The sequence below is a fragment of the Apibacter sp. B2966 genome, assembly GCF_011082485.1.
Classification (GTDB): Bacteria; Bacteroidota; Bacteroidia; order Flavobacteriales; family Weeksellaceae; genus Apibacter.
The window spans coordinates 749731-1211103 of record NZ_CP049714.1 but is presented as its reverse complement, the minus strand read 5'-3'; the positions used below and the strand labels follow the sequence as shown (position 1 = coordinate 1211103).

The window sequence follows — 461373 nt, the reverse complement described above, 5'->3', positions numbered from 1 at the left end:
AATTTATGAAATCCATCACTTAATCCCGATATTTCAAAAAAACCGGTTTGATTGTCGATCTCAGAAATTTTTTCACCGTCAATGTAGAAAGTTGCTTTTTTTATCGGTTTGTCTTCTACATCAAATAAATATCCTTTGATCCCTGATGTGTATTGCGCTAATAGAAGCTGCCCTAAACATAAAAGAACAAAAGCTATGTATGTTTTTTTCATAATAATTTTTATTTTTAGGCAAATATAATTTTAATTTAGACCAATTACAAATAAAAAGGTTGTTTTATATTATCTTTTTTTATAAACAATTGAAATATAATAAGATATGTGTTTTTTGAACGGTTTTTTTAATATGAATAAAATAAGGACTAATTAGGTGATGTTTACAGGTTTAAATAGAGATCAACTCTAAAAAATATATTAACTTTGCAATCTAAATTAGAAAGTATAATAAATTAGAAAGGATGAGTTTACCTATAGATTATGTTCCGGTACTTATACAGGTTGCAGTTGCTTTGGGTTTCAGTGTGATAGCACTGGTCGGTTCAGCAATGTTAGGTTCGAGAGTACACGGTAAAGTTAAGGATGATACCTTTGAATGCGGGATTGCTTATGAAGGTGATGCCCGTTCGCCTTTTTCAGTTAAATATTTTTTAACAGCAATATTATTTGTACTATTTGATATTGAGATTATTTTCTTTTATCCTTATGCGTTGAATATCAGAGATTTTGGAGTTGAAGGCTTTTTAGCAGTATTAACCTTTATCTCGGTTTTTCTTTTAGGATTCGTATATGTAGTTAAAAAAGGAGCGTTAGATTGGGAAAAATAGGAATAAAATATCTATTTTAAATATTTTTTAAAAAAGACATGGCAGAAAAAAAAGTTAAGATTGTTGATGCTCCTGAAGGAGTAAGTGGGCCCGGATATTTTGCCGGAAGTTTTGATAAAATTATAGGATTGGCAAGGTCATATTCTTTATGGCCGTTACCGTTTGCTACCTCTTGTTGTGGAATTGAGTTTATGGCTATACAAGCTGCCAATTATGATTTATCGCGTTTTGGAGCAGAAAACATGTGTTTTTCGCCAAGACAGGCAGACCTTTTAATGGTTTGCGGAACGATATCCAAAAAATTAGCTCCGGTTTTAAAACGAGTATACACTCAAATGGCAGAACCTAAATGGGTAATGGCTGTTGGAGCTTGTGCTTCCAGCGGTGGAATTTTTGATACCTATTCTGTATTGCAAGGAATAGATAAAGTTATACCTGTTGATGTATACGTACCCGGTTGTCCTCCAAGACCCGAACAAATTATAGAAGGTTTTATGCAGATACAAGAAATAGCTAGAAATGAAAGCTTACGAAGAAGAGAATCTGCTGAATATAAAGAGTTGTTAAAATCCTATGAAATATCGTAATCATGGAAGGAAAAATTATAGATAATCAATTGGTATTACAACTCATATCTGATGAGTTTGGTGATGGTATTATAAGAGCATATGAGCCGGATGGGATTTTAACCATTGAAATAAAAAAAGATATTGTACTTTCCTTACTAACATTTATTAAAAATCATGAGATAAAAATTGATTTTTTAACTGATGTGTGCGGAATACATTATCCCAATAATAAAGGATCGGAATTAGGGGTTATTTACCATCTACATAGTTTCATAAACAACTTTAGAATACGAATTAAAGCATTCTTTTCTATTGAGAATCCTGAAATTGATTCGGTTACCTCAATTTATTCTGCAGCTAACTGGCAGGAAAGAGAAACTTTTGATTTTTACGGAATAGTATTTAAAGGTCATCCTAATTTAACAAGGATTTTAAACAGGGATGATATGGACTATCATCCGCTTTTAAAACAATATACGCTGGAAGATACTACCCGTACGGATAAGAATGATGCCATGTTCGGCAGATAATTAGTAAATTAAAAAAGTTAGAATTAAAAAATGTCTAAACAAAAAAATATAAGTGATTTGGTCGATTTATCCAATACGGTGGACAAATACATTGTGAAGGAACAAGTCGATGGAGAATTACAAAAAATAAATTTAGGACCAACACACCCATCTACCCATGGTATTTTTGAAAATAAAATATTAATGGATGGGGAAAGGATTGTTTCAGCAAAATCAACCGTTGGATATATTCACCGTGCATTTGAAAAAATCTCTGAAAGAAGAACATATTCTCAAATAACCACCTTAACCGATAGACTTAATTATTGCTCTTCTCCCATAAATAATATGGGATGGCATATGACCATGGAAAAATTTTTGGGCGTGAAAGTATCCAAAAAGATTGATTATATGCGTATCATTATTATGGAGTTGGCAAGAATTGCAGACCATTTGGTTTGCGATTCAGTAATGGGAGTTGATACAGGTGCCTTAACCGGATTTACTTATGTATTTCAGGATAGAGAAAAGATATATGACCTCTATGAACAGGTTTGCGGAGCTCGAATGACTACCAATATTGGAAGAATTGGAGGGTTTGAGCGTGATTTTAGTCCAAAATTCCATCAATTAATAAAAGAATTTATTGCAGAATTTCCAAAAAGATTGGAAGAATTCGCTAAATTATTGGAAAGAAATCGAATCTTTATGGACCGTACGATCGGGGTAGGAGGTATTTCCGCTGAAAGAGCTTTAAATTATGGATTTACCGGTCCGAACTTACGTGCAGCAGGGGTAGACTATGATGTGAGAGTCATGAGCCCTTATTCTTCTTATGATGACTTTGATTTTATTATTCCTATTGGGACATCTGGAGATGCTTACGATCGATTTATGGTTCGTTTGCAAGAAATGAGGGAAAGTTTCAAATTGGTTAAAAATGCTTATGAAAATTTACCTGAAGGAAATTATCATGTAGAAGTTCCCGAATATTATCTACCGGATAAGCCGGATGTTTATACCAGTATGGAGGCTCTTATCTATCATTTTAAAATTATCATGGGAGAAACAGATATTCCTACCGGTGAAGTTTTCCATTCAGTTGAAGGAGGTAATGGTGAATTAGGATTTTATATGGTTAGTGACGGAGGGAGAAGTCCTTATAGATTGCATTTTAGAAGACCTTGCTTTATTTACTATCAAGCCTATCCGGAATTGATCAAAGACCAAATGCTGTCTGATGCTATTATTACGTTAGGAAGTTTAAACGTAATTGCGGGTGAACTGGATGCATAAAAATTACTCAATACAAAATTGAATTAATATAAATAAAAAAACTCTCAAAAATGAGAGTTTTTTTATTTTGAAATAATTGACATTGTAATTTAATGTTTTATAATTATAATTTTAATAATTGCTCGAAGATACTTTGTTAATAAAAAATAATAACATTATGTGTAATAATATTTATTGAATTATAGCTTAATAGATATTAAATGTTTGTTTTTATGGGTTAATAGTAATTTAATTTTTACTAATATTTTATTATAATATAAATACTAATTAATTTTTATATATATTTCAATATGGGACAAATTTATTTATTTTTAGTTTAAATTTAATAATTTTGCGGGGTATATAGCGTGTAAGCATAATTTATGAAATCAACCTTCCCCTACAAATTTTTTAATTGGAGTATTATAATATTATTTTTAGCAACTTTATTTCCCTTATTACTTTTAAGTTTTTATTCAGAACCGATCCTTGATGATTATGTATATGCCATTAAACTTTTATCGAGATCTTTTTTTGACGTACAAGTTTATGAATATATGTATTGGGGTAGTAGGTATACAGCGACCGGAATATTAATTACTAATCCAATCTATTTTGGATGGTTTGGGGGATATCATGTACTTTCATTCTTAATGATATTTTTATTTGTCTTGGGATCATATTTTATGTTTTATCAGATTTCAAGAAATAAAAAAATCACAGTGGTTTTAATGGCTACATTTTGCTTTACCTATTTTTTTATGTTACCAGATATAACCTCGGCTTTTTACTGGTTGGCGGGTTCAGCTACTTATAATTTAGGTAACATTCTTTCTTTATTTTTTATAGGAAGCATAATAAAGGCAAAAAAATGCGATAATTATTTTTATAAGATCATTGTTTTTGTATTAGTATTTTTAATTATTGGATGCAATGAAATATCCATGATCTATATAGATGTTTTTATTTTCCTATTGTTCGTCTATTCATATTTTAATAATAAGAAAATCGATGTATTATATTTGTCATTGTTTATTTTTGCGGGGGCATTAACATTGCTCATTTTTGCATCGCCCGGAAACCAACTTAGGTCTTCATCAACAATTGCTCATCATTTGTCTCTGTCTCAATGTATTTTAAAAACTATAAAAAAGTCTATGACGATCATAGTAAGGTATTTCATATTAGTTTTTATAATTCAACTTTTAGTATTGTTTAATATAAGGGAATGGCTAAAAAAAAGAAATTTTCCATATTTAAAACATTCAATAGCATTTTTTATATTTCTTTTACTAGCTGTTTTATTTTTAGGTTCTTTTCCAAGTTTATGGTCCGTAGGTTTTTTTCCGCCTTTGCGAACGGTAAATGTGATTTTCTTTGAAATGTTAATCTTCTCCATGATTATAGCACATAAAATAGTTATAATGCCGTATTTCGATACTATTAAAATTTCACCCTATTTTTTAGTAGTAATCTTATTTGTAACTATTTTTAGTTATGTATTTGCTGTTCAAGATAAGAAAGTTTATGATTTAACAAATAATCTATATCATTCTTATAAAGACATAGTAAGCGGTGATATGATAAAATATAAAAAAGAAATGGAGGAAAGGTATGTATTTATACGCAATTCTAAAGAAGATACAATCTACGTTAAGCCTATTAAGATTAAACCAGAAACTATTTTTAGAAGTGATTTAAAGGAAACTAATGACCATTTTTATAACAAAAATATGGCAAATTTCTTTGGTAAAAGTGCAATAATACTTAGAAAATGAAAATTCTTAAAATAGTGGATAATCAAAAATGAATTTTCATGTAATTTATAAACAGCGTTCGATATAATTCATTATTTTCATCAAGAGGTACAAACTTATAAATAATCATATGTTCAGAATCTAATTTATATAAATAAAAGCTATCTTGAATCGGGTTATATTGAGAATTTATACATTTTTTTAAAAATTTATCCGTTTTATTTTTCGGAAAAGTTATTTCGGATGGTTCAGAAACAGATTCAGTAGTTAGAATTCCACTTTTTTTATTTAAGTTAAAACATCCTGTATATGTACTTGTAGAAGATACAGGCTTTTTTATAAATAAATGAGTAAAATAGTTGAACTCTAATGTTTCATTAATTTCATATTTTTCCCATTCTTCGAAATTTTTTCCCGAAAAATCCGAAACAGATTTTAAAATCCAGGCTCCGTGTAAATCTTTTATTTTAAATTTTTTCTGAGTTCTTTTTTTAAAATATTGTAAAACATCTTCACGTACCTCATAATTAAATTGATCGGGATTAGCTTCCATTTCAAAGACTGTCCCTGAAGTAAGATCCTTAAAACTTCTTTTAATATATTTTCCGCTGGTATCTTTTTTTATTTCAAACAGTACAGTAACATTTTCTTGATCTATTTCCATTTGGGAATAACTATAAACGCTCCATAAAAGAAAAAATAGTAAAATAACCTTCATAAATAATAGGATTTTAAATAATAACTGCAGTGCCACAGATCGAAACCATCAACATGCTGCCTTTAGCTCCTAAGGCTTCATAATCAATATGAATACCGATTACAGCATTAGCTCCTAAAAGAATTGCTTTTTCTTCCAATTCTTTCAATGCGGTTTGTTTAGCTTCAACCAATACTTTTTCATAAGCGTTAGATCGGCCACCGAAAAAATCTGTAAGATTAGCCTTAAAATCCTTAATAAAATTAGCACCAATTATAGTTTCTCCGGTTACAATTCCTTTGTACTCTTTGATTGAAGATCCTTCAATAGAGTTAGTTGTAGTTAAAATCATTGATTATTAAATTTAAATGATAAAAAAGTAAATATAAATATATTCTTATAATTTGAATGCATAGTCACATAAATTAACAATTTATACGTATGAAGTTTAGAAAAAATTTCTAGCCAAATGAGATAAGTTGATTGTTAAATTAATGACAATTAGTTATGAATACAATAGATATATTTCAATTAAAAAAACGCTTTTAAATAAAAAGACTAATATAATTGATTTTCTATAGTATTACCCTTATTTTTGATGTTTATATAAATAAAGTATCTATGAAGGCACCGGTAGCAAAAAAAATTCCTAAAAAATTAATTACTCATAACGATATTCGAATTGATAATTATTATTGGCTTAATGATAGAGAAAACCCTGAAGTAATAAAATATTTGGAGGAAGAAAATGCTTATACAAAAGAGCAGATGAAATCTACCGATTTATTGCAAAAAAAATTATTTGAGGAAATGAAGTCCAGGATAAAAGAAGATGATGAGTCCGTTCCCTATAAATTTAATCAATATTGGTATACCACCAAATACATAAAAGGAGGAGAATATCCTCTCTATATAAGAAAAAAGGACTCTTTAGAAGCCAAAGAAGAAATCATGTTTGATGTCAATGAGATGGCCAAAGGACATAAATTTTACCAAATTGGAAGTGTTAGCGTTAGTCCGGATAATACCATGGCTTGTTATTCAGTTGATACAGTGAGTCGAAGAATATATACCATTCAAATAAAAAATTTGGTAACCGGCGAAATACTTTCCGATGAATTAAAAGATACCACAGGAAATGTAGTGTGGGCCAATGATAACCGAACCATTTTTTATTCCGTACAAGATTCTAAAACTTTACGTTCATCTAAAATATATAAACATATTTTAGGAACTTCTCAAAAGGAAGACCTATTGGTCTTTGAAGAACATGACGAAACATTTAATGTCTATGTCACCAAAACTAAATCCTTACAATATATTGTAATAGCCTCCGGAAGTACCTTAACAGATGAATATAGATTTATTCCTGCCGATAATCCCGAAGCTGAATGGAAAATATTTCAAGAAAGGATTAGGGGATTGGAATATTCCTTTGATCATTATGAAGGATTTTTTTATATACTTACGAACAAAGACGGGGCAACTAATTTCAAATTAATGAAGACCCCTATATCGGATACTTCAATTGATAATTGGATTGAAGTAATACCACACAATAAGGAAATTTTATTGGAGGGGTTTGAACTATTCAAAAATTATTTAGTAACCGAAGAAAGAGAAAAAGGGTTGACTCATATAAAAATTAAGAGTTGGGATAATTCAATTAATTATGAGATACCTTTCGAAGAAGAAGTTTATACAGTAGGAACTTCTGTAAACAGAGATTTCAATACGGATATTATCAGATATCGTTATACTTCAATGACCACCCCATGGAGCGATATTGATTTTAATATGCGCACCAAAGAAAAAAAGGTTTTAAAAGAGCAAGAAGTATTGGGTAATTTTAATAAAGATAACTATGTTACTAAAAGAATTTGGGCTCAAGCACGAGACGGAGTACAAATCCCTTTATCTTTAGTAATGAAGAAAGACACTCAGCCATCTAAAAATACCTCTTTGTTATTGTATGCTTATGGATCCTATGGATATTCAATGGATGCAACATTTAGCTCCATACGGTTATCCTTGTTAGATCGAGGCTTTATTTATGTAATTGCCCACGTGAGAGGAGGAGAAGATTTAGGAAGGCCTTGGTATGAAAATGGAAAAATGTTAAAAAAGAAAAACACATTTTACGATTTTATAGACTGTGCTGAATATTTAATCAAAAAAGAATATACATCGTCTAATCATTTATATGCCAATGGAGGTAGTGCCGGTGGATTATTAATAGGAGCAGTTATTAACTATGCCCCCAAACTATTTCATGGAGTAGTGGCAGATGTACCGTTTGTAGATGTAGTTACAACTATGTTAGATGACAGTATTCCTTTAACGACGGGAGAATACGATGAATGGGGTAATCCGAATCAACTAGAATACTATAATTATATGAAATCGTATTCACCCTATGATAATGTTGAAAATAAAGAATATCCCAATATGTTGGTAACAACCGGCTTACATGATTCTCAGGTACAATACTGGGAACCGGCCAAATGGGTGGCTAAACTCAGGGATATGAAAACAGATTCTAACCTTTTATTACTTCAAACTAATATGGATGCAGGGCATGGAGGATCTAGCGGACGTTTTGAATCCTTAAAAGAAGTAGCCTTAGAATATGCCTTTTATTTATATTTAGAAAATAAATTAAACTAGTAAATGACTTTAGGAAATTTGAAAAATGATTTAATTATTTTTTAAATTTCCTTACCTTAATACCAATATAATTTTTTATAGATATTTATATATAGGCGAGTGGTAAATATAAGTTTACTTATAGGTAAAAAATAAATAATAAATAATTTTTTGGATTTTACTAGTATGAAAATAATTGCAAATTGTAGAAATAAGTTGAGGTAATTTAGTGTTTTCTTTCAATAACGTATTTAAGCATCAATTCCAACGAATCTCTATTTTCATTTTTTGGAAAATTAACTAAAATATCGAGCGCTTTTTGCTTATATTCATTCATCTTATCAATCGTATAATTAATCCCCCCGTTTTCCTTTACAAATTTGATTATTTCAGCAACTCTTTTTTTATCTTTATTGTGATTTTTAATGGAATTTATCAACCATTTTTTATTCTCTTTACTTGCGTTGTTAAGCACATAAATTAATGGAAGCGTCATTTTTCTTTCTTGAATATCAATACCGACCGGTTTCCCGATTATATTAGTACTTGTATAATCAAACAAATCATCTTTTATTTGAAACGCTATTCCGGTATATTCACCAAAAAGGCGAAGTTTTTCAGCATTTTCATCTGAAGCATAGGTAGAACGTGCCCCGGATTCACAACACGCAGATATTAATACAGCTGTTTTTTGACGTATAATTTCGAAATAGACCTCTTCCGTAATATCAAGTTTTCTACTTTTTTCCAATTGCAGCAGTTCTCCCTCAGACATTTCTCGTATAGTTCTGGAAATAATAGATAATAAATCAAAATCTTGATTATCAGTAGCTAATAATACACTTTTAGATAGAAGATAATCGCCTACCAAAACAGCAATTTTATTTTTCCATAAAGCATTTATTGAAAAAAAACCTCGTCTCATGTAGCTTTCATCTACTACATCGTCATGAACAAGTGTGGCTGTATGGATAAGTTCGATCAATGAAGCTGCTCGATATGTTTTATCCGTTACAGTACCGGTAAGCTTAGCAGTTAAAAAAACAAACATAGGGCGCATTTGCTTACCTTTTCTTCTAACTATAAATTGGGTGATTCTATCCAATAAGGGAACTTTACTTTTCATGGATTCATAGAACCTTTTTTCGAAAAGCTTCATTTCATCAGCTATTGGAATTTTAATTTGTTCAGTAACTTTGGACATTAGGTTTCAAAAATAATCAAATTTTACATATTTTAATTTGAAATTTCCATTTTATTTTATAAAGAAGGGGTAAAAAGATAATTAAAATAAAGGTTATATACTAAAAATAAGTTAATAACAAAATAAAGAGTATAAACATAAAAAGAATTATTATCTTTGTTGCTTGAGAAGATACATAATATTGCAGAGGATAATGCAACAAAATGACTTTATTTCACGTTTAAAGCAATTATGCAATTACGTGAAATAATATTAAATTAAAATGAAAAAAGTTTTCTTACTGGTTATTCTGATTTGTACTTGTTGTTTAATGCATATAAAAGCTCAACGTAATGAAGTAGGGATATCTATTGGAAGAGCCAATATAATTGGTGATATAGGTAAAACCGATTATATTGAAATATTTCCTATGGATAGGTATAGAATTCCAATTTCTCTAGGAGTGCTTTATAGGTATAATTTAGATAATAGACAAAGTTTACGTTTAAATTTAATTTATAACAGAGTCTATTTTGACGATGAGAAAGCAAGTGAAGATTATAGATTTAAAAGAAAAATATCAGGAAGTAATACCATTTTTGAAACCTCAGTTTTATTTGAATATTATTTCTTTGATATCAATGATATAAAATATTCAGGTTCTTCTCCATATATATTTGCCGGAGTAGGCGGATATGGGTTTTATGACAGGAAATATACAATCAATCATACGAGAGCTAAAAATTATGATGGTTCTTACAGGGATCCTTTAAATTTTCAGGATTTTGTAACAGAAGAAAATTATAAGAAATCTATGAAATTCGATTTTAATATTCCTTTTGGCGTGGGATATAAATTTAAAATTAAATACGATTGGTTATTATCTCTTGAAATAGGAGCAAGATATACATTCCAGGATAATCTTGATTATAGTTCTATAAAAAACAAAAATATAACTATAAACATAGATCCTCAATTAAACAATATAAGTACTGTAGACCCTAAACTTAAAGATGAGATAAACAGAAGAAATGCTAAAATCATAGGAAAACATCAAACAGGTAATACATATAAAAGTAACGATTGGTATTTAATATGGGGGATAAATCTTACTTACACATTTGGAAGACCTCCATGTTATTGTTATTAAATTATAATTATTAATGTCTAAAAAAGATATATTTATAGAAGAAAATAAAATGCCTAAACACGTTGCCATTATTATGGATGGTAATGGAAGATGGGCTAAAAAAAGAGGTATGATTCGTAGTCTTGGCCATCAAAATGCTATTAAAGCAGTTCGAGAGGCGATTGAATTTTGTGATGATGCAAATATTCCCTATCTTACCTTATATGCTTTTTCAACAGAAAATTGGAATAGACCTATTTTAGAAGTGAATTCTTTGATGAGTCTATTGATTAACACTATAAAAAAAGAAACAAAAAAATTAAAAGAAAAAGGTATTAGAGTTAAAGTTATCGGCAATATTGATAAATTTCCAACTAACGTCCGAGAGGAATTAATCCTGCTTACCAAAGATACATGCAATAATCAAAGGGGCACATTGACATTGGCATTAAGTTATGGTGCTAAAAATGAAATTCTCGATGCTGCCAAAAAAATTGCTCTGGATTATTCAAATAACGAAATATCTTTGGAACAATTAAATGAAGTTACCTTTAATCAATATTTATATACAAACGATCTACCGGATGTAGATCTTCTCATTAGAACGAGTGGAGAGCAAAGAATAAGTAATTTTTTACTTTGGCAAATAGCATATGCGGAATTATATTTTACAGATACATTATGGCCTGATTTTAATAAAGAAGAATTTTTAAAAGCATTAGATTTTTATCAGAGCAGAGAAAGAAGATTCGGGAAAATAAGTGAACAATTAAAAGTAAAGTAAAAGAAGTAAAAAGTGTACATGAAGAAATTATTAGCGGCCGTTTTATTCTCAGTAAACATATTTATATTTGGTCAGGTTGCAGACAGTGTTCAAATATCACCACAAGAACCAAAGGCTGATGTTCAAAAAGATATAGACCCTATTAAAAAAGACGATTCTGCTTTACGTATTAAAGAAATCAAAATTACCGGAACCGATAAATATTCTAAGAATCAAATCATGAGGTATACGGGGTTGTATGAAGGAGATTTTGTGGAAATACCGGGAATGCAAATTAACACGGCAGTCAAAAAACTTTGGGATTCTAAGCTTTTCGCTAACGTAGAAATTTTTTTAACTAAAGTAATCAACAATGAGGTGTACCTTCGTATAAATTTGGTAGCACTTCCGGATTTAGGTACTGTAAAATTTCATGGAATCAGTAAATCTAAAGGCGAAAAGTTAATAAAAGACAATGGTCTTAAAACAAAGGCTAAAATTACCGATGATCTGCGTTCTAAACTTCAAAACTCCATAAGAAATGAATATACAGATAAAGGATTTCCGGATGCCAAAGCAATAATTAAAGAATCGACCAATCCAACAGATCCTAACTTAGTCAATTGGAATGTAACCATAGATAAAGGTCCTAGAGTTAAAGTTAAAACAATTAAAATAGAAGGAACTAAAGTATTAAAAGCTTCAACCGTCAGATCACGAGCTTTCAAAAATACTAAACAAAAAAGATTTTATCGCTTTTGGAAGAAATCAAAATATGTTCCTGAAAAATACCTGGAAGATTTAAATAGAGTTGTTGAAACTTTTCAATCGTATGGTTTTAGAGATGCAAAAATAACTTCAGATACTGTACTCAGAGCCAATAAAAAGAATTTTGATATAGATGTTCATGTATCAGAAGGAAAAAGATATTATCTGGGAAATGTAACTTTCTCAGGAAATTCTGCATATTCTAGTGAGACACTTTCAAAAGTTATCGGATATAAAAAAGGAGAACCCTATGATGCAGTAGGTTTCAATAAAAAAGTATCAGGATCAGAAAAAAACGATGATATTTCAACACTATATTATAATAACGGGTATGTTTTTGCCAATGTAGTTCCCATTGAAAAAGCAGTTAGAAATGATACGATAGATATAGAAATTAAAATAAGAGAAGGAGAACAGGCTTATTGGGACAAAGTTACTTTCTCAGGAAATACCAAAACTCACGATCATGTGATCCAACGCTCATTGAGCACAAGACCCGGAGATCTTTTCTCAAAAGAAGATATACAAAGAACCATTATGGAATTAGCCCAAATGGGATACTTTGAAGCACAGACTTTGCGTCCTGATATTACACCGAATGTTGAAACTCGTACGGTAGACGTTAATTATAAATTAGAAGAAAAGGGAACAAACAGTCAAATAGAATTACAAGGAGGTTATGGAGGAAATCGTTTTATTGGAACTTTAGGTTTAACTTTTGGTAATTTCTCATTTAATGATTTTTTCAAGAAAAAAGCTTGGAAACCTATTCCATCCGGCGATGGACAAAGTATATCTTTAAGAGCCCAAGCAGGAAGTAATTATCAGAATTACAGCATTTCATTCACAGAGCCATGGATTACAGGTAAAAGGCCTACTTCCATGACTGTTTCTCTTTACAGCACGATATTGAATTACAATAACTATTATGCAGAAGGAAGAAACAAACTAAATATATATGGAGGTCAAGTGGGATTAACCACTCGTTTGAATTGGCCGGATAATTATTTCAGGCTTTCCTATGGTATCAATTATCAATTATACTCTTTTAGAAATTATCCGTTTAATATAGCAGATGAAAATGCCTTAGGATATACAACATGGGATAATGGAGAAAGTAACAATTTCAGTTTTTATGCAAGTTTAGGTAGATATTCAGCAGGATTTGATCCTATATTTCCGACAATGGGTTCTGAATTTGAGCTTTCAGTGAAATTTACTCCCCCATATTCCGCATTTAACAATGAAGATTACAGCAAAAAAACCGATAAGGAAAAATACAAATGGCTGGAATATTATAAAATAAAGATGAAAGCCTATTGGTATCAGGAATTAGTAGGTAAATTTGTTTTAAAAGCAGGAGGAGAATTCGGATTTTTAAGTAATTATAATTCTAAAGTAGGAATTCCTCCTTTTGAAAGATTCTATTTAGGAGGAACCGGGCTATATGGAAATAGATTTGATGGTAGAGAAATTATCCCTTTACGTGGGTATAGAGATGCTACATCCTTCGGAGGAGTTTCGGGTGAAGACATTACCCCATTAGGAGGGGGTACCTCATATTCAAGGTTTATGTTGGAATTGCGTTATCCGGTATTATTAGGAGGAGCTACGAAAATTTACGCGTTAACATTTGCGGAAGGAGGAAATACTTGGAGCAATAATAAATCATTTAATCCGTTTGAGCTAAAAAGATCTGCCGGTTTTGGTATTAGAATTTTTATGCCACAATTCGGAATGTTAGGTTTTGATTTTGCTAAAGGATTTGATTCAACCATTAATTCAAACAGTGCCAACGGATGGGAAACCCATTTCATATTTGGTCAACAATTTTAGATGATTTTTGCTTATATTGAATTATAATAATATATTTATAGCAAAATAAAGTTTATAAAAACTTGGTATGATTTTAGAAAAGCCTTATATATAGTTACCATGAAGAAAACATTGACATATGCTCTGCTCTTGCTTTTTAGTTTTGGCATTGCTCAAAAAATGGCTTACGTAGATACGCAGTATATTTTAAAACAATTGCCGCAATATCAACAATCAGAACAAAGACTTGACCATGAAGTTAAAAAATGGCAGGAAGAGATTGTTAATAGACAATCCATGTTAGAAAAACTTCGTATTGAGTATGAGAATGAAAAAGTTTTATTAACAGAGGATCAGCAAAAGTCAAGGTTGATGTCAATTGATAGTACAGATAAGGCGCTCCATGAATTTATTGAAAAAAAATTCGGATCAAAAGGAGAATCAGTCAATCTAAGAATTAATTTGGTTAAACCTATACAAGATCAAATTTGGAATGCAATAAATGCCATAGCTATAAAAGATAAGTATAATTTAATTTTAGACAAATCGTCAGATTTAATTATGGTTTATACAGATTCCAAATATGACATCACAGATAAAGTGTTGAAACAATTAGGAATTGCAACCAAAAAGAAAGAGGATAAAAATGGTAAATCATCTTCTATGATATCCAATTCAGATGAAGTTGATGACAAAGAAGTTAAAATTAAAAATGCTAAGAATTCTGATGCAACTGCAATAGATAAAAAAGATAAAGAATCTACTAAAAAGCAACAAAAATCAGGATGGGGAAGAAAGTATGTTCCTAAAAACAAACAAACTAAAAAGGAACAAATTCAAAAAGAGGAAGTAAATGAAGTTTCTTCTGAAAAAGTAGATGAAGTTTCAGAGGAAAAAAATATAAATAACGTAAAAAGTATAGATTATCCTAAGGAGAAAGATGTACATGAAATAACTGCACCGGCTCCTAAGAATAAAGAAAGTAAAACAGTAAATAATAAAGAATCTAAAACTACCATTAAATCGCAACCAAAATCAGGATATGGTAGTAAATATATACCTAAGAAAAAAACTCAAAATAATAATCAAACTAATGATAAAACAAGTAAATAATAAAATTAGAATAAAAATGAAGAAAATCACATTAGTATTCCTCTTAACTGCATTTGTTGGAGCTTTTCAATTAGTTAAAGCTCAAAATATAGCTCATGTTAATTCAATGGAATTATTAAGCCTGATGCCTGAAAAAAAAGCAGCTGATGATCAATTAAAAACATTAGCAGACCAAAAAAAGGCAGAAATTAAAAAACAAGAAGACAGTTTTTCTGCTAAGTATGAAAAAATTCAAAAAGATTTGCAAGGAAAATCACAAGCTGATCTTGAAAAAATGAAAGATCAACTTCAAAAATACGAAGAAGATTTCCAAAAAGATCAACAAAGTCTAGTAGCTTTACGAGAAGAAGCAGCGAAAGCCTTAGATAAAAAACAAGCAGATTTATATGAGCCTATCATGAAAAAAGCACAAGATGCAATTGATAGTGTTGCTAAAGCTAAAGGTTACCTTTATGTTTTTGATACTTCTCAACCATCTCTTTTATATGCTGAAGGACCAAATATTCTAAATGATGTTAAAGCTAAATTAGGAATAAAATAAGAATTAAGATAGAACAAAATAAAAGAGGCTATTAAGCCTCTTTTTTTATATATAAAAACAAAAAATTAGATTAAAACTTTAACATTTATGGTAAAGAATTTATGATGTAATAAACACCTTATATGATAATAATTTACCCAAGAAATTACTCCTAAATAATTTTAAGGTAAAAAATCGATTAGTCTTTCTAAAGCCATGGCGCGAGAACCTTTCAATAAAATATTTTGCGTTGGTAGGATATGGTTTTTAAGATATTCTCTCATATCATTAGTTGTATGAAATTTTTGAACCCTAGTCATCGTTGTCTTGGTAGAATAAAAATTTTCACCAACTAAATAAATAAAATCAAAATTTAACTTTTCTGCAAGATTTACAATCTTTTGATGTTCTAAAACCGATTCGCTGCCCAATTCATACATATCTCCAATAATTATAGATTTAGTTCCTTTGAAATGAGAAAAATTTTCTAAGGAGACTTCCATACTGCTCGGGTTAGCATTATAGGTGTCTAATACTAAAACTACGTTTTCCTTTTCCACAACTTGTGAACGTTGATTTTGAGGAGTATAATTTTCTATTCCTTTTTTAATCGTATTCGTATCTATGCCAAAATAAAGCCCTAAGGAAAAAGCAGCGCAAATATTTGTAAAATTGTATTGACCGGTAAGTTGAGAATTAATTACAAGGTCTTTATATTGTATACTAACCCGATGGTTATTTTCTAATAGAGAGAATGTATATGAGCCATGAGAACCGAAAGTTATTTTTTCTATTCCTTGACTCAAGGAAACTTGTAAAGGATCATCGGTATTTATCAGAGCCGTTTTTTTATACTCTCTCAAGAAAGCATAAAGTTCTGATTTTCCTTTAATTACTCCTTCTTTGCCTCCAAAGCCTTCTAAATGAGCTTTACCAAAATTTGTTATATAGCCGATAGTTGGTTGTGAAATACCGCTTAATAATTCAATTTCTTTAAGATGATTGGCCCCCATTTCAATGATAGCAATTTCATGCTCGGGATTTAAAGATAAGATGGTAAGCGGCACTCCAATATGGTTATTTAGATTACCCTGTGTGTATAAAACATTAAATTTTTCACTTAAAACGGAAGCTATTAGTTCTTTAGAAGTAGTTTTACCATTACTTCCAGTTAGACCAATAACAGGAATGTTTATTTGATTTCTGTGATATCTTGCTAAATTTTGTAAAGCAACTAAAGAATTTTCAAAATAGAAAATGCCTTTTTCAGGATTTGATACATCAATATCATGTACAACGGCAGCTAAAGCGCCATTCTTTATTGCTTGTTCAGCAAATCTATTTCCATCAAAATTATTTCCTTTTAAAGCAAAAAATAAATTGCCTTTTTCAATTTTTCTGGTGTCCGTTGCAATTCCTGAAGATTGCAAAAAAATGGAATATAATTCAATAATTGTCATATATAATCTTCCTGGTTTACTTTGAAATTTACTATACAAAAATAAATAATTGTTAGCTACATAGATCAATAATCAATCTTTAATAATTCAATCATATAAATATAGTCAGAACAAATAAAAGTCGTTTTTGATATATGTTTTATTTAAAAAAATCAAAAAATTCAAATAAATAAATTTATGAAGTTAAAGAACGGTTAATTAGATTGAAATTATTTCTTCTGATTTGTAGCAGAGAATCTGATTATAATATAGATGTTAAATTTATATGATAAAAAAAACAGCTTACTAATAAGCTGTTTCAAATTTATTTAGTTTTTACAACTTTATAGAACCTTCATTTCGTATAAAACATTATTCATATTCCTTACCGCATCAGCTGAAGCTTTAAATTTAGCTTTTTCAGTGTCATTGAGTTCCAGTTCAACAATTTTTTCAATACCGTTTTTACCTAAAACTACAGGTACTCCAATACAAATATCGGTTTCACCATATTCACCGTCTAGGTAAACGGAACAAGGAATTACTTTTTTCTCGTCTCTAATAATAGATTCAACCACTGCAGCTCCGGCAGCTCCGGGAGCATACCATGCTGAAGTTCCTAATAGTTTAGTTAATGTAGCACCACCAACCATTGTATCGGAAGCAACTTTTTCTAATTTATCTGCAGATAATATTTTTGAAAAAGGTACCCCTTGGCAAGAAGCAAAACGAATTAAAGGAATCATCGTTGTATCTCCGTGTCCTCCTATAACAGTAGCTTGAATATCGTTTTGAGAAGCTCCACTAGCTAAAGATAAGTAGGTTTTGAATCGAGATGAATCCAATGCTCCTCCCATACCAATAACTCTAGATTTAGGTAATCCTAAAGATTTAAGAGCTAAATAGGTCATAGTATCCATAGGATTCGAAATAATTACCAATATAGCTTCCGGAGAATATTTTAATATGTTAGTTGCAACGTCTTTAACAATTCCAGCATTAGTACCAATAAGATCTTCACGACTCATTCCCGGTTTTCTGGGAATACCTGAAGTAATCACGGCAACGTGAGATCCGGCAGTTTTAGAATAATCGTTAGTACTTCCCGTAATAGTAGTGTCAAATCCTAAAAGTGATGTGGTTTGTGTTAAATCTAAAGCTTTACCTTCGGCAAAACCTTCTTTTATATCAACGATTACTAGTTCGTCAACTATTTCTTTCCTTGCAATGTTATCAGCACAAGTAGCCCCTACGGCTCCGGCGCCTACTACAGTTACTTTCATATTTTTATACTTAATTTATTGTTAATAATCTTCTCAAAGGTATAATAAGTTTAATTATAATAAAATGTCGTTTATCATCTTTTAAAACATAACTCTCCAATTTTAAATTCACTATTTTTTTAATAAATTTGATAATTATTTTACATCCCACATACATGGAATATGAATTAACGGTAATTATACCGGTTTTTAATGAAGAAGATAATCTTGAACGAGTTAAAGAAGAAATGTTTGCATTTCTACATGCTGCTAAGAAAAAGTCAAAAGTACTTTTTGTTAACGATGGTTCTAAAGATTCAAGTCTTTCGGTAATTCAAAAAATTTGCAACGAAAATCAAGAATTCTTTTATATATCATTCGATAAAAATTATGGGTTAAGTGCCGCAATAAAGGCCGGATTTGATTATGCCGATACACAATGGGTCGGATATATTGATGCAGATCTTCAAACATCTCCGATGGATTTCAACATTCTTTTAGATTATGCGGATCAATACCAATTGGTTACAGGAGTTCGATCCAACAGGAAAGACAGTAAAGTTAAAAATCTTTCATCGAAAATTGCGAATGGAATCCGACGTGCTTTTACTCATGACGGGATGGATGATACGGGGTGTCCATTAAAAATTATTCAAACTGAATATGCGAAAAAAATTCCGATGTTTAAAGGATTGCATCGTTTTCTACCGGCAATGATATTACTTCAAAACGGAAAAATTAAACAACTTCCGGTTCAGCACTTCGAAAGAATAGCCGGTAAATCCAAATTTCATTTATGGAATCGTCTGATTGGGCCTCTAAGTGATTGCTTTGCTTACATTTGGATGAAAAATAAATATATCAATTATAAAGTAGCTGAGAGAAAAATATGAAAAATATCTTAGCTGAGAATCTTTTTTTTAATGATCTATTTGCAAAGTATTTTACCTTAAGTTTAGGTTTTCTTGCACAAATACTTTTTTCAAGTAGAATGATAATTCAATGGATTTCAGCAGAAAAAAATAAAAAGGTTACTTCTGATCTTATCTTTTGGCAGGTAAGTCTAGTTGCTTCATTCTTTTTATTCGTTTACGGATATTTGAGACATGATTTTTCAATCATGTTAGGGCAATTGATAACTTATTACATATACATTAGGAATATTCAGCTTCATGATGCCTGGATGAAATATCATGTAGTTTTTAGATATATCTTATATTTATTTCCTGTAGTGGCAATTATATTTAGCCTTTGGAACAGTGCTTTTGATTTACATAAACTTTTTAGCAGGGAAAATATACCCTTATGGTTACTTATATGGGGTAGCCTCGGACAAGTTTTGTTTACTATGCGATTTATCTATCAATGGATTTATTCGGAAAAAATTAAGAAATCGGAATTACCTATGGGCTTTTGGATTTTAAGCCTTACCGGATCATTGATGATCTTTATTTATTCAATTATCAGAAAAGACCCTGTATTATTTGCCGGGCATATTATAGGAATTATTGTTTATACAAGAAACATAATTATCCTGAAGAAAAGTGATAGTTAAATAAAAGATAGTTTATAAAATATATTTGACTATTTTTCGATTATATAGTAATGAAAATTTTTTATTTAAAAATATCATTTTAAATAAAATAAAATATGCATGAAAAATAATAACACTAAGCATATAACAATATTGTTTTGCACTTCTCTGATTATATTAGGGATAAACTTAGGAGTCATGCCTGTTAATATAATGGAGGCACGAAACTTTATCACTGCAAGAGAAATGGTACAAGACGGGCATTGGTTTTTAACTACATTAAACGGAGAACCAAGGTATGAAAAACCACCTCTTCCAACTTGGATGACTGCTTTTTTTGGGTATTTGTTCGGATTTCATTCGGTGGCAATTTTACGTATATCCGTAGTTCTTGTGACCATGCTCCTCGTATTTTATATCTATAAATTTTCACTGAAATTAGGGCTTACGGGACAAACCGGTTTTCAAAACGGATTAATTCTATTAACTTCTTTTTACGTTTATTTTGCAGGTAGAGATAACCAATGGGATATTTACTGTCACAGCTTTATGATTGTTTCAATATTTTATCTATGGAATTTATTACGTTTGAAAAACGGTGCAATAAAAAATTCAATACCGGGAGGAATTTTTCTTGCCTTTTCTATGCTTAGTAAAGGTCCTGTTTCATTATATGCATTGCTGCTACCGTTTTTAATTTCTTATGGGTTTATTTATAAATTTAATTTTAAAAATAAAAAGATTTTAAAACCACTATGTATTTATATACTTATTGGTCTTATAGGAGGCCTTTCTTGGTCGGCTTATGTACATTGGATGGATCCTGAACATTTGAATTCAATGGCAAAAAAAGAAACAGCCCGATGGATTAATGACTATAACTCCAAATCCTTTTTTTATTATTGGAGCTTTTTTACTCAATCCGGAGTATGGACGATATCTTCCTTAGTAGCTCTCTTTTATCCTTATATGAAAAATAAGGTTTCCAACCTTAAAGCCTATCAATTTACCTTACTGTGGACACTATTTTCCTTGCTTTTACTCAGTGTAATTCCGGAAAAAAAAGTACGGTATATTTTACCCACCTTAATTCCTCTTGCTTTGAATACAGGATTCTATATAGAATTCATTCTTAAGGGAATTAAAAATAAAAAAGATTCTGCGTTGATTAAGATAAACTTTGGGTTATTAGGTTTAGTAGGTATAGTTTATCCTTTGGTACTATATTTATTTTTTAAAGAAAAAATTACGCGACAATCCGATTGGGCTTTATACTCATCCCTGGTTTTATTTATAGTAGGAATTAGTATTATGTATTTCCTTATTAAAAAATCTTGGCACCGTGTATTTAATTCAATTATACTATTACAATGTGTGGTTATCATTTTTGTTTTCCCTCTAGCCAAGAGTTTTTTATATAATCCTAATTATAAGTCTGTAAAAGATTTGCATAGATTTACTGCAAATAAAATGACCTTGTATGATTATAAATACATGTCACCCGAAATTGTTTGGGATTACGAAGATAAGATTCCATCTATTGACAAGGTAGGTATTAGAGATCAATTGGTATTAAAAAATAAAAATTATGTCGGAGTCCTTTGCTTTCAAAAAGATACGGAAAATTTAATAAAAGAATTAAGCTCAATTTATAACGTTAAAAAAGTTTCTTATGTTGATTTAAATACTGTGGCTCCTTCCGGCAAATCATACAAAGAAAGATTAGCTCGTGACTTCCTAATTATTTATAAAAAATCAAATCCTAATCAAGAATAAATAATAACTATTTAAATATTTTTTTTAAAAAACGTTTAAATTTTGCTTTGGATTCAATTTTACGATTAAATTCTTTCTGATAATGAGCAATTTTAGATTTTACTTCATGTAAAGGATATCCGGAAACTTTAGAATATTCTTCAATTAATAAGTCTAAATAGGGTTGCTCCTTAATATTATTTGATAAACTTTTCATCTTAATATCAAAAGATAACTCTTCATGAAATTCCATTCTGTTTAAATCTACCAAATACATTTCGTAATCATTATTTTTACGGATAATAAGAGTATTTCCGGGTGTATTATCTTTAATATAAACCCCTTTAGTATGAACATAGTAGGAAAACCGAGCAAAGGCTTTCACACATTCAAAACCATCCGGTTGATCGTATAATTCACGCAAGGTAAAATCATAAGAAACATATTTTGATATGTAATAACTGGAAGTTAAACCCATGATATCAAAATTTTCAATATAAGCCAAAGGTTCAGGATTTAATATATCTAATTCCAAAAGTTTTGTTCCGTGTTCAAAAGATCTTCTAGCTTTGGATTTTCTAAAATATCGGTATACAAATTTATTTATTAAGTGAGGTTTTTTAAAACTTTTAATCGTAATATAATCTCCCTTAAAAGGAACTTTTTTTATAACATTTCTTTCCGGGTTTCCAAGAATTTCATCATAACTATCAAAATTATTGATAATGTTTAATAATTCATCTTTGCTTTCCTGATATTTTTTGTTTAGAATGTATTTGCGCATTTAATATAAAAATTATAATTATTTTTAATAACAAATTTAGCTTATATTTAAGGTTTTATAAGATAAGAGATAATAAGTGAAATAGTAGGCATTTAAAAACAACAAATTTAATAAATTTTCGTTTTTTTATTAGCTTTGTCAATTATAAGAAATAAATGAAGAAAATTATATATTCAATTCTGATTTTAAGCCTTTTGGGAGGCTGTTCAACCAAAAAAAACGGGATAACTCATCGTACATATCATCGGATTACCACATGGAACAATACTTTATTCAACGGCCAAGAAGCATTAAATGAAGAATTGAAATCAAGAAACTCAAGATACAGGGATAATTTTTCTGCCATTTTACCGGTAGAACCGGGTAATCCTTTTGTGGAGGAAAAAGAAAATTCTCTTGATAATTTCTTAGCAAGTTCAGATAATAACACTGCAAATCTATCAGGAGAACTAAAAGATAATTTAAAAAATTTAGATGCCCAAGGAGCCATAAATTCCTTATCTGACGCTTTTGGGAAGATGTTAGGTGCGGGTAATGATTCAAAAGCGCAAGGTTATGACAAAGCTATAGAAAAAGGAAAGAAAGCCATTGAAAAACATTCAATGCTTATAAAAGGAAAAGAATATAATTCCATGATGAGTGAGGCTTATCTTTTATTAGCCAGAGCTTATTATTATAAAAGAGATCCGTTTGAATCTCTTAACTATTTGAATTATATGAATTCAACCTTAGTAAAAAATACTAAAAAAGCTCAAGTTGAAGGTTATATGGCTTTAGCACAAGCACAATCAGGAAATTCTTTTCAAGCGAATGAGATTTATGAAAAACTCATCAATCAAAAATTAAAAAAAAGAGATGCAAAATTTATCTCTAAAATATATTCTCAATTTTTAATTGATGAAAAAAGATATTCAGAAGCTGTAAAAGCTTTAGACGTTGCAAAAAAATATAATAAATGCAGTACAACCCAAGCTCGTTTTAGTTTTATTCAAGGTCAATTATCAGAAAAATTGAACGAAAAGGATTTGGCAAGAAACTATTATAATTTAGCTTTTAAGAAAAAATCTACTCCTGAATTGGAGATCAAATCACAAATAGCTTTATCTAGATTGTATAAAAAAGAGGATAGCTTAGCCTATGCTAATAGAATTAAATTTTTAAAAGGGTTAACCAAAAAAGGATTGTACCAATCCAGAAAAAATGAAATATACTATGCAATGGGTCTAACTTCCCTAAAAGAAGAAAGAAATAAAGATGCGATGAACTATTTTTTTGCCTCTTTAAAAGAGGAAGAGAGTGATCCTCAAATACGAGCATTAGTTTATCAAGAAATAGGAGATAATTATTTTTCAAAACCTGACTATGTCTATGCAAGTGCCTATTATGATAGCGCAATTTCAAGATTTGTTGATCCGGCAATGAAAAGAAAATTAACAGCTAAAAATAAAGTTTTAGGAGAAGTAACCAAAAAATATTACTTAGTAAAAAAGAATGATAGTATTATAACGGTTGCTAAAATGTTACCTGAGCAAAGAAATAATTATTATCAAAAATATATAAATCAACTAAAAGAAAAAGAAGAAAAAGAAAGATTACAACAAGAAAAGAATCAAAGAAGAGAAAATAATACCGAGTTTGCTACCGAATCTTTTGAAAATACAACATCTGCATTTACGATGATTACACCCAATACCAAAGGAAAATGGTATTTTTATAATAATAACCTGAAGCAAGTAGGTCAATCAGAATTTAGAAAACAATGGGGGGATAGAATGTTGGAGGATAACTGGCGAATAAGCAATAAGATTTCAAATTTAGATGATGTTAAAACGCAATTATCCGGTCAATCGGATTCTAAGAATCCTAGACGATTTGAGGTTGAATATTATACAGAAAATTTACCTAAAAGTCAATCAGAAATAGATGTTTTAAAAAATCAGAGAGATTCTGTGGAATTATCATTAGGAATTTTATATTACGATCAGTTACATGATGTAAAATCAGCTACCTCCACTTTAGAACATTTATTATCAACTCAACCTTACAATGAGGAAATAAAAGTTTTGGCAATGTATAACTTGTATCGATTTAATCAAGGAGAAAATCAAGTATTAGCAAAAAAATACTCAGATATAATAACTACCCAATATCCTGATACTAAATATGCTTACGCTATTTTGCATCCTCAAGTTAATGAGTTAAAATCTAATTCATCAGAGGCAATCTTGTTTTATGAAAATGCCTATCAAAAATATAAAAACGGTAACTATTCAGAAGTAAAAGACATGGCAAGTCAGGCACTTTCCAAATATCCCAAAGATGAGATAATAGCTAAATTTGCCTTACTTTCCGCTTTTTGTGATGCAAAATTAGGAAATAAAGAAGAGTTTGAACAATCGTTAGAACATATTGCTGTCTTATATAAAGATAAAGAAGAGGGAAAGAAAGCTGCAGATTTATTAAAATTCTTTAAAGATAAAGAAAAGGAAAGCAACAAAAAATCTGTAAAAGCCAATGATCATGAAATCAAAGCTAATGTCCCGGTATCAGAAACAAATTCAATGAATTTGCCTACACTGGAAAATTGGCAAAACAATGATGTGGATATTGATAGTAAAGATTAAATGGGTTCGCTTAACTTAGTAAGTATAATTTTTAAAAAGTTGAATTTAGCTAACTAAATGCTATCTATTAGATTATATGATTTAAATCATATAATTATTTAAAATCATTCTAAATAAAAAACATAACTTTGAATTGATAAATGAAAAATTTACTTTATATAAATAAAGTAAAGGAGTAATTTTCACTGTGTGTTCTCACAAAATTGGTTTTATTTTATTTAGTTTATAAAGCAAAATTTTTGGTTACAAAAATTTTGCTTTTTATTTTTTACTAGGGATATTATAAGAATTGATTTATTCTTTGGTTATTTTTAAGTTTAATTCCTCTAATTGTTGCTCATGAATATAGGAAGGAGCATCTATCATAACATCTCTTCCCGAATTATTTTTTGGAAAAGCAATATAATCTCGGATTACTTCTTGTCCTCCTAAAATAGCTACAAAACGATCAAAGCCAAAAGCAATACCGCCATGAGGAGGAGCACCAAATTTAAAAGCATTCATTAAAAAACCAAATTGAGCTTCGGCCTCTTCTTGAGAAAATCCTAATAAAGAAAGCATTTTTCCTTGTAATTCTTTATTATAGATACGAACAGAACCTCCTCCAATTTCATTACCGTTTAAAACGAGGTCATAAGCATTGGCTCTAACTTCTCCTGGGTTGGTATCCAAAAGAGGAATATCTTCAGGTTTTGGAGAGGTAAACGGATGATGCATGGCAACATACCTGTTTTCTTCCTCTTCCCATTCAAGTAACGGAAAATCGACAACCCATAAAGGAGCATAAACCTCAGGATTTCGTAAGCCTAAACGTTCAGCCAATTCCATACGTAGCGCGCTTAATTGAGGGCGTACTTTGTGAGCAGACCCCGATAAAATTAAGATCAAATCACCGGGTTGAGCATTTGCTTTTTGTATGACTGCTTTTAGTTTTTCTTCAGAATAAAACTTATCTACAGAAGATTTAATACTTCCGTCTTGATTGTAACGTATATAAACCAATCCCGATGCACCTATTTGAGGTCTTTTTACCCAATCGGTCAATTCGTCCAGTTGTTTTCTAGTATAAACAGCACATTTTTCAACATTAATACCAACCACTAATTCCGCTTCATCAAATACTTTAAAACCGCTGTTCTGTAATTCTTCATTGAATTCAATAAATTTCATTCCAAATCGAATGTCCGGCTTATCATTACCGTATTTCTTCATTGCTTCCGCATAAGTCATTCTAGGGAATTTATCAAAAGAAAGATTTTTCAGCTCTTTTAAAAGATGTTTGGTCAGACCTTCAAATGTTCTGAGAATATCTTCTTGTTCAACAAAAGACATTTCGCAATCAATTTGAGTGAATTCGGGTTGGCGGTCAGCACGTAAATCTTCATCACGAAAACACTTAACTAATTGAAAATATTTATCTAGGCCTCCAACCATAAGTAATTGTTTAAAAGTTTGAGGCGATTGGGGTAAGGCATAAAATTGTCCGGGATTCATACGAGACGGAACCACGAAGTCTCTTGCTCCTTCAGGTGTAGACTTTATTAAGACAGGGGTTTCCACTTCAATAAAACCTTCTTGAGATAAATAATTTCTTACCAGTTGAGCAACCTTACTTCTGAAAATTAATTTTTCTTTCACCGGATTACGTCTTATATCCAAATATCTGTATTTCATACGTAATTCTTCGCCTCCGTCCGTCTCATCTTCAATTGTAAATGGTGGAACCAACGATGGATTAAGTATGGATAATTCTTCAACTAAAATTTCAATAGCACCTGTAGGCAAATTAGGATTTTTGCTGGATCTTTCAATTACTGTTCCTGAGGCTTGAATAACAAATTCACGACCTAATTTTTTTGCTTTATCAATTAAATCCTTATCGGTTCGTTGTTCATCAAAAACAAGTTGAGTGATTCCATATCGATCGCGTAAATCTATCCAGGTAAGGAATCCTTTATCACGAATAGTTTGGATCCATCCGGCAAGAATTACTTTTTGTCCTATATTTGATTCATTAAGTTCTCCGCAGGTGTTGGTTCTATACATGTTGACAATTTTTATACAAAAATAATTATAATCTATTGAATAGGAATTAGAAATTTTACGTTAATGTAAATTTTAAAAGGTACTAGATTTATCAACAATTATTTTTTGATTCAGTAGTTTTTTCAATTTTTTACTATAAAAATAATTAGTTTAGATTTAACCTATAGAAAATTAAAAGAATAACTAATCATAGTTAATAGTTATTTGAGTCGTCAGCATTAAAAATCCTCTTGTATTATTTTATCTTATAGATAAAAAAATATTTAAAAACCTTAAATGATTATAAAAAAAGAGTTAAAAGTAAAATTTCACGAATTGAAAATTGTTTTGAGATCGTAGTATTTAAGTCAAATTAATTGAAATTTTTTGAAAAAGTTTTAAAGCCATTTTTTTTTCTTCAACCAATAATAAATAATCAGAGTAATAATAAACATAATCATTAATATGATCGGATACCCCAATTTAAATTCCAGTTCAGGCATATAATGAAAATTCATCCCGTAAATACCCGCAATAAATGTCAAGGGCATAAAGAATATTGAGAAAATGGTAAGAGTTTTCATTATCTCATTGGTCTTTTGTGAAGATAGAGAAATATATAAATTGAGTAAATTATTGAGGTCGTCTATAACTTGCTCATAAAGAGTTGTTAACTTTAGATATAAATCCTTAGCATCTTGATGGGCAGCCTTTTCTTGCTTAGAGGGTTTAATAGAATTAATCACCTCATCCGAAAGAATTAAAAGTTTAGTACAAAGATTGGTTTTTCTTTTTAAAGAATAAATGCTTTGCAAAACTTTGGAAGAGGGATCTTTTAAAAAAAGTTTATTTTCATAAGATTCCAATCTATTAATAATGTGTAATATGGAATCATTATAAGTTTGTAATACGCTTTTTAAAATTTTTATAATCACCATATTTGTTGAGAAAGTCTGTCCCATACTTTGACATTTGTTGGCAATATCATCAATAAAGGGCATTTCAATACGGTGTATAGTAATGAGTAAAGAATCATTAAAAAAAACGGCAATTTTGTTGGAAAGACTTTCAATATTGGTGTCTTTTTTATCGCCTTTATGTACTACTCTTAATATTAGGAAGTTAATGCCATTTTCAGTTTCAAATTTTGGTAAATGATTAGGCTCTAAACTATCTGCAAGATTATAGAAATTAAGATTGCATTTTTCCGCAATTTTTTGCATTTCTTCTTTCGTAGGATTGAGTAGGTCTATCCATTCATAATTGGACTGATTAATTATTTTTACTGCCATTAAATACCTTTTTTGTAAAAGTACTACTTTTAGAAATAAGAATATTCAAAAAATAAATTAAATCATTGCAATTTTAAAAGAATTTTATAAAATAAATTACTAAATAGATAAAACTAAAATACATTATTTACATTTATCTTAATTTTTGGTAATTTGAAAAACAGATTTATATGAAATTTATTACGTATTTGTGGACAATAGATTTGTTTTAATAAATCATAGGTCTAGTAAACCACTTGCGTAGCAAATCGTATTAAATAATTTCCAATTCATATTTTTGTGCATGCGTAAGGAATGCTTCTTCAGATCTTGCAGAAAAATAAATATCCTCGATTCTTATATTCTCTTTATTGTAAACATACCAAAGTAAACAATCCGGTTTCCAATAAATTTGTAAACCGTTATACCTTACAACATCTTCCCATTCCGTATGGATGAAAATTTCAAAATCTTCTTCTGAAATGTTGGAAATTCCTAAATATTCATAACCACCTTGAGCGCATTGATAATACAACATTACTTTTAAAAATTCAATCAGCGGAATTTGTTCCTCATACCATTCATTTTCATTTAACAATTGATATACTTTTGGATTAGTATTTTCCGGATCAATTTCAAATCCCCAATAGCATATATTTTGATTTTCTTCTAAAAAAACTATTTTATTATCATCTCTTTGAAGTTGCGTAGGTAAAGCAAAACGATTGAATGATTCCATCAACATTCCATTTTTTCCGGTCATCAAATAAAGATCACGTATAATATCAGGCAGTGCGAAACCCAATTTACTTTCAACTTTATCGAGTTCCGAGGACTTAACTCCGTCACTTTTAGTTAATTTTCTACCCAATAATCGCTCTGCCAAAGAATTAATAGTATTCATTTAAATAATTTTTTTCAAAATTATATATAAAATTAAATTGATAAAATGATATTTGTAACCAACAGTAATAAAAATTTAACGAATTGAAATAACCATCTTCTACTTCAAATTTATTTATTCAATTCATAAAATGGAATTTGAGTTAATTTCTAGTTATATTTGACTTTAAAATGTAACAATTTATTACTTGAATTATAACATTAGTTATAGCTAATAACGTTTTCATAATGATTAATTTTATGTGATAAATAAAGAAAAATTATTTATTTTAATAATGATTGATAATAGTAAAAAAATGAAGCTTTTATTACTCAGTAATTCCACTAATGTTGGAGAAAAATATCTTGAATTTTCAAAAAAACAAGTACAATCATTCCTGGGTACTGAAAAAATAACTATTATATTTATACCTTTTGCAGCAGTAACCTTCTCGTATGAAGAATACGAAAATAAAGTTAATGAAGCCTGGAAAGAAATAGGTATAGAAGTGAAAAGTATACATCATTTTTCAGATCCTAAAGAAGCGATAAAAAGGGCAGACGCAATTGTCGTAGGAGGGGGAAATACCTGGAATTTGGTAAAAAAATTACAACAAGAAAAATTACTTTCGCTTATCCAAGATAGAGTTAAAGAAGGAATACCCTATATAGGTTGGAGTGCAGGATCCAATATTGCATGCCCCAGCTTGAGAACAACTAATGATATGCCAATAGTTGAACCGGAAAATTTCCAAACCTTAAATTTGATCCCTTTTCAAATTAATCCTCATTATATAGATACACATCCTGACGATTTTGGTGGAGAAACCCGTGAACAAAGAATTAGAGAGTTTATAACCTTAAATCATAATTTATATGTAGTAGGATTAAGAGAAGGTACTATGTTGCATTATGAAAATGAAAAGTTAAAGTTGATAGGAGAAAAAACGGCAAGAATTTTTAAATACAATCAACCCATTAAAGAACTGGGCTCTGAAGAAGATTTTGACTTTCTATTTACATTAAGTTAAATTAAAAATAAGATAAATACAATTTTAAAATTGTATTTTTGCATATAAATTAACATAAGTATGTCACTATATCCATTGGTATTTCAACCTTCCTACCATTACAGAATATGGGGGGGAAATAAACTAAAACAATTCGGTAAAGAAAGTAAGGAAGAAAAACTGGGAGAAAGCTGGGAAATTTCAACAGTTCCGGGATATGTTAGTATAGTAAGCAACGGAAGCCTAAAGGGTAAAAATTTAGACAATTTAATTAAAGAGTATAAAGACCGTTTAGTAGGGAAAAAAGTATATCAGAAATATGGTGATAAATTTCCCTTACTCATTAAATTCTTAGATGCAGCTCAACCCTTATCTGTTCAAGTTCATCCCAATGATGAGTATGCAGCAGTTCACCATCATTCTTTCGGGAAAACGGAAATGTGGTATGTATTGGATTCAGAGCCCAATTCAGAGATTATACTAGGATTTGAAAAAGGAACAAATAAGACTATTTTCACGGAAAATATTGAAAAAAATACTTTAGATACAATCCTCAGAAAAATACACCCTGACAAAGGAAGTGTTATATATATACCGTCCGGTAGAGTTCATGCCATGGGAAAAGGAATTTCAGTAGTTGAAATCCAACAAAATTCAGATGTGACGTATAGAATCTATGATTATGATCGAATTGATAAAGACGGAAAAAAAAGAGAATTACATCTTGATCAAGCTAAAGAGGTAATGGATTATTCTTTTGTTGAAGATCCATTTTCACATTATGATAAAGATGCAAGAGAGACAACACTATTAGCATCTCCATATTTTACGGTTTCATCGATGGAAATTACAGAAAATAAAATTTTAAATAACTTGTCCAATTCATTTCGTATACTGATTTGCTTAGAAGGAGAATGCACCCTATTGAATAAGACCTTACCCGTAACCCTTAAAAAAGGGGATACGGTGTTGCTTCCTGCGGAAGTTGAGAATGTTGAAGTAAAACCCTTTGTACAAACAAAACTCTTAGAAGTTCATATAGATTAAATATGAAATATCTTAGGACTGTAGCTACCATACTTTGGAGAATCTGGTTTTATATTTTAGCTGCCCTTTGCACACTTACCATTGGTGTGGTAATTTATCTGATGACTTATCAGAAAAATAATAAGCTAACCTACTTCTTTATGCGAATGTGGGGATGGGTGCTTTTCTATGGATCGGGATTTACCTATTCATTACTATCGGAAGTAAATTTAGATCCTAAAGAAAATTACATATTTATTGCCAATCACACTTCCTTAATAGACGTGGTCTTAATGTATGTACTTCACCCTCATCATCCGATCATATTTGTAGGAAAAAAAGAGTTGGAAAAATATCCCGTATTCGGAAGAATTTATAAAAAAGTATCCATCCTGGTAGATAGATCCAGTAGACAAAGCAAACAAGCAGTTTTTTCTGCCGTAAAAAAAGAATTAACCCAACAAAATAAAAATGTGGTTATCTTTCCTGAAGGAGGGGTTCCCAAGAGAAAAATAAAATTGGAAAAATTTAAAGATGGAGCATTTATAGCTTCAATTTATTGTAATAGTCCTATTGTTGTATATGCATTTCATAATCTAAAAAATATGTTTCCATTTGTATTTAATTTAGGATATCCGGGTAAAGTTAAAGTAGAGCGTGTAAAAATATTGTATCCGAATGGAGAAACGAAAGAATCACTCAAAGAAAAAGCCTATCACTTAATTTATGAAAGGATAAAAGATGATAAGATAGATTTTATAAATGTAAAATAAGTAATTTTATATGTTAGACGGATTAGTTGACTATGGATATATAGGATTATTTATTGCTTCTTATCTCGCAGCAACCATTTTACCCTTTAGCTCCGAAGCAGTTCTTACAGGAATACTCATTATGGGCGGGAATCCATGGTTAAGTATTCTGATAGCTACCATTGGAAACTGGTTAGGAGGAATGACCGGTTACTACCTGGGAAGGCTGGGTAAAATTGAATGGATTGAAAAATATTTAAAAATAAATAAAACAAAAATTGATAAAGCCACTCAAAAATTAAATAAAAAAGGAGCATATATTTCCTTTTTTTCTTTTTTACCCATTATTGGAGATATCATACCTGTAGCCTTAGGATATATGAGATCCAATGTCTATATCGTATCCCTGTCCATGTTAGCCGGTAAACTATTTCGTTACCTTTTAATTATGTATGCTTATAAAGGTTTTGCAAATTTCATTAAATAGAAAAATCCCTTTTAGAATCTTTCCACTCCTGAAAATTATTAAGCTTATTTATATAGGAATAAATTTGCTGTGATAAAAGATTAATTTCCCGAAGCTGGTAAGAAATTAATGATTGATCGTCCGCCAAAATATTTAATTCTTCCTCTTTTTCTTGACATTCCGTATCGCAATCAAAGGAAGACCCTTTGATATTTAGTAAACATTTATTTAAAGTATTTTCAATAGATGAGATCAACTGTTTATCTATATCAGATGCTTTACTGTTTTCATTAATATAGGATCTAAGGGATGATATTCTTGTAGAAAGTAGGTTTATAAAAGTTTGAATATTATATATATCGGATTTGTAATTTTTTGAAATTTTAGGTTCTGATACAATTCTTTGAAAAGTACTTGATAAATTGGAAGTTCCCAACAAAACATCCTTTCTGGACAGTTTTATATCGGTATCAGAAAGCTTTTCAACATTCAATAAATTATAAGTTATTTTTGTAAAATAATCTAAATTATATTTCAATAACTTTTCAATCAATACAGGAAGATTTTTATATTCCCAAGTAGGAAGAAAAGAAAAACTTAAAATAAAACTGATCACAACGGCAATTGTTGTTCCTCCCAAACGATGATAAATATTTGTCCAACCATCACTTCCGCTGTGTTCCAGAAAAATCAGGAGTATAACAAATATGGTAACAAAAGCAACCCCCGTTCTATAACTGATTGGTATAAAACTATAAGCGCCCACAATACAAATAAAAGTTACTATTGAAATCACATAAATGTTATGCGTAACAAGAAGGAGACCCAACGTTAATACTCCCCCGATTAGAGTACCTTGCAACCTTTGAATAGAAGAGTTTTTCGTATTTCCATAAAAAGGTTTTAAAATTAAAATGATGGTTAAATAAACCCAAGCAAAATACTCAATTTTAAGTAAAGTACAAATTATATAAGAAACCGATATGGCTACACTTACTCGTAAAGCATGTTTAAAAATGTTGGATTTAAGATTTAAATTAGCTTTAAATGTAGAAAAGCTATAATTATATTGTCTGGTGAACTTTTCCAAATCCAAATCCTCATATTGTTTTCTCTCCGATCTAAACTCTCCGTTGATAAGTGATTTAATAAAACCGGTTTGTTTATAAAATGATTTAAAAATAAAACGAACATGTTTTAAAGCATTGATATCAATAACGGATTTCTCATTATTTTTTTCCTTTTCTTCAATCGAAAGTATTTTATCTTTAAAACGATCCAGTGGAGCGGTATCAATAGTTACAGTGACCTTTTTATGGAAGTTTATAGACCAACTTAATTCATAGAGGATTTTTTCCATATTGGATAAATGATACTCAAAATCCCTTTTTAGCCCACTTTTAACCAGAGATTGAATCAACTTGTCATCTTGACAATTTAATGATAAAAGTTGTTCATACAGATCGATTAATGCGCTGAAAATTAAAGTCATTTTTCTGCCCTTTGCAGAAAAACTTTTTGCATTAATCCGCAGTTTAAAAAGATTTTCTCGGATATCCTCGTGAGTACTGTGTATTTTTGTTTGTTTTTCAAAAAGCTTATTTAAAATCTCTGTTTGTTTTTGACTATTAGCAGGATTTTTAATTTTTAACAAAAAGTACTCATGTATTAGCTCAGTATACTCATTTAAAAGTTTAATATTTTCACTAATTTTTTGTTCAATCACCCTATACGGTTGAATTCTCCATAAAACCAATGAAATAAATCCATACCATACAATACCCATCATCATTCCCAACGTATTAGTTATAATGTGATTAGCTTCAAAACTACATGCATAGACCACACATAATAAAGAAGAGGTGCTAACACTAACCGCACGAGAGCCGTAAATAAAAAACATGGAAAAGAAAAAGCCGCACAAAGTAATCCAAATACCGAAAATAATTTCATGTGATATCAACAACTGACACACAAAAACCACTAAAAAGTAAAATAAAGCGGCAATAGATTGAGTATAAAATTTAACACGAATAGATCCGGGATTATCTCCCAGTCCGGCTACAAGAGCTCCGGAAGAAGCAACTATACCGATATCGGGTCTCTTAAAAAACCATCCGGCGAGTAGGGGGATTACAATAGCAAGAGCAATACGTAAGCCACGACTAAAATAAAAACCAAAAATAAAAAAGGTACTTTCGGAGACTATATGTTTAATTTTTTGCTGCATGAAAATCTGTAAGCAGTGATTAGTAAATTAGAATTTCCGGTTAGTTTTTATCCTTCCAAACCAAAAATCATATTTGATAAGATAATAGCTAAAACAATACAGGTAATAACAATATACATTCGATCTTTTTCAATAGCAAAAGCCACTATTGAAAAAGCAACCCGTAGAATAGGAGTGGCGATCAAAACGGCAACTCCCAGCTGTATAATTGCTAACCCGTCCAATTTTAAAACAGCGGGTAATAAAGTAGATAATTCCCTCAAATAATTTGGGGCCCCTACAAATGTTTTAAAATTGAGTTGTTGATCCGGATGTTGAGATATATAAATTACTCCGCCGGTAATAGTAATAATAGAAGAAAGAATAACTCCGTAACGAAGCAACTTACCAATATAAAGCTCTACATCACGTTCTTCCCAAAATTTTCTCGAAAATAAATTACTCATAACACACTCAGCTTAAAGTTTAGGAAAATTGATATCTGGAAACCATTTAATCAATGAAGGTTCCAATCCTCTATAGATCATTTGAATTGCAAGAATAGCAATAACCAAACTGAAAATTTTACGTAACAGCTGAACGTTTATAGCCATCAATATTTTTGAACCTAGAAAAGCTCCAAACAAAACCCCTACCACTATAGGCATGGCAAGAAAGGGATCAATTTGACCTCTTTGAAAGTAAATAACTGCACTGGCGGCTGCAGTAACCCCTACCATAAAATTAGAAGTAGTAGTCGAAACTTTAAAAGGTATTTTCATAGCCGTGTCCATAGCTAATACTTTAAGCGCTCCCGATCCAATACCTAAGATACCGGAAAGCACACCGGCAATAGTCATTAGAGAAAAACCCGCACCAATATTTCGAACATTATATTTTTTAATTCCGTCAGGAGTAGGATACGTTCCGTTTAATTTCAATGTAGTAGCTAATTTACTCCCCGGAGCAGTATAATCTATAGATGCATTTTTCTTTCTTAAAGTCATGACAGATGAAAAGATAAGAGTGAAACCTAAAATTATATAAATTGCGGAAGTAGGTAGAAAAACAGCAAGTAAGGCACCTAAAACTGCTCCCAGGGTGGTAGCAATCTCAAGAAACATTCCAATACGCACATTAGTCATTCCTTCTTTAATATAAGCAGCTGCAGCCCCCGAAGAAGTAGCTATCGAAGTAACCAATGCGGTTCCAACAGCATATTTAATATCAACACCAAAACCCAGAGTTAATAGAGGAATTATGACTACTCCGCCGCCAAGTCCGGTAAGAGAACCCAGAGTACCCGCTGCAATTGCTCCAAAAAATAGAATAATTGTAAAAGTTATTATAGTCAAAATGAATTAAAATTAAGAAATTAAGTAACAAATTTAAAGATTCCTACTTTAATCTGTTACTATTAATTTAAATTTAATTCTATAGTCCAATAATTGAAAAATTAAGGTAAAAAAACAACCCTTTACATAGAGTTTTATAATACTGATGAACAAAGGGTTAATTGCAAAATATAAATACTTTCATTTATAATAGGTAACTATCCTTTAAAAGGAAATCATACCATACCTATCCGTTTAATTGAGAAAACATGTTCTCCCACTCATGAGTAAATCGGGTAAGCTTTTCCTTTAATTCAGAATACTCCTTAATATCTTCCTCTTTTGGATTTTCCTTACTAAATAAATCTTCAAAAGCAGAAATTTTTTGTTCTGTTTTTTCAATGTCATTTTCAAGTTTAGACAATTTATTTTCTAACGATTTTTGTTCTTTCGATTTAAATTGCTTTTCCTGAGAAGCTTTAGTAGGTGTATTTTCTGAAGTCACTTTACGGGTAGTTGATTTTTCGATATCAACTTCTCTCATATTTTCTTTTTTACGATACTCTAAATATTCATTGATATTACCTAAAAATTCTTTTACTTCTCCATTTCTGAATTCAAAAATCTTGTCGGCTAAGTCATCTAAGAATTCACGATCATGAGATACTAAAATCAGTGTCCCCGTAAAATTCTTTAAGGCGTGTTTTAATATCGCTTTAGATTGTATATCCAAGTGATTCGTAGGCTCGTCCATTATCAACGTATTGAAAGGTCGAAGAAGTAATTTACATAAAGCCAATCGATTTCTTTCCCCTCCGGAAAGTACAGACACTTTTTTATGTACATCATCTCCTTGAAAAAGAAATGACCCTAACAAGTCTCGAACTTTAGGACGAGATTCTTCTGTAGCAGAATCTTCAGCTTCTTCTAAGATAGTTTTAGAAGCATTTAGCTCTTCGGATTGGTTTTGAGCAAAATATCCAATTTGAACGTTGTGGCCTATTTCAAGTTTACCCTGATAAGATAATAAGCCATCCATAATTCTAGCCATAGTAGTTTTTCCCTGACCGTTTTGACCGATGAAAGCTATTTTCTCTCCACGTTCGATATAAAAATTGGCATTTTCGAAAATAGTATGTGTATCGAAAGATTTACCTAAATTTTCAGCTTTAAAAATTATTTTTCCGGGAGTGATACTCGGTTCGAAACGAATATTAAAACGAGTTATGTCTTCATCTTCCACCTCAATGCGTTCTACCTTATCTAATTTCTTCATAAGAGATTGAGCAAAAGAAGCTTTACTAGCTTTTGCACGGAACTTATTGATTAATTGTTCTGTACGCTTAATCTCTTGTTCTTGATTTTTTTGTTGCTGAAGAAGTTTTTCCTTTCTTTCTTGTCTTAAAATAAGGTATTTGGTATAATTAGCCTTATAGTCTTGAATGGATTTATTGGAAATTTCAATGGTTCGATTGGTAACATTGGTTAAAAATTGTTTATCGTGTGATACCAGCACCACCGCTCCGCTATAAGTAATTAAAAAACTTTCCAACCAAATGATGGATTCAATATCTAAATGGTTGGTAGGCTCGTCAAGAAGAAGCACATCATTTTCTTCCAATAAGAGTTTAGCTAACTCAATTCTCATTCTCCATCCTCCTGAAAAATCATCAGTAAGCCTATTAAAATCGGATTCTTTAAAACCTAAACCTTTTAAAATTTTTTCAATTTCTCCATCAATATTGTAGCCGCCTAAATGAGAAAATCGATCGGTTAGATCGGTTAAATCATGAATAAGCTTGTGATATTCCTCAGATTCATAGTCGGTCCTTGTAGCAAGAGCATGATTGATTGTATCAATTTTTTCATTGATTATATTTAATTCTTTGAAAGCCAGTTTTGCCTCATCCCATACGGTTCTTCCTTTCTCAAAATCTAAATCTTGTTTTAAGAATCCAATGCGAACTTCTCCTTCTTTTTCAACATTTCCTTCAGTTGAAGGTTGCTCACCGGACAAAATTTTTAATAAAGTTGATTTACCTGCACCATTTTTACCCGCTAATCCAATACGATCATTTTTATTAATTCTAAAATTTACATTTTCAAATAGATAAGATCCTGCAAAATGTAAACCTAGATTCTGGACTAATATCATTTTCTTGTTAAATTTTGAACATGCAAAGATACGATTTTAAACTTAATTCCTTCATTTTTGTCTTTGTTATAAGAAAAATATGTAAATTAGTTTTTTAATATAATTTTATGAAAAAAATAGTATCAATAGTAGTACTAACATTATGCTTTACTGTATTTTTAACTAGTTGCAGTGACGATGATGACAAAGGAAGTGTTGTAGTTAACACGGATACAATTTCAAGAGTATTTGAAATTGAAAGTTCTTTTAGATTTGACAGTCAATTGGGTTGGGTGATCAACGGAGAGCTTAGACCGGCCATTATAAACGGTGATCATTTATTAATATATAGGCTTTCTGCTGAAAATGCTTCCGGTAAAGATGTATGGCAACTTATACCTCGAACTTTTTATGTTGATTTGAATAATGATGGGATTACTGAAAGCGAATTTTCTTATGATTATGATTTTAGTATTGAAGATTTTAATATTTATGCCGGTGGAAGTTATGATTTGACTTTAACTCCTGGATTAATTAATAAACAAGTTTTTAGAATTGTTATTATCCCGGGAAGCTCTTCCGGTAATGCATTTAGTAGTAAAATGCCTATTGATTACAAAGATTATAACGCTGTAATTAAATACTATCATATTAATGATGACCAAGTAATTAAATTACAACCGAAACTGAAATAAAAGTATTTCTATAAAAAAGAGGCTTTAAAATAAGCCTCTTTTTTTTATAGAATTTTATTAACCAATTATTTTTCAAAACGTTTCATAACTCTTTCACTAACTCCAACATTGGAGAAACCTCCATCATGGAAAAGATTTTGAAGAGTTACTTTTCTGGTTAGGTCGGAAAATAACGTAATACAATAATTTGCACATTCCTCAGCGGTAGCATTACCAAGCGGAGAAATTTCTTCAGCAAATTCAATAAATCCACCAAAACCTTTTACCCCGTTTCCTGCAGTAGTAGGAGTAGGCGATTGAGAAATTGTATTAACTCTAACTTTGTTACGGATTCCCCATTCGTAACCGAAACTTCTTGCAATACTTTCCAAATAAGCTTTATTATCAGCCATATCATTATAGCCAGGAAAAGTTCTTTGAGCGGCAATATAAGAAAGAGCTAAAATACTACCCCATTCATTCATAGCGTCTTTATCCCAAGCAGTTTTCATAACTTTATGGAAAGAAACGGCAGAAATATCCCAGCCTTTAGTTAACCATTCGTAATTTATATCAGTATAATCTTTATTTTTTCTGACATTAATAGACATTCCTATAGAATGTAAAATAAAATCAAGCTTTCCGAATTTTTCAAGAGCATGATCGAAAAGTTTATTCAAATCTTCCATTGAAGTGGCATCAGCAGGAACCGTATCAGAGCCGGTTTTTTCAGCCAATGCGTTAAGTTCCCCTTTTCTAAGAGCGACTGGGGAATTAGTAAGGATAAATTCAGCTCCTTCTGCATGAGCTTGTTCTGCAACTTTCCATGCAATGGAGTTAGAATCTAACGCCCCGAAAATAATTCCCTTTTTCCCCTTTAATAATCCGTGAGACATAGTATTTATTTAAAAATGTTAACAGAACAAATTTATGTAAATATTTTTATATGTAACCGAAAAGTTTAGTATCTAACCCGATTAATAAATCAATTCATAAAAACTAAAGAAATTATACGATGTATTTTGCATAATCCCTTATAAATGAAAATTGAGCATGATTTGTGTATTTTGGTATAATTTAATCTAAAATGCATCGATTTTTTATAAAAATATAGATAAAAAATACTTAGTATACTAAATAGTATCCATTAGTATTTAACATATCAACCATTGTTTATAAATTTGAATAAATATTCTAAATATGAGTAATACTAAAGACAGAATTGAATTTTTAAGGAAGGAACTAACGGATTTAAATTACAAATACTATGTATTAGATCAATCTGATGTTTCGGATTATGAGTTTGATCAGATGATGAATGAGCTGAAGCAATTAGAAAAAGAAAATCCGGAATTAGACAGTCCCGGTTCACCTACCCATAGAGTAGGAGGGCAAATAACTAAGATTTTTCCTACCGTAAGACATGAAAGAAGGATGTATTCACTCGATAATAGTTACTCATTTGACGATATCAAAGATTGGGCAACAAGAGTAGCCAAATCTATAGATGAAAAAGTAGAATATGTATGTGAATTAAAATACGACGGATTATCCATCAGTATATTATATGAAAACGGACAGCTAGTTCAAGCAGTTACCCGAGGTGACGGCTTTCAAGGGGATGATGTTACCCATAATGTGAGAACTATACGATCTGTTCCGCTTCATCTCAGAGGTAAATATCCGCAACGTTTTTATATAAGAGGAGAGATTATCATGCCCAAAAAATCTTTGGATAAACTCAATGAAGAAAGAAAAAAAGAAGGATTAGAACCCTATGCCAATCCAAGAAATACGGCTAGTGGAAGTTTAAAGCTTCAGGATAGCGAGGCGGTAGCAAAAAGGGGCCTTGATTGCTATTTATATTATGTACTTACTGATGAAAGAGGATACAGTACCCAATGGGATTCTTTGCAACATGCTAAAGACATGGGATTTAAAGTAGGAAATTATGCCCGATTGTGTACCAATCTAGAAGAGGTAACGGCATTTATTGAACATTGGAATACGGAAAGATATCATCTTCCCTTTGAGATTGACGGAGTCGTAATAAAAGTAAATTCCATTTCAGAACAAGAAGAACTAGGTTATACGGCTAAATCTCCTCGATGGGCCATTGCTTATAAATTCAAGGCCGAAAAAGTAGAAACACAATTATTAAGTGTTGACTATCAAGTAGGAAGAACGGGAGCAATAACTCCGGTAGCCAATTTGAAACCGGTGTTAGTTGCAGGAACCACAGTAAAAAGAGCCTCTCTTCACAATCAAGATTTTATCGCTAATATGGATTTACGAATCAATGATATGGTTTTTGTAGAAAAAGGAGGAGAAATTATCCCCAAGATTGTGGATGTGAATTATGATAAAAGAGAACCGGGCACGATTAAGCTGGAATTTATTAAGAATTGTCCGGCTTGTGGTACACCTTTAGTTCGGGAACCGGGAGAAGCTGCTCATTTTTGTCCTAATGAAAAGTCTTGTCCGCCACAAGTGATGGGAAGAATGGAACATTTTGTTTCCAGAAAGGCCATGAACATAGACAGCGTAGGAGCAGAGACGGTTTCAATGCTTTATGAAAATGGATTGATCAAAGATATCTCGGATTTCTATACCTTAAAAAAAGAACAATTAATCGGACTTGATAGAATGGCTGATAAATCGGCTCAAAATATAATTGACGGTATCGAAAATTCAAAACAAATCCCTTTTGAGAAGGTTTTATATGCGTTGGGAATTCGTCATATAGGAGAAACCATGGCTAAGAAACTGGCTAAAAGATTTAAATCAATTGAGGGGTTACAAAATGCAACGTTAGAAGAACTGGAAAATACGGCTGATGTAGGAAATAAAATAGCCATAAGCATACAAGAATATTTTGCCAAACCCGAACATTTGGCACTCATTGACAGATTAAAAAAAGCAGGTTTACATTTCGAAACAGAAGATTCTCAGGAAGAAATCTCCCATATTTTAGAAGGAAAAACTTTTTTATTTACAGGGAAATTAACCGCTTTCACAAGAGAACATGCCGAAGAATTGGTAGAAAAAAATGGAGGAAAAAATATTTCATCCGTGAGTAAAAATTTAGATTATTTGGTAGTAGGAGAAAAAGCCGGATCGAAACTTAAAAAGGCTGAACAATTGGGAACAGTACATATATTAGATGAATATCAATTTCTAGACTTATTTGAAAAGAAGGCATAAACCCGAAAGAAAATGAGTCAACTCGTTAGAACAAATGGATAAAATTAGAGTATGAACTGCAATTTTTGATTGCAGTTCCTATATTTAATGGTTTCGATCAAATAATACTTTTTCAATATCTTCCAATTGAAAACCCTTTGCTTTCAAAAGGATAAGGTAATGGTATAGCAGATCTGCTGCTTCATTCTTAAACAAAACATCATCCGTATCCTTTGCCTCAATAACAACTTCAACAGCCTCTTCACCTACCTTTTGTGCTACTTTGTTAATTCCTTTTTGATAAAGTTGATAAGTATACGACCCGTTTACTTTTTCGTCAATTCGTTGACTGATTATATTTTGTAATTTATATACAAATCCTTTTGCATTTTGTTCCTCAAAACAAGAATAACTTCCCGTATGACAGGTAGGTCCTTCTGGAGAAACTTTAATTAAAAGAGTATCGTGATCACAATCTATATCAATTTTTTTTACCCATAAATAATTATGGGAGGTTTCACCTTTCGTCCATAATCGATTTTTGGAGCGGCTGAAAAAAGTCACTTTTCCTTCCCTTTTTGTTTTTTCAAAGGCTTCTTCATTCATATAACCCAGCATGAGTATTTGCAGGGTAAGTTCATCCTGAATAATTACAGGAATCAATCCGTTACTTTTATCAAAATCTAATTTCATCGTATAGGAATATTTTTAGTTTTTAAAAATCTTTTTAATTCGGGGATGGGAATCTCATTAAAATGAAATACACTGGCAGCCAGAGCCGCCGATGCTTTAGTGTTTAAAAATACATCCGAAAAATGCTCTTTAGTACCGGCTCCTCCTGAAGCAATAACGGGAATATTTACGCTAGATGCAACATCATGCGTAATATCAAGAGAAAATCCGTTTTTTGTGCCGTCACTATTCATGGAAGTAAGTAAAATTTCACCAGCTCCCAGTTGTTCCGCCTTTTTTACCCAATCTAATGTTAAAATCGTAGTCGGGGTTCTTCCCCCGTGAGTATACACTTTCCAACCTGTATTTTCTTTTTTGGTATCCACAGCAACTACCACGCATTGACTTCCGAAACGGGAAGCAATTTCTGAAATCAATTCAGGTCTTCTTACAGCTGAAGAATTTATGCTAACTTTATCTGCACCTGCTTGAGTTAAAGAAAATACATCTTCCACAGAATTTATTCCTCCTCCTACCGTAAATGGAATGTTAATTTCATTAGCAATTTTTTCTACTAAGTGAAGTAAGGTGGAACGGTTTTCAATAGTTGCGGTTATATCCAGGAAAACTAATTCATCCGCTCCTTGTTGCACATAAGCTTTAGCCAATTCTACCGGATCACCGGCATCGGTGAGACTCACAAAATTTACTCCTTTAACAGTTCTGCCGTTTTTTATATCCAAACAAGGAATTATACGTTTTTTTAGCACTTCTTTTTATATTTTTTTTAAAAAATTAAAATTTGCATGGAAAGTCTAAAGCGATAGTTTAGTTATTATACAAAGTTTCTATAAAATTGCTTTACCCGTTTTATAAAAATTGCTTAAGTTCCTTCAATTTGATTCTTCCTTCATAAATAGCCTTTCCGATAATAGCGCCTTCACAACCTAGTTCCTTTAGTTTAAGCAAATCTTCCAGCGAAGACACCCCCCCACTGGCTATTAAATGTATGGAAGTCGATTGAAGGATTTCTTCATACAATTGATTTGATGGGCCTTCTAAAGTTCCGTCTTTGGAAATATCTGTGCAAATTACATAACGAATGCCTTTTTTCTCATATTCTTTAATAAAATCAACTACATCTAAAGAGGAAGATTCTGTCCAACCTTGGGTGGCTATCATTCGATGATTACAATCTGCCCCTAAAATAATTTTATCATTTCCAAAAGTTGAAAGCCAAGAAAGAAATAATTCAGGATTTTTTACGGCAATACTTCCGCCCGTAATTTGTGAAGCTCCATTTTCAAATGCAATTTTCAAATCATCATCGCTTTTTAAGCCCCCTCCAAAATCAATTTTTAAATTTGTTTGGGAAGCTATTTTATAGAGTGTTTTATAATTGATGATTCGGTTGGATTTTGCGCCGTCTAAATCAACCACATGCAAATATTGAATTCCGATATCCTCATATTCTTTAGCGGCATCCAAAGGATCTTCCCGATAAATTTTTTCCGTAGAATAATCTCCTTTAGTTAAACGTACACATTTTCCGTTAATAATATCTATGGCGGGTATAATTCTCATTTTTTTATTTCAGCTTTATTATTTTTTGTTAAAGTTACGAGGGTTTTCTCGTAACATACCGTTGATTGAATGATAACTTTTTATCTAAGCAGAAGCTTACAGCTCAATAAAACTTTTTAATATTTGATCTCCCACATCTGCCGATTTTTCGGGATGAAATTGAGTAGCAAAAAAATTGTCTTTTTGTAAAGCAGCACTAAACGGTAAAATATAAGTACAGGTAGCAGAAGTTTCTGCACATAAATCCGCATAGTAACTATGCAAAAAGTATACATCATCATGGTCAGTATTTTTTTTTAAAATTTCTCCCTTTAAATCATAGATTGTATTCCAACCCATATGAGGCACAATATCGGTAGAAGGAAATTTTCGAACGTTAACATCGAAAATATTCAGACAATGAGTGTTGCCTTCTTCCGAATGAGAACACATTAACTGCTGTCCTAAACAAATCCCCAAAAAAGGACGTGTAATCGATTTTATTAAAATATCCATACCTCTTTCCTGCAAATATGACATAGCACTTCCGGCTTCGCCTACTCCCGGAAAAATTACTTTATCGGCATGTATTATCGTGTTGGGATCATCGGTCACAACAGATTCAACCCCCAAGCGTGTTAGTGCGTTTTGTACTGATTTAATATTACCTGCATTGTATTTTATAATTGCTATCATTTTTCACAAGCCTTTTTTATAATTTTTGAAAGTATGAATTTTTCATAAGTTTTTGAATTACTTTATTATTTAAAACTTTAGAAATAAACGGTAAAAAGTAAAAAATAAGTTTTTGTATTATAAACTGCCTTTTGTGCTTGGAATGGCAAAATTATCATCGGTTTGTTTAACAGCCATTTTGATAGCTTTTGCAAAGGCCTTAAAAATAGCTTCTATTTTATGATGTTCATTACTTCCTTCCGCTTTTATATTTAAGTTAGATTTCGAATTATCGCTAAAAGATTTAAAAAAATGATAAAACATTTCGGTTGGCATTTCTCCGATCTTTTCTCTTTTAAATTCTGCCTCCCAAACGATCCACGGACGCCCCCCGAAATCGATGCCTACTTGAGCCAAGCAATCATCCATCGGTAATAGAAATCCATATCTTTCAATTCCTTTTTTACTTCCAAGCGCTTGTAAAATAGCTTCACCTAAAACAATTCCCGTATCTTCTATAGTGTGATGTTCATCTACATTCAAATCTCCGTCTACTTTAATATATAAATCCATTGAACCATGTTTAGCTATTTGTTCCAACATATGATCAAAAAAGCCCAAGCCTGTGGATATGGAACTTTTTCCCGAACCGTCCAAATTTATTTCCACGGAAATTTTGGTTTCTTTAGTATTACGAATCACTTTAGCTTTTCGGGGTTGCTTTTTTAAATAGTGATAAATTTCTTCCCAACTTTGCGTTTGTAATTCTGCACCGGAATTTTCTTCCGTTCCCATATATATAGAGCGACAGCCTAAATTTTTTGCTAATTGTACATCGGTTAATCGATCGCCAATTACATACGAATGGGAGAGATCATACTTTCCTTTTACATAATGAGTTAACATTCCCGTTCCGGGTTTTCGTGTAGGGAGATTTTCATGTTCAAAACTTCTGTCTATCAGAATTTCAGAAAACGTTATTCCTTCATTTTCAAAAGCTTTGATGATTTTATTTTGTGAAGGCCAAAAAGTTTCTTCAGGAAAGGATTCGGTACCCAATCCATCTTGATTGGTTACCATAACCAATTCGTAATCCATTTCACGGGATATTTTGGAAAGGCTTTGGAAAACCAGGGGATAAAATTCCAATTTTTCCAAGCTGTCCAATTGGTAATCTATCGGAGGCTCTTTAACTAAAGTGCCGTCACGGTCTATAAATAATACTTTTTTCATAAGGTATCGTTTAGCCTAGATAATGAATTAATTAATTTTAAATTTTCTTCCGGAGATCCAACCGTAATACGAAGACTGTTGTTAATTTTGGAGGATTGATCTCGTACAATGATACCTTCTTGCATTAATTGGTGGAAAACTTGATTGGAATCGGAGAATTCAACGAGCAAGAAGTTCGTATCTGAAGGGTAAATTTTCGTTACTAGCGATAGCTTTTCCAAAGCAGAACGCAATTTTTCTTTTTCTTCAAGAATAATTTTTTTTCTTTTTTCAAATTCACTGCTTTGATTCAGCGCTTCCAAAGCTGCCTTTTGATTCAATTCGCTGATGTTATATGGATGCTTTACTTTGTTAAGTAAATGAATAATTTCAGGTTGAGCATAGGCCATACCAATACGTACTCCCGCAATACCCCAAGCCTTACTGAGCGTTTGGAACAGTACAAGATTTGGGTATTGATCCATTTTTTCCATATAGGAAGGTTGGTTGGTAAATTCTATATATGCTTCATCGATTGCAACAATTCCATTAAAATTTTTTAGTATAAAATCAATATCTTTTGGATTAATCGCATTGCCGGTCGGATTGTTGGGAGTACAAATAACAATTACTTTTAAATTATCATCGTTGAAATATTTTTGAGCTTCTTCGATATTGATTTGAAAATCGGATGTTAGAGGAATATCAACAATCGTAACATCGTTCAACTCTGCTGCTACCTGGTACATTCCGAAAGTTGGACTGAAAAACATAACTTTGTCTTTACCGGGATTGCAAAATACCCGATAAATATGATCTATTATTTCATCACTTCCGTTCCCAATAAAAATTTTTTCCGTGGCAATATTTTTAATTTCACTTAATTTTTGTTTTAAATCTTTTTGGTAGGGATCCGGATAACGGTTATTGTTTCCAAAAGGGTTTTCGTTGGCGTCTAAAAAAATACCTTCTATTCCTCCGGATTCATCTCTTGCGGAAGAATACGGATGCATGGCAAGCACATTGGGACGGGCCAGTTGATTTATATTTTTCATGGTTATTATTTTTATTGAATTAAAAGCGTTCATTCTACCCTATTTATTTTTAAATAAAATATATAAATTAGTTTAATTGGATCGTAAACGTATGCTCACCGCATTTTTATGAGCTTGCAGCTCTTCAGCTTCAGCCATTAATTCTATAGTATTTCCGATCTTTTGCAATCCCTCTTTGGTTAGTTCTTGAAAAGTGATTTTTTTGTAAAAACTATCCAGAGAAACCCCGCTGTAATTTCGTGCATAGCCATTAGTAGGCAATGTGTGGTTCGTTCCGCTTGCATAATCTCCGGCACTTTCACAGCTGTAATTGCCTAGAAATACAGATCCTGCATTTTCAATAGAGTGTGTATAGTTTTTAGCATGATCAATAGCCAAGATCAGATGTTCCGGAGCATAAAGATTACTCAATTGAAAACATTCTTCTAAGGAATTCAATAAAACACCTAGACTATTACGTAAAGCTTTTTTAGCAATTTCTTTTCGAGGAAGACTTTCAAGTTGAGTATTGATCTCGGCTAGGGTCTGATTTAAAATTTCTGAATCCGTGGTTAGGAAAACAACTTGACTGTCAGGGCCATGCTCTGCTTGTGAGAGCAAATCGGAAGCAACATACGCAGGATTAGCGGACGAATCGGCCACTACTAATACCTCACTGGGCCCTGCAGGTAAATCTATGCTGACTTTAAATTCTTGGGCGTATTGTTTAGCCGCGGTTACATATTGGTTTCCCGGACCGAAAATTTTATAGACAGGTGAAATGGATTCTGTACCTACAGTCATCGCTGCGATGGCTTGAACACCTCCTACCTTGTATATATTTTTGATACCTATCGTTTTTGCTGCATATAAAATGGCCGGATGTATTTTGCCTTCTTTATTGGGAGGGGTGCATAATACAATTTCTTTACATTCTGCAATTCTAGCGGGTACTCCCAACATTAAAACGGTCGAAAAAAGCGGTGCAGACCCTCCGGGAATATATAATCCAACTTTTTCTATAGCTCTGGATTCCCTCCAACATTCGATACCGGGTTGTATTTCAATAATTTTCTTCTTTTCTTTTTGAGAAAGATGGAATTTTTCAATGTTGGATTTAGCTTGTAAGATGGCTTGTTTCAATTCATCGGAAACTAATGATTCCGCCTCAAAAAGTTCTTGTTTGGAAACAGTAAAGCTAGTTAAAGACACATCATCAAATTGAAGAGTATATTTTTTTAAGGCTGCGTCGCCTTCATTTTTTACATCGGTAAATACATTTTTTACGGTTTCATACAATGAAACTTTTTCATTTTCAGGTCTTTTGACTAAATGGTGCCAATCATTTACAGGAGGATATTTTATAATGTTCATTTTTGAGCTCTATTAATAGATAAAATGGTTGATTGTTAAGTAAACTGAATGGGTTATTCCTTTTATTATAAAAATTTAAAGAATCATTTTTTGAATAGGAATGACTAAAATTCCTTGCGCTCCAAATTCTTTTAATTGTTCAATGATGTCCCAAAACTTATCTTCTTTAATTACAGAATGTATGCTGCTCCATCCTTCTTTTGCCAGGGGTAAAATAGTAGGACTTTTGACTCCGGGTAATAAAGAAATAATATCTTTCAGGTTTTCATTAGGAGCATTCAACAAGATGTATTTATTTTCTCGTGAATATAGTACCGATTGTATCCTGAACAATAATTTATCTAGAATTTCTTGTTTGTCCTGAGAGAGTTTTTTTGATTTTATAAGGGCTGCTTCACTTTTAGTAACGGTTTCCACTTCTTTTAGTCCGTTCATGAGAAGTGTACTTCCGGTGCTGACAATATCGAAAATGCAATTAGCCAAACCTATTCCCGGTGCTATTTCAACGCTTCCGCCGATTTCTTCAATTTCAACCTTTACATTGTTTTTTTTGCAAAATTTCTTTAAAATTTTAGGATAACTAGTTGCAATTCTTTTATTGTTAAAATAAGCAATTCCGGTATATGTTTCTTCTTTCGGTATAGCTAAACACATTCGGCAATTCCCGAAACCTAATTTCTTTATGATTTCTACATTTCGGTCTTTTTCCCAAACTTCGTTTTCACCTAAGATTCCAATATCGGCTACATTTTGTTCTACATATTGTGGGATATCATCATCTCTAAGAAATAAGATTTCAATAGGAAAATTGGTAGATACAGTTTTCAATTTTTGATTACCATTTGGAATTTTTATTCCGCATTCACTCAATAATTCCAGTGATTTTTGACTTAGCCGTCCGTTTTTTTGGATAGCAATTTTCAGTTTACTCATTAGCCATAGTTTTTAAATTTTTTTCTATTGAAGTGATCCTAAAAAAAAACCGCCCGAAAACTCAGGCGGCTATTATTTATTTTGACATTTTGCATAACAAAATTACTTACCTCACCTGATTGTAAGTGTGTAAATAATGATGATGATGTATATATGTTTGAATCATTTTTGTTTATATTGATTGGTACAAATTTATAAAAAATATAATAAAGCACTAATAATAAATTACAATTATATTATCCTATATAAATGAAGGGTTTACTATATAAATTAATAACATAATCTTATATGTCTAGTAAATTTGTTTTATGACATCAATATCTAACTCATCATATTTGCCATCAATGAATTTTATAAAATCTTTAAATAGCTTGGTATTATTATGGATATTAATAGCCTCTTGGGATTTCCATACTTCAATTATAGAAAGTTTTGAAGGATCTTTTATGCTTTCGTGTAAATCGTAAGATATATTACCTTCTTCTTTGCGGGAGCCATCTGCTAAGGAATACACTATTTTTTTAACATCATCAAGATAGTCAGGTTTTACTTGTATGGTTGCAATTATTTTTAATTCTGACATGGTATAAATAATTTAATATGTCAAAAGTAATTAATATAATTAAAACCCTATATATGTTGTTTAAATAAATTTTAATAGTATGTAATGAATATGTTTTGATTAATGAAGTATTTTATATAACATTTCCATTAAGATATCTTTAGAAGTTGCATGAGATGAAACATCCACTCCCTTGGATTTCATGTCTGCATCTCGCAAATAAGCAATACATGCAGTAGTTTTTTTTAAAGAATAATTTTTAATGGCGGTTAAATACTCATTAGCAAAGAAAGGATTAATACGAAGTTCTTTAGCTATATTTTGAGGAGTTTTTATCGGTAAAGTGTGTACGATAAGAATATTGGAAAATAAACTTATTAATGTTCCAAAAGTCAAAACAATAGGATTTGCTTTTGGGTTTTTTTCAAAATAGTCTATTATTTTATAAGCCTGTTTCGTATTTTTCTCAACGATGGCCTTTCTTAATTCGAAATTGTTGTACTCTTTGCTGATTCCAATATTTCGTTCAATGATTTCAGGAGTTATCTTTTTGGAATTACCTACAATTAATTTAAGTTTTTGAATTTCATTATCAATACGGGAAAGTTCAGTGCCTAAAAATTCGGCAAGTAAAATCCTGGATTTTTCGTCAATTTCCAAACCGTTTGATTGACATAATGAACCGATCCAAGTGGGTACTTGGTTGTCATATAGCTTTTCGCTTGTAAAAATATATCCTTGTTTACTGAGTAATTTAGTCACCGACTTTCTTTTATCTAAAGATTTGTATTTATAATTGATGACTAATATAGTTGAAGGCTGAGGATTTTTTATATAATTATCAAAGGCTTCGGATTTGTCAAAAGGCAATCCCTTTGCTTCTTTAATTATTATAAGCTGTTTATCGGCTCCCATTGGAAATTGCTTTGCCAAAGATATAATTTGATCCAAATCAGATTCTGTACCGTAAATAATATTTTGGTTAAAAGCCTTTTCTTCTTCCTTTAGGACATTTTCTTCCAGTAATTCGGTAAGTTTATCGATGTAAAAAGGCTCATCACCCTGTAAAAAATATACAGGAAGAAACTTTTTATTTTTAATATCTTTGACTAAATTATTATATTCTTTCATAATTAGAATAATGGAGCTTCCGGTTTTAAATTTCCCCAAAAAATATAATTTTCAAATAAAGGAGGAAAAATCTCTTTGGTATATTTTTGACGAAGTTAGAAAAAAATGGTTAATTCTAACACCTGAAGAATGGGTAAGGCAACATATTATTTTTTATTTAAAAACCGAAAAAAAAATTCCTCAATCAGCATTTATAATCGAAAAAAAAATAAACCTCAATCAACAATCCAAACGTTTGGATATCTTACTGTATAAAAAATCAGAACCCAGATTATTGGTTGAATGTAAAGCTCCTGAAATACCTATTACTCAAACTACCTTTGAACAGGCCGCTCGATATAATACGCAAATTAAATCCAAATATATTTTATTAACCAATGGATTTAAACACTTGTATTTCAGTTACGACCCTGTTTATAATCAGTATAAAATTGTTGCCGATTTTGATTGGTCCTAATAATTTTAACAACTTTAAAACAAAAAAAATAATTAAATTAAAAAATTAGGAGCTTATTTATTTCTTTTCTTAGTTTCGGGTAGAAAAGATGCTACCAATCCCAATAAAGGCAAAAAGGAGCAAAGATAGTATACGTATTGAATACCCGTCTTATCGGCAATTTTACCTAGAATAGCAGAAGCTATTCCGGCTATTCCAAAAGCCAAACCAAAAAAAAGTCCACTTATAAGTCCCACCTTTCCGGGTACTAATTCTTGAGCATAGATGAGAATGGCCGAAAAGGCTGATGACAAAATCAATCCTATGAAAATACTTAAAATGCATGTCCAAGTAAGATTTGCATAAGGCATTAAGAGAGCAAAAGGAGCAGTTCCGAGAATGGAAATCCAAATTACATATTTTCGACCTATTCGATCACCTACAGGGCCGCCAATAATTGTACCTGCTGCAATAGCAAATAAAAAAGCGAAAAGATAGATTTGAGCTTCATCAATACTAACACCAAATTTATTAATAAGATAAAAAGTATAATAACTGGTAAGACTTGCCATATAAACATATTTTGAAAAAACCAGTAGTAATAAAATACCTATAGCTAAAACTACCTTAGGTCGAGGCAATGAAATATTATTTATGGAATTTTGATCTCCGATATTTTTTTCGGATTCTTTTTTGGTTTTTAAAAGAACTAAATTTTTTTTGTACCATTTGCTGATTACAAGCATTATTCCAATACCCAATAAAGCGATGATGGCTAGCCATCCCACATTTTTTTGTCCATAAGGAGTTATGATCCATAACGCAATTAAAGGACCTATGGAACTCCCGAAATTTCCGCCCACTTGAAAGATGGATTGAGCCAGACCGTGCTTACCTCCCGAAGCCAGATAGGCAAGACGAGAAGCTTCCGGATGAAATATGGACGATCCTAATCCTGTAAAAAAACAGCTACTAGCACATGAGTGAAATTAGTGGCAAGGGCCAGAGATATAACGCCCATCATGCTGAAAGTCATTCCAACGGGTAAAGAATAGGGTTGAGGGTGCTTGTCGGTAAAAATTCCGATTATGGGTTGGAATAAGGAGGAGGACATTTGATAAACAAGGGTTATCAAACCTATTTGAGTAAACGTTAGAGCCAATGAATTTTTTAAAAGCGGATATATGGCAGGTATAACCGATTGCAATGTGTCATTAAACATATGAGATAGTGCTAATAACGACAACAAGGTGAATGCAGTACCGGTTGGTTGAGATGATTTTTCCATAGTTACAGGTATGGTGAAAAAAATAACTGCAAATATATTACCAATTGTACGAATTGGAATAAATTTGGATTATAAAAAGTTGATAAACTAATTTTTACGATGATTATAAGTATCGAACTATGGTAATTCACTTAATGGGACAAAAATGAAAATGAAAACAATTAATTCAGAAAAATACATAAGTTCGATATGGAAAATAAATCAGGTTCATGGAAAAAAACAATAATAATCCTATTCTTAATTATCAGCGTTTTAGGGGTTGCAATATTTTATGTGTATTATTATGTACCTTATGGAGACAGCAGTGTAAAGTCCGGGCAATTAAATTATATCATGCATAAAGGGATTATTTTTAAAACTTATGAAGGAAAATTAATTCAAACCGGATTTAAATCAAGAACCACCGGAGGTATGCAATCCAATGAATTTGAATTTTCTGTGGATAATGAAGAATTGGCACATCAATTAATGAAGCTTACCGGAAAGGATGTTATCTTGCACTATAAAGAATATTTCGGAGCATTACCTTGGAGAGGATATACTAAATATATTGTTGACAGTATAATTTCTTCACAAAACCATGCGGAAACCATACCGTAAAAGTTGTGTTTAAATCTGTTTTTTCAAATAATCACATTATTTTTCGGATAAACCTTCAAAATGATTTAAGATTTTTTTAATTTAAATCCGGTATTTTTGCAGACTTAAATAATAAAATAATGCGATTTTATTCCTTACATGTACAAAAAGTGATACCGCTTACTTCTGGAAGTGTTCGATTAGATCTGTCAATTCCTGAAGAATTAAAATCTATATTCCGTTGGAAAGCGGGACAGTTTATTCGCTTTCAATTTGAGATCAATGGAGAAATCTTTGAAAGAGAATATTCGATATGCACTGCACCGTATGAAGGATATCTGTCTTTTGCTGTAAAAAAGGCTAAAAATGCATTTGTATCTGAATTTGTGCAAAACCATGTGAAGGAAGGAGATCTTGTATCGATTTCTGCTCCGATGGGAACTTTTGGAATTCCCTCGCGACCCAATGAAAAAAGAACTTTGGCAGCATTTGCCTCCGGTAGCGGTATAGCCCCGATTGTAAGCATTATCAAAGATACCTTATATCATGAGCCTAACGTTCAATTCTATCTTTTTTATGGTAATACAAATGAAAATGAAGCAATTTTTAAAGATGAATTGACTGAATTACAAAAACAAAATCCTACTAATTTTTTTCCTTATTTTTTTTATACCCGACAAGAAATGCAAGATAAATTTTTTGAGGGAAAATTGGATGCTCACAAAATTAAATTAATCATCAATCAAATTATGGATTGGGATGAATTGGACGAAGCGCTAATTTGCGGTCCAAAAGATATGATCGTTACCCTGGCTAATGCTATTTATGAGCAAGGTATCCCTAAAAAAAATATACATTACGAATTGTATGAGCCGGTTGAAAAAGTTTTTTTTGATGATAAAGTCAAACGTTCTACAGTAAAAGAAGTAAAAGTTACCTATACATTTCGGAAAATCACAAAAACGATGAATTGGATAAATAACGGTTCTTCCTTACTTACTGCTTTACTGGATAGTGGAGTAGAGGCTCCTTATTCTTGTAAAGGAGGAGTTTGTGGAGCATGTATTTGTACTAAAACTGAAGGGGAAGTATATTTAGATGAAAACTTAGTCTTAACAGAAAATGATCTAAACAAAGGTAAAATACTAACCTGTATGGCTCATCCTAAAACAAAAACATTAACCATTAATTTAGACGAAGCATAAAAATTTTTTAAAACATTCTTGTGTGTACTATATTAATTTTCATCTTTCTTAAACGATAGGAATAGAAGCAAAATACTATATGTTAAAGTAAAAATAAGTATATTTACCACAAGTCAACAGTAAAAAATTAAAGATTAAAAATATACTACCATTAAAAAATGAAAGAACTAGTTATTGTTTCTGCTGCGAGAACACCCATAGGAAGTTTTTTAGGCAGTCTATCAAGCCTTTCAGCGGTGCAATTAGGATCAGCAGCCATTGAAGGGGCACTGAATAAAATTAAATTGGAAAAAACTTTAATCAATGAGGTTTTTATGGGTAATGTTTTACAGGCCAATGTAGGACAGGCACCGGCTAAACAAGCTTCATTGGGAGCCGGAATACCGAATAACGTCCCTTGTACTACCATAAACAAAGTATGTGCTTCAGGAATGAAAGCGGTAATTATTGGCGCACAATCCATTCAAGCAGGAGATAATGAAATAGTAGTGGCAGGAGGAATGGAATCCATGTCGCAAGTACCTTATTATCTAACAAAAGGAAGAATTGGAAACAAGTTGGGAGATCAAAAGTTAGTTGATGGTTTACTAAAAGACGGGTTGATAAATGTATACGATCGCAATCACATGGGAATATGCGCAGATGCTTGTGCAGAAGAGTATAATATTTCCAGAGAAGAGCAAGATGCTTTCGCCATACAATCGTATACACGTTCGGAATTAGCATGGAAATCCGGTAAATTTAAAGATGAAGTTGTGCCTGTGACTGTTCCTCAGAGAAAAAAAGATCCCATAATCATTTCAGAAGATGAAGAATTTAAAAATGTAAATTTCGATAAGCTGAAACAATTATCCCCTGTTTTCCAGAAAGAAGGAACTGTAACTGCAGCCAATGCGTCCACTTTAAATGATGGAGCATCAGCACTAATACTAATGACAGCTGAGAAAGCTAAAGAATTAGGTTTACAACCGTTAGTAAAAATTATTTCCTATGCAGATGCTGCTTGTGAGCCTGAAAAATTCACCATAGCACCTTCCTTAGCTCTTCCCAAAGCCCTAAAAAAAGCAAATTTATCTTTAGATGATATTGATTTTTTTGAGTTCAATGAAGCATTTTCCGTAGTTGGATTAGCGAATGCTAAAATACTAAACATAGATAGTTCAAAAGTAAATCTAAATGGTGGCGCTGTTTCTTTAGGGCATCCTTTAGGTAATAGCGGTTCGAGAATTATAGTTACTTTAATCCATGTGTTAAAACAAAATAATGCAAAGTATGGAGCGGCAGCAATCTGTAATGGAGGAGGAGGAGCCAGTGCAATTATACTTGAAAATATATAAACTTTTATAAAATATAATAAAAAAGGCAGATTTGAAAAATCTGCCTTTTTTATTATCAATTCAATTAATAAGTTTGAAGAGTCTGTAAACTATTTAATATAATATAAATTTAAATTATATTAATATTCTAATAATATTTGGTTGATTTATATATATTTGTTATATAAACAAAAATTATATTTTGAATTAAATAATATTATAAATCATGAAGAATACATTAAATATTATCTTGCTTTCGTCTGCCTTTAACGGATTAACTCAAAGAGTCTGGCTTTCATTGAAAGAAGCAGGATATCAGGTTAGTTTTTTACTTTTTACCACAGAACAAGAGGTTATAGATTCAATCGAAACTGCCCATCCGGACCTTGTTATTTGTCCTTTTTTGAAAGATAGAGTGCCTGAGGTTCTTTGGAAAAATGAGACAAGACCTATCATAATTATCCATCCGGGTATTAGAGGAGATAGAGGAGCCTCTTCTTTAGACTGGGCAATTTTAAAAAATCTTGACACATGGGGAGTAACTGCATTACAAGCCGTAGAAGAAATGGACGCCGGACCTATTTGGGCAAGTTATGAATTTAAAAAACCTGCTTTAATAAGAAAATCAGAGCTTTATAACAATTTTGTAAGTGATGCCGCTATAAAATGTATTTTTGAGGTTATTGATAAATTTATAAATAAAGAAAAACCCATCCCGTTAGATTATAATAGCGAAAATGTAAAGGGAAGGCTAGAACCTAATATGAAACAATCGGATCGTCATTTTGAATGGACTAGTTCGGCAAAAGATATTTTAAATATAGTAAATTCAGCAGAAGGAATACCCGGTGTATTAGCAGAAATAGAAGGTGAAAAATTTTATATATATGATGCATATTTGGATCATCGTGAAGGTGAAGCGGGAAAACTTTTAGCCCGCCGTGAAGATGCAGTTTTAATTGGAACAGGAGAAAAAAGCCTATGGATTGGTTCGTTAAAAAGAGCAGCTAAAGACCAATTGCCCTTTAAACTACCGGCTGTACAAGTTTTAAAAGAAAAAGCAGAAAGTCTAAAAAATTTAACACTTTCATTGTACGATACGGTTTTATCTAAAGAGGAGTACAGTACAATACATTATTCCCAAAAAGGAAAAATAGGAGAGTTAACCTTTAATTTTTATAATGGTGCCATGAGTACCCAACAATGTGAAAGGATGATAAAAGCTATTCAATTTGCTAAAGAACAGGAAACGAATGTGTTGATAATTAAAGGAGGATACAATGCTTTTTCCAATGGTGTACACCTTAATACGATAGAAGCAGCAGAAAATCCGGCAGAAGAGGCCTGGAAAAATATACATGCTATAGACGATGTATGTTTAGAACTTTTAGATACGAAACAATGGGTAATTGCCGGTGTGACAGGTAGTGCCGGAGCGGGAGGAGTAATGTTAGCTTTAACAGCTGATTTTGTAGCTGCCAGAGATGGAATAATACTTAATCCTCATTATGCCACGATGGGATTATACGGTTCAGAATATTGGACATATACTTTGCCTAAACGGGTGGGAGAGCAACAAGCTAGAAAATTAACCGAAGAATGTTTACCCGTAAGTGTAACCCGGGCATTGGAAATCGGATTAATTGATTCTATAGGTCCCAGAGAAATAATCAATTTCAATGAATGGTTATGGGTAGAAGCTAAAAAAGCAGAAGAAGTAAATAAAAAAGCCTCGAAAAAACCTTTTAATCCGGAAAAAGCAGCCGAATGTAGAAAGAAAGAATTAGAAGAGATGAAAGAAGATATGCTTTACGACCGAAATTCTTTTTCTGTAAAAAGAAATTGTTTTGTACTTAAAAAAAGAGCTTGTAAGACTCCGGATCGATTGATCGCCAATTGGGCAAGAGTTAAACAAAATAAGGAATAATAAAAAAACCATCTCATTTGAGATGGTTTTTATTGAGGCTTCGAGCGGATTCGAACCGCTGTACAAGGTTTTGCAGACCTCTGCCTAGCCACTCGGCCACGAAGCCGTTTTGTTGGATTGCAAATCTACAATTTTTTTTGAATTAAAATTAAAATCTAATAAAATTTCTTTTTAAAAGTTACTTTTACCTGATCTAAATTTACATGTACAGGCGGGTTTACCTTTGCAACAGAGACTTTTACAGCTTTTACCTTTTTACATTGAAATTTTATTTCTCTTATAATTCGATAGGCAACATGTTCTAAAAGATTGGAGCGAACAGCCATCTGATCTTTAACTATTTGTGCAACAATTCCGTAATTAACAGTATCATTAAGCTCATCAGATCTTCCTGATTTTTCTAAGTTTAACCGTATTGTCACATTAACTATATAAAAGGAACCAATTTTAGCTTCTTCTTCTAAGCATCCATGATAGGCGTAAATTTTTATATTTTTTAATTTTATTTTTTGCATTTAAAATAGTTGTTTAGCAATTTTTCTTATATTTTCAGATCTTCCCATTGAATAAAAGTGAAGTACGGGTACTCCTTGCTTCATTAATTCCTTGCATTGATTAACCGTCCATTCTATACCCACCTCATACACTGCTTTGTTATCCTTACATTTTTCTACGGCCATAACTAATTCTTGAGGCATATCTATGTGAAAAATGTTTGGAAGAATAGTCAGATGTTTTTTTATAGATACAGGCTTTATGCCGGGTATGATCGGTACAGTAATTCCGATATTCCTACACTTCTTTACAAACTCAAAATATTTAGTATTATCATAAAACAGTTGAGTAACAATGTAATCAGCTCCGGCATCAATTTTTTGCTTTAAATAATTTAAATCCGTATCTAAATTAGGGCTTTCAAAATGTTTTTCAGGATATCCGGCTATGCCAATACAAAAATCAGTAGCTCCATGAGCGTATTCTTCATGAAGATATTTACCTGAATTCATGTTTTGAACTTGAGACACCAGTTCATTAGCATATGAATGTCCTTGAGAGTGTGGTTTAAATATACCCTCACTTTTAATGGGGTCTCCTCGTAGAACTAAAATATTATCAATACCTAGAAAATTAAAATCGATAAGAATATTTTCAGTTTCTTCTTTATTAAACCCACCACATATTAAATGAGGCACTGCGTCAACTTTATACTTTTGTTGAATTGCAGCACATATACCCACTGTACCGGGACGTTTTCTTGTAACAATTTTTTGTATCAATCCATTAGGTAACTCTCTATATTCGTATTCTTCTCTATGATAGGTTACATCAATGAAAGGAGGATTAAATTCCATTAAAGGATCAATATTGGAAAATATATTTTGTAAATCTTCTCCTTTTTTAGGCGGGAGTATTTCGAAGGAAAATAAAGTTTTTCCCTTTGCATTGGAAATATGTTCTGTAACTTTCATATTAATTATTTTTGTTCAAAACAGGCCATTTTATTGGGAGATGAAAAATATTTTTAGTTGTTATTATTATCATTTATAGTTTATTCATTATAATTATAAAGCACTTTCATTAAAAGAAAAGGGTAGTAAATCAGCACATTGGTTAAATTTAATTACTTTTCCTTTCAAACCGGTAAAAAGAAATTCAATAGGCATTTTTTGTCTGAATTCATATTCAATAAGTACTTGTCTACAGGCTCCGCAAGGAGAGACAGGAATGGAACTGTTATCATCTTTTCCGGCAACTACAGCCATTTTTATTATTTTAGCAGACGGATAATTTGCTATAGTATAAAAAATAGCGGTCCTTTCTGCACATAAACCACTGGGATAAGCGGCATTCTCTTGATTGTTACCTGTTAAGATTTTACCATTATCTAATAATAAGGCGGCTCCAACTTTAAAATTAGAATAATTGGCATAAGCAGAATTACGGGCTTCTTTAGCCTTATTAATTACTACTAAGTCTTGGTCGGAAAGATCTTCCCATTGGGAATACTCTTCATATTTTAGATCTAAGACTTTAATCATATTTAATACTTATTATATGCACCTAAGTTACTAATAAATTATAAAAATGGGTAAAATAATTACCATGTATAAAGTATTTGCTAAAACAAAAAACCTATAAAACAGATTTTTATAAGAAAGAAAAGATTTCTCTTTCTGCAAAATGAAAATGAGTTTCAATCGCTGCATTTTCGTCGCTGTCTGATCCATGAATAGCATTTCGTTGTGTGCTTTCCGCATATTTTTTTCGGATAGTACCTTCTTCTGCCTGATCGGGATTGGTAGCACCGATTAACTTTCTAAAATTTTCCACAGCATTTTCCTTTTTTAAAACAGCTGCAATTATAGGTCCGGAGGTCATAAAATTCACTAAGTCCTCAAAAAAAGGTTTGCCTTGATGTACTGAATAGAATCTTTGGGCATCTGCTAAGGTGAGGGAGGTTAGTTTTAAAGCAATGATACTAAAACCGGCTTCAGTAATATCTTTTAAAATAGTTCCCGTTAGACCTTTAGAAACAGCATCGGGTTTTATCATAGTAAGAGTAAAATTGGACATAAAAATATATATTTAAAAAAGTTAAGCTAAGTAATAATAAAATAAAGTTAAAAAAAAACACTCAATTCTTTACAGAATTGAGTGTTTTTTAATTAAATATTTTAATCTCTTAAGCCAATAATGATACCGGATTTTCAAGATACATTTTAAGAGTTTGTAAAAACTGAGCTCCGGTAGCACCATCTACTACACGGTGATCACATGCCAATGATATTTGCATTGTGTTACCAACCACAATTTGTCCGTTTTTCACTACCGGTTTTTGTATGATAGCTCCCACGGATAAAATACATGAATTCGGTTGATTAATAATTGAATTGAAAGATTCCACTCCAAACATTCCTAAGTTAGAAATAGTGAAAGTAGATCCGTCCATTTCATTAGCTTTTAATTTTTTATCTCTAGCTCTTCCGGCTAAGTCTTTTACTGCTGATGAAATTTGAGTTAAAGATAAGTAATCGGTGTTTTTAATTACCGGAACTACTAATCCATCTTCAACTGCTACTGCAACTCCTACATTAATGTTTCCGCGGTGGATAATTTTAGTATCGGACCAAGTACTGTTAATTTGCGGATGTTTTCTTAAAGCAATTGCAACGGCTTTAATTACAATATCGTTAAAAGATACTTTGGTATCAGGAAGGCTATTGATAGCTTTTCTAGCTTCCATAGCATTATCCATATTGATTTCAAATACCAAATTGTAATGAGGAGCAGTAAATAAACTGTGGCTAAGACTTTTAGCAATAGCATTTCTCATGGAAGAATTTGGTGTTTCAGTGTCTACACCCGGAGTTATTTGCGGAGCAACCGGCGTAGATTTAGCTGAAGAGGCAGAAGCTGTAGTTGTGGAAGCTGATGGAACAAAATTTTCAACATCTTTTCTAGTAATTCTTCCATTGTCTCCACTTCCTTTAATTTGATCTAGGCTAATTCCTTTTTCTTTAGCAATTTTCTTTGCTAAAGGAGAAGCAAATATTTTACCGTTGCCGGATGAAACTGTATTAGCTTCAGAAGAAGGTTTAGAGTCATTGGATGCGACAGCTGTCGGCTCAGAAGCAGCAGGTTTAGAAGTTGCAGTAGAAGCAGCAGTGCCTCCGGCAATAATTCCGCTAACATCCGTACCTGCAGGTCCTACGATAGCCAATAAAGATTCAATTGGAGCAGAATCTCCTTCTTTTACTCCTTGGTATAATAAAACTCCGCCGTTACCATCGTATTCAAAATCTTGAACCGCTTTATCTGTTTCTATTTCAGCAATAACATCGCCTTCTTTAATGGTATCACCAACCTTAACATTCCATTTAGAAACTTTACCTTCAGTCATGGTATCACTAAGTCTGGGAACTTTGATAATTTCCACATCTTTAGGGATTTCTACAGAAGCAGAAGGGGTAGAAGTTGTATTCGTATTGCTAGAGTCGTTATTAGTTGTTGGTTCAGAAGATGAAGAATTGCTGTTAGCACCTCCAATTAATGCGCTGATGTCTTCCCCTGCTTTTCCGACAATAGCTAACAGAGAATCCACCGGTGCAGCATCACCTTCTTTAACTCCTTGATATAAAAGGATACCATCATCACCATCATAATCAAAATCCTGAACAGCTTTATCTGTTTCAATTTCTGCTAAGATATCGCCTTCTTTTACAGGATCTCCTACTTTTAGGTTCCATTTAGATACTTTTCCCTCAGTCATGGTATCACTCAGACGAGGCATTTTTATAACTTCAGCCATAATTTGGTTTTGATTCGTGTTTTTATTGGTTTTCTAATTTATCTAAAAAAGGATAATTTGGCTCTGAGTATATATATTTATATAATACGTCATCATCAGCGTAAGGAGCATCTTCTGCAAACTTACCAACTTCATTCATTTCATCCTTTATTCTTTTATCTATTTCATCTAATTCTTCGATGCTTGCCCAATTATTAGATAAAATTTTATGTTTTACGAATAGAATCGGGTCTTCTTTTTTGTGTTCTTCCACCTCTTCTTTCGTTCTGTAAGGCTCAGCATCAGACATAGAGTGTCCTCTAAAACGATACGTTCTTGCTTCAAGGAACGTAGGACCATCTCCTCTTCTTGCTCTTTCAATAGCTTCGTAAGCTGCTTCTGCAACTGTCTCAGGATTCATTGCATCCACCGGAGCGCATGGCATTTCATACCCTAGTCCTAATTGGTAAATATCCAAATTATTAGTAGTTCTTTCAACTGATGTACCCATAGCATATTGATTGTTTTCACAAACAAATACTACCGGTAATTTCCAGTTCATAGCCATGTTGAAAGTTTCATGTAGAGTACCTTGTCTTACTGCACCGTCACCCATGTAGCAAATAGTAACCGCGTCGCGTTCAAAATATTTATCTGCGAAGGCTATACCGGCACCTAACGGGATATGACCACCTACAATACCATGTCCACCGTATACATTGTGCTCACGGCTGAAAAGGTGCATAGATCCACCCAATCCTTGAGATGAACCGGTGGCTTTACCGCATAATTCAGACATGGCTACTTTAGGATCCAGCCCCATGGCTAATGCATGAGCATGACAACGATAAGAGGTTATAATCTTGTCTTTGGTTATATCCATTGCATGAGTAAAACCTGCTGCAATTGCCTCTTGGCCATTATATAAATGCAAAAAACCTCTGATTTTATCTTTTAAATATAGAGAACGAGCTTTGTCCTCAAATCTTCTCCACATAGTCATATCCTCAAACCACTTGAGGTATACTTCTTTACTAAATTCTTTCATCCTTGTACAATTTGACACGCAAATTTACATCAAATACTATGAACTAACAAAATTTAGATTTTATAAGTTTAAATACTTATATCATGATTATTTATATTAAATTATTTATATAAGTAATTATTTATTTTTATTTAATGTTGATTTAATAATCGAGTATAATAATTTACTCATATTATTGTTTGTTTTATTTTTATTTGGTAGAAATATTATTTGTCTAATTTTTCAATTCATTAAATTTCATTTCGATATATATCTGATCATCTAAAAGAATTATTATAGAAGTTATAGTTATGAAAAAACTATTCATTAAATAAAATTTAATCATTTGATTAAATCAAAAATTTAAATATATTTGCATTAAAATATATTTAGTGGTATAAAAAATGCAATACGATTGCAATGAATAAGTTATAAAATTGGAAATGAAAATCAGGATATGGTCAGAGATGTGTCAACAGAGCAAAAAATTAAGGAGGCTGCAAAGCGCGTTTTTCAAAAAAAAGGTTTTGGTTTAACTCGTACCCGAGATATAGCAAAAGAGGCGGGTATCAATTTGGCTCTGCTAAATTATTATTACAGAAGTAAAGAAAATTTATTTGAAATAGTGATGCAGGAGAGCATAGAAGAAATGTTTTCTTATCTGGAACATATAATGAATAATAAGCAAACAACCTTGACCGAGAAAATAGATGCAGGAGTCTTAAGATATATAGAAGGAATGTCCAAAAATTCAAATTTGCCTCTTTTTTTATTCAGTGAATTACAGGCTAATCCTCAACATCTTTTTGATAGGGTTAAAATTCCCGAAGGTTTTATCCAAGATACTTATATGTTCAAACAGATCAATGAGCAAATAAATAAAGAAAAGTTGAATTTTACAGCTATACATTTTTTTATAAATCTAGTTTCCATGTCTATTTTTCCGATAATAGGGCAACCCTTTATAAAATATGTAACTAAAATGGATGAAAAAAGTTTTACAGATTTCATCGAACAACGAAAAACTTTAGTTCCAATCTGGTTAAAGTCAATGTTAAAGCTAGTATAATAATGAGATTATGAAAACTAAAACGTATATTTTTTTACAATTATGTTTACTTCCTTGTCTATTGTTTTCACAGTTATCGGTAATAAGCCTGGAAGAATGTCAGGAAAAAGCAAGAGAAAATTATCCGTTAATTAAACAGTACGATTTAATTTCTCTAGCCGAAGACTATACTTTGGATAATTTGGCAAAAAATTACTTACCGCAAATTTCTCTCGGTGGACAGGCTTCTTATCAAACTCAAGTAACTAAAATACCCATAAAAATTCCGGGTTACAATATTCCCGAAATGGACAAAGATCAATACAAAATAACTTTAGATGTTACACAATTGCTATGGGATGGAGGAGCAACGCGATCTCAAAAAAAAATTACCCAAGCGAATTCAGATTTTGAAAAGCAAAAGCTTGAAGTAAACTTATATACTGTAAGGGAAAAAATTAATCAATTGTATTTTGGAATTCTAACGATTGACAAGCAATTGAATCAATTGGATATTTTAAACTCCGATTTACAAACCAATTATAACCTGGTTAGTGCCATGCTAAAAAATGGCGTTGCCATGGTATCTGATTTAGATTTGGTTAAAGTGGAATTATTAAACACCGATCAAAAAAAAATTGAACTTACCACTTTACGAATGGCTTATATAAAAATGCTTTCTTTATTTATACATGAAGAAATAAGTCAAGGAGTTGAACTGAAACTTCCGGACAATAGTATCAATTTTGATCAAGAGATTTCTCGTCCCGAATTAAGGATGTATGATAAGCAAAATTTAGTATATGAAGCTAAAGAAAGTACAATAAAAGCTAAAAATATGCCTAAATTTTCACTTTTTGCTCAAGGAGGATATGGAAAACCCGGTTTAAATATGTTGAACTCAGATTTTAAAACGTACGCTATTGGCGGGGTGCGTTTAAGTTGGAATTTTGGAAACTTATACACAAAGAAAAACGAATATCGATTACTAAAAAACGATAGGAATTCACTTCAATCTCAAAAAGAAACCTTTTTATTTAACACCCATGTTCAGCTTACCCAAATTCAGAATGAAATAAATAAATATGAACAATTGATGGTAAAAGATGATGAAATTATTCGGTTGAGGAATAGTGTTAAAAAGGCCGGAGAGAGTAAGTATAAAAATGGAATTTACAATATGAATGATTTAATCGGAGATATTAATGCAGAAAATCAGGCACGAGTAACACAGTCTATACATGAAATGCAATATTTACAAAGTATCTATAATTATAAATATACACAAGGAAATTAGAACTATGAGACAGTTAATAATATTTACCCTGGGAACGTTTATGTTCCTGTTATCTTGTAATCGAAATAAATTTGAGCATGATGCGTCGGGAACGTTTGAAGCAACTGAAGTAATTGTTTCATCGGAAGCTAACGGTAAATTGGAATCTTTTCAATTAACGGAAGGAGATCAATTGGCCAAAGGACAATACGTTGGATATGTTGACAGCATTCAGCTGTATTTAAAGAAAAGACAATTATTAGCTACCAATAAAGCCATACAGGTTAAAAAACCGGACATATCCGTCCAAGTTTCTTCCATAAAAGAACAAATTGCGAAAGCTGAATTTGAAAAAAGAAGAATTCAAAGATTATTGGCAGATAATGCAGCTACTCAAAAACAACTGGATGATGCAAATTCACAAATTGAAGTTCTTAAAAAATCTTTAAATGCGCAAGTAAATTCACTTTCAACATCGGTTAACAGTCTCAATGAAGAAAGTAACACCAATACAGTTCAAGTATCCCAAATAGAAGATCAATTAAAAAAATGTAAAATTATTAATCCAATTCAGGGTACTGTTTTAAACAAATTTGTAGAAGAAAAAGAAGTTGTTACTCAAGGTAAAGCACTCTATAAAATTGCAGATACTAAAAATTTATTTTTACGAGCCTATATAGTTTCAGAACAATTAGAAAAAATTAAAATAGGACAGAAAGTAAAAGTGTTTATAAATATTTCTGAGGATAAACAAAAATCCTATCCGGGCACTATTACATGGATATCCGATAAAGCCGAGTTCACTCCAAAAACTATTCAGACCCAAGATGAGCGTCAAAATTTAGTGTATGCGGTAAAAATCGCAGTAACAAATACTGACGGGCTTATTAAAATAGGTATGTATGGTGATGTGGATTTCTGATAAGTTCTAAATTCATTTTCTAACAGTAAACAAGACTAAATTTTAGTGAAGATATAATAAAGATAATGAGTGTTATTTCCATACAAAATATTTCAAAAACCTATACGGGCAAAGTTCCGGTTGAAGCTTTACAAGATATATCTATTGAAATTAATAAAGGAGAATTATTTGGATTAATAGGTCCCGATGGAGCAGGAAAGACCACTCTATTTAGAATATTAACCACTTTGTTGGTGGCGGATAAAGGAGAGGCATTTGTAGATGGGTTTGATGTAAAGAAAAACTTTTTACAAATACGGGAAAGAGTCGGGTATATGCCCGGTAAATTTTCGCTTTATCAAGATTTAAGTATTGAAGAAAATCTTAATTTTTTTGCTCGAGTATTCAATACAACGGTAGAAAAAAATTATGATTTAATTAAAGATATATATGTTCAAATCGAACCCTTCAAGAAGAGAAGAGCAGGTAAACTTTCGGGAGGAATGAAACAAAAACTAGCCCTATGTTGTGCCTTAATACATAAGCCTTCGGTTTTATTTTTAGATGAGCCGACCACAGGAGTAGATCCCGTATCCAGGAAAGAATTTTGGGATATGTTAACCCGACTTAAACAACAGGGAATTACTATAATGGTTTCTACACCTTATATGGATGAAGCAAGTTTATGTGATAAGATTGCGCTAATTCAAGAAGGGAACATACTTTCTGTCAATACTCCTAAGCAGATTACGCAAGAATATCCGTATAAATTATATTCGGTGCGATCTGATAATAATTATAAACTTCTTCAGCAATTACGCAAACAAAAAGAAATAAACAGCTGTTATATATTCGGAGAATATTTGCACGTGACATTTAAAAATGAAAAGGTTACGATAGAGGGAGCTGAAGTAAAAGAAATTGAACCGGGAATCGAAGATTGTTTTATTTATTTAATGAATAAAAATGAAAACCATAGTAACGAAAGGGTTAACTAAAAAATTTGGCGATTTTATTGCAGTCAATCATATAAGCTTTGAAGTATCCAAAGGTGAAATTTTTGGTTTTTTGGGAGCAAACGGTGCTGGAAAAACAACAGCCATACGAATGCTATGTGGATTGTTATCTCCCACCTCAGGGGAAGGAATTGTTGCAGGATACGATATTTACAAAGAGTCGGATAAGATTAAAAAAAATATCGGATATATGAGCCAAAAATTTTCGTTATATGAAGATTTAACCATTAAAGAAAATATGCGATTATTTGGTGGTATTTATGGAATGAGCACTAAGGATATTAAAGTAAAAACGGAACAATGTTTAGAGGAACTTTCCTTAGAAACAGAAAGGGATGTTTTGGTTAAATCCTTACCCTTAGGAATTAAGCAAAAAGTTTCTTTTGCAGTGTCGACCTTTCATTCTCCTGAAATTGTTTTTTTGGATGAACCCACCGGAGGAGTAGACCCCATAGCAAGACGTACTTTTTGGGAAATGATTTATCAGGCTTCCAATAACGGGATAACCATTTTTGTTACAACTCATTATATGGATGAAGCAGAATATTGTAATCGGGTTTCAATTATGGTGGATGGTAAAATTGAAGCATTGGATACGCCTGCGGGACTTCGTCATAAATATCATGCGGAAACTATGGATGAAGTTTTTCAAATATTGGCAAGAGGAGCAAAAAGAGAATAGATTTTAACTAAATAAAGGAAAAAATAAGAATAGGGCATGAATCAATTTTTTAGTTTTATAAAGAAAGAAATCTTTCACATCACCCGTGATTTTAGAACTATGCTTATGCTTTTAATTATGCCTATAGCACTTCTTATGATATTTGGGTTTGCTATTACGACAGAAATTAAAAATACCTCTTTCATTGTATTAGATAATTCTAAAACCATCCAATCCATACAACTTATAGAACAAATAAATGCCAGTAAATATTTTGACCTTACAGGCTACCTGGACAAATTAGAACAGGTTGAACAACGTTTTCGCCTAGGAAAAGCTAAATTGGCGGTGGTTATTCCTCAAGGATTTGATAAAGACTTGTATCACCAAGGAACTAGTGAAGTTCAACTTATTGTAGATGCATCAGATCCTAATGAAGCATCTACCATAGTTAGCTACTTGCAACAAATTATATCGGAATATCAAAAACAACAAATGAATAAAGCGAGTTCAGGATCTTATGTAATTAAAAGTCAGGTTAAAATGCTTTATAATCCACAATTAAAAAGTGCGTATAATTTTGTGCCGGGAATTATGGGATTGGTTCTTATGTTAATTTGTTCAATGATGACATCTATTTCCATTGTAAAAGAAAAAGAACAAGGAACTATGGAGATATTATTAGTTTCTCCGCTAAAACCCATAAGCATTGTATTAGCGAAAGTGGTTCCTTATTTCCTGATCTCCATTATTGACGTTTTTTCTATATTAATTATATCTGTTACCATCTTGGAAGTGCCTATCGAAGGAAATTTACTTTTACTTCTTTTTCTATGTACAATTTTCATTCTATCCACCTTATCGTTAGGGATTTTAATTTCATCCATAACGGAAACCCAACAAGCTGCCATGTTAATTTCGGGTATGGGATTATTGCTTCCCACATTGTTGCTTTCAGGGTTAATATTTCCCGTAGAAAATATGCCCTTGCCGCTTAGAATAATATCAACCATTTTACCCGCTACCTGGTTTATTACTGCCGTTAAAGATGTAATGATTAAAGGGCTTGGTTTTTTTGCTATCTGGCAAGAGTGTCTGATACTTATTGGTATGACTCTTTTCTTATTAGTGGTAAGTATTAAAATGTTTAAAAACAGGTTATGAGAACATTAAAATTTTTATTAGAAAAAGAATTTCTTCAGATATTCAGGAATAAAACTATTTTGAGATTGGTATTTTTTATGCCTGTTTTTCAATTATTAGTATTGCCATGGGCAGCCACTTTTGAACAGAAAAATATCTTATTAAGCATAATAGATAACGATCACAGTTCGGCTTCCAGAGAATTGATACAAAAAGTAATTTCATCCGGATATTTTAAATTGGCCAATTATTCAACGTCTTATTCAGACGCATTAAAGGTCGTCGAAAAAAATGAAGCAGACTTGATTTTAGAAATTCCCCATAATTTTGAAAATAACTTTATAAGAGAAAAATCAACCGATGTTATGCTATCGGTAAATGCCATAAACGGACAAAAAGCAGGATTGGGATCTTCATATTTAGGACAAATCTTAGCAGCTTACAATCGGGAACTGGTTAGTCAGTCTCAAAGTTCGGGACAAATTATTGTTAAGCCCTATTATATGTATAATACAGAAATGAATTATCGAAATTTTATGGTGCCGGGTATTTTGGTTATGCTACTCAGTATTATAGGCGGGGCGCTTTCTTCCTTGAATATTGTTAAAGAAAAAGAAGCAGGAACCATTGAGCAAATCAATGTTACACCTATTCCAAAATATATTTTTATTATAGGAAAATTGATTCCTTTTTGGGTTATGGGAATGTTTATACTAACTGTTGGTATGCTAATAGCCTGGTTGGTATATGGGTTAGTTCCGGCCGGTCATGCCCTAATAATTTATATATTTTGTTTTTTCTACCTTATTGCATTTACCGGATTTGGGTTAATAATTTCAAATTTTTCATCTACGCAACAACAGGCCATGTTTGTGTTGTTTTTTATAATAATTATATTTTTCTTATTGGGCGGACTTTATACTCCGATAAGCAGTATGCCCAGATGGGCGCAAATCGTTACCATGTTTAATCCGGTACGTTATTTTATTGAAGTGATGAGGCTGGTTTATATGAAAGGAAGTACCTTGGCTGATATCTCTCATCAATTATATATAATTATTATCTTTGCTGTAGTGTTGAATGTAGGTGCAATTGTAAGCTACAAAAAAACAAATTGAGAGTCTGAAAGAGTTATTTAAAGGCATAGAACATGTTCTTTATAAGTTTCTTAAGCATTATTTTTGACATTAATAAATTAATGAAACAACATATACTTTAAACTAAAAGTAATGAAATCTAAAATCATAAATTCTTTTTTTTGGGGAAATTCGGTTGCTCTTTCCTGGTTGTGGGGATTAGGACTGTTTTTTTCCGTGCAAATAACTTATTTATTCGGTTTAACAGGTCTATTGGGTTTTGCTTTGTTAAACTCAATCGGATTATTTTTATTTGGTTACGGTACTCAAAAGATTGCCAATCGGGATAAAGGACAAGAATCATTAGAACGTTTTTATAAAAAATGGTATAAGCCGTTTCGCCTCAGTTTATATTTATATCAGTTATTGGCAATTACTTTAACCGTTTTTGCTACTGTAAAATATTTGTTTATTCCTTTGCTTACTTCTTATTGGCCGGGCTGGGATGATGGGGGAAGTATATTACAAATTTTTTCTTTATTACTTGTGGTTTCATTGGTTATTTCTGCTTCCTGTTTACTGGGTGAAGAATTTTCGATTAAATCTATTAAATACTGGCATCTATTAATTGGAGCAGTTTTATTAGTCATAATTGTTTCCTTATTATCTTATTTACAACCTAAAGAAATATACAATTATCAAGCATGGGTAAAAAGTGAAACTCAAAAACCTATTTTCATAGGCTATATGGTTGCCATTTTTGTTGGTTTTTTTGTAGGGCCTTGGCTGGATTTACAACAATGGCAGCGAGCTATACAAATGAGAAAAGAAGAAACCAATATATGTACCGGATATTTTTTCGGATCCGTTATATTTTTTTTCCTGCTTATTTTTCATGGATTAATGGCAAGTTTTGTTTTTAACAGTAATTGGTTTAATCCGAGTATGACATCGGTTGGATTGGGAGGTATAAAATACGGTCATGAGCAAATTGTAAATTATATGATCCACTTTCAATCTACACTTCCCGAATGGGTTCCGCTGTCCTATTATTTATTTATAGTATTCGCAGTATTAACAACTTTAGATAGCGGATATGTTTCTACTCGGTGGTTTGTGAAAGAAGTTTCCAAATCCAGTAATAGTCCTGTTTTGTCCATAATACCTAAAGGAATTGCAGATTCTCCCATCCCTACCTATATTTTGGCGGGTTTAATTACGATATTCTCTGTATTGGCAAATTTTGAATTGGAATATTTTATGGTATTTTATGCCACTTTTTTTGTGGCTTATGCCTCATTAGGTATAGCGCGTTGTTTTGTACCCAATTCACAGCATTCTTTACCTCAAGTGAAACTTTTTTCGATTGGAGCACTTTCATTAGTGGTATTTGCAGGAGGTTATTTTATGCAAATGGCCGTATTGATGATCATAGGCTCAATACTTCCAATACTCTATGTGTTTTGGTTGGTTTTAAATACTGATTTACTACGAGTCGTGAAAGAGAAAGTTGAAGAAGTGATAGATGCTGCGTCAGAAATTCCTGTATTAAAAAATTTATCTAAAGCAACTCATACAGCTATTAATGGGAAAACCTTGGAAGTTAGCACGGGAAGTCATTTTGAAGGTAAATGGTTTGTGCATTCCTTTATGGCAACCTATGCAGATACCAACTCAGTTGGAAATGTTTATTTTGGAGTTTATGCTCTTTGGGTTGGAAAGACGCGCGAATTATTTTTTAATTATGTATTACCCGATTTTAATTTAAAAGATACTACCTATTTAATATTAACACGATCTTTTGAACACAAATACATTACTGAAACTAGAGAATTCGAACGGATAAGCGTAAAAATACGAGCTTCGGAATATAATCGAAAGATTGCCACTTTGGAACATCAAGTTTTCGATTCCGCCGGAAATTTATTGGGTAAAGGAAAACAACAATTAATATTTGTTTCTCCTAAAGATTACCGTTTATTGGATATTCCTCCCGAAGTCATAAAAGCTTTTATGCCTTATATGTAATTTAATACTTCCAAGAATTTCTTAATTATTATAAGGTTGTGAATTATTTTAGTTCAAGCTTTAAAAGAATATAAAATTGATTACTTAAAAACAGTAGGACCTAAAAAAGCTGTAATAAAAAATGATTAATTAATATTTAAAAAAATTCACTCATTTTTATGCCGATCATACTTTTTTCGGTATTAACAATAATTTATCCTACATTCATTGAAAATGGATAATAATATTCAATATATTATAAATAATGAGACATTAATCGGTTGATTGTCAAAAACTAAATTTATATATTTAACGTTTTTGATAAATTTAAATAAAAAATAATAGGTTATAGCTTACTTATAACTTAGGCTTTCTGAACATTTTCTTCTTCCAACAACTTTTTTTCTGCTCCTTCAGGATCAAACTCTCCTTCCCATCGGGCAATTACAGCAGTAGCTAAACAATTTCCAATAACATTTACCGTAGCACGAGCCATATCCATTAACGTATCAATTCCTAATATCATTAAAATGGGCCATTCTTGCAGATTAAAAGTACTTGCCGTACCCATTAAGATAACTAAAGAAGCACGAGGTACTCCGGCTACACCTTTGCTGGTTACGATTAAGGTAAGTATCATAATTAATTGGGTAGTAAAGGATACATGAACCCCCGTTGCTTGTGCTACAAATATAATAGCTAAAGATAAATATAAAGTAGTTCCATCTAAATTAAAGCTATACCCGGTCGGCATTACAAAAGCAATCACTTTTCGAGGAACGCCGAGTCTTTCCATCGCAATCATGGCTTTGGGTAGAGCAGCTTCAGAACTAGCCGTTGAAAAAGCTAAAAATGCCACATCTTTGATTTCTTTAATGAATCGTTTTATAGGCATTTTTATAAGTAAAGCTATCGGAAGGAATACGATGAGAACAAATACGATGAGAGCACCATATAGAGTTAATAACAACTTAATAAGTGGGATTAAGGCATCCAGTCCCATATGTGCAATAGTATAAGCCATAGCGCCCAAGACACCGAAAGGAGCAAAATACATGATGATATTAGTAAATTTAAACATCGTATCGGCAAGACTGTCTGTAAAATTTACTAAATACATTCGCTTTTCTTTGGTTACCATTATAAGGGCTACTCCAAATAAGATACTAAATATGACGATTTGTAATACTTGCCCTTCTGCGACAGACTTTGCTATATTTTCAGGGAAAATATGCAGTATAATATCCTCCCAAGATTGAGATGCTACTTGTGGTAATTGTTCATGGGCTATATTTATTTTTTTCGTTCCTACTCCTGCTTGAGTGAGGTTGATGGCTGCTAATCCGATAAAAAGCGCAAAGGTAGTAACGATCTCAAAATAAACCAGAGATTTCCAACCCATTCTACCTACTTGTTTAATATCTGAATGACTGGCTATACCATGAACTAGGGTTGCAAATATCAAAGGCGCAATAATAGTTTTAATCAGCTTAAGAAATACTTTACTTAATATATCGAGTTTTCCGCTAACTCCCGGAAAATCATACCCTAAACAAGCACCAACTAGTAACGCTACAAAAATCCATATGGTTAAATTTTTCTTTTTAAATGCAAAGATGATTATTGAAATCATAAATAACCAACGACAAGCGAAAAAAAGATTTTCCGGAATAACTCCAAAAAAGTAGTTGATCAGGTACAGTGCGCCTGTAATAGTAATAAAAATAAAAGGGAGTATATTAAAAAAACGAGATATATTCATGTAAGTTTATGATTTTTTATAAAATTTTACGAAATTATTACCCATTTATAGATAATAATTTAACAAATATATTAAAATAAAATTTTTTATAAAAACTCTTACATGAATATTAGCATTTTATTTATCCTTTTTAACAATAAATTTATTACGTAAAATTTCTAAAATGGCAGGCAAAATAGATACTACAATAATTAAAATCATTAATAGAGGTAAATTATTTTTAACCCATCCAATGTTGCCTACAAAATATCCCAAGAATAAGAAAATAAACACCCATACAACGCCTCCTATAATATTATAGGAAATAAAGTATTTATAACTCATACGTCCCATTCCGGCAACAAAAGGAGCAAAGGTTCTAACAATAGGAACAAAACGAGCTAATATAATGGTTTTGCCTCCGTGTTTTTCATAAAATTCATGAGTCTTTTGAAGATAGCTTTGCTTAAATATTTTAGAATTGGGATTACTGAATAGTTTATGTCCAAAATATTTTCCTATCTCAAAATTAACCGTATCTCCAATAATAGCTCCAACCACAAATAATAGGGCTAATAAAAAGATGCTAAATTCATCACTGGAAGCAGCAAGAGCTCCAGCGGAAAATAATAAAGAATCACCGGGTAAGAAAGGAGTAATTACTAGTCCGGTTTCACAAAAAATGATTAAAAAAAGAATGGCATAAACCCAATTTCCGTAGTTGCGCATTAATTCATCTAAATGAACATTTATATGAAGAATAAAATCAACTAAATAGTGTAAAGTTTCCATGAATAATATTGATACTGGTTATTTTAATAAAAACTAATAAAAAATAGTAAAATTTTTAAATTAAGATTGCAAATATAGTAAAAACGATCAGGGAAGTTAAATGAAATAAAAAATAAAACACTTTACCATAATTCTTTTTTCGTAATGACAAAATGTCGTTAAAAAATATTATTTAATTCAAAAATAAGACAAAATGACATTATTTAAAAATTTGCTTTTTATCTAAAAGGTTTTGTTTTAATAAATTACAATTTTTTTTAAGTATTTGGTCTGTAATTTGAAAATCATAAAACATAAAAAATCTTAAAAAAATAAATAAAAGTTATGGCAGATTTAATTAAAAGCAACAACAAAAGTTTCGGAAATTTATTAGATGAATTTTTCTCAAATGCTCCTGCATGGAATAGAGCAGAAGTAAAATTTCCACCTGTAAATATTTCTGAAGATAAAGCCAATTTTGAAGTGGATTTATACGCTCCGGGATTGAAAAAAGAAGATTTTAAAGTTAATTTAGAAAAAGGATTACTAACGATTAGTTATGATAAAAAAGCTGAAACGCATAATAAAAAATCTCACAGAACTGAATATTACCAATCCAGTTTTAAACGTAGTTTTACTTTAGATGACAGTAATATAGATGCAGCCAAAATACATGCTACCTATCATGATGGAGTTTTAAAATTGGTTTTACCTAAGAAAGAACAAACAGAAATTGCACCTAAACAAATTGAAGTAAAATAAAATTTTACTTATATATTTACCTATCAATATTTATAGTTAGTTAAAGGGGTTAAAGTTTTTATGCTTTAGCTCCTTTTTTATGGGTTGTAGCGCGGAAATAAATCTATATAAACAAAACTCATAAAAACCCATTATTTGGTAAGAGGTATTATTCGAGGTGTATAGTTTGAAGCCAATTCACTAAAAAGCTTAATATGTTCAGGAGTCGTTCCACAACATCCACCCAAAATATTCACCAGCTGATTTTCCAAATATAATTGAACTTTTTCAGCCATCATTTCCGGCGTTTCATCATATCCGCCTAAAGGATTGGGTAATCCGGCATTAGGATAGGCGCTAAGGTAAAAAGGTGCTTTATTAGCCAATATTTCCAAATATTGAAAAAGTTGTTCAGCACCCAAAGCACAGTTTAATCCAATGGACAATAAAGGTAAATGTGATAAAGAAACTAAAAAGGCTTCCGTCGTTTGTCCGGATAATGTCCTTCCCGCCGCATCAGTAATTGTGCCTGAAGCCATTAGGGGAAGTTTTTTACCGGTTTTATCGAAAGCTTCCTCAATACCAAAAAAAGCAGCCTTAGCATTTAAAGTATCAAAGATAGTTTCAACTAAAAGAATATCCGCTCCGGCTTGAATAAGAGATACTGCTTGTTCTTTATAAATTTCCGCTAAATAATCAAAATCTACCTCACGGTAAGCAGGGTCATTAACATCAGGAGAAATAGAAGCGGTTTTTGAGGTCGGGCCCATGGAACCGGCAATAAAAAGAGGTTTTGTGCCATTTTTGTTCCAATATTCCTCTCGGGCCTGTTTAGCCACTTGAACAGAAGCAAAATTAAGCTCATGTACCCAATCCTGCATATCATAGTCAGTCATGGAAATTCGGTTCGAATTAAATGTATTCGTTTCGATAATATCAGCTCCTGCCTCAAAATATTCCAAATGAATATTTTTAATAATATCCGGTTGTGTAATGGACAACAAATCATTATTTCCCTTTAAATCTGTTTTCCAATCCCTAAATCTAGTGCCTCTATAATCTTCTTCATTTAATTTATAACGTTGAATCATGGTTCCCATGGCTCCGTCTAAGATTAGAATCTTATGTTTAATGAGTTCTTCTATTTTCATGTTACAAGTTACCTGCATACAAAAGTACATAAAACATTATAAGTTTCTTAAAATTAGAATTCTTATAAACGCTTTGTGTATACACTTGTAATTAAACAGATAAATACAATTGAATAAATAAAAAGGATCGAAATAAGAATATCAAGAGTAGTATATGAGCAAAAAAAACAGACTGAATTTAAATTCAGTCTGTTTTTTACTATTATATTTATTGAGCGATAAACTCTAAATTTATTTGCAATTTAACTTCATTGCTCACTACCAAACCTCCGGCTTCAGTCATTTGACTCCAGTTTAAACCGAAATCTTTACGATTTAATTTTCCTGTAAATTCAAATCCGGCTCGTTGATTATTCCATGGATCTTTGATGATTCCTCCAAAATCTGCATCTAAAGTAATTTCTTTACTTACGTCTCTGATAGTAAGGATGCCCGTGATTTTATTGTCTTTAACACCCGAATTACTTGTAAAAGTCAATTTAGGGTAGTGAGAAACGTCAAAGAAATCTTCTGATTTTAAATGTGTATCTCTATCAGCAATTTTTGTATTGATAGAATCTACATCGATGGAAAAATCAAATTTTGCATTTGAGAAATCATCACTTTCAGATTCTATGGAACCTTGAAATTTGGTAAATTCTCCGGTTACGGTTGATATTACCATGTGCTTTACTTTAAAGAAGATCTCGGAGTGAGCGGGATCAGTTAACCATTTTGTTTTCATGTTACCTTTTTTTATTAGTAATGAATAATCTTTTAACTATTGATACTTATAGATCAGATATATTTAAAACATATACTGTACCATATATAAATAAATGATAAGGATAATGGTTATTATTTTTTAATCGATTTCTTGAAAAGAAATTAGTAGAAATTTTTTATCATTTTTCCAAAGTAGTTGTTTAGGATGTAATAAATAAATAATTTAAGATTCCGAAAACATTTACAATGATAATAAGTGATTAGACCTTATTTTCTCTTTTGATTTTTTTTAAATTTTTCGGGGATGGGCACTATTTATTACTGATATTTTTTAAAAATAAGTAGGAGATCAAAGTAAAGAAAAATATTTTCCGGGTAGGGTTTCAATGATGTTTTTAAGTTCTAATTGTAACAAAATCGGCATGAGTTGAAACGTAGGTAAACTTAATTCTAAAGATAAGGCATCAATTTGCAATTTTCCTTTACGTTTTAACAATTCAATAATTTTTAATTCTTGATCTGTGAGATCAATCCATAATTCTTGTTGTAAATTTTTTATAGGAGCTTCTCCAAATAAGGATACCACATCTTCAGGTCGGGTGAGTATTTGTGCTTCTAAGTTTCTGATAAGCTGGTTGCATCCCTGGCTGCAAGCATCAGTAACTTTTCCGGGCAAAGCAAATACCTCACGATGATACGAATTAGCAAATTTTACAGTGGAAATGGCTCCGCCTCCGTATCCTGATTCTATAATGACCGTTACAGAAGACAACCCGGCAATGATACGGTTACGCTGTATAAAATTAGCTCTTTCGGGTTTAGTATTAGGTGCAAATTCACTAAGGATTCCTCCGTTTTGTACCATTCTTTCCGCTAATCCTTTGTGCTGTGGTGGATAAAGAGTAGATAGGCCGTGAGCAAGTACTCCCAGAGTGGGAATGGCAAGTTCATTAGCTTTCTTATGAGCGCATCCATCCACTCCTAAAGCCAATCCGCTGACAATATTGATTTTTTTGTTTTGAAAGCTTTCTACTAATTTTTTTGTAAAATTTTCGCCGTAAGAGGTCATTTTACGAGTCCCTACTATGCTTACTGCGGGTAGCTTCCAATTTATAACACCTTTATAATAGAGCATTACAGGAGCGTCCGAACATTCCTTTAATAAAGTAGGGTAGGAATCATCCCATAAATGCACTATTTGAATATTATTAGTAATGCAATATTCAAACTCTTTATAAGCTTGATCTAAAAGCGATTGATTACCTAAATGTTGAATGGTTTTATGACCTATATGATACACAGAAAGCAATTCTTGAGAAGTTGCAGACCAAACATTTTGTGCGCTTCCGAAATGGCTTATTAATTTCTTAATCGTCATATCGCCGATAAGAGGACATATTCGTAAGGCAATAAGATGTACAATTTCCTGATTCATTAGTAGATAGCTTTATCAATAGTCTTGATAAAGATAAAGAAAAAATATCGATGTAAAAGAATTTATGGAAAATGTGACGGCTATATTTTTATAAATTAAATTAAAAATTCAACCTTATCATCAGATTTTAGTAATAATAAAAATTTACACAATCAGGTAAACCATCAATTCAAATAGGAATTAAATTGCTTGATCAGCAAGGAGGTCGTCAAATATTTGGTTCAATTCTTCTAATGTTAGAGCTGAAAGCAATTGAGTTTTATAGATTTTAAAATTAGGAATTCCCCTAAAATAATTAGAATAATGTTGACGCATTTCTAAAAGGCCGGTGCGTTCACCTTTCCATTCCACTGACCATGTAGCATGATTTTTAACAGCTTCAATACGTTGTTGCAAATCGGGCGGTGGAAGCTCTTCTCCGTTTTTCAGATAATGTTTAATTTGGCTGAATATCCAAGGATTTCCAATAGCAGCTCTTCCAATCATGATACCGTCAACTCCATAGGTCTCTTTATATTCCTTCGCTTTTTTAGCAGAGTTGATATCACCATTGCCAAAAATAGGAATTTTAATTCTTGGATTATTTTTAACCCGCGCAATATGAGACCAATCGGAGTGCCCTTTATACATTTGAGATCGTGTTCGTGCATGAATAGTCAGTGCTTGTATTCCTTCGTCTTGCAAACGTTCAGCAATTTCATCAATAGTAATGGAAGATTCATCCCAACCTAAACGGGTTTTTACGGTTACCGGAAGATGAGTACTTCGTACAACAGCTCGAGTTAAACGAACCATCAAATCAATGTCTTTCAGCACTCCCGCACCTGCTCCTTTGCAGGCAACTTTTTTAACCGGACACCCAAAATTAATGTCAACTAAATCAGGTTGTACAGTTTCAACTATTTTGGAAGATAGAGACATAGCCTCTTCGTCTCCGCCAAATATTTGTATTCCTATAGGACGTTCGTAATCGAATATATCAAGCTTTTTCTTACTTTTTATGGCATCTCGTATCAGACCCTCTGAGGAAATAAATTCGGAATACATGAGATCTGCTCCATGCATTTTACACAAACGACGGAAGGGTGGGTCGCTAACATCTTCCATAGGTGCCAAAATAAAGGGAAAGTCTGGTAATTCTATGTTTCCTATTTTAACCAATTATTTAAAATTTTTGCAAAGATATAATCTGCCATTTAAAATACCTAAGGTCTGTAAAAAATACAAGGGTATGAAAAGATTATCGGGTTGAAAATTAAAAATTTATATCCCAAATACCTACAGTTCTTTCCAATCTTACTAGTGCAGAACAGAAATTATATAAGGTTTGATAATAATTTTCCTGTACATCATTATACGTTCTTTGTGCGTCTAAGACTTCAAGAAGAGACGTATTACCTCTTTTATAGGAGTAAATTTTACCTTCAAGAATGGCCTTGGACTCGGAAAGCAAACCATTGGAAAACTGCTGCATTTGTTTTTTGGTATTTACATAATTTTGATACGCCTGAGTAACTTCTGTTTGAATTTGAAGTTCTACTTGCTTATATTCTAAATCTGCTTGTTGAATGGTATAATGTGCTGTTTGCACTTCCCCTTTTCGGTTGTTTAAAAAACGAAGAGGTATGGAAAGTCCGGCTGTTACACCCGTATGATACGGAGAAGGCGCTTCTTCATTGGTAGCTTTTCCGTTAAATTGCATTCCGGCATTAATTCCTAAATCCATTACCCGATTGGCTTTCGCTAACTTCAGCATTTTTTGTGAAACTTCTTTATTTTGTAAAGCAGCTTGTAGATCGGCACGATTATTTTGTGCGGTTGTTATCAAATCAGCTAAATCAAAATCTCTGTTAAAGTCGGTAAAATTGCTGTTAGCCGTATATAAAGTATCTTTTTGAGATTTACCCATTACTAAATTTAAGGCATATAAAGAGTTTTTCCATTCCGACTCGGCTTTAAAGACTTCATTGAGCATAAATTGAGCTTCCAACTTACTTTGTTTAGAATCTGTTAGAGTAATATCTCCTAATTTATATCGAATGCTGTCGGATGCGGCTAAATTGGATAACGTTTTATAAGAATTGAGTTGTACATCCAACAGGTTTTTATTTTGAATACATTCCAAAAACTGCAAAGAAGCATCCGCATATAAATTTCGCAAATAATCTTGTAACAAATAGCGATTTAAATCAACTTGACTTTTAGCTAAGTCGATACGGGCTTTTCGTTTTCCTCCCAGCTCTATAGTCCATCCTAAGCCGGTTTCCAAATTGTTACCCATATGTTTTTGGTTGCTGTTTCCTTCTATGTTCCATTCCACATCAGGAATAATTTTCGCATTTTCAACCTCTGCTTCAGCGAGATTTACCGTATATTTTTGTGCAGCATATTCCAAATTGTTATTCTTAACCTGCTGAATAAAATCAATATAGTTCAGTTGTTTTTTAGCAAAGGTGGTATCGACAACTTGAGCCGGTACTATTAACGGTATAAACAGGAGGCAGATGAATATCGATAGAATCGTATACTTTGATTTCATAAATTTCAGATTTTAAATTTCTTCTGTTTGTTCATCTTTTCCCCATTTGTTTTCAATAATATAATATAGAGCCGGTAAGGCAAACAGGGTAATAACAGTTGAAAATAATAGTCCATAAACAATTACGGTAGCCAAAGGTCGTTGTACATCCGAACCAATACCCGTAGCTAAAGAAGCCGGGAGCAAACCTAAAATAGCCACTGTTGCGGTCATTAGTACCGGTCTGAATCGATCTTTTGCACCCAATAGTACCGCCCGGAGAAGTGTTTGTCCTTGTTTTCGTAAAAAGTTTATATGCGAAATCATAATTACGCCATTTTGTATAGCTACTCCCGATAAAGCAATAAATCCAACTGCTGAAGAAACATTTAAAGTCATGCCCCTTACATTTAATGCTAACATTCCGCCAAATAAAGCCAAAGGAACAATGCTCATCAGCAAACCGGCTTGTCTGAAATTTCCGAAGGCACTATATAATAAGATAAACATAATTCCCAAAGACAAAGGAATGATAAAGGCCAAACGAGCATAAGCCCTGTTTTGGTTCTCAAATTGCCCTCCCCATTTGATATGGTATTTTTCGTGATTATATTTTACTTCTTTTTCTATTTTATGTTGTGCTTCTACTAAGAATTTACCTAAGTCTCGATCTCGCAAATTAATTTTTACCGTTAAATGCCTTTTATTCATTTCTCTCGTAATGGTACTTTCTCCGGTACTTAACTTGATATCGCAAACTTGTGATAGTGGTATTTTGGCTCCTGTTTCAGAAGTAAGCATCAAATTTGAAATTTTATCAGGCGTATTTCTGCTGTTTTCATCGTAACGACAGATAATATCGTAAACTTTATTTCCTATAAAAATTTGAGAAATGGCTTTCCCGCCAATGGCTACTTCAATAAGTTCTGCAACATCTGCTACATTTAAACCATATTGAGCAATTTTGTCCCTGTTTGCAATTATTTGAAGTTGAGGTAGGGGCGGTTCTTGATCGATAGCTAAATCTACTGCTCCTTTAACAGTTTTTAAAGTTTTCATAACATCCTCGGCAATTCTTCGGGTTTCCCCGAAATCATCTCCGTAAATTTTTACTACCAGCTCACTATGAGCTCCGGATATTTTATCCATTACCCCATCAATCATAGGTTGAGAAAACCCGACGGTAAAACCGGGAAGTTTTGAATATTCTTTTTCAAGTTCAGCAATAAGGTCGTATTTGGTTTTTCCTTTTTTCCATTCCTTGTAAGGCTTTAATCCAATAGAAACCTCAAAATGAGATGCCGTCCATGGGTCGGTACCGTCGTCATTTCTACCGGCTTGTACCGTGATATAAGTTACTTCATCATATTTCATGGTACGTGCGCGTAGCGTGTCACTTAATTCTTTAGACTTTTCAACGGAAATACCGGGCGGCAGTTGAACTTGAAGCCATATAGACCCCTCATCCAAAGGAGGCAGAAAATCTTTTCCAACATAAAAAGCCAGTAGAAAAGTAACTCCCAGTAAAATACCTAAAGGAAGAAATATTTTTTTCGGAGCTTTCATAATCCTTTGTATGTTTATAAAATAGCGATCGGTCAGCTTTTCCAGCCATTTATTATGATAGAGTTTTTGGGGTTTTTTGTATATAAAATAGGCCAATCCGGGAATCAATAATAAGGCAACGAGCAGGGCACCAAATAAAGCATAGCTGACTGTAAAAGCCATCGGAGTAAATAATTTTTTTTCAACTCTTTCGAAGGCAAAAAGAGGCAGATAAGCAGTTATAATGATGATGGTAGAAAATAAAATAGGTTTTGCAACCTCGGCAGCCCTTTGTGCAATCGTTTTTTCTTGCAATTCTTCATTAGGTTCTTCTTCTCGTTTCCGCAATATGGTTTCCATCATAACGATGGCACCGTCTACAATGATGCCGAAATCTATAGCTCCCAAAGAAAGCAAATTTGCCGGAATATGTGTGAAGTACATCAAGATGAAAGCAATAAGAAGGGAAAGAGGAATGGTTACGGCAACCAATAAAGCACCTCTCCAACTTCCTAAAAAAACAATTAGTACGACAATAACCAATGACATCCCTTCAAACAGGGTGTGCGAAACAGTATTCAAGGTGGTGTTCACCAATTCGGTTCTGTCTAAAAACGGATGTATTTTTACGCCTTCCGGTAAGATTTGAGTATTCAAATCGTTTACTGCTTCATGAACTCCTTCTAAAACCTTAGATGGATTTTGTCCTTTTAATAAAAGTACGATTCCTTCAATACTCTCAGAATAGTTTCTTTTTTTATCTGTATAACCTAAAATTCCTTTTCGTTCAATGTTTCCGTATTTAAGCTTTCCTATGTCATTTAATAAAATAGGAACTCCATTTTCCGATTTGACTACTATTTTACCGATATCTTCCAGGTTTTTAACTAATCCGATTCCACGAATAACATATCCTAAATCTCCATGAGGCAAAATACTTCCACCTGCATTAACATTGTTATTTTCAATGGTTTTAATGACTTCTCCTAACGATAATTGATACTGATCGAGTTTTTTGGGATCCAGCTCAATTTGAAACTGGGTAGTAATTCCGCCGAAATTTGTTACATCGGCAACTCCTGCTACTTGCTTAATTCGTGGAATAATTACGAAATTTTGCAGATCGGTCAATTCGCGTAAATCGTGCGTTTTACTTTCAATAATGTATCGATAAATTTCTCCAATAGGTGAAGTTAATGGGTCTAATTCGGGAGTTGCTTCATAAGGTAATTCTACATCATTTAATCGTTCTTGTATTCTCATCCTCGCCCAATAATCATCTACACCGTCTTCAAAAACGATGGTAATAATGGAAAGTCCGAAGGTGCTTTTACTGCGCATTACATGCATTCCCGGAAGACCGTTTAGGGCCCGTTCCACCGGAATAGTTATTTGTTGTTCTATTTCTTCCGCCGCTAATCCGGGAACTTGGGTAACCACTTGAGACGTTACATCGGCAATATCCGGATAGGCTTCAATGGAAAGGTGCTTCCAGGAATAATACCCGAATAGGGCAAGCATAACAAAAAGGGCAACCAGTACCCAACGTTTGTGTATAGTTGTTTGAATAAGTTTATTCATGTTTTTCTTTTTGTTTTATTGGGCTTCCAGTAAATATATTCCTCCTTCGGTCACTATATTTTCTCCTGCTTTAATTCCCTTTTTTATTTCGGTTTTGTCTTTTGAAATATCTTTGGTTTCAACCTTTTTCTTGATGAATTTATTTTTATCTACTTGTACAAATACAAATTGATCATCGTTTACTTGATAGATTGCTCGGGTAGGAACTGTTAAAGTTTCTTCCGGTTCATTTTTAAAATGAACGTTTACATACATTCCCGGTTTCAGGGCTCTGTCCGAATTGTCGCATTCAACCAAAACTTCAACACTTCGGGTGTCTTCATCCACCATTTCATTGACGTGGAATATTTTGCCGGTTATATTTTTATCGGGAAAAGCGTCTGCCTGTATGGTAACTTCTTTTAGTTTATTAATGAATCCTAAGTCTTTTTCTTTTATTTGTCCGGCAATCCATACTTTATTTAATTCTGCTATGGTGGCTATAGGTTCAGCTTCTTCTTTGATATATTGACCGATAACTATTTTGCTGGTAATAATTTCCCCTTTGATTGGAGAGGTAACAACTAAGGGTTGACCTAATTTTAAACTGCCGGGATTTATATTAAAAACTTTTAAAGCAGCTTTTGCATTTTCAAGTGCGGATCTTTTGGTTTCGTAATCGGTTTTAGCTTCTTCTACCACTCGTTGTATTCCTACTCCATGCTCTAATAGGTCTTTTTGTCTTTTAAGATTTAAATTTGATAAGGAATATTCTTGTTGCGCTTCAAAATAATCTTTTTGAGCGTTGAAATATTCGGGAGAGCTGATGGCGAAAAGAGGAGAACCCACCTCTACCTTTTGTCCCAGCTTTACAAAGGATTGAGTAATTCTGCCTGCAAACGGAGGTACTATTTCCGCATAACCGGTTGGTATGGCTCTGACGACTCCTACGGTTGCTAAGTCGGGGCTTAACCATTCACTTTTTACGGGTTCTATTTTTAAGTGATTATTTATGTTAGAATTATCCGGTAAAATAATTGTGTTTCCACTAACAGTAAATTCCGGTCTTTCTTCTTCTGTATTTTGTTTATGGCATGAAAAAGTTATAAAGCATAATCCTAAAATTAGTAAGTTGATGTTTCGGATTTTTATAGTTTTCATATTTTCCGCCTTTTTTAAAAATTCTTAATTTTTTTTGTATACAAAAATAAGGTAACTAATTGTTAATGAATATTAAAAAAGATTTAAAAAAAAATTAGAATTTTATTAGAAAAGAATGCAATACAAAGGTTATAATAGAATGATAAGGGTAGTACCTTGATGCAATTGACTGGTTACGTTGATAGTTCCGGAATGCAGTTCAATAATTTTTTTAGTAAGAGAAAGGCCGATTCCGTTTCCGTAGGTAAAGCTTTTATTTTTTCCTCTGTAAAAAGGAGTGAAAATTTTGGTGATATCTTCCGTTGGAATTCCAATACCACGGTCTGAAAATTTCAGTTGAAGTTTTGAATTACTAGTTGAAATGGATATATGGCACAGGTGATCTTCGGAAAACTTACATCCGTTTTCAATAAGATTGATAAAGGCTACTTTTAACAAATATTCGTTGCCCATTAGTACTGTTTCATTATCGAGAATGAAATCATCTTCAAAAGATAATTTTGTTTGATAGGCAGCATTTGCTTGTTGTATTTGACTGCAGGCATCTATAAGGATTTCATCGATCCTTGTTGGCTTAAATGTTATTTTAGAGGGATCATAACTGGCTTTTGCCAGATCAAGCAAATTATTAGATAATTTAGTGATTTTTTTAGCATCTGATAAGGCGTTTTTCAAAATCCTTTGATATTCTTCCGATGTTTTTTGATGATGTAAAGAAAGTTCCAGTTCAGCAATAATGGCTGCTAACGGGGTTCGTAATTCATGGGAAATATTGGAAACAAAATGTTTTTGCGTTTCAAAAGAATTTTCCAACCGATTCAGCATTTGATTAAATGTAATTGCCAATTCGGAAAGCTCATCCTTTTCAGGTTTGGTTTTCAATCTAACCGTTAAATGATTGGCTGATATTTTTTTCATTTCCGTGGTTAGATTTTTAATCGGTTGGAATACTTTTTTAGAAAAATAATATCCGACAAGGATGATAAAAAGTATGGAAAATATAAAGATAATACATGAATTTCTCAATAAGGACTTGAGTTCATTGTATCCGTATTGGTCATAGGCAGCCGCAGTGATTATGTATTTATTGTTATTATAGGAATAGATAAGTCCTATTACTTGCCAGTCGCCCTGATGAAATTTGATCTCTCCTTTGGAATAAATTTCATGAATCATTTCAGGAGTTTCTTTCACAAAATCAATATCTACCGCATCATGATAGAGAAGATGAAATTCTTTATCATATACAGCTACTTCAACTTCTTGAATTGTTTGATAATTGTTATGATAAATTTGTTGAAGGGTTTGTGAGGGTACTTTCGCTTTAAAATAAAGATTTGCTTTGGTTATGGCTTCTTTTTTTAATAAAGAATAAAATTCATTGTCTCTGTTTTGTTTGGCTGAAATATAAATAATAGTGGCAAATATCAGCAATATGGATGCTGTAATCAAAGAAAATAATAGGGTGATCTGAGTACGAATTTTCATGTATCGGATTTTAATATAAATCCCATACCGGAGCGAGTATGAATAAGTTTTTTTTCAAAATCTTTATCTACTTTTTTTCGTAAGTAGTTAATATACACATCTATAAAATTAGTTCCCGTATCAAAATGAGTGTTCCATACTTTTTCGGCAATTTCCGTTCTGGAAATAATTCTGCCTTGATTTTGCAATAAAAATTCCAGGAGTTTAAATTCTTTTAGGGTAAGATTTAATTCTTTATTGCTTCTTTTCACAATTTTCGTCTGCAAATTCATTTCCAGATCACAAAATTTTAAGATAAATCCTAATTTATTTTTGGATGATCTTTTTAACAGAGCTTTTATTCTTGCTTTCAATTCTCTCATTTCAAAAGGCTTGACTAGATAATCGTCTGCTCCGGCATCAAAACCGTCAATTTTATCGTCGGTAGTTCCCAATGCGGTTAACATGATAACGGGAAGTTCCGGTTTTAACATTCTTATTTCTTTACAAAGAGCTATTCCATTAATTTCAGGCAATATAATATCCGTAATTATCAGGTCAAAATCATGGCTGAGAAACAAATCTTTTGCCGATAAACCGTCATAAGCTAAGGTTGCAGTAAATCCTTGTTCCTTAAGACCCTTTTTTATCAGTTCCGAAACTCTTAAATCGTCTTCAACTAATAGAATATTCATAATTGCAAATGTACCTTTTCTTTTTATATTAGATAAGGAATTATTGGCTTAGTAATGTTCTCTATAAAGAAAAGTAGTATCTTAGTTTAGCTTTTATAAATATTTAATTTATTCCTTTTAAAAACAAGAATAAAAGTGAGATAGTAAGATTCTTAGGCTAAATTAGGTTTAAGCCAATATTGTGCGTCTTCAAGTTTTATTTCTTTACGTTTAGCATAATCTTTAACTTGTTCTTGCGTAATTTTCCCTAATCCGAAATAGTTAGATTGTGGATTTGCAAAATAATATCCCGAAATTGAAGAAGCCGGATACATTGCAAGACTCTCAGTCAATTGTACTCCAATATGATCCGTAACATCCAACAATTCCCAAATAGTGAGCTTTTCTAAATGATCCGGACAAGCAGGATAACCGGGAGCGGGACGTATGCCTTGATATTTTTCTTTAAATAGTGATTGATTATCCAAGATTTCATCGGGAGCATATCCCCAAATTTCTTTTCTTACCTTATGATGCATGTATTCAGCCAAGGCTTCCACAAATCTATCCGAAACAGCTTTTATCATAATAGCCGAATAATCGTCATGGTTTGTTTCGTAATGTTTGGCCAAGGCTTCTGCTCCAAAAATAGAAACAGCGAAACATCCTATATAGTCGTGTAAATTTTCTTTGTTTTTAGGTAAAATAAAGTCGGATAGGGCTAAGTTTGGTTTTCCTTCTGACTTTACAGATTGCTGCCGTAAGGTTCGAAATGTATGAATTAGTTTATTGTCATTCGAGTAAATTTCAATATCGTCTTGTTCATTGGAATTGGCTTTAAATAATCCAATTACGGCTTTGGGTTGCAATAGTTTTTCAGCAATTACTTTTTCAATCATTTGTAACGCATCATGATATAATTTTGTGGCTTCTTCGCCGGTTACTTCATCTGAAAGCAAGTCGGGATATTTTCCTGTCAGTTGCCAAGTTCTAAAGAAAGGTTGCCAATCGATATATTCCGTTAGATCTTCCAGGTGTATGGAAGAAAATACCTGTACACCTAGCTGTTTGGGTTTACAGGGAATGTATTGATTCCAATCAATAGTTAGTTTATTTTTACGAGCTTGTTCTAGCGTAAGATATTCTTTTTCAGTACTTCTATTTAAATAGCCTTCTCTTAAATGGGCATATTCTTCTGATATTTTTTTCTTAAAATCCTCGCTTTGTGAAGAGAGTAAAGAAGATGCAACGGTAACAGATTTAGAGGCATCTAAGACATGAACAACCGTATGACTATATTTAGGGGCAATTTTTAAGGCGGTATGGATTTTTGAAGTAGTAGCTCCTCCAATCATGACCGGAAATGAAAGATTTCTTCTTTCGAGTTCTTCAACCACGTGGATCATTTCATCTAAAGAAGGAGTAATTAAACCACTAAGTCCAATCAAATCCACCTTCTCACGGATGGCGGTTTCGATAATTGTTTCCTTAGGAACCATAACTCCTAAATCTATAATTTCATAGTTATTACAAGCCAATACGACTCCGACTATATTTTTACCGATATCATGAACATCACCTTTAACGGTAGCCATTAGTATTTTACCGTTAGATTGAGATTCTCCGTTTTTTTCTGCTTCAATGAAAGGTTGCAAGTATGCAACGGCCTTTTTCATTACTCGAGCAGTTTTAACCACTTGAGGAAGAAACATTTTACCCGCTCCAAATAACTCGCCAACCGTATTCATTCCATCCATTAAAGGGCCTTCAATTACATCCAAAGGTTTATTGGCTTGTAAACGGGCTTCTTCAACATCTTGTTCAATGTAGTCCGCATTGCCCTTTATCAAAGCAAATTCCAATCTTTTTTCAATCGGCCACGACCTCCATTCTTCTATTTTTTGCTCTTTTGTATCCTTATTTTCAACAATAGTTTCTGCATATTCTATAAGCCTTTCGGTAGCTTCTTTATCTCTATCAAATAAGACGTCTTCAATTTTTTTAAGCAATTGCGGTTCAATATCTTGATATATGGCCAGTTGGGTGGGATTGACAATTCCCATATCCAATCCGTATTGGATGGCATGATATAGAAATGCAGCATTAATCGATTCCCGAACTTTATTATTTCCTCTAAACGAAAAGGATACATTACTTACTCCTCCCGAAACGAAACACCCCGGAAGATTTTCTTTCACCCATTGAGTTCCTTCAAAAAAATCTAGTGCATTTCTTCGGTGTTCTTTCATTCCGGTACCTACCGGGAAAATATTGAGGTCGAAGATGATATCAGAAGGGTTAATTTTTAATTGATGAACCAAAATATCATAGGAGCGTTGGGATATAATTTTTCGTTTTTCCAAATTATCGGCTTGTCCTTCTTCATCAAATGCCATAACAATCATAGCCGCTCCGTATCGTTTGATAATTTTGGCTTTTTTTATAAATTCTTCTTCTCCTTCTTTTAGGCTGATGGAATTAACTATTCCTTTTCCTTGAATGTTTTTTAATCCGGCTTCAATGACTTCCCAATTTGAAGAATCGATAACGATAGGAACTCGTGCTATATCGGGTTCAGAAGCAATCAAACGTAAAAAGGTAGTCATAGCTTTCACGCCGTCAATTAAGCCTTCATCCATGCAAATATCAATGATCTGAGCTCCTCCTTCCACTTGATCTCGGGCAATTGAAAGAGCTTCATCGAATTTTTCATTTTTTATCAGATTTAAAAATTTACGCGATCCGGTAACATTGGTCCTTTCACCGATGTTTATAAAATTGCTTCCAGGGTAAACAGTAAAAACTTCTAATCCTGATAATTTTAATGTATTCTGCATGGGGTAATTCAAAGAATTAACAAAGTTACGATTTTTGTAACTTATCTTGTTGAATGTTTTATGCTATTCGTTATTACTTATTTTATGAAGAAAACATTGTTTAATTTAATGTATGTTATTCTTGTAAATCTTATTTTTTATTAAAAAATCAATAAAGTTTCTTTAAGTCCACTGAATGTGAGTTTCCATAGAAAATTAAAAAATGATTTGTCTTTACTTCTTTCTACTTTTTTAATTTTCGACATTTTTAGGGAGTCTTTTGAATTTTTTATTAAGGCAAGATTTGCAAGAGAAGAAAGGAATTTTTTTTCTCTTTCACCATCCTTTTTATATAGGGTAATTTTTAAATTTTTATAATTCATACCGAATGTACCGTTTCCAACTGTATTATCGCCATCAAAATTAAATGAAACTTTTTGGATGTTTCCATTTGCCGATATATGTAAATAAGGTTTTATAAATGGATTCAATTTTTCGGCAGGAAGTCCGTATAAATTTCCTTTAACGGTAAAATTATCCGATTTATTTAATGTATTAAATTTCCAACTGGCAGATAGTTTTCCGGATTTCATGAAAGTACTTTTAAAATCTATGACTACATCGGGTAAATGAGAAACATCATATCCACCGGAAATATTTTTAATTTTTGCATTGATATTGGTAAAGAAAATTTTTCCAATATTGTTAGTAAGGGATTCTTCTTCATACGTTAAGGAAGAATTATAAAAATGGACTTCTTTAATATTTAACTTAAATTTTAATTTTCTAAGTTTTTCGCTGAAAAAAGGTTTGTAAACTGGTTTGTAAACATTGTCAGGAATGTCGTATTGATGGATAGTGGTTTGCATATTTTCAACGATGACTTTAGGAGCAATAAAATCTATTTGATTATCTAATGAACCCCAATTTAATTTGGGTATTGCAATTTTGGAAAGATTCACCGTATAAGCATCAATACCCTTTTTTTTCATAAAATTCAATTGACTTTTTTTGGGCCGTATATTTATAGTGTTTGCATATAGGGAAGTATGGGAAAGTAACAGATGGTTCATTTGTAACGTATGAGATCCCATATCATGGTAAATATTTTTACCTGTTATATTGAATTTTGAAAAAGAAAAAGGGAAACCGAAGGTATGGGTATCGGATGAGTCTTTTACCTTAATGTCGTATAGTGAAAGCTTTAAATCTTTTATTGATGTAGTGAGTGTTGTATTAGCCGCATTATATTGATGGATGGAGGATTTGCCGATTAAAAATGTATCTAAACGAATTTCTGTATCCAGGTCATACGTGTTGAAATGTATATTTTTTGATTTGACTTTAACTTTTGGATTTTGAAATATTGAAGCTTTCATTTCATTTATAATCAGAGAAGAAGCTTGTAAACTGAATTTATTGTTATTCAAATCCCACTTTATCTTCGGGAGTAGTATATGATCCATATGGATTTTATAGAGGTTCTTGTTTACTTTTTGTGCTGCAAATTTTTGTGGAGATATAGTAGGAATAATGTTTAAATTCTTTGCTTCAAATTTATTATCAGATAAAATCATTTTATCTATTTTGAAATTATAAAATTTAAATCCTGTATAAAATATATGGTTTGCTTCCAATTGAAAATTTGAGTAGGAGAAAGGAATATATTTTTTTGTATTAGTAAATATCGTATTGATATTAATATCATGAATCGAATAATTAATGTTTCCCATTTCCAATAATGAGTTATTAGCCGGATTGAAGTATTGAATATGTGAATTAGCTATGATAAAATTTTTTATTTCAAGAACATCGTCGAATAAATAGGTAAATTTACCTGAATTGTTTTTAGCTGATTTAGTTTCATAAGGTTGTTTTATAATTAAAGAATTATCATATAATTTTAAACGTTCCAGGGTGATTTTATCATTAACCTTGTTGATTATTTTTAGAATTTCGATATTAACATTATTGCTTGTTAAATGATTATTGAAATTTAATTTCGATTTAATTATTTGGATGGTATCAATACTCAAATTAAAAGGAATTATTCGGTCTATATGCTCCGTAATGTTTTTAGGTTTTGAATTTTTTTCAATGATTGCAATATTAGTAGAATCAACTTCAATTTTAGAGGTTTTAAGATAAAAGTAACCGTTTTTATCATATCCCCAATCTAAATTTTTGACCTTTGCGGTTGGGACCTCTATAGAAAGTAAGGTTTTTTGAAAATAATTTCCGGTTTTAAAATTCTCTTCGGATATATTCGGATATAAAAGTATTTGATTGGTTTCAAGAAATCCGTTGGTAAACTTAAACTTTTTTAATTGTAAATGATGAATTTCATCGAGCTGATAAAATATATCTGACACATCCAATTTTACTTTATCGTAAGTAAGCGGTATACGTTTTTCATTATCCACCATATCCCATAATACCCCGGAAAGGTGAAGGTTTAGATTTCGTAAAGAAGCTCTTTTAGCTCCGTATGCCTTGTCGTAAAGAGCTAAATTTCCTTTATTAATTTCAAATTTTCCAATTTGAATTGAATTTCCCAGCTTGTATTTTACTAAATCATTTTTGTGATTTAATGAATCGGCATATTGTTTACAAATGATATCCGGTTGGTCAATTTCGATAAGATCTGCAGCTAAATCTTTAAATAATAAAAATCGTATAAATTTTACCCCGTGTATTACTATTTTTTTTACTTTGATGGTATAAATGCCCTTTTTGTTGGACTTGGGAGCAATATTGATATCACTTATGTTCATTTCTCCCTGGAGGAGCGAATACGTAACATCAGAATAATTAAATTTATATGGTGTATCATTTCTTTTAGAAATGAAATCAGGTAAACTGTTTTTAATCCAACTATTAATTCCGAAGTTAAATACACCCCCCAGAATAAAGAGAAAAATTAATCCTAATGAAATTTTTTTCCATTTCATACAATTGGATTCTTTTTTATCAAATATATATAAAAAATAAATCCAAGAATAATAAAATAAAAATAAAAGTGAATTATTGGGTTGGAAAAGTAAATGATAAGAGAATTTTAATTTTGAAAAAATTTAAATCCTAGATAATATTTTATCCAATATTACTATCTTTAACCCATTAATAATTAAAAAGATGATCTATGAAAAAAATTTTATTAGTTTTATGGGTAAGTGTTCTTACTTTACAAAATTTTAATGCGCAAAATTCAAAAGCAGTTTGGGAGAAAAAATTAGATGAGGGAAATCTTTGTTATCCTGGCATTAATGATATGGCCAAAACCCGATCTAGGGGAGTTGCGCTAATTGGAGATTGTTCATTAAGATTAGGGATATTATCTAAAATATTTTTTCTAAACCCAAACGGTGAATTAATCAAGGAAAATTTCTTAGATACTGATTTAAATGGTGGAATCAGAATAGCTAATAAGATAATTCCCAATTCTGACGGTTATGTTATTTTTGGTATAGATGAAAAGAAATTTTCAGATAAATCAAAAAATAAATTGGATAATTTATGGATGATGCAGACCGATTGCAATGGTGGTGTAATAGAAACAAAAATTATTTGGAGTAAGAAATCTTTTGATAAGAATAATAGTGGATATGGAACGATTGAAATTCTATCCGTTAAAACAATTAGTGACGGCTACTTACTTACAGCAAAAATATACGATAAAAACAATCAATTTGTTAAAGTTGTTTACAAACTTGATAAGAATGGTCAAGTTTTATGGGAAGTTAATTTTGATGAAAAGTTAAGTTTTGAAAATCTTGAGGTTTTAAAAGAAACAGTTCATAACGAGTACTGTATAATAGGGTATATTAAAGAAAGTTATAGATCATCCAATAAAAATTTTTATGTCAAGTTAGACAAGGAAGGAAAGATTTTGACTCAACATGAAATAGTTGAGTTGGGTGATTTTAAAATGAAACCCATCACAAATAATAAAAATAAGCTCTTATTTTCAGTTAAAAATGAAGAAAATAAATTTATGGTAGTTGAGCTAAATGAAGATGGAAAAGTGATATCTAAGATTATCTATGATATGGTTATGGAAAATGATTCCACTTGGATGGAAACTGATGATGATTGCTATCTTATTGGAGGAAATGAATTTGTTAAAATAAATAAAAAAGGAGAAATCTTATGGAAAGAAAAAGTAAATAATAATTACGGTTATAATAATCTATTTAATTTAGGAAATAATGAATATATAGCTTTTAATAATTTTAATATTTTAAAACTTAAGGATCAGCAGCCATTCTTAGGAATAGATGATGTTTCTGAAAAAAGAGAGAACGTATTTTTATATCCTAATCCGGTTGAGAGCTATTTATATATAAATGTTCCAAAAGGAGAAAAAATCAAAAAAATATTGGTAACCGATATTAGTGGGAAAAAGGTGTTTGAACACAATACATATCAGGATAAATTAGATGTTTCAATGTGTCTGCCTGGTGTATACTTTTTAAAAATTGAAACCGAATATAAAGTATATGTTCAAAAAATACTTAAAAAGTAAAAAATTATTTTTTATTTAATAATTCACCAAATAATAGAGACAATGAAAAATATAATTATACTACTAAGCATACTATTTTTTACAGTTATATATGCGCAAAACCCTAAGATTAATACCTTAAATACTTTTGAAGGTTCGAATCAAGTAAAAACTATTATAAAGAATACGAAAGGCAATTATGTGCTGTTAGAAAATACATGGTATTTTGAGCCTGAATTTGAAGATGTTTATTCCATAATAATAAAGGAATTAACTGATGAAGGCAAGGTTATATGGTCAAGAAAATTAGAAAAGGTAAATACAAGTGAAAAAGGTATTTTTTTAATAGAGAATGATAAAGGGTATTCAATTTTTACTGAGGATGGTCAATTGATCAAAATTGATAATTCAGGAATTATTTATTTTAGAAAGAAAACAGGTATTATAATGCCTCGAAATATATTGGCATCAAGTAAAGGAGGTTTTTTTCTTTCAAACACTTTTAATAAAAAAGAGGATATATGGATATATAAGTTAAATTCAGAAGGTGAAATAGAATGGGAAATAACTAAAGATCAGTATAAGGCAGTATATGTTTCAATAAGACAAAAATCTTTAAACGGAAATTATTTGGCGTTAGTAAAAAAGAAAGATAAATCAGATGCTTCAAATTTCTATATAATGGAATTTACTGATTATGGTGAAATAATATCAGAAAAACAAATACCTAATCATATCATTTATCAATCTAATAAAAATCTAGATTTTTATCAAGACAGGTCCGGTAATTATTTAGTTTTCAGTACAGAAGATACTTCTGATCATGAAGTCAAATATAATTTAAGTTCAGAAGATATCAGATTAGTGAAATTAGATAAAGATTTTAATGTAATATTTAATAAATTATATGGTTTTGCAATAGGTAATGACTTTTATTCAACCTATTTAGGAAAAATTATTGAATCGGAAGAAGGAGGATATCTTTTTATCTGTGAGGAGAAATTTAATACAACAACTTATTTTGATAGTAGTATATTTAAGATTGATGAGAATGGAAATGTACAATGGTATGAATCTTTTCATCTTAATAAGGCTAATTTTATTGATTCTTTAATTCCAATGGGTAAAAATACCTATATGGTATCTATATACTCAGAGTTTAATCCAATGAATTATTTTTCAGAAACAAATATTTTTAAAATTACAGATAATTTAAATTCTAAATTTAATCCGTTGTTGTGTCCGGCAGAAGATTAAAGATTAAAAAAAGTGATTTAAAATTTTATTAATTATAAAGCTAGATTATTTGAAAAATAATCTAGTTTTTTTATGAAATATAAAAATTAAAGAAAAATTTATTATTCCAAACAACATAGTTTCCATTTGTTCATAGTCGGATAATACTTTTTTATAATAAATATTAAAATCCCGTAGAGTATTTTATCCAAGATTACTACTTTTATGCACTAAAAAATAAAAGTGATTTATGAAAAAAATTTTACTAGTTCTATGGGCAAGTGTTCTTACCTTGCAAGAAAGCAATGCGCAAAGTGCAGAGGTACTTTGGGAAAATAATTTAAACTATTCTATTGCTGATGTCGCTAAAACATTATCCGGGTATGCTTTAGCTGTTAATGAAGAAATATACTTTTATGGAAGGAATAGAACAAGTTCAAAGTTAATTTTTACTGATATAGATGGAAAAGTTGGTAAAGAAATGCATTTAAGTGAAGATATTTATGGAGTAGACAGAGAAGTATATCGGTTAATGGGAGAAAAAGACGGTTATATTATTTTTGGAATAGACAAATATGATTATTTTGATTTTCCTAAAAAAGGAGAAAATGGTGTATGGATAATGAAAACCGATTGTAACGGATATGAGATTTCAACAAAATTTATAGATTTTAATCAGAGATTGGATAGAAGAAATAAATTAATTTCTTACAGTTTCAAAGATTTGCAAATTATGTCTGTACTACCAGTTAGTGATGGTTATCTTATTACGGTAAAAAAAACAGACCCACACATAGATAAATATGAAGGAATAATAATTAAAGTTAATAAATCCGGAGAAGAACAATGGCGTACTATTTTAGATAAATCATTGGGTGGGTATTGTATAGCTATTAGGGAAGATCTCGATCAAAACTATATTTTTATAACACAATATGAGGAATATATGTCAGGCAAATTCGGTAGTTCCTATTTATTGAAGGTAAATAAAGACGGCATTAACATTGAAAATAAAGAAATCAAGGAAATGTATAATGCTTTATCTGAAATAAATTATGTAAGAAATAAAAGTAAAAAATTATTATATTCCTATAAAATTGCAAATAATAAGTTGAATATAATTGAAATAAATGAAGAGGGGGAAAAGATTTCTAATTTAACTTTTATTGGTGAAAATAACGATAAATCGATTTTAAATTCACTTGAAACAGCAGACGGTTTTTATTTATTGTCGGAAAACACAACTTTAACTAAAATTAATAAGCAAAAGAAAATTATTTGGAAAAAAACTTTTACTAATGATGATAATAATACAATTTCATTCATCAAAGATTTGGGAAGTAATGAATATATATTAGTAAATAAATATAAAATTAGTAAAATAAAAGATAGTAAATTTTTAGGAATTGAAAATCAGACTAATAAAGAAGAGCAAATTATTTTATATCCAAATCCGGTAGATGCTTATCTAAATATAAAAATACCTACTGATCAAAAAGTAAAGAAAATATTTATTACAGATATCACAGGAAAAATTATTTTACAAGAATACAAATATCTGGATAAAATAGATATGTCTATGTTTATACCGGGAATTTATATACTAAAAATAGAGAGTGAGTCAGAAGTATATGTTCAAAAAATACTTAAAAACTAAGTAAAAATATTTTTAGTTAATTAATTCATAAACATAATAAATAGATAATGAAAAATATAATTATATTAATAGGAATTTTGATTTATGCAACCCTGTCTGCACAAGATCCAACTGTGGAATTGAAAAAAACTTTAAATACTTATCAAATGTCATCTATGATAAAAACTAAGGATGGAAATTTTATGTTTACAGGCTATTCTAAAGATTTATATCTGAAAGATTCTTTGACTGGGGTTATTTTCATGCCATGTAAAGCAGTTTATATAACGAAATTAGATAAAGAAGGTGATCTTTTATGGACAAAATTTTTATCAGATGGAAAGTCTGAACAATCCGGACAATTCATTGCGGAAGGTGAATCAGGTTTTTTAATTCTGATCAATGGATCCCAATTGATTAAAGTTGACTATTTTGGAAACAAAATTTGGGAAAAAAATGTGGGTGAAGTATCAAAATTAATATCATCAGACGATGGAGGTTATATAGTCAGTGGAAGTTTTGAAGGGGGTAAAGTATGGCTTTATAAATTGTCAGATGCAGGAGAAATCCAATGGAAGATTTCTCAAGATCAATATAAAATAAAAAATATAACTAATCTCATAAGGACAATTGATAATCAATTTATTTTGTTAGATAACAGAAAAGATGATAAGGGAAATAATAAATTTTACCTCGTTAAATTTAAAGATGGAGGTAGTATAACATGGGAAAAAGAACTATCTCCCGAGATTTTTTCAAAGTCAAGATATAATCAGATACTTATTCAGGATAAATTTGGAAATTATATTATAGCAAGTGATGAAACATATGAAACAAGTTCTGATTATAGAATAACTAAATGGGATGAACAAGGGAATTTAGTTTTTAGTAAGATATATGGATTAATGAAAGGAGATTACTATTCTAAATCAATAAAGTTGTATGAAATAGTAAATACACTTATTGAAGCAGAAAATGGAGGATATATTATTGGAGGAAAATTTTTTAAAATCGGAACTAGAGGTTTAAGCTATGGATACTTATTTAGAATTGATGATCAAGGTAGATTTTTATGGAGTACGCAATTAGACATAGATAAATTTACAAGTTTAGATATATTAAAACCTATTGAAAAAAATAAATTTTTAATAGGAATAAATAATAATCATTCAAAAAGTCAAGAGAATATATCAATACTTACGATAACAGATAATTTTGATGCTAAATACGATCCAATGCTTTGTCCATTAGTCGAATAATTATTTAATCGGCATTTGATAGTCTAAAAAAATTAAAACATATGTAAACTAGATTATTTTTTGAATAATCTAGTTTTTTTTGTGAAATATAAGAAATACATTTGCAGCAAATTTTGCACTAAAAATGAGGGCAGCAAGGTATATATTATTACGCTTACCAAGAAAGTCAAAAGCACTGGTTGGAAAATATGGAAAAGGATCCTTTTTTAAAGGATCATTGAGCGCAATTATTTCATCCATGACCTATGGATTAATTCCTTTATTTAGCATTCCTTTAATGAAAAAAGGATTGAATTTTGATACGGTGTTGTTTTATCGATTTTTATTGGCATGTATTGCTGTCGCAATACTGATGAAAATAAAAAAAGTACATTTTTCAGTTTCCTTGAAAGAATTTAAAGCATTAACAGTTCTAAGTTTACTTTGCAATACTTGTTCACTCTTTTTCTTTCTATCCTATACGTATTTAGGAGGAGGAGTTACCACTACCGTCCATTTTTTATATCCTGTTTTTGTTACCATCATTATGGGAATCTTTTTTCGTGAAAAAATTTCCGTTAAAGGTTTTATATCAATACTATTGGCTGTTGTTGGTGTTGCCCTTTTATCTTTGGGGGAAGGAATAGGTCACATCAATTTCAAAGGAATTGTGTTTGCTCTTTCAGCAGCAATATTTTATGCATTTTTTCTGGTATTATCCGTTAAATCAACCGTAAAAGATATGCCGGTGCTTAGATATACCTTTTATATTCAAGTTATTGGCGTGGTTTATCTTCTTATATTCTGTTTATTGACTGGTTCTTTTCAATGGTTTCCGGTAAAAGATACTTCATGTGTTCTAAATATAACATTATTAGCTTTAATTCCCACCATAGTATCAATTATAACTTTAGTTGAGGCGGTTAGAAGAATAGGATCTACTCTTACCTCAGTTTTAGGCGCATTTGAGCCCATTACCGCTGTTATTATAGGAGTAGTAGTGTTTTCAGAACCCTTTTCCTCAATGATGTTAGTTGGTATTCTCCTCATAATAATGGGTGTTTTTGGGATTATAGTATCTCAAAAAAAGTAATGATATGATTTAATTTATTCTTACTATATTAAACAATACAAGTAGCAGCATCAATTTAATTTATCACTTATCTGTTAAATTTAATAAAAAATCTATTTTCTGTAATCATCATATAAAAGAATCCAATCGGAATGTTTAAAATAATCCCAGCTTACATCTGCTAAATCAATTTTTGGGTCAATAAACCTCTTATAGGGATGAGCATTTACGGATACTTGAGTATCGGCATAAATTTCTACATCTTTATGACGCAATTTGAAATCCTCTTTTATATATTGAGCCGCTTGCCATATAAAGTCAGGGTAACAATTGATTCTAAGTATTTGTTTATCAGTAAATATATCCTGCATACGAAACGGCAGAATTTTTTTAGTTTTTTTATCAATAACAGTAAAATGTGTTGACCCATTACGCTGTCTCAGCATCATTCTCCAACTTAACCGATGCCCCTCTTCAGTCCAAAATACATTTCCTTTAATGAAATAATGACGTATAGGTAAAATCAGTTGAATAGTGAAATAAATTACTAAGAGAAAATACACCGTTTTTTTATTAGAGTAATCATATTTATTTTCTTCGAAAGAAAGATTTGGGCGCTTTTTGAAAAATATTTTACGGATGGTTTCCGGAGGATAGAAAAAAATGGTAAAGCTTAAGGCAAAATAGGGGAAAATTCCTACGTTCAGAATAAACGAATTAGCAAGATGAAAAATTAAACAGGCAATAAAAGCTAACGTTCGGGTTTTTTTCCAAAGCATTAAAGGAACAACCAATCCGTCAAATAAAATTCCAAGATAAGCTATAGAAATATAAAACCATTTTTGGGTGAAAAATGTGCCGATCAAAGGGATATTAGTTTTATTGGAATATAATAAACGCGTAAAAGTTCCATCTAACCAATCAGGATAAAGTTTAGCAACACACGCAAAAAAATATAAAATGGATATTTGAAATAATAAAACGAATGAGCACCATTGAGGCATGGTCAAAGATCTTATATTTTTATTTCTTCTTGAGTCCAAAGAATAATAAGCATTCGCAGGTAAAAAGAGCATAATAATACATATTAGAATTAAAAAATAATAATGATTATTATAAGCTGTTTTTTGCATTAAATATTGAGCCGTCCATAATATAGTAAAACATAAAAGACTTAAACGATATCTATAACCTACCATAACCAAAAGTCCCAATATACCTAAACAAATAAAATAAAGATACATACCATATCCCGGTAGAGGGTGGAGCCATGTAAAACCAATAAACGGGAAAAAGACTTTAGGAGTAATTAAATTGATGTTTACCCAACCTGTTAAAATTGCTCCCCAAGTTTCCGCCAATAGCAAAAATCCAAATAGTATACGGAATACAATCAATGGTGAATTATCTATTTTGCGAAATAAACTTTGTCTTGATAGTACCATGCTATATTTATTTGTTATACAATAAAGATAATAAATAAAAAATAATTCAAAATAAATGATTTCGGGTAAATTGAATAATGATATAAGTTCTATTGCTGAATGGATTCTTAAAATAAGAAAAACATATTTAGGATTAATTCCCTTTGAATTTCCAAATATTGATGATCAAGTAAGACTATTAGTACAAAGAAAAAATTTAACTTTTACCATTGATGACCTGGTAAGGAAATTTAATTTTGATTAGATCTTATTATAATACACATAATTTATTACAATTGAGTACAGCATTAAACTTTTTAAAAATTTAAAGCGGCCATACAATGACCGCTTTATTTGTTTTCACAGCATAGAAAGAATATCTATCTGTGAATGCTCAAAATTATAATTATAAGATAAAATAAATATTAATGCAAATATAGTAAATTTATTTTAATATGCTATTATAAATATTTATTTATATATTTAATTATTATAATTAATAGAATAAATAAATATATTTATTTAAATATTCTATGGTTAAAGTACGTTAAACAAGCGGTTAAACAATAAATGTAAATTATATATTTATTTTATAAAATTTTAATTATCAATCATAATGATATAAAATAATAAAATTGAATTTTTTACTTTAAAATTGTTTGTCTTTTAAAAAAGTATCATTAACAATTAAGCTTGTTCTTGATTATATGTAAGAGATAGTAAGGCTATAGAATGATAAATGTTTAATAACGAAGATATCTATTATGATAGAAAAAAATTGAATGTAGTAAATACTACTGAAAATTAGTTCTTTTTGCGTTTTTTTAGTTGTACGAGTTTTTTTCTAAAAATTTGGACATCCTTATATTCAATTTTTAATGTCAGGTATAAGAAAATAAAAAATAAGATATTACCAACTCCAATTCTCACGGCAATTCGATTGCTGCAATAATAGGCAATAAAGCTTAACAAAGAACTTCCGCCTATATAAAAAATCAGTTTTCGGTAATTGTAGGGTATAGGATATTCTTTTTGTCCCCAAAAATAGGATATAAGCATCATGGTTAAATATGACACAAAAGTTGCAATCGCACACGCCCAATAGCCAAGGTCTGTATATTTCAATCCAATAAAATTTAAAACAACAGTTATGAATGCGCCAATTCCTGATATAATAGCACCATAATGAGTATTGTCAGATAATTTATACCAAATGGATAAATTGAGATATATTCCCAGAAACGTAGAGCCTATTAATAAAACAGGCACAACCTGGAAGCCGCTCCAGTAGTCGGTGTTTCTAATATAAAGACGACCGATCCAATCTAAGTTGGCTACTAAGAATAATAAAATGAAGGCACTAAATATAGCATAATACTTCATTAAAGTAGCATACGTTTTTCCTGAATTTTTGTCGTCAGCGTGAGAAAAAAAGAAAGGCTCAACCCCCAACAGGTAAGCAGTCTTAAACAACGTTATAAAAGTAGCAATTTTGTATACAGCGCTGTAAATACCCATTTGAACTTCGGCAATACCTTCCGGAAGGAGATATTTAATAAATTGTCGATCCATGGTTTCATTAACAATCCCGGCTAGACCGGCAATGGTAATTGGCCACGCATATTTTAACATCTTTTTCCATAAAGAAAATTCAAAAGCATATTTGCCATCAAGCATGGTAGGAATTAAAGCAAGGAATGTAATAATACTTGCAAATAAGTTTGCAGCAAAAGCATAACCTATTCCATAATCAAAATTGTAAATCTTACTAAAAAAAACAGCGCCAATTCCACCATTTTCAATTTGTTTAGGAATCCAAAATATTAATATAATTGTGGAAAAAAACATGGTTACTGAATTCAGTATTTTTAAAGAAGCAAAATATAAAGATCTGTTTTGAATCCTGAGTTTTGCAAAAGGAACAGCTGAAATAGCATCAGCAGCAAGAATAAATAGAAACCATACTAAAAAAATTACCTCATCAGGGTGTTTAAATGCTGAGGCTAACGGGTGTCTGGCAAGTATGCCAAACACTAAGAATAAGAGAGAAACAATGCAAACAGAGGAAAATGAAGTAAAATAAACTGCATTTTGTCTTTTTTCGTTGTCTTTAAATTTTTGAAAAAAACGAAAGAAAGTAGTTTCCATTCCGTGGGTAAGTAAAACAGAAAGTATACCCGCGGCTGAATAAAAATCAGCATATATTGAATATTTAGACGGACCGAAAGCTCGCACTAACATTGGAGTAAGGATAAATGGAAATACTCGGACTAAAACATTGCTTAATCCATATATTAATGTCTGACTAAATAACTTCTTATACAATGAGTTCTTTTTAAATAATTTCTGTTTCAGTTACGATAAATGTAATAATATAATTTTTAATTTTATATTATTGACAAATTTAATAAATTTGATTAGGTTTACAGATGTCAATTTTAAAATAGGGTAAAAGCTTAATGAAATTTATAATGAACTAACAGAGAGGTTTATAAGATTATTAAGTTCGCAATTGATACTGCATAGGCCTATATAAATATAATTATCTAAATAGCTACTAGACAAGCTAAATTTACAAATGAAAAAAATATATTTTCTTCACGGATATCAAACTTCAGGAAAAAAATTCAATTGCTTACAAAATTTTTATCGCAATAGTAAAGAATTTAGCCTTATATATTGGGAATGGGATGAATTTATGGACATTCCCAAATTTTTAGAAGAAAAAGCTAAAATTTTCGAGGAAGATAAAGGAGATAAAATTATTATGGCAGACAGTATGGGGGCAAATCTTGCTTGGAATTTGGTAAATTTCTTTAAAGATATTCATTATGTTATGACTAATCCTGTTTTCTCTTCGGAACAAATTAAAGATCAAAAACGAATTCCTCCCGAAATGAAAGAAAAAATATTTTCGGCTACTTCTGAAAATATTTTAAACAAAAATATACATCTTATTATCTCTAAAAATGATGAAGTTCTTTATCCGGAATATTATAAAAAAGTATTTGGTGAGTCATTAAAGGTGTTGGAGTTGGATGATTTACATGCCATTTCTCATATGGCTGAGTATATGCCTTTAATTCATCAAGTAATTTGTGAAGCATTTGAAAAATCCAAACAGTAAAAATTAATATTTATACTAGCTTCATAGAATTTTATTAAAAATAAATATTTGCATTATCGTCCAATAAAGATCTTGTTTAAAATTTATCAATATTAGTATACTATTTAATTGAAAATACACATATAAATGTTAACTGTCTTTTATAAAAGTATACATATGATTAGTTAATCTTACTTATGAAGTAGTTAACAAAAGATAATTATTTAAAATCTATAAAAATATCTCTATAAGTTTTGTAAATCTTTTAGCATGATTACTAAAAGTTTCTAAAACGGATTTATAAACTACATTATGTTTATAATAGATATGTGTTTTAAAATTATTTCTTACTAGAATTCATAGAACTGTTTATTAATAAAGAACAACACTTTAAAATTATAAAAAACAATACCCGGCTATACAATAATTTACATTTTGTATAGTTAAAAATTAGCAAAATAAAATTTTAAGAATGTATTATAATACATTCTGAATAAACAAGATATTAAAATTTTATGATTCTTATAGCAATGAAATTTGAAATGGTAAGAACTTAAAATTAATATCAGTTAGTTTTTAATTAAATTTAATTAAGCATGTACCGCAAGAATAGCCGCCTCCAAAAACGGAAAGACATACAAGATCACCTTCTTTAAAAATATCATAATTCTGAGCAAAAACCAAAGGGGCACTTGCACACCCTGTATTGCCTAATTCTTCCACATTTGTAAGCGATTTATTTTCAGCTAACCCTAATTCATGACATACATTATTTAAAATTCTTTTATTTGCTTGATGACCGATAAAATAAGTTAGATCAGATATCGTATAACCATTTTTCTTGATTATAGCATCTGTTAGCTTTGTTAAATATATACACGCTTGAGTAAATACATCTTTACCATAAGGCATATGTAAACCATTTTTAGGCTCCATAGTAACCGCTTTAGGTCCATAGCCTATATTACCAAGACCAAGTGTATTAATATCTAAAACTTCAGCTTCATTTGGACGCATAGGTTCTGAGGAAAAAAATAGAGCAACGGCAGCATCCCCCCATAGATGTCCGGATTGAATGTCTTTGTCATCTGAATAGCTGGAGTTTCTATCAGCACTTATTAATAATGCTTTTGAAGATATTTTGCTTTTAAAAAAAGAATTAATAATTTCCATACCATTGATGGCAGAAGAACAAGCAGAAGATATATAAAAAGCTTTGGCATTGTTTATGTTAAACTCTTTTTGAATAATATGAGCAGTAGTCCCCACCGTATCATTGGGTGTATAAGAAGCAAATACAATTAAATCTACTTCACTAATGTCGTAAGGCAAATTTTTAACACCATCTTCAACGGCTTTAATGCTCATGTAGTCTATAGTTTCTTCTTCTGAAGCTCTGGCTCGGGTCAAAATCCCGGTCCTCTTAAAATACCAATCTTCTGATAAATCATTAAGTTTTGCAAAATAACTATTAGTAACTCTCTTAGTAGGTATATAACATCCTTTAGAATTTATAAACATTTTAAAATATTTAATTATTAAAATTTTTGCAAATATAGTCTTCTAATAAGTTATTTTTTAATTTATTTAGCTGAGTTTTATTAAAAGAACGCATATATTAACATATTATTAAGGGTAATTTAACATCAAATTTTATGCCATTGCAAATTATTTGTAAAATTAATTCAAAAAAAATGATTATAATTTAACTAATTGGTTAAATTTATATTTATAATGTATTTTTTGTTTTTAAGAAAATATTGAATCATATGCGAATATTTTTTTTAATAATAAGATTAAATTATCTTTATTATTGCGAAAAAATATGGGTTTATATCCTATATATATTCGGAAAAATTATTATAATTGTAGCCTAAAATACCTAATAATAGTATAATTATTTGTGAGTCAATACCTAACTACAAATTTTAACATATAAATGAAATATTTAGACTTGTTTAATTATTTAAAGAAAATTGAAAATTATACAGCGGATGAAATTGAAATAGACGAGAATTTGGTTATTAGAAACTTTTCATTTAAATCAAATTATCGATTTATACTTCCAGGTGGTTTAGGTAATAATGATGATTATGAGTTCTTAAGTAATCCAATTAACGATCTTGATCCGGATGTCATACAAAAGATGCTTAATAAAAAAGATGCAGATATATCCGAGAATATTGAGTTTCGTTATCATATAATAATGCCTAAAAAAGAAAAAAAGGCAAAAGAAATAATTATTCTATTTCATGGGTTTAATGAAAAGTATTGGAGTAAGTATTTACCCTGGGCAACCTATTTAGCAGAAAAAACCGGAAAAGCTATTGTTTTATTTCCAATGGCATTTCATATGAATAGGGCTCCCTTGTTGTGGAGTAATTCCAGAGAAATGTATCGGGTAAGTGAGGAACGAAAAAAAAGAATTCCCATACTTATATGTTCCAGCCTTTCAAATGTAGCAATAAGTACACGTATAAATAATAAACCTCAACGGTTTATTTGGTCGGGTTTACAATCCTATTACGATGTTATAGATTTTGTTGAAGATATTAAAGAAGATCTACATCCGGCAATTGATAAAGATGCTAAAATTGACTTTTTTGCCTATTCCATTGGTGCTTTTTTAGCTGAAGTTTTAAAAATGAGCAACAGAAACGGTTATTTTTCAGATACCAAATGTGCCATTTTTTGTGGAGGTGCCGTATTTAACCGATTAACACCCGTCTCCAAATTTATTTTGGATAGTGAAGCCGGAGTTGGGTTATATTCCTTTATTGTTGAACATATGGAAAGTCATATGAAAAGAGACGAGATTCTTCGACACTATATGTATACTGAACCGGAGGGGCCTAATTTCAGGAGTATGCTTTGTTATAAAAACCTAATTAAAGAAAGGGAAGAAACATTTAGAAAAATCAGCGATCAGTTTTATGTAATCACTTTGGCTAAAGATGAAGTGATCCCTTCATACGAAATTATGAATACATTGCAAGGAACGGCTAGAGATATTCCTGTAAAAATTGAATTAATGGATTATCCATACACATATATTCACGAAGACCCATTTCCTTGTGGAAAAGAAATCTCAGATGAAGTTGATGAATGTTTTACCTATACATTTGATAAAATTTGTAATTTCTTAATGGAAAAATAAATTATTGTTCTTCCATCTGTTTAAAAATATCCTTTTTACTTGGTATAAAAAATACAAACTATTTTAAATTTAGTAGCAGTTTATCCGGGTTTAGCTTGATGTATACTAAATTAGAATTAGAATTTTTTATATTAAATCATATAATGCTTAAAAAAAACATAATATATTCTGCAAATTGAAATCAATAGATGATAAGTTTTAAAAAATTTCCGACTAAATCTAATAGGTATATTATATAGAGTAGATTTAAAAAAATTCATCGATTTTAAATAATCGATAAATAGTCTATTGATTATTAATTACACATTTTTGTTCTTTTTTGTTCTTTATAAATTTTAATTACATAAATTATTTTATGGTTCTTATTTAAATATTTAACGTTTTAGCTATCAAGAAGTAAAGGGTAAAAATTTTTACGAACCTAATTAATAATTTATAATTTTTATATAAGAATTTTAATAAATCTTCAAAATTTTATGTATAAAAGGCTAATTAATTGTGAAAAATTTTATAATTTTAAAAAATACAATTAATAATAATACTATAACTACTAAAATTTGATTATGAGCAAGCCTAACTATTTGATTATTTTCTTATTATTTATTTACACACTTAATGCGCAAGTAGGAATTGGAAATGAATTTCCGGATCCACAAACGATGTTAGATATCTCTTCCCCTGAAAATAACAAGGGAATTTTAATACCAAGACTAAGTCAGAAACAAAGAGATTCTATTGAAACCGCTGTTAGCAAAAATGGTTTGTTGATATTTAATACAACTGAAAACTGCTTTAATTACTGGAATAAGATCGAAGCGAGATGGATTAGTATTTGCGGTAATAAGTTAAGTGCTGATTTCAGCATAGATTGTTCCACTATTAAAGTATTAGGAAATTATGTTAACGATGAAGCTCTTACCTCGGAAAATAAAATCGCTGTAACGGTGCATGTTACTAAACCGGGGCCCTATACAATTAATGCTGTTTCTTCTCCGGATAACAGGTATTTTTTTTCTAAATCAGGAGAATTTCTTTCAACAGGGACTTACACAATTGAAATTCCGGGATATGGTACTCCTATAGATTTTACCCCTGAAAATAATTCAGGAGATGAATTTACTTTAACAACTCAGGAAATAAATGAAGTTAATTCATGTAAATTTAATGTCGTTGTAAAACAGCGGGTAATGAAATCGGCATATAATTTAGATTGTTCTTCTATATCCGTTAAGGGATCTTATACAAGTGGATCTCAATTATCGCCAAATAATTATATTGAAGTAACTATAAGTTTTAATCCGATTAACATTGGAGCTCCATTATCTTTATATACAAATATTGTTGATGGTATTGGTTTTAAGACTGAAAATTTAACATTAGAAGGAGATCAGCAGAACAATAATAATATAATAACTCAAACGGTAAAGCTGCAAGGATATGGAATTCCGGAAGGTTATTCACCCAAAGAGTTAACTATATATTCTAACAGTGAATTATCAACCAGTTGTTCAGCATCGGTACCCATGACTTATTATTATGATTATGTGAAATTATATGCTACCGGTGCGGGAGTATATAATGCTTTGTCAACCGGTCCATATGGTGGTAATTTATCTTTAATGGTAAACAGTTCCGAAAATTTTGGTCCTTCACCAAACAGTATAGTTAAATTTAAAGGATGGATTGATAATAAAAATATATTAGATTCTCCCAAAGAAACAGAGTTAGAAAATTTGTTGCTGGGGGATAATCCACCGGATATACTTATTACCGGGCAAACATCTGAAATCACGCTTAAATCAGCTCCAATTTATGTAGAGTATCTTAAAAGAAAAGGGATTGTGCTTCTTTTTATAGAAGATCAAAATCGTGTAGAACGTTTTTTTAAAGCTTTATATCCTGATTTGCCGATCAAAGGCTCATTGTATACTGATCAAAAAGGAAATGGTATTGTATGGGATTTTACAGATGCGGATAGTTCTGTTTTAAATGGTCCTTTTGGAGACATACGAGGAAAAAAATGGGGAGATGATACTAGTCAAACAGCAGTTTTAGAATCATTGCCTATAGAAGATCTTGAAATATTTTCAGGAACTGAAGATGGAAGAATTTCTGCATTTAAACATAAAAAATATAATTTAATCTTTGTTGGAGATGGAGGATTTAATTCGTCACTTACTAATTATCCTAATAAAATGAATGGAAATGATGCAAGTTCTTATAAATATCCTATGTTAATAGATAAAGTTACAATTAACGATTATACATATCCTTATTATCCAATACCCAAGCCTAATTATGGAAATGTTAATATAGGAGGGCCTATTCATACTATATATAATTCAATTTTTACCGCAAATGCAATTGCTTGGGCTATTGAAACAGCTCAAACCAACGGAATTAATTCTCAGTCGAGAAAATAAATTGTTTGAAACCATGTAAAACATTATAGTTTTTTAAGTTTCCGTTTGATTAACTAAAATAATATTTTTAGTAAAAGGTTACTGAATTATTGTAATAGTTTTATGTATTCAAACTTAATAAAAAATTAAAATTTAGAAAGAAATTCTGATTTAAAAGAAAATTAATATAATTCTTAAATTAGATAATTACTCTTTAGGGTACTTTTACTTTTGATTCTAAGTTTGCAATTTCAACAATTTTAAGAGTAGTTTTTAATCACATCTGATGTTTCCATAGATGTTCACTAGGAATCGTGCGATAATGTGTGATATTAATAATATTAACATATGTTAGATCAATATTTATATTTATTATTTAATAAATTTCACTTGATGATAATAATTAATTATTTATTCAGTTAATTAAAAGTAATTATAATTACACATTTTATTTTATTTGTAATTTTGAGTAAGTTTATAGGTTAAGATTAAGCTGTTAGCTTTTTATTTTGTTATCTGAATTCTACCAAATTTAAATATATATGATAATAAGTAGAAACGATGGCAAATATCCAATGGAGGAAAAATACTTGTTCATTTATTTTAGGTTCTTTCAGATTGCAATTAAGAGACTACAAACTCACAGCTTATTTTTATTAAAAAAATTGACTTTTGAGTTTGAAGTCCTTAAATAACTATAATCATGAAAAAATTATTAATTATTACATCTTTTACTTTAACAGCTGTGAGCTTTCTAACTTCATTTACAAATTCAGAAAAGGTATCACAAGAAAGAAATTGCCAGTACGGTCAATGTATTAAAATAAAAAAAGACGGGTACCAATGCCGAAATTGTGCACAACAAGGAAGCTATTATTGTTGGTCACACCGTTAAGATATTTACATTGGAAAAATAAGAAATCAATAGATTAATAAGAAAATTTTTATTGTGATATTTCCAAATCTAAAATTATAAAAAAGGTACTTGATTTTTAAATCTCAATATTTTTATATTTTAAAATTTGAATTAAATAAGTTTAGATATAAATGTATTGAGATTTTTTAAATTAAATAATTATCAATTCAAAGAAAATAAAATGAATGATAAATATATATTCGATTTATACATTTATTTAAATGGTCCCCAAAAAGGTTACGATTTAAAAAGATTTAGGAAAGAAATCTCAACTGATCCGGAGTATAATAAACGTGTTTATAAATATATTGGAGGTAAAAAAGCAGGAATTGATTACGATGCCTTTGCTGCTGCTACCGGGCTAACCAATTATTTGAAAAGAAAAAAAAATAAATTCAAAGAAAGTTATCAACCCGATGATCCGAATGACTCCGCTGATCAAATTTATGAGGCAGATTATGCATATGTCGAAAAAAGTAAACCAATAAAAGAAACTAAAGTTAAACAGGTTAATTCACAACGAGGGGAACATATACAATATGTATTCTCAAATTATGGAATAATTATATCTATAATAGTTATTGTAATAGGTTTTACATGTAAAAGACTACTGTTGAATAAGAAAATAAATAAGAAAAATCAAGAATAAACATATCAATAGTATATATTTTTAATTTCATTTAAAATTAATGTAACGATTGTTTTATGATGGAATAATCTTATGCATTAAAATAATTTATTTAAAAATATATTTTATTGTAAAATAAACCCGTAAAATTTAGATAATAATATACTTTTGGTTGAAAATCTTACTAGTATAAAGCTAATATATTTAAGGATTTATGACTGACTTTAATAGTGTTACTAAATGGATAGAAATAGTTTTTAGCGCTTTAAAAGGAAAATATAACTCTGTAAATGCCATTTATTGTAACTAATATGAGTTAAATCTATTTTATATTCAAAAAGTATCAAAAGATTTGATACTTTCTTTAAAAAGGTATCAAAAAATTGGTAAAATATGGCAGAATATGGCACAGGTAAAAAAACGTAAAAAAGGGCTATAAACCGCGTAAATACAAGAAAACCCGCTATATAAGCGGGTTTATTAGCGGAGAGAGAGGGATTCGAACCCCCGGACCTGTTACAGTCAACGGTTTTCAAGACCGCCGCAATCGACCACTCTGCCATCTCTCCGGCTACCTTATAGGTAGGTTATTTTTAACGGTTGCAAATATACAAACCTTTTTTCTTTTTCCAAATTTTTTAAAAAGAAATTTCCTCCGTAGTAGTTAATAAATCGTCTAAATTTTCTCTTCGTCTGATTAAGTGAGGTTTACCGTTTATTAATAAAACCTCAGCAGGTTTCAATCTTGAGTTATAATTGGAGGACATGGAGAAACAATAAGCCCCTGCATTTTGGAAACAAAGCAAATCACCTTCGTGTATTTCGCTTATCTTTCGATTCGTTCCAAAAGTATCGGTTTCACAAATATAGCCTACCACAGTATAAAATCGGTGTCTTCCTTCAGGATTGGAAAGATTAGTTATGGTATGGTGAGCATTATAAAACATAGGGCGTATCAAATGATTAAACCCGCTGTCAACTTCAGCAAAAACAGTTGAAGTGGTTTGCTTGATTACATTTACAGAAACAATAAAAAAACCGGATTGACTAACTAAAAATTTACCCGGCTCAAACATAAGGGTCAATTCATGCGGATATGTTTTTTGAAACTCATTAAAACGCTCTCCCAATTTTTTACCCAAATAATTAATATCGGTTTCATGATCTCCTTCCTTATAAGCAACTTTAAATCCGCTTCCGAAATCAATATAATCTAGATCATGAAATTCCTTAGCTACATTAAAAAGTATTTCAGCTCCTTTAAGGAAAACTTCCACATCAAGAATATCGGAACCTGTGTGCATGTGTACTCCTTCCACTTTGATTCCCGTATTATTTACGATTCGCAAAACATGAGGAAGCTGATGAATGGAAATTCCAAATTTCGAATCAATATGGCCAGTTGAAATTTTAGTGTTGCCGCCTGCCATGATGTGAGGATTAATTCGAATGCAAACAGGATAATTTTTTATTTCATGACCAAAAGTTTCTAAAATTGAAAGATTATCAATATTGATACGAACGCCTAACTGAACGGCTTGTTTAATCTCTTGAAAAGAAACCCCGTTGGGAGTGTAAATAATTTCTTTTGGTTCGAATCCGGCTCTTAAACCCAACTGAACTTCTTGTATGGATACAGTGTCCAATCCGGAACCAATACTTTTAATGAATTTTAAAATATTAAGATTGGTATTAGCTTTACACGCATAATTTAACTTGACTTTTTTAACGCTTTTAAATGCTTTAACTAGCCTGTTATATTGATTTTTAATTATATCGGCATCATAAACATAAAGAGGAGTGCCAAATTCTTTGGCTAAATTTTCAAGTTGTTGTATTCTTGCTAATTCCATAGTTTTATAAATATAAACAGTTTGTAAAGTTATAAAAAAGTAGATAGCTAAATAAATTAATAAGAATTTATTTTAAGCGCGTGTATGTATTCCTTTTTTCAACAAAGTATTGAAATATAATGTATTTTTTGTTATAATATTTTTTAATTCCGGCTTTACGTTTTTTTAAAAATTTAGGCAACATTCGATAAACAGCAAAATGAGCCCGAACGATGGCCCAACAATGTTTCCAACCATTTGAAAAAAGAAATCTAATTCCGGCCAATCCATCTAATAACAAGCGGAATAAAATAATCCATACTACTTGATCGGACGGTAAATTCTTAATAAGCATCAAAAGATTATTCCTGAAATTAAGATAAGTCTTTTCAGGATTGTAAACATCCAAAGTGCCACCACCCACATGATATACCGTAGACTCAGAACAATAATAAATAATTTTACCTTTATTTTTTAATCTCCAGCAAATATCAATCTCTTCCATATGAGCAAAAAAATCGGAATCGAATCCTTCATTTTCCCAAAAATCCACCTTTCTTATAAATAAACAAGCTCCGGTTGCCCAAAATATTTCGCAGTTGTCATTATATTGTCCCGTATCTTTTTCGAGACTGAAAAAAACTCTACCGCGACAAAACAGATAACCTAAATTATCTATAAAACCACCTGCAGCTCCTGCAAATTCAAAATAATCTTTTTCCTTATAACTTCTAATTTTAGGCTGAATAGCTGAAATATTCGAATTGTCTTGAAATAATTTTAAAATGGGTACTGTCCAGTTTTCAGTAACTTGCACATCAGAATTTAATAAACAATAAATATCTTCCGAAATAAATTTTAAACCTTCATTATATCCACCCGCATAACCATAATTTTTATTGTTTTGTATGATTTTTACCGACGGAAAATTTTTTTGCAAGTAATATATAGAATCATCCGTTGAGGCATTATCAATTACATATATAGATGAGCCCGGACTGTAATCGATTACCTTTTGTAAAAATTTCTCAAACCAGCCAATTCCGTTATAGTTAAGTATAGCAATTGCTAAAGTTGATAATCTATTCCGCTTGTGTATTTCCATCTTTTATGAGACCAAAGCCAAAGACTTGGATTGGATTTTATATTTTGTTCTAATTCAGAGTAAAATTTTTCGACAATTTCGTTTTCCCTGAATTGGTCGCCATCAGGAAGAATACGTTTCAAATGAGCTTCATATTTTCCTCTTTTCACCTTAACCATATCAACATACACAATCGCATAATCTTTTTTTCGAGCAATTTTATCATATCCATTAAAAGCGGGAGTTATTCGATTAAAAAAATTTAATTCATAATGAATTCTACTTTTAAATGGGCTTTGATCCGCAACAAACAAAAATACATGAGAACCGTCATTAGGCAATTTAATCATGGATCTTACCACCTCTTTAACCGAAAGAGGAACAGTTCCAAACCTGGCGCGAGATTCATGTACTTCCTGATCAAAAAAATTATTTGCCACTTTTTTATATACAGCATACGAATGCTTCTGACTTAAATCCATGGAAATTCCTGTTAACCACTCCCAATTGAACATATGTCCGATAAGCATAATGATATCTTTTTTTTCTTTATGGCATTGTTGCGAAACTTCCAAATTTACAAATTTGATTCTCTCATCATAATCTTCCTCCTTCATCGAAAATGTTTTAATCAGTTCAACCATAAAATCCATAAAATTTCTGTAAAACTGTTTTTGAATTTTCAATCTTTCTTCCTTGGTTTTATCAGGAAAAGCAATTAAGAGATTATTTCTGACAATTTTTTTTCTATAACCAATGATATAATAAATGATAAAATATAAAAATGTTGAGATACCATATAGAACGGGAAAAGATACTTTGGATATCTGAAGTAATATATTCTTAATTAACCTTTTCAAAACAATTGAATATTAAAACAAAAGTAGTAAAGAATTTTATAATTTAAATTTTCTATTGGATAAACCATTGATTAAGATTGATATAAAAAACTGTTAATTTTTTCTTGTAACCAATTAATCCAATTCTCATCTTCATTCAGGCATTTTATATAATGAAATTCTTTGCCACCGCAATCCATAAATAATTTTTTATCCGTTATCGCAAGTTCTTCCAAAGTTTCAAGACAATCGGATACAAAAGCAGGTGCCACAACCGCTATTTTAGATACCCCTTCAGAAGGAAGAGATTCCAAAGTTTTATCAGTATAAGGTTTTAGCCAGGGATCTCTGCCTAATCTGGATTGAAAAGTTTGCCTGATTTTAGATGTATCTAAACCTAATTTTTGGCGAACTTTTTCGGTAACGTAATAGCATTGATGTCGGTAGCAGTAGGGATGAGATGCCAATCCTTTTTCGAAACAACAAGTATCGTCAATTCGGCACTGCTTAGTCGGATCGGTTTTGTAAATATGACGTTCTGGAAGTCCGTGATAACTGAATAAAATCAAATCGTAGGATTCGGGCAGCTGTTTTTTTATAGAATTGCTTAAAACCTCTAAATATTCTTCATCATTATAAAAAGGAGGTAGAAAGCTTATTGATATATCCGGGTAATACTTTTTTTGAATTTCTTTAGTCTTTTCTACTACAGTTTCAGTTGTGCTCATTGCATATTGAGGGTATAATGGAATAACCAAAACTTCTGAAACTCCTTGATTTTTTAATTCGAGCAGACCATTTTGAATGGAGGGTTCTTGATATCTCATCGCTAATGCGATAGGATGTTTTAATTTTTTTTGCAATAGTTGAGTAATTCTTTTTGAAATTACAACTAAAGGAGAGCCTTCCTTCCACCAAATATTTTGATAGGCATGAGCAGATTCTTTAGGTCTTTTAGGTAAGATCATGCATTCCACAATGAATTTACGAATTAACCACGGCGCATCAATTACCCGTTTGTCCATTAGGAACTCACGCAAATAAACTCGAACATCTTGTTCTGATGGAGTTTTTGGTGATCCCAGATTGACCAAAAGTATCCCTTTCATCTTTTTTTAGTATATATAATTACAAAAATAAGAATCTATTGGTAAAAAATTTCTTTTTCTCATAATAAGAACTGATTATATTATAAAATAATTAATTAATTCGTAATACACAATAGAAAAATAGAATGATATACTTTTTAAAAAAAATGTTTAAATTGAATTTAACTGAAAAGGTTGGGTTCTGAAATAATAATTTTTTGTAACTTATTTGAAATGAAAAATTTATTACGTATTTGAAGTAAAATTTCAACATTTATGGTGGATGGAACCATTATTTTTTTTATCTGTTCTACATTTTTTATTTGTGTGTGCAGGGAATAAAAACCGTATCCTTTAAAATGACCGTTTTCAAAAAACAAAAAAGATTTTTCACCGAATGTTCTTCCCTTATCTGTTAATAAAATATACGTATCTTCTTGAAAATTTATTTCTGAAAGTATATTTACACCATTGTCTATTTTTTTTTGTAAAGAAAGTAATGCATCTTCAGCTTTATCTAAGGTTTCAAAAGCGAATAAAGCATATTTTTTATTTTTAGAATTGATAAAATCAATGCTTAAAGTGGGTGGCGTAAAGAAAATACCGAATATAGTAGTATAATTTTCTTTAGTAGGCTTATAAAGGGGGCGATTAATTTTAATTTCATTTAAAGCCTTTATGTTCGCAATAATTTCATTTCCGGTAAGCTCAAAACTGATTTCTTTGGTTTTAACTTGTAAAATTCTTGACCTTTTACTTTTTGAAGTTAAAATCTGTCTGGCTTTAGTAGAAATATCTAAACCTTTATCGATGTATATAATTTTGTCATTTTCATCATGAAAATAAAAAACTCCGGTTTCAAGGGGAAGCTTTTCTAAAAAAGAAAGTATTTTTTTATTTAAAGATTGGTAGTTGCTATGTTTTATGGATGATCCAATAATATTTTTATGTAAATCTTTAGCTAATAAAAGCTGAAACAATTTAACGGTAGCGCGAGCATCTCCATGAGCTCTATGTCTATCACTTACAGGAATTCCCAACGAATCACAAAGTTTACCTAAAGAATAGGAGGTCATACCCGGAATTAGATTTCGGCTTAATGTGATAGTATCCAGGGTGGGTCGTTGATAGTCATATCCTAAACGAGAAAATTCACTGCGTATTACACGATAATCGAAACTAATATTATGTCCAACAAGAATGGCATCATCCGTGATTTCAACAATTCGCTTTGCCAATTCATAAAATTTGGGTGAAGTTTTTACCATTTTTTGCGTAATGCCCGTGAGCTTTTGAACATAAAAATGTATTTCCTTTTCAGGGTTGACTAAAGAGCTAAAAGAATCTGTAATTTTTTCTCCATCGAATCTATATATGGCGATTTCAATTAAACTTTCTTCATTAAATTTACCACCGCTGGTTTCCACATCTAAAATTGCATAGTCCATATAAAAATATCTATACTCGTCAAAAATTAATTTTTTCTTCTTGTATTTTTTTTAACCCCTAAAGCTCCGAAAAACATTTTTGATCCTTCTCGTACAAATGTTTTTCCAATATCTCTAACAAATGGTGAATTCATTATTTTTTCAAATAAAGAGGGTTCGGATTTTTGAGTAGTTGTGTTTCCTTTTTTGTTCGTTTGAGTTTCTGTAGTTGTAGAATTTTTATCATCAGAAACGGCATTCATTCTTTCACTAAGAATTTCATAAGCACTTTCTTTATTAATATCTTCCGCATATTTTTTAACCAAGTCTGAATTATTTACAATCTCATCAATTTCATCGGAAGTAAGTACATCCATACGAGAACTCGGTGAGATCATGAATGTATCTGCCAAAGGAGTAGGGATTCCTTTTTCATCTAATGAAGTTACAAATGCTTCTCCTATACCTAATTGTTGTATCAGGTCATTAGCCTTATAATAGGTAGAAGTCGGATAATTTTCAACCGCTTTGTTTATCTCTTTTTTGTCCTTTGCGGTAAAGCCTCGCAATGCATGTTGTATCTTTAATCCTAACTGACTTAAAACACCTTCGGGAACATCTCCCGGAACCTGGGTACAGAAATATAATCCTATACCTTTGGAACGTATAAGCTTAACCATAGTTTCAATCTGATTAAGTAAAGCTTTAGAAGCCTCATTAAATATAAGATGGGCCTCATCTATAAAAATGGCAAGTTTAGGTTTGTCAAGATCACCTACCTCAGGAAAGGTCTGATATATTTCAGACAATAAGCTCAACATAAAAGTTGAAAAAAATTGGGGTTGATTTTGAATATCTGTTAAACGAATAATACTCACAACTCCCAACCCGTTTCTAACTTCCAATAAATCATCTGTATTAAAGCTGGGTTCTCCAAAAAAACGACCGGCGCCTTGTTGTTCCAAAGAAACAATCTTTCTTAAAATTGAACCTAAAGAGCTGGGAGCAATTGAACCGTAGTTTTGAGCCAATTCCGATTTGCCTTGATCATTGTCGGTTACAAATTGTAAAACTTTTCGTAAATCGTCAAGATCAAGTAAGGGAAGTTTTTTATCATCACAATATTTAAAAAGTATTGACATGATACTGGTTTGAACATCATTAAGTTCAAGGATTTTACTTAATAATATAGGTCCAAATTCAGTAATCGTAGCTCTGAGTCTGACTCCCTTTTCTTGTGAAATAGTTAATAATTCCACCGGGAATCCTTGTGTATGGTAAGATAAACCTAATTTTTTATAACGTTCCAGTATTTTTGGGTTATTTGGATCACCGGCTTTTGCAATTCCACTTAAATCACCCTTAATATCCATTAATAAGGTTGGAACACCTTTAAGAGAAAGTTGCTCGGCCAATACCTGAAGTGTTTTGGTTTTTCCGGTACCCGTAGCACCCGCAATTAAACCATGTCTGTTTATCATTTTTAAAGGAACCGATATTTCAACTTCCGGTACTATTTGGCCATCTAACATGGCTTTTCCAAGCATTATTTTTTCTCCCTTATAATTATATCGAGAAGTAAGGTCTTTAATAAACAGGTTATCCATTAAATATGATTAATAATTTAAAAACAAATATAATATTAAATATTAGTTAGTAAGCTATATTTATATCTTAAAAACAATATTTTTAAATTTTAATTTTGGTATTTAACCTTCTAAAAATAAACAGCTTATAATTAATCATGGGCTAAATTTTTTCAAATAGTTTAAAGTTTATTGTAAAATCAAAATAATAAAAACAAAGTATTTTATTTCAATAAGATAAATTGTCGTTTTTTTATATATTTGTTTAGCAAATTATAATTTTAATATATATATGTTTAAAAAAATACTATTACTTTTATTATCTTTTGTTTTTTATTTTATTATTTTGGGGGAAATATGCTATTCTATAGTTGAATCGCTGGGAAAATTCACTTACCCATTAGATGATACTTATATTCATATGGCGATTTCCAAAAATTTAGTAAAATACGGTACATGGGGGATTAATCCTCATGAATTTAGTTCTGCTTCATCTTCTCCATTATTTACTTTACTTTTAGCACTATACTTTTTTTTATTTGGAGTTAATGAACTAGCCCCTTTAATTATTAATATTATTATTTCACTATTTTTAATGTACTTTGTTTGGGATTTTTTTAAGAATAAAATTTCAAATCTAACAGTATTCTTTTTATTATCCTCTATTATAATATTTACACCTTTACCCAATATGAGTATAATTGCAATGGAACATATATTGCATGCTCTTTTATCTCTATTGTATATTTTTATTTTATGGAAAATTACTTCCGGTGAATGTGAGAAAAAAAATATAATCAGTTATGTAATTATTTCTTTTTTTCTGCCCATTTCAAGATATGAGGGGCTTTTTCTTATAATAGCAGGAGGGATAATTCTTCTGTTTAAACATAAATACAAATTAAGTCTTTTAGGTTTTATAGCTGCGGGTTTATCTGTTTCCATCTTTGGAATTTATTTCATTTATAATGGAGGGACTTTTTTTCCATATTCCGTAATAGTTAAATCAAATTTGGCAGAACAAAACTTTTGGGCGAAAATTATTCCTTTTAAATCAATTTTAGAAAATTTTATATGGAAAAAAGGATCGAGAATTTATCTGATATGTTTTATTATTTTGATTGCATTTTCTCTTTTTACACAATTTATAATAATGTTTAAAAAGAAAAAAATTGATGGAGTAATTTATGTAATTTTTGCTTTTTTTATAAATCTTCTTCTCTATATATCATTTGCTAAATTCGGATGGATATATCGATATGAGGCTTTTTTATTTCCCATGGTGTTGTCATTATTTTTTTACTCAGCTTATCAATTATATCCATTCTTAACTAAAAAAATAACTCTTAAAAAGATCATTCTGTCTTCATTTATAGGTTTATTTTTACTATATCCTTTAATTAACCTTACAAAAAGATCAGTTTTTAATTATATTTGCATAAAAAGAGGTGCTGAAGAAATTTATTATCAACAGTATCAAACAGCGAAGTTTATAAAGAAATATTATGAAAATCAGAGCGTAGGAATCAATGATATTGGGTATCCTTCGTTTTTATCTAATTCTTATATTGTTGATATGTTTGGTTTAGGAAATAAGAATATTGCACTAAGTAAGAAAGTAAGTGAAGAATATCTTGCTAAAGTAATAAGAACAGAATTAGAGAAAAAAAATGTAAATGTTATTTTTATTTATAAACATTGGTTTGACCCAAATGTATACAAAGATTACATAGAAATAGGCTCTTGGAAATTAAATAATTGTTGTTCAGTAGTGGCCAATTCTGAAGTTTCAGTATATTGTATAAGTAATGATCCAAAAGATTTACAATATTTAATAAGATCATTAAAAGAATTTAATAAAAGAGATCTGCCAAGTAGAGTTAATTTTATCTGGAATAAATCCTATGATAATTTATACTAATAAATTATTTATTTAAAAATATACCATTGCAAATGAAAATTAAAATTATAAATAAATCAAAGCATGAGCTGCCCGAATACAAAACTGCCTTTTCCGCAGGAATGGATCTAAGAGCAAACTTGGAAGCTTCTGTATTATTAAAGCCTTTGGAAAGAAAAATAATACCTACAGGACTATACATTGAAATACCTCCCGGATATGAAGGGCAAATCCGTCCAAGAAGTGGATTAGCCATTAAACACGGAATTGGTTGTCCTAATTCTCCCGGAACTATAGATGCTGACTATAGAGGTGAATTAGGGGTAATTTTAGTAAATCTTTCTAAAGAAGATTTTACTATAAATGATGGAGAGAGGATAGCGCAATTAGTGATAGCAAAACATGAAACAATAGTTTGGGAAGAAGTGGAAGAATTGAGTGAAACGGTGAGAGGTGCAGGGGGATATGGAAGTTCAGGAATCAAATAAAATTAGTAATACTAAAAAAACTTTTTAAGAACATTTTAATTAGATAAATTATGAGAATTATTGTTCCAATGGCCGGTAAAGGGTCAAGGTTGAGGCCGCATACATTGACTATTCCAAAACCGTTGATACCTATTGCAGGAAAACCCATCGTTCAAAGATTAGTTGAAGACATCGCTAAAGTAGTGGATGATAAAATAGAAGAAATAGCATTTATAATAGGCGATTTTGGACAAGAAACGGAAAATCAATTGATAGATATTGCTGAAAAATTAGGAGCTAAAGGTACTATCTATCATCAATTATGTCCCTTAGGAACGGCACATGCCATTCATTGTGCGAAAGAAAGTATGAAAGGACCCATTATAATTGCATTTGCGGATACTTTATTTAAAGCAGATTTTCAATTAGATAAAAATTCAGATGGAGTAATATGGGTTAAAAAAGTGGAAGATCCGAGTGCTTTTGGAGTGGTGAAATTAGATGAATACGGTATTATAAAAGGAATCGTTGAAAAACCCAAAGAGTTTGTCTCCGATTTAGCAATTATAGGTATTTATTATTTCAAGGATGCAGATAAATTAATGAATGAAATAAATTATCTGATTGATAACGATATTAAAGTAGCTAATGAATATCAGCTGACCAATGCTTTAGATATTCTAAGAGATAAAGGTGCTAAATTTACACTTGGAAAAGTAGATGACTGGATGGATTGTGGAAACAAGGATGTAACGGTAGAAACTAATTCTAAAATTTTAAATTATGAAAAAGATGAATTAGCTTTATATCCTGAAAGTGCTAAAATTGAAAACAGTTTAATTATTCCACCGTGTTTCATCGGTGAAAATGTAGAAATAATTAACTCAAAAATAGGTCCCAATGTTTCTTTAGGCAATGGAACTAAAATTAATAAAAGTAATATAGAAAATTCGTTGATACAAGAAAACACTCAAATCAGTCACGGAAATCTTACCAATTCAATGATTGGTAATTCGGCTAAGTATATTGGGGTCTCTCGATCATTAAGCTTAGGTGACTTTAGTGTATTGGAAACTAAATAAAAGATATGAAAAAATTACTGATTCTATTCTTGGCTTCTGCATTGATATTTTCATGTAAAACCCAAAAAGGAATATCCATCAATGAAAAAGAAATTAAGTATGAAAATGCAAGTGTTGAAAATTTAGTTAAAACTATTGCTCAACCTGTCGATTTTACTACTTTAAAGATAAAAGCCAATGCAGATATAGAATCGGAGAATTCATATCCTTCGGTAGCCTTAACCCTATATATCGATAAAGGAAATCAAATTTGGGCTAACGCATCTTTAATTCTTCCTTTAGCAAGAGCTTCCATTTATCCGGGAGGATTTAAGATGTATGAAAGATTAGGAAAAACATATGTTGATTCAAATTTTGATTATCTAAATAATCTTTTAAAAGTAGATTTTTTAACCTATAAAAATATTGAAGATTTATTGATAGGTAAATTATTTTTTCCTTTAGATATCAACGATTTTAATTTTTCAATTGAGAATAATTACTACATACTTACTTCCAAAAAAACTATGAAAGTAGGCAGCGGTAAAGATGCAAGAAATTTTTCAAGAAGACTTACCTTCGATTCCAATTTTAATTTGAGACAGATACGTATGGATGATCCATCAAAAAATACGTATTTACAGATAGATTATGATGATTATATAAATATTGAGAATAAAATTTTGCCAAGAAATATTAAAATTTTCATAAAAGGAGAAAAAGAGATTAAAATTACATTGAATTATAATAAATTTGAGTTCGTTAATATGGAAACGCCTTTTGAAATTCCAAAGGGATATTCGCAAAGAAAAATTAATTAATGGCTATTAATAAAAAAATATATACATTTTTCTTTCTTTTACTAACTATATTTATCTATAGTCAGTTACCCTATAAGAAAGAAGACCTTCAAAAACAGAGTGCTCAGTTAAAACAAGAGATTGCCGAACTAAACAAGGCTTTGATTTCAAGTAAAAATGAATCGAAAACATCTATTACATATATTGCGAATCTTAATAAAAAAATCAGCGTACGGGCAAAATTGATCAACACCACACGGAAAGAAGCCAGAGTATTAGATGAAGAAATATATTTAAATCAATTAGCGGTTAATAAATTACGAAGAGAATTAAAAAAGCTGAGAGAAGATTATGCAGATGTATTGATACGATCCTATAAAAATAAATCCGTTCAAAATAAGATTTTATTCATATTATCGTCAGAAAACATATCCCAAGCTTTTCGACGTATAAAATATTTACAGAAATATTCGGAATTTCAAGATGAAAAAGTTGCTGAAATTAATGAAAAACAACAGCAAATTTTGCATACCATCGAATTAAGAGAAGCCGCAAAAAAAGAAAAATTAGAGGTTTTGGCTCAACAACAAGCCCAAATCAATCAACTAAACACAGAAAAGAAAGAAAAAGAAATTTTAGTTGAGCGATATATGAAGGAGCAAGGTGATTTAGCCGAAAAAATAAAGCAAAAGCAATCACAAAGAAAGGCTTTGGAAAGACAGGTTCAAGCGATTATTGCAGAAGAGCTTAGAGTTGTTAAGGCAAAAGAGGCTGAAGAAAGAAGAAAGGCAGAAGAAGCGGAAAGATTACGAAAAAAAACAATAGAAGAAGAACGAGCTAAAAAAGCAATGGAGGCTCATATGGCGGCAGAAAAAATGGCTGCGCAAAAAGCGGCTGCAGCTAAAAAAGCAGCAGAACAAGCTTTAGCCGCTAAATTAGCCGCTGAAAAAGAGGCTAATGATAAAGCAGCCGCAAAAAGGGCGGACGACGCTAGAAAAGCTGCTGAAAAGGCAGCTGCTGAAAAGTCGGCAGCCGAAAAATTAGCATCCCAAAAAGCACAAGATGCAAAAATTGCAGAAGAAAAAGCAGTTGCAAAGAAAAAGTCCTTAGATATTCCTAACATAAATACGAGTGCTTCAGAAACACTGTCTAGAAATTTTGAAGCCAATAAAAACTCACTACCTTGGCCGGTTGCAGGAACAGTGGTTTCCGGATTTGGTAGAACGCCACATCCGGTAGTACCGAATATTTATGTAGAGCATCAAGGCGTTGAGATAGCTGCTGCACCGGGTAGTTTAGCTAAATCCGTATTTAACGGATCGGTAAGTAGAATTTTAATAGTTCCCGGCGGAGGTAAGGCAGTATTGATCAGTCATGGAAATTATTTTACCTTATATTCAAACCTTTCAACTGTTATTGTTTCCGTAGGAGACAAAGTAAAAACAGGTCAAGCGTTAGGTAAAATTTACACAGACGATACGAATACCACCCTTTTAGGGTTCCAGGTATGGAAAGGTACTGTTCCTCAAAATCCATCCAACTGGTTATCCGGTATGTAAGTTATTTATAGAAAATGTATTATTGAAGTTAAGAATTTTCAAAAATTCATTAACTTTGAAACAAATCAAAAAAATTATGAGATTATTTGAACATCCTATGTCTATAGTAATAATATTGATTGTAGTATTATTATTGTTTGGTGGGAAAAAAATTCCTGAATTGATGAGAGGTTTGGGAACAGGTTTGAAGGAGTTTAAAGATGCTACTAAGTCAGATGATGAAAAGAAAAAAGATTCTCAATCATCATCCAATTCTAAAGACGAAAACTAATCACAAATTAATTATTAGTAAAATAATAAATAACAACATGAAATTTACAGAAAAAGCCTGGGAAATATTTAACCAAAGTATTCAGGATTATCATGTAAAAGATGATGTAAACCAGAAAATTAACAACCCATATCCTCAAGATAGCCTTGAACATTTATTGTATTTAAAAAATTGGATTGATACCGTTCAATGGCATTTGGAAGACCTAATTAGAGATGAAAATATTGATCCGATTGAAGCCTTACGATTAAAAAGGTGGATTGATAAATCTAATCAAGAAAGGACTGATCGGGTAGAAAATTTGGACAGCTGGTTTTTAAATAAATATAAAGACGTTCAAATTCTTCCCGATGCAAAAATAAATACGGAAAGTCCGGCTTGGGCGATAGATCGTTTATCGATTTTATCTTTAAAGATATATCATATGAAAGCTGAGGTTGAACGTCCGGATGCGGGCCAAGAACACAAAGAAAGCTGTCAGAAAAAATTAGATGTTTTACAACAACAGTATGTGGATTTGTCTACTGCAATAGAAGAACTTTTAGAAGACTACTCAGCCGGGAAAAAGTATATGAAAGTATATAAACAAATGAAGATGTACAATGATGACGAATTAAATCCGGTTCTTTATAAAAGCAAAAAATAAAATTTATCTTTTAGTTAATATAAATTAGTTACATCATATATAGCTGAATAATAACAACAGCTATATATGATATTGCTCTTATAGTTATTTTTATTTTTTTTGCATTCATGTTCATTTTGATTTTACCTCACTATAAAACACTCTCCATTAATATTTCTATGGAATATTTTGCGACCAATAAATACTTAAAAATTCTCATTTTTTAAAAAATAATTAGTAAGGTAATCAACAATACGCATATTTAATTTTGAATTTAGATAATATACGAATATATTCGTATATTATTTATTTCATTAAACAAGAAACTTACATAATACAAAAAAAACAATATCAATTCAATCCTTTAATTGATAAATAAAAGTAAACTAATGCGTAAATTGAATACTTGCTATATTTAACTTTTTTTAAAACCAATAAATCGATCAAGAATGATGAAGAAAATTTTATTATTTTTATTTGTATCCATCCTTTCACATTTTATTTATGCTCAACAATTAGGTACAGAAAATCCTGTTACAGATACGGTAACTGTTCCCAAAAAAACTAAAAATTGGAAAATTAGTGGAGACCATTCACTTATAGTAAATCAAAGTTCATTTTCACATTGGATAGCCGGAGGAACAAATTCTTTTGGAGGATCAGCAAGAATAAAATATTCCTTAGATTACAAAAAAGGAAAAAATATTTTTAAAAATACAATAACTATCGGTTATGGTCAAGTTAACAACAAAAACGATAAGATGAGAAAAACAGATGATATTTTGTTACTTGAGTCGATGTATGGAAGGAGCATATCAAAGAATTGGTATGCAAGTATAGATATGTCTTTTAAAACACAAATGTTTAACGGATATGATTATTCTGCCCATCCGGATTACACTTCCAAAGACAGAATTTCCTCTTTTATGTCTCCGGGCTATTTAACGTTGGGGGTTGGTTTTGAATATAAGCCGGATGGAAATTTTCAATTATCATTATTACCCATAACCTCTAAAAATACATTTGTTCTGGACAGAAAGTTGCAGAAAAAAGATAATTACGGATTAAAACATGACGGAGACTGTATGTTTATGGAACTTGGGGCAATGGTTACCGCTAAATATAAAGTTGAAATCATGAAAAATGTTGTTTGGGATAATGCTTTGTCTTTATTTACCAATTACTTATCTCATACCGAAAGGGTTGATGTGAATTTTGGAAGTGTTATAGATATGAAAGTCAATAACCACATATCCACGAAACTAACCTTTGACTTAATTTATGATCACGATCAAATAGAAAGAGTTCAAACAAGACAAACATTTGGTATAGGCTTATCCTACGGATTTAAGTCAAAAAATAAATAGCCGTAAGGAGAATAGAATTAGTTGTCGAAAATAAAAATCAACCTGAATGAATTTAAACATATATTTAATAAATATTGAAGTATAGGTATTTAAGTAAAAAATTTTTTATAAAACAGGATATATTTTTCGGTAAAACTTTTCTTATCTTTTACAATAGGTTTATCTTTGTAGACACACAATTTTAATTAAAATAAATGAAATTACTAGCAGTGGGTACCGTAGCATACGATGCCATAGAAACCCCATTTGGGAAAACTGATAAAATTTTAGGCGGAGCTGCCACTTATATAGGTTTGGCTGCTTCCAAGCTGGGAGCAGAAGTTAACCTTGTTTCTGTAATTGGCGGTGATTTTAAACCTGAATATATAGAGGTATTTCATAAAAATTCCATAGGTATTGAAGGAGTAAAAAAAATAGAAGACGGAAAAACTTTTTTTTGGTCAGGAAAATATCATATAGATATGAATAATCGAGATACATTAATCACCGAATTAAATGTGTTGGAAAATTTTGAGCCCAAAATACCCGAATCTCAGAAAAATTCTGAAATTGTAATGTTAGGAAATTTACATCCCGCCATACAATTATCTGTTTTAGAACAAACGACTGATAAACCAAAATTGGTAATCTTAGATACTATGGATTTCTGGATGAATACCGCTTGGGATTCATTACTTCAAATTATTTCCAAAGTAGATGTATTAACAGTAAACGATGCAGAAGCCCGACAATTATCGGGGGAATACAGCTTAGTTAAAGCAGCAAAAAAAATTCAAAGCATGGGTCCTAAGGTAGTGATTATAAAAAAAGGTGAACATGGTGCCTTATTATTTAATGAAAATAAAATATTTTTTGCTCCCGCTCTGCCTTTAGAAGATGTTTTTGATCCAACGGGTGCCGGAGATACTTTTGCAGGGGGATTTGCAGGCTATATAACCCAAACGGCAGATTTATCCTATGAAAACATGAAAAAAGCCATTATCGTGGGAAGTGCATTAGCTTCTTTCACGGTTGAAAAATTCGGTACAGAGAAATTGCAAGAGTTATCTTCCATGGAATATGAAAATAGACTAAATGAATTCAAAAATTTGACCGAATATAATTACAGCTTTTAATATTTTTAACATCCATAATTTTATCTAACCTTTAATTTGTTAATTAAAGGTTTTTTTTAATTTTATAATTATTAATTAGTTTTTATGATAAAACCAAAAATAATTACGTTAAGTTTAGTCTCATGCTTAACCGTAAATGCACAACACATGAAATATCCTAGTACAGAAAAACAATCGGTGTTTGACGAATATTTTGGAGAAAAAGTTCCGGCTCCTTATAGATGGTTGGAAGATGATCAATCTCCTAAAACTCAACAATGGATAAAAACTCAAAATGAGTTGACATTTGAATATTTACATAACATACCGTTTAGAAATCAACTAAAAGACCAGCTTAAAAAGCTGTGGAATTACGAAAGAATTTCAGCACCTTTTGAGGAAGGAAATTATACCTATTATTATAAAAATAATGGATTGCAGCCTCAGTCGGTGCTTTATAGAAAATTAACTTCCGGAGGAAAAGAAGAGGTATTTTTAGATCCCAATACCTTTTCTAAAGACGGTACATCTTCTTTGGGTGGTATTGATTTCAGTAAAGACGGAAGCCTAGCCGCTTATCAAATATCCGAAGGTGGTTCAGATTGGAGGAAAGTAGTAGTAATTGAAACCCAAACTAAAAAACAGATTGGAGATACTTTAACTCACGTTAAATTTTCAAACATAGCTTGGAAAGCCAATGAAGGATTTTATTATTCGAGTTATCAAAAGCCGAAAGAAGGAAGTCAATTATCGGGGAAAACAGAACATCATATCTTGTATTTTCATTCCTTAAAGGAATCTCAATCCAAAGACCCGATAATTTTCGGGGGAGAAAAAACACCAAGAAGATATATCAATGCAAAGGTTTCCGAAGATCAACGATATGTAATTATTACGGCAGCAAATTCAACATCGGGTAATGAACTCTATATTTTGGACACCCAAAATAAGAATAAAATACAACCCATCGTAACCGGTTTTACCAATAATTACGAAGTAATCACTACCGAAGGAGATTGGTTATATATTGAAACCAATGAACAGGCAGCCAATAAAAAATTGGTAAGATTGAATGTAACACAATTAGGGCAGAAAGAGCCGAAATGGGAAACGATCATACCGGAGTCTGAATCAGTCTTACATGTGACCGGTGCTAATAAATATTTTTTTGCTAACTATATTGTTGATGTACATTCTGAAGTGAAGCAATTCGATTTAAATGGTAACTTAATACGAACCTTACCATTACCCGGATTAGGTCAGGCAACAGGCTTTACAGGAAAATCTCATCAAAAAGAAATATATTATTCCTTTACCAGCTACATATATCCATCAACCGTTTTTAAGTTAGATACGGAAAACGGAAAATCAGAGCTGTACAAAAAACCTGAGATAAACTTTGATCCAAATCAATTTGAGAGTAAACAAATTTTTTATACTTCATCAGACGGAACGAAAATACCGATGACAATTACTTATAAAAAAGGGACACAGTTCAATGGGAAAAATCCAACCCTTTTATATGGATATGGTGGATTCGAAATTAGTCTGCTTCCCGTATTTTCTGTAGCGACTGCCGTGTGGTTACAAAATGGAGGAGTCTATGCAGTTGCTAACCTTAGAGGAGGAGGGGAATACGGTAGAAAGTGGCATGACGCAGGAACTCAATTAAAGAAAAAAAATGTATTTGAAGATTTTATAGCCGCCGGTGAATATTTAATATCAAACAAATATACATCTACAGAATACTTAGCCTTATCGGGAGGATCCAATGGAGGATTGTTAGTAGGAGCAGTAATGACCATGCGGCCAAATTTAGCCAAAGTTGCCTTACCGGCTGTGGGTGTTCTTGATATGTTACGATATCATACGTTTACCGCCGGAGCCGGGTGGGCGTATGATTATGGAACAGCAGAAGATAATAAAGAAATGTTTACTTATCTTAAATCCTATTCTCCGGTACATAATGTTAAAAAAGGAATTTGCTATCCTGCAACATTAATTACAACCGGAGATCATGATGACCGAGTAGTTCCTTCTCATTCCTATAAATTTGCTGCAGAATTGCAAGAAAAACAAAATTGCAAAAATCCGGTTTTAATAAGAATTGAAACCAGGGCCGGACATGGAGCCGGAAAACCTATTGATTTACTTATTGAAGAAACTGCAGATAAATTTGCTTTTGCTTTTAAAAATTTCGGAATTAAAGAGTTAAAATAAATACAAAAAACCAAAAATAACCCCGAGGGATTGCTTTATTTTATAGCAATCCCTTATTTTTTATAGAAAGATTATTATAAGTAATATATATAGTAAAATCAATAGAGTTTTAAAAAAAATTTTATAATTAAATGATTTAAAAAATAGAAAAATTACATTCAATCAAATTATGCAAAATATAGATTAATTTAAATTAAAAGAATTGGAGCTTACCTAATATTGAGAAAAAAAGGAATTACGTGATATGTGAAAAACTTAAAAACACAATAAAGTTATAAGTATTTTGTTCTGAATTAATTTACCAAAAATTGGATGGAATAATGATAAATTTTAAATTAAAATTTTAATCAAGTTAAATTCATTAAAATCAAAATAAAAACTAATTATAAAAAATTTTGAATCAGAATGTTAAATTGTGAAAAAAATTTTTTAATTTTGCAGTCCGAAAAAATATATAAATAGAACAAATGTCAGGTATTATTGGAAAAAAAATTGGCATGACCAGCTTGTTTGACGAGGAAGGTAAAAACATTCCTTGTACTGTTATAGAAGCGGGTCCATGTACAGTTTTACAGGTCAGAACCGAAGAAAAGGACGGCTATTATGCAGTTCAGCTAGGTTTCGATGACAGAAGTGAAAAAAATGTCGGCAAAGCCCTTTTAGGTCACTTCAAAAAAGCAGGTTCAACACCAAAAAGAAAAATGGTGGAGTTTCGTCATGGGTTTGACGGATTGAAAATTGGAGAAGAAGTAAAAGTTGATTTATTTTCAGAAGGAGAATATGTTGACGTTACTGGAACTTCAAAAGGTAAAGGATTCCAAGGGGTGGTTAAAAGACACGGCTTTGGAGGGGTTATGCAAGCAACACACGGTCAGCATAACAGATTAAGAGCTCCGGGTTCTATTGGAGCAGGATCAGATCCATCCAGAGTATTTAAAGGAATGAGAATGGCTGGAAGAATGGGTGGAAATCAGGTGACAGTGCAAAATTTACAGGTTATAAAAGTGGACAATGAAAAAAATCTTTTAATTGTAAAAGGTGCAGTTCCGGGTCCTAAAAATTCATATGTAATTGTAAGAAGATGGAATTAGTAGTACTAGATAGAAGCGGAAAAGAAACCGGAAGAAAGGTTACTTTAGACGAAACAATATTTGGAGTTGAACCAAATACACATGCTGTTTACTTAGAAGTAAAGCAATATTTGGCATCACAGAGACAAGGAACCCATAAATCTAAAGAAAGATCTGAATTAAGTGGATCAACTCGTAAACTTCATCGTCAAAAAGGAACAGGAGGTTCCCGAAAAGGAGATATCAATAACCCTTTGTTCAGAGGTGGAGCAAGAGTATTTGGACCTAGACCAAGAGATTACAGGTTCAAATTAAATAAATCATTAAAAAGAATAGCAAAAAAATCAGTTTTTAGCCAAAAATTAAAAGAAAACAACTTAAAAGTAGTTGAAGACTTAAATTTTGAAGCACCTAAAACAAAAGATTTTACTAAAGTTTTACAAGATTTAGGACTAGCTAACAAAAAAGCTTTGTTTATTTTAGGGCAGTCTAATAAAAATGTATACTTGTCATCACGAAATTTACAAGACGCTAAAGTATTAGGATATAACGAGATAAGTAGTTATGATATCTTAAAAGCGAATGAAGTGGTTTTGTTTGAAAGCTCAGTAGAAAAAATACAAGAAAATTTAAGAAAATAGAATTATGTCTGTACTCATAAAACCTATTATATCAGAAAAAGCTAACGAAATCGCTGAAAAAAGAAATCGTTATACTTTTTTAGTAAATACTAAAGCAAATAAGTCAGAGATTAAATATGCTGTAGAACAAGCTTACGGAGTTAATGTAGTTGCAGTAAGAACATTAATTTCTGCACCTGTTGTTAAATCAAAATATACAAAAACAGGTCTTCAAGTTGGAAAAACTAATAAATTGAAAAAAGCAATGGTTGACATAAAAGAAGGTCAAACCATTGATGTATTTGGAAATATATAATTTATAAAGAATCATGTCGGTAAGAAAATTAAAACCTATCACCCCCGGACAAAGATTCAGAATTGTTAACAATTTTGAAGAAATCACTACTTCAAAACCAGAAAAATCCTTACTAAGAGGAATTTCTAAATCAGGAGGTAGAAATAATTCCGGAAAAATGACCATGCGTTATACCGGAGGTGGACACAAGAAACGATACAGAGAGATCGATTTCAAGAGAAATAAGTTTGGCATTCCGGCTACTGTAAAATCAGTAGAATATGATCCAAACAGAACTGCATTTATCGCATTATTGGTTTATGCAGACGGTGAAAAACGCTACATTGTGTCTCCTCACGGTATTAAGGTAGGACAAAAAGTCGTTTCAGGAGAGAGTGTTGCTCCTGAAATTGGAAACGCAATGAAATTAAAAAGCATACCTTTAGGTACTGTTATTTCATGTATTGAGTTACGTCCCGGACAAGGAGCAAAAATGGCAAGAAGTGCCGGAACCAGCGCACAACTTATAGCCAGAGACGGTAAATATGCTGTTCTTAAAATGCCTTCCGGAGAAACTCGTATGATTTTAGTTGAATGTATGGCAACAATTGGTTCAGTTTCCAATTCAGATCATCAGCTAATCGTATCTGGTAAAGCAGGTAGAAGCAGATGGTTAGGAAGAAGACCAAGAACAAGGCCGGTAGCAATGAACCCTGTAGATCACCCAATGGGAGGTGGTGAAGGTAGATCAACCGGAGGACATCCAAGATCTAGAAAAGGTATGCCTGCAAAAGGATACAAGACTCGTTCAAAGAAGAAAGAATCGAATCGTTATATTTTACAAAAAAGAAAATAATCTAGTATGGCACGTTCGTTAAAAAAAGGACCTTATATTCACTATAAATTAAACAAGAAAGTTCAAGCAAATATAGAGTCAGGAAAAAAAGTCGTGATTAAAACATGGTCTAGAGCATCAATGATATCTCCGGATTTCGTTGGTCAAACGTTTGCAGTACATAACGGAAAACAATTTGTACCGGTATATGTAACTGAAAATATGGTTGGACATAAGCTAGGAGAATTTTCACCTACTCGTGTGTTTAGAGGTCATGCAGGAAATAAAAATAAAGGTAACAGATAATAAGCAATGGGTAACAGAAAACAAAATAGTGCAACAGCACGTAAAGAAGCTAAGAAAAATTTAGCAATTGCTCGCTTGAATAATTGTCCTACCTCGCCTAGAAAGATGAGATTAGTAGCAGATATCATTAGAGGCGTTGATGTTGATAAAGCATTATACATATTAAAATATTCAAAAAAAGAAGCTTCAATCAGATTAGAAAAACTTTTATTAAGTGCTATAGCTAATTGGCAAGTTAAAAATGAAGGTAAAGACATCGAAGAAGCTAAACTTTATGTAAAAGAAATTTTTGTTGACGGTGGATCTATGTTAAAAAGATTACGTCCTGCTCCTCAAGGGAGAGGATATAGGATTAGAAAAAGATCTAATCATGTAACAATTATTCTAGGAAACAAAAACGAAGTAAATTAAGTATGGGACAGAAAACAAATCCAATAGGTAATAGATTAGGAATCATTCGAGGATGGGATTCTAATTGGTATGGTGGAAAAAACTTTGGAGATAAAATAGCAGAAGATTACAAAATCAGAAGATATTTAGAAGCAAGATTATCCAAAGCAGGTGTTTCCAGAATTTACATCGAAAGAACTTTGAAATTAGTTACTATTACCATCACCACAGCAAGACCTGGAATTATCATAGGAAAAGGTGGTCAGGAAGTAGATAAATTAAAAGAAGAGTTAAAAAAGATTACTAAAAAGGAAATTCAAATAAATATTTTTGAAATTAAAAGACCTGAACTGGATGCAAAATTAGTTGCAGAAAGTGTAGCTCGTCAAATTGAAAGCCGTATCTCATATAGAAGAGCTGTTAAAATGGCTATCGCATCTACAATGAGAATGAACGCTGAAGGAATTAAAATTATGATTTCCGGACGTTTAAACGGTGCTGAAATGGCAAGATCAGAATCTTTTAAAGAAGGAAGAATTCCTTTGTCAACTTTCCGTGCTGATATCGATTATTATATTGCTGAAGCTCATACAACTTATGGTCGCTTAGGGGTAAAAGTATGGATTATGAAAGGCGAAGTGTATGGTAAAAGAGAGTTATCTCCGTTAGTAGGTCTTCAGAAAAAGACTCAGAAAAGAAAAGTTAAAGAAAGAAGATAAAAAAATATCTTAGGTAATTATGTTACAACCAAAAAGAACAAAATTCCGTAAACAGCAAAAAGGACGTATGAAAGGTCTTTCTTACAGAGGAAGTAAATTAGCATACGGTACTTTTGGAATTAAAGCGTTAGATTCAGTATTTATTACTGCAAGACAGATAGAAGCTGCACGTATTGCTGCCACTCGATATATGAAAAGAGAAGGACAATTATGGATTAAAATATTCCCGGATAAACCTATTACCAAAAAACCTGCTGAGGTTCGTATGGGTAAAGGAAAAGGTGCTGTGGAATATTGGGTAGCAAGAGTATCACCGGGAAGAATTTTATTTGAAATAGGGGGAGTTCCTTATGATGTTGCAAAAGAAGCATTACGACTTGCAGCTCAAAAATTACCGGTGAAAACTAAATTTGTTGTTGCTAACGATTTTGTGCAATCATAAATAATAAAATCGATGAAAGCAGTTGATATAAGAAATTTAAGTCAAGAAGAAGTTAAAGCAAAATTAGCTGAAACAAAAGCTGAGTATGCTAAACTAAGATTATCACATAAAGTGTCTCCAATTGGAAATCCGATTCAATTAAGAGAGATGAGAAAAACAATAGCAAGGTTGTTAACAGCCTTAAAGTAATTTAAAATCCGAAAAAGAATTTAATTTCAATTATGGAAAGAAATTTAAGAAAAGAAAGAATCGGAGTAGTATCTAGCAATAAGATGGATAAAACTATCGTTGTTAGTGAGACAAGCAGAATGAAACATCCCATGTATGGGAAATTCGTTTTAAAAACTAAAAAATATACTGCTCACGATGAGAAAAACGAATGCAATGAAGGAGATACCGTTCGCATTATGGAAACTCGTCCACTGAGTAAGAGTAAAAGATGGAGATTAGTAGAAATATTAGAAAGAGCTAAATAATTTAGAGATGCTACAAACAGAATCAAGATTAAAAGTTGCAGATAATACTGGAGCAAAAGAGGCTTTAGTTATCAGAGTGTTAGGAGGTTCAAAAAGAAGATATGCATCTGTAGGTGATAAAATAGTTGTTACTATTAAAGATGCTACTCCATCAGGAAACGCTAAAAAAGGTCAAGTATCCAAAGCAGTAGTGGTTAGAACTAAAAAACCTGTAAGAAGGAAAGATGGTTCTTATATTAGTTTTGAAGATAATGCATGTGTATTGTTAAATGCAGCAGGAGAAATGAGAGGAACTCGTGTTTTTGGACCGGTAGCCAGAGAATTACGTGATAAAGAGTATATGAAAATTATATCATTAGCTCCTGAGGTATTATAAGGTAAATTAAAAAAAATGGCAAAAGTTAAAATAAAAAAAGGAGATAAAGTTCAAGTTCTTGCCGGATCTTACAGAGGAAAGCAAGGACAAGTTTTAGTAATTTATCCTGAAAAAAACAGAGCGATAGTTGAAGGTGTTAATATAGTTAAAAAACATAGAAAACCTTCAGCAGAAAATCCTCAAGGAAGTATTATTGAAAAAGAAGCTTCTATACATATTTCTAACTTAGCTCTATTGGATCCAAAATCCGGAAAACCAACAAGAGTAAGTTATAAAATGGATGGTGAGAAAAAAGTTAGAGTTGCAACCAAATCAGGAGAAGTGATTTAATTAAATTTGAAAGATTATGCAATACATAGCAAGACCGAAACAATTATATAAAGATAAAATCATCTCTGCTCTAAAAGAGGAATTTGGTTATACATCTGTAATGCAAGTTCCAAAACTAGAAAAGATTGTGATAAGCCAAGGATTAGGGGCAGCAACAGCAGATAAAAAAATTGTTGATTATGCAGTTGAAGAAATTTCTTTAATTGCAGGACAAAAAGCAATACCATGCCTATCTAAAAAAGATGAAGCCGGTTTCAAACTAAGAAAAGGAATGCCAATCGGCGCAATGGTTACCTTACGTGGTGATAGAATGTATGAGTTTTTAGATAGATTAATTACTGCTGCTTTACCTCGTGTTAGAGATTTTAATGGAATAAAATCAGATGGTTTTGACGGTAGAGGTAACTATACATTAGGAATTACTGAACAAATCATATTTCCAGAAATAAATATTGATAAAGTGAAGAAAATTCAAGGTATGGATATTACCTTTGTAACTAATGCAAAAACCGATAAGGAAGCAAAAGCATTATTAACCCACTTTGGATTACCATTTAAAAAGAATTAATTAATAGTATGGCTAAAGAATCAATGAAAGCGCGTGAGCGCAAAAGAGAAGCACTTTCAGCTAAATATGCCGCTAAAAGAAAAGCTTTAAAAGAAGCCGGAGACTACGAAGCACTTCAAAAGCTTCCTAAAAACTCTTCTCCGGTAAGATTACACAATAGATGTAAGCTTACAGGAAGACCAAGAGGATATATGAGAGTTTTTGGAATTTCCAGAGTAACTTTTAGAGAAATGGCTAACGAAGGATTAATACCGGGAGTTAAAAAAGCTAGTTGGTAAAAATTAAAAAATAACAGATTTTAAAAGTAGAATTTAAATTCTATACTCTAAAATTAAATAAATATGGTTACAGACCCAATTGCAGATTACTTAACAAGAGTAAGAAATGCCATGAGAGCAGGACACAAAGTTGTTGAAATTCCTGCATCAAAAATTAAAAAAGAGATTACTAAAATTCTCTTCGATCAAGGATATATCCTTAACTACAAATTTGAAGAAGGTAGTGTACAAGGAGTTATTAAAATTGCTTTAAAATACGATAAAGCAACTAATCTTCCGGCTATCAAAAAAATTCAAAGAGCATCTAAACCGGGCTTAAGAAAATATTCCGGTTGTAAAGAACTTCCAAGAGTTTTAAATGGATTAGGTATCGCTATTATCTCAACTTCAAAAGGAGTAATGACAGATAAGAAAGCTAGACAAGAAAATGTTGGTGGAGAGGTAATTTGTTATGTTTATTAAAAAATTGAAGAAATGTCAAGAATAGGAAAAGCAATAATAAATATTCCAACAGGTACTACCATTGATTATAAAGATAATGTAGTTACAGTTAAAGGAAAAAACGGTGAGTTAAAACAAGAACTTACCGGAGGAATAACTATAAATATTGAAAATTCTGAATTAGCAGTTCAACGTCCATCCGACAGTAAAGAACATAAATCTTTGCATGGATTATACAGAGCCCTTATTAATAACATGATAGTTGGTGTATCTGAAGGATTCACCAAAAAATTGGAATTAGCGGGGGTAGGTTATAGAGCATCTAATCAAGGCCAAAAATTAGAATTGGCTTTAGGATTTTCGCATTTAGTAGTTATAGAGTTACCTCAGGAAGTAAAAGTGGAAACTTTAACTGAAAAAGGTAAAAATCCAATAATTACTTTATCTTCGTTTGATAAACATTTATTAGGGATGGTTTGTGCAAAAATAAGATCACTTCGTAAACCTGAACCTTATAAAGGTAAAGGAGTTAAATTTGTAGGAGAACAAATCAGAAGAAAAGCAGGTAAATCTGCATAAAAAATTAAGTTATGGCATTAACTAAAAGAGAAAAAAGAATAAGAGTTAAAAGGAGAGTACGTAAAAATATATTCGGTACAGCTGAAAAACCTCGTTTGTCAGTTTTTAGAAGTAATAAAGAAATTTACGCTCAACTTATAGATGATAATTCTGGCAAAACTTTAGCTTACGCATCTTCGCGTCAAAAAGAAATTGCCGGAGAAAAAGGAACTAAAACTGAAATTTCTGCTTTAGTAGGTAAGAAATTAGCTGAAAATGCTAAAGTAGCCGGTATTGAAACTGTAGTTTTTGATAGAAATGGCTTCATATATCACGGAAGAGTGAAAGCCTTAGCTGATGGTGCTAGAGAAGGAGGTTTAAAATTTTAATACATTAAAAAATTATGTTAGGAATAAATAATATTGAAAGAGTAAAACCAGGTGGGTTAGAACTTGTAGATCGTTTAGTAGGTGTACAAAGAGTAACAAAAGTAACCAAAGGTGGTAGAGCATTCGGATTTTCAGCTATTGTGGTTGTAGGTGATGAAAAAGGAGTTGTAGGATTTGGTTTAGGTAAATCAAAAGAAGTGGCTAGCGCTATTTCAAAAGCTGTAGAAGATGCTAAGAAAAATTTAGTTAGAGTACCGATATTAAACGGTTCACTTCCACATGAACAATCTGCAAAATATGGCGGTGCTGATGTATTTATACGTCCGGCATCTCATGGTACAGGTTTGATTGCTGGGGGAGCAGTTCGTGCCGTATTGGAATCTGCAGGAGTTAAAGATGTACTTTCAAAATCTAAAGGATCTTCAAATCCACATAACGTAGTAAAAGCAACAGTAAAAGCACTATTAAACTTAAGAAGTGCTGAAACTATTGCACAACAAAGAGGAGTTTCACTTTCTAAAGTATTTAAAGGATAAGAACATGGCAACGATAAAAATAACTTTAAAAAGAAGTTCAATTAAAAGACCGAAAAATCAAAAGCTTACTTTAGAAGCATTAGGTTTAACTAAATTGAATAAGACCGTTGAACATGAAGCAACCCCACAAATATTAGGTATGGTTGCAGTAGTAAAACATTTAGTAACTGTTGAAGAATAATAAGATATGAATTTACATACTTTAAAACCTGCACAAGGTTCAACACATAATAGCAAGAGACTAGGTAGAGGTCAAGGAAGTGGTAAAGGAGGTACTTCTACTAAAGGTCACAAAGGAGATAAATCTCGTTCAGGACATAAAGATAAAGTAGGATTTGAAGGAGGTCAAATGCCTTTACAAAGAAGGATTCCTAAATTTGGCTTTAAGAATATCAATAGAAAAGAATATGTGGGTATTAATTTAGACACAATTCAAGGTTTAATTGATAGTAATAAAATTTCTACTGAAATCACCAAAGAAACTTTAATCCAAAACGGATTAATTTCTAAAAATGATTTAGTTAAAATTCTTGGTAGAGGAGAATTAAAATCAACCGTTAATATAACTGTTGATAAATATACTAAATCAGCAAAAGAGGCTATAGAAAAAGCCGGAGGGAAAGCTAACATCTTATAAAATAGCATGAAAGGATTTATACAGACATTAAAGAATATCTGGAGTATAAAAGAGTTAAGAGATAAACTTATTTTCACTTTTGTTCTAGTGTTGGTATACAGATTTGGTACGCATGTTTCACTTCCTGCTATCAATATGGTAGAAGTAGATAATATTCTTGAAATCTACAAAAACAATGGTGGAAACCAACAGGCTACCGGCCTGTTAGGGTTATTATCTTCATTTACGGGAGGTGCATTCAGTAAAGCATCAATTTTTGCTTTAGGTATTATGCCGTATATATCTGCTTCTATTGTGGTGCAATTAATGGGATTAGCTATACCTTATATACAAAAACTACAAAAAGAGGGAGAAAGCGGTCGTAAGACGGTTAATCAGATTACTAGGTGGTTGACAATTTTAATATGTTTAATACAAGCTCCTGCTTATTTGACATCTATTACACAAGTCTTTCTACCTATTGAGCAATTTAGAACAGCCTATTTAGTAGATCCCAATAATATTTTCTTATTTTGGGTGCCAAGTATTATAATCTTAATTTCAGGCACAATTTTTGCTATGTGGATGGGGGAAAAGATAACTGACAAAGGAATCGGTAATGGGATATCTATTTTAATTATGGTTGGTATTTTAGCAGGTTTTCCAACAGCATTTGTTCAAGAAGTTGGTGTACAAATGGGAGATACCGGAAAAGGACTTATCATGATGTTTATAGAAGTAATTGCTTGGTTGTTAGTTATCATATTATGTATTATGTTGACTGTAGCCGTAAGAAAAGTTCCTGTACAATACGTGAGTAGAACAAAATCTGGATCATTACGTTCCATAACAAATGCGGCTAGGCAATATATACCATTAAAAGTTAATGCAGCCGGTGTAATGCCTATCATTTTTGCACAAGCACTAATGTTCATACCGGGTTTATTGGTACGTTCTGAAACAACTACTAATACTTTTTGGGCAGGATTTAGTCAAGTGTTTAGTTGGCAATATAATTTATTATTTGCCCTATTAATAATTGTCTTTACCTTTTTCTACACAGCTATTACAATTCCTATAAATCAAATGGCTGATGATTTAAAAAGAAATGGAGGATTAATTCCACGTGTAAAACCAGGTAAAGAAACAGCTGATTATTTAGATGATGTTTTATCTAAAATTACACTACCTGGAGCTATATATTTAGCTCTTATAGCAGTTCTTCCTGCAATAGTTAAAATTATCGGTCTCACCGCAACCGATAAATTTGCTTTATTTTTTGGTGGAACTTCTTTATTAATTATGGTAGGTGTATTATTAGATACTGTACAACAAATTAATACTTATTTATTAAACCACCATTATGATGGTTTAATGCAGTCAAGATTAAGTAGAAATCCGAATTAATATATGGCAAAACAAAAACATATAGAACAAGACGGAACTATTATTGAAGCATTGTCTAATGCAATGTTCAGAGTAGAATTAGAAAATGGCCACATTTTAACCGCACATATTTCTGGTAAAATGAGGATGCATTATATTAAACTATTACCTGGAGATAAAGTACGGTTAGAAATGTCACCCTATGATTTATCAAAAGGAAGAATAACTTTCAGATATTAAAATAGAAAGAAAAATGAAAATTAGAGCATCACTTAAAAAAAGAAGTTCAGATGATATTGTTGTAAGACGTAAAGGTCGTCTATACATTATAAACAAAAAAAATCCTAAATTTAAACAAAGACAAGGTTAATACTATGGCTAGAATTTCCGGTGTAGATTTACCAAAAAATAAAAGAGGAGTTATAGGCCTTACCTATATTTACGGTGTTGGTAAAAGTACTGCAGCTAAAGTTTTAAAAGATGCAGGAATTAGTGAGGATAAAAAAGTTTCTGAATGGAATGACGATGAAGTTAATGCTATCAGAAAATTCATTTCCGAAAACGTTAAAGTAGAAGGAGAATTACGTTCTGAAATTCAATTAAATATTAAACGTTTAATGGATATTGGATGTCAGAGAGGTATCAGACATCGTCTAGGTTTACCACTTAGAGGTCAAAGAACCAAAAATAATTCTCGTACAAGAAAAGGTAAAAGAAAAACTGTAGCTAATAAGAAAAAAGCCACTAAATAATAAATAGAAACATGGCAAAAACAGCATCAAAAACAGCTAAAAAAAGAAAAGTTAAAATTGAAGCAGTAGGAGAAGCTCATATCCAAGCCTCATTTAATAATATTATTATCTCTTTAACTAATAAAAACGGAGAAGTAATATCATGGGCATCTGCTGGAAAAATGGGTTTTAAAGGCTCTAAAAAAAATACCCCTTATGCAGCACAAATGGCAGCTGAAAATTGTGCGCAAGTTGCGTATGAATTAGGATTAAGAAGGGTAAAAGTTTTTGTGAAAGGTCCGGGAGCTGGAAGAGAATCCGCTATTCGAACTATTCATAATGCTGGTATTGAAGTTAGTGAAATCATTGATGTAACTCCTATACCACATAATGGATGTAGACCACCAAAAAGAAGAAGAGTTTAATACTATTAATATCATTCAAATTTTATAATGGCAAGATATATTGGTCCAAAAACGAAAATAGCTAGAAAATTCGGACAAGCTATTTATGGGGAAGATAAGTATTTTGAAAGAAGAAAATACCCTCCAGGACAACACGGTCCGAACAAGAGAAGAGGTGCTAAAAAATCTGAATATGCAGTTCAGTTGGCTGAAAAACAAAAAGCAAAATATACTTATGGTATATTAGAAAGACAATTTGCAAATTTGTTTGACAAGGCACAAAGAAGTAAAGGGATTACCGGTGAAGTATTATTACAATTATGTGAATCAAGACTAGATAACGTAGTTTATAGATTCGGTTTGTCTAATACTAGAGCAGGATCTCGTCAATTAGTATCACACAAACATATCACAGTTAATGGAGAGATTGTAAATATACCTTCTTATCTTTTAAAACCGGGTGATGTGATTGGAGTTAGAGAAAAATCTAAATCATTACAAGTAATTAAAGATGCTTTAGCTAATAATTCTCATAAAACTTATGAATGGTTAGTATGGAATGATGAAAAACTATCAGGAGATTTTAAAGTAGTTCCTGAAAGAATTCAAATTCCTGAAGATATCAAAGAACAATTGATAGTCGAATTATATTCTAAATAAAACAAAAAATTAGCTAAGATTTATATGGCAATTTTAAACTTTATAAAACCTGATAAGGTAATTTTAGTTGAATCAGATGATTTTAAAGGTCAATTTGAATTCAGACCCTTAGAGCCTGGATTTGGATTAACCGTTGGAAATGCTTTAAGAAGAGTTTTATTATCTTCGTTGGAAGGGTATGCTATTACATCAATAAGAATTGAAGGAGTTGAACATGAATTTTCAACTATTCCGGGTGTAATAGAAGATGTGACTGAAATCATATTGAATCTTAAAAAAGTTAGATTTAAAAATCAAATCAATAAAGGTGGAAATGAAATTGTAACAGCTCAAATATCCGGAAAATCAGAATTGACAGCCGGAGATTTAGGTAAATTTATTTCTTCTTATCAAGTTTTAAATCCTGATTTAGTGATTTGTCATATGGATAAATCAGTTAAATTTAATATAACTTTTAATATAGATAAAGGAAGAGGGTACGTACCTGCAGAACAAAATAAATCTAATCACGCTCCAATAGGAACTATAGCAATTGACTCTATTTATACTCCAATTAGAAATGTTAGTTATAGCATTGAAGATTATCGTGTAGAACAGAGAACTGATTATGAAAAGCTTATTTTAGATATTCAAACAGATGGTTCAATAACTCCTCAAGAAGCTTTAACAGAAGCAGCTAAAATATTAATTCATCATTTTATGTTATTTTCTGATGAGAGAATAACATTAGAAGCAGATGTTGTTTCATCCGCAGACACTTATGACGAAGAAGCTCTTCATATGAGACAGTTATTAAAAACTAAACTAGTTGATATGGATTTATCTGTTAGAGCTCTTAATTGTCTTAAGGCTGCAGAAGTTGAAACTTTGGGAGAATTAGTTTCCTTTACAAAATCAGATTTAATGAAGTTTAGGAATTTTGGTAAAAAATCTCTGACCGAATTGGAAGATTTAGTTTATTCTAAGAATCTGACTTTTGGTTTGGATGTTTCAAAGTATAAATTAGAAGCAGAATAATAAGAAATCATGAGACACGGAAAAAAGTTTAATCATTTAGGGAGAACTGCATCACATCGTAAAGCTATGCTTTCCAATATGGCTACTTCCCTTATTCTTCATAAAAGAATTAACACAACTGTTGCTAAAGCTAAAGCATTAAGAACGTATATAGAACCATTATTAACTAAATCTAAAGAAGACACTACTCATAATAGAAGAACGGTTTTTAGTTATCTTCAGAGTAAAGAGGCGGTTACTGAATTATTTAGAACAGTAGCAACCAAAATTTCTTCTAGAAATGGTGGGTATTGTAGAATAATTAAAACTGGTTTTAGGCTAGGAGATGGTGCAGATACAGCTCTTATTGAATTAGTGGATTTTAATGAAACCTATAATTCAGGAGAATCTAATAAAAAAGTAACTAGAAGAAGTCGTCGTTCAACTAAAAAGGCGGATTCTGCAGAATCAACATCTGAAGCTGTAGTTAATGAAACTAGTGAAGTTGAATCTGAGAATAAATCAGATGAAACAAAAGAATAAAAAATAAATTCAATTTAAAAAAAAGCAGGTTTTTAAACCTGCTTTTTTATTTTATACTTATCGCTTTTTACTTACATAGATTTACAAATCGACTAATTATAGATCAACATATTAGTATCTATTCATTAAAGACTTATATATAATAGATAAAATAATTAATTGAAACTATATTATTATTTATAAACGTTTAAATATGACAGTATTTCAATAAAATAGATTAAAAGGTCTTTTACATTAATAATAAATTAAATTTTATTAAAATAAAATACTCTATGCAGGTCCAAACTGAATGTTTAATGTAATATTTTTATTTATTTAAATAGTTTCACTTATAAATAATAAAATCATGCTTTATATGTGGTTTTTAAAGTTTTAAAAATTGTTTTAAATACTTAAAAACAACTAATTATTTTATATAAATAGTAAATCAAATATAACTTTGAAGTGGTACGTTTTAAATATTATTAAATAAAAAAAGCCTCTTATATAAGAGGCTTTTTTTATATCATTAGTTTTTTTATTCTGCAGAATCAAGTAATTTGAAAACCACTCTTCTGTTTTCTTTATTTTTCCATTCAGGACATTTAGAAGCAGGTTTACATTCAGGATATTTAGGGTTAGTGAATCCCATACCTTTACCTGTTAATTGATAAGGAGGCACACCTTTAGAAACTAAATATTTAATCACAGAAGTTACTCTTCTTTTTGATAGATTAAGATTGTAAGCATCTGTTCCTCTAGCATCAGTGTGTCCTTCAACTAAAAATCTTGTACCTTGACCGTATTTAATTATAATATCAGCTACTTGATCTAAAATAGGTTGCGATTCCAAAAGAATTTTGTCTGAATCAAGATTAAATTGGATACCTCCCATAGTAGCAATTAGTGGATTAATAGCATCCTCAGCAAGTTTTTGCGGTTCAGGACATCCATCGTTTGATGCAGGACCAGGGAAAGTAGGACATTTATCATATAAGTCTATAATGCCATCCATATCTACGTCTAATGCTCTACCGGAACCATCAACACGAGCACCTTTAGGAGTGTCTAATTCTCTATCCCAATCATCACAAACACCGTCATCATCTTTATCACCAAATACGCAAACTTCTAATTGTTGTTGACTTGCTACATCATTGATTTTTGTAAACATTTCACGTAATGGATCAACCCAACCTAAATATTCATTATGTTTTCCTATTTTATAGGTAACACCTAAAGATGTTGTTAAAAAATTATCGGATTTACCACCTTTATGCAATTCGGCATAGTGTCCGTTATTACCGGACCCATCAAATAGTTCATCACCGGTGATTACATACATAGCTCTTAAAGATGCATCCCATCTTTTATTAATTTTATATGTTAATCCGGTACCTACCTGAGCAAATATAGACTTAAGTCCCATATCTTCATCAGCCATAGTTTCATAAACGGTTGAACCTTTTTCAATAAATTTAGTTTTAGCTTTATATTGTATTGTTCCTAAACCGGCATATGTATGTAGAGCCCATCTGTAAGGAGATCTGTTATCAATTCTTCTAAATAAAGAAGAAACGTTTAAATCTCCTAAAACGCTTAATGCGAAATAATTAGTTTTAGCATCTACTTTATTTGAACCATATCCTTGCTTAGTTTCACCAAACTGACCTAATAAACTTAATCCAAAGACATGTGAAATTTGTTTATTTATCGAAGCTTGAAAATCATATCCAACTCTCCATTTGCTAGATGCCCCGTTATCTATAGAGGTAAAGTCAGATGTAATTAACCACGGAACACCTCCATATATAGATACAGACCAGTCATTAAATTGCTTTTGATCATTAGTAAATTTTACATAATCATCAGTGAAATTACTACTATCTACATTTTGAGCTTGTACATTTAAGCATGTACAAATAACTGCAAGTAAAAATAGAATACATTTTTTATTCATAACTATAATTAATTAGTAAGTATATTAAGTCTTCTCCTATACAAAATGATTGAAGGTTGTAAAATTATCAAAATTTTTTAAATAAAAAAATATATTAAACCAGTTCATATAAAATTTTTTTAGAAAAATTTCTTTTTGAAATATGATTAATATGAGGTATATTTAAGGAGACGGAGTAATATGTTATAGAATTAAAATATATTATATCAATATCTATAGTTCTATCCTCATATTTTCCGCTAAAATAACTGTCATTAATTCTACCTAATGATCTTTCAATTTCTTTAATAGATTTTAAAAGTTTAATAGGGGACAAATCGGTACTAACGATAATTCCAATATTTAGATAAGTATTTGACGAATAATAATCTTCAGGTTCAGATTCAATTAATTTGGTTTTTTTCAAAATTGAACCAATTTTGGAATCTATTAAATTTATAGCTGATGATATATTATTTTTTTTATTTCCTAAATTGCTGCCTAGTAACAAAGTAACCTTATTCATCTACTAATTAATTATTTGTTAATAGAAAGAAATGAAAAAATTTATCATTCAAGTATTGGCAACCGTTGTTGGTATTGTGTTGTTAACCAGTATAGTTGTATTTAGCTTGATTTTAATAAATATTATAGCATTTATTCCATCTAAATTTGTTGTTAAAGATAAATCAATTTTAGAAATAAATCTAAACAATTCCATTTTGGAATCCTCAAATGATCGAGAAGTACCAATTTCACTATTAAATAATGTTAAGCATGTTTATTTAAAAGATATTTTAGATGTAATAAATCATGCTAAAACAGATGATAAAATAGAAGGAATAAGTCTTAAATTATCCAATATAAATGCCGGATACTCACAAATAGCAGAAATTCGTCAAGCCTTGCTAAATTTTAAAGAAAGTAAAAAATTTATATACTCATATAGTAATGAATGTGATCAAAGATCATATTATTTATCTTCTGTGGCCGATTCTCTATACGTTAATCCAAATGCAAGTATAGAGTTGGCAGGTTTATCTGCAGAAGTTTTATTTTATAAAAATTTAGGACAAAAGTTTGGAGTAAATTTTGAAGTTATAAGACACGGTAAATATAAATCAGCCGTTGAACCGTATCTTAGAGATAATCTTTCAGAAGAAAATAGATATCAGTTAAAAAATTTGTTACAGAATTTTTGGAATAAAATATCATCTGATATAATCTCTTCAAGAAAAATTACTAACGAGAGTTTAAATAATTCTGTAGATAGTTTATATGGTTTTATTCCAGAATTAGCTTATAAAAATAGATTAGTAGATAGGTTGATCTATGAATCCCAATATGATAATTTAATTAAGAAGAGATTAGGTTTGTCAGATGAAGATTCCATTAATAAAATATCTTTGGAACAATATAAAGAATTTACTGAAGATGTTTCATTTATTAATGATAAAATAGCCATATTATATGCATCAGGGCAAATATATACAGGTAAAGGAGACACAGAGGTTTACTCCAAAACGTTTATCAACCTTATTAATGAAATAAAAAATGATGATAATATTAAAGCAGTGGTTTTACGAGTAAATTCACCTGGTGGAAGCGCTAATGCTTCTGCTGAAATTTTGTATGAATTATATGAGCTAAAAAAGAAAAAACCTTTAATAGTATCATTTAGTGATATAGCAGCCTCCGGAGGATATTATATTTCTATGGCTGCTGATAAAATTTATGCCCAAGATAACACACTAACAGGATCCATAGGCGTTTTAGGCATGATCCCGGATGTTAAAAAATTAGCCAATACTATTGGCATTACTTCAGACTATGTTTCAACAAATACAAACTCAAAATATTACTCAATTACTCAGGGAACATCTCAAGGATTTAAAGAAATAATGAATAAGGGGATTAATATAACATATAATAAATTTGTTAATGAAGTAATGAAGGGTAGACATATGACCTATGCTCAAGTAGATTCGGTGGGACAAGGTAGAATATGGAGCGGAAGGGATGCATTAGAAAAGGGTTTGGTAGATGAAATTGGCGGATTCAATGAGGCAATTGAATATGCTGCAAAAAAAGCAGGGGTAACATCCTATAATTTAGTTTCCTATCCCGAAGAAAAAACCAATTGGGATCTTATAGTAAATATGTTTACCTCTGATGACAATGATTTGAATCAATCGGGTATAATAGAAAACCTTATTAAATATGAATTAGGTAAGGATCATTATAAATTATATCAAAAAATAAAAAATATAGAAAGTAATCAAGGAATAATGTACTTAATGCCGTATGATGTAGAAATTAAATAACGGATAAAAAGTCTTGAATAAAAATATTCTAACTAATATATCATTTTCAATAAAGTTGTTATATCTTTGCAAAACTTAAAAGTTTGAGAAAAGTATTTTTATAATTTTTTCGAGAATTTATTCAACCAAATAGTACAATTATTTAAAAGTTAAATGGGATTATTTGATTTTCTTACACAAGAAATAGCAATTGATTTGGGTACAGCAAATACCCTAATCATTCATAATAATAAAGTAGTAGTAGACAGTCCTTCTATAGTAGCTATAGATAGAAGGACCATGAAGCCTATTGCAGTCGGAGAGATAGCTAAGCAAATGCAGGGGAAAACGCATGATGATATAAAAACTATTAGACCTCTAAAAGATGGTGTAATAGCTGATTTTGGCGCGTCCGAGCATATGATCAGGGAATTTATAAAACAAATTCCGGGAATAAAAGGAAAAATTTTTAATCCTTCATTGAGGATGGTTATTTGTATTCCTTCAGGTATTACAGAAGTTGAAAAAAGAGCAGTAAAAGATTCTGCAGCTAAAGTAAATGCTAAGGATGTAAAATTAATTTATGAGCCTATGGCTGCAGCCATAGGGGTTGGTATTGATGTTACACAGCCTAAAGGTAATATGATTATAGACATAGGGGGAGGAACTACTGAAATAGCAGTTATAGCTTTGGGAGGAATTGTTTGTGATAACTCTATTAAAATTGCAGGAGACGTATTTAATAATGATATCTTATATTATTTAAGAACTCATCATAATTTGTTTATCGGAGAAAAAACAGCAGAACACATTAAAATGGAGGTTGGTTCAGGACTTGAAGAACTGGATAATCCGCCTGAAGATCTACCAGTTCAAGGTAGAGATTTAATTACCGGTAAACCTAAAGAAATTATGGTTAATTATAAAGAAATGGCCAGAGCTCTAGATAAATCTATTTTAAGAATCGAAGATGCTATCATGGAAACTTTATCAAGAACACCTCCTGAATTGTCTGCAGATATCTATAATACCGGTATATATTTAGCAGGAGGAGGGGCTTTACTTAGAGGTCTCGATCAAAGAATAGGAAGGAAAACAGGATTACCTGTTTTCATAGCTGACGATCCATTGAGAGCAGTTGTGAGAGGTACTGGAATTGCACTAAAAAATATTGAAAAATTTGAGAATTTTTTAATCAAATAATAAATTATTCTTAAGATAAAACTTATTAATGTCTGTATTGATAAATTTTCTATCAAAAAATAGTAGATTTCTGCTATTTCTATTTTTGCAGATATTAGCTCTTTTTTTTACGTTTAACAGAAATGTTTATCATAATTCGATACTAGAAGAAAAAATAATTTCATTCACCGGTTATGTAGATTCTAAAATATCTTATTTAACGTACTATATAAATCTCAAAAAGGAAAATGAACGTCTAATAGAAGAGAATAAAGAATATAGAAATAAATTTCTAGGAAAAACGGGAAAAATTAAGCCTGAGTTTTTTGCTATGTTAGATTCTACAAAATATAAGCAAAAATATTATTATACAACTGCTGATATAATATCAAACTCAATTACAAGGTCAAATAATTATTTAATTATAGATCGAGGGACGGATCAAGGTGTGAGTCCGGAAATGGGCGTTGTTACCTCAACCGGAGTTGTAGGAATGATTATCAATTGTACGAAAAATTATTCCAAAGTTATTTCCATTCTTAATAGGAATACCAGGATAAATGCCAGATTAAAATCAAGTAAATATTACGGTACATTATTATGGCAGGGAGAAGATCCCAGAATCATGCATTTATCAGATATACCTAAATATGTAGGTGTAAAGATAGGAGATACTATTGAAACGGATGGAAAATCTAAAATATATCCTGAAGGTATATTAATTGGAAGAGTGAGCAGTAAATCCATAGATGAGGAGACCGGTAATTGGAATATTTCAGTTGAATTATTTCAAGATATGGGAAATATACAAAAAGTATATGTAGTGGATAAACTGGATAGAGAAGAAATTAAAAGTTTGAAAGATTCTATAAATTAATAATGCTTAACAGATACACATTAATAAATCTCATCTTAATTCCCATCTTACTATTATTGCAAGTTTTTGTATTTAATAACATCTATTTTTTCCATAAATATAATCCTATCATATATATTATTTGGATCATTTTTTATCCATATGACAAATCTTTTAATTATCTGTTTCTAATTTTTTCATTCCTTTTGGGATTTGGAATTGATTGTTTTATGGACACCGGAGGCGTTAATGCTTTCTCATCCGTATTAATTTCTTATATAAGAAATACAGTACTTCGATATATCTCAGATTTAGATCGGGAAATGAAAATATTAAACTTTTCAGATTTAAATTTCCTTCAATTACTACCGTATATAATAATAATTATATTAATTCATCATTTAAGTCTTTTTATTTTAGAAAGTTTTAAAATATCTATGATATTAGATGTAGTAGAAGACGCTCTTATAACATCAGTATTTTCATTTTTATTTATCATTATAATTTACGCTTTCTTTAAAAATAAGATTGGATAGTGAAAAAATTTCAGATTATAATAGGGGTGTTGATTTTCTTAGCGTTACTGTTTATCGCGCGTATATCCTACCTACAATTATTTACAGAAAAATATAAGCTTAACGCAGCAAATACTTCAATAAAAGCAGAATATCAAATTCCATTACGGGGATATATAATGGACAGAAACAGTAAAATATTAGTAGGAAATACTCCTTCCTATGAGTTGACTTTTACCCAATCCCAGATGGAAAAAAATTTTGATACCTTAGGTTTTTGCAAATTAGTTAATATTTCGAAAGCTGATTTTATAAAAAAAATCAAAAGTATTAAATCAAATAAGAAAATTTACAATAACCTGGTTCCTATGACCTTTATGAAAGGTCTGACTAGTGAAGATTTAGCCAGAATACAAGAAAAACTTTTTAAATATAATGCATTTTCAATTGTTCGAACCCCAGAAAGAAATTACTTGGTCCATTCTGCAGGAAACATATTGGGTTATATTAATGAAGTTAATGAAAAGTATATAAAATCTGATTCGTCCTATTACATGCCCGGTAATTTAGCTGGTATGACAGGAGTAGAAAAATCGTATGAAAAATATTTACGAGGAATAAAAGGAATTAAATATATACAAAAAGACAGAAGATTAAGAAGTATAGGCTCATATAAGGATGGAGAGTATGACCAGCAAATGCATAGTGGTAAAGATATAACACTCTCAATTGACTATGATTTACAAAATCTGGCAGAAAAATTGTTAGTTAATAAAAGAGGCGGTATCGTAGCTTTAGATCCCAATAATGGAGAAATATTGGTTATGGCCTCAGCTCCTGTTATTGATCCGTCAGTATTTGTAGGAAGAGATAAGAATAAACATATATATGCTCTTCAAATGGATTCAATGAATAAGCCAATGTTTGATCGAGCGGCTCAAGCAGCATATCCTCCAGGATCTACTTTTAAATTGATAAATGGTTTAGCTGCTTTACAAATGGGAGTAATAGATGAAAAAACAACCTTTATATGTAAACATGGTTTTCATTATGGAAACAGGAAGATAGGTTGCCACTGTGGGTATTTTTACACTCCTATTGCTATGGATAAAGCTATTCAAAAATCATGTAATAATTTCTTTGCAGAGGCTTACGTAAGAATACTTAACAAGTATCCGGGTAACATTGAAAAAAGTATTGATGAATGGAGTGATATAGTTAAAAGTTTTGCCGTCGGCGAATTTATGCATAATGATTTAGCAGTGGGAAGTAGAGGAAACATTCCGGATGCAAATTATTATAATAGGCGTTACGGAAAGGATAAATGGAATATCTATACTATAATTTCTAATTCAATAGGGCAAGGTGAAGTTTTGGCAACTCCTTTACAAATCGCAAATTATACGGCTGTTATTGCCAACAGAGGATTTTTTTACACCCCTCATATTGTAAAAGCTATAGATGGAAAACCGATAACAGATCCTCAATTTACTGTACCCAAACAAGTAAAAGTTGAGAAAAAATATTTTGATATTGTTAATAAGGGAATGAGTATGGTAATTTTGTCGGGTACGGGTCATAGGATTTTTACCAATACATTTAGTCAGGAAGGAAAAACAGGTACCTCGCAAAATCCTCATGGAAAAGATCATTCCATATTTGTTTTAATAGCTCCCGTAGATAAACCAAAAATAGCAATTGCTGTAGTCGTTGAAAATGGAGGTTTTGGAGCAACTTATGCCGGACCCATGGCCTCTCTACTTGCTGAAAAATATCTTACCGGAACCATTGAAAGAAAATCAATGGAGGAAAGCATCATAAAATCTGATTTCAGTAATGAATATTTGAGACAATGGAACGATTATTTAAAAAGAACAGGAAAATATGTTCCAAATAATTTACCTCAAGCTTTAAAAGATAGTATAAATAAGATTAATTCGAATAAAAAACTATCCTTAAAAGAAAAGCAACGATTAATACAACATATAATTAATCAGGGAGAAGCAGCAAAAAAATTAGATAATTTTATTGGTGATTAAAAATGAATAAAATTTTTAGGGGAGTAGATGGTTTAATGTTATTTTTATATTTGCTTATAGCCTTATTTGGTATCGCAAATATATACAGCGTTGATAGTTCTAGTGGTACTAAACAATTCATCTGGCTGTTAATATCTTTAACAGTAGGAACTTCAACCTTTCTTGTTCGTCCTAAATTTTTTGAGAATTTTGCGGGCTTATTTTACTTATTTGGCTTATGTCTACTTACCGGTGTTTTATTGTTTGGAAGCTATGTTAACGGAGCTAAAGCCTGGTATCGAATTGGAGGTTTCAGTTTACAACCGGTAGAATTAGCTAAAATTTCCACAGCATTAATGTTAGCTAATTACGTAGATTCTCCTAATTTTAATATTAAAAATAATCAATCATTAGGAATTGCATTTCTAATTATATTTATTCCCATAGTATTAATTTTGCTGCAACCCGATGTTGGATCCATTTTAGTGTTTACTGCTTATTTTATCGCATTATATAGAGAAGGAATGACGGGATGGTTGTTTATCATTGGTTTTTATTTTGCGATTTTATTTCTGACTTCCATCTGGGTTCCATCATGGATCGTTATTTTAATATTAACACTTTTACTGTTTCTATTATTATTCTTGCTTAGAAAGAAAATTAAATGGAATCAACACTTTAACATTTTATTTATCATAGTATTTGTTCTAATATCAAGTGTTATAAGTTTATCCTCACCGTTTATATTCGAGCATTTACCAAAGCATCAAAAAGAAAGAATATTAGTACTATACGAAGGAGAAAAAAAGTACAGAGATACCGCAGGATATAATTTACTTTATTCTAAAACAGCCATAGGATCGGGAGGTTTCTGGGGTAAAGGATATAAACAAGGTAGTGTTACAGCAGGTAAATTCGTACCGGAGCAACAGACTGACTATATATTTTGTACAGTGGGCGAAGAATGGGGATTTGTAGGATGTACCCTATTGATCGGGCTATATACTTGTTTAATAGCAAGAATATATTATTTGGCAGAAACACAGAAAAGCGCATTTTCCAGAGTTATGGGATATTCATTAGCTTCCATATTATTTATGCATTTTTTAATTAATATAGGAATGGTCATAGGATTGTTTCCAACCGTAGGGATTCCATTACCTTTCTTTAGTTATGGTGGTAGTTCACTATTAGGATTTTCTTTATTTATTTTTATATTTTTGCGCTTGAATTATTCTGACAAAAATAGTCTTATCTAGATACCGTTTAGTATTAACTAATTTTTGACCATTTAATTTTATTCTTATGATATTTTAAGAAGAATTTTCTTATAGCTTGATTTTTTTCCTTGGTAAGATCAGGATCATCTTGTAATAAATGATCTACACAGGATTTAGATAATGATACTATTACCTTATCATGAATCAAATCTGTTTTTTTAAAATCAATGGTACCGCTTTGCTGAGTTCCTAAAATATTACCGGGCCCTCTTAATTCCAAATCCACTTCAGATATTCTAAATCCGTCGTTTGTTTCACACATTGTTTTAATCCTTTTCTGTGCATCATTCGATAACTCTGATTTGGTCATCAAAATACAATATGATTGTTCAGCACCTCTACCCACTCTTCCTCTTAATTGATGCAATTGAGATAATCCGAATTTCTCTGCACTTTCAATAACCATGACACTTGCATTCGGAACATTTACGCCCACCTCAATAACAGTAGTGGCAATCATAATTTGCGTCTGATTATTGACAAATCGTTGCATTTCATATTCTTTATCCGCTGCTTTCATTTTCCCGTGTACGATGCTTATTTGATAATCAGGCATTGGGAAATCTCTGACTATACTTTCATATCCATCCATAAGATCTTTATAATCAAGACTTTCACTTTCTTCTATAAGGGGATATACAATATATACTTGTCTGCCTTTTTTAATTTCATTTTTAAGAAAACCAAAAACGGATAGCCTGTTTGAATCTGTTCTATGATAGGTTTTAATTTCTTTCCTGCCACTTGGTAATTCATCAATTATAGATACATCCAAATCACTATAATAACTCATGGCCAATGTTCTCGGTATAGGAGTAGCTGTCATCACTAATATATGAGGAGGTATCGAATTTTTTCCCCACAATCGAGAGCGTTGTTCAACTCCAAACCGATGTTGTTCATCAATTATAGCTAAACCTAAATTTTTAAATTGTACTTTTTCTTCAAGTAAAGCATGTGTACCCACCAATATATTTATTTTTCCCGACAGTAATTCTTGATGAATTAGTTTTCTTTCCGAGGTCGAAGTTGATCCCGTTAATAGATGGACAGAAATATTCATTTCATCAACCAATTCACAAATGCTTTTATAATGTTGAACGGCTAAAATTTCGGTGGGAGCAATCATACAAGCTTGAAAACCATTATCAATAGCTAAAAGCATGGATAAGAGAGCGACCATCGTCTTTCCACTGCCTACATCGCCTTGCAATAATCTATTCATTTGAATATTTCGGCTAAGGTCTTTACGAATTTCTTTAATTACTTTTTTTTGAGCATTTGTTAATTGGAACGGAAGATGAAAATTATAGAATTTATTAAAGTGATGTCCGACATTAGAAAAAGGATTTCCTAAATTTATACGTTGTCTATGAATTTTTTGTAATCCAAAACCAAGTTGAAAAAAAAACATTTCTTCAAATTTAAACCTGTATTCGGCCTGTTGTAATTCAACGTAAGAATTTGGAAAATGAATTTGTTGATAAGCTTTTTTACGAGAAATTAACTTATAATTTACTAAAATTTCTTGCGATAAATTTTCCTCTATTTGATCATCAATAGCGACTAAAATTTCCCTAATTGATTTTTTAAAAAAACGTTGATTGATCCCTCTTTTTTGTAATTTTTCCGAGTTTGAATAAATTGGTTCTAAAACTATAGGAGCTAGTTTTGCATCATTCATTTTTTCAATTTCCGGATGCGCAAGGGTTAATTTTCCATTAAAAGCATTTACTTTACCAAATATTAAAACTTCTTCATGTAAGGGAATGCTTTTTACTAACCAATTCGTTACATTGAACCATATAAGTTCTAATTTTCCGGTACTATCTTCAAATATAGCGGTTAATCTGCTTTTCTTGTTAAAAGTAGTTTCTTTTAAAGATATTATTTTACCTCTTAATTGAATTTCTGCTGAAGAAGAGCCTAGTTGATTTACTTTATAAATTTTACTTTTATCCACATATCTAAAAGGAAAATAATTAAGTAAATCCTCACATGAGTGTATATTAAGCTGCTTTTTTAATAAGTTCGCTTTTTCAGTTCCTATACCTTTAACATATTCAATAGAAGATTGAAGATATAATGCACTCATATTACAAAATTAAGAAACTGATCTAACTATAACTAGCAATAGAGATATAAATTAATTGAAATTTACTATTTAAAGAAAACACATAAGAAGGGAATTATTCCCTTCTTATGTGAAAGTATATATTTGGGTATCTTATTTAATTAAATTATTGATATCAGATATTTTTGAAGTAATTTTTAAAATTTTATTTTTTTGATCTACTAAAATTAGAGTAGGGGTACCGGTTATATTTAGTTCTTTTACAAATTTACTATCCCAGTATATCAAATCTGAATCGTTTAACCATGAAGTTTCTTTAATAGCATTTTGCCAATCCTCTTTGTTATAATCAACAGAAAGGGCTATAATTTCTCCACCCGATTTTTTAAAATTTTCGTAAAACTGTTTAACATATGGCATTTCTTGTTGGCAATGACTACACCAAGAAGCCCATACCATAATTAATTTATATTTAGTTTTAATGTCATATAAATACGTATACTTATCGTTTAATTTATGCGTAAATTTTATGTTTGGAATTATTTTTCCTTCCTTTATAGAATTATTGTCTTGAATTGTTTTTTTAAGTTCCGCACTTATTTCGCATGTTAGAGATTCAGCTCTTTTCATATATTTATCAGTAAGATTTACTAAACCATATCCATTTAGAAAATTTATAGTTGCGGATAATATCTCTTGTCCCCTGCTTGTTTCTTCACCAACTTCATCCAATAAAACTTCAATAGCTTTATCAATTTTATTTTCCCAATCTTTTTGAGAAGTGGCTCCCATTGCAGACAGTTTAAAATAATTATATAAAAGAGATTTACCAACACCGGAAGTTTCAAATTGTTGTCCGGCATTTTTAAAATGATCTAAAATTAAATTTTTATTAGAAATAGCATCGCCGTTTCCTATTTCAGTGTTTTTAATTAGATCTGAAGTTTTTAAATAATAGGATAAAAATGGAAATTCTGAAATATCAGGTTCATTCATTTCAGATATTCTTTGAATTTCATTTTTTAAGGGTAAATAAAAATCATCTTTAGAATTATAATAAAAATTTATATTTTGTAATTGAGGAAGAATAGAATTTTTTTTAATGTCATAGTTTAAATAATTTTGATAACGTTCATTAATTTGATTACCCGGTATATTTATAATAAATTCATCATTTGTAGTAATTGATGCGCTAAAATCTATATCGGTATTATCAGAAATGAATATGTAATTCTTCTTGGCATCCAGTAATGAAATTTCAATTATACCGGAATAGTTATCTTTAACAGGAATTGAAAAAGATCCATTTGAATTTGTAGTTATGTTTCCTATTAAAATATCATCAAATGCTCTATCTATTTTTACTAATATTCTTTTATTAGAATAATTGGCAATAGTACCTTTAAAAGTAAATTGAGCTTGAGCTATTAAGCTTATTAGAACTAATAAGAATGTAATTGAAATTTTTTTCATAAAAAAAGCCTTGTTATTTATTTAACAAGGCTAATTTATGAAATTTAAATCTTTATATAGATTTAATTCTTTTCTTTTTAAAGATATAAAACATTATAAAAATAGCACTTATTAATAAAAAAGGCACTATAAAATTAATTGGAGTTGAGTTTGGTTCCATTATACCTATCCCACCACCATAAGCGACTACCTCACCTTCGGCGTTTGGAATCGGAGGTACTTCTTCCGTTTCAACTACAACTTGCAAAATATTGTAAGCAAAAGATTGACTATAAACTAAAGCTATAAATATTATGGAAAACAATTTTTTCATTTCAATTTTACTTTATTATTTAACTATTTTTTTAGTTACTTTCTCACCAGTAATTTGATTAGTCACTACTATAACGTACAAAGATGACGATGTAGTATGAATAGGTAGCAAATAATCATTTTGGGTATCGATGTTTGTTTCTGTGGAAATTAACTGACCTAAAACGTTAAATATAGTTACTTCTGCTTTTTTCCAATTTTGATCAAAGTGAATTTTATATTCATTTCCGGTCTTATAAATAGTTGTTAAACTATTTAAAGTAGTAATGTCTTCATTTCCTAAAGTTCCAGGCTCTTTCCAGAAAATTTCAAATCTGTCGTTAGTTGATTCATTAAGAGTTACAGAATAGGAAAAATTAGAATCAATTTCTTTAATAACTTTTAATTGTTTATCATGAAAATAAAATTTTGCATTAGGATTATCAAAGTTATTTTTTCCTTCTTCTTTTATAGGGTTCATGTTATACTTAAGTTCTGATTTAAAGGTAAATTCTTTTCCTTTATCCATAGTATTTACAGTTACTCCTACTGGAACAGCAACTTTAGAAGAATTATCCGAGTTAATTACATTAATATATAATTCAGTATCTTCATATCCGGGGTATTTTCCGCCATTTATAGATTCCGGTATGGTATAGATATTGGTAGTTACATCATTATCATTTTCTGTATTGGATTTGATTTTGGCTTCAAATTCATTTAATTCTCCGGTGATCAAATTTGGACCGGCGGCAAGATATGTATTACCATAGAAAGTTTTACCGGAAACTAATTCAAGATTTAATTGATATAGATCTTGTGAATTAGATTTTGATCGTGTACCCCATACTTTCCCCTTATTAAATTCATATTTGGATTGTTCAAATGTTTGAGGTTTACTATCTTTATATAAATCAACTTTTACGTAGTCACTTTTAGCTTTGATGAAAAAATTAGTCATTGGAGGGATAATTCTTATATCATCACCAATTAATTTTCCATCATTATCAAATGTAAACATTTGTGTTTTTCCTTCATATCGGGTAGTTCCATCCACAATTTTATTAGTGATTGGTCCATCACTTGCGCCTCCTATTATATTTGGAATTTGATCTTTAAGTAATATAGTTAAGTCAATATTCGAAGTATAAGGATTTACCATACGTAACATCCTATCCCAATATCGGTTTGAATTTAACACTTCATTGGTAGTAGTTTTAGTAAATTTAATAGTAGCAGCAAATGGATCATCCAAATAAGTCCAGTAATATAATCCATAACCATTTTTAGCATTATTCCCAATATTATAGCCTGAAGCAACTCTACTAGCTACAGGTATAGATAAGTCTGCTGCAGAAGCTGTACTTCCGTCAGTAGGTTTAGTGCCCGCAACATAAGGAGTTCCTTGAAATGAAATTATACCATCAAAATTTGATCCGGTATTATACATTTCTTTTCTGAAAGAGTAATATTTTCCGGGAACAAAATTTTCATTTTTTTGAAATGGATCGTATCTAAATCGATCTTCTCTCCATGTAAATAATGGATGACGATTCCATCTAGAGCTATTTCTACAATTATTACCTTCTGAAAATAGAGTACAAATAAGCTCTGGTCTTAGTCTATTGCTAGTTAAATCACCTGAGAAATTATCATAAGTATATTTGATAAAAGGTACACCAAAAAGAACCTCTCCGGAACCATAATCATATAGATGTTTTTGCATAGTAACACCTCCAACAGTACTTTTATTGTTTACGATTATTAATTGACCATAGTTTTTTTCATCGTCATAAGTTATAACAAACTTATTTGGACTTCCATTATTTTTTAGAGTACCTTCTGATATTTTAACATTACCTTTATTAGTAAATACATCAGAACTGTTGTCTATGGTTATATCTCCAGTACTAAATAAAGTCGTACCTGGACTCACAAAGAACTTAGCACCGTTAGTGGTGGTTATTTGTGAATTGCTTGCAATACAACCCAGTACAAAAAGCAAGGGTATAAATTTCATTTTCATTTATTAAGCATTTATTAGTTAAATTTATTTATTAAATATAATATATACTAGTAGTGCAAATATAAATAAAAATATTATTCGCAAGTCTTTTTTTTTTATTTTATTGATTTGTGTTTCGTTAACGCAACAAATTTATCCATATCTATAAGTAAATCTCCGTTATAATTGTCAATATCATAACTAATTTTAGAAAATAGGTTTTCAGAGATACTTCGCAACCCTCTTGCCCCTAAACCTAAAATTCTGGTTTCTTTTACAATTTCTTTTAATACATCATCGGTAATAGAAAGGTTGATTCCATCTAATTTAAATAGTGCCTGATATTGTTTAATTATTGCATTTTTAGGCTTAGTAAGAATTTGTAACATAGCCTCATCATCCAATGGCTCTAAATTAGTTATTACAGGAAATCTTCCTAATAGTTCGGGAATAAGTCCGAAAGTTTTTAAATCGGTAGCATTTACCTGAGATAAAATGTGTTCTTCTTCAAGTGTCTTTTCATCTGTTTTACTGAAACCTATCGTGTTTTTATTTAGTCTGTTTGAAATAATTTTATCAATACCTGAAAAAGCTCCTCCTGCAATAAATAAAATATTTTGTGTATTTACTTGAATGTATTTTTGATCGGGGTGTTTTCTGCCTCCTTGAGGAGGAACATTAATAATACTGCCTTCCAAAAGTTTTAATAAAGCTTGTTGCACTCCTTCCCCGGAAACGTCGCGGGTTATACTGGGATTATCACTTTTTCGACTAATTTTATCTATTTCATCTATAAAGACTATACCTTGTTCAGCCTTTTCAACGTTATAATCAGCAGCTTGTAATAATCGACTTAATATACTTTCAACATCTTCACCCACGTATCCGGCTTCTGTTAAAACAGTTGCATCAACTATAGTAAAAGGAACATCCAAAAGTTTAGCAATTGATTTGGCTATTAAAGTTTTTCCGGTTCCTGTTTCACCAACCATCAATATATTGGATTTTTCAATTTCAACCTCCCTGTCAACTTCTAAAGAATGTGCTAACCTTTTATAATGATTGTAAACAGCAACAGATAACGTTTTTTTTGCGTTTTCTTGACCTATTACGTATTGATCTAAAAATTCTTTTATTTCTTTAGGTTTTTTTACTTGCAATTCAAAATGGCTGTCGTCTTTAAAATTTTCTTCCTGTACAACAATGTTATGTGCTTGTTCAATACAATCATTGCATATATGTCCGTGAAGTCCGGCAATTAATAGTTGAACTTCAGATTTTTTTCTTCCGCAAAAAGTACATTTTTGTTCCATAAGCTTTAATAAAGCTGATATTAATTTAAAATTCAGGTTTCAAAATTAATTTATTAATTAAAATTGAAACCTGAAAAAATATTTTTTAGTTTATATTATTAAAGAAAATAACTACGATTACTTTTTATATAAAGTATTTTTAACTGCGGTTATTACTTGGTTCACATTCGGATACCATTTAGAAAATAAAGAAGAAGAATAAGGGGCTGAAGTATCAGCAGTTGTAATTCTTTTTATAGGTGCATCCAAATAATCAAAAGCTTTTTGTTGTACCATATAAGCAATTTCACTAGCAACAGATGCAAAAGGCCATTCTTCAATTAATAATACCAAACGATTGGTTTTCTTAACAGAATTAATAACGGTGTCATAATCTAAAGGTCGAACAGTTCTTAAATCTATAACTTCTGCATTAATGCCCTCTTTTTCAAGTTCAGCAGCAGCTTGTAAAGCAACTTTCATTATTTTACCAAAAGAGACAATAGTAACATCGGATCCTGGTTTCTTGATGTCTGCAACACCTATAGGGATAAGATATTCATCTTCAGGAATCTCCATTTTGTCGCCATACATTTGCTCAGATTCCATGAAAATAACAGGGTCATTATCTCTAATAGCGGATTTCAATAATCCTTTGGCATCATAAGGATTAGAGGGTACGATAACCTTTAATCCGGGACAATTGGCAAACCAACTTTCAAAAGCTTGAGAGTGAGTAGCTCCTAATTGTCCGGCTGAAGCGGTTGGACCACGAAATACGATTGGTACATTCCATTGACCACCGGTCATTTGATAAATTTTAGCTGCATTATTTATGATTTGGTCGATTGCAACCAAGGAAAAATTAAATGTCATAAATTCTACAATAGGACGGCATCCATTCATGGCTGCGCCAACACTAATTCCGGTAAAACCACTTTCTGCAATAGGGGAATCAATGACTCTTTTGGCACCGAATTCGTCTACCATTCCTTTGGAAGCTTTATAAGCTCCATTATAATTAGCAACTTCTTCGCCAATCAGATAAATGGAAGGATCTCTTCTCATTTCTTCGCTCATAGCTTCACAAATTGCTTGTCTAAATTGAACTTCCTTCATTGTACTTAAAATTATTACGGCAAAAGTACAAATTTTTTGAACAATCAAATTCTTTTATGTTTAAAAAGAAAAGAAAATTTGTATAAAAATTAAGAAATAATTTTATATAAAATAAATTGACTATAGGTTTTGGTAGTATTTTATATTGTTAATATGTTAATTTATCGAACGTTATCAATTTTTGATATACTGTAAGTTTTTAATCTAAGTAATTAGAGTTGTTGTTATTATGAAATAATTTTAGGTATATAGACAGTAAAAAAATACTAATTATAAAATAGTTTGACTTTTTATTTTATTTAAGATATAGGAACATTCCAAATTTCTTGTACATGCCCAATCATTTCTATAACAAGGTTTATTTCCAAAAATCGAGCAAGGTCGGCAAGAAAGATCATTTATTTGTATCACATCATTTAATTGTTGACCATAACCTAAAAAACCGGCAAAAGGGTGAGTAGCTCCCCAAATGGAAATAACTTTGGTTCCCACTAAAGAAGATATGTGCATATTGGCAGAATCCATAGTTATCATTAAAGGCAATTGGCTAATTAAATTCATTTGTTCCTTTAAGGTAATTTGCCCTGATAAAGAATGAATATTTGGATGCATTTTCTGCCAAGAATCAAGAATTTCAGTTTCTTCCTTTCCGCCTCCAAATAAATATATTTGGAAATCATCTTTTGCAAGATGTATGCAAATATCTTTCATTTTATCTAAAGGTAACATTTTTTCCTTGTAATTTGCAAAAGGTGCAACGCCTATGGAGTTTTTCTTCTTTATAGGGTTTGATGATAATTTATGAGATAATTTTAAATCAAATCCCAATCTTCTGAAAACATCGGCGTAATATTCGGATACAGGGCGAAGTGGATAAAGTTTTTTATTTTTTCTTCGAGTTAATAATTTTTTTTCTTTACGATTTTTATCAAGGGTAGCAATTTTTTTTACATGTTTAGATAAAAATAATTTTAAAATTTTAGTTCTTAAGACATTGTGTAAATCAGCTACCATAGTAGGTTCGTAAACCTTTAATTCATCGGCAAGTTTTTTTAAACCTAAAATTCCATTATAGTTTTCGATATCTACACCTATAAAAGTTATATTAGGAATTGATTGAAAAAAGGGAGCAAAAAAATGGCGGGTAACTATCAGCAACTCAACATCTTTATTTTGCTCGATAAATTCTCTTATAACGGGTACAGTCATTGCGACATCTCCCATTGCAGAAAAACGAAAGACTAAAATTTTTTCTTTGATCTTACTCACTTTTTTTACTAATTATTTTTTTGCAGAGTAAGCAATTGCGTAGTATTTAATTTGTTTAATCATTGCCAATAACCCATTAGCTCGAGTAGGAGTTAAAAATTCTTGAAGACCTATTTCTTCAATAAAATTTTCATCCGATTTTAAAATGTCTTCAATGGGTTGTCCTGAATAGATGCGTACTAACATGGCAGCTATTCCTCTCGGTAAAATGGCGTCAGAATCTGCTTCAAAAAATAATTTACCATTTTCCGAACGAGTAGTTAGCCAAACCTGTGACTGACATCCTTTGATTAATTTATCTTGAGTTTTGTCTTTTTCAGGCATTTCGGGCAGTGATTTACCTAATTCTATAACATATTCATACCGTTGTTCCCAAGAGTCAAATAAATTAAATTCATTTATAAGTCCTTGTTGTATTTCAGAAATTGTCATGGAAAAAATATTTAATTAATTAAGTCGAAACCGGTATAAGGAACTAATACATTCGGAATTTTAATTCCTTCTTCCGATTGGTGATTTTCAAGTAAAGCGGCTAAAACTCTAGGTAATGCAAGAGATGAACCATTAAGTGTATGGCAAAGCTGATTTTTTCCTTCTGATCTATATCGTAATTTTAATCGATTAGCTTGAAAGGTTTCAAAATTTGATACTGAGCTAACTTCCAACCATCTTTCTTGAGCAGCCGACCAAACTTCAAAATCATAAGTAATTGCTGAGGTAAAGCCTAAATCCCCGCCACATAGTCGTAGTATTCGGTAAGTGAGTTGTAGTGACTCCAATAAAGATTTTACATGTTCAACCATTTCATCCAATGCCTCATAAGAATTTTCTGATTTTTCAATTCGAACGATTTCAACTTTTTCAAATTGATGTAATCTGTTAAGCCCTCTAACATCTTTACCATAAGAACCGGCTTCTCTTCTAAAACAAGGAGAATAAGCAGTTAATTTAATTGGTAGTTGATTTTCGTTTAGCAATACATCCCTGTACATATTGGTTACAGGAACTTCTGAGGTAGGAATCAAATATAATTTGTCTTCATTAATATAATACATTTGACCTTCTTTGTCAGGAAGTTGTCCGGTGCCGTATCCGGAAGCTTCATTTACTACAAATGGCGGAACAATTTCCATATAACCGGCTTCAGTATTTTTGTCTAGAAAATATTGAACCAAAGAGCGTTGCAATCGAGCTCCTTTTCCTTTATAAACGGGAAAACCGGCACCGGTTATTTTTACTCCTAATTCAAAATCTATTAAATCGTATTTTTTAGTAAGCTCCCAATGAGGTAAAGCATTGTTTATAATATTTTCATGTGCAGTATGCTTAAATACCTCTAGATTATCCTCTTCATTTGTTCCTACAGGAACTAAATCGTTTGGAATATTGGGTACTTCATATAAAGTTAATTTTAACTTTTCCTCTGTTTCAGATAAATTTTGTTGCAATTTTTTAGTGGATTCTTTTAAAGAAAGAGTTTGTGATTTAGCTTTTTCGGCTTCATCTTTTTTACCTTCTTTCATTAGAACTCCGATATCTTTTGAAATTTTATTCATTTCCGAAAGCTGGGAATCCAAATCAAATTGTATCTTTTTTCTGGATTCATCCAGTGAAATAATTTCATCGATAAGCTCTAATTTGCCGAAATTTCTTTTTTTTAATCCGGCTAAGACCTTTTCTTTATTATCTTTAATATATGCAACCTGTAACATATGAATGTAAACTTTAAATGGCAAATTTAGTGTAAAAAAATAAATATCTAATAAGGAATAGAAAAGCTCAGTTAAATATACGTTCAGACATTAAAAAAATATCTGATTAATAAAAATCATTTAAAGAATTAATAAGATGGAAAAAGTACGAAAAAGCTTTTCAAATAAGAAACGATCGATTTATTTAAAATCTAAAGTGACTCATCAAGGATATACTGTTTAGGTGTTTTTCCAAACATTTTTTTGAAGGAGGTTATAAAATGAGAAGTGCTTTTATAACCTGTTGCCAGTGCAATTTCGTTTATTGGGTAATGGTTATTCAACATTTGAAGTGCCTTTTTCATCCGTAATTGTATAATATAATAATGAATAGTACAACTATAAGCCTGTTTAAATCCCGTTTTTAATTTTAGTTCATTTAAATGAATAATTTTAGATAGCCGGTTAATGGTAGGCGGTTCTTCGTAATGGGTAGTTAGATAGGCATTAGCTAGTTCAATTTTTTTGAAATCTTCCTCTTTTATAGACTTTATTTCTTTCTTGTTGGTTGATAATTTTATAAAGATTTTTAAAAATAACTCTTTTAACTTAATTTGATAATAACTGTGACCAAATACTCCCGTATCTTTAATTTCAATTAATTCATTTATAACGGTAAGCATATTGAAATCTATCGGTAAAACTATTTTGTTGAAATCAGAATAAGTATTCCTTTGAATATCTTTACAAAAAATACTATCCAAAAACCATTTTTCATTTTTTAAGACAGAAAAAATAAAAGGTTTAGATATGAAAATACTAATAGAATAAAATATCTTTTCATAAGAATCTATCTTAATTTTTATATTATTTTTATTTTGATAAGTCATTTGTAAAATACCGGGCTTAATACCATAAATGGTTTTATTTTTAGAAGATTCAATAGTTGCTTTTCCTTGTAATAATAATGATACTTGAATGTAATCCTTTTCAATATTTAATGTTTGAATACAATTATGCGCTACAGTAAATTTTTGAATAAGAATACATAAGCCACCGGTATATATACTTTTTTGAATACCACTGGCAAAATGTCTTTTAAAAAGGTTTTTCTTAGTAATTATAGGTGAATTAATATTTAATCTGTCTTCCAATTCAATAGTCAGTAAAAGATCTTGATTTATTTCCGAATAAATATTCATGATACTGTTTATATTATTTTTTATACCAAATATGATATTATTATATGGTTCTAAAATTATACTTTCGCAAATAATATTTATTTAGTCTAAACAAAAATAAGAAATAAAAAATTATTGAGGTCTTAAACTTACTGCTCCATGAAAGTAATTATTAATATTCTAATTATATGCTCATTTTCAACCTGTTTATACTCTCAAATGGCAGTAGTAGAAGGAATAGTTGCCTCTAAAACCCAAGTGTTGGAAAATTGTTCTGTTCAGGTAGACAATATAGATTATATAACTAAAACCGATCAAAAAGGATATTATAAGATAATTCTTCCTGAGGGAAACTATGGGTTAACGTTTTCAAATCCTAAATTTGAAACCCAACGTATTCCTGTTTATTTAAAAAAAGGAGAAAAGAAAAATATATCCATTAAACTTAAACCTATCACCTATACCGATATCGATAACGTTGTAATTATCGGAAAATCAGCCTTACAAAAAACAAAAGAAACCCCGTATAATGTAACAGTTTTAGATGCTAAATCATTTTATAATAGCTCATTAGATTTAGCTCATATGCTTGAGAAAGCACCCGGAGTAAAAATAAGAGAAGCCGGAGGAGTAGGTTCGGATCTGTCAATTTCTTTAAATGGTTTTACGGGAAAACATGTTAAAATATTCATGGATGGTGTTCCTATGCAGGGTTTCGGTTCTGCTTTTCAATTAAACAATATTCCGGTAAATATAGCGGATCGGATCGAGATATATAAAGGAGTGGTGCCTATTGAATTTGGCACTGATGCAATAGGTGGAGTGATCAACATTGTGACGGCTCAAAGTACTAAAACCTATATGGATTTATCGTATTCTTCCGGCTCATTTAATACCTACCGAACCGATTTAAATATGGGCCATACCTCAAAATCAGGATTTACGATTCAACTTAATGCTTTTCAAAATTATTCAGATAATAATTACAAAGTAAAGACTTCTATATTGGATTTGAAAACAAATGTCTTTTCATCCGAAAAATTTTGGGTCAAAAGATTTCATGGAAAATATCATAATGAAACAGGTATTTTAAAATTAGGCTTTATTAAGAAACGATGGGCAGACAAATTTCTAATAGGGATTACATTAGGACAAGAATTTTCCGATATACAAAATGCCAATTTAATGGAAATTGTTTACGGAATGAAAAAAAGAATGGGTACAACTGTTATGCCTTCTTTAGTTTACGGAAAAAATAATTTTTTGATCAATAAATTAAATCTTAAACTTACAGCAAATTATAATAGAAATTATAATAAAAATACGGACACGGCAGCCAGACAATACAATTGGTTAGGAGACTATGTACCCAAAAAAACCAGAGGAGAAGGCATTTATTCTCTTTCAAAATTTTATAATGATAACTATTCCTCAACAGCAAATTTAACTTATCGATGGAATGATATGCATTCCTTTGCTATAAATGATGTTCTTTCCGGCTACAAAAGAAAGAAATCCGATCGGGTTTCTATAGTGGAAATCGGTTCCGTGCGCGATACTATGAGAAGAACCAATTTGAAAAATATTTTAGGAGGTTCTTATAGTTTTAATTATAAAAATATATGGAATGCGAATGTTTTTGGTAAATATTACTATCAAAAAGTGAAAGGTCCTAAAAATATTTCAACCATAACCAATAGTACAAAATATATTGAGAACACGGAAAAATTTAACACCAACGGGTATGGCTTAGCCGTCACTTATTTTTTGAAAGATTTTCAGTTTAAGGGATCATTAGAAAAGGCATACCGTCTGCCCACAGATAATGAACTCTTTGGAGATGAAGTATTAGAATTGGGAAATTCAGTTTTAAAAGCTGAAAATTCCATGAATTACAATTTAGGAATCCTTTTAAATAAACAATTTAAAAATAATAATGTTATCTACTTTGATGTCAGTGGTTATATAAGAGATACTAAAGATTATATCCGAAGAATTATTGAACAACATTATGGAACAGCAACATATGTCAACCACGGAAAAGTAAAAAATATTGGAATAGATGCTGAAATAAAATTCTATTACAGAAATAAATTTTCGTTAGGAGGAAATGTAACTTACCAAAATTTAAGGAATAAAGAGCGATATTCTTCCGTAAGTGGAAACAGGAAAGATATTACCTATAATGACAGGATACCCAATGTACCTTATTTTTTCGGCGCAATTGATGCAGCATATTTTATTAACGATCTGGTAAAAAGAAGAAATAATTTAAGTATTGGTTATACATTCAACTTTATTGAAAAATTTTATCTTAATTGGGAAAGTTTGGGAAATAAAAAATCGAAATACACTTTACCCCGACAACTATCACATGATCTAATTATAAATTACACCCTCTACGAAAGTGCATTGAGTGTTTCATTGGAACTTAAAAATATCACCAATGAATTTCTTTATGACAACTACAGTTTACAAAAGCCCGGTAGGGCTTACTATATCAAGCTAAGATATTCATTTTCAAAATCACATAAAAAGTAAATTAAATCAATAATATGAGAAATAGATCATTTAAAAGAAAATTCCTTTTAATAGCAGCACTATCAGTTTTCATAGTGGGATGTGGAAGCGATGACAATGATAACCTATCAGAAAATCCGGGAACAGATTCTTCTACACAAAAATTTGTTATTGCTGCAACTATGGGCAGTTCCAGCTATATGTTAACTTCCGATAATCTGGATATAGGCAGAACCTCGCTATCGGGAAATGGCGTGGAAGTAGGAAGAGTATTTACACATTTTATAAATAACCACTATAAATCATTAGTAGGGCTGGTATACGGACAAGGAGGGGCATACGTTGGATATTGTTTCATTTTGGCTCCAAACGGCAAAATTCAAAAATTAAAAGGAGATCAGGATATGGGATTTCAAGTAAACAGTTATAATACCGTTGGAAATTTCGGAAATTATATGATTTCTGCACGAGGATCACAGGCTTTAGCAGACGGAACGACAGGAGCCATCTTCAGTTTTATAGAACAAGAAGGAACAAATATGTCTATAACCCAAAAAACATTACATACCGATAATATAGTTGGAAACGGTTATAATCCAACGATTAGCGGAATTGTTGATACCGAAAATGGAGAATTTCTTACCTCAGCCGTTAGTCCCAATGATCCCGATAAAGTGCATGTGTTAGCTTTAGACGCAAATTTAAATATTAAACGAATTTATTCGGATGATAGAATCAGTTATTCTGCAGGAAGATGGCGATCAGCCATGTATTCTCAAATAGGAAAAGATGATAACGGAAATACCTATGTATTTTCAGGTTCATACGAAAGCGCTACCACAAAACCAGCGGGTGCGTTATGTATAAAAAAAGGAAGTACTGCCTTCGATAAAGATTACTATTTTAATATTGAACAAGCATCAGGGGGCTACCGATTTCGTAAAGTATTTCATATAACGGAAGACTATTTTCTGTTAGAATTTTATAACGAATTGGACTATAACATTATAAGCCCTGCCTCTCAATATGCAATTCTAAAAATGAGCACCAAAAATTTTAATTGGTTAAGAGATGGTTTCCCATCTAAAGAACAAATTACGGCAACGGGATGGCCATTAAGTTATGACGGTAAAATATATCTGCCGGTTACCACATCCAATGAGCAGCCTACCGTATACGTGATCGATCCTAAAACTACTTCAGCTAAAGCAGGATTAGTGGTTGAAGCAGATGGCATTACGGGATTATCCCTATTAAAAAAACAATAAATTTCAATAAACTCTTAAATAAAATATAGTATGAAAAAAACAAATTTTATCCAAAAAGTATTAGTAAGCTTTTTGGCCGGATGCATGACTATATCATGTAGTAGCGATGATGATAATACGGTAGCCACACAACCCATTCCTACTAAAGCAGATAAGTTTGTAATAGCTGCTGCTCCCGGGAGTGGAAAATTAGGTACAGGAACTTATTTTTTGACTGTCAATCATTTAGATAGCGGTAAAGATAGTATTTCAGGAAATTCTAATTCAGTGAAAACAACCAGTTCTTTTACACAGATCGTAGTAAACAATGCAAGCACCTTGGTTGGATTTATTTATCCCAACGGATCAGATTTAGGGCAAGGAAAATCGGGATGCAGAGCATTTAAATATGACACAGATGATAAAATGAAAGAATTACAAGGAAGTCCGATAATTATTGGTAGATTTTCAGTTACAGGAAATTTTGGAAAATATATTTATGCCATATCCAATAAAGACAACAGCTTCCTGTATGAAAGAAATGGAGATAATATATCAATGATAGATAAACCGATCGACCTTTCTTCACATATGATAGAAGATAAGAAGCCCACCATTACAGGAATTGCAGACAGAGGAAATAACGAAATAGCTGCTGCATTTAAATATACAAATTCAGATAATGTTTATGTAGCCTTGATGGATTATAACATGACTATTAAATCAGTCATTAGCGATTCGCGTCTAAGCTTTTCAGGAGGCCAATGGAAAGGTGCTGTATATTCTCAAATTTGGTCGGATGGTTCAGGCAACGTATACGTATTTTCAGGAGCTGGATCCGGAAATACCACTGCTAAAAAAGCAGGAGCTTTAAAAATTAATAAAGGTTCTCAAACATTCGATTCAAATTATTATTTTGATATTGAAACTGCTTCAGGAGGATATAAATTCAGAAAAGTTTTTCCGATTACTAAAGATTACTATTTACTTGAATTTTACAATGAAACAACAAGTTCCGGAAACGGTTCCAAAGCAACACGTTTTGCAGTCGTTAAAATGGAATCTAAATCTTTTAAATGGGTAGAAGGAATTCCGGACTATACCCAAGTGTCAAGTAACGGATGGCCGTTAGCACATAAAGGTAAAATATATTTACCATTAAATCCGGTTAGCGGAAATTCAGCCATATATGCCATAGATCCGGTAACGGCAACAGCCAATAAAGGATTTGAACTTTCCAATGATAAGGAGCATATTAGAGCGGTCACTTTCTTGAAAAATTAATTAATTTTACTCAGATAATTTTTTAATAAAAGCAGTTGATTTATTCAGCTGCTTTAAACTATTTTGTTTTTATTTAGTCTATATAAGTATTATTGAAAAAAAATTACTATTATAGTACTCTCATTTAAAATATAAAAAAAATGAAAAGAAGTTTCATAACTCTCCTTTGCATGGCATCCATTTGGATGAATGCTCAAATAAATAATACCTTGTTAGATAATAACTTTTGGAAAAATAAACCCGATTTACAAGCAGTTGAAACAGAAATTAAAAAAGGTAACAGTCCGAATGAGTTTAATGATAACAAATTTGACGCTGTTACAGTTGCCATACTAAATGAAGCCCCTTTAGAAACTATTAAATACCTGTTAAAACAAAAAGGAAATGACATAAATAAATTAACTCATGATAACAGAATTTATTTACATTGGGCAGCTTTAAAAGGAAATACAGAATTAATAAAATATTTAATCGATAAAAAGAGCAATATCAATTTAGAAGATTCCCACGGGCTCACTCCTTTAGTATTTGCAGCAAATGCAGGACAAACCGATGTTGAAATCTATCGCTTGTTTTTTGATGCCGGATTAAATCCTAAGCAAAAATATAAAAACGGGGCAACCATCTTGCTTTTAGCTATTCCCTATGATTCTGATCTTCACCTTTCCGATTATTTACAATCCAAAGGTCTTTCTTTATTGGACACAGACGATAAAGGAAGCACAGCATTTGATTATGCGGCCAGAAAAGGCGATATAGAATTACTAAAAAAATTGAAAACAAGAGGGGTAAAAAGCACCAACAATGCTCTTTTACTGGCAGCAGAAGCTACACGGAGAACAGCCAATACCTTAGATGTTTTTAAATATTTGGTAGAAGATATAAAATTAAATCCTTTAGTCGTTAATGACGATCTACAAACCGTACTTCATATAGTTGCAACAAAACCTGATCAGGCAGAAATTATCAACTATTTTATTTCTAAAAAGGTTGATCCACAAAAAAAAGATAAAGAAGGAAATACAGCATTTATAAAAAGTGCTTCAGGAAAAGATATTAAAAATACACAAGTATTTTTACCTTTAGTTAAAAATATCAATGAAGTTAACAATAAGGGAGAAAGTGCTCTAATGTTAGCAGTAAAATCTAGTACACCGGAAATGATTGCTTTGTTACTTGCTAATGGAGCTAATATAATTCAGAAAGATAACAAAGGAAACAGTTTGGTTTATTATCTTATCCAATCCTATCATCCTAGAAATAAAGATTTTGATGCAAATTTAGAATTACTAAAAGATAAAGGAGTAGATTTTAATGCAAAACAAGAAGAAGGCAATACCCTCTATCATTTAGCAGTCGGTAAAAATGATATCAATTTGATTAAAAAAATTTCGGGATTAAAAGTAGATGTTAATACAGCTAATAACGAGGGGATAACTCCTTTACAAAGAGCCGCAATGATTGCTAAAGACGATACTATTTTGAAATATCTGCTATCTTTAGGTGCAAAAAAAGACCTAAAAACAGAGTTTGGAGAAACAGCCTATGATTTAGCAAAAGAAAACAAAATCTTAACTCAAAATAAAGTATCCGTTGATTTCTTAAAATAATCTATTATGAAGATGAATATTAAAATAGCAGCTTACAGTTTACTTCTAATGTTGTTGCCTTTTATGGGCCATGCACAGACTCATAAATATAAATGTCTACTTCAAATGAATAATTATATAGGAGAAGGTGCCTACATAGTAGTATCATTAATTTCTCCGCAAGGTCAATATGAAAAGACATTATATATAATGGGAGAAGATAAAAGATGGTATAATACCTTAAAAGAATGGCATAAATACAATTCAAAAAAGAAAACTATAGATGCTAAAACCGGAGCATCCGTAACCGGCGGAGACCGTAGCATAACCACGTTGGAAATTGAAGATTCTAAAATTGATAAGGGATATAAACTCCGATTTGAAACCGCTGTTGAAGATCAAAATTATTATGTAAAAGATCTGGAAATTCCTTTAAATTCTCAAGCCTTTACGGGTAAAATATCCGGAACGGGATATATAAATTATGTGAGACTAAGTAAGATTCAATAATTCAATGACGCTTTCCATTTGGAGATATGCTCACTTAACTTTAGCATTAGTTTCTTTCATATTTTTGAGTATGGCTTCCATAACGGGATCCATACTTGCTTTTTATGCCATTGAAGAAAATACGTCACCATATTGCATTCATGATTTAAATCGTATTAGTATCGCGCAGACTCTTTCAGCATTACAATCTACTGTTCAGGAAATTTCTGAATTGGAAATTAATGAAAAATCGTTTGTAAAATTACAAGGTACCGATACGAATGGGGAGGAGGTAGTAGGATACATAAACCCTAAAACGGGAACTATCATAGGAAAACCTCAAAAAAACAATTCTTTTATCTTGTGGGTTACCTCATTACATAGATCCCTGTTTATGCATGAAACCGGACGCATACTTGTGGGTATCAATTCATTTTTACTTTTTTTAATAGCAACTTCGGGAAGCATACTTATAATAAAAAGACAGAAAAAATTCAGCAACTTTTTTTCAAAAATAAAAAAAGCATCTTTTTCTCAATATTACCATACTTTGTTTGGACGTTTACTGCTTATACCTATTGGTATAATTTCATTAACCGGAAGTTATCTATGTTTAGAAAGGTTTCATTTTTTTTCCAAAGAAGGTGAGAAAATTATTTATCGTTCCCCTCAAGATCAAACTACAACAAAGAAACTATTATATAAAGATATCCCTCTTTTTTCACGAATTAAACTTTCAGAAGTTCGTAAAATAGAATTTCCGTTTTCCTATGATCCCGACGAATATTTTATTATAAAATTAAAAGATAAAGAATTAACCATCAGTCCTTTAACAGGTGAGGTTGTCTCTCAAGTTAATGATCCGATTTCAAAAAAATTAGCAACTCTAAGTTTAGACCTTCATACCGGCAGAACTCATGTAGTTTGGGCTGTCATTCTTTTTATAGCCGGTGTATATATATTGTTTTTTATAGTTTCAGGATTTACAATAACTTGGAAAAGAGGAAAACGTAATTTTAAAAATAAATACCTACCTGAAGATAGTCAAATTATACTTTTGGTAGGATCAGAAAATGGAAGTACGTTCAACATGGCTCATTCAATTCATCAACAAATGGTTTCGCAAAATTATCGATCCTATCTAACAGAGCTTAATAAGTACCAAGTATTTCCAAAAGCGGAATATATACTAATTTTAACTTCAACCTATGGACTGGGAGATGCTCCTTCAAATGCGCGTAAATTCGAAACACTTCTAAAAGAAAATCCACAAAACCAAAACGTTAAGTTCAGTGTAGTTGGGTTTGGATCAAAATCCTATGAAGATTACTGTTTGTTTGCTAAAACTGTAGACGAACAAATCAAAAAAGAGGCATGGAGCGAACCGATAGTAGATTTACACACAGTAAACGACCAATCAATAGATGAGTTTACAACATGGATAAAAGAATGGAATAATAAAACGGGTATCAAACTATATGCTGATGCCAAATTTTATACAAGTAAACCCAAAAATCGTATAAAAATGAAGATAGAGGAGGTTTACATACCTAATGATTCTAAAGAAACTTTTATAGTACAAATACATCCCGGTAAACAAAAATTTACTTCAGGAGATATCCTTGCTGTTTATCCCTGTAAAGACAATAAGGAAAGATATTATTCCATAGCTAAAGTCAATCATAACATACAGTTATCAATAAAATATTATCCGAGCGGCTTGGCGTCAGAATATTTAATAAATCGGAAAAAAGGAGATACCATATACGGGAAAATCTTAACTAACACTTCTTTTCATTTTCCCGAAAAAGCAAATAAAGTAGTTATGATTGCCAATGGAACAGGAATAGGTCCCTTTTTAGGAATGATCGATCAAAATTTAAGCAAAGTTAAAACTTATTTGTATTGCGGATTCAGACAGCGAAGTGAAATGGTAGATCAATATATTTGTTTTTTGAAGGAACAAATGAATAAAGGATATTTAGAACAATATAATTTTTCGTATTCATCAGATACAGAAAATAAATATGTGATGGATTTAATTCAAAATGACAGAAATTTTTTTGTTAATTTATTGGAAGAGGGAGGAGTAATCATGATTTGTGGAGCTTTGCAAATGCAACTGGAGGTAGAAAAAGTCTTGGATGAGGTAGTTTTTGTAGATAGCCTAAAAAAATGTAATGATTACAAAAGAAAAGGTCAAATTGTAACCGATTGTTATTAATGAATTTCAAGAAAAATAGTAAATATATGAGAGGGAAGTATGTACTATTGGCAGCATTATTTGTATTATCTTACATAAACATTAATTCGCAAGTACAACGAAACCGCACAGCAACTTTAATGGGTTGTAAGTTTGATTTTTCAATACTAGCAGAAGATTCCCTACAAGCAGAAAAATACATAGATAAGGCTATCGATGAAATAGTACGGATTGAAAATTTAATATCGGATTGGAAGCCTGATTCGCAAGTTTCAAAGGTTAACCAAAATGCAGGTATACAACCCGTAAAAGTAGATCGAGAAGTATTGGAACTTACCCGGAGAGCAATTAAAATTTCAGAGATTACAGAAGGAGCATTTGATATAAGTTTTGCAGCTATGGATAAAATTTGGAAATTTGACGGTTCAATGAAAAAAGTGCCCTCAGAGGAGCAAATCAAAGAATCCATAAAAAAAATAGGCTATAAAAATATCATTATAGATACTTTACACTCTACTCTCTTTTTAAAGCTTCCCGGAATGAAAATCGGATTTGGATCCATAGGAAAAGGATATGCAGCTGATAAAGCAAAAGAACTAATGGTGAAGAATAATGTAAAAGCGGGGATAATCAATGCTTCAGGAGATATAAGTGTTTGGGGGCATAAAATTAATGGAGAATATTGGAACATTGGAATAATTAATCCCTTTGAGCCTTCGGATATTACAGGTTTTTTTACACTTAAAGATGAATGCGTCACAACATCCGGTTCTTATGAAAAATATGTCGAATTAGAAGGAAAAAAATATTCTCATATTATCGATCCTCGCACGGGATATCCCGTAAAAGGAATTAAAAGTGTTAGTGTGATAGGTCCGAATGCAGAAACGGCCAATGGATTCAGTACCTCAATAATGGTACTGGGAGTAAAAGCCGGACGCAAACTCATTAACCAATATCCGGATTATATTTGCCTCATTATTACAGATAAGGGGAAAATCCGTAAATCAAAGTATTTTAAAACAAAAGTCGAATTTTATAATAAAAAAATAAAGTCTGCAACCCGACTTTAACTTTCTACTAAACGTTGAAACAAATTCATCCATTTTTGCATGATTATATCCTGTGAATAACGCAGAATATTTTCAGAAGCCGCTTTTCCCATTTGTTTTCTAATAGTTTCATTTTCTATTAAGTAGGAGAGTTTTTGAGCAAAAATTTCTTTATCATTAAAAGGAACTAATAATCCGTCTACTTCATCATGGATAATTTCTTTAGGTCCGCATTTGCAGGTATAGGAAACAGGAGGGACTCCATGAACCATAGATTCAATTAATGTTAATGGAAATCCTTCATATTTAGAGGTCATAGCATAAATGGAACTATTTAGCAAAACTGAACTTATATCTGAAGTCGCCGGATGTAATTCAATGTTGGAATTTAAATTTAATCGATCAATCATTTCTTCTAGCTCTCTTTTTTTCTCACCATTACCATATAGTAACAATTTCCAATCCGGATGTTTTTGAACAATAGTGTTCCATATTTCAATAAGATGATCAAACTGTTTTTGCTGGTTTAATCGGCCTAAGCTAATTACTATTTTATTTTCAAGAGATGCATGAGTTTTAGGTAATATAGTAAGTGGATTTTCAATTACTTCAAGGTTGGGAAGAGTATTTCCCCAGGATTCTCTATCCTCATTCGTTAAAACTATAAATCGGTCAAAATTCTTACCAATATCATAATCTGTTTTACGGTATAAATACGTTATGATTCTTCCTAGAAAATAATTATCCAATTTTGAATAATATTGCGCACGTTTGTATTTAGCGAAATGTCGTTCAATAATTTTTTTACTTCCATCATTTAACTCAAAAATATATTTCGAATACTTACAAAAAGTGGAAATAGCTATATCGGGCTTAATTTCCTGAAAAAGATTTCCGATTGTTTGAAGAAAAATTTTTTTATTTTTTTTAAAATTAATATGTTTTTTCAATCCCCTATCTTTTTCAAAATCCAAATTCAAATAATGAAATTTAATACGGGAATCAAAGTTGAAAAAAGGCTTTTGAGAAGATGGATATATAACCACAATATGAACTTCATAGTCTTTGTCAACCAAATAATTGGCCTTAATTGAAATCACACGTTCTATTCCTCCGGAATTATGAATGTTACCTATACAGTATGCAATTTTCATTTAGGAATTGGTTTTTAATTACGATAACGTCTAAAAAATTTTTACAATATTATGTAAATATTTTTTAGCTGTAATTAGTTGAATTTTAACTTAGGAAAGTTTACTCTTACATTTACATTAAGTATATCCTTTTTGTCTATAGAGTAAATTTAAGGTTATAAGAAATAGTATTTATAAAAAAGAATTAATAAATATTTCAATATGTTTAATTAAAATCCAAAAAAATTGATATACTTTTTAGAGTTTAAATGAATCGTTCTTTAAAAAATGAGTTATATGATAGTTGGATTATTTGATTCCCTTTTTAGCAAAATATTCTAAAAAATGATCGGGATGAGCGCCGGTTCGATCATTGGAATCTAAAGAATCTATTTTTTTTACATCTTCATCGCTTAAATGAAAATCGAAAACATCAGCATTGGAAATAATTCTTTCTTTTTTTGTACTTTTTGGAATAGTAACTACCCCTTTTTGCAAATCCCATCGAATAATAATTTGTGCTACATTTTTATTATACTTATGAGTTAATTCTAAAAGTAAAGGATCGTTAAACAAAGCCCCTCTTTTTAAAGGAGACCAAGCTTCGTATTGAATTTGATTTTTTTTGCAAAAATCCAATAAATCCTGTTGCACTAAATTGGGGTGGAATTCCATTTGATTAACCATAGGAACGGTTTGTCCCAAATCTATGATTTTTTGGATATGATGCTGCAAAGAATTACATAAACCTATTGCACGTATTCTACCCGCCTTATATAATTCTTCCATTGCTTTCCATGCTTCCAAATAGAAATCCGGATGAGGCCAATGGATTAAATATAGATCAAGATAATCAAGACTAAGTTTTTCCATAGATTCATCAAATGCTTTAAAAGTGTCCTCATATCTTTGTCTGCTGAACCATATTTTGGTAGTTACAAAAATTTCTTCACGAGGAATTGAAGCAGATTGGATGGCTTTTCCAACTCCTTCTTCATTATAATAATAAGCAGCCGTATCAATATGACGATATCCTGCATCTAAGGCATCATGTATAGCAGTGATTACTTCTTGTCCTCCGTCAGCTTTATACACGCCTAAACCCAAATAAGGCATTTTTACACCGTTGGAAAGAGTAGTTGTTCCTGAAATATCTGTTATATTCATGATTCCTGTATTATAATTTAATCAAATATACGATAAATATTTTTTTGCCGGAAACTGCGGAATAAGGAATAATTTCCTATAATTTTGTTTAGTAAAAAGGCAGTTAAAAAATATGAAAAAATCTACCATAGCGTTAGCTTTAGGTACTTTAGGATTAGGAATGTCTGAATTTGGCATGATGGGCATACTTCCGGATATTGCAAGAGATATGTCTATAAGCATACCAAAAGCAGGGCATTTTATATCGGCATATGCTCTCGGGGTAGCTATCGGAGCCCCCTTATTGGTTTTAATATCCGGTAAACTTCCCTTAAAAAGAATATTGTTAATTCTTATTTTAATCTTCATATTAGGTAATTTATTTTTTTCTTTGATTTCGTATTATGAATTGAATGTATTGTTCAGATTTATTTCAGGTCTTCCACATGGCGCTTATTTTGGTGTCGGTTCCATTGTTGCCAGTAAACTGGCACCTAAGGGAAAAGGAACTTCTGTCGTTTCGGGAATGATTTCAGGAATGACGATTGCTAACCTCTTAGGGGTTCCCTTGGGTACATTCATAAGCCATCATTTTTCGTGGAAAATTACATACTTTCTTATAGCTTTATTAGGAATCATAATTTTCATATCCATTAAAAAATTTGTTCCTGAATTGAAACCGCTTCCCTATACAAGATTTAAAGATCAATTTCATTTTTTGAAGAACTTGAATCCGTGGCTGATTGTCGTAACAACCATTGTAGGAAACGGAGGTATATTTTGTTGGTATAGTTATATAAATCCAATTATGACCCATTCGGTTGGCTTTTCAGAAGAATCTATGACAGGAGTAATGATGTTTGCAGGTTTGGGAATGGTAGTTGGAAATCTGTTGAGTGGAAAATTATCGGATAAATATTCTCCGCAAAAGGTAGCTACAGTTACCCAAGGGTTGGCAATGCTATCTTTATTATTTTTCTTTTTTTTCAGCAAATCTCAAATCCTTTCGTTACTACTTATGTTCCTTTGCACAGGTTGTCTTTTTGCCGTATCAGCTCCTCAACAAATTTTATTGTTGCATAACTCAAGAGGAGGAGAGATGTTAGGTTCTGCAATGGCACAGGTAGCTTTTAACATAGGAAATGCTTTAGGCGCTTATTTAGGAGGTATTCCTATCAGTAAAAATTATCCCTATGAATATAGTGCTTTGCCGGGTGTTGTATTAACATTCATTGGGTTTCTAGTGTTTATATATTACACCCATTTCAGAGCCAAGCTGAGTAACTGAGTAATTGTACTATTATCTAATTGATTCAAAAATCAACTTAAAAACTTCAAATTTTACTTATAGACTGTCGGTTTTAAAATTTCAAAACGAAAAGTAGTAACGTTGAAAAATATCGTTACGTTCAAATATAATTTTTATAAATATTTTAATAAATGATTGATTAATAGTGGATAATGGATCTATTTTTTTTCTAAACGTGATAAAGCTGATTTGATTTTATAGATGATTTCCTCCATTTCTTCTGTGGTAAAACTTCCAAATCCCAATCTCATAGCAGATAAATTGTGCGTTTGATAAAGCAAGGACTTAGGAATGAGCAAATCTTCCTTTAGACAATACTCTCGTAATTTCATCAAATTTACCGATGAATTCCATTGTGTCCAAAAAGCTAATCCACCGGTTGGCAAAGAAAAATTTAAATAATCCTTCAAATGAGTGTTTAATAAAGATGCCAGAAAATTTCTTCTTTCTTTATAAATAGCAGAGGTTCGTCTCAGGTGTCTGTTAAATTCGCCTTCTTCAATAAGTTCGCCCAAAGCATATTCCATAAAAATATCTCCTTGCCTGTCAAGCATGTTTGATAATTTTTGCATTTCTAAAATTAAATTCTCAGGAGCGATCACAAAGCCTTTACGGAATCCCGGGGCTAAAGATCTTCCAAACGAACCGATATAAACGACCATTCCCGAGGTATCTGCACTAGCAAGAGGCAGAATCCGATTGTTTTCGTAATGAAAATCATAATCATAATCATCCTCTAAAATAATGAATCCATACTGTTGAGATAATTCCAACAATTCCATACGACGTTTTACACTTAAAGAAACCGTTGTTGGATAATGATGGTGCGGAGTTATATATAACATACGAATCTTTCTTTTTTGACAAATTTTTTTAACAGCATCCGGAGATATACCTTCATCATCAACAGGAATGGTTATTATATCTGCACCAACTTTTTGCAGAATCATATTGATCAAAAAATAACTAGGTTCTCCGACCAATACAATATCTTTTGGGGTAATAAGTAATTCTGCCGCGATATAACCTCCCATTTCGATGCTTCGCGTGATAAGTAGATTTTTTGGTGAAATATGTAATCCCCGAGATAGATTTAAAAAATTAGATAAGTTTTTTTTTAGATATTCACTTTTTTCAGGAACTTCATTATTTCCTTTGGTAAAATGTCTTTTTCTTTTAAGGTTTGATGAATAGAGGCTTGATAAGGTATTCATTTGTAAAAGTCGAGTATCGGGTCCACCATCGTTTAACATCCATGAGCAAGTTGAAGATTCAAAAGGGTTATCCAATAAATTGGAAGTTCTATATGAAAATCCCGTTTTAGAAGGATAATGAGTCAGAGAATCTTTAGATATGGATTTAATTTTTTTATTAGTCACATTGTCTTTTTGAATGATAAAACTGCCCTTATTGGGATGAACTTCAATCCATCCTTGTGCATGCAATTCATCATATACTTTAACGATCGTGTTGCGATTTACTTGAATAAGATTACTTAAAATACGCGTTCCGGGAAGTTTCGTACCGATACTTAAATAACCTCTTTGAATAGCATTGATGATCTGAGTGGTAATTTGAAGATATACAGAAACTTTAGCGTTTCGGTCGATATGTATCAAGCTATAATAAGGTAGTAAATCCGGACTAGTCATAATAATAAAACTGGTATAGTTTAATCATCCGGAAAGTTACTACTTTTGTATAAACTAACTAGTATAAAAATAAATTTTAACTAATTACTGCGAAAATTTGCTGTGAACAATAGAATATGAAACTATTTTATTCAATTATTGCCTTGTTTATATGTTTAGTACTGGTTGCGCAGGAGAGTAAGGAACTTGAAGGAGTTGTAATTCAAGGGAAAACACTTTCCTTACCTTTTAACAAAACTTCACAAAATGTTCAGATAATTACGAAAGAACAAATCAAAGCTATGCCTGCCTCCAGTATTGAAGAAGTTCTTTCTTATTATTCAGGAATAGATATAAGACAAAGAGGAGCGCATGGAGTACAAGCCGATGTAAGTATAAGAGGAAGTTCTTTTGAACAAGTATTAATTCTTATCAATGGAATACGCATGAATGATAGCCAAACCGGACATAATACCATGAATCTTCCGTTAGATTTAGCATCCATTGAACGAATTGAAATAATTAAAGGTCCTGCAGCTCGTCGTTTTGGACAAAATGCATATGCCGGTGCTATTAATATTGTTACTCGTCCGTCTACCAAGAATGATTTAACAATTTCAGGATCTTTAGGTGATTTTAATACGACATCTTTAGGTGCATCATTAAATGTTTCAGGAAAAAAGTTTTCTCAGTTTATTCAAGCGGAAACTTCACAATCTGATGGATATCGTTATAATACAGACTATCAAGTTAAAAATGTATGGTATCAGAATCAGTATAAATTAAACGGGGGAGAACTTCGTTTACAAGGAGGATTTATTGATAAAAAATTTGGAGCTAACGGATTTTATTCCTCCCCTTTAGCAAAAGATCAATACGAAGCAATTCAAACTTCTTTGGTTAGCATTGGTTGGAATCAAAAATCAGGTAAATTCAAATGGGAATCCAATGCATATTGGAGAAGGTCTCAAGACGAATATATTTTCGAAAGACATAATCCCTCAAAATATAGAAACCTTCATATAGGTAATAATGCAGGAATCGAAGCCAATACAAACTATTCATCTTCTTTAGGAATCACCGGCGTTGGGTTGGACTTTAGAAAGGAATATTTATCTTCAAATAATTTAGGAAAAAATCATCGGACAGTTTATTTTGCATTTTTGGAACATCGATTTATGTTTTTTAAAAACAGATTGGATATTACTCCGGGAATTAGCTTTTCCGACTATTCGGATTTTGGGAATTTTTGGTATCCGGGAATTGATATTGGATACAGTATAAACCAACAAAATAAATTATTTGCTAATTTAGGAAAAACCTATAGAGTTCCTACGTATACAGATCTTAATTATACAGATCCGGTCACCGAAGGAAATACTAATTTAAAACCGGAGAATGCTTTGTCATATGAATTGGGATATCGATTGAATCATAAAAACATAAAAACTACCATCAGCCTTTTTAGAAGAGAATCAAAAAAAAGTATAGATTGGACAAAAGATAGTGAAGAAGGTAAATGGAAACCCGAAAATATTTCAAGAATAAATACGGATGGTGTAGAAGTTGATTTTAATTATTCTTTTACGGCACTCTTCATAAAATCAATTAATTTAGGTTATACCTATTTGGATAAAAATTTAAAATATTCTGACCGAGCGTACTCTAGATATTCATTAGATAATTTAAGACATCAGTTAGTAGTAAAAGTAGAGCATAAACTTCTCAAGAATATATCCAATCAAATAATTTATAGATACAATGACAGAGTAAACTTAGATGATTACCATTTATTGGATGATCGTCTTATGTATCAAACCAATCACTTACAGTTATACATCCAAATGACCAATATTTTCAATACTAAATATACAGAATCAAATTTGGTACCCATGCCGGGAAGATGGATACAAGGAGGAGTAGTTTTTAAGAATTTTTTATAAAGTTTGTACATATATGTTAATAGCCATACATTTTTAAGATGTATGGCTATTATATTTTCATTGCTAAATTTAATTTTTAAATAACAGAAAATTTTTATTTATTCATAGAATTTAAGCCTGTTTTTAAGTTCGGTCATCTCAAGTTGGAGTTTACGTATTTTAAAAAGTAAATTTTTTACAGCATCAATTCCTGCAAGGTTTATATCCATATCATAAAACATTCTGGAATAAGATTCCAAATCGGAAAGAATATCAAAAGGAATGTATTTTATTTCCTCCTTTTGAACGGTATGGATAATACCCAAATTTTCTAAATCCTCAATAAATGATACATCTACATTATAATGTATGGAATATTCTTCTATAGTTATCAAATCATTTTTCATGTATCAGATAATTTTATGATTCTGCTAATTGTTTAAATAAATTTTTTTGCTTTTCAGAAAGATGAGTAGGTATTTTTACTTGGTAAATCACGAATAAATCTCCATGTTCTCCTTCTTTTTTATACACAGGAAATCCTTTACCTTTCAATCGCACTTTAGTTCCATTTTGTGTACCCGGACTCACTTTGAGTTTAACTTTACCATCCAGAGTATCAACGGTTATTTCTCCCCCTAAAACAGCTGTATAAAGGTCTACTTCTGCAGTAGTGGTTAAATCATTATGTAATCTTTTAAATTTAGGATCTTCCAAAAGATTGAAAGTAATATATAAATCACCGTTGGGACCTCCGTTTGCACCCGGGCCCCCTTGACCTTTCAATTTTATTTGCTGACCATTAGAGATGCCTGCAGGAATGGTAATACGTATTTGTTTACCGTTGACGTTAAGAGTCTGTTTATGTGTGTTGGCTGCGTCTCGCAAGGAAAGACGTAATTCTGTCGTATAATCTTGCCCTTTAAATTGAGAACTTCTTCGATGGGTTCTACCGGTTCTTCCACCAAAAAGATCACTAAAAAAATCAGAAAAACCTTCCGTACCAAAACCTTGGGAAAAACCTTCAAAAGGGTTACCGGAATTGTCATAATAGTATTGACCGCCACCGCCTCCTTGTTGTTGACGTGCTTGTTCAAATTGTTCTGCATGTTTCCAATTTTCGCCGTATTGATCATACTTCTTACGTTTTTCGGGATCGCCCAAAACTTCATTAGCTTCATTAATCTGCTGAAATTTTACATTAGCTTCTTTATCATTAGGATTTAAATCCGGATGGTACTTTCGGGCTAATTTTCGGTATGCCTTTTTGATATCATCCTGAGAAGCATTTTTACTTAATCCTAAAACTTTATAATAATCAATATATGCCATATAGTGTAAGTCAAATTTTTTATATTCGTGGATATTTCGTGTATAATGTATCGGTACAAATTCTAAACCAAAGTACACTTTGTCATATATTTATCTGATATATGCAGTTTAACTTCACTATTGAAAACTTTTACTAAACTTATTATAAATCTAACAGAATAAAAAATATTGTTAACTAAAACGGAGTCCCGCATTTGAAAAGATAAATAAGAGGTAAGAGGAAATGATCGATTAATGATATAAATTTTTGAATGTATGATTTTTCCTTTTTAATAAAGCTTAGCATATTTAAAAAAAATAAAACCATCTATACGAAGATAGATGGTTCCATTTTATAAAATAATTGATATTATAAGATAAAAAACCTCAAATTAGCTTAATCTTGAAGATTTACCACTCTTTATAACAGAGTCAATCAAATTGTCATTTGATTTAGTATCCTTGGTAGCTACAACAGAGTCGATAGATAGGGCATATAATGCGTCAATGGTTGATAAAGTACCTAAAGCTGAATTTTTTCTACCGTTAAAAGGAAGCGTATCAGGTCCACGTTGACATTGAGCATTAATATTGATTCTACCTACTTGACAACATAGGGCATCAACAAGATAAGATACAGTATCTTCATCATTACTGAAGATGGCTGCTTGTTGTCCTTTAGTTGAATTGGTAATATAGCTAATCGGAGATTCAAGATCGTCAAAAGGAACTATCGGAATGATAGGAGCAAATTGCTCATTATTATATAATAGATTCATTTTCTCATTAGCCGGATAAATTACAGTTGGGCTAACTAATGAATTTAAAATTTGTCCTCCTCCATTTTCTTTATTGATAATTTCACCGTTGTTTTCTAAAGCTTCATCAATACATTTTTGAACATATTGAGGTTTGTCCGGTTCAGCTAACGGAGTAATGGTTACATTATCTTCCCATGGCATTCCCACTTTCAATTTAGATATTTCCTCAGTGAATTTTTTATTGAATTCATCAGCAATTGAAGAATGTACAAATAGTATTTTTAAAGCCGTACATCTTTGTCCGTTGAAAGAAAAAGTACCCAAAATAGCTTCTTTAACTGCCAAATCGATATCAGCAGTTTTGTCGATAATAGCCGCATTTTTGGCGTCTAATCCTAATACGGAATGAAGACTGTTTGCATTAGGATGTTCTTTAATCATTCCATTTACTACCTTACTGGATCCGATAAATGCTAATACATTAATTTTACCTGATTGCATTAAAGTAGGTATAACATCTTTACCTCTACCGTATAAAGTATTGATAACCCCTGCAGGAAAACATTCTTTAAATGCATTTAATAAAGGTTCAAACAATAATGTCCCACGACGCGGTGGTTTGAACAATACGGTGTTACCCATTAATAAAGCAGGTATCAAAGTCGCAAAAGTCTCATTTAAAGGATAATTGTAAGGGCCCATACAAAGGACAACTCCGTAAGGAGATTTTTTAACCTGAGCAACCACCCCTTCATCTGTTTTTGTACGAGATGAATTTATATCTAATTCTTTCAGAGCTTCAATAGAACATTTTATCGCATCAACCGTTCTGTCGAATTCTTTTTCGGAGTCTTTATAGCTTTTACAAATTTCCCAAACTAGTAATTTTACTACTTTTTCTCTTTGCTCAACCATTTTAACGATGAAATTTTCCATCGCAGAGATTCTTTGAGAAACAGACATAGACGGCCATTCTCCTCTTCCTCCGTTAAAAGCTTTTAAAGCAGCCTGTAAGGCTTTTTCAGCTTCTTTAGAAGTACAGATTGGATAGCTCCCTAATTTAGTTTGTACTAACTCATCTGTAGAGTTTGAACGGGTATAAATAGGAGAATAAACTTCTTGAAATGGACCTTCCCATTCAATAAATTCTCCATCGATCAATACTCTTTTCTGAGAGATTTCGTTTTGAAGTCGAAAATGTTCAGGAATTTCATTTTCTTTTGGAAAAAAATTTATTAAGTTCTGATTCATAATACTTAATTATATTTATTGAGCAAGAAAAAATTTACTTTCAAGCTAATTAGCGTTTGCAAAGATAATAAGTTTATTTTTTTTCGTCATGATTATTTTTAGATTCATATGAAAGAAATAAAATAAATATTGAAATTAAAAGAAACTTTATTTTCTAAAGTATTGATGGATAATTATATATAGTTAATTGTAACAAAAATATCTTTTAGCATATTTTAATTGTTTGTATCCAAAATTTATATTGGAAAGACGCAAAATTTTATGAAAGTGAAAATATTTAAGATTAATGTAATTTATTTAATACAAAATTATTTGAAGATAAAATTACTATAGTATAAATAATTTAAAATAATTAATGATTATGAGAAGTTTGAATTAATTTTTCGAGTTTACTGTTTTTCCTTCCATATAAGAAGTAAATTGATAATCCGATCAATAGCCATAATATAAACATTCCCCAATTAGACCATCCTAATTCCGTCATTAAATATAAATTAAACAAAATACCGAGAATAGGTATTAGCGAAAATTTATATTTGAATGCACCTAAAGATAAACCGAACCAGATAATCCAAAAAATAGCTAATAAAGGTTTATCTGCAAGGATTTCCTTATAATTGGTTTGGGTTAAGAACAAAATGATAGCCATACAAAAAGACAAAGGAATTAAATATTGACCGTTGATATAAATTAATTTAAATTTGGCTTGATGAGAAAGACCTTTGTTATCTAAATATAAAACTCCGGAACAAACTAAAATAAAAGCAAAAAAAGTTCCCACACTTGTCAAATCCACAACCAACTGCATATCCAGGAACATAGCAGGTATTCCCACAAAGAAACCGGCAATAATAGTTGCAAATCCGGGGGTATGATATTTTTTATGAATAGTACCAAAAGGCTTCCATAATAAACCGTCTCGACTCATGGTCATCCATATTCTCGGTTGTCCGATCTGGTAAACAAGAATGGCTCCTGTCATGGCGATTACTGCACTCACGGAAATGATTCCGGCTATAAAATTTATTCCTATTTTATTGAAAACATACGCCAACGGGTCATCAACACGTAATTCTTTATAATTAACCATACCGGTCAATATTAATGCAATTGAAGCATATAAAACGGTACAAATTATAATACAATATAGCATGGCGCGAGGCAAATCCCTTTGTGGATTTTTAGCTTCTTCAGCTGTAGTCGATATAGAATCAAACCCGATAAAAGAAAAAAATACGGCAGCCACTCCTCCCATAACTCCTCCTAAACCATTAGGAAAGAAAGGCGACCAATTATCCGGTTTTATATAAAATACACCAATTAAAATAATGCCTATGATTACAGATAATTTAATCCAAACTAAAGCATTACTTACACGGGTAGATTCTTTAATTCCTACGTACGCCAGGGTGGTAACTAATAAGGTAATTAATCCCGCCGGTAAATTAAATATTATTTTTATGTTGGCAATTTCCGGAGCAGATTGATATATTTCCGATAATCTAAGATCATTTTGGGATAGACTTTGAGGATGTGCAAGATATTCAAGATAAGCTCTGTGAGCATTCCAATAATCAATGGAAAGCCAATCAGGCCAATGAATGCCAAAACCTTGCAACATAGAGACAAAATATCCCGACCAAGAGATTGCGATCACCATGTTTGATACAGCATATTCAAGTATTAAAGCCCACCCGATAGTCCAAGCAAATATTTCACCTAAAGAAACATAAGCATAAGTATAAGCGCTGCCGCTCACCGGAATCATAGAAGCAAATTGCGCATAACATAATGCGGTAAAAATACAAGCAACAGCCACTAAGATAAAGAGTAATGAAATGGCGGGTCCTCCTTCATAAGAAGCTCTTCCGATGGTACTGAAAATGCCGGCGCCTATAATCGCAGCAATTCCAAAAAAAGTTAAATCCTTTACAGTTAATACTCTGTTTAATTCAGATTTTTGTGTTGTATCCTGTAAATCAGAAATATTTTTTTTACGAAAAAATGTGTTAAAATTCATTCCGGCTTTTTTGAATTTTTAAATAAGGGAAATGATATCAAGTGCAAAAGTATAAATATCTTTTAATTCTTGTTTAAATATTGAAAAGTTTTTACAAATGTTCATAAAAAAATAATGATTTAGCTAGTTTAAAATTATCTCATTTATTATTAAAATAAATAGTAAATGAAACACATAGTAAATCCTCAGAAGTGTATTTTTTTTAAAGTTATTATGAACAAATAATGAGTCGATACTTTGGAAGAAGTTTTACAATTGTTACCGTAAAGCATCAATATTGTACTAAATTTTGAGGCAAAAAGAGTAGCGTTCTTACTTATAGTAAGAAGTTTTCATATCCCTATTGACTTAGATAAACCCTTTTTTTTATTCATCATGTCACCTTGGCAGATAGGGTAAATATTTAAAAACTTGAAAGAGTAAAGACTTTTTGGGAAATTTATATGGGTACTTAATTTCTTACAAAAGTTTTATGGATTAAATTACCAAAAAGTCTCATTAATAAATTTAGAGGAAAAATTTTTTTGCATCAGATTTAAGAAGATGATCTCGTTTAGCAATGGATGTTAATATCTGGATAAAGATCTCAAAAAACATAAATTATTAGTAAAAAAAAGTTTAGATTAGATAAATTAAAACCTCAAAATTTAAATTTTGAGGCTTTAGATGTATTTATTTTTTTTAATAATATGAGTTATTTTTCTTTTTAGGCGGATAATAATTAAATATTTTTTGAATAGCTTTATTTATTTGTTCCTCTTTATTTTTGATATTACCAACATCAAAACCATCAACCATACCCTCCCAAACTAGAATATTTTTTTTAGAATCCACTAAATGAAACGTTAGTTTTCCTTCACGAGTTTCATAAACTGTGCTGGAAGGAGCCCAATAATATCCCCATCCCCACGGGCCGTTCCAATATGGATCATTATCAACATTAATTACTTTTTTTGATGAAGCAAGAACATTTACGATCAAATCTCCGTCGGCACTTTCGGTTAATCCCTTGCTTTTTAATTGATCCTCTAAAGCACGGATGATACGACTTTTGTCAATATCATTCAATTTTAATTTATCGATACCCTGTTGATAAATGGTAAAAGATTTATAATTTGAAAAATCAACCGTTTTGTCAAAATCATAGGAAGTAGTTAATGCACAACTGGAAAGTAAGATGCAAAAAGCAGTCATAACTAAAAGTTTTAATTTCATAGACCTTTATTTTTTTAATTAATATTTCAGAACTAAAAATTTTCTCATCTAATATTATACCAAAAATTATAAAAATTATAACCGAATTTGATATAAATGATTTCTTAAATTATTTCAGGCTAATATCCAAGTGGATAACAAAAAATTTATTGATTAAAAACTTGTAAATTTGGAAAATTAATGACAATTTAGAACACTAATTTGAACACTAAACTTAAAAGAGTAAACAGAACTAACTTGTAGTATAATTATATGAATAATAAGATAATAGCTATTGATTTTGATGGGACAATTGTAGAAGATAAATATCCGGAAATTGGTAAACCGATGATTTTTGCTTTTGAAACTATGAAAAGACTTCAGAGCAGAGGTTTTCGTTTAATCCTTTGGACTTATAGACATGGTAAGAGATTAGAAGAAGCCGTAGAATTTTGTTATAAAAACGGAATTGAATTTTATGCAGTGAATTCAAGTTTTGAAGGGGAAATATTTGATAGAGAGACCCAAAGTAGAAAAATAAATGCCGATTATTTCATTGATGACAGGAATTTAGGTGGATTTCCCGGATGGGGAGAAGTTTATGAAATTATAAAGGAAAAGATAGAATTTGGCGTAGAGGGGAGACAAGTGTTGGCTTATTCAAAAAGAAAACATAAAAATAAGAGAGGTTTTTTTTCAAGAATTTTTAAATTATGATACAATTAAAAACAAAAGAAGAAATTGAATTGATGTACGAAAGCGCTCAATTGGTTTCTAAAACTTTGGGAGTACTGGCTAAAGAAGTTAAACCCGGAGTGACTACCTTACATTTAGATAAAATTGCTGAAGAATATATACGAGATCACGGTGCTATTCCCGGTTTTTTAGGATTGTATGACTTTCCTAATACTTTATGTATGTCTCCTAATGAACAAGTGGTTCACGGTATACCTAATAATAAACCGCTCGAAGATGGAGATATAATTTCCATTGATTGTGGAGCATTAAAAAATGGATTTTACGGAGATCAAGCGTATACATTCTCTGTAGGAAGCATTGATCCTGAAGTTGATAAAATGATGCGAATTACTAAACAAAGTTTATATGCAGGAATAAAAAAATGCAAAGCAGGAAATAGAATAGGGGACATAAGTTTTGCGATACAATTAATTTGTGAAAATGCAGGATATGGAGTAGTACGCGAATTAGTAGGTCATGGTTTGGGTAAAGAAATGCATGAAGATCCGCAAGTTCCTAATTATGGAAGAAAAGGCAATGGTCCGAAAATAGAAGAAGGGTTAGTAATAGCAATTGAACCGATGGTCAATTTAGGTACATATAAAGTTAAATTCCATAACGACGGATGGACTGTAACCACGCGGGATAACAAACCCTCTTGTCATTTTGAACATGATGTTGCAGTAGTAAATGGAGAGCCAAAACTACTTTCTACTTATAAATACATATATGATGCTTTAGGCATTACTTCCAATGAAGAAGATGAATTTTTATACCAACCCGCGCAGGATTAATTTAGTTAATGAAGCAAGTATTTAAGTTTTTTTTGAATTTAATACCCAGACCGATTCTTATTAAATTCAGCTATTTCTTTGCTCCTTTTTTTGCGTGGTTTTACAAAGGAGATCAATTTGTAGACCCAATAGACGGTAAAAAATACCGAAAATTTTTGCCGTACGGTTACGGTAAACCTAGAAATAATGCTTTAGCACCGGGGACATTATCTCTTGAAAGACATAGGTTAATGTGGTTGTATTTGCTAAAAGATACTGATTTTTTTTCAGCTAATTTAAAAGTTTTAAGTATTGCTCCCGAGCAATGCTTCCTAAAAAGGTTTAAAAAATTAAAAAATTTAGACTATACAACAGCTGATCTTTATTCTCCTATTGTAGATGTTAAAGCGGATATTTTGAACCTGCCTTTTAAAGATAACGAATTTGATGTTATTTTTTGCAATCATGTTTTGGAACATATAGAAGATGATCGTAAAGCAATGTCAGAATTATACAGGGTGATGAAACCTGGAGGATGGGGAATTTTTCAAGTGCCTATGAGATATGGATCTAACAAAACATACGAAGATTTCTCCATCACAGACAAAGAAGAAAGAAAAAAACATTTCGGACAATATGATCATGTGAGATGGTATGGGTTGGATTATTTTGAACGTTTAGAAAACGCAGGGTTTCAAGTAGAGCAAGTAAAGTATTATGAAACTTTACCCGAAAGTGAAATGAAAAAATACGCATTATCGAAAAATGAAATTTTACCGGTAGTAAGGAAAAGGTAAAAAAATATATGTTATTTCTAAAAATCAATTAACATTACTGAAAATATGCAGCAACAGGAAAGAGTAGAGAAATTAAAATTAGAATCGTTAAACAGAAAATCCCTTGAAGATTATAAAGAAAGTGAGAAAATTCCCGTGATAGTATTGCTGGATCAAGTTCGTTCCATGCATAATGTAGGATCAGTTTTCAGAACCTCAGATGCTTTTGCTATAGAAAAAATTTATTTATGCGGAATTACGCCGTGCCCTCCTCATCGTGAAATCCAAAAAACAGCCTTGGGAGCTACGGAAAGCGTTGAATGGGAGCATCAGGAAAATATAAGTGAATTAATAACTAACTTAAAAAACGAAGGGTATAGTATTGTAGGAGTTGAACAAGTGAAAGGAAGCATTTTATTACAAGATTATCCAATAAACAAGGAACAAAAGTATGTTTTAATTTTCGGAAATGAAGTTGAAGGGATCAGTGATTCTATTCTCCATTTAATTGATATTTTTATTGAGATCCCTCAATCAGGAACAAAACACTCTTTAAATGTAAGCGTTTGTGCCGGAATAGTTCTTTGGGAATGGTATCGTAATCTTTTAAGATAATATAAAAAAAAGTTCGGAATTTTAGTTCCGAACTTTTTTATAGTGTAAATTAATAATTTTATCTTACTACATTTCTAGAATATAAGCAAAAACTAACGGAGCTACAATAGTTGCATCACTCTCAATAATAAATTTAGGAGTATCAATATCTAATTTACCCCAGGTTATTTTTTCATTGGGAACAGCCCCCGAATAAGAGCCATAACTGGTGGTTGAGTCGGATATCTGACAGAAATAGCTCCAGAACGGAACATCTTCCCACTCTAAATCTTGATACATCATAGGAACTACACAAATAGGAAAATCTCCGGATATTCCTCCGGCTATTTGGAAAAATCCTACACCTTTACCTTCCGAATTGTTTCGGTACCATTCGGTTAAATATATCATATATTCAATACCGCTTTTCATGGTTGAAGCTTTCAAATTTCCTTTAATAACATTAGCAGCAAAAATATTACCCATAGTACTGTCTTCCCAACCCGGAACTACAATAGGTAAATTTTTTTCAGCAGCGGCCAACATCCAACTGTCTTTAGGGTCTATTTCGTAATATTGTTCCAATACTCCCGAACGAAGCATTTGATACATATATTCATGAGGGAAATATCTTTCACCTTTATCGTCTGCATCTTTCCATATTTTTTCAATATGTTGTTGGATACGTCGAAAAGCTTCTTCTTCCGGAATACACGTATCTGTAACGCGATTTAAATGATTTTCAAGTAATTCCCATTCTTGTTGAGGAGTTAGGTCGCGATATTCAGGAATTCTCTTGTAGTGGGAATGAGCCACCAAATTCATGATGTCTTCCTCTAAATTAGCTCCCGTACAAGAAATAATGGATACCTTATCTTGGCGAATCATCTCAGCCAAAATTTTTCCTAATTCAGCGGTACTCATGGCACCTCCCATAGTAATCATCATCTTACCCCCATCTTTAAGATGAGCTACATAACCTTTAGCAGCATCTACTAAGGTTGCAGAATTGAAATGTAAAAAATATTTTTCAATAAATTCCGAAATAGGTTTATTCATTGTAAATTCTAATTTTTATTTTAAATTATTAAACATTTTTTTCTTTTTTTTCAGGAAAAGTTAATGAAAGCAATACTGAAATTACAAGTACTCCTGCCACAACTCCTAAAGAAACTATGGATGAAATATGTATAAAAGGAGCTACCAACATTTTAACTCCTATAAAACTTAAGATCACAGCCAATCCATATTTTAATTTACTGAACATATACATAAAATTAGCCAGTAAAAAGTAAAGAGATCGCAAACCTAAAATGGCAAATATATTAGAAGTATATAAAATAAACGGGTCATTAGGTGCAATAGCGAAGATAGCAGGTATGGAGTCCACGGCAAAAATTAAATCAGTAAATTCAATGATAACTAGAGCAGTAAATAAAGGGGTTGCCATTTTAATCCCATTTTTAACTGTAAAAAATTTACTTCCGTCTAATTCATCAGATACTTTAAAAAATCGTTTTACAAAACGAGCACCGAAACTCTCATTTAGATTTTTTTTGTCGGAGTTGTCATCATCTTTGGATTTCCAAGAATGGATACCGGCATAAATAAGGAAGAATCCAAAAATAGTTAAAATTATATTAGGCCTGAAAAACAGCATTTGACTATAATCGGCATGTTCCGCACTTTGTTGGTCTAAAATAAAATGAAAATTTCCGATGGAAAAAGGAGGAAGATAGGTTTTATTAATCATTTCTACACCTAAGAAAATAAATACGGCGCGGAAAGCCAAGGCACCAATAATACCCCAAAATAAAATTTTATGTTGATATTCTTTTGGAATTTTAAAAAATCCAAAAACCATTATAAATACAAAAAGATTGTCAACGGATAGTGCTTTTTCTATCCAATAAGCAGATTGAAATTGAGAAAATTTTTCAAGAGCGAATTTTGATCCATCAGCTCCCTTAAAAACAAAATAAATAATTCCACTGAAAATCATGGCTAATGATATCCAAACTACCGACCATATCGCAGCTTCCTTATTAGAAACAGCATGAGATTTTTTATTGAGAATTCCTAAGTCAAGAAGTAGCATAATAATAATCGAAACCGCGAATATGGTAATTAATCCGGGATGATTAAGCATATTGTCCTGCATGTACAGCTATTTAAAATTATTAATCCCAAAGGTACTTATTTTTAAATACAAGGACAAAAAGTAAAAATAATTTAAATCTTGTAGAAATTGTTAAAAATATAAAAGATAAAATATAAAATTGTATAATATTAATTTAGTATTTGTAATTTTACCGAAAAATGAGAATATCAGATATACATACAGTAGAATTAGACGGTATCGATAAAATCATTTTAAAAGCATTAATGGAGAATTCGAAAATACCGGTTTCAACAATAGCAAAACAGGTAGGAGTTTCATCCACAGCAATTCATCAACGAATTAAGAAACTGGAAGCAGCAAAAATCATAGAAGATCCGGTTACCCCTTTAAATTATAAATTATTAGGATATAAAACTACCGCTTATGTCGGTATTTTTCTTGAAAAATCGGCCCAATACAAAGAAGCCATTAAAAGCATGATGCAAATTCCTGAAATTATCGAAGCACATTTTACAACAGGAAATTATGCTATTTTCATCAAAATATTATGTAAAGATAATGATCATCTCATGTCGGTTTTAAGAAATGAGATACAAAATATAAAGGGAATAGAAAGGACTGAAACCATTATTTCTTTAGAACAAAGTATTTCACGACAAATTATACCCTAAAAACACAATTAAAAATTATAAGATAAATGGATATAACAAAGTATTTAGATTCAACTTACCTTAAGCTACCTTCTCAAAGTGGATTAACCGAAGAACAAACTTGGGAAGAAGTTAAAAAACTTACTGAAGAAGCAATTGAAAATCATTTTTATTTAGTAATGATTCGTCCCGAATACATTAAAAAAGTGAAAGAAATGATTCAAAAAGTTGATTCTGAGGTAAAAGTAGGAACCGTCATTGGGTTTCATGAAGGTACCTATTCATTAACTGAAAAAATTGCAGAGGCACAGAAAGCTATTGAAGATGGAGTGGATGAGTTGGATTATGTAATCAACTATGAGGCTTTTAAAAAGGGAGATATCGATTTAATTAAACAAGAATTTATTACCGGAACGTCATTAGGTTTAAAAGCATCTAAAGTGGTTAAATGGATTATTGAGATTGCGGCATTAACTGACGAACAAATCCAATCCATTTGCTCTTATTTTTCCACCTGGGCTCAAGAAAACTTTGAAAAGAATGAATTTGGTAACATTTTTGTGAAATCTTCCACCGGTTTTTACCAAGCAGAAGAGGGAAAACCAAATGGAGCGACGTTCCATGCAATGGAAATTATGCTTAAATATTCTCAACCCTTGCCGGTAAAAGCAGCTGGTGGAGTTAGAACCTACGATGAAGCAGTGAAAATGATTGAAATGGGAGTAAAAAGAATAGGAACTTCTTCGGCAAAAGCCTTATCTCAAAAAGGTAATACAAATGATTCATACTAATGAAAAAACTAATTAATATAGCGCTAAAAGCTGCTATAGAAGCTTCTCAAGAAGTCCATAAAATATATGAGGATGGCTTTTCAGTTTCCTTAAAAAAAGACCAATCACCCGTAACAACGGGTGATCTTAAGTCAAATGAAATTATTACCACTTATTTAAAACAAACATCAATTCCTATTTTAAGTGAAGAAACCGAGCACGAATCGGAAAAGGTAATGGAAAGTTGGGAAAAATATTGGTGTGTAGATCCAATTGACGGAACTAAAGAATATGTGAATAAAACCGGAGAATATTGTATTTCAATTGGCTTACTGACTCCCGAAACTTCTTTGCTCGGAGTTTTAGCTGCTCCCTCTATGGGATTGTTTTATTTTGCTGCGGAAGGATTAGGTAGTTATAAATGGAATGGAAAGTATGAAGATTTATATGCGTTACTGAATGAAGATGATCTTACGGACAAACTACTGGAACAATCCGTTACATTACCTTTTAAACCCGATTTAAAAAAATATACCGTTTTAACAAGTCGTTCCCATTATAGTCATGTGGATGAAGAGTATATAAAAAACTTAAAATTACAACATTCAGAAATTGTTGTTATACAGATGGGCAGCGCCATTAAAATTGGCCTGGTAGCAGAAGGAAAAGCAAACGAATATGCACGATTAAGTCCCATTAATTTTTGGGATATTGCCGGTGGACACGCCATTGCTAAATATGCCGGATTGAATATCATAGATTATGAAACCAAAGCACTAATTACTTATAAAAATCTTTCATCATTAAAAATATCGGGTTATATCGTTAAAAATAATTAATGTATTTTTACCTGTGACAAACATACTTTTATGAGAAAAATATTTTTGATAGGGCTCACCTTTATTTTCTTATGTTCTTCTTGTGAAAAAGAATATAAGGTAATTGACGGGACATCAAAGGAAACCTTTACTAAAAGTGTAAAATCTATATCGTCCAAATTGACTATCCTACAACAGGATAAAATTCAAGAAGCGGTTAAACTGATTTATAAGTTTAAAACAGAAGGATCCGATGAAAATAAGAGATGGGAACAACTCTATACATTACTTAATGGTAAAAATGCCGAACAAATTTTCGATATTGCAGAGGATATAGCAAAGAAAAACAAGATTCCTTGGTCCAGCACTTCCATGAACTCAGTAGATCCTTCTGTTTTCGATAATGATTTAAAGCCATTAACTGAAGCTGAGCAAAAACTTAAACAAATAGAAAAAGCAACACGGATCAATATTCGTTATTCTCCGATTAGCAAAGATGAAACCATCAATGATGGATTTTATTTATACCCCGAATTAATTGATGATTCAGGATCAGAAATTTTTTATGCTGATTTACCATTGACTTTATCCATATCATTTATAAACAATGGTACCATAGTATATGTAATCCAAAGAGAAATTAATTCTTCGGCAGTGGGAGATCCCTCATTAAATAAAGGTATTAAAATTCCTTTTTTCATGTTTGATAACAAAAAATTGGCGACATCCTCCCTGGATGTTGAAATAAAGATTAATGCCGAAGATAAATACCTATACGGTAAACTGTCAGGTATTCCTATAGATTTATCCAAAACAAGAGATGCATCCACTCCTATAGAGGATGAAATAAATAAACAAGTTGCGTTGGACAATGTTAAAAAATTTATACAATTAATTGGTGATAAGCAATATTCCGAAGCTTATAATTTAGCACAGAATCCTAAATGGACTTCTTTAGATCAATTTTCGTCTACTACCAATGGATTTGGAACTATTGCTGCTACTAACTTAATAAACGCACAATTAGAAGAAAAGAATGATGATAAACAAACTGTTAATGTACAATATCAGATCAAAGACATTAATGGAAAAATAAAAACTTTAAATCAAAATTTTATACTAAAAAAAGTTAAAGATAATTGGTTAATAACAAATACAGAAACTAAAGAAATAAAAGAAGATACTTGGAAATAAGATATTTTAAGTAAAATTAAAAATGAATTGAATGAAAGAATTAAGTTTAAGCCAAGAAATAGATTTACATATTGATAGAGTTCAAGATTTTCCAAAAGAAGGCATTCAATATAAAGATATTTCTCCCATATTTTTAAATGCAGATTTGTGTACCAAAATTGTAAAAGCTTTTGCTGATTTAAGTAGAGGTAAAATTGATGCAGTTTGTGGTATTGAGAGTAGGGGGTATTTATTTGGAGTTCAAATTGCCAGAGAGCTTGGTTTGCCGTTTATATTGGTACGTAAAGCAGGAAAATTGCCTCCTCCGATAATTTCCCAAGAATATGATTTAGAATATGGTTCAGCAATTATTGAAGTTAAAAAAGGACACATTAAGCCGGGACAAAGAATTTTAATTCATGATGACGTTCTAGCAACAGGAGGAACAGCTACTGCATGTGCTAAATTAGTACAAAATTGTGATGCAGTAGTCTCTCAATTTAGCTTTATATTGGGACTTTCCTTTTTAGGAGGTCTAGACGAGTTAAAAAAGTATACACAGGATATTCAATTATTGGTAGAATATTAAATTTTAAAAATTGCTTTATAAATATAACAACGCTCTGTTTATAATTAAACAGAGCGTTATTTATATATGAAATTTTAACTAAGTATCAATTTACATCCCAAACTAATTTTGTTTTCATATCATCAGGTCCTCCCAATCCTTTAACAGCTTCATAATAATTTTTTGAATTCTGTGTAGAAAGATGAGAAGGATAAGGAATACGAGTCGGTAGATCAGTCATATTATTGACTAAAGGCATAAAAGTATACGTAGTTCCTTCGGGAGTTTTATTATACGCCGGAAGAGTATGCGATTGATTAGGTAATAATAAAGTTTTAGGAAACCCTGTTCTTCTATATTCTGCCCATGCCTCATGAGGTTGCATATAAAGTGCAATATATTTCTGTGTTAGTACATTTTCTTCATTTGCCGGCGGCAAAGTGCTTAAAAAGGCTGTTTGTTCTGCAGCAGATACATTCCACTTATCAAACGAAGCTTTTACACCACTTTCATAATGTGCTTGATCCCAATTATTTAATTCGGATAATATAAATTCAACTTCAGCGTATTCCATAAGTACTTCACCTCTGTTAATATGTAAAACGTCATAACTAGGGAAAGAAATAGTGCTGGAGGTGAACACTTCAGATGCCATTTCGCTTTTAACACCATAAGGCATCCCCTCATAATCATCTAAATTAGTGGATGATATATACGTATTATTTTTTACATCGTCAATACTTGCTTTTTTAGGAGAAGAGAATTTATAAAGTCTTGGATCAGAAGAAAAATTACCTGTTTTTCCTTTTAATAATTCAATAAAAGTATTGGTTACTGCAAAATCAGTTCTATTTTTAACAAAATAAGCCATCCACATTGGATTAGCATCTGATGTAGTATTTCCATACGCAAATACTGCATTATCATCATTAGATGTAAATACACCCATTGAAATCGCATCATTAGCTTCGGCTAATGCTTCAGGTAAAACGCTTTTTAAACGATTAGCTAATCTTAGACGTAAAGAATTGGCAAATTTTTTCCATTTTATCGCATTACCTTCATACATGTGATCTCCTGTAGTGACTTTTTCAGAAAGATCAAGTTGGCCGGAAGCTTCTTTTAATTCTTTTAAAATGTCTTTATATATGGTTATTTGTGAAGCAAATTTTGGAGTTTTATATTTTTCAACCTGTAAAGCCTGAAAATCCGGATTGGATTGCCCTCCGTAAGACCAATAAGGAACATTTCCGTAGGTATCTGTAAGTTGCATAAATAAATAACTTAACATTATTCTTGCGACAGCTATTTGATTACTTATAGCACCAAATTGCACATTGCTTATCGGATCGGCTTCTACTAATTCAATGGAGGTTTTAAGATTTTCTGCAGCGCGATAATAATCTTTCCATAAGTTTTGATTAGCTCCGTCTCTATACTGATATCGATCTTCTTCCGTATAATTTACCTGACACCAATACTGTATCCAAGGAAGAACCATTCTTCCGGATCCCCATTCATCTCGAGTGTTATCAATAAAATATCGGCTACCGTATCTAAAAGTAGTATAACCGGGAACCTTCTCCGGATTGTTGGGATTGGTATTGATGTTTTCAAAATCATTGTCGCAAGAAACGGTGGCAGATAGAAAAATTAGAGAAGCTATATAAATGGTTATTTTTTTCATATTGAATATTTTAATTTAGAACTTAACTTGCACATTAACTCCAAATGATCTGGTAGTAGGCATCGATCCCCCTTCAATTCCTGAAGCATTTCCACTACCATAATTAGCAACCTCAGGATCCATGGATTTCCAATCTAATCCCCATACAAATAAATTTCTTGTAAAGGCAGAAAATGTTATGGAATTAATAAAATCTCCTAAATATTGAGAGGGAAGAGAATAAGCTATTGACAATTCGCGCAGTTTGATGTAATCCGCGTCGAATACATTTTGTGCACTAGGTCCACTAAAAAAATGCTTAGAATATTCTGTTGCCGAAACTCTAATATCATTAGGTTTTCCATTTTCTTTAACGCCGTCTACGATAATACCGTTTTCTCTAATTCCATTTGCAGCAGTTTCAGGTAATATTCCGGAGCTCATACCCCACATATGAGTAGTTGAAAAATATTTACCGCCTTTTTGCCAATCAATTTGAAATCCTAAATTCCAATTTTTGTAAGTGAAGGAATTTCTAAAGCTCATGTTAAAATCGGGAAGTATTGATCCTAAGGGTACGTTTTTATCGGTTTTCAGATATAACCCATTACTACCCACTACTTTTTTTCCATCTTTATAAACAAAGTCTGTCCCGTAAATTTGTCCGTATCTATACCCGGGTAGTGCAACGACAAAAGCATTAAATGGAGCTTTAGCTATGGTTAGTGAACTTAAATCCTCACTCAAAGATTTGATTTCATTATCAGATTTTGAAAAATTATAATTAAAATCCCATCTAAAATTCTCTTGTCTAATTGGAACTATATTCAATGAAACTTCTATTCCTTTATTAACTAATTTTCCGGCATTCATCATTGCATATTTGAAACCAGCAGAACCGTCTAAAGGTACTTTAGTTATTAAGTCTTTGGTGGTAGTTTGATATAATGAAATATCCCCATTTAATCTTCTTTGGAACATTTGAAACTCAACCCCTAATTCAAAAGATTCCAATTTTTCGGGTTTTAATTTATCTGTTTTAGCAACAGTTGTTAACCAAAACCAAGGATCTTTTAAATACAAGCTGCCATAATTCGGATCCTCATCCTCATCTATATTGTAAAATGTATTGATGAGTTGATAAGGATCAGTATCATTTCTAACTTCAGAATATCCCCCTCTAATTTTTAAAAATTCCAACCAATTGCTGGTAAGATATCTAGTAACTACAAAACTGGTTGCTACTGATGGATAGAAAAAAGAATTGTTTTTAGAAGGTAATGAAGAAGACCAGTCATTTCTACCGGTAGTTTCTAAGAATACAAAATTGTCATATCCTAAGCTAAATGAATAAAACAAACTGTTTACTCTTTTCTTCTCTTTTTCATTCATAACTAAAGACGGCTCTAATGAATTATTTAGATTATACCAGTCTCTTATAATTAGCCCTCCTTTAGTTTTTCCATTCATTCTTCTATATGTATATTCCCTTCGGTTAGTTCCGGCAAAAGAGTTAAGTGAAAAGTTCCCTATATTTTTGTCATAATGTAAAGTTGCTTCATAATTTAGATCAGTATATTTTCTCTCTGAAATTTTAAATTGAGAAAGAGCATGTGATCCAACAGCTGTTCTGTTTTCTGTATGAAGAGTATAGGTATCAAGCATTACCTTTCCATTAACATACATATCTTTTGTTATGTTATAAATTAATCCGGCAGTACCATATAAACGATCTCTATTGTCTTTATTGGTATTTTTGTTTATTGTCCAATAGGGATTATCTGAATAAGCGGGTTTTGGATTATCCCAAGATTCTCTATTCCAAGTTCTTTGAGTACCGTCTGCTAACTCATATTTTTGTAGATCATTATAGTCTAATGAGGTTTGACCAAAATGAAACATTTTTTGAATAATGTTGTTATTGTCATATCCCACTTCAGGTCTGTTGAAACCTCTTGTAGAAGTATAAGCTGCAGAAGCATTTATTTTTAAATCATCAGATAATTTAGAATTCAGATTCATGGATAATGAATTTTTGGTTAAGTCTGAATTTGGGGTTATTCCGGATGATTTAGTATTATTATATCCCACTCTGATATTAGTATTTTCAACACTTCTGCTAAAAGAAATACCATTATTGTATGTTACAGCGGTTTTGAAAAATTTCTTGTAATCATTTTTAGGATATATCCACGGTTTTGCAACTAAATAATCATTTGGAAATTCTGGATCGAATGCATTCCAATGTAAGACTTTAACATTCGGATCGTATTTTGGCCCCCAAGATTCATCGGTTCTATAGTCAACCACCAGATAATCCACACCATTAATATTTTTTGTTGCAAATGTTTTGCTTCCGCCACCACCATATAATTTTTGCTGATGAGGCATTTTATAAACTTTGTCAAATACAACACCTGAATTAAAGACAATCTCAGTTTTACCTCTTTTTGCTTTTTTTGTGGTAATCATTATAGCTCCATTCATGGCTCTGGATCCGTATAATGCCGCGGCAGTAGCTCCTTTAAGTACGGAAATATTTGCTATATCGTCGGGATTAATGTCACCGAATGAATCACCATAATCAATACCACCGGCTCCTCGTTCAGTGTTTTTATCATTGATATTTTGATCAATTAAAGGAATACCGTCTACAACAATAAGAGGTTTGTTGGATTGAGATAGAGACCTCATTCCTCTTAATCTGATTTGTGTTGAACCTCCCATGGTCCCACTATTATTAACGATTTGCAATCCCGATACTTTTCCCGAAAGTGAATTAATTGGATTACTTTCCCTGGTAACGGAAAGATCGTCGCCATTTACTGATTGAGTCGCATAACCCAACGACTTTTTTTCTCTTGTGATACCTAAAGCAGTTACTACGACTCCTTCAATTACTGTTTCCTTTTTTTCAGCAGGTTCTTTGCTTTCTGTAACTGGAGACTGTAGAACCACATCATAGAAACTTTGATCATTAACAATAAAACTTGCAGTTTCGTCATCAAATGATAAAATTTCGATGGTTTGTCCGGGTTCAGCATCAATTGAAAAATTTCCTGAGTCGTCAGTATACGTTTTTTTGGTAGATCCTTGTATCGTAACAGAAACATCAGCTTGTGGCTGACCGTCACTCCCAAGAACTTTCCCGCTAATCGTTTTCATCTGAGCCCAGGCAAAAGCCGAACCCAAGAAGATAAACGAAAATCCTAAGAAAATTCGGTTTACTCTCATATCTAATACATTAATTTATCGTTTCAAATATATAATATATTTTTTAATTATCGTAAAATAATTGTTAAATAATTACATAATTCACAAATTAATTCCTTTATTTAGTTGTCTATATTATAAAAATATCGGCCTTTTATGATGTAAACTATTAAACCATTAATAAAAAAAGCCGAGGGTTTACCTCGGCTTCATTATTATTATAAATAATTTGTTGACTTTTAGACTATTTAAGCTTGACCTTTAGGACCAAAATTTAAATGGTAGGTATCATCTTTAACTGCACCAAATTGTTGTTCGAATTTTTGAATATTATCAGTTAAAGCTGTTAATAATCGTTTCGCATGTTCAGGAGTTAAAATGATTCTTGATTTAACTTTAGCCTTAGGGACCCCCGGCATTATTTGTATAAAATCTACTACGAACTCAGTCGGAGAATGATTTATTAATGCCAAATTTGAAAATACCCCGGAAGCTACTTCATCCGTCAATTCAATATTTAAGTCTTGTTGATTCTGATTTTGATTTTCCATTTCGAATTAGTTTTTAGTTAAATTTTTTCGGTTATCATTTCCTCAAATTCCTTATTCGAACCTACAACTACGTGTTGATATTCAGTTAAACCGGTACCGGCAGGGATTCTGTGTCCTACGATAACATTTTCTTTCAATCCGTTTAGATAATCAACTTTACCGGCAACAGCAGCTTCATTTAAAACTTTAGTTGTTTCTTGGAAAGATGCTGCAGAGATAAATGATTTGGTTTGTAAAGAGGCTCTTGTAATACCTTGTAGTACAGGACTGGCAGTAGCCGGAAGCGCTTCTCTAGCTTCAACCAATTTCTTATCTTCACGTTTCAATTTAGAATTTTCATCTCGAAGTTCCCTTGAAGTAATAATTTGTCCGGCTTTTAATTCCAAACTGTCTCCGGGATCAGTAATAACTTTCATTCCGAAAATACGATCATTTTCCTCAATAAAGTCAATTTTATGTTCAAGATTACCTTCTAAGAATTTAGTATCACCGCAATCAACAATTTCTACTTTAGTCATCATTTGACGAACAATAATTTCGAAATGTTTATCATCGATTTTTACCCCTTGTAATCGGTATACTTCTTGAATTTCATTTACTAAATATTCCTGAACGGCAGTAGGCCCTTTGATGTTAAGAATATCGTTAGGAGTTATAGCACCGTCAGATAAGGCATCTCCAGCATGAACGAAGTCATTTTCCTGTACAAGAATCTGATTAGATAATTTAACCAAATATCTTTTAATTTCACCGGTTTTAGACTCTATAACTATTTCTCGATTACCTCTCTTAATTTTACCGTAACTAACTACACCGTCAATTTCTGAAACAACAGCCGGATTGGAAGGATTTCGTGCTTCAAACAGCTCGGTAACACGTGGTAAACCACCTGTAATATCCCCGGCTTTAGCTGATCTTCTTGGTATCTTTACTAAGATTCTACCTGCCTTAATTTTTTCACCATCATTTACGATAAGGTGTGCACCAACCGGTAAGTTAATTGATTTTAACTCATTCCCTTTAGTATCTAATATTTTTAAGGTAGGAATTAATTTTTTATTTCTAGATTCTGAAATTACTTTTTCTTCAAATCCGGTTTGTTCGTCTATTTCTAGTTGATAAGTGGAACCTTGCTCAATTTGTTCGTATTCGATCTTACCGGCAGTTTCAGAAAGTATAATTGCATTATACGGATCCCATTTACAAATGATATCTCCTTTCTTAACTTCATCACCAGATTCAACTAATAAAGTAGAACCATACGGAATGTTGGTAAGCATTTGAATGTTTCCTTCCGCATTTAATAATTTAAATTCTGTAGAACGAGAAACAACGATTGAAACTTTATTTCCGTTTTCGTCTTCACTTTCAACAGTTCTAATATCATCAAATTCAACTTTTCCGTCTCTTTTAGCAACAATGCTGCTAACTTCTGCAACGTTTCCTGCAGTACCTCCCACGTGGAAAGTTCTTAAGGTAAGCTGTGTACCCGGTTCACCGATAGATTGAGCTGCAATAACTCCAACCGCTTCTCCTTTGTTGATTAACTTATTGGTTGAAAGGTTTACACCATAACATTTAGCACAAATACCTTTTTTAGATTCACAAGTTAAAGGCGAACGAACTTCTACAGATTCAATTCCGGATTGTTGAATTAATTTAGCTATTTCGGAAGTTATCATTTGATCTGCTTCAATTAATAGCTCATCTGTATCAGGATGGTATACATCATGAAGAGATACACGTCCTAAAATTCTTTCAGATAATGGTTCAACAATTTCGTCATTTTTCTTCAACGGAGAAATTTCGATACCTCTTAAAGTTCCACAATCTTGCTCATTAATAATAACATCTTGAGCCACATCCACTAAACGACGAGTCAAATAACCTGCGTCAGCGGTTTTTAATGCAGTATCTGCAAGACCTTTACGAGCCCCGTGAGTAGAAATAAAGTACTCAAGGATGGAAAGTCCTTCACGGAAATTAGAGATAATAGGGTTTTCAATAATTTCACCTCCGGAAGATCCTGCTTTTTGAGGTTTTGCCATCAATCCACGCATACCTGCTAACTGACGAATCTGTTCTTTAGAACCCCGTGCACCGGAGTCAAGCATCATATATACAGAGTTGAATCCACCTTTATCGGTTTTCATTCGTTGCATGATTAAATCTGTTAATCGTGCATTGGTATTAGTCCAAACATCAATTACCTGATTATATCTTTCATTATTGGTAATTAATCCCATATTATAGTTAGCTCTGATCCCATCCACTTGTTCATTCGCTTCCTGAATCATGATTTTCTTTTCTTCAGGAGTTTTAATATCACCTAAGCTAAATGATAATCCACCTTTAAATGCAGTAGCATATCCTAAAGTTTTCATATCATCCAAAAACTTAGCTGTAGTAGGGAAATCGGTTCTTTGTAATATGGTACCGATAATGTTACGTAATGATTTTTTAGTCAATACTTCATTGATGAAACCTACTTTTTTAGGTACGATTTTGTTAAATAACACACGTCCTACAGTAGTTTCAATCATTTTTTCAACTAATTCTTCACCTTCTACAACTGTTGCTTTTACTTTAATGATAGCATTTAAATCTACTGCTTTTTCATTATAAGCAATGTCTACCTCTTCAGAAGAATAGAAAATAGATCCGTGTCCTTTAACTTTAATTTCGTCCGTAGGTGTTAATGGTTTAGTCATATAATATAATCCTAAAACCATGTCTTGTGAAGGTACTTGAATAGGAGATCCGTTAGCCGGATTTAAAATGTTTTGAGAAGCCAACATCAATAATTGAGCTTCCAAAATAGCTTCCGGTCCTAAAGGTAAATGCACCGCCATTTGGTCACCGTCAAAGTCTGCATTAAACGCAGTACAAACTAACGGGTGAAGACGAATAGCTTTTCCTTCAATCATTCTAGGTTGAAATGCTTGAATACCTAAACGGTGAAGAGTAGGGGCACGGTTCAACAATACCGGATGTCCTTTCATTACATTTTCCAGGATATCGTAAACTACCGGCTCTTTTCTTTCAATAATTCTCTTGGCGGATTTTACAGTTTTTACAATTCCTCTTTCAATTAATTTACGAATGATAAAAGGTTTATAAAGCTCTGCAGCCATATCTTTAGGAAGTCCGCACTCATGAAGTTGAAGGGAAGGACCTACAACAATTACTGAACGAGCAGAATAATCCACACGTTTACCTAATAAGTTTTGACGGAAACGTCCTTGTTTTCCTTTTAAGGAATCAGACAGAGATTTTAAAGGTCTGTTAGATTCAGATTTAACCGCAGATGATTTTCTGGTATTATCAAATAAAGAATCAACAGCTTCCTGAAGCATACGCTTCTCATTACGTAAAATTACTTCAGGGGCTTTAATTTCAATTAATCGTTTTAAACGATTGTTTCTGATAATAACCCTACGATATAAATCATTTAAGTCAGAAGTAGCAAAACGCCCTCCATCTAAGGGAACTAACGGACGTAAGTCCGGTGGAATTACAGGTATCACTCTCATGATCATCCATTCCGGTCTGTTAATGCGACCATTGGAATTAGCATCTCTGAAAGATTCAACTACTTGTAATCGTTTTAACGCTTCTGTTCTTCTTTGTTTGGAAGATTCATTATTGGCTTTATGTCTTAATTCATAAGATAAAGCATCTAAATCTGTTCTCTTTAAAAGTTCTTCCAAACATTCTGCTCCCATTTTGGCAACAAATTTATTCGGATCAGAATCATCTAAATATTGATTTTCAATAGGAAGAGTTTCTAATATATCTAAATATTCTTCTTCCGTTAAAAATTCAAGATGTTCTAATTCTTCACCATTTAATTTTTTAGCTATTCCGGCTTGAATTACTACAAAACGTTCGTTGTAGATAATCATATCCAGTTTTTTGGATGGAATACCTAATAAATATCCAATTTTATTGGGTAAAGAACGGAAATACCAGATATGTGCCACAGGCACTACCAAGTTGATATGTCCGATTCTTTCACGTCTAACTTTTTTTTCCGTTACTTCAACTCCACATCGATCACAAACAATTCCTTTGTAACGTATTCTTTTATATTTTCCACAAGCACATTCGTAGTCCTTTACCGGACCGAATATTCTTTCACAAAACAAACCGTCTCGTTCAGGTTTATGAGTCCGATAATTGATTGTTTCAGGTTTTAAAACCTCTCCTCTAGATTGTTGTAATATACTTTCCGGAGAAGCTAATCCGATTATAATTTTACTAAATTTGCTAGTTCTTTGTTTAACTGCCATTATTTTGTAATCAATTAAATTGAAAAAAATTTAAATTTATTAAGAGTTAAGAAAGAAATATTTATTCTTCCAATCTTACATCCAACCCTAAACCTTGTAATTCATGTAAGAATACATTAAATGATTCAGGTATACCCGGTTCAGGCATTGGTTCACCTTTAACAATTGATTCATAGGCTTTAGCTCTACCTATTACATCATCAGATTTAATTGTTATAATTTCTCTTAGAATGTTTGATGCTCCGAAAGCTTCTAAAGCCCAAACCTCCATTTCTCCGAATCTCTGACCTCCAAATTGAGCTTTACCTCCTAATGGTTGCTGAGTAATTAATGAGTATGGTCCGATTGAACGTGCGTGCATTTTGTCATCAACCATATGTCCTAATTTCAACATATAGATAACTCCCACAGTTGCTTTTTGCTCAAAACGTTCTCCGGTTCCTCCATCATATAAATAAGTAGTTCCCCATTGTGGTACTCCTGCTTCTTTTGTAAGTTCATCGATTTGCTCGGAAGTAGCTCCATCGAAGATAGGAGTTGCGAATTTTTTACCTAATTTTTTACCGCACCATCCTAAGATAGTTTCATAAATCTGTCCAATGTTCATACGGGAAGGTACCCCTAATGGGTTAAGGACAATATCTACCGGTGTTCCGTCTTCTAGGAATGGCATATCTTCATCACGTACAATTCTAGCAACAATACCTTTGTTACCGTGACGACCTGCCATTTTATCTCCAACATTTAGTTTACGTTTTTTAGCAATATAAACTTTTGCCAATTTAACGATACCGGCCGGTAATTCATCTCCAACAGAAATAGTATGTCTTTCTCTATTTAGAGAACCTAGTAAATCGTTATGTTTTATTTTATAGTTGTGAAGCAATTCTTTAATAGAATTGTTTTTGTTATCATCTAAAGTCCAATTTTCTCCGGCTAAATTAAAATAGTCATCAATACTAGATAAAAGCTTTTGAGTGAATTTTACTCCTTTTGGTATTACTTCTTCATTTAAATCATTATAGATTCCTTGAGAAGTTTTACCATTTAGAAGGACATATAATTTCTCTAATAGTTGATTTTTTAAATCATTAAGCTTTACTTTAAATTCAGCTTCTAATTGTTCAATTTTTAATTTTTCGTCTCCTCTTTTACGTTTGTCTTTAATGTTACGTGTAAATAATTTTTTATTAATTACCACACCTTTTAAAGAAGGTTCTGCTTTTAGAGAAGCATCTTTTACATCTCCGGCTTTATCCCCGAATATGGCACGAAGTAATTTTTCTTCTGAAGTTGGGTCAGATTCTCCTTTAGGAGTAATTTTTCCTACTAAAATATCTCCGGGTTTAACTTCTGCTCCAATACGGATCATCCCGTTTTCATCAAGGTCTTTAGTAGCTTCTTCACTTACGTTTGGAATATCCGGTGTAAGTTCTTCCATACCTAATTTGGTATCACGAACTTCTAAAGAATATTCGTCTACGTGAATAGAAGTAAACCAGTCTTCGCTAACTGCTCTTTGATTAATAACAATCGCATCCTCAAAGTTATATCCTTTCCAAGGCATGAAAGCTACTAGAAGGTTTCTACCTAAAGCAAGTTCTCCATCTTCGGTAGCATAACCTTCAGTTAAAACTTGACCTTTAGAAACTCTATCACCTGCTTTAACGATTGGTTTAAGCGTTATAGAAGTACTTTGATTGGTTTTTCTGAATTTCGTTAATTTATATGTTTTACTTGCAGAATCAAAGCTAACTAATTCTTCTTCTTCGGTTCTGTCGTATTTAATAGTAATAATGTTAGCATCCACATATTCTACTACTCCTTCACCTTCTGCATTAATTAAGATACGCGAATCTTTGGCAACTTGAAATTCTAAACCGGTTCCTACAATTGGAGCTTGAGGTTTCAATAAGGGTACTGCTTGACGCATCATGTTTGAACCCATCAAAGCACGGTTCGCATCATCGTGCTCAAGGAAAGGAATTAATGAAGCGGAAATACCTGTAATTTGATTAGGTGCAACGTCCATCAAATCCACCTTATCAGGCTCAACAACCGGATAATCAGCTTCCTCTCTGGCAACGATTCTCTCATCAAGAATTTTACCGTCGCTGTCCATATTGATGTTCGCTTGAGCAATAATTTTTCCTTCTTCCTCTTCCGCAGTTAAATATTGAGGCTCGGATTCTAAATCTACTTTACCGTCAACAACTTTTCTGTATGGAGTTTCCATAAATCCTAAGTCATTGATTCTAGCGTAACAGCCTAAAGAAGATATCAAACCGATGTTCGGTCCTTCCGGAGTTTCGATAGGACAAATTCTACCGTAGTGAGTGTAGTGTACGTCTCGCACTTCAAATCCGGCTCTTTCTCTTGATAAACCACCTGGACCTAATGCAGACATACGTCTTTTATGCGTAACCTCAGATAATGGATTGGTTTGATCCATGAATTGAGATAACTGATTAGTTCCAAAGAAAGAGTTGATAACTGAAGTTAAGGTTTTAGCATTGATCAAGTCAATAGGAGTGAACACTTCGTTATCACGAACGTTCATTCTTTCTTTAATGGTTCGAGCCATACGAGCTAAACCTACACCAAATTGACCGGCTAATTGTTCACCAACAGTTTTAACACGACGGTTTGATAAGTGATCGATATCATCAACTTCAGCTTTTGAGTTGATTAATTCAATTAAATATTTAACAATTGCGATAATATCGTCTTTTGTTAAAACTTGAATATCTTCTGATATATTTAATCCTAACTTTTTATTAATACGATAACGACCTACTTCACCTAAAGAATATCGAGCATCAGAGAAGAATAATTTATCGATAATTCCTCTAGCCGTTTCTTCATCAGGTGGTTCAGCATTACGTAATTGACGATAGATATATTCTACAGCTTCTTTTTCGGAATTGGTAGAGTCTTTTTGTAATGTGTTGTGAATTATTGAGAATTCATTACTGTTTTCTTTATGAACTAAAATAGTTTTAATTCCGGAATCTATGATTAAATCAAGATGTTCCTTTTCTAAAACAGTTTCACGGTCAAGGATAATTTCATTTCTTTCAATAGAAACCACCTCACCGGTGTCTTCATCAACAAAGTCCTCGAACCAAGTATTTAAAACCCTTGCAGCTAGAGTCCTTCCTAACATCTTTTTTAGGTTGGATTTATTTACTTTTACTTCTTCTGCAAGATCAAATATTTCTAATATATCTTTATCACTTTGATAACCGATTGCACGAAGCAAGGTTGTCATCGGAAGTTTTTTCTTTCTGTCAATGTAAGCATACATCACGCCATTGATATCGGTAGCAAATTCCATCCAAGATCCTTTAAATGGAATAATTCTGGAAGAATATAATTTAGCACCGTTGGCATGATAAGATTGTCCAAAAAATACACCAGGTGAACGATGTAATTGGGATACCATAACTCTTTCAGCACCGTTTATAATAAACGAACCGCTTGGTGTCATATAAGGAATAGGCCCTAAATATACATCTTGAACTACTGTTTCAAAATCTTCATGTTCGGGGTCGGTACAATATAATTTAAGACGTGCTTTAAGTGGTACACTATAAGTTAATCCTCTTTCAATGCATTCTTCAATAGAGTATTTTGGAGGATCAACAAAATAATCTAAAAATTCTAAAACGAACTGATTCCTAGTATCGGAAATAGGGAAATTTTCAGTAAACGTTTTAAAAAGTCCTTCGTTTTTTCTTTGATCAGGACGGGTTTCTAATTGAAAAAAATCCTGAAATGATTTAACCTGTATATCCAGGAAATCAGGAAATTCAATTTGTCCTTTAGAGTGAGAGAAACTAAATCTCTTAGGGTTTTGAGTTTTTGACGCCAATGATTTACTCATATGATATATTAAAATCTTTAAAACACAAATAGGCTTAGACCTTACCAATGTTAAATTGGAGGCCTAAACCTTTATTTTTAGGTAGAATGAATTATTTCAATTCAACTTCAGCTCCAGCTTCTTCAAGCTGTTTTTTAAGACTTTCTGCTTCGTCTTTAGCTACTCCTTCTTTAATTGGAGTAGGAGCTCCATCTACAGCATCTTTAGCTTCTTTTAGACCTTTACCTGTAAGATCTTTAACTAATTTAACAACAGCTAATTTGTTAGCTCCTGCAGCTTTAAGAATAACATCGAATTCTGTTTTTTCTTCAGCAGCACCAGCATCAGCACCAGCAACAGGTGCAGCCATAGCTACAGCAGCAGCAGCAGGTTCAATACCGTATTCTTCTTTTAATATTTCAGCTAATTCATTAACTTCTTTTACTGTTAAATTTACTAGAGTTTCAGCTAATTGTTTTAAATCTGCCATTTTTAATTTTGTTTTAATTTTTGTTTAACAACTATTTATTATGAGTGTGAAATTATTCTTCTTTTTCAGATAAGGTTTTAACCAAACCGGCAATGGTATTCCCACCGGATTTAAGGGCAGAAACAACATTTTTAATTGGAGATTGAAGTAATCCAATAATTTCTCCAATAAGCTCTTCTCTGGATTTAAGATTTGCCAATGTTTCTAATTGAGCATCTCCTACAAACACTGCAGAATCAATCCAAGCAGCTTTTAATAATGGTTTTTCGGTTTTCTTTCTGAAATTTTGTATTAATTTAGCCGGAGCATTTCCTTTTTCTGAAATGAAAATAGTAGAGTTTCCTTTTAGACTTTCAAAAACACCTGAAAAATCTTTATCTTCTACATTTTCCATTGCTTTTCTAAGAAGGGTGTTTTTAACAACTTTCATTGAAATTTCACCTTTGAAACAAGCTCTTCTTAGTTCTGAAGTTTGTTGTGCATTTAATCCATCAGTATCAGCTATATATAATACATTTGTACTTTCAAGTACTTCCTGTAATTCTTTAATTACCTCTGTTTTTTCTTGTTTTGTCATGTTTTGGTAAAATTAAAATTAGTTAATACCTTTAGGATCAATAGCAATACCCGGACTCATAGTAGAGGATAGGTATATACTTTTCACATAAACTCCTTTTGCTGCCTGAGGTTTTAATTTTATTAAAGTAGAAATAATTTCTTGTGCATTCTCTTGAATATTTTTTGCATCGAAAGATACTTTACCTATTGCAGCATGTACAATTCCGTATTTATCTACTTTAAAATCTATTTTACCTGCTTTCACTTCTGAAATTGCTTTTCCTATTTCAGTGGTAACTGTTCCGGTTTTAGGATTGGGCATTAATCCACGTGGACCTAAAACTCTTCCTAAAGGACCTAATTTACCCATTACTTGAGGTTGAGTAACAATTACATCAACATCTGTCCATCCATCTTTTATTTTTTGTAGATAATCATCCAAACCTACATAATCAGCACCTGCGTTTTTAGCTTCTTCTTCCTTATCGGGAGTAACTAAAGCTAAAACACGAGTTTCTTTACCTGTACCATGAGGTAAAGATACAACTCCACGCACCATTTGATTAGCCTTACGTGGATCTACTCCTAAACGTACAGCTATATCAACGGATGCATCAAATTTAGTATAATTAACTTCTTTAACTAAATTGGAAGCTTCCTCTAATGTATAAAGTTTTGATTTATCTACTTTAGCAACTACTGCTTTTTGTTTTTTCGTTAAAACTGCCATGATTCCTACAATTAATTATTAAAGGGATTTTGCCCAGTTACTCTAATACCCATAGATCTTGCTGTACCTGCAACCATACTAACTGCTGATTCTATAGTAAAGCAATTTAAATCTACCATTTTATCTTCAGCAATTTGTTGTACTTGACTCCAAGTAACGGATGCTACCTTATCTCTGTTTGGTTCGCCGGAACCTTTTTTAGCTTTAGAAGCTGCTAAAAGTTGAACGGTTACAGGAGGAGTTTTAACTACAAAATCAAAAGATTTATCCTCATAAACAGTAATGATAACCGGTAATACTTGTCCTTGCTTTTCTTGTGTTCGGGCATTAAATTGTTTACAAAACTCCATAATGTTAACCCCGGCAGCACCTAATGCAGGTCCTACTGGTGGTGAAGGATTTGCTTGACCTCCTTTCACCTGGAGTTTTACCATTTTAAAAATTTTTTTTGCCATTTTAATTTTTACTTAAAAATGTTTTATTTATATCTGTGGAAGCAGCCTATATTTTTTCTACTTGAGAGAAACTTAATTCAATGGGGGTTTTTCTTCCGAAAATCAACACCATCACATCTAATTTTCTTTTCTCTTCATTTATTTTTTCGATGGTTCCATTAAAACCATTAAATGGTCCATCAATAACTTTCACGGTTTCACCAAATACAAAAGGAATGTTTACGGTATCTTCAGATTCTGATAATTCATCCATTTTACCGAACATTCTACTCACTTCGCTTCGTCTCATTGGAAGTGGATCTCCTCCTTTAGTAGCACTTAAAAAACTAATTACACCGGGAATATTCTTTATAGTATGTGGTAATTCACCAATTAAATTAGCTTCAACCATAACATAGCCGGGATAATAAACTTTTTCTTTACGAATTTTTTTTCCGTTTCTAATTTGTACTACTTTTTCCATAGGTACCACTACTTGGCCAAGATTTTTTTTAAGATGTTCGTATCTTAAAACTTCATTTTCAATATACATTTTCACCTTAGATTCTTGCCCACTGATCGTTTTCAGTACATACCATTTCATTTCATCCATCGCTTCCTAATATTAAGATTTTAATCCTATTAATATAGAATAAATATTCTGAAGCGCTTTAGCAAAAATCCAATCTACACCAAAGCAGAACATAGCCAAAATGATCGATGTAATCGCTACAACAGTTGTTGAGGATTGCAGATCGGACCATTTAGGCCACTCGACGTGATCTTTAAATTCTTCTATTGCGCCCTTTAAATACTTAATGAGTCCGTTCATTTATTATTATTTTGCGCGGGCGGAAAGATTCGAACTCACGACCTTTGGTTTTGGAGACCACTGCTCTACCAGCTGAGCTACACCCGCTTAAAAAAGAAAGAACTTTAAGTTCTTTCTTTTGTTATGATTTTATTTAAATTAATCTAAAATCTCAGTTACCTGACCTGCACCAACAGTTCTACCACCTTCACGGATAGCGAATCTTAAACCGTTGTTAAGTGCGATTGGTTGGTGTAATTCAACTGTAATAGTCAAGTTATCACCAGGCATTACCATTTCAGTTCCTTCCGGTAAAGTAATTGTACCGGTTACGTCAGTAGTTCTAACGTAGAATTGAGGACGGTAGTTATTGTGGAATGGAGTGTGACGTCCACCTTCTTCTTTAGTTAAGATATAAACCTCTGCTTTGAATTTTTTGTGAGGAGTGATTGAACCCGGTTTAGCGATAACCATACCACGACGGATATCAGTTTTTTCAATACCTCTTAATAATAATCCAACATTATCTCCGGCTTCACCTCTGTCTAATATTTTTCTAAACATTTCAACTCCGGTTACAGTAGATGTTAATTTTTCATCTCCCATACCAACGATATCTACAGCTTCACCTGAGTTAATAACTCCGGCTTCAATACGTCCTGTAGCTACAGTTCCACGACCTGTAATAGAGAAAACGTCTTCGATTGGCATTAAGAATGGTTTATCTTGGTCACGTACCGGTAAATCAATCCAGTTATCAACTGCGGCCATTAATTCATCAACAGTAGCAACCCATTTTGGATCTCCGTTAAGTGCACCTAAAGCAGAACCTTGGATAACAGGAGTGTTATCTCCGTCATAATCGTAAGAAGATAATAATTCTCTTACTTCCATTTCAACTAAGTCTAATAATTCAGGATCGTCAACCATATCCACTTTGTTCATGAATACAACGATTTTAGGTACGTTTACCTGACGACATAACAAGATGTGCTCTCTTGTTTGAGGCATAGGTCCATCTGTTGCAGCAACTACTAGAATAGCTCCGTCCATTTGAGCAGCACCGGTAACCATGTTTTTTACATAGTCAGCATGCCCCGGACAGTCAACGTGTGCATAGTGACGGTTTTCTGTTTGATATTCTACGTGTGCAGTATTGATTGTGATCCCTCTTTCTTTTTCTTCAGGAGCTGCATCAATTTGAGAGAAATCTCTTTTTTCTGCTAACCCTTTTTCTGCTAATACTTTTGTAATAGCAGCTGTTAAAGTCGTTTTTCCGTGGTCTACGTGACCGATTGTACCTATATTAAGATGTGGTTTGGTACGCTGAAAAGTTTCTTTTGCCATGATAAATATGTTTGTTTATATTTCCAAAAATGAGTGCAAATATACTCAATTTTTTTTAAATAACAATAGCTTATAAAAAATAAATACTTTTTTATAAACAACTGTTTTGTAAAATATGTCTTTAAGAAAGTTTAGGCTTATTAATAAAATTTGTGATTGTATGTTTGGATAATTGAGAGCCAATGACGGGAATTGAACCCGTGACCTCGTCCTTACCAAGGAAGCGCTCTACCCCTGAGCTACATCGGCTGTTAAAAAAATGAGCGGAAGACGAGGGTCGAACTCGCGACATTCAGCTTGGAAGGCTGACGCTCTACCAACTGAGCTACTTCCGCTTATTTTTTGATTACCTTTGTAATTCGGTTGCAAAGGTAGAAATTTTTTTTGAATTACAAAATTTTTTTTTAATTTTTTTGTGGGGAGAGGAGGATTCGAACCTCCGAAGGTAAAAACCAACAGATTTACAGTCTGTCCTCGTTGGCCGCTTGAGTATCTCCCCTTCAAAAACGAGCCGGTAGAGGGATTCGAACCCACGACCCCGAGATTACAAATCACGTGCTCTGGCCAACTGAGCTATACCGGCGTTAAATTTTTTATTTCAAAGAAAATATTTCGTTATTTTTCTAAGATCATTATCTTCGTCTAACGGATTGCAAAGGTAGATAAATTTTTAATATTTCCAAATTTTTATGAAAAAAAAATATGATTTTTTACCTACATTTTTTCTTTCCTTTTGAGTATCATCTTTTTAGCGGCTTCACAGGCTAAATCAATACTTTCTTCAAATGTTGGGGACGTTTTTTTAGCTACTAATTCATCACCGGGAACTTCTAAAACGATTTCCGTAGTCTTATTTTCTTTATTTCCAACGTTTTCCAATTTTAGGAATATATTAGCATTGATAATTTTGTCGTAATATTGATCTAATTTTAAAACTTTTTTATTTAAAAATGCCAATAGGGTGTCTTGTGCATTAAAATTTACTGCTTGTACGTTAATTTTCATCTTTTTTATTTTTAAGCCCAAAAGGATGGGACCGGTTGAATACTTTTTTTAAATCTTCTATTGTATTATGTGTATAAACCTGTGTAGCTGCTAAACTACTGTGACCCAATAATTCTTTTATGGAATTGATTTCAGCTCCGTTGTGTAAGAGATGACTTGCAAAGGTATGACGGAGCATATGAGGACTTTTTTTATCCTTAGTAGTTACCATGCTAACATATCTATGAATCAGGTTATATACATACTTTTCACTTAAAATTTTACCGTTTTTATTGGTAAATAAATATTCATAAGGTATACCAAAATTGATTTTATAGGCTAGAAATGTATTTATTTGCTCTGATAATTTTTGAGTTATAGGAATTAATCTTTCTTTATTTCTTTTTCCTGTAACTCTAATCGTGTGATTTTTTAAATCGATTTTTGAAGTTTTAAGTTGCAGAAGTTCCATTCTTCTGATACCTGTTTGATAAAATATCTCAAAAATGAGATGGTTTCTAAGAGTTTCATAGGAATCCGAGTTATCTTTTCCTGCCTCACAAGAATTTATATAAGTTTCGATGGAATAAATTTCATCTTCAGTGTAAGGGAGTAGAACTTTTCTCTTTTGTTTAAGATTTTTTAAGTGTATGGTTGGATTTATATCCAAATAACCAATTTTAAGCAAAAATTTAAAAAAGCTTCTTATAGAAGAAATTTTTCTATTGATGGATTTTTCCGATAAATTTTTATTGGATAGATAAATAATGAAATTCCTTAGTTGTTTGGCAGTAGCATGTTCTGCATCAGAAATGCTTTCAGATTCTAAAAGAAAGCTTTGAAGATCCAGCAAATCTCTTTCATAACTTTGTATGGTAAGAGGAGAATAATGTTTCTCTAAGGTAAGGTATTCAAGAAATTTTTGTAACATATAAAAAGCCTACTTTTCAAAATTAAAAATAATTTCGAAAAATAGGCTAATATTTTATAGAAAAAGTTTCTTATGCTTCTTCTTGACTTTGCAATCTTTGTTTGTAAGCTGCTCTAATAACCTGTTGTCTTTTAGTGACAGAAGGTTTAATAAATTGTTGTCTTTTTCTTAATTCTTTAACAACACCGGTTTTATCGTATTTTCTTTTATATTTTTTTAGAGCTTTATCAATAGACTCTCCATCTTTTACTGGAATAATTAACATAATAACATCTCTTTTTTGTTCTTCATTTATTTTCGAAGTGCAAATATATGAAGATAATTTGCAAACGCAAATTTATTTTTAATATCAACGAAAGATTCGGTTGAATTATTGGATATATTTTGTTTTCCCTGATAGAGGTATATAACAGTTATAGGGTAATATCTCATTTTTTATAGTAAATTTGAACGTTGAATATAAATATCTAACCAAGTATATATATGAAATCTCAAGAAGATGTTTTAAAAAAGGTAGTTGCCCATGCCAAGGAATATGGGTTTGTTTTTCCTTCCAGTGAAGTTTATGACGGATTATCAGCCATTTACGATTACGGTCAAAATGGTGTTGAATTAAAAAACAATATTAAACAGTATTGGTGGAAAGCAATGGTGCAGTTGAATGAAAATATTTTGGGATTGGATTCTGCTATATTTATGCATCCTACTATTTGGAAGGCTTCCGGGCATGTTGATGCGTTTAATGATCCGTTAATTGACAATAAAGACAGTAAAAAGAGATTTCGTGCGGATGTTTTAGTGGAAGATTTTGCGGAGAAGTTTGAAGATAAAGCAAAAAAAGAAATTGAAAAGGCAAGAAAACGATTTGGAGAAGCTTTTGATTTGGAACAGTTTGAGACTACTAATCCTAAAGTTTTAGAATATAGAAAGCAAAAAGCAGATATCTTACAAAGATTAGCTAAATCTTTGGAAACTAATTTAGCAGATACTAAAGCTTTAATCGAAGAACTGGAAATTGGTGATCCCGAAACAGGTTCCAAAAACTGGACAGAAGTTCGTCAGTTTAATTTAATGTTTGGGACAAAATTAGGCTCTACTGCTGATTCTGCTACCGATTTATATTTAAGACCTGAAACGGCACAAGGAATTTTTGTAAATTACCTAAATGTTCAAAAGACAGGAAGAAAAAAATTACCTTTTGGAATTGCACAAATTGGTAAAGCGTTTAGAAATGAAATTGTGGCAAGACAATTCATTTTTAGGATGAGAGAGTTTGAACAGATGGAAATGCAATTTTTTGTTCCTCCGGGCACAGAATTGTCTTATTTTAAAGAATGGAAAGAAAAACGTTTAAATTGGCATTTAGCTTTAGGATTGGGAAAAGATAACTATAGATTTCACGATCATGAAAAGTTAGCGCATTACGCAAACGCTGCCACCGATATTGAATTTAATTTTCCATTCGGATTTAAAGAATTGGAAGGAATCCATTCCAGAACCGATTTTGATTTATCGGCACACGAAAAATATTCCGGTAAAAAACTTCAATATTTCGATCCGGAACAAAATAAAAGTTATGTTCCTTATGTAGTGGAAACATCTATTGGATTAGACCGAATGTTTTTAGCTCTTTTATCTAAATGTTTAAAAGACGAAACATTGGAAGATGGCTCATCAAGAGTCGTTTTAAGTTTGCCTCCGGCTTTAGCACCTAATAAAGTTGCTATATTTCCATTACTTAAAAAAGATGGATTGCCGGAATATGCAGAAAAGATTTTCAATGATTTGAAATTTGATTATAATGTAATGTATGAAGATAAAGATGCCATTGGTAAACGATATAGAAGACAAGATGCTATCGGTACTCCTTACTGTATTACCATAGACCATGACACGCTTTCCGATCATACGGTTACTATAAGAAACAGAGATACTATGAAACAGGAAAGAGTTTCAGTAGATTCCTTACGCACTATTTTAGGAGAGAATGTTGAATTAAAATCTCTTTTAAAGAAAATATAACCAAAATATGCTTCTGTTACTAACGGGGCATATACTTATTCCTATCTTTACTAGTTACAATTATAAATTAATTTTATAATATAGGGAGATAGGAATATTTATTTATCACATATCTAATTCTTACTTATTAAATCACTAACATAAATTCGACGGATTTCATACATTTACAATTATGAAAGATTATACATATACTTATAAAATTTCAGCAGATGATTATCTTACTCATCAGCTTTTTAGTGCTTCGATGAATGAAATAGTAAAACAACAAAGGAAAAAAGGGCTACTTTTATGGACTTCTGCCTTTTTTGTACTTGCTGTAATTTTTGTTTTTTTAAAGAACTATGCATTAGCCGCTTATTTTGGAGTATTTGGAATTGGGTTTATATTTGTTTATCCGATTTATTCCCGCTGGATATATAAAAGATTTTATAAACGTTTTGTTTATCGAAATTTTAATAAAACGCAATTAGAGACCATTGGACTTACTTTTTCAACGGATGATATAATCCTTTCCAACGGTGAAAATGAAGGAAAAATTCCTATTTCCAATATAGAACTAATCTATGAAATTCCCTCGCATTTTTTTATAAAATTAGATAGGGGAAGAAATATTATTATTCCAAAATCTCAAATAGAGGCTAAAGACTCACTTACTAAAAATCTTACTGATTTAGCAGAATCAAAATCGATTCCGTATAAAAGAATGTTGGATTGGAAATGGAAATAATTTCGATTAAGACCTTTTACTGTTTAACTATGGTTAATACATTATGTAAAGGTATAGGCTAAGTAATTTTAAATTTATAAAATTGTTTAGGTGAGATGTATAAATTGAACGTATATTTTTTATCTTTGAATTCCAACCTAGTAGAAAAATAAATCATGAGTAATTTCGATATAGTAATCATTGGATCGGGGCCCGGGGGGTATGTCTCAGCCATTCGTTGTGCACAATTAGGATTTAAAACCGCATTGGTAGAAAAATATTCCCATTTAGGAGGCACCTGTTTACATGTGGGATGTATTCCTTCCAAATCCTTGTTAGATGCTTCCGAGCTTTATGATAAAGCTTTACACCAATTTAAAGACTTCGGAATTGAAATTACTAAGCCAACGATTGATTTTAGCAGAATGATTCAACGGAAAAATGAAGTCGTTGAACAAACAGGTAAAGGAATCGATTATTTAATGGATAAAAATAAGATTACGGTTTTTCATGGTATGGGTACTTTTAAGTCTTCCAATCAATTGGAAGTTAAAGATGAGAAAGGAAATATAAAAAACCTGGAAGCTCGATATTTCATTATAGCCACCGGTTCTAAACCTGCAAACCTTCCGTTTGCTCCCGCAGATAAAGAACGTTTGATCACTTCAACAGAGGCATTAAATCTAAAAGAAATACCTAAACATTTATTGGTTATCGGGGGAGGAGTTATCGGGTTAGAACTAGGATCTGTATACAAAAGGTTGGGAGCAGAAGTGACCGTCATAGAATTTTTAGACCGGTTAATTCCTACTATGGATGGAGGTTTATCTAAGGAATTACTTAAAGTGTTAAAAAAACAAGGAATGAAATTTTCTTTATCCACTCAAGTTACCAAGATAGAACGTAAGGGAGATAAAATATTTGTTCAAGCAGTGGAAAAGAACGGTAAGGAAATCAGGTTTGAGGGTGATTATTGTTTAGTCGCTGTCGGAAGAAAACCCTATACTGAAAATCTTGGATTGGAAAAGGCAGGTATTGAATTGGATGATCAAGGAAGAATAAAAGTAAATGAACATTTGCAAACGAATATTCCGAATATTTATGCTATAGGAGATGTGGTTCGTGGACCTATGTTGGCACACAAGGCGGAAGAAGAAGGAGTTTTAGTTGCCGAACAGTTAGCAGGACAAAAACCTCATATAGATTATAATCTTATACCCGCTGTGGTATATACCTGGCCGGAAGTTGCAGGAGTAGGAAAAACTGAAGATCAATTATTAGAGGAGGGGCGTAGTTACAAAATAGGACAATTTCCCATTCGTGCTTTAGGAAGGGCTCGAGCCAGTGGCGATACGGACGGATTTGTAAAAATATTGGCTGATGAGGCAACCGATGAAGTATTGGGAATTCATATGATAGCCGCTCGTGCCGCCGATTTAATTGCGGATGCCGTGACTTTATTAGAATATCGAGCATCTGCTGAAGATATAGCTAGAATGAGCCATGCACATCCTACGTATGCTGAAGCCATAAAAGAGGCTGCCTTAGAAGCTACCGAAAAAAGAGCAATTCACAGTTAAAATAGTTATAACATTAGATTAAAAAAAACACTTTCAATATTTGAGAGTGTTTTTTTATTTTTAATCAATTCAGTTAAATAAAACATATGATTTGAAAAAAATCAGTAAAATAAAAAAAGAGATTTTAACACTAAAACCTCTTTAAACTATTATCTAAATTGAAATCCGTTATTTATTCAATAACTTTTCCAATAATTCATCTTTTTCTTTCAGCATGCGCTCATATAAAGCCTCCTTTTCATTATAGAGCTCTACAATTTTATCAATAGGATTGAAAGTACAATTTATTGGATTATTTAAAAATGAACTTTCTACTATATCATTAAAAGTGTTGATATAATTAAAAGTTGCTTCATCATTCATGTTTTTAATAGCATCAATCGGAACATTAAGAGTTTTGGCTACTTTTTTTAGTGTAGAATCATCGATAAATTCTTTTTGCTCAAGTTCAGAAACGGATTGTTGGGTAATATCCAAATCAATAGCGATCGCCTCTTGTTTTATTCCTAACATTTCGCGCAATCGTTTGATATTTCTACCATGATGTGTTTTTTGAGGAGCAATATCTAATTTCATTCTTTGTTACTATTTATTTATGTATACAAAAATACTAAAAATACGGCTAAAAATAATGTATTTGTGAAATACATCTCAATAATTGTATTATACAAGTAAGTACTTGTAAAATACCATCTCAATAATGAGCTAATTTTGACAATATAATAACAAATGAGAATGACAAATACTAAAGATTTTTGGCTTGATAAAGCACGTCATTATTTACAATCTGCTCCGGCAACAGAGGATCTTGGATCGGGAGTTGCGTTTGAAAATTATGTGCAGTTGGGAGCTTTGCTTTACTCCATTATTCATATTTCACAAAAATCGTTGTTTTTTAGAGAAGAAAAATTAGAAGAAGAGGTGCGTACAGATATATATAATCTATTGGATATAGCTAAAAAATTAATTCCACGTTCTGAATTGGAATTTTTGGATGAAATTAGAAAGGAAATAGCGTAATATCTAGTTATTGTTAGTTTTAAAAAACCGGAATGATTTTTAAAAATCATTCCGGTTTGATATATGTAACATTTCAAAATGAAAAATTATTTATTTTTATAAAAGTTATATACTACCTGAGAAATATCGGCAATCATTCGAGCATTGGTTTTGTCGTCTTCTTTGGAATCTTTAATAAATACTGCAATAGAATATTGTTTCCCATTGGGTAAATAAACAAAACCGATGTCGTTATCGGCGGCTTTTAAACCTTCCAAATTTCGGGAAGAACTGCCGGATTTATGTCCAATTAAAACTTTTTTAGGTAAAAGAGCTTTTAACTTATCCGAACCTGTTTCAGATTCTGTCATTGCTTGGAATAAGAAATCTTTATAGTTTTTACAAAAGATATCTTTATTTATAAAAATATCCAATAAACGGGCAGCTTCTAACGGAGTCGTCCAATTTATATATTGGTTATTAAAATCTTTGCTCATTTCCTCTTCGGTTGCTTGAATGGAAAAATTTTTACTTCCTAGTGTACGTAAATACAGATCTGTCATTTTAGTACCACTCATATAATAATATAAAGCATCAGAGGCGTTGTTGTCACTTTTGGAAACCGTATAATTTAACAAATCGCCAATAGGAATAGTAAAATTACCTTCCGGGTACTCTTTTGCTAAAGGACTGTAAGTATCTTTTTTTATGTCTGATTTTTTCAGATATAAATTAGATTCCAAAGAAAGTAAATTTTTGTTCATGTAGTCCAACAAAGCAAGTGCTTGATGAAATTTAAAAACGCTCATCGCCGGATACTCCATATCGTTATTGACTGTTAAGGTATCTTTTCCGTCGAAAATTACGGCCACTCCCACAGTGGCTTTCTTATTCTTAGTAATGGAATGAATTTTTTTTTCTAAACTTTGCATTTGCGCTTGTAGAACACAAAAAGGCATTGAAAGAAAAAATAGTAATTTAAAATATTTCATAAGATAAAGTTAAATGCAATTTTTTAAATAAAGAAATTATTTTTTATTTCATTAATAAAATTTATTTCTTAATTGCTTTCTTTTCTCTAACTAATGCATTTTTTTTATCTTTATATGTTCTTTCAAGTTCGTTTTTTTGAATTTTTATTTCATTTTTGCTTAATTGACGGTTATTTTCAATTCTTTCTTTATCTCTTTTATATCTTTCTTCTAATTGATCAATTTTAGCGTCTAATTCTTTTTTCTTTTTGTCGGCAAGCTCTGAGTGGTGATCGTATGCATGGTCATGAGAGTTCGAGTAATTTAAATTATCTTGTTTTTGTTGAAGTGAAAGTTCACGTTTTTTTTGTGCTTTTTCATATCCGGATAAATTTTGATTTTTGCCTATCTCTTTATATTGTCTGCCGTATTCTTTATTCATTTCTTTTCTTCCGGATTGAGCAAAGGCAGATGTGGACAGCATTACTAGAAATGCTAAAGTTAAAAACTTGTTCATTATTATTTTGGTTTTATTAAATTAATTAACAAAGAAAAACCAATCTAAAAATATGCCAATTTTAAAAGCTTTTATGTGATTAATTACTAGTTAAATAACTGTAATTTCGCGAATCATTTGAGATAAAATCCATTAAAGTTAAGATAAAAATTCTTCAATTTCATCAATAGATAAATTTTTCTGATCGCCTGTTTTTATATTTTTAAGTGTTACTGTATTCGTATTAATTTCATCTTCTCCATAAAAGGCTACAAAAGATATTTCCTTTTTTTCTGCGTAGGTAAATTGTTTTTGAAGTTTAGATTTTTCAGGATATAAATCACAAGCAATGTTTTTACTTCTAAGTTCTTTAATTAGTTTCAATGCTTGAAGACATTCATTTTCACCGAAATTGAAAAAGAGAATTTGTTTTTGATGTAATGTAGCCTCAGGGAAAAGATTAAGTTCTTCCATAACCAAATATATTCGGTCTAATCCGAAAGAAATACCTACTCCCGGCATGTTTTTAACGCCGAATATTTCGGTGAGGTTGTCATATCGTCCACCTCCGCCAATTGATCCCATGGAGATATTTTTAGCTTTCACTTCATAAATAGTTCCGGTATAATAATCCAAACCTCGCGCTAGGGTCAAGTTGAAAACCAATTCCGCAGAGGTAAGACCAATTTCTTTTACCCGATTGTAAATAAATTCCATCTCTTGAATACCTTCTTGCCCTATTTCAATATCTGTGAGTATATCTTTTAGTTGCGAAATTTTTTCTTCAAAAGTTCCTGAAAGTTCAATAATCGGAATAAGTTTTTGTAAAGAATCTTGTCCAATACCTTTAGTTGACATTTCTTCTAAAACTTTATCTAAACCAATTTTGTCCAATTTATCCAAAGCAACGGTAAAATCGATTAATTGATTTTCGATAGATGCATATTGAGCAATAGCTGCCAATAACTTTCGGTTGTTTACATGAATTTCAATAGGGATATGTAAATCCGAAAAAGCCGAATCGTATAATAAAGTAAGATTTACTTCATGCCATAAACTGGCTGAACCAACGATATCGGCATCGCATTGATAAAATTCACGATATCGTCCTTTTTGAGGTCGATCTGCTCTCCACACCGGTTGAATTTGATATCGTTTGAAAGGTAGGGGAAGTTGCCCGTGATTCATAGCGACGTAACGCGCAAAAGGTACGGTAAGATCATACCGCAAAGCTTTTTCCGAAATGGAACCGATTATATTTTTGGAACTCCATTGAGACATATCCGGATTCTTTTTTTTCGCTTCAGCTAGAAAATCACCGCTGTTTAATATTTTAAAAATTAAACGATCTCCTTCTTCTCCATATTTACCGGTTAATGTATCTAAATTTTCAAAAGAAGGAGTTTCCAACGGTTGAAAGCAAAATTTTTCAAAATTGGATTGTAACTTAGTAATTATGTATCTTCTCTTTTGTAATTCTTTAGCGGTAAAATCTCTGGTGCCTTTAGGAATTCCGGGTTTCATTTCTTTATGTCTTATTTTTAAAACAAAGGTATAGAAATGTTTTGATTTTTTTTTAGGTAAATAAGGCAAAAAAAAGAGCATAAAAATATGCTCCTTTTTACATGTATATTGAAATATAAAATTTTTACCTGAAAGGAGAGGTAAGAGGGATTTCAGAATCCGGTTGTTTCGTAATTCGGTTTCGTAAATCTCTACGCGTAATTTCAATTATCCAGGTCCAGAACGCATGTCCGAAAAATTCAGAGAAATGTTCTGCAAAAGGCTGATCCCACGGGGCAGGTACCGTTCCCAGTATTGGCATTATAATAATATGGAACATTATGAAAATAAATATTCCATAGGCAGTTCCCTGCCATAATTTAATTTTAGGATAATATTCTGCAACTAAGCAATAGAATATTGCACAGATAATTGAGAAGGAAAAATGAATAATAAAGCTCATGATCGGTCGCGGATTATCATTAAAATAATACATGAGATGGGAGAGGTCATGAGACATTCCCAGTTGTTCCAGGAGGTGTTGTGGTGGATTGGTCATATCTCTTTCGGGAGTACGGGGAGGAAAAGGAACTTCCCAACCGAATTTGATAAAACCTGAAATGATTCCTGAAATGATTCCTACCCATACGGCAACATTTTTCTTAGGATGTAAAGTATTTTTCATAAACAGAATTATATAAATGATTAATTAATTGAAATAATAACACAATTTTTTGATACTAATGTATGCTATCTAAATACATTTGTTTAAAGTTATTTTCAAAAAAAATGCCTAAAATTTTACATTTATTCAGTATAATACTAATTTTATTTATGAAATTGATAGGATGGTTAAGCAATATTTACTTATTTTTTTATTACCAAAAGTTATATCAATTATTCAAACATTCAAAGAACTATAATTTTAGCTTAAATATATATGGTGTGTATATATAACCTGTTCACAGGGTTATATATTAAAGTATTGATAATATTAAATTTATTAAATTCGCATTCAAAATTGATTGTATAATGCATATTCCTGATATTCCCAGTTATTTTGCCTTAAAAGCGATTCACATTATTTTTATGGTAAGCTATTTTGCGGGGATTTTTTACTTAATACGTTTATTTGTTTATTTTATAGATACCAATGAAAAACCGGAGCTTGAACGTGAGATTCTTAGAAAGCAATACATATATATGATTTCTCGTTTATGGGATATCATAACGGTTCCGGCAGGAATTATAATGCTTATAACCGGAACATTAATGATGATTAATACCCGCGGGGATATTACTTTTTACATTTTAAGAGAACCTTGGTTCCATATCAAACTGGTATTTGTTGGAGCGTTAGCTCTATATCATTACTGGAGTTGGAGGTGTATTAGGAGAATAAAGGCCGGAAAATTCAATACGACTTCTATTAAGCTTCGTATGATGAATGAAGTTGCTACTATTATTTTATTTGCCGTAATATTTATAGTTATTTTTAAACAATATTTTATGGGAATGTGGCTAAGCTTATTGATCAGTTTTATTGCTCTAGTTCTTGTAATTATGTTGGTTGTAAAATTAGTTAACAGAAAAAAGAAAAAGTAAGAATCGTATGTTTTCAATTTTTAAAAAAGAACTTTGGGCATATTTTGGAACATTAGGCGCTTATATTGTTTCGGCTGCTTTCTTGTTAATCTGTTCGTTATTTTTATGGTTTTTCGATAATGATTTTAATGTTTTCAATGTAGGATTGGCTACATTAAATAACTTTTTTATACTTGCTCCCTGGATATTGATGTTCCTATTACCTGCTTTGACAATGAAAAGCATTGCGGAAGAAGAGCAAAACGGTACTTTGATCTGGTTATTTTCTCAACCATTGTCTGTTTCATCTATTGTTTTAGGTAAATATTGGGCGATTCTAATTCTAGTCTTATTTTCTTTACTTCCTACTTTTACCTTTGTTTATACGATTAATTATTTAAGTTTACCGAAAGGAAATGTAGATTCAGGAATTATTGTTAGCGGATATATCGGATTACTCTTTTTGTCTATGACCTTTGCTTCAATTGGTATTTTTTGTTCTTCCTTAGTAAAAAATCAGGTATTAGCGTTTGTAACGGGTGTCTTTTTTTGTTTTATTTGTTTTTATGGATTTGAAAATTTGGCATCGTATAATCTGTTAGGGAATTTAGATTATACCCTGCAAAAAATAGGATTTTTTCAACATTATACCAGTTTTACCAAAGGGATCGTAGATACAAGAGATATAGGTTATTTTATCTTTTTAATAGTTGGATTTCTTTTATTATCGATTCGAATAATCAACAGCAAAAAGTAATGAGATATTTAAAAAAGATAAATATTAGCTTAGTATTCCTACTTATTGCAGGTTTTATATTGGCTAGTGGTTTTTTTTATAAAAGGTTTGACTTAACTTCGGATAAACGATATACGTTAACTGAAAGTACTCGTCAAGTATTAAAAAAAATTGATGAGCCCATGCAGATTGATGTATATTTAGAAGGAGATTTTCCTGCAGATTTTAAACAACTGCAGTCTGAAACCCTCAGTCTGCTGGATGAATTTAAAAGGTTAAATTCCAATATTAATTTTAAATTAATAGATCCAATAAAGGAAAAATTATCACAAGAGACATTAGAAGCTATGGGTATGGCTCCTTCGGCTTTGCGGGTTGAAAAAGATGGAGCATCATCTCAACTAATTTTATTTCCTTATGCAACTATAAAATATAAAGGCAATGGGCAAACAGTACCGTTAATAATTTCTCAGGCAGGAATAACAGGAGATGAGCAAATGGCTAAATCTATCGAAAATCTGGAATACGGTTTTATAAGTGCTATTGATAAGTTATCCAATAAACGTTTGAAAAGTGTAGGCATTTTAGTTAATCAAAAAGAACTGAATCGATTGGAAATGTTCAGCCTGGCTAACAGGATTCATCAAAGTTATGACTTCGGACCTATTTTTCCTAAAGATAGTCAGACACTGTCACTTCAGGATTTACCAACTCTTAAGAAATTTGACGCCATACTGATTGCCAAACCAAGAAAAGCTTTTACTGATAAGGAAAAATTAACGATTGACCAATATATCATGAGTGGAGGTAAAACACTATGGGCAATTGATCAAGTTAATGCCGAAATGGATACTTTGATTAAGTCCAGTAAAATATTGGCTTATCCGTATGATCTTAATTTAACTGATTTATTATTTTCTTACGGAGTAAGGATAAATTCCGGAATTGTTAAGGATATAAAAAATCCTACCTATATAAATTTACAGGTTGGAGAAATACAAGGAAATGCACAAAATGCAAGAGTACCTTGGGTATATTTTCCTATGGGATTTTCCTTGAATAATCATCCGATAACCAAAAATATTAATCCGGTATCCTTTCAGTTTCCTACTTCCATAGATACCTTAGATACTCCCGGAGTTAAAAAAACAATTCTCTATCAAAGTTCTTCCTATACCGCGCTTCAAGGAGTACCCTCTTATATATCACTTGAGGAAGCAAAGTTATTTGAAAGAGAAAATGTAAATTGGAACGAATACAATAAAGGGCCTAAAATATTGGCAGTTTTGCTTGAAGGGAAATTTAACTCTGCATACAAGGATAGGATAGAGTCTAGTGGAATTAAAAATTTTGTGGACCGGTCAAACAATAATAAGATGATCGTTATATCCGATGGTGACATAGCAAGAAATCAGGTGATAAAAGGTCAACCTTTGCCTTTAGGTTTTGATTATTCAACAGGTATTACTTATGGAAACGAAGAATTTTTAATAAACGCCCTGGACTATTTATTAGATGATCACGGTTTAATGCTTTTAAGAAACAGGACGGTACAAATGAGAATGTTGAATAAGCCTCTAATTGTTCAGGAAAAATCGTATTGGCAATGGTTAAATTTAGGGGTTCCTATCGTTTTAATCAGTATCGTAGGAGGTTCGTTTATATTAGTAAGAAGAAAAAAGTTTAGTAAAAAATAATTATGGCTGTATTATATTTACTTCCTGCCTATTTAGGTGAAACTTCACCCAAAGATATATTTTCTCCGAGAGAAATCGAATTATTACATACGTTAAAATTTTTTGTTGCTGAAAATCAAAAATCGGCCAGAAAATTTATTAAATTTTTATGTCCGGATATAATCCAAAGCGAATTAAGTATTTCAATATTAGATAAAAGAACCACGGAAGAGGAATTGGATTATCTTTCACAGCCTTTGAAAAACGGGGAGGATGTTGGATTAATTTCAGAAGCGGGATTACCTTGCATAGCAGATCCGGGTAATATTTTAGTTTCTTGGTGTCACAGACACGATATTCGAGTAGTTCCTATTACAGGTCCTTCTTCCATCATATTAGCCTTAATAGCCAGTGGCTTAAATGGTCAAAATTTTGCTTTTAACGGTTATCTTCCCATAGATTCTAATGAAAGGAAAAAGACAATAGTAAATCTTGAAAAGGTGAGCAGAAATCAAGGATCAGCGCAAATATTTATGGAAACTCCGTATCGAAATCAAGCGTTATTTGATGACTTGATTAAATACTTAAATCCAAAAACTTCTTTATGTATTGCTACGAATGTTACTCTTCCCAACGAATCTATTAAAACTTTATATTGCAAAGATTGGAAAGCTAAAAAACCAAATTTTCACAAAGAACCCACCATTTTTATAGTACAAGCTTAAATTTTATTTTACACTTTAGCGTGTTTATCTATCTAAAATTGAGGGGTAATAAAAAACGTACTATTTACACTATAAAATAATTTTATTGATAAAACCCTTTATAGAACCATAATTAGATTATTTTTGCATCAAGAAAGTAAGAGATATCTTTAAAAAGATTTTTAATGATCTTTCAAGACATGATTACTTAAATGTAATCGCTTTCTCATTTTTTTGTGGTTTTAGTTTGAGGTCGCTTATGCGACCTTTTTTTATTTAAAACAAAAACAGATGTTTTGAGTTACCAACTATTCTGAAGAATAACCGATAAATTTTTTTGTCAATAAACGGGTCTGATCTTTCTTAAAAACTTTTTTTCTCAACCGGGTAACGGGCAGTAATCCATTTTCATCACTAAGTATAAAAAATTCATCTGCAGATTGAACTTCGAAAGGAGATATTGGTGCTTCTTTAAAGATGTAATTTGTTTTTTCTCGTAGAAAAAGGATGTAATTTTTCTTTAAAACAGATTGGATGGCTCCCTCAGTAGAAGGAGGGGAAACAATTATATTATCTTGAATTAAAAATATATTGCCTAATACAGATCTAGCTATTCTTTTTTCACTATTCAGCAAAATAACGTCCTGTAACTCATTTTCTCTTGCATATTGTTCTGCTATGCTATTAAGAGGCTGATAAATTAATAAATCTGACAATAAATTGGGATATATAAGAATTTCTTTATAAACATCAACTTCATTTTCAGTAGTTACAAAGAAATTTTTATGGGGTAAAATTTGTATTATAAATGAAGGGGGATGATTTTGGATATTTCTATAGATTGTTATTTTTACTCTACCTTCTGTGGTGTTTAATTTCTCAGAGAGTATTTTAATTTGATCTTCAAATAATTCCGGAGTAAAAGCTAGAGGTATATCTATCCTCATTTTTCTCATGGATGCCATCAATTGGAAATATACATATTCCCAATAGAGGAGTTTATTTTGAAATAGCCAACAGAAACCGTTTACAAAATCCCCGGAAAAATAATTGTTTTCAGTGTAATTGATTACTAATTGATTTTCTTCAATACAATTTTGATTGAAAATAATTTTCATACTAAATCATTAGTATTTTTTGTGTTAGTGGTTTTTTTTATTGGCCCTAATACGGGGAGTAATTATATTATTTAAGAACCTATAATCTTTTTTAGGTCTTCAATTAAATTTTCCCAATATAATTTTGAGTGTTCTAAATCGCTTTCTTCGGCAAAATCAGTAATTACAAGAGCAACGTCACTGGTTACATCATCAACATGTATGGCAAGTTCCCAAAAATATTTCGTTCCTTCATCTTCTTCCCATCTGAAACGCACAAAAGATTCTTCTTTATATCGTATTAAGTTGGCTGATTCTTCTTGATCACCCCAAACAAAAGTAAATTTATCTCCTCTTTCAATTACGTCATCTGCTAACCATTCACTCATACCTGAAGAAGTTCCAATATATTCAAACAAAAGAGTAGTGGAACATTTCATAGCAAATTCTAATTGGTATTTTATCTTATTCATATTAATATTTAGATTTCAAGTTGCAATATATAAATTTGTTCTATATTTTAAAAATTATATTGCTTAATGAAAAAGTTTTGATTTTATTTCATGGTATTTAAGTTTTGATAGTAATAGTAGAATTTTGCAGTATAAATAAGAAAAAAATAAATCAATTTTATGTTGCATGAATAAAATATTATAATTTCATTAACATTTTTTAGGTTTTTTTAAAATTTTATATATACATTTGTTCCCTAAGAAGTTGTCTTGTTAGAAAATTGAAATTATTAGATATATAGAATAAAATTTTACTCTATTAACTAACAAATATCATAAGTAATGATAAAAAGAACTGACTGTGAATTAGTTCATTCTTATATTAATGGAAATGAAAATGCTCTTAAAACATTGTTGGATAGGCATAAGTTAAAGATATATAATTATATCAATCGAAAGGTTAATAACCCGGAGTTAGCTGAAGATCTATTTCAAGATGTTTTTATAAAAGTTATATTAACTCTTAAGGAGAAAAAATATAACGAAGAGGGGAAGTTTCTACCATGGGTTTTGAGAATTTCACATAATTTAATTATCGATCATTTTAGGGTTTCGAATAAAACGAAAATAATTAATGAATCCAGTGGACAGAATGAGGATTATAATATATTTGATTTTGTAAAAGTATCCGAACTTTCCATAGAGGATTTAATAATAAATGAGCAAATTAACCTGGATCTTAAAAGACTTATAAATGAGCTGTCTGAAGATCAAAAAGAAGTTTTAGAATTACGCTTTTATAAAGGTTTAAGCTTCAAAGAAATTGCAGAAGAAACAAATGTCGGAATTAATACAGCATTAGGTAGAATGAGATATGCAATTTTAAATCTAAGAAAACTAATTGAGACCAAAAATTTAACATTCATTTATAATAATAAAATTTAATTTAATATCGTTATCTATACTATAATAACTAGTAAAGAACAATATTCAATGTACAAAAAATCTATTAATTTGTCAAATGAAAGGAGAGGTCCTTCCGAATATACTATAAATTTAATTTTAAACTTTTCAAAAAGTATAAAAATTATTGAATTAAGTAAAATTAAACAGTCAATAATTTATTGCAATTAAAAGCAGCTGGTAGATATATATAATTTCAAAAATTATATATATCTATTAGTTTTTTACATTAATTTTCTGAAATATCATTATTTTTTTGGAAAAATAACTTAACTACTACAGGGGCGGTGGTTACTATTACCATTACTAATACAATTGTTTCAATATGACGTTTCAAATCGAAATTAAATTCCTTAAGGAATATTTGATAAAGGTAATGTCCTGCAAATAATAAGGAAAAAGACCAAGCCGTTGATCCTAAAACATTATAAAATAAGTATTTACCCTTATTCATTTGAACAATTCCGGCAATTATAGGTGCAAATGTTCTTAAAATAGGTAAAAACCGAGCAAGAATAATTGCTCTTCCTCCATGTTTTTCATAAAATTCTTTTGCTTGGAAAAGATATTTTTTTTTGAATAAAAAGGTATCTTTTTTATTATAAAGATAAGTTCCGCTTTTTTTTCCAAACCAATAACCTATTTCGTTGCCAATTATACCGGCAATTGAAATTAAGCACGATAATAAAAAAACACTTAAAAAATCTGATTCAATATAAAAAATTTCTCGAATTAACTCCTTACTGTATATACCTGAGAGGAATAATAAACTATCTCCGGGAAGGAAAAATCCGGCAAAGAGACCTGTTTCAGCAAAAACTATAAATAAAACTAAATAAATACCGCCTAACTTTATATAAAACTCCGGATTGACTAATTGGCCCCAACTAAAATCATTCATAGGAACAAAGAAAAATTAAATATTAACAGGTGCAAAGATATTAATATTTAATTAAGAAAAATATTGTTATAGGAGTTCAATGATGTGTTAAAAAAATTAACATATTTATAGTTAATGGCTACCCAAAGAAATAATAGGTAATAAAAATGGCTGTGATTACGCCTAATAAATCGGTCAGCAAACCTGCAGTAAGAGAATATCTAATTCTTTTAATACCTACACTTCCAAAATAAAGAGCAACTATATAGAAAGTAGTATCTGCACTTCCCTGAAATATACAGGTAAGTCTTCCTACAAAAGAATCAGCACCATAATTTTGCATGGCCTCAATCATCAATGCACGGCTACCACTCCCACTAAGGGGCTTCATTAAAGCAGTAGGGAGTGCAGGTAAAAAATCGGTATTGATATGTAACGAGGAAAAGCAATAAGAAATAGAATTAATTAGATAATCCATTATCCCGCTGGTTCTCAATAAACTGATAGCAGCCAACATGGCAACTAAATAAGGAATTATTTTTACAGATACTCCGAAACCTTCTTTAGCACCATCAATAAAACTATCAAAAACATTTATTTTTTTTATAAAAGCGCCTATAATAAATACAACGGGAATTAGTAATAAAAGTACGTTGCTAATCACTCGAGAGGCTGTACCACGCTCAAAATTTATATATTCTTGGTTAGTTTTACGGATCAACTCAGGAGTTATTTTTTTATCTTTTATGTTAATCTCCTTCTGAAATGAATCAGGATATAATTTAACGAAATCTTCTGTAGTCACATTTTCACCGGATACAGTTTGAGAGGTGATATGAGATACATACTCAACAGCATATTTTGTTCGAGAATCTGTGGAATATTTAATGAAGTAGGAAAGACCAAAAATCATTACAAGAGCCCCTAATAAACCAATCAATATTTGGCGACTAAATAGGTTTAAGCGTTGTTTAATTCCTACTATAATTATACCAAATAAAGTAGTGCAAAAAGTTCCAACAATACACGGTACGAATATATCGGTGGGATCTTGTGCGCCATTTAAATAACGGTAGAGCATAATGGAAGTCGGGATTAATGTTAGTCCCGAGGTATGCAAAACTAAAAACATGATCTGTGCATCCGTTGCAGTATCTTTTTTAGTATTCAGTGTTTGCAAACTGTCCATTGCTTTTAACCCTAAAGGAGTGGCGGCATTATCCAGTCCAAGAAGATTGGCACTAAAATTCATCATCATATTTCCTATTGCAGGATGACCTTTGGGAATGGAGGGAAATAATTTGGAAAAAAAAGGAGAAACCAGTTTAGAGAGAAAACGTATAGCACCTGCATTTTCACCAATTTTCATTATTCCTAACCAGAAAGTCATCATTCCTGCTAAAGGCAAAGCTATATCCATTACTGCAACTTTGGTAGTACTAAACAACCCGTCAACCATATGTTTAAAGATTACCGTATCTCCTAAAAACAGGAACTTAAGAAATCCTACAAAGAAAGATAAGATAATAAAGGCAATCCAAATATAATTAAGGGTCATTTATTTGAGGAGATTATAAATTTTTAGGTAATGGATTAAAAAAAGAAAAGCTAATAATTATTAGCTTTTTCTTTGTTATTTATATTTTATTTAACTTCTTTATTCATTAACATGTCAACACAATGTGAAATGGTATTTTTTAAATCTTTTCTGTGTGCGATAATGTCTATAAAGCCTTTTTCTAAAAGGAATTCAGAAGATTGGAAACCAGGAGGTAAATCTTTTCCGATTGTTTCTTTAATTACTCTTGGTCCTGCAAATCCGATTAATGCGCCGGGTTCAGCAATTATAATATCACCGGTAGAACCATATGAAGCGGTTATTCCTCCAAAGGTTGGATCTGTTAATACAGATATATAAGGAAGTCCGGCATCACTTAATTGAGCTAATTTAGCTTCAACCTTTGCCAATTGCATCAAAGATAGCCCTGCTTCTTGCATTCTAGCACCTCCGGATTGACTTATAATTACATATGGTAATTTATTTTTAATACAGTAATCGATGGCTCTTCTAATTTTTTCTCCAACCGCAGATCCCACAGACCCTCCGATGAAACTAAAGTCCATACAAGAAATATAAATTTCTTTTCCATTTACTTTACCTACGGCATTTCTTATGGCTTCAGTTAAATTAGTTTTAGATTGTGCTTCCTTTAATCGATCTTTATACGGTTTTGAATCGACGAAATTTAATGAATCTTTGCTGTGAACTTTTACGTCAAGTTCTTTAAATTTACCATTATCAAATAAAATTTGGAAATATTGGGAACTACCAATTCTAACATGAAAATCATCTTCCGGACTTACATAGAAATTAGCTGTTAATTGATCAGTTTCAATAATTTTCCCGGATGGAGTTTTATAGTATAATCCCTCAGGAACCTCCCTCTTTTCGCTAATGTCAGTACTGATGTTTTTTTTCTGTCTAGTAAACCATCTCATATATTCTGTTTTACATTTAGATTGTAAATATAGGAAAAAATTGTACAAACGGAATTTTATGTTAAAAAATCCTTAATAGGATTAATCAATCGTGTTTATGACTACCGTGTCTTTGCATTTAGTAAATGTAACTTTTAAGCTTTCATAATGAAGGACATAATGAGGGCAAGGCAATGCTTGAGCATTACTCATCTTAAAATTTATTTTACCTTTACTAAGAACTGTATCTTTTATAAAATTGAGAGATATTTTTTTTAGTTTAAGACTTTCCAGACTTTGATTTGAAAATTTTAAAGGTATGGTTTGTATTTCAGCTAAAACCCTGTCATTGGGCAAATATGACCAAGAAAATATCTTATTACCAAATACAAATAATATAAATATAAGACCCATAAAAAAACCCGTAAGATAGAGTCTTAATCTTTTAGAAAATGACATGCTTAAATAATTAGTAAATGAATGTCTTGATACGGCAGGTCGTACCAAGAAGCTATCTGTCTATTAGTAATTCTGCCTTTGTACATATAAATGCCCTGACAAATTCCACGGTTTTTTCTAAACATAGCTTCAAATCCTCCTTGATTGTTCAGATTAAGAAAATAACTTAAAAAGAAATTACTTAAAGCTTTAGAAGCGGTTCTTGCAAATTTAGAAGTGATGTTGGGAACACAATAATGTAGGACTTCATGTTTAATAAAAGCTTCATTTTTAGCATTTATTTCTGAAGTTTCAAAAACGCCTCCGTTATCAATGCTTATATCAATGACAACAGATCCCGGTTTCATTCTTTTAACAGTATTTTCAGGTACAATAATCGGCGCCCTAAGTTCTCCCTTTAAGCAACCAATGGCAACATCACAGCGAATTAACGCTTTGCTGAGCTCTTTCGGGTCTATCGTAGATGTATACAACCGTCGTCCCAGTAATTCTTGAAATCTTCTAAGTCGAGTAATAGAATTGTCAAACACTTTTACGGTGGCTCCTAACCCTAATGCCGAACGTGCGGCGCTTTCTCCCACATTTCCTGCTCCTATAATTACTACGTTGGACGGTCTAACACCGGTTATTCCTCCTAGTAAAAGACCATTTCCCCCATGAGTAGAAGACAGTAATTCAGCGGCAATAAGTATGCTGGAAACTCCGGCTATTTCACCAATAAGTCGTACAATGGATAATTCATTATGGCTGTCTCGTATATATTCAAATCCTAAAGCCGTAATCTTTTTTTTAGAAAGTTCTTCGAAATATTCTTTGCATTGAGTATTTATTTGTACAGCAGAAATCAAATAGGAATTTGGCTGCAAGTGCTTTATTTGATCTATGGATAAAGGTTCAACTTTTAAAATGATGGGTTGAGACAGAACCTCTTTAGGGTCGTATGAAATTTTTGCCCCTGCCTCGGAATATAAAGCATCGGAATAATGAGCCCCTAAACCGGCTCCACTTTCCATTATGATTTCAATACCATTAGAGCTCAGAACCGATACAGCATCAGGAGTGAGAGCAATCCTGCTTTCAATCAAATGATCTTCTTTAGGAATACCAATACTGCATTTTCCTCCTTTTTTTATCACTTCAATTCGTTCCTCCAGGGGAATCAGCTCTTCTTCGGAAAAAGGTGTATAAATACCCATATTAGTTAAATGTTAAGTGCCTGGTTTGATCCATCAAATTTAATAAAATTTTATGATGTTCAGGTAATTCATTTTCACATATATCCGGCCATTCTATAAAACAATAATTATCGGAATCTATGTATTCATAAAAACCAATATTTATTAATTCTTCCATATATTTAATTCGATATAAATCAAAGTGATAAATTCTACCTGCAGGACACAGGTATTCATTTACTAATGAAAAAGTTGGACTGGTTATGGTATCATGGCATTCAAGTGTTTTGCATAAATATTTTACTAAAGTGGTTTTTCCGGCACCTAGATTTCCCTTAAGTGTAAAAATTTTATATTTTGAATTTGAAATTATTTCTTTAGCAACATCTTCTAAGTCTGAAAATGTATTGATAACATAATCCATAAAATTTATTTTTTAAAAAGATTATAAGAATAATAACTGCAAAAATAAGTAAATAAATATTTTTATATTTGTTATTTAGAATTCTTCAAAAAAAGAAGTATGAAGCTAAGTTATAAATCACTTTCCATATTTATTGGAATTGGGTATTTTATAATAGGAATATTAATTATTGTTTATAAAAAGTTTTTTATTGAATTAGAACCTGAATATACTTGGATTTTAGGGGGATTATTAATAGTTTACGGATTTTTTAGAGCTTACCGAGCGACTAAATATATTAGACAAAATGAACAATAGATTAATTATCAGCCCCATAGTATTTTTAGCTTTTTTAATTATATGTATTTCGTGCCAAGAAGATATAAAAAAGAAACAAGCATATAGGCAAGGGAATATAACTTTAGCTATTGATCCGTCACTTATGAATTTAGGCTCTGCTTTAGTTGAAGTTTTTCAATCCTCTTATCCCGAAACAAAAATTTTATTCAAGCCGGAAGTTGAAGATTTAGTGATCGCTGATCTTTTGAACGGTAAGGTTTCCATAGCAATGACTACCAGGGATTTATCTTCAGAAGAAGCCGGAATTTTATATAATCATACCAATGTTACTTATATTTCAACACAAATAGCGTGTGATGCAACCATTTTTGTTGTGTCAAAAGAAAGTTCCATTAAAGAAATTGACCAAACTTCTTTAAAATCAAATATTATTTCAAATGATAGTAAATTTGTATTTGATGGAGGAAATTCAAGTAATTTTAATAATTTAAAAAAAAATTAGGGTTTAAACTTACTAAAAATCAAAAAATTAACTCATTTTCAAATGGAAAAGAGGTAATCCAATTTATTAGTAAAAATAGCTCTCATATAGGAATTATTGGTTTGGATGTATTAAGTGAAGAAAATAGTAATGAAGTTAAGGAGTTCCTTTCAAAAGTGAGAATATTGCCTATAAGAAAAGCGGATGGTAATTTAATAAATCCGACGGTGCCTAATTTGCGTGAAGGTATATACCCTTTCACCAAAAGAGTTTTTCTATTAAATGCTGAAAACAGTTTTAAAATAGGGAGCAGTTTTTCAAGATTTTGTGGCTCTCAGAGAGGACAGCTTATTGTTAAAAGGGCAGGACTTCAACCCTATTATTTGTATGAAAGAAGGATTGAGCTTCATGGAAGATAAATTTTAAAAAATAAATAATTTTAATACTATTAGAATACAAATAATAGTTAAAAATAAAATAAAAAGAAAAATAAATAAAAATTTAGAATGAATTACGCGAAAAATGAAATAGGTGCAACATTTGTAATCTCTGCTTTGATGTTATCAGGATTTATGAATGCACAAAGTATTCAAGAAGGTATTAAGTATTTAGGAAATGATCAATATAGCAAGGCCAAAAATACTTTTGAAAAATTAGCAGCTCAATCACCATCAGCAGACAATTATTATTATTTAGGAGCATATTATTTATCAATTTCTAAACCTGATCTAGAACAGGCTTCACAAATTTTTAATAAAGGATTGGCTTTAGATCCAAAATCTGATTTAAACAAAATCGGATTGGCGATAATAAAATTATATCAAGGAAAAAAATCGGAAGCAAATGCAGAATTTGAATCCATCGCCAAAGGATCTAAGTACAAAAATGCGGATGTATTATTTCAAATATCAAAAGCCTATCAATTATTTACCAATAAGCCGGAAAGTACAGATTATGATAAAAGTATCGAATATGGCCAAAAGTTATTAGACTTGGTTAAAAATAAAGATAAGTCCGAATACTATATAGTTTTAGGAAATGCCTATTTTGAAAAAAAAGATCCGGGTAAGGCGGTTTCCAATTATACTAAAGCTTTAGGAATTGCCGAAGATAAATCCATACCTTATGCATTAATAGGAAACATATGGGGGCGAACCAATGGACAAGGAAAATTAGCTTCAGAAAATTTTGACAAGGCCATAGCAGCTAATCCTAATTATCCATTAACATACAAATATTTGTCAGACTTTAATGTGAGAAGCGGTAATTATAATGAAGCTTTTAAAAACTTACAAAAATATATTTCTTTGTCAGGGAACAACGATGCCGAGACTCAATTTGAATTAGCTAAAGTTTCCTATTTTATTAAAGATTATGCAAAGTCTTTAGATTTACTGACTAAAAATTGGAATGATATATCCGATCCGTTAAAATTTAAGTTAAAAGCATTGGATTTAATTGAAAATTCAGATTTTTCCGAAGCCTATAAAAATATAAATCAATATTTACAAACCATTCCTGAATCAAAAAGAGAAGGTTCAGATTATGGAGTTTTAGGAAAAATACAAGCCTCATTACTTAAAACTGCAAACGGTCAAGAAAAAGAGGAATTAACCAAAACCGCGATACTGAATTTAACCAAAGCCATCGGTCAAGGAGATAAAACCTATGATTATCAATCTATTCTTTTATCCTTACAACCGGGAGCTAAAACAGAAGCATCTATAACTAATCCTAAAATTGAGGCTTTGAAAAAATCGGTAGCGGCTGATGCTAACGATACAACTTCATGGTATAATTTAGCTTTAGAACAATACGAAGCTAAAGATTATTTAGGCTCTGTTGCATCATGGGACCAATTGATTTCTCTAATTCCTACCTGGGAAGTAGCTTATGCCGGAAAAGGTATGGCATTATACGCGTATGATTCGAGTGATAAAAGCGGTCTTACAGCTCAAGCCTTCCAAAAATATATTGATATGGTTGAACCGAAGAAAGAATATTCAGCCAATGAAAAAGCCTATTTAGCTATTGCCTATACATTTTTCGCTTATAAAGAATTTCATGAAGGAAATAAAGATAAAGCAGAAACTTATTTGAACAAAACATTATCTGTGGATCCTCAAAATGCAGATGCTTTAAATCTTCAAAAACTTTTACAATAATTTTTACAATTAATAAGATTAAACAGCTATTTCATTTAAAAGGAATAGCTTTTTTTATTGCTAAACTTTATAAGTTGTAAAGTTCAAAAAAATAAAAATATAAGATTAGAATTAATATCTGAAAGGTAGAAATTGATTTCCTGGTTAGGCTTTAAAATTGACGAATATGAATTAATATTTAATTAAAAAATTCTAACTCAATCTGAGTTAGAATTTAAATATTTTAAAATTATACTAGATTATACTAGTTATAATTGAGTGATTTTCTCGTAATTATCTTCAGGTAAATTCCATGAACAGGATGTAGCCTTATCATTTAAGATGGCTATTTTTCTATTTTCAATATCAAAAATTCTAACACCTTTTAAAGAGGTTTGAGGAGTGTGATAGATATGTAAGCTAACAGATATTTCCGAAGAATTATTAACTACCGAATGAATACCTCCTAAATCTTCAGGAAAAATAGCACCTTCAGGAGCTACGCCTTCTCCTTCGTATACTATGAAATTTTTATCTTCAATGTAACTAACTTCTGTAAGATTTCCTTTTAAAACTTTTATTAATCCGTCATAGTTTAAGTGGTCATGAATGGCAGTTTTATTATTTATCCCCCAAAGCATTAAAATTGCACAGCATTTATTAGCATAAATAGGTAAACGAACATAACTGCCTTCCGGAACATTTACTTTATTAATAGAAAAAGCTGCATCGTAATCATTAAAATTATATTTAAATAATTCTGATGCAACTTGTTCGTAATCAGAATTACTTAATTTTAGATTTTCAATACTGCTAAGTAATTCTTGACTTTTATTTTTAAATATGGTTTCCATAATCATTTATTTATTTTGATTTTAAACAAAGATAATAAATATGAATTTAATATCATCCAATCCCTATAGATTTAGTAGATAATAAAAACATTTTTTTAGTTCATTTTTAAATTTAATTTTAATTTAAAAAGGCTATCTAAAAAAGATAGCCTTAAATATTGTATTTTTTAAAAATTTTATTTTAAGAAATTAATTCAACTGTTTTATTTTCATTTGTAACAGTAACAGTAATCAATGAATGTTTAGAAAGCGATTTCATGGCTTTGTCCCATTTTTTTCCACTTATTCCGGTCAAAGATTTTAATTCACTTAATTCCATAGAAGAATTATTATCTTGTAATAATTTGATGATAATCTTTTCTTCCTCAGAATGTTCAATAGAAGATGCTTTTTGCTCGGGTTTCATTTGCGGGAAAAATAATACTTCTTGTATAGACGGATTATTAGTAAGGAACATGATTAATCGATCCATTCCTATACCTAAACCTGCAGTAGGAGGCATACCGAACTCCAATGCACGTAAAAAATCCTGATCAATAAACATCGCTTCATCATCTCCTTTTTCAGACAATTTTAATTGTTCTTCAAAACGTTCTCTTTGATCTATGGGATCATTTAATTCTGAATAAGAATTAGCAATTTCTTTTCCGCAAACCATTAATTCAAAACGTTCGGTTAATTCAGGATTATCTCGGTGCTGTTTAGTTAATGGAGACATTTCTTTGGGATAATCAGTAATAAAGGTTGGTTGTATAAAATTACCTTCACATTTTTCTCCGAATATTTCATCGATGATTTTTCCTTTACCCATAGTTTCATCCACCTCAACACCCATTTCTTTTGCTGCATTTCTCAATTCCTCCTCAGATTTTCCTGTTATATCAAATCCCGTAAATTTTTTAATAGCATCGGTCATGGAAATTCGGGCATATGGAGCTTTAAAATCAATTTCATGCTCTCCAAATGTTGCTCGGGTTGTTCCGTTTACTGCTAGGGCGCAATGTTCCAATAATTGTTCAGTAAACTTCATCATCCAATTATAATCCTTATAAGCAACGTAAATTTCCATTGCAGTAAATTCAGGATTATGCGTTCTGTCCATTCCTTCATTTCTGAAGTTTTTAGAGAATTCGTAAACACCTTCAAAACCGGCAACAATAAGACGTTTTAAATATAATTCATTTGCAATTCGTAAATATAATGGAATATTTAAGGCGTTATGATGAGTTATAAACGGTCGAGCCGCAGCTCCTCCGGGAATGGATTGAAGTATAGGGGTTTCAACCTCAAAATATCCTTTATCATTAAAAAAGGATCTCATTGCATTAAACAGACGAGTTCGTTTAATAAAAATTTCTTTTATATGAGGATTGACTACTAAGTCAACATATCTCATTCTATATCTTAATTCAGGATCATTAAATGCATCATGGACTTTTCCTTCTTCATCAACTTTAGGTAGAGGAAGTGGTCGCAATACCTTTGAAAGAAGTTTAAAATCGTTAACCATTACGGTTTTTTCGCCCATTTTAGTAACAAATAATTCTCCTTCAACTCCTATGAAATCACCTAAATCGAGCAATTTTTTATAAAAATCGTTATATTTAAATTTATCATCGTCGGGACAAATTACATCTCTGTTAAAATACAGCTGAATACGCCCGGTGGTATCTTGCAGCTCAGAAAAACCCGCTTTTCCCTGAATACGATTAGACATAAGTCTTCCGGCAATCACAACCTTTTCTCCTTCTTTAAATTGATCTTTTATTTCTTGAGCAGTATGCGTAACTTTATATTCTGCAGCGGGATATGGATCGATACCCGCATCCTTAAGTTTTTGTAATTTTTCTCTTCGAATTAGTTCTTGTTCTGAAAGTTGCATAATAACAATTTTATCGTGCAAATTTAGTAATAATCTGTAAGTCCTTTAAAATGTTTACCGTATTTATTTACTATTCTTTTTAAAAATTCTTCACGATATCTTATACATCTTAAGAAAAATTTAAAAATTGATAATTTTAATGTTATACATTTTGATTTTTTTTGAGGAAATACTAGTTCAATAAAAAAAGGTAGACAATGAGCGTCTACCTTTACTAATATATTACTAAGAAAAATTACCTTACAAATGCAATTTCAGTAACCGGGCTTCCGGTCAATGGGTCTAATATTCCATTCGCTATATAACCGTTAGCATCTTTAATAGTTATATTTTTAACATAACTAATTTTAGATATATTGAAGAAATTGATTTTTCTGAAAGGAATACACATGTTGAATTTAAATGAGTTAGAAGTTACATTATATGGCAACACTTTAACTGTTTTATTGGACTCAAGAAGAGTACCATTATCAGCATATACATCATAAGTTATTTCTAAATCACCGGAAATTGTTTTACCTGGTAAGCTGTATTTATAATCTAACAACACATCATATCCAAAAGAGGTCAAACCGCTGCATGGTACAATGGTAGCTTTACCCACTTTAAAATTTGAAAAAGAAACAGAATTAATATATTCTCCTTTTTTCCATATATTTATTGATTTTTTGAAAATATCGGTGGTAAAGGCAGGTAAACCTAAACTTGAAAAAGTGAATGCCGCAGAAGTATAAACTGTTCCTTGTGAAAAACTTTTAGAGTCATCTGAAGAAGTTCCATTACCTATATTAGAAGTTTTAAGTCCTACAGTTATTTTACCTTTAACATCAATTAGTTTAGATTGGAAAACTTGAACTTGAGGTATGATGATAAATTTCATATCGGTTAAAACTTCTCCGTATAAATTGTTATTAAATCCGTCTATTTTTTGAATTCCATTTTCATAGATATAATCCGGATTATTATCAAGTGTAAATTTAACACCTAATTTTATATTACCTTCGGCTTTAAAGCTCACGCTAGATCCTCTGTAAACGTTTGCTTCAATTTCAGTTGGAAAATTAATTTGGTTTACACTTATTTTAACCGGAACGTCTCCTAAATATTTGCCGGTAGGAATTTTAATTTCTACACTATATTTTTTTAAATAATCGATCAAGATTTGTGGAACATTATCGATAAAATCATGAGAAAATTTACCCTTAAAGTCTTTATCTAATGTTAAAGTTGGATTATATTCTGTATGGCTGTTATAATACATCTCAATTACGCTAGGTATAATGCGTGATTTATCAAAACCTAATTTTACAGCTATAGAAGGAGTTAATTTACTGTCAGGATTAAAAATTAGCCCTTTTACACGAAATTCTTTATTAAATATCAAAGGATGAAAAACGTATTCTTTATCGTATGCATTTTTAAGCGCAAGTAAAGAACTATTCTTATTAGTATCATCAATATTTAAAGATAAGCTTAAAGTACCGTTTTCAAAAACATCGCCTATATTGGCATCCGTTGTTTCTAAATTATAAATATCATTTTTATGATTAATTGAGGTTATATTTCTTATATAAGTCGAATCTTGGGTAATTAAATAAACGGTATTACCCGGGATTAATTCTTTACCGATTTTTTCAGATATGTTTTGTAAACTAATAAATCCTCTTGATAACTCCTCTTTAGTACTAAGAATAGAACTATTTTCTGTATTCAAGGTTACTAAATTAGGATTTACTTCCACATTATCAAATGAATAGGTAACTCCTTGTATAGAGCCGGACTGATTGATAATTTTCTTATCATTCAAAGAATGAGAGGGGGATGAACCATCATGTAAGTCTTCATTATTACATGAATATAGCGCTAAAATAGTGCTAAGTGTTAAAAGAATTTTTTTCATAAAAATTGTTATTAAAAAATTAGTAATTCATTTAAAATCAGTTGTTTATAATTTCCATTAATATAGTTTATAATTTCGGATAAATATATATTATTTTTTAATATATAGAAATAAAATACATTAATATTTATCTAAATACTTTTAACGTATAATTATATAGTAGTTTATATGTAATAATTTTTATAGAATTGGTGTTTGCATAAGAAATGTTTAATACTAAGTACATTTTTAAAAGAATTTTGCAAGTCAAGTTTGAAAAGAACTTGTGGGTTTTATTTTTAAAATACTATTGAATGAATCGCAAATATTATAAAAATTTTTTAAAAAAATTATATAAAATAAATTTAATTTGAGTACTTACAGATGTTTATAAATATATTTTTATAGTTTTTATAAGTTGAATAATTCATTGTGTAACGAATTACTTTCTTTTAAGAAAGTACACGAAGAGTTCTTTAAATAAGAGATAAATATATTAAACGATTTAAATAATCAAATGTTTAGTTTAAATTTTTATCCAATATAATATATAAATTAAATGCAATAAAAATAAATTGTGGTATTAAAAAAAATAGGGGTATATCTTATAATTTATTAATATTTATAATTTATACCCGTTAAAAAACATATGTTTATTTTGTTTTTAATTAAAAAATTATATTTTTGCTGTATAAAATATTGGGTATGCGTAAATATATTTTAATTCTAATTTTAATATTTGTAGGTTTAGTAAGCCTTTTTTCAAATACATTATTTTCAGCAGAGTCTTCAAAAGCAGTTGCAGAAGGCATAAATTTTAATTCTGCTGATGTAGCTTGGATGTTAGTAGCTTCAGTGCTTGTTTTTTTAATGACTCCCGGAGTAGGTTTTTTTTATGGAGGAATGGTTAACAGTAAAAATATAATAAGCACTATATTTCAGAGCTTTATAGCTATGGTGACAATAACCGTTTTATGGTTTATCTTTGAGTTTGGATTGGCATTCGGACCGGATATAGGGGGTATCATAGGAAATCCATTACCTCATATGTTTATGCAAGGAATTGGAACAACTTCTGCCTGGGTAGGAGCTCCTACCATACCCATACTTTTATTTGCCCTCTTTCAATTAAAATTTGCCATTATAACTCCCGCATTAATTTCGGGAGGTGTAGCAGAGCGTATAAAATTCTGGGGTTATTTATTATTTATAGTTATGTTTTCAATTTTTATTTACTCCCCCCTGGCACATGCTACATGGCATCCGGAAGGAATATTGGCAAAGGCAGGAATATTGGATTTTGCCGGAGGCACGGTGGTTCATATGAGTTCCGGTTGGGCTGCTTTAGCAGGAGCTATTTTTTTGAAAAAAAGAAGAGATACAACTCTAGCAGCTGCACAAATACCTTATGTAATTTTAGGCGCCAGTTTGCTTTGGATTGGTTGGTTTGGATTTAATGCGGGATCATCGTTTGCGGCTAATGAGTTAGGTGTACTAGCTTTTGCAAATACAACGGCAGCCTCTGCTTTAAGTGCTCTAACCTGGGGATTTTTAGAAAAAATTAATGGAAAAAAATTATCTTCAGTAGGAGTTTGTGTAGGAGCAGTAGTGGGTTTAGTAGCTATAACCCCGGGCGCAGGATTTGTTTCTTTAGGGCATTCGTTGTTTATCGGATTAATTGCCAGCGTGATTAGTTTTTACATGGTTAAATTTTTCCATACTAACGGTGTAGATGATACCTTAGACGTTTTTCCTTGTCATGGAGTGGGAGGTATGGTAGGAATGCTCTTAACCGGAGTTTTCGCGGATAAGTCTATAAATGAAGATATTCCTTCAAACGGATTGTTTTTTGGAGAGATCACATTGTTTGTTAATCACTTTATAGCAATGATTGCCGTTTCCATATTTGTTTTTTTTGGAACGTTATTATTATTATTTATTGTAAATAAAATTATTCCATTAAGAGTTGACCCTGATAAAGAAGAATTAGGTTTAGATATATCACAACACGGTGAAAAAGTTTATTAATAGTTATTAGAATATTTATTCAATGTTTATTTTAAAAGGTGCTTAATAGGAAAAGGATTTCGTAAGAAATCCTTTTTCTTTTATAATTTTGTATAATAAATAGTATGAAGAAAAATAAAATTATAGCAGATTATTTATTAGCATTAATATGCTTTATTATTTTTCTTGTACCCATGATAATTATATTTATTGCGGTTACATTTGACACAGGTATGATTGGAATCTTTACTCAAAATAGAATAGGTAAAAATGGTAAACATTTCAATTTGTTCAAATTTAGAACGATGAAGGGTGTATATACATCAACGGTCACTACAGATAAAATGCAAATCACCCAATTAGGTAAATTTTTAAGAAAATATAAATTGGATGAATTACCCCAAATTTTAAATATTATTATGGGTGATATGTCTTGGGTGGGTCCCAGGCCCGATGTTCCGGGTTATGCGGACAAATTAGAAGGGGAAGATAAAATTATACTTTCCGTAAAGCCGGGGATTACAGGTCCGGCTCAACTAAAATACAGAAATGAAGAGGAAATTTTATCTAAAGTTGAAGATCCACAATTATACAATGATACGATCATTTGGAAGGATAAAATTAATATAAATAAAGATTATGTGAAAAATTGGTCTTTAAAGGGAGATTTTAACTATATGTTTAAAACTATATTTGTAAAATAAAAAAAAATAAAATTATGATTAAGTTAGCTATTTTTGATTTAGACGGAACTTTACTTAACACGCTAAATGATTTAGCTGATTCATGTAATTATATTTTAGAAAAAAATCATTTACCGGTACATGCTTTAGATTCATACAAAAATTTTGTAGGTAATGGAATGACTCAATTGATTGAAAGAGCTTTGCCATCCGAATTAAAAAGTGATCTTGAGGTAATTGAAAAAATTAAAGATGAATTCATTGAATACTATACTAAGCATTCAGCTATAAAGACAGCACCCTATGACGGAGTAATTGAAATGTTAAAATCACTGAGTTCCATGAATATAAAACTGGCAGTAGCATCCAATAAATTTATGGAAGGTGCTCAAGAATTAGTAAAAAAATATTTTAGTGAAATAAAATTTTCATCTGTTTTTGGACAAAGAACTAACGTTCCCATGAAGCCGAATCCACAGATTGTTTACGATATTATGAATGAATTAGGTATAACAAATAAAGAAGAAATAATTTATGTTGGAGATACCGGAACAGATATGCAAACAGCTGTAAATGCAGGCATAACAAGTATAGGGGTTCTATGGGGATTTAGATCTGAAGAAGAACTTAAAAAATATGGAGCCGAATACATAGTAAAAAGACCTGAAGAAATTTTAAGGTTGGTAAAAAATAATTAAAATCTAACTGCCATAAGTAAATTAAATTATGAAAAATTCAAGAGTGCCTATATTAGATGGACTTAGAGTGTTAGCTATAGGAATGGTTGTTTTAGGACATTATTATAATTTTTCAAAAAATGAAATAGTTAAATTTTTAGCTTATCAAGGATATTTAGGGGTTCAAATCTTTTTCATTATATCCGGTTTTGTTATTTCTATATCATTGGAAAATTCTAAAAATTATCTACAATTCTTAAAAAAAAGATATATTCGGTTAGCTCCGGGGATGTTTATTTGTTCAACATGTACTTTCTTATTTTTTAGTTATATATATACAGGCGAAGGATATTACAGTTCTAAAAATATAATTAATTATTACATAGCTAATACATTTATAGATCCAAATTTCGTAGATATATTCGTCGGTTATACCAAATATTACTATATAGATAATGCATATTGGAGCTTATGGGTTGAGGTGAATTTTTATTTTTTAATAGGATTTTTATATTTTCTGTCGCCTAAAAAAATGATAAGAAATTATATATTGACTTGTATAATAGGCATACCGATTTTTCTTTTATTTTCAAGTGAAATGGGACATGAAATTTTGAAAAATTTTATATCCCCGGAAAAAATTAAATACTATAAATTTGTCAGTAGAGGATTTATTTTTTTTCATGAATGTTTATGGTTTCTTGTAGGGCTTTTTTTATATAAATTATACAACAATAAAAAAGAATATAAGAACTTAAGCATAATGATTATATTGATAGTTATTTTAACAATTTGGGGGAAAGATATAAAGCTATTGTTTATTTACCTTTCCATTTTGTTATTGTTTTTAATTTTCGTTTATTTTCCAAAATATCTTTCTTTTTTAAATAATAAATGGGTTTGTAGATTGGGCGTTGCCTCATATTCTTTATATTTAATTCACTATCATATTGGAGTTGCTGCCATAAATAGTATCTATGATTTTTTAGGAAAGGAAATACTTTTCATACCTTTACTTATTGCTTCATTAGCTTGCATTTTTTCATTACTAAGCTATAAATATTTAGAAACCCCTATAACTAGAGTTTTAAAAAAAGTATTATTAAATAAAAAGAATTGAAAGAATAATAAAAATTCATTGAAAAATTCAAAAAGATTTTAATAGAAAAAAAAATTTTATTAGCTTTGCACGCAAAATAAATGGCCGCGTAGCTCAATTGGATAGAGCGTCAGATTACGGCTCTGAAGGTTGAGGGTTCGACTCCTTCCGCGGTCACTATAGTAAGTCATTTTAAACGAGTTAAATAGCTTGTTTTTAATGACTTTTTTTATTGAAATTAGAATTTTAACAATTTTAATTAATGTATAAAGCTTAATCAAATTTCATCAAAATAGTTAATAGGGATTTACTAAAAGAAATTAACTACATGGTAAGTAATTTGACTTCAAATGTGAAATACAATTAAATTAGAGTGAGGTTCATTAGTGTCTAAAATTTTTTTACCAATATGTATAATAAACTTTCCATTGTTTTAATACTATTTTTACAATAATTAAAATAAAGTACAAGATACTTATATCCTATACGTTCTTTTATATAATTAATTTTAGCAAATAGATCCATCGTTAAAGTATTCTTTATGAAATCTTTTAAATTTCAACACGTTATATTTTTATTCTTACCACTAATTTTTGTTGCTCAAGAAAGAGCTTTATTTATATTTAAAGATTCGATAGAGAGTAATAAAAATAAGTATATAGAACATTGGGATGTAAAACATTATGATCTAATCATTGAACCGGACTTTAAAGCAAAATTTCTAAAAGGATCAAACAAAATTAAATTCCTAAATAAAGGATCTGACATTATTCAAATTGATTTACAAAATCCAATGAATATTGATAGTATTTTGACTGTAAAAAATAACCGTGTACCATATGTAAAAAAAGGAAATTATTATTATTTAGACATAAGTCGCAATGCAAAGAAAGAAAATGTTGATCAGGAACTCATTATTTATTTTAGCGGAAAACCCAAAATTGCAGAAAATGCTCCCTGGGATGGAGGTTGGATATTTTCTAAAGATAGAAATGGTAAAGTTTGGATGACCGTTGCTTGTGAAGGCATTGGAGCTAGTATGTGGTTTCCATGCAAGGGCTATTTGGGAGATGAGCCGGATGAAGGAATGACCTTAACTATTGTTACCAATAACCACTTAAAAGGTATAGGCAATGGGAAACTAATAGGTAACTGGAATGAATCACAAAAAAACTATTTTAAATGGCAGGTGATTAATCCTATAAATTCTTACAATATAATTCCCTATATAGGAGATTATGTAAATTTTAAAGATGAATATAAGGGAGAAAAAGGAAATTTAGAATTAAGTTATTGGGTTATGCCTGAAAATTTAAATAAAGCAAAATTCCAGTTTTCACAAGTAAAAAAGATGCTTGAAGCGTTTGAATATTGGTTCGGCCCGTATCCTTTTTATGAGGATGGTTATAAGATCGTTGAAGCGCCTTATTTGGGCATGGAACATCAAAGTGCAATTGCTTATGGCAATAATTATAAAAATGGCTATTTAGGTCAAGACAGAAGTGACACGGGTATAGGGTTGGAGTGGGATTTTATTATAGTTCACGAATCCGGACACGAATGGTTTGGCAACAATATTTCTAATGCGGATATTGCGGACATGTGGATACATGAAGCATTCACTACCTATTCGGAAACGTTATTTGTTGAATATTTTTATGGAAAGGAAAAAGCAAATAGGTATATAATAGGACAAAGAAAGAATATTAAAAATGATTTTCCCATTATAGGAACGTATTCTAAAAATAAAAAAGGGAGTATAGATATGTATGATAAAGGAGCCAATATGATACATACCATAAGACAAATTATCGGAAATGATGAACTATTCAGAAATATACTCAGAGGTTTAAACCAAGATTTTTATCATCAAACTGTTACTTCGAGTCAAATAGAAAATTATATATCAGAAAAATCAGGAATTAATTTTTCTAAAATTTTTGACCAATATTTAAGAACTGTAGATATACCCGTATTAAATTATTATATAAAAGATAATACCTTATTTTATAAATGGTCAAACGTTTTTAAAGGCTTTTCAATGGAAATAAACACGTCCATAGGTAAAATCAAACCTACAGAAAATTGGAAATCCGTCAAACCTAAGAATTTAATCAATAAATTTTATGTTGATGAAAATTTTTATGTTAAAGTCTATAAATCAAATGAATAACTCATTTCTTTTTCAACTTTTTAATGGTAATAATTGAAATACTTATAAATCCAATCATTGTAGCAAAAAGATAGGTTAAGAACATAAAATTTAAATACTTAGCAGGTATGGGATCATACCAATAGATAATAATCATTTCTGCTGCCTGAAAAAATAGTAATATACCGACTATGTATAAAATAATGAAAAACATATACTTCATTATATCGGTAGTTTTTAGTAAAAACCGATAAAGCATAAATGAAATAATAATAAATCCAATAAAGAGCAAACTATAAATAAAGTAAATCATAAAAAATAGTATTAATCAGTAATTTCATCTTCAGCGGAACTCTCCTCGTTTTCTTCCGTAGAATTAAGTTTTTCCATTAATACTTTATCTATTCTATTTGCATCTTTATCTACAATTTCAAATGAAAATCCGTTATAATTGAATTTTTCGGCAACTTCAGGAATATACTCCATGTGATAAATAATAAATCCGGCTAACGTAACATATTCATCATCGTCTAATTCTATAATGGTATCATCAAAAAAGGAATTTAAATCTCTAATTCCTATATTACCGTTAACTAAATATGAACCATCTTCACGTTGCACAATTTCTGTCTCCTCTTCATCGCTCTCAGGCATGTCACCAACAATACCTTCAATAAGGTCTTGCAAAGTGATAATACCTTGAAAAGTACCATATTCATCCACAACAAAACCCATATGCTGTTTATTTTTTCGGAATTCCTGTAAAATATCAACAGAATGCATATTTTCATGAATGAAGATCGGAGTTTTTAAAATGGATTTGATATCAAAATTTGGCGTGTTTATATTTTCATAAAATTCTTTTATAGCCAAATAGGCATTAGCTTCATCTAAATTACCGTCACACACGGGAAATTTGGTAAAATTGCTGTCTTTAATTTGCTTTTCAATTTCTTCGAAACTATCTTTTAAATTAATCCATTCAACTCTTTTGCGGTATGTCATTAAACTTTTAGCTTTTTGTTCTGAAAAAGCAAAAACATTCTGATGCAATTCACTTTCCTCTTTTTCTAAAACCCCTTGTAAACTTGCTGTCTTAAGCATATAAATTAGTTCGTCCTCAGAAATTTTTTCACCTTCCACATTTGAAATTTTAAATATCTTATTAAATATATGGGTTGAAAATGAAAGGATTTTAACAAACGGATACAAAGCCATTGAAAAAACTTTGATAATTGGAGCAACAGTCAAAGCTATTTTTTCAGGATTTCTCATGCCGAAAGTCTTAGGAATTAACTCTCCCAAAACTATGGACACATAAGTAATCAATGCTATAATTACCATATAAGACAGTTCATTAGCATGGGTTGCTGTCAATGAGAAATGCTCAAAAAATGGAGTAACGTATTTTACTAAGGTAGCGCCTCCATAAGCACCCGATACAATACCGATCAAAGTTATACCCACTTGAATAGAAGATAAAAAATCTTCCGGTTTTTCTAAAAGATTGAGTACTATTTTAGCCTTTTTATTTCCTTTTTTAACTTTGTTTTCAATTTTTTGCCTCTTAACTGATACTAAGGCAATCTCAGATATAGCGAAAAAGGCATTTAAAAGAGTTAATAATAAAAGAATTCCTATTTCTAACATTTTAATATAAAAAAATTAAGTTTATTCCCAGGTAGTTGTTTCAATCATTTTAATAATATCTTTTTCAATATATTCAACAGCAGGTTGTAAAGAATCAGGCCGAGGCTGAACTTTAAAATATAAATTTCCTGAAAGGAAATGTTTAATACTATCTGTTACATAAAATTGAATATTTGAAGCAGATTCGCCTCCCAATCGATAAAGATTTCCAAATACCTTTTTTTCCGGATAAGAAAATGATTTGGTTTTTATAGAATTGGCTTTTATGGTATGTTCATATACAAGTCTCTGAGCTTCTTTTAATAGCGAATTTAAATTTCCGTTTACCTCAGAATAAGTTAAATATAGAGTTGCTTTCATGAATGGATAACTAAAATTGTACCAACAATTTTTGTATTTATCCTTTACTTTAGTGAGGTTCGAATACTGAAATTCAAAAGGACATTTTTCTTTTTTAAAAAGTATGTAATTGGGTGCAGGGTATTCTAATCTTACCTGGCCGATTGGCTTAGGTAAATATTCTTCTTTCTTACAACTAAGTAATAACATAGAAAATAGAATAATAAAATATAAAATATATAATTTTTTTAATGATTTACTCATCTAAATAAATAAATTTAGTATTTAATTAAATAATATATATAACGAATTTTTAGATACAATACGTATATTATCCCATCTATTACCTATGAATAGAAACTTTTTATATAAATATTTTATCTTGTAATAAAAATATTTTTGAGGGGATAAAGTATATGCAAAAGCAGTCAATGCACATACCTGTAGATTTTTGCTAAATAATTTAAAGAAAGTTTTTCTCTTAAAACAATAGGAGAAGAGAAAATTATAAAATAAGAGGATATAAATTAATGAAATACTCGTGGGCCCGGGCTCGTCCATATAAATTGAAATTTTATTATAAGTATTTTTGAAGTTTAAAAATCATGCTGAATTATGTCTTCATTTTCAGGTTGTTTACCCAATAAGTTGGATAAAAATAAAATATTATCTGCAATAACTTCGGTAATATGTTTAGTAATACCGTTATCATCAAATTTACGAGTTTTAAGTTTTCCTTCAATGTAAACTTTACTTCCTTTTTTCAAAAATTTTTCACAAAGTTCTGCCAGTTTATTTCTTGCAGTTATATTATGCCAATCAGTTACATCTACTTTTTCTCCGGTTTCTTTATTCATATAACTTTCAGATGTGGCAACCGGAAAGTTAACAACAATATTTCCATCACTAAACCTATAAGATTTTACGTCAGTACCTAAATTCCCAACTAAAATTACTTTATTAATAGATGTACTCATTTTTATATATAAATTGATCGCATTGATGAGCAAAAATAATAAAAAATTTAATTATAAAATAAAAAATTTTCCATGGGTTTTGGAAAAGCGTAGCTTTTTAAGTTGTTTTTATTCAAAATTATAGCATTTATTTTATGGGCGACTTGATAAAAATCATTTTCATCAATTTCAATTTCTGAAATGGTAATAGTTAATAATCTATGACTAAGCTTATGTTTGATCTGATGGTTATGGATAATTTGGTAATTCTTGAAATTTTGGTCAAATAAGGGGAATTCATATAACCCTTTCCAAATCGAATTGTTATTTCTTTTTTTTATTAATGTTAAGTCTTTACAAAAAAGATAGGCATAATGTATATTTTCTTCTTTAATTTTAACCGAGGAAGATTTAATTGGAAGAACATTTTGTAAATTATTAGTATAGGCCAAACATTCCTCCTGAATAATACATTGATCGCATTTTGGATGTAACGGTGTGCAGACCATCGAACCGAAATCCATGATCGCTTGATTGAAATCTCCCGGATTTTCGGGCATTAAAGATTTAATTAAATCAAAAAAGTAGGTAAAAGTGCTACTTTTACTTATATCCTTTTCTGAGCCAAAAACTCTGGAATATACTCGAAATGCATTACCGTCAAGAGCGGGCACTTTTTCATTAAAAGATATTGAAGCTATGGCAGCGGCAGTATATTTTCCAATTCCTTTAAGTTTAATTATTTCACGATAAGAATTAGGAAAAATACCATTTAATTCATTTACAATGTATTTTGCGGTAAAGTGTAAATTATGCGCTCTAGAATAATACCCCAATCCCTGCCAGGAATTTAATACTTCATCTTCGGAGGCATTTGCCAGAACTTCAACATTTGGAAACCGTTGAATAAAATTTAAATAATATTCATATCCTTGATTAATACGAGTTTGCTGAAAAATAATTTCCGAAATCCAAATGTTATAAGGAGAAAGAGTTTCCCTCCATGGCAGTAAGCGTTTATTGATTTTATACCATTTCTGTAAAAGACTAATAAAATTCACACTTTTAAATGTTTATAAGTTTTACTTTCCAAAAATAATATTATATTTGCAAACTCAAAATTTAATTAGAAGTATAATAATATAATATTAAAAGTATGACAAAAGCAGATATCGTAAATTCGATTTCAAGTAAACTGGGTCTTGAAAAAGTTGAAACTCAAAAAGTCGTGGAGGTTTTTATGGATGAGATTAAAACTGCTATGGCTAAGGGTGATAATGTTTATTTAAGAGGTTTTGGAACTTTTTTAATTAAAAAAAGAGCAGCTAAAACAGGAAGAAACATTTCTAAAAATACAACTATTAAGATTCCGGCTCACAATGTACCTGCTTTTAAACCAGCTAAGTCTTTTGTTGAAGACGTAAAAACAAATGTTAAAGTCAAAAATTAGTAATAATTAATAAATAAAAGAACACTATGCCAAGCGGAAAAAAAAGAAAACGTCATAAGGTAGCGACCCATAAACGTAAAAAAAGAAGAAGATTAAACCGTCATAAAAAGAAAAATAAATAATTTTCTTCTAACATAAAACTAAGGTTTTTTTACTTAAGATATTTGTACATTCTTTACCAAAGTTTAAACTCAAAAACAATAGGTAAAGAATGTTTTTGTTCAAAAATGAATGTGTATAAGGGTGGATAATTAATGTAAAAGATGAGTAAAGAATTAATAGTATCGTACGAACATTCAAAGGTTAGAATTATAATATTAGAAGGAGGGAGGATTCAAGAACTTCATGAAGAAGAAATAGGAAATAATTTTACGGTTGGAGATATTATTATGGGCAAAGTAAAAAAACTTGCTCCAAGTCTTAATGCTTGTTTCGTAAACATCGGATACGAAAAAGATGCTTTTTTACATTATCTTGATTTAGGTCCACAAATTAAATCTTCATTAAAATATTGTAAAGGAGTATCTTCCGGTAAAATAAATTCACCCAAATTAACTTCGTTCCCTTTTGAAGAAGATATAAACAAGGATGGAGTTATACAAGATGTTCTAACTCCTAATCAGGATATACTCGTACAAATTACCAAAGAGCCCATTTCAACTAAAGGTCCTCGATTATCTTCCGAAATTTCTTTAGCCGGAAGGTATCTTGTATTGATACCTTTTGCATCCAAGACATCAGTTTCAAGAAATGTCTCTACTGCTGAAGAAAAAGACAGGTTGAAACAAATCGGAGAACAAATACGCCCTAATGGTTTCGGACTTATTATTAGAACGGTAGCTGAAGGTAAATCCGCTCAAGAATTACAATCGGAATTAACTAATCTTTTAAATAAATGGAACAATGTGTGTTTTCGTAATATTAAAAAAAGCAAAGCACCTGCCAAAATTTTGGGAGAATTAGATAAAGCTTCATCAATTCTTAGGGATAATTTAAATGAAGATTTTGTTAGTATCGTTTGTGATAATGAGGAATTGGCCGGAGAGATGAAAGAATACCTTAATATTATTGCTCCCGAAAAATCTAAGTTAGTTAAATATTACGATTCCCATATTCCCATCTTTGAATATTACAATATAGATAAGCAAATAAAACAATTGTTTGGTAAGCATGTTAATATTTATCAATCGAAAGGCGCGTATTTGATAATTGAACATACTGAAGCCATGCATGTTATAGATGTTAATTCAGGGAACGTTACAGCCAATCAAAAATCCCAAGAAGATGCAGCCTTACATATCAACAAATTAGCTGCAGCAGAAATTGCTCGTCAATTGCGTTTACGGGATATCGGAGGGATCATCGTTATAGATTTTATTGATCTTACTTCATCTCAGCACAAAAAAGATCTTTATGAGTATCTAAAAAAGGTAATGAAAGATGATAAAGCAAAACATAAAATCTTACCTCCAAGTAAATTTGGAATAGTTCAAATCACCAGACAAAGAGTACGTCCTCAAAAACAGTTGAATACAACAGAGGAAAATCCTAATATTAATGGAAAAGTAGAATCTCCTATTGTATTAGTAGATAAAATTCAACAACAAATCTTAAATGCCATAGTTTCAAATAAAGGCAAATTGTATTTGCATACACATCCATTTGTTGCGGCATATTTAACTAAAGGTATTAAAAGCATACGTAATGAATGGTTTCTAAATTACAAAAGATGGATTAGGGTAATTCCTAGAGACAGCTTTAAATATCTTGAATTTCAAATACAAAACGAAGAGAAGGAAGTCATCTATAAATTTTCAAATTAAACTCTATACTTATTTTTCATTCATTACACACTCTTTCTATCCTTCTTTTTGAGGAGAGAAATTTAATTGAATAGTAGATCTGAGCTTAAATATCTGGTTTCTTAACATTCTTAGAAACAATAATCATAGTTCGACTTTTACTCTAAAATTTATTGGTATATCAGATTTTAGAAATAAAATTTCCTATCCAAACACCCAAAATTCCTATCAAGATGCTGATACCTATATATAAAGCTAAAGTGAAGAATTGATGATTTTGATATAATTGCAAATTTTCAGTTGAAAAAGTTGAAAAAGTAGTATATCCACCACAAAAACCGGTTATTAATAGTAATTTTATTTCATTGTTTATAAAATTAAATCGTTCTGATAATCCCAAAAATAATCCGATGACAATACATCCGCTACAATTTATAAGAAAAGTAGCTAAAGGAAATATTCCTCCATAATATTTTTGGATATAAAGAGATAATAGATAACGAATGATTGAACCTATAGATCCACCTAATCCTACTAAAAAAATATTATAAATCATAAAATAAAATTATCTTTATCTAAATCTTTACTATTGACAAAAAGTGTAATCAAGTTAATAAATTTCTTGCATCGAATCCTTAAATGCCGTTGTCATCATCATCTTCTTCATTACTATACCATTTGCTGTATTTAATATAATTGGAAGCCGTCTGGTGTATTTTATTTTTCATTAAATCTTCTGAAACCATTCCTATTTTTTTTGCCGGAATTCCTGCCCAAATTTCACCACGTGATATAAACGTACCTTGAGTGACTACAGCTCCGGCAGCAATAATTGCATTACTTTCTACGGTTACCTCATCCATGACTATAGCTCCCATACCAACCAGAACATCATCGTGAATGGAACATCCATGGACAATTGCATTATGACCTATAGATACGTTATTTCCAATAAGGGTAGGATGTTTCATATAGGTACAATGAATGACTGCATTGTCTTGAATATTAACTCTGCTGCCAATTTTTATAAAATTAACATCACCACGGATTACAGCATTAAACCAAACAGAACTTTGGCTTCCTATAGTCACATCTCCGATGATTACGCATGTTTCTGATAAATAACAATCATTTTCAATTGAGGGAAATTTATCTAATACTTTTTTAAGTAGCGCCATATTTTTAAATAATATTATAATAATCTATTTATAGATACTAGCAAGTTATGTAATTTTGAAGAATTAAACTAAATGACATGAAATTAAAAATTGAAAAAACTCCCAATAAAAATATAGTTAAATTCGTTGCCCCCTCAACATTAGTAGAAGGCAGTTATGAAATATCGGATATAAAAAAAGCAGGTGATATTCCTATAGCACAAGAATTACTTCAATTGCCATTTGTTACTCATATTTTTATTACAGCAAATTTTATTGCTGTTCAAAAAAATGATATGGTAGAATGGGATATGGTCTTAGATGAAGTAAAAGAACTAATTGAAGACGAATTACTGGCGAATCCTTCAGTTGTTTTACAGCCGCGTAATACTCCCATATCTGTGTATGTTGAAATGACGCCTAATGCCTCTGTGATGAAATTTGTTACCAACAAAATTTTAGTTGAAGGAATAATTGAATTAAAAAATGAGAGCGAAGCTAAAGAAGTACCTTTAGCACAATATTTATTTAGTTTTCCTTATGTAAAAGAAGTGTTTATATCGGATAATTTCGTTTCCATAACTAAAGCCGATGATTATAAATGGGAAGATATCTCTATGGAACTAAGGTATACTATTTCTGAATATTTAAGAGAAGAAAAAGAGATCAGCAACATAAAAAATTTTTCCACCTATAAAACTACAGATCATACGGAAAGAGAATTTTCAGAAATTGAAATTAAAATTAAAAATATTTTGGATGAATATGTGTTACCTGCAATTGCCGGAGACGGAGGTAATATAGAACTTATTTCTTTCGATGAAGAAACGAAGGTAGCTAAAATGCTTTTACAAGGCGCATGCAATGGTTGTCCATCCTCAACATTTACTTTAAAAAATGGAATTGAGGAACTTTTAAAACAAATGTTACCTAATGAAATTGAAGCAGTAGAAGCGATTAATGGGTAAATAACTTATCCATTAATCCTTTGAAAGTTTTTCAGCAATACAAGTACAAGCTTCATTCAATAGGTTGAAAACATTTTCAAAATCTTCTATATCACCGTAATAAGGGTCCGGAACACTTTGTTTAACAGCAGTAGGAGATTCAGACATAATTAGTTTAACCTTTTTCTTATCTGCTTCTTTTTTTGCTTTGAAGATTATATCGCTGTAGTTGGCATGATCCATAACATATATAGCATCAAACTCGTCGAAATCAGAAGTAATAAATTTTCTGCCTCTTAGCTGAGAAATATCAATATTGTTTTTTTTACAAACCTGAATCGCACGTTTATCAGGTTTTTCATTTACGTGATAATCGGTTATCCCGGCACTATCTACAGTAAAACTATCAGGAAGTTTTGAACGTAAAATTCCTTCTGCCATAGGGGAACGACAAACATTACCTAAACAAACCATTAATATTTTCATATATCAGAAGTCAATTTTTTATTTAAATCGTCAACATAAGATTTGAATAACTTATCTGTTTCAAATAAGTTGTCAACCGTTTTACAAGCATGTAATACAGTTGCGTGATCTCTTTTACCAATTTGAATACCAATAGAAGAAAGAGAGGCATTGGTATATTTTTTAGCGAAATACATAGCTAATTGTCTCGCCTGAACAATATCTCTTTTTCTGGTTTTTGATTGTAAAGCATCAATTGATACTTTAAAATAATCGCAAACCAAGTTTTGAATATAATCTATGGTAATATCTTTTTTGGAATTAGTAATAAGATTAGATAGTGTTTTTTCAACAAGATCTAAGGTTATTTCCTTTTTATTGAAAGTTGCCTGAGCAATTATGGAATTTAGAGATCCTTCCAGTTCTCTAATATTGGTTTTAATATTTTTAGCAATATATCCTAAAACTTCATCAGAAAGCGCAATACCATCAAATTCCATTTTTTGTTGAAGAATTGCTAACCTCGTAGTATAATCAGGGGATTGTATTTCAGTTGAAAGCCCCCATTTGAATCGAGAGATTAATCGCTGCTCAACATCTTGAATGTCTACCGGCGATTTATCCGAGGTTAATATAATCTGTTTTCCGTTTTGATGTAAATGATTAAAAATATGGAAAAATACTTCTTGTGTACCTTTTTTACCCGATATGAAATGAATATCATCGACGATCAACACATCAATCATTTGATAAAAATGAATAAAATCATTTCTATTGTTTGATTTAGTAGCTTCCTGGAATTGTTGACAAAATTTTTCCATGGAAACATACAAGACGGTTTTTTCAGATTGAATTCTTTTAACTTCTAAGCCGATAGCATGAGCCAAATGGGTTTTTCCTAAACCTACACTACTATAAATAAATAAAGGATTAAAAGAAGTACCGCCGGGTCTTTTAGCAATTTGTTTTCCCGCAGAACGGGCAAGACGATTAGAATCTCCTTCAATAAAATTATCAAATGTATAATTTGTATTGAGTTGACTATCAATCTTTAATTTTTGTAATCCGGGAATAATAAATGGATTTTTAACTCCTCTTTCAATAAATAGGGGAGCTTCCACTTCCTGAACCTTTATTTGTGCTTTTTGGGAACTTGGAATGTTAACGGTATAGGAATTTTCAGATTGTTGGTTTTTTTCCATCATAATGGAATAAACCAATTTGGCATCTTTTCCCAAATTTTTGGTTAAGGCACTTTTTATTATCTTTATGTAATTTTCTTCAAGATATTCATAGTAAAACTTACTGGGTACCTGTATGGTTAATATTTTATCTTGAAGCTTTACGGCCTTGATAGGTTGGAACCATGTAAAATAGGATTTCTCAGAGATATTATCTTTGATATATTGTAGACAGGCTTCCCATATTGAAATCGCAGAATTTAACATTTTTTTAAATTTGTATAAAAAATAAAGGATAAAATTTTACCCACCTTTTAGATCACAAAATTGTTAATTTATTTTAGAAAAAAAAAGAGGATTACCTGTTGTATTTTTAGAAATTTATTAGTAAGTAAATATATATTCTATCTTGGATGAAATAAAGCGTAAAAATAAGAATAAGATAGGATATATTGGATAAAAAACAATAGTTTAAAAATATTGATTATTAATAATAATTTGGATTGTATAAATTCGATCTATATAGGGCCAATAAAGGGATTGCAGAATATGAGCCAATAGTTGTGAAAAACAATTTATTCATCAAATAGGCAAAAATAGAATCGAAATGTTGTTGAACAAATTATTTATTTTAATATCCATCATTTTTCTAAAGAAATAGGTATATTTTAGGTCTGTGAAATCAAAAAAACAAGATGATTTTTTATGGCTTTTAATGAAGGAAAATTAGTGTTATTTTGGATTAATAAATCGGTAGAAAATTTGTTGCTCAGTACGATAAGTGAGCTATAAAATTTTTTTTATGGCAATAAAATTTTGAGCCAAATAAGAATCGAATTTTTCAAAAAATAATTCTTTATTTTTCATGGGAACTTCAACTACAAGATAACATTTATCGGAAAAAGTGCTTGATACTATTTCAATCGATAATTTTTTTAAAAGAGTCATAACAGAAGATTGATACGCATAATCAAATAACAGCTCATAGTTCTCACTTAATTCCTTAAAAATGATTTTTGCGCATTCAATAGTATATTGAGCACTTTCTTTATAAGCTTTTATCAATCTCCCAACCCCAAGTTTAGTTCCTCCAAAATATCGTACTACAATTAAAAGTACATTGGTTAGTCCTGAAGAAAGCAATTGATTATAGATTGGTAATCCGGCTGTACCCGAAGGTTCTCCATCATCATTGGCTCTGTATAGCTCTTCCGAAATGCCCATTCGAAAAGCATAACAATAATGCGTTGCATTGGGATATAGTGTTTCACTAAATTTTAGATAATCTTTTACTTCTTGTTCATTATTGACATTAAATATTAGCCCGTAAAATTTACTTCCTTTAATTTTTAAAAGAGCATCCGTTATTTCAGTATCAACAGTTTTATAAATAAATTTATCATCCATGTAAATTTAAGATATTGATTTGTAGATAATTGATTAATATAACGTTGAAGGATTTTTAAGATATGAAATAAGATTGTCTCCCACCAATTCTTGATAACTAATATCACCGAAAAGAATAGGGGCACTAGTGCCATTTTTTAATATATTTGGAGACGTGATGATCATTGCTTCGTCCCACATTCCTTTATCAATAAAATGTTGTAAGGTTTGTTTACCGCCTTCGATGATTACCGATTGAATATTTTTGTCGTATAACACATTTATAATTTGGGGAACTAAATCCTTGTCAAAATCTAATTGAAAATAGTTTAAATGGGTAGTTGATTGAGATTTTTTTTCCGTAAAGATAAAAGTCTCAGCTTGGTCATCGAAAATAGAATGACTGAGGGGAATTTCTAAATTTTTATCGATGAGTAATCTTATTGGGTTATTACCATAAACAGATCGGGTAGTTAAACTAGGATTGTCTATTAAAGCAGTATTTTTTCCGACTAATATAGATTGTTCTTCATTTCTTAACACATGTGTTTTTTGTATTGAAAACGGATTGCTGATCCAGAACGGATGGTTTCTATCTCTGCCGTTATCTATTTTCTTATTTAAAGTTTCTGCCCATTTTAAAATAATATACGGTCGTTTTTTCAAATGATAAGTAAAAAATCTTTTATTTAATCTTTTACATTCTTTTTCCAAAACATTGGTAACTACTTCTATACCCGAATTGCGAATTATTTCAATTCCTTTCCCGTTAACTTTACTCGTTGGATCCTGAGTACCGATCACCACTTTTTTAAACTTTAAATCCTTAATTTTTAAAGCGCAAGGAGGAGTTTTTCCGTAATGAGCGCAAGGCTCTAAGGAAACATAAATGGTACTTTCTTTAAGTAAACTTTGATCTTTAACCGAAGAAATGGCATTAATTTCAGCATGAGCTTCACCGGATTTTCTATGCCAGCCTTCTCCAATTATTGTATTGTTGTAAACTATAACAGAACCTACTAAAGGATTAGGATAAGTGGTTCCCAAACCATTTTGAGCAAGATCTATACAACGCCGCATGTAGATTTCATCGACAGTATTACCCATAAATACTTTTTATAAGCGGTGAAATAGATTATTCTTCCTCAGTTTCTTCAGAAATATCTTCACCATCTTCATAATTTGAATCGCTTTCAGACAAATTTAAATTAACCAGTTTTGAATAAGTTTGTTTTAATTCATCCAATTTAGTTTTTTTAGATTCAATATTGTTTAATGTATTCTGTAATAGAGGATTGTCTTGATTGGCATTTGAAAAGTATGATAAATTATTCTCCAATTGAACAATTTCATGTCCCAAATCTTGGATTTGCTTTCTCATTTTTCGTAGATCTTCATCCAGCTTTTTATCATCTTTAGATTGCTTATAATTTTCTACTTTAATATTTAATTGAATTTCATCAATGATGTTTTTATCAATATCGAATTTTTTAATAAGATTTTTAATAGCTGAATTAAATTCTTTATTGATGTTCATATTCTCTCTGGGAACTTTTCCTATAGAATTCCATTGAATGCTGTAATCATTGATTTTAGCAAGGGCATCTTCTTTATCAGTAGCAGAAATGGAGGATATTTCTTCCAAAAGACTTTGCTTTCTTTTTAAATTTTCGATCCATTCTTCATTAACTTTATTATTTCTTAATTTATATCGGTTAAAGAAATAATTGCAATTTTCTCTAAATTCATCCCAAAGTTTATCAGAATATTTTCTTGGAACATGACCAATATTTTTCCATTCATTCTGAATCTTTTTATAAAGATTTAAAGCAACTTCCCAATCTTCGCTGTCTTTATTTGCTTTAGCGATTTCCAATAAGTCGTTTTTCTTTTTAAGATTTTCTTGTTGGATCTTTTTTAAATCTTTATAAAATGTATTTTTCTTATTGTTGATTTCATGAAGCAAACTTTTAAATTTACTCCAAGTATCACTACTGGTTTCTTTAGGAATTCTTCCTGTAGTAAAGAAAGCTTCTCTTAAATTTTCTATTTTCTTAACATTATTTTGCCAGAAGGAATGATCGGGATTTTCAGCGGATGCTATAGTTTCAAGTTGAGAAATAATGGCTTGTTTTTTCTCCAAATTCGCTTGTTGTTCTTCTTTAATTTTTTCAAATAATTCAGATTTGCGTTCGTGAATTTTTTGGGTTATAGCTTTAAATTCTTGCCAAGTACTTTCTCTAAACTCTTCCGCCACAGGTTCTGCTTGTTCTTTCCATAGCTTGTGCAAATATTGCAGTTCATTTAATGCTTTTTGCACACTAGGCTCAGTTGTCAATTCTTCGGCTCTGCTAATAATAGCCCTTCTTTGTTCCAAATTATGAGCATAGTCCAATTCTTCAAGTTCCTTATTTAATTTGATGAATTCATGTGTATTATCTAAATGATGAAAATAGGTTCTGAAAACATCACCGGCTCTTGATTTAGGAATCTTACCTGCATTATGCCATCTTTCTTTTATATCTCTGAATTTTTTAAAAAAAGAACTGATCGATTCCATAGGGGTTGTATACAGCTCTTTTAATTCTTCAATTATCTGAAGTCTTTTATTGAGATTATTTTGCTCGTTTTGTTCTTGTTCTTTATAATATGAGTTTAGTTTTGTTTTATAGTCGTGGTAGGCTGAATTGAATTTATTTTTTAAGAATTGATCGGGTTGATAACTTAGCTCGTCTCCACCTTCATTAAGGAACTTTTGTTTTCGTTCCGTTTCATGTTCATCAAATTTTTTTAAAAATATATCCCTTATGGAATTAATATTTTCTCCAATTAATTGAACTGGATAATGATTGTGAAGATATTTAAGCTCATCAATGAGTTTTTCTAATGAAAAAGATTCATAATCTTTTTCAGGAATGGTTGTTTCTTCAACGGATTGATCCTCCTTGTTGTTTTCAGAATTTAGCTCATCAATAGAATCTTCCTTAGAAGAATTTTTATTATATGTTGATTCTAAATTTTGAGTTGATTCAACCTTTTTTTCATTTCCTTCTGCATTATGCAGGTTATCCGATTCAGTACCCATATTTTTGATATTTTTCCAAACAAAAATATAAAAAATATTGCAAATGTGCTATATAAGTGATAATAAAATGTAAATGGATTAAATATTCAAAAAAACATGATTTTTATGTTGTTAAATAAATAAATCAAAAAAAAATATTAGAGTTAAATAAATCACAAAAAGTGTTAAATAAAGTAGAAATTAAATTTTTTTAGTTTTTAAATATTTAAAATCTAAAAATTATATTAACAAATTCTTAAAGATATAAAGCACAATGTAAAAATTAATAATAAAAATTTTTATCTTTTTTTACTATATCGAATTTTAAGATGAAGAAGATGAAGAATTAAATTGGTGAAGAATTTAATTTATGGAAGATGAAATAGTAATTATAATTAAAAATTATAGAATATAAATATTAAATCCATTCAAGATCAAATATTTCAGAAAAGTATTTTTTAATAACTTTTTTCACCTCATCCGGGTTTACGGATATACCCAATTCTTTTTCTAAAGAAGTAACATATTTGTTTTGTATACCGCAAGGAACTATATAGTCAAAATAGGAAAGGTTTGGGGATAGATTAAGAGCAAAACCGTGCATAGTGACCCATTGGGAGGCCTTTACGCCAATAGCACATATTTTTCTGGCCATAGGTTTATTTACATCAATCCATACGCCTGTTTCCCCGTTAGATCTTTCTCCTTTAATTCCATAAAAATTTATGGTTTTTATAATTACTTCTTCCAACAAGCGCATGTATTTGTGGATATCATTAAAAAAATTATCAAGATCAAATATAGGATATCCAACAATTTGTCCGGGACCATGATACGTAATATCTCCGCCTCGATTGGTTTTAATGAACTGAGCATTAATTTCTTGAAGTTTGATATTGCTGATAAGAAGATGGTCTAAATTACCATTTTTACCTAAGGTAAATATATGCGGATGAGAAACAAATAAAAAATAATTGGGAGTAAGATTTATTTCGTTAGTTATTGATTTTTTGTTTTTTAATTTGATTGAAACAATATATTGGAGTAATTTTTCTTGCAACTTCCAAGTTTTAAGATAATCAGCATGAAGTAAATCTTTATATATTACTTTTTTATTTTGGATTTTATTCATTAAGCTAAAATAATTGTATAAATATAAAAAAGATAATATTTATATATGTTATAAATGAAATATTAAGATTAATAAATTGTTAAAATATAGCAGGGGATTGGGATAAGGAAAAAAATTTTAACATTAATGTAACATTATTATATGTAAAACCCTTTCAATAGAAACTATGAAAGGGTTCATTAACACTAAAAAACTTTATTAAAGAACAACTAATTATTGATGCAAATATACATCATTTTTCTTAAATACAAAATTATTTAATAGATTTAAGTAAAAATTGTTAATAAAACGTTTAAACTTGTTACTATAATGTTAAGGCTAAAGTTTGAGGTAAAAAAATAATTTGCGCTCATTTTATTTTCAAGAATTAATATATATTAATTTTTTATTCACATAAATCATTAAAAATGCAATTTCTTTACTAGTGCAAAATGAAATTTTTAAATTAATTTTGCTTTAAAAATTAGTGAAGATATAGATATAAATAATACAAATATGAGTTTAGAAATTAGTGATCAAACATTCAAAGATGAGGTATTAAGTTCCAAAGAACCGGTTTTGGTTGATTTTTGGGCTGAATGGTGTGGACCATGCAGAAGTTTAAAACCTATAGTTGATGAATTGTCTGAAGAATTTAAAGGAAAAGTAAAAGTTGCTAAAATTGATATTGATGCCAATCAAGAAGTTTCAGTAGAATATGGAATCAGAAATATTCCTACACTTTTATTCTTTAAAAACGGACAAGTTGTTGACAAAGTAGTAGGGGTTCAGCCAAAAGAAAAGCTAGCAGAAAAAATGAATGCATTATTGGATTAATCCAATTAAATGATGAAAATAAAAATATCCTGAAATATTCAGGATATTTTTATTTATATAAAATGCTATTTAAAAGTATAAATTAAATTTTACGCATACGTAAGCTCTTAGGTGTTATTTCAAGATATTCGTCATCTTTAATATATTCCATAGCTTCTTCTAATGAAAATTCAACTTTAGGGAAAATTTTAGCAGCTTGGTCAGATCCGGAAGCTCTCACGTTGGTTAACTTTTTACCTTTTATAAGATTAACTTCCAAATCATTATCACGGCTATGTTCTCCGACTACTTGACCTTTATATATTTGATCTCCCGGTTCAACAAAAAATTTACCTCTATCCTGAAGTCGGTCGATTGCATAAGCCAAAGCCTGTCCCGTTTCAGATGAAATCATAGATCCGTTTTGTCTTTGTGGAATAATGTCTTTTACCGGTTCAAAATCTTTAAAACGATGATTAATAATGGCTTCTCCGGAAGTTGCTGTTAGAAGAAGGTTACGTAATCCGATAAGACCTCGAGAAGAAATATCAAATTCCAAATGTTGTAAATCACCTTTAGGTTCCATCACTTTTAATTCTCCTTTTCTTTGAGTCACCAATTCTATAGCTTTGCCGGATACAGCATCGGGAACATCAATTACTAAATGTTCATAGGGCTCATGTTTAACACCGTCAATCTCTTTAATAGTTACTTTTGGTCTACCAACTTGCAATTCATATCCTTCACGTCTCATAGTTTCGATAAGGACAGATAAGTGAAGAATACCTCTACCAAAAACATTGAACTTATCTTCGGAATCAGTTTCTTCCACTCGAAGGGCTAAGTTGATTTCAGTTTCCTTCATTAATCGATCTCTAAGGTGTCTTGAAGTAACGTATTTTCCTTCTTTACCGAAAAACGGTGAAGTATTGATAGTAAACAACATACTCATCGTAGGCTCATCAACCGCAATACGAGGCAAAGCTTCCGGTTCGTTCAAGTCAGCAATGGTATCTCCAATTTCAAAATCATCGATACCGATTACAGCACATAAATCACCGCTTCTAACAGATTCAACAGGTTTTCTTCCTAAACCTTCAAAGACTTGTAATTCTTTTATGCGTATTTTTTTATTTTTACCGTCTTCCTGGCAAAGAGTATAATCTTTTCCGGAAATTAAATCTCCACGATACACACGACCTATGGCAATTTTTCCCACAAAACTTGAGAAATCAAGAGAGGTAATTTGCATTTGAGGTGTTCCTTCTACATAAGGTGCTTCCGGTATTAATTCAATAATTTTATCTAATAAATATGTAATGTTATCAGTAGGTTGTTTATAATCTCCGGACATCCAACCTTGTTTAGAAGAACCGTATACCGTTTCAAAATCCAATTGTTCTTCAGTAGCGTCTAAATTAAACATCAATTCAAATACCTGATCATGTACATGTTCCGGTTGGCAGTTTTCTTTATCAACTTTATTGATTACTACGATGGGCTTCAATCCCAATTCAATCGCTTTACTAAGAACAAAGCGTGTTTGAGGCATTGGTCCCTCAAACGCATCCACAAGCAATAATACACCGTCAGCCATTTTAAGAACACGTTCAACCTCTCCTCCAAAATCCGCGTGTCCGGGAGTGTCAATAATATTAATTTTGACACCTTTATAGTTAACCGATACATTCTTGGATAAAATGGTTATTCCTCTTTCACGTTCCAGATCATTATTATCCAGAATCAAATCCCCGTCATTTTTTTCAACAACATTACAAGACTGAATAATTTTATCTACTAATGTTGTTTTTCCATGATCGACATGAGCAATAATTGCTATATTTCTAATTGATTGCATATATGATATTAAAATTCAGGTGCAAATGTAAGATATTATTGCTAAATATATGGTTTTGTGTTAGTAAATAAAAGCATAGTATTATTCATAATTTAAGGTTTTATTAATAGAAACTTAAAAACACTATTAAAATGAATAATTTAATTGTACTTTTGATTAGTATTTAAAAATAAGAAAATGAAAATATCTTATATCGTATTTTTTTTAGGTATTGCTTTAAGCATAAGTTCATGTATGAATTCTAAAAAATCAGAGAAGGCCCCAAATACGACCCAATCTAAAGATAGTACTCCAGTGGTACAGTCTAAGTCATTAGATACGATAAGTTTATCTCCAATTAAAAAAGTTCCGAAATTTGAAAATAAAGAGGTGGACAACTTTGTTCAGGAAACTAAATTATATTTTGAGCAAATAGCAGAAGCTACTCAAGCAGGTAATGATAGTAAAATTTTAGAATTGCAACTTAAAGCTAATGATATAGATGAAAATTACAAAAGGGTCTTAAAAAAATTAGATACCGAACAACAAAAAATTCTTAGAAATTGGTATATGCAATTAGTCGATGCAGCATCTAAATAATACCTTCTATTTTTTATCGTCTTTAAACGTATTAAAAAATAATGAAAGTAGTATTTTAAGTATAAAACAGATATTCATAATTATACATTATCTAAAATAAACTAAAATAGTTTTATCTTTATACGGATAAAACTATTTTTTATGCTAATTAAAACATATGGAAGTTCTGTCTATGGAGTCAATGCTCAATTAATAACCGTTGAAGTAAATGTAGATAAAGGAGTAGGGTATCAGTTAGTAGGTATGCCGGATATGGCAATAAAAGAAAGTGCACATCGAATTTCGGCTGCCTTAAAAAACTGTGGATATAAAATGCCGGGTAAAAAAATCACAGTAAACATGGCACCTGCAGATCTAAGGAAAGAAGGATCAGCTTATGATTTAACAATTGCTATGGGAATATTGGCGGCATCCGAGCAAATAAAAGGAGATCATCTCGATCAATATTTAATTATGGGCGAATTATCTTTAGATGGTTCTTTACAACCCATAAAAGGTGTTTTACCTATTGCAATACAAGCAAGAGAAGATGATTTTAAAGGCTTTTTTCTTCCTAAACAAAACGCTAAAGAAGCTGCTATAGTCAATGATCTCGAAGTTTATGGAATTGACAATATAAAAGAAGTCATTGATTTTTTTGATAAAAACATTCAATTAAATCCAACCATAGTAAATACAAGAGAAGAGTTTTTTGAGAATAATAATAAATTTCAATTTGATTTTTCAGAAGTCAAAGGTCAGGAAAATGTAAAAAGAGCTTTGGAAATTGCTGCTGCCGGAGGACACAATGTACTTTTAATCGGCCCGCCGGGAAGTGGAAAAACCATGTTGGCAAAAAGAATTCCCTCCATCTTACCTCCATTGACCTTATCGGAAGCACTAGAGACAACCAAAATACATTCCGTTGCCGGAAAATTAGGATCAGAATCTTCTTTAATGACAGTAAGACCTTATCGTAATCCTCATCATACCATATCAGGAGTAGCATTAGTTGGAGGAGGAAGCTATCCGCAACCCGGAGAAATTTCTCTTTCTCATAACGGCGTACTTTTTCTGGATGAACTGCCTGAATTTAATCGCCAAGTATTGGAAGTCATGAGACAACCTTTAGAAGACAGGATTGTAACTATCTCAAGAGCAAAATTTACGATCACCTATCCGGCCAGTTTTATGTTGATTGCTTCCATGAATCCTTCTCCTTCCGGATATTTTCCAAATGACCCTAAAAATACGAGCACTATACAAGAAATGCAAAGATATATGAATAAAATATCCGGGCCGTTACTCGATCGAATCGATATTCATGTGGAAGTTTCACCCGTTCCTTTTGATGATTTGTCGGATAAAAGGAAAGGAGAGTCAAGTTCAGAAATAAGGGCAAGAGTGGTTGAAGCAAGGAAAATTCAAACTCAAAGATATAAAAGAGCGGAAGGAATCCATTATAATGCTCAAATAGGTCCTAAACAATTAGATGAATTTTGTTTGTTGGATGACATCTCTAAAAATTTACTAAAATCTGCCATTGAAAAATTGGGTTTATCTGCCCGAGCCTATGATCGAATCTTAAGAGTGGGCAGAACGATAGCAGATTTAGATAAATCTGAAGTTATCCAAGCTCACCATATTGGAGAAGCTATACAATATCGTAGTCTTGATCGGGAAGGATGGTGTAAATAAATGTAATTTTTTGAAAAATTATTATTAATTTGAACAAAGAAAATAATAATAAATTATGATAAGAAATGTTCAACTATCCGATGCATTAAGAATAGCTGAAATTTATAATTATTATATAGAAAATACGGTCATTACCTTTGAAGAAAAAAAAGTTAGTGCTCGGGAAATTGAAAACAGAATTCAAAAAATATCGGCAAAAGGTTATCCTTATATAGTATATGAAAAAGAAGGAATCATACTAGGATATGCGTATTTGAATACTTGGCGAGAACGTTCGGCTTATGATATAACATTAGAAAACAGTATTTACCTGGATTATAATCAAACCCATCAAGGAATAGGTAATGAATTGCTTACAGCCCTGATTGAAGAATCGAAAAAGATAGATATACATTCCATTATAGGAGTAATATCTTTACCGAATGAGCCCAGTAGAAAATTGCATCGGAAAACAGGATTTAATCTGATAGGAAATTTTAAAGAATCAGGAAAAAAATTTAATCAATTGATAGATGTTGAATTTTGGCAATTACTATTGGATTGAATAAATTAAAATCTATATAAAAAAAATTCAAAATAATTTAAAAAATAATAAAAATGATACATCATATTGTAATGTGGAAGCTTAAAGAAAGCGATAAAAAAAATAATGCTTTAAAAATAAAAAATGATTTAGAAGCCTTAAAAGATCGAATTAAGGAGTTACAGTATATCCAAGTAAATACCAATATGGAGATTGCTCCACAGTCAAATTTTGATATACTGTTAGATTCCCGATTTAAAAATTTTGAAGATCTTACTTTGTATGCAAATCATCCGGAACATCTTAAAGTCGTGGAGTTTATAAAAACAGTGGTTGAACAAAGAGTAGCTATCGATTACGAAATATAGTTACATAGTAATTGATTATTAAAAAGGATGTTTACTTACACTACACATCCTTTTTTTATTCTTGCTTTATGGATAATATAAATTTTAATGCCAATTTAACTTCAACGACTAAATAAAATATCCGATTATTCTTTCCCCTAATACGATCAATTTATGGGTAAAATGATGGATGGTGAAATGCGAATAATGTAATTTTTTAGAATATTTATATATAAAAATTACAAATTATTTATTAAATGACTCTTTTTTTTAGAATTTAAACAAAGATGATTAAATTTGCATCCACTATTTAACAAATTAATTATTCATGAAATTACCGGCAATAGTTCAATTGCATATTATCGTATTTATTTGGGGATTTACCGGTGTAATTGGTAAGCTTATCTCTCTTAATGCTATACCTTTGGTATGGGGTAGGACCTTAGTTGCAGCTTTTATTTTATTTTGTTATTTATATTTTTCAAAAGGAAAAAATTTTAAAATTTCCAAAAAGCTGATGTTCCAACTTTTGGGGTGTGGAGTAATTGTAGGTACTCATTGGTCATTGTTTTATGGATCCATTAAAATATCCAACATTTCTATTGCCACTTCAACCCTATCAACAGGAACTTTATTTGTGGCTTTTTTAGAGCCCTTTTTTTTCAAACGAAAAATCAAAATTTCTGAAATAATTTTAAGCTTAGTTATTATAATATGTATACTTTTTATCTTTAATACAGAAATGAGTTATTGGAAAGGTATACTACTTGGTATCGGATGTGCATTCTTGTCGGCCTTGTTTTCAGTAGTAAACGGAATAATGCATTCAAAAGAAAGTCCAGAAATAATAACTTTCTATGAAATGGCAGGAGCTTTTGTAACCTTGACGGTTTTTATGTTTTTGTTCAATGATTGGGAAGCCATAGCTACCATAAAAGCTTGGGATATCCTATGGCTTTTAGTATTGGGCGGACTTTTAACCAGTTTTCCTTTAGTTATGACCATGAAGCTGATGAAACACATTACGCCTTTTACACTTATGCTTTCCATAAACCTAGAGCCTGTATATGCTATTTTAATAGCCTTTTTAATTTGGAAAGATTCGGAAAAAATGAGTCCTGTATTTTATATTTCAACAGCTGTCATGATTGCTGCCATCTGTTTTAACGGTTATTTAAAATCTAAAAATAAAAAGATCCAAAATCAATAAAGTTAGCATTTGCATTATTTTTGAGTTTACATAAGATTAATATTAGACATATGCGTACTGTCCCTAAAATTCTTATGATATTCAGACTCTTACTGGCTCCTCTAAGCATTATTTTATCTTATCACTATGGAGAAAGATGTGTTCCTATGCTTGTTTTAATACTATGCCTGGGGTTGACTTCTGATATATTGGATGGAAGTATTGCCAGAAAGTATCAGGTAGCAACTGAAAATTTAAGAAGAATGGATAGTTTTATAGATATTATATTTTGGCTATCTCTTGCAATATCAACAGGAATAGTTCGACCTGGGATCATAGAAGCCAATTTGATATTTATTGTAGGTTTAGTAATATTAGAAGTAATAAGTGCGCTAATTAGTTTATTGCGATTCGGAAAAGAAGCAAGTACCCATGCGTATTCTTCAAAATTTTGGGGAATAACGTTATTTTTAGCACTTATATCAATACTGGGTTTTAATTACGGTGGATTCTTTTTATATCTGACTATAATTGTGGGATATATTTCCTATGTTGATGTTTTACTTATACTTATACTATTACCTCATTGGATGCATGACGTACCGAGTTTTTTTCATGCTTATTTAATTAGAAAAAAAATTAATTTAAAGAAGAGTACATTAGGTTCAGTTACTAATTAAATACTTTAGAAAGTTTAAATAAAATAGATCATAACAATCGGAAACAACTTATTTTAAAAAATTTAAAATTTTAATTTTAAATGTTGAAAGATTACAAAAAAGACCTAATTATAGCGCTATATTCCTTACCGGGTATATTAATAATCTATAGTTTCGGATTTATCTTCAATAATATCATTTTTGCAAGTATAGCTGCAGGAGGTGCTGTGACGGCGGGATATGGAGCAAATAAAAAAATATTAAAATATCCTTTTGCGCCCATGATCATAGCCGTTCTAGGAATGAGTATATGTGCTGCATTGGGTTCATTAATAGGACATTTCTATTTTTGGTATATAGTCTGTTGTGTATTATTGGCCTGTTTAGCAACCTGTGTGGGAACTATCGATCAAAATGCTTGGTGGATTGTTTTACAATGGTCTATTGCTTTTTTTGTAGGAGGCTATTATGTGGGAGATATTTATGCCGCTCTGCATAGAGGTGTTTTAATTCTTGCAGGAGGTTTATTTCAATCTATTTGTATTATTTTTCTCATTGAGAAATCATCATTTGAAAGAAATATTAGTAACCCTGAGGAGCTTCTGATCATTTTTAAAAACATATATGAAGATATTGATAAAAAAATACGCTTCCATATGACCATCATCTATACCGCATTAACCATTTTAGTTTGCTTTTTCTTTATAACTGTTTTCGATATCAAATATTATTACTGGGCTGTTATGACTGCCTTAGTTATTTTGAAACCTGATTTTATTGATACCCTGAAAAAAGCAAGTATAAGGTTGATGGGAACACTTCTGGGTATTGTCATAGCTACTTTTTTAATATGGTGGTTTCCATCAAGATATATCATGGCATTGGAAATTCTGATATCTTTATATGTTTGCTATGTATTTGCCAACCACAGATATGCAATTTTGTCAACCTTTTTAACGATTACAACCGTATTAATGTTTGCAATTAATGGGTCATCGGGTAATGAAATAGCTATGGACAGATTAATTGCCACCTCGATTGGAGGAGTATCGGCCATATTAATTATGAGTTTAAGTTTATTGCATATTCGATTTTTAAAAAGTAAAAACTAATACTGATCTTTTAGAATTAGTGGTTTTTATTATTTTTTAAAACTTCTTCAAAATGATTTTCAGCCCAAGTGATCATCATCTGAATGGAAGGCATTAAACTGATACCTGTTTCCGTAAGACTATATTCAACCCTAGGCGGGATTTCAGCATAGGCTTTTCTTTTAATTAAGTTATATTTTTCCAAATTTTTTAGCGTGTTGGTAAGCATCTTTTGAGAAATATCAGGAAGTTCATTTTTTATTTCTCCGTAACGCATCGTTTTGCCGGAATATAAAACAGCTAATAATAATAAAGACCATTTATCGCTAAATCGGCTTAATATATTTCTTATGGGACAGATGGGATATTTTAAATCGAGTTTATGAGCTTTCATTTTTCTATCAAATATACATATTACTCTCCAATAGAGTACAACTATAAATAATAAAGTAATAATTTATAGTTAAATAAATGTTAAAATTAAACATATAATTAGCTGATAATCAATAATTCTAACTTTAGCGGTTCGTTACGAGCCTGCTTGTGAACATAAGTTGTTCGGGCTAAATTCGAATCATAAACTTATTTAAATATATATAAAAATGAAAATATCAATACTAGGAACAGGAAATGTTGCACAAGCGTTAATTAACGGATTAATTAATGAAAAGTATAATGTGGTAGTTGGTTCAAGAAATTTCGAAAAAGGAAGTGAAAATATAGAAAAACTAAAACAAGTTAATAAAACCCTATCCATTGTTTCCTACCAAGAGGCTGTTGCATTAAGTGAAATTATACTTCTTTCAATTCCCGGATTTGCGCTTATAGAAACCATAAAGGATATTGGAATTAAAAATTTTGAAGGTAAAATACTTTGGGATATTACAAATGCATTTTCATCGGAAGCTCCGACTAATGGAGTAATAAAATTAATTTCACCTCCGGAAGAATCTCTGTCAGAAAGTGTACAAAAGCTTTTGCCATTATCGCATGTTGTTAAAGGAATGAATACCATAGGTGCGCATCTTATGTATCAGCCCTCACTGAAAGAAAACGGTACCGCATTTATTGCCGGAAATAATGAAGAGGTTAAAAATACAATTTCTACAATAATTAAATCTTTAGGTTGGAATACCTATGATGCAGGTAAACTAGAATCTTCACGAGCATTAGAGTATATGGGACAATTATATGTAGCTCAAGGTATTTTATATAATAAATGGAATTCAACTTTTAAGTATATAGATTAAATTGTATCATGTAATAAAACATATATAAATCAAGTAAATTGAAAATCGATGAAAATAAATATTATAGAAAATGCATATTTTCTACTTTTTGTTGTGATTATAAACATTTCTGAAATAAAAGCACAAAAAGTTATAGATTTAACGGAGACTCATTTGAAAGCGATAAATACATTTATGACATTTGAAAAAATGGATGGCGATAAAGTAGTAAGAGTCATTAAGGATCCATCAATCAAGAAATTTGATGAACCTACTTATGTACGAATCAATAATGTAAATTTTGCCAATGGGATCATAGAAGTAAAAGTGTTAAGTCGAATTTTGGATGATGCTCCGAATTTTGCCCGAGGATTTATTGGTATAGCCTTTCATATAAATGATTCAAACTCTAAGTTTGAAAGTATATATGTTCGCCCTTTAAACGGAAGATCCGAGAATCAGGAACATAGAAACAGGACCATACAATATTTTTCTTATCCGAATTATAAGTATCAACGATTGAGAAATGAATTTCAAAATAAATACGAGTCCTATGCAGATATGGCACTAAACGAATGGATTCAGTTAAGAATTGAAGTTCAGGGGCAAAAAGCTCAATTGTATATAAATGATAATAAACAACCCTCACTCATCGTAAATGATTTAAAATTAGGAGGAAATGCGACAGGAGCTATCGGACTCTTTGTTGATGTAGGCACTGAAGGATATTTTAAAGATTTGAAGGTTTATCTACAATAATAAAACCTAAAATAAAATTCCGACTCTATTTTAAAGTCGGAATTTTTATTAATTCAACCTGAAATCTAAATACAGATCGTTTCTTAATACATCTAAAATTTGTTTATTTATATTTACTCTTCGGTTCATTGATTGTGATTCTAAATATACATTGTTCTTTTTATCGATAATTTCAAAGTGTATATCTTTTGAACCTGCATTTTCATCACATACTTTATTTAAAGTAGTAATGGTATTTTCATCTAAATTTTCCAAGTTTATCTTAATGGTTAATTTTTTAGCATGTTTTCCGATCACATCGCTAAGTTCTTCAATATTCAGCACGTTTATATATACAAAGCCGTTATCTTTAATCATTCCTACCGTGATTTTTACTAAAACAAATAAATTAGGAATAAGATATTTTTGCAAATCCAGATAATTCTTTTTAAGCTTAAGAGAAATAGTACCTGTTTTATCTTCCAAATCAAAATAGGCGATTCTTGTTCTGCCGTCGTTTATTTCCTTGTGCTCAAAACGTGAGATCATACCGGCGATATACACTTCCTTATTAATATAATTTTCTTTATTTTCATTAATTTCGGAAATATCAACAGGTTTAATCAAAGCAATTTCGTATTTGTAATTATCCATTGGATGAGCGGATATATAGATACCTACTACTTCTTTTTCTCTGCCCAATTTATACATGGTACTCCATTCTTCCGTTTCAGGAATTACCGGTTTCATAACATCAAATCCTTCATCCCCCAAGTCTCCAAATAAAGAATTTTGAGCAGAATTCTTATTATCCTGATAGGCAATCCCGTATCTTACCAGCTTTTCAATAGTGCTGGTACCATTTTCTTCTTTAAAAAATTGAGCACGATTATTATTGGCTAATCCATCAAAAGCTCCTGCCAATACTAAATTTTCCAGAACTTTTTTATTTATATTTTTTAAATCTGTCCTTTCAAAAAATTCAAACAGATTTTTATATTTTCCCTTAGTTTGTCTTTCACTTACTACAGCTTCAACAGCATTTTCACCGATTCCCTTAATAGCTCCCATTCCAAAACGGATAGCACCTTTTTCATTTACAGTGAATTCATAATCACTTTCATTAACATCAGGTCCGAGCACTTCCAATCCCATATTTTTACATTCTTCCATAAAGAAACTCAAAGTGGAAAGATTGTTAAGATTATTGCTGAGCAATGCGGCCATAAATTCTGCAGGAAAATGAGCTTTTAAATAAGCGGTTTGAAAGGCAATAAAAGCATAACAAGTGGAGTGAGATTTGTTAAAAGCATATTGAGCAAAAGCTTTCCAGTCTTCCCATATTTTTTTTAATTTATCTTCTGGATGACCTCTTTCGATAGCTCCCTCAAGAAAACGAGCTTCCATTTTATTTAAGACTTGAATTTGCTTCTTACCCATAGCTTTTCTTAGCACATCCGCATCACCTTTACTAAATCCGGCTAATTTTTGAGAAAGAAGCATTACTTGTTCTTGATAAACAGTAATACCGTAAGTATCCGCAAGATACTCTTCCATATCCTCTAAATCGTAAGATATTTCTTCCTTTCCATGTTTACGATTGATAAAGTTGGGAATATATTGTAAAGGTCCGGGACGATACAAGGCATTCATGGCAATCAAGTCCTCAAACTTATCGGGTTGCAAAGCTTTGAGGTGCTTTTGCATTCCGGGGGACTCGTATTGGAATATCCCTACTGTATTTCCATTTTTGAATATCTCATAGGTTTTATCATCATCCAAAGGAAAATCATCGGGATTTAAAACTTCTCCGGTCCTTTTTCTAATAATTTCAATGGTATCGGCAATAATCGTCAAGGTACGTAAACCTAGAAAATCCATTTTTAACAATCCGGCACTTTCTACCACGGAGTTATCAAATTGGGATACCAACAAAGAGGAATCTTTAGCAACGGCAACCGGTATTAAATTAGTAATATCTTCCGGAGTAATAATTACTCCACACGCATGAACTCCCGTGTTCCGTAAGCTACCTTCCAGTTGGTAAGCATTTTGTATTACCCGCCCTTCCAGGTCATATTCATTAAATTTTTGTTTTAGTTGAAGCACAGGAACAGACTCCTCTTTACCGAAATCTTTAATTAACTCACTTTCTGTTTTATTTTTTAGCTTGGTTAAATTTAAGGTAGAGGGTAGGTTTTTTGATAAGCGGTCTGTATCGCTTAAGGGCAATTCAAGCACTCTTCCTGCATCCCTTATCGCGGAACGTCCGGCTAACGTACCGTAAGTAATTATTTGAGCAACCTGATTTTCTCCGTATTTATCTACCACCCATTGAATGATTTTTTCACGTCCTCTATCGTCAAAATCGATGTCTATATCGGGTAAGGATACCCGATCCGGATTTAAGAAACGCTCAAAAAGTAAATCATATTTAATAGGATCTATATTAGTAATCCCTATGCAATAAGCAACGGCTGATCCGGCTGCAGAACCTCGACCCGGACCAACAGATACACCCATTTTACGCGCTTGTGAGGTGAAATCCTGTACAATGAGAAAATAGCCGGGATATCCCGTTTTGGCTATGGTTTCCAACTCAAATTGTAAACGATCTTTAGTATCTTCGGATAATTGGTCACCATATCTTTTTTTAGCTCCTTCCCAAGTTAGATATGCTAAGTAGGCATTTTCTCCTCGCTTACCTCCGTCCACTTCATCTTGAGGGTCTTTAAATTCATCAGGTATATCAAATTTAGGAAGTAAAACATCTCGGGTTAATTGATAAGGTTCAAATTTTTTGATAAAATCTTCAAAATTTTCAATTGCTTCCGGTATATCTGCAAACAATTGAGCCATTTCTGTTTGAGATTTAAAATTATATTCATCATTAGGAAGACCGTATCTTCTTCCAAAACCTCTGCCCTTAGGGGTAGATTGTTTTTCTCCGTCTTTTATACATAAAAGGATATCCTGGGTTTCTGCTTCTTTTTTACTAATATAAAATGTATCGTTTTGAGCTAAAACCTTGACTCCGTATTTTTTGGCAAATTTTATTAAAACTTTGTTGAGGTGTTCCTCTTCATCTAAATGGTGTCTTAATAACTCTACATAAAAATCATCACCAAATAATCCATGCCAATAGATAAAGGCCTCTTCTGCCTGCTTTTCTCCCACATTTAAAATTAGACTGGGAATTTCTGAAGATAAACTTCCGGTAGTTGCAATTAAATTTTCTTTATATTGTTCAATAAGTTCTTTTCCAATTCTGGGATAGCCTGCATACAAACCTAGTTTATATCCTAAAGTTGATAATTTAGAAAGATTTTTAAATCCTTCATGATTTTTAGCAAGTAATATCTGAGTATATCTACGATCCGGATTATCTTTTGTAAATTTATTTTGTAAATAAGTTTCAGATATATACAGTTCACAACCGATAATTGGTAAAATCTCATTTTTTAAAGGTTCAGAACCATCGCCTTCTAAAATTTTAGCATTATGATCTTTAATAGATCCATTAGCTTTTTTTATTTCATTGAGAAAAGCAAATGCACCCATCAAGTTGCCCGTATCCGTTACACCTAAAGCGGGCATGTTATATTCTAAGGTTTTTTTTATTAAATCAGAATGTTTACTGGTAGAAGTAAGTATTGAATAAACCGAATGATTGTGAAAGTGGAAAAAAGATGAATAATTTATTTCATCTACAGATTTTTTAGTACTTTCTGATTTCCCTTTTAGTTGTTTATTAAAATCTTTGACCTGTTCACGAATAACAATATCAAAAGGTTGAAAAGGTTCAGGATGAGTTTCAACAAAAGCACTTAATTCTTCTTCTGTAAAATTCAGCTTATTTGCACTTATTTGGTTTCGTCTAACCAACTCCCAAAATGCCTGAGCAGTAGCATTAACGTCTGCCGCAGCATTGTGTGCCTCATCAAAACCATGCCCAAATAATTTTTCATATAATTCGGAAAGTTTAGGAAATTTAAATCCACCTCCCATACCTCCGGGCAAAGCACAAAAATTAGTTCCCTCACGGGCTGTATCTATTAACGGAAGATCCGCAATATGGTTTTCTATTGATTTTCGATAAAATTCAGCTCCAACAATCGGGATGTCGAATGCTATATTTTGTCCGACTAAAATCGGATTATCTGCCAGTACCGCATTAAATTGATCCAATACGGTTTTAAGATCATGACCTTCCGCTAATGCTTTTTCGGTACTTATACCGTGAATTTTTTGAGCATTGAAAGGGATGTCGTATCCTTCGGGTTTAATTATATAGTCATAGTTTTCAATTAAATCACCATTTTCATCATGTAACTGCCAGGCAATTTGAACCATTCTAGGCCAATTGTCTGAATCGGAAACAGGTGCATTTGCATTGGCAGGAAGACCTGTGGTTTCAGTATCAAAAACTAGGAATTTCATAATACAAAGTTAGGGATTTCTTTATGAATGTAACTTTTAAATCTTAAGTTCCTTCAATATTTCATTTCTTAAAAATAACTTTGAAAGATATTGGAATTGAATAAAATAGAGTGAATTTTTACATTAAAAAAATTACAGGGTAAAGAAAGATTGGTTTCCATTTAAACTGAATGAAAATATAACTTAACAGCCTGAAATTTTACATGTATTACATATAAAATATTTATAAGCAAATCATTTATTAGGTCTAATTTTTGATTTTTTATTTTACTAAAACAATAAAAAAACATAGTGTATGGAAAATATTATTGAAAAACTTCAAAAAGAAGTAGGTCTCAGTGAAGATCAAGCGGTGAAATCTTTAAATGTAATAAAAGAATATATGGATAAAGAAGATTTACATGTTGATTGGGAAAAATTCTTTAAAGGGAAATACGAACATTTTAAAGATTCAGTATCTAATTTTTTTAGTAAAATATCCAATAAGGCAGAAGATTGGGGTGATAAAATAGGAGATAAGGTAGAGGATTTAACCACAGATGCGAAACGAAAAATTAGAGATGCATCTAAAAAAGAATAGATTAAGTTTTTAACTTATATAAATTTGTGCAAGAAGCTTATCAATTAAGCTTCTTTTTTTATTTAAAAAAATCATTTTTTGATTTAGAAATTAGTATTTCGGCTATAAAAATAAGAAAGATTTTTAATGAATTAATTTAATTAGGACTGAAATTGAAATCTAGTTTAAAAACCTATTATTTGTTTTAAATTCATGATAAAAAATTACTAATGTTTTTAATATAAAAATAGTTGATAAACCATAAAATATGTATTTTTGTATCTCTTCTATAATAGGATAAAAATGTTAGTATTAAAATTTGGAGGCACCAGCGTAGGAAGTGCAGAACGTATAAAAAATTTAGCTGAATTAACTAAAGGTCAAAAACCGAAGATTGTTGTTTTGTCTGCCATGAGTGGAACAACTAATGCCTTAGTAGAAATATCCCAAGCTCTTTATGAAAAAAATACATCTAAGGCAAAAGAATTAATACAATCTCTAGAAGATAAATACAGAAAGGAAATAAAAGATCTGTACAAGAATGAAACCATTGCCAAGAAAGGGAACGAACTTTTGGATGATTATTTCAATTATATAGCATCATTCTTGGATTTACCTATATTTACTTCCAAAGAAGAAAAAATAATTTTGGCTCAAGGTGAACTTTTGAGTACTCATATGTTCCATTTTTACATGAGTGAAATCGGAGAAAAAACGATATTACTTCCGGCATTGAAGTTTATGAGAATAAACAAAGACGGTGAACCGGATTTTCCTTATATAGAAGAACGTATTAAAGAAGAAATTAAAAAGTATCCTGATATAGATTTTTTTATTACTCAAGGATATATTTGTAAAAATGCTCAAGGAGACATAGACAATTTGCAAAGAGGGGGAAGTGATTATACAGCTTGTATAATTGGTGCCGTAATTGATGCTGAAGAAATACAAATATGGACCGATATCGACGGGATGCATAATAACGATCCTAGATTTGTTAACAAAACTCATCCCATAAATGAATTAAGTTTTGATGAAGCTGCAGAATTAGCCTATTTCGGAGCAAAGATTTTACATCCAACCTGTATTCTACCTGCACAGAAAAGAGGAATACCCGTAGCTTTGAAAAATACAATGCAACCTGAAGCTAAAGGTACTTTAATAGGAAATATTAATACTCCGGAAGGAATTCGTGCCGTAGCAGCAAAGGACGGTATTTACGCCATAACCATAAAAAGTGGTAGAATGCTATTGGCGTATGGATTTCTAAAGACAATTTTTGAAATTTTCGATAAATATAAAACCTCTATAGATATGATTACCACTTCAGAGGTTGCTGTATCATTAACCATTGACAATCCTTCTAATTTAGAATATATATTAAAGGAATTAAGAGAAATAGCCAATGTAGAATATGAAAAAGATCAAACCATTATTGCCATCGTAGGAAATATTGCAAAAAATGAATCAGGTTATGCTGTTAAAATTTTGGAAGCTCTTAAAAATATTCCTCTGCATATGATATCTTATGGAGGAAGTGAGCATAATATATCTGTAGTAATTGACAGCAAAAGTAAAAAAGAAGCATTACAAGCTTTGAATACAACTCTTTTTGGATATTAAAAATATAAGATAATTTAGTTAAATTTAAATAATAAATATATCATTACTCAAATTACCTTTAAGTTAATTACTTAAAGGTATTTTTTATATCGTAATTATGCTGTAAATCTAAATTGTAAATGCAATTTTATCGATGTAATGATTCTAATTGATTTTTGAAAATAGATAACATGTAAGATAATTATATTTTTTCAATATTAGAATCTATAACTACTAATTTTTACTTTAAAATACCTACTAAAAATAAGTGCAAGTAATATAAAATTTACCCTAAAAAAACATTAAATAAACTTGAACAGATGAAATAAAATAAAGGAAATGAATTTTACGGTTACGGTACTGTAAGAAAAATACAATGCTATGAGTATTAATTATTTATATCTGGATAAATTTGTTTATTAGAAAATAAAAAATCAAAGTTGAACTATAATATTGATAAAAAATTTCTAATTTCGCAAAAAAATCTTAGCATGAATTTGGTAATTGTTGAATCGCCCGCAAAGGCCAAAACAATAAAAAAATTTTTAGGAAATGACTTTGAAGTTGAATCTAGTTATGGTCATATAACTGATTTGGCAAAAAAAGACATGGGTATAGATATGAAAACTCTAGAGCCCATATATCAAGTCTCCTCAGATAAAAAAGAAGTCGTTAAAAAACTAAAATCATTAGCAAAAAAAGCAGATACTGTATGGTTGGCTTCCGATGAAGATCGTGAAGGGGAAGCTATTGCTTGGCATTTATTTAATGAATTACAACTTAAATCAGAAAATACTAAAAGAATTGTTTTTCATGAAATAACCAAAAATGCCATACAAAAAGCCATTCAAAACCCCAGAAATATAGATATTAATCTGGTTAATGCACAACAGGCCCGAAGAGTGTTGGACCGATTGGTAGGATTTGAAATGTCACCTATTCTTTGGTCTAAAATAAAAGCCGGATTATCTGCAGGAAGAGTACAATCTGTGGCTGTACGTTTGATCTGTGAAAGAGAAAAGGAAATTGAAAAATTTATTCCGGTTCCTACGTATAAAGTTGAAGCAGATTTTTACAATAAATCTCATAATTTATTAAAAAGTAAATTAAATACTGATTTTCAAGACTATTCTAAGGCATTAGATTTTATACAAAGAGCCCAAGGGAAAAGATTCACAATATCCAATGTTGAGACTCGTCCTAGTAAAAGAAGTCCATCAGCCCCTTTCACTACATCTACTTTACAACAAGAAGCTGCCAAATTAGGATTTTCAGTTAGTAGAACAATGATGTTAGCTCAACAACTCTACGAATCGGGGTACATTACCTACATGAGAACCGATAGCGTCAATTTATCAGAAGAAGCGTTGAATTCTGCAAAAGATGTAATTATTGGACAATATGGAAAAGAATATTTAAACACACGACAATATACCACAAAAAATAAGTCTGCTCAAGAAGCTCACGAAGCAATTCGTCCAACCAATTTATCCGTACAAGAAGCAGGGGCAGATGATTCACAAAAGAAACTATATCATTTAATTTGGAGAAGAACTTTGGCCTCACAAATGGCCGATGCTAAATTAGAAAGAACAATTGTCGATATATCAAATCCGGAATTAAAAGAGAAGTTCGTAACAAAAGGAGAAGTTATTGTCTTTGATGGATTTTTAAAAGTATACCAAATTCAAAAAGAAGAAGATTCAGCCGATGAAGACAATAATGAAGGACTCTTACCTGTCGTAGAAAAAGGAGAAGAAGTACAACTATCTCAAATTATTGGCGAAGAAAAATTCAGTAGGCCGGCAGCTAGATATAATGAAGCCTCTTTAGTAAGGAAATTAGAAGAATTAGGAATCGGGCGTCCTTCCACATATGCTCCTACTATTTCTACAATTCAAAAAAGACAATATGTGGAAATCAGAGATTTAGATCCCAAACAAAGGGAGGTTAAGAAAATTCTTTTAAAAGATGATACTATAAAAGAAGGTGTTGAAATTGAAAATTATGGAGCGGATCGAAGAAAATTAATGCCGACAGATATAGGATTAGTTGTAAATGAATTTTTAACGGAACATTTTCCAACCATATTAGATTATGGCTTCACAGCAAAGGTTGAAGAAGACTTTGACAATATAGCCGGAGGAAATGAAAACTGGAAAGAAATGTTGACCGGTTTTTATGATGATTTTCACCCCCATGTAGAAGAAGTAAAAGAAACGGCAGAAAGAGCTACAGGAGAAAGATTATTAGGTCAAGATCCTATAAGCGGTAAAAATATTTATGCTCGCATAGGCAGATTCGGTCCAATGATTCAAATGGGTGAAACCGAAGATGAAGAAAAGCCAAAATTCGCCGGTTTAATGAAAGGGCAACACATAAATTCAATAACTTTAGAAGAAGCGCTTAAATTATTTGAATTGCCTAAGTATTTAGGAGATTATGAAGATAAAAAAGTTGAAGTAAATACAGGAAGATTTGGTCCTTATGTAAAACATAACAGCAAGTTTTTTTCTTTGAAACCTAAAGAAGGAGATGAAATTTCAACTATTACTTTAGAAAGAGCTATCGAATTAATAGAAGCGAAAAGGGAAGCAGACAGAAATAAATTTATTAAAGCATTTGAATCAGAAGATCCAATTATTGAAATTTTAAATGGAAGATGGGGGCCTTATATTAAACAAGGAAAAGAAAATTATAAAATCCCTAAAGACACGGAAGCCGATAAATTAACTCTCGAAGATGTCAAAAAATTAATCTCGGAATCAGGTAGTAAAACCAAGCCTAAATCCAAAACCAAATCAAAAAAGAAATAAGTGGAAGCATTGCGAGATTTTTTGCATCCGGTAGATGAATCTTTGATATATGCACAACCGGATTCAGTAGGAAGCAAGATACAATTTTACTGGGATAAAAAACTTAAAGAGAATAGTGTTGTAATTATTGGTTGTCCCGATTTAAGAGGTACCGGCCATAAAAAAGAGTTTTCCAATTTAAGGTTGATCCGTGAAGAATTCTATCAATTAGTATGGAATGATTGGAATTTAAAGTTGTATGATTTGGGAGATATAATTCCTGGAAATGAATGGGAGGATACAGATTTTGCTCTCAAAAAAGTATTGGAAGAATTATTGGAAATGAAGGTACAACCCATTATCTTAGGTGGAAATATGGGATTGAATTATACTGCCTATAAAGCACTTTCTATACTAAAAAAGCCTTTAAATTATACCGCAGTTGATACGAAAATTGAAATTGGAAATACAGAAGGAAAGCTAACGGATAAAAATTATCTTTCCAAGATGATAGTTGAAGATTTTAATTTGCTTTTCAATTTTACCAATATAGGATATCAAAGTTACTACGTACCTCAATCAACATTAAAAAAATTTAACACCTTAGATTTTGAAGGCATACGTTTAGGGAATATAACAACAAATATAAAAGATTCAGAGCCTATATTCAGAAGCTCTGATTTTGTAGGGATCAATTTAGACTCTGTAGAGTCTTATGACGGGACTCTCTCAACCGGAAGTACGGTAAACGGATTCACCAATCGTGAAATTTGTGGTTTATCAAGGTATATAGGTTTGTCTAAACAGGTAAAAATAATAGGGATCTATAATTTTTTAGGATATTCATACAATAAAATGAATGAAAAATTAGTTTCTCAAATTTTGTGGTATCTGATAGAAGGTAAAAATCAGCAAGAATATTATGAAAATGATGAATACATAAAATATACTGTCTTACATGAAGATAAAGAGTTGGTCTTTTTAAAAGATAAATATGTCGATAGGTGGTGGTTGGCTATCGATTTTGAGGACAATGAAAATCTTCCTTTCTTAGTTCCTTGCTCATTAAATGATTACAAAGATGCTTTAGAAGGAAATGTTCCCGAGCGATATTGGAAAACTTTCAAAAAGTTTTTATAAACGGCCACAGATAAAATTAACGCTGATTTTAATAGAAGAATAAAAAAATTTTTAAATAAAATAAAAAAATAGTAGTTTTACAATTTTTAAAAGAAACTTTGGTTATAATGAGAAAAGTATTATTACTCTTATTGGCAACGTCAACAATAATTTCTTGTAATTCATCCAAAAAAGGAAGAGCAGGAAAACCGGGATCACAAGGAGAGATTGTAGTTACGCAAAAGAGTCAGCAATGGAATAACAAAAAACCGTATGGTATGGTTCCTATTCCAGGTGGAGCTTTTGTTTTAGGGCAATCTGACATGGATTTCACCGGCACAAACACAAAAGCCCCTTTAACTACTGTTACCGTATCAGCATTTTATATGGATGATACTGAAGTAACCAATGCTGAATATAGAGTATTTGTAAACTATGTTAAAGATTCAATTGTTCGTTCCCTATTAGCAGAAAGAGGAGGAGAAGAAGGAGGTGAAGGAATAGGAAGATATTCTTATTTAAACAAAAAATCAGAAAAAGAACAGACTGCATATCAGCAAATGTTGGAAGAACAGGGGGGGAGAGAAGGATATGACGAATCTAAAAAGTTAGATTGGTCGGTGCCTTTAGAATGGAATACTTCCAGATACCCTGATGTTGCTTATGCAGAAGTATTAGAATCATTATATTACCCGCCGGAAGAAAGATTCAACAATGAAAGAGTTATAGATGCTAGAAAATTAATTTACCAATTCACATGGATTGATCAACTGGAGGCAGTTAAAAATAAAGGTAGAGGTAAAGATTTTCTTAGAAGAGAAGAAATAGCTATTTATCCGGATACGACTGTATGGCTGAGAGATTTTAATTATTCTTTTAATGAGCCTTTATTTGAACAGTATTTTTGGCATAAAGCTTATTCTAAATATCCTGTAGTAGGGGTAACCTGGGATCAAGCAAGAGCTTTTTGTGCTTATAGTACAAAATCCAAAAACGATTATAACCAAAGCCGAAAAAGAAAAATAGATAAAGTATTTCCGTATAGATTACCTTCAGAAGTTGAATGGGAATATGCTGCACGAGGAGGTTTAGAAAATGCTCCTTATCCATGGGGAGGACCTTATCTAATAGATGATAGAGGTTGTTATTTAGCCAATTTTAAACCTAAAAGAGGGGATTACATGGAAAATGAAAATGGTTATTTATACACAGCCCCAGTTAAATCTTTCCGTAAAAACGGGTTTGGATTATATGATATGGCCGGTAATGTTTCTGAATGGACTGTTTCCGCATATAATAATAGTTCTTATATAATATCATCCACCTTAAATCCTTATTTAGGAAATAGAATTGAAGACCCTCGAAAAGTTATAAAAGGAGGATCATGGAAAGACATAGGTTACATGCTTATGGTGAGTGAAAGAGACTGGGAACATAAAGATTCAGCAAGAAGTTTTATCGGTTTTAGACGTGTTCAAACCATACCTGAAGGGTCTAAGGGTAAATATCCGGCTGTTAAAAAACATGCTCCGGTAAGATAATTAGTATTGATAATTAAATAATACATAGATAATAATTTAGAAAATTTAGAAAAATGGCAAATCAAACGAAATCAAAGGATAAAGTGTTAAATATGGTGTACTCTTTAGGTGCAGCAGTAGTTATCATTGGTGCTTTATTTAAAATTAATCACTGGGGATTAGGTCCTATAACCGGTAGTACCATATTAGCAATAGGTTTAATTGTTGAAGCTTTTATATTTGTGGTATTTGCGTTTGATCCACCTCCTGCTGAATATGAATGGGAAAAAGCATATCCGGAATTATTAGACGGTTCATCAGCACAGAGAAAATCAAAATCTCAAATACAGGACTCATCCATACAAGAAGCTGAAATATCTTTGTCAACTAAATTAGACCAAATGCTTTCTCAAGCTAAATTAGATGCAGGATTGTTGGAAAGATTACGAGGTGGTATAGAAAACTTTGGACAAGCAGTTGAAGGAATTAACAAAACCGTAGAAGCTAGTTCTGTAACAGAAAAATATAAAAACCAATTAAGTATAGCTTCCTCTCATTTAGAAAATTTAAATGCTTTATACCAATTGCAATTAGACAATGGTAAAAAATATTCAGAAGCAAATCAAAAATTTGTGGATGATTTATCCAAAGCAGGAGAGTATTCTCATACATTCCAAAAACAATTGGCTGAATTAACAGCAAATCTAAACAACTTAAATAAGGTATATGGTGGTATGCTTAATGCCATGAAAGCTTAATAATTTTAAATTTAAAAATTAAATAAGTAAAAATGGCAGCAGGAAAACAGACACCACGCCAGAAGATGATAAACCTAATGTATTTAGTGTTTATTGCTATGTTGGCAATGAATGTAGACAGAGAGGTTTTACGTTCTTTCGAAGGTATAAATGAATCTTTACAATTATCCACACAATTGACGGATGAAAACAATAAGACCTTTTATGAACAAATCGATGCTAAAAAAGCCGATGGAAATGAAGGGTATGTAGAGATAGCAAAAAAATCAGATGAAGTTAAAAGACAAGCGCAGACAGCTGTAGATGCGATTGAAGAAGTAAAAAATCGTTTAGCGACAGCTGCAGAATATACTCCTCCTTCAGCAGGTGAAGAAACTAATTACAACTCGCTTCAAAATACAGATGTAGTTAATAAAGTGTTCTTTGCAAATGATAACACAGCTACAAAAGATGTGCAAGATATGATTGCAAAGGTTAAAACATTTACCCAATTTATTTTGCAAGGAGCGAATGAGAATGCAAAGAAAAGAATTGATCAATTATTTGATTTTACAGATAAACAAAATAAACCGTGGATTGTTAATCAATTTTATGATCAACCTATGATTTCAGCTCTAACTAACTTAACAAGATTACAATCAAATATTAGAACTGAAGAAGGGAACAGAGTTAGAGATTTATTAGCTAACAAACTGCAAGATGAAATCGAATTGAAAGCCTTTGTTCCAATTGTTTCTGCACCAAAATTTGTTAGAGCAGGAGAGAAATTTAATGTTACAATTGGTTTCGGTGCATACGATAACACATTAAAAGGATCTATAACTTTGAACGGAAGAAATATTCCTTTATCTGAAGGAAAAGCTATAGTTAATATGGTTGCTTCCGGAGTAGGAAAACAACGTTTATCAGGTAATATATCATACCAAACAGCAAATGGTATTAAAACAGAATCGTTCGACGAAACATACGAAGTTGTACAAGATGTTGTTAAGGATTTACCAACCGGAGGAACTGTCGTAGCAGATAAAATGAATGTAGTATATAGAGGTGTAGATAACCCTATGAGTGGATCGGTTACAGGAGTTGATGCATCTACTATCAGTATGATTACTTCAAACGGTAGTCTTTCAAGATCAGGAAAAGGTTGGATATATAAAGCAGGTTCAGGAACAACTACAAACTTTACAATTTCTGGAAAAACTTCTTCTGGAAAAACTGTTTCTACAACTGTTGCATTTAGAATTAAGAATGTACCAAAAGCACAAGGTACCATACGAGGTGCGAATGTAGTAAGTATGCCGCCTAGCTCCGTATCTAATCAAACAGTATCAGCAGCTATACCGGATTTTGAATTCCCTGTTACCTTTAATGTTACCGGATTTAAATTGAAGAGACCGGGAGCTGCAGCAAGACCTTATTCCGGAAATTCGCTAAGACCGGCTGCAGATTATTTAAAAGGATTAAAATCAGGTGATCAAGTATTAATATTTGATATTTCTGCTACAGCATCCGGAATATCTCAACAAAGTATTTCACCTATTCTTATAAATGTTCAATAAAAAAGAAATTAATAATACTATTTTTAACATGAAATCTTTATTACTTAGCTTAACAGTCTTAATAAGTTCAGGAGCATTTGCACAAAATATCTTAAATGCAAAGTCCCCTGTTGAATTAAGAGAAATGAGAGAAGAGAGGTATGATATTGTAAATGGAACAGATACAATTTCTACTGCTCCGACTGTCTTACCCTATGGGTATATTGAAGATAAAGATATTTTATGGTCTAAAGTAGTATGGGAGATTATAGATTTAAATGAAAAATTAAATCAACCTTATTACTATTCTTATGAGGATGTTTCAGCTACTTATGTCTCCCTATACGATGCTCTTTTTAAGGGTATTGATTCAGGAAATATAACTGAAGTTTATGATGATGATAACTTTACATCAAGAATTTCACCCGAAAATCTTCAAAATAAAATCCAAGCAATAAGAGAATCCGAGTGGCTTCAAGATAAAAGAGCTTCCGGGGAAGAAATTACTGCTCAAGATTTGGTTGAAGGAGTAGATCATTTTAAAACGGATACACGTAGCGTGAAATTAATTAAGATTAAAGGAATGTGGTATATAGATAAACGATTAGGTCAAATGAAATATCGTTTGTTGGGAATTGCACCTATGGGACCGGATCCTCAAGTCATGGGGCTTTCAGAAGCTGCTATGCTTGGATATCAAGGAGATGAAGAGTTGATCGACTTATTTTGGATATTTTATCCTGGAGCCCGAGAGGTTTTATCCAGTTGTACAGTGTATAATCCTAAAAACGGTTCATCATCAATTACCTATGATGATGTACTTAACGCAAGACGATTCAGTTCCATTATTTATAAATCACAATCTGAATATGGTGACGGGTTGATATCAAATTATATACCCGGAGATGCAAAATCTCAGCTTGAAGAAAGTAATAGAATTAAAAATGAAATTCTACAGAAAGAAAACAATATGTGGAATTATTAATTAAATGAATTTTAATAAAATACAGTCCTGAATCACACAAATTGATTCAGGACTTTTTTTTTAACTTTACAAATAAAATACGACTACTTCCGATAATATAAAAAAGTATGCTAGATTATCTTATTATAGGTCAAGGATTGGCTGGTTCCTGTTTGGCTCATAAATTATATAAAGAAAACAAATCATTTAAAATAATAGATATAGTTTCCAATTCGGCTTCATTTGTTTCATCGGGAATGTATAATCCCGTGGTATTAAAACGATTTACGCCTGTTTGGAACGCAGAAATTGAAATTGATAAATTACGTAAAGAATTTACAGAATTTGAAGATTTATTACAGGTAAAACTAGTTTATAATTCAAATTTATACAGAATTTTTGCAAATGAGGACGAAGTTAAAACTTGGAAAAAAAAGTCTGTAAGGAATGAAAATTTAAAACCTTTTTTAGATCCTGAAATTTATGATTCGATCAATCCAAATATTATAGCAAAATTTGGAATGGGAAGAGTTTATAAGGCAGGGAAGATATTTGTTAGAGAACTTTTAAGGGAATTTAGAAAATTTTTACTTAATGAAAATAGGATAATTGACGATATATTTGATTTTAATCAATTAACTAATGAGATAAATCATTATGAATATAAAGGAATCAAAGCTAAAAAAGTCGTATTTTGTGATGGTTATGCTTTAAAGTATAACCCTTTTTTTAGCTATCTTCCTATGGAAGGTGTTAAAGGGGAAACCATGGTAATTCATGCCAATGGATTAGGCCTTACTGATATCGTAAAAGCTAAGGTTTTTATTATGCCTATGGAAAAAGACTATTATTATATAGGAGCTACTTATCATTATCGTGAAGTAAATGATGAAATATCTGAAGAAGGACAGAGCGAACTAATTAATAATTTGAATAAATTTTTAACTAATGATTATAAAATTATTAAAAAATTTGCAGGAATACGACCTACAGTTGTTGATCGTCGACCTTTGTTAGGAGAGCATTCTGAACATAAAAATATGTTTATATTTAATGGTTTGGGCAGTAGGGGAGTTATGTTAGCCCCTATTATGGCAGAAGAGTTATTTGATTATATGGAAAATGGAAAAGAATTAATGTCAGAAGTAAATATTAATAGATTTAGTTTATAAAATGGAAAATTCAAATATTATTGTAATAGGTATTATTATAATTACCAGTGTACTTAGTTTCAAAGGGTTTAAAGATCAGAATTTTTTTAACCGTTATAAGTTTAATATTGATGCTATTTTAAAAGGAAAACAATGGGAAAGGATGATTACTTCAGCATTTTTACACGGAGATATTGCTCATTTGTTTTTCAATATGTATACCTTTTATTTTTTTTCAGTCTTTTTACTAAATTATGGAAATCTGTTTTTTCTTATAACATACTTTGGATCCATTATTAGCGGTAATTTATTGGCATTATGGATGCATAAAAATAATCCACAATATAGTGCAATAGGAGCTTCAGGCGGTGTATCCGGGATCTTATTTGCTACAATTATTATAAATTCAGAAATTTCAATAGGAATTTTTCCTTTACCATTTTCTATTCCGGGATGGATTTTTGGTGTTGTTTATTTAACCTATTCTTTATATGGGATGAAGACTCAATTGGGTAATATTGGACATGATGCTCATTTAGGAGGAGCTCTTTTTGGTATTCTTTGCGGACTCTTATTTGTTAGTGAATATCCCTATTATCCTTTTACTAATTTTAGACCCATTTATTTATTATTAATGCTAATTCCTATCGCATATTTAATTTACTTAATTGTTAATAAACGCAAAGAATAAGCACTTTTAATCAACTATAATTTATAAATGATTTTTATTTTAAGTAATAGTGATTGTATTATAATTAAAATTTAAGATATAACTTAATTGGTTAAAAATGATCATACAAACAATTACTTATTTACTTTAAAATCTTATATCCTATTTTACAGCTTAAACATTGTTTTTTTAAACATTTATTTTTATATAAATATAGAAATGCTTGAGAGTCTAAAGCAGAATTAATTTTAATACCTAATTGATTATAACTTTTTATAATCGCATTATTTTCAGCTTTAATTTCAGAAAGTATTTCAAAATTTTCTTCTTCCATAGGTTTTCCGATACTTAAAGAATAAGCATATTTTATGGGAAGAAATGCATTTAGAATTAGCAAATCTTTTTGTGAATTAGATAATTTTTTTTCAAAGGTTGATGATGTTTTTTTATCAAAAACATAATGATCATTCCAATAGCCGGATGCTTTGACATCATCTAATAGCCGATAATACTGATTTACAGATTTGATACCTATGATATAAGAAAATAAATTTTGATAAGTAGAGATAATGTTTGCAAGTTGGGATAATCTAATGGTAGGAAAATTTGAAGGCCTTAATCTCAAATATTTTACGTCAGTAATTTTTTCCGGTAGGTTAAATTTTGATTGCAAGAATTTAAATTCTTTATATAAATCTTGAGGATACTTATCAACGCTATTTTCCAGTTTATGAGTTGTTCCAAATAATAAAGATTCGGTTTGAAATAGATTTTTAGAAATTTTTCTAATAATCCCATAATCTAAATATAAAAATATATATTCAAATGCATAAGCATTTATTTTGAGACCTAATGTGTACCCTAAAACAGTAGTTAGGGTGGCTTCCCAATCATTCTTTTTTCTTTTCAAAATTTCATAGATACGTTCACATTTATTTTTTAATTTGTCCAAGTATAAATTTTCTGAGAAAGAAAAAATATCACAAATTAATGAGTTGTCAATTAAATTTTCGCAAGGGATAAATTTGAATGTTTGATGATCCAAAAATTCATAATTATTATAAATCTCATTGGAAATATAGGATTTCAATTCAAGAACAGGAAAAGATAAATTTCGGATTCTATCGTTATTATCATCAATTTCGTATACAACGTGAAGAATTATATTTTTGTAATAATTATTGAGATCATGTTTATGCTTAAACCAATCCGATGATTTTACATGAATTTCAACATTACCGTTCCATTCAATATCATCTATTTTTAGCTTAGCAAAAATAAAATCCGGGCCTTCATTCGTATTATAAGTTCCCGCTTGAATTATTTCAACTTTTTTGCCATCATTAGTATATAGATCTAAAGTGTTAAATTTTTTAAATTGCCAAATATAATGCAGTAACTTTTCTTTCATAATTTAGTCTTATTCAGGTAATTAATAAGATAAATTTAATAAAAATAAAAAAAGTTTTAGTTAATTACTAAAACTTTTTCTACAATGAATTGATATTTTTATCTTTTATCTATATCGATATAATCTCTTTTAGGACTACCGATATATATTTGTCTTGGTCTGTTAATAGGCTCATTATTCATTCTCATTTCTTTCCATTGAGCAATCCACCCGGGCAATCTTCCTAAAGCAAACATAATTGTAAACATTTCTGTAGGAATGCCTAGAGCTCTGTAGATAATTCCGGAATAAAAATCGACATTAGGATAAAGCTTTTTCTCAATAAAATAAGGATCATTTAAAGCTACCTCTTCTAATTTCTTAGCAATTTCAAGGGTTTCATCTTCAACACCTAATCTATTGAATACATCGTCTGCCACCTTTTTTATAACCTTAGCTCTAGGGTCAAAATTTCTATATACCCGATGTCCAAATCCCATAAGACGAAAACTATCATCTTTTGATTTTGCTTTATCAATCCATTTTTGAAGATCACCTCCGTCATTTTTAATCATTTCGAGCATTTCGATTACTGCTTGATTAGCTCCTCCGTGTAAAGGTCCCCAAAGGGCTGAAACTCCTGCAGATATAGAAGCAAATAGTCCGGTCTGAGCTGAACCTACCATTCGGACAGTCGACGCAGAACAATTTTGTTCATGATCAGCATGAAGTATAAGCAATTTGTTGATGGCATCAACAACTACTTCATCAATTTCTAGATCCTCAGTTGGCATTCTGAACATCATTTGATAAAAGTTGTGAGGATAATCCAGCCTGTTATTAGAATAATTCAAAGGTAAACCCAATTTTAATCGGTATGTCCAAGCGCATAATACAGGAAATTTACCCAATAATAAGGTATATGCGTTATATAGATCTCTTTCAGATTTAACATTAACAGCATGAGGATTGAAAGCAGTTAAGGAACTGGTAAGGGTAGACAAAACACCCATTGGATGAGCAGAACGAGGAAATGCTTTTAAAATTTGTTTCATTTCTTCACTTACCAAACTATTCTTTTTTATATCTGCCTCAAATCTGTTTAATTGTTCCAGAGTAGGTAGTTCACCTTCTAACAATAAATACATAACCTCGGTGAAGGTTGATTTTTTAGCAATTTGTTCAATGGGATATCCTCGATAATATAATTGACCTAAATCTCCATCAAGATATGTAATTTTACTCTTTGTAGAACCTGTATTCTTGAAGCCGACATCTAAAGTAATTAGTCCGGTTTCATCTCGTAATTTGGATATATTTATGCCTCTGTCGCCAATAACACTCTCAACAATGGGATATTCATATTCTTTGCCTTCATAGGATAATTTTACTGTGTCTGACATATTATGTTCTTTCTTATTTTATTAGTTGTTTTATGCTTTGAATATATGAAATTAAAATTAGTAGAAAAAAAATTATAAAAGAAATATTGAAAAAAAACATTCAAAAACAGTAAATTAGAAGAAAAAGTTAAAATAAATATCGAGTATTTTTATAATTTTTTGGATGTATGGATAAGTGTACTTATCAAATAGGGGGGAAATCACAAAAAATTCTTATTCTTTCCATATAAGTTAATAATTTTTAATGGATATAATGCAGTCGAGAATTTATGCAATAAAAAAACGGAAAGAGTTAACTAATCTTTCCGTTTATCTTTATTTATAAAATAAATTATCTTTTAACTTTAAAAGCTTTGAATTGAGGATAAACAGCAACTTCTCCTAAGTTTTCTTCAATTCTTAATAATTGATTGTATTTAGCCATACGATCTGATCTAGAAGCAGAACCTGTTTTAATTTGACCACAGTTCAATGCAACGGCAAGATCTGCAATCGTATTATCTTCTGTTTCACCGGAACGGTGAGACATTACTGCAGTATATCCGGCATTTTGAGCCATTTGTACAGCATCAATAGTTTCAGTAAGAGTTCCGATTTGATTAACTTTAATTAAGATTGAGTTACCCACTCCTTGTTTAATACCGTCTTCCAGTCTTTTAACATTGGTAACAAATAAATCATCACCTACTAATTGAACTCTTTTACCGATTTTATCAGTAAGTATTTTCCAACCTTCCCAATCGTTTTGATCCATACCGTCTTCAATAGAAATAATTGGATATTTTTCAGTTAATTCAGCTAAATAAGAAGCCTGTTCTTCACTGGTTCTTACTTTTCCTCCTTGACCTTCAAAAATAGAATAATCATATTTATTGTCTTTGAAGAATTCAGATGAAGCACAATCTAGAGCTAGCATAACATCTTGCCCCGGAGTGTATCCTGCTTTTTTGGTAGCATCTAAAATGGTATCTAAAGCATCTTCAATATTTTTAAAGTTAGGAGCAAAACCACCTTCATCACCTACAGCAGTACTTAAACCTCTGTCATGTAAAACTTTTTTAAGAGAGTGGAAAATTTCAGTTCCCATACGAATAGCAGTAGAATAACAATCTGCAGCAACCGGCATAATCATAAATTCCTGAAACGCAATAGGAGCATCGGAATGAGCACCTGCGTTGATAATATTCATCATTGGAACAGGTAGAACTTTACCGTTTACACCTCCAACGTATCGATATAATGGTAATCCTAATTCTTTAGCAGCAGCTTGAGCAACAGCTAAAGATACGCCTAAAATAGCATTAGCACCTAATTTACCTTTATTAGGTGTACCATCCAGGTCAATCATTGTTTTATCTATTAAAGCTTGTTCAAAGACATCAACTCCAACTAATTCAGGTGCAATAACATCATTTACATTTTCAACAGCTTTTAAAACTCCTTTACCTAAATATTCTTTTCCTCCATCTCTTAATTCAACAGCTTCATATTCACCGGTTGATGCTCCAGATGGAACAGCTGCTCTACCCAAAGTACCGTATTCGGTGATTACATCAACTTCAACTGTTGGATTTCCTCTGGAATCCAAGATTTGTCTTGCATGAATTTGTGCTATTAGACTCATAATATTATAAAATTTGTTTGTTAAAATTTTATACAAAAATACTCATTTATTAATATATAGAGGATATGAAAAGTTTATTTTTTATTGTATTGTTGATGCTATAAAATATAAAATTATTTATGGAGAAATAAATTTTAAACAGACCGGCATATCAATTTTTATATTTTGATTGGTGTCTTGTAAAAATCCTGTAATTTGATCAATGGAAAATATTTGAATGGTATCACTATCTTGATTAGCTACTATCAAAAATTTACCATTAGGAGATATAACGAAATTTCTGGGATTGATATTAGTTCTTTCATAATCAATGGGAGTTAATTTACCTGTATTCTGATCGATACTGAAAATTGATATTCCATCCTTTTTTAATCTGTTGGAAGAATATAAAAACTTGCCATTAGGATGTATATGAATATCTGCACTTCCTTCGGCCTTGTATTCATCGGAAACAGTCGTCTGAATTTCTTCTAAATTTCCATCCTCATATTTAAAAACAACTACAGTTCCACCCAATTCATTAATTAGATAAGCAAATTTTTTATTTTGATGAAATACGAGGTGTCGAGGACCTGAACCGGGTGCAACATTTATATAAGCCGGATCAAAAAACGTAAGAAAATTCTTTTCAGTAGAATAATTTACATTGAACTTATAAATTCTATCACTTCCTAAATCCGTAGCAAAAAGATATTTATAATCGGGAGAGAACACCACGCAATGAAGATGCGATTGATTTTGCCGCACATCGTGTACGCTGCTCCCCGAAAAATTAACCTGTTGAATCATGGGACTTAAACTTCCGTCAGGTTCAGTTTTAAAAACAGAAATACTTCCTCCTATATAATTAGCCGTAACTATGTATTTATCTTGATATTCAATAGTAATATAACAAGGTGCAGCGCCATAGGCTGCCTGTGAGTTTTGAAAGGAAATTTTTCCGGAAGCTTTATCAAATAAAAAGGAATTTACTATGGAACTTTCTTTATCATCATTTTCACTAACTGAATATATATGATTTTTTTTATGGTTTATAACCAAATAGGATGGATTATTAACTGAAACATTATCAATAAATGTAGTACTTCCGGTTTCTGAATCAAAATCATATATATAGATACCGTTGCTTTCTCCATCAGTATAAGTACCTATAACTAAATAAAATTTCATTTTGTTTTTTAGTATTAAAATAATTATTTAAAATTATTAAAAAATATTTATATAAAATTATTTTTATTTTTAAAATTTTGAAATATAAATAAAGTATAAATGCTTTATAATATATATAATATCCTGTTTCATATAATGAATATTTATTTCTGTTTTTTTTAGTTAAGTACAATATTTGATATACCATTAAAAAACATATATTTTATAGCTTCTTTTTTTTGGGTTTTTTCGAAATTAAGACATAAAAATTTTGTTTTTATATATTATAACTTAACTACTCTACAACAATTACTTACTACTATATAATTTTTGGCAAAGAAATCTAAATAAGTGCTATTTAAACTATAAATAATTAAACTATAAATAAATAGAATTTATTTAATGAACAAAAAGGGAAAACAAAGAATTTAAAAATTTCATTTATTACTTTACTTAGTTAATAATATAAAATAGTAATGTGATAAATGAATCATATAATAAAATAATAAATAAAGTTATCAATTTATAAATAAAATAATTTAAACAATAAGACATGGGAATTTTACAAAATAAAACAGCATTAGTTACAGGTTCAAGTTCAGGTATTGGAAAGTCGATTGCGGAAAAATTTGCGCATGAAGGCGCTAATGTTATTATAACTTACCATTCGGGAAAGGAAAGAGCAGAAAATTTGGTGCAAGAATTATCAGGATTGAACGTAAAAGTTAAAGCATATCAGGTGAATGTTTCAGACTATAATGAAACTCAAAGTTTTTTTAATTTGGTTAATCAAGATTTTACCGATATAGACATTTTAGTTAACAATGCGGGAATAAATGGTAAAAATACATATGTGGAGGATATGAACTTGGAAGATTGGGATAGAACTATAAAAACCAATTTATATGGACCGTTCTATTGTATTAAAGAATTTTTAAAACTTAAGAAAAAAAACAATTCATATAAAGGATCAAGAATTATTAATGTGACTTCTATACATGAATATATTTGCAGACCGGGAGATGCTGATTATAATACAGCTAAAGCCGGAATGAGGAATTTGGCCAGAACTTTGGCTATTGAATTGGCATCAAGAGAATTAACGGTTAATAATATTGCTCCGGGAATGATACTTACTCCTATCAACAAACAATTTACGGATGAAGCGAAGTTATTAAAAGAAAAAGAAGATATTATTCCTATGAAAAGAGGCGGTACACCGGAAGAAGTTGCTAATGTAGCCTTATTTTTAGCTTCCGATGCAAGTTCTTACGTTACGGGTTCAACTTATACAGTAGATGGAGCATTGTCAATTTTAGGGCAAAATGCCTAAGTGATTTTACAATATATCTTTAAAATATGAATATTACAGACTTTTTAATAGCCTGTATTCCTATTTTATCTTGGGGTTTTGTTCCCGTTATAGCTACCCTTATAGGTGGAAAGGTTATAGAACAATCATTTGGTATTGCAATAGGGAGTTTTATATTTGCTTGCATTATATATGCCATTAAACATCCTGCTTTAAATCTTCATATTATAGGAATTGGAATCGTATCCGGATTATTTTGGACAATCGGATCGGTAGGTCAATTTATGGGATTGAAATATTTGGGAGTTTCAAAGTCAATGCCCATATCCAATGGAACTCAGATCATTGGTACTTCTATTTTAGGCGTATTTTTAGGAGATTGGTCTACTCTTAATTCAAAAATATTTGGTTTTAGTGCTTTAGCGTTAATTATTTTAGGAATTATTTTTACTTCATATAAGGAAGTAATCGAAAATGATGATGCTAAAAAAATAAATTGGAGTAAAGGAATTTCAGTTAATTTATTATCTTCCTTAGGTTTTACATTGTATGTTGGTATTTTAAAATACTATAATATTGATAGTTGGTCGAGTCTTTTACCTCAATCTATAGGCCAACTACTTGGTATTAATATTATAGCATTTTTATATTTCAAAGTAAATCCCTATAATCTTAATTCTTTGAAAAATAGTGTTGTAGGGGTGGTGTGGGCTATAGGTAATTTAGCTATATTGATTTCTCAAATGAAATTAGGATTATCAGTAGCCTATCCGGTTGGTCAAGCATCCATTATTGTCTCAGTAATTGCAGGAGTTTATTTTAATGAAGAAAGAAAAACCAAAAAAGAGTGGATATCATCTATAATTGGTATGACTGTGATCGTGGTAGGATTATTTTTTATTTATTTGTCCGGCGTATTCGATAAATCCTAAGTTAGGAATTGATATATTAATCTTTTTTGAGGCTTTTAAGAATCAATTACTCAATTCTCTATTATTGTAATTGAATTTTAAATGTATTAATTTCTCAAATATAAACCAATGGTAATTATATTTATACCCTATATAAAATATAATTTAATAATATATAAGTTTTAATTAGATAGAAATTACAATCATATATTTTCATTTAAACCTAAGGATAATTTGCTGAAATTGATTTCATTCTCATCTCCTGTATTTTTACCTAAAACATCAGATAGCTTTACAGCATTTAAATAATCATCAGAAGGTTTTTCTTTTACATGAGTTAATTTAATTACCATATTAAGAGGCTTAACACCCACGTCATTAGATAAGTATGTTCCGATGCCATAAGTGTCATGGATTCTGTCTTTGACATGTTCTTTTATTTTTTTAACCTCATTTAAATTTAATGAATCACTAAATACTATAGTTTTTGAAGAAGGATCGATTCTATTTTTCTTATAAAAATCGATAGTTTTTTCTGTAAACTCTAATGGATCTCCACTGTCACAACGCACTCCGTCAAATAATTTTGCCAGTTTTAAATTAAAAGATTTAAAAAATGATTGTGATGTATACGTATCTGTTAAGGTAATACCCAGACTTCCCTGGAAAACATCCACCCAAGCTTCTAGAGCTTTAATGTTAGCTGAGCGATAACCGAATAAAGCTCCATGGTACATAAACCATTCATGAGGCATAGTGCCTATTGGAGTTGTATTATATTTCATGGCAAGATATACATTGCTGGTCCCTTTAAAATATTTATCGGAATTTTCCTTTAATACTCCTACAACTTTATCTTGAACGTCGAATGAATATCTTCTACGAGTACCAAATTCAGAATAATCGGCTTTTAAATTTTTAAGTCCAATCGCTTTTTCTTTAGCTTTAATTTCAATATCTTTTGGCTTTGTGCCGATCATTTCAAAATACAATTCCGATATCATAGCCATAAGCGGAACTTCCCATAAGACAGTTCTATACCAATATCCTTCAACATACAAGTTTAATTTACCGCCTTCTTGGGAAATATGAACTTCATCAGGATTGTATCTGTACCCTTCTAAAAAATCTACAAAAAACGGATCTAAAAAATAGCATCTTTTTAAAATAAAATTTTTTTCATCATTAGTTAATTTCAAACTAATCATTTTATTTATTTCTTCTTTCAGTCTTTCTGCAAAACCTTTTGGAAAATCATCTTTTCCTCGATTTATAAAGTCATATCTAACATATGCCCAAGGATATAATTTTTGAATGGCATGCATTACTGAAAATTTATATAAATCGTTGTCTGTAAAATGCTTAATTATCATAATTAAAATATGTTTTCTAAAAAGGTATTTGTCAAAGTTACAATTTTTATGATTAAAACTATTATTAATAAGCCATTTAATTAATAAAACCTTTTGTTTTTATCGAATATAAGATAAAAATAAAAAGATTATATTTATCGGATCAAAAACAATATAGGGTTAAAATGAAAGCATTAATAGTAGTTGATATTCAAAACGATTTTCTTCAAGGAGGAAGCTTAGCCGTACAAGGGGGTAATGAAATAATTCCCATTATTAATTTCATTCAGGAAAAATTTGATTTGGTCGTTGCTACTCAAGATTGGCATCCCAAAGGACATAAAAGTTTTGCTTCGCAACATAGTAATAAAAGCGTGTATGACAAAATTGATTTAAATGGTATAGAGCAGGTTCTATGGCCGGATCATTGCGTTCAAGGCACTTTTGGAGCCGAAATATCTTCGGAACTGAATCAAAATAAAATAGAAGCGATCTTTAGAAAAGGAATGAATACTACTATTGACAGTTATAGTGGTTTTTATGATAATGGAAAATTAAAATGTACAGGTTTAGGAGATTTTTTAAAGGGGAGAGGGGTGAAAGAAATTTTTGTCTGTGGATTAGCGGCTGATTATTGTGTATACTTTACAGCCAAAGATGCTCTGGAATTAGGATTTACATCCACTATTATTGAAAATGCTACAAAAGCTATTGATGTATCAAATTTTGAAAATATTAAAAGAAATTTTATACAAAGTGGAGGTAATATTATAGAAAAAATATAACAATAATATTTTTAGAGTTATTTTTAAATTAAATACTAGTATAAGTATATATACTATTGATTTTATTGTTTTATTTAATCATAATAAAAAACCCCGTTATAGAACGGGGTTAAAACTAACTACTATGAAAATTCACTGCCTTATGAACATTTATAGTAAGACAAATTCCATGCCATAAAATTTCAACTAGTTAAATTATTATAAATTATATGTTTTTATATGACTTTTAAGATAATTTTTAGTGAATACATTATTTTTCTTTTTAAAAATAAATATGAATTAACGTTTTTTGATCTAATATGTTATAAAATTTTCCATTTTAAATTATTTCAACAAATATTTATTTAAAAGAATAATATGAAGCATATATTGGAAAAATAGTAATATTCTGTATTTAATTTATTAATAAAGTTGTTCTCAAATTAAAAAGAACGGGATTTAAAAAAACTTATCTTAAATCAAACTTATTATTCAAATGTATTTTTTTAGCTGATTAATTTGATAATGAATTTAGTTAAAAATAATTTTTCTGGTAATAAAAAAGCCCCGTAATACGGGGCTTAAAACTAACTACTATGAAAATTCACTGCCTTATGAACATTTATATTAAGACAAATTTCATGCCATAATATATGTGTTTTGTTTATTTAATTGTAATAATTTATTGATAATAAATTTGTAATTGAAATAATATAGTTTAAATAAAGTACTAAATAAAGAAAGTCCCACTAATGATAGTGGGACTTAAAACTAACTACTATGAAAATTCACTGCCTTATGAACATTTATATAAAAACAAAATTCATGCCATAATATTTGTGTTTAATTTATTTAATTGTAATAATCTATTGATAATAAATTTGTAATTGAAATAATATTGTTTGAATAAAGTGCTAAATATAGAAAGTCCCACAAATGATAGTGGGACTTAAAACTAACTACTATGAAAATTCACTGCCTTATGAACAATTGTTTAAAGGCAAATTCTATGCCATAATAGTTATATTTAATTTATTTATATATTATAAATATGGTAAAATTTTATACGTTATGAAATAATATATCTTATTGATTACTTTAAATAAAAAAAGTCTCACTACTTAAAGTGAGACTTAAAACTAACTACTATGAAAATTCACTGCCTTATGAATAATTATTTAAAAACAAATTTCATGCCATAATATAAAATCATATAGTAGTAATATATTATAATTTTACTAATATTATTATATAATTAAAATAATATATTGATAAAATGTATTAAATAAAAAAAAGTCCCGCAAATGAATGCGGGACTTAAAACTAACTACTATGAAAATTCACTGCCTTATGAACAATTATTTTAAAACAAAATTCATGCCATAATTTCATGAAATTATTATTTGTATATAATATTTATTTTAGAATAATTTAATGGTATAAAATGTTTGGCATGATATAATTATATAAGATAAAATTTTGATTAAGATAATAAAAAAGCCCTATTAATAATAACAGGGCTTAAAACTAACTACTACGAAAATTCACTGCCTTATGAACATTTATAGTAAAACAATATTTGTGCCATTGAGTTGTGCAAGTAATTTATAAATTTTAAAATTTAATGTTTACTACTATGAAAATAGTAATAATTATATCATAAGGTGTTTTGTAAAATAAATACTATCAATATTTTAAATATATAAATAAAAAAACCCCATAATTAATGGGGTTTAAAACTAACTACTACGAAAATTCACTGCCTTATGAACATTTATAATAAAACAATATTTGTGCCATTTAGTTGCGCAAGTAAATTAAATATTTTAAATATAAGGTTTAAAATATCCTTAAAAAATTATAATTGAATGATGAGTATTGTTAAAATATAGAATTAATGTTTTGTATTAAATAAAAAAAGTCCTATTAAAATTAAAGGGCTTAAAACTAACTACAACAAAAATTCACTGTCTTATGAACATTGGACTTGCGCACTCAATAGTGCAGGTAAAGCCTATTGATTTAAAAATTGAAGCAAAAGCCTGCCAAAAACTTCTCCAAACACTAAAGAAACAGTACCTAAACGCATTGATGCAGGACTTGGGCAACTGAATATTGGCTATTTTGGACAACGAGTTAAATCTACTTGCCAATTACTTGAGCCGTATACCCATTTGGATATTGCTGCCAGTTTATTAAAATAGCACTATAAACCCACTAAAAACTGATTAATATCTAATGGTCGTTATCATCGAGCAGCCGAGGGTAAGGCCGTAGTATATTATCAACAGCAAGTAAAAATCCATCCGGATCGTCTTTTATATCTAGATATTAATACTATTTCCCAGAAATTATAGTCAGGAGAATAGATATTGCCTTCATTTTGCTTATACGTAACTTGATTTATTTTGTAAACAATAAAAATTGAAAAAGTAACTTATTTCAGCTGTTCACTAAAAGAGGGTTTGAAGCGAATACTAATTAAGTAATGTTACTAATTCTTGTTTTCCATAAGATAAATATGGATATACCTAGTAATGGAATACATATTAAATTAACTAGTTGCCAGCCATATAGGTACATTAAAGCGCCGGCTGAAAATGAAGCAACAATATTACCTGTATATACAAACAATGAGTTTAATCCTTGAGCTTTTGTTTTCATGGCTGGACTGTATGTTTTGGTCAATAGAAGTGTTCCGCCATTGAACATAAAATTCCATCCTATACCGGATAATCCGAGTTCAATCATATAAATTTCAAGAGTTTGGTTAGGTAATAAAGTTAATAAGCAACCTAATGCACTACTTAAAACTCCGATGGTAACTAGCCCCTTAAGCCCAATGATTTTCACTAAGCTAGGATTAAAAAAGGACGGCAAATACATCATAATAAAATGTACCTGCAAGACAATGGATGAAGTCGTTAAAGCAAAGCAAGATTTATGCAATGATAATGGTGCGGCATTCATGGTTAGAGTCATTACAGCAAAAGCAATAGTACAAATAATACTAATCTGAATAAAATTCGAGCTTAATAAGTTATGAATGTGATCTGGTGTTTTAACTATCTCTGAAGTAGGGTTAACCGTACGTCCTAAATCACTGGAAAGGAATAACTGTGATAAGGCTAAACAAACACAAACAGCAATGATAGCTACAAAAGAACCAGCATAGGGTACCGGTGAAAATAACTCGGAAAAGTGACTACTGAGAAAAGGACCGGCAATACCACCTATTACTCCGGCCCCCATTACAACAGATATCGCAGAAGCATGCTCCTTCGGGTTTTTAGCAGCATCGATTGCAGCAAACCGATAATATTGACCAAAAGCACTAAAAATACCTAATAACAAAGCTCCTAAGACGAGTACATAAAAATGATTCAACAACAAAGCTATACAGCATATTATTCCACCTAAGATTCCTACACCGGCTTTAAACATAAAACCACCTTTACGACCGAGTATTCCCATCAACCATGAAGCAGGATATATCATCAATAAAGTACCAATAACTGTAGCAGTTACTGGAAGTGTGCTAAGTGAAGGATTCGGTGATAAATATGAACCGGAAAGGCTTGAGACGGTTGTTAGCATCGAAACAACAGTTGTAGTTAATGCCTGACCCACAGCCAACACAATAATATCTTTCGATGGTAGATGCATAATATTTACTCCTTTTATATAAAATTGATTTAATAAATTGATTATTTTTATTCAATTATGTATATTATTTAAAGCTTCATTTATTAACTCTTCAGTTGGTATAACTCCCGGCTCAACCATACATAATGGCTGTTGTGAACCAACTAACCAATCAAATAAAAATATGATTCACCTGACTTAAGCTGAACAGGAACAACATTATTACCTATATTAAACTCTGCATAGATTTCATAAATAATATCTTTGGATTGAAGACAATCCAACAAAATATGTTGAGACACTAGGCCTTAATATAAATAGTTGGTTTATCTTTTAATCTCGTTTTTCATGTACTGTTAATCTTAATGTTTTTCTACCTGATAAGTTAATAATGCCGGAACTTTCATTATTTGAATCCATTATATGTAAGGCAATATATTTATGAATTGATTTCCAAGCTACATTTTGTATAAAAGAAATAGCATCTTCTAGAACCTCTCATTTTCGAACTGTGCCGACCATTCGATTTGGTGGCGATTAATTATTAAACTATTAATTTAGAGACTCTAATTAATTGATTACAAGATAAAAAACTAACCATTGTATCACTGATGTTTGCAAATTAATCTCGTGAGGTAATTGATATCTAAAGGTTGGCGATGGATCAAATAGCTTATCCCAATTAACCTTTAGTAGAATTATATCAAACTTTGCTGCAACATTTCATTAATTACATTGGAAAGTACTTTCTTTTCACCAGCAATAACAGAATGACTATTTCCTCCCACAACACTGGAATATGGTACAAATTTGATAATGTTTTGGTTAGATATATTAGACAAAATTTATGCCATTATACCATTATAAATACTTAATATAATATAAATTCGGGTGAGTTTAAATTGTAAAAGGCAACTATTAATTGTCATTCTATATAAATCAGTATAATATATTTATTATGTTTCTATGATTCAATATACTATTTCTGAATATAATTTTTATTTAAGTTTTTAATTAAATAATTATATTAAGAGTAACAATTAAAATATTAAATAAACACACTTTAAATATTCTTGTATTATTAGCAATTTCTATGGTGATTGATAAATTATTAAATAATTTAAAATTTAGGTTAATAAATTTAATTGTAAGATTATTTTAAAATAAAAATTATTTATTATCCCAATTTTTATAAGGATTTTTCATAAGCATTGAATTGTAATATCTGGGATCGTCTGTGACTTCTTTTCCTAACCAATCCGGTTTCTCAATAGTTTCATTTTCATCATCTAATTCAATTTCTGCAAGGATTAGTCCTTCATTCTCCCCGTAAAATTCATCTACTTCAATTATTTTGTTTCCAAAGGGAACAATATATCTTTTTTTATCTATAATACCTACTTCACATAATTGTATAAGTTCATTAGCTTCTTCTTTTGTGATTTCCTTTTCCCATTCAAATCTGCTTATACTATTTTTTTTATTTGAACCTTTAATGGTTAAAAAACCTTGATTGTCTTGGATTCTAACACGTACAGTTCTTTCAGGTATTGAAGATAGATATCCTTGTTTAATTTGTAAACTTTTTATAGCCTTCGATTTAAATTCTCCTGTAATTAAATATTTCCTTTCAATTTCTTGTCCCATAGGATGTAATAAACAATTTAATTGAATATATCATTTGTAAATTATAAAAAAATACAAATTTTTGAAGTTAATTTTTATTCTTTTTAGCTTTCCAAAGTTGATCTAAATATTTATATCTGTCGGAAACATATTGAGAATACATTTTAGAAATAATATATCCCTCTTTTCCATCTAAAAAACCAAATTGAATAATATAATGATGGAGAAAACGATATATAGGTTTAATATGGTGATGTAGAAAATTTGATTTTTTACCCTTTTCAAATAATTCTTTTGCCTTTAGTCGAGAATATTTATCTAACTTATCTAAATATTTTTTTTCAGAATTAAAAGAATAATGGTCCAATCTGTTTTTTAAATATCCCGGTTCGGTTTTACATTCTATTTCTTCATGAACAAGTTTACTGCTTTTATATAGGGATTTATCTTTTTTAAATAAACGTATTACTTTATCATTCTTCCATCCGCTATGTTTCAGGAGTTTGTCTTTAAAGTAAAAATTTCTTTTTATCCAATAGGCGTCTTTAGGGTTAGGGGAATTTACAGTATTTAAAATTTCATTAATTAAAGGAGTGGGGATATGTTCGTCTAAATCAAAAAAGACAATCCATTCATGTGTTGCGCGTTCAATGGCAAAATTCTTTTGATTAGTGAAATTATCAAATACTCTTTCAATGAAAATTACATTAGGATATTTTTTGAAAAGTTCCTTAGTTTTATCTGTGCTAAATGAATCCACTACAATTATCTCATCGGCAAAAGAAATATCTTTCATAAAACGATCTACATTATCTTCTTCATTATAGGTAATACATAAAGCGGTAATTTTTGGTTTTTTGCATTCAATATCTTGAGGTAAATCAGAATTCGTTTTATCTATACTTAAAATATTTTGTAAATAATGATCAATTTTACTAAGTAACATTTTCGGTTTCATTAGTTTATAAAATGGTTCAGGCTTACGTAAGATTTCTTTAAGAGGATATTCCGTATAAATTTCAGGATATATATCCATAAGATGAAAACTTTTATGAATAAGTAAATTTTCATAGCATCCCCAATCTTTTCTGAACTTGTGCGGGGAAAAAATTGAAAATGTGGGCTTTTGTATAGCCTTTGCAATATTAACAGCTCCTCCCTCATTGGCTATCAGTGCATTGCAATTAGATAGTATGGAAGCAAATTCTCGAATATTATTTCCAAGAATGGAAGTAAATATTTTTTCTTTATGTACAATTTCTTTTAAAAGATCATCCGCTTCTTTTTGTTGCTTAGGAATATAATTGAATAAAATATCTATATCATAATGTTTTAATAAGTAATTGATTAACTCCGCCATATACGATAGAGGCCAAGATTTTTTTAAACTGCTTCCCAATATACCAACCATTAGGACCGGTTTAGTAAAACTGACTCCGGAGCTGATCATTAATTTTTTAGCATTATTAATTTCTTGCTCGGTTAAAAATATTTCAGTTTGAAAATCAATTTTAGTAATATTATTTATAAAAGGAGAAAGTAAAAGGCATCTATTTTCAATGGAAGTACAATGGATAAATTTTGGAAATTTTTCCTCTACAAACACATCCGTATAAAAATATTTAAAAAAAGGTTTATCAAAACTAATTCTCCTTTTAGCTTTAGAAAACAACGTTATGAAACGACTTTGTAATTTAGCGTAAGGATCTAAAAGTATATCATATTTCTCATTTTTAATATATTTTGTATACTTCCATAAAACAGAAAGCTTTTTTAACTCAATATCATCAAACTCAATTATTTTGTCTATATAAGGATTGTTTTGAAGGATATATATAGCATTGTTGTAACAAAAAAAATGAACTTCGATAGTTGGAAATATTTTTTTTAAATTTTTAGCAAGTACACTGGCTACTAAAACATCCCCGATAAATTTGTTTTGTATAATTAATGCTTTCTTCAAAAATATAATATTTAATAAAATAGTTCGGCAAAATTAGAAAAAAAATCATTCATAATTAAGAACATAGGTCATATAATAATTATTTATTTTCTTATAGTAGGCATAATATTTAACACTCGCTTTTTCATCAATAATCCAACATACAATAGGTTTATCACTTTTCAATTGAAAGGGTTCTACTCTATAGTGATTTAAAAAAGACCATAAGTTTCCATGGTGTATTTTATACAGGGCTTCTTTTAATCCCCATAAAATATGATAATAGTCCTTTTCTTCACCTTTTGGTATGAATTCAAATTCATCCTTTCGAATAAACTTGTATTTTATGGTATTAATTTTTTCATCTCTTTCCAATTCAATATCAACTCCAATATTAAAAGACGAAGCACCAACACAGACTACTCCGTGTGAATGAGATACGGAAATATTGTAAGTTCCTTCAACATAGGGTTTACCTTCTTTAGTGTATTTTACAGTACTATCTAAACCTAAAGCCATTAAACAAGCTCGTAATCCCAAATATTCTCGTTTTCTTTTAGGTGTTAAAGAATCATATTTACCTTGTCTTATGTTATCTAATTTTAATATCCGTAACAATTCTTCATTAGTTTCACTGACTTTCCAAGTAACTATTCTCGTAAAATAATCAGGTATAATAAAATCTACAATAGGCATTTAAGATAATTTAAATAGATTAGTAAGTAAATATATAAAATTATAATAATTCTCTTATAACTCTGAATTGTAAAATACTTTGTAATAAAACATTTTCTTTTCTTCATCATACCCTTGCTCTAGAAAATCTTCGGAAGCTTCGGGTCTGTTAATATCCAATTTAATTTGAATATATGTATCTAATTTGATATCAGTTTTAATTTTTCTTTTTTCCCTTGCTAAAGCATTGGTGGAAACATCAAAAATTTCCGAAAATTGAACCCCTGAATTTTCTGAATAATCTTTTTTATATGATTTGAATTCATCAACCATATCATAATTTTCCAATAATTCCTTCTCTAAAATTTCTTCAGTTATCGTTTCGTTTTCATTGAATACTTGAAGACAATTACTGATAAATTCAGTTTGAATTTTTTTTCCTTTTTCCTCAAAAATTACTTGTTGTGAAAAATCAGATAATAAATTAATGTAATTTTTAGTCTGATACGAATCATCTTTAATATAATCTACTTCCAGAAATGACTTTTTCCAATATTCGGATTCTACATGAGCATCATCATGTACCAATATTTTATAACCACTTTCTTTATGTGTATTAAGTATTAAACAACTCTTATCAATGGATGAATCTAATCGAAAACCTTTCTGTATGGCGCATTCAACAATGTCAGAATGTTTAAATCGAAGAAATTTGTTTTTATTTTCTAATTTGAATATTCCGATGCCGGAAATTTTAGACTCCTGTCCAATATCAATATCATTGAATAAAGCAATAAAAATTTCGCCTTTTTTAATTTGTGGGTGATTGGATCTTTCATAAAGATGATCTAAAACTTTGTCTGAAAAACTTACAAAATCGATGGCATCTTCAAAAACATCTTTACATAAAGAATATAAAATATTAAAATTTATGTCTTGGGTATAATGAGTAAATTCATAGTATTCCAAATTTTTTTTAAAAGGTGAAAGGAAATAGGGTTGCATAGCCTCTTCCTCTTTTTCATTTAAATGAAATAAATCACCGGCATAAATGTTTTTTTCTTCACGTAGTTTATTACCGGAAAATTGTAAAGTTAATTTGGAAATTACAGCATGTTTTAAATTAATCGTCATAAATTTGCCTGATAAGAATTACAAAAGTAATTCATTTAAAAATATCAGTAAATAATATTCATTACTAATTTATTTTGATTAATGAAATAATGTAATTTACTCAAAACAAACTCCTTGTTCTAAAATAAATTAGTGAAATCCAAAATCTAAAAATCTTATATTCATTTAAAATGATATCAATATATTTTTAGAATTCAGTTAAAACTATTTTAAATAAAAATATTTATGAATAAACTTTAATATTCTTCTAAAAAATTTGAATTGGATTTTTATTAATTATTTATCTTATTCATTACAGAAATTCTACAAAAAACTAATCAGTTACATTAAAATTAGAAATTTTAAATAGTTTATATTTGCAAACATTTAATAAAATATGGGAACCACTCTAGAAAAAGAAATTAAAAGAAGGAAAACTTTTGGAATTATATCCCATCCGGATGCTGGTAAAACAACCTTAACAGAAAAATTACTTTTATTTGGTGGAGCGATTCAAGAAGCAGGAGCTGTAAAAAGCAATAAAATCAAAAAAGGAGCAACCTCAGATTTTATGGAGATTGAAAGACAAAGAGGTATTTCGGTTGCTACTTCCGTATTAGCCTTTGAATATAAAGGAAAAAAAATAAACATATTAGATACACCCGGGCATAAAGATTTTGCCGAAGATACCTATAGAACACTAACTGCCGTAGATTCAGTAATTGTAGTTATAGATGTAGCCAAAGGAGTTGAAGAACAAACCGAAAAATTGGTTCAAGTTTGTAGAATGAGGAATATTCCTATGTTGGTATTTATCAATAAACTCGATCGCGAGGGTAAAGATGCATTTGATTTATTAGATGAAGTTGAACAAAAGTTACAATTAAGGGTTACACCATTATCTTGGCCCATCGGTATGGGATTAGATTTTCAAGGAATCTTTAATATGTGGGAGAATAATTTTAAATTCTTCACCGAAGAAAAAAAACAAAAAGTAGGAGAGAGTATTGAGATTAAAGATATAAATGATCCAATAGTAAATGAGCTTATTGGCGACCAAGCAGCAGAAAATCTAAGGAATGAACAAGAATTAATACACTCGGTTTACCCAAAATTTTCAAAAGAAGAATATTTGAACGGAACCTTACAGCCGGTATTTTTCGGTTCCGCATTAAATAATTTTGGAGTTCAGGAATTATTAGATGCATTCGTTGAAATTGCACCCAATCCGCTACCTAAAATGAGCGATATACGATTAGTTAAACCGGAAGAAACGAGTTTTACGGGATTTGTATTTAAAATTCATGCCAATATGGATCCTAAACATCGGGATCGTTTAGCTTTTGTAAAAATTGTATCCGGAACTTTTAAACGAAATACCAATTACCTGCATGTACGTCAAAATAAAACCATGAAATTTAGCAGTCCTGCAGCTTTTTTTGCCGATAAAAAAGAAGTTGTGGAAGAAAGTTTTCCCGGAGATATTGTTGGTTTGCACGATACCGGTAATTTCAGGATCGGTGACACCTTAACAGAAGGAGAAAAATTAAATTTCAAGGGAATTCCATCGTTTTCACCGGAACATTTCCGTTATATAAATAATGAAGATCCTATGAAAACCAAGCAGTTGGCAAAAGGTATTGATCAATTAATGGATGAAGGAGTTGCACAATTATTCACGTTGGAAATGAATAATAGGAAAATCATAGGAACAGTGGGTGCGCTGCAATTTGAAGTAATACAATATCGTTTAGAACATGAATATTCAGCAAAATGCAGTTATGAACCAATTCATATACATAAAGCATGTTGGGTGGAAACAGAGGATGAAAAATCATCGGAATTTTTAGAATTTAAGCGGGTGAAACAAAAATTCTTAGCTAAAGATAAGTTTGGGCAATTAGTCTTCTTAGCTGATTCAGCATTTAGTATAACCATGACTCAAGAAAAATTTCCATCGGTAAAACTTCATTTTACGAATGAATTTTAGGTAAAATATATAAAAAACATTGTAAAAGAGAGCTAAAAAAAATTTAGCTCTCTTTTTTTAACGAACAATAGTATCTGTTACTATTATCTTAAAATATAAAATGCTATGCCTTCATATCTATAGATATTAATGGGAATATAACTTTTACCTTTACCTAAAACTAACGAACCATCTTCGGATATCCATATTTTAAGTTCATTTTTGTTGGTGGTGAGCAAATGATCCGATTTCTTTTTATATGATTTGTAAAAACGATAAACCGGAATTGTATTAGGTTTTTGAGTATTGAATGCATAACCGGATATGCCTTCAAAAATCCATCCTCCTTGTCCACCGTTTTTTAATTCGTTCCAATCAAGTGTAGATAAACGATCACCGTTTAAAAAATTATAATATCTGTATATAGGATAAGATCCTTCCACTTGATTAGCATAAATTTTTCCTAATATCCCCTCAAAATGTTTATTTCCTAATTCATTATAATTTGATGTATAAAAATGCTGTCCGTTTATATTATATCTGTAGAAATTTTTTGTTTCCACATATGCATACCTGCCGGGATATTGTTCAGATATAAATCTTTTATCCATTTCGGAAAGTGCGGTATTCCAACCGCTTGACCACCCATTTAAAGTTAAAGATGCAGGAATAGAATAAAGCATGATTGATTGACTGTCAAAGGAAGAATAATTAGTTGTAGTTGAATTATATTTATTTAAAACATTACTATCAACATACGCTTGGTTCCAATAATTAGGTTCTCCGGCATAATATTCATATACTTTCTGTCTATTCCACTGAATATTAGCAGCGGGGCTTTGATGCTCATGTTGTAAACCAAGTGCATGTCCGAATTCGTGAATTATTGTCCTTGAAAACTCGTAATCAGGGGTTGAATCTGTAAACCACCCGAAATTCATGGTAGGAATACGTTGAGTAATAGATCTAGCATCAGTTCCAATATAAGACCAAGACTGACCACTATTATCAAAATTTATTTTTATATCAGCATATTGATAAGCAGGAACATATTCAAAGTTTAAATTAGCATATTTCAACCATTCACCGGCAAATTGTTTTACTTTATTCTGTAAATAAGAGTTTCCGTTTAAAAATTTAATTTTTATAGTTTGTCCTGTATTCCATTTATTAAATTTATTAATTACTCCATTAGCAATAACTTCTTGAGTTGAATCTTGGGGTTGAATAATGTCATCAGGTAAGTAAGCATCTAAACAAAAATGTTCTTTTTGAGCTGTACTTTTGTCCGGTACAATATCAGAATTTAATGAATCTTCAGTACAGGAAACCATATATACCAATAGGCTTACAATTAATAAAAATAAATACGTAAATTTTTTCATATTTAAGATTTTTTAAGGTTTTATAAATCCAGGATAAATGTTTGAGAATATTACTTTATATAAAATACTTAAAGTTATATAAAGTGATTTTAACAATTATTTACTTTTTGGATATTGCTTAGCAATAAATTTCTTGTCAGTAGAAGATAATTTATAATTGGGTTGACTATGCCAATGATTTAGGGTGAATGAAGCAGGAAATGAAATAAGCATGATAGAATGTTTATCAAATGCCGAATAATTAGTTAATGCCTTGCTGTATTTATAAAAAATTTTAAAATCCACTTGGTCCTTATTCCAATAATTAGGTGCACCTTCAAAATAAGCATATACTACCGGTTTATTCCATTTTATATTTGAAGTAGGGTTTTGATGTTCATGATGTAATCCAAGAACATGACCGAATTCATGAAGAATTGTTTTAGATAATTCATTTTCAGGAGTAAAATCCGTAAACCAACCAAAGTTCAAAGAAGGACTTTGTTGAGAAATGTATTTTGAATCGGTGCCCACATAAGACCATGATTTTCCGCTGTTATCAAAATTAATTTTAATATCGGCATATTGATCCGCAGTAACATATTTGAATGTTAAATTAGCGAATTGAAGCCATTCACTTGCATATGTTCTGACTTTATCTTGCAAATACGATGAACCATTTAAAAATTTGATTTTAATGGTATCTCCGGGATTCCATTTTTTTATAATGGTGGTTACACCATAACCGGAAACTTCTTTATCCAATTCTGAGGTCTGAAAATTATCTCCTGGTAAAAAGGCATCCACACAAAATTTTTCATTTTCTGAAGATTTGTTTTCAGGATAAATGTCTGAAGTTAATGATTCCTCATTACAAGAAACCAGAAAAGCAGATGAAAATAATAGTAAAAAAAAAGTAAAATTTTTCATAATCATAACATTTATAAATTTATCAAATATAGGAAAAAATATTTAATTTTATATTCTGAATTATAATTCAAAGTGTATATAATATTATGATTATGTGATATAATTGTATTTTTTAAATTATTATATGGTAATTATATTTGATTAACCAATTGTCTTTTATAAAATTTTAAATACTGCAAAAAGCAGAAGTTTAATAAAAATTTAATTATTTATATTTTATAAAAAAGATAAAAAAATAAGTTTATTATAATTCAAATAATAAGTAAGTTTGCCTATCAGTTTAATAGGAATTAAACTTTGTTGTTTTTTATATTGAATAAAATAATATTGCTTGTGAATAACCAATTATTTAAAATAGATCTTCGATTTTACACTTTGTTTTCTAAATATGTATACGTGCTAATCTTTCTATTTAGTACAACGATTTATCATTCACAAACTCTAAAAAAAGGCGAATTAGCGGTTGGTATTGACCTAACTTATGCTCCCTATGCCTATTTAGAAGGAATTCCCAGTGGTTTTGACCCTGACTTAATGAGATTAATAGGAGAAAAATTAAATCTTAAAGTAGTCTTTAAAGATACCAGAATAGAAAATATAATTATGGGCTTAAATGCAGGACATTATGATCTTATAGCATCTGCATTGTATATTAATCCGCAACGAGCTCAACAAGTTTCATTTTTACCCTATCTGCAAACCGGAGGTGTATTAGTTGTTAGAAAAGACGAATCCTACCGACCGATATCCTTACAAGACTTATGCGGAAAGAAAATTTCTTCCATGAAAGGGGCGGCATGGATTCCTAAATTAAATGATGTTACCAAGAATTTCTGTTTTAAGAATAATAAACAAGCAATTGAAGTTAAAGAATACCCCAGTGCTCCAGAGGCTTCACATGCGCTATTATCCAAAGGAGTGGATGTACAATATGAAGATGCGGCAGTTGCTAAAATGTTAATTGATAGATTAGGAGATAAATTGGTAATTTCTACACACGAAATGATAGATCCCGTATTAATAGGTTTAGCATTTAAAAATGAAAACATAGCCTTAAAAAATAAAATCGCACAAGTTATCCAAGAACTAAGAAAATCGGGAGAATATCAACAGTTATTGGATAAATATAATTTGGCTTATCCAAGTCAAGAATTAGTACATAAATATAAAATAGAAGAAGAATCGATTTCATCTCAAAAAAAGAATACAATTTTCAATTGGAAATATTTTAAAAATCAATTTATTAACACAGATTTTTGGAAAGCTTGTTTAACTGTAATCGAGTTAAGTACATTAACTTGGTGTATAGGAGTAGTTTTAGGCTTTTTAGTAGCATTAATGGTACAGAGTTCTCATTCATTTATAAGAACTATTTCCAAAGGTTATATTTGGTTTTTCAGGAGTTTACCTTTATTGGTATTATTAATATTTATATATAATTTACCTCAAATTTGGCCTAAAAGCTCAATAGTATTATCTAATCCCTTCATATCCGGTTTAATAGCTTTAGTTTTAAGTGAAACAGCCTATATAGCGGAAATACATAGAGGAGCATTACAAGCGATACCCAAAGGACAATATGAGGCGGGAAAAGCGCTGGGGTTATCCTACTGGGGAATCATGAGATTGATTGTTGCCCCGCAAACATTTAGGATAGCCTTACCGTCACTCGCTAATCAATACGTAACCATAGTTAAGTTAACCTCACTGGTATCGGTGATTTCCTTGACCGAAATATTGATGGTTGGACAGCAATTGTATACACGTAACTTTCTGGTTATGGAAACTCTGTTAGCAGTTGCTATTTATTACATACTAATAGTTACTTTGGTAACATGGATTATTAACAAATTTGAAGCAAAATTTGATGTCCATAAAAAAAGCACTGACATTGATAGTTCAATACAAGTTGATTTTGAAAAATTAAGAGAATATTCGAACGTAAAAAATACGAATAAGGGTTCAACCGCTTTAGAATTAAAAAATATAACAAAAACATTTGGAACAACATTGGTATTAAATAATATATGTTTAAGCGTTCCTTGGGGAAAAGTAATCAGTATTATAGGTCCATCAGGATCCGGGAAAAGTACCTTAATAAGATCCATAAACGGTTTAGAAACAATAGATGAAGGAAATATTGAAATGGGAGAAGTTTCTCTTATATCTAAAAATAAAAGTAAATTTCATAAATCAAAAAAGAAACTTCAGGAAATGAGGATAGGTATGGTTTTTCAATCGTATAATCTTTTTCCACACAAAACGGTATTAGAAAATGTAATGTTGGCTCCTTTATATCATAAAAAAAACAAAGATAAACAGCTGCTGCGTATGTATGCATTGGCAATGTTAGATAAAGTAGGTATGTTGGTTCATGCCAATAAATACCCTCACCAATTATCAGGAGGGCAGCAACAGCGGGTAGCCATAGCAAGAGCATTGGTTATACAGCCCGACATTATGTTATTTGATGAACCTACTTCCGCTTTAGATCCCGAATTAGTTCAAGAAGTATTGAAAGTTATAAAAGAATTATCTACTGAAGGCATGACTATGATAATTGTTACTCATGAAATGAAATTCGCATTTGAAGTATCAGATAGAATTGTTTTTATGGAATCAGGAAAAATTTTATACAATGAAGAACCTCAACAAATGAAAAAATCCAAGGATGAAAGATTACTAAAATTCATTGGAAATGTTGCTCCCATCGATTATACTATTTAAAATAAACATAAGTAAATACAAGTATGAAGAATCAAAAAGAAGAAATAGGTATTTTACAAAGACGAAAAATTGAAGCAGAAATAATAAAACCTATATACGATATTTTAAAAAGAGAATATGGACTTGAACAGGCAAAATCGATTATTGAAGAAGCCGTAGCTAATGCAGCCATTCAAGCCGGAAAAGATTTTGCCCAAAAAGAAGATGGGCCAACCTCAGTACAAAGTTTTGTAGCTCTCCAATATTTATGGGAAAAAGATGATGCACTTGAAACAGAAGTGGTTGTTAATAATGAGAACCAATATGATTATAACGTGAAAAGATGTCGATATGCAGAAATGTATCATGAAATGGGATTGGGCGAAATTGGATTTTTACTCTCCTGCAACAGAGATGCTAAATTTATCGAAGGATATGCTCCAAACGTAAAATTAACCCGTCCACATACTATAATGAATGGAGACGGTTATTGTGATTTTCATTATAAACTAGAAAAAGGGAAAACAGATATTTCCAATGAATGATAATTTACATATAAATTCAAAGAGACTACAAACGTGGTTAGCCGATTTTGCTACCATAGGAGGTACGCCAAATGGAGGGGTACATCGTTTAACGCTCACAGATTTAGATAAACAAGCTCGTGATTTGTTTGTATCTCTGGCGAAGAAAGCCGGGTGTTCAATAAAAATAGATGCAATGGGAAACATTTTCGCCAGACGACCCGGTGAAGATAACCGTTTGAGTCCTGTACTTATAGGTTCTCACATAGATAGTCAGCCCTTAGGAGGTAAGTACGACGGGATCTATGGGGTTTTAGCAGCCCTGGAAGTTGTTTACTCATTGAATGACCATAATATAAAGACTGATCGCCCCATAGATGTTGTAAGCTGGACCAATGAAGAAGGTTCACGTTTTGCTCCGGCCATGATAGGTTCGGCCGTTTTTTCAGGGTTAACTACTTTACAAGATGGTTGGTCGTGTAGAGATAGTGAAGGTAATACTATTAAACAAGAATTAGAAAGAATTGGATATGCTGGAAATGATAATTTTTCAAATTATAAAATCCATGCTTCACTGGAACTGCATATTGAGCAAGGTCCGATATTAGAAAACCATAATGAATTAATAGGAATAGTTACCGGAGCTTCAGGTCAAAAATGGTACGATGTTGAATTCACAGGGATGGCCTCTCATGCCGGAACAACCCCTATGGAAGTACGCCAAGATGCCTTACTAGGTCTCGCCGAGGCAGTGCTTGAAGTCAACACAATAGGAAAAAATGAAAAACCGGAGGGCAGGGCAACTGTTGGAATGGTAAAAATTACACCCAATTCAAGAAATGTAATTTCCGATAAAGCTTGGTTTTCAGTTGAATTTAGACATCCTTCAGAAAAAGGACTACAAAGGATGGATCAACAATTGTCTGAAAAAGTACATCAAATAGCTGAGAAATTAAATCTAACCTATAGCATCCGCCCTATATTATCCTTTCCTCCCTTACCTTTTGATAAAACCTGCATTGAAGTGGTACGCAAAGTAGCTCAGAATTTAAATTATCCCCATAGAACAATGGTTTCAGGAGCCGGACATGACTCGTGTAATATTTCTAAAATAGCCCCGACTTCCATGATTTTTATACCTTGTATTAAAGGAATAAGTCATAATGAAAAGGAAGAAATTAGACCGGAATGGATGAGTGCCGGTGCTAATGTTTTATTAAATGCAGTAAAACATTTATCTAAAAGATAAAGAATAAACCAATTTATAGATTAAATAGATTAAGTGGTTAAGGTAGAGTATTAAAGTTTTACCTTTTTAATTATCATTATAGATGAAATTAGATGAAATCCTAAGGTGAAGTAAAAATGCTTAGACAATATGTCAGCTTGCAAAAAATTAATTATGACAAATGTTTATATAATGCTTCATGGCATAATCATTGAAATTGCATAAGCAATTATATAAGTAATAGTAGTATTTAGTATAATTAATAACCATAAGTAATTAAAGAAAAAATATAAACATGAGTAAAATTATAGGAATTGATTTAGGAACAACGAATTCTTGTGTAGCCGTAATGGAAGGTAGCGATCCTACCGTTATTACTAATGCTGAAGGAAAAAGAACTACTCCATCCGTAGTTGCTTTTATGGAAGATGGAGAAATTAAAGTGGGGGACCCTGCTAAAAGACAAGCAGTAACCAATCCACACAATACCGTATATTCCATAAAAAGATTTATGGGTACTAGATTTTCATCAGATGCTGGTGAAATTTCAAGAGTTCCTTATAAAGTAGTAAAAGGTGATTCCGATACTCCAAGAGTAGATATTAACGGAAGATTATATACTCCGCAAGAAATTTCAGCTATGATTCTTCAAAAAATGAAGAAAACAGCAGAAGATTTCTTAGGAGAAACTGTAGATCGAGCAGTAATTACAGTTCCTGCTTATTTTAATGATGCGCAAAGACAAGCAACGAAAGAAGCAGGTGAAATTGCCGGTTTAAAAGTAGAAAGAATTATAAATGAGCCTACAGCGGCAGCCTTGGCTTACGGATTAGATAAAGCTCATAAAGACCAAAAAGTTGCAGTATATGACCTAGGAGGAGGTACTTTTGATATTTCTATTCTTGACTTAGGAGACGGAGTATTTGAAGTATTATCAACTAATGGAGATACACACTTAGGAGGAGATGATTTTGATGATGTAATAATTAATTGGTTGGCAGAAGAATTCAAATCTGCAGAAGGTGTTGATTTAAAAGCAGATCCAATTGCATTACAAAGATTGAAAGAAGCCGCTGAAAAAGCGAAAGTAGAATTATCTTCATCTACTCAAACAGAGATTAATTTACCTTATATAACCGCTACAGCTTCCGGTCCAAAACACTTGGTAAAAACGTTAACCAGAGCAAAATTTGAACAATTAGCAGCCGATCTAGTTAAAAGATCTATGGAACCTTGTAAAAAAGCATTAGAAGATGCAGGATTAAAAACTTCAGATATTGATGAAGTATTATTAGTCGGAGGTTCAACACGTATACCGGTGATCCAAGAAGAAGTTGAAAAATTTTTCGGTAAAAAACCTTCCAAAGGAGTGAATCCTGATGAAGTGGTTGCTATTGGAGCTGCAATTCAAGGAGGTGTATTAACAGGAGATGTAAAAGATGTTTTATTATTAGATGTTACTCCGCTTTCCTTAGGAATTGAAACTTACGGAGGAGTATTTACTAAATTAATTGATGCTAATACCACTATTCCAACTAAAAAATCTGAAACGTTTTCAACTGCAGCAGATAATCAACCGGCAGTTACTATTAGAGTAGGGCAAGGAGAAAGACCTATGTTCAACGATAATAAAGAAATCGGAAAATTCGATTTAGTGGATATACCACCGGCACCAAGAGGAGTTCCACAAATTGAAGTAACCTTCGATATTGATGCTAACGGTATTTTAAGCGTATCGGCTAAAGATAAAGGAACCGGAAAAGAACAATCAATAAAAATTCAAGCATCTTCCGGATTAAGTGAAGCAGAAATTGAAAAAATGAAGAAAGAAGCAGAAGCTAACGCTGAAGCAGATAAAAAGAGAAAAGAAGAAGTTGAGAAATTAAATTCTGCGGATGCAATGATTTTCCAAACAGAAAAGCAATTAAAAGAATTTGGAGAAAAATTACCGGCAGAGAAAAAACAACCAATTGAAGATGCGTTGGCAGACTTGAGAAAAGCACATGAAAGCAAAGACATTCCGGCAATTGAAACAGCAATGGAAAAAATTAATGCTGTATGGGCTTCCGCTTCAGAAGATTTATATAAATCCGGTCAAGCAGCTGAAGGAGCAAATCCGGGAGCTCAAGGCGGAGGAGAAGGATCATCAAGTGGTTCCAATCAAGGAGGAGATAATGTTGAAGATGTAGATTTCGAAGAAGTGAAATAAAAATAATACACAGTATAATTGGAAAACCTCAGAATTAAAATTCTGAGGTTTTTTTATTAGAAAATGTATATAAATCTTATTCTTATTCCAAATGAAATTTTAATTCAAGAAGATTCATTTAATTAAGCATATATACCAATCTCTATATTACTAATGAAATTATTGATATAAATAATATTTTATATACCGAACATTTTATTGATCACGTAGAAAATGTAATTTTAAAGTTCACTAATACCTTACTATTAAAATTATATCCAAGATTAAAACGTACTAAGATCCATATGCCTAGACTCATGGCATGCATATGCCTTTATTTAGTTAAATGCAAATTATTTTAATCAATAGCCTTATAATTAATGAATCATTAGAAATGTTAGATTAAATTATAGATTTATTTAATAAGCCAAATAAAAAATATATAAAAAAACAAAATTTATGAGTCTCAACGTGCTTAACTATTACTTATATTTATGAACGAATAGGTTTAGATTAAACTGATAGTTCACATAGCAGTTACGTGAATTGAATGCTAATTTGTGTTATCTAACTAATAATATGGTATGTTATTTTAGCTTATTGTACGTTTAAAAAAATTGAATAGTTATAAGATTGTATATAATTTCGAAAGAATTCTTAAAAATTAATGATTATAAAATAAACTGATAGTAAATAAAAGGTATGAGAAGTTAAGAATATAAATTATCAAAGTAATTAAAACCTGTTTATTATTAAATCAATCAAATAAATAAAAAAAAATGTTAAAATTTGAATTTGATATATAATCAATGAATAAGGTGGTAGTATTTGTTAAAAAAATTAATTTGAATTTTTATTTATTAATATTTTTAATTAAAAAATTAAGATTTTTTTAAAAGAAATCATAAAATTTGCATGAAAAAAAAAATAAATTAAGTATCAAATTACTTTATAAGTGAGTATTTATTTATATTTGCATGCTAAATTTAGATATCGTTTATAAAAATATAACCGAATAATTATGCAAAGTTAATTTATTTGTATATTGATCCGACATAAATCAATAGAAAAAAAGATGTTATTTTAACATAATATTAACTTTGGCACGGTATTTAGTATAATTTTAACACGAAATTAGATAAATTTAGATTCTACTACGTTTTAAGTGGAAGAATGAAAATTAAATAAATTTTTGAATTAAATTATTTTACAAAAAAGAAAATTATGAAAAAGTTAGTGTTGTTTGCAGCAGTAGTTTTTGGATTATCAACTATGAATGCACAAAAAAACAGTATTTTATTAGGAGGTAATGTAGGTTACAATCATACCGAAAACAAAACTGGAGGAACTTCAGGAAAACAAAAATTGGACACTTACGAATGGGCTCCTTATTTAGGATATCAATTTACTGATAATTTAACTATTGGTGCAAAAGTAGCTTTTACAAAAGCGGATTTAGATAGTGAAACACTTAAAGCATTACAACTACTTGATGGAGATACTAAAACTTCAAGAATCGGAGGTTTTATACGTTACTCACAACCATTAAGTGAAACCTTTGCAGTTTATGCTGATTTAGGTGCAGGTTGGCAAGAGCAAAAAACCAAAGGACACAATGCTATATCAAAATTTGAAGATAAATCAAATGGATTTTACATCGGATTCAACCCGGCATTATTCATTAACTTCAAAAATAATTTTGGATTGAACTTTAGCATTGGTGGAGTTGAGTACAACCACTTAAAACAAAAAGGAACTAAATACAAATCAAACGGGGTTGATATAACTTTTGGAAATGCTTTCAATATTGGTATTTCTAAAAACTTTTCTCTATAATTAAATAATTATAGAAAATTATTTAATGCAAGTTATCTAACTAATTAAAAAGAAAAAGCATGAAAAAAATTATAATAGCAACCCTTACTCTTTTTAGCGTGTTGTCAGCTCAAGCTCAAAAGAATTCTATCCTTTTGGGTACAGATTTTAGCTTTAAAAGAGTAACAGGTTTTGATAACGAAAAAACCAATAATGTAACATTTACTCCCATAATTGCTTATGAAGTAGCTGAAAATTGGTTTGTAGGGGCTAAAACCAGTTTATCTTATGATAAACATACCTACAATGATGGAAATCATATTACAAAAATCCAAGATAAATCATACGAAAGTAGAATTGGTGGATTTGTTCGTTATTATAAACCTTTTAATGAAACTTTTGGTATATATGCAGATTTAGGGGCCGGATATCAACAATATCGTTCTGATAGCAGATTAGCTCCAAAAAATGCAATTTATAATGAGTCTGAAATGATCCTGGCTAATAGAGTTAGAGGTTATGGATATTACATCGATTTTGCCCCAGCTTTATTTATAAACTTTAAAAATAATTTTGGTTTAAATGTTTCTTTTGGAGGAGTTGAATGGAGCGACACAAAAGAAAACGTGAAATTTGATTATAAAAATTATAACAAAAGCAAAGATTTTGACTTAACTTTTGGAAAATCAATTCACGTAGGTGTTACTAAAAAATTCAGTTTTTAATTTTATAAATTAAAAAAAATAATATAAAAACCTCTGATTTATTTCAGAGGTTTTTTTGTTGATTACATGTGATAAATAAGTAAATTTGCTAGTATTTACTAATTAATAAAAGTATTATGGCATTATCTAAGATTAATCCAACAGAAACCCGCGCATGGCAATTATTAAAAGAACATTACGACCAAATAAAAGATAAACACCTTCGTCAATGGTTTAAAGAAGATCCTCAAAGATTTGATAAATTTTCAATACAATTTAATGATATTCTTTTTGATTATTCTAAAAACAGAATAGAAGAAAAAACATTGAAATTATTAATTCAACTGGCTGAGGAAACCCAAGTTAAAGAAGCTATTGAAAAGCAGTTTAGTGGCGATAAAATTAATGAGACAGAAAATAGAGCAGTTTTACACACAGCATTAAGAAATCGAAAAAATACACCGGTTATAGTTGATGGAGAAGATGTAATGCCTAAGATAAACAAAGTCCTTTCGCAAATGCAAAAATTTTCTGAATCAGTAATTTCGGGCGAATGGAAAGGATATTCAGGAAAAGCAATTACTGATGTGGTTAATATTGGTATTGGTGGTTCTGACTTAGGACCTTTAATGGTTGTAGAAGGGCTAAAATATTATAAAACCAGACTCAATTTACATTTTGTATCCAATATTGATGGAACTCACATAGTAGAAACATTGAAACCGTTAAATCCGGAAACAACAATGTTTATTGTGGCATCTAAAACATTTACTACTCAAGAAACTATGACCAATGCTCAAACAGCAAAGGATTGGTTTTTAAAATCAGCAAAATTAGAATCTGAAGTAGCTAAACATTTTGTCGCCCTATCAACCAATCAAGAAGCCGTAACAAAATTTGGAATCAACCAAGACAATATGTTTGAATTTTGGGATTGGGTAGGTGGAAGATATTCTATTTGGTCAGCTATTGGACTGAGCATATGTTTAGCTGTCGGATATGACAATTTTACCGAATTATTAGAAGGAGGAAATGAAATTGATTTACATTTTAGAAATACGGAACTAAATAAAAACATACCGGTAATTTTAGCCCTATTAGGTATTTGGTATAATAACTTTTTTGGCGCGGAAGATGTTGCTTTACTTCCCTATGAACAATATTTACACCGGTTTGCAGCCTATTTTCAACAAGGAGATATGGAATCCAATGGTAAATATATAGACCGAAGCGGTAAAAAAGTTGATTATCAGACCGGACCAATAATTTTCGGAGAACCGGGAACCAATGGACAACATGCATTTTATCAATTGATACATCAAGGAACAAAACTTATTCCTTGTGATTTTTTTGCAGGTGCCCAAACACTAAATAAAGTCTCAGATCATCATGAAAAACTTATATCCAACTTTTTCGCTCAAACAGAAGCTTTAGCTTTTGGTAAAACAGAAGAAGTAGTTTATAAAGAATTAAAAGATCAGGGAAAAAATGAAGAGGAAATTAATAAATTAAAACCATATAAAATATTTGAAGGAAATCGTCCAACCAATTCCTTTTTGTATAAAATTCTAACACCTAAATTACTAGGAAAATTAATTGCTATATATGAGCAAAAAATATTTGTACAAGGAGTTATCTGGAATATTTTCAGTTTCGATCAATGGGGCGTAGAATTAGGCAAACAATTGGCTAACAAAGTGCTGCCTGAATTATCAGGAGATCAAGAAATAACCACACATGATTCATCAACTAATGGGCTGATAAATGCCTATAAAAAAATGAGATAATTTTATATCTGTTTAAATAAAAAAAAGATCGTCTCATCAGACGATCTTTTTTTATTCATAAAATTCAAAAGTTTACAGTTTACTATAAAAAACAAATTACAGCTTTATCATAGGATTTTAAAATAATATAGAGTTAAACGCTTTAGGTCTGATATTTGCATTTTATAAGTACAAATCAAATATTAATAAATAGAAGACTAAAAATTTAAAATTATGATCAAAGAACAAAACGTAGTGAAAAGCACTTACAACGACTCTTCAAAAAACAAAAAATTAGGTAAATTTTTTGGTGAAATTTTTTCATATAACAGCAGTTTAAAACTATATCATTGGCAAGTAACCGGCAAAGGAAGTTATGCAACACATATTGCTTTAGATCAGGCTATTGATTCAGTTTTAGATGTAATTGACCGCTTGGTTGAAACAGCCTATGCTCAATTTGGAGATATTGAAGTAACTATCAAAGAAACTCCTACGCCTAAAGATATTATTAAACATTGTGAGAATTTTTATCTGTTACTACAAGACGGTAGAGAATTATTTGTTGATGACTATGCATTATCCATTTTTGATGATTATCAAGAAGCCATTCAACAATTATTGTTTAGATTGAAAAGGTTACAATAATCAATTATTTATTATAGAGTACGAAAAACCTATATAACATAAATTTATTTTGAAAACAAAAACCAAAAAACCTGTGTCTGAAAAAGTAAGGCACATAGAAGCCAACATAGGGCTTAGTGAAGAAAATAAACAATTAGTGTCCGATGCACTAAACAGATTGTTAGCCAATGAATATTTTCTTTATACGAAAACCAGAAAATTTCATTGGAATGTAGAAGGTCCACATTTCAGATCTATACATTTATTATTAGAAGAGCAATATAAAGAAATTGCGGAAATTATTGACGAAGTGGCAGAAAGGATAAGGAAATTAGGTCATTATGCGCTGGGATCATTTAAACAATTCAGTGCAGTGGTAGACTTACTGGAACATGACGGGGAAGAAGTAGATGACGAAAAGACTATATTGGTAGAATTATGTCAGGATCATGAAACGATCATCCGTTTGATCCGAGCAGAATTCATACCAACTGCTGACAAAAATAAAGATGATGGAACCAGTGATTTTTTAACCGGAGTTATGGAACAGCACGAATCTATGGCATGGATGCTACGTGCTTCAGCTAAATAATTATAAATTGAGTACAAAAAACCTCTTTTAAAGAGGTTTTTTTTGTTATAAACCCGAATATTTAGCTATAATTTTTTCAAACCACAATTGTGGAATTATGGTTTTAACCCAAATAGATAATTTTTGGATAGTTGTACCAAAATAATAATGGGGTTTTAATTTATTTTTTTGAGTAAATAATTTTTCAATAAAGGGAGCAATAGTTTCGGGGGCTAGACCATTTGAAACATCCGCATTCATATGATCATATACCTTATCAAAAACTTTAACATAGTCAACCGAAATATCACTTTTAATCCTATGAGCTGCTATATCTGTTCGTATATCACCTAAATTTACTGTACAAACTTCAATACCCGAATTTTTTAATTCATAACGTAACGATTCTGTAATCATGTCTAATGCAGATTTAGAACCGGAGTAAAAACCTCTGAATGGTAAACCCATTTCACTTCCAATCGATGATATATTAAAAATTTTACCTTTATTACTTTTACGCATAATTGGTAAAACCTTTGAAATCAGATAAGAGGGTGCTACAATATTTAGGGTAAATAAATCTATAATTTCATTTTTTTTAGCGTTTTCAACAGGCCCGACCATACCTTTTCCTGCATTATTGATTAACAGATCAATGGTTGAATTTTTAGCAAGAATTTGATCTAATGCATCATCAACTTCTTTTTCATTAGTTATATCAGTTGGAATAGTAGTAAATTTAGCATTTTTAGGTATTGAACGACTCAAACCGTATACGTTGTAACCCTTCTGAAATAAATAATTTCCCAATGCCAATCCCACGCCGGATGAGGTTCCTGTAATTATAATTGTTTTAGACATTTTTATAGTTTAATACTAAACAAAAATAAAATTAATTTTAAAATCTAGCTACCCAAAAAGAAAAAAGGAATGACATACTCATTCCTTTTAAACCAATTAAAATTCAAATTTTAAGTAAGTCTATGAGTACAGATATAGTCAATCAGACCATCAATAGGTCTTCGTAAAGCTATACCTAATTTCATTCCATTTTCAGATAATTTTTTCTCTAATTCATCTTTCAAATAAAAACCGATAGAACCATTAAAATTGATTGGGACTTGAGTACAATTATCGTATTGTTTTATATATAAATCGATAAAGGTTTGAATTTGTTTATCAATGATTTGCTGGATAAATTCATGATCTTTGTTTTGAATAATAAATTTAGCAAATGTGGCTAGATATGCATTGGGATTAGGTTTTTTGTATAGATTTTCTTTTATAAAATCTATATCCATATTATATTCTTTCGACAATTTTATTGATAATTCATGAGGAAGAGTTTTGAAATTATAGGCACGAATCAAATCTGCTCCTAATTTATTACCGCTGCAATCATCCATTAAAAGATATCCTAGAGATAAAACTTTTTGATGTAAAAGTTCACCGTCATAATAACTGCAATTGGATCCGGTACCTAAGATACATACTATGGCTTGAGTTCCCGGAGGCGTGGTTGCATAAACGGCTCCATAGGTATCTTCTTCAACCACAATTTCTTCAGCATTAGGAAAAGATTCTGTTAAAGCATTTCTTACAATATCTTTCATATTATCAGTTCCACATCCTGCCCCATAAAAAAATATTTTTTTTACAGCGGGTTTATTTTGGTAAATGTCAAAACGTTCATTTAATCTTTTGATCATTTCCTCTTTATTTATGGCTTCGGGACTTAAACCTTTAGTTTGTGTTGAGAATATACGATTGCCATTATTATCAATGGCTATCCAATCGGCTTTAGTAGCACCTGAATCTGCTAGAAGAATCATATTTTTTGTTTTTAATTTTAGTTATGTTTCAAAAGTACAAAATAAAAATATTTATAATAAAAATAAATATTCAATAAATGTTGGTAAAATTATCTTATTAGTAATGGTTAAAGTGTTCAATTTATTACAACTGATAAATATATATACTAATGTTTGAAATAGTTTAACTATCTCTTTACAGACTAAAATTAATAAAAGATATCATTGAAACAGTAAATATTTATCAATAGTTGATTTAAATCATACGATTAGGTATAAAAAATAAAATAAATTTAATTTTATATGTATTAAATTTATGGATACCCTGTTCAGTCATTAAAATAAAGAGAAATTAAAATTTTGTTAAAAAATTAACATTTACTTCAAATAAGTAAATGAAATGGTAAGGTTTCCAAGGATCAAAAACACCATTTTAACCTTAATATTAGATAAAATTAGTCATTTCTAAATATGATATTAATCAATTACAATATTGTTAATTATATGATAATGATATATTTAAATGTATAATTATTTAAGGTGAGCTTACGTCTCTTTGATAATTTATACTATAATAGGATATTTAATTTATATTTGTATAAACACGTTAAACTTACATGTTTATAGTAATTTTTATAAAAAATAAATTAAAAACTACATATATGAGAAGAAAGATTTTTACTACTTTAACAATCTTGTCTCTTTTTTTTTCAAAAGCGCAGCAAAAAGAATTTATTTTAATCGATAATGGAAATGGAGTCAATTTAGGATATTCCCCATTATCAGGTGTAAAAATTATAACTGTTGACGGTTTGAAATTCAAAGACCTTAATAGAAACGGAAAACTTGATAAATATGAAGATTGGAGATTATCCGCAGATGAAAGGGCTAAAGATTTAGTTCAAAAAATGTCCTTGGAACAGATCGCAGGATTAATGCTTTATAGTAATCATCAAGCTATACCTTCAAACGATAGTGGATTTGCATCTGGAACCTATAATGGAAAAATCTTTTCTGCCAGTGGAGCACAACCTTGGGAACTATCAGACGCACAGAAAAAATTTCTGCAAAAGGATAATTTAAGACATATATTAATAACTTCGGTTCAAAGCCCTGAAGTTGCAGCACGATGGAATAATCAAATGCAAGCATACGTGGAGGGGTTGGGATTAGGAATTCCGGGAAATACAAGTTCAGATCCCCGACATTCTGACCAAGTTACCGGAAATATAAAATCTGAATTTAATGCAGGAGCAGGAGGCGCCATATCACTTTGGCCGGATGGGTTAGGCTTAGGAGCAACATTTGATCCGTCACTTGTACAAAAATTTGGTAATATAGCTGCACAAGAATATAGAGCTTTAGGAATAACTACAGCTTTATCTCCTCAAATAGATTTAGGTACAGAACCCCGATGGTATAGAATCTACATGACATTTGGAGAAAGCCCGGAACTAACTACAGATATGGCCAGGGCCTATATAGATGGTTTCCAAACTTCTTTTGGTAAAGATGAAATTGCAGACGGATGGGGATATAAAAGTGTTAATACAATGGTTAAACACTGGCCGGGTGGAGGACCGGAAGAGGGCGGAAGAGATGCGCATTGGGCGTTTGGAAAATATGCGGTATATCCCGGAAATAATTTTGATACACACATGAGCCCTTTTGTTAACGGAGCCTTTAAACTCAATGGAAAAACTTCCAAAGCTTCAGCAGTTATGCCTTATTACACCATTTCATATAATCAATCAAAAGACGGAAGTAATTATGCAAATGGCTTCAATAAATATATCATTACCGATTTACTTAGAGATAAATTTGGGTATGATGGGGTATTATGTACAGATTGGCTGATAACAGCCAATGAGGGTAAAACTCCGGATGAATTTAAAGGTAAGCCTTGGGGAGTGGAAAATAAAACGATAGCTCAAAGACATTATATTGCCTTAATGGCCGGAATGGATCAATTTGGAGGCAACAATATTATGCAACCCATATTAGAAGCCTACAAAATGGGAGTAAAGGAATACGGGAATAAATATATGAGAAATCGTTTTGAGCAATCAGGAATTCGATTATTAAAAAATATTTTCAGGCTGGGATTGTTTGAAAATCCGTATTTAAACGTTGAGCAAAGCGTTAAAACAGTTGGAAATCCTGAATTTATGCAAGCGGGTTATGAAGCACAAATAAAATCAGTGGTATTGCTTAAAAATAAAAAACATATACTACCTATAAAAGATAAAAAAACGGTATATATACCAAAAAACTATCAACCTTCCATAAAAGATTGGTGGGGAAAATGGTCTGAACCAAAATTAGATTATTCGGTTAATATCGAGTTAGTTAAGAAATATTATCATGTTACAGAAGATCCTGAAAAAGCAGATTTTTCCATAGTCTTTGTTTCAAGCCCTCAAACTAACAACGATGGAGGGGGATATGATATAGCCGATAGAAATAATGGAGGGAATGGATACGTTCCCATCTCCTTACAATATAACAGCTATACAGCTACAAATGCGCGTGAGCACAGTATAGCCGCAGGAGACCCCGTAATAGACCCTTCAATTAAAGATCGAAGTTATAAAGATAAAACAGTGACCGTTTCCAATTCATCCGATCTATCTACCATATTAACTACTAAAAGTCAAATGGGAAATAAACCGGTCATAGTAGTAGTAAATATCAATCGTCCTATGATTTTTAATGAATTTGAATCTAGAGTGGATGGGATAATAGCAAGATTTGGAATTGGAGAACAAGCCATAATGGATATTATTTCCGGGAAATACGAACCCTCCGGATTATTACCCCTTCAAATGCCTGCAAATATGAACACGGTTGAAAAACAGAAAGAAGATATTCCTTTTGATATGGAATGTCATCAAGACAGCGAAGGGAATGTCTATAATTTTGGTTTTGGTTTAGATTGGAAAGGTGTTATCAAAGATTCTAGGACCGCAAAATACGGTATAAAAAAATAAATATAAGTTTTGATTAATGATATGCTATAAATAAAAAAACAAAATTATAATGATATAAAATATAAAGTCATAATTAAACTAAAACCACAAAAAGATTAATTAAGTATGAGAAGAGCAGTTAAGTCTCTTAGTGCTATTATGATTGTTTCTACTATGAATTTGATACAGGCACAAGAGAATAAATCTGATAGTTTAAAAACTAAAACAGATTTGAAAAAAGATCAGAACACATCCGTGATGTTAAATGCCTCAGCCGATAACGGGCCAAGAAATGTAAACATTGGTTTACCGGCAAGTGTGGGAGGTACTACTATTTTAGAAAATGGGTTACCGGTTGTGATGGACTACGTCGTACAAATGCCCGTGAGGGCCTGGAGGTCAGATTCCAGTTTTGAAAAGATGGACGTATTAGATGTTGCAAAGACCGCTATAAGCGTAGGGGATGTAGGAGTATCAGTAAATACTTATACCAATAAAGGAACAGATAAATTACAAGGTAAAGGTGAATTTGTCACCAATTCTTACGGATTATTAAGAGGAAGCTTTAATGTAAGCGGACCGATGAAAAACGGATTTTATTATTCGGTTAGTGCTTATGCTAATATGGATCCCGGAACATTTACATCAGCCTTTTCTCAATTTTTAGATAAAACTCAAATTTATAAAGTATTTATAAATAAAAAATATAATGACGGAAAAGGTGAAATTGGAGTACAATATAAATTTATCAGCTCACAAGCAATAACAACTAAACAAAATCCTTATTACTATCGTTCCAATGGAAAAGTAGATGCAGTAGAAGGATTCAAATTAGGCAGAGATTCCTATCTGGAAAAATCCGGATTGGTGCATTATATAGATCCGCTTTCAGGAGAATATGCTACTCGAGATATAATGAAAGGAAGTGGAGGAGAAAATCATATTTTCGATATCATCGGAAAAAATAGCCTTACAAATGGGATGAAGCTGGATTATATTTTTAGATATCAATATGCTGAATCCGGATATTTTAATCCGTACTATTCATCCATAAGTAATCCGGTTGAAGGTAAGACACGTTTCCGTTATGTAGGTTCCGATAACATTTATAATGGAAAAGTACAATCGGTTTTAATGCTTTTCACCCCCCGAGCTCCATTCAATACTTATATGAGTCGCGTGGAATTAAGCAAAAAAACGTCTAAACACAATTGGAATATCGGATTTAATGAATGGTATTACCACATAAACAATTATAATACAGCTTCTTATTCCTATTACCATGAAGTGACTCCAAATCCGTCACTGTTAATTCAAGAAAATTACGATCCACTTACTGGCACTTGGACGCCAAGAAAAGGTTCAGACGAATTCGGAGGATATAATCATAACGGCGCTATGCAATACTATACCGGTGGAGAAAACAAAATGGCTGTGTATGGTACTGAAAAATGGACGCCTTCCGATAAAATACAAGTGGGAGGAGGTGTGAGATTAGAATGGCAAAATATTAACGGAGAATGGTATAAAGGAGAAGATAGAAAATTAGCCGGAACAAATTGGGTATCAGGAAATAAAACAAAAGTTAAAAAAGATTGGATTAATAAAACTTTTACAGTCAATGCACTATGGAAAATCATCCCTTCATTTGGACTTCAAGGAGAAGCAACCTATGGTGAATTAGGTGGAAAGTTAAGTAGTTATGCAGGTGCAGACGACCCGGGAATTAAAAAGTCAAAAATACCCGGAGCTTCTTTAGGAGTATACTTTAACCATGCTTTGGTAAGAGTAGTATCTAAAGTTACTTACATTCAGAGAAGTAATTTTACAAATAATTCCACTTTTACCAATCCAAAAGATCCAACCGATTACATGAAAAAAACTATTAGCTATGATGTTAAAACCATAGGATGGACAACCGATGCTTTGGTTACACCATTTAAAAATTTTCAATTTCATATGTTACTTACCCTACAAAATCCCGAATACAAAAATTACAAATTTGAAGCGTATGATGTAAAATATGATTACGATGGGAATATAGCAAGAAGCGTATCAAAAACCATAATAGAATTAGATCCAAGCTATAATTGGAAGAAATTTAAATTTTGGGGAAGTGCGCGATATTTCAGTAAAGAATATGCAAATTATACCAATTCATTGTTTTTTGCAGGAAGATGGGAAACATTTGCGGGTATAGATTTTAAATACAACAGTAACCTGAGTTTTGGAGTTAGTGCGGTTAACTTATTAAATCAAAGTGGAGCACAAGGCTCTATATCTGGAACTAATACAGCTATAGATCCCACTCCTTACTATAATAAACCGGTAGCAGGAACTTACATCCGACCTTTTACCCTGGAATTTAAAACTAAGTTTAAATTTTAAAAAATAAAAAATGAGCAAGTATTGGATTTATTTTAAATATAGGTTGGTTTTCTTTTTATTTCTTCTAATTCCTTTAGGCCATATTCATGCACAAGGCATTACCAAAAAGAAAATAATAAAGTTGATTAGCTATAATGTATACTGGGGAATGAAACAGGACTCAACCAAAGATAAATCCAAATTTGCTGAATGGATTCGTAAACAAGATCCGGATATTTTGGCCTTGCAGGAAATGAATGGATTTACTGCAGGAATTTATGAGTTTGCCCCTGAAGGAGCGAATCCAAAAAATTTAAGAAAATTAGCTGAAAGTTATGGTCACCCTTATTGTGTTATTGTCAGAGAACCTTCTACCGATGGCTCTGTAACTTTTCCGGTGGCTATAACTTCAAAATATCCGATTGTAAATGTTCATCGGGTATTAGATAATAATATTCATGGATGTATAGAAGCTGAAATTGAAGGATATCATTTTATAGTTACTCATTTTCACCCATTTTCATCTGAGAAAAGAGGTTATGAAGTGGATCAAATTTTAGCTACCATCCAATCCAAACCATCTAATGATAAATGGTTGTTTATGGGGGATTTAAATTCAGTTTCTCCATTGGATAAAAGTGCATATAAAGATAATAAACTCAGAAATTTTATACGGGAAGACAGAAAGAAAAGACCGTATAATTTGAATTTAGGTAAAGACAACGAGTTAGATTATACTATCCAGCAAAAAATACTTGATTTTGGATTTATAGATGCACTTCGTTTATTCCATCCTGAATTTGAAGCGACCGCGCCAACAAAATTATTTTATGATCAATCTAAATCTCCGGTAAGATATGATTATCTCTATGTTAGCGGAAATATGAAAAAAGATCTTATAAAATGTGATGTAATCAAAGATGAATTTACTGATCTCTATTCAGATCATTATCCGGTGGTGTTGTATTTTAATAATTAAATAAATAAAATGTAAATAAATGAAAAACTCTGTACTACTAAACGTTAAGTTGATAGTTTTCATGCTATTGACCGTATCAATTAACCCACAAGTTTATGGGCAAAATAAAAAAGCATCGAAACAAGATAAGACGGTAATCTTATATGTTACCCGCCATGGTAAGACTATATTGAATACCATGGATAGAGTGCAAGGTTGGGCAGACACCCCTTTAACACCCGAAGGAGTGGAAGTGGCTAAGTTTCTAGGGGAAGGAATTAAAGATGTAAATTTTAAAGCAGCTTATTCCAGTGACTTAGGACGGGCCAGACAAACAGCTCGTATAGTCTTAGATACTAAAGGTCAAGAAAAATTAGCAATAACAGAAGTACCTCAACTAAGGGAAACCAATTTTGGTAGCTACGAAGGTGATTTAAACTCGAAAATGTGGGGGGATGCGGCTCTCTACTTACACTATAAATCATCAAAAGAACTTTTTGCCGATATGGCAAAAAATCCTGAAATATTAAAGAAAGCCATGAACACATTTAAAACGTTAGAAACCTTAGGAATAGGAGAAAATTATGAAGATGTTAAAGCGAGAGGACAGAAAGCCATTCGTGAAATAGCAGAAAAAGAGGCTTTATCAGGAGGAGGAAACATATTATTAGTCGCTCATGGAATGGCAATTAGCGTTTTTCTTTCAGATTTAGACAGTAGCGGTAAAAAAATAACAGGTACACATATGGGAAATGCAGCAGTTTCCAAGGTAATTTACAAAGACGGAAAGTTTACGATTGAATCTTTTGGAGATATGAGTTATGTGGAAAAAGGAAAAAAGGTATTAGGCAAATAAAAATAAATCAAATAAGAAGTTAAAGATCAATTAAAATTTACTGCATTCTAAATAATTGAATAAGATGTTTTATACGCATCCGCATTTACATAATAGTATAAATACTTTAATTTATTTGTAATATATGGTTTTCATGAAAAAACTATCATTAAGTCGGCTTAAAAATTTTTAGTGTTTGATACTGTTATAATTCATCAATTTCAAAGAACATAAAACTCTGTGTATATAAAAAAGAGCAGAGCACGAAACCACTGAAATAAAATTTATAAAAGATGAGAAATAAAAAAAGTATATATTCATTGTCAGTACTTTTATTAGTGATAAGTACCAATGAAATATATAGTCAAAATCAAACGAAAAATGATACGATAAAAGTAGACATAGAACAGAAAAATGATAGGAATGTCATGTTAAATGCAGCAAATAGTACCGGTCCCAGAGATGTAAATATCGGTCTACCCGCTTCAGTAGGAGGTACTACTATTCTTGAGAATGGTCTTCCGGTAGTATTCCACTATTGGCCGGAACTACCTACTAAAGCATGGAGATCCGATGTTACGCTTAATCGTACGGGTTTGTTTGACTTAGGACAAACCTTTATCAATATTGGAGATGTAGGTTTTTCCTTAAATACGTTTGATAATCTAGGCACAGATAAGCTTCAAGGTATAATTAACCTGGAATCCAATCATTTTGGATTAATGAGAGGAAGTGCAAATGTGAGCGGACCTATAAATACTAAGGGACTTAAATATTCAGCCGGTGCTTATCTGAGCTTTGACCCGGGTACTTTTAAACCATCAATTATAGATAAATATTATGCCGATAAAACTCAAATGTATAAAATGGCCTTAACTCAAGACTATAAATACAGAGGAGGAGAAGGCTCTGTTTCAGTATTATATAAATATGTTAATGTTAAAAATCTAACGTATAATTACAGTCCTTTTATGTATGGAAAAGATGGGGATGTAAGTGAAATATCGGGATTTAAAATTGGGCGGAAATCGTATCATGAAAGATCCGGAAAAATAACATTAATGGATGCTTTTACCGGAAATTTGGTAGAAAAAGATATATTAGACGATTTCGGAACAGAATCCCATACAGTTGATCTACTGGGTAATAACAAATTTGATAATGGATTTTATTTAAATTATATGGTTCGTTACCATTCATCCAAAGTGGGAATTTACATACCTATTATGGCAGGAGTTTCCGAAGCAAAACCGGGAGAGTATGTATATGCTGATACGGGAGAAGCTTATATGGGAAATAACGCACAAGGAGTATTAATATTAGCAACCAGAAAAACTCCTGTTAAATCTATAACGGGTACCGTTGAATTAGGTAAAAAGATAGGAAACCACGATTTGAAAGTTGGTTTAAACGAATGGCATTATAAAGTGGATAAATATGCTACAGAATCTGCTATGTATTTTCAAGAGGTGGCACCGAATCCAAGAAAATTAATTCAAGTAGGAGGTACGGCAAATGCCAATGGAGATTTTAATTTAAATCAAGGACTAGAATATCATAATGGGAATGAAAATAAATTAGCATTATATATATTAGATAAATGGTTGCTGGCCGATAAATTAGAATTAAATTTGGGTGGACGTATTGAATATCAAGCATTACGGGGAGATTATCAAGACAGAAATTTAGGATTGCAAACATTAACAGGGCCTAAAACTGATATAAATAAAGATTGGGTTAATCAATCCTACATGTTAAATGCAGTATATAAAATGACCACTAAATTTGGTTTACTAGGTGAGGTTAATTACAATGAACAAGCCGGACACCTAGAATATTATAACATAGGAGTTGATCCTAAAATCAAAAAATCTAAAATACCAACTGCAGGGTTTGGAGTATATTTCAATCATCCGTTAGCAAGTATAGTTTCTAAGGCAACCTATATCACCCGTAATGAATATCGTTCAACAGTAAATTTTTCCAATCCCAATAATCCGGGAGAAGTGAAAAGAGAAACTACTAATTATGATATTGAAACCATAGGATGGACTACAGATATCATATCAAAACCCATAAAAAACTTTGAATTACACTTTTTGATCACTTTACAAAGTCCAAAATATAAAAATTTTGTCGGAGAAGTTAAATTTAAAGACGGTGCAGCAGCTAAATACGATTTCACAGATAAATATGTAACGGGTATTTCTAAAGTTTTATTAGAGATTGATCCGAGCTATGTTTGGAAAGATTTAAGGATTTGGGCGAGTGCAAGATATTTTAGTAAACAATATGCCAATAGACCGAATACAATATATTTTGCAAGTCGTTGGGAAACTTTTGCCGGTTTACAATATGCTATTACCAAAAACTTAAGTTTCTCTTCAACTGTGATAAATTTATTCAATCAAAGGGGAGCTAAAGGAGATATGGGGGATTCTGATTTGATCTTAACTTCCGAAGAAGCTAAAAAGAAGGAAGGAACTATTCTTTCAGGAACTTACATCCGTCCTTTTACAGTTGAGTTTGGTCTTAAATACTCTTTTTAACCTATAATAATAATTAAAAATAATACTGAATATGACTAATAAAGAAAAAAATTACGCATTACCTATAGCAATGATGTTTGCCCTGTTTTTTATGATTTCATTTGTAACAGGCTTACAAAATCCGATGGGAATAATTGTCAAAAATCAATTTGGGGCATCCAACTTTATGTCTCAACTAGGTAATGCCGCAAACTTTATAGCCTATGCATTTATGGGTATTCCGGCGGGTATGCTGTTACAAAAAATAGGATATAAAAAAACAGCCTTAGTAGCCATTGTGGTTGGATTTTTAGGCGTTGGAATTCAATACTTATCCGGAGGAATGGAAAGTTTTGTTGCCTATTTAATCGGAGCTTTTGTTTCCGGTTTCTCTATGTGTATGCTTAATACCGTTGTAAATCCTATGTTAAATACGTTAGGAGGAGGAGGTAAAAAAGGGAATATTTTGCTACAATTAGGCGGTTCAATAAATTCAATGGGAGCAACTATTGTACCTGTGTTGGTAGGATATTTAATCGGAAATGCATCACGAGCAACCATAAAAGAAGCAAATCCCGCTCTTTTCTTGGCTATGGGGATATTTGTCCTTGCCTTTATCGTGTTGTTGTTAGTAAATATACCGGAACCTTTTTTAGATAAAAAAGAAAAAATTGAAGGAAAATATAGCGCATTTTCATTTAGACATTTTTGTTTAGGAGTAGTAGCCATATTTATATATGTAGGTATTGAAGTAGGAATTCCCAATACCGCCAATTTATTTATGACTTCTGCACCAGACAAAGGAGGTTTAGGTATTGATACAACTGTGGCTGGAACGGTGGTAGGAACCTATTGGTTTTTAATGCTCATTGGTCGATTAATAGGAGCATCATTAGGAGCTCGTATATCCAGTAAGGCTATGTTGGCCTTTACCTCACTTCTCGGTTTAATATTCATAATTTTAGCAATTATTAGTCCTATTTCTTCTACGGTAAGTATGCCAGTATTTAAATCGGATATATCTATAGGTTTTGCAGAATTACCTATTACCATCGTATTTTTTGTATTGTGTGGTTTGTGTACTTCCGTAATGTGGGGAGGTATATTTAATTTAGCGGTAGAAGGATTAGGAAAATACACATCAGCAGCATCCGGAATTTTTATGATGATGGTATGTGGAGGAGGAATTTTGCCCCTCATACAAAATTATTTTGCTGATTTATTCGGCTTTTTATCCAGTTATTGGTTAATTATCATAGAATTTGCTTATATCCTTTATTATGCATTAATCGGAAGTAAAAATGTAAATAAAGATATACCCGTCAACTAATCATATTTTTATATAAAGATCTATTCCCCTAACATTTTAGGGGAATTTTTTTATAGGTAAAACCACATATTTTAAACTACAGAAATTAAAAAACCTACGAACATTCCACTAAATACTAAAAGTAATTTTTGCCAATTTAAGGAATGCTTCTCATTACTTTCAAATATAATCACAGAAGAAATATGTAAAAAAATTCCGGCTACGATACCCAATAATTTAGGATAAATATGAGGATCTAAGAATGAACCAAAGAAAGCCCCAATAGGAGCTGAAACGGCAAACAAAACGAGAATAGAGAAAGAATATATCCTTTTAATAGGTAAAGAAAATAAAAAAGTAGATAAAACAATGGATTCTGAAACTTTATGGATGCTTAGCGCCCATAAAATATTTGATGAATGCATGGAATGATCATGAGCACCATGATTATGTATATGATGAACTTCCAATGGAGTTCCTTCTAAAAATGAATGAATAAACAAACCCAGCATTACACTAATCGGAATAACGCTGTCCGCATGATGTTCCGAGCTGTGTAAGTGACCGTGTTCGATTCCCTTAGATAATCCTTCTAAGATTAATTGTATGGAAACCCCGATAATAATCCATATTCCTGCATTAATTCCTCCATCTATATACAAGGAAGGAAACATGTCTAATACAGTTATTGCTAAAAGCAATCCCGCACTAAACATTAAAAGTTGTTTATTAAATTTTGAATTATTTTGGAAAAAATAAGCTATTCCTGCTCCGATGATTACAGCAGAAATCAATACGATATAATCCATTTATTTTTCAAAAATTAAAATTAGACGGGGGGAATTTTTTTCATCAAATGGGAGGAGATGATAATCACCGAATACATTTTTTAAAGTAAATCCTACTTTTTTGGCCAGACTTTCAAAATAATTCAGTTTAAAAGTTCTTACTCTTTCTTGAAAATGAAAATTTTTACCTTTATCTTGAAATGTAATATCTTTTATAATAAAACCATCTTCAATTTTCCTCTGCAGATGAAATAAAATACCGTCTACTTCTTTGTCCTCTTGTTTAACTAGTGTATCCATTGCTAAGGAAACATTCATAAAATCCATCACAAATATTCCTTTACTTAACAATTGTTCAAAAACAGATTGAAAAACTTTTAAATTATCTTCATCATCACTAAAATAGCCAAAACTGGTAAATAAATTGAAAATGGCATTAAAATGGTTTGGGAAATTACTTCTTCTCATATCTGCAACAAAGAATTTAAGATGTTCATTTTCAAAACTCTTTGCATAAGCAATGCTTTCCGGTGCAAGGTCAACGCCGATAACATCGTATCCCAATTTATTTAAAAAAATACTATGTCTACCTTTACCACAAGCCAAATCTAAAATTTTACTTTCCTTACGTAAGGCAAGATATTTTAATAAATTCGTTATAAATTCTTGAGCTTCCTGATCATCACGATTTTTATATAATATATGATAATAAGGAGTATTAAACCATTCTGCAAACCAATCCATACCTCAAATTTAATACAATTTTTTTACCTATTAATAACATTATTCCTAGAATTAGTAAGATTTTTTATTTATAATAGATAAGTCTTATTTTAACTTATTTTAATTTTAAAACCAAAAGATCATTATAGTATATCTAGTATAAATTGTATTATAATTTAATTTAATAATTAAACCGGGTATATAAATTTATATGGCTTTGTGTTCAGTATACTCGAATTCATGAGTTTACAAAAACTTATTTGGAATTATCATTTGATTTTTATTTTAATGGTTAGTATTTTTTACTTAGTATTTTTGTAAAGAAAATTAGTTTTTTATAGAGTAGTCTTTTGAAATTTAGATGGTTAATAAATTAAATAAAGGTATAATAAACTATTTTTTTAATTATTTATATTTCTATGAGCTAAAAGGGACTAATTTTTAATAAATATTGATTAACTTAAAGTAAATCAGTAAAAAAGAAGATAAAAATTAAGTTTAATTAAAATTTTTTCAGTATATTTGCGCCTCGATTTGGCGAAAGTAAGAAAATCGTAATAACATCAAGTATAACCACTTCCTAAGCATCAATTTCGCCTTTATCTTACATTGAAAAGCAAAGGAATACAATGTTTATAAAAATATGTCCGAAGAGACTAAAAATTTAGTAGAAGAGCAAGAAACTCTTAAAAATGCAAATGTTGCTCCTGAGCAATTTGACTGGGATTCTTTTGAATCCGGATTAAATGCTGAGGATAGAAAAGAAAAGTCTGAGTTAGAAAAAATGTATGATACTTCTTTGAGAGAGCTTGACGAAAATCAAGTTTTCAAAGGTAAAGTTGTTCGTATTACTGACAAAGAAGCAATCGTTGATATAAACTTTAAATCAGAAGGAGTTATCTCTTTGAATGAGTTCCGTTACAATCCAAATCTTAAAGTTGGAGATGAGGTTGAAGTTATGGTTGCTCAAAGAGAAGATAAAACCGGTCAATTACAACTTTCTCATAGAAAAGCAAGAATGCTTAAAGCATGGGATAGAGTTAATGAGCTTCATGAGACCGGCGAAATCGTTGAAGGTTATGTAAAATCAAGAACTAAAGGAGGTATGATTGTAGATGTATTTGGCATCGAAGCTTTCTTACCGGGTTCACAAATTGATGTAAAACCAATCCGCGATTACGATCAATACGTAGGAAAAACTATGGAATTTAAAATCGTTAAAATTAACCACGAATTTAAAAATGTAGTTGTTTCTCATAAAGCATTGATCGAAGCAGATATTGAAGATCAGAAAAAAGAAATTATCGGACAACTTGAAAAAGGTCAGGTATTAGAAGGAGTTGTTAAAAATATAACTTCTTACGGAGTATTTATTGATTTAGGAGGTGTAGATGGATTAATCCACATTACAGACCTATCTTGGAGCAGAATAAATCATCCATCTGAAGTAGTTCAATTAGATCAAAAAGTTAATGTGGTAATTCTTGATTTTGATGATCAAAAATCTAGAATCCAATTAGGAATGAAACAATTAGAACCACACCCTTGGGATGCATTAGATCCAAACTTACAAGTTGGAGATAAAATCAAAGGTAAAGTAGTTGTTTTAGCAGACTATGGAGCTTTTGTAGAAGTTGCACCGGGAGTAGAAGGATTAATACATGTTTCTGAAATGTCTTGGTCTACTCATTTAAGATCAGCTCAAGATTTTGTTAAAATCGGAGATGAAGTAGAATGTGTTATTCTTACCTTAGATAAAGAAGAAAGAAAAATGTCTTTAGGTATGAAACAATTAACTCCGGATCCATGGACTGATATAACAGCAAAATATCCAATTGGTTCTAAACACAAAGGAACAGTAAGAAACTTTACCAATTTTGGAGTATTTGTTGAATTAGAAGCTGGAGTAGATGGGTTAATTTACATTTCAGATCTATCTTGGACTAAGAAAATTAAACATCCTTCCGAATTCTGTTCAGTTGGTGACGTACTAGATGTAGTAGTATTAGAATTAGATACTGATGCTAGAAGATTGAGCTTAGGTCACAAACAATTAACAGAAAACCCTTGGGAAAAATACGAAGTTAAATATGCTGAAGGAACTGTACACACAGGTAAAGTAGTTCAGCTATTCGACAAAGGAGCTACTGTTCAATTTGAAGACGCTGAAGTAGAAGGTTTCTGTCCATCTAGATTATTAGAAAAAGAAGACGGTTCCAAAATTAAAAAAGGTGATGAAACTGAATTCAAAGTAATTGAATTTAATAAAGAATTCAAAAGAATTGTAGTTTCTCATACAGGAACTTTCCGTGAAGAAGAAAATAGAGAAGAAACAGAAAAACAAGTTAAATCACAAAATCAAACTGTTGAAAAATCTACTTTAGGTGATTTAGACGAATTACAAGAATTAAAAAGAAAAATGGAAGAAGGACAATAATCCTTATAATAAAACCATTTCCTAAAATAATTCATAAAGAACCGTATTTATTTACGGTTCTTTTTTTATTTAATATAACCAATATGTAAATTTGTTATTTAGATTAACTTATTGAATATAAATTTATTACCTATTATACCGCCACTTTATATTTTATCTTTAAAAAAATAAACTTTATACCGGAAAAAATTTATATATAATTTTGTACAATATTTGTAATTATATAAAAATTAAGTTTAATGATAAAAGTTTAAATATGAAGGTATCATTTTTTTCAACACAGCCCTATGATATAAAATTCTTTAATGAATGTAACAAAAATTTTAATTTTGATTTAGAATATTTTGAACCCAATTTGGATGAACATACAGTCAATATAATTGAAGAAGGAACCGATGCCATTTGCGTTTTTGTAAATGATAAATTAAACGAAGGGGTAATTAAAAAACTAAAAAAAAGAGGAATTAAATATATAGCATTAAGAAATGCAGGATTCAACAATGTAGATTTAGAAGCTGCAAAAAAATATGAAATAAAAGTATGCAGAGTTCCTGCATATTCTCCTCAAGCAGTAGCAGAGCATACATTGGCGATGCTTTTAACCTTAAACAGAAAAACACATAAGGCATACAATAGAGTTAGAGAGCAAAATTTTTCCCTTAATGGATTATTGGGTACCAACATCTATAAAAAAACGGTGGGTGTTATAGGAACAGGTAATATTGGTAAAGTATTTTGTAAAACAATAAAAGCCTTAGGGACAAACGTATTAGCTTACGATGTCTATCCCAATGAAGAACTAAAAAAAGAAGGATTTCAATACGTTACCTTAGAAGAGTTACTAAAACAATCCGATATAATTTCTTTACATTGCCCTTTAACCCCTGAAACACATCACATAATAAACAAACATACGATAAGTTTAATGAAAAACGGCGTGTATTTAATTAATACCAGTAGAGGAGGTTTAATTAATACACAAGATATTATTGACGGATTAAAATCTAAAAAAATTGGTGCATTAGGAATTGATGTTTATGAACAAGAAGATAAATTATTCTTTAGGGATTTATCTGAAACCATCATTGAAGATGACAAAATACAATTATTACTTTCGTTCCCTAACGTTTTAGTAACGGCGCATCAGGCATTTTTCACAGAAGAAGCATTAACACAAATAGCATTAGTAACATTAGATAACTTAAGACAGTTAAGCAATAACAACAGTATTGAAAATAAAGCGGCAGAATTAGTATAAGTAGCGAAACTTTATTTTCATTTTTGAAAGCTTAAAAGGAAATAAAATCGAATTTCAACTTCCTAAAGAGTAAAAAATAAATTCAATATATATTATATTTCTTTATAAAATAAAATATATTTTAAGTATTTTTTTTAAAATTATAAATAATTTAATAAATGTTTGATATATAAATAAAAAAAACGTGATTTTATCAGGTGATTTTAGATAAATAAAATAAAATGTTATTTTTATTAATCAAATTTTATTTTAATAACTTATAATTCAAAAAAAGTACTTATTTTTACCGATGTGAAGATAAAATGAGAATCGATACTAAATTTTTTCAAAAAGAAGCATTTTTTGTAGCGCAGGAATTATTAGGGAAAAAAATCGTAAGAGCTTATGATTCCGGAGAAATAGTAAAATATACTATTACGGAAACAGAAGCATACGGAGGAGAAGAAGATTTAGCCTGTCATGCAAGTAAAGGTAGAACCAAAAGAACAGAGATTATGTACCATGAAGGAGGAAAAGTATATGTTTATCTGATATATGGAATATATTGGATGCTAAACTTTGTTACGGGTAAAAAGAACGAACCTCAAGCAGTATTAATAAGAGGCGTTGAGGAATGTTCCGGCCCGGGACGAGTTGGCAAATTATTACAGTTAAATAAAGATTTTTATGGAGAAGATTTAGCTTCTTCTAAAAAAATTTGGGTTGAAGATTCTCAAATTAAACCAAATTTTATTACCACCGTACGAGTAGGAATAGACTATGCAGGAGAAATTTGGAAGAATAAACTTTGGAGATTTATAATAACTTGAAACTAACAATACTTATGAAGATATTAACATCAACGCAAATAAAAGAATGTGCAAGTCAATTCATCGAAAGTGAAATGACAACATCTTTAGATTTAATGGAAAAATCAGCTTTAGCTTGTTTTGATTGGCTAAAAAGCAGATACTCGAACGAATATACCTATTACATTTTTTGTGGAAAAGGAAATAATGGAGGAGATGGTTTAGCTTTAGCTAGATTGTTGAATAATGAAAATTATAATGTTGAAGCTTTTATTATACAATCCTCTTCTGACTTTACAGAAGATACTCAGATCAATTTTGATAAATTTCCAAAATCAGTAGATTTTATTGAAGGAGACGATTTTGAAGTTAATGAAGAAAAAGCGATTATTATTGATGCTTTATTTGGTATAGGATTAAATAACAAATTGAAAGGAGAAGCTGAAAAAATAGTTTCAAAATTAAATGAAATCAATGCTATAAAAATTTCAATTGATATACCTTCAGGATTATTTACAGATTCACTTCCCGAAGAAAACCAAACGGTGTTTAGGGCAGATGAAACCTTGACTTTTGAATTTTATAAAAGATCTTTTTTACATCCTGAAGCAGCACAATATGCCGGTAAAATACATGTACTGGATATAGGTTTGGATAAAAAATTCATTGAAAATGAACAAACCGATAATTACCTTATAGAAAATGATTTTTTTGAAAAAAATTATAAAAGAAGAAGTCCGTTCAGTAATAAAGGAACTTTCGGAAAAGCCATTATAATAGGTGGGAGCTATGGAAGAATGGGATCTATTACCTTTTCTACATTGTCAGCCTTACGCGTGGGTACCGGATTAGTATTTACCGGAGCTCCTGAATACGGCAGTTTAGTACTTCAAACCGTTGCTCCCGAAGCTATGTTTTTCTCATGCGGAGATAAATACATAGAAGATATACAAATTCCATTTAAAAATTATACCATAGGTATAGGTCCGGGGCTAGGTACGGAGGTATTAACAAAAATGGCATTTGAAAAAATGCTGCAAAATGAAAAAAATCCGATGGTTTTGGATGCTGACGCACTCAATATAATTTCAGAAAGCAAAGATTTATTAAATTTAGTTCCTAAAAATTCTATTATCACTCCACACCCTAAAGAATTTGAGCGATTGTTTGGTAAAACTAACTCTACTTTAGAGCAATGCGAACTTGCCAGGAAAAAAGCAAAAGAGCATGAAATTGTTATAGTCATTAAAGGACATAACACAGCAATTTTATTACCGGATGGTCTTTGTTATTATAATGCTACAGGTAATGCCGGAATGGCAAAAGGGGGAAGTGGAGACGTATTAACAGGTATTATCACCGGATTATTGGCACAAGGTTATGACTCGAAATTGGCAGCTATTTTAGGAGTTTACATTCATGGTAAAGCAGGGGATTATGCCTCAGAGAAATTTTCTCAAGAAGCTATGACAGCTCAAAGTATTATACAGTGTCTTTCCGATGTTTTCTTGGAATTAAATAAGTAAACACAAATAAACATAATTTTTTAGTAAACATTACCGGCATTACACTTAATACTTAGCGACATAAGAAATCTATTATTCCAATAGTTTTTAATTCCGGTAATGTATTATTAAATAAATAACTTAATCTTCTGAAAAATCTACGATTAATTTTCGGTATTTATCCAATAATTTAGATTTAGAAAGCATTCCAATAAATTGATCATTTTCAACAACCGGTAAATACAAAGATTTTGACTTATCGAAAACTCTAAAAATAGTTTCATTATCATCAAGTAAAGAAATACACTCAGACGGCTGGGTTATAAGATCAACAATATGTAAACTTTCATAACGTTCCTTATGGAGCAAAATATTAATAAGATCATCCAAAATGATATATCCTTTAAATTTCTGATCAGAATCTTCAACGATAAAAAACTTTTTACTTGAAGAAGGAATTACCTCATTTATAAACTCAGAAAAGGATAAAGATAAAGAAATTTTAACGAAATTCTTTTCTATAAGATTTTTAATATTCATTCTACGAATAGCCTCTTTGTCTTTATTATGAGTAATCATCTCATTATTTCTTTTTAAATTATAAGTATACACAGAATGTTTATCAAAATGATATTTCACAAGATAAGCAATGGTAGAAGTAATAATTAAAGGAAATAATAAACTATATCCGCCTGTAATTTCAGCAATAAGGAAAATCGAGGTCATGGGAGCATGCATGATACCTGCCATTACACCCGCCATTCCCACTAAAGTAAAGTTATGTTCAGAAAGCTTGGTGAAGCTAGTAAGATTAATAATTTTTGTAAATACAAAACCTAAAATTCCACCGGTAAAAAGAGCAGGAGCGAATACCCCTCCAATACCCCCGGACGAAGTAGTAAAGCTACTGGCAACCACTTTTATAAACAAAATGCCTACTAAAAAAAGAATAAGAAAATAATCATTTTCTCTCAATATATAAAAGAAAGAATTTTTTGCTATACTTTCTGGGTGAGAACTCATTAAATGTTGCAGCCCGATATACCCTTCACCAAAAAGCGGAGGAAAAATAAAGATAAGGATACCTACTGCTAAACCGCCCAAAATAGCTTTTAAATAGATGCTTTTACTGGTAGAAAACTTCTTCTCAATTAAACGACCGATTTTTATAAAATACAATGAAAAAAAACCACAAATAACACCTAAAATTATATAGTAAGGAATTTTTGATTTATCGAATGGCTCAAAAATCGCAAAATAAAACGATATATTATCACCTAATAAAAAATAAGAAATTAAAGCCCCTGTGGTTGAAGAAATTAAAATAGGTATTAATGACCACATACTTAAATCGATCATAATAACTTCAAGCGAAAAAATAATGGCAGCTATCGGAGCCTTAAAAATACCAGCAATGGCTGCGGAACATCCACAAGCAATGAATAAAGTTCTTAATTTTAAGTTAAGTTTAAATTCCTGGGCTATATTAGATCCAATGGCTGCTCCTGTATACACAATGGGAGCTTCGGTACCTACAGATCCTCCAAAACCGATGGTTAAACAACTGGCTATAATCGAACTGTATGTATTTTTTTTATCTATTATACTACGTTTCTTGGAAATAGCAAATAAGACTTTTTCAACTCCATGACTTATATCCATCTTAACCCAATATTTAATAAAAATAACGGTCAAAATAATACCGATGGTAGGGAAAAAAATAGTCCAATAATTGAAATTAAAATTTTTATTATGATAAATCAATTCTTCAGTTAAACTAACTAAATTTTTTAAAATTACCGCACTTATTCCTCCAATTATTCCAATTAATGTACTTGCTAAATAAATAAATGCTTGAGGATTTTGATTCCTGAATTTTCGTATTACGATGTTATATTTTACTCGTAATTTTTTAATTGAATCCCAATAGGACTCAAAATATTTTTTTATAATAGATTGATTAATTTTCATTTATTTCATCATCAACATCTATTGAGCCAACAGTATTTTTATACAAAGAATAAACCATGGCTTGAGAAAAAGAATACGTGAAAATAATACCTACAACACACAAAAAAATTCCTAAAACTTTACTAACCAAACATGAAATTACTAATAATAATAATACTTTTCCAAATTTCTTATTTACAATTCTAAAACTATAAGTAATAGCTTGAATTAAGGGGACATCATCAATAATTATTAAAGCTCCGGCTAAAATAAAAGCTGGTGTAAAATAAAGAGAAGGAATAAACAAAAAGAAAGTACTAATGAAATGCAAAATTAGTACAATGAAAGCTAATCCAATAAGTTTAAAAAACTTAGTACCTTGATAGCCACTTATAAACTCTTTAAAACTTGCTTTTCCGTTTCTATCTGTTTGATAAGCACAATAAACAACGCCTGCAGTTAATGGATATAAAAGAATGCCAATAACTGAAGACAATAAATTTTTTACAATTATTAAAGGATTAGATATATAGTTTTGAACTAATGGGATAATTTTGTTGAACGCTTGAGGATTATTTAATTTATTAATCGCTTTAATAAATTCCAGATCAATTATATTAGTTCCTAGATAACGACCCAATAAATTATTAATTAAGTTAGTAAAAATATAGGTAAACAAAATACTAAATACTCCATAAAAAATAATATTTTTCCAAGCGGTAAACCCATCCATAATTACTTGATTAACAGATAAATTATAACCATTCTCCTTTAATTTATCTAATTTACTTTGTAGAGTACTATTCATAAATAATTTATTAGCTTACAAAATTAAACAAATATTACCTATAATATATATATTTAGGCGCATTTCGTAAGGGTAAGCCCGTTAAAAATAAACATCTGAAAAATAAAATATAAAAACCATTGGAAAAGCTAAGTAACTATATTATTACGATATAATTAATAGGATTATATATTTTAAAAAAATATAAATTTATGGATCTGTAACATTTAATTTAAAAATATACTAATTAAGTGATTGTCTATAAGTTAATAAATTATTAACCCTATATATTTTTATCATATAAACTATAGGTGAAAAATAGTATCTATGTTATAAAATAAAAATATTTACTTTTGTATGTCAAAATATTATTAAAACAATGTCACGAGAAAAAAATTTAAGAGAAGCTGCTTTAGAATATCATAGTTCCAAACCAGAAGGTAAAATAGAAGTTATACCTACCAAACCACATTCAACTCAAACAGATTTATCATTAGCCTATTCTCCGGGAGTGGCGGAACCCTGTTTAGAAATACAAAAAAATAGTGCAGATAGTTACAAATACACCTCAAAAGGAAATTTGGTAGCAGTAATTTCCAACGGAACCGCCGTGTTAGGGTTGGGAGATATTGGTGCAGATGCCTCTAAACCGGTTATGGAAGGTAAAGGTTTATTATTTAAAATTTTTGCCGGAATAAATGTTTTTGATATTGAAGTAAATGAAAAAGATCCGGGCAAATTTATTGAAATAGTTAAATCGTTAGCTCCAACCTTTGGAGGTATTAATTTAGAAGATATAAAAGCTCCTGAAGCTTTTGAAATCGAAAAACGATTAAAAGCGGAATTAAATATTCCGGTAATGCATGATGACCAGCATGGAACAGCAATTATATCAGCCGCTGCCTTATTAAATGCATTGGAAATTTCCAAAAAAAATATAGCAGAGGTAAAAATTGTAGTCAGTGGCGCGGGTGCAGCGGCCATTTCTTGTACCCGATTATATAAAGCTTTAGGAGCCAGCCCACAAAATATATTAATGTGCGACAGTAAAGGGGTGATATATAAAGGACGAACCGGATTGAATGAAGAAAAGCTTGAGTTTGCTGTAGATACTCCGGATAGAACTTTGGAAGATGCTATGAAAAACAGCGATGTATTTATTGGATTATCTAAAGGAAACTTGGTTTCTCCTGAAATGCTTTTGTCTATGAATGAAAATCCGATTGTTTTTGCCATGGCTAATCCAACTCCCGAAATTGATTATAATTTGGCGGTTGAAACAAGAAAAGATGTTATTATGGCTACCGGTAGAAGTGATTATCCTAATCAGGTAAACAATGTTTTAGGTTTCCCATATATTTTCAGAGGAGCATTAGATGTTAGAGCAACTGACATAAATCAAGAAATGCAATTAGCTGCAGTAAAAGCCTTAGCTGATTTGGCTAAACAAAACGTTCCTGAGCAGGTGATACAAGCCTACAATGTTAAAAATATGAAGTTTGGAAGAGATTATATCATCCCTAAACCATTTGATAAGCGATTAATAACTAAAGTTTCGATGGCAGTGGCTAAAGCTGCAATTGATAGCGGGGTAGCACAACACATTATTACTGATTGGAATGCTTATGAAGAAGAATTATTAGATCGAATGGGAAGTAACGATGAAAAAATTATAAGACAATTTAAGGCAAAGGCTAAAAGTAATCCAAAAAGAATAATTTTCGACAATGCTGAAGAGTACAATGTATTAAAAGCTGCGCAAATCATTGCTGAGGAAAAGATCGCTCAACCAATTTTGTTAGGTAAAAAAGATCTCATAGAAAAAACAAAGCAATACTATAATTTAGAAATTGAGGCAGAAATATTGGATATTGATACAGTTTCGTCTACTCATAAATTTGACAAATATGTAGAGTATCTTTATGATCTAAAACAAAAAAATGGAAAAGGAATAACCTCTCAACAACAAGCTGCTCAATTATTGAATAACAGCGAATATTTAGGAGCCATTGCTGTTGAAATGGGTGAAGCAGATTCATTTTTAACCGGATTTACTAAAGATTATACGGAAGCTTTAAATCAAATTATAAAAGTTGTAGATTATTCTGAATCATCAAATATAACAGTAGCATCTGCTATGGTTCTTCTTTCTAAAAATGGACCGATATTTATTTCGGACACTTCATTAAGCAGAAATCCTTGTAGTAATGACTTAGATTTAATAGTTCAAATTACAGCCGATTTCGTAAAGAAAATGGGTATTGAACCTAGAATAGCTATGGTATCTAATGAAAATTTTGCTGGAAATTCAGTAGCATCTAAAAGTGCTGATGCAGTGGTTAGGAAACTTAACCAAACAAATCCTGATTTGCTGATTGACGGAGAAATTCAGCCCGAATATGCATTAAATGATCAATTAATCAGTGAATTTCCTTTTAGCAAGTTAGGAGGTAAATCGGCAAATGTTTTAATATTTCCTGACATAACTTCGGCTAATTTAAGTGCAAGTTTAGCAAAAGGTATTGGGTCAATAAAATCTATTGGTCCGGTTCTATTAGGATTAGATAAATCTATTCAAATAATTACAGAAAATTCTAAGGTAGAAGATATAGTAAATCTGGCAACCCTTGCTGCCCTTGCTGCTCAAGAAAAAAAATAATTACTATTTCCGTAAAATAAACAAAAATGATAACCCATTTGTCAGGAATTATTTTTGAAATATCCCCTTCCAGTGTAGTTATAGACTGCAATGGAGTGGGGTATTTTGCCACTATAAGTTTACAAACCTATAAAGACATTCAAAACGAAAAAAAAGCCCTAGTATATATTCAAGAAATTATACGGGAAGATTCCCATTCGTTATATGGCTTTTCAACTAAAACTGAGCGATCCTTATTTAATCTTTTAATAAGTGTTAATGGAGTAGGTCCGGCTTCCTCCATTATGATGTTGTCCTCAATGTCTGTATCGGAAATAACCTCCGCTATTTCCGGCGGCAACAACCTGGCACTTCAAAAAATTAAAGGAATAGGAGCTAAAACCGCTCAAAGAATAATAGTTGATTTGCGGGATAAAATTTCTATATTTGAAACGTCTGAAATATTAGATTATAATTTAGGCAATAAAAACAAATCTGAAGCGTTAAGTGCATTGGAGGTGTTAGGTATTTCTAAAAAAATTACCGAAAAAATAATTGATAAAATTTTAAAGGATAATCCGGATATCGAAGTAGAAGAGCTTATCAAGGATACTTTAAAAAAACTATAAACGTTGAAAGTGTTAAGGTATATTCGTGACTATTTGCTATTGGCAACCATATTTTGTTTAAGTGGTAGTGTTTTATTTGCTCAGGAAAATGATGATGAACAAGTTTTGCAATTGGATGACCCTGTAAAATATGAGGCGTATTATGATTATAAAAGTGGAAATTACATATTATATCCCAAGCTGGGAGGTGTAGTTGTCGGTACTCCGATAACTATGACAGCCGAGGACTATACTAAATATGTAATGCAACAAAAGTTTGATGAATATTACAAAGAACGTTCACGTTTACAAGATGAAATAGGAAGAGCAAAAAAAGAAGGAAGAGAAGTAGAAAAAAAAGGTTTTATTCCGGGAATTACGGTTAAATCCAAATTATTTGAGCAAATATTCGGAGGTAATAAAATTGAACTAAAACCTTCAGGATTTGCATCCTTTGATTTAGGAATATTGCATCAAAAAATTGACAATCCACAAATTTTACCACAAAACAGAAAGAACTTTACCATCGATTTAAGGCAAAGAATACAAATGAGTCTTATAGGAAATGTTGGTAATAATGTACATTTAGGGGTAAACTATGATACTCAGGCAGGTTTCAACTTCGAAAATAAATTAAATTTAGCATGGATTCCGGGCTCGGGAAGTGGGGCGAACTTACCCAATGGGACAAGCGGTGGAGAGGATAATATAATTAAGAAAATCGAATTTGGTAATGTAAATATGCCCCTAAGCACCAGTTTAATTACAGGCGCTGAATCACTTTTTGGAATCAAAGGGGAATTTCAATTCGGGAGAACATTTTTGACTACCGTATTTTCAGAACAACAATCCGAAGCACGAAATATAACAGTTCAAGGAGGAGGAGTAATCAATACATTTAAAATAAAAGCAATTGATTACGATGAAAATCAACATTATTTCTTAACGCACTATTTCAGAAACAATTACGATAAAGCTCTGGAGAATTATCCGGTAATAGGTTCAACCATTAACATCACTAAGATGGAAGTGTGGAGAATCGATTTAGGAAATTCAAACCTTCAAGAGCAGCATCCCGTTATAGCATTAAGAGACTTAGGAGAAAGTACCACGGGACAACTTCCCGATAATTCAAATTTAAATTTATATAGTACCATTTCAAATCTATCGGGAATCAGGGACGCTTCCACAGCATACAATAGCGTGAATGGTGTTTCTTTACCGGTTGTACCCACCTCAACTTCTTCAGCAACTATGAAGAATTATGAAAGTGGAAAAGAATTTGTTGTTCATAAAAGAGTAAAAAAACTTTCTGAATCTGAATATACTTATAATCCACAATTAGGATATATATCATTAAATCAAAAACTAAATAATGATCAACTTTTAGCGGTAGCATTTCAATATACAGATTCCAAAAATCCGGGCAAAATATATAAAGTTGGGGAATTTTCCAATGAAGTGACCGGAGTATTGATCTTAAAATTGCTAAAACCTAATCAAATCGTTTCTCCTGAATCACCTATGTGGGATTTGATGATGAAAAATATCTATTCAATGGATGCATCTCAAATTTCTCCTGATGGTTTTATGGTTAATGTTATGTACCAAGACGCCTCTCAAGGAAAAATCAATTATTTACCGGATCCCCATGTAAGAAATTTACAGTTATTGCAATTATTAAATTGGGACAGGTTAAATCAAAATAACGATGCTACCAATACAGGTAAAGGAGATGGTATATTTGACTTTGTAGAAGGAATTACCATAAACTCAGAGAAAGGTAAACTGATATTTACTAAAGTAGAACCATTCGGGGAATTCTTAAAAAATAAATCAGTAGACGAAAAATTTATATTTGAAAATTTATACAAAAATCTAAAAGGAGGTAATATAGTCACATCAGATCCTCTAGCCAATCGATACACTATTGAAGGTAGATTCAAAGGAAGTATAGGAAACGGCATATCCCTGGGAGCATTTAACGTTCCGAGAGGGTCAGTTAAAGTTACGGCAAACGGTCAAACATTAAATGAAGGAATTGATTATGTAGTGGACTACCAAATGGGAATGGTAACCATTATTAATGAAACCTACAAAAATTCAGGAGTTCCAATCAATATAAGCTTGGAGAATCAATTTGCATTCAATATGCAGAAAAAAAGGTTCATGGGATTAAATGTGGAACATAAATTCAGTGATGAATTTATAGTGGGAGCAACCTTTCTTAATTATAAAGAAAGACCGTTAACGCAAAAAGTACAATTTGGTTCTGAACCGGTTAATAATTCAATGATCGGATTTAACATGATGCTGAATAAAGAATTTCCTTTTTTAACAAAGCTTACCAACTGGATTCCGGGAATTAAAACGGAAGCAGAATCCAATGTAAGTTTTAAAGTAGAAGGAGCAGCTTTATTACCGGGTGAGAATAAAACAATCAATGATAATTCTTACATTGATGATTTTGAAACAACTGCATCAAAAATAAGTCTCAAAGAACCCGGCTATTGGGGAATCGCAAGTAAACCCGAAAAAGGTGGATTTGGTAATACTTATATGAATGATATAAGAAATGGCGATGGAAGGGCATTGATTAGTTGGTATAATATTGACCCTAGATTTTTTGGAATTGGTGGAGGTCAACCGGCGGGTATAGATAATAATGCATTATCCTTACACTTACAACGAAGAGTTAAATATCAAGAAATATTCACGGATAGAGATTACATTGCCGGAGAACAATTATACATGAATACGTTTGATGTATCTTTTTATCCCAAAGAAAGAGGACCGTATAATTTTAATACAAGTAATGAAGACCCTGAATCAGAACGATGGGGAGGTTTAATGAGACCCATATCGGTAACAAATTTCGCTGAAGCGAATATTGAATATCTTGAATTTTGGATGATGGACCCGTATGCTGACAGTAAAACACCGGGATCTAATCCATTGGGTAGTAAGCCTGAATTAATTCTTCAGTTAGGAAATGTGTCTGAAGATGTATTAAAAGACGGCTTTATGCAATATGAAAATGGTATCAGTGACGATATAAGTCAAATGACAACCACTAATCTTGGGAAACAACCTAAAAATTATCCGTTAGTATATGCTTTTGATACAGAAGGAGAGGCCAGAAGAAAACAAGACGTTGGATATGACGGATTAACAAGTTTAGAAGAAGCAGATTACTATAAAAATAAAGGATACGATATAGGTAGTAACGCCAATTATGTAAATCCTATAACGGGTGAAGTTGACCCGTCTGCAGACGATTACGTATTTTATTTACATGGCGCATGGGATTCTTCCAATGAAAAAAATTCAATCATAGGAAGATATAAATATTACAGGAATTTAGAAGGCAACTCACCTTCAAATTCTATGGATGCTTCTTCAGCGTCTCCGGATACAGAAGACTTGAATAAAGATTTTAACTTAGATGAAACAGAAAATTATACACAATATCGTCTTTCTTTACTAGATTCCGATTTAAGAAATAATCAAAATCCATTGGTTGTTGATAAAAAAGAGGTTGAAGTATCATTACCCAACGGAAAAAAAGGAAATACAACTTGGTATTTGGTTCGAATTCCCGTGAGTGCATATGAATCGGGTTCCGCTGAAATTTTAAATAACGTACGATATATACGTATGTTAATGAAAGGATTTTCCAATACTGCAACGTTACGTTTTGCAACTCTGGATTTAGTTAGAAGTGATTGGAGAAAATACGAAAAAAATATTTCCTCAGTTAGTGGAGAAAGCAAACAAGATACAGACGAAGGAAATGCAACCCTTTTACCTGTATCAAATGTCATTATCAGCGCTGTTAACTTAGAAGAAAATTCTACATCGCGTCCACCGTATGTATTGCCTCCGGGAATAAGCAGAGAAATTTTAGGTAATACTACCGGAACGCAAATGCAAAATGAATCCTCATTAAAGTTAGAAATAAAAGATTTAAAAAATTCAGAACCTAGAGGTATTTATAAAAATATTGCATTAGACATGAGACGTTACAAAACATTAAAAATGTTTGTACACGCTGAAAATATGCAAGATGCCTCAAGTAATATTGTAGATAAAGAAGCTAAGTTTTTCATCCGTATCGGTAGTGATTTGTCAGATAATTATTACGAATACGAATTCCCATTAAAATACACTCCGAATACTGCTACGTCTGCTATTGATATATGGCCGATTGAAAATACGATTGAATTAAAATTAAAAGATTTAGTAGCTGCAAAAAATGAAAAAGATAAGAATAACTTATATAATAGTACTGTTCGATATCGTAGTTATGTAACCGGTAGTGATGATAAAATCATCTATGTTAAAGGTAGACCTTCCATAGGAAATGTTAATTCCATAATGATGGGGGTACGAAATACTTCCAGCATAGACAAGCATGTTGTTTTATGGCTGGATGAACTTCGTTTATCTGATATTGATAACGAAGGAGGATATGCAGCCAATGCAAGTATTAATTTTAATTTGGCTGATTTTGCTCAAGTATCCGCATCCGGAACGTATCAATCGGTTGGTTTTGGAGCAATCGATAGTAAACCGAGTGAAAGAAGCCAAGACGAAACCAAACAATATATGGTAAGTGCTGCCGTAAATGTAGATAGAGTTCTTCCGGATAAATGGGGAATGAAAATACCGGTTAGCATTAGTATGTCTGAAACATTTATAGATCCAAAATATAATCCGTTGGATAATGATGTGAAGTTAAAAAATGATCCAAGAAAAAATGAACTTAAAAAAGTGGTGAGAAGCTATTCCTCACAAAAAAATATTTCTATTTCGAATTTAAGAAAAGACAGAACCACAAGTAAAACGCCTAGATTTTATGATGTAGAAAACTTATCGGCTTCTTTTTCTTATTCCACGGATTATTTTAGAGATATATATACAACTTATAATATATACCAAAATTTACAAGCCTATATTGATTATAACTTCTCGCCTAAAGGTGTTTATTATCAACCATTTAAAAAAATGAGAGCGGTGCAAGATACCAGCCGATTTGCTAAATATTTAAAATGGTTAAAAGAAGTTAACTTTAATCCGGTTCCTTCTCGTTTATCTTTTAAAGCTGATATTGCGAGAACTTATAATGAATTCCAATACAGAGATATCAATGCTTATCTCAATAATAATCCTAACAGTTATACTCCTATTTTTGCCAATAATTTCTTGTTCGGTTGGCAATACAATATAGGATTTAATCTAACACGTTCGCTTAAATTAGATTTCTCTTCAGGAACAAGAACCATATTAGATGATATAGGAAACGGAGTACCGGATGACGGAATGATCTGGAATGGATTGTTTACTGCAGGAAGACCTATCAATTTTAATCAAAGATTCCAATTAAATTATAGAGTACCTATACATTTACTTCCTTATTTAGATTTCACTTCTATGGAAGTTGGATATACAGGTCAATACGATTGGCAGGCCGGTTCTAATTTCCAAACATCATACGATCCTGCAAATGCCGATCCAAGAAAAAGAAGTTTGGGAAATACTGCACAAAATGCACAAACTATAACAGTCATAGGAAATGTTGATTTCAGTAAATTCTATAATTATTTCTCAAACTATAAAAAATTTGAAGAAAAAAAACGTAAGAGACAAAGAGAAATAGATTCTTTAAATAGGGCTTATGAAACAAATTTTGCCTTAAAAAAACCTAAATCCTTTAAAAAATATACTATTAAAAATAAGTATAAGGCTACAGATTATTTATGGATGATTGCAAGTAGTTTTAAAAGAGGTCAAATTCAGGTAAACGAAAATAAAGGAACAATTTTGCCGGGATTCTTGCCTGAACCGAGTTTTTTTGGAGTTGGTAGATATGCCGGATCAACAAGTGGTCCTACATTCGGATTTTTATTTGGTTCTCAATTCGATTTAAGGAATAAAGCAGTAACAGAAGGTTGGGTTTCGTTAAACGAATATATGACCAGTCCATATGTAAAAACAAATAATTCGCAATTGTCAGCTACCCTGCAATTAGAACCGATTAACCATTTACAAATTGATTTAAATATCATGCGTAATCATCAAAAGACATTATCTCATTCAGGGTTTAATTCTATAGATCCATTAACAGGACAAATTGCTAATACATTCGTCAATCGATCTGCTATGTTCAGTTCTTCAGTTATATCTTTTGCGACTGCATTCAAATCAGGAGATTATGTATATAATAAAATGATTAGCAATTCAATGATTTTATCACAAAGAGTGGCTGCGAAACAAGGGCAACCTTTAGTCGATACTAATAATGACGGATATGTTGATGGTTATGGGTTAACCAATTCAGAAGTTTTATTACCTTCATTTGTATCTGCATTTTCAGGAAGAAGTGCAGGAAGTCAAAAGTTAGGTTATAAACGCAGTATGCCGGTTCCAAATTGGAAAATTACCTATGGAGGATTAAAAAATATTCCATTTATTAATTATTGGTTCAAAGAATTTAGAATTAATCATAGTTATATTTCAAACTATACCGTTAATGGGGTACAAACCAATCCCGATTATTATTTAGCACAAAACGATTCGACAGCACCTGAACGAGATTTAAACGGGAACAGATACAACTATTACACCTACGGAACAGTAGTCATGTCAGAAGGGTTCAGTCCACTTGCAGGAGTAGATGTCACTATGAGAAATAATATCCAAATTAGAATAGCTTACAATAAAGATAGAATCTATTCTTTAGGATTAACAAATTACACTCTACAAGAGGATTATGGCAATGAAGTAGTTTTCGGTCTGGGATATATTGTAAAAGATGTTAAGTTAAAATTGCGTTATCGAGGGGCTACAAAACCGGTAACGGGCGATTTAAATATTAGAGGAGATATATCTATTAGAGATAACAAAACTACCATTAGACGGTTGGTAGAGTTGGATTCTCAAGTAACGGGTGGGCAAAACTTAGTTTCATTGAAATTTTCAACAGATTATAACTTTACTAAGAATTTTAATCTTAAATTCTTCTATGAGCAAATGATTACTAAATATAAGGTTTCAACTGCATATCCACTTTCAACGATAAGAGCGGGATTAAGTGCTACATTTACCTTTGGAAATTAATTATATATGTAAAGATAAAACATTCATATGAAGACTCCATCGGATTTACTTTATAGTTCTAAACATGTTTGGATAAAAATTGAAGGTAACACAGCACTTATCGGTATAACAGATTACGCGCAACAACAATTGGGAGATGTTATTTATATAGATATAAATAGCCTCGGTAATCAACTAAAGTTGGATGAAATTTTTGGAACTGTGGAAGCTATAAAGACCGTTTCAGACCTTTTTATGCCTCTTGATGGAAAAGTGCTTGAAATGAATCTTGAGCTTGAAAATTTGCCGACATTAGTAAACACCGATCCTTATGGAAAAGGTTGGATTATAAAAGTTCAAATACAAAATAATACTTTACTAGATCAACTATTGAATGCTGAAGACTATAAAAAACTGCTTACTTAAACAGTATAAAAAAGTACGTATTATACTTTTCTTATATTTTGGGATATTGACATGGTTATTGTTACGAGCCCCTCAAGGAAATAAAAATTTATTAAACTATTTTCCTCATTTCAGTGATAAATTAATCCATACCCTAACATTTTTAGGATTAGCTTTTTTAGCTAAAATTTCATTTCCTAAAAAAAATCAATTGCTAATAATAGGAATAGGTACTCTCTATGGAATTTTGATTGAATTTTTACAAGAATATATGAAATTGGGAAGAACCTTTGAATATTCTGATATGGTGGCGGATTTTATAGGTTGTATAGTTGGTTATTATATGGCAAAAAAAATGATTGAAATATTATAAGCTATTTTTTTACTTGAAATCAATGATTATTCGAAAATATAATTTCAATCAAAGTTAAAATTTCATAAATCAAAAGAAATTTTAGAAATTTAAAAATACACCCGTTCGCAACATATCGCAGATTTACTTCTAAATTAGATAAAATAAAAATATTTTGCATTTAAATTTTATAATAAAATACTCTTAAAATTTAAGATAAGTGTAAAAACTAAGTATGAAAAGCATTTTTTTATTCTTATAAAAAATAAAAAATAAAATTAGAGTTTATTGATAAAATTGTGTAAATTAGCACGTTGAGATTGTTATTATACTTCCTTCTACTTTTTAATTTGAATAGCTAGTTTTTAGTCTGATTTCTTCTCAATTAATTTTTTACCAATTTTTTAAAATTTTTATATGAACATTTTTATTTCAAACCTGAATTACAGGTTGACCAACGAAGATTTACATGACTTATTTTCAGAGTACGGAGAAGTTGAATCAGCAAAAATAATACAAGATCGTGAAACCGGAAGATCCAGAGGTTTTGGATTTGTTGAAATGGCAGATGCAGAAGCTAAAACGGCTATTCAGGAATTAAATCAAAAAGAATTTGACGGTAAAGTTATTAATGTCTCAGAAGCTAGACCAAGAGATGAAAAACCAAGAAATAACTTTAGAAGAAGTTATTAATTATGGGTTACTAATTAATAAGTAAAATAAAAAACGACTGAATTCTATTCAGTCGTTTTTTATTTACAGATCAATGTAAATGATTTTTATAGTTTAAAATCAAATCCCAAATAAAACATTGAAGATACAATAGGGGCATAAATTAAAGAAGTATCGAAATAAGAACCAAAAGGGTTTTCCGGATTTATAATTGGATTTCTTTGTTTATAGCCTCCCAAATTTTCAACTCCTAGATAAGATCTAAACTTATCTGTAAAATATCTGGATAGTTGAGCATTCATTAAAGTATAATTAGGCGAAAACGATTTTCGCTGATATTCTATCGGATTTTTAGAGGTGTCCGGAAGTCTTTGTTTTCCTATATATTGCAATGTAAAGTCCAATGCCCATTTACTTTTGTTTTCAGTTTCTAGAGTAGAATATGATATAGAAAATAAGCCTCTGTTTTTAGAAGTAAAGGGAACTTGTCGCCTGCCATCCACATAATCGGCTTTAATATCATACCATTTATAAGCAAAATGCAATTCCAGATTGGAAATAGGAATAATATCCCATACTGCCTGAAAAGTATTTGAAAAAGATTTTCCATCTAAATTATAAAACCAAAGCGCTTGAGACGATCGATCCAAGTCTATAAGAACTTGTTTTTTAAAATCCGTTCGGTAAAAATCGATTGTAAATGTATTTTTGATAGCTCCAATTTTAAAATCCTGAATTAAACTACCTCCATAGTTCCATGCAATTTCAGGTTTTAAACCATAAATATCGCCATGGTTTGATTGAATATATACCTTACGAGACGAAGCAAAATACTGCATATTTTCTGCAAATATATTGGCTGTTCTCATACCTTTTCCCGCAGCTAATCGAAGGGTTGTTTTAGGCAAGAAAGAATACTTAATATTAATTCTTGGTAATACTTGGTTTCCCGCCAAATTATGAAAATCAGTTCTGGCGCCCAACACTAAAGTTATATTTTTAATTGCGGTAGTGGTATATTCGGCAAAAATCCCGGGTACATTTTCAGTTCTTTTATAATTGGAATTTTCAAAATCCTCATTGAAAGCATCATGAAGATAACTTGCACCTAAGGTATATTTGTGATTCGTGTTACCAATGATACTTTCAAATAATAAATTAGTGAAAAATGAATTTTCATTACCATTATATATTCTTTGACCGAAATAACTATCAATAGTATGATGGATAAATTTAGTTTGTAAACCTATGCTTTGATAAGGTTTAGTAAGAAAGACAAATCCGGTTTTATTCCAGATTTCAAAATGTGTATTTTCTATACCTAGTCCATAATGATTTTGAGTCAAACGGTCAGTTGATTCTCTAAATTTTTTTTGACCTCCGATCTGTTTATCATAAAGCGCCTGAATACCTATTTGAGAACCCCATCCGTTTTTTTTAATACCGTCATAATGGATGATATCCATTACATTTAGTTGTTTGGAAAGAGGACTATCAAGATATCCGTCATGATTCATATCTTCTTTAGCAAACCTTCCGCTCAAATGAGTTAATGTGGTATTACTCCAATTATTGGAAATAGAAGACGCATTGACAACATTAAATTCCAAACGAGCATTTTGATTTGCAAAAAAATTGATAGTGGTAAAATTTTTATCTTTATACTTCATCAATTCAGTATTTATTTGACCGGTTATAGCCTCGTAGCCATTAGTAACAGTGCTGCCTCCTTTAGTAAGTTGAATACTGTTTATCCATGTGCCGGGTATAAAATTTATACCACTGGCGGTGGACAATCCTCTTACCTCCGGCATATTATCAACAGTTAAGGAAGTATATTTCTGATCTAGTCCTAACATTTTAATTTGTTTTGAACCCGTTACTGCATTGGTTGTAGAAATATCCACAGTAGGATTTGTTTCAAAACTTTCAGCCAAATTACAACAGGCGGCTTTCAACAATTCCGTTTTATTAATTGTATAGGTAAGAGCAGCAGAATTGGCTTTTATACTTACCGCCTTGGCTCTTTGTCGGACAACAACCTCATCCAATACTTTCTCTGAAGAAGAAGGTTTGGGTTCTAAAAAAATATCTATGGGATGATCGACATCATCAATTTTAATTTCTTGAGAAATAAAGCCGTCCTTTGCAGCTTCAATAGTATAGAGACCGTCGTGGTACATCAGCTCAAAATTGCCTAAGCTGTCGGTAACAGTTTTCATAATCGGGTGTTCTTTCCAATTTACATCAGCTCCCCGAACGGGTATATTTTCTCCGTTTTCCAAAGTAGTTAGTATACGACCTTTTAATGTTTTATGCTGGGCTACAGCCAATAGGCCATAAACCAGTAAAAACATACTTATATATTTTTTCATTTTTTGTTATTTAGTTATAAAAAATTGATTTTTAAACCGGCATTACTGAACATCGATTACATACAATAATGCATCTTATCCTATCTTATATAAAATAGAATAAGCTGAACCATGAAAAAATATACATTATCCGTAGTAGGTATAACGACAATAAAATTTATATAATTGATAAACAGGGGGAGGAGGGTTACAATAAAGTTGTGCTATACCCTCTTGTTGAGAAGATGCCCAATTAAATAGATTCCAATTTACATTGGGAATAATTCCTAAAAATGTAAAAATTAAATGTTGAAAATTGGAATCAAATGAAAAAAAGCTGTTTTCGTTCGATTTTATTAGAACGTCCTTACAGCAAAAATCTCTTTCAAAAGAAGGATAATCCTTTTTTTCAGAATGTTTTAATTCGTTGGAAAATTTTTTGAAATTAATGGTATAGCCAATATTTTCTCCGTGACACCAATTTTGGTATATGAAGAGATTAAGATTTGCAAATAAAACCAAGCAAATCAAAAGTATAGACTGAATTAATTTCATCAAGTAAAGATAAAAAAATTATTTGGATTGGCCGGTTGAAATTAATTGCATGATATAAAAATCAATGATACTAATGCTTAAAATGACGTATTCCCGTAAATATCATAGGAATATTGTATTCATTACAAGCCTCAATGCTTTCTTTATCACGTATGGAACCTCCGGGCTGAATAATAGCAGTTATACCATTCTTTGCGGCGGTATCTACTACATCTCGAAAGGGAAAGAATGCATCAGAAGCTAAAACCAAATGATCGGTTCTTTTTTCTTTGGCGCGTTCAATTGCTTCTTGAGCCGCCCATATTCTATTAGTTTGTCCTGAACCAATACCCAGGGCTTGGAAATCAGAAGCAACCACAATAGCATTGGATTTGGCATGTTTAACTATTTTTTGAGCAAAAATCAAATCTTCCAATTGTTTTTTGTCAGGAGCTGAATTTGTTACTTGTGTAAAATTAGTAGCTGAAGCATGATCCACGTCTTGAACTAATAAACCGCCATCGACCTTAACGAATTCAACTGAATCCGAAACTGGGTTGTTTACTTTTATAACGCGCAAACTTTTTTTAGAAGATAATACTTGTAAAGCTTCACCCGTAAATGATGGAGCAATAACTATTTCTAAAAAAACGGTTACCAATAAACGAGCTGTTTCCTCATCAACAGTTCGATTAAAAGCGATGATCCCTCCAAAAATTGAAATTGGATCACATTCAAATGCTTTTTGATAAGCTTCAACTATAGTATTTCCCAGAGCTACTCCACAGGGAGTAGAATGTTTTACCGCACAACAGGAAATTTCTGAAAATTCATTAACAACTTTATACGCCATATCCATATCTCGGAAATTATTAAATGAAAGTTCTTTACCTTGTAATTGTTCAAAGTCCTTCATAGCTCCGTTTTTGGATTTATCTATATAAAAGGCTGCTTTTTGATGCGGATTTTCTCCATACCTTAAATTTTCGACTTTTTCAAAAGAAGTGTTCAAATACTGAGGATAATCATCCTGCAAAAGATATCCGGATATGGCTGCATCATAAGAAGATGTCAGGTTAAACACTTTACCGGCCAATTTCTTTCGTGTAGCTAAAGAAGTATCTCCATCTTTTTTTAACTCTTCTATTACTAAACTATAATCTTCAATTTGAGATATAACCGTTACAGAGTGAAAATTTTTTGCAGCTGATCGTAGCATAGTAGGTCCGCCTATATCAATAAATTCTATCATTTCCTGCTCTGATAATCCTTTATTTAGTTTATCGAAAAACGGATATAGGTTCACAATAACCAGATCTATAGTTTTTATTTTAAGATCATGAATGGATTGTAAATGTTCTTCTTTTGTCCTGGAAGCCAGTATACCCCCATGAATAGAAGGATGTAATGTTTTAACTCTTCCATCCAATATTTCAGGAAAACCGGTATATTCACTAACTTCGGTGACATTAAGGCCATTGGTTTTAAGATGCTTATAAGTTCCACCGGTTGAAATAATTTCATACCCTTGAGATTGTAAAAAAATTGAAAAATCAATTATATTGGTTTTGTCTGAAACACTTATTAAAGCTCTTTTCATTACTATGATTTTACATTTATTCGGTAATTAAATAAAAGGCTTTTCCTTTTACATCATCATCTACAGATTGAGGGATATCCTGATATTCTTCCCAGTAACTATTTTTAAGTTTAACTCCATTTTCTTTAGCATATTTATCTAAAGTGTAACGGGTTTTAAAAAGGTTATGAACGTTTTCATTTATAGGAGTAGTGATTGCTTTTCCGGCAGGTAGAGTTATCAAGCTCATAACAGAATTAGGAGGGTTTATATTAGATTCCACGGGATAACCTGTATAAAAAATGGTACTTTTAGCCAATGTGTCAAAAGTACTGTAATAAATAATAGGATTTTCAATATCTTTATAAGAATATTTTAAACTATCTGTTAAATAATTTGATATTTCATGTAAAGACTTATACATAGCTTTATAAACTTCCTCGGCATTTGTGGAAGTTTCATTTTTAATGGCTATCATTTGAATTCCTTTAAAATCAATATATTCAGCATCACCTTCGTGGAGTTGTTTATTGGATCGCCCATTCTGTAATAGTATAGAAAGTTTATCAAGACTTTTAATTAAGCTTTCTTCCAATTTATGAGAATATAAATAAGCAAAAATGCGAGTAAAATAAGTAAAATTTTCTGTTGTGAGGTGGATGGTTACATCGGTCACTCCTCCATTTGATTGAAAATCTATATCCTCGATACAAACTACACCGTTTTCAACAAAAATTATTTGAGATTTTATGGTGTTGTTTACTTTGCTTTTTAAAATTTTATATTCTCCTTTACCTATGGAATGGTCCTTAGCATTATTCCAAGTTAAACTGCTTCCTGTACCTTTATAAGGGGCAAAGTAATTTATCCGAGTATTAACAGAATCTTCATTAATTAATAACCCCCAAGAAGCGTAATTTTCAAGATCATTAAATTCCGCAAAGACTTCACTGATTGGATTGTTAAATTCTTTAGTAGCTATAATTTCTATTTTTTTGGGAAGAAAAGATGGCATTATGCATCCGGCAACAATTATCAAAAAAACTAAAAAAAGAAAAATATTAACAATCTTTTTCATGTAAATAAGAAGTTATTAGACGTAAATAATGAATTTAGTGTGAAAACACAAAGCTACAAAAAACATATATACAGACGTATAAAAAGACTATTAATTTTAAAAAGAAAGGACACTGAACTATGCAATGTCCTTACTTTAAGTATTATAAATTATTAAAATTATTTATCGGTGCCAGGATTGGTTTCAGGAGCTAAAACAACACCTTCTATTCTTACCGGTAAATTTGGTTTTTTCTCATCATTAGAAGATATGGTAATGGTTCTGCTGAATCTTCCTACATTAGAAGTATTGTAGGTAACCGTAATTTCTCCTTTTTTTCCGGGAGCGATAGGTTCTGTAGTCCATTGAGGTACCGTACATCCGCAAGAAGTGTTTATATTGGAAATAATTAACGGTTTATCTCCCACATTTTGAATTTTTATAATTCTTTTGCCATTAGATCCTTTGTTTACATTCCCATAATCTACCGTATTATTTTCATAATTGGTAATTTTAATTTCCTGAGCATTGCTGAAAATGAATGCTCCCAATAGGAATGCCGAACTTAAAACGAACTTTTTCATGTTTGATATATATTTAACTATTTTTTTAACTATTGAACTTCCCCTTTAATTTTTAAAAGCTTTCTTGAAATTTTTGGATCATTACTGAATACCTCAATTGATTTGGAAAATTTACCAAGATTCTTTGTATTATACTTAACGTTTATCTCACCTGATTTACCCGGTAAAATAGGAGTTCTGGTCCATGAGGGTACAGAACAATCACATGATGATTTAACATTGGAAATAATCAAAGGTTTGTCACCTGTATTGGTAAATTTGAAAATTTGATTACCGTCAGAATTTTTTTTAATTATTCCATAATCTATTTGATCTTGACTGAATGTTATAGATTGAGCGGAAATGAAACTTCCTAAAAATAGGAGAAAAACTAATATAGCAGTTTTTTTCATACTTGTAAAGATATAAAATTTTAAATTCACTTTAGCTTAGTTTTATTTTCAAAAATAATACCATCTAATAATATAATTGGTAATAAAAATGAATTTTTTGAAATCATAAACAGAAGGTCTTATCTAAATTTAGCTCTTTCATAGGGTAGGGGCCATAAGGTGTTTTTTTCTAAAATATGGGCGGCTTCTAAAGCAAAGTATGGATTACGTAACAGCTCTCTACCCAGGAAAATTAAATCAGCTTCGTTATTTTCGAGTATTTCTTCTGCTTGAACAGCTTGGGTTATCAATCCAACCGTTCCGGTTATTATGGCAGAATTATTTTTTATTTTATTGGCAAAAGGCACTTGGTAATTAGGTTTATTGGGTATTTTAGCATGGGGAGTTAAACCACCGGATGAGACATCTAAAACCTCTACACCTAAATTTTTTACTATTTCGGCCAATTCTACAGATTCATCTACACTCCAACCGCCTTCTATCCAATCGGTGGCAGAAATTCTAACCCATAGAGAAATTCTTTTAGGAAGTATTTGTTTAATTGCTTCTATAATTCTAACCAACAATCGAATTCTATTTTGAAAATTACCTCCATAATCATCTTTTCTTACATTACTAAGAGGAGATAAAAATTCATGAATGAGATATCCATGAGCAGCGTGTATTTCAATAATATCATAACCTGCTTTCACAGCTCTTTCTGCTCCTTCTTTAAAATCATTGATAATGATATTTATTTCATCAATAGATAGTTCTCTTGGTTTTTGGGAATTACCGTCGAAAGGAACAGGAGAAGGCGCTACTATAGCCCATTTCTTATATCCTTCATCCAGTTTTTCATTAGGAAGCCAAGGAATAGGAGTGCTGGCCTTTCGTCCTGCATGAGCTAATTGGATACCCGCTAAACAGTTATTATCGTGAATTGATTGTACAATTTCACTTAATTTAAGAATATGTTCGTCTTTCCAGATACCCAAATCTTTATAGGTAATTCTACCTTGAGGGGAAACGGCAGTGGCCTCTTGAATAATTGCCGCAACTCCTCCCACCGCACGGGTTCCATAGTGTATTAAGTGCCAATTATTGGCAAAACCATCATGAGCAGTGTATTGACACATGGGAGACATTATGATCCTGTTTTTTAGCGTGTTACCTTCTAAAGGTAAAGGTTTAAATAATTTTGACATACTATTTTTAGGTTTTTATTGTTTTTTTAGATAATATATAATAACTATGATGTTGTTTTTAAAATATATACAAATCAAAGTTAATAACTTTACAATGGATACCCCAATTAAAAATAAATTATATTAAAAAATATTATATTTTTGTAATTATAATATTTATAAAAGTATGATAGGATATATCAGAAATTCCTTGACATTAGTGTTAGCTTTTAGCATATCTTTAAGACTCTGTTCTCAATCACTATCATTTTCAGAATCTCAGATTATTATGTATAAAGAAAATAATCTGATTAAAGCAGCCGAGAAGCAAGAAGAAGCCTATCAATTTGACTTAAAATCTTACAAAGGATTACGTTTTCCTCAATTAGACATTTTTGGAGCCGGTATATACCGAGATAAAAAAATTGGAACCAATTTAAATGGTGCCAGATCAGAAGTTGCGGATGCTTTAAATATTTCTGATCCTGAGGAATTAGGAAATTGGGATGTAAATCTCCTCAAAAGAGATATAGCCTTAGGAGGAGTTAAATTTACTTGGCCATTGTTCACAGGAGGAAAAATTAATGCCGCAATTGAAGCTTCAAAATTAAAGGCAGAAATAGGAAATAAAGAGTTAGTAAGTACTAAAAATAAGCTGATTTCGGAATTAGCCGAAAGATATTTTCAAGTTAAATTAGCTGAAGATGCACTTTTAGTAAGAAAACAAGTGTTGGACGGAATGAATCAACATTTGTATAATGCAACTAAAATGGAACAACAAGGGTTGATAGCACCTGTTGAAAAACTTCAAGCAGATGTTGCCGTATCAGAAGCTAATCGACAATATCTTGCCGCTCAAAAAGATGCTGAATTGGCAAGGGTAGCATTGGCAAATACCTTAGGAATAGATCAAGTTAATGAAGAATTAACAACTCCATTTTTTATTGTTCCTTATTTACATCCGTTAGATTATTATCAGGATTTCGCCGTTGAAAATTATCCGGAATTACAAAAGCTTCAACTTCAAGTTGAATTAACCGAACAATCAATTAAATCCAAAAAATCAACCTATTATCCAACCATATCAGCCTTAGGAAATTCAATTTTAATTCATAATAACCCGATAGGGGGTATGAAAAAAAATAGAAAACCCTGGTCTTTGGGAGTGGGAATGACCTATACTATTTTTAACGGTCTGCAATACAAAAATGAAATAAAATCAGCAAAAGCAACCAAAGAAAGTGTATTATATTCTCAAGATAAAGCTAAAAAAGACATTCGGACTCTGATTGAAAAAATATTTCAAGACATACAAAAACAAGAAGAACAAATACAAAACTTAGATGTTCAAATAGTTCAAGCAGAAGAATTACTTCGAGTGAGAGTAAAAGGATTTTCAGAAGGGGTTCAAACCTCAACAGATGTGGTCGATGCTGAAGTTAATTTATCGGGTATAAAGTTGCAAAAAATACAAGCCAGTTATAATTATGTGGTCGATTTAGCATCTTTATTAGAATATAGCGGATTAAGTCAAGATTTTATAAAATATACGAATCAATAATCATTTTATATGAAAAGTAAACTTATAAGTTCCATCATAAGTATCATAATAATTGTAGCCATAATAGGCCTTTCTATATGGTTTATGAATAAACCGACCCAAGTAACCATTCAAGGTCAAGTAGATGCTACCCAAATTAATGTATCACCTAAAATTGCAGGAAGACTCGAACAGGTATTAATCAAAGAAGGAGATATGGTAAAAGAAGGTGATTTGTTGGCTGTGTTAAGTACGCCGGAATTAGATGCTAAATTAATACAAGCAGAATCTGCAAAAGCTGCAGCAGAAGCACAAGACAAAAAAGCTAAAAAAGGAACTCGAACAGAACAAATACAAGGAGCTTACAATCAATGGCAACAAGCAAAAGCATCAGCAGAGCTTGCAGATAAGACTTATGAAAGAATGCAGAATTTATATAACGATAAAGTAATATCTGCGCAAAAAAGAGATGAAGCGTACACTCAAAGTAAGGCTTCCAGAGAATTAGAGAAAGCAGCCTATGCAAATTATAAAATGGCAATAAATGGGTCAAGAAGTGAGGATAAAGAAGCAGCATCTGCACAAGTTAATCAGGCACAAGGAGCAATAGAAGAGGTATTAGCTTATAAAAAAGAAGCTAAAGTACTTTCACCTTCAAATGCCGAAGTATTAAAAATAATTCCGAATAGAGGAGAGGTTGTGAGTGCGGGATATCCAATTGTAAATCTGGTTGATTTAAATGATGTTTGGGTGGTGTTTAACATCAAAGAGAATTTAATGTCAAGTTTTAAAAAAGGTTCCACTTTCGAAGCACAAATTCCCGCGTTAAACAATAAAAAAATTAAATTACAAGTTCGTTATATTGCAGCTCAAGGAGACTTTGCTACATGGAGTGCTACCAAAACTCAAGGCGATTTTGATATGAAAACCTTTGAGATTAAAGCATATCCCATGGAAAAAGTGGAGGGCTTAAGACCCGGTATGAGTGCATTAGTTGATGAAAAATCATTGAAAAAAGATTAATGCAAAAAGGCTTTTTTTCCATATTTTTAAATGAGGTTCAAAGGCTTTTAACCAGTCCAAGATTAATGTTTTTGGCTGTAATTTTGCCTTGTGGATTGTTTTTATATTATGCTAGTCTTTTACAGGAAGGAGTACCTCGAAAATTTCCCGTTGTTTTATTAGATCAAGACAAATCGAATACATCCAGAGAATTGGGAAGGATGCTGAATGCAACATCTTCTATGGATATCGTGGCTGAAGTGGAGAATCAACAAGATGGGGAGAAAATGATACGAACGGATAAGGCTTTTGCCTTAATAATTATTCCGACAAATTTTGAAAATGATATTTATAGAAACATCGATACTCAGGTAGCTTGTTATTACAATAATAACTATCTCTTAGCCGGAGGATTGATTAATAAAGCCTTTCAATCAACGGTAGGATCTTTTGCTGCCGGAGCTCACATCAGTGGCTTAACACAAAAAGGACTAACTCAAAAACAAGCTTTAGCAGCTACATCTCCCATAAATTCAAACCAACATATACTGTTTAATCCTTACACAAACTATTCCTATTATCTTACTATTGCTTTAATGCCTATGGCCTTGCAAATAATAGTCATGGTAGTATCAATCTATGTGTTAGGATCAGTACTGAAAGACCGAAAAGGCAGAGAACTATATGTAAAAAGTAGAGGAAATGTATGGGTTTCATTTTGGGCCAAAACTTTACCGTATACCCTTTTGTTTTCTTTAATCGGTTTTTTTATGAATAGTTTATTGTACTATAAAATAGGAATTCCTTTAAGAGGTAATTTTCTTATTGTGAATATTTATTTTATAGTATTTGTAATCGTTTGTCAATTATTTGGATTATTTTACGTCAGCTTTAATAAAGATTTGCGTTCGGCCTTGACTTTAGGCGGTTCCTATTCAGCCATAGCATTTTCATTTACCGGATATACTTTTCCTAAGGAAGGCTTACCGGATGTGATACAATATTTAAGTTATACTTTTCCATTTACTTCTTATTTGCGGTTTATTATTGATTATGCCGTTAGAGGAATTGCGATAGGTAGTCTTAACTTCGGTTATATAATAGCTTTTATGATATTTTGTCTGATAGGATTTGCGTCCATGCCCGGCTATAATCGATTATTAAAAAAAGGAGGATATTATGTTTAAAGATTTAGTAGAATATATATCGGTAATAGGCAAAACATTTGTAAAAGAAATTCGTCTTATATTTTCAGATGCAGCCGTAAAATCATCCTATCTTATTAGTCCCATAATAGTTGGCTTTTTATATTCATATATTTATTCTAATGAAATAGTTACTAAAATACCTATAGCTGTTGTAGACCAGGACCAGTCACAGATGACTCATACCATTACACGAATGGTAAATTCATCTCAACAGGTAAAAATAGATCATTCTGCTACCAGCTTATTAGAAGCTGAAAATCTTTTTAATTTAGGAAAGGTTAAAGGTATTATTCTTTTACCTAAAGATTTTACCAGAAAATTACAAAGAGGAGAAGTACCTTCCATTTCTGTATATTGTGATGCATCATACATGCTTTATTACAAACAGTTTTTAACTTCTGTAACCGCTTCTATAGGAACTTATAGTGCTCAAATTGAAGTTAATAAATTGATGGCGGGTGGAACGCCTCAAAAACAAGCAGTTGCCTCAAGAAGACCTATTGATACGGTATCTGTTCCGTTATTTAACATAGATTCAGGGTATGCAACTTTTGTTATGCCGGTTGTATTTTTAATTGCCATACAAACGCTGCAAATTTCTGCTATGGGAGTTTTGGGAGGAACACAAAGAGAACGAAAATCATATACGAAATTATACCCTTTTATTAAAAAGCCATTGGGAACTATTCCGATATTGTTGGGTAGATCAGGTGCTTATTTGTTAATATCAATGATCTTGATGGTAATTCAAGTAGGATTGGTTATGGGACTTTTTAAATTTCCACAACGGGGTAATCCTTTTGAGGTTTTTGTATTTTTAATTCCCTTTCTCTTTTCCGTTACATTTTTAGGAATATTCTTAATGAACTTTTTTAAAAAACGAGAAGATGCCATTATGATCGTCACTATATTTTCCATCCCCTCATTATTTCTTTGCGGGGTATCTTGGCCAACATTGGCATTTCCTGAATGGATAAAAGTAATATCCTATATATTTCCGACAACGTTAGCCGTAAAAGGATTTTTGGAAATAACCCAATCGGGAGCTTCACTTATAGAAATAAAAGAACTGTGGTTGCAAATGTGGATCATGTGTCTGATTTATTTCGTAATTGCTGCGTTAACATTAAAAAGATTAGCTTATGTGAATTTAAGCAAATAAGATAAAAATAAGCCACTTTAGAACATAATACTCAAATTAAGCAGGGATCTGTTATTTTAATATTCTGATAATTTGCCATAAATTTTAATTTTTTAATAATTACATTTTTTCGACTAGTGAGTTATATCATATATAAGAGAAAAAAATATGTAGATTTATATTGTTAGATTTGTATATACGAAAAAAAAGAAATTAATTTATTTTAAATTATGGAAAACTTAATAAAATCACTAGAGAAACATGGGATCTCAGGTATTAAAGAAATTGTTCACAATCCAACCTATGAACAACTATATCAAGCGGAAATGGATCCTAAAAATGAGGGGTATGAAAAAGGAGAATTAACTACTTCAGGAGCCGTAGCCGTTAAAACAGGAGTTTTCACCGGACGTTCGCCAAAAGACCGATATATTGTAAAAGATTCAGTAACCGAAAATACTATATGGTGGGATGGTAAAATTAATGTACCAACAACTCCACAAACTTTCGATAATCTAAAAGGTTTAGTAGCCAAACAACTATCTAATAAAAAATTGTACGTGGTTGATACTTATTGTGGAACCAATAAAGATACAAGAATGAAAGTCAGATTTGTTATGGAAGTTGCATGGCAGGCACATTTTGTTACCAATATGTTTATACGTCCATCTCAATACGAACTTGAACACTATGGAGAGCCTGATTTCTTTATTATGAACGGATCTAAGGTTACCAATCCAAACTGGAAAGAACAAGGGCTGAATTCAGAAAACTTTGTTATGTTTAACCTTACCCAAAAAGTTCAAATTATTGGAGGAACTTGGTATGGAGGAGAGATGAAAAAAGGTATGTTCTCCATGATGAATTACTATTTACCTTTAAAAGGAATGGCCTCTATGCACTGTTCAGCAAACGTTGGAGAAGCCGGAGATGTAGCCATTTACTTTGGTTTATCAGGTACAGGAAAAACTACTCTATCTGCTGATCCGAAACGTTATCTAATCGGTGATGATGAGCACGGATGGGATGATAACGGAGTATTTAACTATGAAGGAGGTTGCTATGCAAAAGTAATTGACCTTTCCGAGGAAAAAGAACCGGATATTTGGAGAGCTATCAGACGAGATGCTTTATTAGAAAATGTAGTTGTAAAATCAAATGGAGAAGTAGATTTCAAAGATAAATCTATTACAGAAAATACTCGTGTATCTTATCCTATATACTATATAAATAAAATTGTTCTTCCATCTAAAGCCGGACATGCTAAAAAAATAATTTATTTATCAGCAGATGCTTTTGGAGTATTGCCTCCGGTTTCCATTTTAGATGAAGAACAAGCACAATATCACTTCCTATGTGGATATACTTCCAAATTAGCAGGAACTGAAAGAGGAATTACAGAACCTCTACCATCTTTCTCACCGGCTTTTGGTGAAGCATTCCTTTCGTTACACCCAACCATGTATTCAAAAACATTGGTTTCTAAAATGAAAAAACATGGAGCTAAAGCATATTTAGTAAATACCGGATGGAACGGAACTGGAAAACGTATATCTTTAAAAGATACTCGTGCTATTGTAGATGCCATAATCGATGGATCTATTGAGAAAGCAGCTACTAACAAAATCCCATATTTAAATCTGACTTTCCCTACTAAATTACCAAACGTATCCGATATATTAGACCCAAGAACTACCTATTCTAATGTATCAGAATGGGAAACAAAAGCTAAAGACTTAGCAGCTAAATATATTGCAAACTTTAAGCAATATACGGATACTGAAGAAGGTAAAAAATTAGTAGCAGCAGGACCGAAATTATAAATAACAAACATAATCACATTATTAAATTCTCTGATTAGTTAAAATCAGAGAATTTTTTTTGAATTAAAATTGTTAACACTATAAATTGAAAAACTTTGAAATTTAATTTACCATCAAAATCACTATATAGAAATTTAATGAATAATTCCTAACTTTGACTTCGTATGAAAGATTTATTTGCAGATTTAAACGAAGTTCAAAAACAGGCAGTTAGTACAACAGAAGGCCCCTTAATGATAATAGCAGGTGCAGGTTCAGGTAAGACCAGGGTTTTAACTTACAGAATTGCCCATTTAATAGATAAAGGAGTAGATTCCTTTAATATTCTTGCGCTTACATTTACGAATAAAGCAGCACGAGAAATGAAAGAAAGAATAGCTGCATTAATTGGAGGAACTGAAGCTAAAAATTTATGGATGGGAACATTTCATTCCGTTTTTGCGAGAATTTTACGTGCAGAAGCAAATAAATTAGGGTTTCCTTCTAATTTTACTATTTATGATCAACAGGATTGTCTTAATGTTATAAAAAAAATAATAAATGAACTACAGCTTGATACTGATATATATAAACCCAAACAGGTTTTAGGACGCATATCAAGTTACAAAAATAATTTAATCACGGTTCGTGCATATTTTAATAACCCGGAATTAATTGAAGCAGATACTGCCGCTATGCGACCAAAAATTGGTCACATATATCAAGCCTATGTAGATCGTTGTTTCAAATCGGGAGCGATGGATTTTGATGACCTTTTGCTTCGAACCAATGAATTGCTTACCCGTTTTCCGGAATCCTTAGCCAAATACCAAGACCGTTTTCGCTATATTATGGTGGATGAGTATCAAGATACGAATCATTCACAATATTTAATTGTAAAAGCACTCGCATCCAGATTTGAAAATATATGTGTGGTTGGAGATGATGCGCAATCTATATATGCATTTAGGGGAGCAAATATTAGAAATATCCTAAATTTCAAAAAAGATTATCCGGATGCCAAAATAATTCCTCTGGAACAAAATTATCGATCCACACAAATTATTGTGGAAGCAGCGAATGAGGTGATTGCCAAAAATAGGGATCAACTTGAAAAAAATGTATGGACGCAAAATCCTTCTGGAGATAAAATTCCAGTTTATAGAGCTCTCTCGGATGCAGATGAAGCAAATTATGTAGCATCAGAGATATTTTCATTAAAAATGTCTCAACAGAAAAAAAATAAAAATTTTGCCGTACTTTATCGCACCAATGCCCAATCAAGAGCTATAGAAGAAGCCTTACGAAAGAAAAATATATCGTATAAAGTATTTGGAGGACTTTCTTTTTATCAAAGAAAAGAAATTAAGGATCTCTTAGCCTATTTAAGAATATTAGTGAATCCAAAAGATCAGGAGGCCCTATTAAGAATTATAAATTATCCTGCCAGAGGTATAGGAGATACAACTGTCAATAAGCTAATTGTAGGAGCAGATCAACAGCAAAAGTCTTTGGATGAAATTCTGGAACAGATTGAGTTTTTAGGAAATTCTTTAGGATTAAACAAGCCAACCATTGATAAATTAGTCAACTTTTGGACTATGATTAAAAGTTTTCAGGTTTTACTGAAGACGGAAGACGTATATGAAGTTGCCATGAAAGTTGCCGTTACCTCAGGAATTCTAAAAACATTAAAAGAAGACGACACACCTGAAGGAATTTCAAGAGTAGAAAATATACAAGAATTATTAAACAGTTTACAAGGATTTGTAGATGAACAAAGACAGCTGGATGAAGGAGATCCTAGTTTAAATTTTTTCCTGGAAAATATAGCTTTAGCTTCAGATTTAGATTCAGGTGAAGAAGATGATGATAAAGTTTCATTAATGACGATCCATTTAGCCAAAGGGTTGGAATTTCCGGTGGTTTTTATAGTTGGTTTAGAAGAAAATTTATTTCCTTCTCAAATGTCATTAAACACCCGTCAGGAATTAGAAGAAGAAAGAAGATTATTTTATGTAGCATTAACCAGAGCTGAAGAAAAAGCCTATTTCACGTACGCTACCACACGTTTCAGATGGGGTAAAATAGTGGATGGAGAGCCGAGTAGATTTTTGGAAGAAATCAGTGAAAAGCATTTGGAAGTTTTAAATATCAGTTTTACGAATTCGATAAGAAATAATTCGGGATTGAACTCGGATATCTTTGCCGATGATTTCGCACCTAGATATCCTAAAGGACCCAGTCCTGTTTATCAGAAGTCGAAAGATCCGATTAAATCACCACAAAACTTAAAGCCCATATCTAATGCAAAATTAGCAAATCCGGTAGGAGGTTCGGTTGCCAATTTAAAGATAGGAGATCATGTCTTGCATGACCGTTTCGGAAAAGGTACTGTAGTATCAATTGAAGGGGATCCCGAAAATGCTAAAGCACTTATAAATTTTGAAAATGAGGGAGATAAAAAATTATTGTTAAAATTTGCTAAACTCAAGGTTTTAGAATAAATAACTATTTTCAAAAATATATTTAATCTTTTTGCAAAAAAAATTCACACCATAAAGAAAGAAAAATTAATAATAATATGTAGTTAAAGAAAACGGTTGATAAAACCGTTTTTTTTTGTTTAATCGTTTTGAATTATTTTCACTTTATTTAAAGTTGCGGATTTCAATAAAATATCTATGAATGTTGACTTACCTAATTTTAAAATTTAATATCTAAATAATTCAAATTACCTATTCTTATGTCTTTATAAAATATTAAAAATGAAATATCTAATATAAAAATGGGTAAGATTGTAAAAATTATTTTTTTAATTTTTAAAGGAAATTGAAAAATTGATTTATTTAAACGTTAAAATTTTATATTACTAACAAAAATCATATAATTTTTATTAATTACTATAATATCATGTTTTATTATTATAATCAATATAATATTTGTTATATGTGTTTTAATATGTTAATTATACTGTTAATATTTTTTTATATACACAATGTTAAAATTTAAAAGTGAAAATAATATTGGATAATAATTTGTAATTTGGCATAGTAATAGCTATATTGCATATAAATATTATAATATGAGGAATATTTATACTATATTAAAATCAATCAATTGATTTGATGTAAAGGTTTATTAAACACTCAAAAAAAACTTTATTAACACTTAAAGAGCAATTCAAATGAGCAACGAGAAGTTGACTACTACTGCTGGAAATCCGATAGCTAATAATCAAAAATCATTGACGGCAGGCTTAAGAGGTCCGGTTCTAATACAAGATTATCAACTAATTGAAAAATTAGCCAATCAAAATAGAGAACGTATACCGGAGCGAGTAGTTCACGCTAAAGGTTGGGGGGCTTTCGGGACCTTTACGGTGACTCATGACATTACCCGCTACACACGGGCAAAAATCTTTTCAGAAATCGGGAAAAAGACCAGAATGTTGGCACGTTTTTCTGTGGTTGCAGGTGAATCAGGAGCATCAGACTTAGATAGGGATGTTAGAGGTTTCGCACTTAAATTTTATACAGAAGAAGGAAATTGGGATATGGTTGGAAATAATACACCGGTATTCTTTATTAGAGACGGTTATAAATTTCCTGATTTTATACACACACAAAAAAGACACCCTAAAACAAATTTAAGATCAAGTGAAGCCATGTGGGACTTCTGGTCATTGACTCCGGAAAGCTTACATCAAGTTACCATATTGATGTCAGACCGAGGTATACCTAAAAGCCCGATGCATATGCATGGATTCAGTTCACATACTTTTTCGTTTTGGAATAATAATGGAGAACGTTTTTGGTTTAAACTTCATTTCAAAACTCAACAAGAGATACAAAACTTAACCAATCAAGAAGCACAAGATATTACCGGTAAAACCAGAGAATATTATCAAGAACAATTATTCGGGGCAATCGAAAAAGGAGATTTTCCCAGATGGACCGTTTATGCTCAAATCATGCCGGAAGAAGATGCCTTAAAAACTCCTTATAATCCTTTTGATTTAACAAAAGTATGGCCTCATTCAGACTATCCTTTAATTGAAATTGGAGTTATGGAATTAAATGAAAATCCGAGCAATTATTTTCAATACATTGAAAATGCAGCATTTTCACCATCTAATATAGTTCCCGGAATATCCTTTTCACCGGACAAAGTTTTACAAGCCAGAATATTCTCTTATGCTGATGCGCACCGTTATAGATTAGGAACTCATTATGAGTTTTTACCGGCAAATCATCCTTTATCAGAGAACAATCCCTATTATAAAGACGGACAAATGCGTTTTTTTGAAAATTTAAACGAAAATCCGGATGCCTATTATGAGCCAAATTCTAAAAATGGACCGGTTGAAGATCGCTCGTTTCAAGAACCGCCTTATAAAATCCATGGTGATATAAATCGTTTCGAGGAAAATGATACTTATGGTGATTTTAAGCAACCCGGAGACTTATTTAGATTATTTACGGATGAAGAAAAACAGAGGCTTTTTAATAATATCAAAGATGCTATGCAAGGAGTATCCAGAGAAATAATCGAAAGACAATTAAAATTATTTGATCAAGCAGATCCTGAATACGGAAATGGTGTTAGAAAAGCACTTGGAATTTAAAAAAATACACTAAAAATTAATATTCACTAATAAACTTTTACTCTGCCGAAATACTATTCGGCAGATTTTCTTTAATATTTTTTATATGGGAAATCCAGAAGTATTATTTCAAGCAATAAGAGATAACAATTTAGATCTTGTAACTGAAATTTTGAAAAAAGATTTATCTCTATTAACTTATAAAGACAGACGCGGTTATAATCCTTTACTTTTAGCTACTTATTATGGTCATGAGGAAATCGTTGATTATTTATTGGAATTTGATTCTAGGGTAGATGAAAAAGATGCTTCGGGTAATACCGCATTAATGGGAGTATGTTTTAAGGGGTTTGATACCATTGCAGATAAATTAATAAATGCTGGCGCAAACGTTAATGAAACTAATTACAGCGGAGCTACTGCATTAATATATGCTGCATCGTTTAATCGGCCTTCTATAGTTAAATTATTATTAGAAAGTGGGGCAGATCCATCGATCGCAGATTTAAGAGGAAATACTCCGGCCATTCATGCAAAAATTCAAGGTTTAAAAGAAATATCCGCTTTATTGGAAAAGATATATTAACTTTATAGATTCAATATATTTATTTTTACTTGTATATCGTATAATTAATTTATGACGATATGCACTTGTTCATAGAGTTTACAGATAAAAATATAATATATAAAATGAGATGTTAAAGTTAGTCGGAAAATAAAGATGGAAGAAAAATTAATTAAGATTTTAAATAATAGAGAAGAGCGTAATTTTTTACTGAGTTTGCTAAAATACGGTAGGAAAAATTTTGATAACTCTATTGATTTTATAGACTATATTACCAACTTATTACATACTAATGATTCTATAAAAGAAAAATTTATCGGGCGTCTTATTCCTTTATTCAGGAATATATACATGCAGAAATTTTTAACGGATTTTGGAATATTTACTAATGATAAACTGATATCATTATTTTTCAGACAAATAGGTAATAAAATTTTACCTCAAATTTCTGATGACCAAACGCTGCTCTCATTAGCTAATGAAGTTCTTTATTCTAATGTAAACCATAATTTCATGAAATTGATTCCGCTGGACCGATGGGAAAAATTTTATGAAGTTTTATTTAACGATGATGTAATTATTTGTAATAGGGGATATGTAATTAAACAAATCAGAGAAGGAGCACTCATATTAATTGACAGGGTTATAGGAGGAGCTGCGGATACTGAAGTTTTTAAAATGAGTTACATAAGAAATATTGAAGAAAACCCATTTCAAAAATTAACAAGCAGTCTTATAAAGATATTACAAGATCATGAAATTATAAATCAAGAAAAAATAGATACTTTATCCGATCAAATCAAATTATGTAAAATTTACTTAGATAATATCATTGATCAAAAAGAAAGTAAAGGTATATCTTTACCGATTACGATTAAAGTAACTTGTTTAAGACAACAATTGGATCGTATACTTATACTTTTAAATGCTCTCTATCTACTGGATAATAAATCTTTATCCCTTGCAATGGCTAACATTACTAAAAAATTATTGGGTATATACTCAACAAAAAGTAGTGTTACGAACTCATTTCAAAGTACACTTTATGTAGTCGCTTCTTTAGTAACATGGCACAATAGACAAGCGGGTAAAAAATACATAACCAATACATCAAAAGAATACATCCAAATGCTTTATTCTGCAATGGGAGGAGGTTTTTTGGTGGCTATCTTGTGTTTTATAAAAGCTCAAATAGGTATGCGTACTTATACGCCTTTTATCCAAGCCTTATTTTACAGTCTAAATTATTCCTGGGGATTTGTTTCTATATACTTAATTCATTGGACCTTAGCAACCAAACAACCCGCCATGACAGCGGCTACATTGGCTCATGCTTTAAATCAAGATGAAAAATCTGCCAATGATTATACAGAGTTCGGATTGTTATTTTCAAGAATATTCAGAAGCCAATTTATCGCTTTTATAGGTAATGTTTTTGCAGCTTTTATTGTTGGCGTAGGTTTATATTACTTTTTGTCGTATTTTACAGGAATTCAGTTATTGAACTTGCATAAAGCAACCGATTTTAGAGATGAAGTAGTTCACCTTGATTTTAGAATTTTTTGGTTTGCTTCCATTGCCGGACTATTTTTGTTTATATCCGGCTTAATATCAGGAATCACAGAAAATTATACCCGTTATCACAATATACCGGAAAGGCTTTATAATCATCCTTTACTAAAACGTTTTGTCAAAGAAAAAAGAAGAAGGAGCTGGGCCAATTGGTATAATAAAAAAATAGGAGGTATTTCGGGAAATGTTTTTTTAGGTTTTTGTTTGGGCAGCGCATTTCTGATCGGTAACTTTTTAGGCGTACCTTTCGATATTCGCCATATTACATTTTCAGGAGGTAATTATGCAATGGCCTTATCATTTTTTAACTTTGATATTTCATGCGGAGACTTTATTTTAGGATTTATAGGAATTTTCGGGATAGGATTATTTAACTTTCTGGTAAGCTTTTCGTTATCATTATGGGTTGCTATGAAATCCGTTAATGTGCCGACTAAAGAAATGGGAAAAATACTTTATTCTGCATTAAAATTATTTATAAAAAATCCGGCTCGTTTTTTCTTGCCGATAGAATAAAAAAACAACTTTCAGAGATCTTCCGAAAGTTGTTTTTAAATCCATTATCTCTTAGGATTTTATTTTATAATACTTATTTTCTTGGAAATTTTTTTACCGTCATCTAATTGAAAATGTATAAAATATATTCCCGGTTGGGAGATATAAAAGCTATCACTAGTCAATCCGTTAATAGTTTTAGATTGAATAATCTGTCCCAAATTAGTAAAAATGGTAATTTGTGTAGTATTTGAAGGAAAATCACAAGTAAATTTATATTTAGCCGGATTGGGATATATTTTTACGCTTTTTTTATTTAAATCATTATTTTCATCGATAATTTTTTCAGAAAGAGCACGATAAGCATTGATTCTTCCATATCCGTAATACTTATCCCAACCGGGGGTATCCTCTAAAGGATTGCCCATTTGATCGTCAGCTGTTTTTTCAATAATAGCTTTAATATCGGCGGGAGTTCTTCGTGAATCTTGAGCCAAAAGTAGAGAAGCTAATCCCACAACATGAGGAGTAGCCTGTGAAGTGCCACTTAAGCAATTATTTAGATTAAATATTGAATTATCATATATACTGCAAATAACATCTCCGGGAGCTACTACAGAAATATGATTTCCATAATTACTTCCGGAATTTAATGTGCGAAAAAATGGATTAGAACGATTAGATTCAGCATTTATAGATCCAACCGCAATAACACCGGGATAGGCTGCGGGATAATTCTCCTGAATGCTATTTTCATTTCCCATAGCTGCTACTACGACCACATTATTTTTTATGGCTTTTTCAATTGCTGTACTCATTAATTGGGAATAATTTCTACTTCCTAATGACAAATTAATTACTCTTGCGCCATTATCAACGGCGTAATGTATTGCATTGGCAATAGCAGTTGTATACCCGGAACCGTCGTTATCCAAAGTTTTTAGAATCATAAGCTTACAATACCAATCAATTCCGGCAAACCCCATACCATCATTAGCATTTGCTGCGATAATACCTGCTATATTGGTTGCATGGTCATTGGTGGAAGATAAGTCGTTTGGGTTTTGATTCTCGATAAAATTTTTACCTATATTAGACCAGAATCGGTTTTTAAGTTCCGGATGATTTACATTTAATCCTGTATCAATTATTGCCACAATTATAGAATCGCTCCCTTTTTCTATTTCCCAGGCTTTTTCCATATTTATATCCGCTCCTATTTTGGAAGGGTAATTATTTATAGCGGTTGAAATCGATCCGTCATTATGTAATCCCCATTGATATTTATAATACGGATCATTTGGGTGAACAGTTGCAGATTGAACTTGAGTAGTGTAAATATAGTCCGGTTCGGCGTATTCAATTTCTCCGGTTTTATAATATTCTTCAATAATTTTTTTTAAATCAGAATGTTCCGGAAATTCTACGGTGTAAATGGTATTATGGTCTTTTTCGCTCAGTACGATTTTCTCTGCTTTACCCGACGAAAATAATCTATTTATGCCGGATACTTTATTCGCGCGATTCAATTCTCCATGAGAACTATCTTTCAGCTTAACAATAATTTTGTTACCTGTTTGAGCATTTATAAAAAGTAGAGAAAAAAGGTAAAAAAGAACAGCATATTTTTTTTTCATACGGAGTGAATTTTAATTTTTACTTTATATTTTGAGAAATCTCTATTATTACTTGAGTTGCTTTAATCATAGATTCTAAAGGTACAAATTCATAAGGTCCGTGAAAATTAAGACCTCCGGCAAATATATTCGGACAAGGCAATCCCATATAGGAAAGTTTCGAACCATCCGTGCCTCCTCTGATTGCTTTAATGTTAGGGGTAACTCCAACCTTTTCCATTGCGGTTTTTGCAATGTCAATGATGTACATTTTATCTTCAATTTTTTCCTTCATATTGAAATATTGATCTTCTATTTCAATCTTAAAAGTTCCCTCGCCGTATTTGGAATTAAGTTTCGTGCTAACATCCTTCATAAAGGCTTTTCTTGATTCATATTTTTTGAAATCATGATCTCGAATGATATATTGCAATTGAGCTTTTTCAACGTTACCGGTAATTTTCGTCAAATGATAAAATCCTTCATAGCCATCGGTATTTGCCGGTGTTTCATCTGAAGGCATGGCACTTGCAAATTCAACAGCCAGTAAGCCCGCGTTAATCATTTTTCCTTTAGCAGATCCGGGATGAACACTTTTACCGGTAATTGATATGACAGCTCCTCCGGCATTAAAATTTTCAAATTCCAGCTCGCCAACTTCACCGCCATCTACAGTATATGCCCATTTAGCACCAAATTTTTTTACATCGAACAAATCGGCACCCTTTCCAACTTCTTCATCGGGAGTAAATCCAATGGCTATTCTTCCATGTTTAATTTCGGGATGCTGTAATAAATATTCCGCAGCGGTTACTATTTCTGCAATTCCGGCTTTATCGTCAGCTCCTAGTAAGGTGGTTCCATCGGTAGTTATCAAAGTTTCTCCCATATGATCTTTAAGCTCAGGAAATTCAGTAACTTTTAATGTAAAACCGGTGACTTCATTTAAAAGTAAATCATTACCATCAAAATTCTTCCAAATTTTAGGTTTTACGTTTTCTCCTGAAAAATCAGGTGAAGTATCATAATGAGATATAAATCCCACGGTTGGTATTTCTTGAGAACTGTTTGAAGGAATAAAACCCATAACATAACCGTTTTCATCAATGGAAACATTTTCCAATCCTATGGATTTTAATTCATTGAAAATGTAGTTGGCTATATTCCATTGTCTTTCAGTACTGGGTATTTTTTCTATACCTGCTTCGCTGGTAGAATGAAAGCTAACATATTTTAAAAAACGATTAAGAAGTTTATCTTCCCAATGTGAGGTTAAATTTGTTGACATTATTTAATAGATAGTGATAATTTCATCAAATTTATAAAAAAATATATTTGTTATTAAAAGATTTAATAAATGATATAGATGAACTCTAAACTTTTTATTGGGTCTAATGGAATTAAATAATTTAATTAGTTACATTTTTAATTAAAATCTTTGGATTTCAATTTGAATGAAAACCCATATTCCCTAAAATTTAGTATAAAATATAAAAAATAAAATAAATACTCACGTTGTAAATAATTTTCCTTTAATGGAGTAAATATATTTTTTTAAGAAATATTATTCAGAAAATGACCGAAGAAATCCTTTTTAGTTTTTAAATATTCTAAATTTTCTTTTTCCGGATTAATTTCAAGAGGGATTCTATGGTTTAATTTAATCGAACTATCTTTTATAAACGATATCTTTTCCGGATTATTAGTTAATAAATTTACAGATTGGATACCCAAGTCCTCCAAAATTTCCACGGCAATTTTAAAATCTCTTGCATCGGCAGGAAATCCTAATTCAATATTAGCTTCAGCAGTATTGAGACCTTTGTCTTGAAGATTGTATGCTTTAAGTTTGTTAATAATTCCGATATTTCTACCTTCCTGTCTTAAATAAAGGAGAACCCCACCATTTTCATGGATATATTTCATGGCTGCATCTAATTGCTTTCCACAATCACATCGTTTCGAATGAAATAAGTCCCCTGTAATGCATTCAGAATGTATACGAATATTTACGGTTTTACTTAAATCCGTATTTTTACTGATCATTGCCAGATGAGGCATCCAATCGTTTTCATTTTCCGAATATGCTATTATTTCGAATTCTCCCCATTCGGTGGGTAAATTAGCTTCCGCTTGTCTTTTCATCTTCATTATTTACAAATAGCAAAATTAATACAATTATTGATATGTGAAATTGAGAGTATTTATTAACATTATTTAGGATAAATCTAAATGAGTAACTATATAGCAATCAATTTTTAACCTAAAAGCAGTATCTTTGTATGTACAAATAAATTAATTTATGACAAAAATTTTAATTGTTGAGGATGAGGAAACTATACGAAGAGTTTTAAAAAACATACTGCTTGAAGAAAATAAAAAATTTGAGATTGATGAGGCTAAAGATGGATTGGAAGCTAAGCAATTAATTGACAAGAATGAATATGACCTTGTAATTTGTGATATCAAAATGCCAAAGATGGACGGTGAGGAATTATTATGTCAGGTCATGAAAGAAAAACCTTTATTGCCCTTTATTATGATTTCGGGACACGGTACTATTGAAATTGCAGTTGATTGTATTAAAAAAGGGGCTTTTGATTATATTCCTAAACCCCCGGATTTAGGCAGGTTATTAAGTGCAGTAAGAAACGCATTGGATAAGAAAAATTTGATCACTGAAAACCAAAAGCTATTTTCTCAGAATAAAATACTAAAGAAGAAAGTAAGCAAGAAGTATGAAATGATCGGAATTTCTAAAAAGCTAAACGAAATTAAAGAAATAATTGATAAAATAGCTGCAAAAGATGCCAAGGTATTAATTACCGGTCCCAATGGTACAGGTAAAGAATTGGTAGCTCATTCCATACATGAAAAAAGTGATCGAGCCGCAATGACTATCGTTGAAGTAAATTGCGCTGCTATCCCTTCTGAATTAATTGAAAGCGAGCTTTTCGGTCATATGAAAGGATCTTTTACGGGAGCAGTAAAAGATAAGCAAGGTAAATTTGAATTAGCTGACAAAGGAACCCTGTTTTTAGATGAAATAGGTGATATGAGTTTATCAGCTCAGGCAAAAGTTTTAAGAGCTTTACAAGAGGGAAAAGTTAGCAGAGTCGGTAGTGATAATGAAATTTCTGTAGATGTACGTGTAATTGCTGCAACGAACAAAAATTTAAAAGAAGAAATTAAACAAGGAAGATTCAGAGAAGATTTATATCATAGATTGTCTGTTATTGAACTAAAAGTTCCGGCATTGAAAGACAGAATTGAAGACATCCCTCTGTTAATTGAACATTTTTCAGGAATTATTGCAGAAGAACAGGGTTCTAAAGTTAAAAAGTTTGATAAAGAAGCTATTGAATTATTAAAAACTTTTGAATGGACCGGAAATATCCGAGAATTAAGGAATGTTGTGGAGAGATTAATTATTTTGGGCGGAGATACAATCACTAAACAAGATGTTATAAATTTTTGTTAATACTAATCAAGCTAAAAAGACTTTTATTTTATAAAATCTATAATTTTATTTTCTTTTACTAATTTTAAATTGTATAATATAAATTAAAATATATTCATATAAATATATTTAATAGGGCTAAATATTGAATTATTTATGTTGTTTTAAATAATTATTTGGTTTTAATTAATTGTAGTCAATAGTGCTATAAATTAAGTGCATTTTACCATAATTTAACATATGTTTATTATATGGAGTAAATATGTTATAAAGCCGTAAATGCTGAATGTAGAGATCTATTATAAATTTTTTAAATTTGCAAAATTTTAAAAATAAAACTCTGTTTAATTTAAAATTCAGCCGGAACTCATTTTGAAATATTTAAACCAATGATTCAAAAATATATACATTAATTTCAGTTTAGTAAAAACTGATTTTAAGTACATATACATATCATAAGGTTTTTAATTTAAATAAAGTTCATCGGTGGCATTAAAAATATATTTATACGATACTTAATGAAAAATGGAATTATCATTTTGGATTTCGGTTCCCAATATAATCAATTGATTGGACGTCGAATCCGCGAATTTGGTGTATACTCTGAAATTTTACCCTACTATACTCCATTAGAAGAAATATTATCACACCAGCCTAAAGGAATTATACTTTCCGGAGGACCTTCGTCCGTTAATTCAAAGGATGCTCATCTGGTTGAAAAGGAACTATACGAGCAAAATATACCCGTTTTGGGAATTTGCTACGGTATGCAGGTTACGGCTAAAATTTTAGGAGGCGAAGTATCGGAAGGAATAAAAGGAGAGTATGGGAAGTCTGATTTTAAAATTGTTAAGAATACTCCGTTACTGACTAATTTACCTGAAAACTCTACAGTATGGATGAGCCATTTTGATGAAGTAACTAAATTACCTGAAGGTTTTGAACTTATTGGAACATCCACTAATTCTATAGCATGTATTGCTCATGAAAATAAAAAAATATATGCTGTTCAATTTCATCCTGAGGTTTCCCACAGTGACTATGGAGAGCAAATATTAAGAAATTTTGTTTTTGATATTTGTCAATGCAGTAAAAACTGGGAGATTTCTGATTTTATAGAAACAGAAGTCAGAAAGATCAGAGAGAAAGTTGGCAGCAAAAAAGTAATGCTCGGACTTTCCGGAGGGGTAGATTCTTCTGTTGCAGCTGTTTTAATACATAAAGCCATAGGAAATCAGCTTACCTGTATTTTCGTTGATACGGGCTTATTGCGTAAAAATGAAGGAGACAAAGTGATGAAAGTGTACGGAGAGCATTTCCATATGAATATAAAAAGAGTAAATGCAGAAGAAAGGTTTTTCTTTAAACTTAAAGGTGTAGATGAGCCGGAAAGAAAAAGAAAAATTATTGGTAATGAATTTATACGAGTTTTTGAAGAAGAAGCTTTTAAAATGGAAAATATAGATTTCCTTGCTCAAGGAACTATATATCCCGATGTAATAGAATCCAAATCTATAAAAGGACCTTCAGCAGTAATCAAGTCACATCATAATGTAGGCGGATTACCTGATGAACTTAATCTCCAATTATTAGAACCTTTGCGAGAATTATTTAAAGATGAAGTTAGAAAAGTGGGTATTGAATTAGGCATTCCAAAAGAATTGGTATACCGTCATCCATTCCCCGGACCCGGTTTGGGAATACGCGTGATAGGTGAAGTTGATGAAGAAAAAGTAAAAATTTTACAGGAAGCAGATGATATATTTATTGAGGAATTAAATAAACACGATTTATATGATAAAGTAAGTCAGGCATTTGTAGTTCTTTTGCCCGTGAAATCGGTTGGGGTTATGGGGGATGAAAGGACTTATGAGTATACAGCAGTGATACGCTCAGCCAATACTGTTGACTTTATGACGGCTACTTGGTCAAAATTCCCTTACGAATTTTTAGAATTGGTTTCTAATCGTATTATCAATGAAGTTAAAGGTATAAATCGCGTGGCCTATGATATTTCTTCTAAACCACCGGCTACTATTGAATGGGAATAATAAAATAATATATATAAAAAAACGTCCTGAATTAATTCAATTCAGGACGTTTTTTATTTTAACATTTCATGAATAAGTGGACAAGATAACTAAATGTTCATATTTTTGTAATTAAATATAATGTTTATTGATATATTTGTATATAGTAAATAAAATGGCATGTTGTATAAAGAATCTATAAATTTCTTATCAGAATTAACTAAAAATAATAATAGAGAATGGTTTACTGAAAATAAAGACCGGTATGAAAATTCACGTAAAGATTTTGAGCAATTAGTGACTGAGCTGCTTCAATCAATTTCTCAATTTGATATCCAAACTAGATATTTAAATCCTAAAAAATGTATATTCAGAATTTATAGAGATATACGATTTTCAAAAGACAAAACTCCTTATAAAACTCATTTTGGAGCGGTATTCAATGAAAAAAAAGGATCAGGATTTTATATACACATACAACCGAATAATAATTTTCTAAGCTGCGGATTTTATGACTTAACTTCGAAACAAGTAAAGAACGTTCGAAAAGGTATTGAAGAGAATTTTGAAGAATTTAAATCGATTCTATCTGAAAGCAAATTCAAAAAAGAAATAGGCGATTTATCCAGAGATTCCGATGTTTTAAAAAGAGTACCTGCAGGATTTGATATAGAAAGCCCGGCAGTTGAATATTTGAAGTTAAAACGATTTTATGTAACCAAACCCTTCGCCCAAGAAAAATTATTTACTAATAGCTTTATAGAATATACTACGAATCTATATAAAATTATGCATCCGATTTATGAATTTTTAGAAGAATTTGCCCACGAATAAATCTAATTAAGGTATAATGATTGATGATTACTTCATTATGATGGAAAAAAAATCTTATACCTCAGAAAAACATTATGTTCATAAGATCGGTTGGTTGCGTGCAGCAGTTTTAGGAGCAAATGACGGTATACTTTCTACAACCAGTTTAGTAATAGGAGTTGCAGCAGCTAGTACCAATAGAGAATTTATTATTTTATCTGCCGTATCGGGGATAATTGCCGGAGCCATGTCTATGGCTTCAGGAGAATATGTTTCAGTAAGTTCCCAGGAGGACATTGAAAAATCGGATTTAATCAGAGAGCAAAGAGAATTAGATGCGACACCTGAGGTAGAATTACAAGAACTAGCTAAAATTTATCAAAAACGGGGATTAGATAAGGAACTATCAATTAAAGTAGCCGAACAACTTACGAATCATAATGCGTTAGCAGCCCATGCAAGGGATGAGTTGGGAATTAATGAAATATCTAAAGCTCGTCCTTTGCAAGCAGCTTTAGCATCCTTATTTTCTTTTTTATCGGGTGGAATTTTACCATTACTTCTTTCGATTTTTGCACCTCTCAATCATATGGTATTAATGCAATATTTGTTTTCAATTATCTTTCTTATTATACTTGGAGCCATATCTGCAAAGACCGGAGGGTATAGCATGCTAAAAGGTATGTTCAAAATTGCTTTTTGGGGTACTCTTTCGATGGGTTTAGCAGCCTTCGTTGGACATCTTTTTGGCGTTCAAGTCGGATAGTGTAAATTTTATAAGAATTAATCTGTTAAATTGTTTTTATCTAATGGAATGTTTCTAAAATTAAGTGTATTATCTATATTTTAGTTAAGCTACGATTAAACCTTTAAATCATTAATGATTACAAAAAATACTACTAAAAATAATATGGAACGATTCAATTTATAGAAAATATCTATACACATAAATTTAAAATCCTCGATTATATAACGAAATAGGCTAAAAAAGATTAAAATAGTAAACAATTATTTATATTTGAAAAAAATTTCCGAGTTGAATTTTACCTGGTTTATATCCAAAAAAATAGCTTTATCAAAAAGTAATAAAAATAATCTTTCGCAAACCATCATTCGTATCGGTCAAACGGCTATTGCAATAGGTATCGTAGTGTCTGTTTTAACTATGGCTATAGGGCTTGGATCTAAAAAAGCCATTAAACAAAAAATGGCCGATTTCAACGGTCATATCACCATTAGAAGTTACGACAGTAACAATTCATTCAATAGTTCTAAACTAAATAGAAAAAATGTACAGCTTGAAAAAATAAAAAATAATCCTGAGGTTTCCAATATTCAAGAATATGCTACCCGAAGCGGCGTAATTAGAACAAATATAAGTTTTGCCGGAGTTATTTTAAAAGGAGTTTCGGAAGATTTTGACCGCCAACGATTTAAAGAGTTCATGATTAAAGGGGAAATTCCCAACTATTCTAAAAATTCGATAAGTAATGAGGTGATTTTGTCCGAAAAAATTGCCAAGGAAATGAAGCTGGATATTGATTCAACCTTTGTCATGTTTTTTGTAAGAGAAAATCAAACACCTATTTACAGACGATTTACATTGAAGGGAATTTTCAGGACAGATATAAAACAAATTGATGATGTCTTTTTGATAGGAGATATACAACATATCCAAAAATTAAATCATTGGAACGGAGATGATATAGGAGGATATGATATTTTTATAAAAGATATTGAAGATTTAGACACGGTTTTCCCTAAAATTGAAGAATGTGCCGGATTTAATAATTATGCAGAAAAGGCAACAACAACATTTTCACAAATCAATGATTGGATACGTATTTTTGATACCAATATTTTCATAATCATGTCGATTATGATGGTTGTAGTTGTCATAAATATTATCATGGTGCTTCTTATACTGATAATTGAGCGAACCAATTCAATAGGAATGTTAAAAACGTTGGGAGCATCAAATAAACAAATAAGAAAAATTTTTATTAATTATACTCTTTTCATAATGATTCCGGGATTGTTGGTGGGAAATTGTATTGCTATTGCATTGTTATATATTCAAAAGTATTTTGAGGTTATAAAATTGAATCCGGATAATTACTATGTAAGTTCAGTACCGGTTTACATAAATTTCTTTTATATTTTTATTATATCTTTGGTTTCTTTAGTTATTAGCGGGATAGTATTACTTTTACCTTCTTATTTAATAACTAAAATATCTCCTATAAAAGCTATAAAATTTCAATAAATATGTTAAATAAGAAGAAAATAAAAGTAAGTATAAGCGGTTTATTATCTTCACTTTTGTTGCAATTTTTCATATTTCAAGTTATAAAATTGAGTTTAAATCCGACGGATAGTTGGTATTATCGTTTTGTAATAAAAGTAAAGTTTTTTTTAAATTCAGTATTTGGAAATATTTCAATTTCAATAGGAGATATATTTTATATAATTTTAGCCGTATTTATCTTATCATGTTTGATACAAGCATTCATTTTTTTTATAAAAAAGAAGAAAGAAAAAATAACAGCATGTTTTATAAAGATCTTACTTCTTTTAAACATTTTATACGGATGGTTTATGTTGTCGTTTGGGCTTTTATACAACTATAGAAATTTCTCCCAATATGAAAATTCTCAAGAAAAATTATTTCTAATTGATTATAAAATTGTTGCGGGACATTTGTTAAATGAATGTGTTAAACTAAAGGAAGAAGTTTCCAACAATAAAAAAGGAGAATTTACGGTCAACCGTGAAAAGATGATTCAAATAATTAATCAAGAACAAAGTGCTTTTTATGGTATTCCGAGGCAAAGTGAAAACGTTAAAAAATCAATCTTTAATCCCATTTTAATTAAATTGGGAATACTGGGATATTATAATCCATTTACAGGAGAAGCTCAAGTTGCTAAAGGAATTCCCGATACATCGATCCCCTTTACCATAGCACATGAAATGGGACATCAGGTAGGAGTGGCGAGAGAAGATGAAGCAAACTTTTATTCCTTTTATATGGGAGAATCTTCACCCAATAAAGATTTCCAATATAGTGTTAAATATAAAGCTTTAAATTATCTATTGCGAGAAATCTATGTAAATGATTCTGCATTTGTGCATTTACTTTTAAGAAATTATTCGGAAGGAATGAAATTGGATCGAGAAAAAGAAAAAAAATATTATCTGGGAATGTCAGGGTTAGGATCAGATGTATTTTCTTATATGAATAATGTATACCTTAAATCAAATTCGCAAAAAGAAGGAATTATTGCTTATAATCTTGTATCTCAAATGATTGTCAGCTATTACAAAAAACAATATCCCTCCTTGTTTTTAAAAGAAAACCCTTTAGTTCAGTAAAATAAAAATTAAGAGAAGCAATAGTTTATAGTTATATAAATTTTTATCTTCACTAAACTCATAAAATTTGTATATAATCAACCGGTTATAGTTGAATCATATCCGGTTCATCCCTTTACTTTATTGACCGGTCATACATCAGATTATCCTGATTTATTGAATCAATAAAATCAGGTATTTTCAAGTATAAAACAAAAATTTACATCGATGAAGATAAATTAAGAATTAAATACTTGACAATGGGACACAATAAGTATATTTGTAAACACTATACTAAACTTTGTATATGTATAAAATAATTAAAATTCTTGTAGTAAGCAGCCTAATAATTTCATGTGCACGAGTTGGGAGTCCAAGCGGAGGTCCTAAAGATATTACACCTCCTAAATTTTTAGGCTCTAAACCGGATACATTAGCTACAAATGTTAATCCTAATACTAAGGAAATTGTATTAAATTTTGACGAATATGTGATTTTGAGAGACATAGCACAGCAGGTCATCATTTCACCACCTCCCGCAATTACCCCAACCATTTCTCCGGTTGGTACAGCAAGGAAATACGTAACCGTTCGTTTTTATGAACCGTTACTTCCGAATACTACCTATACTATCAATTTTGGATCGAGCATTCAAGATAATAACGAAGGAAATAAATTAAACAATTTTTCCTATACATTTTCTACGGGAAATACAATTGATAGTCTACAAGTTAATGGTACGGTTAGGCAAAGTTTAAAAAAAGAATTGGCAAACCCGACGATCGTATCCTTGTATAAGATTGAAAAAGATAAATCAGGTAAAGATTCCGTAAATTTAAAAAATAAACCCTATTACATTTCAAGAGTAGATTCTGCAGGAAATTTCAAATTAAAACATTTGCATGAAGGAAAGTATAGATTATTGGCATTTAATGATCTAAATTCAAATTTAATTCCTGACACGGATAAAGAAATGGTAGGATTTGCAGCAAAAGATATTAATCCCTTGTATCCGGAAACTTATTCATTAGTATTGTCTCCTGTAAAGCAATCGTACAAATTTTTAAAAGCAGAACAAGAGGGTCAGGGCATAATAAAAGTTAAATTTAAAGGACACCCCGATAAATTAAGTATAACTCCTGTTGATCGTGATTTTCCTTCTTATAAAATAGAACATCAGCCCTTTGCCGACAGTTTATATGTATATTTTAACAATGCAGAATTCAAAAAAACAGAGAAGAAATTTAGATTAAAATTACTTTTAAAATACCTTCAAAAAGTTGATACGCTTAATTTATTATATGATAATACCTTAAAGTCAGAGTTGTCAATTACACCCATCGAAAAAGAAGTTTCACCCACTACCTGTTTTATGTTAAAAGCTTCCAATTATATTGATCGGATTGACAAAAACAGAATAGAAGTAAGTAAAAATAATGAACCCATAAATTTTAATGCGGAAATAGATTCTTTAAATGCTAAAAATATTGCTATTAAATTTCCTGTAGCTTATGATACGGAATACAAGGTTACCATTAAAGATCAATCATTTAAAGATTTTTTAAATCAAACTAATAAAGATACGTTATCATATGTGATTAAAACCAAAAAGCAGAATGAATTTGGAAATTTAAGTATCAGATTACAAAATAAGCCTGATTCAAAATTTTTCTTTCAACTGGTAAATGAAAAATACGAAGTATTGGAAAATATTTATGGATCACAAGATACTTTTGTATTTCAAAACATGAAACCGGGAAAATATTTGATTCGTATATTGGTAGATCAAAATAATAACGGAATTTGGGATTCGGCAGATCTGGAAAATTTCAAACCGGCAGAACCTACCTATTTATATCCCAATGTTATCGATGTCAGGCCCTTATGGGATATTAATGAAGTTTGGATTTTATAAATTCAGTATCCATATTTAAACTATAAACGATAATTCATTACTGATGAAAAAAATATTGCTTTATGGAATTATCATTTTTTTATCTTTCCAATTAATTCAAATAGATAAAGAAAATCCATCGGTTAACAAAAAAATAGACTATAACCGGGTAACACATGCAACTCCGGAAATACAAAAAATTTTAAAAAAAGCCTGCTACGATTGTCATTCTAATGAAGTAAATTATCCATGGTATTCTTCCATTGCTCCTATATCTTGGTTTATTAAAGAACATGTAAATCAAGGAAAAGAATATGTTAATTTTTCAGAATATGGAAAATATAATCGTTATCAGAAAGAACATATTAAATCATCCCTATACCGAGTAATTGAAAATAAAACCATGCCCCTCAACAGTTATCTTTGGATGCACAAAGAGGCGAATTTATCGGAAAAAGATTATATCCTTTTACTCAATTGGTTTCAGACACAATGTAGCATAAAAAATTAAAAATGCATACATTTTGTAGATACCTGTTAGATGGAAAATGTAAAAGGAAAATTAAATCAATCAACAGAACAGGATAGTAATGAGTTTATATCATAATTTTATGAAACCTATTAAAAAAGGAGATACTATTTTAATTGTAGCACCGGCAGGAGCAGTTAAAAAAGAGGACATTCAACCGGCGATAGATATAATTACAAAACAAGGCTGGAAGTATGAAACAGGTAAAAATACATTCAATCATTATTATTTCGGATATAATTATTCGGGAACAGTAAAAGAAAGGTTGGAAGATTTGCAATGGGCATTAGATCATCCCCGTGCTAAGGCTATATGGTTTGCCCGAGGCGGCTATGGAGGTGTACAACTAGTGGATTTTTTAAAATTGAATAAATTTAAAGAACATCCTAAATGGTTAATCGGATATTCGGATAATACGGTTTTTCATCAGCATTTTAATAGAAGAGGAATTCCTACTTTACATGCAACCGTTTGTAAATCATTACCGCAAGGACAGTCAAATGAAACCTATACAACCCTTGTGGATGCCTTAGAGAATAGAAAACTTGAATATGAAATAGAAAGCACTTCTTTTAATAAACCAGGAAAAGTTGAAGGAATTTTGACAGGAGGCAACCTATCGATTTTATACAGTCTGTTAGGAAGTAGATCCTTAGATCATTGGGAAGATAAAATTATATTTATGGAGGATTGGTATGAAAATTATTATCATATTGATCGAATGCTGATCGGATTGAAAAGAGCGGGAGTACTTAATAAAATTAAAGGATTACTGGTAGGAGCTTTTACGAAAATGGATTCAAAAGATGAAAACAAATTCTATGATGAACCGTTTGATCAAGAAGCCTATAAAATTATTGCTTTACGATTTCAAAAATACAATATTCCCATGGCATTTGGTTTTCCCGGGGGACATATTTTCGATACACGCGCCTTAATGATGGGAGGAAACATAATTCTAGATATACAAAATGATAAGGTTTTTCTTAGAAATACAATGTAATAAATAGATATAGTTTATAGAAAATAAATATATCAATCGAATTAAGATCTTTTTTTCAATATATTTAAAGGGAGTACCATCTGTAAGCTTAAAACTAACCTCAAAGCATGAAAATCCTAAATACAGTAAAAATATTATACTGTATTTAGATTATAAGGTTATAAATTACGATTAATTAGAGAATACTATTTTCTTTTTTGCGATATAATTGATTATAGATACTGCGAAAATAGCGGCAGCTTTACAAAATACTATGTCTCCTATAGTATAAAAGTAAAAATTAATGGGTTTGTTAACGAAGAAATGAAAAAACGCAAATGCTCCCCAACTCATAAACATAGTAATTATAGAAAGGCTAAAAAATAATACAAATTCCTTTCTTCTGGAATGTTTACCTCGTTCAAAAACATAGCGAATGCTAAAAAAATAATTGCTCAAAATACCCGCTCCGGTAGATAAAAGATTGGATAATGGGTAGGCGTTGGACTTGTTTTCGAAGGAAAAAAAATGAGGCAGCATATTAGGCAAGCTTAGTAATTTCATACAAAAAATTTCAATTACGGCACTTAAGGCTCCTGCTAGAAAAAACAAAACTAATTGTTTTTTGTGCTTATTTATGGAAGTGATCACTTAATAGAAATTATTAAAAATTTTTACAAAAATAGATTAATTTTTTTTATTTCTGTAATTTTGGATTAAATAAATAATAATTTAAAACATAGACTGAATATGTCAAGCAAAGATTATATGAAATATACTCCGCAAGAATTTTTAAATAAAACTCCTAAAGAATTGGGATTCTTTTTTCCGGCTGAATTTTATCCTCATAAATCTACTTGGTTATCTTGGCCGCACAAAGAATTATCATGGCCGGGTAAAATTGAAAAAATCTATGCCCCGTATGCTCAATTTATAGCAGAAGTATCTAAAGGGGAAGAAGTTAATATAAATGTGGTTAGTGTTGAGATGAAAGACTTTGCCATGAGTTATATAGAAAAAACAAATGCTAATTTGGATATGATCAATTTTTATATTCATCCGACTAATGATGCTTGGTGTCGCGACCATGGTCCCGCGTTTGTAATTAATCCCCATTCATTAGAACATAAAAAAGCCATTGTAAGTTGGAATTATAATGCCTGGGGTGATAAATATCCTCCCTATGATTTGGATAATAAAATACCTCTTCATATAGCCAAAGAAAAAAGATTACCTGTTTTTAATCCGGGCATAGTGATGGAAGGTGGTTCCGTTGAGTTTAACGGTAAAGGAACGGTACTAACATCTAAGTCATGTCTACTTAATAAAAACAGAAATCCTCATTTAAATCAAAGTCAAATCGAAGAATATCTGAAAAATTATTATGGAGTAAATCAAGTCCTTTGGATCGATGAGGGAATTGTTGGCGATGATACAGATGGTCATATAGATGATACCGTACGTTTTATAAATGAAAATACCGTACTTGCTGTGGTAGAAGATAATAAAAATGATGAAAACTATCATATATTACAACATAATCTTAAACAATTAAAAGCTATGAAGCTTCCCGATGGTTCTCCTTTACAAGTTATAGAATTACCTATGCCCGAACCGGTATACTATGATGGATGTCGTTTACCTGCTTCTTACGCAAATTTTTACATAGCTAATAAATCAGTGATCGTACCTATTTTTAATGGTGAAAATGATAAACGAGCGTTGGATATCATAAAAAAATGTTTTCCGAATAGAAATGTAATAGGAATAGATTCCACTGATATCATTTGGGGATTAGGTAGTTTCCATTGTTTGAGTCAACAGGAACCGGCGATTTAATAGATATCAATTAAAAAAGTGGAATGGATCTCTTTAACGATTTAATTTCAAACCAAATCATCTGAAACAAAGAACACTTTGTAATTTACAAATGGAGAGATAAAAATACTAGTTTTTAGCAAATTAAAGTAAATAATAAAGTCGCAATTATATTGCGACTTTAATTATTTGTATGATATAATTATGCGTATCTTTTTTAAATGATATTGTTGAACTAATCTTAAAATGCTCAACATTAAAAACTGTTTATTTCTTAATTAGCCAAAGCTAAACAAGAAAAAACAGGTTCAGGATAAACTCCCAAAAGGATTATTAAAATTACCAATATAACAGCTATAACATTGTAAATAATTGGAGCTTTTTTAGCTTCATTTAATTCTTTATAACCCGGTTTAAAATACATGGCATTGATAAGCTTAAGATAGTATCCAATACTGATTGCAGATCCTATAATAGCTATAATGACTAATATCGGTTGAGTATATAATGCTTGTGAAAACAACGTAAATTTAGCAATGAATCCGGAAGTTAACGGAATACCTGCCATAGATAATAGAGAAATTGTAGTTACCAAAGCTAAGATGGGTTGTTTCTTAGCCAATCCGTTGAAAGCATTTATATCGGTAATACCATTTGAAATTCTTTCGATGTAAATAAGGCTGATAAAAGCACCTATAGTTGAAAGTGAATAAGCTAATAAATAGAATGCTAATGTATAGATAGAATTAGCATCTGTATTAAAATAAATTAGCAATAAATAACCGGCATGCGAAATACTGGAATATGCCAACATTCTTTTAGCATTTTTTTGCAATACACCTACAATATTGGCAGATAGTAATGTTAAAATTGCTGCATAGAAAATTATATATTGCCATTGGTTTAGTTGACCGATAAAAGCTGTTTCAACTAATTTATATAAAGCAACAAAACCTGATATTTTTACCACGGAAGCCATAAAAGCCGTGATTAGGGAAGGAGAGCCTTCGTATACGTCCGGAGCCCAAAAATGAAAAGGAACTATGGATATTTTAAATAGTAACCCGACTAACAATAGAATTATACCGGTTATGTACATAGTAGGGTAGTGAGTCGCTTGTATGCTGTATAAACGAATAGTTTGTAAATCAAAAGATCCGGTTATACCGTATATTAATGCAATTCCGAAAAGTAAAAATCCGGTTGCAAATGCTCCTAATAGGAAATATTTGATGGAAGCTTCATTGGAACGTAAGTCATTCTTATTGCTTCCTGCTAATACATATAAAGGAATTGATAAAATTTCAATACCTAGAAATAAAGTAATTAAATTTTGGTAGGAGAAAAGGACTATACCGCCACAAAGTGCAAAAAGCATTAAGCTATATACCTCTGCCTGATGATGATCTATGAGACGAAATGCATATTTTCCTAAGAATACGATTAGCAAAGTGGTCAAAATAGATATTTGAGTAAATATTTTGGCTGTTTGATCAAAAGCAAACATGGACGCATATCGTGTGAAAAAAGGACTATCTCCGTAAAAAGAGACGATCAAAGCGATAAGTAATCCTAAAATTGCAAATGGTTGAGAGTATTTTCCTTGCCCGAAAACACCTGAATATAAACTCAGAATGGCTGCTGCGAAAATAATGATGATGATGCTCATTATATTTTTAGTATTTTTTGTAAAGTTTTGCTGCCAAAGTTACAATTTTTGATTAAACTGTGAAATTAAAAAATGAAAATAGTATCGTATTATAATAACGCCGATATATTTGATAAATTTATGAAATATAATAAGTTGTTTTAAATTTCAGATGCCTTGCCAATTTATAGATTTTATCTTAACATTTAGTAATAGTATTATTTATTTACCCATTTTTCATCAGTTTTCCGACAATATTTTTATGCTATATAATAGGTAGGATATTAAGATATAGTACCAAAAAGTAAAAAGATTGTTTTTCATCAATCTTTTTACTTTTTTAAAGCTATAGAAGTTTGAAAAAATTTATTTACTTACTAAGGCAAAATGTCCGGGAGATACGCCGGTTGATTTCCACCATTGTAAGTCGCCATTTTTTGAGAAATAATATATTTTTCCATTGGAAACAAAATCCATAGCATCCCCAATATAAAAGCTGCCATTTTCAGGATCAACAATTATCCCATATGGGGACATAATTTCAGACTTTGAACTCTCTTTGATTAATTCGGAACTTATCACTTTTTGCGTATCTATATTTATAATACCATAATTATTTATAGTTTTTCCTGAAGAATATTCCGATCCATAAAAATAAAGTTTTTCTTTATAAAAAGTGAAGTCTGAAACCGCTATATCCAGTTTATTAATGACTTGATCAGTCGATGGATCAATAACAGCAACGAAAGGCTTTAAATTAGCATAATCGCCTCTTGAAGTAACCCAAATATGATTATTCTTATCTTTTCGTATTCTATGTAAGTTCTTACCGACTTCGATATCGTTAATTTTTGTAAAACTGTTCATGTCAATTACAGAAACCGTTGTGTCATAATCCGGAGAATAATATCCTCCTGAATTAGCAACATAAAGCTTATTATTTACAATAGTCATTTCTTCCGGATTGCGTCCGACAGTAACTTCATTTACAATGGTGCCGTTAGCAAGATCAACTTTGGCAACATATCCTTGTCCGTTAGGAGTAGAACCAGCATATGAAGACACATACGCATAGTCGCCGTTAAATGTAATGTATCTGCAATTTGGAATAGTTATTTTTCCTATATGCTTGGCTGTTTTAGCGTCCATAATTTCAACATAATTAGAACCGTTGATTACGGCATACATTTTATCCTTATAAATTTTTAAATCATTACCGGTATCGCCCAATCCACCTTGATCAGGGTTGATTTTAGTAAAATAGTTATTAAAAAAATCAGCTGTGTCATAATCAAAATAGGATAGAGAAGAGTTGTTTTGTTGATAATTACCTTCATTCAAAATATATAACCCTTTTTTGGCATCCGGTTGGGATATAATGTTTGAATCATCTTCAGACCATGAATCGTCATTACTACAAGAAACAATGAACCCTGTAATAATTATTAAAATTGGTACTAAAAATTTCCTTGCTACCATAGTTTCTAGTTTTTTCATATGTTTAATTTAATGATGATCGTATAGTTTCTACCCGGCATGGGATAATTGGCTACTATGTCGTAATATTTATTAAAAATATTATTGATTTGTAAAGATGCTTTGCATTTGATATGAGTGAAAAATAATTCTCTTGAAAATTGTATATCATGAGTATACCAAGCTTTTACATTATTTTCAGTATTATTAGAAGGAGAATTGTACCGTTCTCCCGTATACATAAAGCTATAATTTAGATTCCAATCTCTGTAAGCAGCTTCTAAAGTAAATGTCCCACTGTGCCAAGGTATATAAGGAAGTTGATTTTTATAATTTAAAATAGGAGAAGATAAATTTTGTGCATCTTCATACGTATAGGTTATCAGGGTTGAAACTAAAACGTTTTTCACTAATATTGAAGTCTTAGAAGATAAGTCTAACCCTTTTATTCTTGCTTTACCAAAATTTAACATGGTCCAACGAAATTGTTGTCCTTTGGGATAAGCTATGATTTTATCTTTGACCGTATTATAATAAGCATCAATAGTAAAATCAAAATGAATAAAACTACCGGAAGTAAAGTTTTTATTTATACGAATACCCGCATCGAACTGATTAGTATATTCCGGTTTTAAATTTGAATTTCCAAAATCCGTATAGTATAAATCATTAAATGTTGGCATTCTAAAAATTCTCTTATAAAAACCATGAATGCTAATATCTTTAGAAAGTAAAGGTTGGTAATTTAAGAAAACAGCAGGGGTAAATTCATTTTTGTCTGAAGCTGTACCCATGCTGTTCATGTCTTTCGTTTTATCTTGCACAAATGTACCTAAAACGCTTGTTTGAATTTTAAGTTTATCCCAATGAAAAGCTGTAGCTAAAGCGATCATTTCTGTATTTCTCGAAGGAGAAGCGAAATTTTTTAAATCGGCATTCATTCCGTTATGTTGGTAATCTGCAGATACAGAAATATCCCAAAAAGAAAATAAAGTAACCAGTTGTGAAGATGAAATATATAGTTCATCTTGCTTATAAGTATTGTTAATACGGTTGGAAAATTTATTTCCCCAAATAGAGTCATTAAAAACTTCTAAATTTTTATAATTGGTAAAATCATGAGCATATTTAGCATTTAATGCTATTCTGTATTTTGTGCTGATTATTTTTTCAAAAGATCCCTGCAAAAAGAAATTACGATCCCATTGTTGAGCAAACTGATACCTTTTATAAGAATTTTTTAAAACGGCACCGGGTATTCCTCTGCTTGAATCATAATAATATCCTTTCAGATTCCATTTACCATGAGGTAGGGTACCAAATAAATTTCCTTCTGTTCTAAAAGCACTTATGTTACCATTTTGTCTTACAGCGATCGTATCCCAATTACCTTTCTTTTGTTGAAATTTATATTTTCCATCTGAATTAATATATTCCATAGTAAGAGAAGATGAAATAAATGAGGATAATTTTTGTTCCCATAGGAGGGAGGGGTTAATTAAATGAAATGATCCGGAACGATAGGTGGCACCTATATTAGTTTTTTTTTCACCCGTAAAAACAGGACGTTTGGTTGTTAAATAGATACCTCCGGCAGAGCCGAAATCTTTAGCGGGTTGGAATATTTGACTTTTTTGTCCGTTGTATACTGATATTGATTCTAAATTATCCATGGAAAATTTTCCTAAATCAACCATACCATTTTGAGCATTTCCTATGGCTATTCCATCATAAAATACACCCACGTGTTCGCTTCCCATTCCTCGAATGTTAACTGTTTTCATTCCTCCAACACCTCCATAATCTTTAAGTTGAATTCCTGAAAATAATCGTACGGCATCAGCTACCGAAGAGCTGTTTCGATTTTCTAATTCTTTTCCTTTCAATTCTTGGAAAGGAATTATTCCTTTATCATTTCTTTTTCCCGTTGCCAGTATTTCCTGTAATTCTGTTACAGTTATGCTGTCTTTTTTTTCTTGGGAATAAGATAATGGACTCATCAGGCTTAATAAAAAAGCAAATACACTATATTTATGATTGATGTTCATCATCATGGAGTCGAATATCTTAAATTACAGATATAGTAAACTAGTTTCCGGAAAAGTAAACAGGAAAAGTGAATATGAAATGCTTTTAATGTTTCAGCCTTGTTCCACGAAAGCTTGTAAAACTATGGTTAAATTTGGCAGGTATTCTGACTTACTTCATTTTAAGAACCTTCCCAAGAAAGCAACTTCTCAGTGGTATATCTCTTAAAACGTACTAGAAGATTACAGCAGCGGGCCTGTTTCGGATTTTCACCGAATTCCCTTTTAAGATTGCATATTTACCGGTAAATAGCAATCACCAAATTTAGGCAAATATAAATAAATATTTTTAGGGCATCCGTATTGATTATTTGGGTCGAACTAATAATTCTAAAAAAAGATTAATTTTTTAAACGAACTATAGTAAGTTGAATTAAAAAATCATTAGATTTGAATAATGAACGTACAACTTCCTGAAAAATTATATTATTCTATAGGCGAAGTAGCGCAGGCTTTTAATGTTAATACTTCACTTATAAGGTTTTGGGAAAAAGAATTTGATAGTATTTCACCCAAAAAGAATAAAAAAGGAGACCGTTTTTTTACCCCAAAAGATATTGAAAATTTTAAAATAATTTTTCATTTAGTAAAAGAAAAAGGATATACCTTAGAAGGAGCAAAAGTTGTTTTACAATCACAAAAAAATTTATCCAAAAAAGTTGAAATCATTGCTCGTTTAGAGTTAGTGAAGGCAGAATTAATTAAGTTAAAAGAATTATTAGACGAATAAAAATTTAAATAAAGACAATATGAAATTACCTAAGTTTTTAATGGCAGACAATTCAGATTTTCCTGAAGATTTATTTGTTGTGCATACAGAGTATCCTAGATTTATTTTAAATGTAGAAGAAGAGGAGGTTGAATGGTTTGATGATTTGGAAGGAGAAGAGGAAGAGGTTGCTAATGAAGTAAATTCATTGATTCAACAAGCATTCGATTTTTGCGATGCTGAAATCGAAAAATACGAAGATGATGAAGAGGAGTAATGACTTCTTAGATTAAATTATGATATTAAAAAAGTAAGCAGTACATCACTGCTTATTTTTTTGCTCTTTGATTCGATGGGATTAATTTAATAAATGATGATATATATTTTTTTAATCATCAATAGCACACCCCTGGTTCCTATATTGATTTTTAAATTTTTCTGACCATTTTTTCCATTCTTCCGGTTTTATTTTTTGATTATTTTCATTTTTCAAAAATGATAGGATGTAATCTTCTGAGAAATCCTTAGGAAAATTTTGCATGGGATCAAATGCATCATTATACCATTTTTCATTAATTAAATAATTAAGTTGATTAACATCAAAATCAAATCCATAATTATGATAGGAATTGGTAGCAGAAGAATTAAACGTAGTTTTCAGAACTTCATGATTTAATTGAGCGATCATGTTTTTGTGTTTATGCTTTCTAAAATACAGGGTAGCATTGTATAATTGTTTTTTTTCATCAACTTTTCCATTTATATTTTCCCAAGTTTTAAGCCAAAATTCTTTTTTATGAACACCCATAAGTATTGAAATTAAAATCCAATATTTAGTTTTAGTAGTGTTAGATACCAAACCCAATTTATATAAAATACTAAAAAACTTATATTTATTATAAAAAAAACATTTCAGAATGAAAGGAGGGGCAGTAAAAAGATCCGGATATACGGAAATTATATCGGAATTGATTTTATCATGTTTAAACTGATCAACAAAATTATTATTTCCCGACCAACCTAATTTGAGTAAGGATATATTTTCTTTTTCCATTACTTCATTGATTTCATTCACATTAATTTTTCTCGTAAACCAAACATCATCTTCCGTTATAATGAAATAATCTGAAGCTTCTTTTACTGAATTGACCCAAAGTTGAGTAGGAATTTTAAAGCCATTAATATCTTTACCTGACTTTAAATTTTCTTTAATTGCTTCTTCCTTTTCTATATAATTTTCAGATTTTATAATTTTAATGGACGGGTATTTTAATTTAATTTTATTTAGATATTTTTCAGGAGTTCCATCATCTAAAACTTTAATTGAATAAGTACCCATTACAAATTTTTGGATACTGGCTAAGCATCTGTCCAAATAAAAGGGGCGGTTAAAAGATTTAATTAAAATATCCATAGTTTAAAGTTTAGAATAAATTTTACAAATGAGATTAAAAGTATTTTTATTTTTTGAAAATAGAGAATAAAGTATATAATCTAATGATATAGGATAATAGTTACGATATTTTTTTACTAAAAATTTTAATTGATTTGCATCTTTTCTGTAAAAACAAATTTTCATGGCATATAACAAATCTTTTTTACTAATTGGGTAATGAATATCTTCTATATTAATAAATGATTGTGGATTAAACGCATCATAACTGTCTTTACCATTACCGAGCCTTTCTTTATAAAATTCACGGGCTTTATTGATAAACAACCATTGTACTAGTCTGTTTTTGGTTTTTGAAAGTGAATGATTGGTTTGTCTGTATGAAATTAATGTATCAGGTAGATTTACAATTTTTTTACCTTCTGAAAATAACCGTAAAATGAGATCATAGTCTTCCGAATAAATCATTTTTTCTCGATAAAAAACTTTATCATTTCTTAATAGTATAGAAGAATGATAGAATAAATTGTTTTTGAGAATATTTCTTTTTAATTCATGATAATCGGTTAAAGCTATAAAATTATTACAAATAGTATTGTTTTCATCAATTATATGAGCACTGCTGCCTATTAAAAATACATCCGGATTATTCTCCAGAAATTCAACTTGTTTTTCCAATCGATTGGGTAATGCAAGATCATCAGCATCTAATATAGCCAAATATTTACCTTTAGCATTTTCAATTCCGATATTACGGGATTTTATAACAAACAAGTTTTTATCGTTGTTAATAAGCTTGATTCGGGAATCTCTTTTACTAAATTCTTCTATAATTGATTGAGTTCTATCGGATGAGCCATCATTAATAACCAGCAATTCAAAATTAGCATACGTTTGTTTGATTACCGATTCAATTGATGCAGATATATGTTTTTCTGCATTGTAAGCAGCCATAATAACCGATACCAAGGGAGTCATAAGTAAGATATATAAATACAAAAGTAAAATATTTTTAATTAAACCGTGTAAATCGGCTTTTTTAAGATAAAAAATTTTAGGAAGTGAGTTTTACGTCAACTTATAGGTATCCGCAACGAAAAAATGTATGGGAATAATTAAAAATATAAATAAAATTCCATTAAGATATTTATAATTAATTTGAGTTAAATTCAAAGAAAATTTTTAATTTAGCAAAAAATTTAGGGCGTTCATATATATAGTAGAGATTCTGATAATTAAAGCTCAGGTTTTTATAACAGTATGTAGAGCACCTGAATATAACTTTTTTTTAGTTTAGTGTTTTAATTAATTCAGAAAAAAATAAATAGATCATGGTACAAATTCTCTTTAAGATGGTGTTAGTTATTATGGATTACATAATGTCAATGTTAAGTTAATTAGAAAATTATATACATGTGAAAAGTTCAGTTAATGTCAATTAACTGAACTTTTTAATTATTTTTAATAAGTAATCAAATTATGAGAAAATTACTAGGAAGGTTAATGCTGTTCGTTATGGGATGGAGATTTAAAAATGAAGTGCCTGTTAATGAATTAAGAAAATGCGTATTAATTTGTGCTCCCCATACCTCTAATTGGGATTTATATTATTGTTTAGCCAGTTTTTGGTGTTTAAAAATTCCTTATAAAGTAATGATTAAAGATGCTTATACCAAACCATGGTATGGATTCTTTTTCAAAGCACTTGGATGTTTAGGAGTCGATCGAAGTCAATGGAATAATTTGGTTCAATATTCATCGGAACTAATTAAAAATTCCGATTCGATGGCTTTAATAAATACTCCGGAAGCCACTCGCTCCCGTGCCTTACAATGGAAAAAAGGTTTTTACTATATAGCTAAGCAAGCGAACGTTCCTATTGCTCTAGCCTATGCCGATTATAAAAACAAAGTAACCGGTGTTTCCAAATTAATTTATATCGGCAATCAAACGATTGAAGAGATATTTGATCAAATAGAAGACTTTTATAAACCGGAGATGGCTAAATTTCCTGAAAACTATAATCCTAAGATTTATTAAATTAGATTATCTAAATTCTTAGACATTAAAAATATTTTTTTGAATTCTTATATTGCTGGGACGATCAAGCAACTTTCAGATTATATTTGTAAAATCAGAATTCCGACAAGAATATTCTGTTTATAACTATTGCCTGTAATTTTGATGGATATATAACATATATCAACGTTATGGATGATCGTAATAAGACTCATGATCTGGATAATTGCACCGCATTAAAAGTCATTGATTTCTATGTCCTTCCGCATTATATTGTAGAACCTTTTACTGATTTTGTCCAGTAAATCTATTTGATGTATAAAAAAAATTTAAAATTAGCTCCCACCAATAATTAACAGAGCATAATTGTTGATAGCAATGGTTATATGATTGTCTGAACAATACATTCAAACAATATATAAATTTAATTACAAGTTTGATCTTGAAGGCAAACTTTATACAATTCAAAATTTAAAATGAACGTAGCATCTTTACTGTTTATGTAATTGGATTCTCTACCGTATGCCAATCGAGAAGGCACGATAATTAAACCTTGTAATACATGGTAAAGGTCATTTTTAGATTTATTAGTCGGCTTGAAATCCTTTAAACCGTCAACAATACCTTTAATCACATAATAATTTTCACTTTGAATCGTATCGTTTTTGGGCTTTTTGTAAAAGAAAGGGTCTTCTTGTGCAACCCCTGAATTATCAATTGTGCTTGATGAAGTATTCAAGGTTGAATATCCATTACCTCCTTCAGTTGCAACAAAATATTTTAATGAATAATGAATAAGTATATTGTTTTTACCATCAGCTATATTGGAGGTGTTTATGCCCTGATCTGCCTTTGGATTTTTAACGACCCAGTATCCTAAAGGAGATTTTATTGCATTTTTGCTCAAAGGCTCTTTATCATTTGGAGTAACCGTATCAGAAAATTTGGTTACTTTCCCAAGATCATCGAAATAATAGTTATTTAAAAAATTAACAATAGCCATATCATCAGCTGTATTTTGCTCATCAACGGATAAGGTTGAGGCGTTATTATCATCGCTCCCACACGAAACAAAAAATAAAAGTGAAAAGATACAGGCGGCTAAAAGGGATTTTTTAATCATGTAAATAAAATATGTTAATTTAGTTGCTAATTTACGATTAAATTTAATTTTAAAGACCAATTTTTTCAACCAATGAGAATAGATAAATTTTTATGGTGTGTGCGTTTCTATAAAACGCGGGCAATTGCCACCGAAGAATGTAAGAAAAATCGAGTATTTTTAGATGATGCTCCCTTGAAGCCTTCAAAAGAAATATTAGTTGGTGAAACGTATAAAATTAGAAAAAATCAGATTGACTATACGATTCAAGTTATACAAATTCCTCCCAATCGAGTAGGAGCAAAATTGGTTCCTTTATATATTAAAGATCTGACAGATCCTGAGCAGATAGAAATGATGAAATCAAGAACACAAACGCAAAACTATTACAGGCAAAAAGGATTAGGCAGGCCTACCAAAAAGGATAGGAGAGAGTTAGACGATTATACTCTGGAATGGGAAGATGAATAAATACACTACAAGTTTATTTAGTATTTTTTAGAACGGCAATGATTTCATTGCTTATTTCTTCCGGAGTTTTTTGGTTAACCGCTATCTTATAAGCAGCCGACTCATAAAATGTTGAACGTTCAAATAAATGCTTGGCAATAAATTCCGGTAAAGATTCGTCTTCTAAATGTGCAATAAGAGGGCGGTGTTCTTTTTCTTTACTTAACCTTTTTGCTAATTCTGAGACATTCATTTTTAAATAGAACGAGAAGCTTTTTTCTTTGATCTTATCCATGTTGCGATGATAAATAGGAGTACCTCCTCCTAAACTCAACACTAAATTGTCACCGTTCAATAATTCATTCAGATAAAAATTTTCTTTTTTACGAAAATAAATTTCTCCATGGATTGAAAAAATTTCTTGAATAGACTTATTTTCTTGAGCTGAAATATACTCATCCAAATCAATAAAGGTTATGTTGAGAGATTTCGCAAGATATTTGCCAACAGTAGATTTACCACTTCCCATATAACCCAATAAAGAAATTATCATACGATCAGATTTTTTACAAATATCATATTTTTTTATCAAATATATTTGCATACCCAAAAAAAGTCATTATATTTGCACTCGCTAAACGAAAATGCTTAGCAAACACTAAATAAAGACCTGGTAGCTCAGTTGGTAGAGCACAACACTTTTAATGTTGGGGTCCTGGGTTCGAGCCCCAGCCAGGTCACAATCTATTCAAAGAATAGATTATATATACATTTAGGGAGACCTGGTAGCTCAGTTGGTAGAGCACAACACTTTTAATGTTGGGGTCCTGGGTTCGAGCCCCAGCCAGGTCACATTTTGAAAATTCGCGCTTGAGATTCTCAAGCTTTTCTTGTTTATGACTCCGTAGCTCAGTTGGTAGAGCAATTGACTCTTAATCAATGGGTCGAGAGTTCGAGCCTCTCCGGGGTCACTTAAAAATCAATGAGTTACAAATTTTTTGTAGCTCTTTTTATTTCACATACGTAAACAAACTAGAAACAACAACAGAAAAAAAAGTTCGACTTCAGTTCTAGTATTTATTTTATTCATTTATACTATTTCAATATTTTTTTAAATTAACGGCTAATAAGTTATTAAAAATATTGTTGGAAGTTTTTGTGCAAAAATTTTTGTCTTACTATTATCTAAAAATTTAACTTTATATTGTAAAAATTTATTGTTTGAATTATCTTCTGGTTTCTTGATCTAATAATTTAAGGAGGGTGGGAATTCTATAATTACCATGCATATTTTGAATACATTGAGAAGCTTCATTAAGTGAAATTCCGACAGAACTAATATATAAGGGCTTTTTACTTTCTCCTCTTGTTATTTCCTGAACAATAGATTTGCCGGTAGAAAAAGGATTTTTAGCTACCCCTATAATTGGAATTTTCTCTTCCAATGCATCAAATAAGTATTTACCCAATCCCGGCCGATGGGTGTCATCTAAATAAACGAAGCCGTCAACTATAATCTGACTCATAACTTTTAAATTTATTTGTTTCAATAACTCTAAAATACAAGGAAGCTCTCTTTTATAAAACATTCCCGATTCATATTCAGATATTTCATAAATATAAGTAGTAATTAAGTCATTAGGAATGGGTTGATCCCAGTTTTTAAATAGTATACCCACAACTTTTGCTCGGTTCGGATAGTAATAAACATCAATAGCAAGTTTCATTTTTATTTAATTTTAATTTATTTCAAAAGTAATTTCTTATTATCTTATTAAACAGAAATTTTCAAATTAAATTTTAAGATTAACGACTAATCCTCTTTTTAACGGTGGTTAATTATGGAATGTATTGTTAAGAGTACTTAAATCCTTAAAAAATTTAACTGTTGTCATTATTTTTTTAAAGAAAAATTTTTAAAAATATGTTGGTGTCTGTATTGAGTTTAATTAAAATTGATATAGTAATTAGATTTCATTTAATATAATGGACCCTATAAGAAATAAGTAATTGTATTATTCAAATTAAAAAATAATTTAATGATTTATACTTATAAATTTTTATACATGTATTAATTATCTTAAATTAGCCTAAATTTAAAAAATAATACTAATATGAAAAAAAATCTACTTTATGTTTTATTATGGTGTATGCTATCTACACCTTTATGGGTACAGGGATCAGTATCGGAAAACGAAAAAAATGTGCATGGTAACTTTGTTTCAACTTCTACTTTAAATTATGATCCCATGGATTTACTGGGAATATTGAATTTATTAATGCAATATTCAGAAGATTCACATATTTGGAATTATGAGGCAGTAGGGTTAACCTTGGAAGATTTAGTTAAAGCAATTCCTTGTAATCCGGAAGCTATTTTAAACAAAATACCCGGAATGTTTACATGGAAAGAAAAAGATGGTTATCAGGTTTTGACAAAAATAGTTTACAATGGTAAATTAAGAGGAACTAAGAATAAACTTCACGAAAAATTTGATGGAAAATTTTTTAAAAATTTAGAATCCATAAGTTTTGACTCAAATAACTTTCATAAAATTGATGTTTCCAAAAATTTAAATTTAGTTGAGTTAGTTTGTTCAAGTAATTGGTTACAAGGTTTAGATGTATCCAATAATATAAATTTAAAAAAATTAGAATGTTTTAATAACCATGATCTTAAATTTTTAGATGTTTCTAAAAATGTTAATTTAATTGTACTATATTGCTGGTCATGTTCCTTATCAAAATTGGATGTGTCAAATCTTAATAAATTAGAAAAATTAAGTTGTGATTATAATAATTTAAAAGTTTTAGATTTATCTAATAATCCTAATTTAAACAATTTGGGCTGTGCATATAATAAATTATCCACTTTAGAATTTTCTAATAATCCTAATTTGGAGTATTTATATTGTTATAAAAATAATTTAACTTCATTAAATGTGTCAAATAATCCTAAACTATTACAATTATATTGCCATGACAATAAACTAACTTCTTTAGATGTTTCTAATAAACCTAAGTTAGGTAGGTTATTTTCTGCAAATAACCAAATAACCACCTTGAATATTTCGAATACGCCCAACTTAGTAACCGTCAGTTTATTTAATAATCAATTAACATCTATAGATGTATCAACAACAAGTACCACCCAAAATATGTATTTGTTAGAGTGTCACCATAATCAGTTAAAATTTTCAACATTAAAAGGTAAAGACTTCAGAACAGTAAAAAATTTTAAATTAAATCCTCAAGAAATTATAAAAGGAGGTACAAAAGGTTTTGTTGAAATAATAAATCTATCTTCAGAATATGATATTAATAATACAATAACCACTTATACCTGGTATGATAAAGCTACTAATCAAGAAGTAAGTATGTATAGGCTAAGAGGATTATTTATTGCCGGACCTTCTAATATAGGTAAAACGTTGATATGCAAAATGAAAAATGAGTTATTTCCTTCTTTAGAGTTAGAATATGAAGTAAGAATATCCAATTCAATCAATTATGAGGGGGCGCCAGACTCAACGATTCCTTCGGAATTTAAATTAACGGGACCGGATGCTAATTTAGCTGATTTAATTCAAGTTTATCCAAATCCGATTATAGATGTATTAAAAATAAATTCTACAATTAAAATACATTCATTAAGTGTTTATAACTTTTCTGGTAAAGAAGTTAAGAGATTTCCATCTTTTATCCATAATGCTGTGAATTTGCAAGATATACCAACGGGAACCTATTTGTTGGCCTTTAAAACAGATCAGGGCATTATTTCTAAAATAATTTTTAAAGATTAATAAGAAACATAATAGATAATTAAAATTTAAACCTGCCGATGTGCAGGTTTTTTGGTTTAAATAAGGTAAGGATAATAAAGAAACTGAGATGAATGGATTTAATTATATCACTTTCACTGAAATTAAAATTTTTTAGATTAAACAGACATTTGATGTAAGAATAGTTAAATCAAATCCTTATAATGAAAATTTTAGAATTTATTAACTAAAACTATGTAAGAGTTCACCCAGCACAAGTTTTATATTAAAGGAATTATACTTTTCTAAAATTATTGAAATAATAAACTTGGTCCGGTACTCTTTCCGACATTTATATATTTTAATTAAAAGTCGAACAAGTGAAATAATCCAATAAATAATAAAAAAAAACTGCTATTTAGCAGGTTTTTTTATGTGAAAAATAGTTGATCTGATATTGTAAAGTGATAAATTTTTTTAATTGAAAATAGAGGGTAAAATAATTCATAAAATAAATATTTATTTTTAAATAAGGTTAAAATAAAAATAAATATACTAAATTAGCATAATTAATGTAAAATAATTAAAAATGTTATGAAAAAAAATCTACTTTTTATTTTATTTTGGTGTATCATAACTACACCACTGTTGGCAACCGTTGATATTTCAAAACAAGAAAATTACTTGAGAGGACATTTTGTAATATCCACAACCACCAATTACGACGCGATGGATGTATATGGAATATTGAATTTTTTTATGCAATATTCGGAAAGTGAAAAAAAATGGAATTATGAACTGGCGGGGTTAACCTGGGAAGAAATGGCTAAGGCTATTAATGGTAATCCGGAGGTTATTTTTACCAAATTATCCGGAAAATTTGGTTGGAAAAATATCAATAGTTTAAAAGTTTTAACTCAATTAAATTTAAACTACAAAAATTATAATGGAGTTTTCAATGGCAATTATTTTAAGAGCTTAGAAACATTATATTGTACTGGCAATCGATTAACAACAATAGATGTAACTAAAAATGTTAATTTGAAGGGTTTATATTGTAATTCGAATCAATTAAAAATCTTAGATCTATCCAAAAATCTTAATTTAATTTATTTAAATTGTTCTTCCAATCAGTTAACAACCTTGGATATATCTAAAAACGTTAATTTGAAAGAATTATATAGTTATTCCAATAAGCTAAAGTCCTTGGATGTATCTAAAAATGTTAATTTAATGCTTTTAAATATTTATTCAAATCAACTAACCACCTTGGATGTATCTAAAAATGTTAATTTATTTGTTTTAAAGTGTTTTTCGAATCAATTAACCACCTTGGATGTCTTTAAAAATGTTAATTTGTATAGTTTAAATTGTAATTCCAATCAATTAACAACTTTAGATGTATCTAAAAATAGTAAACTAACATTTTTAGATTGTTATTACAATAAGCTAAAAGCCTTAGATGTTTCTAAAAATGTTAATTTGACAGAATTATATTGTTATTCCAACCAATTAACCACCTTGGATGTATCTAAAAATGTTAATTTAAAAATTTTAAATTGTAATTTGAATCAATTAACAACCTTAGATGTATCTAAAAATGTTAATTTAACAACATTAAATTGTTATTCGAATCAATTTACAAATTTAGATGTCTCTAAAAATGTTAATTTAATATACTTATATTTTAGTGATAATAAGATAGCTCAATTGCTTATTCCAAAAGTTCATAAGATAAGTGAATTAACTGGTGATCATAACAATCTAAAGCTATCCACTTTAAAAGGGAATTTTCTTACAATTAAATCTTTAAATTTAAACCCACAAGCAACGCTTCAAGGAGGAGTTAAAGGAATTTTTGAAGTGTTGGATTTATCATCAGAATATGCTATTGATGGAAAATATACTACCTATACCTGGTATGACAAAACAACTCAACAAGAAATCGGCGTCTATGCGCTAAAAGGTAAATTTTATGCCGGTCCGGAAAATGCAGGCAAAACTTTGATCTGTAGAATGAAAAATGAATTAATTCCAAACTTTGTTTTAGAATATGAAGTAAAGATAAAAAATACCGTATCATTTGCTTCAAGAAATATAAAAGAAAATATACCGGAAGGATTTGTATGGGTAGGTCCTCAAAAAAATGAACCAGAATCAATACAACTATTTCCAAATCCGGTAATAGATATATTAAAAATAAATACAGCAGCAAAAGTAACATCAGTGAGTGTTTACAATTATGCAGGAAAAGAAGTTAAAAGATATCCAAGGGTAATAAATAATGAATTGGATTTACAAGATTTGCCTTCAGGAATTTATATCGTGAATATAGATACCGAAATAGGAACATTATCCAAAAAAATTATAAAAAAATAATTTAAACTAAAATAAAGTAAAAAAAACTGCTAAAGAGCAGGTTTTTTTTTGTCCGAATAAAAGTATCATTTATATAAAAAAAACTATATTCAAATTTGCTCCAATCAGTTGAAAGTTTTTTTTATGAATCTAACTTTAACAGTTATACTATGCAATATTCATATTTTGATTCAATGAATAATTATGGGATAAATAGATTTTTAACGTTTAAATAATTGTAATAGTTTATTGTAAAAAAAATAATATTTTATTTTTAAATAAATCATATATTCATTTAAATATACTATATTAGCATAAAATATAAAAATTAATAATATTATGAAAAAAAATCTATTATTTATTTTGGCGTTCATGTCTGTAAGTGCCACTATGCCGGCTAAAGAATTAATTCTGGATAAAAAAGATTACATTGTAAATTATAATGTGGTTTCTTCAGTTTCAAAATATAATCCAATGGATGTCTATGGAATATTAAATTTTCTAATGCAATATTCTCAAGAAACAAAAAAATGGAATTATGAGAAACTAGGATTGAACTGGAATGATATTTATAACGCTTTATTGGGTAGATCCGATAATTTGATTGATAAATTATCATCAAATTTCATATGGGAAGAGCGCAATGGTTTTAAAGTCTTAACCAGTATTAAATTAAAAAATATTGATGAAGAAAAGAAATTAACCGGAAATTTTAACGGAAAATATTTTATACATTTAGAGTATTTGTATATTCAGGGTAATGAATTAACCTCCATAGATGTATCAAAAAATCCATTTCTTGTAGTTTTAAATTGTGAATATAATCAAATTAATACATTAAAAATATCTAATAATGGTAAACTAAAGTCTATTGAATGTAATAATAATAAACTTACATTTTTAGATGTATCTAATAATATATATTTACAAAAGTTAATCTGTGATAATAATCAACTTACCAATTTAAATTTATCAAACACAAAAAGATTAGGATTTTTACATTGTAACGGAAATAATTTAAAAGCTTTAGATGTATCCGATTGTTCAAATTTAGATGTACTTAATTGTAATGAAAATCAATTAACTTCAATAGATGTAACTAAAAATTTAAAATTAACTAGATTAGATTGTTCCAACAATAGTATATCAACTTTGGATTTATCTAATAATTTAATTTTATATAAATTAAGCTGTGATTATAATCAATTGTCTAAACTAGATTTATCTAAAAATTATTATTTATATGAATTAAGCTGTGATAACAATCAATTGCCTAAATTAGATTTATCCAATAATTATAGATTAAGAGAATTAAGATGCTCTTATAATAAATTAGCTAGTTTAGATGTAACAATGGATAATATAGCAAGTGTAATTTGTTCTCATAATCTATTGAAGTATTCAACTTTTGATATTAATACTAAAGGCTTAATATATCTTAGAGTATCACCTCAGGAAACAACCCAAGGAGGAAGTAAAAGTTTTTATGAGATTATAGATTTATCTTCGGACTTCAAGTCTAAAAATGGGGGACAAACCTATTATTCCTGGTATGATAAAGCAACCGGTTTGCCGGTAACTATGTATGCCTATAATGGGCGATTTATAGCGGGTTCGAAAAATGCGGGAAAAACATTGATTTGTAAGATGAGTGGAGGTCCCAGATTCAGAGGTTTTGAATTAGAGTATGAAGTAACTATACAAAAAATTTTACCTTTTTCTGCCAAAAGTTTAATAAGTACCCTACCGGAAAATTTTAAACTCATAGGAGGGCAAGAAAATGAAACAGAATCAATACAACTAACACCAAATCCGGTAATAGATATATTAAAAATAAATACTGCAGCAAAAGTAACCTCGGCAAGTGTTTACAATTATGCAGGAAAAGAAGTTAAAAGATATCCAAGAGTAATAAATAATGAATTGGATTTACAAGATTTATCTGCGGGAATTTATATAGTGAATCTTGCAACCGATCAGGGAATACTTTCTAAGAAAATTATTAAAAAGTAAATTAAAATAATAAAAGAACCTGCTAAAGAGCAGGTTTTTTTTTGTCCGAATAAAAGTATCATTTATATAAAAAAAACTATATTCAAATTTTCTCCAATCAGTTGAAAGTTTTTTTATGAATCTATCTTTAACAGCTATACTATGCAATATTCATATTTTTATTCAATGAATAATCATGGGATAAATAGATTTTTTAATGTTTAAATAATTGTAATAGTTTATTGTAAAAAAAATAATATTTTATTTTTTAATAAATTATATATTCATTTAAATATACTATATTAGCATAAAATATTAAAATTAATAATATTATGAAAAAAAATCTATTATTTATTTTGGCGTTCATGTTTGTAAGTGCCACTATACCGGCTAAAGAATTATTTTTGGATAAAAAAGATTATATTGTAAATAACAATATGGTTTCTTCAGTTACAAAATATAATCCAATAGATGTCTATGGAATATTAAATTTTCTAATGCAATATTCTCAAGAAACAAAAAAATGGAATTATGAGAAACTAGGGTTGAACTGGAAAGATATTTATAACACTTTAATGGGTAGACCTGAAATTTTGATTAATAAATTATCATCAAAATTCATATGGGAAGAGCGCAATGGTCATAAAGTTGTAACTAAAATTTATATAGATATTGTTTATGAAGAAAAGAAATTAACAGGAGATTTTAACGGAAAATATTTTAAGTATCTAGAGTATTTGTTTGTTGGGGGTAATAAATTAACCTCCTTAGATGTATCAAAAAATCCATTTCTTATAGTTTTAAATTGTGGATATAATCAAATTAATACGTTAAAAGTATGTAATAATGGTAAACTAAGTTATATTGATTGTAATAATAATAAACTTACATTTTTAGATGTATCTAATAATAAAAATTTATCAACATTACACTGCTATAATAATAAACTTACTAATTTAAATTTATCAAACACAAAAGGATTAGAATATTTATATTGTCACGAAAATAATTTAAAAGCTTTAGATGTGTCCGATTGTTTAAATTTAGGTGTACTTAATTGTAATGAAAATCAATTAACTTCAATAGATGTATCTAAAAATTTTTATTTATCTAGATTATATTGTTCCAACAATAGTATATCAACTTTGGATTTATCTAATAATTCAAATTTATATGAATTAAGCTGTGATAACAATCAATTGCCTAAACTAGATTTATTCAATAATTATCGTTTAAGAGATTTAAATTGCTCTTATAATAAATTAACTAGTTTAGATGTAACAATGGATAATATAAAAAAAGTATCTTGTTCTCATAATCTATTGAAGTATTCAACTTTTGATATTAATACTAAAGGCTTAATATATCTTAAAATATCACCTCAGGAAACAACCCAAGGAGGAAGTAAAAGTTTTTATGAGATTATAGATTTATCTTCGGACTTCAAGTCTAAAAATGGGGGGCAAACCTATTATTCCTGGTATGATAAAGCAACCGGTTTGCCGGTAACTATGTATGCCTATAATGGGCGATTTATAGCGGGTTCGAAGAATGCGGGAAAAACATTGATATGTAAGATGAGAGGAGGTCCCAGATTCGGGACTTTTGAATTAGAATATGAAGTAACGATACAAAAAATTTTACCTTTTTCAGCCAAAAGTTTAATAAGTACCATACCGGAAAATTTTAAACTCATAGGAGGGTTAGAAAATGAAACAGAATCAATACAACTAACTCCTAATCCGGTAATAGATATATTAAAAATAAATACAGCAGCAAAAGTAACATCAGTGAGTGTTTACAATTATGCAGGAAAAGAAGTTAAAAGATATCCAAGGGTAATAAATAATGAATTGGATTTGCAAGATTTGCCTTCAGGAATTTATATCGTAAATATAGATACCGAAATAGGAACATTATCCAAAAAAATTATAAAAAAATAATTTAAACAAAAATAAAGTAAAAAAACCTGCTTTTTTAGCAGGTTTTTTTTATGTGAAAAATAGTGGGTTTGATATTGAAAGCGATAAATTTATTATTAAAAATAGAATTATTTAAAATAATTTATAAAATAAATAATTAACTATTTATTTTTAAATAAGGTTCAAATAAAAATAAATATATTAATTTAGCATATTTAAATAATAAATAATTAAAAAATGTTATGAAAAAAAATCTACTTTTTATTTTATTGTGGTGTTTAATAACCACACCACTGTTGGCAACCGTTGATATTTCTAAACAAGAAAATTACTTGAGAGTACATTTTGTAGTATCTACTTCCACCAATTATGATGCGATGGATGTATATGGAATATTGAATTTTTTTATGCAATATTCGGAAAGTGAAAAAAAATGGAATTATGAACTGGCGGGGTTAACCTGGGAAGAAATGGCTAAGGCTATTAATGGAAATCCGGAGGTTATTTTTACAAAATTATCAGGAAAATTTGTTTGGAAAGATATTAGTGGTTTTAAAGTTTTAACTCAATTAAATTTAGAATCAAAAAAATTTAATGGAGTTTTTGATGGAAGATATTTTAAGAACTTAGAATATTTATATTGTTCAAATAATCGATTAACAACTATAGATGTAACTAAAAATGTTAATTTGAAGGGTTTATATTGTTATTTGAATCAATTAACAACTTTGGATGTCTCTAAAAATGTTAATTTGAAGGGGTTATATTGTGATTCCAATCAATTAGCGTTCTTAGATGTGTCCAAAAATCTTAATTTAACAACATTATATTGTTCTTCCAATCAGTTAATAACCTTGGATGTCTCTAAAAATCTTGATTTAACAACATTAGCTTGTTCTTCCAATCAATTAACAGCCTTGGATATCTCTAAAAATGTTAATTTGAATGATTTATATTGTTATTTGAATCAATTAACAACTTTTGATGTCTCTAATAATGTTAATTTGAATAAATTATATTGTGGTTCCAATCAGTTAACAACCTTGGATATCTCTAAAAATGTTAATTTAATATATTTAGGTTGTTATTCCAATCAATTAACAACCTTGGATATCTCTAAAAATGTTAATTTAACATATTTAAATTGTTATTCCAATAAATTAACAACTTTGGATGTATCTAAAAATGTTAATTTAATAACATTACATTGTAATTTGAATCAATTAACAACCTTAGATGTATCTAAAAATGTTAATTTAACAACATTAAATTGTTCTTCCAATCAATTAACCACTTTGGATGTATCTAAAAATGTTAATCTACTATACTTATATTTTAGTGATAATAAGATATCTCAATTGCAAGTTCCGAAAGTTCATAAGATAAGTGAATTAAGTGGAATTAATAATAATTTAAAATTATCCGCCTTAAAAGGAAATTTTCTTACAATTAAATCTTTAAAATTAAGCCCACAAGCAACGCTTCAAGGAGGAGTTAAAGGTATTTTTGAAGTGTTGGATTTATCTTCAGAATATAGTATTGATGGAAAATATACTACCTATACCTGGTATGATAAAACAACTAAACAAGAAGTAGGCGTCTATGCGCTAAAAGGTAAATTTTATGCCGGTCCGGAAAATGCAGGCAAAACTTTGATCTGTAAGATGAAAAATGAATTAATTCCAAACTTTGTTTTAGAATATGAAGTAAAGATAAAAAATACCGTATCATTTGCTTCAAGAAATATAAATGAAATCATACCGGAAGGATTTGTATGGGTAGGTCCTCAAAAAAATGAAACAGAATCGATACAACTATTTCCTAATCCGGTAATAGATATATTAAAAATAAATACTACAGCAAATGTAACATCGGCAAGTGTTTACAATTATTCAGGAAAAGAAGTTAAAAGATATCCAAGGATAATAAATAATGAATTGGATTTACAGGATTTGCCTGCAGGAATTTATATCGTGAATCTTACAACTGATCAGGGAATACTTTCTAAGAAAATTATTAAAAAGTAAATTATAATAATTAAAGAACCTGCAAAAGAGCAGGTTTTTTTTTATTTATAAGTTGATAAAAATACAAACGTTTAATAATAAAAACACTTCATCAAAGGCCGATTTAAATAAAGTTTATAGTTCAATTACTCATATAATTCCCTGCTTATTACGTATGTTTTTTTGTTAAAAATTAGCTGTGCCATATTCTATAGATAAATATGGAATTAATTGATTATCAAAATTAAACAGGATCCATGTTAAAATATACAAAAAAAAATATTTTATTTTTAATAACTAATTATTTAAATTATTATTGATATATTAGCATATTAAAATTTATAAAATAATAATATTATGAAAAAAAATTTATTTTTTATGTTGTTATGCGTCTTATTGAGCGCAACAATGCTGGCTAAAGATCCTGTTTTGGAAAAAAGACATTATTTAGTAAGTAATTTTGATGTTTCAAAAATCTCTGTTTATGATCCAAGGGATGTTTTAGGAATTTTGAATTTTTTAATGCAATATTCTGAAGAGGATAACGAATGGAATTATGAGCAGTTAGGATTGACCTGGAAAGATATGGTTGATGCCATAAATGGTAAGACTAACTGTGTCATTTTAAAATTATTTCGCAGATTTGAGTGGGAAGATAAAAATGGAGTTAAAGTTTTAACTTTTTTAGATTTGAGTAATTACGATAGTTTAAGTAAAAATAAATTTTATGGAGAATTTGATGGAAAATATTTTAAAAATTTAAAAGAATTGTATATAAATTCAACACAATTAACTTCAATTGATTTATCTAAGAATTTAAATTTAACAAAATTTGTTTCTAGAGAAAATAATTTAACTTCATTAGATGTATCAAAGAATATTAATTTAAAATTTTTAGATTGTAGCCAGAATTCACTAAATAAATTGGATTTATCACAAAATGTGAATTTAGTAAGTTTGAATTGTTCTAATAATCAATTTACCACTTTAGATGTATCTAAGTATATTAATTTAAAATTTTTAGATTGTAGCCAGAATTCACTAAATAATTTGGACTTATCACAAAATGTTAAATTAGTAAGTTTGAATTGTTCATATAATCAATTTACCACTTTAGATGTATCAAAAAATGTGGAATTAGTAAGTTTGTTTGGTTCTAATAATCAACTTATCACTTTAGATGTATCAAAAAATGTGGAATTAGAAGAATTATACTGTGATAATAATCAATTAACATCATTGGATTTATCAAATAATTTTAAATTAAAAGAATTAAATTGTTCTAAAAATAAATTAAATACTTTAGATGTATCGAATAATAAACTTGAATATTTATTCTGTTATAAAAATGAACTAATAACTTTAAATGTTTCCAATGCTATTAATTTAAAAAATTTAAATTGTTCTGAAAATAAACTAACTAATTTAGATGTATCAAATAGTACAGAGCTAAAAGAATTAGATTGCAGTTTAAATAAGCTTACTTCTTTAAATACATCTAAAAATAGTAAATTAATTATACTCACTTGTAACTATAATCAATTAGGCTCATTAGACTTAACGGCTAATAAATTATTTGTATTAATTGCAAATAATAATCAATTTAAAATTTCAACTCTTAAAGGTGATTTCGCTAAAATAGAATTTATCGGATTTACTCCTCAATCAACTCTACAAGGAGGTACAAAGGGTTACTTAGACATATTGGATCTTTCTTCTGAATATAATTTCCGAGGAAAGAAAACAACCTATGTTTGGTATGATAAAGCCACCCAAAAAGAGGTAAAAGTGAATGGAAGTAGAGGTAAGTTTTACGCAAGTCGAAAAAATGCAGGAAAAACATTAATTTGTGAAATGAAAAATGATTTAATTACCAATTTAACTTTAAAGTACGAAGTAACCATAGCCAATTCAGCAAGATTTGTTGAAAATAATACGAATGCGTTTGCTATTGAAGAAATTAAATCAGAAAATCCTTCTGTGAATTGGGTAGAGTCAATTAAACTATATCCTAATCCGGTTGTTGATATTGTAAAGATCACATCACCTTTTAAAACTTTATCGCTTGATGTATATAATTATTCCGGAAAGTTAGTAAAAACTTTTCCATCTCTTAAAAACAACGAAATAAATGTGCAAGACCTGGCTCCGGGAATATACATAGTAACACTTACAACCGATCAAGGTATAATAACTAAGAAAATCATAAAAAAATAATTTAAAAATGTAAAAAAACCTGCATAAAGTGCAGGTTTTTTATTTTGAAATATTATTTAAAACTATAAAATAGATAATTTAAACTACTTTTTTAAATCCTTTTTACTCAATTGAATAAATTTAAAATTTACCGTTTTTATTTTTATGTTCAGCATTCGCAGGTATGGTTTCCACAATATCCCAATGTTCAGCAATTTTACCATTTTCAATTCTGAATAAATCATAGAATGAAGTGGGTTTATTGGCCATAATACCTTCAGAAACTACTAATACAAAATTTCCTTCTCCTAAGATTTTATGAATTTGAGTATATTTGAAAGTAAGTCCCATTTTATTCAATTTCTCTAAGCCGGCTTTTAATCCGTCTAACCCGTCACCAATGAGTGGGTGGTGTTGAATGTAATTATTTCCGTTAAAATAATTTTCCAAGTTGGAAGGATTTTTACCCATCAAGACATCCGTAACAAAACCTTCGGCTACCGCTTTGTTTGCTTTCAATCCGGCCTCATCAGTTTCTTTGATTGTAGTATCCCCATCTATTAACGTATGTCCGCTTGGATTCTTCGGTTGTTCAGCTTGTAAATTGTCCCAATGTTCTACAATTAATCCGTTTTCAAAACGGAAAATATCAAATCCAACGGTTGGAGTTTTATACCCATATTCCGTTTGGGCAACAACATAATCCCCGTCACTCAACATACGTACAATGTTAACACTCGGTTTAGAAGCTGATAAACTTTTCACAAGGGTCTTAAAACCTTCAACGCCGTCAGCTGCTCCCAAATTGTGTTGAATATACTTATTTGGATTAATGTATTTCAACGGTGCTTCATTTCCTGTGTTAAATGAAGAAAGTAACTCCCTAACTTTTTCTTTATTAGAGGGTTCTTCGTTTTCCGCGGTAGAATCTTCCACCTTTTCAGTGTTCGTTTGATCCGTAGCTTCAACAGGTTCTTTTTTAGTTTGGTTGCAAGAAACTGCTAACAAAGCTATTCCGACAACCGCTGCTAGATAACTTATTTTTTTCATATTATTAAAAATTTATTATTTATTATTCATCAATTCACTTATAGGCATTTTTAATTTTTTATGTTTATAAAAACAGGCGTATTCAGTGTTTTTCAACTGTTGTAAGAATTTTATTCGTGTAAAGGTAAGTGTGGATTTTATGAGTGTAATGATAAAAAGTATGCCAAAGCTGATAAATTTAGGACAGGTGTTGCTTTTTAAAATCGATAGGGCTAATACCTACACACTTTCTAAAAAATTTGCTGAAATTGGTGGGTTCGTCAAATCCCAGTTCAAATGAAATTTCCTTTATATTGAGTTCACTGTAAACCAAAAGTCTTTTTGCTTCTAATAAAATTCGTTCATCAATATATTCTTTGGGACTTTTACCGACAGTGTTTTTAAGAGCTTTTGATAAAGCTTTGGGCGATATACCCAAACTGGAGACATAATTATTTACTTTTCTCAGGATCTTGTAATTTTTTTCTACAGCGAGTGAAAACTCTAAAGTAACAGAATAACACGAAGAAGAAAGAATATTTAACGAATGACTAGTAATTTTTTTTGAATAAATAAGAAAACTACTCAGTAAATGATGTAAAATATCGGGAATATAAGGATCTTGTTCAGGAGAATAGATTTTTTTCATCAATTCCCAAATGGAATCTAAATATTCATGCGTTTCAACAGGAATATTTTTGGTAAAAGGGTTGAAAAGCTCCGATTGCTTAATTAAGCGCCTTTCGTATTCATTACGAATATAAAAATCATCGGTAAACAAAATAATTTCACCCGTATAGGTAGATTCCACATCAAAAGATAAAACTTGATCTTTGCCTATAAATAAAATTTGTCCTTCCCTGACTTCAATCGGACTAAAATCTACTTTTTGAATTGTTTTACCGCTTGTAATCCGTATAATTTGATAAAAATTTGTTCTATGCGGCTTACTGGTTATAGAACATGCCCTTTGATTCATCTGAGTCAAATTTTTTATTTCAAAACCAAAAGGTAAAAGTTCATTAAAGGTATAAGATATCAAAAGAAAATTTTATACAAAGATAAAAAAATCGAAGTCATATAAACAAAGCATTATTTTATACACATTTTTATGATACTGTTTATGCTTTTGCATAAAAAATATCTATGTTTCGGAATACTAATTGATTATTTTTTATAATTTAAAAATCGTTTACGTAGCCATTCTCGAATCGGCATATCATAAAATTTCATGGACAAATAAGCAACAATGATGGAAATTAAAACTACCAGCAATCCATATTGCCATGATTGCTCCAAGGAAAGTTGATGATTGGCAATATAAGCCATATAAATATTAATAAATGGAAAATGGGTAATATAAATAGGGTAGGAGATGTCTCCCAGAAATTTACATACTGTCATTGCTTTCGGATTTTTTATTTTTCCTCCTGCGCCCAACCATATAATCAAAGGAAAGAAAATCATTAAACATATGCATTCATACCAGCGATTCCATAAGTTATTTTCACCTCCTAAATGAGGTACGGATAGAAGTATGATCAACAAAAGAGAAGTTATCAAAAAAGCATGATTAATAAAACGAAGTTTTCCAATCCTGGCTAACAATAATCCGGCTAAAAAAGGAAAAGCTAAACGGGTAAAACCGATTCTTAACTGAATAGGGTCATCAATAGACCATCCCCCGATGATGTCACCTATCGGATTTGTAAACGCATATTGAATCGTAACTCCGGCAGCAACAAGTACCAAAATAAAAAGCATTAATTTGCTGATTCTTCGTAAAATAAGGGCATAAATGATATTGGCTATATATTCAAGAAATAGAGACCAGGCAGGACCGTTCAGAGGATACATTTCATTCCAACCGCGAATGTCTAAGTCTTTGCCGACAGGAATTAAAAACATGCCGATAACCATCAATAGAACTAATTTCAAAAGAGAAACATCAGAAGTTGCTTTCCATCCCAATGCAGGAGCATCCTGGAAATAATATAATAAAGCCCCTAAAAGCATTCCGGCAATAATCATAGGATGAAGTCGAATGATACGGCGTTTAAAAAAATCTTTTAAAGTCATGCTTCCCCAGCGATCATCGTATGCATATCCTAAGACAAATCCGGATAACATAAAGAAAAAATCTACAGCCAAGTATCCATGGTTTATAATTTGTAAGCTATGATCACCGCCCGTATAGATTTCAAGAACATGGAATAAAACCACCATAATAGCTGCAACTCCTCGTAAACCGTCAAGAATTACATAATGTGGCTTGGAAGCTTTTAAATCCGTTATATTTTTCATCATTAGAAGATATTGATTTCTTATTCGGATAACAAAAGTAAACTAATGATTAGTTGAACTATTGAAATATATTCTATTATTATTGTCTTATATTTGTATACAAATAATGCGTAATATTAGTAAGTGTATAAAAACATCAAATACATTCACTTGCCAACATTTGAAAATCAATCTTTTCGATTTGATCATGTAAAAATATATTGGAATGAACAGGTAACTTTCCATGAACAAAAAACATGGGAATTATCCTACATAATAACCGGCAGTGGAACCAGAAAAATGGGGGATCGGCTCGAACCCTTTCAATGCAACGAAATCGTTCTTATCCCCCCTCATATCCCTCATTGTTGGCTTTTTGAAGAATCCGATTATGATGCAGAAGGTAAGATAGAGAACATTACCCTTACATTTTCTGATCGATTTCTTGATAATTGTAAATTAACTTTTAACGAATTGCACCCATACATCCAAAAAATACAAAATTATAAACAAGCAATATCATTTATAGGAGCTCATCTGGCGAAACTTCAAAACATTTTGAAACAGATGATTGATCAATCGGAGATTGAAAGGATTTCATCTTTCATTCAAATATTAACATTACTAGGTAATTCCGATCATAGAATATTAGCAGGTAACCGAATAGAGGAAGATAAACAAATCCTTCGGTTACAAAAAATACAGCTTTATATAATGAACAATTATCAAAATACCATCACTTTAGAAGAAATGTCACAATTAGTAAATATGAACAAATCGTCATTTTGTATTTTCTTTAAAAAGATGATGGGTAAATCTTTAATGACTTACTTAAATGAATTTAGAGTGGAATCTTCCTGTCAAATGATTCAAAAAACCAATATGACCATTGCAGAAGTATGTTATTACTCAGGTTTCAAGGATGTGCCTTATTACAATAGAATTTTTAAGAAAATTAAAAATTGCACACCCAATGAATATCGAAAAAGATTTTTTCAAACGGGAAGATAAGTAACTATCGAAAGATTACACTATAAAAAAAATGCTTATCTAAGTGTGGAAAAATTTAAAATTATCTTAGAGGTGAAATACTAATATTAGTATATTTGCAAAGCTAAAAATAAACAACTTTTAAACTCACGTGGTGGAATTGGTAGACACGCCATCTTGAGGGGGTGGTGTCCATAGGATGTGCCGGTTCGAATCCGGTCGTGAGTACTTATTTTGAAATCTTTTATTTACTGTTATAATTTGATTATTCATATTATTTATTATGAATATATTTAAGGTATTAGATAAAAAGTTGATTAAAGTAAAAACGAATTTTTAAATTTTAATTTCTTTAATTAAATTAAAAAGTAATTTTATACAAATTTCTGATTTTAGAATTTAGATAAATTTTTTGGTTGGTTGTAATCAAGGGAAGATGTGTAAATATATTATTACTAAGTTTATCTCTATACTTGTAAAAATACTATTGAATATTTTTTATACTTTATAACTAACTTGAACTTTTATTTAAACCTTTACCATAATTTCGCTTATAACAATAAAAAATTTACATTCAAATCCTAAAATCAGAAATCTATATAAAACTTATTATTTTAATAATGCAATATATTTTCCATTCATAATAATTTATTATTTTTCAAGTATTTTATTTATAGCATCTCTTTTCTCTATATTAGTTAAATATTCCTGCATCAATTTATACAAATCATATTTTCCTAAAGATCCTCCATTTAAATTTAAAACTTCAGTAAATATTAAAACAGCATTATTAATATCATTGATATCTAAAAACTCAAAATCTCTAGAAAATTTTTGGTCTTTGAATTTTTTAAATCCTTTATTATAGATTTTATTTAATATATCAATTAATTGACAATGGTTATTAAAATTATTCATAATTTACTATATTTTTTTGTTATTTATTTATTTTTATTTTTTCAATATGTTGTAGAATATTATTCTTTTTCAATTACATTTATTAATATAACTTTATATTGAATTATTTTATTATTTATACTGATTTTTAAACAATTTATAGACGAATATTTTATTTTAAAATATTAAAATTATATAATTAAATACAAAGACGAGTAAATCATTTATTAATAATGTTCTATTAAAAAATTATTGGAATTATTAAGAAATAGTACGTATTAGCTTATATTTATTAATAGAATTCATATTTCCAAAAAAGAGTTATTTATTATATTTAAAGGAATTGTTTATACTTAATCTAAGAATTGATTAAAAAAGAATTATTAAACAATAACACTTTTGCTATTGAATTTTTAATTAATTTAAAGAATATATTAAATATATAAATACATTTTATTATAAATTTACGTGAATAAAAATTTGACTTGAAAATGAACGAGGCTCAACTTTGGAGTAAAATTGAACAATTTTTCAAAGAGAAGTTTGCACATGAGGATATTCCCGATTTAAATACGATGATATTTTTAATTGGTTTGCAAGAATTAGGACTAGGATATAAAAAGTATAAAAAAGACGAAAAAATGAACCTGATACATATAGCCGTATGCAGGTTATTGGAACCTTTCGGATATTATAAACTCGATGGATATGATAAAGACAATTGGCCGCATTATAAATTAATTGAAAAGCTGCCCGATTTGAAGCCTAATGAGCAAACTTTGCTTATGAAAAAAGCGATCATCCAATATTTCATGGATGAAAAATTACTGGATATTTAAAATAAAAAAGACAAACTTTCGTCTGTCTTTCTATTCAAAATTATATAAAGTATAAAATATATTAATTAGTTGGATTCAGCTTTAGCATCACGAATCATTTTTTCGTTGGCAGTAATAGAAAATTCAACTCTTCTATTTAAAGCTCTACCGGCTTCAGTGCTGTTATCTCCAATTGGATCCGCTTTACCAAAACCTTTAATGGTGAATCGGCTGGAGCTGATACCGTTACTGGATAAATAATTAGCAACACTTTTTGCTCTGTTTTCAGATAAATTTAAATTATATTGATCTGCACCTTTTGCGTCAGTATATCCGAAAATACCAATATTAGTATCCGGGTATTGTTTAAAAACAGATACAATTTTATCTAAATTTTGTTGAGCAGTAGGAGTTAAAGTAGCTTTATCAAAATCAAAACGAATAGCATTTTCATTAAGTACAACTTTTATTCCTTCCCCTACACGTTCAACTGAAGCACCCGGTACACTTTCCTGTATTTGTCGTGCTTGTTGATCCATTTTGTGTCCAATTAAACCTCCGGTGGTTCCACCCACGGCAGCACCGATTACGGCTCCTAAAGCAGCATTGTTTTTATTACCTACATTATTTCCAATTACAGCACCTAAAACACCTCCTGCAACAGCTCCTAATCCGGCACCTTTTTGGGTATCATTGGTGTTACAAGACATTAGAATGCTAACAGATAATAAGATTAAAGTTAATCTTGTAAATATTGATTTCATAATTATAATTATATAGTGTATTTCAAGTTATTATTTTAATTTACCGGATGATAATTTACTGAAATGATAAGTAATAGTAACCCCGCTGATAACTTGACTTAATTTAAATTCATTTTCAGAAAGAATTTCATATAAATACGTAGTTCCTGTGGTTACTTTTCTTGCTTTATCACCTTCATTAAGCAATTTTAATACAAGCATATTTTGTTTGTCGATATACCATGTAAAGTTTTGAGTTAAAGCCGGGCAAGTATTGCCTCCCTGCAAAGTAAAATTACCTCTGTTATTATTAGCGATAAAATACCATACACTGTTTTTTAAACATTGAGCATCATATTCATCAAAAGCTTTAACCTTTACCATGTTTTCAGAATATGAAACGCGGTCAAGATTCCATGTACCTCTTACATCTCTTTGAGAAGATCTGTCCAGAGCAACAGAATTTGAAGAAGAGCAAGAATAAAAAATAAACATGCTCAAAATTCCTAAAATCATTAATTTTTTCATAAAAGAAATTTATTTTAATTTATAATTATCATTTAAAAAACGTAGTTAAATCAAACGATTAAAACGTTAGCTTTCCGCTTTCAGAACCTTTTTTACACACTAAAGATTTCTTTTGTCCATTGACGATAAAATTTATAAAATTCTGCTGATCAGGAAATTTATCCAATAACAAAGAATTCTTTATAGTGATTGATGAAACCGAATTGATACCCGATACCTCATAATAAATCCAAACTACATTTCCATCCGGATTTTTAGAAGAAAAAGTAAAATTTACGGGAGTATCATCTATACTTATTTTAACGTTATTTTGAAGATATTTATTAAGTGCAATATCAAAATCGTTGGAATTTACTTTTTTACCAATGGTTTGTTCAATATGTTCAAGGTTAACTTTTGAAGAAACTTTTAATGTTTTGCTGCTGGAAACATATTCCACTTTAGTTATCGAAGTAAAAAAATCCGAAGAATAAAAATTATAGAAACCTAAACATATAAAAGATAAAACAAAAAAAAGAATAAACTTTTTCATTATAGGTTGAATTATATTATCACTCATTCTGCAACTGCAAACAAATTTAATGCCAAATAGTTTTAAAAATTTTGTTTAATACTGTATTTATTATAAAAAGCATGGATGTGTCCTACAGCTTCATCAGCAGTATCAACAAGTCGGAACAAACTAAAATCAATTTCCTTAATATAATTATCTTCAAGCATAGACTTTCGCATCCATTCCAATAATCCGGCCCAATAGTCCGTACCCACCAATACAATCGGGAATTTACTAGTTTTTTTTGTTTGAATTAAAGTTAACGCTTCAAACAGCTCATCCATGGTACCCAAACCGCCTGGCATAACAATAAAACCTTGCGAATATTTGAGAAACATAACTTTCCTGACAAAAAAATAATTGAAATTCATACTTAATTTATGATCAACATACGGATTACTTCCTGTTTCAAAAGGTAATTCAATATTTAAACCAATTGATTTTCCTCCCGCAGCCTGTGCTCCTTTATTTCCCGCTTCCATAATTCCGGGTCCTCCTCCCGTAATAATACCAAAACCTATTTTAGTAAGCTTATAAGAAATTTCTTCCGTTAATTGGTAATATTTATTTTCAGGATTAGTTCGAGCAGAACCGAATATGGATACACAAGGGCCTATTTTAGTCATTGTTTCAAAACCGTTGGTAAACTCAGCCATAAGTTTAAAAAGCATCCAACTGTCCCGCGTTTTTATTTCATTCCAATTTTTTTGATTAAAATTCTGAGCTATAAACTCTTTATTTTCTGAATTATGCATTTTTTAATATTTAAATTACATGTACAGCAAAATTACTGTTTATTACGATTTCTACATCATAAAATTGTTAATCATTTTATTAAAATTTTACTATTTTCACGAGGAAGTATCAATTTTTTTAGCAAAATATTTTAGATTTTTTAAAATAAGAAAATAATATATCAATTTCTTGATGAAAAAGGGTAGAAAATAAAAAAGGAAACTTAGGGAATGTAACCATATATTATACTATTTTTGTATTTATAATTAAGATAAAATTTGAGTATGGAAAACAACAGATACGAATTAAATAAAAATTTAGCGCAAATGTTGAAAGGAGGAGTCATTATGGATGTTTCCACTCCGCAACAAGCAGAGATAGCTGAAGCAGCAGGAGCTGTTGCAGTAATGGCCTTGGAGAGGATTCCAGCTGATATACGCGCTGTAGGAGGTGTTTCGCGGATGAGTGATCCCAAAATGATTAAAGGAATACAATCGGCAGTAAGTATACCGGTTATGGCTAAAATCAGAATCGGACATTTTGTGGAAGCACAAATACTGGAAGCCTTAGAAATCGATTATATTGATGAAAGCGAAGTTTTAACACCCGCCGATGATACCTATCATGTAAATAAAACCAAATTTAAAGTTCCTTTTGTATGTGGGGCTAAGAATTTAGGTGAAGCCCTGCGAAGAATCCAAGAAGGGGCATCCATGATTCGCTCCAAAGGTGAACCGGGAACCGGTGATGTAGTTCAAGCCGTAAGACATTTACGCGCAATGAATGAAGCCATACGTAAGATACAAGGTATGCAGGAAGATGAACTTTTCAATGAGGCAAAGGATCTTCGAGTGCCTTATGAATTAGTAAAATACGTACACGAAAACGGAAAATTACCGGTAGTTAATTTTGCGGCCGGAGGTGTGGCAACTCCTGCCGATGCGGCATTAATGATGCAATTGGGAGCAGAAGGAGTTTTTGTTGGATCAGGTATTTTCAAATCCGGTGATCCGATAAAGAGAGCTCAGGCTATTGTTAAAGCAGTTACTAATTTTAACGATCCTACTATTTTATTGGAAGTATCTGAAGACTTAGGAGAAGCGATGGTTGGAATAAATGAAGCAGAAATTGAATTACTAATGGCAGAAAGAGGAAAATAATTTTTTTATAAAAAAACAAACGAATATAAGGTCATTTGGAGAGTGTAAACTTTCCAAATGACTTTTTTAATTCTAAATATAATAGTATGAAAATAGGGGTATTAGCAGTACAAGGAGCATTTATAGAGCATATTCGAAAACTACAAGAATTGAAGGTAGAAACCTTTGAAATAAGACAAAAAAAAGACATGGATCAATCTATGGATGGATTAATCATTCCGGGAGGGGAGAGTACCGCCATAGGTAAACTTTTGAGAGATTTAGACTTACTCGAGATAATCAGAAACAAAATACAAACAGGATTACCGGTATTCGGGACGTGTGCCGGATTAATTTTACTGGCTAAACGGGTGGAAGAAGGTACAGTACATCTGGGAGTTATGGATATTACCGCAAAAAGAAATGCATATGGTCGGCAGTTAGGCAGCTTTTCAATTGAAGAAAATTTTGAAGGAATCGGTTCTATTCCCATGACATTTATACGAGCTCCCTATATAACAGAAGTAGGAGAAAATGTTAAAATTTTATCCCGTGTGAACGGTCACATAGTTGCAGCTCAAGAAAAAAACATGCTAGTTACATCTTTTCATCCGGAATTAACGGATTCTGTTAAAGTTCATCACTATTTTATAGAAGAATTATGTAACAAGAAATGATAAATTAATCTTATGGCTAAAGATTGATCAATAATCCTAAGAATTAAATTAAGATAACTAATAACTAATACATAAGAAAATTCTTATCTTGTCTGTCTTAAAATGAATATCCAACTATGGACACTTCGAAAACGATAAATTATTCAGGAATTTTTCTAACCTATTATGCCAATAACAATTCCAGTTGTGTACATTCCGCTCAAGACCACTGTTTGATCTATATATATTCAGGGAAATTAATCATTGAAGAAAAAGGAAAAAAAGAAAAAGTATTAAAAGCAGGAACTTGTGCATTTGTACGGAGAAATCATAATATAAAAATGACTAAATTTTATTCCGGCGATCAGCAATATAAAGGAATAACCATGACGTTGAAACGTTCATTTTTAAGAGATTTTTATTATACAAAGGTAAGTAAAGAGAAACCCGAAGAGGTTAGACTTCCCAAAGAAAATGTTTTTACTTTACCTTTACGTCCTGAAATTGTAAGTCTTTTTCAATCCTTAAATCCCTATTTCGACACAACGCTACAACCTTCTGATGAAATCATTAAATTAAAAGAACAAGAAGCCGTACTAGCATTGTTAAACATCAATAAGAATTTTTATTCGATACTATTTGATTTCACAGAACCTTGGAAAATCGACATTCTTGATTTTCTCAATGAAAATTATATGTATGACCTTTCCATGAATGAAATAGCTGCTTATACCGGAAGAAGTTTAGCAACTTTCAAACGAGACTTTGCAAAAATCAGCGATATACCTCCCCAAAAATGGTTAATACGTAAACGACTCGAAGTTGCCTTTGAAATGCTGAAAGACAGAAAAAAGTGGAAAGTAAAAGATGTTTGTTGGGAAGTAGGTTTTAAAAACATATCTCATTTTTATACAGCTTTTAAAAAATTATACGGATTTTCTCCTTCGGAAGAATTGTGACCGTTCCTCAGAACAAAAAAAATTGATCTTCCCGACAAAAGCCCAATATTGAACTGGCATTAACTTTGTTTATAAATGACTATAAACTTAAAAAATCTTAATTTAAAAAGTTATGAAAGAAAAAGTAATAGTTGTGATGGGTGCTTCCAGTGGAATTGGTGAAGCTACCGTAAGGAAAATTGCCGAAAGGGGAGCTAAATTGGTTATTTCTGCCAGAAGAGAAGAAAAATTAAAAGCAATAAAAGATTCTCTTCCAAATGCTCAAATTGAGTATAAAGTAGCCGATGTTGCCAAATTCGAAGAAGTGAAAGCGGTAGTAGATTTAGCTATAAGCAAGTTTGGAAAAATAGATGTTATCTACAATAATGCCGGAACCATGCCTTCATCCTATCTTATAGATTGTAAACTTCAAGATTGGCATGATATGCTGCATGTAAATGTATTGGGCGTTTTACATGGAATAGCTGCGGTTCTTCCTCATTTTGTAAAACAAAAATCCGGTCATATCATCACTACCGATTCCGTTGCAGGACATTATGTATATCCGGGGTCTGTAGTATATTGTGCTACTAAATCAGCCATCCGTGCTGTAATGGAAGGGCTACGTCAAGAGCAGAGAGAAAATAACATAAAATCATCCATGGTTTCTCCGGGTGCTGTTCGTACAGACCTGTACAAAACAATGAAAGATGAAAAATTATTAGAAGATCAACGCAAAATGCAGGATACAGAGGGTTACGGTTTGAATCCGGAAGATATAGCAGAAGCAGTAGTTTATGCGATAAATACTCCACAACATGTATCTGTAAGTGAAGTTATTGTTCGTCCTACTAAGCAATCTCTCTAATTTATTGTAATAAAAAATTACAGAGAAATATAAAAATTTAATTTTTAAAACTATTTATCCGACAAAAGATTTTAGTTTATTGCAAATTTTCTAAAATTTAAATAAAAATTATTTTTTAGTTAATCATTTGTCGGATAATTAGTTCTATATAAAAGAATTATAGTAGTTCATTATCCAAATTAAAACCTACTAATTTTTACACGCTATATGAAGTATGAGCATGATTGATTTCACCGAACAAGCTAATAAATCATTATTTAAACAAAATAACTAGTTAATAAATGAATAATTCAGAAATACCTAAAATCAGTGAATTTCCAATTGGAAATGAAAATAAAGAATATCAACAATATTTTTCCGGAAAATCATGGCTGCAACCTCTTACCAACCATAAGGAATTAAATGTTCCCTTATTCAACGTTACATTTGAACCCGGTTGTAGAAACCATTGGCATACGCATTCCGGGGGACAAATACTAATTGCTGTAGGTGGTGTTGGATTATATCAGGAAGAAGGCAAAAAAGCCATACGAATGAAACCGGGAGATGTTATTGAAATAGACTCTAATGTTAAGCATTGGCACGGTGCAGCTCCTGATGAATGGTTTTCTCATTTAGCTATTACCTGTAATCCTCAAACCAATGAAAATACTTGGTTGAAGCCGGTATCAGACGAAGAATATCATACAGCCTCTGAACAAGCAATTAATCTGAAATAAATAACAACTTTATATATAAATAAAAAATCATATTCAAATGGATTATATTAAATTAAACAACGGAAATGAAATGCCAATCTTAGGGTTTGGAGTTTATCAAATACCCCCTCAAGATTGCGAACGAGTAGTTTCAGAAGCCATAGAGGTGGGGTATCGCTCCATAGATACAGCACAAGCCTATTATAATGAGGAAGAAGTGGGTAAGGCGGTAAAATCCAGTAATATAGATCGCTCTAAATTTTTTATAACCACAAAAATTTGGGTTTCAAATGCAGGATATGAAAGAGCTAAAAAATCATTTGAAGAATCATTGAAAAAATTGCAAACTGAATATGTGGACCTTTTGTTAATACATCAACCTTTTGGAGATTATTACGGTACGTATAGAGCCCTGGAAGAAATGTACAAATCAGGAAAAGCAAAAGCTATCGGGGTAAGTAATTTTTATCCGGATAGATTGGTAGACCTTTGCGAACATGTAGAAATAAAACCGGCAGTAAATCAGGTTGAAACCCATATTTTCAATCAACAGAAAATAGCTAAAGAAGTGATGAAAGAATACGGCACTCAAATTGAATCCTGGGGTCCGTTCGCAGAAGGAAAAAATAATTTCTTTACGAATGAAACTTTAGTTTCCATCAGTAAAAAATACAATAAAACACCCGCCCAAATTGCACTCAGATTTTTAATACAGCAACAGGTCATTGTAATTCCAAAGTCTACACATAAAGAACGTATGATTGAAAATTTTAATGTTTTTGATTTTAAACTTTCAGAGGAGGATATCCATTCGTTAGAATCGTTAGATCAAGAAAAATCCTTGTTCTTTTCACATAACGACCATGAAACCGTACGATTTATTTTAGATTTTAAAAAGAAACATCATCTATCCTAAGAACTTAAGGCAATTGATAAGTAAAAATCAATCATATGAATAGAACAGAAATTTGTAAAGATAACTTTAAAAAGCTGTTTAAAGGAAATGCCTTAAATGGCGAAGGCAATGATCCCGAATTGATGGAAATTCTTCAAAAATTCATTTTTGGTCAAGTTTTTACGGTTGGAAAATTAAATATAAAAACCCGAGAATTGATAACTTGTGTAGTTCTTGCCTCGTTGCAGCAATTGCCTCAATTAAAATCTCATGTACATGCCGCATTGAACGTTCAGGTAACACCGATAGAATTAAGAGAAGCTATTTATCAATGTGCTCCGATTATTGGTTTTCCAAAAACTCTAAATGCTATTGCTAGTATGAATGAAGCTTTTACCGAAAATAATATCTCTCTCCCTTTAGAAAAACAAAGTACCGTACAAGAGGAAACCAGATTCGAAGAAGGACAAAAAATTCAGATTCCTCTATATGGAAATCATATGAAAGAGTTAATGTCTGCTTTGCCGGATGGTATGGGTGAAGAGGTTGCCAAATTTCTTACTGAAGTTTATTTTGGAGATTTTTATACAAGAAAAGGACTTGACCTTGCCATACGTGAGTTATTAAGTTATTGCGTGTTAGTTTCACTGGGAGCGGAAGATCAACTTACTTCTCATTACTTTGCAAATCTTAAACAAGGCAATAATAAAGAACTGATTGTAGCAGCTATCATTCAGACATTGCCTTATATTGGATTTCCGCTTGCAATTAATGCATTGAAAATCATCAGAGATTTACCTGAGAAATGGCAATAATACCTTTTTTTAAAGATCTTTAAAAGCTTATTAAAAACGATTAAATAAAATTGATTTTCCGGCATTTTTGCTTACATCTTAGTAAGGTTATAGTCAATCAATAGAAATTAATAGTTAAAATGCCGAATAACGTTTAATAAAGATAAATAAAGTTGCTTGATGAGTCTATTAATATAATCTCCTGTTTTCTCACATGTTTTTTCATAAAAAATTATTTCCAATTTTTCTAGATAATTAGTCTTTGATTTACAAATAATAGTCGATTCTATCATTAAAATACACTACATTTGTTAGGTAAATATGATAAAGAATACAAGTACAGCTAAGTTTTCTTAACTAAAAACTTTAAAATAATTGTAGTTGTTCCATCATTTAATTTTCCAATAGCAAACTATAAAAAATAGATTGTTGAAATTAAACAACAACGATGTATCAATTTTACTATTGTAAATTAATATAACGGATTCTTACCTATCATCTGATGAATTGATTTAATAAGTTATCCGTAAATAATGTTGGAAAAAAGAAATAGATAATTTAATACTAAGATATTATGCTAAAAGCAGGTTTAGTCGGAGCCGGACATTTAGGAAAAATACATTTAAAATTATTACAACAATCTGAAAAATATAATCTAATTGGTTTTTACGATAATGATGAAGAAAACGGGAAAAAATTAGAGAAAGAATTTGGATATAAATTTTTTACAAATTTTGATGAATTATTACATCAGATTGATTTATTGGATATAGTAACGCCCACTTTTGCACATTTTGAATATGCTAAAAAAGCCATACAAGCAGGTAAGCATTTTTTTATTGAAAAGCCTATCGCGGGTACATTACAAGAAGCAGATGAAATAATTCGGTTAGCTCAAGAACATAATATTCAGGGGCAAGTTGGACACGTGGAACGTTTTAATCCTGCTTTCACAGCGGCTAAACCCTATATAGTAAATCCCATGTTTTTGGAGATACATCGCTTGGCTGAGTTTAATCCGAGGGGTACAGATGTTCCGGTAGTATTAGACTTAATGATTCATGACTTAGATATTGTTTTATCCATAGTTGAATCAAAAGTAAAAGAGATTCATGCCAGCGGAGTTGCTGTGGTCAGTAATACACCGGATATTGCCAATGCCCGGATTGAATTTGAAAATGGATGTGTAGCCAATGTTACAACCAGCAGAATTTCCATGAAAAATATGAGGAAAAGTAGGTTTTTCCAGAAAGATGCCTACATTTCAATAGATTTTTTAGAGAAAAAATCCGAAATTATAAGAATCAAGGAAGTACCCGAAAAAATACAACCTTTTGATATGATTATTGAAAATGCTGAAGGCGAAAAAAAACAAATTATATTTCAATATCCTGAAATTGAAAGCAATAATTCTATTTTGGATGAATTAGAATCTTTAGCCGATTCCATTGAAAATAAACAACCGATCAAGGTAACTTTAATGCAAGGTAGAGAGGCTTTACGTGTAGCTTTGGAAGTGATGAGACAAATAGAAGGTAAAAAATAGAATTAGATTTAATTTGAATGAAAAAATTTTGGGCATAGAAAAGGGAGAATTAAATTTTTTTACACGATTATTTTATATGCCAAAATTAATAGGTTATGAGTAATGAAACCGTAGACCAAGAAGAGGATGAAGTTTTAAAAGAGGATGCTCCGGATAACTATCTGGCATTTGCTATTATTTGTACTGTGGCTTGTTTTGCCCCGGTGGGTATATTTGCCTTATTTTATTCTTTGCGGGTTAATCAATATTGGGAACAAAAAATGTATGATAAAGCAAGACGATCATCCATCATTACACGCATTCTTTGTATTTGGACAATTATTGCAGGAATAGTCTTTTGGCTCGGTATTTTATCGGGGGCTATTTATAATATCTTTGGACAAAAATTCCAACATTGACATAAGCTAACTGTGAAATGCATGATTTTTGATTGATTATTCATTTTATTGTTAAAATCAGTATGAATACCACGTATATTAATTTAAAAAATTTATTATGGAAAGCTGCTTTCCTTTTTATAATAAGTTTGAGTTTTACGGCTTGTGGAGATAAAGCAAGCTTATCAGAAGATGTCGCTTTAAATTCAATCGAAGCCTATTTAAAATCCAATCCCATTTATGAAACAGTGGAGATAAACATAGGGGAAGTAAAATTTAGTCTTAAAAAAGATAAAAACGACCTTAAGGCCTATAAAGAATTAGAAGAGAAAGGATATGTAAACCTGAATTTGGTTAAACAAAAAAAGAAATTTCTCAGTAAAGACAGTGTCTTTACCTATGAAGTGAAGCTCACCGAAAAAGCTCGTCCTTTTGTGCTAAAACAAAAAAAAGAAACAGTTGAAGTAAAGTCTTTGGAATATCAATTAGGTGACAAAGAACAAGCTCGAATCGAATTGACCGGTAAAAAAACAGCTAAAGCAGTACTTACTCTTAAAAAGGTGGCAAACGACTTTTCCATACTGGGATATGATAAAAATCCTCATACCGATTTTATAGTAAAAACGTTTAATTTAAATTATAAAAAAGATAAAGGTTGGATAGTTACTAAAAGTAAATAACTTATATTTTCCTTTGGTAAGTTACAAAGCGGAAATCATACAGGTGTTTATCATCTTTTGGATGAAATTCATCAAAAGTTTTATTCCATTCTGAAAAGTCAATTTCAGGAAAATAAGTATCGGCCTTATCTATTTGTGTATGTACTAACGTAAGTTCTAACGTATCGGCATATTTTAAAGCTTGTGAATAGATCGTTCCTCCTCCAATAATATACGGATTGGAATCTTTACTACGTGCAGCTTCAATGGCTTCAGGTAAAGAAGAAAACAAATATACGTTATCCGGAACCTGGTAATCTGTTTTAGAAGATATTACCATATTTTGACGATTGGGAAGAGGCCGTCCTAACGATTCAAAAGTCTTCCTACCCATAAGGATCACACGATTTTGTGTAAGTGATTTAAATCTTTTTAAATCCAAGGGAAGATGCCAAAGTAATTGATTGTTATTTCCTATCGCATTATTTTCATCTAGAGCTGCAATAATTGTCATGTAAATGGATGTTAAATGAAATTTAAATATATAAAAAAAAGAGTAAAGGTGAAATCTTTACTCTTTTTTCATGCAACTTTAAAAATGGTTGTTTATTTCATTTTATTCAATCCGTTGGTAATATAGTTTACTTGATCTTTAAGACTTTTATTAAGAGGTGATGCATTCGAAGCCTGTTGTTTCATTTGTAAAGAACCTTGCATAATTTGAAGCATCACTTCACCAAAGCTGTATTTTTTAGCTTGCGGGTAAATTTTTAAAATCGAATCAACAACAGTTTGTGTTTCATTAGGGTAATCTCCCATCATAATAGTTTGCAGACCTTCAAAATAAGTGTCTGCTTCATCTTGAGACTCAGCCGAAAGCAAAAGATTCAGGAAATTTTTTGAAATAACGGATAATTTAGAATTATCTTTTGTTACAATTGCTGTTTTGGCAATAGCTAGGGATAAATCACTACCCGGGTTTTTGTCATCTATTTTGGAAACCAACTCAGATGCCGAGTTTTTATCCACTTTTAAAACTCCAAGTATAGAGGCCGCTTTCACACTATAAGAGGGACTATTAAAAGATTTTATAAACAAGTCCTTATATTTTGAAGCATCAATTGATGCTAATTGTTTAATAGCTTTAGCCTGAACTAATGTCTTTGCGTCTGAAGTTGCAATTTTTTCCAGTACTGATGCCGACTTTTGTTTAACCGTTGGATTAGTTTCATCCAATTTTGAAATGGCAAATGTTCGCAATCCTTCAAATTTATCAGAAGAAGCCGCTTTCAATAATGTTTCCAACGCTTCAGTATTCGAAGTTTGAGCATCCGCTAATTTACTTACAGCTTCTTTTCTTGAACTGTATTCAGGAGCATATTTATATTGAATTATATTTTGTTCTGTAGTTTTATCGTCATTCAATTCGCAAAGTAGAATTTTATCAGGATTTATATTTATCAATTGAGGTTTAGATTTATAAGGAAGCTCAAAAGAATTAGTTTCGGCAGCTTTTGCCCAAACATGATGCCTGGTAGGTTTTCCGTTTTCATAAACATCAATATCCAAAGGAAACTGAAATTTCGGTTCTTGACTTTGAGTTAAAGTTACAGTTACGGTTTTTTTTGCTTCATTGTACGCATAGGCTGCTTTTAACTTAGGATGTCCATTGCCAAAAAACCATTGGTTGAAAAACCAGTTGAGATCTTTTCCGCTAACTTCTTCCCATGCCAAACGGAGTTGGTGGGCCTCGGTTGCCTTGTATTCATTGGTTTTAAGATATAAGCTCATACCGGCAAAAAATGCATCATCGCCCAAATAATTTCTCAGCATATGTAAAATTAATCCTCCTTTGTTATAACTTACGGCATCCATCATATCTTCTCGATCTTTATATTTAAAGCGAATTAAATCCTTGTCAAAATTTTCACCACCATACATATATCCGTCTCTTTCATTATCCCTGTGTTCTTCCGCATAATCTTTTCCGTATTTATGTTCCAGCCATAAATATTCCGAATAATTGGCAAAGGATTCATTTACCGGAAGGTTAGACCAACTTTCCGTAGTAGCCAAATCTCCAAACCAATGATGAAATAATTCGTGGGCGATAACCGGTTCCCAGATGTTTTTATCTACAAGCTGTCCGGGTTTTTGTAAGGCACTTTCCTCATGAAGCGTACAAGTGGTATTTTCCATGGCACCGCTTATATAATCTCTTGCCACCATCTGACTGTATTTTTCCCACGGATACGGATATTGTAACAGGGTTGAAAAATATTCAATCATCGAAGGAGTATCTCCAAAAATTTGCTTTGCATAGGGCTCATATTCTTTATCCACATAATAGTCTACCGGTATATTTTTCCATTTGTCTTTAACAATAGAAAATTCTCCAATACCCATAAAAAATAAATAAGGGGCATGCTTTTTATCAAATTTCCAATAATCGGTACGAGTACCGTCAGCATTTTTGGTTTGATTTTTTAAAGTTCCATTGGATAAAGTCACATATTTATCAGGAACCGTAATATATATTTCTTCTGAAGTTTTCTGATTGGGTTTATCTATAGTCGGAAACCAACAGCTGTTGGATTCAGTTTCACCTTGTGTCCAAATTTGTGTGGGCTTGTCTTTGTTTTCTCCTCGCGGATTAATAAAATACAGACCTTTGGCATCTTGAATTGCTTCACTTCCTTTTTGTTTAATAGAACCGGGAATGGCTACGTATTTAATGTAGACCGTGTAATTTTCGTTTTTAGTGTAACTTTTGTCTAATTTTATTTTTAACTGATCGTTAGTATACGTATACTTTAATGCTTTAGTTCCATTCAAGGTTAGCGAGGAAATTTCCATACCTTTTGCATCTAAAGTCAAAGAGTCGGTAGGGTAGAAGTGAGGTTTTAAAGTTATCCAGGCTTCACCGAATAGCTTTTCGTTGGGAATGTCAAAACCCACTTTAAGCTTGGTATGAACTAAATCATTAACCATAGTAGCAGAAGGATGATACGTTGAATAATCCTGAGCTCTAGTATAACCAATGGTTAGAATGGAAATCAGAATAATAATACCTTTTTTCATTAAAATTTATTTAAATTAATTATATATTAAGAAAACATACAGTAAGAAAAATCTAAATTTTTATTCGAACCCTATGTTTCTATCCCATTAAAGGAGTTTTATAAGTATGATAAAAAATACTATCGGCTAATTTAACTAATTATCTTAATAAGTTAAGTTAAGAAAGTATTAATACTTATCAATTAAGTACGTTGGCGAAATTTTATATGTTCTTAAAAAAAGTGAAGGTTGGAACTTTAAGATTTTCTACAATAACTACTAACCACTTGTTAATTTTTAAATAAAGATCCCTTATAATATTACTTCTAAAAAATTAAAAAGTTTGTATAGATGCTTGTTATAGTTGAAAAATAAGATAAAAAGATTAGATAAATTTAATTTTAGTAAAAAAAGTTTGTGAACAATCTTTAGTTAGTTCAGAAAGAATTTTGTTTTGACTGTAATTTAATTCATGACGTAAAGCAGACGAGTCCAGTTGTATGTATAAAGTTTCATTGTCTATAAAAATTCGTTGAGTATGCTTAGCGATAGGGTTACCCATCATCGTTCTCCATTTTTCTTCCATTTCAAGAATAAGAAGTTTTTCTTCCATTCCTAATTTTTTTATGAGGTTTTTAATGGCAGAATTGCTCGTTTGCTCTTTTCTTCTAAGACTCATATATATAGGATTGTTGGTTAGAAAATTACAGTTCAAAAATCAGATAATCCGAGCTGATTTGTCGGACTATTTTTTCCGTTCGGTCTTTATGCGTATCGGAAAGAAATATTTGTCCAAATTGTTCTTCATGAGCCAATTTTACCAATTGCGCCACTCGATGATCATCCAATTTATCGAATATGTCATCCATTAATAAAACCGGACTTTTAGACGAATATTCTTTGATAGTTTGTAACTGTGCTAATTTTAATGCAACTAAAAAAGATTTTTGTTGCCCTTGAGATCCAAATTTTTTTATAGGGTATTGAAATAATTTAAAAATGAGGTCATCTTTGTGTATCCCTCGAGTAGTATAAGCAGTAGCCCGATCTTTGTCTAAATTTTCTTTTAAGAGACTGCCTAATTCTTTTTGTTCTAAATCTGATGTATAGTCAATGGTTACATCTTCTTCACCTTGGGAAAGTGCAGAGTAAAAACTACAAAATTTAGGCACATAAGACGAGATAAATTCTTTTCTGATTTGATATATTTTTGTTCCGTGTTCAATCAATTCGGAATCATACATTTCTAAGCTGATGGCATCAAAATAATTGTTTGCTGAAAATAATTTTAATAAAGCATTTCTTTGGGCTAGAGCTTTTTGATACCTTAGAATCAGATGGAGATAATCAGGGTTAATTTGACTGATCATTCCATCCATAAATTTTCGTCTAAACTCACTGCCTTCACTAATTAAGTTTCGATCATAGGGGGAAATCATCACACAAGGATATTTACCAATATGATCGGAAAGCTTTTCGTACGTCTTAGAATTCCTTTTAATAACTTTTTTTTGTCCCGCTTGAACTACAATCCTGATCGAATCTTCTGTTTTTTCATCCGAAAAATTGCCTTCCACCGAAAAAAAGTTTTCATGAAAACGTATATTGTTTTGATCTGAATAATTTAAGTAACTTTTAGTCAATGAAAGATAATGAATAGCGTCTAATACATTCGTTTTTCCAACTCCGTTATTTCCTACAAAACAATTTATTTTTTCGGAAAAAGTGAAATTTTTTTCATAAAAGTTTTTAAAATTAAATAATCTAAGATTTTTAAGATACATGTACGGATTAACTTATTTTCGGGTATTCGGTGGGATTTACTTCATGCATAACCTCATATATTTTTTCAACCACATCATCCACAGAAGGTTTTGAAAAATAATCTCCGTCAGAACCGTAAGCCGGTCGATGATCCTTAGCCGTGATAGTTTTAGGAGCTGAGTCTAAATATTGAAAACCGTTTTGTTCTTCAATTATTTTTTGCAAAATATACGAACTTGCCCCTCCGGAAACGTCTTCATCAGCAATAACCAAACGGTTAGTTTTTTTAAGACTTTCCACAATTTCATGGCTTAGGTCAAAGGGTATTAAAGATTGAATATCAATAATTTCAATATCTATGCCTAATGTCTGTAATTCTTTGGCAGCTTCCGAAACAATTTTCCATGTTGCTCCATAGGTCACCACAGTGATATCTTTACCTTCTCTTGTAATTTCAATCTTTCCGACCGGAGTTGTAAATTCACCTAAATTAATCGGCAAGTTTTCTTTCAATCGGTAACCGTTTAAACATTCAATAATCAGGCACGGTTCATCAGCTTGAAGCATGGTGTTATAAAATCCGGCTGCCTGCACAAAATTTCTGGGAACCAAAACATAAATACCCCGTATATAATTAATGATTCCGCCCATAGGAGATCCCGAATGCCAAATGCCTTCCAATCTGTGTCCTCGAGTACGGATAATCAACGGAGCTTTTTGCCTTCCTTTCGTACGATAACTTAAAGATGCCAGATCATCGCTTAAAGTTTGAATACCATACAACACATAATCCAGATATTGAATTTCAGCAATGGGACGCAGTCCTCTCATAGCCATTCCCAATCCTTGCCCTATAATAGTACTCTCTCGAATGCCGGTATCGGATATTCGATAAGGTCCGTATTTATCTTGCAATCCTTCAAATCCTTGATTTACATCGCCAATCTTTCCTACATCTTCACCAAAGGCTATTATTTCAGGATATTTTTCAAAAAGTTTATCGAAATTGTCTCTAATTACTATTCTTCCATCCACTGATTCCGGATTTTCACCATAAACAGGGGCAATATACGGAACATGAAGTGCTGAATATCGGGTATCTGTATATAATTTGGAATTGTAATTAAGGCTTTCATTATCAGAAATTTGATTATACCAAGTAAGCAAATTCGTTTTGGCCTGTGTATTTTCTTCTCTGACTATTCGAAGAACTTTACGTATAAAATGGAAAATATCTTTTTTATAAGGCAAAGACAGCTGTTGAAAGTTTTCTTTTTCCAAATTTATAAAAGCCTTTTTAACACTTTCATCAGCTAGGGCGGAGATTAAAGAAACCGTTTGATTACTTAGAGCATCCATATCTGTACGGAATTTATTCCATTCATTTTTTTGATGTTCCTTAACCAATTGTTTAATTTCTTTTTCTAAACTCAATAATTCTTCTTCGGTTGCAACTTGTATCTTTTGATTGTTCGTTTGGTCGTACGCTTCATAATCAATGATCCATTCTCTGAATTTCTTAATACAATCGTGTTCTTTTTCCCATTCCAAACGTTCGGCAGATTTATATCTTTCATGGGACCCCGAACTGGAATGTCCTTGAGGTTGAGTAAGTTCACTTACATGTATAATAACGGGGATATGTTTTTCACGTGCTATTTTTTCTGCACACGCATAAGCTTCAATTAATTCGGCATAATCCCATCCGCGCGCCGTAATGATTTCACATCCTCTGGAATTTTTTTCCTTGGTTCTTTTAAATCCTTCCAAAAGCTCAGAAAAATCGTCTTTGGCTCTTTGTTTTGACGATTCAACGGAGATGCCATAACCGTCATCCCAGATGGAAAGAACCATAGGGATTTGCAAAGCACAAGCAGCATTTAATGCTTCCCAAAAATGTCCTTCTGATGTACTCGCATCTCCGATAGTACCAAAGGCTATTTCATTGCCTTGATGGGAAAATTGTATTTTATCTTCAAGTCCGGGACAATTTCTGTAAATTTTAGAAGCGTACGCTAATCCGAATAAACGTGGAATTTGTCCGGCTGTGGGAGATAAATCTGCAGCATTATTTTTTTGTTCCGTAAGATCTTTCCAATTACCTTCTTCATCAATTAAATGAGTAGCATAGTGACAATTCATCATTCTGCCCCCTGATTCCGGTTCTCTTTGGTCATCGGTATCAGCATATAACTGTGCAAAATAATTTTCAATAGTAATTTCACCTACTGCAAATGCTAGGGTTTGATCGCGATAATACCCCGAACGAAAATCTCCATTCTTAAAAACTTTAGACATGGCTAGTTGCGGAAGTTCTTTTCCGTCTCCTAAAATGGCAAACTTTGCTTTTCCCGAAAGAACTTCCTTTCTTGCCAATAAACTGGAATAACGGCTGATTAAGCACAATCTATAATCATTTAATACTTCTTTTTTAAATTCCTGGAAGCTTAAATTAGCATCTGAGATAGTAGAATTTATATCTTTAATCACTCCTATAAATATTTTTAGCAGAAACAAAGTTACAGATTTTATTCGAACCTAAACCTATTGAAAAAAGCAATGTATTTAAAAGTTTAATTTATAAAATTACTCGCCTTTTAACAGATATAATTTCAAGTATTTGTAAAATTAAATGGAATGAAATGGTTTTATTTTAAGATCATGGAGAGATTTCATTAAATACATATTTTCGAAAAATAGCTATCTATCAAAGCATTTTAAATAAAAAAATAGCTATCAAATAAAATAAAACACTTAAGCAATGTAAAGTTAAATTTTTGTAGCCTAAGTATATAATTTTCAATCGAAATAGATAGCGGATTAAAATATTTAATATAATTGTTAAATATTAGGAAGAATAGTTAGTCATTTATAAATATAATTATTCGTTGACTTGAACTGATTTTTGATAAGGAGTTACAAGAAAGTATAAATTAGAAGCAATCCAACCGATCCAAAATAAATAACCACCTAAATGAAAACGTTCTTTCATGATTTTATGTTCATAAACCGTTGAAAAATCATGATATGTATAGGCAAGTCCTAAACAACCGAGTAATAAAAATAAAAAAAAGAAAAGCCGAGAGACCGTCAAATGGCATATACGCTTGATGAGGTATTGAACAAGCATTAGTATGAATAAAATACTAAAAACAAGAAGAGCGGTTTTCCACCATATTTTTAATATTTTATATTCACCTCGAAATAAATTAATTCCCATTCGACCAATCCAAGACATTTTAGACATTAATATGCCAATGGAAACGGATACTATCGCTTCGAAAAGTACTAATAAAGATAATCTTTTCATTACATAAAATTTTATAAAGAGGAAATATAATTTAAATCCAACAAAGTAAAAATACTAAGAAATCATGAAATAATAAAGCAGATATATTGAAGGAATCTAAAAATTTAAAGAGGTTTTAAAATGATTGAATTTTAATATAACAGAAATATAAATATCTAACTTTGAGAAAGCAACCTAAAATTTACTATTTAATAAATTTATTAAATTTAATATAACAATGTTTTCTAAAAACTTAACTTAAAATTGTAGATTGAAATAGTATTTGAGGCTACATTTTTTTATTTTATATACGATTGAATACTATTTTATATAAGTATAAAGTGTTTAAATTTAATTAGATAATTTATTAAAAAAAAATTTTAAAATTTTTTATGGAAAAATAGTAAGAAAAACATCTATAAGAATAAATCAAAAATTGAAAAATAATATAATGAAAACAATTAGAAAAATTTTAACAGGAATTATTTTAGGCAGTATTTTAGTATCTTTTACTCAATTAAGTGGAGAATCAATGCATCAAAAAGAAGTAGAAAATGATCCCGGAAAAGAATTAGTAAATTTTCCAGAGGCAAAACCCGGCATGATGCGTCATGTGATTATTTTAGATAAGAAAAATAATGAAGAATTTTATAAAGTAGAACTTATTCCCGGAAAAATAATGAAAGTAGATTGCAATAAACATACTTTACTAGGGAAAACAGAAGAAAAAGTGTTGGAAGGTTGGGGATATAACTTTTACGAGTTTTCTTCAGAAGGAAAGACTATTTCTACCCGAATGGCTTGTCCACAGATAGTAAATAAAGAAAAATTTATTTCTTCTGAATCAATCATTATTACATATAACAGTAAACTTCCTATAGTAATTTATACCCCAAAGGGATATATTGTGAAATACAAAATTTGGGAAGCCGGAAAAGAAAAAACTGCTTCAGTGAAATAATTAATAGGGTTAAAAAAAAGGAATTCTTTTCAAATTGAAAAGAATTCCCTACTATATAAAAGTTTAACTTTTAAATATCTTTAGTAAAAAATTATTAGTAATTCAACATATACGATTTAATATAATCTTTGAATTGAAATATAAAACCTTCTTAGGTTATCTGAAACAGTACTGGTATCCATATTATCTATAAATCCAAAAAAATAAATTTTATACCATTTATCATCCAGAGAAACATCTGCGGTTAATATCTCAGTCTGATTATAGTTAGGAGTAATACTTAAATTTCCTCCACTAGCCATGACCATATTTTCACCCAAGTTAGCCCAAATACCGTCATCTAAACTCACATACCCTCCCCTGGGAGCTAAAATTATGTTGGCATTACTTTTAAACGTTGCACTAGCTGTCGCTCCAAACCATAATTTAACAGGGGAAGAGGTGATGTTTACTAATCTGGGATTATAGGAAACAGTAGCTAATGTATTAGCCCCATTCAATAAATAAGCATCTAATCTCAGTTTGCCACCTAAAATGGGTAGATCACTAACGTATTTGCTTAACCAATATTCGGGAATATTATTAAATGGATTAGTTATTAAATCACCAAAACCGGCATTAACATACGGAGATTGATAGTAAACACGTTCCCCGGGTGCAAGCCCTAAACCCGCACCAATGGTAGCATCACAGTTTTGCATAGCTACGCTAAGCGGAAATGTTGTTGTCTGAGGACTTGAAACCGTTGGAATTCCATCTATCACATAACGTAAAGCACCGTTTCCAACATTAAATTGTCCGGCATCAAGTGTTGCTGTAAGACCGTTTACAGGTCCAATTGATTGAGCAGGATAGGTACCACCGTCACCACCAGTATAAGGAACCGTCATAACTCCATGATACCTTTCGTTAGCAGTATAAAAACTTGGAACAGCCATAGCGGCATTACAGGTCAAATTTTGGATGATCCCCGGAATAATGGGACGACCATCTAATGTCTTCCATTGTTTTCCATTCCAAAAAACATATCCATTAAAAACGAAGTTGGGATTATCTCCCAAATTATAAACTAATAAACCTACAGCGGGTTCCGGAATTGTGAGAGTGTCTATATTTGATGTTAAAGATACACGTGGTCCTAAAAAACCTTTTTTACTGCCGGAACTAAGTCCTTCTACATTTAATTCCAAGATGGAAGAAGCATCTGGATCCGCGGTACCAACACCTACACTACCATCCGAAGTTACAATAAAATCGTTCGCTCCTTGAAACGGGGTAGGCATACCTAATTCCGAATTATCTTTCATACCGTCAATATGAAAGGTACCTTGTGGATTATTTGTATTTACGCCAATTTGGCTAAATGATAATATGGGAACTAATAACATCCCTAAAAAAATAAACTTAGTTTTCATAAATTAAGTTGTTTTTAATGATTAGTATATTAATAAATATGTATTTAGAAGATTTCTTACTTGTTATAAGGTTATTTTAAATAATGTTAAACATTTATTTTAGAATTTATTTTAAAATATAATTCTAAAAGTGTTTACATAAGTTTTTTAGTGAAAGTAGTATCTATTATGTTATAATAATATTGAATACAAATGTAAATATTTATTTTAAATTTAGCATTATAATTTTAATAATTATATAATTTTTTAAAATAGTTGATAGTTGGCATAAATTATTTTTATGCTAAAACTAATATTCACATCCTAGTATAGTAATAGGTTTGCTGTACGTATAGCTAAGTAAACATCTAATCTGAATTTAAAATTTACTATTTAAAAATTCAATAGTTTTTCTAATATAATTCTAATGTCCCTTTAATATAAAAATAACGCAGGTCAAATTTCAATCTAATATTTGGTAAATAAATTTGTCTTAAGACAAAAAATAATGCTTATATAATGCGTAAATACGTTTTTTTACTGGTTTGTACCTTCCTTACAAGTCTGGTTTTTGCACAAAAAGCAGAAGTAATTCAATTAACAAAGGAACAAGCAGAAGGTTTGTTTCTCAAACAAAATTTACAGCTGTTGGCAGAAAAAATGAATATAGATGCTGCCGAAGCTGCTGTTGTACAAGCAAAACTATGGGACAATCCTAACTTTTCGTTAGGTGATGTTAATTTATGGAGTACGAAATCTCAGCGAGAACAAGAGCAAATTCCGGCACTCTTTGGAAAGTTTGCTAAAAATACGGAGTTTACGATGGAACTTAGCCAAATGGTTAAAACAGCCAGAAAAAGAGGTAAACTAATAAATAGAGAAAAGGTATCGAAAGAAATCGCTGTTCAAGAATTTGAGGAGACATTACGGGGCTTAAAACTAGAAGTACGAAAATCGCTGCAAGAGCTCATCTATTTACAATCCTATCAAAAAATATTAAATCACCAGCAAGAAGCGCTTTCAAAGCTGATTACGGCCTACAAAAATCAGGTTGCCGAAGGAAATATAGCAAAAAAAGATTTAATTCGTTTGCAATCCTCACAACTAGAGCTTAGTGGAGAAATTTATGAGGTTAAAAATAATTATAACGAACAACAGAAAATTATAAAATCTTTATTGAATATTCCTCCCCTGAATACGGTTGAAATACTCGAGGGAGACAATGAAGTAAAAAATCCGGATGATATCTTATTACCAAAAATTTTAGAAGAAGCATCTGAAAGCAGACCTGATATCAAAATTGCTAACCTTCAAATTGATTATTTTGATAAAGATTTATTATATGAAAAAGCACAAAAAGTTCCTGATTTAACCTTTGCTGTCAATTATGATCGTATAAGTGCCCCATGGAAAGATTTTATAGGGTTCGGCGTAAGCTTTGATTTGCCCTTTTTCAATAGAAATCAAGGAAATATAAAGTTAGCCCAAGTTAACAAAGAGCAAAGCAAATATCAAGCAAAACAAGTAGTAACTACCGCACAGCATGAAATTACTGAAGCTTATACTAACTATTCAGACACCTACCACCTGTTTAAAGATATACAAAAAGAAAATATTTCCGAAGATTTGGACTATATG

393 protein-coding genes, 12 tRNA genes, 1 pseudogene and 1 riboswitch (2 of these 407 cut by a window edge) are annotated in these 461373 nt (G+C 30.7%); of the genes and pseudogenes, 225 read left to right on the top strand and 181 right to left on the bottom strand.

What is annotated here, in order from left to right; translation table 11 throughout:
- Positions 1 to 212: the beginning of a TonB-dependent siderophore receptor gene (locus G8C43_RS05225; protein WP_166004615.1), read on the bottom strand. It extends 2266 nt beyond the left edge of the window; 212 of the gene's 2478 nt are visible here — the first part of the coding sequence; its start codon is at positions 210 to 212; the stop codon falls past the left edge of the window.
- A gap of 245 nt (positions 213 to 457) precedes the next feature.
- Between G8C43_RS05225 and G8C43_RS05220 the strand changes: the two genes are divergently transcribed.
- From G8C43_RS05220 to G8C43_RS05200, 5 genes are all read left to right on the top strand, one after another.
- Positions 458 to 823, top strand: a complete 366-nt coding sequence (locus G8C43_RS05220; protein ID WP_105296712.1) for an NADH-quinone oxidoreductase subunit A — start codon at positions 458 to 460, stop codon at positions 821 to 823.
- A 38-nt stretch (positions 824 to 861) separates the two neighbouring features.
- Positions 862 to 1410, top strand: a complete 549-nt coding sequence (locus G8C43_RS05215; RefSeq protein ID WP_055424507.1) for an NADH-quinone oxidoreductase subunit B — start codon at positions 862 to 864, stop codon at positions 1408 to 1410.
- A gap of 17 nt (positions 1411 to 1427) precedes the next feature.
- Positions 1428 to 1922 (top strand): NADH-quinone oxidoreductase subunit C, encoded by a 495-nt coding sequence (locus G8C43_RS05210; RefSeq protein WP_105296884.1) that lies wholly within the window; start codon positions 1428 to 1430, stop codon positions 1920 to 1922.
- A 30-nt stretch (positions 1923 to 1952) separates the two neighbouring features.
- Positions 1953 to 3197 carry an NADH-quinone oxidoreductase subunit D gene (locus G8C43_RS05205; protein WP_160541763.1) on the top strand — a complete coding sequence of 415 codons (1245 nt, stop codon included), beginning with the start codon at positions 1953 to 1955 and terminating at the stop codon, positions 3195 to 3197.
- Between the two features lie 362 nt (positions 3198 to 3559).
- On the top strand, positions 3560 to 4954 hold the full coding sequence (locus G8C43_RS05200) for a DUF6056 family protein (RefSeq protein ID WP_166004613.1): 1395 nt from the start codon (positions 3560 to 3562) through the stop codon (positions 4952 to 4954).
- 22 nt (positions 4955 to 4976) lie between these two features.
- Here the strand turns inward: G8C43_RS05200 and G8C43_RS05195 are convergent, their stop codons facing one another.
- Positions 4977 to 5651: a hypothetical protein gene (locus G8C43_RS05195; protein ID WP_166004610.1), complete on the bottom strand. Its 675-nt coding sequence runs from the start codon at positions 5649 to 5651 to the stop codon at positions 4977 to 4979.
- A 13-nt stretch (positions 5652 to 5664) separates the two neighbouring features.
- Positions 5665 to 5982, bottom strand: a complete 318-nt coding sequence (locus tag G8C43_RS05190) for a YbjQ family protein (RefSeq protein WP_166004608.1) — start codon at positions 5980 to 5982, stop codon at positions 5665 to 5667.
- 269 nt (positions 5983 to 6251) lie between these two features.
- Between G8C43_RS05190 and G8C43_RS05185 the strand changes: the two genes are divergently transcribed.
- Entirely contained in the window at positions 6252 to 8297 is a 2046-nt protein-coding gene (locus G8C43_RS05185) for a S9 family peptidase (protein ID WP_166004606.1), read from the top strand.
- Positions 8298 to 8502: 205 nt separating this feature from the next.
- Here G8C43_RS05185 and G8C43_RS05180 read toward each other — a convergent pair whose 3' ends face one another.
- Entirely contained in the window at positions 8503 to 9480 is a 978-nt protein-coding gene (locus tag G8C43_RS05180) for a polyprenyl synthetase family protein (protein ID WP_166004604.1), read from the bottom strand.
- 262 nt (positions 9481 to 9742) lie between these two features.
- Between G8C43_RS05180 and G8C43_RS05175 the strand changes: the two genes are divergently transcribed.
- The 5 genes from G8C43_RS05175 to G8C43_RS05155 all read left to right on the top strand — a co-directional run bounded on the left by G8C43_RS05175 (position 9743) and on the right by G8C43_RS05155 (position 15588).
- Positions 9743 to 10609: a DUF6089 family protein gene (locus G8C43_RS05175; RefSeq protein ID WP_160541768.1), complete on the top strand. Its 867-nt coding sequence runs from the start codon at positions 9743 to 9745 to the stop codon at positions 10607 to 10609.
- A 13-nt stretch (positions 10610 to 10622) separates the two neighbouring features.
- Positions 10623 to 11372, top strand: a complete 750-nt coding sequence (locus tag G8C43_RS05170; RefSeq protein ID WP_166004602.1) for an isoprenyl transferase — start codon at positions 10623 to 10625, stop codon at positions 11370 to 11372.
- Positions 11373 to 11390: 18 nt separating this feature from the next.
- Positions 11391 to 13955: an outer membrane protein assembly factor BamA gene (gene bamA, locus G8C43_RS05165; protein ID WP_160541770.1), complete on the top strand. Its 2565-nt coding sequence runs from the start codon at positions 11391 to 11393 to the stop codon at positions 13953 to 13955.
- Between the two features lie 99 nt (positions 13956 to 14054).
- On the top strand, positions 14055 to 15047 hold the full coding sequence (locus G8C43_RS05160) for an OmpH family outer membrane protein (RefSeq protein ID WP_166004600.1): 993 nt from the start codon (positions 14055 to 14057) through the stop codon (positions 15045 to 15047).
- Positions 15048 to 15063: 16 nt separating this feature from the next.
- Positions 15064 to 15588: an OmpH family outer membrane protein gene (locus tag G8C43_RS05155; RefSeq protein ID WP_158254198.1), complete on the top strand. Its 525-nt coding sequence runs from the start codon at positions 15064 to 15066 to the stop codon at positions 15586 to 15588.
- A 161-nt stretch (positions 15589 to 15749) separates the two neighbouring features.
- Here the strand turns inward: G8C43_RS05155 and G8C43_RS05150 are convergent, their stop codons facing one another.
- Positions 15750 to 17027 carry a UDP-N-acetylmuramoyl-tripeptide--D-alanyl-D-alanine ligase gene (locus G8C43_RS05150; protein ID WP_166004597.1) on the bottom strand — a complete coding sequence of 426 codons (1278 nt, stop codon included), beginning with the start codon at positions 17025 to 17027 and terminating at the stop codon, positions 15750 to 15752.
- Positions 17028 to 17350: 323 nt separating this feature from the next.
- The gene (gene mdh / locus G8C43_RS05145; protein WP_166004596.1) at positions 17351 to 18289 is read right to left on the bottom strand and encodes a malate dehydrogenase; all 939 of its coding nucleotides are present in this window, start codon (positions 18287 to 18289) and stop codon (positions 17351 to 17353) included.
- 155 nt (positions 18290 to 18444) lie between these two features.
- On the opposite strand from mdh, the gene G8C43_RS05140 reads away from it, so the two are divergent.
- The 3 genes from G8C43_RS05140 (at position 18445) to G8C43_RS05130 (ending at position 21578) form a co-directional block, all read left to right on the top strand.
- Complete coding sequence (locus G8C43_RS05140; protein ID WP_166004595.1) at positions 18445 to 19161, top strand: glycosyltransferase; 717 nt, start codon at positions 18445 to 18447, stop codon at positions 19159 to 19161.
- Positions 19158 to 19823 carry a lipid-A-disaccharide synthase N-terminal domain-containing protein gene (locus G8C43_RS05135; protein ID WP_105296697.1) on the top strand — a complete coding sequence of 222 codons (666 nt, stop codon included), beginning with the start codon at positions 19158 to 19160 and terminating at the stop codon, positions 19821 to 19823. Before G8C43_RS05140 ends, G8C43_RS05135 begins: the two co-directional genes overlap by 4 nt.
- Positions 19824 to 19922: 99 nt before the next feature.
- Entirely contained in the window at positions 19923 to 21578 is a 1656-nt protein-coding gene (locus tag G8C43_RS05130; protein WP_166004593.1) for an ArnT family glycosyltransferase, read from the top strand.
- A 7-nt stretch (positions 21579 to 21585) separates the two neighbouring features.
- On the opposite strand, the gene G8C43_RS05125 is transcribed toward G8C43_RS05130, so the two are convergent.
- The gene (locus tag G8C43_RS05125) at positions 21586 to 22341 is read right to left on the bottom strand and encodes a Kdo domain containing protein (protein ID WP_160541778.1); all 756 of its coding nucleotides are present in this window, start codon (positions 22339 to 22341) and stop codon (positions 21586 to 21588) included.
- Between the two features lie 155 nt (positions 22342 to 22496).
- Here G8C43_RS05125 and G8C43_RS05120 point away from each other — a divergent pair, with 155 nt between their 5' ends.
- The gene (locus G8C43_RS05120; protein WP_166004591.1) at positions 22497 to 24965 is read left to right on the top strand and encodes a tetratricopeptide repeat protein; all 2469 of its coding nucleotides are present in this window, start codon (positions 22497 to 22499) and stop codon (positions 24963 to 24965) included.
- A gap of 294 nt (positions 24966 to 25259) precedes the next feature.
- Here the strand turns inward: G8C43_RS05120 and aspS are convergent, their stop codons facing one another.
- The 3 genes from aspS to G8C43_RS05105 form a co-directional block, all read right to left on the bottom strand.
- Entirely contained in the window at positions 25260 to 27011 is a 1752-nt protein-coding gene (gene aspS, locus G8C43_RS05115) for an aspartate--tRNA ligase (protein ID WP_166004589.1), read from the bottom strand.
- A gap of 377 nt (positions 27012 to 27388) precedes the next feature.
- Positions 27389 to 28282, bottom strand: a complete 894-nt coding sequence (locus G8C43_RS05110; protein ID WP_166004587.1) for a CorA family divalent cation transporter — start codon at positions 28280 to 28282, stop codon at positions 27389 to 27391.
- Positions 28283 to 28535: 253 nt separating this feature from the next.
- Positions 28536 to 29165 (bottom strand): hypothetical protein, encoded by a 630-nt coding sequence (locus G8C43_RS05105; RefSeq protein WP_166004585.1) that lies wholly within the window; start codon positions 29163 to 29165, stop codon positions 28536 to 28538.
- A gap of 295 nt (positions 29166 to 29460) precedes the next feature.
- Here G8C43_RS05105 and pepE point away from each other — a divergent pair, with 295 nt between their 5' ends.
- The 4 genes from pepE to G8C43_RS05085 are packed head-to-tail and all read left to right on the top strand — an operon-like array spanning position 29461 to position 32418.
- Positions 29461 to 30174, top strand: a complete 714-nt coding sequence (pepE, locus tag G8C43_RS05100; RefSeq protein WP_166004583.1) for a dipeptidase PepE — start codon at positions 29461 to 29463, stop codon at positions 30172 to 30174.
- Between the two features lie 60 nt (positions 30175 to 30234).
- Positions 30235 to 31200, top strand: coding sequence for a type I phosphomannose isomerase catalytic subunit (locus G8C43_RS05095; protein ID WP_166004581.1), 966 nt, complete (start codon positions 30235 to 30237; stop codon positions 31198 to 31200).
- Positions 31201 to 31202: 2 nt separating this feature from the next.
- On the top strand, positions 31203 to 31952 hold the full coding sequence (locus tag G8C43_RS05090) for a lysophospholipid acyltransferase family protein (RefSeq protein WP_255448159.1): 750 nt from the start codon (positions 31203 to 31205) through the stop codon (positions 31950 to 31952).
- 10 nt (positions 31953 to 31962) lie between these two features.
- Complete coding sequence (locus G8C43_RS05085) at positions 31963 to 32418, top strand: YqaA family protein (protein WP_166004579.1); 456 nt, start codon at positions 31963 to 31965, stop codon at positions 32416 to 32418.
- On the opposite strand, the gene G8C43_RS05080 is transcribed toward G8C43_RS05085, so the two are convergent.
- From G8C43_RS05080 to G8C43_RS05065, 4 genes are all read right to left on the bottom strand, one after another.
- Positions 32411 to 34627 (bottom strand): FUSC family protein, encoded by a 2217-nt coding sequence (locus tag G8C43_RS05080; RefSeq protein ID WP_166004577.1) that lies wholly within the window; start codon positions 34625 to 34627, stop codon positions 32411 to 32413. The genes G8C43_RS05085 and G8C43_RS05080 overlap by 8 nt on opposite strands.
- Positions 34628 to 34674: 47 nt before the next feature.
- Positions 34675 to 35073, bottom strand: a complete 399-nt coding sequence (locus tag G8C43_RS05075; protein WP_160541787.1) for a DUF1634 domain-containing protein — start codon at positions 35071 to 35073, stop codon at positions 34675 to 34677.
- Between the two features lie 12 nt (positions 35074 to 35085).
- On the bottom strand, positions 35086 to 35961 hold the full coding sequence (locus G8C43_RS05070) for a sulfite exporter TauE/SafE family protein (RefSeq protein WP_166004575.1): 876 nt from the start codon (positions 35959 to 35961) through the stop codon (positions 35086 to 35088).
- 226 nt (positions 35962 to 36187) lie between these two features.
- Positions 36188 to 38095, bottom strand: coding sequence for an ATP-binding cassette domain-containing protein (locus tag G8C43_RS05065; RefSeq protein ID WP_166004573.1), 1908 nt, complete (start codon positions 38093 to 38095; stop codon positions 36188 to 36190).
- A 107-nt stretch (positions 38096 to 38202) separates the two neighbouring features.
- Here G8C43_RS05065 and G8C43_RS05060 point away from each other — a divergent pair, with 107 nt between their 5' ends.
- Positions 38203 to 38769, top strand: a complete 567-nt coding sequence (locus G8C43_RS05060) for a hypothetical protein (protein WP_160541790.1) — start codon at positions 38203 to 38205, stop codon at positions 38767 to 38769.
- Positions 38770 to 38834: 65 nt separating this feature from the next.
- Here G8C43_RS05060 and G8C43_RS05055 read toward each other — a convergent pair whose 3' ends face one another.
- Positions 38835 to 39644, bottom strand: a complete 810-nt coding sequence (locus G8C43_RS05055) for an enoyl-ACP reductase (RefSeq protein ID WP_105296681.1) — start codon at positions 39642 to 39644, stop codon at positions 38835 to 38837.
- A 304-nt stretch (positions 39645 to 39948) separates the two neighbouring features.
- On the opposite strand from G8C43_RS05055, the gene ligA reads away from it, so the two are divergent.
- Positions 39949 to 41952 (top strand): NAD-dependent DNA ligase LigA, encoded by a 2004-nt coding sequence (ligA, locus tag G8C43_RS05050; RefSeq protein ID WP_166004571.1) that lies wholly within the window; start codon positions 39949 to 39951, stop codon positions 41950 to 41952.
- An 84-nt stretch (positions 41953 to 42036) separates the two neighbouring features.
- Here the strand turns inward: ligA and hisIE are convergent, their stop codons facing one another.
- The 10 genes from hisIE to holA all read right to left on the bottom strand — a co-directional run bounded on the left by hisIE (position 42037) and on the right by holA (position 51087).
- A complete protein-coding gene (gene hisIE, locus G8C43_RS05045) occupies positions 42037 to 42624 on the bottom strand; it encodes a bifunctional phosphoribosyl-AMP cyclohydrolase/phosphoribosyl-ATP diphosphatase HisIE (RefSeq protein ID WP_166004569.1) in 588 nt (195 codons plus the stop codon).
- The gene (gene hisF, locus G8C43_RS05040; protein WP_166004567.1) at positions 42621 to 43373 is read right to left on the bottom strand and encodes an imidazole glycerol phosphate synthase subunit HisF; all 753 of its coding nucleotides are present in this window, start codon (positions 43371 to 43373) and stop codon (positions 42621 to 42623) included. Before hisF ends, hisIE begins: the two co-directional genes overlap by 4 nt.
- 100 nt (positions 43374 to 43473) lie before the next feature.
- Positions 43474 to 44187, bottom strand: coding sequence for a 1-(5-phosphoribosyl)-5-[(5-phosphoribosylamino)methylideneamino]imidazole-4-carboxamide isomerase (gene hisA / locus G8C43_RS05035; protein ID WP_166004565.1), 714 nt, complete (start codon positions 44185 to 44187; stop codon positions 43474 to 43476).
- Positions 44188 to 44283: 96 nt separating this feature from the next.
- Entirely contained in the window at positions 44284 to 44862 is a 579-nt protein-coding gene (gene hisH, locus G8C43_RS05030) for an imidazole glycerol phosphate synthase subunit HisH (RefSeq protein ID WP_166004563.1), read from the bottom strand.
- 117 nt (positions 44863 to 44979) lie between these two features.
- Positions 44980 to 46074, bottom strand: a complete 1095-nt coding sequence (gene hisB, locus G8C43_RS05025) for a bifunctional histidinol-phosphatase/imidazoleglycerol-phosphate dehydratase HisB (protein ID WP_160557013.1) — start codon at positions 46072 to 46074, stop codon at positions 44980 to 44982.
- Positions 46071 to 47108 carry a histidinol-phosphate transaminase gene (gene hisC, locus G8C43_RS05020; RefSeq protein ID WP_166004561.1) on the bottom strand — a complete coding sequence of 346 codons (1038 nt, stop codon included), beginning with the start codon at positions 47106 to 47108 and terminating at the stop codon, positions 46071 to 46073. Before hisC ends, hisB begins: the two co-directional genes overlap by 4 nt.
- Positions 47109 to 47180: 72 nt before the next feature.
- Entirely contained in the window at positions 47181 to 48461 is a 1281-nt protein-coding gene (gene hisD, locus G8C43_RS05015) for a histidinol dehydrogenase (protein ID WP_166004559.1), read from the bottom strand.
- A gap of 75 nt (positions 48462 to 48536) precedes the next feature.
- Complete coding sequence (gene hisG, locus G8C43_RS05010) at positions 48537 to 49394, bottom strand: ATP phosphoribosyltransferase (RefSeq protein ID WP_105296672.1); 858 nt, start codon at positions 49392 to 49394, stop codon at positions 48537 to 48539.
- 292 nt (positions 49395 to 49686) lie between these two features.
- A complete protein-coding gene (locus G8C43_RS05005; protein ID WP_160564509.1) occupies positions 49687 to 49977 on the bottom strand; it encodes a putative quinol monooxygenase in 291 nt (96 codons plus the stop codon).
- A 99-nt stretch (positions 49978 to 50076) separates the two neighbouring features.
- Positions 50077 to 51087 (bottom strand): DNA polymerase III subunit delta, encoded by a 1011-nt coding sequence (gene holA / locus G8C43_RS05000; RefSeq protein ID WP_166004557.1) that lies wholly within the window; start codon positions 51085 to 51087, stop codon positions 50077 to 50079.
- A gap of 10 nt (positions 51088 to 51097) precedes the next feature.
- Here holA and G8C43_RS04995 point away from each other — a divergent pair, with 10 nt between their 5' ends.
- Complete coding sequence (locus tag G8C43_RS04995) at positions 51098 to 51544, top strand: type I restriction enzyme HsdR N-terminal domain-containing protein (protein WP_166004555.1); 447 nt, start codon at positions 51098 to 51100, stop codon at positions 51542 to 51544.
- A 53-nt stretch (positions 51545 to 51597) separates the two neighbouring features.
- On the opposite strand, the pseudogene G8C43_RS10060 reads toward G8C43_RS04995, so the two are convergent.
- Positions 51598 to 52811 (bottom strand): annotated as a pseudogene (locus G8C43_RS10060) (MFS transporter).
- Between the two features lie 189 nt (positions 52812 to 53000).
- On the opposite strand from G8C43_RS10060, the gene G8C43_RS04985 reads away from it, so the two are divergent.
- From G8C43_RS04985 to G8C43_RS04970, 4 genes are all read left to right on the top strand, one after another.
- Entirely contained in the window at positions 53001 to 53411 is a 411-nt protein-coding gene (locus G8C43_RS04985; protein ID WP_105296668.1) for a hypothetical protein, read from the top strand.
- 119 nt (positions 53412 to 53530) lie between these two features.
- Positions 53531 to 54595 carry a 2Fe-2S iron-sulfur cluster-binding protein gene (locus G8C43_RS04980; RefSeq protein ID WP_166004553.1) on the top strand — a complete coding sequence of 355 codons (1065 nt, stop codon included), beginning with the start codon at positions 53531 to 53533 and terminating at the stop codon, positions 54593 to 54595.
- Positions 54596 to 54753: 158 nt separating this feature from the next.
- On the top strand, positions 54754 to 55932 hold the full coding sequence (locus tag G8C43_RS04975; protein ID WP_166004551.1) for an acetyl-CoA C-acyltransferase: 1179 nt from the start codon (positions 54754 to 54756) through the stop codon (positions 55930 to 55932).
- A 205-nt stretch (positions 55933 to 56137) separates the two neighbouring features.
- The gene (locus G8C43_RS04970; protein WP_166004549.1) at positions 56138 to 57838 is read left to right on the top strand and encodes an enoyl-CoA hydratase-related protein; all 1701 of its coding nucleotides are present in this window, start codon (positions 56138 to 56140) and stop codon (positions 57836 to 57838) included.
- 35 nt (positions 57839 to 57873) lie between these two features.
- Here G8C43_RS04970 and G8C43_RS04965 read toward each other — a convergent pair.
- The 7 genes from G8C43_RS04965 to pdhA all read right to left on the bottom strand — a co-directional run bounded on the left by G8C43_RS04965 (position 57874) and on the right by pdhA (position 63174).
- A tRNA-Cys gene (locus G8C43_RS04965) sits at positions 57874 to 57944 on the bottom strand.
- 49 nt (positions 57945 to 57993) lie between these two features.
- Positions 57994 to 58353 carry a dihydroneopterin aldolase gene (gene folB / locus G8C43_RS04960; protein ID WP_160541807.1) on the bottom strand — a complete coding sequence of 120 codons (360 nt, stop codon included), beginning with the start codon at positions 58351 to 58353 and terminating at the stop codon, positions 57994 to 57996.
- Positions 58354 to 59307, bottom strand: coding sequence for a methylenetetrahydrofolate reductase [NAD(P)H] (metF, locus tag G8C43_RS04955; protein ID WP_166004547.1), 954 nt, complete (start codon positions 59305 to 59307; stop codon positions 58354 to 58356).
- A 93-nt stretch (positions 59308 to 59400) separates the two neighbouring features.
- A complete protein-coding gene (gene cdd / locus G8C43_RS04950; RefSeq protein ID WP_166004545.1) occupies positions 59401 to 59877 on the bottom strand; it encodes a cytidine deaminase in 477 nt (158 codons plus the stop codon).
- A 109-nt stretch (positions 59878 to 59986) separates the two neighbouring features.
- Entirely contained in the window at positions 59987 to 60412 is a 426-nt protein-coding gene (locus tag G8C43_RS04945; RefSeq protein WP_166004543.1) for a nucleoside-diphosphate kinase, read from the bottom strand.
- 109 nt (positions 60413 to 60521) lie between these two features.
- Complete coding sequence (locus tag G8C43_RS04940; protein WP_166004541.1) at positions 60522 to 62147, bottom strand: 2-oxo acid dehydrogenase subunit E2; 1626 nt, start codon at positions 62145 to 62147, stop codon at positions 60522 to 60524.
- A gap of 22 nt (positions 62148 to 62169) precedes the next feature.
- A complete protein-coding gene (gene pdhA, locus G8C43_RS04935; RefSeq protein WP_160541812.1) occupies positions 62170 to 63174 on the bottom strand; it encodes a pyruvate dehydrogenase (acetyl-transferring) E1 component subunit alpha in 1005 nt (334 codons plus the stop codon).
- Between the two features lie 436 nt (positions 63175 to 63610).
- Between pdhA and G8C43_RS04930 the strand changes: the two genes are divergently transcribed.
- The 8 genes from G8C43_RS04930 to G8C43_RS04895 all read left to right on the top strand — a co-directional run bounded on the left by G8C43_RS04930 (position 63611) and on the right by G8C43_RS04895 (position 72302).
- Positions 63611 to 64222 carry a TetR/AcrR family transcriptional regulator gene (locus G8C43_RS04930; RefSeq protein ID WP_166004539.1) on the top strand — a complete coding sequence of 204 codons (612 nt, stop codon included), beginning with the start codon at positions 63611 to 63613 and terminating at the stop codon, positions 64220 to 64222.
- Between the two features lie 10 nt (positions 64223 to 64232).
- Positions 64233 to 65498 (top strand): TolC family protein, encoded by a 1266-nt coding sequence (locus G8C43_RS04925; protein WP_166004537.1) that lies wholly within the window; start codon positions 64233 to 64235, stop codon positions 65496 to 65498.
- A gap of 4 nt (positions 65499 to 65502) precedes the next feature.
- The gene (locus tag G8C43_RS04920) at positions 65503 to 66399 is read left to right on the top strand and encodes an HlyD family secretion protein (protein WP_255490407.1); all 897 of its coding nucleotides are present in this window, start codon (positions 65503 to 65505) and stop codon (positions 66397 to 66399) included.
- Positions 66400 to 66464: 65 nt separating this feature from the next.
- Complete coding sequence (locus G8C43_RS04915) at positions 66465 to 67376, top strand: ABC transporter ATP-binding protein (protein WP_166004535.1); 912 nt, start codon at positions 66465 to 66467, stop codon at positions 67374 to 67376.
- Positions 67345 to 68076 carry an ABC transporter ATP-binding protein gene (locus tag G8C43_RS04910; protein ID WP_166004533.1) on the top strand — a complete coding sequence of 244 codons (732 nt, stop codon included), beginning with the start codon at positions 67345 to 67347 and terminating at the stop codon, positions 68074 to 68076. Before G8C43_RS04915 ends, G8C43_RS04910 begins: the two co-directional genes overlap by 32 nt.
- A 36-nt stretch (positions 68077 to 68112) precedes the next feature.
- Entirely contained in the window at positions 68113 to 69219 is a 1107-nt protein-coding gene (locus tag G8C43_RS04905) for an ABC transporter permease (protein ID WP_160564482.1), read from the top strand.
- Complete coding sequence (locus G8C43_RS04900; protein WP_166004531.1) at positions 69216 to 70316, top strand: ABC transporter permease; 1101 nt, start codon at positions 69216 to 69218, stop codon at positions 70314 to 70316. Before G8C43_RS04905 ends, G8C43_RS04900 begins: the two co-directional genes overlap by 4 nt.
- Before the next feature lie 111 nt (positions 70317 to 70427).
- Positions 70428 to 72302, top strand: a complete 1875-nt coding sequence (locus tag G8C43_RS04895; protein WP_166004529.1) for an acyl-CoA thioesterase — start codon at positions 70428 to 70430, stop codon at positions 72300 to 72302.
- 343 nt (positions 72303 to 72645) lie between these two features.
- On the opposite strand, the gene G8C43_RS04890 is transcribed toward G8C43_RS04895, so the two are convergent.
- Both G8C43_RS04890 and G8C43_RS04885 read right to left on the bottom strand, forming a co-directional pair.
- Positions 72646 to 74043, bottom strand: coding sequence for a dicarboxylate/amino acid:cation symporter (locus G8C43_RS04890; RefSeq protein ID WP_166004527.1), 1398 nt, complete (start codon positions 74041 to 74043; stop codon positions 72646 to 72648).
- 117 nt (positions 74044 to 74160) lie between these two features.
- Positions 74161 to 74814, bottom strand: coding sequence for a DedA family protein (locus G8C43_RS04885; protein ID WP_166004524.1), 654 nt, complete (start codon positions 74812 to 74814; stop codon positions 74161 to 74163).
- A 324-nt stretch (positions 74815 to 75138) separates the two neighbouring features.
- On the opposite strand from G8C43_RS04885, the gene G8C43_RS04880 reads away from it, so the two are divergent.
- Positions 75139 to 75555: an Hsp20/alpha crystallin family protein gene (locus G8C43_RS04880; protein WP_160541821.1), complete on the top strand. Its 417-nt coding sequence runs from the start codon at positions 75139 to 75141 to the stop codon at positions 75553 to 75555.
- A 131-nt stretch (positions 75556 to 75686) separates the two neighbouring features.
- Here G8C43_RS04880 and G8C43_RS04875 read toward each other — a convergent pair whose 3' ends face one another.
- The 11 genes from G8C43_RS04875 to G8C43_RS04825 all read right to left on the bottom strand — a co-directional run bounded on the left by G8C43_RS04875 (position 75687) and on the right by G8C43_RS04825 (position 93517).
- Positions 75687 to 76685, bottom strand: coding sequence for a homocysteine S-methyltransferase family protein (locus G8C43_RS04875; protein ID WP_166004522.1), 999 nt, complete (start codon positions 76683 to 76685; stop codon positions 75687 to 75689).
- 208 nt (positions 76686 to 76893) lie between these two features.
- The gene (locus tag G8C43_RS04870) at positions 76894 to 77409 is read right to left on the bottom strand and encodes a YceI family protein (protein WP_166004520.1); all 516 of its coding nucleotides are present in this window, start codon (positions 77407 to 77409) and stop codon (positions 76894 to 76896) included.
- A 330-nt stretch (positions 77410 to 77739) separates the two neighbouring features.
- Positions 77740 to 78825, bottom strand: a complete 1086-nt coding sequence (gene dprA, locus G8C43_RS04865; protein ID WP_166004518.1) for a DNA-processing protein DprA — start codon at positions 78823 to 78825, stop codon at positions 77740 to 77742.
- 180 nt (positions 78826 to 79005) lie between these two features.
- Positions 79006 to 79986, bottom strand: coding sequence for a tRNA dihydrouridine synthase DusB (dusB, locus tag G8C43_RS04860; RefSeq protein ID WP_166004515.1), 981 nt, complete (start codon positions 79984 to 79986; stop codon positions 79006 to 79008).
- 94 nt (positions 79987 to 80080) lie between these two features.
- The gene (locus tag G8C43_RS04855) at positions 80081 to 81364 is read right to left on the bottom strand and encodes a TolC family protein (RefSeq protein ID WP_166004513.1); all 1284 of its coding nucleotides are present in this window, start codon (positions 81362 to 81364) and stop codon (positions 80081 to 80083) included.
- A gap of 12 nt (positions 81365 to 81376) precedes the next feature.
- Positions 81377 to 84469, bottom strand: coding sequence for an efflux RND transporter permease subunit (locus G8C43_RS04850; protein WP_166004511.1), 3093 nt, complete (start codon positions 84467 to 84469; stop codon positions 81377 to 81379).
- Positions 84470 to 84484: 15 nt separating this feature from the next.
- The gene (locus tag G8C43_RS04845; RefSeq protein WP_166004510.1) at positions 84485 to 85609 is read right to left on the bottom strand and encodes an efflux RND transporter periplasmic adaptor subunit; all 1125 of its coding nucleotides are present in this window, start codon (positions 85607 to 85609) and stop codon (positions 84485 to 84487) included.
- A 129-nt stretch (positions 85610 to 85738) separates the two neighbouring features.
- Positions 85739 to 87097 (bottom strand): sensor histidine kinase, encoded by a 1359-nt coding sequence (locus tag G8C43_RS04840; protein ID WP_166004507.1) that lies wholly within the window; start codon positions 87095 to 87097, stop codon positions 85739 to 85741.
- The gene (locus tag G8C43_RS04835) at positions 87094 to 87771 is read right to left on the bottom strand and encodes a response regulator transcription factor (RefSeq protein WP_166004505.1); all 678 of its coding nucleotides are present in this window, start codon (positions 87769 to 87771) and stop codon (positions 87094 to 87096) included. Before G8C43_RS04835 ends, G8C43_RS04840 begins: the two co-directional genes overlap by 4 nt.
- 152 nt (positions 87772 to 87923) lie before the next feature.
- Positions 87924 to 90587 carry a methionine synthase gene (gene metH, locus G8C43_RS04830; protein ID WP_166004503.1) on the bottom strand — a complete coding sequence of 888 codons (2664 nt, stop codon included), beginning with the start codon at positions 90585 to 90587 and terminating at the stop codon, positions 87924 to 87926.
- A gap of 140 nt (positions 90588 to 90727) precedes the next feature.
- The gene (locus tag G8C43_RS04825) at positions 90728 to 93517 is read right to left on the bottom strand and encodes a hypothetical protein (protein WP_166004501.1); all 2790 of its coding nucleotides are present in this window, start codon (positions 93515 to 93517) and stop codon (positions 90728 to 90730) included.
- A gap of 191 nt (positions 93518 to 93708) precedes the next feature.
- Between G8C43_RS04825 and G8C43_RS04820 the strand changes: the two genes are divergently transcribed.
- From G8C43_RS04820 to G8C43_RS04800, 5 genes are all read left to right on the top strand, one after another.
- Positions 93709 to 95091 (top strand): T9SS type A sorting domain-containing protein, encoded by a 1383-nt coding sequence (locus G8C43_RS04820; RefSeq protein ID WP_160541832.1) that lies wholly within the window; start codon positions 93709 to 93711, stop codon positions 95089 to 95091.
- A gap of 42 nt (positions 95092 to 95133) precedes the next feature.
- On the top strand, positions 95134 to 96327 hold the full coding sequence (locus G8C43_RS04815) for a hypothetical protein (RefSeq protein ID WP_160541833.1): 1194 nt from the start codon (positions 95134 to 95136) through the stop codon (positions 96325 to 96327).
- Between the two features lie 229 nt (positions 96328 to 96556).
- Positions 96557 to 97963 carry a T9SS type A sorting domain-containing protein gene (locus G8C43_RS04810; RefSeq protein ID WP_166004499.1) on the top strand — a complete coding sequence of 469 codons (1407 nt, stop codon included), beginning with the start codon at positions 96557 to 96559 and terminating at the stop codon, positions 97961 to 97963.
- Between the two features lie 47 nt (positions 97964 to 98010).
- Positions 98011 to 99201 (top strand): hypothetical protein, encoded by a 1191-nt coding sequence (locus G8C43_RS04805; protein WP_160541835.1) that lies wholly within the window; start codon positions 98011 to 98013, stop codon positions 99199 to 99201.
- Between the two features lie 124 nt (positions 99202 to 99325).
- Positions 99326 to 100273 carry a DMT family transporter gene (locus G8C43_RS04800; RefSeq protein ID WP_160557048.1) on the top strand — a complete coding sequence of 316 codons (948 nt, stop codon included), beginning with the start codon at positions 99326 to 99328 and terminating at the stop codon, positions 100271 to 100273.
- Positions 100274 to 100365: 92 nt separating this feature from the next.
- Here G8C43_RS04800 and G8C43_RS04795 read toward each other — a convergent pair whose 3' ends face one another.
- Positions 100366 to 101697 (bottom strand): HTTM domain-containing protein, encoded by a 1332-nt coding sequence (locus tag G8C43_RS04795; protein ID WP_166004497.1) that lies wholly within the window; start codon positions 101695 to 101697, stop codon positions 100366 to 100368.
- Between the two features lie 55 nt (positions 101698 to 101752).
- Here G8C43_RS04795 and G8C43_RS04790 point away from each other — a divergent pair, with 55 nt between their 5' ends.
- Entirely contained in the window at positions 101753 to 101941 is a 189-nt protein-coding gene (locus G8C43_RS04790; RefSeq protein WP_166004495.1) for a hypothetical protein, read from the top strand.
- A gap of 539 nt (positions 101942 to 102480) precedes the next feature.
- Here G8C43_RS04790 and G8C43_RS04785 read toward each other — a convergent pair.
- Positions 102481 to 104001 (bottom strand): lipopolysaccharide biosynthesis protein, encoded by a 1521-nt coding sequence (locus G8C43_RS04785; protein ID WP_166004493.1) that lies wholly within the window; start codon positions 103999 to 104001, stop codon positions 102481 to 102483.
- A gap of 253 nt (positions 104002 to 104254) precedes the next feature.
- Here G8C43_RS04785 and G8C43_RS04780 point away from each other — a divergent pair, with 253 nt between their 5' ends.
- On the top strand, positions 104255 to 104803 hold the full coding sequence (locus G8C43_RS04780; protein ID WP_166004491.1) for a hypothetical protein: 549 nt from the start codon (positions 104255 to 104257) through the stop codon (positions 104801 to 104803).
- Between the two features lie 555 nt (positions 104804 to 105358).
- Here G8C43_RS04780 and G8C43_RS04775 read toward each other — a convergent pair.
- Positions 105359 to 106303, bottom strand: a complete 945-nt coding sequence (locus G8C43_RS04775) for a 3-oxoacyl-ACP synthase III family protein (protein WP_166004489.1) — start codon at positions 106301 to 106303, stop codon at positions 105359 to 105361.
- A gap of 418 nt (positions 106304 to 106721) precedes the next feature.
- Between G8C43_RS04775 and G8C43_RS04770 the strand changes: the two genes are divergently transcribed.
- The 4 genes from G8C43_RS04770 to G8C43_RS04755 all read left to right on the top strand — a co-directional run bounded on the left by G8C43_RS04770 (position 106722) and on the right by G8C43_RS04755 (position 111906).
- Positions 106722 to 107939 (top strand): DUF6051 family protein, encoded by a 1218-nt coding sequence (locus tag G8C43_RS04770; protein WP_166004487.1) that lies wholly within the window; start codon positions 106722 to 106724, stop codon positions 107937 to 107939.
- Positions 107940 to 108502: 563 nt separating this feature from the next.
- On the top strand, positions 108503 to 110362 hold the full coding sequence (locus G8C43_RS04765) for a hypothetical protein (RefSeq protein ID WP_166004485.1): 1860 nt from the start codon (positions 108503 to 108505) through the stop codon (positions 110360 to 110362).
- 682 nt (positions 110363 to 111044) lie between these two features.
- A complete protein-coding gene (locus tag G8C43_RS04760; protein ID WP_160541843.1) occupies positions 111045 to 111236 on the top strand; it encodes a hypothetical protein in 192 nt (63 codons plus the stop codon).
- A 202-nt stretch (positions 111237 to 111438) separates the two neighbouring features.
- Positions 111439 to 111906 (top strand): hypothetical protein, encoded by a 468-nt coding sequence (locus tag G8C43_RS04755; RefSeq protein ID WP_166004483.1) that lies wholly within the window; start codon positions 111439 to 111441, stop codon positions 111904 to 111906.
- 463 nt (positions 111907 to 112369) lie between these two features.
- Here the strand turns inward: G8C43_RS04755 and G8C43_RS04750 are convergent.
- From G8C43_RS04750 to G8C43_RS04720, 7 genes are all read right to left on the bottom strand, one after another.
- Positions 112370 to 112454 (bottom strand) — tRNA-Ser (locus tag G8C43_RS04750).
- Between the two features lie 69 nt (positions 112455 to 112523).
- A complete protein-coding gene (gene lysA / locus G8C43_RS04745) occupies positions 112524 to 113738 on the bottom strand; it encodes a diaminopimelate decarboxylase (protein ID WP_166004481.1) in 1215 nt (404 codons plus the stop codon).
- A gap of 67 nt (positions 113739 to 113805) precedes the next feature.
- Entirely contained in the window at positions 113806 to 114822 is a 1017-nt protein-coding gene (locus G8C43_RS04740; RefSeq protein ID WP_166004479.1) for a glycosyltransferase family 2 protein, read from the bottom strand.
- A complete protein-coding gene (locus tag G8C43_RS04735; protein ID WP_166004477.1) occupies positions 114786 to 115661 on the bottom strand; it encodes a lysophospholipid acyltransferase family protein in 876 nt (291 codons plus the stop codon). Before G8C43_RS04735 ends, G8C43_RS04740 begins: the two co-directional genes overlap by 37 nt.
- Positions 115662 to 115732: 71 nt before the next feature.
- Positions 115733 to 116749 (bottom strand): ferrochelatase, encoded by a 1017-nt coding sequence (gene hemH, locus G8C43_RS04730; RefSeq protein ID WP_166004475.1) that lies wholly within the window; start codon positions 116747 to 116749, stop codon positions 115733 to 115735.
- 161 nt (positions 116750 to 116910) lie between these two features.
- On the bottom strand, positions 116911 to 118176 hold the full coding sequence (locus G8C43_RS04725; protein WP_166004472.1) for an exonuclease domain-containing protein: 1266 nt from the start codon (positions 118174 to 118176) through the stop codon (positions 116911 to 116913).
- 26 nt (positions 118177 to 118202) lie between these two features.
- Complete coding sequence (locus G8C43_RS04720; protein ID WP_166004470.1) at positions 118203 to 119762, bottom strand: helicase HerA-like domain-containing protein; 1560 nt, start codon at positions 119760 to 119762, stop codon at positions 118203 to 118205.
- Positions 119763 to 120033: 271 nt separating this feature from the next.
- On the opposite strand from G8C43_RS04720, the gene G8C43_RS04715 reads away from it, so the two are divergent.
- The 38 genes from G8C43_RS04715 (at position 120034) to rplQ (ending at position 145070) form a co-directional block, all read left to right on the top strand.
- Positions 120034 to 121662, top strand: coding sequence for a hypothetical protein (locus tag G8C43_RS04715; protein WP_166004468.1), 1629 nt, complete (start codon positions 120034 to 120036; stop codon positions 121660 to 121662).
- A 32-nt stretch (positions 121663 to 121694) separates the two neighbouring features.
- Positions 121695 to 122129 (top strand): dUTP diphosphatase, encoded by a 435-nt coding sequence (gene dut / locus G8C43_RS04710; protein WP_166004466.1) that lies wholly within the window; start codon positions 121695 to 121697, stop codon positions 122127 to 122129.
- Positions 122130 to 122179: 50 nt separating this feature from the next.
- Complete coding sequence (locus G8C43_RS04705; protein ID WP_160557065.1) at positions 122180 to 123190, top strand: sugar phosphate nucleotidyltransferase; 1011 nt, start codon at positions 122180 to 122182, stop codon at positions 123188 to 123190.
- A 5-nt stretch (positions 123191 to 123195) separates the two neighbouring features.
- The gene (locus G8C43_RS04700) at positions 123196 to 123990 is read left to right on the top strand and encodes a DUF4292 domain-containing protein (RefSeq protein WP_166004464.1); all 795 of its coding nucleotides are present in this window, start codon (positions 123196 to 123198) and stop codon (positions 123988 to 123990) included.
- A complete protein-coding gene (locus tag G8C43_RS04695) occupies positions 123990 to 125528 on the top strand; it encodes a murein hydrolase activator EnvC family protein (RefSeq protein WP_160541854.1) in 1539 nt (512 codons plus the stop codon). Before G8C43_RS04700 ends, G8C43_RS04695 begins: the two co-directional genes overlap by 1 nt.
- 76 nt (positions 125529 to 125604) lie before the next feature.
- Complete coding sequence (gene tatA / locus G8C43_RS04690) at positions 125605 to 125799, top strand: twin-arginine translocase TatA/TatE family subunit (protein ID WP_160541855.1); 195 nt, start codon at positions 125605 to 125607, stop codon at positions 125797 to 125799.
- Between the two features lie 37 nt (positions 125800 to 125836).
- Entirely contained in the window at positions 125837 to 126445 is a 609-nt protein-coding gene (locus G8C43_RS04685) for a DUF4254 domain-containing protein (protein WP_160564303.1), read from the top strand.
- A 431-nt stretch (positions 126446 to 126876) separates the two neighbouring features.
- A complete protein-coding gene (locus G8C43_RS04680) occupies positions 126877 to 127791 on the top strand; it encodes a DUF3078 domain-containing protein (protein ID WP_160562691.1) in 915 nt (304 codons plus the stop codon).
- 194 nt (positions 127792 to 127985) lie between these two features.
- A complete protein-coding gene (locus G8C43_RS04675) occupies positions 127986 to 128906 on the top strand; it encodes a PfkB family carbohydrate kinase (protein WP_166004462.1) in 921 nt (306 codons plus the stop codon).
- Positions 128907 to 128990: 84 nt separating this feature from the next.
- Positions 128991 to 131105: a prolyl oligopeptidase family serine peptidase gene (locus tag G8C43_RS04670; protein WP_166004460.1), complete on the top strand. Its 2115-nt coding sequence runs from the start codon at positions 128991 to 128993 to the stop codon at positions 131103 to 131105.
- Positions 131106 to 131572: 467 nt separating this feature from the next.
- A complete protein-coding gene (rplC, locus tag G8C43_RS04665; protein ID WP_055425373.1) occupies positions 131573 to 132196 on the top strand; it encodes a 50S ribosomal protein L3 in 624 nt (207 codons plus the stop codon).
- The gene (gene rplD / locus G8C43_RS04660) at positions 132187 to 132816 is read left to right on the top strand and encodes a 50S ribosomal protein L4 (RefSeq protein WP_105298129.1); all 630 of its coding nucleotides are present in this window, start codon (positions 132187 to 132189) and stop codon (positions 132814 to 132816) included. The genes rplC and rplD overlap by 10 nt, the downstream gene beginning before the upstream one ends.
- Before the next feature lie 4 nt (positions 132817 to 132820).
- Complete coding sequence (gene rplW, locus G8C43_RS04655) at positions 132821 to 133111, top strand: 50S ribosomal protein L23 (protein WP_105298128.1); 291 nt, start codon at positions 132821 to 132823, stop codon at positions 133109 to 133111.
- Between the two features lie 13 nt (positions 133112 to 133124).
- Positions 133125 to 133946 carry a 50S ribosomal protein L2 gene (rplB, locus tag G8C43_RS04650; RefSeq protein ID WP_105298127.1) on the top strand — a complete coding sequence of 274 codons (822 nt, stop codon included), beginning with the start codon at positions 133125 to 133127 and terminating at the stop codon, positions 133944 to 133946.
- A gap of 6 nt (positions 133947 to 133952) precedes the next feature.
- The gene (gene rpsS / locus G8C43_RS04645; RefSeq protein WP_055425369.1) at positions 133953 to 134231 is read left to right on the top strand and encodes a 30S ribosomal protein S19; all 279 of its coding nucleotides are present in this window, start codon (positions 133953 to 133955) and stop codon (positions 134229 to 134231) included.
- 6 nt (positions 134232 to 134237) lie between these two features.
- Entirely contained in the window at positions 134238 to 134642 is a 405-nt protein-coding gene (gene rplV, locus G8C43_RS04640) for a 50S ribosomal protein L22 (protein WP_055425368.1), read from the top strand.
- Positions 134643 to 134644: 2 nt separating this feature from the next.
- On the top strand, positions 134645 to 135340 hold the full coding sequence (gene rpsC, locus G8C43_RS04635) for a 30S ribosomal protein S3 (RefSeq protein WP_055425367.1): 696 nt from the start codon (positions 134645 to 134647) through the stop codon (positions 135338 to 135340).
- Between the two features lie 19 nt (positions 135341 to 135359).
- Positions 135360 to 135782, top strand: a complete 423-nt coding sequence (gene rplP, locus G8C43_RS04630; RefSeq protein WP_055425366.1) for a 50S ribosomal protein L16 — start codon at positions 135360 to 135362, stop codon at positions 135780 to 135782.
- 12 nt (positions 135783 to 135794) lie between these two features.
- The gene (rpmC, locus tag G8C43_RS04625; RefSeq protein WP_105298126.1) at positions 135795 to 135971 is read left to right on the top strand and encodes a 50S ribosomal protein L29; all 177 of its coding nucleotides are present in this window, start codon (positions 135795 to 135797) and stop codon (positions 135969 to 135971) included.
- Positions 135972 to 136003: 32 nt separating this feature from the next.
- Positions 136004 to 136258 carry a 30S ribosomal protein S17 gene (rpsQ, locus tag G8C43_RS04620; protein WP_055425364.1) on the top strand — a complete coding sequence of 85 codons (255 nt, stop codon included), beginning with the start codon at positions 136004 to 136006 and terminating at the stop codon, positions 136256 to 136258.
- A gap of 7 nt (positions 136259 to 136265) precedes the next feature.
- Positions 136266 to 136634, top strand: a complete 369-nt coding sequence (gene rplN, locus G8C43_RS04615) for a 50S ribosomal protein L14 (protein WP_055425363.1) — start codon at positions 136266 to 136268, stop codon at positions 136632 to 136634.
- A gap of 15 nt (positions 136635 to 136649) precedes the next feature.
- The gene (gene rplX / locus G8C43_RS04610) at positions 136650 to 136964 is read left to right on the top strand and encodes a 50S ribosomal protein L24 (RefSeq protein WP_105298124.1); all 315 of its coding nucleotides are present in this window, start codon (positions 136650 to 136652) and stop codon (positions 136962 to 136964) included.
- A gap of 16 nt (positions 136965 to 136980) precedes the next feature.
- Positions 136981 to 137532, top strand: a complete 552-nt coding sequence (rplE, locus tag G8C43_RS04605; protein WP_105298123.1) for a 50S ribosomal protein L5 — start codon at positions 136981 to 136983, stop codon at positions 137530 to 137532.
- 8 nt (positions 137533 to 137540) lie between these two features.
- Complete coding sequence (rpsN, locus tag G8C43_RS04600) at positions 137541 to 137810, top strand: 30S ribosomal protein S14 (RefSeq protein ID WP_055425360.1); 270 nt, start codon at positions 137541 to 137543, stop codon at positions 137808 to 137810.
- A gap of 63 nt (positions 137811 to 137873) precedes the next feature.
- Positions 137874 to 138272, top strand: a complete 399-nt coding sequence (gene rpsH, locus G8C43_RS04595; protein ID WP_160541867.1) for a 30S ribosomal protein S8 — start codon at positions 137874 to 137876, stop codon at positions 138270 to 138272.
- A 12-nt stretch (positions 138273 to 138284) separates the two neighbouring features.
- A complete protein-coding gene (gene rplF / locus G8C43_RS04590) occupies positions 138285 to 138830 on the top strand; it encodes a 50S ribosomal protein L6 (RefSeq protein ID WP_166004458.1) in 546 nt (181 codons plus the stop codon).
- Positions 138831 to 138841: 11 nt separating this feature from the next.
- Positions 138842 to 139198 carry a 50S ribosomal protein L18 gene (gene rplR / locus G8C43_RS04585; RefSeq protein WP_105298120.1) on the top strand — a complete coding sequence of 119 codons (357 nt, stop codon included), beginning with the start codon at positions 138842 to 138844 and terminating at the stop codon, positions 139196 to 139198.
- Positions 139199 to 139212: 14 nt separating this feature from the next.
- Positions 139213 to 139734, top strand: coding sequence for a 30S ribosomal protein S5 (rpsE, locus tag G8C43_RS04580; RefSeq protein WP_055425356.1), 522 nt, complete (start codon positions 139213 to 139215; stop codon positions 139732 to 139734).
- Between the two features lie 4 nt (positions 139735 to 139738).
- Positions 139739 to 139915 (top strand): 50S ribosomal protein L30, encoded by a 177-nt coding sequence (rpmD, locus tag G8C43_RS04575; RefSeq protein WP_055425355.1) that lies wholly within the window; start codon positions 139739 to 139741, stop codon positions 139913 to 139915.
- A 6-nt stretch (positions 139916 to 139921) separates the two neighbouring features.
- On the top strand, positions 139922 to 140371 hold the full coding sequence (gene rplO, locus G8C43_RS04570) for a 50S ribosomal protein L15 (protein ID WP_160541868.1): 450 nt from the start codon (positions 139922 to 139924) through the stop codon (positions 140369 to 140371).
- A 6-nt stretch (positions 140372 to 140377) separates the two neighbouring features.
- Complete coding sequence (secY, locus tag G8C43_RS04565; protein WP_105298118.1) at positions 140378 to 141757, top strand: preprotein translocase subunit SecY; 1380 nt, start codon at positions 140378 to 140380, stop codon at positions 141755 to 141757.
- A gap of 3 nt (positions 141758 to 141760) precedes the next feature.
- The gene (gene infA, locus G8C43_RS04560; RefSeq protein WP_055425352.1) at positions 141761 to 141976 is read left to right on the top strand and encodes a translation initiation factor IF-1; all 216 of its coding nucleotides are present in this window, start codon (positions 141761 to 141763) and stop codon (positions 141974 to 141976) included.
- 13 nt (positions 141977 to 141989) lie between these two features.
- Positions 141990 to 142106 carry a type B 50S ribosomal protein L36 gene (gene ykgO, locus G8C43_RS04555; RefSeq protein ID WP_073961215.1) on the top strand — a complete coding sequence of 39 codons (117 nt, stop codon included), beginning with the start codon at positions 141990 to 141992 and terminating at the stop codon, positions 142104 to 142106.
- A 4-nt stretch (positions 142107 to 142110) separates the two neighbouring features.
- On the top strand, positions 142111 to 142488 hold the full coding sequence (gene rpsM, locus G8C43_RS04550; RefSeq protein ID WP_105298117.1) for a 30S ribosomal protein S13: 378 nt from the start codon (positions 142111 to 142113) through the stop codon (positions 142486 to 142488).
- 11 nt (positions 142489 to 142499) lie between these two features.
- On the top strand, positions 142500 to 142892 hold the full coding sequence (rpsK, locus tag G8C43_RS04545) for a 30S ribosomal protein S11 (protein WP_160541869.1): 393 nt from the start codon (positions 142500 to 142502) through the stop codon (positions 142890 to 142892).
- A gap of 27 nt (positions 142893 to 142919) precedes the next feature.
- Positions 142920 to 143531: a 30S ribosomal protein S4 gene (rpsD, locus tag G8C43_RS04540; RefSeq protein WP_105298115.1), complete on the top strand. Its 612-nt coding sequence runs from the start codon at positions 142920 to 142922 to the stop codon at positions 143529 to 143531.
- Positions 143532 to 143555: 24 nt separating this feature from the next.
- A complete protein-coding gene (locus tag G8C43_RS04535) occupies positions 143556 to 144548 on the top strand; it encodes a DNA-directed RNA polymerase subunit alpha (protein WP_160541870.1) in 993 nt (330 codons plus the stop codon).
- Between the two features lie 9 nt (positions 144549 to 144557).
- Positions 144558 to 145070, top strand: coding sequence for a 50S ribosomal protein L17 (rplQ, locus tag G8C43_RS04530; RefSeq protein ID WP_160541871.1), 513 nt, complete (start codon positions 144558 to 144560; stop codon positions 145068 to 145070).
- A 517-nt stretch (positions 145071 to 145587) separates the two neighbouring features.
- On the opposite strand, the gene G8C43_RS04525 is transcribed toward rplQ, so the two are convergent.
- Together G8C43_RS04525 and folK are read right to left on the bottom strand one after the other, a co-directional pair.
- A complete protein-coding gene (locus tag G8C43_RS04525) occupies positions 145588 to 147009 on the bottom strand; it encodes an OmpA family protein (protein ID WP_160541872.1) in 1422 nt (473 codons plus the stop codon).
- A 94-nt stretch (positions 147010 to 147103) separates the two neighbouring features.
- Positions 147104 to 147514: a 2-amino-4-hydroxy-6-hydroxymethyldihydropteridine diphosphokinase gene (folK, locus tag G8C43_RS04520; protein ID WP_166004457.1), complete on the bottom strand. Its 411-nt coding sequence runs from the start codon at positions 147512 to 147514 to the stop codon at positions 147104 to 147106.
- A gap of 31 nt (positions 147515 to 147545) precedes the next feature.
- On the opposite strand from folK, the gene sppA reads away from it, so the two are divergent.
- The 5 genes from sppA (at position 147546) to G8C43_RS04495 (ending at position 155121) form a co-directional block, all read left to right on the top strand.
- Complete coding sequence (gene sppA / locus G8C43_RS04515; protein ID WP_166004456.1) at positions 147546 to 149312, top strand: signal peptide peptidase SppA; 1767 nt, start codon at positions 147546 to 147548, stop codon at positions 149310 to 149312.
- A gap of 153 nt (positions 149313 to 149465) precedes the next feature.
- Positions 149466 to 150494 carry a rod shape-determining protein gene (locus G8C43_RS04510; protein ID WP_055425343.1) on the top strand — a complete coding sequence of 343 codons (1029 nt, stop codon included), beginning with the start codon at positions 149466 to 149468 and terminating at the stop codon, positions 150492 to 150494.
- A 28-nt stretch (positions 150495 to 150522) separates the two neighbouring features.
- Entirely contained in the window at positions 150523 to 151350 is an 828-nt protein-coding gene (gene mreC, locus G8C43_RS04505; RefSeq protein WP_105298110.1) for a rod shape-determining protein MreC, read from the top strand.
- A 514-nt stretch (positions 151351 to 151864) separates the two neighbouring features.
- Entirely contained in the window at positions 151865 to 153883 is a 2019-nt protein-coding gene (locus tag G8C43_RS04500) for a penicillin-binding transpeptidase domain-containing protein (protein WP_255490406.1), read from the top strand.
- A gap of 2 nt (positions 153884 to 153885) precedes the next feature.
- The gene (locus G8C43_RS04495) at positions 153886 to 155121 is read left to right on the top strand and encodes a M50 family metallopeptidase (protein ID WP_166004455.1); all 1236 of its coding nucleotides are present in this window, start codon (positions 153886 to 153888) and stop codon (positions 155119 to 155121) included.
- A 13-nt stretch (positions 155122 to 155134) separates the two neighbouring features.
- Here the strand turns inward: G8C43_RS04495 and recG are convergent, their stop codons facing one another.
- The 10 genes from recG to G8C43_RS04445 all read right to left on the bottom strand — a co-directional run bounded on the left by recG (position 155135) and on the right by G8C43_RS04445 (position 167558).
- Positions 155135 to 157237 (bottom strand): ATP-dependent DNA helicase RecG, encoded by a 2103-nt coding sequence (gene recG / locus G8C43_RS04490; RefSeq protein WP_166004454.1) that lies wholly within the window; start codon positions 157235 to 157237, stop codon positions 155135 to 155137.
- A gap of 132 nt (positions 157238 to 157369) precedes the next feature.
- Positions 157370 to 158689, bottom strand: a complete 1320-nt coding sequence (locus tag G8C43_RS04485; RefSeq protein ID WP_160541877.1) for a TlpA family protein disulfide reductase — start codon at positions 158687 to 158689, stop codon at positions 157370 to 157372.
- Positions 158690 to 158741: 52 nt separating this feature from the next.
- Positions 158742 to 159002 carry a hypothetical protein gene (locus G8C43_RS04480; protein ID WP_160541878.1) on the bottom strand — a complete coding sequence of 87 codons (261 nt, stop codon included), beginning with the start codon at positions 159000 to 159002 and terminating at the stop codon, positions 158742 to 158744.
- A 15-nt stretch (positions 159003 to 159017) separates the two neighbouring features.
- A complete protein-coding gene (locus G8C43_RS04475; protein WP_166004453.1) occupies positions 159018 to 161006 on the bottom strand; it encodes a T9SS type A sorting domain-containing protein in 1989 nt (662 codons plus the stop codon).
- A 95-nt stretch (positions 161007 to 161101) separates the two neighbouring features.
- A complete protein-coding gene (gene clpX, locus G8C43_RS04470; protein ID WP_166004451.1) occupies positions 161102 to 162298 on the bottom strand; it encodes an ATP-dependent Clp protease ATP-binding subunit ClpX in 1197 nt (398 codons plus the stop codon).
- 117 nt (positions 162299 to 162415) lie between these two features.
- Complete coding sequence (locus tag G8C43_RS04465) at positions 162416 to 163396, bottom strand: pyruvate dehydrogenase complex E1 component subunit beta (RefSeq protein ID WP_160541881.1); 981 nt, start codon at positions 163394 to 163396, stop codon at positions 162416 to 162418.
- A gap of 270 nt (positions 163397 to 163666) precedes the next feature.
- On the bottom strand, positions 163667 to 164665 hold the full coding sequence (locus G8C43_RS04460; RefSeq protein ID WP_317164175.1) for a glycosyltransferase family 9 protein: 999 nt from the start codon (positions 164663 to 164665) through the stop codon (positions 163667 to 163669).
- 12 nt (positions 164666 to 164677) lie between these two features.
- Positions 164678 to 165097 carry a SufE family protein gene (locus tag G8C43_RS04455; RefSeq protein WP_160541882.1) on the bottom strand — a complete coding sequence of 140 codons (420 nt, stop codon included), beginning with the start codon at positions 165095 to 165097 and terminating at the stop codon, positions 164678 to 164680.
- 11 nt (positions 165098 to 165108) lie between these two features.
- A complete protein-coding gene (gene serS, locus G8C43_RS04450; protein ID WP_166004449.1) occupies positions 165109 to 166377 on the bottom strand; it encodes a serine--tRNA ligase in 1269 nt (422 codons plus the stop codon).
- A gap of 191 nt (positions 166378 to 166568) precedes the next feature.
- Entirely contained in the window at positions 166569 to 167558 is a 990-nt protein-coding gene (locus tag G8C43_RS04445) for a helix-turn-helix transcriptional regulator (RefSeq protein ID WP_166004446.1), read from the bottom strand.
- A gap of 138 nt (positions 167559 to 167696) precedes the next feature.
- Here G8C43_RS04445 and G8C43_RS04440 point away from each other — a divergent pair, with 138 nt between their 5' ends.
- The 7 genes from G8C43_RS04440 to G8C43_RS04410 all read left to right on the top strand — a co-directional run bounded on the left by G8C43_RS04440 (position 167697) and on the right by G8C43_RS04410 (position 177942).
- On the top strand, positions 167697 to 170078 hold the full coding sequence (locus G8C43_RS04440; protein WP_166004444.1) for a TonB-dependent receptor: 2382 nt from the start codon (positions 167697 to 167699) through the stop codon (positions 170076 to 170078).
- A 14-nt stretch (positions 170079 to 170092) separates the two neighbouring features.
- Positions 170093 to 171325 carry a DUF4374 domain-containing protein gene (locus G8C43_RS04435; protein ID WP_166004443.1) on the top strand — a complete coding sequence of 411 codons (1233 nt, stop codon included), beginning with the start codon at positions 170093 to 170095 and terminating at the stop codon, positions 171323 to 171325.
- Positions 171326 to 171355: 30 nt separating this feature from the next.
- The gene (locus G8C43_RS04430; RefSeq protein WP_166004441.1) at positions 171356 to 172588 is read left to right on the top strand and encodes a DUF4374 domain-containing protein; all 1233 of its coding nucleotides are present in this window, start codon (positions 171356 to 171358) and stop codon (positions 172586 to 172588) included.
- Positions 172589 to 172728: 140 nt separating this feature from the next.
- Complete coding sequence (locus G8C43_RS04425; protein WP_166004439.1) at positions 172729 to 174198, top strand: ankyrin repeat domain-containing protein; 1470 nt, start codon at positions 172729 to 172731, stop codon at positions 174196 to 174198.
- A gap of 6 nt (positions 174199 to 174204) precedes the next feature.
- Positions 174205 to 174687 (top strand): DUF2271 domain-containing protein, encoded by a 483-nt coding sequence (locus G8C43_RS04420; protein ID WP_160541889.1) that lies wholly within the window; start codon positions 174205 to 174207, stop codon positions 174685 to 174687.
- 4 nt (positions 174688 to 174691) lie between these two features.
- Positions 174692 to 176890: a PepSY domain-containing protein gene (locus G8C43_RS04415; protein WP_166004437.1), complete on the top strand. Its 2199-nt coding sequence runs from the start codon at positions 174692 to 174694 to the stop codon at positions 176888 to 176890.
- Positions 176891 to 176916: 26 nt separating this feature from the next.
- On the top strand, positions 176917 to 177942 hold the full coding sequence (locus G8C43_RS04410; RefSeq protein WP_255490405.1) for an FAD:protein FMN transferase: 1026 nt from the start codon (positions 176917 to 176919) through the stop codon (positions 177940 to 177942).
- Here the strand turns inward: G8C43_RS04410 and G8C43_RS04405 are convergent.
- Positions 177939 to 179075, bottom strand: coding sequence for a glycosyltransferase family 4 protein (locus G8C43_RS04405; RefSeq protein ID WP_160557097.1), 1137 nt, complete (start codon positions 179073 to 179075; stop codon positions 177939 to 177941). The genes G8C43_RS04410 and G8C43_RS04405 overlap by 4 nt on opposite strands.
- A 288-nt stretch (positions 179076 to 179363) precedes the next feature.
- The gene (locus G8C43_RS04400; protein WP_166004433.1) at positions 179364 to 180221 is read right to left on the bottom strand and encodes an aldo/keto reductase; all 858 of its coding nucleotides are present in this window, start codon (positions 180219 to 180221) and stop codon (positions 179364 to 179366) included.
- A 112-nt stretch (positions 180222 to 180333) separates the two neighbouring features.
- Between G8C43_RS04400 and araJ the strand changes: the two genes are divergently transcribed.
- Complete coding sequence (gene araJ, locus G8C43_RS04395) at positions 180334 to 181488, top strand: MFS transporter AraJ (protein WP_166004431.1); 1155 nt, start codon at positions 180334 to 180336, stop codon at positions 181486 to 181488.
- Between the two features lie 179 nt (positions 181489 to 181667).
- On the opposite strand, the gene G8C43_RS04390 is transcribed toward araJ, so the two are convergent.
- The gene (locus G8C43_RS04390; protein WP_166004429.1) at positions 181668 to 183161 is read right to left on the bottom strand and encodes a PLP-dependent aminotransferase family protein; all 1494 of its coding nucleotides are present in this window, start codon (positions 183159 to 183161) and stop codon (positions 181668 to 181670) included.
- Positions 183162 to 183277: 116 nt separating this feature from the next.
- Here G8C43_RS04390 and G8C43_RS04385 point away from each other — a divergent pair, with 116 nt between their 5' ends.
- Positions 183278 to 185083, top strand: coding sequence for a TonB-dependent receptor plug domain-containing protein (locus tag G8C43_RS04385; RefSeq protein ID WP_166004427.1), 1806 nt, complete (start codon positions 183278 to 183280; stop codon positions 185081 to 185083).
- 98 nt (positions 185084 to 185181) lie between these two features.
- On the opposite strand, the gene G8C43_RS04380 is transcribed toward G8C43_RS04385, so the two are convergent.
- From G8C43_RS04380 to G8C43_RS04360, 5 genes are all read right to left on the bottom strand, one after another.
- Positions 185182 to 185469, bottom strand: a complete 288-nt coding sequence (locus G8C43_RS04380; protein WP_160564244.1) for a chaperone modulator CbpM — start codon at positions 185467 to 185469, stop codon at positions 185182 to 185184.
- A 13-nt stretch (positions 185470 to 185482) separates the two neighbouring features.
- A complete protein-coding gene (locus tag G8C43_RS04375; RefSeq protein ID WP_105298087.1) occupies positions 185483 to 186394 on the bottom strand; it encodes a DnaJ C-terminal domain-containing protein in 912 nt (303 codons plus the stop codon).
- Between the two features lie 371 nt (positions 186395 to 186765).
- On the bottom strand, positions 186766 to 188385 hold the full coding sequence (locus tag G8C43_RS04370; RefSeq protein WP_166004426.1) for an aldehyde dehydrogenase family protein: 1620 nt from the start codon (positions 188383 to 188385) through the stop codon (positions 186766 to 186768).
- A 352-nt stretch (positions 188386 to 188737) separates the two neighbouring features.
- Positions 188738 to 190405, bottom strand: a complete 1668-nt coding sequence (locus G8C43_RS04365; protein ID WP_166004424.1) for an APC family permease — start codon at positions 190403 to 190405, stop codon at positions 188738 to 188740.
- 681 nt (positions 190406 to 191086) lie between these two features.
- A complete protein-coding gene (locus tag G8C43_RS04360) occupies positions 191087 to 191620 on the bottom strand; it encodes a DUF4136 domain-containing protein (RefSeq protein WP_160541900.1) in 534 nt (177 codons plus the stop codon).
- 252 nt (positions 191621 to 191872) lie between these two features.
- On the opposite strand from G8C43_RS04360, the gene G8C43_RS04355 reads away from it, so the two are divergent.
- From G8C43_RS04355 to G8C43_RS04340, 4 genes are read left to right on the top strand one after another with little or no spacing between them, the layout of a single operon-like run.
- Complete coding sequence (locus G8C43_RS04355; RefSeq protein ID WP_160541901.1) at positions 191873 to 192316, top strand: BT0820 family HAD-type phosphatase; 444 nt, start codon at positions 191873 to 191875, stop codon at positions 192314 to 192316.
- On the top strand, positions 192313 to 193131 hold the full coding sequence (map, locus tag G8C43_RS04350; RefSeq protein ID WP_166004421.1) for a type I methionyl aminopeptidase: 819 nt from the start codon (positions 192313 to 192315) through the stop codon (positions 193129 to 193131). The genes G8C43_RS04355 and map overlap by 4 nt, the downstream gene beginning before the upstream one ends.
- Before the next feature lie 8 nt (positions 193132 to 193139).
- Complete coding sequence (locus G8C43_RS04345) at positions 193140 to 193907, top strand: class I SAM-dependent methyltransferase (protein ID WP_166004419.1); 768 nt, start codon at positions 193140 to 193142, stop codon at positions 193905 to 193907.
- Positions 193908 to 193952: 45 nt separating this feature from the next.
- Positions 193953 to 194501 (top strand): RNA methyltransferase, encoded by a 549-nt coding sequence (locus G8C43_RS04340; RefSeq protein ID WP_166004416.1) that lies wholly within the window; start codon positions 193953 to 193955, stop codon positions 194499 to 194501.
- Between the two features lie 66 nt (positions 194502 to 194567).
- Here G8C43_RS04340 and G8C43_RS04335 read toward each other — a convergent pair whose 3' ends face one another.
- Complete coding sequence (locus G8C43_RS04335) at positions 194568 to 195539, bottom strand: deoxyhypusine synthase family protein (RefSeq protein ID WP_105298079.1); 972 nt, start codon at positions 195537 to 195539, stop codon at positions 194568 to 194570.
- 28 nt (positions 195540 to 195567) lie between these two features.
- Positions 195568 to 196641, bottom strand: coding sequence for a TerC family protein (locus tag G8C43_RS04330; protein WP_166004414.1), 1074 nt, complete (start codon positions 196639 to 196641; stop codon positions 195568 to 195570).
- A gap of 158 nt (positions 196642 to 196799) precedes the next feature.
- Between G8C43_RS04330 and G8C43_RS04325 the strand changes: the two genes are divergently transcribed.
- From G8C43_RS04325 to G8C43_RS04305, 5 genes are read left to right on the top strand one after another with little or no spacing between them, the layout of a single operon-like run.
- Positions 196800 to 197273: an Lrp/AsnC ligand binding domain-containing protein gene (locus G8C43_RS04325; protein ID WP_160541906.1), complete on the top strand. Its 474-nt coding sequence runs from the start codon at positions 196800 to 196802 to the stop codon at positions 197271 to 197273.
- 26 nt (positions 197274 to 197299) lie between these two features.
- On the top strand, positions 197300 to 198043 hold the full coding sequence (gene deoC, locus G8C43_RS04320; RefSeq protein WP_160567067.1) for a deoxyribose-phosphate aldolase: 744 nt from the start codon (positions 197300 to 197302) through the stop codon (positions 198041 to 198043).
- Complete coding sequence (locus G8C43_RS04315; RefSeq protein ID WP_166004412.1) at positions 198043 to 198861, top strand: 3'(2'),5'-bisphosphate nucleotidase CysQ; 819 nt, start codon at positions 198043 to 198045, stop codon at positions 198859 to 198861. The genes deoC and G8C43_RS04315 overlap by 1 nt, the downstream gene beginning before the upstream one ends.
- A 30-nt stretch (positions 198862 to 198891) precedes the next feature.
- The gene (locus G8C43_RS04310; protein WP_166004410.1) at positions 198892 to 200034 is read left to right on the top strand and encodes a hypothetical protein; all 1143 of its coding nucleotides are present in this window, start codon (positions 198892 to 198894) and stop codon (positions 200032 to 200034) included.
- A gap of 31 nt (positions 200035 to 200065) precedes the next feature.
- Positions 200066 to 200602 (top strand): adenine phosphoribosyltransferase, encoded by a 537-nt coding sequence (locus tag G8C43_RS04305; RefSeq protein WP_166004409.1) that lies wholly within the window; start codon positions 200066 to 200068, stop codon positions 200600 to 200602.
- A gap of 85 nt (positions 200603 to 200687) precedes the next feature.
- On the opposite strand, the gene G8C43_RS04300 is transcribed toward G8C43_RS04305, so the two are convergent.
- From G8C43_RS04300 to rpsU, 20 genes are all read right to left on the bottom strand, one after another.
- Positions 200688 to 202268 carry a SusD/RagB family nutrient-binding outer membrane lipoprotein gene (locus G8C43_RS04300; RefSeq protein WP_166004407.1) on the bottom strand — a complete coding sequence of 527 codons (1581 nt, stop codon included), beginning with the start codon at positions 202266 to 202268 and terminating at the stop codon, positions 200688 to 200690.
- 15 nt (positions 202269 to 202283) lie between these two features.
- The gene (locus G8C43_RS04295) at positions 202284 to 205481 is read right to left on the bottom strand and encodes a SusC/RagA family TonB-linked outer membrane protein (protein ID WP_166004404.1); all 3198 of its coding nucleotides are present in this window, start codon (positions 205479 to 205481) and stop codon (positions 202284 to 202286) included.
- A gap of 227 nt (positions 205482 to 205708) precedes the next feature.
- Positions 205709 to 206011, bottom strand: a complete 303-nt coding sequence (locus G8C43_RS04290) for a DUF3467 domain-containing protein (protein ID WP_105298070.1) — start codon at positions 206009 to 206011, stop codon at positions 205709 to 205711.
- A 17-nt stretch (positions 206012 to 206028) separates the two neighbouring features.
- A complete protein-coding gene (gene rpoC, locus G8C43_RS04285) occupies positions 206029 to 210303 on the bottom strand; it encodes a DNA-directed RNA polymerase subunit beta' (protein WP_160557118.1) in 4275 nt (1424 codons plus the stop codon).
- Between the two features lie 61 nt (positions 210304 to 210364).
- Positions 210365 to 214189, bottom strand: a complete 3825-nt coding sequence (gene rpoB, locus G8C43_RS04280; protein ID WP_105298068.1) for a DNA-directed RNA polymerase subunit beta — start codon at positions 214187 to 214189, stop codon at positions 210365 to 210367.
- Positions 214190 to 214280: 91 nt separating this feature from the next.
- On the bottom strand, positions 214281 to 214658 hold the full coding sequence (rplL, locus tag G8C43_RS04275) for a 50S ribosomal protein L7/L12 (protein WP_105298067.1): 378 nt from the start codon (positions 214656 to 214658) through the stop codon (positions 214281 to 214283).
- Between the two features lie 52 nt (positions 214659 to 214710).
- Positions 214711 to 215235, bottom strand: a complete 525-nt coding sequence (gene rplJ, locus G8C43_RS04270; protein ID WP_105298066.1) for a 50S ribosomal protein L10 — start codon at positions 215233 to 215235, stop codon at positions 214711 to 214713.
- 18 nt (positions 215236 to 215253) lie between these two features.
- On the bottom strand, positions 215254 to 215946 hold the full coding sequence (gene rplA, locus G8C43_RS04265; RefSeq protein WP_105298065.1) for a 50S ribosomal protein L1: 693 nt from the start codon (positions 215944 to 215946) through the stop codon (positions 215254 to 215256).
- A gap of 11 nt (positions 215947 to 215957) precedes the next feature.
- Positions 215958 to 216401: a 50S ribosomal protein L11 gene (gene rplK, locus G8C43_RS04260; RefSeq protein ID WP_105298064.1), complete on the bottom strand. Its 444-nt coding sequence runs from the start codon at positions 216399 to 216401 to the stop codon at positions 215958 to 215960.
- A 46-nt stretch (positions 216402 to 216447) separates the two neighbouring features.
- Complete coding sequence (gene nusG, locus G8C43_RS04255; protein WP_105298063.1) at positions 216448 to 216993, bottom strand: transcription termination/antitermination protein NusG; 546 nt, start codon at positions 216991 to 216993, stop codon at positions 216448 to 216450.
- Positions 216994 to 217005: 12 nt separating this feature from the next.
- Entirely contained in the window at positions 217006 to 217212 is a 207-nt protein-coding gene (gene secE / locus G8C43_RS04250) for a preprotein translocase subunit SecE (RefSeq protein ID WP_105298062.1), read from the bottom strand.
- 14 nt (positions 217213 to 217226) lie between these two features.
- Positions 217227 to 217299: transfer RNA gene (locus G8C43_RS04245), tRNA-Trp, on the bottom strand.
- Positions 217300 to 217350: 51 nt separating this feature from the next.
- Complete coding sequence (gene tuf / locus G8C43_RS04240) at positions 217351 to 218538, bottom strand: elongation factor Tu (protein WP_105298061.1); 1188 nt, start codon at positions 218536 to 218538, stop codon at positions 217351 to 217353.
- 177 nt (positions 218539 to 218715) lie between these two features.
- Positions 218716 to 218787, bottom strand: a tRNA-Thr gene (locus G8C43_RS04235).
- Between the two features lie 13 nt (positions 218788 to 218800).
- Positions 218801 to 218873: transfer RNA gene (locus tag G8C43_RS04230), tRNA-Gly, on the bottom strand.
- A gap of 81 nt (positions 218874 to 218954) precedes the next feature.
- Positions 218955 to 219037: transfer RNA gene (locus G8C43_RS04225), tRNA-Tyr, on the bottom strand.
- Positions 219038 to 219047: 10 nt separating this feature from the next.
- Positions 219048 to 219121: transfer RNA gene (locus tag G8C43_RS04220), tRNA-Thr, on the bottom strand.
- Between the two features lie 131 nt (positions 219122 to 219252).
- Positions 219253 to 219543, bottom strand: coding sequence for a ribosome hibernation-promoting factor, HPF/YfiA family (hpf, locus tag G8C43_RS04215; RefSeq protein WP_105298060.1), 291 nt, complete (start codon positions 219541 to 219543; stop codon positions 219253 to 219255).
- Positions 219533 to 220453, bottom strand: coding sequence for a tyrosine-type recombinase/integrase (locus G8C43_RS04210; RefSeq protein ID WP_166004394.1), 921 nt, complete (start codon positions 220451 to 220453; stop codon positions 219533 to 219535). The genes hpf and G8C43_RS04210 overlap by 11 nt, the downstream gene beginning before the upstream one ends.
- Positions 220454 to 220523: 70 nt before the next feature.
- Entirely contained in the window at positions 220524 to 220718 is a 195-nt protein-coding gene (gene rpsU / locus G8C43_RS04205; RefSeq protein ID WP_055425292.1) for a 30S ribosomal protein S21, read from the bottom strand.
- 218 nt (positions 220719 to 220936) lie between these two features.
- Here rpsU and G8C43_RS04200 point away from each other — a divergent pair, with 218 nt between their 5' ends.
- The 3 genes from G8C43_RS04200 (at position 220937) to lpdA (ending at position 224761) form a co-directional block, all read left to right on the top strand.
- The gene (locus tag G8C43_RS04200; RefSeq protein WP_166004391.1) at positions 220937 to 222475 is read left to right on the top strand and encodes a glycine--tRNA ligase; all 1539 of its coding nucleotides are present in this window, start codon (positions 220937 to 220939) and stop codon (positions 222473 to 222475) included.
- 172 nt (positions 222476 to 222647) lie between these two features.
- The gene (locus G8C43_RS04195; RefSeq protein WP_166004388.1) at positions 222648 to 223202 is read left to right on the top strand and encodes a YcxB family protein; all 555 of its coding nucleotides are present in this window, start codon (positions 222648 to 222650) and stop codon (positions 223200 to 223202) included.
- 155 nt (positions 223203 to 223357) lie between these two features.
- Positions 223358 to 224761, top strand: a complete 1404-nt coding sequence (gene lpdA / locus G8C43_RS04190) for a dihydrolipoyl dehydrogenase (protein ID WP_166004386.1) — start codon at positions 223358 to 223360, stop codon at positions 224759 to 224761.
- Positions 224762 to 224929: 168 nt separating this feature from the next.
- Here lpdA and G8C43_RS04185 read toward each other — a convergent pair whose 3' ends face one another.
- On the bottom strand, positions 224930 to 225337 hold the full coding sequence (locus G8C43_RS04185) for a helix-turn-helix domain-containing protein (protein WP_166004384.1): 408 nt from the start codon (positions 225335 to 225337) through the stop codon (positions 224930 to 224932).
- A gap of 159 nt (positions 225338 to 225496) precedes the next feature.
- Between G8C43_RS04185 and G8C43_RS04180 the strand changes: the two genes are divergently transcribed.
- Positions 225497 to 225781 carry a hypothetical protein gene (locus tag G8C43_RS04180; protein ID WP_166004381.1) on the top strand — a complete coding sequence of 95 codons (285 nt, stop codon included), beginning with the start codon at positions 225497 to 225499 and terminating at the stop codon, positions 225779 to 225781.
- Positions 225782 to 225867: 86 nt separating this feature from the next.
- Here the strand turns inward: G8C43_RS04180 and bla are convergent, their stop codons facing one another.
- The 4 genes from bla to G8C43_RS04160 form a co-directional block, all read right to left on the bottom strand.
- A complete protein-coding gene (gene bla, locus G8C43_RS04175) occupies positions 225868 to 226752 on the bottom strand; it encodes a class A beta-lactamase, subclass A2 (protein WP_166004380.1) in 885 nt (294 codons plus the stop codon).
- A gap of 61 nt (positions 226753 to 226813) precedes the next feature.
- Positions 226814 to 227248: a hypothetical protein gene (locus tag G8C43_RS04170; protein ID WP_160541922.1), complete on the bottom strand. Its 435-nt coding sequence runs from the start codon at positions 227246 to 227248 to the stop codon at positions 226814 to 226816.
- Between the two features lie 138 nt (positions 227249 to 227386).
- Positions 227387 to 228751 carry a histidine--tRNA ligase gene (hisS, locus tag G8C43_RS04165; protein ID WP_166005698.1) on the bottom strand — a complete coding sequence of 455 codons (1365 nt, stop codon included), beginning with the start codon at positions 228749 to 228751 and terminating at the stop codon, positions 227387 to 227389.
- A gap of 124 nt (positions 228752 to 228875) precedes the next feature.
- Positions 228876 to 229415, bottom strand: a complete 540-nt coding sequence (locus tag G8C43_RS04160; protein WP_166004377.1) for a YagU family protein — start codon at positions 229413 to 229415, stop codon at positions 228876 to 228878.
- A gap of 347 nt (positions 229416 to 229762) precedes the next feature.
- Here G8C43_RS04160 and G8C43_RS04155 point away from each other — a divergent pair, with 347 nt between their 5' ends.
- From G8C43_RS04155 to G8C43_RS04140, 4 genes are read left to right on the top strand one after another with little or no spacing between them, the layout of a single operon-like run.
- Positions 229763 to 230335, top strand: a complete 573-nt coding sequence (locus G8C43_RS04155; protein WP_166004376.1) for a CopD family protein — start codon at positions 229763 to 229765, stop codon at positions 230333 to 230335.
- A 7-nt stretch (positions 230336 to 230342) separates the two neighbouring features.
- Positions 230343 to 231071 (top strand): ABC transporter permease subunit, encoded by a 729-nt coding sequence (locus G8C43_RS04150; RefSeq protein WP_166004374.1) that lies wholly within the window; start codon positions 230343 to 230345, stop codon positions 231069 to 231071.
- Positions 231071 to 232747 carry a gliding motility-associated ABC transporter substrate-binding protein GldG gene (gldG, locus tag G8C43_RS04145; protein ID WP_166004372.1) on the top strand — a complete coding sequence of 559 codons (1677 nt, stop codon included), beginning with the start codon at positions 231071 to 231073 and terminating at the stop codon, positions 232745 to 232747. The genes G8C43_RS04150 and gldG overlap by 1 nt, the downstream gene beginning before the upstream one ends.
- A 2-nt stretch (positions 232748 to 232749) precedes the next feature.
- A complete protein-coding gene (locus tag G8C43_RS04140; protein WP_166004370.1) occupies positions 232750 to 233451 on the top strand; it encodes an SAM-dependent methyltransferase in 702 nt (233 codons plus the stop codon).
- A gap of 287 nt (positions 233452 to 233738) precedes the next feature.
- Here G8C43_RS04140 and G8C43_RS04135 read toward each other — a convergent pair whose 3' ends face one another.
- On the bottom strand, positions 233739 to 234548 hold the full coding sequence (locus tag G8C43_RS04135) for an aminotransferase class IV (protein WP_166004368.1): 810 nt from the start codon (positions 234546 to 234548) through the stop codon (positions 233739 to 233741).
- A 71-nt stretch (positions 234549 to 234619) separates the two neighbouring features.
- The gene (locus G8C43_RS04130) at positions 234620 to 235000 is read right to left on the bottom strand and encodes an START-like domain-containing protein (protein WP_105298045.1); all 381 of its coding nucleotides are present in this window, start codon (positions 234998 to 235000) and stop codon (positions 234620 to 234622) included.
- Between the two features lie 321 nt (positions 235001 to 235321).
- Between G8C43_RS04130 and G8C43_RS04125 the strand changes: the two genes are divergently transcribed.
- Entirely contained in the window at positions 235322 to 235924 is a 603-nt protein-coding gene (locus G8C43_RS04125) for an RNA polymerase sigma factor (protein ID WP_105298044.1), read from the top strand.
- A 247-nt stretch (positions 235925 to 236171) separates the two neighbouring features.
- Here the strand turns inward: G8C43_RS04125 and G8C43_RS04120 are convergent, their stop codons facing one another.
- The 6 genes from G8C43_RS04120 to tsaE all read right to left on the bottom strand — a co-directional run bounded on the left by G8C43_RS04120 (position 236172) and on the right by tsaE (position 241358).
- Positions 236172 to 236843 carry a DedA family protein gene (locus G8C43_RS04120; RefSeq protein ID WP_160541930.1) on the bottom strand — a complete coding sequence of 224 codons (672 nt, stop codon included), beginning with the start codon at positions 236841 to 236843 and terminating at the stop codon, positions 236172 to 236174.
- Positions 236844 to 236961: 118 nt separating this feature from the next.
- Positions 236962 to 238380 (bottom strand): nucleoside recognition domain-containing protein, encoded by a 1419-nt coding sequence (locus G8C43_RS09935; protein ID WP_221411577.1) that lies wholly within the window; start codon positions 238378 to 238380, stop codon positions 236962 to 236964.
- Between the two features lie 86 nt (positions 238381 to 238466).
- Positions 238467 to 239321 carry an acetyl-CoA carboxylase, carboxyltransferase subunit beta gene (accD, locus tag G8C43_RS04110; RefSeq protein ID WP_105298041.1) on the bottom strand — a complete coding sequence of 285 codons (855 nt, stop codon included), beginning with the start codon at positions 239319 to 239321 and terminating at the stop codon, positions 238467 to 238469.
- Positions 239322 to 239402: 81 nt separating this feature from the next.
- Positions 239403 to 239759 (bottom strand): DUF4258 domain-containing protein, encoded by a 357-nt coding sequence (locus tag G8C43_RS04105; RefSeq protein ID WP_166004366.1) that lies wholly within the window; start codon positions 239757 to 239759, stop codon positions 239403 to 239405.
- Between the two features lie 2 nt (positions 239760 to 239761).
- Positions 239762 to 240955, bottom strand: a complete 1194-nt coding sequence (locus G8C43_RS04100; RefSeq protein WP_166004364.1) for an alanine dehydrogenase — start codon at positions 240953 to 240955, stop codon at positions 239762 to 239764.
- 1 nt (position 240956) lies between these two features.
- A complete protein-coding gene (gene tsaE, locus G8C43_RS04095) occupies positions 240957 to 241358 on the bottom strand; it encodes a tRNA (adenosine(37)-N6)-threonylcarbamoyltransferase complex ATPase subunit type 1 TsaE (protein WP_160541933.1) in 402 nt (133 codons plus the stop codon).
- Positions 241359 to 241457: 99 nt separating this feature from the next.
- Between tsaE and G8C43_RS04090 the strand changes: the two genes are divergently transcribed.
- From G8C43_RS04090 to G8C43_RS04075, 4 genes are all read left to right on the top strand, one after another.
- On the top strand, positions 241458 to 241655 hold the full coding sequence (locus G8C43_RS04090) for a C4-dicarboxylate ABC transporter (protein ID WP_166004362.1): 198 nt from the start codon (positions 241458 to 241460) through the stop codon (positions 241653 to 241655).
- A complete protein-coding gene (locus G8C43_RS04085) occupies positions 241645 to 242139 on the top strand; it encodes a substrate-binding domain-containing protein (RefSeq protein WP_166004360.1) in 495 nt (164 codons plus the stop codon). Before G8C43_RS04090 ends, G8C43_RS04085 begins: the two co-directional genes overlap by 11 nt.
- Positions 242140 to 242240: 101 nt before the next feature.
- Positions 242241 to 242537, top strand: coding sequence for a hypothetical protein (locus G8C43_RS04080; RefSeq protein ID WP_166004357.1), 297 nt, complete (start codon positions 242241 to 242243; stop codon positions 242535 to 242537).
- 87 nt (positions 242538 to 242624) lie between these two features.
- Positions 242625 to 244283, top strand: a complete 1659-nt coding sequence (locus G8C43_RS04075; protein WP_166004355.1) for a tetratricopeptide repeat protein — start codon at positions 242625 to 242627, stop codon at positions 244281 to 244283.
- A 248-nt stretch (positions 244284 to 244531) separates the two neighbouring features.
- Here G8C43_RS04075 and G8C43_RS04070 read toward each other — a convergent pair whose 3' ends face one another.
- The 3 genes from G8C43_RS04070 to G8C43_RS04060 all read right to left on the bottom strand — a co-directional run bounded on the left by G8C43_RS04070 (position 244532) and on the right by G8C43_RS04060 (position 248898).
- A complete protein-coding gene (locus G8C43_RS04070) occupies positions 244532 to 245116 on the bottom strand; it encodes a cysteine dioxygenase (RefSeq protein ID WP_160557144.1) in 585 nt (194 codons plus the stop codon).
- Positions 245117 to 245297: 181 nt separating this feature from the next.
- Positions 245298 to 246998, bottom strand: coding sequence for a lysine--tRNA ligase (gene lysS / locus G8C43_RS04065; protein ID WP_166004353.1), 1701 nt, complete (start codon positions 246996 to 246998; stop codon positions 245298 to 245300).
- A 235-nt stretch (positions 246999 to 247233) separates the two neighbouring features.
- Positions 247234 to 248898 (bottom strand): hypothetical protein, encoded by a 1665-nt coding sequence (locus G8C43_RS04060; RefSeq protein ID WP_166004350.1) that lies wholly within the window; start codon positions 248896 to 248898, stop codon positions 247234 to 247236.
- A gap of 684 nt (positions 248899 to 249582) precedes the next feature.
- Here G8C43_RS04060 and G8C43_RS04055 point away from each other — a divergent pair.
- From G8C43_RS04055 to G8C43_RS04030, 6 genes are all read left to right on the top strand, one after another.
- Positions 249583 to 250905: an ammonium transporter gene (locus tag G8C43_RS04055; RefSeq protein ID WP_166004348.1), complete on the top strand. Its 1323-nt coding sequence runs from the start codon at positions 249583 to 249585 to the stop codon at positions 250903 to 250905.
- Between the two features lie 104 nt (positions 250906 to 251009).
- A complete protein-coding gene (locus G8C43_RS04050; RefSeq protein WP_166004346.1) occupies positions 251010 to 251588 on the top strand; it encodes a sugar transferase in 579 nt (192 codons plus the stop codon).
- 14 nt (positions 251589 to 251602) lie between these two features.
- On the top strand, positions 251603 to 252265 hold the full coding sequence (locus G8C43_RS04045; RefSeq protein WP_166004343.1) for an HAD family hydrolase: 663 nt from the start codon (positions 251603 to 251605) through the stop codon (positions 252263 to 252265).
- 28 nt (positions 252266 to 252293) lie between these two features.
- Positions 252294 to 253364, top strand: a complete 1071-nt coding sequence (locus G8C43_RS04040) for an acyltransferase family protein (protein ID WP_166004340.1) — start codon at positions 252294 to 252296, stop codon at positions 253362 to 253364.
- A gap of 82 nt (positions 253365 to 253446) precedes the next feature.
- Positions 253447 to 253520 (top strand) — tRNA-Arg (locus tag G8C43_RS04035).
- A 364-nt stretch (positions 253521 to 253884) separates the two neighbouring features.
- Positions 253885 to 255516: a M1 family metallopeptidase gene (locus tag G8C43_RS04030; RefSeq protein WP_166004338.1), complete on the top strand. Its 1632-nt coding sequence runs from the start codon at positions 253885 to 253887 to the stop codon at positions 255514 to 255516.
- 303 nt (positions 255517 to 255819) lie between these two features.
- Here the strand turns inward: G8C43_RS04030 and G8C43_RS04025 are convergent, their stop codons facing one another.
- The 4 genes from G8C43_RS04025 to mutY all read right to left on the bottom strand — a co-directional run bounded on the left by G8C43_RS04025 (position 255820) and on the right by mutY (position 259501).
- On the bottom strand, positions 255820 to 257145 hold the full coding sequence (locus G8C43_RS04025) for a hemolysin family protein (protein ID WP_160541945.1): 1326 nt from the start codon (positions 257143 to 257145) through the stop codon (positions 255820 to 255822).
- Positions 257146 to 257166: 21 nt separating this feature from the next.
- Entirely contained in the window at positions 257167 to 257748 is a 582-nt protein-coding gene (gene gldD / locus G8C43_RS04020; protein WP_166004335.1) for a gliding motility lipoprotein GldD, read from the bottom strand.
- A gap of 332 nt (positions 257749 to 258080) precedes the next feature.
- Positions 258081 to 258461, bottom strand: a complete 381-nt coding sequence (locus G8C43_RS04015; protein WP_105298023.1) for a single-stranded DNA-binding protein — start codon at positions 258459 to 258461, stop codon at positions 258081 to 258083.
- Positions 258462 to 258508: 47 nt separating this feature from the next.
- Positions 258509 to 259501: an A/G-specific adenine glycosylase gene (gene mutY / locus G8C43_RS04010; protein WP_166004332.1), complete on the bottom strand. Its 993-nt coding sequence runs from the start codon at positions 259499 to 259501 to the stop codon at positions 258509 to 258511.
- A gap of 95 nt (positions 259502 to 259596) precedes the next feature.
- On the opposite strand from mutY, the gene G8C43_RS04005 reads away from it, so the two are divergent.
- Together G8C43_RS04005 and G8C43_RS04000 are read left to right on the top strand one after the other, a co-directional pair.
- Positions 259597 to 259890: an HU family DNA-binding protein gene (locus G8C43_RS04005; protein ID WP_105298021.1), complete on the top strand. Its 294-nt coding sequence runs from the start codon at positions 259597 to 259599 to the stop codon at positions 259888 to 259890.
- A 263-nt stretch (positions 259891 to 260153) separates the two neighbouring features.
- Positions 260154 to 261713 carry an Rne/Rng family ribonuclease gene (locus G8C43_RS04000; protein ID WP_160564159.1) on the top strand — a complete coding sequence of 520 codons (1560 nt, stop codon included), beginning with the start codon at positions 260154 to 260156 and terminating at the stop codon, positions 261711 to 261713.
- 160 nt (positions 261714 to 261873) lie between these two features.
- On the opposite strand, the gene crcB is transcribed toward G8C43_RS04000, so the two are convergent.
- Both crcB and G8C43_RS03990 read right to left on the bottom strand, forming a co-directional pair.
- Positions 261874 to 262248 carry a fluoride efflux transporter CrcB gene (gene crcB, locus G8C43_RS03995; RefSeq protein WP_166004330.1) on the bottom strand — a complete coding sequence of 125 codons (375 nt, stop codon included), beginning with the start codon at positions 262246 to 262248 and terminating at the stop codon, positions 261874 to 261876.
- Positions 262249 to 262327: 79 nt separating this feature from the next.
- Positions 262328 to 262870: a gamma carbonic anhydrase family protein gene (locus G8C43_RS03990; protein WP_166004327.1), complete on the bottom strand. Its 543-nt coding sequence runs from the start codon at positions 262868 to 262870 to the stop codon at positions 262328 to 262330.
- A gap of 77 nt (positions 262871 to 262947) precedes the next feature.
- On the opposite strand from G8C43_RS03990, the gene G8C43_RS03985 reads away from it, so the two are divergent.
- Entirely contained in the window at positions 262948 to 263817 is an 870-nt protein-coding gene (locus G8C43_RS03985) for a NifU family protein (RefSeq protein ID WP_160564155.1), read from the top strand.
- 12 nt (positions 263818 to 263829) lie between these two features.
- Here the strand turns inward: G8C43_RS03985 and G8C43_RS03980 are convergent, their stop codons facing one another.
- The 6 genes from G8C43_RS03980 to lipB form a co-directional block, all read right to left on the bottom strand.
- The gene (locus G8C43_RS03980) at positions 263830 to 264282 is read right to left on the bottom strand and encodes a low molecular weight protein-tyrosine-phosphatase (RefSeq protein ID WP_255448927.1); all 453 of its coding nucleotides are present in this window, start codon (positions 264280 to 264282) and stop codon (positions 263830 to 263832) included.
- Positions 264279 to 265709 (bottom strand): chromosomal replication initiator protein DnaA, encoded by a 1431-nt coding sequence (gene dnaA, locus G8C43_RS03975; RefSeq protein WP_105298016.1) that lies wholly within the window; start codon positions 265707 to 265709, stop codon positions 264279 to 264281. The genes G8C43_RS03980 and dnaA overlap by 4 nt, the downstream gene beginning before the upstream one ends.
- A 519-nt stretch (positions 265710 to 266228) precedes the next feature.
- Positions 266229 to 266849 (bottom strand): IMPACT family protein, encoded by a 621-nt coding sequence (locus tag G8C43_RS03970; RefSeq protein ID WP_166004325.1) that lies wholly within the window; start codon positions 266847 to 266849, stop codon positions 266229 to 266231.
- A gap of 33 nt (positions 266850 to 266882) precedes the next feature.
- Positions 266883 to 267935: a bifunctional diaminohydroxyphosphoribosylaminopyrimidine deaminase/5-amino-6-(5-phosphoribosylamino)uracil reductase RibD gene (ribD, locus tag G8C43_RS03965; RefSeq protein ID WP_255490404.1), complete on the bottom strand. Its 1053-nt coding sequence runs from the start codon at positions 267933 to 267935 to the stop codon at positions 266883 to 266885.
- A gap of 28 nt (positions 267936 to 267963) precedes the next feature.
- A complete protein-coding gene (locus G8C43_RS03960) occupies positions 267964 to 269913 on the bottom strand; it encodes a DUF349 domain-containing protein (protein ID WP_166004323.1) in 1950 nt (649 codons plus the stop codon).
- 397 nt (positions 269914 to 270310) lie between these two features.
- Positions 270311 to 271024 (bottom strand): lipoyl(octanoyl) transferase LipB, encoded by a 714-nt coding sequence (gene lipB / locus G8C43_RS03955; protein ID WP_160564151.1) that lies wholly within the window; start codon positions 271022 to 271024, stop codon positions 270311 to 270313.
- Between the two features lie 495 nt (positions 271025 to 271519).
- Between lipB and trxA the strand changes: the two genes are divergently transcribed.
- A complete protein-coding gene (gene trxA, locus G8C43_RS03950) occupies positions 271520 to 271840 on the top strand; it encodes a thioredoxin (RefSeq protein WP_105298011.1) in 321 nt (106 codons plus the stop codon).
- A gap of 82 nt (positions 271841 to 271922) precedes the next feature.
- Here trxA and typA read toward each other — a convergent pair whose 3' ends face one another.
- Entirely contained in the window at positions 271923 to 273677 is a 1755-nt protein-coding gene (typA, locus tag G8C43_RS03945; RefSeq protein WP_160557163.1) for a translational GTPase TypA, read from the bottom strand.
- 177 nt (positions 273678 to 273854) lie between these two features.
- On the opposite strand from typA, the gene G8C43_RS03940 reads away from it, so the two are divergent.
- The 7 genes from G8C43_RS03940 to G8C43_RS03910 all read left to right on the top strand — a co-directional run bounded on the left by G8C43_RS03940 (position 273855) and on the right by G8C43_RS03910 (position 279763).
- Positions 273855 to 274256, top strand: a complete 402-nt coding sequence (locus G8C43_RS03940) for a hypothetical protein (protein ID WP_166004320.1) — start codon at positions 273855 to 273857, stop codon at positions 274254 to 274256.
- A 141-nt stretch (positions 274257 to 274397) separates the two neighbouring features.
- Positions 274398 to 275933, top strand: a complete 1536-nt coding sequence (locus G8C43_RS03935; RefSeq protein WP_166004316.1) for a YifB family Mg chelatase-like AAA ATPase — start codon at positions 274398 to 274400, stop codon at positions 275931 to 275933.
- 55 nt (positions 275934 to 275988) lie between these two features.
- Positions 275989 to 276477 (top strand): GNAT family N-acetyltransferase, encoded by a 489-nt coding sequence (locus G8C43_RS03930; protein ID WP_160557165.1) that lies wholly within the window; start codon positions 275989 to 275991, stop codon positions 276475 to 276477.
- A 53-nt stretch (positions 276478 to 276530) separates the two neighbouring features.
- The gene (locus tag G8C43_RS03925) at positions 276531 to 276824 is read left to right on the top strand and encodes a Dabb family protein (protein ID WP_160557166.1); all 294 of its coding nucleotides are present in this window, start codon (positions 276531 to 276533) and stop codon (positions 276822 to 276824) included.
- Between the two features lie 307 nt (positions 276825 to 277131).
- Positions 277132 to 278013, top strand: coding sequence for a DMT family transporter (locus tag G8C43_RS03920; RefSeq protein ID WP_105298005.1), 882 nt, complete (start codon positions 277132 to 277134; stop codon positions 278011 to 278013).
- Positions 278014 to 278063: 50 nt separating this feature from the next.
- The gene (locus G8C43_RS03915; RefSeq protein WP_166004314.1) at positions 278064 to 278672 is read left to right on the top strand and encodes a CDP-alcohol phosphatidyltransferase family protein; all 609 of its coding nucleotides are present in this window, start codon (positions 278064 to 278066) and stop codon (positions 278670 to 278672) included.
- 80 nt (positions 278673 to 278752) lie between these two features.
- Entirely contained in the window at positions 278753 to 279763 is a 1011-nt protein-coding gene (locus G8C43_RS03910; protein WP_160541962.1) for an FUSC family protein, read from the top strand.
- Positions 279764 to 279779: 16 nt separating this feature from the next.
- Here G8C43_RS03910 and G8C43_RS03905 read toward each other — a convergent pair whose 3' ends face one another.
- The gene (locus tag G8C43_RS03905; RefSeq protein ID WP_160557169.1) at positions 279780 to 280136 is read right to left on the bottom strand and encodes a winged helix-turn-helix transcriptional regulator; all 357 of its coding nucleotides are present in this window, start codon (positions 280134 to 280136) and stop codon (positions 279780 to 279782) included.
- A gap of 208 nt (positions 280137 to 280344) precedes the next feature.
- On the opposite strand from G8C43_RS03905, the gene G8C43_RS03900 reads away from it, so the two are divergent.
- A complete protein-coding gene (locus tag G8C43_RS03900; protein WP_166004312.1) occupies positions 280345 to 280992 on the top strand; it encodes an NADPH-dependent F420 reductase in 648 nt (215 codons plus the stop codon).
- Between the two features lie 48 nt (positions 280993 to 281040).
- On the top strand, positions 281041 to 281730 hold the full coding sequence (locus tag G8C43_RS03895) for a family 16 glycoside hydrolase (RefSeq protein ID WP_220263870.1): 690 nt from the start codon (positions 281041 to 281043) through the stop codon (positions 281728 to 281730).
- A gap of 48 nt (positions 281731 to 281778) precedes the next feature.
- Here the strand turns inward: G8C43_RS03895 and dnaE are convergent, their stop codons facing one another.
- A complete protein-coding gene (gene dnaE / locus G8C43_RS03890; protein ID WP_166004310.1) occupies positions 281779 to 286149 on the bottom strand; it encodes a DNA polymerase III subunit alpha in 4371 nt (1456 codons plus the stop codon).
- 295 nt (positions 286150 to 286444) lie between these two features.
- Here dnaE and G8C43_RS03885 point away from each other — a divergent pair, with 295 nt between their 5' ends.
- The 10 genes from G8C43_RS03885 to G8C43_RS03840 all read left to right on the top strand — a co-directional run bounded on the left by G8C43_RS03885 (position 286445) and on the right by G8C43_RS03840 (position 298846).
- Positions 286445 to 286729 carry a hypothetical protein gene (locus G8C43_RS03885; protein WP_160541966.1) on the top strand — a complete coding sequence of 95 codons (285 nt, stop codon included), beginning with the start codon at positions 286445 to 286447 and terminating at the stop codon, positions 286727 to 286729.
- 282 nt (positions 286730 to 287011) lie between these two features.
- Positions 287012 to 288331 carry an aspartate kinase gene (locus tag G8C43_RS03880; RefSeq protein ID WP_166004308.1) on the top strand — a complete coding sequence of 440 codons (1320 nt, stop codon included), beginning with the start codon at positions 287012 to 287014 and terminating at the stop codon, positions 288329 to 288331.
- A 470-nt stretch (positions 288332 to 288801) separates the two neighbouring features.
- A complete protein-coding gene (gene topA / locus G8C43_RS03875) occupies positions 288802 to 291126 on the top strand; it encodes a type I DNA topoisomerase (RefSeq protein WP_166004306.1) in 2325 nt (774 codons plus the stop codon).
- Positions 291127 to 292245, top strand: a complete 1119-nt coding sequence (locus tag G8C43_RS03870) for a hypothetical protein (RefSeq protein WP_166004304.1) — start codon at positions 291127 to 291129, stop codon at positions 292243 to 292245.
- Between the two features lie 107 nt (positions 292246 to 292352).
- Positions 292353 to 293765: a gliding motility lipoprotein GldK gene (gene gldK, locus G8C43_RS03865; RefSeq protein WP_160541970.1), complete on the top strand. Its 1413-nt coding sequence runs from the start codon at positions 292353 to 292355 to the stop codon at positions 293763 to 293765.
- Positions 293766 to 293818: 53 nt separating this feature from the next.
- On the top strand, positions 293819 to 294502 hold the full coding sequence (gene gldL / locus G8C43_RS03860; RefSeq protein WP_160541971.1) for a gliding motility protein GldL: 684 nt from the start codon (positions 293819 to 293821) through the stop codon (positions 294500 to 294502).
- Between the two features lie 32 nt (positions 294503 to 294534).
- Complete coding sequence (gene gldM, locus G8C43_RS03855) at positions 294535 to 296061, top strand: gliding motility protein GldM (protein WP_166004302.1); 1527 nt, start codon at positions 294535 to 294537, stop codon at positions 296059 to 296061.
- 28 nt (positions 296062 to 296089) lie between these two features.
- Entirely contained in the window at positions 296090 to 297025 is a 936-nt protein-coding gene (gene gldN / locus G8C43_RS03850; protein ID WP_160541973.1) for a gliding motility protein GldN, read from the top strand.
- Positions 297026 to 297132: 107 nt separating this feature from the next.
- The gene (locus G8C43_RS03845; protein WP_166004299.1) at positions 297133 to 298176 is read left to right on the top strand and encodes an NAD(P)/FAD-dependent oxidoreductase; all 1044 of its coding nucleotides are present in this window, start codon (positions 297133 to 297135) and stop codon (positions 298174 to 298176) included.
- Position 298177: 1 nt separating this feature from the next.
- Complete coding sequence (locus G8C43_RS03840; RefSeq protein ID WP_160541975.1) at positions 298178 to 298846, top strand: rhomboid family intramembrane serine protease; 669 nt, start codon at positions 298178 to 298180, stop codon at positions 298844 to 298846.
- 121 nt (positions 298847 to 298967) lie between these two features.
- Here G8C43_RS03840 and G8C43_RS03835 read toward each other — a convergent pair whose 3' ends face one another.
- The 4 genes from G8C43_RS03835 to G8C43_RS03820 form a co-directional block, all read right to left on the bottom strand.
- On the bottom strand, positions 298968 to 300236 hold the full coding sequence (locus G8C43_RS03835; RefSeq protein ID WP_166004298.1) for a DUF2851 family protein: 1269 nt from the start codon (positions 300234 to 300236) through the stop codon (positions 298968 to 298970).
- Between the two features lie 98 nt (positions 300237 to 300334).
- The gene (locus G8C43_RS03830) at positions 300335 to 301618 is read right to left on the bottom strand and encodes a citrate synthase (protein ID WP_105297990.1); all 1284 of its coding nucleotides are present in this window, start codon (positions 301616 to 301618) and stop codon (positions 300335 to 300337) included.
- A 331-nt stretch (positions 301619 to 301949) separates the two neighbouring features.
- Entirely contained in the window at positions 301950 to 303242 is a 1293-nt protein-coding gene (gene eno / locus G8C43_RS03825) for a phosphopyruvate hydratase (RefSeq protein WP_160564093.1), read from the bottom strand.
- 117 nt (positions 303243 to 303359) lie between these two features.
- Positions 303360 to 304412, bottom strand: a complete 1053-nt coding sequence (locus G8C43_RS03820; protein ID WP_166004296.1) for a lactonase family protein — start codon at positions 304410 to 304412, stop codon at positions 303360 to 303362.
- A gap of 532 nt (positions 304413 to 304944) precedes the next feature.
- Here G8C43_RS03820 and G8C43_RS03815 point away from each other — a divergent pair.
- Both G8C43_RS03815 and G8C43_RS03810 read left to right on the top strand, forming a co-directional pair.
- Positions 304945 to 305724, top strand: a complete 780-nt coding sequence (locus tag G8C43_RS03815; RefSeq protein ID WP_160564089.1) for an SDR family NAD(P)-dependent oxidoreductase — start codon at positions 304945 to 304947, stop codon at positions 305722 to 305724.
- A gap of 26 nt (positions 305725 to 305750) precedes the next feature.
- The gene (locus G8C43_RS03810; RefSeq protein ID WP_160564087.1) at positions 305751 to 306635 is read left to right on the top strand and encodes a GRP family sugar transporter; all 885 of its coding nucleotides are present in this window, start codon (positions 305751 to 305753) and stop codon (positions 306633 to 306635) included.
- Between the two features lie 182 nt (positions 306636 to 306817).
- On the opposite strand, the gene pncB is transcribed toward G8C43_RS03810, so the two are convergent.
- Positions 306818 to 307987 carry a nicotinate phosphoribosyltransferase gene (gene pncB, locus G8C43_RS03805; protein WP_160564085.1) on the bottom strand — a complete coding sequence of 390 codons (1170 nt, stop codon included), beginning with the start codon at positions 307985 to 307987 and terminating at the stop codon, positions 306818 to 306820.
- A gap of 164 nt (positions 307988 to 308151) precedes the next feature.
- On the opposite strand from pncB, the gene pncA reads away from it, so the two are divergent.
- Positions 308152 to 308751 (top strand): bifunctional nicotinamidase/pyrazinamidase, encoded by a 600-nt coding sequence (gene pncA, locus G8C43_RS03800; protein ID WP_166004294.1) that lies wholly within the window; start codon positions 308152 to 308154, stop codon positions 308749 to 308751.
- Positions 308752 to 311211: 2460 nt separating this feature from the next.
- Here the strand turns inward: pncA and G8C43_RS03795 are convergent.
- The 5 genes from G8C43_RS03795 to G8C43_RS03775 form a co-directional block, all read right to left on the bottom strand.
- On the bottom strand, positions 311212 to 312396 hold the full coding sequence (locus G8C43_RS03795) for an MFS transporter (protein WP_166004292.1): 1185 nt from the start codon (positions 312394 to 312396) through the stop codon (positions 311212 to 311214).
- A gap of 1149 nt (positions 312397 to 313545) precedes the next feature.
- Positions 313546 to 314022 carry a CYTH domain-containing protein gene (locus G8C43_RS03790; RefSeq protein WP_166004290.1) on the bottom strand — a complete coding sequence of 159 codons (477 nt, stop codon included), beginning with the start codon at positions 314020 to 314022 and terminating at the stop codon, positions 313546 to 313548.
- A 67-nt stretch (positions 314023 to 314089) separates the two neighbouring features.
- Positions 314090 to 315964, bottom strand: a complete 1875-nt coding sequence (locus G8C43_RS03785) for a glycosyltransferase (protein ID WP_166004288.1) — start codon at positions 315962 to 315964, stop codon at positions 314090 to 314092.
- A gap of 45 nt (positions 315965 to 316009) precedes the next feature.
- On the bottom strand, positions 316010 to 316639 hold the full coding sequence (locus tag G8C43_RS03780; protein ID WP_160541985.1) for a 4'-phosphopantetheinyl transferase family protein: 630 nt from the start codon (positions 316637 to 316639) through the stop codon (positions 316010 to 316012).
- A 54-nt stretch (positions 316640 to 316693) separates the two neighbouring features.
- Positions 316694 to 317752, bottom strand: a complete 1059-nt coding sequence (locus tag G8C43_RS03775; protein WP_160541986.1) for a nucleoid-associated protein — start codon at positions 317750 to 317752, stop codon at positions 316694 to 316696.
- Between the two features lie 376 nt (positions 317753 to 318128).
- Here G8C43_RS03775 and G8C43_RS03770 point away from each other — a divergent pair, with 376 nt between their 5' ends.
- Complete coding sequence (locus G8C43_RS03770; RefSeq protein WP_105297977.1) at positions 318129 to 319721, top strand: peptide chain release factor 3; 1593 nt, start codon at positions 318129 to 318131, stop codon at positions 319719 to 319721.
- Between the two features lie 83 nt (positions 319722 to 319804).
- Here the strand turns inward: G8C43_RS03770 and G8C43_RS03765 are convergent, their stop codons facing one another.
- Together G8C43_RS03765 and G8C43_RS03760 are read right to left on the bottom strand one after the other, a co-directional pair.
- On the bottom strand, positions 319805 to 321085 hold the full coding sequence (locus tag G8C43_RS03765) for a matrixin family metalloprotease (RefSeq protein ID WP_166004286.1): 1281 nt from the start codon (positions 321083 to 321085) through the stop codon (positions 319805 to 319807).
- A gap of 96 nt (positions 321086 to 321181) precedes the next feature.
- Positions 321182 to 321994 carry a M12 family metallopeptidase gene (locus G8C43_RS03760; RefSeq protein WP_166004284.1) on the bottom strand — a complete coding sequence of 271 codons (813 nt, stop codon included), beginning with the start codon at positions 321992 to 321994 and terminating at the stop codon, positions 321182 to 321184.
- Between the two features lie 396 nt (positions 321995 to 322390).
- Between G8C43_RS03760 and G8C43_RS10030 the strand changes: the two genes are divergently transcribed.
- From G8C43_RS10030 to G8C43_RS03715, 9 genes are all read left to right on the top strand, one after another.
- Positions 322391 to 324721 (top strand): ABC transporter permease subunit, encoded by a 2331-nt coding sequence (locus G8C43_RS10030; protein ID WP_166004282.1) that lies wholly within the window; start codon positions 322391 to 322393, stop codon positions 324719 to 324721.
- 23 nt (positions 324722 to 324744) lie between these two features.
- Positions 324745 to 325245, top strand: a complete 501-nt coding sequence (locus G8C43_RS03750) for an L-2-amino-thiazoline-4-carboxylic acid hydrolase (RefSeq protein WP_166004280.1) — start codon at positions 324745 to 324747, stop codon at positions 325243 to 325245.
- Positions 325238 to 326473 (top strand): M20 family metallo-hydrolase, encoded by a 1236-nt coding sequence (locus G8C43_RS03745; protein ID WP_166004278.1) that lies wholly within the window; start codon positions 325238 to 325240, stop codon positions 326471 to 326473. Before G8C43_RS03750 ends, G8C43_RS03745 begins: the two co-directional genes overlap by 8 nt.
- A 274-nt stretch (positions 326474 to 326747) precedes the next feature.
- Positions 326748 to 328661, top strand: a complete 1914-nt coding sequence (dnaK, locus tag G8C43_RS03740) for a molecular chaperone DnaK (protein ID WP_166004276.1) — start codon at positions 326748 to 326750, stop codon at positions 328659 to 328661.
- 1203 nt (positions 328662 to 329864) lie between these two features.
- The gene (locus G8C43_RS03735; protein ID WP_166004274.1) at positions 329865 to 330476 is read left to right on the top strand and encodes an outer membrane beta-barrel protein; all 612 of its coding nucleotides are present in this window, start codon (positions 329865 to 329867) and stop codon (positions 330474 to 330476) included.
- 59 nt (positions 330477 to 330535) lie between these two features.
- On the top strand, positions 330536 to 331180 hold the full coding sequence (locus G8C43_RS03730; protein ID WP_160541995.1) for a hypothetical protein: 645 nt from the start codon (positions 330536 to 330538) through the stop codon (positions 331178 to 331180).
- A 116-nt stretch (positions 331181 to 331296) separates the two neighbouring features.
- Complete coding sequence (gene pgi, locus G8C43_RS03725) at positions 331297 to 332946, top strand: glucose-6-phosphate isomerase (protein WP_166004272.1); 1650 nt, start codon at positions 331297 to 331299, stop codon at positions 332944 to 332946.
- A gap of 213 nt (positions 332947 to 333159) precedes the next feature.
- Positions 333160 to 333573: a hypothetical protein gene (locus G8C43_RS03720; protein ID WP_185150282.1), complete on the top strand. Its 414-nt coding sequence runs from the start codon at positions 333160 to 333162 to the stop codon at positions 333571 to 333573.
- 49 nt (positions 333574 to 333622) lie between these two features.
- Positions 333623 to 334144 carry a Dps family protein gene (locus G8C43_RS03715; RefSeq protein ID WP_185149979.1) on the top strand — a complete coding sequence of 174 codons (522 nt, stop codon included), beginning with the start codon at positions 333623 to 333625 and terminating at the stop codon, positions 334142 to 334144.
- A 45-nt stretch (positions 334145 to 334189) separates the two neighbouring features.
- Here G8C43_RS03715 and G8C43_RS03710 read toward each other — a convergent pair whose 3' ends face one another.
- Together G8C43_RS03710 and G8C43_RS03705 are read right to left on the bottom strand one after the other, a co-directional pair.
- Positions 334190 to 334984: an SDR family NAD(P)-dependent oxidoreductase gene (locus G8C43_RS03710; RefSeq protein WP_166004270.1), complete on the bottom strand. Its 795-nt coding sequence runs from the start codon at positions 334982 to 334984 to the stop codon at positions 334190 to 334192.
- A gap of 110 nt (positions 334985 to 335094) precedes the next feature.
- Positions 335095 to 335955, bottom strand: a complete 861-nt coding sequence (locus tag G8C43_RS03705) for an N-acetylglucosamine kinase (RefSeq protein WP_160541998.1) — start codon at positions 335953 to 335955, stop codon at positions 335095 to 335097.
- Between the two features lie 641 nt (positions 335956 to 336596).
- Here G8C43_RS03705 and G8C43_RS03700 point away from each other — a divergent pair.
- The 6 genes from G8C43_RS03700 to G8C43_RS03675 all read left to right on the top strand — a co-directional run bounded on the left by G8C43_RS03700 (position 336597) and on the right by G8C43_RS03675 (position 346921).
- Entirely contained in the window at positions 336597 to 338924 is a 2328-nt protein-coding gene (locus G8C43_RS03700) for a glycoside hydrolase family 3 protein (protein ID WP_166004268.1), read from the top strand.
- A gap of 105 nt (positions 338925 to 339029) precedes the next feature.
- On the top strand, positions 339030 to 341291 hold the full coding sequence (locus tag G8C43_RS03695) for a TonB-dependent receptor (protein ID WP_166004266.1): 2262 nt from the start codon (positions 339030 to 339032) through the stop codon (positions 341289 to 341291).
- Positions 341292 to 341301: 10 nt separating this feature from the next.
- Positions 341302 to 342249: an endonuclease/exonuclease/phosphatase family protein gene (locus G8C43_RS03690; RefSeq protein ID WP_166004263.1), complete on the top strand. Its 948-nt coding sequence runs from the start codon at positions 341302 to 341304 to the stop codon at positions 342247 to 342249.
- A 19-nt stretch (positions 342250 to 342268) separates the two neighbouring features.
- Positions 342269 to 343084: a histidine phosphatase family protein gene (locus G8C43_RS03685; protein ID WP_160542002.1), complete on the top strand. Its 816-nt coding sequence runs from the start codon at positions 342269 to 342271 to the stop codon at positions 343082 to 343084.
- Between the two features lie 272 nt (positions 343085 to 343356).
- Positions 343357 to 345612 carry a TonB-dependent receptor gene (locus G8C43_RS03680; protein WP_221411576.1) on the top strand — a complete coding sequence of 752 codons (2256 nt, stop codon included), beginning with the start codon at positions 343357 to 343359 and terminating at the stop codon, positions 345610 to 345612.
- Positions 345613 to 345643: 31 nt separating this feature from the next.
- Entirely contained in the window at positions 345644 to 346921 is a 1278-nt protein-coding gene (locus tag G8C43_RS03675; RefSeq protein ID WP_166004261.1) for an MFS transporter, read from the top strand.
- A 71-nt stretch (positions 346922 to 346992) separates the two neighbouring features.
- Here the strand turns inward: G8C43_RS03675 and G8C43_RS03670 are convergent, their stop codons facing one another.
- Positions 346993 to 347709 (bottom strand): ZIP family metal transporter, encoded by a 717-nt coding sequence (locus G8C43_RS03670; protein WP_166004259.1) that lies wholly within the window; start codon positions 347707 to 347709, stop codon positions 346993 to 346995.
- Positions 347710 to 348432 (bottom strand): class I SAM-dependent methyltransferase, encoded by a 723-nt coding sequence (locus tag G8C43_RS03665; RefSeq protein ID WP_166004257.1) that lies wholly within the window; start codon positions 348430 to 348432, stop codon positions 347710 to 347712. It abuts the gene before it with no gap.
- Positions 348433 to 349054: 622 nt separating this feature from the next.
- Here G8C43_RS03665 and rpsA point away from each other — a divergent pair.
- The 4 genes from rpsA (at position 349055) to G8C43_RS03645 (ending at position 354420) form a co-directional block, all read left to right on the top strand.
- Entirely contained in the window at positions 349055 to 350848 is a 1794-nt protein-coding gene (rpsA, locus tag G8C43_RS03660; RefSeq protein WP_105297958.1) for a 30S ribosomal protein S1, read from the top strand.
- Between the two features lie 256 nt (positions 350849 to 351104).
- Positions 351105 to 352106 (top strand): 2-hydroxyacid dehydrogenase, encoded by a 1002-nt coding sequence (locus tag G8C43_RS03655; protein ID WP_160542006.1) that lies wholly within the window; start codon positions 351105 to 351107, stop codon positions 352104 to 352106.
- A 302-nt stretch (positions 352107 to 352408) separates the two neighbouring features.
- Positions 352409 to 352915 (top strand): DNA-3-methyladenine glycosylase, encoded by a 507-nt coding sequence (locus G8C43_RS03650; RefSeq protein WP_160566823.1) that lies wholly within the window; start codon positions 352409 to 352411, stop codon positions 352913 to 352915.
- A 14-nt stretch (positions 352916 to 352929) separates the two neighbouring features.
- Positions 352930 to 354420: an NAD(P)H-hydrate dehydratase gene (locus G8C43_RS03645; RefSeq protein ID WP_160564038.1), complete on the top strand. Its 1491-nt coding sequence runs from the start codon at positions 352930 to 352932 to the stop codon at positions 354418 to 354420.
- A 120-nt stretch (positions 354421 to 354540) separates the two neighbouring features.
- On the opposite strand, the gene G8C43_RS03640 is transcribed toward G8C43_RS03645, so the two are convergent.
- Entirely contained in the window at positions 354541 to 356370 is a 1830-nt protein-coding gene (locus G8C43_RS03640; protein WP_166004255.1) for a chloride channel protein, read from the bottom strand.
- A complete protein-coding gene (locus G8C43_RS03635; protein WP_166004252.1) occupies positions 356360 to 357157 on the bottom strand; it encodes a hypothetical protein in 798 nt (265 codons plus the stop codon). The genes G8C43_RS03640 and G8C43_RS03635 overlap by 11 nt, the downstream gene beginning before the upstream one ends.
- A 358-nt stretch (positions 357158 to 357515) precedes the next feature.
- Here G8C43_RS03635 and G8C43_RS03630 point away from each other — a divergent pair, with 358 nt between their 5' ends.
- From G8C43_RS03630 to G8C43_RS03605, 6 genes are all read left to right on the top strand, one after another.
- On the top strand, positions 357516 to 359795 hold the full coding sequence (locus G8C43_RS03630; protein WP_166004249.1) for an NADP-dependent malic enzyme: 2280 nt from the start codon (positions 357516 to 357518) through the stop codon (positions 359793 to 359795).
- Positions 359796 to 359821: 26 nt separating this feature from the next.
- Positions 359822 to 360403 carry a Holliday junction branch migration protein RuvA gene (gene ruvA / locus G8C43_RS03625; RefSeq protein WP_105297951.1) on the top strand — a complete coding sequence of 194 codons (582 nt, stop codon included), beginning with the start codon at positions 359822 to 359824 and terminating at the stop codon, positions 360401 to 360403.
- A 9-nt stretch (positions 360404 to 360412) separates the two neighbouring features.
- Positions 360413 to 367501: a cell surface protein SprA gene (sprA, locus tag G8C43_RS03620; RefSeq protein ID WP_255490403.1), complete on the top strand. Its 7089-nt coding sequence runs from the start codon at positions 360413 to 360415 to the stop codon at positions 367499 to 367501.
- A gap of 27 nt (positions 367502 to 367528) precedes the next feature.
- Positions 367529 to 367906, top strand: coding sequence for a glycine cleavage system protein GcvH (gene gcvH, locus G8C43_RS03615; RefSeq protein WP_166004245.1), 378 nt, complete (start codon positions 367529 to 367531; stop codon positions 367904 to 367906).
- 46 nt (positions 367907 to 367952) lie between these two features.
- Positions 367953 to 368258 (top strand): VanZ family protein, encoded by a 306-nt coding sequence (locus tag G8C43_RS03610; protein ID WP_166004242.1) that lies wholly within the window; start codon positions 367953 to 367955, stop codon positions 368256 to 368258.
- A gap of 396 nt (positions 368259 to 368654) precedes the next feature.
- Complete coding sequence (locus tag G8C43_RS03605; RefSeq protein WP_105297947.1) at positions 368655 to 368930, top strand: RNA recognition motif domain-containing protein; 276 nt, start codon at positions 368655 to 368657, stop codon at positions 368928 to 368930.
- Positions 368931 to 369016: 86 nt separating this feature from the next.
- On the opposite strand, the gene G8C43_RS03600 is transcribed toward G8C43_RS03605, so the two are convergent.
- The 7 genes from G8C43_RS03600 to G8C43_RS03570 form a co-directional block, all read right to left on the bottom strand.
- On the bottom strand, positions 369017 to 371284 hold the full coding sequence (locus G8C43_RS03600; protein WP_166004240.1) for a TonB-dependent receptor plug domain-containing protein: 2268 nt from the start codon (positions 371282 to 371284) through the stop codon (positions 369017 to 369019).
- A 126-nt stretch (positions 371285 to 371410) separates the two neighbouring features.
- Complete coding sequence (locus tag G8C43_RS03595; RefSeq protein WP_166004237.1) at positions 371411 to 371818, bottom strand: HYC_CC_PP family protein; 408 nt, start codon at positions 371816 to 371818, stop codon at positions 371411 to 371413.
- A 70-nt stretch (positions 371819 to 371888) separates the two neighbouring features.
- Positions 371889 to 373397, bottom strand: coding sequence for a bifunctional phosphoribosylaminoimidazolecarboxamide formyltransferase/IMP cyclohydrolase (purH, locus tag G8C43_RS03590; protein ID WP_166004234.1), 1509 nt, complete (start codon positions 373395 to 373397; stop codon positions 371889 to 371891).
- Between the two features lie 16 nt (positions 373398 to 373413).
- Positions 373414 to 374454: a hypothetical protein gene (locus tag G8C43_RS03585; protein WP_166004232.1), complete on the bottom strand. Its 1041-nt coding sequence runs from the start codon at positions 374452 to 374454 to the stop codon at positions 373414 to 373416.
- Between the two features lie 158 nt (positions 374455 to 374612).
- A complete protein-coding gene (locus G8C43_RS03580) occupies positions 374613 to 375017 on the bottom strand; it encodes a DUF1573 domain-containing protein (RefSeq protein WP_160566789.1) in 405 nt (134 codons plus the stop codon).
- 29 nt (positions 375018 to 375046) lie between these two features.
- Positions 375047 to 375409, bottom strand: a complete 363-nt coding sequence (locus G8C43_RS03575) for a DUF1573 domain-containing protein (protein WP_105297941.1) — start codon at positions 375407 to 375409, stop codon at positions 375047 to 375049.
- A 119-nt stretch (positions 375410 to 375528) separates the two neighbouring features.
- On the bottom strand, positions 375529 to 376596 hold the full coding sequence (locus G8C43_RS03570; RefSeq protein ID WP_166004230.1) for an NADH:flavin oxidoreductase/NADH oxidase: 1068 nt from the start codon (positions 376594 to 376596) through the stop codon (positions 375529 to 375531).
- Positions 376597 to 376762: 166 nt separating this feature from the next.
- Between G8C43_RS03570 and G8C43_RS03565 the strand changes: the two genes are divergently transcribed.
- From G8C43_RS03565 to G8C43_RS03525, 9 genes are all read left to right on the top strand, one after another.
- Positions 376763 to 378136, top strand: a complete 1374-nt coding sequence (locus tag G8C43_RS03565) for a TolC family protein (RefSeq protein WP_160542022.1) — start codon at positions 376763 to 376765, stop codon at positions 378134 to 378136.
- Between the two features lie 9 nt (positions 378137 to 378145).
- Entirely contained in the window at positions 378146 to 379138 is a 993-nt protein-coding gene (locus G8C43_RS03560) for an HlyD family secretion protein (RefSeq protein ID WP_166004228.1), read from the top strand.
- The gene (locus tag G8C43_RS03555) at positions 379138 to 380304 is read left to right on the top strand and encodes an ABC transporter permease (RefSeq protein ID WP_166004226.1); all 1167 of its coding nucleotides are present in this window, start codon (positions 379138 to 379140) and stop codon (positions 380302 to 380304) included. The genes G8C43_RS03560 and G8C43_RS03555 overlap by 1 nt, the downstream gene beginning before the upstream one ends.
- Entirely contained in the window at positions 380297 to 381487 is a 1191-nt protein-coding gene (locus G8C43_RS03550) for an ABC transporter permease (protein ID WP_166004224.1), read from the top strand. Before G8C43_RS03555 ends, G8C43_RS03550 begins: the two co-directional genes overlap by 8 nt.
- A gap of 209 nt (positions 381488 to 381696) precedes the next feature.
- A complete protein-coding gene (gene pckA, locus G8C43_RS03545; RefSeq protein ID WP_160542026.1) occupies positions 381697 to 383289 on the top strand; it encodes a phosphoenolpyruvate carboxykinase (ATP) in 1593 nt (530 codons plus the stop codon).
- Between the two features lie 164 nt (positions 383290 to 383453).
- Complete coding sequence (locus G8C43_RS03540; RefSeq protein ID WP_166004222.1) at positions 383454 to 385775, top strand: ATP-dependent helicase; 2322 nt, start codon at positions 383454 to 383456, stop codon at positions 385773 to 385775.
- A gap of 680 nt (positions 385776 to 386455) precedes the next feature.
- Positions 386456 to 387895, top strand: coding sequence for a catalase (locus G8C43_RS03535; RefSeq protein ID WP_166004220.1), 1440 nt, complete (start codon positions 386456 to 386458; stop codon positions 387893 to 387895).
- A gap of 85 nt (positions 387896 to 387980) precedes the next feature.
- A complete protein-coding gene (locus tag G8C43_RS03530; protein WP_105297932.1) occupies positions 387981 to 388460 on the top strand; it encodes an ankyrin repeat domain-containing protein in 480 nt (159 codons plus the stop codon).
- Positions 388461 to 388595: 135 nt separating this feature from the next.
- On the top strand, positions 388596 to 390527 hold the full coding sequence (locus G8C43_RS03525) for a site-specific recombinase (RefSeq protein WP_166004218.1): 1932 nt from the start codon (positions 388596 to 388598) through the stop codon (positions 390525 to 390527).
- Between the two features lie 59 nt (positions 390528 to 390586).
- Here G8C43_RS03525 and G8C43_RS03520 read toward each other — a convergent pair whose 3' ends face one another.
- From G8C43_RS03520 to ribA, 3 genes are all read right to left on the bottom strand, one after another.
- The gene (locus G8C43_RS03520) at positions 390587 to 392143 is read right to left on the bottom strand and encodes a S8 family serine peptidase (protein ID WP_166004216.1); all 1557 of its coding nucleotides are present in this window, start codon (positions 392141 to 392143) and stop codon (positions 390587 to 390589) included.
- Positions 392144 to 392162: 19 nt separating this feature from the next.
- Complete coding sequence (gene pepT, locus G8C43_RS03515) at positions 392163 to 393410, bottom strand: peptidase T (RefSeq protein ID WP_166004214.1); 1248 nt, start codon at positions 393408 to 393410, stop codon at positions 392163 to 392165.
- A gap of 266 nt (positions 393411 to 393676) precedes the next feature.
- Positions 393677 to 394267, bottom strand: coding sequence for a GTP cyclohydrolase II (gene ribA, locus G8C43_RS03510; RefSeq protein ID WP_166004212.1), 591 nt, complete (start codon positions 394265 to 394267; stop codon positions 393677 to 393679).
- Between the two features lie 157 nt (positions 394268 to 394424).
- Between ribA and G8C43_RS03505 the strand changes: the two genes are divergently transcribed.
- The 9 genes from G8C43_RS03505 to G8C43_RS03465 all read left to right on the top strand — a co-directional run bounded on the left by G8C43_RS03505 (position 394425) and on the right by G8C43_RS03465 (position 405205).
- Positions 394425 to 395603: a sigma-54-dependent transcriptional regulator gene (locus tag G8C43_RS03505; protein ID WP_166004209.1), complete on the top strand. Its 1179-nt coding sequence runs from the start codon at positions 394425 to 394427 to the stop codon at positions 395601 to 395603.
- Between the two features lie 497 nt (positions 395604 to 396100).
- On the top strand, positions 396101 to 397633 hold the full coding sequence (gene guaA, locus G8C43_RS03500) for a glutamine-hydrolyzing GMP synthase (protein WP_166004206.1): 1533 nt from the start codon (positions 396101 to 396103) through the stop codon (positions 397631 to 397633).
- A gap of 159 nt (positions 397634 to 397792) precedes the next feature.
- Positions 397793 to 398446, top strand: a complete 654-nt coding sequence (locus G8C43_RS03495) for a DUF2461 domain-containing protein (RefSeq protein WP_166004204.1) — start codon at positions 397793 to 397795, stop codon at positions 398444 to 398446.
- 40 nt (positions 398447 to 398486) lie between these two features.
- Positions 398487 to 399191: a VIT family protein gene (locus G8C43_RS03490; protein WP_160563986.1), complete on the top strand. Its 705-nt coding sequence runs from the start codon at positions 398487 to 398489 to the stop codon at positions 399189 to 399191.
- A gap of 270 nt (positions 399192 to 399461) precedes the next feature.
- Positions 399462 to 400691, top strand: a complete 1230-nt coding sequence (locus G8C43_RS03485; protein ID WP_166005695.1) for an ABC transporter permease — start codon at positions 399462 to 399464, stop codon at positions 400689 to 400691.
- Positions 400692 to 400693: 2 nt separating this feature from the next.
- Positions 400694 to 401800: a DUF3810 family protein gene (locus G8C43_RS03480; RefSeq protein ID WP_160542038.1), complete on the top strand. Its 1107-nt coding sequence runs from the start codon at positions 400694 to 400696 to the stop codon at positions 401798 to 401800.
- A gap of 286 nt (positions 401801 to 402086) precedes the next feature.
- Positions 402087 to 403694, top strand: coding sequence for an Ig-like domain-containing protein (locus G8C43_RS03475; RefSeq protein ID WP_166004201.1), 1608 nt, complete (start codon positions 402087 to 402089; stop codon positions 403692 to 403694).
- 43 nt (positions 403695 to 403737) lie between these two features.
- A complete protein-coding gene (locus G8C43_RS03470; protein ID WP_166004198.1) occupies positions 403738 to 404184 on the top strand; it encodes a heme-binding domain-containing protein in 447 nt (148 codons plus the stop codon).
- A 100-nt stretch (positions 404185 to 404284) separates the two neighbouring features.
- Entirely contained in the window at positions 404285 to 405205 is a 921-nt protein-coding gene (locus tag G8C43_RS03465; RefSeq protein WP_166004195.1) for an LD-carboxypeptidase, read from the top strand.
- A gap of 171 nt (positions 405206 to 405376) precedes the next feature.
- Here the strand turns inward: G8C43_RS03465 and G8C43_RS03460 are convergent, their stop codons facing one another.
- A complete protein-coding gene (locus G8C43_RS03460) occupies positions 405377 to 405835 on the bottom strand; it encodes a GtrA family protein (RefSeq protein WP_255410613.1) in 459 nt (152 codons plus the stop codon).
- A 99-nt stretch (positions 405836 to 405934) separates the two neighbouring features.
- On the opposite strand from G8C43_RS03460, the gene G8C43_RS03455 reads away from it, so the two are divergent.
- Positions 405935 to 407023, top strand: coding sequence for an agmatine/peptidylarginine deiminase (locus tag G8C43_RS03455; RefSeq protein WP_166004193.1), 1089 nt, complete (start codon positions 405935 to 405937; stop codon positions 407021 to 407023).
- 253 nt (positions 407024 to 407276) lie between these two features.
- Here G8C43_RS03455 and G8C43_RS03450 read toward each other — a convergent pair whose 3' ends face one another.
- The 3 genes from G8C43_RS03450 to G8C43_RS03440 all read right to left on the bottom strand — a co-directional run bounded on the left by G8C43_RS03450 (position 407277) and on the right by G8C43_RS03440 (position 412126).
- Positions 407277 to 408671, bottom strand: a complete 1395-nt coding sequence (locus tag G8C43_RS03450) for an NADH-quinone oxidoreductase subunit N (protein WP_166004190.1) — start codon at positions 408669 to 408671, stop codon at positions 407277 to 407279.
- Between the two features lie 345 nt (positions 408672 to 409016).
- Positions 409017 to 410147, bottom strand: coding sequence for a YncE family protein (locus G8C43_RS03445; protein ID WP_166004187.1), 1131 nt, complete (start codon positions 410145 to 410147; stop codon positions 409017 to 409019).
- Positions 410144 to 412126 carry a TonB-dependent receptor gene (locus tag G8C43_RS03440; RefSeq protein WP_221411575.1) on the bottom strand — a complete coding sequence of 661 codons (1983 nt, stop codon included), beginning with the start codon at positions 412124 to 412126 and terminating at the stop codon, positions 410144 to 410146. Before G8C43_RS03440 ends, G8C43_RS03445 begins: the two co-directional genes overlap by 4 nt.
- A 166-nt stretch (positions 412127 to 412292) precedes the next feature.
- A riboswitch (cobalamin riboswitch) is annotated at positions 412293 to 412492 on the bottom strand.
- 118 nt (positions 412493 to 412610) lie between these two features.
- On the opposite strand from G8C43_RS03440, the gene G8C43_RS03435 reads away from it, so the two are divergent.
- Together G8C43_RS03435 and G8C43_RS03430 are read left to right on the top strand one after the other, a co-directional pair.
- Entirely contained in the window at positions 412611 to 412943 is a 333-nt protein-coding gene (locus tag G8C43_RS03435) for a MerR family transcriptional regulator (RefSeq protein ID WP_105297915.1), read from the top strand.
- A 19-nt stretch (positions 412944 to 412962) separates the two neighbouring features.
- On the top strand, positions 412963 to 413199 hold the full coding sequence (locus tag G8C43_RS03430; RefSeq protein ID WP_105297914.1) for a hypothetical protein: 237 nt from the start codon (positions 412963 to 412965) through the stop codon (positions 413197 to 413199).
- 111 nt (positions 413200 to 413310) lie between these two features.
- Here the strand turns inward: G8C43_RS03430 and G8C43_RS03425 are convergent, their stop codons facing one another.
- Together G8C43_RS03425 and G8C43_RS03420 are read right to left on the bottom strand one after the other, a co-directional pair.
- A complete protein-coding gene (locus G8C43_RS03425; RefSeq protein ID WP_166004184.1) occupies positions 413311 to 414336 on the bottom strand; it encodes a glycosyltransferase family 2 protein in 1026 nt (341 codons plus the stop codon).
- 3 nt (positions 414337 to 414339) lie between these two features.
- Positions 414340 to 415293 (bottom strand): glycosyltransferase family 2 protein, encoded by a 954-nt coding sequence (locus G8C43_RS03420; RefSeq protein WP_166004182.1) that lies wholly within the window; start codon positions 415291 to 415293, stop codon positions 414340 to 414342.
- A 501-nt stretch (positions 415294 to 415794) separates the two neighbouring features.
- Here G8C43_RS03420 and G8C43_RS03415 point away from each other — a divergent pair.
- Positions 415795 to 416355, top strand: coding sequence for a 1-acyl-sn-glycerol-3-phosphate acyltransferase (locus G8C43_RS03415; RefSeq protein WP_166004180.1), 561 nt, complete (start codon positions 415795 to 415797; stop codon positions 416353 to 416355).
- Between the two features lie 403 nt (positions 416356 to 416758).
- On the opposite strand, the gene G8C43_RS03410 is transcribed toward G8C43_RS03415, so the two are convergent.
- Complete coding sequence (locus tag G8C43_RS03410; protein WP_166004177.1) at positions 416759 to 417457, bottom strand: hypothetical protein; 699 nt, start codon at positions 417455 to 417457, stop codon at positions 416759 to 416761.
- 72 nt (positions 417458 to 417529) lie between these two features.
- On the opposite strand from G8C43_RS03410, the gene G8C43_RS03405 reads away from it, so the two are divergent.
- On the top strand, positions 417530 to 417907 hold the full coding sequence (locus G8C43_RS03405; protein ID WP_105297909.1) for an RNA-binding S4 domain-containing protein: 378 nt from the start codon (positions 417530 to 417532) through the stop codon (positions 417905 to 417907).
- Positions 417908 to 417920: 13 nt separating this feature from the next.
- On the opposite strand, the gene G8C43_RS03400 is transcribed toward G8C43_RS03405, so the two are convergent.
- Complete coding sequence (locus G8C43_RS03400) at positions 417921 to 418439, bottom strand: shikimate kinase (protein WP_166004175.1); 519 nt, start codon at positions 418437 to 418439, stop codon at positions 417921 to 417923.
- Positions 418440 to 418553: 114 nt separating this feature from the next.
- Between G8C43_RS03400 and G8C43_RS03395 the strand changes: the two genes are divergently transcribed.
- The 3 genes from G8C43_RS03395 (at position 418554) to G8C43_RS03385 (ending at position 418857) form a co-directional block, all read left to right on the top strand.
- Positions 418554 to 418626, top strand: a tRNA-Lys gene (locus G8C43_RS03395).
- A gap of 39 nt (positions 418627 to 418665) precedes the next feature.
- A tRNA-Lys gene (locus G8C43_RS03390) sits at positions 418666 to 418738 on the top strand.
- A 46-nt stretch (positions 418739 to 418784) separates the two neighbouring features.
- Positions 418785 to 418857, top strand: a tRNA-Lys gene (locus G8C43_RS03385).
- A gap of 255 nt (positions 418858 to 419112) precedes the next feature.
- Here G8C43_RS03385 and G8C43_RS03380 read toward each other — a convergent pair.
- Positions 419113 to 419613 carry an endonuclease V gene (locus tag G8C43_RS03380; RefSeq protein WP_166004173.1) on the bottom strand — a complete coding sequence of 167 codons (501 nt, stop codon included), beginning with the start codon at positions 419611 to 419613 and terminating at the stop codon, positions 419113 to 419115.
- A 387-nt stretch (positions 419614 to 420000) separates the two neighbouring features.
- Here G8C43_RS03380 and G8C43_RS03375 point away from each other — a divergent pair, with 387 nt between their 5' ends.
- From G8C43_RS03375 to G8C43_RS03350, 6 genes are all read left to right on the top strand, one after another.
- Positions 420001 to 421689, top strand: coding sequence for a T9SS type A sorting domain-containing protein (locus G8C43_RS03375; protein ID WP_166004171.1), 1689 nt, complete (start codon positions 420001 to 420003; stop codon positions 421687 to 421689).
- Between the two features lie 552 nt (positions 421690 to 422241).
- Positions 422242 to 424026, top strand: coding sequence for a T9SS type A sorting domain-containing protein (locus G8C43_RS03370; RefSeq protein ID WP_166004169.1), 1785 nt, complete (start codon positions 422242 to 422244; stop codon positions 424024 to 424026).
- Positions 424027 to 424344: 318 nt separating this feature from the next.
- Positions 424345 to 426018 carry a T9SS type A sorting domain-containing protein gene (locus G8C43_RS03365; protein ID WP_166004167.1) on the top strand — a complete coding sequence of 558 codons (1674 nt, stop codon included), beginning with the start codon at positions 424345 to 424347 and terminating at the stop codon, positions 426016 to 426018.
- Positions 426019 to 426329: 311 nt separating this feature from the next.
- Positions 426330 to 427940 carry a T9SS type A sorting domain-containing protein gene (locus tag G8C43_RS03360; protein WP_166004165.1) on the top strand — a complete coding sequence of 537 codons (1611 nt, stop codon included), beginning with the start codon at positions 426330 to 426332 and terminating at the stop codon, positions 427938 to 427940.
- A 221-nt stretch (positions 427941 to 428161) separates the two neighbouring features.
- Complete coding sequence (locus tag G8C43_RS03355) at positions 428162 to 429946, top strand: T9SS type A sorting domain-containing protein (RefSeq protein WP_166004163.1); 1785 nt, start codon at positions 428162 to 428164, stop codon at positions 429944 to 429946.
- Between the two features lie 336 nt (positions 429947 to 430282).
- Positions 430283 to 432142 (top strand): T9SS type A sorting domain-containing protein, encoded by a 1860-nt coding sequence (locus G8C43_RS03350; protein WP_166004161.1) that lies wholly within the window; start codon positions 430283 to 430285, stop codon positions 432140 to 432142.
- A 120-nt stretch (positions 432143 to 432262) separates the two neighbouring features.
- On the opposite strand, the gene G8C43_RS03345 is transcribed toward G8C43_RS03350, so the two are convergent.
- The 3 genes from G8C43_RS03345 to G8C43_RS03335 form a co-directional block, all read right to left on the bottom strand.
- Positions 432263 to 433171: a nuclear transport factor 2 family protein gene (locus tag G8C43_RS03345; RefSeq protein WP_166004159.1), complete on the bottom strand. Its 909-nt coding sequence runs from the start codon at positions 433169 to 433171 to the stop codon at positions 432263 to 432265.
- A 178-nt stretch (positions 433172 to 433349) separates the two neighbouring features.
- Positions 433350 to 434192 (bottom strand): AraC family transcriptional regulator, encoded by an 843-nt coding sequence (locus G8C43_RS03340; RefSeq protein ID WP_166004157.1) that lies wholly within the window; start codon positions 434190 to 434192, stop codon positions 433350 to 433352.
- Positions 434193 to 434317: 125 nt separating this feature from the next.
- Positions 434318 to 435454, bottom strand: a complete 1137-nt coding sequence (locus G8C43_RS03335) for an acyltransferase family protein (protein ID WP_166004155.1) — start codon at positions 435452 to 435454, stop codon at positions 434318 to 434320.
- Positions 435455 to 435604: 150 nt separating this feature from the next.
- Here G8C43_RS03335 and G8C43_RS03330 point away from each other — a divergent pair, with 150 nt between their 5' ends.
- Together G8C43_RS03330 and G8C43_RS03325 are read left to right on the top strand one after the other, a co-directional pair.
- A complete protein-coding gene (locus G8C43_RS03330) occupies positions 435605 to 436444 on the top strand; it encodes a helix-turn-helix domain-containing protein (RefSeq protein WP_166004153.1) in 840 nt (279 codons plus the stop codon).
- A 124-nt stretch (positions 436445 to 436568) separates the two neighbouring features.
- Positions 436569 to 436651, top strand: a tRNA-Leu gene (locus G8C43_RS03325).
- A gap of 423 nt (positions 436652 to 437074) precedes the next feature.
- On the opposite strand, the gene G8C43_RS03320 is transcribed toward G8C43_RS03325, so the two are convergent.
- Entirely contained in the window at positions 437075 to 437341 is a 267-nt protein-coding gene (locus G8C43_RS03320; RefSeq protein ID WP_166004151.1) for a hypothetical protein, read from the bottom strand.
- A 470-nt stretch (positions 437342 to 437811) separates the two neighbouring features.
- On the opposite strand from G8C43_RS03320, the gene G8C43_RS03315 reads away from it, so the two are divergent.
- Positions 437812 to 438159: a hypothetical protein gene (locus G8C43_RS03315; RefSeq protein ID WP_160557258.1), complete on the top strand. Its 348-nt coding sequence runs from the start codon at positions 437812 to 437814 to the stop codon at positions 438157 to 438159.
- Positions 438160 to 438224: 65 nt separating this feature from the next.
- Here the strand turns inward: G8C43_RS03315 and G8C43_RS03310 are convergent, their stop codons facing one another.
- From G8C43_RS03310 to G8C43_RS03295, 4 genes are all read right to left on the bottom strand, one after another.
- A complete protein-coding gene (locus tag G8C43_RS03310) occupies positions 438225 to 438902 on the bottom strand; it encodes an OmpA family protein (RefSeq protein WP_105297898.1) in 678 nt (225 codons plus the stop codon).
- Between the two features lie 30 nt (positions 438903 to 438932).
- Positions 438933 to 439409: a lipocalin family protein gene (locus tag G8C43_RS03305; RefSeq protein ID WP_160563934.1), complete on the bottom strand. Its 477-nt coding sequence runs from the start codon at positions 439407 to 439409 to the stop codon at positions 438933 to 438935.
- A 58-nt stretch (positions 439410 to 439467) separates the two neighbouring features.
- A complete protein-coding gene (locus tag G8C43_RS03300) occupies positions 439468 to 439941 on the bottom strand; it encodes a DUF6702 family protein (RefSeq protein ID WP_146105600.1) in 474 nt (157 codons plus the stop codon).
- Between the two features lie 62 nt (positions 439942 to 440003).
- The gene (locus tag G8C43_RS03295) at positions 440004 to 440717 is read right to left on the bottom strand and encodes a TIGR00730 family Rossman fold protein (RefSeq protein ID WP_166004149.1); all 714 of its coding nucleotides are present in this window, start codon (positions 440715 to 440717) and stop codon (positions 440004 to 440006) included.
- Between the two features lie 264 nt (positions 440718 to 440981).
- Between G8C43_RS03295 and pdxS the strand changes: the two genes are divergently transcribed.
- The 10 genes from pdxS (at position 440982) to G8C43_RS03245 (ending at position 449288) form a co-directional block, all read left to right on the top strand.
- On the top strand, positions 440982 to 441857 hold the full coding sequence (gene pdxS / locus G8C43_RS03290) for a pyridoxal 5'-phosphate synthase lyase subunit PdxS (protein ID WP_166004146.1): 876 nt from the start codon (positions 440982 to 440984) through the stop codon (positions 441855 to 441857).
- A gap of 86 nt (positions 441858 to 441943) precedes the next feature.
- Positions 441944 to 442513 (top strand): pyridoxal 5'-phosphate synthase glutaminase subunit PdxT, encoded by a 570-nt coding sequence (pdxT, locus tag G8C43_RS03285; protein WP_166004144.1) that lies wholly within the window; start codon positions 441944 to 441946, stop codon positions 442511 to 442513.
- A 116-nt stretch (positions 442514 to 442629) separates the two neighbouring features.
- Positions 442630 to 443451 carry a helix-turn-helix domain-containing protein gene (locus tag G8C43_RS03280; protein WP_166004142.1) on the top strand — a complete coding sequence of 274 codons (822 nt, stop codon included), beginning with the start codon at positions 442630 to 442632 and terminating at the stop codon, positions 443449 to 443451.
- 112 nt (positions 443452 to 443563) lie between these two features.
- Positions 443564 to 444298 (top strand): SDR family oxidoreductase, encoded by a 735-nt coding sequence (locus G8C43_RS03275; protein ID WP_160543345.1) that lies wholly within the window; start codon positions 443564 to 443566, stop codon positions 444296 to 444298.
- 281 nt (positions 444299 to 444579) lie between these two features.
- Entirely contained in the window at positions 444580 to 445017 is a 438-nt protein-coding gene (locus G8C43_RS03270) for a cupin domain-containing protein (protein ID WP_166004140.1), read from the top strand.
- 37 nt (positions 445018 to 445054) lie between these two features.
- Positions 445055 to 445912: an aldo/keto reductase gene (locus G8C43_RS03265; RefSeq protein WP_160563924.1), complete on the top strand. Its 858-nt coding sequence runs from the start codon at positions 445055 to 445057 to the stop codon at positions 445910 to 445912.
- A gap of 35 nt (positions 445913 to 445947) precedes the next feature.
- Positions 445948 to 446706 (top strand): carboxymuconolactone decarboxylase family protein, encoded by a 759-nt coding sequence (locus tag G8C43_RS03260; RefSeq protein ID WP_166004138.1) that lies wholly within the window; start codon positions 445948 to 445950, stop codon positions 446704 to 446706.
- Positions 446707 to 447259: 553 nt separating this feature from the next.
- A complete protein-coding gene (locus G8C43_RS03255) occupies positions 447260 to 448231 on the top strand; it encodes a Gfo/Idh/MocA family protein (RefSeq protein ID WP_166004137.1) in 972 nt (323 codons plus the stop codon).
- A 95-nt stretch (positions 448232 to 448326) separates the two neighbouring features.
- A complete protein-coding gene (locus G8C43_RS03250; RefSeq protein ID WP_160557269.1) occupies positions 448327 to 448629 on the top strand; it encodes a CD225/dispanin family protein in 303 nt (100 codons plus the stop codon).
- 62 nt (positions 448630 to 448691) lie between these two features.
- The gene (locus G8C43_RS03245; RefSeq protein ID WP_105297885.1) at positions 448692 to 449288 is read left to right on the top strand and encodes a hypothetical protein; all 597 of its coding nucleotides are present in this window, start codon (positions 448692 to 448694) and stop codon (positions 449286 to 449288) included.
- A gap of 1 nt (position 449289) precedes the next feature.
- Here G8C43_RS03245 and G8C43_RS03240 read toward each other — a convergent pair whose 3' ends face one another.
- The 6 genes from G8C43_RS03240 to G8C43_RS03215 all read right to left on the bottom strand — a co-directional run bounded on the left by G8C43_RS03240 (position 449290) and on the right by G8C43_RS03215 (position 457401).
- On the bottom strand, positions 449290 to 449781 hold the full coding sequence (locus tag G8C43_RS03240; RefSeq protein ID WP_166004134.1) for a dihydrofolate reductase: 492 nt from the start codon (positions 449779 to 449781) through the stop codon (positions 449290 to 449292).
- 92 nt (positions 449782 to 449873) lie between these two features.
- On the bottom strand, positions 449874 to 452348 hold the full coding sequence (locus tag G8C43_RS03235) for a M1 family metallopeptidase (protein ID WP_166004132.1): 2475 nt from the start codon (positions 452346 to 452348) through the stop codon (positions 449874 to 449876).
- Positions 452349 to 452712: 364 nt separating this feature from the next.
- Positions 452713 to 453006, bottom strand: a complete 294-nt coding sequence (locus G8C43_RS03230; RefSeq protein WP_160563912.1) for a DUF721 domain-containing protein — start codon at positions 453004 to 453006, stop codon at positions 452713 to 452715.
- Between the two features lie 25 nt (positions 453007 to 453031).
- A complete protein-coding gene (gene recF, locus G8C43_RS03225; protein WP_166004129.1) occupies positions 453032 to 454111 on the bottom strand; it encodes a DNA replication/repair protein RecF in 1080 nt (359 codons plus the stop codon).
- 7 nt (positions 454112 to 454118) lie between these two features.
- Positions 454119 to 456569, bottom strand: coding sequence for a thiamine pyrophosphate-dependent enzyme (locus tag G8C43_RS03220; RefSeq protein ID WP_166005693.1), 2451 nt, complete (start codon positions 456567 to 456569; stop codon positions 454119 to 454121).
- Between the two features lie 403 nt (positions 456570 to 456972).
- Positions 456973 to 457401, bottom strand: a complete 429-nt coding sequence (locus G8C43_RS03215) for a hypothetical protein (RefSeq protein WP_160563908.1) — start codon at positions 457399 to 457401, stop codon at positions 456973 to 456975.
- Between the two features lie 430 nt (positions 457402 to 457831).
- Between G8C43_RS03215 and eco the strand changes: the two genes are divergently transcribed.
- Positions 457832 to 458341 carry a serine protease inhibitor ecotin gene (eco, locus tag G8C43_RS03210; protein WP_160543357.1) on the top strand — a complete coding sequence of 170 codons (510 nt, stop codon included), beginning with the start codon at positions 457832 to 457834 and terminating at the stop codon, positions 458339 to 458341.
- 116 nt (positions 458342 to 458457) lie between these two features.
- Here the strand turns inward: eco and G8C43_RS03205 are convergent, their stop codons facing one another.
- A complete protein-coding gene (locus G8C43_RS03205) occupies positions 458458 to 459756 on the bottom strand; it encodes a hypothetical protein (protein WP_160543358.1) in 1299 nt (432 codons plus the stop codon).
- Between the two features lie 498 nt (positions 459757 to 460254).
- Here G8C43_RS03205 and G8C43_RS03200 point away from each other — a divergent pair, with 498 nt between their 5' ends.
- On the top strand, positions 460255 to 461373 hold the 5' portion of the coding sequence (locus tag G8C43_RS03200) for a TolC family protein (protein ID WP_166004127.1). Its footprint extends 168 nt past the window's final position; 1119 of the gene's 1287 nt are visible here — the first part of the coding sequence; it begins with the start codon at positions 460255 to 460257; its stop codon lies beyond the right edge, outside the window.

Coding starts and splice junctions, on each gene's coding strand:
- aspS (WP_166004589.1), bottom strand. CDS start 27,011: ATGTATAGAACCAACACCTGCGGAGAACTTAATGAATCAAATATAGGA.
- rpsU (WP_055425292.1), bottom strand. CDS start 220,718: ATGTTAATTATTCCAGTAAAAGATGGAGAGTCTATTGATAAAGCTCTA.
- G8C43_RS04720 (WP_166004470.1), bottom strand. CDS start 119,762: ATGGATAACCTGTTTATTAAAGACCTTACTTCTCGATATAATTATAAG.
- G8C43_RS04475 (WP_166004453.1), bottom strand. CDS start 161,006: ATGAAAATGAAATTTATACCCTTGCTTTTTGTACTGGGTTGTATTGCA.
- folK (WP_166004457.1), bottom strand. CDS start 147,514: ATGAATAAGGTTACTTTGTTACTAGGCAGCAATTTAGGAAATAAAAAA.
- mreC (WP_105298110.1), top strand. CDS start 150,523: ATGTCTGTATTGATAAATTTTCTATCAAAAAATAGTAGATTTCTGCTA.
- G8C43_RS03260 (WP_166004138.1), top strand. CDS start 445,948: ATGAATAGAACAGAAATTTGTAAAGATAACTTTAAAAAGCTGTTTAAA.
- G8C43_RS05095 (WP_166004581.1), top strand. CDS start 30,235: ATGTCACTATATCCATTGGTATTTCAACCTTCCTACCATTACAGAATA.
- G8C43_RS04995 (WP_166004555.1), top strand. CDS start 51,098: ATGGAGCTTCCGGTTTTAAATTTCCCCAAAAAATATAATTTTCAAATA.
- cdd (WP_166004545.1), bottom strand. CDS start 59,877: ATGATTAAAGTCTTAGATCTAAAATATGAAGAGTATTCCCAATGGGAA.
- gldK (WP_160541970.1), top strand. CDS start 292,353: ATGAGAAAAGTATTATTACTCTTATTGGCAACGTCAACAATAATTTCT.
- G8C43_RS03450 (WP_166004190.1), bottom strand. CDS start 408,671: ATGAGCATCATCATCATTATTTTCGCAGCAGCCATTCTGAGTTTATAT.
- G8C43_RS05065 (WP_166004573.1), bottom strand. CDS start 38,095: ATGATATTAGTCCAGAATCTAGGTTTACATTTTGCAGGATCTTATCTA.
- G8C43_RS04910 (WP_166004533.1), top strand. CDS start 67,345: ATGAAAACCATAGTAACGAAAGGGTTAACTAAAAAATTTGGCGATTTT.
- G8C43_RS04365 (WP_166004424.1), bottom strand. CDS start 190,405: ATGAATTTTAACACATTTTTTCGTAAAAAAAATATTTCTGATTTACAG.
- eco (WP_160543357.1), top strand. CDS start 457,832: ATGAAAACAATTAGAAAAATTTTAACAGGAATTATTTTAGGCAGTATT.
- G8C43_RS04945 (WP_166004543.1), bottom strand. CDS start 60,412: ATGTCCAATTTTACTCTTACTATGATAAAACCCGATGCTGTTTCTAAA.
- G8C43_RS04005 (WP_105298021.1), top strand. CDS start 259,597: ATGACAAAAGCAGATATCGTAAATTCGATTTCAAGTAAACTGGGTCTT.
- G8C43_RS03570 (WP_166004230.1), bottom strand. CDS start 376,596: ATGTCAAAATTATTTAAACCTTTACCTTTAGAAGGTAACACGCTAAAA.
- G8C43_RS03315 (WP_160557258.1), top strand. CDS start 437,812: ATGAACGAGGCTCAACTTTGGAGTAAAATTGAACAATTTTTCAAAGAG.
- G8C43_RS05075 (WP_160541787.1), bottom strand. CDS start 35,073: ATGAGTAATTTATTTTCGAGAAAATTTTGGGAAGAACGTGATGTAGAG.
- G8C43_RS03930 (WP_160557165.1), top strand. CDS start 275,989: ATGATAAGAAATGTTCAACTATCCGATGCATTAAGAATAGCTGAAATT.
- G8C43_RS03700 (WP_166004268.1), top strand. CDS start 336,597: ATGAGAAGAAAGATTTTTACTACTTTAACAATCTTGTCTCTTTTTTTT.
- G8C43_RS04445 (WP_166004446.1), bottom strand. CDS start 167,558: ATGAATATTTATTCGGAAATAAATCAAGATCTTTTACTGACTATTGAA.
- G8C43_RS03560 (WP_166004228.1), top strand. CDS start 378,146: ATGAAAAGTAAACTTATAAGTTCCATCATAAGTATCATAATAATTGTA.
- pncB (WP_160564085.1), bottom strand. CDS start 307,987: ATGATAATTAAGCATTTTACAGACAACGATTTATATAAATTTTCAGTA.
- G8C43_RS04705 (WP_160557065.1), top strand. CDS start 122,180: ATGAGAATTATTGTTCCAATGGCCGGTAAAGGGTCAAGGTTGAGGCCG.
- G8C43_RS04060 (WP_166004350.1), bottom strand. CDS start 248,898: ATGAAAAAAATTCTTTTAACACTTAGCACTATTTTAGCGCTATATTCA.
- G8C43_RS04755 (WP_166004483.1), top strand. CDS start 111,439: ATGAATGATAAATATATATTCGATTTATACATTTATTTAAATGGTCCC.
- G8C43_RS03235 (WP_166004132.1), bottom strand. CDS start 452,348: ATGAAAAAAGGTATTATTATTCTGATTTCCATTCTAACCATTGGTTAT.
- pgi (WP_166004272.1), top strand. CDS start 331,297: ATGGCATTATCTAAGATTAATCCAACAGAAACCCGCGCATGGCAATTA.
- G8C43_RS03305 (WP_160563934.1), bottom strand. CDS start 439,409: ATGAAAAAATTAATGATTTTAGGAATTTTGAGCATGTTTATTTTTTAT.
- rplV (WP_055425368.1), top strand. CDS start 134,238: ATGGGTAACAGAAAACAAAATAGTGCAACAGCACGTAAAGAAGCTAAG.
- G8C43_RS03575 (WP_105297941.1), bottom strand. CDS start 375,409: ATGAAAAAAACTGCTATATTAGTTTTTCTCCTATTTTTAGGAAGTTTC.
- G8C43_RS04775 (WP_166004489.1), bottom strand. CDS start 106,303: ATGTTTATAAATTCTAAAGGATGTTATATACCTACTAAGAGAGTTACT.
- G8C43_RS03960 (WP_166004323.1), bottom strand. CDS start 269,913: ATGGGTACTGAATCGGATAACCTGCATAATGCAGAAGGAAATGAAAAA.
- hemH (WP_166004475.1), bottom strand. CDS start 116,749: ATGAAAGGGATACTTTTGGTCAATCTGGGATCACCAAAAACTCCATCA.
- G8C43_RS03550 (WP_166004224.1), top strand. CDS start 380,297: ATGTTTAAAGATTTAGTAGAATATATATCGGTAATAGGCAAAACATTT.
- deoC (WP_160567067.1), top strand. CDS start 197,300: ATGGATATAACAAAGTATTTAGATTCAACTTACCTTAAGCTACCTTCT.
- gldN (WP_160541973.1), top strand. CDS start 296,090: ATGAAATCTTTATTACTTAGCTTAACAGTCTTAATAAGTTCAGGAGCA.
- G8C43_RS03440 (WP_221411575.1), bottom strand. CDS start 412,126: ATGAGTCCATTATCTTATTCCCAAGAAAAAAAAGACAGCATAACTGTA.
- G8C43_RS03270 (WP_166004140.1), top strand. CDS start 444,580: ATGAATAATTCAGAAATACCTAAAATCAGTGAATTTCCAATTGGAAAT.
- G8C43_RS05055 (WP_105296681.1), bottom strand. CDS start 39,644: ATGTCTCACGGATTATTAAAGGGGAAAAAGGGAATTATTTTCGGGGCG.
- G8C43_RS04700 (WP_166004464.1), top strand. CDS start 123,196: ATGAAAAAATTACTGATTCTATTCTTGGCTTCTGCATTGATATTTTCA.
- G8C43_RS03690 (WP_166004263.1), top strand. CDS start 341,302: ATGAGCAAGTATTGGATTTATTTTAAATATAGGTTGGTTTTCTTTTTA.
- lysS (WP_166004353.1), bottom strand. CDS start 246,998: ATGCAACTTTCAGAACAAGAACTAATTCGAAGAGAAAAATTACAAAAA.
- G8C43_RS03730 (WP_160541995.1), top strand. CDS start 330,536: ATGAAAAAAATTATAATAGCAACCCTTACTCTTTTTAGCGTGTTGTCA.
- G8C43_RS05195 (WP_166004610.1), bottom strand. CDS start 5,651: ATGAAGGTTATTTTACTATTTTTTCTTTTATGGAGCGTTTATAGTTAT.
- G8C43_RS04370 (WP_166004426.1), bottom strand. CDS start 188,385: ATGAATCAGAACTTAATAAATTTTTTTCCAAAAGAAAATGAAATTCCT.
- G8C43_RS04970 (WP_166004549.1), top strand. CDS start 56,138: ATGAAGAATACATTAAATATTATCTTGCTTTCGTCTGCCTTTAACGGA.
- ribD (WP_255490404.1), bottom strand. CDS start 267,935: ATGGGTAATACTGTCGATGAAATCTACATGCGGCGTTGTATAGATCTT.
- gldD (WP_166004335.1), bottom strand. CDS start 257,748: ATGAGTAAATCATTAAAAAAATTATATATTTTATATTTTATTATTCTA.
- G8C43_RS04040 (WP_166004340.1), top strand. CDS start 252,294: ATGAAAAATTCAAGAGTGCCTATATTAGATGGACTTAGAGTGTTAGCT.
- metF (WP_166004547.1), bottom strand. CDS start 59,307: ATGAAAGTTACAGAACATATTTCCAATGCAAAGGGAAAAACTTTATTT.
- G8C43_RS04770 (WP_166004487.1), top strand. CDS start 106,722: ATGAAATATTTAGACTTGTTTAATTATTTAAAGAAAATTGAAAATTAT.
- G8C43_RS04325 (WP_160541906.1), top strand. CDS start 196,800: ATGAGAATATCAGATATACATACAGTAGAATTAGACGGTATCGATAAA.
- G8C43_RS04105 (WP_166004366.1), bottom strand. CDS start 239,759: ATGTCATTTTCTAAAAGATTAAGACTCTATCTTACGGGTTTTTTTATG.
- G8C43_RS04420 (WP_160541889.1), top strand. CDS start 174,205: ATGAAGATGAATATTAAAATAGCAGCTTACAGTTTACTTCTAATGTTG.
- G8C43_RS03750 (WP_166004280.1), top strand. CDS start 324,745: ATGAAGAATCAAAAAGAAGAAATAGGTATTTTACAAAGACGAAAAATT.
- G8C43_RS04845 (WP_166004510.1), bottom strand. CDS start 85,609: ATGAAAACTATAAAAATCCGAAACATCAACTTACTAATTTTAGGATTA.
- rpmD (WP_055425355.1), top strand. CDS start 139,739: ATGGCAACGATAAAAATAACTTTAAAAAGAAGTTCAATTAAAAGACCG.
- G8C43_RS05135 (WP_105296697.1), top strand. CDS start 19,158: ATGAAAAATATCTTAGCTGAGAATCTTTTTTTTAATGATCTATTTGCA.
- G8C43_RS04930 (WP_166004539.1), top strand. CDS start 63,611: ATGGTCAGAGATGTGTCAACAGAGCAAAAAATTAAGGAGGCTGCAAAG.
- G8C43_RS04795 (WP_166004497.1), bottom strand. CDS start 101,697: ATGGTACTATCAAGACAAAGTTTATTTCGCAAAATAGATAATTCACCA.
- G8C43_RS03350 (WP_166004161.1), top strand. CDS start 430,283: ATGAAAAAAAATTTATTTTTTATGTTGTTATGCGTCTTATTGAGCGCA.
- G8C43_RS03710 (WP_166004270.1), bottom strand. CDS start 334,984: ATGTCTAAAACAATTATAATTACAGGAACCTCATCCGGCGTGGGATTG.
- G8C43_RS04790 (WP_166004495.1), top strand. CDS start 101,753: ATGATTTCGGGTAAATTGAATAATGATATAAGTTCTATTGCTGAATGG.
- rplW (WP_105298128.1), top strand. CDS start 132,821: ATGTCTGTACTCATAAAACCTATTATATCAGAAAAAGCTAACGAAATC.
- sppA (WP_166004456.1), top strand. CDS start 147,546: ATGAAAAAATTTATCATTCAAGTATTGGCAACCGTTGTTGGTATTGTG.
- dprA (WP_166004518.1), bottom strand. CDS start 78,825: ATGAATCAGGAAATTGTACATCTTATTGCCTTACGAATATGTCCTCTT.
- G8C43_RS03320 (WP_166004151.1), bottom strand. CDS start 437,341: ATGAATAATTTTAATAACCATTGTCAATTAATTGATATATTAAATAAA.
- hisS (WP_166005698.1), bottom strand. CDS start 228,751: ATGAAACCCGGAATTCCTAAAGGCACCAGAGATTTTACCGCTAAAGAA.
- purH (WP_166004234.1), bottom strand. CDS start 373,397: ATGAAAAGAGCTTTAATAAGTGTTTCAGACAAAACCAATATAATTGAT.
- rplR (WP_105298120.1), top strand. CDS start 138,842: ATGGCATTAACTAAAAGAGAAAAAAGAATAAGAGTTAAAAGGAGAGTA.
- G8C43_RS04155 (WP_166004376.1), top strand. CDS start 229,763: ATGCATATTCCTGATATTCCCAGTTATTTTGCCTTAAAAGCGATTCAC.
- G8C43_RS03910 (WP_160541962.1), top strand. CDS start 278,753: ATGTTGAAAGATTACAAAAAAGACCTAATTATAGCGCTATATTCCTTA.
- G8C43_RS03465 (WP_166004195.1), top strand. CDS start 404,285: ATGAAACCTATTAAAAAAGGAGATACTATTTTAATTGTAGCACCGGCA.
- G8C43_RS04535 (WP_160541870.1), top strand. CDS start 143,556: ATGGCAATTTTAAACTTTATAAAACCTGATAAGGTAATTTTAGTTGAA.
- G8C43_RS04150 (WP_166004374.1), top strand. CDS start 230,343: ATGTTTTCAATTTTTAAAAAAGAACTTTGGGCATATTTTGGAACATTA.
- G8C43_RS04085 (WP_166004360.1), top strand. CDS start 241,645: ATGAACAATAGATTAATTATCAGCCCCATAGTATTTTTAGCTTTTTTA.
- crcB (WP_166004330.1), bottom strand. CDS start 262,248: ATGATTTATAATATTTTTTTAGTAGGATTAGGTGGATCTATAGGTTCA.
- G8C43_RS04825 (WP_166004501.1), bottom strand. CDS start 93,517: ATGAAATGGAAAAAAATTTCATTAGGATTAATTTTTCTCTTTATTCTG.
- G8C43_RS04870 (WP_166004520.1), bottom strand. CDS start 77,409: ATGAAAACAAAATGGTTAACTGATCCCGCTCACTCCGAGATCTTCTTT.
- G8C43_RS03835 (WP_166004298.1), bottom strand. CDS start 300,236: ATGAAAGAAAAGTTACTGCATTATATTTGGCAATTTAAAAAATTTAAC.
- secE (WP_105298062.1), bottom strand. CDS start 217,212: ATGAACGGACTCATTAAGTATTTAAAGGGCGCAATAGAAGAATTTAAA.
- G8C43_RS04295 (WP_166004404.1), bottom strand. CDS start 205,481: ATGAGAGTAAACCGAATTTTCTTAGGATTTTCGTTTATCTTCTTGGGT.
- G8C43_RS04305 (WP_166004409.1), top strand. CDS start 200,066: ATGAAAGAATTAAGTTTAAGCCAAGAAATAGATTTACATATTGATAGA.
- rpoB (WP_105298068.1), bottom strand. CDS start 214,189: ATGAGTAAATCATTGGCGTCAAAAACTCAAAACCCTAAGAGATTTAGT.
- G8C43_RS03540 (WP_166004222.1), top strand. CDS start 383,454: ATGAAAGATTTATTTGCAGATTTAAACGAAGTTCAAAAACAGGCAGTT.
- G8C43_RS04670 (WP_166004460.1), top strand. CDS start 128,991: ATGATAAAACCAAAAATAATTACGTTAAGTTTAGTCTCATGCTTAACC.
- rplE (WP_105298123.1), top strand. CDS start 136,981: ATGCAATACATAGCAAGACCGAAACAATTATATAAAGATAAAATCATC.
- G8C43_RS03695 (WP_166004266.1), top strand. CDS start 339,030: ATGAGAAGAGCAGTTAAGTCTCTTAGTGCTATTATGATTGTTTCTACT.
- serS (WP_166004449.1), bottom strand. CDS start 166,377: ATGTTACAGGTTGCATATATTAAAGATAATAAAGAAAAGGTCTTAGCC.
- rpsE (WP_055425356.1), top strand. CDS start 139,213: ATGTTAGGAATAAATAATATTGAAAGAGTAAAACCAGGTGGGTTAGAA.
- G8C43_RS05120 (WP_166004591.1), top strand. CDS start 22,497: ATGAAGAAAATTATATATTCAATTCTGATTTTAAGCCTTTTGGGAGGC.
- G8C43_RS04390 (WP_166004429.1), bottom strand. CDS start 183,161: ATGACTAGTCCGGATTTACTACCTTATTATAGCTTGATACATATCGAC.
- ribA (WP_166004212.1), bottom strand. CDS start 394,267: ATGAAAAGACAAGCGGAAGCTAATTTACCCACCGAATGGGGAGAATTC.
- pdhA (WP_160541812.1), bottom strand. CDS start 63,174: ATGAAAGAATTTAGTAAAGAAGTATACCTCAAGTGGTTTGAGGATATG.
- G8C43_RS03720 (WP_185150282.1), top strand. CDS start 333,160: ATGATCAAAGAACAAAACGTAGTGAAAAGCACTTACAACGACTCTTCA.
- G8C43_RS04455 (WP_160541882.1), bottom strand. CDS start 165,097: ATGACAATTTCTGAAATACAACAAGGACTTATAAATGAATTTAATTTA.
- G8C43_RS04780 (WP_166004491.1), top strand. CDS start 104,255: ATGAAAAAAATATATTTTCTTCACGGATATCAAACTTCAGGAAAAAAA.
- rpsM (WP_105298117.1), top strand. CDS start 142,111: ATGGCTAGAATTTCCGGTGTAGATTTACCAAAAAATAAAAGAGGAGTT.
- G8C43_RS03250 (WP_160557269.1), top strand. CDS start 448,327: ATGAGTAATGAAACCGTAGACCAAGAAGAGGATGAAGTTTTAAAAGAG.
- G8C43_RS04895 (WP_166004529.1), top strand. CDS start 70,428: ATGAAATCTAAAATCATAAATTCTTTTTTTTGGGGAAATTCGGTTGCT.
- G8C43_RS03885 (WP_160541966.1), top strand. CDS start 286,445: ATGGAAAATATTATTGAAAAACTTCAAAAAGAAGTAGGTCTCAGTGAA.
- nusG (WP_105298063.1), bottom strand. CDS start 216,993: ATGGATGAAATGAAATGGTATGTACTGAAAACGATCAGTGGGCAAGAA.
- G8C43_RS04875 (WP_166004522.1), bottom strand. CDS start 76,685: ATGAAAATAGAAGAACTCATTAAACATAAGATTCTAATCTTAGACGGA.
- G8C43_RS05060 (WP_160541790.1), top strand. CDS start 38,203: ATGAAAAAAATAGTATCAATAGTAGTACTAACATTATGCTTTACTGTA.
- G8C43_RS04925 (WP_166004537.1), top strand. CDS start 64,233: ATGAAAACTAAAACGTATATTTTTTTACAATTATGTTTACTTCCTTGT.
- G8C43_RS04885 (WP_166004524.1), bottom strand. CDS start 74,814: ATGGAAACTTTACACTATTTAGTTGATTTTATTCTTCATATAAATGTT.
- G8C43_RS04940 (WP_166004541.1), bottom strand. CDS start 62,147: ATGGCTGAAGTTATAAAAATGCCTCGTCTGAGTGATACCATGACTGAG.
- rpsK (WP_160541869.1), top strand. CDS start 142,500: ATGGCAAAAACAGCATCAAAAACAGCTAAAAAAAGAAAAGTTAAAATT.
- G8C43_RS04180 (WP_166004381.1), top strand. CDS start 225,497: ATGACAAATACTAAAGATTTTTGGCTTGATAAAGCACGTCATTATTTA.
- rplB (WP_105298127.1), top strand. CDS start 133,125: ATGTCGGTAAGAAAATTAAAACCTATCACCCCCGGACAAAGATTCAGA.
- G8C43_RS04840 (WP_166004507.1), bottom strand. CDS start 87,097: ATGAAAATTCGTACTCAGATCACCCTATTATTTTCTTTGATTACAGCA.
- G8C43_RS04030 (WP_166004338.1), top strand. CDS start 253,885: ATGAAATCTTTTAAATTTCAACACGTTATATTTTTATTCTTACCACTA.
- bamA (WP_160541770.1), top strand. CDS start 11,391: ATGAAGAAATTATTAGCGGCCGTTTTATTCTCAGTAAACATATTTATA.
- G8C43_RS03775 (WP_160541986.1), bottom strand. CDS start 317,752: ATGACGATTAATTTAAAACATGCTGTAATTTCCAAATTAACTTTACAA.
- G8C43_RS04210 (WP_166004394.1), bottom strand. CDS start 220,453: ATGTTACAAAAATTTCTTGAATACCTTACCTTAGAGAAACATTATTCT.
- G8C43_RS04045 (WP_166004343.1), top strand. CDS start 251,603: ATGATTAAGTTAGCTATTTTTGATTTAGACGGAACTTTACTTAACACG.
- rpsD (WP_105298115.1), top strand. CDS start 142,920: ATGGCAAGATATATTGGTCCAAAAACGAAAATAGCTAGAAAATTCGGA.
- hisG (WP_105296672.1), bottom strand. CDS start 49,394: ATGAGTAAACTGAAAATTGCTATCCAAAAAAACGGACGGCTAAGTCAA.
- folB (WP_160541807.1), bottom strand. CDS start 58,353: ATGCAAAAAATAAAATTAAAAAATATAAAAATTTACGCCTATCATGGA.
- G8C43_RS04800 (WP_160557048.1), top strand. CDS start 99,326: ATGAGGGCAGCAAGGTATATATTATTACGCTTACCAAGAAAGTCAAAA.
- G8C43_RS05110 (WP_166004587.1), bottom strand. CDS start 28,282: ATGGCAGTAAAAATAATTAATCAGTCCAATTATGAATGGATAGACCTA.
- gldM (WP_166004302.1), top strand. CDS start 294,535: ATGGCAGCAGGAAAACAGACACCACGCCAGAAGATGATAAACCTAATG.
- G8C43_RS05130 (WP_166004593.1), top strand. CDS start 19,923: ATGAAAAATAATAACACTAAGCATATAACAATATTGTTTTGCACTTCT.
- G8C43_RS03600 (WP_166004240.1), bottom strand. CDS start 371,284: ATGAAAAAATATATAAGTATGTTTTTACTGGTTTATGGCCTATTGGCT.
- G8C43_RS03920 (WP_105298005.1), top strand. CDS start 277,132: ATGAAATTACCGGCAATAGTTCAATTGCATATTATCGTATTTATTTGG.
- G8C43_RS04160 (WP_166004377.1), bottom strand. CDS start 229,415: ATGAAAAATACTTTACATCCTAAGAAAAATGTTGCCGTATGGGTAGGA.
- G8C43_RS04855 (WP_166004513.1), bottom strand. CDS start 81,364: ATGAAATCAAAGTATACGATTCTATCGATATTCATCTGCCTCCTGTTT.
- rplC (WP_055425373.1), top strand. CDS start 131,573: ATGTCAGGTATTATTGGAAAAAAAATTGGCATGACCAGCTTGTTTGAC.
- G8C43_RS03645 (WP_160564038.1), top strand. CDS start 352,930: ATGAAGATATTAACATCAACGCAAATAAAAGAATGTGCAAGTCAATTC.
- G8C43_RS05150 (WP_166004597.1), bottom strand. CDS start 17,027: ATGACAATTATTGAATTATATTCCATTTTTTTGCAATCTTCAGGAATT.
- hisIE (WP_166004569.1), bottom strand. CDS start 42,624: ATGAAATTAGATTTTGATAAAAGTAACGGATTGATTCCTGTAATTATT.
- G8C43_RS05220 (WP_105296712.1), top strand. CDS start 458: ATGAGTTTACCTATAGATTATGTTCCGGTACTTATACAGGTTGCAGTT.
- topA (WP_166004306.1), top strand. CDS start 288,802: ATGAATTTGGTAATTGTTGAATCGCCCGCAAAGGCCAAAACAATAAAA.
- G8C43_RS04385 (WP_166004427.1), top strand. CDS start 183,278: ATGAAACTATTTTATTCAATTATTGCCTTGTTTATATGTTTAGTACTG.
- G8C43_RS03355 (WP_166004163.1), top strand. CDS start 428,162: ATGAAAAAAAATCTACTTTTTATTTTATTGTGGTGTTTAATAACCACA.
- pncA (WP_166004294.1), top strand. CDS start 308,152: ATGAAAGCATTAATAGTAGTTGATATTCAAAACGATTTTCTTCAAGGA.
- araJ (WP_166004431.1), top strand. CDS start 180,334: ATGAAAAAATCTACCATAGCGTTAGCTTTAGGTACTTTAGGATTAGGA.
- tatA (WP_160541855.1), top strand. CDS start 125,605: ATGAGATTATTTGAACATCCTATGTCTATAGTAATAATATTGATTGTA.
- hpf (WP_105298060.1), bottom strand. CDS start 219,543: ATGAAAATTAACGTACAAGCAGTAAATTTTAATGCACAAGACACCCTA.
- G8C43_RS03735 (WP_166004274.1), top strand. CDS start 329,865: ATGAAAAAGTTAGTGTTGTTTGCAGCAGTAGTTTTTGGATTATCAACT.
- G8C43_RS03445 (WP_166004187.1), bottom strand. CDS start 410,147: ATGAAAAAACTAGAAACTATGGTAGCAAGGAAATTTTTAGTACCAATT.
- G8C43_RS04425 (WP_166004439.1), top strand. CDS start 172,729: ATGAAAAGAAGTTTCATAACTCTCCTTTGCATGGCATCCATTTGGATG.
- G8C43_RS04000 (WP_160564159.1), top strand. CDS start 260,154: ATGAGTAAAGAATTAATAGTATCGTACGAACATTCAAAGGTTAGAATT.
- dnaK (WP_166004276.1), top strand. CDS start 326,748: ATGAGTAAAATTATAGGAATTGATTTAGGAACAACGAATTCTTGTGTA.
- G8C43_RS03265 (WP_160563924.1), top strand. CDS start 445,055: ATGGATTATATTAAATTAAACAACGGAAATGAAATGCCAATCTTAGGG.
- G8C43_RS03605 (WP_105297947.1), top strand. CDS start 368,655: ATGAACATTTTTATTTCAAACCTGAATTACAGGTTGACCAACGAAGAT.
- G8C43_RS04375 (WP_105298087.1), bottom strand. CDS start 186,394: ATGGCATATATTGATTATTATAAAGTTTTAGGATTAAGTAAAAATGCT.
- ruvA (WP_105297951.1), top strand. CDS start 359,822: ATGATAACCCATTTGTCAGGAATTATTTTTGAAATATCCCCTTCCAGT.
- rplJ (WP_105298066.1), bottom strand. CDS start 215,235: ATGACAAAACAAGAAAAAACAGAGGTAATTAAAGAATTACAGGAAGTA.
- metH (WP_166004503.1), bottom strand. CDS start 90,587: ATGCAGAATACATTAAAATTATCAGGATTAGAAGTTTTTACTGTTTAC.
- G8C43_RS04300 (WP_166004407.1), bottom strand. CDS start 202,268: ATGAAAAAAATAACCATTTATATAGCTTCTCTAATTTTTCTATCTGCC.
- trxA (WP_105298011.1), top strand. CDS start 271,520: ATGAGTTTAGAAATTAGTGATCAAACATTCAAAGATGAGGTATTAAGT.
- G8C43_RS03915 (WP_166004314.1), top strand. CDS start 278,064: ATGCGTACTGTCCCTAAAATTCTTATGATATTCAGACTCTTACTGGCT.
- G8C43_RS03655 (WP_160542006.1), top strand. CDS start 351,105: ATGAAGGTATCATTTTTTTCAACACAGCCCTATGATATAAAATTCTTT.
- ligA (WP_166004571.1), top strand. CDS start 39,949: ATGAGTAATACTAAAGACAGAATTGAATTTTTAAGGAAGGAACTAACG.
- G8C43_RS04400 (WP_166004433.1), bottom strand. CDS start 180,221: ATGAATATAACAGATATTTCAGGAACAACTACTCTTTCCAACGGTGTA.
- rplK (WP_105298064.1), bottom strand. CDS start 216,401: ATGGCAAAAAAAATTTTTAAAATGGTAAAACTCCAGGTGAAAGGAGGT.
- G8C43_RS04975 (WP_166004551.1), top strand. CDS start 54,754: ATGAAAGAACTAGTTATTGTTTCTGCTGCGAGAACACCCATAGGAAGT.
- rpsN (WP_055425360.1), top strand. CDS start 137,541: ATGGCTAAAGAATCAATGAAAGCGCGTGAGCGCAAAAGAGAAGCACTT.
- G8C43_RS03555 (WP_166004226.1), top strand. CDS start 379,138: ATGCAAAAAGGCTTTTTTTCCATATTTTTAAATGAGGTTCAAAGGCTT.
- G8C43_RS03480 (WP_160542038.1), top strand. CDS start 400,694: ATGTTAAATAAGAAGAAAATAAAAGTAAGTATAAGCGGTTTATTATCT.
- G8C43_RS04985 (WP_105296668.1), top strand. CDS start 53,001: ATGGAAAATAAATCAGGTTCATGGAAAAAAACAATAATAATCCTATTC.
- G8C43_RS05180 (WP_166004604.1), bottom strand. CDS start 9,480: ATGTCCAAAGTTACTGAACAAATTAAAATTCCAATAGCTGATGAAATG.
- G8C43_RS04440 (WP_166004444.1), top strand. CDS start 167,697: ATGAAAGTAATTATTAATATTCTAATTATATGCTCATTTTCAACCTGT.
- G8C43_RS04920 (WP_255490407.1), top strand. CDS start 65,503: ATGAGACAGTTAATAATATTTACCCTGGGAACGTTTATGTTCCTGTTA.
- G8C43_RS04410 (WP_255490405.1), top strand. CDS start 176,917: ATGAGAGGGAAGTATGTACTATTGGCAGCATTATTTGTATTATCTTAC.
- dnaE (WP_166004310.1), bottom strand. CDS start 286,149: ATGAAATTCCTAGTTTTTGATACTGAAACCACAGGTCTTCCTGCCAAT.
- G8C43_RS04130 (WP_105298045.1), bottom strand. CDS start 235,000: ATGAATAAGATAAAATACCAATTAGAATTTGCTATGAAATGTTCCACT.
- G8C43_RS03280 (WP_166004142.1), top strand. CDS start 442,630: ATGGACACTTCGAAAACGATAAATTATTCAGGAATTTTTCTAACCTAT.
- G8C43_RS03900 (WP_166004312.1), top strand. CDS start 280,345: ATGAAAATATCAATACTAGGAACAGGAAATGTTGCACAAGCGTTAATT.
- G8C43_RS03640 (WP_166004255.1), bottom strand. CDS start 356,370: ATGAAAATTAATCAATCTATTATAAAAAAATATTTTGAGTCCTATTGG.
- G8C43_RS04510 (WP_055425343.1), top strand. CDS start 149,466: ATGGGATTATTTGATTTTCTTACACAAGAAATAGCAATTGATTTGGGT.
- G8C43_RS03275 (WP_160543345.1), top strand. CDS start 443,564: ATGAAAGAAAAAGTAATAGTTGTGATGGGTGCTTCCAGTGGAATTGGT.
- G8C43_RS03990 (WP_166004327.1), bottom strand. CDS start 262,870: ATGGCGCTACTTAAAAAAGTATTAGATAAATTTCCCTCAATTGAAAAT.
- G8C43_RS03245 (WP_105297885.1), top strand. CDS start 448,692: ATGAATACCACGTATATTAATTTAAAAAATTTATTATGGAAAGCTGCT.
- G8C43_RS03925 (WP_160557166.1), top strand. CDS start 276,531: ATGATACATCATATTGTAATGTGGAAGCTTAAAGAAAGCGATAAAAAA.
- G8C43_RS03815 (WP_160564089.1), top strand. CDS start 304,945: ATGGGAATTTTACAAAATAAAACAGCATTAGTTACAGGTTCAAGTTCA.
- G8C43_RS03310 (WP_105297898.1), bottom strand. CDS start 438,902: ATGAAATCAATATTTACAAGATTAACTTTAATCTTATTATCTGTTAGC.
- pdxT (WP_166004144.1), top strand. CDS start 441,944: ATGAAAATAGGGGTATTAGCAGTACAAGGAGCATTTATAGAGCATATT.
- G8C43_RS04360 (WP_160541900.1), bottom strand. CDS start 191,620: ATGAAATTAAAACTTTTAGTTATGACTGCTTTTTGCATCTTACTTTCC.
- accD (WP_105298041.1), bottom strand. CDS start 239,321: ATGAGATGGTTTACTAGACAGAAAAAAAACATCAGTACTGACATTAGC.
- rplA (WP_105298065.1), bottom strand. CDS start 215,946: ATGGCAGTTTTAACGAAAAAACAAAAAGCAGTAGTTGCTAAAGTAGAT.
- G8C43_RS04485 (WP_160541877.1), bottom strand. CDS start 158,689: ATGAAAAAAATTTCAATTACATTCTTATTAGTTCTAATAAGCTTAATA.
- bla (WP_166004380.1), bottom strand. CDS start 226,752: ATGAAATATTTTAAATTACTATTTTTTCTTTCAATGCCTTTTTGTGTT.
- G8C43_RS03520 (WP_166004216.1), bottom strand. CDS start 392,143: ATGAAAAAAAAATATGCTGTTCTTTTTTACCTTTTTTCTCTACTTTTT.
- G8C43_RS03505 (WP_166004209.1), top strand. CDS start 394,425: ATGACAAAAATTTTAATTGTTGAGGATGAGGAAACTATACGAAGAGTT.
- rplF (WP_166004458.1), top strand. CDS start 138,285: ATGTCAAGAATAGGAAAAGCAATAATAAATATTCCAACAGGTACTACC.
- lipB (WP_160564151.1), bottom strand. CDS start 271,024: ATGAATAAAATCCAAAATAAAAAAGTAATATATAAAGATTTACTTCAT.
- G8C43_RS04335 (WP_105298079.1), bottom strand. CDS start 195,539: ATGAATAAACCTATTTCGGAATTTATTGAAAAATATTTTTTACATTTC.
- G8C43_RS05160 (WP_166004600.1), top strand. CDS start 14,055: ATGAAGAAAACATTGACATATGCTCTGCTCTTGCTTTTTAGTTTTGGC.
- G8C43_RS03370 (WP_166004169.1), top strand. CDS start 422,242: ATGAAAAAAAATCTACTTTTTATTTTATTTTGGTGTATCATAACTACA.
- G8C43_RS03630 (WP_166004249.1), top strand. CDS start 357,516: ATGTCACGAGAAAAAAATTTAAGAGAAGCTGCTTTAGAATATCATAGT.
- clpX (WP_166004451.1), bottom strand. CDS start 162,298: ATGGAACAAAAATGTACTTTTTGCGGAAGAAAAAAATCTGAAGTTCAA.
- G8C43_RS03495 (WP_166004204.1), top strand. CDS start 397,793: ATGTTGTATAAAGAATCTATAAATTTCTTATCAGAATTAACTAAAAAT.
- G8C43_RS03240 (WP_166004134.1), bottom strand. CDS start 449,781: ATGACAATTATTGCAGCTCTAGATGAAAATAATGCGATAGGAAATAAC.
- pdxS (WP_166004146.1), top strand. CDS start 440,982: ATGGAAAACAACAGATACGAATTAAATAAAAATTTAGCGCAAATGTTG.
- G8C43_RS04740 (WP_166004479.1), bottom strand. CDS start 114,822: ATGGAAATACACAAGCGGAATAGATTATCAACTTTAGCAATTGCTATA.
- rpmC (WP_105298126.1), top strand. CDS start 135,795: ATGAAAGCAGTTGATATAAGAAATTTAAGTCAAGAAGAAGTTAAAGCA.
- G8C43_RS03670 (WP_166004259.1), bottom strand. CDS start 347,709: ATGGATTATATCGTATTGATTTCTGCTGTAATCATCGGAGCAGGAATA.
- G8C43_RS03255 (WP_166004137.1), top strand. CDS start 447,260: ATGCTAAAAGCAGGTTTAGTCGGAGCCGGACATTTAGGAAAAATACAT.
- G8C43_RS04820 (WP_160541832.1), top strand. CDS start 93,709: ATGAAAAAAATTTTATTAGTTTTATGGGTAAGTGTTCTTACTTTACAA.
- G8C43_RS03205 (WP_160543358.1), bottom strand. CDS start 459,756: ATGAAAACTAAGTTTATTTTTTTAGGGATGTTATTAGTTCCCATATTA.
- G8C43_RS03410 (WP_166004177.1), bottom strand. CDS start 417,457: ATGATTAAAAAATCCCTTTTAGCCGCCTGTATCTTTTCACTTTTATTT.
- G8C43_RS04315 (WP_166004412.1), top strand. CDS start 198,043: ATGAAAAAACTAATTAATATAGCGCTAAAAGCTGCTATAGAAGCTTCT.
- holA (WP_166004557.1), bottom strand. CDS start 51,087: ATGAAAGAATATAATAATTTAGTCAAAGATATTAAAAATAAAAAGTTT.
- G8C43_RS04725 (WP_166004472.1), bottom strand. CDS start 118,176: ATGGACTATGCAATTTTAGATGTGGAAACCAGCGGTGGTAAATTTAAT.
- G8C43_RS04405 (WP_160557097.1), bottom strand. CDS start 179,075: ATGAAAATTGCATACTGTATAGGTAACATTCATAATTCCGGAGGAATA.
- G8C43_RS04380 (WP_160564244.1), bottom strand. CDS start 185,469: ATGAAAAATGATTTGATAACTATAGAAGAATATTCCATACATTATAAT.
- G8C43_RS04880 (WP_160541821.1), top strand. CDS start 75,139: ATGGCAGATTTAATTAAAAGCAACAACAAAAGTTTCGGAAATTTATTA.
- G8C43_RS04195 (WP_166004388.1), top strand. CDS start 222,648: ATGAAAGATTATACATATACTTATAAAATTTCAGCAGATGATTATCTT.
- G8C43_RS04345 (WP_166004419.1), top strand. CDS start 193,140: ATGAAGCAAGTATTTAAGTTTTTTTTGAATTTAATACCCAGACCGATT.
- G8C43_RS04815 (WP_160541833.1), top strand. CDS start 95,134: ATGAAAAATATAATTATACTACTAAGCATACTATTTTTTACAGTTATA.
- G8C43_RS03405 (WP_105297909.1), top strand. CDS start 417,530: ATGAGAATAGATAAATTTTTATGGTGTGTGCGTTTCTATAAAACGCGG.
- rplD (WP_105298129.1), top strand. CDS start 132,187: ATGGAATTAGTAGTACTAGATAGAAGCGGAAAAGAAACCGGAAGAAAG.
- pckA (WP_160542026.1), top strand. CDS start 381,697: ATGGAAAACTTAATAAAATCACTAGAGAAACATGGGATCTCAGGTATT.
- G8C43_RS04465 (WP_160541881.1), bottom strand. CDS start 163,396: ATGAAGGAAGTTCAATTTAGACAAGCAATTTGTGAAGCTATGAGCGAA.
- rplL (WP_105298067.1), bottom strand. CDS start 214,658: ATGGCAGATTTAAAACAATTAGCTGAAACTCTAGTAAATTTAACAGTA.
- G8C43_RS03845 (WP_166004299.1), top strand. CDS start 297,133: ATGCTAGATTATCTTATTATAGGTCAAGGATTGGCTGGTTCCTGTTTG.
- G8C43_RS04135 (WP_166004368.1), bottom strand. CDS start 234,548: ATGAAAATTATTTTCAATCAAAATTGTATTGAAGAAAATCAATTAGTA.
- G8C43_RS03665 (WP_166004257.1), bottom strand. CDS start 348,432: ATGGATTGGTTTGCAGAATGGTTTAATACTCCTTATTATCATATATTA.
- G8C43_RS05175 (WP_160541768.1), top strand. CDS start 9,743: ATGAAAAAAGTTTTCTTACTGGTTATTCTGATTTGTACTTGTTGTTTA.
- dnaA (WP_105298016.1), bottom strand. CDS start 265,709: ATGTTAAATTCTGCGATTTCAATATGGGAAGCCTGTCTACAATATATC.
- G8C43_RS04075 (WP_166004355.1), top strand. CDS start 242,625: ATGAATTACGCGAAAAATGAAATAGGTGCAACATTTGTAATCTCTGCT.
- G8C43_RS05185 (WP_166004606.1), top strand. CDS start 6,252: ATGAAGGCACCGGTAGCAAAAAAAATTCCTAAAAAATTAATTACTCAT.
- G8C43_RS03880 (WP_166004308.1), top strand. CDS start 287,012: ATGTTAGTATTAAAATTTGGAGGCACCAGCGTAGGAAGTGCAGAACGT.
- gcvH (WP_166004245.1), top strand. CDS start 367,529: ATGAAGACTCCATCGGATTTACTTTATAGTTCTAAACATGTTTGGATA.
- G8C43_RS03650 (WP_160566823.1), top strand. CDS start 352,409: ATGAGAATCGATACTAAATTTTTTCAAAAAGAAGCATTTTTTGTAGCG.
- G8C43_RS03420 (WP_166004182.1), bottom strand. CDS start 415,293: ATGACTCCCTTGGTATCGGTTATTATGGCTGCTTACAATGCAGAAAAA.
- hisD (WP_166004559.1), bottom strand. CDS start 48,461: ATGAACATTATAAAATATCCTCCTGTAAATGATTGGCACCATTTAGTC.
- rpoC (WP_160557118.1), bottom strand. CDS start 210,303: ATGGCAGTTAAACAAAGAACTAGCAAATTTAGTAAAATTATAATCGGA.
- rpsQ (WP_055425364.1), top strand. CDS start 136,004: ATGGAAAGAAATTTAAGAAAAGAAAGAATCGGAGTAGTATCTAGCAAT.
- G8C43_RS03300 (WP_146105600.1), bottom strand. CDS start 439,941: ATGAAAAAGTTTATTCTTTTTTTTGTTTTATCTTTTATATGTTTAGGT.
- G8C43_RS04900 (WP_166004531.1), top strand. CDS start 69,216: ATGAGAACATTAAAATTTTTATTAGAAAAAGAATTTCTTCAGATATTC.
- hisC (WP_166004561.1), bottom strand. CDS start 47,108: ATGAAAAATATAAATCAACTGGCCCGTCCCAATGTGCTTGCCATGCAT.
- G8C43_RS03415 (WP_166004180.1), top strand. CDS start 415,795: ATGAGAAAATTACTAGGAAGGTTAATGCTGTTCGTTATGGGATGGAGA.
- G8C43_RS04100 (WP_166004364.1), bottom strand. CDS start 240,955: ATGGGTATTTATACACCTTTTTCCGAAGAAGAGCTGATTCCCCTGGAG.
- G8C43_RS03705 (WP_160541998.1), bottom strand. CDS start 335,955: ATGATTCTTCTAGCAGATTCAGGTGCTACTAAAGCCGATTGGATAGCC.
- rpsH (WP_160541867.1), top strand. CDS start 137,874: ATGGTTACAGACCCAATTGCAGATTACTTAACAAGAGTAAGAAATGCC.
- hisB (WP_160557013.1), bottom strand. CDS start 46,074: ATGAAAAAAGTATTATTTATAGACCGTGACGGCACTTTAGTTAAAGAG.
- G8C43_RS03895 (WP_220263870.1), top strand. CDS start 281,041: ATGAAAATAAATATTATAGAAAATGCATATTTTCTACTTTTTGTTGTG.
- G8C43_RS05085 (WP_166004579.1), top strand. CDS start 31,963: ATGTTAGACGGATTAGTTGACTATGGATATATAGGATTATTTATTGCT.
- typA (WP_160557163.1), bottom strand. CDS start 273,677: ATGCAATCAATTAGAAATATAGCAATTATTGCTCATGTCGATCATGGA.
- G8C43_RS04980 (WP_166004553.1), top strand. CDS start 53,531: ATGCGATTTTATTCCTTACATGTACAAAAAGTGATACCGCTTACTTCT.
- G8C43_RS03765 (WP_166004286.1), bottom strand. CDS start 321,085: ATGAAAAAATTTACGTATTTATTTTTATTAATTGTAAGCCTATTGGTA.
- dut (WP_166004466.1), top strand. CDS start 121,695: ATGAAAATTAAAATTATAAATAAATCAAAGCATGAGCTGCCCGAATAC.
- G8C43_RS04125 (WP_105298044.1), top strand. CDS start 235,322: ATGATAAAAAGAACTGACTGTGAATTAGTTCATTCTTATATTAATGGA.
- G8C43_RS04200 (WP_166004391.1), top strand. CDS start 220,937: ATGAAATCTCAAGAAGATGTTTTAAAAAAGGTAGTTGCCCATGCCAAG.
- G8C43_RS03215 (WP_160563908.1), bottom strand. CDS start 457,401: ATGAAAAGATTATCTTTATTAGTACTTTTCGAAGCGATAGTATCCGTT.
- G8C43_RS03905 (WP_160557169.1), bottom strand. CDS start 280,136: ATGAAAGCTCATAAACTCGATTTAAAATATCCCATCTGTCCCATAAGA.
- G8C43_RS04415 (WP_166004437.1), top strand. CDS start 174,692: ATGACGCTTTCCATTTGGAGATATGCTCACTTAACTTTAGCATTAGTT.
- tsaE (WP_160541933.1), bottom strand. CDS start 241,358: ATGGATTATGTTATCAATACATTTTCAGACTTAGAAGATGTTGCTAAA.
- G8C43_RS03530 (WP_105297932.1), top strand. CDS start 387,981: ATGGGAAATCCAGAAGTATTATTTCAAGCAATAAGAGATAACAATTTA.
- G8C43_RS04025 (WP_160541945.1), bottom strand. CDS start 257,145: ATGTTAGAAATAGGAATTCTTTTATTATTAACTCTTTTAAATGCCTTT.
- G8C43_RS03470 (WP_166004198.1), top strand. CDS start 403,738: ATGAAAAAAATATTGCTTTATGGAATTATCATTTTTTTATCTTTCCAA.
- G8C43_RS03970 (WP_166004325.1), bottom strand. CDS start 266,849: ATGGATGATAAATTTATTTATAAAACTGTTGATACTGAAATAACGGAT.
- G8C43_RS04330 (WP_166004414.1), bottom strand. CDS start 196,641: ATGCAGGACAATATGCTTAATCATCCCGGATTAATTACCATATTCGCG.
- G8C43_RS05140 (WP_166004595.1), top strand. CDS start 18,445: ATGGAATATGAATTAACGGTAATTATACCGGTTTTTAATGAAGAAGAT.
- G8C43_RS03595 (WP_166004237.1), bottom strand. CDS start 371,818: ATGAAATTAATTCAGTCTATACTTTTGATTTGCTTGGTTTTATTTGCA.
- rplO (WP_160541868.1), top strand. CDS start 139,922: ATGAATTTACATACTTTAAAACCTGCACAAGGTTCAACACATAATAGC.
- G8C43_RS04140 (WP_166004370.1), top strand. CDS start 232,750: ATGGCTGTATTATATTTACTTCCTGCCTATTTAGGTGAAACTTCACCC.
- infA (WP_055425352.1), top strand. CDS start 141,761: ATGGCAAAACAAAAACATATAGAACAAGACGGAACTATTATTGAAGCA.
- G8C43_RS03745 (WP_166004278.1), top strand. CDS start 325,238: ATGAATGATAATTTACATATAAATTCAAAGAGACTACAAACGTGGTTA.
- G8C43_RS05190 (WP_166004608.1), bottom strand. CDS start 5,982: ATGATTTTAACTACAACTAACTCTATTGAAGGATCTTCAATCAAAGAG.
- G8C43_RS03675 (WP_166004261.1), top strand. CDS start 345,644: ATGACTAATAAAGAAAAAAATTACGCATTACCTATAGCAATGATGTTT.
- G8C43_RS03490 (WP_160563986.1), top strand. CDS start 398,487: ATGGAAAAAAAATCTTATACCTCAGAAAAACATTATGTTCATAAGATC.
- G8C43_RS04495 (WP_166004455.1), top strand. CDS start 153,886: ATGAATAAAATTTTTAGGGGAGTAGATGGTTTAATGTTATTTTTATAT.
- G8C43_RS03830 (WP_105297990.1), bottom strand. CDS start 301,618: ATGTCAGACACAGTAAAATTATCCTATGAAGGCAAAGAATATGAATAT.
- G8C43_RS04805 (WP_160541835.1), top strand. CDS start 98,011: ATGAAAAATATAATTATATTAATAGGAATTTTGATTTATGCAACCCTG.
- G8C43_RS03985 (WP_160564155.1), top strand. CDS start 262,948: ATGAAATTAAAAATTGAAAAAACTCCCAATAAAAATATAGTTAAATTC.
- G8C43_RS05080 (WP_166004577.1), bottom strand. CDS start 34,627: ATGCAGCAAAAAATTAAACATATAGTCTCCGAAAGTACCTTTTTTATT.
- G8C43_RS03380 (WP_166004173.1), bottom strand. CDS start 419,613: ATGAAACTTGCTATTGATGTTTATTACTATCCGAACCGAGCAAAAGTT.
- G8C43_RS03525 (WP_166004218.1), top strand. CDS start 388,596: ATGGAAGAAAAATTAATTAAGATTTTAAATAATAGAGAAGAGCGTAAT.
- gldG (WP_166004372.1), top strand. CDS start 231,071: ATGAGATATTTAAAAAAGATAAATATTAGCTTAGTATTCCTACTTATT.
- G8C43_RS05155 (WP_158254198.1), top strand. CDS start 15,064: ATGAAGAAAATCACATTAGTATTCCTCTTAACTGCATTTGTTGGAGCT.
- G8C43_RS04290 (WP_105298070.1), bottom strand. CDS start 206,011: ATGGAAAATCAAAATCAGAATCAACAAGACTTAAATATTGAATTGACG.
- G8C43_RS03780 (WP_160541985.1), bottom strand. CDS start 316,639: ATGCCTATTGTAGATTTTATTATACCTGATTATTTTACGAGAATAGTT.
- G8C43_RS04835 (WP_166004505.1), bottom strand. CDS start 87,771: ATGAATATTCTATTAGTTGAAGACGATTTAAGAGTTTCGGAACTGATA.
- G8C43_RS04890 (WP_166004527.1), bottom strand. CDS start 74,043: ATGAATATATCTCGTTTTTTTAATATACTCCCTTTTATTTTTATTACT.
- pepE (WP_166004583.1), top strand. CDS start 29,461: ATGAAGCTTTTATTACTCAGTAATTCCACTAATGTTGGAGAAAAATAT.
- G8C43_RS03635 (WP_166004252.1), bottom strand. CDS start 357,157: ATGAATAGTACTCTACAAAGTAAATTAGATAAATTAAAGGAGAATGGT.
- G8C43_RS04050 (WP_166004346.1), top strand. CDS start 251,010: ATGAAGAAAAATAAAATTATAGCAGATTATTTATTAGCATTAATATGC.
- G8C43_RS04435 (WP_166004443.1), top strand. CDS start 170,093: ATGAGAAATAGATCATTTAAAAGAAAATTCCTTTTAATAGCAGCACTA.
- G8C43_RS03535 (WP_166004220.1), top strand. CDS start 386,456: ATGAGCAACGAGAAGTTGACTACTACTGCTGGAAATCCGATAGCTAAT.
- G8C43_RS03580 (WP_160566789.1), bottom strand. CDS start 375,017: ATGAAAAAGTTCGTTTTAAGTTCGGCATTCCTATTGGGAGCATTCATT.
- G8C43_RS04340 (WP_166004416.1), top strand. CDS start 193,953: ATGCAGCAACAGGAAAGAGTAGAGAAATTAAAATTAGAATCGTTAAAC.
- G8C43_RS04430 (WP_166004441.1), top strand. CDS start 171,356: ATGAAAAAAACAAATTTTATCCAAAAAGTATTAGTAAGCTTTTTGGCC.
- G8C43_RS03360 (WP_166004165.1), top strand. CDS start 426,330: ATGAAAAAAAATCTATTATTTATTTTGGCGTTCATGTTTGTAAGTGCC.
- G8C43_RS04680 (WP_160562691.1), top strand. CDS start 126,877: ATGAAGAAAATTTTATTATTTTTATTTGTATCCATCCTTTCACATTTT.
- G8C43_RS03400 (WP_166004175.1), bottom strand. CDS start 418,439: ATGATAATTTCTTTATTGGGTTATATGGGAAGTGGTAAATCTACTGTT.
- G8C43_RS03230 (WP_160563912.1), bottom strand. CDS start 453,006: ATGAGTCTTAGAAGAAAAGAGCAAACGAGCAATTCTGCCATTAAAAAC.
- G8C43_RS03680 (WP_221411576.1), top strand. CDS start 343,357: ATGAGAAATAAAAAAAGTATATATTCATTGTCAGTACTTTTATTAGTG.
- G8C43_RS03475 (WP_166004201.1), top strand. CDS start 402,087: ATGTATAAAATAATTAAAATTCTTGTAGTAAGCAGCCTAATAATTTCA.
- G8C43_RS09935 (WP_221411577.1), bottom strand. CDS start 238,380: ATGACCCTTAATTATATTTGGATTGCCTTTATTATCTTATCTTTCTTT.
- rpsA (WP_105297958.1), top strand. CDS start 349,055: ATGTCCGAAGAGACTAAAAATTTAGTAGAAGAGCAAGAAACTCTTAAA.
- G8C43_RS03435 (WP_105297915.1), top strand. CDS start 412,611: ATGAACGTACAACTTCCTGAAAAATTATATTATTCTATAGGCGAAGTA.
- G8C43_RS04170 (WP_160541922.1), bottom strand. CDS start 227,248: ATGAACAAGTTTTTAACTTTAGCATTTCTAGTAATGCTGTCCACATCT.
- G8C43_RS05215 (WP_055424507.1), top strand. CDS start 862: ATGGCAGAAAAAAAAGTTAAGATTGTTGATGCTCCTGAAGGAGTAAGT.
- eno (WP_160564093.1), bottom strand. CDS start 303,242: ATGAGTCTAATAGCACAAATTCATGCAAGACAAATCTTGGATTCCAGA.
- G8C43_RS03935 (WP_166004316.1), top strand. CDS start 274,398: ATGCTAATTAAAACATATGGAAGTTCTGTCTATGGAGTCAATGCTCAA.
- G8C43_RS04675 (WP_166004462.1), top strand. CDS start 127,986: ATGAAATTACTAGCAGTGGGTACCGTAGCATACGATGCCATAGAAACC.
- G8C43_RS03810 (WP_160564087.1), top strand. CDS start 305,751: ATGAATATTACAGACTTTTTAATAGCCTGTATTCCTATTTTATCTTGG.
- rpsS (WP_055425369.1), top strand. CDS start 133,953: ATGGCACGTTCGTTAAAAAAAGGACCTTATATTCACTATAAATTAAAC.
- lpdA (WP_166004386.1), top strand. CDS start 223,358: ATGAGTAATTTCGATATAGTAATCATTGGATCGGGGCCCGGGGGGTAT.
- G8C43_RS03940 (WP_166004320.1), top strand. CDS start 273,855: ATGAAAATATCTTATATCGTATTTTTTTTAGGTATTGCTTTAAGCATA.
- gldL (WP_160541971.1), top strand. CDS start 293,819: ATGGCAAATCAAACGAAATCAAAGGATAAAGTGTTAAATATGGTGTAC.
- hisA (WP_166004565.1), bottom strand. CDS start 44,187: ATGAGAATTATACCCGCCATAGATATTATTAACGGAAAATGTGTACGT.
- G8C43_RS04915 (WP_166004535.1), top strand. CDS start 66,465: ATGAGTGTTATTTCCATACAAAATATTTCAAAAACCTATACGGGCAAA.
- G8C43_RS03430 (WP_105297914.1), top strand. CDS start 412,963: ATGAAATTACCTAAGTTTTTAATGGCAGACAATTCAGATTTTCCTGAA.
- G8C43_RS04850 (WP_166004511.1), bottom strand. CDS start 84,469: ATGAATAAACTTATTCAAACAACTATACACAAACGTTGGGTACTGGTT.
- G8C43_RS05090 (WP_255448159.1), top strand. CDS start 31,203: ATGAAATATCTTAGGACTGTAGCTACCATACTTTGGAGAATCTGGTTT.
- rplN (WP_055425363.1), top strand. CDS start 136,266: ATGCTACAAACAGAATCAAGATTAAAAGTTGCAGATAATACTGGAGCA.
- G8C43_RS03565 (WP_160542022.1), top strand. CDS start 376,763: ATGATAGGATATATCAGAAATTCCTTGACATTAGTGTTAGCTTTTAGC.
- G8C43_RS03760 (WP_166004284.1), bottom strand. CDS start 321,994: ATGAAAAATTTTACTTTTTTTTTACTATTATTTTCATCTGCTTTTCTG.
- G8C43_RS03335 (WP_166004155.1), bottom strand. CDS start 435,454: ATGAAAAATATAACGGATTTAAAAGCTTCCAAGCCACATTATGTAATT.
- rpsC (WP_055425367.1), top strand. CDS start 134,645: ATGGGACAGAAAACAAATCCAATAGGTAATAGATTAGGAATCATTCGA.
- G8C43_RS03685 (WP_160542002.1), top strand. CDS start 342,269: ATGAAAAACTCTGTACTACTAAACGTTAAGTTGATAGTTTTCATGCTA.
- G8C43_RS04760 (WP_160541843.1), top strand. CDS start 111,045: ATGAAAAAATTATTAATTATTACATCTTTTACTTTAACAGCTGTGAGC.
- secY (WP_105298118.1), top strand. CDS start 140,378: ATGAAAGGATTTATACAGACATTAAAGAATATCTGGAGTATAAAAGAG.
- G8C43_RS03425 (WP_166004184.1), bottom strand. CDS start 414,336: ATGGATATTTTAATTAAATCTTTTAACCGCCCCTTTTATTTGGACAGA.
- G8C43_RS04070 (WP_160557144.1), bottom strand. CDS start 245,116: ATGGAAACCATATTTAAAAATAAAAGTCAAGAATTACTTAGCAGTATT.
- G8C43_RS04185 (WP_166004384.1), bottom strand. CDS start 225,337: ATGAAATTAGATATTGCTCCTCAAAAAACACATCATGGTAGAAATATC.
- G8C43_RS04480 (WP_160541878.1), bottom strand. CDS start 159,002: ATGAAAAAATTGTTTTCCATAATATTTATAGCTTTAGTTTATAGTCAA.
- G8C43_RS04695 (WP_160541854.1), top strand. CDS start 123,990: ATGGCTATTAATAAAAAAATATATACATTTTTCTTTCTTTTACTAACT.
- mdh (WP_166004596.1), bottom strand. CDS start 18,289: ATGAAAGTAACTGTAGTAGGCGCCGGAGCCGTAGGGGCTACTTGTGCT.
- G8C43_RS04015 (WP_105298023.1), bottom strand. CDS start 258,461: ATGAGTACATCTATTAATAAAGTAATTTTAGTTGGGAATTTAGGTACT.
- G8C43_RS03455 (WP_166004193.1), top strand. CDS start 405,935: ATGTCAAGCAAAGATTATATGAAATATACTCCGCAAGAATTTTTAAAT.
- G8C43_RS04685 (WP_160564303.1), top strand. CDS start 125,837: ATGAAATTTACAGAAAAAGCCTGGGAAATATTTAACCAAAGTATTCAG.
- G8C43_RS05125 (WP_160541778.1), bottom strand. CDS start 22,341: ATGCGCAAATACATTCTAAACAAAAAATATCAGGAAAGCAAAGATGAA.
- G8C43_RS04715 (WP_166004468.1), top strand. CDS start 120,034: ATGTTTAAAAAAATACTATTACTTTTATTATCTTTTGTTTTTTATTTT.
- rplP (WP_055425366.1), top strand. CDS start 135,360: ATGTTACAACCAAAAAGAACAAAATTCCGTAAACAGCAAAAAGGACGT.
- tuf (WP_105298061.1), bottom strand. CDS start 218,538: ATGGCAAAAGAAACTTTTCAGCGTACCAAACCACATCTTAATATAGGT.
- G8C43_RS05170 (WP_166004602.1), top strand. CDS start 10,623: ATGTCTAAAAAAGATATATTTATAGAAGAAAATAAAATGCCTAAACAC.
- G8C43_RS03585 (WP_166004232.1), bottom strand. CDS start 374,454: ATGAAAAAGATTGTTAATATTTTTCTTTTTTTAGTTTTTTTGATAATT.
- G8C43_RS05105 (WP_166004585.1), bottom strand. CDS start 29,165: ATGAATACTATTAATTCTTTGGCAGAGCGATTATTGGGTAGAAAATTA.
- map (WP_166004421.1), top strand. CDS start 192,313: ATGATACAATTAAAAACAAAAGAAGAAATTGAATTGATGTACGAAAGC.
- G8C43_RS05005 (WP_160564509.1), bottom strand. CDS start 49,977: ATGTCAGAATTAAAAATAATTGCAACCATACAAGTAAAACCTGACTAT.
- G8C43_RS03795 (WP_166004292.1), bottom strand. CDS start 312,396: ATGCATCTACCATCGAAAGATATTATTGTGTTGGCTGTGGGTCAGGCA.
- recG (WP_166004454.1), bottom strand. CDS start 157,237: ATGAGTGCATTATATCTTCAATCTTCTATTGAATATGTTAAAGGTATA.
- lysA (WP_166004481.1), bottom strand. CDS start 113,738: ATGGAATTAGCAAGAATACAACAACTTGAAAATTTAGCCAAAGAATTT.
- G8C43_RS04355 (WP_160541901.1), top strand. CDS start 191,873: ATGAATAATAAGATAATAGCTATTGATTTTGATGGGACAATTGTAGAA.
- G8C43_RS04525 (WP_160541872.1), bottom strand. CDS start 147,009: ATGAATAAAAAATGTATTCTATTTTTACTTGCAGTTATTTGTACATGC.
- G8C43_RS04765 (WP_166004485.1), top strand. CDS start 108,503: ATGAGCAAGCCTAACTATTTGATTATTTTCTTATTATTTATTTACACA.
- G8C43_RS03790 (WP_166004290.1), bottom strand. CDS start 314,022: ATGGGACAAGAAATTGAAAGGAAATATTTAATTACAGGAGAATTTAAA.
- G8C43_RS03345 (WP_166004159.1), bottom strand. CDS start 433,171: ATGAAAAAAATAAGTTATCTAGCAGCGGTTGTCGGAATAGCTTTGTTA.
- G8C43_RS04810 (WP_166004499.1), top strand. CDS start 96,557: ATGAAAAAAATTTTACTAGTTCTATGGGCAAGTGTTCTTACCTTGCAA.
- G8C43_RS03365 (WP_166004167.1), top strand. CDS start 424,345: ATGAAAAAAAATCTATTATTTATTTTGGCGTTCATGTCTGTAAGTGCC.
- G8C43_RS04055 (WP_166004348.1), top strand. CDS start 249,583: ATGCGTAAATATATTTTAATTCTAATTTTAATATTTGTAGGTTTAGTA.
- G8C43_RS03375 (WP_166004171.1), top strand. CDS start 420,001: ATGAAAAAAAATCTACTTTATGTTTTATTATGGTGTATGCTATCTACA.
- recF (WP_166004129.1), bottom strand. CDS start 454,111: ATGTATCTTAAAAATCTTAGATTATTTAATTTTAAAAACTTTTATGAA.
- G8C43_RS04905 (WP_160564482.1), top strand. CDS start 68,113: ATGAATCAATTTTTTAGTTTTATAAAGAAAGAAATCTTTCACATCACC.
- G8C43_RS05200 (WP_166004613.1), top strand. CDS start 3,560: ATGAAATCAACCTTCCCCTACAAATTTTTTAATTGGAGTATTATAATA.
- G8C43_RS03980 (WP_255448927.1), bottom strand. CDS start 264,282: ATGAAAATATTAATGGTTTGTTTAGGTAATGTTTGTCGTTCCCCTATG.
- G8C43_RS03840 (WP_160541975.1), top strand. CDS start 298,178: ATGGAAAATTCAAATATTATTGTAATAGGTATTATTATAATTACCAGT.
- rplQ (WP_160541871.1), top strand. CDS start 144,558: ATGAGACACGGAAAAAAGTTTAATCATTTAGGGAGAACTGCATCACAT.
- G8C43_RS05205 (WP_160541763.1), top strand. CDS start 1,953: ATGTCTAAACAAAAAAATATAAGTGATTTGGTCGATTTATCCAATACG.
- ykgO (WP_073961215.1), top strand. CDS start 141,990: ATGAAAATTAGAGCATCACTTAAAAAAAGAAGTTCAGATGATATTGTT.
- G8C43_RS04120 (WP_160541930.1), bottom strand. CDS start 236,843: ATGAATGATTTTAGTTGGGGCCAATTAGTCAATCCGGAGTTTTATATA.
- hisH (WP_166004563.1), bottom strand. CDS start 44,862: ATGATAGCAATTATAAAATACAATGCAGGTAATATTAAATCAGTACAA.
- rplX (WP_105298124.1), top strand. CDS start 136,650: ATGGCAAAAGTTAAAATAAAAAAAGGAGATAAAGTTCAAGTTCTTGCC.
- pepT (WP_166004214.1), bottom strand. CDS start 393,410: ATGTCAACAAATTTAACCTCACATTGGGAAGATAAACTTCTTAATCGT.
- G8C43_RS03820 (WP_166004296.1), bottom strand. CDS start 304,412: ATGAAATTTTATTTAGTTATAGGTACTTATACTGATGGAGAAAGCAAC.
- G8C43_RS03295 (WP_166004149.1), bottom strand. CDS start 440,717: ATGCATAATTCAGAAAATAAAGAGTTTATAGCTCAGAATTTTAATCAA.
- guaA (WP_166004206.1), top strand. CDS start 396,101: ATGAAAAATGGAATTATCATTTTGGATTTCGGTTCCCAATATAATCAA.
- G8C43_RS04310 (WP_166004410.1), top strand. CDS start 198,892: ATGAGAAAAATATTTTTGATAGGGCTCACCTTTATTTTCTTATGTTCT.
- G8C43_RS04090 (WP_166004362.1), top strand. CDS start 241,458: ATGAAGCTAAGTTATAAATCACTTTCCATATTTATTGGAATTGGGTAT.
- G8C43_RS03770 (WP_105297977.1), top strand. CDS start 318,129: ATGGGAACCACTCTAGAAAAAGAAATTAAAAGAAGGAAAACTTTTGGA.